Here is a 461,373-nt window from a genome sequence, read left to right as displayed (position 1 = left end):
GTAATATAAGAGAATGGCATAGAATTATTTCCATAAATGAAAATTCGTTTATACAATGTTGATTTTATTAGGTGGTGTTCGCTGTGGAAAAAATATTTTTAGCGGTATTACAAATGGTGCCTGGGATTGGCAGCATGCGATTACGTAAACTAATAGAACACTTTGGCAATGCACAAAATGTATGGAATGCAAGTAAGCTGGATTTACAGGCAAGTGGTTGCATTGATAGGGTAACTTGTGATAAATTAACGGAGTTGAAAAAACAATCAATTGATGTAGATCAGTTCGCTTTTACATGGGAAAAACAAAAGATTCATTTATGCAGTTATCAAGATGATATATATCCGAAGAAATTAAAAGATATTTATAATCCGCCGATGATATTTTTTTATCGAGGAAATTTAGCATTTGCTGATCGGAGTATAGCGATCGTCGGTGCTCGAAAGGCGTCTACATATGGCAGAAACATTGCGCGCATGTTGGGGTGTGAACTTACAAAGGCAAAATTTAGTGTTGTAAGTGGTGCTGCTCGTGGAATTGATACAGCAGCGCATCAAGGTGCCTTAGAGATCGGCTCCACGGTTGCAGTGCTAGGTTGCGGTGTTGATGTAAGTTATCCGCCGGAAAATAAGAATTTGTTAGAGCAGATTGCAGAAGTTGGACTTATTATCTCCGAATATGCACCCGGTACGAAGCCTAATCCTGCTTTTTTCCCAAGTAGGAATCGAATCATTAGTGGATTAACTGATGGCACAGTGGTTGTTGAAGCTGCGCTTAAAAGTGGTTCACTGATTACTGCAGAATATGCATTAAATGAAGGTAGAGATGTATTTGCTGTGCCAGGTAGTATTTTTTCGGCGACAAGCAAAGGGTGTCATAAGCTCATTCAGCAGGGAGCAAAATTGGTTGAATCAATTTCTGACATACTTGAAGAATATAATGTAACGTATTTTAAAAATGAAAAGAGCGGCAATTTTATGCTGTCAGAGGAAGAAAAGGCAATCTATGATTTATTGAGCTATAACGAACCTATGACAGTGGATGAAATTATATTAAAAACGCGAAGTAATGCGTCAAATATCAATTTTATATTATTACAAATGGAATTGCGTGGTCTGCTGCATGAACGTGGCTCGCATTGCTATGTTCGTGCTATGAAGGAGGACATTTTGTGAGTAAAACACTGGTTGTTGTAGAATCACCAGCTAAAGCGAAAACAATAGAGAAATATTTAGGTAAAAATTATACGGTTAAAGCATCAATGGGACATTTGCGTGATTTACCTAAAAGCCAATTTGGTGTAGATATTGAGAATGATTTTACGCCTAAATATATTAATATTCGTGGTAAAGGTGATCTGATTAAGTCTTTGAAAACAGCTGCAAAGACTGCAGACAAGATATATTTGGCATCTGACCCGGATCGTGAAGGGGAAGCAATTGCTTGGCATCTAGCACATATATTAAATATTGATGCGTATGATGCCTGTAGAATTGTATTTCATGAAATTACGAAGCCGGCAATTCAAGAGGCTGTTAAAAATCCGCATCCTATTGATCTAAATCGAGTAGATGCGCAACAGGCACGTCGTATGTTAGATCGAATTGTAGGATATAAATTAAGCCCGCTTTTGTGGCGTAAAATTCGTAAAGGTCTTAGTGCCGGTCGTGTACAGTCTGTAGCAGTTAAAATTATTTGTGACAGAGAAAAAGAGATACAGAAATTTGTGTCGGAAGAATACTGGTCTGTCGGATTAAAATTAAGAGAAAAACCAAAATCTGCAATGTTTGATGCGGAATTGGTTACGGTTGATGGAAATAAGATTTCCATCAAAACGGAAACAGAAGCAGAAAATATAAAAAATGAGTTGGAACAACAAACATTTGCTGTACGTGACATAAAAAAACGTCAGCGTCAGCGCAAACCTGCGCCTCCTTTTATTACAAGCAGTTTACAGCAGGATGCCTCACGAAAATTAGGGTTTACTTCTCGTAAGACGATGATGCTTGCACAGCAATTATATGAAGGGTTAGAATTAGGGAAAAAAGGACCGGTTGGTTTAATCACTTACATGCGTACCGATTCTACGCGAATCGCTGAACTTGCGCAGACAGAAGCAAGAGACTATGTGGGTGAAAGATTTGGTAAAGATTACTTGCCGGAAAAACCACCTGTTTATTCGACTAAAAAATCGCAAGATGCGCATGAAGCAATTCGCCCAACAAGTGTTGTGTTTACACCGGACAGTATTCAAAAATATTTGTCAAAAGATCAATTGAAATTATACACGCTTATTTGGGAACGCTTTGTTGCCAGTCAAATGTCAGCGGCGATCTATGATACCGTAACGATTGATTTTCAAGCAGGCAGATTCGGAGCTAAAGCAACTGGTTCAATCTTAAAATTTGCTGGGTTTACTGCAGTTTATATTGAAGGAAAAGACACAAAGGAAACTGAAAAAGACGTTAATCTACCTGAATTGACGCTTGAACAAGTTGTTCACTTGCAGAAAGTACTACCTAAACAACATTTTACCGAACCACCACCAAGATATAATGAAGCTTCTTTGGTTAAAATTCTTGAAGAAAAAGGAATTGGTCGTCCAAGTACTTATTCTCCAATTATTGAAACCATTTTGGGCAGAGGCTATGTTGTGCGTGCAGATAAAAAATTTGTGCCAACGGAATTAGGTTTCGTTGTGGTTGATATGTTAAAAGAATATTTTGAAGATATTGTTGACGCAGAATTTTCCGCTGCACTTGAAAATAAGTTGGATGAAATTGCAGAGGGGAAATTCGAAAAAAATAAATTATTAAGTGATTTTTATGGTCCATTTGAAAAAACACTTGAACATGCAGAAGAAGATATTGGTCATGTTGAATTACCGGTGGAAGTTTCTGATGTTCCATGCGAACATTGCGGAAGAATGATGGTAGTAAAACAAGGGAGATACGGAAAATTTCTTGCATGTCCAGGATTTCCCGAATGTAGAAATACGAAACCTTTATTAAAAGACACTGGGGTCTTATGTGGAAAATGCGGCGGTAATATTGTAGAACGTCGGACAAAACGCGGGAAAAATTTTTACGGATGTAAAAACTATCCGGACTGTGATTTCGTTACTTGGGATATGCCGTTGAAAGAAAATTGTCCGACCTGCGGAGCGTTTATGTTAAAACATAATTATAAAAATGGGCGATTTATTACGTATTGCAGTAATGCTCTCTGTGAGACAAGAAAAGAACATCCTATTAACAAAGAATTAGAAAAATTAAAGAAAAAAGAAGAAAATCCTGATAAAAAGGAAGAAAAAGAAATTTCGACTAAATCATCAGAGGTAAAAAAGAAGAAATCAACAAAGACTAGAAGTAAAAAGAAAAGTAGTACAAAACAAGCGGAGGAAAATTAGTGTCTAAAGTAATTATAATTGGAGCCGGTCTTGCTGGCAGTGAAGCTGCTTGGCAGATCGCACAAAAGGGTATCCATGTAGAGCTATATGAAATGCGTCCAAAGGTGTCGACCCCGGCACATCATAGTGAGAATTTTGCAGAGTTGGTTTGCAGTAATTCTCTTCGCGGGGCGGGACTTGAAAACGCTGTTGGTTTAATGAAAGAAGAAATGCGCCAAATGCACTCACTGATCATGGAAGCTGCTGATGCAACGAAGATTCCAGCTGGCGGTGCACTTGCTGTAGACCGCAATGCTTTTAGTGAATATATTACAGATAAAATAAAAAATCATCCATTGATTCAGGTTGTTCATGAAGAAGTTATCGAAATTCCAAAAACAGACGATGTTGTTATCATTGCAAGCGGCCCTTTGACATCACCAGCATTCTCCAATTCGATAGCGAAATTAACAGGACAGGAATATTTATATTTTTACGATGCGGCTGCACCGATCGTTGTAAAAGAATCTTTAAATATGGAAAAAGCGTATAAAGCTTCTCGTTATGGCAAAGGTGATGACGATTATATTAACTGTCCAATGAATAAGGAAGAATACGCAAGTTTTTGGCAGGAGCTTGTACAGGCAGAAAAAACAGCAACAAAAGATTTTGAAAAAGCGATTTTTTTTGAAGGCTGTATGCCTGTTGAAGAGATGGCAAGTCGTGGGGTAGATACTTTAAGATATGGTCCTTTAAAGCCAGTTGGGCTTGAACATCCAGTTACCGGCGAAAGACCATACGCAGTTGTGCAACTCAGACAAGATAATTATGCGGCAAGTCTTTATAATATCGTAGGCTTTCAAACGCATTTAAAATGGCCAGAACAAAAACGTGTTTTTAGTCTGATTCCAGGTTTGGATACAGCAGAATTTGTTCGTTATGGTGTAATGCACCGTAATACATTTATCAATTCTCCAATGGTGTTGAAACCTACACTTCAAATGCAAACGAATGCAAAAATTTTATTTGCTGGTCAGATGACGGGGGTAGAAGGTTATATAGAATCGGCTGCGAGTGGTCTTGTTGCAGGGATCAATTCCGTTAAAATAACAAATGGATGTGAACCGCTTATTTACCCTGCCGATACAGCGCATGGTGCAATGTGTCAGTATATTACAAATGCTGATGCAAAGAAATTTCAACCAATGAATATTAATTTTGGCTTATTGCCGCCGTTAAATGAAAGAATTAAGGATAAAAAGTTAAAAAATCGTACAATTGCAGAAAGAGCGCTAGCTAGTTTAGCGTCTTTTAGACATACTATATAACATAAAATCTATTTGGAGGTGTTGAAATGTTTCATGCTACAACAATTGTGGCTGTAAAGCATAAAGGGAAAACAGCAATTGCCGGCGATGGGCAAGTTACCTTTGGTGGCAATACGGTAATGAAACATAATGCCAAAAAAGTCAGACGCCTGTATCATGGTAAAGTTCTGGCCGGGTTTGCAGGCTCGGTTGCAGATGCATTTACTTTGTTTGGAAAATTTGAGACGAAACTAGAAGAGTTTAATGGGAATTTAATGCGGGCGGCTGTGGAATTGGCAAAAGAATGGCGTACCGATCGTGTATTAAGAAAATTGGAAGCATTGCTGATCATTATGGATCATGAAAAGATGTTGATTTTATCAGGTAATGGAGAAGTGATAGAGCCAGATGATGGTGTGACTGCAATTGGCTCTGGCGGTGCTTATGCTTTAGCAGCAGCACGTGGCATGGTTAAGTATTCTAACTTATCAGCATCCGAAATAGCGGAAGAAGCGCTAAAGATTGCAGCGGATATATGTGTGTTTACCAATCATCATATTACCGTAGAAGAATTAGATTAGGAGGGCTGATTTTGAAAGAACAAACCCCAAAGCAAATTGTTTATGAGCTAGATAAATATATCGTTGGACAGTCACAGGCCAAAAAATCTGTTGCTGTTGCACTTCGAAATCGTTGGAGAAGCAAACAATTACCTGAATCATTAAAAGATGAAATTATTCCCAAAAATATTTTAATGATAGGTTCTACCGGTGTTGGAAAGACCGAAATTGCCAGACGTCTCGCCAAATTGGTGAATGCACCGTTTGTTAAAGTTGAAGCAACTAAATTTACTGAAGTAGGTTATGTCGGGCGTGATGTAGAGTCTATGGTAAGAGATTTAGTGGAAACTTCAATTAGAATGCTGAAGCAAGAAAAAATGTTAGAAGTAAATGATAAAGCATTAGAACTTGCCAATGAAAGGATCATTGAATGCTTTATACCAACGCAGAAAAAAGAAAACTCTCGTAATCCATTTGAAATGCTGTTTAATAATAACGAAACAAAAGAAAATTCACCGGTACAGGAAGAAGAACCTAAATATCAGGCGGGAAGAGAATGGTGTCGTAAACGTTTGATGGCAGGTGAAATGGAAGACGAATTGATTGAAATCAGCGTAGAAGATACAGCCACGCCGATGATTGGAATGTTGTCTGGCTCGGGTATCGAAGAGATGGGAAACAATATTCAGGATATGCTTGGTAGTCTAATGCCGAAAAAACAAAAGAAACGTAAAGTAACCGTTCAAAATGCAAGAAAAATTTTCACGCAGGAAGAAGCACAAAAGCTGATTGATATGGATGAAGTTGTTACAAGTGCGATGAAGATAGCAGAAGATAATGGGATTATTTTTCTTGATGAAATTGACAAAGTAGCTGGACGAGGTAATTCATCAGGACCAGATGTTTCGCGTGAAGGTGTGCAAAGAGATATACTTCCCATCGTGGAGGGGTCGACAGTTGTTACAAAATATGGACCTATTAAAACGGATCATATCTTATTTATTGCGGCAGGGGCTTTCCATACAGCAAAACCATCAGATTTGATTCCAGAATTACAAGGTCGGTTTCCAATTCGAGTAGAGCTTACGAATCTGTCCAAAGCAGATTTCATGCAAATTTTAACAGAGCCAGCGAACGCTTTAATTAAGCAATATATATATTTATTAGAAACAGAAGGCGTGAAGATAAAATTTACAGATGATGCGATAGAAGAGCTTGCTGAGATTGCTTGTAATGTAAATGCGCAAACAGAAAATATTGGTGCGAGGCGTTTACATACAATTTTAGAAAAACTACTAGAAGATTTAGCTTTTGAAGCTCCAGATATAAAAGAAAAAAATGTGACGATTGATAAAGCATATGTTGATTTAAAATTAGGACATATTGTAGTAAATCAAGATTTAAGTCATTTTATCTTATAAATGTAAAGAAAAATAAGGAAGGATCTATAATTATTTTTCTTATCGTGGTAATATATAATTATGTTACATTAGCTGAATTTGTAAAAAAATGAAAAGTGAGTGGCTAGAAGGGGAGGTCTGTTATGATTGGTTCATTATTAGAAAGAACAAGAAAAATAAATAAATTATTGCAAAAATCCGAAAGTGTGGAATATGATGGTATCTCGCGTGTATTAAGTAATGTAATTGGAGCCAATGTATATATTGTCGATAAAACGGGGGAAGTTTTTGGGCATGCTTTTATTGATGACTTTGAATGTGAGCTAATGATTGATAAAGTGATCATGCAGGGTGAATTTCCGAAACATTATGTAAATTGGTTGTTAAAAATTGATGAAACTTCACCGAATTTGCAGTTAGAAAGTGGTATGTGTGCATTCAGCCAAGAAACAGAGTGTTTCTTTCATAACAAGATTACTACAATTGTACCGATCTATGGTGTCGGTGAACGGATAGGAACATTAATTGTTGCCAAGTTTGATGAGAAATTTACAGATGAAGATTTGATTTTAGCTGAGTATGGTGCGACTGTTGTTGGTATGGAAGTTCTAAGAGATCATAGTCAAAAAATTGAGATTGAAGCACGAAAAAAAGCAACTGTACAAATCGCTCTGGCAACTTTATCTTATTCAGAGGTGGAAGCAGCGATTAATATTTTAGGTGAATTGGATGGAAACGAAGGTTTACTGGTTGCAAGTAAAATTGCAGATCGCGTAGGAATTACAAGATCCGTTATTGTAAATGCGTTGAGAAAATTTGAAAGTGCGGGTGTGATTGAATCAAAATCACTCGGCATGAAGGGAACATATATTAAAGTGCTCAATGAGCATTTATTAGAAGAAGTTCATAAATTGAAACGATAAGAATAAGGATAAAAAGAAGTGTCGCTTTAGCGACATTTTTTTTTGTTTTCTCTGAAAAAAATAGATATAAATACTCATTTTTACATATTTTTCTTTAAAAGGATACATAAATAGATTTTTCTATGATATAATTTACAAGAATTATTTAAAATTCAAGTTTATTGATAGGACAATATGCTCAATTATCTTGTTTATGGTAAAAATAAAGGGTTTTGGCGAATTTTTAAAAGGAATTTTGCTGAAAAGTGTAGAAATATAAACTCGTTTAATAATCCTTATGTTTATTCTTATTTTAAATACAGTTTGGTGATAATGGAGGAAAAGAAGATATGATTGAAAAAATAACCCAGTCGCCATTGGTGAATGTGTTGAGCCAGTCATTAAGTGCTTCAAATATGAGACATAGTGTAATTAGTAATAATATTGCAAATGTAAATACGCCTGGATTTAAGAAAAGTGAAGTTGTTTTTGAAAGCTTGTTGGCAGAACAACTGGCTCCAACTGGCAAGCATTTGCAAATGGTGCGTACACAAGATAAGCATCTCCCGATTGATGAAACGCATAATGGAATTGTAAATCCGCAGATTCAGACCATCGGTACTACAACAATGCGGACGGATGGCAACAACGTTGATATTGATTCAGAAATGGCAGCGTTAGCGAAAAATACAATTTATTATAACGCAGTGGTTAGACAATTAGGTGATTATTTTTCAAGTATGAAATCTGTTATAGCAGGTCAAAAATAAATGCGTTTATAAGTGGTTAGAGTTTACATAAATATTAAAGGAGGAACTTTGTGTGGGAATGTTTGGTGCAATAGATGCAGCAGCGTCAGGAATGACAGCTGAACGTTTACGAATGGATGTTATTTCCAACAACATAGCGAATGCCAATACTACGCGTACAGAAGAAGGCGGTGCGTATCGTCGCCGGGTGGTTATTTTTGAACCGAGAAATGGAGAAACGAACTCGTTTTCGAAAACTTTATCAAAAGAAATGCAAAATGAAGCTGGTGAGGGTGTGAGAGCTGTTCAAATTACGACAGACAATACACCTGGACGTACGATATATGATCCTAGTCATCCGGATGCAAACGCCGAAGGATATGTGGAAATGCCAAATTTAAACATAGTTTCTGAAATGGTAGATATGATTACTGCTTCGAGAGCTTATGAAGCGAATGTAACGTCTGTGAATGCAGCGAAGAGCATGGCGATGAAAACATTGGATATTGGAAAATAGAAGAGGTGTGTTGAATGCAAGTTGAAGCATTGAAGTTGACGCCGGTTGTAAGTAGTGCAACTACACATCTTGGTGAAAATCAAAAAATAGTACAAAAAAGTTTTGGCGAGTATTTTAATGAAGCTTTAAATAATGTAAATGAACTTCAATTAAAAGGGCAACAAGCGAATATTGATATGGCGGCGGGAAAGGTGAAAGATATATCCCAAGTAATTGTAGCAACTGAAAAAGCAAGCATTGCTTTACAGCTTACTATGCAAGTACGTAATAAAGTGATAGATGCATATCAAGAAGTTATGCGCATGCAGGTTTGATGTAGAGTAATATACTTTTTTGGTGAAAGGATGAGACGATGGCAGACTGGAAGGAGCAGTCTCTGCAAGTTTGGAATAAACTTGGTAAAAGGCAACGGTATACGATTATGGGAGTTGCTGCACTATTAATGATAACGATTTTTGGTTGGAGTTATTGGTGGGGTAGTAAACCGGATATGGTACCTTTGTTTACGGGGATGGAAGCGAAAGATGCGGGCGAAGTTGCAGCAAAGCTCAAAGAAATGAAAATACCTTATGAACCGCAAGAATCATCACGTGGTACAGCGATTTTAGTGCAAGCAAAAGATGTACATAATGCTCGTTTAGAACTTGCGACTCAAGGGTTGCCGCGTGGGCAAAAAGGTTTTGAAATATTTGATGATAGTAAACTTGGTGTTACCGAATTTCAGAACAAAGTAAACTATTTGCAAGCATTACAGGGTGAACTAACGAGGACAATCGAACAATTGGAAGAGGTTGAAAAAGCGCGGGTTCATATTGTATTGCCGGAAGATAGTTTATATAAGAAAAATGAAAAACCGGCAACAGCTTCTATTATGTTGAAGTTGAAACCGAATCAGCAATTATCTAAACAACATATAAAAGGTATTGTGAACCTAGTTGCACATAGTGTGCAGGGATTGCAGGCGCAAAATATTACGATTGTAGATAATGCCGGCAAAATATTGAACGATCCGGAAGATGATGAAAAATCTGTAGGTAATGCGACTCTAACACAATTGGATATGACGAAAAAAGTACAAGATCGCTTACAAAAAGATCTGCAGACTTTTTTGGATCAAGTATTAGGTGAGGGAAAAGCCGTTGCGAGAGTCAATGTTGAACTGACTTTTGATCAGCGTACACTGGATCGGCAAGTTTTTGAACCAGTAGTTGATGATTCGGGAATTGTTCGTAGTTCGCAAGAAAATGCTGAAAGCTATAATGGTACATCAGCAGCTCCAGGAGGACCAGCAGGAACTACATCGAATATTCCGGGGTATGTTGCTGCCAATAATACACAATCGCAGTATGATAAAAAAGAAGTAACAAAAAACTTTGAAATAAATGAGAGTAAAGAAAAGGTAGTTGCGGCACCAGGTTCAATTAAACGCTTAACTGTGGCGGTTTTGGTTGATGAACAAATGCCGAGAAATCAACAAGATAGTATCTCTAGAGCGGCATCCTCTGCCATTGGTTTGGATACAGGACGTGGAGACACAATTTCTGTAGAAGCGGTACCGTTCAGCACTGAGTTGGCAGACCGTCAAGCTAGAGAAGACCAAGCACGTCTTGACAGAGAAAATCAGATGTTCTGGATGAAAGTAGCTTTAGGAGTCTTGGTTCTCGCGATGATTGGAGCATTTATCTATATGCGTCGCCGGAAAGCTCGTCTTGCTAAAGAAGCTGAAGAACGGGCTGCTCTTGAAGCGTTGCAGCAAGCTCAAAAAGAAGCAAAGGCGAATGAGCAAGCAGCTGCTATGGAAAGTCTTGATGAAATGTCACCAGAAGAGAAAAATCGCATGACAGAGAGACAAGCTTTGGAAGAGCTAATTAAGACGCGACCAGAGGAAGTTGCCCAATTGGTAAGAACATGGTTGTCAGAAGAATAATAAGTTATTGTAGGTGAGCATATGTATGAATCTAATGAGTTGACAAATAAACAGAAGGCGGCAATTCTCTTTATTGCACTTGGTCCAGAAATTTCGGCACAACTTTTTAAACATTTGCATGAAGATGAAATTGAAAAACTCACCTTGGAGATAGCAAACCAACGCCAAGTAACACAAGAACAAAAAGACAAAGTAATTAGTGAGTTTTACCAAATGGCAATGGCAAAAGAGTATATTTCTACAGGTGGCTTGGAATATGCTCGTGAAGTGCTGGAAAAAGCCCTGGGCTCAGAAGAAGCAGTTAATATTATTAACCGCTTAACTTCGAGTCTGCAGATTCGTCCGTTTGATTTTGCCCGAAAAACAGATCCAGCACAACTTTTAAATTTTATCCAAAGCGAACATCCACAAACAATTGCGTTGATTATGGCGTATCTATCAGCTGATCAATCGGCAGCCATTATTTCTGCACTTCCGCCTGAACGCCAGGTGGAAGTAGCTAGAAGAATTGCAACGATGGATAGAACAACCCCAGATGTTTTGCGTGAAGTTGAACGTGTGTTGGAAAGAAAGCTTTCTTCTCTTGTAACACAAGATTTTACAGCAGCGGGTGGTGTTAGCTCTATTGTCGAAGTATTGAATCGTGTTGATAGGACAACAGAACGTACAATTATTGAAAATTTAGAAGTAGAAAATCCAGAACTTGCTGAAGAAATAAAACGTCTTATGTTTGTATTTGAAGATATTGTTATGCTGGACGATCGGTCGCTGCAATTGGTATTGCGTGAAGTAGATCAGAAAGATTTGGCACTGGCACTAAAAGCCACTGCGCCTGAAGTTGGTGAAAAAGTATATAAAAATATGTCTAAGCGTGCTGCTGATATGTTGAAAGAAGAAATTGAATATATGGGTCCTGTTAAGATACGTGATGTAGAAGAATCACAACAAAAAGTAGTAAACGTAATTAGACGCCTTGAAGAATCTGGTGAAATTATAGTATCTCGCGGTAAAGGAGACGAAATGGTTGTCTAGGGTTATAAAAAGCGCTATATTACAAGATAGTCCTAAAGTGTTGGAGAATCCAGAGATAAATTTTGTTGGAAAATTACAGGGCGAAATAGAGTTTGACCGAGAGGACATTGCTGCAGCCGCTGCTTATGCTGTTATGTTGGAAGAACAAAAACGTAAAGGTGCTAAAATTGTTGAAGATGCTGAAATGCAGCGGAATCACATTATAGCAAATGCACAAAAAGAGGCAGAAGCTATTTTAATAGATGCTAAGCAAGAAGCAGAAGGAATAAAAAATGCAGCATACGATGAAGGTAAAGAAAAAGGTTATCATGAAGGACATGATAATGGATATCAAACAGCAAAGAATGAAATGACGGATGCGATAAAAGAAACAACTGAAAAGGCAGAACGCATACTTGGATTAGCTGAAAATGAAGCAAAAAATAGTATTCTGAAAGCGGAAAACAAAATTGTTCAAATTTCTATGGCAATCGCGGACAAAATTATACCACAGCATGTGATTGATGTACCTCAGATTGTATTACCGCTGGTGAAAACAGCTTTAGAAAAAGTCCGTGATCAAAATGAGATTGTGATTAAAGTTTCTCCTGATGATTATGAGCTCGTATTAATGGCAAAAAGTGAATTTCAAGCGATGCTTGATTCAGATAGTCAACTGACAATTTCCGCAGACGCAACACTGACGAATGGAAACTGTATTGTTGAAAGTGCAAATGGAAATGTTGATGCCAGGTTGAGCACACAGATTGAAACAGTAAAAAAAGCGATTCAGGAAGTTATGTAGAGATGGATATTGATATTAGTAAATATATGAATGCGATAAACTCCTGCGAGCCAATTAAAATGAATGGAAAGATTACACAGGTCATTGGCTTAGTTATCGAATCGCAGGGGCCTAATGTCAGTCTTGGGGAGCTATGTTATGTCTGTTCCAGATTAAAACAGGTCGAACAGATTCCTGCTGAAGTTGTTGGTTTCCGTCAAGGGCGCGTGCTACTTATGCCAATTGGTGAAATGCAGGGCATTGGACCGGGGTGTGAGGTAATATCGGCACAAAAAACACTAAAAGTAGGCGTCGGCAGGAATTTATTGGGTCGAGTATTGGATGGATTGGGTAATCCAATGGATGGTAAGGGTCCTTTGAATACAGAACAAGAGTATCCATTGAATGCGATTCCCCCACATCCGCTTTCCAGACCTCGGATACATGAAGTTTTACCGGTTGGCGTGAGAGCGATTGATGGCGCGATTACAATGGGGTGCGGTCAACGTATCGGCATCATGGCTGGTAGTGGTGTTGGAAAAAGTACATTGCTTGGGATGATTGCGCGCAACACGGAAGCTGATATTAGTGTAATTGCATTGATTGGTGAACGTGGCCGTGAGGTTAGAGAATTTATTGAACGTGATTTAGGCGAAGAGGGCTTAAAACGGTCTGTTGTTATTGTAGCTACATCGGATCAACCAGCACTTGTGAGAATTAAAGGTGCCATGACGGCAACCGCAATCGCCGAATATTTTCGAGATCAAGGTATGAATGTCGTATTAATGATGGACTCAGTAACACGTTTTGCTATGGCACAACGCGAAGTTGGTTTAACTGTAGGTGAACCTCCCGCGACTCGTGGATATACGCCGTCTGTTTTTGCAATGCTGCCAAGACTATTGGAGAGAGCTGGTACAAATGATATTGGTTCTATTACAGGAATTTACACTGTACTTGTAGATGGGGATGATATGAATGAACCAATTGCCGATGCGGTTAGAAGTATCTTGGATGGTCATATTGTTCTTTCGAGGTCGATCGCAGCTCAAAACCATTATCCCGCGATTGATCTTTTAAATAGCGTAAGTCGAGTAATGCTTGAAATTGTAGAAAAGACGCATTATGATGCAGCGCAAAAAATGCGATCTTTAATGGCAGTCTATCGTGAAGCAGAAGACCTCATTAATATTGGTGCGTATGTCAAGGGATCAAATGCAAATATTGACAGAGCGATTGTGCAGATTGAAGCAATCAAAAGTTTTCTGCAACAAGGTGTATATGAAGTTGATACTTTTGATGATACAGTAAAACGATTGCTTGGATTATCTTCTTGAAATTTATCAATAGATTAGGGAGAATGCTTTAATTGAAAAAGTTTAAATTTCGGTTAAATGCGGTACTTAAAGTTGAACAAATAAAAAAAGAGCAAGCAGAAATTGAGTTCGCGAAGGCAGCAAAATTTTTGCTGGATCAAAAGAACAAGTTAGTTGATTATGAAAATGAACTCTTACATGGGATGCAAGAATATTATAAGATGTCGAATCAAAAAATTACAGTTGATACATTGACAAGCTATAGCGGTTATTTTGATCGGATGCGTCTTCAAATTGAAAATCAAAAACAATGTATTGTGGAAGCTGAATTGGCGAAGAAAGAAAAACTTAAAATTTTGCAACTGGCAATGAGTAAATTAAAAACAGTTGAACAATTACGTGATAAAAGTTTTGAAAAATTTCAACGAGAGCAGTTACTTGATGAACAAAAAGAACTTGATGAAATTGGATTGCAAATATACACACGGATGGCAAGGTGAATGTAAATGATGGAAGGAATTAATCAGGTTTTACAAAGGATTCATACGATTGAAGATAAATTTTCTCCTAAGAATTTTAATAATTATAAATTTCAAGCTTATGTTGATCAGGCGATGAAACAAAAAAATGGAGAAATTAATTCAAAAGCAAAAACAGGCAATGCAGCAACAATGGCAAATAAGTCTGTTGCTTCGAATACTGCTTCAGCAGATATTGCATCTTTAATTGATCAAGCAGCGCATAAATATGGTGTAGATCCTAGTCTTGTAAACGCTGTTGCTAAAACGGAATCAAATTATACGGCAGATGCTGTTTCAGATGCTGGAGCAGTTGGTATCATGCAGCTTATGCCTGCGACAGCGGATTCACTTGGTGTTAAAAATATTTACGATCCGCGTGACAATATTGAAGGCGGTGTAAAATATATTAAGCAGCTGTTAAATACTTTCGATGGAGATGTATCAAAAGCTGTAGCCGCTTATAATGCAGGACCACAAGCAGTAAAAAACTATAATGGGATTCCACCATATGCTGAAACTCAAAACTATGTAAGAAAAGTTCTTGATCTATATAGCTGATTTGGAAAGTATCCTAGAAGGTAGGTAGTGAGATGGCGGCAAACAAAGCAAAAAGTGAAGAATCAACAAAAAAAATAGAAGAGCTTGAAAATGAATTTGAAGATGATGAGGAATTTGAAGAAGAAGAAAAACAGTCTCTATTTCTTCGAATAACTAAGATTCTGGTTGCTTTTTTTGTAATTTTAGCTTTGATCATTGGTGGCTTTTTCTTGGGTGTTTATTTGAGGGTTTTTGATGTAAGCCAAGTCAATGAAAAACTTGGGCTATATAATTATCCGATTATCGGACAATATTTTGAAAAACCGCTGAATGCTAAGTCAGAAACCCAAGAGACAAATAATTCAGATAAACCTGGTGAGCCAATTATTATTCCGGATTCAAAGAATAAAGATGGAAGTAATCCTGATGATCCTTTGAAATTAACAGAAGAGGAAAAGAAACCAGATGCCTCTAAGCCCTTAGTTTTAGATAAAGCGGAAATTGATAAACAACTTAAAATAAGACAAGCAGAGGAAAAAAAACGGATATCTAAACTTGCACGTTTATATGGCGCGATGAAACCTGAAGAAGCAGTACCAATTTTAGAAAGCTTAGATGATGATATGATCATTAGTATTCTGGGTAAGATGGATGAATCCCAAGTGTCTAAATTATTGCCAAAGTTTGATGCTTCGCGCAGCGCAAGGTTAACTCGTTTGATGTATAATGGGAAGCCTGCAGTAAACCAAGTTAGATGAAACTTGATTTTAATATATTAGTTTGCCGTGAAAGGAGGTGATAAATATGGACATGATGATGAATTTTGCAAACGTGGCGCCTGAAACAAATCGTGTATTACAAGAAACAACGACTAAGACTGCTTCTACGCAAAATGCGAAGCAAAAGAATGATCAAAAAGGCGAAAAAAAGTTCACTGATATTTTTGCTGATGCTAGAACAAAAAAAGATCAGATTGTGGAAAATTCAGAGGATGGTTCAAATGATTTAAAGCAATCTATGCATTTGCAGCAAGCAGCCTTTTTATTAACCGTGGCTTCGATACCAGAAATCCAAACAACCAAACCAGCAGTACAAGATGAAAATCTAAATGGTGCACTTGGAACGCAAGCAAGTAATATTAATTTTGCTGACGTGATAAAAAGCCAAACACAAAGCACTTCTAATGTTGAAGTAACAAGCATCGATACTATGTTAACTTCAGTGAACGCAGACACTGATCCTTTAAATGTATTGATGAAATCTTCTGGAGACGCAGTTGAGCCTAATTTGGCAACAGAATTTTTGCAGCCTACAAATCGTGATGCAACTGCAAATAATGTGGCAGAAGTTTTTGCAAATCAAGCAGAAGCTTTGAAGTCGATAGAAGAAGGCAGTCGTGATCTTGTAGTAAAAACAGTTGTTGAGCAACCTGTTTTGGCTGAGTTGCAAACGGTAAATCAACAAATGAGAAGACTTTTGCCTGATGCAACAGGTGAAAAACAAGTAGATAAGGGGCTTTCTGATGACTCTTTAGAAGAAATAGTTAATCCGTTAACGATCAGCAAAGAAAACACTTCTGAGTTAAAAGTTGATTCTGTACGTACCATTGATGCAGTGACGAATATAAGTAGTGCAACAGAGGAACAAGCTGGAATGTTTGATATGACAGGTAAAAATGCGGAACAAATGAATACAAATTCTTTTGGACAAATTTTGACTATGACAACGAATCAAACCAATCACAGCGCAGAAACGCCTGCTACCGCAAATTCTGCACCGCAAGTGCCTGCATCTGAAATTCATGGGCAGATCGTTGAACAAGCACGCTTGATCAAAGGGACTGAAGACACGCAAATGGTAATTAAGTTAAAGCCGGAACATCTAGGGGAATTAACCTTAAAAGTTACCGTAGAGAATGGTGTTGTAAGTGCTTCTTTCCATAGTGATAATACGCAAGTAAGAAATATTTTAGAAACAACTTTAGTGCAGTTAAAGCAAGAACTGACGAACCAAGGGCTTAAAGTAGATACGGTTGGTGTTTATGGTGGACTTGGCGAATTTTTCTCTGATAGCAGGCAAAGTCAACCGGGACAGCAAGGACAGAACAATCGCTTTAAAAATCGTAAAATAGATTTGGCCAATTTTGAGGATGAAGTTGATAAAGTAAATGAAGTTTCCTTAGTGAATAAAGCTGAGGAAGGAATCGATTATAAAATATAAGGAGGGGTTCTTATGTCAGATAGTACAGTTTTAAATACGAAAAATGGAACAGCAGTTTCTAATTTAGCGACTACTACTACTGCAACTACTGCCAATAATGAATTAGGCAAAGAACAATTTTTGAAGTTGTTGGTTACACAGATGCAATATCAAGATCCTTTGGATCCACAAGATAATAGTGAATATGTTGCTCAATTGGCGCAATTCTCTGCACTTGAACAAATGACGAATTTGAATACAGCAATGAGTTCGGTTCAAGCAAATTCTGTAGTAGGTAAAGGCATTATTTGGACAGATGCGAAAAATAATACGTATACTGGGGTTGTAAGCTCCGTAAAATATGCAAATGGTGAAGCAAAGTTAATGGTAGGAAACACAGAAGTTGACTTGTCGCAAGTTTCTTATATAGGTGCTGATGCTACCAACAATATTGTGTCAGAGCAAATTCAATATTTGAATCGATTGCAAGCAAGTGGGCTTATAGGTAAAAAAGTTACTTGGAAAGATTCTGACAATGTATCTCAATCAGGTACAGTGACTTCTGTTAAAATTGTGGATGGAGAAACAAAATTAATGGTAGGAAATACGGAAGTATCGATGTCAAGTTTGACTAACATTGAAGTAGCTTAGTTTTTTATAATGAAATCTGTTTCTTTTAAGGAGGTAGAGTCGTGGCTGATAATGTTATTTATTATCAAACACAGCCATTATTACCGCTTGATAACCGTACAAAACCAACAAATTTGTCTGCGGTCACCAAAAGAAATGAAGGAAAGGATAGTTTTTCTAAGCTATTAGATCAAGAAATTTCTGGAGTGAAATTTTCTCAACATGCATTAGATCGCATGAAATTTCGTAATTTGCAATTTAGTAGTCATGATTTAATGAAATTAAATGATGCTGTAGAGAAAATTGCGCAAAAAGGGGCGAAAGAGTCCTTAGTTTATATGCGTGATGTAGCTTTAGTTGTTAGTGTGACCAACAAAACGGTTATTACAGCCATGGATGGAAAAAGTGCAAAAGATACTATATTTACAAATATTGATAGTGCAGTTATTTTATAAGCTGGACCTTAACAGGGAGCTTAGCGTTATTGAATGATCGATATGACGCACTGCATAATTGAGGAGGTTGATTTTTATGATGCGTTCATTATTTTCCGGCGTGTCCGGGTTGAAAAACCATCAAACACGTATGGATGTGATTGGTGACAATATCGCCAATGTAAATACAACAGGATTTAAGGGAAGTCGGGCAACTTTTCAGGACATTTTAAGCCAAACGATCACAGGAGCATCATCACCACAAGGTAATTTAGGTGGAACAAATGCCAAACAAATAGGGCTAGGTGTTGGACTCGCTAGCATTGATGCAAATATGACAGATGGTAGTGTTCAATCTACAGGTTACAATACAGATCTTTGCCTTTCTGGATCAGGATTTTTTATGGTAGCAAATGGAGGAAATACATTCTATACACGTGATGGTTCTTTCCGCTTTGATGAAAATGGTAACTATGTAAATAGTGGCGGCTTGAAGGTACAAGGTTGGATGGCCGATGAAACAGGTACGATTAATAGTAATGCTGGAGTTACAGATATTCTTGTACCGGTAGGTCAAACTATGGCAGCAAAGGCAACTACTGAAGTAAAATATAGTAAAAACTTGTCTGCTGATGCTAGCAATGGCACCACGATTACAGCAGGATTGACGAAAAAAGAAACAATTAAAAATTTAGGTTTAGCGTCAGGAACCGCAGACTATACGGCTGTAGATGGATTAGCATCAGGTAGCACAATAACTCTCAGCGATGGAACAACTAAAGTCTCGTACGATGGAACAAACTATACGACGACTGTTGTGAATACGAAAGATACTGCAACAACTGGTTTGACAAAAGCTAATGTGTTGGAAAATTTGGGAATTGCAACAGGGAGCGCAGATGAAGCTATAATTAATAACTTGGATACACTAACGAAGAGTATAACTTTGAGTAACGGTGCAACAGTTGCTTATGATGCAGCTAGTGGGAAATATACAGTAACAACACCTAACTTGACTAATGCAAATGTTATGAGTAAATTAGGCTTGAGCTCTGGAACTGATTTTGATAATATCAACAATTTGACTCCAGGAGATCCTTCAATTACACTTTCTGATGGGTCTGTAATAGAATATCTTGCTGGTGGTACATATACTTTAACTCAGTCTAATTTAACTCAGTCACAGGTAATGAGTAATTTAGGCCTGAGTGCAGGATCTTCAGATTATAAACTTGTCGATGGAATGGATACGATAACTCTTAGTGATGGAATGACTCAAGTTTCTTATGATGGAATAGGTAAAACTTATACGACGATAGCCAAAGCAGATACAGCAGTAAAGGTAGTTGCTTCTGTTGCGGCGTATGATAGTCAAGGTGTGAAACATACGATTACAGGTACGTTTACTAAGTCAAAAAACAATAATGAATGGACTTTTTCACCAGGAACAGCAACAGATACTGGTTGTACAATCAGTGGTGGTACGGGAACAATAACTTTTGATGAGAATGGTAAATATCTTTCTTCCACAGTTTCTGCATTGACGTTTAAGCCAAGTGACGCGGGCTTAGGTGGGGCAACAACAACGTTAACTTTAGATTTCTCATCTTTGACGCAATATGAGGGTGATAGTGCCATTGCCGTTGATAAAGATGGGAATACTGCGGGAAGTTTGGAGAGCGTAAGTCTAGATAGTTCTGGTACAATTGTTGGTAGTTTCAGTAATGGTTTAAAGAAAAACTTAGCACAAGTTGCTTTGGCTACTTTCAATAATCCAGCGGGGTTAACGAAATCGGGTACAAGTTTATATAGTGTCTCCAATAACTCTGGTGATCCTCAAATTAGTTCAGCAGGTACTGGCGGCGCAGGTACATTGACTCCATCAAGTTTAGAGATGTCAAATGTAAATTTATCAGAACAATTTAGTGATATGATTATTACCCAACGTGGTTTCCAATCCAATTCGAAGATTATTACTGTTTCTGATGAAATGCTAGAAACATTGGTAAACTTAAAACGTTAAAGAATAAATAATTGGGGGAAAGTGAATTTCCCCCTTTTCTAAAATACAGGAGGAGTATACATATGATTAAGTTAACAAAATTCAATTCAGGTGAACAGGGCGAATTTATTTTAAATGCCGAAATAATTGAAACAATTGAGCAAACTCCTGACACTGTAGTTACGTTGACCAATGGGAAAAAAATTATTATAGAAGAAAAAATGGAAGAAGTCGTTAGACGTGTCATGACATATAAACGTGCTTTATATAGTGGCAATAATTTCCGTTGATAATCTTGAATATCCAATGGAATTAGCTTGTAGTTTAGGCTGGTGACATTTTTATTTATATTGAATGATTATGAATGTAATGTGGACAGCATTTGAATGTCCTTTATTGTATGGAGGTGGATGATATTGGCTGAAGAAGGAACTAAGAAAAAAAGTCCAATGTTGATGATTGTAGGTTTGATTGTGGTGGGGTTAATTCTGGCAGGTGGGATGTCCTATTTTATCGCTACGAAAGTGATGACCGACTCTGTTGGGAAAGTTCCATCCAGGGATCCAGGGATTTTTGTAAAGCTTGGTGATCCTAAAGAAGGCGTAATCGTGAATGTTGGTGGCGTGAAAAGCGGACGTTATTTGAAAGTTGGCGTTGTTTTGGAGTTAGATCCAGAGAAAGCTGGCAGCAAAGATGGAAAGATCACACCGGCAGTAGAAACGAAAATCTTAGATTCTGTACTGCAATTACTTAGAGCACAAAAAATAGAAAATTTTGATCCTAGTAAGCAGGAGGAATTAAAGGTACAAATCAAAGATGAAGTAAATAAAATTCTTGGTGAAAACACTGTATATCAAGTATATATTACGAATTTTGTTTTGCAATAATATTTTTATATGGTTTAATAGTATAGGGTATGAAAGGAGGAGGAATATTGTCAGGGGATGTCTTATCGCAGTCAGAAATTGACCAATTATTATCAGCGTTGTCTACAGGTGTTGTTTCAGCTGAGGAAATGAAAGTTGAAGAAAAACAGAAAAAAATCAAGATCTATGATTTTAAACGCCCTGATAAATTTTCAAAGGATCAGATTCGTACATTGTACATGCTGCATGAAAATTTTGCCCGACTTTTAAATACCTATTTATCAACACATCTTAGGACGATGATCAATGTAGATGTTGCATCGGTTGAACAGTTAACTTATGAAGAGTTTGTTCGTTCACTATCAAATCCGAGTGTTATAGGGATTTTGGATATGGATCCATTAAAAGGAAATGTAATATTTGAAATGAATCCGAATATTACGTTTGCGATTATTGATCGATTATTTGGTGGTGCTGGTGAGGCTTTAAGTAAAATTAGGGCATTGACAGATATCGAAGAAGTTGTTGTACGCAAAATTATGAATAAGGCTTTGGAAAATTTTAAAGAAGCTTGGCAAAATGTTGTGCAAATAACACCACATTTGGAGGCCATTGAAACAAATCCGCAATTTACGCAAATTGTACCTCCAAATGATATGGTTGTAATCATTACACTTCAAGTGAAAATTGGTGAAGTGGAAGGTCTAATGAATATTTGTATTCCGTATTTAGTTCTAGAGCCGGTTATGGCTAAATTGACGACTACATTTTGGGTTGCTTCATCTGTTATGAAAGAAGATAATCCGGAACAGATTGAAATATTGCAACGGAAGATTAGAAGGACGTATGTTCCGATGTCGGTTGAGTTAGGCAATGTTGAGGTTAGTGTACATGAATTTTTAAACTTGATGGTTGGGGATGTATTACAGTTGGAAACAAAAGTTGGCGAGGAATTAAACCTAATTGTAGGTACGAGGCCTAAATTTTTCTGTAGGCCTGGTGTTTCAGGTAAAAATGTAGCTGTCCAGATATCTAGGGTAAATACAGAAGGGGATGATAACGATGAATGATGGTTTTCTTTCGCAAGATGAAATAAATGCTTTGCTTGAAGGCAACACTGAAGGAGGTTCGCAGGAAACTGCAACAACAGAAAATTCAAGTAACGCAGACGATGTGATAAATGAAATGGAACGAGATGCACTTGGAGAGATCGGTAACATCTCTATGGGAAGTGCTGCTACTACTTTATCAGTTCTTCTTGGACGTCGCGTTGATATTACAACTCCTCGTGTTTCCGTTGATACTCTAGGTTCGATTAAAGACCACTATCCGTTGCCGTATTTATTAGTGGAGGTTGGTTATACAATCGGAATTGATGGCAATAATATTTTGGCGATTCGGGAACAAGATTCTTTGATTATTGCTGATTTGATGATGGGTGGAGATGGTACGAATCCGCCAACAGAATTAAATGAGCTTTATATGAGTGCTGTGGGTGAAGCAATGAACCAGATGATGGGGTCGGTATCGACTTCATTGTCAACAATGTTTAATAAAAAAATTGATATTTCACCACCAAATGTAAAGTTAGTGGATCTAGCATCAGCCGAACCAGTAAGTGAGTTAGTAGCGAATGATGAGCCGATCGTTAGAGTTGCATTTCGAATGGAAGTAGAAGGTTTAATTGACAGTGAAATTATGCAGATATTACCGATAAAGATAGCAAAAGATATGGTAGAAAGCTTAATGACACCGCCTGCAAGTGAAACTTCTGAAGTCGCAACTACTTCACCAGCATCTGTGTCAGTGCAAGAGCCTGTGGCAGCAGTCGCACAAGCTCCTCAGCAAGTTGCCGCTACAGCAGCGCCAATGCAGCAACAAACCATGTATGCAGCAGGTCCTGCTCCGCAAGCAGCACGTGTTGCTCCGGGCGTACCGGTACAACCAGTACAATTTGCACCATTAACTGCGAATGGTACACCTATATCGGATGCTAATCTTGGTTTAATTATGGATGTGCCACTTCAAGTTACTGTAGAATTGGGAAGAACGAAAAAACTGATCAAAGATATTTTGGATCTGGCAGCTGGTTCTATTATTGAGTTAGATAAACTGGCTGGTGAGCCCGTAGATATTTTAGTAAATGGAAAGCTTTTAGCAAAAGGCGAAGTTGTTGTTATTGATGAAAATTTTGGCGTGAGAATAACTGATATTATCAGTCCTATGGAAAGAGCTAGAAATATTCAGTAATTTATATTAATATATTAAATAGAGTATTTAACTATCCTAGTTTAACAAGTGAAAATAATTTATGTTTAAGGAGAGATGTTTCATGGCAATAAGAGTTTTAATTGTTGATGATGCAGCATTCATGAGAATGATGGTAAAAGATATTTTAAGTAAAAATGGTTATGAGATTGTTGGAGAAGCAGAGAATGGGTTAAAAGCTTTGGAGAAGTTCCAAGAATTAAAACCTGATTTGACTACAATGGATATTACAATGCCAGAAATGGATGGAATTAGCGCAGTAAAGGAGATCAAAAAAATTGATCCAAATGCAAAAGTGATTATGTGTAGCGCGATGGGACAGCAGGCGATGGTTATTGAAGCAATTCAAGCTGGTGCTAGAGACTTTATTGTAAAACCATTCCAACCTGATCGTGTTTTGGAAGCGGTACGTAAAGCTGTAGGATAATCATGCAGATAAGAAAATATTTATTGATAGGCAGTTTGTCGATATTATTTTTTCTATGCGCAGAGCCTGTATCATTGGTACAGGCTGCGCAAGAAGCAACAAATCAAGCAGGTGGTTATCTTTCTGCTTATCAAGATAGTACAACCGTAGCGGAGCCAACGAAATCCTCTTGGCTTTCTACGTTTGCATATCTTATTAGTTTACTTATGGTGTTTACTTTTGTTATTGGACTTGCTTATTTTGCTTCTCGATTTTTAGGTAAGAAATTTGGCAGTGTAAATTTAAGTAAGTCGGCAAAAGTATTAGAAAGTTTACCACTGGGGAACAATCGAGCTTTATATGTTATCGAAATAGCAGGCGAAGTTTTATTAATTGGTGTAACAGATCATAATATTACGTTATTAAATAAAATTACAGATGAATTAGAGATAGGAAAGCTTCGTAGTCAGGAGAGTATTGGTTTTTCTAATGAAAATTTTAATACCATGTTTGAAAGGCAGTTAGTATCTTTAGAACAGATGGCACGCAAATTTCCTAATATTTTAAATAACAACAAAGATCGTAAATAGAGAAGAGGTAGAGTAGGTGTTTAAACAACAAAATGTTGTTTTGCTAGTGGGAGTGCTATGTGTATTATTTTTTCTGCCGGCTGGCGTTTCTGCAGCACCACTAATTCCAAATGTAAATATTGGAATTAATGGCGCAGATAATCCGCAGGATGTAGCACTTAGTTTACAAGTTTTAGGAGTACTGACTGTCTTATCACTTGCGCCATCCATATTAATCATGACTACATCTTTTGTACGAATCATGGTTGTTTTATCTTTTTTGCGTAATGCATTAGGAACGCAGAATATGCCGCCCAACCAAGTAGTTGTTGCATTAGCTTTATTTTTAACTTTTTTCATTATGTCACCATACCTTACATTAGCGAATAATAATGGATTGCAACCATATTTGGCGGGTCAGATTACGCAGGAGAAGGCGATCACGGAGGTCGTGAATCCCATTCGTGAATTTATGTTTAAGCAAACGCGTGAATCAGATTTGGCTTTATTTGTAAATTTGTCTCAGGCACCAAGGCCAGAATCACAAACGGACGTATCAACCTTTACTTTGATACCAGCGTTTATCATTAGTGAATTAAAAACCGCCTTTCAAATCGGATTTATGATCTATATTCCGTTTATTGTGATTGATATGATTGTTGCAAGTACGTTGATGTCTATGGGTATGATGATGCTTCCACCGACGATGATATCATTGCCTTTTAAAATTTTATTGTTTGTTATGGTGGATGGCTGGCATTTGTTAATTCAATCGTTGATCAGTACATTTAAATAGGAGCTGGTATTTTGTCTAGTGATGTAGTAATACAATTGGGTCAAGAAGCTCTAATGATGGTTATGCTTGTGTCGGCCCCAATGCTAGGATTGGGTTTGTTAGTCGGAGTTTTAGTTAGTATTTTTCAAGCAACTACGCAGATTCAAGAGCAAACATTGGCCTTTATTCCAAAGATCATTGCAGTATTTGTTTCGATTTTGATTTTTGGACCTTGGATGCTCAGATTATTAACTGATTATGTTAGAAATTTATTTATGGGATTACCTGGTTTTATTGGTTAGTAAGGTGGATATATTAAATTGGATATATTAAATGTATTAGAGAATCAATTGGGCCTTTTTTTATTGGTATTGACACGGATTAGCGGGATTTTTATTATTTCTCCTTTTTTAGGTAGTGCAAATATTCCGGGTGTGATTAGAATTAGTGCTTCAGTTGCAATTTCATTTGTATTGTTTCCACTGGTCAGCTTACAGAATGGAATGGTGATTCCAGAAACATTAATTGGGTATATTATTGTTATTTGTACAGAACTTTTTATTGGATGGATGATTGGATTTATTGCTTCCTTGGTTTTTCATGGTATACGTATGGCTGGGCAGATCTTGGACATGCAAGTTGGCTTTGCGATGGTAAATGTATTAGATCCAACGACTGGACAGCAAATTCCTTTGATTGGAAGTTTTAAATATAATTTAGCAATTATTATTTTTCTAGTTACGAATAGTCATCATTTATTACTGACAGGATTATTTGATAGTTTTCAGTTGGTTCCCATTTTAAGTAATCCTTTCGCTCCAAGTATCACGAAATTAGTAATAGATATGGTTGCTGCTACATTTACGATTGCAATAAAGATTAGTTTACCTGTATTAGTTGCAATTATTTTGACAGATGTAGCGCTAGGCATTCTTGCAAGAACGATGCCGCAAATGAATATTTTTGTTGTTGGTATTCCTGCAAAAATTTTTATTGGATTATTTGTTTTAGCTTTTGCATTACCTTTTTACATCTTGTTTTTGGATGTGGCTTTTAATGAAATGTATGGAAATATTTATATTATATTACGGGCGATGGGATAAATCTCAAAGTCAAGATAAAGCAAATCGGTATTTTGATTTTGACTTGCAGCTATTTAATGGCGAAAAAACAGAAGAAGCAACACCGAAAAAGAAAGCGGACGCAAAGAAAAAAGGACAAGTTGGTAAAAGTCAAGAGATAAATTCTACATTTATTTTATTGATGGCGTTTTTTTCACTTAAAATTTTAGGCAGCTATATTTACGACCAAATAGCATATTATATGATTTTTGTTTTCTCTAATATACCTGAGAATATTACGACAGAAGTTGTGATGAATATCTTTTTTGATGTTGTTATTTTATTAATGAAAACTGCGTTGCCAATTATGTTATCAATTTTAGTCGTTTCGTTAATTGTGAATTTATTTCAAGTTGGAATTAATTTTACCTTTGAACCAATTATGCCAAGTTTGAGTAAGTTGAATCCTATTTCCGGTATGCAACGTATGTTTTCAAAACGTTCGTTAGTTGAATTACTGAAATCTATTTTTAAGATTTTAATTATTGGTTATTTTATTGTTGGATTTTTAAAAAAAGAAATTGTGCATTTGCCTAAATTGGTCTACGTAGATATTTATGAAGCTTTACGTATGGTTTCTACTATGTTGTTTAGCTTAGCTTTTCAGATATGCGAAGTTTTGCTGGTGCTTGCAGTTTTGGATTATTTATACCAAAAATGGCAGCACAATGAAAGTATTAAAATGAGTAAACAAGACATTAAAGATGAAGCAAAGCAGTCGGAGGGAAATCCACAGCTTAAGGCTAAGATTAAGCAAAAGCAAAGAGCAATTGCGATGCAGCGGATGATGCAAGAAGTGCCAAAAGCAGATGTTATTATTACAAATCCAACACATTTTGCGGTTGCTTTAAAGTATGAAAAAGGTATGATGGCACCAGTGATTGTTGCAAAAGGGCAAGATTTGATTGCACAAAGAATCAAATCCATTGCAAAAGAAGCTAAGGTTGCCATTGTTGAAAATAAACCACTTGCACGGGCTTTGTATGCGACTACAGAAGTTGGTGACGTGGTCCCACATGAATTATATAAGTCTGTTGCGGAAGTGCTGGCCTATGTTTATAGGCTTAAAAAGAAATTGTCATAATAAACAATATGTAATAAGGGGCGAAAAATTTTGTCTACGCAAACATCTTCTACTGGTTTTATAAAAAAGTATAGCGATATTATCATAGCTGTTGCAATTATAACAATTGTTATTATGATGATTATTCCATTGCCTACCTTATTATTAGACCTATTATTATGTGTAAATATTACATTATCATTAGTCATTGTTATGGTAGCGATTTATAATACAGAACCGCTAGAGTTCTCGGTTTTCCCGTCCTTGTTGTTAATTACCACTTTATTTCGTTTGGCTTTGAATGTATCCTCTACACGGTTAATTTTGTTACAAGGTTATGCGGGAGAAGTCATCATGTCTTTTGGTAACTTCGTTGTTGGTGGTAACGCGGTTGTTGGTTTTATTGTGTTCGTTATTTTAATTATTATTCAATTTATTGTTATTACAAAAGGATCGGAACGTGTTGCTGAGGTTGCAGCACGTTTTACTTTGGACGCGATGCCCGGAAAACAGATGAGTATAGATGCGGATCTGAATTCTGGTGCAATTTCTGATGCTGAAGCTCGGAAAAGACGTATGAAAATACAAAATGAAGCCGATTTCTATGGCGCAATGGATGGTGCGAGTAAGTTTGTAAAGGGAGATGCGATTGCTGCAATTATCATCATCATTATAAACATTTTAGGTGGATTTGTGATTGGCATGGTGCAGCGTAATTTGGATGTCGCCCATGCTTTATCCACGTATACGTTGTTGACAGTTGGTGAAGGTTTAGTAAATCAAATCCCGGCATTGTTAGTTTCGACTGCAACCGGTATTGTGGTAACGAGAGCTGCATCAGATAATAATTTAGGCCAAGACTTGACTACACAACTATTTAATAATCCGCGGGTATTTTTTATTGCATCGGGTGTTTTATGTGCACTTGCGATGGTTCCTGGTTTGCCGGGGCTTCCTTTTACGGTATTGGCAGCAATTACATTTATGATTGCCTATAATTTAAGAAAAAATGCCAATGCATCTGTTGAAAATAGCATGGAGCAACAAGAAGAGAAGGAAAAAGAAGAAATTAGAAAACCTGAAAATATTATTTCATTATTACAAGTCGATCCAATGGAACTTGAAATTGGCTATAGTTTGATTCCTTTGGTGGATAAAGGGCAGGGCGGAGATTTATTAGAACGTATCGTTATGATACGTCGGCAATGTGCACTAGAGATGGGGCTTGTTGTTCCAACAATACGTATTCGTGATAATATACAAATAAAACCCAATGCCTATAGTGTAAAGTTAAAAGGAATTGAGATCGCAAAAGGCGAATTATTATTAGATCATTATTTAGCGATGAATTCAGGAACCGTGCTTGAAGAAATTACAGGGATTGATACAATAGAGCCTGCTTTTGGTTTACCTGCACTTTGGATTCCAGAAGCAGAAAGAGAACAAGCCGAGTTAAATGGTTATACAGTTGTTGATGCAGTATCGGTATTAGCTACACATATCACAGAAGTCATTAAGGCACATGCTTCGGAGATTTTGGGACGTCAAGAGACGCAAAATTTAGTAGATAGTATCAAGCAAAATAATGCATCTGTTGTGGAGGAATTGATTCCGGATTTAATGTCGATTGGTGATGTTCAGAAAGTATTAGCTAATTTATTGAGAGAACGAATTTCGATTCGTGATATGGTTACAATTTTAGAAGTTTTAGCTGACTATGCTAAGATGACTAAGGATACGGAAATATTGACTGAATATGTACGACATGCATTATCTAGGCAAATAACAAAGCAAAACGTGCAAAATAATATTCTGCCAGTTGTTACTTTAGATCCTGCTGCAGAAAACATTATATCTTCAGCTGTACAGCGGAATGATCGTGGTTCCTATGTGAGCTTAGAGCCGAATCATATGCAGTTGTTACTTCATAGCATAAATGAGGAATTGCCTAAGTTAACGAATCTTGGATATCAGCCAATTGTGCTTACAAGTCCAGCCGTTCGCCTTTATTTTCGCAAACTCATTGAACGTTCAGTTCCTGGACTTGTTGTATTATCGCATGCAGAAATTCAGCCTGATGTTGAAATTCAAGTTTTAGGGGTGGTGAAAATATAAATGAAGATCAAAGTATTTACAGCTAGTTCTATGCAAGAAGCAATGGGACAAGTTAAAAGTGAACTTGGTATTGATGCAGTGATTTTACATACACGACGATTTCACAAAGGCGGAATTTTCGGCTATATGGGAAAAGAGATGATTGAAGTAACTGCTGCAGTAGAAGATAAACCACAAATGCCTGTAGTTCCTAAATCGTCTCCTGTTATACCAGAGGTTATACTTCCTAAAAATATAGTAAAGCAATATACAAATGCTGGTAGCCAACAACTACCAGCTAATCCTATATTATCTGATAACGATATTACAAACGTTAAAGAAGAAGCAGCAGATGTAAGTATAGAAACGACGAATTTCGTAGAGAATCTTGAACGCAATAGTAAAGAAAAAACACTTGAAAATGATATAACATCTAAAGACGATAAAATCGTGCAGTTGCAGCAAGAGTTAGATCATATGAAAAAAATGTTAGAACAAGTTATTAGTTCTGTACCTCAAAATAAAGTTGAAACGATGTCTTTATTTGATGCTCTAACCGAAAACGAAGTGGATGGTAAAATTGCTGAAGAGATTGTAACAAATATTCTTGATGAAGCTGTGTTAAATAATAAAGATATGCCGGAAACGGCAGATTTTTTGGCCGATTATTTTGAACAGGCAATGAGGCCTGCTCTGGGTATTGAAATTCATGAAGATAGAACTAAAATAGTTGCTTTAATTGGTGCGACGGGTGTGGGGAAAACTACGACAATAGCTAAAATAGCGGCAAATTTTGTTTTGGATAAAGCTTGTAGTGTGGCGCTTATTACAGCGGATACTTATCGGATTTCGGCAGTTGAACAGTTGAAAACGTATTCTGATATTATAGGGATACCGCTTGAGATTGTATATTCACCTGATGAATTAAAGGTTGCTATTGACAAGCATCGTGATAAACAATTAGTTCTGATTGATACCGCTGGACGAAGTCAGCATAATGATTTCCAATTAGAGGAATTGAAATGTTTATTAGAAGTAAATGCAGATATTGAAAAACATTTGGTATTAAGTGCAACAACGAAATATAAAGATGCTGTAGATATTCTTAGAAAGTTTTCTGTTTGCGAACCTGATAAAGTTTTATTTACGAAGGTCGATGAAACAAGTACAGTTGGGGCTATTATAAATCTAGTTTATCAGTATCCAATCACACTTTCTTATATTACAAATGGGCAAAGTGTACCGGATGATATTGTTTTAGCGGATTCAAAAGAGTTGGCGAAGTTATTGTTGAGGTAAAAAGTATGATGGAGATTGATCAAGCAGAAAGTTTAAGAAAGTTAGTCAATGGGAAGCAATCTGTCATTAAAAAACAACAATTTATCGAATTTGATCATTCTAATAGGAATCTTGAACATAAAGCGCGAATAATAGCAGTTAGTAGTGGCAAGGGTGGTGTTGGCAAGACTAATATTACTGTTAATTTAGCAATTGCATTATCTATGCAAGGAACAAGAGTGTTAATTATTGATGCTGATTTAGGAATGGCGAATGTTGATGTTGTTTTGGGGACTTCTTCAAAACATAATTTACTTAAGTTGTTACAAGATGATATAAATTTAGAAGATGTTCTTGTGGATGGACCTTGTGGGGTCAAATATCTATCTGGAGGATCTGGAATTGAGCAATTGGCGAATTTGGGATATAGTGCATTTGACAAATTGATGCGAAAATTAAATCGCTGTGAAGATATTGCTGATATTATTTTGTTAGATACAGGGGCTGGAATTGGTAATAATGTTCTAAATTTTTTGAAGGCTGCCGATGAGGTTATTTTAGTGACGACACCAGAACCCACGGCGATGACAGATGTTTATGCGATTATGAAGGCTTATTCAAATTGTACAAATCATGCTAAGATAAAGCTTATTGTAAATCGTGTGTATGAGACAGGAGAAGCGACCTTAGTTGTCTCTAAATTAAGTAAAACTGCTTTAAAATTTTTAAATTTAACAGTCATATATTTCGGAGAAATTTATGAAGATCGGAATTTGATCCGTGCTGTTAAAGCACAGGTGCCTTTGATTTTAATGTATCCAAATACAGTTTCTGCAAAATGCATTAAACATATCGCGAAAAATCTTACAAATGGGGAAGTTTCAGCAAAGGCAAAAGGGTTAAAGGGATTTGTGAATAAATTTATGTCTTTTTTAAGATGATACTAATTTTCTGTGTTGGGAGTGTTTGTGAATGGTGGATAGACAAAAATTTTTGCCTAGTGGAATTTTAGAAATTGGGCAGTGTGTGGAAGTAAGTGTTACTACCGATACAGAAAATCATAAATATACCAGTAGAATTGAAGAGTATGATTCCCAAAATTTAATTTTAGCAATGCCCATGGTAAAAGGATATCCGATTATTCCTATGTTCGGCAGTGATGTTTGCGTTAGATTTGTAAAAAATCAAACGTCTTATCGATTTACTTCTGTTTATATTGATAAAAAAGCCGGAGCTGTTCCTGTCTGGATTATAAAGATGCCGGAGGACATAGAAAAAGTTCAACTTAGAGAATTTGTTAGAGTTGATGCTCTTCTGCCTTTAAAGGTACAACTTGAAGATGAGAAACATAATTTGTTACCGCCAATTTCTTGCTATATTAAAGATGTTAGTGGTGGTGGTGTTCAGTTGGTTATGAAACAGATTGTTCAACCAGGACAAAAAATTTATATAGATGCTCAATTTCCGGAAGTTGGGAACTTGCAAACTTATTGTGAAGTTGTCAGAGCCATAGAAGTAAATAAATCTGATAAGATTTTTTGGATAGGTACCAAATTTGTAGACTTGTCAGAGGCGATAAGAACAAAGCTAATTCGTTTTATTTTTAAACGCCAAAGGGAATTGCTCCAGAAACAACGTTGATATGTGGGGTGATAAATATGATAAAAATTATAATTGCCGATGATTCCGTTTTTATGAGAAAGTTATTATCTGATTTATTTTCACAGGAGCCAGATTTTGTTGTGCTAGACACTGCGAGTAATGGAAAAGAGGCAATTGATAAAATAAAAAAATTAAAACCTGACTTAGTTACGATGGATATTCATATGCCTGTTATGGATGGTTTGACTACGTTAGAGTATTTGATGAAGGATTATAAGATTCCTGTTGTAATGATTAGTAGTTTAACAAAGGCTGGCGCCGATGCGACAATTAAAGCATTATCGCTAGGAGCGGTGGATTTTATAGAGAAAGTATCAGGTCCTCTTCCTAGTATTGATAAGATTAAGGATGAAATTCTATTAAAATGCCGTGCAGCAGTGAATGCAAACCTTGTTAAACCATTTGCTGGAACGAAGTTGGTTTCAAATCTTATAAAATCCGATCATAAAGCAATGATGGTAAGTTATAATAATGAAAAATTAATTGCGATTGGGACATCTACTGGTGGGCCAAAAGCACTTCAACAAATTATCACGCAATTGCCGCTTGATTTGCCTTGTGGGGTGGTAATTGTGCAACATATGCCTGCTGGCTTTACGAAATCTTTGGCGGATCGCTTAAATACGCTATCCAAATTAGATGTTAAGGAAGCTGAAAATAATGATATAATAAAAGCAGGTAAAGTATTTATTGCTCCGGGAAACTATCACATGACAATTGAAAGTCAGGGTGAGGCTCGAGTAATAAAACTCAATCAAAATCCGCCGATTGCAAGCCATCGACCAGCCGTAGATGTATTATTTGAGTCTGTTGCTAAATTTGGTAATAAGGTTATAGCAGTAGTACTTACTGGTATGGGGAGTGATGGAGCAAAAGGAATGCAATACATAAAACGATCAGGCGGTTATTCAATTGCTGAAGATAAGAGTACAGCAGTTGTTTACGGGATGCCCAAAGCTGTGGCAGAGCTAGGTTTAGTTGACAAGATTTTACCGGTGGATGCAATTGCAGCAGAGTTAGTTCAGTTAGTAAAAAATAGTAAGATACACAAAACAATTGGGGGAATTTAGAATGGACACAAACCAGTATATGGGAATGTTTTTAGAAGAGTCTCGTGAACATTTGCAAACGCTGAATAGCTGTCTGCTTGAGTTGGAGCATAACCCTGAAGATCCATCTGTACTCAATGAAATTTTTCGTAGTGCACACACAATTAAGGGAATGTCAGCTACTATGGGATTTACTGAAATAGCTGAGTTAACTCATGAGATGGAAAATGTTCTCGATTTGCTTAGGAAAAATCAATTAAAGGCGAATGATGATATTGTTAATACAATTTTTAAATGTGTTGACACATTAGAACAAATGGTAGAAAGTGTTGAAAGTGAAACGGAGCACGGAATTGATGTTTCTGCACTCGTAAAAAAACTTGTTTCTATCGCTAAAGGTGAATCAATTCCACAAATGAGTCAAAGCGGATCTACAAAGGAAACAAGTAGTGTTGCGGTGAAATCTTCAACAGAATTTAATGATACTGAAATTGCTGTGATTAATAAAGCAAAAGCTTCGGGGTTACAGCCACTTGAAATTAAAATTAAATTAAGTGAAACTTGTCTGTTGAAGTCAGCTAGAGCGTATATTATTATGAATGCTTTAGAAGAGATTGGTGAAGTGATTAAAACTGTTCCGCCGACAGAAGATTTAGAACAAGAGAATTTTGACAACAGTTTCGATATAATTTTTATTACTAGTAATGAGAATTCTAAAGTTCAAGAGGTCTTATTGGCAGTATCAGAAGTTGAAAGTGTAGAGATTAATAGTATTCAAATTTCTGGTGAGGTAGCATCCAAACAGGATAATATAGGTACTTCTACGGTGCCTGTTTCTAAAGCAAATGCAGAATCGGTACCTGCTGTTGCAAAGCCTAAAACGGCAACTGCTGGAATTGAGAAAAAATTAAAGAGTGGACAATCAGTACGTGTTGATATTGAAAAATTAGATTCATTATTAAACTTAGTTGGAGAACTGGTAATCAACAAGACACGTTTAGAGCAAATTGGAATTACGCATCGTTTGACAGAGCTTGTGGAAACGATAGAGCAAATGGACCGAGTAACTACGGATTTACAATCGGTTGTAATGAAGGTGAGAATGGTTCCTGTTGGACAAGTATTTAATCGTTTTCCAAGAATGGTACGTGATTTATCTCGTGAATTAAATAAAGAGATTAATTTAACGATTGAAGGGGAAGAAACTGAATTAGATAGGACTGTAATTGATGAGATTGGAGATCCGTTGGTACATTTAATTCGGAATTCAATTGATCATGGTGTTGAGCATCCTGATGAACGTATTGCGAAAGGCAAGGATCCAACTGGGGAAGTAGGGTTAATTGCTCGACATGAAGGCAATAACGTTATCATTATGGTAGAAGATGATGGTAAAGGGATTGATCCTAACAAGATTAAAAGCAAAGCTGTTGAAAAGGGGCTTATCAGTCAAGATGATGCAGATAAGATGGATGATAGCGATGCGGTACGATTAGTATTTTTACCTGGATTTTCAACCGCTGAAGTTGTTACCGATGTATCTGGTAGAGGCGTTGGAATGGACGTTGTAAAAAATAAAATTGAGTCACTTGGTGGATTAATTGATGTTGAAACTAAAATCGATGAAGGCAGTAAATTTAAAATTCGGTTACCTTTAACTTTAGCTATTATTCAAGCGTTGTTGGTGAAGGTTCACGAAGAGATTTATGCAATTCCTTTGGGGAATATCGACAGTACAATTAATATTACAATGGATGATATTAAAACAATTCAGAATAAAGAAGTGATTTTACTGCGTGGTCAAATCATTCCAATTATTCGTTTGGCAGATGTATTGAACGTTCCTGAATGTGAAGAAACAGAAAGCAATGACTTATTTGTTGTTGTTGTACATATGGGAGATCAAAAAGCGGGAATTATTGTAGATAATTTGATTGGGCAACAAGAGATCGTAATCAAAACATTAGGTAACTTATTAACTGGGATTAAGGTGATTGCGGGTGCTACGATCTTAGGAAATGGTCAAGTTGCGTTAATCTTAGATGTTGGAACGCTGATGCAATAAGTGAGGGGGGATTACTGTTATGTCTGAAAAAACATATTCAAATGATGAAGTGCAATTGGTCGCGTTTAAATTAGCGCGTGAAGAATATGGCGTGGATATTTTAAATGTGCAGGAGATAAAAAAATTAACTGATATTACACGTGTTCCTTATACACCTGGTTTTATAAAAGGTGTTATGAATTTGCGTGGTAGTGTGTTACCGGTAATTGATTTAAAAAAACGTTTAAGCTTAACTGAAGAGCCTTATTCTGAAGATACACGCATTATTATTGTTAAAGTTGATGACATTTCCGTAGGAATGATTGTTGATGCAGTTACGGAAGTTTTAGCGATTGGACCAGACAATATAGAAGCGCCAGAAGCCGTAGTTGACGGTAATGCAAGTGGAAATAATTTCATCAGTGGTGTAGGAAATTTAAATAATCGTTTGGTCATTATGCTTAAGCTAGACGAGATTATTGGATTGAATGGAGAAGCAAAATAATTTTGGTGGAATGAATGAGGTGTCAGTAGTGACAGATGAAATATTAAATTTATCCGCAGATCAGCTTGATGCGCTTAGAGAAATTGGCAATGTTGGTGCGGGGAATTCGGCAACTGCATTATCACAGATTATCAATCGCAAGATTGATATGTCTGTGCCAAAAGTCGCAATTATGCCATTAGGTGATGTCCCTGATGTTGTTGGTGGACCTGATGCGATGGTTGTAGGGGTATTTTTGCGAGTATATGGCTTAGCACCGGGAAGTGTTTTGTTTTTATTACCACGAGATAGTGCTTTTTATTTAATTGATATGCTTATGGCTAAGGAACGGGGATCTACCAAAAATTTAGATTTTATGGATGAATCTGCACTTATGGAAATAGGCAATATTTTAGCAGGTTCTTATTTAAATGCTTTATCTTATTTTACGAAACTGACGTTATTACCATCCATTCCGGCTTTGGCTTTAGATATGGCTGGAGCGATTTTAAGTGTAGTATTAGTTCAGTTAGGCCAGATGGGTGATCATGCTTTGGTTATTGAGACAGAGTTTTTATCAGAAGATGATGGTATTAGAGGACATTTCTTTTTAATCCCTGACCCAGGATCATTGAATACTATTTTATCCGCAGTAGGGGTGAAATAATAATGTCAGAGTTAATAAGAGTAGGAATGGCTGATTATAAAGTTGGGGCTTCACCAAATTCATTAATTAGTTATGGGTTAGGATCTTGTGTAGGTATTGCTTTCTATGATCCTGCCGCTAAAGTTGGCGGCTTGCTTCATATTATGCTTCCTGATAGTGCACAAGCCAGGTCGAATGAGAACCCCGCAAAATTTGCGGATACTGGTATTCCGTTAATGTTAAAGGATATGATTGCATTAGGTGCGGTAAAGTCGCGTATTGTTGCTAAAATTGCAGGTGGTGCGCAGATGTTTAAATTTGCGAATGCAACTGATATCATGCGTGTTGGTGAACGTAATGCGGAGGCTGTGAAAGCGATTTTAAAGGATTTGAATATTAAATTGATCGCGAATGATACAGGCGGTAATTATGGTCGAACAGTAGAATTAAAATTAGAAACCGGAATTTATAGAATTAAGACGATTGATAAGGGTGAAAAAGAACTTTAAGCAGGTGATTATGGTGTTAAAGATATGGCTGGCTATTGGACTGGCAGCGATTGTTGCAGTGATAACTATTTTTATGGGAATTATAAATCAGGCTAGATTCACGGTCATACTGTATCGTACGCTGATTTCAATTGGTATTTTTGCAAGTTTTGGCTATGTTATGGGCGTAGTTGGTGAAAAGTTTTTTTTATCTTATGTGAAAAAAGCTTTAGAATCTGAGAAGCTCTCTGACGAAAAGAACGAAGAATTTATCCAGGATGAGACGAATGAAGCAAATATGAGTGGAGATTCTCTTGATAGTTTGAAAGAGGAGCAAAAAGAAGCAGATTTTGCTCCATTTACTACAGATAATTTTAAACGTGTTGTTTCGCCGCCTAACAGTTAATTGTAGTTGGAGGGTGAATAGAAAATGTCTAATAGTTTAAGCAAGCAAAAATATGAGGTTGAAGAATTATGGAATGCTTATCAGGTTGATAGAAGTCCTCAAATCAGGGAAAAGTTAGTCCATATATATTTATCGCTTGTAAATATAATTGCTGGTCGCATTGCAATTAGTTTGCCAGCATATGTAGATCGCGATGATTTAATTAGTAGCGGTTTTTTTGGTCTTTTGGATGCGATTGAGCGTTATGAGCCTAATCGTGGTAACAAATTCGAAACGTATGCGGGTGTTAGGATCAGAGGTGCAATTTTAGATTCACTTCGTGCGAGAGACTGGTTACCAGTCTCTTTAAGACAGAAAATTAGAAAATATGAGCATGTAGTGAATGAATTAGAGGCAAGTTTTGGCAGGGCAGCAACAGATCAAGAGATTGCAGATAAATTAGGGATTTCTATTAAAGACTTGAGTATATTGCTGAATCAGTTAAATGTAGCAACTGTAATTCCTTTAGAGGAATATGTAAGGACTGAAACGGTGCAAGGTGCAATGGTAAATCCATCAGATAATATTGAACAAAAGGAACTACAAGAGAGTTTAGCGAGAGCAATAGATAAGTTACCAGATAAAGAAAAATTAGTGGTGTCTTTATATTATTATGATGAATTGACATTAAAAGAAATTAGCTTAATTCTTAAACTATCTGAGGCAAGAATTTCGCAGTTACATACGAAAGCAGTCTTCCGGTTGCGTGGCTATTTGTCTAGAATTAAATCTAGCTTGGTATAGAAGAGTAGTATTTGGATGAAATAGATATTACTATAGAAACGAATGTATAGTTTAAATTGCATCAATATATATAAATAAAGATTTTAAAATTTGTTTTTATATATTGATGCAAATAACAAATTCGTTATATAGTTTCGGGGAGGTATTTTGCATGGATGACAAAAATACGAAGTTTGAATGTTCCGAAACGGGTAGTGAAGAAAAAGGATATAGTATAAAATTTAAAGAAGATGGAGTTTTCTTTACTGTTTTTCCACAAGATGAAATGAGCAATGATTTCGAATTAACAGATATTACAAAAATATTAAATGAACATGGAAGTGTGGATTATGATATTGAGCTTATTACGAAGGCAATTCGTAATAAGGATGGAGTTGAAGTTAAAATATGTAATCCTTTGATTGATGAAGAGCTTGTGGAAAATATTGATCCTGAAATTAATATTTATGTGAGCAAAGACAAAATGGAAGCGACTGCAAGTATTGCAATGGATAGAAACTCGAATATACCTACTTTTAATATGGTGATGGATAAGCTAAATGAAAAAGGTATTGTTTTTGGAGTGGATGAAGAAGCTATAAAAAAATTAGTAAAAGGTGTAAATGGGACAGGTAGTTTTGAAGCTGTGATTGTCAGAGGGACGAAACCTAAAAATGGAATTGATGCAAAATTAATAAAGTATATTGATACTGATGCAAAAGGGCGCCCAGCAGAGCTGGAGCATGGCAGAGTTGATTTCAAAAATTTAAATTTATTTACGATTGTAAATAAAGGGCAAGTATTGGCAGAGCGTATTCCACATACACAAGGTGAACCAGGAATGAATATTTTTGGTGATACTGTTGCTGCAAAGCCAGGAAAACCAGTCATGATACCGACAGGTAAAAATACTAAAATTATTGAAGAACATAAGATTATTTCTTTAATTGACGGGCAATTCACAATAACAGGAAATAAGATGACCGTTGTACCGACAATCGAAATTAAAGGTGATGTAGACTTGTCTACAGGAAATATTAATTTCAATGGTAGTGTTGTAATTCGTGGCAGCGTTCAATTAGGTTTTAGTGTTAAAGCAGAAGGTGATGTAGAGATTTATGGTAATATTAGTGGGGGAACTGTGGAAGGAAAAAATATTACTGTAAAAGCTGGAATTCAGGGAATGCAACGTGGTATTGTGGCAGCGAAAGAAGATGTAAAAGCAAGTTTTGCAGAAAATGCGAATATTACTGCCGGTAGAGATATTATTATTAGCGAAGCGGTATTGCATTCTAATATTAGTGCAGGAAAGAAAATTGTAGTGCAGGGGAAACGAGGTATGATTGCGGGTGGAAGTGCGATTGCGGGAGAAGAAATTCTCGTAAAAGTTGCAGGTAATCAAATGGATACGAGCACTAAATTGGAAGTTGGGATTAATCCAATGCTCCTGAATCAATATGATGAGGCAAAAAAAGCATTGAAAAAGGCTGAAGGAGAATTAGATCAAGCGAAAAAAGCTTTGAATGTTTTAAAGGCAATCAATCCTAATGAACTCCCTTTAGCGAAAAAGGAATTATTACTTCGTTTGACGAAGTCGCAATTTCCACTTGCTGGACAGGTGAAAGCATTAAAAGATAAAATTAAGCAAATTGAAAATGAATTTGAAAATTTAAAAACGGGTAAAATTAAAGTTTCTGATATTACATATTCTGGTGTCAAGATTATTGTTCGATCTATTGTTAAACAAATAAAATCCAAAACACAGCATTGTACTTTTTTTGAGGAAGATGGCGAAGTGAAGATTGGCGAATATTAGTTGAATATTGTCTGTATATAATTACTTTTAGGTGGTGGAATGGATGAATATTAGCCCATTAGATATGCAAGTAATTATTCCAAAATCTACAGAGGTTGCAAAAATACAGCATGTGAGAGATCAACAGAGCGTAGTGCAACATGAACAGGGTGCTGTAAAATTTGAACAACAATCTGATGCTAAATTAACACAAGTACAAACTTCAGAAAAATCAGAAGGTCAAAAGATAAAGGATCAGCAAAAGAAAGAAAGAGAGAAAAAAGAAGCAGAAAAAAGAAATGCAAAGCGTAAGGAAGAAGAGACGGAAGAAAATTCTGTAACTGATACGATTCGCGGCAGAAATGTTGATATAAGAATGTAATGTTTTTTCTATATGAGGTGTTTTATGATTACGGCTATGGTAGGTTTTTTTTTCATATTGGTCGTTATGGTGGTTGTGATCATTAGACGACAAATAAAAAAGAATAATGTAAATGATGGTTTAGATTATTCTACGACACGGCTGCAGATTCATTTAGAAGAGGCTGCAGATGTTATTATAAAACGTATGGAAGAACATGTAAATCAATTGGAGTTCTTGATTGAAGAGGCAAATCAAAAAATTGTCCAATTGGATCAATATATGAAAAAAATAGAAAAACTTGAAGGGCAGAAAAAAGAAGTTGTACAAAAAGAGTTGTCCGAAAATACTGTTAAATTGATGGAGCCAGTAATGGAAGAACCAACAACTTCGTGCATAGATAAACCTAAAATCATGCTGAAAGAATCAGCGATTAACACAGAAGTATTTCATATGCTTGGAGAAGGTTTTTCTTTGGATGAGATATCAAAAAAGACTGGTGTTGGAAAAGGGGCAATTAAGTTAATTAAGCAAATGTATAAAAATAAAAAATTAAGTTAAATATAAAATAATAGAAAAATATTCTTGTTATCATAATTATAATATGGTATACTATTTGACGGTGTAAAAAAACGCACGCATTCTAATTTTGTACTGTGCCATCTTGGTGAAAACAAAAGATGATGAATGCGGAGGAAAAAAACAGGAGGTGCACCACATGGCTATAATTTCTATGAAACAACTATTAGAAGCAGGTGTTCATTTCGGACATCAAACAAGAAGATGGAACCCTAAAATGGCTCCTTATATCTTCACAGAACGTAACGGAATCTATATTATTGATTTGCAAAAAACAGTAAAAAAAGTGGACGAAGCATATAATTTTCTTCGTGACGTTGCGGCGCAAGGTGAGTCTATTCTTTTCGTTGGTACAAAAAAACAAGCACAAGAGGCTGTGAAAGACGAAGCAATTAAAGCGGACATGTACTATGTGAATGAAAGATGGTTAGGCGGAATGCTTACAAACTTCCAGACGATTCAAAAACGTATTAATCGTTTGAAAGAATTAGAAACGATGGAAGAAAATGGTACGTTTGAAGTTTTGACAAAAAAAGAAGTTCTTTCATTGCGTCATGAAATGGAAAGATTGCAAAAATTCTTAGGCGGTATTAAAACAATGACGAAACTTCCAGGAGCTTTGTTTATTGTGGATCCTCGTAAAGAAAGAATTGCAGTAGCTGAAGCGAAAAAACTAGGTATTCCAATTGTCGGTATTGTTGATACAAACTGTGATCCAGACGAAATAGATTATGTTATTCCAGGAAATGATGATGCAATACGTGCTGTAAAACTTCTTACAGCAAGAATGGCGGATGCTGTTATTGAAGGACGTCAAGGTGACGTTACTGAAGAAGAAGAAGCTGAATAAAATATGTGAACGATTAGGGTAAGGGAAATCTTCCCTTACCTTTAATTTGATTAAGTATAGGGGGATTTATATGGCAACTGTAACTGCTGCAATGGTTAAAGAATTGCGTGAAATAACTGGCGCTGGTATGATGGATTGTAAAAAGGCACTAAATGAAACGGATGGTAATATAGAAAAAGCAGTTGATTTCCTACGTGAAAAAGGACTGGCTGCTGCTGCAAAAAAAGCTGGACGTGTTGCTGCTGAAGGTGTTGTTGAAGCTTATATTCATGGTGGGGGAAGAATTGGTGTTATGGTTGAAATCAACTGTGAAACTGATTTTGTTGCAAAAACGGATGATTTTAAAGAGTTGGCTCGAGATGTTGCTATGCAAATCGCAGCTACTAACCCTTTATTTGTCCGTCGTGAAGAAGTAGATCCAACGGTACTTGATCATGAGCGTGAAGTATTACGTGCACAGGCTTTAAATGAAGGAAAACCTGAAAACATTGTTGAAAAGATGATTGTTGGTCGTATTGAAAAATATTATAAGGAAATTTGCTTAATGGAGCAGCCGTTTATCAAAGATCCAGATCAGACAATTGCACAGATTATTAACAGTAAAATTGCTAAGATTGGTGAAAATATTTCGATTAGAAGATTTACAAGATATCAACTTGGTGAAGGTATTGAGAAAAAAGTAGATGATTTTGCTGCTGAAGTAATGGCTGCAGTAAAATAATAAGAGAGAACACGTTGTGTTCTCTTTTTTAAAAGTCGAAGGAAATTTATAAGATTTGTCGAATGAATAAATACTGGGGGTTTTGTATTTGGAAACAGCTAAATATAAACGTGTAATTCTAAAACTAAGTGGTGAGGCTCTCGCTGGTGATAAAGGGTTTGGTATTGACCCAGTAGTTGTGGAATCAATTGCACAGCAAATAAAAGGAATTCGTAACCATCATATCGATGTTGCTGTCGTTGTTGGTGGTGGAAATATATGGCGTGGGCTTGCGGGAAGCTCGAAAGGTATGGATCGCGCAACAGCTGATTATATGGGAATGCTTGCCACTGTTATGAATTCATTGGCTCTTCAAGATGCATTAGAAAAGATTGATGTGGATACAAGGGTGCAGAGTGCAATTGAAATGAGACAGATGGCGGAATCTTACATTAGACGTAAAGCAATTCGTCATCTTGAAAAAGGTAGAGTTGTTATTTTTGCGGCTGGAACAGGTAATCCTTATTTTTCAACCGATACAACGGCTGCACTTCGTGCCGCTGAGATTGAAGCGGATGTAATTTTAATGGCAAAGAAAAATACGGATGGTGTTTATGACGCAGATCCGCGTTATAACCCTGACGCAAAGAAATTTGAAACGTTAGAATATATTGAGGTTCTTCAACGTGGACTGGCAGTTATGGATTCAACGGCAACTAGCTTATGTATGGATAATAAAATTCCTATTGTTGTATTTAATATGGATGAGCACACGAATATTTTAAAAGTAGCATTAGGGCAAAATATTGGTACTACGGTTGGAGGGAAAGCATAGTGATTAAGGAAGTATTTAATTCTCATGAAGATCGAATGAAAAAATCCGTGGAATCATTAAAAAGAGAGTATTCGTCTCTACGTGCTGGTCGTGCGACCCCTGCATTATTAGATAAAGTAATGGTTGATTATTATGGAACTCCAACGCCTGTAAATCAAGTTGCGAATGTGAGTGTTCCAGAACCGAGGATGATTACGATACAACCTTGGGAAAAGACAATGTTAGCGGCACTTGAAAAAGCTATTATGAAATCTGACTTAGGTTTAAATCCAAACAATGACGGAACAATGATTCGACTATCGATTCCGCAACTAACCAAGGAAAGACGAAATGAACTTGCTAAAGTTATCCATAAAAAAGCTGAGGATGCTAAAGTTGCATTAAGAAATATCCGTCGTGATGCAAATGATGCAATAAAAAAACTTGAAAAAGATAAATTGATTACTGAGGATGAAAATAAAAAAGCACAAGAGGATATGCAAAAGTTAATAGATAAATATATTAAAGAAATAGATGTTGTAATGGCTGGTAAAGAAAAAGAAATAATGGAAGTGTGAAAATTGGATACGGTAGGGTTTCAATTGCAGGATGTCATTAGAAAGTTAGATAATGAAGGTTGGAAGTATACGATCCAATATACATATCCTACACGTGATTACTTTCCTCTTGATGAAACGATGGTGTATGTTGTAAAACAGCAGCAGGGAAACGATGGTTCTTTAAATTTGATCGTCGCAGCAACGATGGGAAAGGGGGTGTAATTTACAAATGGCTTATAAAATTAATGATGATTGTATTTCTTGTGGTTCTTGCGCTGGAACTTGCCCAGTAGGTGCTATTTCAGAAGGAGATTCCAAATATGAAATTTCTTCTGAAGAATGCGTTGAGTGTGGTGCTTGTGCGGCGGTTTGTCCAGTTGGTGCTATTTTAGCTCCATGATAAAAACCCCCTCTTAAGCTAGAGGGGGTTTCGTTTCTTAAGTTCATATGTTGGAGGTAAATTATGTGGAAAAAGTGGATTGGTAGGAAAGAAGCGGAGAATAAATCTGCGGAAGTTTATGCTGATATAGATTTATCGAAATTACCAAGACATATTGCTATCATTATGGATGGAAATGGAAGATGGGCACAGAAGCAAGGTTTGTTGCGTACCTTTGGTCATCGCGTTGGAGTAGAAAGCTTAAAAGAGATTGTTAGATCGGCGTCAAATATCGGCATAAAGGCTTTGACTGCTTATGCTTTTTCTACAGAAAATTGGAAAAGGCCGGATGAAGAAGTTACTTTTTTAATGAACCTATTTTCAGAATATATTGATCGTGAAATTGATGAATTAGATGCTGAAAATATTAAAATAAGATTTATCGGTCGGATTGAAGAGTTATCCGATCAGTTAAAAATTAAATTTGAAAATGCTCAGACGCGTACCGTTGATAATACTGGATTGATATTAAATTTAGCCGTAAATTATGGTAGTAGAGATGAGATTACGCGTGCTGTTAAGATAATTGCTCAAAAAGTAACAGAAAATAGAGTATCGATAGATGCTATTGATGAGAAAATGATAGAAGATTCTCTGGATACAGTTGGAGTTCCCCCTTTGGATTTAGTGATTCGACCGGGTGGAGACTATAGGATTAGTAATTTTTTACTTTGGCAAGCTGCATATGCTGAATTTTGGTATACGAATATCAATTGGCCGGACTTTAAGCCTTGCCATTTGTATGAGGCAATCCGTGATTATCAAAAAAGAGATAGAAGGTTTGGTGGGGTAAAAGCAAAGAGCCCATCATAAAAGGTGAAGAATGTTAATTAAAAGAATCATAACAGGTATTATTGGAATTATAGCTACGATATATGTTGTAAATTACGGTGGAGCTGTATTTGGTTTATCTGTGATTTTATTTGCAATGATTGGCTGGCATGAATTTTTTAAAGCTTTTAAAAATATTGGAATAAAGTTGTGGTATAGCTTTGGCATGCTTACGATTGTTTTTCTATTAAGTTGTGCTTGGATTGGCAACAGCCAAGAATTTGTGGCGGTTCTCACGATTTCGTTTTTAATGATTTTGGGAAAAGTGGTATTAGATTATACGAATTTTACGCTCAATCATGCCGCGATGACCGTGAGCGGAATATTTTATATTGCATTGTCGTTTGCGCATTTAATATTATTGAGATTTACTGATGATGCTGTGATGATTGAGACCGCGATTGGTTCTATTTCTGCAGGAGGAGCGCTGCTCTGGGTTGCTTTTGTCGGGACATGGGCAAGTGATACCTTTGCATTTTTTGTTGGATCAAGAATTGGGAAGCATAAATTATGTCCGACGATTAGTCCAGGGAAAACTGTTGAAGGGTTCATAGGTGGTATTATAGGTACAATCCTTTTACTTATAGGGCTTGCACACTTGTTCCACTTTTCGATATTACATATGAGTATTTTAGGAATATGTATTGCGGTTGTTGCAACAATTGGCGATTTAGTAGAGTCTTCAATTAAACGTTTGACTGGAATTAAAGATTCTGGACAGCTTCTACCTGGGCATGGCGGTGCTTTAGATCGCTTTGATAGCATCATGTTTACGGTGCCGTTTGTTTATTACTATATTCATCTGTTTAAGTTGTACTAATTGAATTGTGAGGAAAATAGAATGAAAAATATTGCAGTATTGGGTTCTACGGGATCTATTGGTACACAGACTTTAGACGTCGTAGCAAAGAATCCAGATATGTTTAGAATAATTGCTGTAGCAGCGAATACAAATGATCGATTACTAGAAGAACAAATTGAAAAATTTAAACCGGAATACGCAGTATTGGTGAATCCATCTGCCGCAAAACGATTAAAAGATCGATACATAGGTTGCACAAAAATTTTATCGGGTAAAGAAGGCTTATTACAGGCAGCAACGCTTGAAAATGTCGATACTGTAGTTACCTCAATGGTAGGGTTTGCTGGTCTTGAACCGACGATAGCAGCAATTCATGCAAAAAAAAATATTGCTTTAGCCAATAAAGAAACTTTAGTCGTTGCTGGGGAAATTGTTATGAACTTGGCTAAGGAAAAAGGAATCTCTATTTTGCCGGTGGATAGTGAACATAGTGCAATATTTCAGTGCTTGCAGGGAGAAAATAAACATAATTTAAATAAAATTATTATTACAGCATCTGGTGGTCCTTTTAGGGGTAGAACAAGGGCTGAATTAGCTAAAGTTACAGTGGCAGAATGTTTGAAACATCCAAATTGGGCAATGGGAAAGAAAATTACAATTGATTCTGCAACTTTGGCGAATAAAGGCTTGGAAGTTATTGAAGCAAAATGGTTATATGGTTTAACGTATGAACAAATAGAGACGATTGTTCATCCACAGAGCATCATTCATTCCATGATAGAATTTAATGATGGAGCTGTGATTGCGCAATTGGGGATGCCAGATATGCGTGTACCAATTCAATATGCTCTAACCTATCCAAATCGTGTAAAGGCTGATTTCCCTAAAATTGATTTTAAAACGCTCAAGGATTTGACATTTGAAGAGCCCGATATGGATACTTTCGTTGCGTTGAAACTCGCTTATAAGGCAGGGCAAATAGGTGGAACTATGCCTTGTGTTTTTAATGGAGCAAATGAGATTGCTGTAAATGCTTTTTTAAGTGGTAAGATATCCTTTTTACAGATTTATGATATTATTCATGATGCGATGGAATATCATAAAGTGATATTAGAGCCAAATTTAAAAAATTTGTATGATACAGATGCGTGGGTTAGAGCGTATGCAAAAGATCTTTCAGAACATACTAAGTAATAAAAATTTGCTGGACAGGAGGCGAAGGTTTGTCTACTACACTAATTGCAACTATCTTTGTATTTGGTTTACTCGTTTTATTTCATGAATTCGGGCATTTTATTACAGCTAAAATGGTGGGGATGCGCGTTGATGAATTTGCTATTGGTTTTGGTCCTAAACTTATAAGTTTTAAACATGGGGAAACTTTATATTCGCTTAGAATTATTCCACTTGGTGGATTTAATAAAATTGCAGGAATGGATCCTGATGAAGAGCAAGATGAACGTTCTTATAATGCGAAGCCAATATGGGCTAGGATGCTTGTTATCCTGGCAGGTTCTTTTATGAATTTTGTTTTGCCCGTATTGATTTTTTGTATTATTTTTATGAGTTCTGGAATAACGACGCCATCTAATGAACCCATCTTAGGTGAAGTGATTTCACATAAATCAGCAGCACAAGCTGGACTTATGGCTGGAGATAAAATCATAGAAATTGATGGAAAACAAATTGCTTCTTGGCGTGAATTTGTTGAAACGGTTCAAGTAAGTGGTGGCAAAGTATTAAAAGTCCATTTTGAACGTAATGGAGAAGAACATACAGCAAGCATGATTCCTGAATATGATGAAACCTCAAAACGTGCTTTAATTGGGGTAGTATCTTCTGTTGATACATATCATCCCGGAATCTTAGAATCAGTTGGGTTAGCTTTTAAAAATACTGGTTTTATCATTATGAAAATGGTAGAAGGTTTAAGTCAAATGTTTACGGGCAGAGCTGCTGCTGATTTAGCTGGTCCTATTGGTGTTGCCCAAATGGCAGGTGAAGTTGCCCAAATGGGATTTGTGCCGTTATTGCAATTTGCTGCTTTTTTAAGCATCAATTTAGGGATTATTAACTTGTTACCTGTTCCTGCTTTAGATGGCGGACATTTTGTTACTTTGATTTTAGAAGCACTTCGAGGGAAGCCTCTTGGTGCTAAAAGTGTACAATATGCACAAATGATCGGGTTTGTTTTACTTATGGGACTGATGATTTTTGCAACTTTTAAGGATATTATAAGATTGAATTTATTTGGATGATTTTTATTTAAATCGCTATAGATTTAAATTAAGTGAACTAAATTTTCATTATACAAAGGATTGTTTTGATTGTGAGGAATTTTTATGGTACGTAAAAACACACGAGCAATAAAAATAGGTGATATTCAAATTGGTGGAGGCGCTCCAATTGCAGTACAATCTATGACGAATACAAAGACAAACGATATTTCAGCTTCAATTGCACAAATCGATGCATTAACGGAGGCTGGATGTGATCTTGTTCGTTTAGCTGTTCCGGATATGGAAGCTGCACAGGCATTAAAAGTGATAAAAAATGGAGTTCGTGTTCCGCTAATTGCGGATATTCATTTTGATTATCGATTGGCACTTGCTGCAATGGAAAGCGGCGTGGATGCGCTTAGATTGAATCCTGGAAATATAGGAGACGCAGATCGGGTGGAATTGGTAGTTAAAGAAGCGAAAAAACGCCATATTCCGATTCGTATTGGTGTAAATGCCGGATCATTAGATAAAGTTTTATTAAATAAATATGGTAAAGCGACGCCGGAAGCGATGGTTGAGAGCGCTTTGCAGCATATAAAAATTTTGGAACGTCTTAATTTTTATGATACGAAAATTTCATTAAAAGCACATGATGTTCCACTTACAATCGCTGCTTATCAGTTAATGTCTGAGACGGTTGATTATCCATTACATTTAGGAATTACAGAAGCAGGCACGATCAATTCTGGTATGATTAAATCGGCTGTAGGAATTGGGGCTTTATTATCGCAGGGAATTGGTGATACGTTTCGGATTTCATTAACTGGTGATCCTGTCGTTGAAGTCCAGGTTGCAAATCAAATTTTAAAATCATTAGGACTGAAAGAATATGGACCGACGATGATTTCTTGTCCAACCTGTGGACGTTGTAATATCAATTTAGCAGAAATTGCGATTAAGGTTGAAAACAAGTTAAATCAGGTTAAGAAACCGATTCGTGTTGCTGTCATGGGATGTGTGGTCAATGGCCCCGGAGAAGCGAGAGAAGCTGATGTTGGTATTGCCGGCGGGAAGGGCGAAGGATTACTTTTTAGAAAAGGTCAGATCATTCGAAAAGTTCCAGAAGAAGAGTTAGTAGACGAATTATTTTTAGAGATTGATAAAATTTTAGAGGAGGACTAAGTTTTAATGCGTACAACACAATTATATGCACCAACCTTGCGTGAGACACCGGCTGATGCAGAAGTCGTAAGTCATCAATTAATGCTAAGAGCAGGCTTAATCAGAAAGGCTGCCGGGGGCGTTTATACATATTTACCACTTGCTTGGCGTGTCTTGAAAAAAATTGAGACGATTGTTCGTGAAGAAATGGATGCCGCAGGTGGGCAAGAACTTGCAATGCCAATTATGCAACCCGCTGAATTGTGGCACGAAACTGGTCGTTGGGATGTTTATGGAGATGAAATGTTCCGTTTAAAGGATCGGCACGCGCGTAGTTTTTGTCTTGGGCCAACGCATGAAGAGATGATCACCAGTTTAGTACGTAGTGATGTTCGCTCTTATCGTCAGTTACCACTTATGTTGTATCAGATTCAGAATAAGTATCGGGATGAGATTCGTCCTCGTTTTGGGTTAATGCGTGGACGTGAATTTATTATGAAGGATTTATATTCTTTTGATAAGGATGAAGCTGGGCTGGATATAAGCTATCAAAAAATGTACAATGCCTATACGAAGATTTTTTCGAGATGTGGTTTGAATTTTCGTGCAGTAGAGGCTGATGGTGGTGCAATCGGGGGCAGCAATACGCATGAGTTTATGGTAATTGCTGAGTCTGGTGAAGCTGGAATTGTATATTGTAATGCTTGTGATTATGCAGCTAATGTTGAGAAAGCTGAATTAAAGCCTCTAATGTCAGAGGCGGAGCTTGCATTACCGTTAGAGATTATAGATACACCGGATACGAAAACGATTGAATCTCTTGCTACATTTTTGAATGTGGATATAAAGAAAACAATTAAAGCAGTAGCGTTTCAAAATGAAAAAGAAGAAGTTGTCTTAGCTTTTGTTAGAGGGGATCACGAAGTCAATGATATAAAATTGCAAAACGCGGTGGGCGCAATTGCACTTACTATGGCGACTGATCAAGCAATTCGCGAAGTCGGTGGGGTTCCTGGATTTATGAGCCCTGTTGGCATTCAAGGTGCAAAAATTGTTGTAGATCATACAGTGATGGAAATGTGCAATGCAATCGGCGGTGCGAACATTGAGGACAAACATTATAAAAATTTAAATCCCAAACGTGATTTTAAAGATGTTATCGTAACGGATCTTCGTTTAATTGAGAAGGGGGACCCATGTCCGCATTGTGGCGCACCTTTAGAAACTGCTCGTGGCATTGAAGCAGGACAAGTGTTTAAATTGGGAACGAAATATAGCGAAGCGTTAAAAGCCACTTTTCTTGATGAAAATGGTCGTGAAAAACCAATGGTAATGGGATGCTATGGCGTTGGTGTAAGTCGAACGATGGCAGCAGCGATCGAACAAAATTTTGATGAACACGGTATTATTTGGCCAGTAGCAATAGCGCCGTATATGGTTGCTGTTGTGCCTATAAATGCAAAAGATGAAGAGCAGATGATAATTGCGGAAGAATTATATGCAAATCTCCAAAGGATGGGGATCGAGACAATTCTTGATGATCGGAAAGAACGTGCTGGTGTTAAATTTAAGGATGCAGATTTAATTGGCTATCCACTACGTATTACAGTCGGTCCAAAAGCTGTGAACGAAGATACAATTGAATTGAAGGTTAGACGTTCAGGCGATACATTAAATTATACAAGATCCAATTGTTTAGATGCTGTAAAGAAAATTCTTGCAGATTTATCATAGAAAACAGAAGGGAGCATACCAAAAATGGTATGCTCCCTTTTATGAAAAAAATTATTCTTCTTATTCCACTACTTTATTTAAGTTTTCAATGAGCTTATCTATATCAATACCATGTGCTCCAGCACCTTGCTCGATATTTTCAAAACGAGCGGCAGCGCAACCTAGGCAGCCCATACCAGCATTTTGAAATACTTCAACAGTTTGCGGATATTTTTGAACTACTTCAAGGATACCCATTTCTTTTGTTATAGTCATGATAGCATCTCCTTATGATGATTTGAATTTTTATCAAAAGTCATTATAACATATTTTTTACAGAGATATAATAGTTATTCTAAAATATACTGGCATTTTTCTGCATATGGAGGTAAAATGATAGGCGTGTGATTATTTTTATAGGAGAGTTTGTGAAATTATGGGGATTATTGCGTTTTCAATAGGAAATTTAAATTTTTATTGGTATGGTTTTATGCTCAGTATGGCAATTTTAGCAGGAATGGCTATCACACGATTGGTGTTGTTTTTTCGTCATGAAAGATTTGAGCCAGTTCTTGATTTATTGCTATGGGGATTACCAGTCGGTCTTATTTTTTCGCGTATTTTTTATGTTGTTTTGCATTGGCACTTATATGCTGGGAAGTTCGTTGAAGTTTTTTCTTTAACCCGTGGTGGATTTTCAATTTATGGAGCTTTTTTAGGTTTTCTTTGCGTATTATATTTTTATACAAAAATTGTGAATGTGTCTTTATGGAGTTGGCTAGATCGTTTAGTGCCAGCCTTTGTATTAGGACTTGCAATTGTACAGCTAGGAAATTTTGTTCTTCAAACTGTGGTTGGTATGCCGGATGACGGAAAAATTGTAGAATATATTGAATATGCTTTTAGACCGGCAGGTTTTGAACAGTATGAATATTTTACTCCAGTTGCCTTATATCAATCGATATGGCAATTTGTTACGTTTCTAATTATTAGCATACTTACCTGGATTCAAATCAAAAATCATAGCATTTTAGCGGGAAATATATTTTTAATTGGGATGAGTTTAGTTTGTTTGGGTAGATTTTTATTTGGTTTTTTTTATTTGTCGATACAGACTGGAATGCAATTACATTTAGGGCAAGTTTTTAGTTTAGGCGGATTTATATTTTGTAGTGGATTGTATTTGTTAAGAAAATTTGTGCCATATAATTTCATGATAAAAAATATTTTTAGGGTATAAAGTGTATAAGAAGGAGCAGTTCAAAATGAAGTATTCTTACAAATATATTCTGCTGATTGGTATGTTAGTTGTTTTGCCAATCGTGCTTTCAGCGCCAAAATCAATGGATGCAAAATACATGGAACCATGTAAAAATGATACAAAAGTGGTTGTTTTAAATTATCATAAAGTAGATAATATGAATATTTCTTTATCGGTAAATCCAAAAGATTTTGATGAGCAAATGGCTTATTTAAAAGAAGAAGGGTATTCTACGATTACCCCGGATCAATTGATCGATAATTTAGAAAATGGAACTTCTCTACCAGATAAACCATTGATCATTACTTTTGATGACGGCTATTTAGATAATTATACAAATGCATATCCGATTTTGAAAAAATATGGTTTTACAGCAACGATATTTGTTGTAACTGATTTTATTAGTTCTGATCCGAGATTTATGACATGGGATCAGGTACGTGAATTATCAGATTCTGGATTTTCCATCGGTTCACATACGATGCAGCATAAATCTTTAACTGAGATAAAAGAAGAAGAAATAAGAAAAGAGTTGATAGGATCAGCACAGGCGTTGGAATATCAACTTGGTAAAAAGGTTAGCTATTTTGCGTATCCGACGGGTACTTACAATTTAAAAATTGCACAATTTGTTAAGGAAGCTGGATATAAAGCTGCATTCACCATAAAATATGGTAATGTTGATAAAGCTAGCAATATTTACGCTTTAGAGCGCGTGCCTATTTTTCATACGGAACAAACTTTTAAAAGTTTTTGTCAAAGAATTCAATACATACCTTTATTAGAGCGGCTAGGATGGATTAAAAGTTAATAGATATCTAGGTATAATGACTTATTCTATAAAAAAATAAAAAAAAATCCAGAAAAAAAGAGGATTTTTTGATAAGAAATAAAATAATAAAAGTATTGCTATTTATGTAAATTTTATTTGATATTTTGCAATACTATGATGTAGTAATTGATTGAATTGAGGGGAATGTTACTTTTGGACTTTCATCATATCAGTGTTTTAATGGAAGAAACCATCAATGCACTAGTGACGAATATAGATGGTGTTTATGTGGATTGTACTTTAGGCGGCAGTGGACATGCAAGGCGTGTGATTGATCGATTGAGTCCGAAAGGGCGATTTATCGGAATTGATCAAGATCCGGCGGCGATTACTGTCGGAAAAGAAAGGCTTGCTGGGGCAAGATGTAGAGTAGATATTGTAAATCAAAATTTTAATGCACTGCATCGGGTTTTAGGGGATCTAGGCGTTGAAAAGGTTGATGGTGTTTTATTTGATTTAGGGGTTTCTTCGCATCAGCTTGATGTAGCAAAGCGAGGCTTTTCTTATATGCAAGATGCTCCATTAGATATGAGAATGGACACGCAAGCTGGGTTATCTGCGTTTGATGTGGTAAATACTTATAGTGAAGAGGAGCTTACGAATATCATTTATAAGTATGGTGAAGAACGTTGGGCTAAACGAATTGCCAAATTTATGATTGAAACTAGGGTGAATGGCGCAATTCATACTACTGGTGAGTTGGTCGATATTATCAAGAAGGCTGTACCTGCAGGGGCAAGAAAAGAAGGTGGACATCCTGCCAAAAGAACTTTTCAAGCAATTCGAATAGAGGTAAATAATGAACTTGGTATACTGGAAGATGCATTCAAAACTGCCGTTGCACATTTGAATGTTGGTGGGAGAATTTGCATTATAACTTTTCACTCGTTAGAGGATCGAATCGCAAAGCAAACATTGCAAACCTTAGCAAAAGGGTGTATTTGCCCTCCGAGACTACCGGTATGTATATGTAATCATAAAGCAGAAATCAGAGTGATTGGTAAGCCTATGGTGGCTTCAGTGAGTGAGTTAGATGAAAATCCGCGTGCTCGCAGTGCGAAGCTAAGAGTAGCGGAAAAGTTATAAAGGTTGGATTGTGTTCTAAATTTAGATAGGAGGAAATATATATGTTAGCAAAAAGAAAACTTGAGTTTGATGAGTTTGAAATATATGAAGAACAACCAACGCAAGATCAAGCTGCCATAAGCATACCGCAAGTTGATAGAAAACTGCGTAAAAGATGTTTTATCTTAATTGCTGTTTTTGCCGCTCTAGCTATGTTTACTACGATTAGAAGCGAGATGATTGTAAGTAAAGGGTATGCTTTAGTTCAAGTAAAATCTCAAGCTACACAACTAGAAAGTGAAAATGAACGTTTAAAGCTTGAAAATGCAAAATTAAAATCGCCACAACGTATTAAAAATATGGCGATGTCAAACTTGGGGATGATTGTGCCTGAAGAAGTATACTTTGCTTCTCAAAGCGGCAATTAACAATTATAATTGGGGGAGATATGATTGGCGTCAGCATCACATGTTACGATTCGAAAAAGATTAGCAGTGGTTCTTATCTTTGTTATGGTAATTATGGGAGCATTAAGTTGTCGTCTGGGATATCTTCAGCTTTATCAGAGTCATTGGTTAAATGAAAGTGCAATAGATCAGCGCGTTAGAAATATTCCTATTGAAGCGAGGCGAGGGGATATTTATGATCGAAATGGACAAAAGTTGGCAGTGAGTATCAGCATTGAATCGGTTTATGCGATACCAGCCGAAATACATGATGTGGAAAAGACAGCAGCCAATCTGGCTGCTATTTTGAATTTAGATCAAAATAAATTAGCAAATAAATTAAAAAAACGACAAGCTTTTACTTGGATTGCGCGTAAAATTACAGAAGAGCAGGCTGAAAATGTAAAAAAAGCAGATTTAGAAGGGATTGGATTAACGGAAGAGGGGGAAAGGTATTATCCAAATGATAATATAGCGGCGCATGTATTAGGTTTTACTGGGCTGGATAGTCAAGGGCTAGATGGGGTAGAACTTACTTTTGATCAATACCTGCGTGGAAATAGGGGAAGCATTGTCATCGAGTATGATGCAAAAGGAAGAGAAATCCCGTATGCTATGCATCGATATATTGCACCGCAAGTCGGCAATGATGTGTATTTGACGATAGATATTGTAATTCAGCAAATTGTGGAACGGGAATTAGATAAGGTCATGCAGGATACAAAGGCAAAAGCGGCTACGATTATCGCAATGGATCCCTATACAGGAGAAGTCTTGGCACTTGCGAATCGTCCTGATTACAATCCCAATAAATTTGCTGAATATGCACCGAAAAATTGGCGGAATGCTGCAATTTCAAATGCATTTGAGCCTGGGTCAACCTTTAAAATATTAACTACAGCAGCTGCACTTGGTGAAGAAATTGTAAATGTAAATGAAAGATTTTTTGACTCTGGTGCAATTGAGGTTCAGGGTAGAACGATTCATTGCTGGAAGCATGGTGGCCATGGCAGTCAAACTTTTAAAGAAGTTGTTGAAAATTCTTGTAATACCGGATTTGTGACAGTTGGATTAAGATTAGGGGCTGAAAACTTTTATAAATATTTAAATGCATTTGGTTTAGGTAAAACTACAGGCATTGATTTACCTGGAGAAGCGAAGGGCATATTAATAAAAGAAAGTAAGGTTACTCCAATTAATATCGCAACGATGGCGATGGGCCAAAGTGTTGCAGTGACACCTATTCAGTTGATTAATGCTGTTTGTGCAATTACCAATGGAGGTATGCATTTGAAACCGCAAATTGTGAGAGAAATCAAAAATAAAGATGGTTCTATGGTACAAAGTTTTGAAAAAGAAGAGCTAGGTCAAGTACTTTCTCCTCAAGTTTCAACACAGGTAAAAGAAATTTTAGAAAGTGTTGTAGAAAATGGCACGGGGAAGAATGCGTTCGTAGAGGGATATCGTACTGGTGGTAAAACAGGAACTGCACAAAAAGTAGGTCAGGGTGGATATATGCCAGGAAAATATATTGCTTCATTTATTGGGTTTGCTCCGGCAGATAAGCCAAAAATTGTTTTTATGGTTGCAATTGATGAACCTGAAGGGATTTATTATGGCGGACAAATTGCGGCTCCTGTTTTCAAAAATGCAATGCAAGATGTATTTCGCTATTTGAAAATTGAATCAAAATGAAAAATTGTAAGAAGTAGGCTGTAAAAATATGCTTTTACAGTTTATAATATATTGTTAATAGGATTGGTAATAATACTATATAGTAGGGGGTAAGTTGAAATGGAAAAAAATTTAAAACAAATGATAGATTTATTGCCGGGATGTCAGGTATATGGTGAAAAAGATAAGAAAATCGAAATGATTGCACATGACTCTCGTAAAGTGAATGCGAATATGTTATTTGTCTGTATTACCGGTGCGACTGTCGATGGGCATAATTATATTGAGCAAGCAGTAAAAAATGGTGCTGTAGCCGTGTTAGTAGAAAAAGATGTAGTTGTACCCGATGATATTACTGTGATCCGAGTGCAAGATGTTAAAGCTAGCATACAGGCTATTGTGCCATATTTTTATGACTATCCAGCAAGAAAAATGCGGATGATCGGGATTACTGGTACCAACGGAAAAACAACAACGAGTTATTTAATTCGTGCTATATTAAGAACTGCCGGTTTTAAAGTTGGTGTGATTGGAACGATTCAGATCTTGATTGAAGATCGTGTGCTGCCAATTCACAACACTACACCGGATGTTATTGATTTACAAAGTATATTAGCGGAAATGGCTGACTGTGGAATGGATTATGTTGTCATGGAGGTTTCATCACACGCATTGGCACAAAATAGGGTTGCTGGCTGTGAATTTGATGCTGCTGTATTTACCAATGTAACACAAGACCATTTGGATTATCATAAAACTTTCGAAAATTACATTGCAGCAAAGGCAAAATTATTTGCATCATTGGTCGATGAAAATAATGCAAAATCTAATAAAAATGCGATTGTGAATTTGGATGATGATGCAAGCCAAGCGATGCTTGATCAAACAAAATGTAATGTACTTACATATGGTGTAAAGAAAAAATCCGATATTATTGCGCAAGATATTTGTGTTTTGGCACGCGGGGCAAATTTTACGGTTACAGGTGATTTTGGGAGTATGCCGTTAAATTTAAAAATTACTGGCGTATTTAATGTTTACAATGTTATGGGTGCGATCGGCGCTGCTTTAGCCGAAGGTATTGATGAAAAAGTGATAAGAGAAACATTGGAGGCATTTACGAGCGTTCCAGGACGTTTTGAGTTAGTAGATGAAGGACAAAATTTCAGTGTAATCGTCGATTATGCACATACACCAGATGGGCTTGAAAATATTTTAAAAACAGCAAGAGAAATTGCAGAAAATCGTATTATTACAGTATTTGGCTGTGGTGGAGATCGAGACAGAACGAAACGTCCGATTATGGGGCGTATTGCTACGGAATTATCGGATGTAGTTATCGCAACTTCAGATAATCCAAGAACTGAAGATCCTGAATTTATTTTATCTCAAGTGGAAGAAGGTGTTCTTGCGGTATTGGGTGATAAGCAGCATGAAAAGATTACAGATCGTAAGACTGCGATTCATCAAGCGATCTCTATTGCAGAGGCGGGAGATATTGTTATTATTGCAGGAAAAGGACATGAAGATTATCAGATCTTAAAAGATAGAACGATTCATTTTGATGATAAAGAAATTGCTCGTGAGGCAATCAGGGGGCTAAAATAAATGCTCAATTTTACGGTGGAGAATGTGACACTTGCAACCAAAGGCTGTTTATTAAAAAATATAAAACAGAATTTTACAAAAGTCGTAACGGATACTCGTTTAATTGAAGAGGGCGCATTATTTATAGCACTTAGAGGAGAGCGTTTTGATGGACATACATTTGTCGCACAAGCAATTGAAAATGGAGCATATGGTATCATCGTAAGCCAAGATTATACAGTAGCGGAACTTGAAAGATTTTCTGCTACAGTCATAAGAGTAGACGATACTTTAACTGCATATCAGCAATTGGCAAAATTATACCGCGATTCTTTTTCTATTCCTGTGATTGCGATTACTGGGTCTAATGGAAAAACAACGACGAAAGATTTGACAGCGGCAGTGCTTGGTAGTAAATTTAATGTGCTGAAAACAAAAGCAAATTACAATAATGAAATTGGTTTACCGCTTACTTTATTGAATTTAACAGAAGTACATGATGTTGCGGTCGTAGAAATGGGAATGCGTGGATTTGGGCAAATTGATGTATTGGCTAAAATTGCTTCACCGACGATTGGGATAGTAACAAATGTTGGTGAGACGCACATGGAGCTATTAGGTTCTTTGGAGAATATTGCGAAAGCTAAAAGTGAACTTGTCGGTGCTATGGGAAAAGGTGTAGCTATTTTAAATGTGGATGATACCTATGTGCGTTCTATGCAGAGCAAGGCAAACGGGACTGTAATATACTTTGGGTTTTCCGAAGATGCTGACATAAGGGCAAGTAATGTGCAAATCGTTGATGAAAAAACTATATTTGATTGTAGTTTTAACGGAACTAAATATTCGTTTACTTTACCTATGGTTGGAAAGCATAATGTTTATAATGCACTTGCTGCAATCGCAGCGGGGTTCTACCTTGGTTTAAGTGCGAAGGATATGCAAAAAGGCTTGTGTAATTTTACGGCAAGTGGAATGCGTTTGGAGATCCATACTGTAGGGCAATATACAGTCATTAATGATGCCTACAATGCTAGTCCAATGTCAATGACCGCAGCGATTGAAACCTTAAAAGAAGTCGCGAAAAAAAGAGCTGTAGTTGTTCTGGGAGACATGTTAGAATTGGGGGATATTGCAGTAAAAGCGCATGCCGATATTGGTCTTAAGCTAGCGCAGCGAAATATTGATGTTGTAGTGACAATTGGTCAGATGGCAAAATATATTGCAGACACTGCACGTAAAAATGGCATTGATCATGTTTTCGCCTGTGATTCTCATCGTGAGGCGGGAATAATTTTAAAAAATTTATTGCAAGCTGGTGATACGGTACTCGTAAAAGGTTCACGTGGTATGCAGATGGAAAAAGTGATTGAGTTGATGTAAGCAGGAGGATATCTATGGCAGTATTATTTTATGCGGCAATTATGGCAGTGATTATCACGATGGTGAGTGGACCGCTTATCATTCCGTTGCTGCGAAAATTAAAATTTGGGCAAAGTATTCGTGAGGAAGGGCCAAAGAGTCATTATGCAAAATCGGGAACGCCAACCATGGGCGGACTTATTATTTTGTTTGCTTTGGTTATTCCTACGATTGTTTTTTCTGGAAATACGATGGAAGTATGGTTGGCTTTATTTTTAACTTTGGGTCATGGTTTCATTGGATTTTTAGATGATTTTATAAAAGTTGTGCTTAAGCGGTCATTAGGGTTAAAGGCAAAACAAAAATTATTGGGTCAAATTATGATGGCGGTTGCATTAGCTTATATTGCAACGAATTATATGGGCCGCGGAACAGATCTTTGGATACCGATTATCGGACATAATATAGACTTTGGTGCACTATACTATGTATTGATATTTTTTGTACTTGTAGGCACTACAAATGCCGTCAATTTAACAGATGGACTTGATGGACTTGCTGCTGGAACTACCACTGTAGCAGCTGTTACTTATGCGGTTATATGTATGTATTTTGCAAAAATAGAGCTGGCAATTTTTTGTATGGCAGTTGCTGGAGCAACCTTAGGCTTTTTACGATTTAATGTACATCCGGCAAAAGTGTTCATGGGAGATACAGGTTCTTTGGCTTTAGGTGGTGCGTTAGCTGCAGTTGCAGTGATGACAAAAACAGAAGCCTTGCTTATTATTGTCGGCGGAATTTTCGTAGTTGAAGCGTTATCCGTTATTATTCAGGTAATTTCTTTTAAAACTACAGGAAAACGTGTTTTTTTGATGAGTCCAATTCATCACCATTTTGAATTATCTGGTTGGACAGAAACCAAGGTTGTCACTGTATTTTGGTTAACTGGAGTATTTTTTAGTGTAGTTGCTTTAACGATATTAATTGTGAGTTAAGCAGGAGGAATAAATAATGAATTTTGCAAATAAAAAAGTTGTTGTCTTAGGCGTTGGAATCAGCGGTAATGCGGTTGCACGAGTTGCAAAAGAATTAGGCGCCACTGTAATTTTAAGTGATGCAAATGAACAAATTGCACAAAAATATGATTTAGACACGTTAAAAAAGTGTGGAATACAAGTCGAATTAGGAGCTCAAGATGAAGCTTTAGTAACGAATATTGACTATTTAATCTTGTCACCGGGTGTACCGATTTCAGTTCCATTGGTACAAAGAGCAATAGAAAAAGGTGTCGAGGTAATCAGTGAAATTGAAGTCGCTTATCGTTTATGTAAAGTGCCAATGTATGCGATTACCGGAACAAATGGAAAAACAACAACAACAACATTACTTGGTGAATTTATGAAAAAGACAGGTAAGAAAGTAGGTGTTGGTGGAAATATTGGCGTAGCGTTATCGAGTGAGGTACATAGAGTTGGAGCAGAAGGCTGCATAGTTGCAGAAATATCGAGTTATCAATTAGAAGCCTCCATCGATTTCAATCCGCATATAGTAAGTATTTTAAATGTTACTCCAGATCATATTGCACGGCATGGTTCTTTAGAGAATTATCAAAAGATGAAAGAAAAGATTTTCTCTCATCATACAAAGGACGATTATTTAGTACTGAATTATGATGATGACAAAGTACGAGATATGGCGAAGCGGGCAAAAAGTACGGTAATGTTTTTTAGCCGCTTAAGGGAATTGAATGAGGGCGCTTTTGTTAAAAATAATGAGTTGATGATTGTTTGGCAAGGGAAGTCCTATAAAATTTGTTCAGTAGATGATGTGAAAATAAAAGGCGGACATAATATTGAAAACGCATTAGCTGCAGCTGGCGTTGCTTTTTTAGCTGGTGTTGATGTTCAATCAATGGCTGAAGTTTTAAAAGAATTTTCTGGGGTAGAACATCGAATAGAACCTGTAACAACGATTCATGGAGTTCCGTATTTTAATGATTCGAAAGCAACAAACCCTGAATCATCAATTAAGGCATTAGAAGCGTTTGATGGGCATATTATTTTAATTGCCGGAGGTCATGACAAGAATACAGATTTAACAGAATTTATGCAACTTGTGAAAAAGAAAGTAGATGCACTCATTTTGATAGGAAATGCTGCAGCGCGATTTAAAGAAGCAGCGATTGCAAATGAGTTTCATAACATTTATGAAACTGGGTATTCTATGGAAGAAGCTGTTAAATTAGCAAATCAATTAGCAAATCACCCACAAGTCGTATTATTATCACCAGCTTGTGCCAGCTATGATATGTTTGATGGTTTTGAAGAACGGGGGAGAGCGTTTAAAGAACTTGTTTATAAATTAAAATAGGGGGGAGTTCGCTTGGTTGCTAGACCTAATTCGCCCGATTATATCATTTTTTATTCAGTCTTAGCTTTATTGGGGCTAGGCATCGTAATGGTATATAGTGCAAGTGCCGTATCGGCGAATGTAAATTTTAACGATAGCTACTATTTTTTGAAACGGCAAATTGTGTGGGCTTCACTTGGATTACTAGCGATGATTTTTACGATGAATATCGATTATCATGTATGGCGAAAACTAGCAAAACCTATTATTTTAATTACGATTATATTACTAATTTTAGTTTTAGTTCCGGGAATGGGAAAGGTAGTAAATGGTGCAAGACGGTGGCTGGGAAGTGGTTCGCTTTATATTCAACCATCTGAAATTGCTAAATTAAGTATGGTGTTGTTTAGCGCTTATTATTTAGCAAACTATCAAAATAAGATTGAAAACTTTAGAAAATGTGTTGTTCCGCAATTGGGTATGTTAGCCATTATCTTTGGGCTCATATTAAAGGAACCAGATCTCGGCACAGCCTTATCCATTGCGGGTACAGTTTTTGTTTTACTCTTTATCGCAGGCGCAAAAATTTGGCATTTAGCATCCTTAACCGCAGTTGGTGTTGTTGGTATTGTGGCGGCAATATTAGCTGAGCCATATCGGTTAAAGAGATTGGTGGCTTTTCATGATCCTTGGGCCGATCCGTTAAATACCGGATATCATATCATTCAGTCACTTTATGCAATTGGGTCAGGTGGAATTTTCGGTGTTGGATTGGGTCGTAGTCGTGAAAAATTTTTATATTTGCCAGAACCTCATACAGATTTTATTTTCTCTATCTTAGGAGAAGAACTTGGTTTGATCGGAACAACAACAATTTTGGTGTTATTTTTCTTGTTTGCTTGGCGCGGTTTAAGAACAGCGATGTCAGCGCCTGATGTGTATGGAAGTATATTAGCTACAGGGTTAACGACAATGATATTGGTGCAGGCATTGATGAATATTGCTGTTGTAACAGCTTCAATGCCGGTTACTGGTATTCCATTACCCTTTTTAAGTTTTGGAGGGTCAGCACTTATTTTTACGATGGCTGGCGTGGGCATTTTGCTTAACATATCCAAACGTGCAATTTAATAGGATTGGGGAATCTCGGTAGTAAGGAGCGTAGGATAATTCATGAGAATAATTGTATCGGGCGGGGGAACAGGTGGGCACATCTACCCCGCTATTACTTTGATCAAAACAATACAATCTATGACGGATCATTGTGAAGTATTGTATGTCGGGACAAAGGCTGGTTTAGAGGCGGATATTATTCCTAAAGAAGGACTAGCATTTAAAACGGTAGATATTTGTGGCTTTGAACGCAAGCTGAGTGTAAAGAATGTTAAAACAATTTTCAAGTCGATGCAGAGTGTATGGACAGCAAGAAAAATTATCAAGGAGTTTAAGCCAAATGTTGTAATTGGTACTGGGGGGTATGTTTGCGGGCCAGTTTTATTAGCTGCTAGTCTAATGAAAATTCCAACCATGATTCAGGAACAGAATGTAATTCCAGGCATTACAAATAAAATTTTGGCGAAGTTTGTTGATAAAATTGCGGTTGGGTATAACGAAGCCGGGCAATATTTTTCTCCAGATAAAGTCGTGTTTACTGGAAATCCCATTAGACAGGAAGTCATGAGTGCAGATAAGAATGCGGGAATTTATAAATTTGAGCTTGATCGTAAGAAAAAGACAATTTTGATTTCGGGTGGAAGTCGTGGTGCGAGAAGTATCAATCGTGCAATGATTGCTGTACATAAACATTTTTCGAAAAATAGTAATATACAACTATTGCATGTTACTGGCAAAAATGAGTATAATGACATAGTTACAAAGCTGCAAAAGCAAGGTATAGATACGGAAGGTATTGGAAATATTATAATTAAACCATATTTGTATGATATGCCACAAGCTTTGGCAATTGCAGATTTGGCAATATTTAGAGCTGGGGCAGTTGGTCTTGCAGAGCTTACCGCTAGAGGCATTCCCTCTATTTTGATTCCATATCCCTATGCAGCTGAAAATCATCAGGAATACAATGCAATGATAATGCAAAAAAAAGGAGCGGCAATTGTCATTCGCGATTGTGATTTATCAGCAGAGTGTCTGATTCATGTAATAGATGAATTGTTAGAAAATGATACGAAATTAGAGCATATGGCTAAGGCGAGTCTGGCGTTAGGAAAGCCAGAAGCTGCAAGCGAAATTGCAGGTCTTGCAATAAACCTGGCAAAACAATGTTGATATTGTAACAGATTGCATATTTTATGCATAAAATATAGCACATATTTAGTTAAGGTTGTTGATGCGCGAAAGGAGAGAAAAATTGTTGCTAAATGGTATTAATAAAATTCATTTTGTCGGCATTGGTGGAGCTGGCATGAGCGCAATTGCGAAAATTTTGGTTGAAAAGGGGTTTGAAGTTTCAGGTTCTGATTTGCAAGATTCAGAAATTGTTTCAAAACTAAAAGCTTTAGGGGCTACTATTTTTTATGGGCAAAGAAAAGAGAATGTTAAGAATGCAGATGCAATCGTAGTGTCTACCGCAATATCTGAACAAAATCCAGAAGTAGTTGCAGCAAAAGAGAAGCATATAAAAATATTTCATCGCTCGGACATTGTAGCGGCATTAATGAATCAGCAGATGGGTATTGCGATTGCGGGTGCTCATGGAAAAACAACGACGACTTCAATGATTGGTGTAATGTTAGATTATGCAGGGAGTGATCCTAGCATTATTATTGGAGGAGAAGTTGATTACTTAGGAAGTAATGCTAAACTCGGTCATGGTGAATATCTGGTTGCGGAGGCAGATGAAAGTGATGGTTCTTTCTTAAAATTATTGCCTAAAATCGCCGTTGTTACAAATATTGAAAATGATCATATGGATTTCTATGGTACGATGGAAAATATTTTAAAAACTTTTGAGAAATTTTTAAATAATTTACCACAAAAAGATGGGTTAGCAGTTCTTTGTTTTAATAATGTACATATTAGAAATATTGCAAAAAAACTTGACCGTAAATTTATTTCTTATGCGATAGATGAGGACGCAGATTATGTTGCGAAAAATATTACAACAAATGGTGCAGGAACGTCTTTTGAAGTGTATCGACATGGCGAAAATTTAGGTAGAATTTCATTGAATATTCCTGGTAAACACAATGTTTTAAATGCGTTGGCTTCTATTATTGTGGGGGATCAATTGGGGCTTTCTATCACATCTATGGCAGCAGGGCTTCGCCAATTTAATGGTGCCAAACGTCGTTTTCAAACAAAAGGCAGGGTGAAGGATGTGTGGGTAGTTGATGATTACGCGCATCATCCGACAGAACTTAGCACAACACTATCTGCAGCCAGACAAACAAAACCCAAACGTTTGATTTGCGTGTTTCAGCCACACAGATATTCGCGTACGCAGTTACTACGTAAAGAGTTTGGAGTTTGCTTTGATGAAGCAGATATGCTTGTTCTAACAGATGTTTATTCTGCTGGAGAAAAACCGATTGAAGGTGTTTCGGGTGAAACGATCCGAACCGAAGTAGAAAAGCATATGCATAAAGATATTGTATATATTGCAGATAGGAAAGAAATTGCATCTTATCTTAGCGATTTTGTCACAGCAGGGGATCTTGTTATGACAATGGGGGCTGGTAACATTTATTTGACAGGGGAAGAGCTTGTTGCAAAATTAAATGAGAAATAAATGTGATAATTTGGGGTGATTGTACTTTTCTAGGAGGTTAGGCGATGGATAAGTTTATCGTCACAGGGGAAGTACATTTGAAAGGCTCTGTTAGAGTTAGTGGAGCAAAAAATGCTGCTTTGCCAATTTTAGCGGCGACAATGTTATGTTCAGGAACAAGTATAATTCATGATGTGCCTGATTTAAGTGATATTAAGAATATGGTTGCTATTTTAGAACTTTTAGGTGCTAAGGTTTCACGAGAAGGAAATTCTTTAGTTGTGGACAGTAGCGCAGTGAGTGAGGTTTTTATTCCAGAGCTATTGATGCGAGAAATGCGTGCTTCTATTTTTTTAATGGGTGCTTTAATTGGCCGATTTAAAGAAGTTCGTTTGTCTTATCCTGGTGGTTGTACGATTGGACCAAGACCAATTGATTTGCACATTAAAGCGCTGGAAAAACTAGGAGCAAATGTAACAGAGAAACATGGGCTCATTATCGCAGAGGCAAAAAGATTAGCTGGAGCCGAAATTGTATTAGATTTTCCAAGTGTAGGTGCGACTGAAAATGCGATGATGTCGGCTGTTTTAGCAGAAGGGATAACGACGATTCGAAATGCAGCGCGTGAGCCAGAAATTATTGATTTAGAAACATTCTTAAATAAAATGGGAGCTCGTATTTGCGGTGCTGGGACAGATACCATTTTAATTCATGGAGTGCAAAAATTATACGCGACGGAGCATACGGTTATACCGGACCGAATTGAAGCAGGAACTTTTATTTTAGCTGGTGCGATTTCACGTGGAGAAGTTACAGTAACAAATGTTCCCACAAATTGTTTGTTTTCGCTTTTAGATAAGTTATCAGGAATTGGGGCGATTCTTACTGTTGGAAATGATTTTATACGGGTAAAAGCTGATCAATTATATAATACCGATATAAAAACACTTCCGTTTCCGGGGTTTCCGACGGATTTACAGGCACCGATGCTTGCTGTATTAACGATTGCTAAGGGAACAAGTATTGTAACAGAAACGATATTTGAAAATCGTTTTCAGCATGTAGATCAGTTGATTCGGATGGGAGCGAAAATCCGAGTTGAAGGACGCAGCGCAATTGTTCGTGGTGTAAATAAGTTAACAGGAACTCTTGTAGAAGCATTAGACTTAAGAGCTGGAGCTTCGTTAGTTTTAGCTGCATTAGCTGCAGAAGGAACATCTGTTATAAAACAAGTAAATCATATTGATCGCGGATATGAAACGATAGAAAAGAAATTACAAAGTTTAGGCGCATGCATTATTCGGGATATGGAATAGAGGAGAGAACATTCATGAAAGATAAAAAAATTGTAGTATTGATGGGAGGACCTTCAGAAGAAAGGGAAGTTTCATTAAATACAGGAAATGCAATATTGGGTGCATTATTAGAAAAAGGATATAATGCTGTTGGCATAGAACTTGACCCGCCAAAATTATTTGAACAGTTACAAAAAAGCGGATGTGATGTAGTTTTTAATGCAATTCATGGTAAATTTGGTGAAGATGGAAAATTACAAGGTGCATTAGATTTATTAGGAATTCCGTACACTGGATCGGGTGTGCTTGCCAGTGCAATCGCGATGGATAAAGCGGCATCAAAAAGTTTATTTGTTGCGAGTGGGATTTCTACGCCAAAATCTAAAGTTTATACAAAATTTGATTTAAAACGTGATTTAGCAAATGAAATTACCAATGAATTTGCAATCCCGGTTGTGGTAAAAGCAGCGGCACAAGGGTCCAGCATCGGTGTGACGATTGTAGAGAAAATAGAGGATTTGCAAGCGGCTATAAACAACGCATTTAAATACAGCCCTAATATATTAGTGGAAGAATTTATTAAAGGTCGTGAGTTAACTGTTGCTGTTTGGGGAAACGAAAATAAGGAAGCGTTTCCAATCATTGAGATTATTCCTCACTCAGGTAAATATGATTATGAATCGAAGTATACAAAAGGTGCAACAGAATATCTGGTGCCAGCTGCACTAGATGAGGATGTCGTGAAGAAAGTGCAAAAAAATGCTTTGCGGGCATTTGATCTTCTTGGGTGCAGTGGAATCGCGCGTGTTGATCTGATGCTGGGTGAAGATGGAATTCCTTATGTGCTTGAAGTCAATTCTGTCCCAGGAATGACTTCAACGAGTTTGGTGCCAAAAGCTGCACAGGCTGCCGGCGTAAGTTTTCCGGATTTATGTGAAAAATTATTATGGATGGCAAAAGATTAGTTCTTTTCATGTAAAATTTAGACAGCATTTCATGCTGTCTAAATTTTTTTAATAAAGTATCAATTAAACATTTTATATTATGGTAAGCTAGTGTATAATAAATAATGTTTTTACGATTATAAAAAGAAATCGAGGTGAATTTGAAATGGCTGATCTAGAGGATAGTAGTGTAGTGAAAAATTCGACTTCAAAGCAATTATTTTTAAGTTTATTATTTATATTTATCGTATTAATCACGGGATTTTCTTTTATCATTTCACCTACTTTTTCTATAGGAGAAATTAAAGTTGATGGGAATAAATATTTGACCACGGAAGAAATTTACCAAATTGCAGGTGTGCCAGAGAAAATCAATATCTTTCGATTGAACACAAAAGAGATTCAAGAACGCTTACTGAAAGATTTACGTATTTCTGAAGCTGCTGTATCACGGGATTTTCCTAGTAGAATTACAATTCACATTGTAGAGCGTAAACCGATTGCGTATATTGCTTGTGACTACGGTTTTCTTGAAATTGATAAGTCAGGTTTGATTTTGGCCGCCTATAAAAATATCAAAAATATTAATGTTCCTATGATAACAGGTATTGTTTTGCAAAACCTCTATGTGGGAGATAAGGTTGATCATGCGGTTTTATATAATGTATTGGAATATCTTTCGTATTTAGACGAATCTTCTATTAACCAGATGTCGGAGGTAAATGCAACATCATCAGATCAGCTGATTGCTTATACAAACAGTTCAGTGCAAATTAGAATTGGAAAGAATGAGCGGTTATTAGAAAAGGCAAAATTAACAGAAGAGTTTTTAGGCGAGCTGAAGAAAACAAAATTGCCGATCGAATACATAGATCTAAATTTTGCATCACCGTTTATTAAATTCAAAAAATAGAGCAGTTAAGGGAGGGTTTGGTATGTTGCCAATTAAACAAGGCCGCGCAGCAATTGCATTGGTATGTATCGTACTTGGTTTTATGATTGCGGTGCAATTTAGGACAACACAAGATATTAGATCGACAGTACCATTTCAGCGTATAGAAGATTTATCGCAGCGTTTAGCACAAACAGAGAAAGATCGTGATGCTTTGCTAGAAGAAGTGCAAGCACTTCGAAAAAGTTCAGATAAAGAAGTTGTAACAACGCAAATGGAAAATATAAAAATGGGAGCGGGGGTCACGCCTTTAAAAGGACCTGGTCTCGTTGTTACAATTGATGACAGTAAACGTCAATCTAAAACAGGTGAAAATCCAAATTTATATTTAATTCATGATGACGATCTTTTAAAAGTAATCAATGAACTTTGGGCAGCAGGAGCAGAGGCAATTTCTATTAATGAGCAGCGTTTAATTGCGAGTTCTGAGATTCGTTGTGCAGGACCGACATTGTCAGTAAATAATACGCGTTATTCACCACCTTATGAAATAACAGCGTTGGGAGATTCTAAGAATTTAGAAAATGCATTAAAAATGCGTGGTGGTGTGGTTGAAACATTACAATTTTGGGGAATTCAGATTAACATAAAAAAAGCAGAAGAGGTAACGATACCTGGATATAAGGGGACATTCCGCTTTGAACATGCACGTCCTGTAAAGGAGGGTGAATGATTATGTTATTGCCTATTTTGGGACTTATTGTAGGTTTAATTATTGGGAGTTTGTGTCCTCTTAGTATTCCGCAAGAATATGCAAAATTATTTTCAGTAGCCTTATTAGCAGCACTTGATACTGTATTTGGAGGACTTAGAGCTGCTGCTGAAGAGAAATTTGATAATACCGTGTTTATTACAGGATTTTTTACAAATGCATTGATGGCGGCAGGACTTGTTTATATCGGAGATCGTTTAGGTATTGATTTATACTATGTTGCAATGTTAGCGTTTGGACTTAGAATATTCCAAAACTTAGCGATTATTAGGCGTTATTTTTTAAAAAAATAACTTAGTTTGGATGGTAAAACGTAGCTGAAATTTGTTTTAGCTACGTTTTGCATGTAAATTTCCTTTTTTAATAAAAATTTTAAAAGAAAATTCTTATTAAAAAAGGAAATTTACAAAATTTATTGAATTTACAATTGTACATAATATGTATAACTTTGAGAGGTTTTTATGGAGACACGACGAATTTTAGCGATTGATATTGGTACATTCCAATTAAGAGCGTATCGAGCAAATGTGAAAAAAGGCTATATTGATATTTATAGTGAAGGTGTAGTTAGATCCAAAGGTTTCGAAAAGGGTGAGATTCAAGATGTCCATGCATTAGGTAATGCGATAAAACAGGTAATTGAGTGTACAAATGAAACAGAAAATGGTAAAATAGACGATGTTATTGTCGGAATTAGTGGAATGCATTTAAATTCTCACTTTGCTTTAGGCAGTATTACTCTGCCTAATAGCTGTGTTCACAAAACAGATATTGAACATGTAAATAATGCGGCAATTTTAATGGCGATGCCTGAGAAAGCAAAAGTGTTGCATATAATTCCAAAACAATATCGGTTGGATGGTTGTGTATGTGAAAACATTCCATTGGGGAAAAGTGGGACAATATTAGAATGTGAGTGCTCATTAATTACCATTTCAAATGATAGCTTTCATCAGTTAGTTGAAGCTTTACAGATTGCAGGAATAAAGAATCATCAGTTTGTTTCGAATATTTTCAGTATGCATGAATTGTTAAGCAGGCATTTGAAAAATAAATCTTATTTATTGATAAATATTGGTGCTGGCAATGCGGAAATGATGATTTACGAAGATTGTAAATTTATTAAATTATATTCTTTGCCAATTGGTGGAGAATATATTTCTCATGACATTATGCAAGGGCTTACATTGGATTTTGAGCATACAGAGAAATTAAAACGATATTTTAGCAAATTGGATCATGATTTATTAGGGAAAAATATCATTTTAGATTGTAGTGATGAAAATATTGAAGATAAGAATGTACAGTATGACTTCTTATATGATATTATTGATAGTAGAGTTAATGAAATAATCAATATTCTTTATGAGGCAGTGAGTTTGGAACTTATTGATCGTAATATTGAGAATATTTACTTTACAGGTGGATGTTCATTCCTTTATAATTTTACTGATAGTTTGCAAAAAACATTTACAATGCATGTTAATCCGGTCGTAATAGAAGATTTAGCCGATGAATGTTTGAACCCAAAAGATATTACAGGATATGGTTTACTGCGTTATGCAGGAGAAAACTTCATGGTTGAAGAAACTATAGAAATAGAAGAAAAAAAAGTATATCAATCAGTTTTTGGTAAATTAAGAAAAATGTTGAATTTATAATATTTGATTTTGTGGGGGGAACATAGAGTGCTTGAATTAGATATGGATCTTGATCAATTTGCGAAAATAAAAGTTATTGGTGTTGGCGGTGGCGGTAATAATGCTGTAAATAGAATGATTTCTTCAGGTTTGCAAGGTGTTGAGTTTATTTCTGTAAATACAGATGCGCAAGCTTTAATTCATGCTATGGCACCAAAACGTATCCAAATTGGTGAAAAGTTGACGAGAGGTTTGGGTGCAGGGGCGAGACCTGAAATTGGAGAACAAGCTGCACAGGAGAGTCGCGAAGAGATTCTTGAGGCATTAAAAGGGGCGGATATGGTTTTCGTTACGGCTGGTATGGGTGGTGGAACCGGTACCGGGGCAGCTCCTGTAGTTGCTGAGTGTGCTAAGGAAATTGGTGCGTTGACTGTTGGGGTAGTAACTAGACCGTTTTCATTTGAAGGACGTAAACGTCAAAAACAAGCAGAAAGTGGTACTGCAAAATTAAAAGAAAAAGTAGATACATTAATTACAATTCCGAATGATCGTTTATTACAAGTCGTTGATAAAAAAACTTCGATGATGGATGCTTTCCGTATTGCCGATGATGTACTTAGACAAGGTGTACAAGGTATTTCCGATTTGATTGCAGTTCCTGGGCTTATTAATCTAGATTTTGCTGATGTGAAGTCCATTATGAGTGATACCGGATCAGCACTTATGGGGATTGGAATTGGTACGGGTGATAACGCTGCAGTTGCTGCGGCAGAAGCAGCAATTAATAGTCCATTGTTGGAAACCTCAATTCAGGGAGCAAGAGGTGTACTTCTTAATATTACAGGTGGTTCTAATCTAAGCTTATTTGAAGTGAATGAAGCTTCTCAAATTATTGCTGAAGCTGCAGATGAAGAGGCCAATATCATTTTTGGTTCTGTTATTGATGAAAGTTTAAATGACGAAGTACGTGTTACTGTAATTGCGACTGGCTTTGATGATCGACCAGCAAAACCGGCAGCAGGGTCTGTAGTATCTGAATCTGCTTCGAATTTAACGACAGAAGAACCGACAAAACTTGGTGTATTTAAAATGCCTGATTTAGATATTCCTACTTGGATGCGTAAATAACGAAGTGATAAGATAAAGCTGACCGTTTATGATTTGATGAGCGGTCAGCTTTATTAAATATATTGTTAAATTTTTTAATAATGCTTATAATAGCAAATGAAAGAAGTTTATGTTGATTACGCAAAAGATTGATCTTATATAGAAAAAAACATAATTATTTCTTATTATTTTATAGTTTTATAATAATTTATGTTGCATAGTTATCGAATTAAAGGTATAGTAAGATTTGTTATTTTATTCTGGAGGCATTATCATGCGTCGATATACACCTTTATTTTTGGTTAGTTTTATTTTATTGGTGCTTGTTTTGGCAGGTAATATTTATTTAGCTGGATATGCAGACAATCATATTGATAAAAACCAAAAAAGTATCACCGTTTATACAACGCTGCCTGTTGAACATATTGCAATTTTGGCAGATGCTTATGAAACTACCCACCAAGTTAAGATTCATTTTATCCCATTGACGGAAAAAGAATTAATAAAAAAATTTACTGTTGATGCAGTTCCAATGAACGATTCTGCTGATGCAGTAATTGCGAATAAAGAGGTACTTGTTAAAATTGCCAAGGCGAAAGTATTTTCTAATTATTCTTCGGAACAAACCGACATTATTTCAAGTCAGTTCAAAGATGAGCAGGGAGCCTGGGTCGGAATTTGGTATGATCCAATTGTCATCTGTGCAAATAAAGATTACTTAAAAATGTTGCCTAAAATTCCTTCAAGCTGGGATGATATTACCAATTTGAATCAAGTGAGGCTAGGTATTACAGACTTTTTAGCCGCAGATGCATCTGCAAACCTGCTATTTACTTTAGTTGCTGAATACGATGAAGAGAAGGCATTTACACTACTTGCGCAGTTACATCCTAAAGTTGTGCAATATGCTAAATATTTGGCAACGCCGGTAAGAATGGCTGGAATGGGAGAAGTGGATATTGCAATTGCCGTTCAGAGTGAAACGATTCGTTATATCAACGATAATTTTCCTATTAGTATGATTTATCCTTCTGAGGGAACTTCATACATGTTAACGGGCGTGGGCATATTAAAATCGACAAAAAATAAAATAGAGACAAAGCAGTTTGTAAATTGGTTAGTGCAGGATGATGTACAGCTTTATTTACAAAAAAATAAATTTTTCTTTGTGCCGACAAATCAGGAAACCGTTGCATATAAAATGTTTACAGGTAAAAATCTGAAACTTTTTGAAAATTATTCTGATTTAACGGTAGAGCAAAAATCTGCCGTGCTTGATCGATGGGTAAAAAATGTTCGTTTGAAAGAAAGACCGTAAAATTGGAGGTAAATAATGCTGAAGGCTGGTTTTATTAGTTTAGGGTGTGCAAAAAATTTGGTTGATACAGAAGTAATGTTAGGTGCTTTAACAGATCATCAAATTATGCTTACATCAAATCCGAGCGAAGCGGATATTCTAATTGTGAATACTTGTAGCTTTATTAAGTCTGCGAAAGAAGAATCAATTACTACAGTTCTTAATATGGCAGAATATAAAAATGAAGGAAAATGTCGTTCTATTATTGTTGCTGGGTGTCTTGGTCAGCGTTATAAACAAGAGTTGTTAGATGAAATGCCAGAAGTAGATGCTGTCGTAGGTACTGGTGCATGGCATCGAATTGTTGAGGCAGTAGAAGAGACGTTGAAGGGCAATCGTGTTGTAATTGATGGTCCGATAGACACGATCTATGATGAGAAGATGACGCGTATTACAACAACTCCAGAATATAGTGCGTATATTAAGGTTGCAGAAGGTTGTAATAATCGTTGTTCTTATTGTGTAATTCCGATGGTTCGTGGAAATTATCGCAGCAGGACGATTGAATCCATTGTTGCTGAAGCGGTTCGTTTGACGAATAGCGGCGTTAAAGAAATTAATTTGATTGCACAAGATACAACAAGTTACGGTAAGGATTTGTATGGTAAAATTAGACTTGTTGATTTATTGAAAGAGCTTGTTAAGATTGAGAAATTACAATGGATTCGTATTTTATACTGTTATCCTAAATATTTTACAGATGAGCTAATTGAACTAATTGCAAATGAACCTAAAATTTGCAATTATATTGATTTGCCATTGCAGCATGCACATAATGATGTTTTAAAATCTATGGCTCGATTGGATACGAGAGAAAGTGTAGCTGCACTTCTTGCTAAAATTAAAGATCGAATTCCAAATGTAACAATACGGACGTCGTTTATCGTAGGTTTTCCTGGTGAAACGGATGAACAATATCAATCACTCCGACAATTTGTGGAAGAACAACGTTTTGATAAGGTAGGCGTATTTACATACTCCCATGAAGAAGATACACCTGCATATGATATGGAAAGTCAGATTTCTGATGAAATCAAGCAAGCACGTTACCATGATTTAATGGCATTGCAGTGTCAGATATCTGAACAAATCAATCAAACGGTAGAAGGAAGAACACTGGAGGTTCTGGTAGAAGGTCGTGATAATGAGCAAAAGAATGTTACGTATGGTCGTTCTTATCGCGAAGCACCGGAAGTGGATGGACAGGTATATATTGAGGGTGATACAGACAGTAAACCTGGGAGTATGATTCGAGTTAAGATGTTGCAGGGATTTACTTATGATATCGTAGGTGAAAAAATAATTGAATAGCAAATTAGAACTGATAAATTTTTCAATTAGGCGTGTGTTGCAAGTAACGTTAACAGATACGAATATAGGAAAATAGTAGGGGCACGAGATACCTGCTATTTTTTGTTTAGACTCATGTAGCCTTTAAAAACTTATGTAGTAACGAAATTTAGAAAGGAGTAATAAAATGATTATTGAAATCGTAACAACGGGAACGGAGTTATTGTTAGGTCAAATTGTGAATACCAATTCTGCTTATTTAGCAAAGCAACTCAATAAATTGGGGCTTGATGTGCTTTATCAAACCACTGTTGGTGATAATCGTCAACGAATGACTGATGTATTAAAACTTGCTTTACAGCGTGCCGATATTGTAATTACTTCAGGCGGCCTTGGCCCTACACAAGGTGATATTACCAAATTAGTAACTGCCAGCTTATTTGATTTAGAAATGAAACTTCATCAACCTAGTCTTGACAATATTGAAAAAATTTTTAGTTCGCGCGGCAGGCAAATGACGGAAAATAATATTCGGCAAGCTATGATACCAGATGGCGCTTTTGTGTTGGATAATGCTTGTGGGACTGCTCCAGGCATCGTACTTGAGCATAGTGGGAAAGTCATTATCAATTTACCTGGACCACCGCATGAGTTAAAAGATATGTTCATGCGAAAAGTAGTTCCATATTTATCTAAAAAATTTGGATGTGAAAGTGTCATTGTATCAAGAGTATTAAATACGTTTGGAATTGGTGAATCTTTATTAGAGGAAAAAATTGAAGATTTAATTCTCAATCAAGGCAATCCAACTTTAGCATTGCTTGCAAGACCAGGGGAAGTTATTGTTCGTATCACGGCAAAAGCGGATACAAATGAAAAGGCTAGAGCACTTATTGGTAAGGTAGAAACTGAAATAAGAAAGCGTATTGGTCAATTTATTTTTGCAGTCGACGATGGTGATATGGAAGAGGTTGTTGGAAAGCTGCTTACTGACAAAAGATTAACGATTGCGTGTGCAGAATCTTGTACGGGCGGTTTGCTAACGAGTCGTTTAACTGATGTATCAGGCAGTTCTAATTATGTTTACGGCTCTGTGGTATCCTATACCAATGAAGTGAAAAAAGATGAACTGCATGTAAAAGAAGAGGTTTTGCAAGAAAAGGGTGCCGTAAGTGAAGAAGTTGCAATAGCAATGGCAGAGGGAATTTTGCATAAATTTCATACGCATATTGGTATTGGGATTACCGGCATTGCCGGTCCGGAAGGTGGAAGTGAAGAAAAACCTGTCGGATTGGTTTATATTGCGATTACAGGCAGTCTTGGAAGTCGAGTATATAAATATAATTTCAATGGGGATCGTAAATATATTAAATATCGTACATCGCAGGCAGCTTTAGACATTGTAAGACACTATGTACAAGAACTTTAATTTTTAGGAGGAAATATAATTTGAAGAAAGATATAACTACATTTGGGGATATTGAATTAAGTAAAAAGGTATTGGCAGCGGTTAGTGATATGGGGTTTGAAGAACCTTCACCGATCCAAAGTCAAACGATTCCGTTGGTATTAGAAGGACATGATGTTGTTGGTCAAGCACAAACTGGTACCGGAAAGACGGCGGCTTTTGGAATTCCTACGATTGAAAAGATCGTAGATGGCAGTCGTCATATCCAGGCTTTGGTATTGACACCAACACGTGAACTTGCGATTCAGATCGCAGAAGAATTTAATAAAATAGGAAAATATAAACGTGTGAAGACTTTACCGATTTATGGAGGTCAATCCATTGATCGTCAAATTCGTTCATTGAAATTTGGGGTTCAAATTGTTGTTGGAACACCAGGTCGTTTATTGGATCATGTTCGTCGGAACACCATTAAATTAGAAAATGTAAAAACGTTGATTCTTGATGAAGCAGATGAAATGTTAGATATGGGGTTTGTTGAGGATATCGAAGCCATTTTAGAACAGTTATCTAGTGAAGAACGTCAAACTTTATTATTTTCGGCTACGATGCCGGGGCCAATTGCTAAACTTTCTGGTAAATATATGAAAAACCCTAAAAAAGTTAGCATTAGTCGGGAAAATTTGACGGTACCTTTGATTGATCAGATTTATTATGAAACGCGTGATAAGTTTGAAGGTTTATGTCGTGTATTAGACGTAGAAGAAACCGGTAAACTCATCATTTTCTGTCGCACGAAGAAAGGCGTAGATGATCTTGTTGCTTCCTTACAGGCGCGTGGTTATATGTCAGATGGACTTCATGGAGACTTAAGTCAATCACAACGTGACCGCGTAATGAAAAAATTCCGTGAAGGGAAGTTAGAGATCTTAGTTGCAACAGATGTTGCTGCACGTGGCATCGATATCGAGGATATTACGCATGTAATTAATTATGATATTCCACAAGATCATGAATCTTATGTGCATCGAATTGGGCGTACTGGTAGAGCTGGCAAAAAAGGTGTAGCGATGACCTTTATTGAACCGCGTGAATATCGTCAGTTAAAGCTAATTGAACGTCTAACGAGAGCAAAGTTGGTTCGTAAGCAATTGCCGTCTTCGGCTGATATTTTAGAACGTCAACGTGAATTAATTAAAGAACGTTTAATTAAAACTTTGGAAAATAATAAATTTGCCGATTATCATACAATTGTCTCTGATTTATCGGGGGACTATGATGCTATTGATATCGCAGCGGCAGCAATTAAATTATCTGTAGAAGGTTTTAAAGAAAAAGAAACTGAAGATACAGCTATAGCTTCAAAAATGGAAAATACCGGTGGCGCACCAGGCATGGTTCGATTATTTATGAATATCGGACGAAGTCAAAAAATACGGCCAGAAGATATTGTGCGTGCTTTTGCAGCGGAAGCTGATATTCCAGGTAATATTATTGGTGTCATCAATATTTATGATCGATTTACTTTTGTTGAAGTGCCTGAAGATGTTGCAGAACGTGTTTTATCTGTTATGCATAGGAACACAATGAAGGGTTATAAGATCAATGTAGAACCTGCGAAAAGCCGTTAATCATTTATTTATAAAAAGACTAAACTCTATTTTTAGCCGGAGTTTAGTCTTTTTTGCTATTTGTAAAGGTTTTCATCTACGCTTGTCGAATTTCAGTTGTAGATTGAAAGAACTATTGACTTTACGAACAAATGTTTGTAAAATGATAAAAGACAATGAAGGGAGCGGATTATATGAGTATTGATAAGATAAAAGCTTTAGAAAATGCGATGAAACAAATAGAAAAAGACTTTGGTAAAGGTTCGATTATGAAGTTGGGAGAAGCATCGGCACGAATGAATATTGAAGTAATTCCAACGGGGACATTACCTCTGGATATTGCATTGGGAGTTGGAGGCGTTCCACGTGGACGTATTGTGGAAATTTACGGTCCGGAGTCTTCAGGGAAAACTACAGTTGCATTACATATTATCGCCGAAGCACAAAAGTTAGGCGGGATAGCTGCCTTTATTGATGCTGAACATGCATTAGATCCTGTTTATGCAAAAAAGCTCGGTGTAGATATTGATAATCTTCTTATTTCGCAACCAGATAATGGTGAACAAGCGCTTGAAATCGCAGACGCTTTGGTGAGAAGCGGTGCAATTGATGTAGTCGTTGTTGACTCAGTTGCCGCATTAGTTCCGAAAGCAGAAATAGAAGGCGAAATGGGTGATTCTCATGTAGGATTACAAGCGCGGTTGATGTCACAAGCGATGCGTAAATTAACTGGGGTAATTAGTAAATCACGAACTACAGCAGTTTTCATTAATCAGATTCGTGAAAAAGTTGGAGTCATGTTTGGCAGTCCAGAAACAACAACAGGTGGACGGGCTTTAAAATTTTATGCGACCATTCGTTTAGATGTTCGTAAAATTGACACATTAAAACAAGGAAATGAAATAGTCGGCAACAGAACTAGAATTAAAGTTGTTAAAAATAAGATTGCACCTCCATTTAAGCAAGCTGAGTTTGATATTATGTATGGTCAAGGCGTATCACATGAGGGCTGCATTGTAGATATTGGTACGGAAATGGAGATTATTGAAAAGAGTGGTGCCTGGTATTCTTACGATGGAAATCGTCTTGGACAAGGTAGAGAAAATGTAAAAGAATTTTTAAGAGAAAATAAACAGATTACTGCAGATATTGAGAAAAAAGTCAGAGAAAAATTGATTGTATCGACGGGAACGACTCCAGCGGAAGAGAATGCCGCACAAAGTGAGCTGCAGGAGAATGACTAAAAAAACAGCATTGATTTTAGCAGTAGATCTCCTGGCATTGCGAGCATATGGAACGGAAGAACTAAAATTTAAACTGCAAAGCAAAGGTTATACAGGGGAAGACATTGACGATGCGATTCAAATATTAACAAAGCGTGGCTATCTTGATGATGCCACGCTTTGTATTACATTATTTGAATCATACTGCCGTAAAGAAAAGTACAGTTTAAATTATATTGCCCAAAAATTAATGCAAAAAGGTTTTTCATTGGGTCTTGTAGAGCAGTGTAAAAATCAGATGTTATGTACCTATGAAAGAAAAGTCGCGGAAAAAATTTTTTTGCAGAAATATAGACCACCCTATCCAATGGATGTAAAAATTATGATGAGATATTTATATAGTAAAGGCTTTAAAGAAGCTGTTGTTAAAGAGGTAATTTCATCGTATGTGAAGTGTGAAGAAAATCACGAAGATGTATAGAAGTTCGATTTTATAGCGAACTTCTATGGCTTTGTCTCGGATATACAAAATAGCTTAGCTTGACACTACTTTCAAAAACCTTTAAAATAAAATTTGTACAGTTATGCCATAATGATTTTATAGTATTTTATTGCTTGAAAGAGCACAATCAATTGTCAGAGGGAAGCAATTGAGTATGTAAGAAAAAAGTAGGGTGGAGCGCTCTATTTAAAAATGAATAAAACGTAGCAGAGGAGGTGTGAAAATTATCGTTGAAATAGTATTATCTGTAATACTTGCGATCGTTATTGGTGCAGGTATTGGTTATTGGACGAGAAAAAAATCTGCTGAATCGCAAATCGGTTCAGCTGAAGAAGCAGCTAAAAGACTGATTGCTGATGCACAGCAAAAGGGTGAGGCTAAGAAAAAAGAAGCGTTACTTGAAGCGAAAGAAGATATTCACAAGTTACGTTTGGAATTAGAAAAAGAAACAAAGGAACGTCGTAATGATTTACAACGTTTAGAACGTAGATTAGTTCAAAAAGAAGAAAACCTTGATCGAAAAATTGATTCCCTTGAGAAAAAAGAGGAAATACTTAATAGCAAAGAAATTGAAGTTGATAAATGTCAAGAAAAAATTGATGAATTGCATAAGAAACAGTTATCTGAGCTTGAAAGAATTTCTAGCTTAACTTCTGAGGACGCACGTGCAATGTTACTTGCAAATGCAGAAGAAGAAATAAAACACGAAACAGCAATGATGATAAAAGAGATAGAGCAGCAAGCGAAGGAAGAGGCTGATAAGCGTGCTCGTAACATCATTTCATTAGCAATCCAGCGTTGTGCGGCGGATCATGTTGCGGAAACAACGGTATCCGTTGTTGCATTGCCAAATGATGAAATGAAAGGAAGAATTATTGGCCGTGAAGGTCGTAATATTCGTACTTTAGAAACTCTTACTGGAATTGATTTGATTATTGATGATACTCCAGAAGCTGTAATATTATCAGGCTTTGACCCTGTACGGCGTGAAGTGGCTAGAATTGCCTTGGAAAAATTAATTACGGATGGGCGAATTCATCCAGCACGCATTGAAGAGATGGTAGAAAAGGCGCAAAAAGAAGTTGAACAACGGATAAAAGAAGCTGGTGAACAAGCAACTTTTGAAACTGGTGTTCATGGATTGCACCCAGAATTAGTTAAATTATTGGGTCGTTTGAAATACAGAACTAGTTATGGTCAAAATGTTTTGAAACATTCTATTGAAGTTTCGCATTTGGCTGGTGTTATGGCAGCAGAACTTGGTGTTGATGTTATGCTGGCAAAACGCGGCGGCTTACTCCATGATTTGGGTAAAGCAGTAGATCATGAAGTAGAAGGTCCGCATGTAACAATTGGTGCTGATTTAGCTAAAAAATATCGTGAGTCTGCTGAAGTGATTAATGCGATTGCAGCGCATCACGGTGATGAAGAGTTTAAGACCGTACAAGCTGTTCTTGTAGCAGCCGCCGATGCTGTATCTGCAGCACGTCCTGGAGCTCGGCGTGAAAGTCTTGAAAGTTATTTAAAACGATTGACTCGTTTAGAGGAAATTGCAGAGTCTTTTGAAGGTGTGGATAGGTCATTTGCTATTCAAGCAGGTCGCGAAATTCGTATTATGGTAAAACCAGATAAAGTTGATGATGTCACGTCCGTTGCTTTGGCGCGTGATATTGTTAAGAGAATTGAAAGTGAGCTTGAATATCCTGGACAAATTCGTGTGACTGTAATACGTGAAACACGTGCAGTTGATTATGCAAAATAAATTGGCAAAATGAACGACCTTGTAACTACAAGGTCGTTTTTAATATTTTATATAAGCTTGAAGGGAATTGAATCAAATACAGCGAATTAGAGTTGTAGATTATATTTTATCGTTGTTATGCAACATTATTGGGTGGTGTTTATGATGAACTTAGAACAGGAAGAGAAATTAAATACGGATGGTGTGAATTTATTAGTATCTATACTGGTGTGCTACCCAGAAATTGGTACAATTAATTTTGATCCTATGAATAATTTATTGAAAATGACATTTGTATTAAATAAAATACCATCTGGTGAAGAATTTCTGATGATCAAAACCAAACTATTACAAAGTGTATTAACATATCATGTGCTTGAAGAACTCAAAGCAAATACGATTGATATACAGATGGACAGTTATGAAGGAGTTGCATTTATTAGAGTTTTTAGAGATATGGATACTTTGTCGAAAGGTGAATTTGCTTTGATTAGTACGCTAATGAAAGAATGTTTTAGTGAATCACTTGTTACGGATGGAAATGCAACACCAACGGAAGAAGATGGTATATTTCAAGAAGATTTTATTGATAATATGATAGGCAACGTAAAAATCAATCAGATGGCGAGTAATTTGATTGGTATACGTGAAGAAGGACGCGTCATGATTTTTAATAAATAGTTTTTGGAGGCTATGGCTCTTGAATATACTGATGATTGGTGATATATATGGAAAAATAGGCAGGCAAGCAGTTACGCAATATATTCCTGCTTTAAAAACAAAATATCAATTGAATTTAATCATAGCAAATGGAGAAAATTCCGCAGGGGGGGTAGGTATAACAAAAAAAACTTTAGATGAAATTTATAATTCTGGGGTTGACGTTGTAACTTCCGGAAACCATATATGGGATAAAAAAGAAATATTTCAATTCATTGACCATGAGAGATATTTAATTCGCCCAGCGAATTATCCACCACAAACGCCAGGCAAAGGTTATTGTATTTTTGAAGTAAACAATAAAAAAGTAGGGATTGCTAATATCTCAGGAAGAACGTTTATGCCTGCACTCGATTGCCCATTTCGTAAAGCTGATGAAATTATTGAATGTTTAAATCAAGAGTGTGATCTCATTCTTTTTGACTTTCATGCTGAAACAACATCAGAAAAGATGGCAATGGGATGGTACGTAGATGGTAGAATCACATGTATGGTCGGTACGCATACACATATTCAAACCGCTGATGAAAGAATTTTACCTAAGGGAACTGCATACATTACGGATTTAGGAATGGTCGGACCTTGGAATTCAGTTTTGGGTGTTGATCGAGATTTAGTTATAAAAAAATTCTTAACAGGCTTGCCAGTTAAATTTGATATTGCGAGCGGACCGCATGTATTTTGTGGTTTAGTTATCATGATTGATGATCAAACAAATCAAGTACAGAAAGTTCAACGGATTATGATTCGCGAAGACGAGATATAATAATTGGAAAAATTTGAAATTTAATAATAATTTTAGAAGGAATTTTTTGTTAAATACAGAATATTTATATTATAAGTTCTTTTTCTTAATATTAAAGGAGGGTACTAATAATCATGGAAGTTTTAAAGGTATCAGCGAAATCTAATCCAAATTCTGTAGCAGGTGCTTTAGCAGGAGTGCTTCGAGAGCGTGGTGGTGCAGAAATGCAGGCCATAGGTGCAGGTGCTCTAAATCAAGCAGTAAAAGCCGTAGCGATTGCGCGAGGTTTTGTAGCTCCTCATGGAGTTGACCTAATATGTATTCCAGCTTTTACAGATATATTAATCGATGGTGAAGAACGCACGGCGATCAAATTAATTGTGGAGCCAAGATAATTGTTATAAAAATAATAAACCCTGTTCAAATGAACAGGGTTTATTATTTATAGAGTACATCAAATTTTTGATTTTCTCTATTATTATGGTATGATAACAGTAATACACTTTGGAGGGATTATGATGTCAGTAGAAGTGAGATCTGCAATAGAAGATGCGTTCGCGCAAGATGTTTTATTAATTCAAGTATTTAAAAATTCGTTGCTGGATGAAGAGGCGGTATCATCGAATCTTTTTTCTGGATTGATGAAAGAACAAATTCGTCCATTTTTAGTTCAATATCCGGATGCAGTAAACTATGGAGAAATTCATGTTCTCCATATGTTAGAAACGAGACAAGTAAAAAGTGTCATCTTAATCGGTGCGGGCGAGCAAAGCGAGATGACAAGTGATAAATTACGGAATCTTTTTGGTAAAGCAATGGGGTCAGTCAAAAAGACGAAGGCAAAGAGTCTTGGTATTTATGTAAATTTCAATTATAATTTTGCATATGAAACTGCTCTGCAAGCAGCTTTTGAGGGTGTTATACTGGGGTCATACCAATTTGAATTTTATAAAACAATAAAAAAAGATGCAGTATTAGGACAAGTAATTTTTTGTGAGCTAGATGAAAAAAAGGTGGACGTTGCAACGCGTGTTTTGAATAAAACGTTAGTGATTACAGATAGTGTTTGTCATTGTCGTGACTTAGTCAACCATCCATCCTGCACGGTTACGCCGACTTATATGGCAAAAGAGGCGGAAAGGTTAGCGCATTTTGATAATTTTACAGTAGAAATTATGGAGTTAGCAGCAATTAAAGATTTAAATATGGGAGCTTTTCTTGCTGTAGCGAAGGGGAGTAACGAACTTCCTAAATTTATTGTGATAAAATATACAGGGAATAGAGAAAGTAATGAATGCGTGGCTTATATTGGTAAAGGCATTACTTTTGATAGTGGTGGTATTTCTCTAAAACCAAGCGCAAACATGGGCGATATGAAAGATGATATGGCAGGTGCCGCAGCAGTTTTGACTACAATGCGAGCGATTGCGCAGTTACAGCCTAAGGCGAACGTGTTGGCCTTAATTCCGTGTTGCGAGAATATGCCATCGGGACATGCGACGAAACCTGGTGATGTGATTAAGTCAATGAGTGGGATTACAATTGAGGTTGATAATACAGATGCTGAAGGTCGTTTAATTTTAGCAGATGCGGTTCATTATGCAACTGTATTAGGGGCAACTAAAATTATCGATATAGCAACATTGACAGGAGCTTGTGTTGTTGCACTAGGAGATGTTGCATCTGGGGTAGTAAGTAATGATACCAAGCTTTGCAGTGCATTATTAAAAGCAGCAAAAACCACAGGTGAGAAAATGTGGCAGTTGCCAAACTATGAGGAATATAAAGAACAATTTAAAAGTGATATTGCCGATTTGAAAAATACTGGAGGACGAAATGCGGGAACGATTACAGCCGCGATGTTTATTGAAGCTTTTACCAAAGGAGTGCCATGGGTACACATCGATATTGCAGGTACAGCTAATTTGAAAAAAGCAAACGGTTATCAGGTAAAAGGCGCAAGTGGAGTTGCAACCAGAACTTTGATTCAATTCGCATTAGAGATGGGGAAATAAGATGAGTAGTGATCTGCATATTCATACATCAGCTTCGGATGGAAGGTTATCTCCCAGAGAAGTTATTAGGCAAGCTAAGGCTGCTGGTTTACGTTATATTGCAATTACAGATCATGATACGGTCAAAGGTTTATATCAATTGCAAAAGGATGGGCTTTATCCTAATAAAGAAATCATAATTATTCCTGGAATTGAATTTAGTGCGCATATGCCAACCCATGAAGTTCATATATTAGGGTTAAATATTGATATTTCAAATCGTATGCTGCAATCAAATTTGCAAAAACTTGTGGACTTTCGTTGGCAACGTTTGAAAACGATGCTGGAAAAAATGCAAGCGCTGGGATATGCCATTACGGAAGAAGAAATTTTAGCCGTAGCAGGTAATGCAGAGTCTATTGGCAGAGCCCATTTGGCACGTGTTTTAGTAGAGAAGAAGTTTTTTGAAAGTATTGGAGAAGTTTTTGATCAATTACTATATAAAGATGGGCCGGCATATGCATCCCATTATAAATTAGAGATCGAAGAAATTATTTCGCTGGTTCATCATGCAGGCGGCCTGGCTGTACTTGCACACCCAGGGCTTGTTGGTGATGATGAAATTGTAGGGAAAGTAATAAAAAGTGGAATTGATGGCTTAGAAGTATTCCATCCTAAGCATACGGCAGAAGAAGTTCAAAAATATCAGGCTTTAGCCGAAACGAATCGACTCATAGTCACAGGTGGTTCGGATTTTCATGCAATTCCAAAGCGTTATCCAAACGAATTGGGCGTATTTACAGTAGACGATTCATATGCTGAACAGTTTATTCGATAAATGTTGCTTCATTGTATAATAAAGTAAGAAAATCTTTTTGTGTTTTTCATAAATGTAGTATAATTTTTTATATACACAGCGACGATTGGCAAAAAGTTTTTTTGACTTACTTAAAAATAAAATGTTATTTACAGGTTGAGGAGGAGTCGAGTATGGAAGTGATGGCTCTCGTTGGCCCGAGTGGCACAGGTAAAAGTCACCGTGCTTTAATTGTGGCACATGAATATAAAGCAGATGCAATTATTGATGATGGAATTTTAATCCGCGAGGGTAAGATTATTGCTGGTCATTCTGCAAAAAGAGAAGCAAGTAAGATTATGGCAGTTAGAAGAGCAATTTTTTCTATTCCGGGGCATGCCGACGAAATAAAGCAAGCGATTCAACAAATGAATCCAAGACGCATTTTAGTATTGGGCACTTCGGAAAATATGGTGCATAAAATTGCAAAAATTTTAGGCTTTTCTGCAATAAAAAAAGTGATTAGGATTGAAGATATTGCGACAAAAGAGGAAATAGAAAAAGCACGTGATTGCCGATTAAAAGAAGGGAAACATATTATTCCTGTGCCAACGATTGAGCTGAAACCTCATTTTTCCGGCTATCTTATTGATCCGTTGGAGAGCTTTTTCAAAAAACCACAGGCTAAGCGTCGAAGATTAGGTGAAAAATCTATTGTTCGTCCTATTTTTAGTTATTATGGAAAACTTCTGATTGATGATTCGGCAATTGTTGCGATTGTAAACAAAGTTGCAACAAGCAAAGAAAGTATCAGTCGCGCTTCACAAGTCAGAGTGAAACGTATTCGTGAGGAGGAGGAAGATAAGGGGATTGATGTTACGTTGGAAGTGACAATGCGATATGGAACCAATCTTCGTACAACTGCAACGGAAATACAAAACGAAATTAAAATAGCCGTTGAAAATATGACCGGAATGATTGTAAAACAAGTCAATATAATCGTAAAAACACTTACGATTGGTGCATAAAAACATAACCATAAAACGTTTATAAAAATAAAATGCCTGCCTCATAATCATGGGGTGGGCATTTGTTATAAGTATAAAAATATTTATTCCTTCTACATTTTCGCAGGAATCTGATAAAATGTATAGAATGGTAAATAAATGTGTACTGTACACAACTGTTTACCATTTTGAAAGAAGGAAAAGAAAATGCTTAAGTTTGAAGAGCTTTTATTTGATAAGAGTCTAGATATAGTTAGTTTGACTGGGGTTGTTGGATTCTTTGCAATTCTTCCGCTGGCAAAAGTATTGCCAATGCAGTGGGGGTGGGAAAATGGAATTTTAGAAAATGCACAGGTTGGTGTGTTAGCAATAGGATTATGTATGAATTTTTATTTTTATAAAAAATCCGTTGCGCGTAATGAAAAAATGCAGTATTTATCGATTGCTAGCTTTTTTGCTTTGCTAATAGGACGAGAGTTGAGTTGGGGACGTGTTTTTTTTCAAACAAATATGACCAAAGCAGGGCCGACATTTATTGCAATGGACCAAATTCCTTATCATATGCTTATACGACTTGGAATTCTGCTATTTATTGTGGGGGTTTTGCTCGCTTTAGTTTACAATGTGCGTTGGGAAAAAGTCGTGCAGGTAGCAGTTCCGGTGATATATATCGTTTTAATCATTTGTAATATCATTTTTTCCGTATTAGGAGAAAAAGGTGTACTTCTTAATGAAGTACAAGGACAGATTATAGAAGAGTTAGCAGAACTTATGGCCTATTTTTTTATGGTTAAAATCGTATATTATTATCATGCTCATCTGGAGAAATTGGAGAATTAAAGAACGATATGCATTAGAGATGCGAAGGTAAATCTATTAAAAAATACATGGGAAGAAAGTAGAAAGAATTCATTTATTATTTTGCTATAAACATGAAGAATAAGTTATAATATAAACATTAACTGACTTTTGGAGGAAACGAAATTAATATGATAAATCAAGGATCGATAGATAGATTGAAAGAACAAAATAATGCGTTTGAAAAACAAACAGGGAAAAAGAAAACCTTCTTTTCCATTACCTACGGATGTCAAATGAATGCAAATGATTCTGAACGCTTGGCCGGGCAGTTAAAGGCCATGGGGTATGAAAAAACGGAAATTATGGAAGAAGCAGATTTGATCTTTTTGAATACTTGTTGTGTTCGTGAGAGTGCTGAGAATAAAATATATGGCAAAATTGGTGATTTAAAACGGTTGAAAACGGAGAATTCGGATCTAATCATTGGGATTGCGGGTTGTATGGCACAAAAGGATAGCGAAGCGATATTTAAAAAAGCACCGCATGTGGATTTTGTCATGGGGACAAACCAAGTCCATGAGTTGGCAAGGGTAATTGAAGAAGTAGAAACTTCAAACGGCAAGGTTATTTCAATGTCAAATGGAGATCAGGAAATGCCGAGTGAAGTTCCAACAGAACGCAATGGAAGCATTTCGACGTGGGTTCCAATTATGTATGGCTGTAATAATTTCTGTACGTATTGTATTGTTCCTTATGTCCGTGGCAGAGAGCGCAGTAGACCATTACGTGATATTATAAAGGAAATAGAGAAAGTTGTAAGTGAAGGATTTAAAGAAATCACTCTACTAGGGCAAAATGTAAATTCTTATGGGAAAGATAGCCAGGAAGTAGATTTTGCAGATTTGTTAGCAGCGGCAGACCAAGTTCCTGGAATTGAAAGAGTGCGCTATATGACAAGCCATCCTCGCGATTTAAGCGATAAAGCAATTGAAGTCATTAAAAATAGTAAGCATATTTGTGAGCATTTTCATTTGCCAGTGCAATATGGAAGTGATAAAATTTTAAAAGCAATGAACCGTGGATATACAATTTCATATTATCGCGAGCTTGTGAAAAAAATTCGTGCAAATGTGCCGAATGCAAGTATAAGTACGGATTTAATCGTTGGTTTTCCCGGGGAAACCAACGAGGATTTTGAAGAGACTTTAGAATTTCTGAAAGAAATTCGTTATGATGTTGCATATACTTTTTTATATTCTAAACGGTCTGGTACACCGGCTGCTACAATGGAGGCACAAGTACCTACAGAAGTAAAAAAAACCCGTTTACAGCAGCTAATGGAAGTTCAAAACCAGATTAGTTTAGAAATCAATCAGCAGCATGAAGGACAAGTCTTGGAAGTTATGGTTGAAGGCGTGAGTCGTACCGATGATGCAGTTCTTTCTGGTCGGACGAGAACAAATAAAATTGTTCTTTGGAAAAAAGAAGGAACAGAGGAAGTCGGACAATTATTAAAAATTAAAATCATACATGCGCAAACTTGGGTATTAAAAGGAACGCTTGTAAAATAGCAATCAGCTGAAGGAGAGAAAACATGGCGATAACACATACTCCAATGATCGAGCAATATAAAGAAATTAAGCGTCGCCATCCTAATGAAATTTTATTTTTTAGGCTAGGCGATTTTTATGAAATGTTTTTTGAAGATGCTGAATTGGCATCTCGCGAATTAGAAATAACACTAACTGGGCGTGATGCGGGGCAGCCAGCGCGTATTCCAATGTGCGGGATTCCCTATCATGCGGCCGAAACTTACATTATAAAGTTGATCCATAAAGGGTACAAAGTTGCCATCTGCGAGCAAACTGGAGATGTAAAGTCAAGTAAAGGTTTAGTCAAACGTGAAGTGATTAAAATTATTACGCCTGGGACTGTGCTTTCAGAATCTGTATTGACTGACGCAACAAATCAGTATATTGCGCTTATTTATCAAGATGGTGCACAAATTGTTTTGGCAGGATCGGATGTTTCAACAGGTGAGTGTTTTTATGGTCTCTATGAAGCGAAGAGTGGCAAACAAAATTTATTTGACCAATTATATCGTTTAATGCCACCGGAAATTATGATTGTGGGGCAATTTGCTTATCAAGCAGAGTTAAAAGAATTTGTAAATCTTCGTTTAGGCAATTGTAGTTTTACTGAAATTCATGAGCCTGCTGCGGCAGCAGAGAATTTCTTAGACGAGCATTTTAAAGTTGACGAACAGCCGAATGTAATGATAGCAAAGCAAGCGGTAGGTACTTTATTAGAATATTTACATCAAACAATAAAGACAGATCTAACACATCTGAATCAACTTACATATTTAGATGAAAGTGAAAACTTGATTATCGATACTTATACATTACGTAATTTAGAAATTACACGAAATCTGCGTGATGGCGGTAAGAAAGATACTTTATTAGGCGTACTGGATTTTACACATACGGCAATGGGGAGTCGATTATTAAAAAAATGGCTGGAATACCCGTTGCTTAATATTGCAAAAATTAAAGAACGTCAAGAGACAATTGCTGAACTTGTCGATGATTTTAGTATGCGTGAGAATTTAAGGGAAGAGTTAAAAGAAATTTATGATTTTGAAAGATTAATTACACGTATTGAAGTAGGAACGGCAAATGCACGTGATTTGGTATCATTAAAACTATCTTTAGCTAGTTTGCCAAAAATTAAAAATGAGCTTGTACATAGCAAAACAAGCTTATTAAAATCTGCGTATCAAAAAATATATACTTATCAAGAAACTGTTGATTTATTGGATCGTGCGATTGTTGATACACCCGGCATTTCTTTGCGGGATGGGGGCATCATCAAAGAAGGTTATGATAAAGATCTGGATGAGCTGCGTATCATTGCAAAAGATAGCCGTAAGATGTTGCAAGACATGGAGCAAAAAGAAAAAGAATCAACGGGAATTAAATCGTTGAAAATCGGTTACAACAAGGTGTTTGGTTATTATATTGAAGTTACGCATTCAAATACAAGTGCAGTTCCAGATTATTATATTCGTAAACAAACGCTTGCAAATGCTGAGCGATACATTACACCGGATCTAAAAGAGTTTGAAACAAAAATTTTGGGCGCGCAGGAGAAAATAGTTGGTTTAGAATATCAACTGTTTATTCAAATTCGTGATCAAATTAAAACGAAGATCAGTAGCATTCAGCAAACAGCGCATCAAGTGGCGATTGTGGACACATTGCTTAGTTTAAGTGAGGCGGCAAGTCGTTATAATTATACAAAACCGACAATTTCTACGCAGGGTGAAATCATCATAAAAGACGGACGTCATCCTTTAGTGGAGCGAATTTTAAATCGAGAAATGTTTGTCCCAAATGATACAGAATTAAATCATATGGATAGTGAAGTTATGGTAATTACGGGTCCTAATATGGCTGGTAAGTCTACCTATATGCGGCAAGTGGCGTTGTTGACTTTAATGGCACAAGTCGGCAGTTTTATTCCTGTGCGTGAGGCAACAATTAGCCCTGTCGATCGTATATTTACACGTATTGGTGCAAGCGATGATTTAGTGAGTGGTCAAAGTACTTTTATGGTTGAGATGAATGAGGTTGCGCAGATTTTAAAATTTGCGACAAAGCGCAGTTTAATTATTCTCGATGAAATCGGACGCGGAACAAGCACATTTGATGGAATGAGCATTGCACGTGCGGTGATTGAGCATGTGCATGATAAAATTGGTGCGAAAACCTTATTTGCAACACATTATCATGAATTGACCGATTTAGAGGATTACGCTGAAGGGATTAAAAATTATTGTGTTGCTGTCAAGGAACGCGGGAGTGAAGTTGTTTTTTTGCGTAGAATTGTTGCTGGTGGAGCGGATAAAAGTTACGGGATTCATGTTGCGAAATTAGCTGGTCTGCCCAAAATTGTAACTGAACGTGCAAAAAAGATTTTAACAGAACTAGAAAATCAACATGTTACAGCAACTCATATTGCTGCAACGCAAATCGAGACAATTGAGCAAAAAATAGAAATAAAGCAGGAAGAAAAACAAATCGGCAAAGAGGAAAATTATAAAAGTAAGCAAAAAGATGAAGGAATGTCATCTTTATTTGCTTCTGGATTAAGTGAACAAATTTTGACCTTAGATCTTATGAGCATGACACCGCTAGAGGCAATGAATATTTTATATCAATTGCAAAATCAAGCGAAAGGAGAGGCTGGTAAATTATGAGCACTATGATCCGTGTGTTAGATGAAACAACCGCGAATAAGATTGCTGCCGGCGAAGTTGTTGAAAGGCCGTCTGCTGTGGTTAAAGAATTAATTGAAAATGCGATTGATGCTGGCAGCACAAAAATTGAAGTTGAAATTATGTCCGGTGGTATAAGTTTTATGCGCGTCACGGATAATGGTGATGGGATGAGTCATGAAGATGCCCAACTGGCAGTCCTTCGGCATGCAACGAGTAAAATAAAAAACGCGGGTGATTTGACAACAATTCATACATTGGGATTCCGTGGTGAAGCGTTGCCAACGATTGCTTCGGTATCTAAATTTAGCCTGCTAACGCGGTTAAAAGAAAGTGAGTTCGCAACACTAGTTGAAATTCATGGTGGGAAAATGTCGGAGACACGTGAGGCTGGTGGAAATATTGGCACGACTGTCAAAGTTGAGGATTTATTTTTCAATACGCCTGCACGAAAGAAATTCTTAAAAACGCCAAATTCGGAAGGCTCACATATTCATGAAATTATTTTAAAACTTTCTATTTCAAATCCAGAGATTGCTTTTAAATTTATCAATAATAATAAATTAGTATTGTCAACACCTGGAAATGGTAATTTGTTTGATACGTTGAAAAATATTTATGGAACAAAAGTAAGTGATGGATTGTTGCCGCTTGCATTCGTGGACGAAGGAATTTCAATTCAAGGTTTTTTATCTAAGCCGAATATCATTCGCAGTAATCGTCAATGGCAAACTTTTATTGTAAATGGACGAATTATAGGCAGTCGTAGTATTGCGAAAGCCATTGATAATGCCTATCATTCTTTGTTGCCGAAATCAGGATATCCACTGGTTGTTATGAATATTCAAGTGCCGCAAAATACGATTGATGTTAATGTACATCCGCAAAAAAGTGAACTTAAGTTTGAAGATGAAGGCAGAATTTTTAAAGCGGTATATAAAACGGTTTTAGATGCAATTCGTAATCATGACCAACTGGACTCGATTGCTGCACCGGTTCAAAATATAGAAAGGCATTATGCGCCGATTCGTTTTCCCGTGCAAGAAAATCTGCATCAACAATATGTTCCAATGCCATCGCCAATTACTCCATCGGAGCATACAGTGTCTTTTGCTGAAGCACAAGCAATTCGGCAAAATGAGGTGCGTTTTTCAGAAGTACCGACAGAAAGAATGCAAGAGACTCCAGCCGAATATGTGCACGAGCAGGAATCAAGGGGTGAATCCACGCTTGTTTATGAAGGCGTATTAATGCCAATGGGACAAGTTGATCGATGCTATATTATTGCCAGCGATGGTAAAGGATTGTACATTGTTGACCAGCATGCGGCGCATGAACGGATTTTATATGATCGTTTTGCGAAAATGACAGAAGAAATCCCATCTCAGCAACTATTGGTGCATTTATTTCTGGATTTTGATGATAAAGAATGTGGATTGATTTTAAACCATCAAGACTTATTTCACCAATTAGGATTTTCGATGGAAGCAAGTGGTCCAATGACAATGCGTCTAAAAGAGATACCGGCAGATATTCCGATTGGTGAGGCGGAGGCTGTAATTCGTGAGATATTAGAGGCACTTCAAAACTTACATCAGCCCACGTCGCAAGAAATACGGCATGCTTGTTTAGCAATTACTGCTTGTCGCGCAGCCATTAAAGCCGGCGATCTTTTGAATATTAGGCAAATGCAAATTTTGTTAGATGAATTAACAAATACAACCTTACCATATACTTGTCCGCATGGAAGACCGTCAATTATAAAATTCGAGAGTGGCGAATTGGCAAAAATGTTTAAGCGGACTTAATGATTGAGGGAATGATGGATATAATTGTGACTACAGGACAAAAAACAACACTAGAGCAAGTTGTAAAAGCGCAAGAGGTTGCAAAGACCCTGCATGCTGTATTTGTGTCGCGTGAAAATTTTTCTATTGCAACATTACGTAAATCGTGTAAGGTAGAGACTATTCTTGTCGTAAGTAAACGAGGGTTGGTTGTACATACCTTAGAAGGGGAATTGTTTTTTCATCTTAATATGGCACAATTGCGTATTAAAAATTTACGAATGGGAAAAATAGACAACATGGTGCAAGCTATGGGGTTACAGGAAGGAATGTCCGTACTCGACTGTACGCTGGGGTTAGCCGCTGATTCGATTGTTGCAAGCTATATAGCTGGTGAAAAAGGAAGAATTGTTGGTCTGGAAGTATCGCCGATTTTGGCGTTGATTGCTAAGCTGGGATTAAAACAGTATCAGACAAACGAGCCTGAACTTCAAAATGCATTAAGACGGATTGAAGTTGTGCAGGAGGATTATAATATGTATCTTTTACAACTGCCGAAAAATAGTTTCGATGTCGTTTACATAGATCCGATGTTTCGCAGACCAATTCATGAGAGTGTAAATTTACAGCCGATGCGTTGTTTAGCGGACCATCGTGCAGTGTCATTAGAATCTCTAACTGAGGCGAGACGGGTCGCGAAAAAATGTGTTGTGGTTAAAGAAACGAATCATAGTAGTGAATTTGAAAGATTGCAGATAGAAACTATTTTTGGTGGCAAATACAGTAGTGTAAATTATGGAGTTATCGATGCGAGTAAATCATAAAGAAAAATTAATTGTTATTCTTGGTCCTACAGCGGTCGGCAAGACCAATCTTAGTATCCAATTGGCAAAAAAGCTTAATACTGAAATTATTTCGGGGGATTCCATGCTGGTTTATCGTGGTTTTAATATTGGGACAGCAAAACCGACGATGGAAGAGCAAGCAGGGATAACGCATCATTTAATTGATATTTTAACACCGAATGAAGAGTTTAATGTGACGCAGTTTAGAGAAGTTGCAAGTCGAAAGATTTATGAAATCAATCGAGAGCATAAAGTTCCTATTTTAGCTGGCGGTACTGGTTTATATATAAAATCTTTAATTGAAGATTATCGATTTAATGAAACTCCTAGTGATGAGGCGTATCGTTTAAATTTAGAAGAGCTTGCAAAATTACATGGCAAAGAATATGTACATGCAATGCTTCAAAAAGTAGACCCGGAATCGGCGAAGCGATTACATGTGAATGATTTTCGTCGGGTGATTCGAGCTTTGGAAGTATATCATTTTGGTGGAGAGCATATTTCTCAAAATAAAAATGCAGAGGGCGAGCTTGCCTATGATGCATATGTGATTGGTTTGACAATGGAGCGCAGCAGACTATATGAACGCATAAACCAACGTGTCGACCTCATGATAGATGCAGGATTAGTTAAGGAAGTAGAAATGTTGCTGCAACAGGGAGTTGCTGCGGATTGTCAGGCGATGAAAGGGATTGGATATAAAGAAATTATTGCTTATTTGCAAGGAGAAGTTTCTCTTGCGTTTGCTGTAGATCATATAAAAAAGGCTACGCGGCATTTTGCAAAAAGGCAATTGACGTGGTTTAAAAAAATGCCATATATACATTGGTATGATGTTGAGCAAGTATGTCTAGAAGATGTCATGGAAAATGTTTACATTGATATTGCAGGAAAATATTCAATTAAGTAGAATATAGCAAAGAAAGTAAAATACTTATAATGCATTATGCAGGAGGTTTTCGCTATGCCAATGAAAGTAATAAATTTGCAAGATAGTTTTTTAAATCAAGTACGAAAAGAAAATGCAGCAGTTATTATATATCTCGTAAATGGTTTTCAGCTTCGTGGAGCGGTAAAAGGATTTGACAATTTTACTGTTATTATTGAAAATGATGGCAAGCAGCAGCTTGTATATAAACATGCAATTTCAACAATTACCCCATTTAAGCCGCTTAACAATGGTTTGAATGGTGAAAAAAAGGAAGAGTCAAAAGCTTAACGTAAGTAAGAAGAGTCGAGTACGATGTTACTTGACTCTTTTTTATATAATAGAATTATGAGTATGATTTATGAGGAGATAGAGAAATGGCAGTAAGAGGCTTTGAAGTGATTCGCAGTTACATGGCACGAGATATACAGCTACCTAAGCGTAAAACGATTGCCAGTGCAGGCTATGATATAGAGGCAGGAGAAAAAACAGTTTTAAAAGCCCAAAAGGTAAGTTTAATTCCAACTGGATTAAAAGCCTATATGCAAAAGGATGAATATTTAGGCATACATATTCGCTCCGGGTTTTCTATAAAAAACATGGTAACGTTGATCAATAGTCAGGGGATTATCGATGCTGATTATTATAATAATGTAGACAATGAGGGGCATATTATGCTTGCAGTTTTTAATCATAATGAAGAGGACGTTATGATAGAGAAAGGTATGCGTATTGCGCAAGGTGTATTTTATAAATATTTAACAACCGATGATGATTGTGTGCATGAAAGCGCAATTCGTCAGGGCGGGATGGGATCGACGGGAGAAAAATAGAATGAAAGACGATATGAATTTATTTTCTTATTCAAATGCAGAGGTTCATACAAGTAGTCAACCGTTGGCAGTTCGGATGCGGCCAAGAACTTTTGAGGAATTTATCGGTCATGAAGAAATGATTGGTAATTCGAAATTTTTGCGTAAAATGATTGAAAGTGATCATATTTCCTCTATGATTATCTTTGGACCACCAGGCACAGGGAAAACCACACTTGCGCATATGATTGCAGCAATGACAAATAGTCATTTTGAAAAACTAAATGCTGTTTCTGCGGGAATTGCAGATATTCGTAAGATTGTGGATGCGGCAAAAGAACGCTTGCAATTTTATCAGAAACGCACGATTGTTTTTATTGATGAAATTCATCGGTTTAATAAGAGTCAACAAGATGTGCTTTTACCCTATGTGGAAGATGGCAGAATTATTCTTATTGGTGCAACAACAGAAAATCCTTATTTTGAAGTGAATTTACCTTTATTATCGAGAGTTCGGATTGTTCGCTTGCAGCTTTTAAGCAACAGAGATATTGTAGCAATATTGAAACAAGCTTTATCTGATCGAGAACGTGGATTAGGGTTATTTGACATTACTTGCAGTGATGAGATGTTTGAAAAGATTGCCGCAGTAGGGAACGGTGATGCACGAGTAGCGTTAAATATTCTGGAACAAGCTAGTATGTTGCTGTCATCAGGGGGACAAATAACAAACGAAATTCTTCGTGAAATTATCGGTGAAAAATTACAAACTTATGATAAAACTGGGGATAATCACTATGATACAATCTCAGCGTTTATTAAGAGCATGAGAGGCAGTGATCCCGATGCCGCACTCCACTATCTTGCGCGGATGCTTGTTGCGGGCGAAAATCTTAATTTTATTGCAAGACGTATTGCAATTTGTGCAGCTGAAGATGTTGGGAATGCTGATCCACAAGCGTTAGTTATCGCTATGGCAGCAGTCCAGTCTGTTCAATTTCTTGGCATGCCAGAGGCGCGAATTCCTCTTGCACAAGCTGTTACCTATGTAGCTTCAGCACCGAAGAGCAATGCCGCTTATCTGGCAATTGATGCTGCTATCTCAGACGTCAAAAATAAAAATTGTGGACAAATTCCTCTACATCTTCGTGATGCGCATTATAAAGGTGCGGCTAAATTAGGGCATGGGGAAACCTATCTTTATCCACATAACTATGAGAATCACTTTATTGTACAGCATTATTTGCCGGATGAATTAGATGGAGCAACTTATTATTCACCAACAGAAAATGGTACAGAAAAAGCGATTAGGGCTAGATTAAAACAGCATTGGGGAAAAAAATACTAAGATTTTGCATTTATATAGAGATTTTTGTAAAAGCTTTCTTGTATAGACTTTATTTATTTTAATAAACTATAATGATAAAAAATATCTTTGACAATGACGCAAATTTTTGTTATATTAAAACCAGACAAAACCGATTGTTTTAGTCGGGAATAAAAATGCCGAATATTAGGAGAGGTTTTTGTGAAATTATCTACAAAAGGACGATATGGGGTTGCTGCAATGTATGAGTTAGCTTTACATTATGGAGAAGGTCCTATATCGCTAAAAACGATTGCCGCGAATCAAGGGATATCTGAGCATTATTTAGAGCAGTTGATTTGCACGCTGCGAAATGCTGGTTATGTGACAAGCGTTCGTGGAGCGCAGGGTGGCTATATATTGTCCAAGGATCCTGCGTGTATTACAGTAGGCGATATTATCACAACGATGGAAGGCCCGATTGCTTTGGTAGATTGTTTATTGACCGATGCAAAAGAGAACAGTTATTGTGAAAAAGCTGGTGCTTGTGTAACCAGAGGTGTCTGGGCAAAGGTTTGTGATAGTATTAATAGTGTATTAGATTCTATTTCATTGGCTGATTTATGTCGTGATGAGAAAAAATAAGGAGATGACCTATTTATTATGAGACGTATTTATTTTGACCATTCAGCAACGACTCCAACAGATAAAACAATAGCGAGTGCAATGCTTGAATATATGACAACGAAGTTTGGCAATCCTTCGAGCGTACACTCTTTTGGACGTGAAGTCCGTAAAGAAGTAAGAGATGCGCGGGAAAATATTGCAGCGTTAATTCATGCGAATGAGAATGAGATATTTTTTACAAGCGGCGGAAGTGAAAGTGATAATTTTGCTTTAAAGGGAGTTGCTTTTGCAAATAAAAATAAGGGCAATCATATTATTACGACGCAGATTGAACATCATGCAGTTTTGCATACTTGCCAATGGTTAGAAAAACAAGATTTTGAAGTGACTTATTTACCTGTGGATGAAGATGGAATGGTGCGCATTGAGGATCTAAAAGCTGCAATTACAGATAAAACCATTTTAATTAGTGTTATGTTTGCAAATAATGAAGTTGGTACAATTGAACCGATCAAGGAAATTGGAGCAATTGCAAAAGAACATGGCATTTATTTTCATACAGATGCTGTGCAAGCGGTAGCGAATGTTGAAATTGATGTACAAGAGATGCATATTGACTTATTGTCCTTATCTGGTCATAAATTTTATGGTCCAAAGGGGATTGGTGCAATTTACATTCGACGTGGGGTAAGAATTCAGCCTATGCAATTAGGTGGGGCACAAGAACGCAATATGCGTGCAGGGACAGAAAATGTACCAGCGATTGTTGGCCTTGGCATGGCAGCAAAGATAGCAAAACAAGATTTTGTCGAAAATAATACACATCTTCTTAAACTTCGGGATAAATTGATCCAAGGTATTCAAGAAAGAATTCCGGATATAAAACTCAACGGACATCCAACAAAACGTTTGCCCGGAAATGTGAATTTTAGTTTCCGCTACATTGAGGGTGAATCATTGTTGTTAAATTTAGATATTAAAGGAATTGCTGCTTCAAGTGGTTCAGCATGTACATCTGGTTCGCTTGATCCGTCCCATGTTTTACTTGCGATGGGGCTGACGCATGAGATCGCACATGGTTCTCTTCGCATTAGCTTAGGTCGTGATAATACAGAGGAAGATATCGCGTATACATTAGAAGTTTTACCGCAGATCATTGCACGTTTACGTAGTATGTCTCCGCTATCTGCTGAGAATTCTACAGGTGTTATGGCAAAACCGTGTAAAACATGTTATAAGAAATAATTTAATTTAAGAGGTGTTATAATAATGTCTACAAGTGATTATACAGAAAAAGTTATGGATCATTTTACGAATCCACGGAATGTGGGTGAAATCGTTGATGCCAATGGTGTCGGTGAAGTAGGGAATGCAAAATGCGGCGATATTATGAAAATCTTTTTAAAAGTAGAAGATAATATTATAAAAGATGTAAAGTTTAAAACATTTGGCTGCGGTGCTGCGATTGCAACAAGCAGTATGGTAACTGAAATGGTAATGGGAAAAACATTAGAAGACGCTTTGGAGATAACAAATCAAGCGGTCGCAGAAGCATTAGGCGGTTTACCTCCTGTAAAAATGCATTGTTCTAATTTAGCCGCTGATGCGATGCATGAAGCGATTAAGGATTATATCAGTAAACAAAAAAAATAGAAGGATTGTGATTATTTAATGTGTGCTAAGCCCAAGGTGGTTGTAGCCATGAGCGGAGGGGTGGACAGTTCTTTAACTGCCGCCCTTCTTGTACGTGAAGGCTATGACGTAATAGGTGTCACGATGAGATTAAGTGATGATAGCCGTGATTTTGATGCTGAAGCTGATCGAGGCTGTTGTTCTCTTTCTGCTGTAGATGATGCGCGCCGAGTAGCGGATACGATCGGTATTCCACACTATGTAATGAATTTTAGAGATATGTTTCAGACGACTGTTATTGATTATTTTGTTGATGAATATGCACAGGGACGGACGCCAAATCCTTGTATTGCCTGCAATCGATATGTTAAATTTGAAGGGTTGTTGCAACGTTCCTTAGAATTAGGAGCTGAATTTGTAGCTACTGGGCATTATGCAAGAATTGAACAAGATAAAAATACAGGGCGGTATGTGTTACGTAAAGGAACAGACGATACAAAAGATCAGTCTTATGCATTGTATCATTTGAACCAAAAAACATTGCATCATTTTATGATGCCTTTAGGAAACTACAGTAAAGTGGAAACGCGCAAAATGGCTGCCGAATTTAATTTGTCTGTAGCAAATAAGCCTGATAGTCAAGAAATTTGTTTTGTTCCAAATGATGATTATAAAGCTTATCTTGAAGATAAAGTTCCGCGGGCATTAACACCAGGGAATATTGTCGACTTGTCTGGAAAAGTAATTGGAAAGCATAAAGGCGTCCCATTATATACAATTGGGCAGCGAAAGGGATTGGGGATCGCGGCTAAAAATCCACTCTATGTAGTGGGACTTGATATGAAGAAAAATCAGGTAATTGTCGGTAGTAATGAAGATGTTTTCGCAAAAGAATTAATTGCAACAGATTTAAACTGGATTACGATTGATACACTGCAAGAACCTTTAAAAGTTTCAGCAAAAATTCGTTACGGTGCGAAAGAAGGCGATGCTCTGATCACACCGCTTGCAGATGGCGTCGTCAAAGTTACATTTAATGAAATGCAGAGGGCGATTACACCAGGACAATCTGTTGTGTTTTATGATGGTGATGTTGTTGTCGGTGGAGGCAGTATCATTAGAGCTGTTCATAAAAAATAAAAATAGAGATGCAATAAATTCGTTTTTATTGGCAATAATAGTAACAGATACGTTGAAGATTTATCATGTACGATGGACAAGTTCATAAAAATGAACCTATATACTGTTGTTTTGCGTATTGTTCCATAGTGAATGACAAACCTTCTACAAATTTCATCGATTTTCATATGTGAGGTGAAGGTTATGCTTGTTTGTCCTGTTTGTGGCGAACGCAGCATCGGCAAAATTGGAATAGGTCAATATTATTGCAAGGAATGTTGTCTAGAATTTGTTCAAAAAAATGATAAACTTAGCATCTATAATTTGCAAGATGATGGCACATTAAGTCAATATGTCATTGGTCAAGAATGTAATTCTGCTATCAAAGAAATACAAAAAACGAGTTGATAGGAGTGTCTTTATGAATGGTAATTTTTTCAAAGGTGTGATTGTTGGCGGTATTGCTGGTGTAGCGATTGCGAAAAATTGGGAAGAAATTGTTCGCAATTGTCCAAAGTTAAATGAGTTAAAAAATACTACATTTTTTGAGGACGATGAACAAGAAACAGAACCAAAAAGGAAGCGCTACAAATCTCATTTACGGCGAATTTCAAATCCTTATGATAAATCAAGAGACCTCTAAGTGAAACGGATTCTGTAGGTTTGTATTGGTAACTTAGAAATAACGAAGTTTGTCTACTTGCTGGAGACCTCTACGTGTAAGAGGTCTTTTTTCTTATGATGTTTATTTAGGAAATATTTAAGGTAATTGAACTAAACTTCGGAAAAATATGCTATTATATATAACGATGGTCAATTTATTGATGTGATGTTGAAAAATAGTACTTGAATTGACTTTAAACAATAAATTTTGTATAATATTTTGAATAATTCCCTAAATGTAGTGGAGGTAGATTGTTTTGAAATTTTTGAGTGGAAACCAACTGCGTGAAAAATATTTGCAGTTTTTTAAGAATAAGGGGCATTTAAGATTGCCAAGTGCATCGCTAATTCCTGAGAACGATCCTACTTTATTAATGATTGGCGCAGGCATGGCACCTTTTAAACCTTTCTTTACAGGAAAAATGAAACCACCTTGTGAACGCATCACAACGAGTCAGAAATGCGTTAGAACAGGTGATATTGAAAATGTAGGCAGAACGGCTAGACATCAGACTTTTTTTGAAATGCTGGGTAATTTTTCGTTCGGAGATTATTTTAAAAAAGATGCAATTCAATGGGCCTGGGAATTTTTAACTGTAGAACTAGAAATGCCAAAAGATAAATTGTGGGTGACGATCTATCCAGATGACGAAGAAGCTTTAAAAATTTGGACTGAGGAAGTCGGCGTAGATCCGAATCATGTCGTAAAATTAGAGGATAATTTTTGGGAGATAGGACCGGGCCCATGTGGACCATGCTCTGAAATTTATATTGATTTGGGTGAAGAACGTGGTTGTGGCAGTGCAGACTGTGCAGTAGGTTGTGACTGTGATCGTTTTCTTGAAATTTGGAATTTAGTATTTACACAATATGATCGTGATGAAGCGGGAAATTATACACCGCTTGCAAAGAAAAATATTGATACAGGTGCTGGTTTAGAACGTCTTGCATCGGTATTACAGAATAAAAGATCTAATTTCGAGACAGATTTGTTATTTCCAATCATCTCGTATGCAAGTAAAGTTTCTAATGTAGCTTATGGAACGAGTGAAAAGAATGACATTTCTCTAAAAGTTATAGCAGATCATGCGAGAAGTATGACAATTATGATCTTAGATGGTATTTTACCTTCGAACGAAGGACGTGGTTATGTACTTAGAAGGATCATTCGTCGTGCAATTCGTCATGGCCGTTTGTTAGGAATAGAAGAGAGTTTCTTGACAGGAGCAGTTGCTTCCGTTATTGAAATTTTTGGTAATGTATTTCCAGAGCTTATAGAAAAGCAAGCGTACATAAAGAAAGTAATTCATCTAGAGGAAGAACGTTTTCATACAACACTCGCACAAGGGATTGATTTATTAAGTAAACATATTGATGAACTAAAAGCGAGTGGAAAAAAAGTTTTAGACGGTGAAGCAGCTTTTAAACTGTATGATACTTTTGGATTCCCTTGGGAATTAACCGCTGAAATTTTGGAAGAACACCATATTGATTTAGATAAAGAAGCATTTGATGTAGCAATGAAAGAACAGCGGGATCGGGCGAGAGCTGCACGACAGGAAAATCAACGTGTTGCAATTCCTGATTTACGAGATTTGGATACAGAGAAATTGACGAGAGATGAAAAAGCCAAGCAAGCAAAGATTGTTTGCATTTGGAAAGATGGAAAAATGGTCGACAGCATTCATGATGGTGAAGAAGCAGGAATCATTTTGGATGTGACACCTTTTTATGCTGAAGGTGGTGGACAAATTGGTGATAGTGGAAAATTTGTAACTGAGTTTGGTAAAGTATCTATAACGAATGCAAAAAAATTACCAAATGGTACAATTTATCATATTGGCTATGTAGATGAAGGTGTCTTAAAAGTCGATGATACCATTGCAATCCAAATCGATCATGCGGCAAAACGGGCAACAGCACGCAATCATACAGCAACGCATTTATTGCAGGCTGCGTTAAAAAAAGTGCTTGGAGAACATGTCAATCAAGCTGGTTCTTCAGTAAGTCCGGAACGTTTGCGCTTTGATTTTTCACATTTTGAGGCTGTTACAGAAAAACAACTTCAAGAGGTGGAAAAACTCGTAAGTGATGTTATTCTAAGCGGAACAAAAGTTGATATTTTTGAAACAAGCCAAGAAGAAGCAAAAGCTATGGGAGCAATGGCTTTATTTGGTGAAAAGTATGGCGATCGTGTAAGAGTTGTCTCGGTCGGTGATTATAGTAAGGAACTTTGTGGTGGAACGCATGTGGAAAATGTTGCAATGATCGGTTTACTTAAAATTGTGAGTGAGTCAGGCGTTGCTTCTGGCGTAAGGCGCATTGAAGCAGTGACAGGTGCTGTAGCACTGCAAATGGTGAATTCACAATTAGAGAAACTTCATGGAGCAGCAAATATGTTAAAGGTTCGCCCAGAAGAAGTTGTTACTCGACTAGATAGTGTTTTAGCTAATGTAAAATGTTTAGAGCAAAGCTTAAATGAAATGAGTACAATCAAAGTAAAAGCGGATGCACAAAAATTGCAGGATTGTGCTGAAACTATAAATGAAATTCCAGTAATTGTTTGTGAAATTCATGCAAAAGATATGGATGAAATCAGAAAAATTGCGGATGCAACAGCAGAAAAATTGCAGCATGGTGCGGTTATTTTAGGTGCTGTAGTCGGTGATAAAGTGAACTTTGTCGCAAAAGTCAGCAAAGAAGCGGTCGCAAAGGGTGTTCATGCTGGAAATATTGTCAAAGCAGCAGCAAAAGTTGCTGGCGGCGGTGGCGGCGGACGTCCGGATATGGCGCAAGCCGGCGGAAAATCCCCAGAAAAATTAGTAGCGGCATTAGAAGCAGCAAAAGTTGCAATAAAAGATCAAATCAAATAATTGCATTGATTGATAGGGCGGATAATAAATTATTATTTGCCCTATCGTATTTAAATTAGGATTTTAGAAAGGAGATTGGCAGTTTAGGCAGAATAGAATATACAAGGTGGTAGATAATATACGAGAGGGGGATGCTCAAGATGGCAAATATGGAAGAAACTATGATGTTTAAGGTTGGTGCGGATGAGACAAACGAAGCTGCGCTCATAATAAAAGAAGTATGCAAAGCAATGCAGGAAAAAGGTTATAATCCCATTAATCAACTTGTTGGTTATCTGCTTTCAGGAGATCCTGCCTATGTGACTAGCTATAATAATGCTAGAGGTATGATACGTAAGTTAGAAAGAGATGAATTATTAGAAGAATTGATACAAGCTTATATTAAAGAACAAAAATAGGTATTGTATATTCTGGAGGGAAAATGCGGATACTAGGACTTGATGTTGGGGACAGGACAATTGGAATTGCGGTAAGTGATGCGTTAATGTTCACTGCCCAAGGCGTTGAGACGATTCGAAGAACATCATTAGAGAAAGATTTAAATAGATTAAAAGAGCTGATGCAACAATATGAGACCAATAGATTATTGATTGGACTGCCCAAGAATATGAATGGTACGATTGGCCCTAGAGGAGAGTTGGTACAGGTTTTTGGTGATGAAGTTCGAGCGTTAATTCCTGGGACGGAAATTATCTTTTGGGACGAACGTCTATCAACGGTAGCTGCTACAAAATCTTTGATTGCTGCAGATGTAAGTCGAGCAAAAAGGAAAAAAGTCATAGATAAAATGGCAGCGGTATTTATCTTGCAAGGATACCTGGATAGTAGAGCTTGACAGTTAAGATCTTCTAGTATAGTCTATTGATAGCGTTGTAGCATAGTTAGAGTCTAAAATAAACGATGAGGTGAACCGAATGACAGATAAAGAAAAAGATATGATGGATGAAAACGAAGAATTAGTAGTTGTTATGACTGATGAGGAAGGTAATGAATTTTATTATCGTGAAGAATTAATTATCCCTGTTGGTGATGAAAAATTTGCACTTTTAGTTGCTATATCTGATGAATGTGAAGACGAAGGCTGCGATTGTGGATGTGGGGATGAAGATGCTTTCATCGCTAAGATCGTTAAAAATGAAGCCGGCGAAGAAGAATATATTGAGCCAACAGATGAAGAATATGAAGCTGTCCAAAAAGCATATGATGCTTTAATGGAAGAAGAAGAAGCTGAATAATTTTATACTGAGGTTTTTAAAGCCCCCTTTCGTTTTATGAAAGGGGGCTTTATTTTGCAATCCAATTATAGTGTAAGTTTTTGTATAATTTACTATAAAATTTTCTATACTTCATTTTTTATGTCATATTGTGTATAATATACTAATGGCGTTGTATGAATATATAGCGGATTAGAAGGGATGAAATGCATGATTGAAATAAAAAAAGACAAGCAATTATCAAAATGGATGATCGCTAGCTGCGTGCTCGCTTTTATATTATTAAGTTTTGGATATGGCGTTTTGCATATGCAAAATTCGCCAGCTAGGAATATGAATCAAAGCCAAACAGCAGATGTAGATGTGTATGTAAGAATTAAGCCGGGCATGGATGCGGAAAAAATAGCAAGTATTTTATATGAAAAAGGTGTTACGGATAGTGTATTAGGGTTTAGGATCATGGCCAAAATCCATGGCTTGGATAATAGCTTAAAAGCAGGTGATTATGCATTTAATAAAAAGATGTCTTATGGGCAGATTATTGATATCTTAGCAAAAGGAAAAACATCAGCGTTTAATATCACCATTCCAGAAGGGTATACAGTCACACAAATTGCAAAATTATTAGAAGAAAAAGGTATTGTGAAAACGAGTGATTTCGAAACACTTGCAAAAGAGTATGCACCTTATGAATATATGACGAATCATGTTGACAGCAAATATCGTGCAGAGGGGTTTTTGTTTCCTGATACCTATCAGGTTGCAGAGGGACAAACGGCAAATGATATACTAAATATGATGTCTAAGCATTTCGATGGTCAATTTACGCCGGAGATGCGCAGTCGTGCAGAGCAGATGGGACTTAGTATTCGTGAAGTGATTATTCTTGCTTCGTTAGTAGAAAAAGAGGCGCAGATTGATAGTGATCGGCCTATTATTGCGCAAGTATTTATGAATCGTTTGCGTGCTTTTATGCCATTACAATCTTGTGCAACGATTCAGTATATACTAGGGTATCCTAAGCCAGAGCTTACCGTGCAAGATACAAAAATTGAATCGCCCTATAATTCTTATCAACATAGAGGTTTGCCTCCTGGCCCAATTGCAAATCCGGGGCTTGCGTCAATTAAGGCAGTTCTTTATTCAGAGCCAACCGATTATTTATATTTTGTCGCTGACAAGAATGGAAAGCATCATTTTAGTAAAACATATGAAGAACATTTAAATGCAATAGATAGGATAGAATAAATGGAACGATTATTGACCAAAATGGAACTTTATGCTGAGCAGTATCATGTTCCTATCATTAATGCAAAGGGAAAGAACATTTTAACAAAAATTATTACGGATAAAAAACCGCATAGAGTACTGGAAATAGGTACAGCAATTGGATATTCAGCATTATTGATTGCGCAAAATAGTGCTGACGACGTTAGACTTACGACAATAGAGTTAAGTAAAGATAGGGCGGAAATTGCACAATCCTTCATTGAAGAATCGACTTATGCAAATCAGATTGAAATTATAATTGGTGATGCTGCGAAAGTTTTGGATACATTGGAAGATTATTATGATCTGGTTTTTATTGATGCGGCAAAGGGGCAATACGTAAATTATCTTTATAAAGTATTGCCCATGCTATCTGATGAGGCCGTAATTATCGCTGATAATGTTTTGTTTCGTGGTTATGTAAGAAGTCAAGAAAAACCACCTAGACGGTATAAAACAATTGTGAATAGACTGAGAGAATATATTGAAATAGTAACGAATCATGCTAGATTTGATACGGAAATTTATGAAAATGGTGATGGTCTTGCTGTTTCTTATTGTAGGAGGAAAAATATTGAAAAAACCTGAATTGTTGGCTCCGGCAGGAAATTTGGAAAAATTGAAGATGTCATTTATTTATGGCGCCGATGCAGTATTCCTAGGTGGTAAGGCTTTCGGTCTACGCGCATTTGGAGGCAATTTTACCAATGAAGAATTAAAGGAAGGGGTAGAGTTTGCCCATAAATTAAATAAAAAAGTCTATGTAACAGTAAATATATATCCACATAATAGTGACTTAGAAAAATTGCCTGATTATTTGCGGTATCTGGAATCTATTGAAGTGGATGCTATTTTAGTTGCAGATTTAGGTGTGTTTACAATTGCTCGTGAAGTAGCACCCAAATTACATATCCATATTAGTACGCAAGCCAATAATACGAATTGGGCATCTGTTCGTTCTTGGAAAAACATGGGCGCTTCTCGCGTGGTTTTGGCACGGGAATTATCTTTAACTGAGATTGAGGAAATTCGAAAAAAATGTGACGTGGAATTAGAAATGTTCGTTCATGGTGCAATGTGTATTTCTTATTCTGGACGTTGTTTGATGAGCAATTATTTTACAGGACGGGATGCAAATCGCGGTAGTTGTGCGCAGTCTTGTCGTTGGAAATATAGTCTGATGGAAGAAAAAAGACCGGGTGAGTACTTTCCAGTTTTGGAAGATGAACGGGGAACTTACATTTTTAATTCGAAAGATATGTGTTTATTGCCCTATATCGACAAAGTTATTGAAAGTGGTGTAGATAGCCTTAAAATTGAAGGTCGCATGAAAAGTGTACACTATGCTTCTAGCGTTGTTAAAGCATATCGACAGGCCATTGATAGTTATTTCGAAGATCGAGACAAGTTTGTTATGAAAGAAGAATGGTTAGATGAATTACAAAAGGTATCGCATCGAGAGTATACCACCGGTTTCTATTTTCATCGTCCGACAGATAAAGATCAAATTTACGGTTCTTCATCTTATATTCAAACAAGTGATTTCATTGGCTTAGTGCTGAGCTATGATGAAAAAACAAAATATGCTACGATTGAACAAAGAAACAATATGAAACGTGGTCAAGAAATTGAGATTGTTCAGCCAACAGGAAATACATTTATGCAAAATATTGAAGCGATGTTGGACGAAGAAAACAACCCAATTGAAGTAGCACCACATGCACAGCAGATTATTAAGATTGCAATGCAACAACCTGTAGAACCATATTCGATGTTGAGACGGAAGGAAAACTATGAAAGAGCTAGTCAAAATAAAGATCAATCCTAAAGACATAAATTTTTTTAATCGTATTATGGAAGGGTATGAATACTTAGGAATTGTAAGTACATTAAATAAAAAGGACGGAATCGTCGTTGTCAGAACTACACCTGATACTTATGATGAGGTTAGAGAAATTGTGAATCATTTACAGTTAGAATATATTGAATATATCGATGTGTAAAATTTATTAAAATCAACTTAATTGAGCCATACTATTTACGTGAGGTGAATGGTATGGCTTTTTCAGTAAAGCGGATTTACTATATATTGCTTATGTTCTCTGTTTTGGGTGTTGTAATTTTTATACGATTGTTTTATTTGCAAATCATTATGGGCAAAGATTTGGCGATATCGGGGTTATTTAGCAGAGTTCAGGAAGTTGAACTTCGACATGAACGAGGAGAAATCTTTGATCGTAATCTAAATGCCATGACGAATCGAAATAAACACTACGATGTTACAATATTTCCCAGCCAATTAAAAGATAAGTATGATTCGATCGCTGCCTTGGCAAAGTATAGCGGTATTCCGGAATCAAACGTATATGCCAGTCTGGATAAGGCTGTGAAGCCGATAAAATTTGCGGAGAATGTGCCAAAGAAAGCAGCGCTTGCAATTAAAAGTAAGGAAATTCATGGTGTATTAGTGAATGAATCTACGAATCGTTATAGTGATGTGGCAAGTCATGTCATTGGCTATTGTAATTTAATAGACAATCGAGGTATGAGTGGCTTAGAAGCGATGTATGATGAAAAATTAAGGTTTGGCAGTAAAGAGTACTTGGCAGCTGTAATTGATGCAAGAAGTAATTTAATTCCGGGACTCAGTTATAGAAAATTCAATTTAGAAAAACGAGATGAAAAATTTGATTTAATTTTAACTATGGATAATGCAATACAAAGAAGCGTAGAACAGGCTTTTGATAAATATGCAACAAAAGGTGCAGTTATTGTTATGGAACCAAAAACTGGAGATGTTTTAGCGATGGTGTCAAGACCTAATTTTGATGCTACACATTTAGAGCAGTATTTAAACGGTGAAAACGGAGCATTGTTAAATAGAGCAATTAGTGCATATCCACCGGGATCAGTATTTAAATTGGTTGTAGCGGCTGCTGCACTAGAGCAAAACTTGGTTTCATTGAACGAATCTTTTATTGATAAAGGGTTTATTGATGTTGACGGTACAAAATTTAGACGATGGGATTATAAAAGTGGAACTAGAAAAATAACGTTTCAAGATGCTATTGCTTATTCTAGTAATCCGGTATTAATTGAAGTTGGCCTGCGTATGGGAATGAAAAACTTGGTGAATTTTGCAGAAAAGATTGGTTTCGGGGAAAGAACGAGTTTAAGTTTTTATAATGAAATGCAGGGGAATTTACCAGCACAGGATAATATTTATCGGGGAGAGTTGGCAAATTTATCCATTGGACAAGGCGAATGTGAAGTGACCCCAATACAAATGGCGGCATTTGTATCAACGATTGTGAACTATGGAATAAAAGTAAATCCGGTTTTAGTAAGCGCTATAATCGATGAAAATGGCGAAAAAATAAATATGCGTGACAAAAAGGAAGCAAAACGTATATTTTCTTTAGAAACTGCTGAAAAAATTAAAAAAATGATGATTGCAGTTAATCAATACGGAACAGGACAAGCCGCTTGGATTGAAAATGGAGGATCGGCAGGGAAAACTGGTTCTGCAGAAACGGGAAGAAAAGGAACGGATGGAAAAGGGATTAATCATGCATGGTATGTTGGTTTTTCGCCAATAGAGGAACCCAAATATGTTGTTGCTATTTTTGTTGAAGATGGGATGTCGGGCGGAGATGTTGCGGCTCCAATCTTTAAAGAAATTATAGAAAAAATCTTGTAATCTATTTGACCTTTTAAATATTTTCTAGGCATAATGCGCATTTTGTGGTAAAATATAAAAGCATATTTTGGATTAAGGCTGTGAGTATTTTGAATAAAGTTTTAGTATTACATGGGCCAAATCTTAACTTGTTAGGATTGCGTGAGCCGGAAATTTATGGTTCAACAACCCTTGCGGACATCGATCAAATGCTAATGGAAGAAGCAAAAAAAGCCGGGGTGGCTTTAGAGGCTATGCAGACGAATCATGAAGGGATACTTATCGATGCAATTCAGGCAGCGAATGATAAATATGATTTTATTATTTTAAACGCAGCCGCGTTTACGCATTATAGTATAGCAATTCGCGATGCAATTGCTGCAATTCACGTGCCTGTAATAGAAGTTCATTTGTCTAATATTCATAAACGTGAGAAATTTAGGCATAATTCTGTTATTGCACCGGTTGTAGTTGGGCAAATATGTGGTTTTGGTGCTGATAGTTATTTTGCTGCATTGCAAGTTGTTATTCATAAATTACAATAGGGAGGCGAGCAAATGGAAGCTCGTTTAGCTCAATTAAGACGTTTTTTAGAAAAACAAGAATTAGATGCGGTTATCATTCACAAATTCGAAAATATAAGTTATTTTAGTGGTTTTTCTGGAACTTCTGGAATTGTTATTGTTACCAGGGCAAGTGCTAAATTAATTACAGATTTTCGTTATGTTGAGCAAGCTGTGAAAGAGGCTGTCTTATTTGAAATTGTTGAACATAAGAAAAGTATTTTAGCACAAGTTTCTGAAGAAATTGCGCATGAAAGTATCACACGGGTTGGCTTTGAGGGGGATTCAGTTACTTATAATGAATTTTCAATCTTAAAACAACATTTAAAAAATATTAAATTAAAAGCTGTTGGATTAGATCAACTCCGAAGCATCAAAGATAGTGTTGAGATAAAAAAAGTAAAAAAAGCTGTAGCGATTAGTGATGCTGCTTTTGACTATATTGTAACAATAATTAAACCAGGTGTAAGTGAAATTATGATTGCAGCTGAGCTGGAAATGCGCATGCGTAAATTAGGTTCTTCAAAACCTGCGTTTGATACAATCGTAGCTTCTGGGCATAGAGGAAGCTTGCCACATGGTTTGGCGACAGATAAAATACTTGCTGAAGGTGAGCTTGTCACGATGGATTTTGGTGCTGTATACGAAGGATATCATTCTGATATTACGCGTACGGTTTGTGTTGGTAAAGCGAATAACCGGCAACGTGAAATTTACCGTATTGTGCTGGAGTCTCAGTTACTAGGTGTGAAGTCTGTTAAAGCTGGTAAATCCGGTAAAGAAGTTGATACGATTGTTAGACGTTTTATTATGGAAGCAGGTTATGGTAAATTTTTTGGACATGGATTAGGCCATGGTGTAGGGCTCGCGATTCATGAGCTTCCAAGATTGTCACCTTCTAGTTCATCTGATCAACTAGAAGAAAATATGATCGTTACCGTTGAGCCTGGAATCTACATTCCTGAATTTGGTGGCGTGAGAATTGAAGATACTGTTGTGGTTACAAGTGCTGGTTGTGATGTATTGACTAGTAGTAGTAAGCAGTTAATAGAAATAAACCCTTGAAATAAATGGGAATAAATGGAGGACGTAAGAATGATATCTAGTAGTGATTTTAGAACCGGGTTAACGCTTGAAATTGATAATGGAGTATGGCAGATTGTTGATTTCCAGCACGTGAAACCAGGTAAAGGGGCTGCATTTGTTAGAACAAAAATAAAAAATGTGAAAACGGGCGCAGTAATTGAACGTACTTTTAATCCAAACGAAAAATTGCCGAAAGCACATGTTGAAAATCGTGCGATGCAGTTCTTATATGAAAATGATGGTATGTATACATTTATGGATAATGAAACATATGAGCAAACTGAGCTTACAAAAGAGCAGCTTGGTGATGCTTTAAAATTCTTGAAAGAAAATATGGATATTAATCTTTTAACTTTTAAAGGAACAATCATTGGTGTTGATCTGCCTAATTCTGTAGATTTAGAAGTAGCTGAGTGTGACCCAAGTGTCCGTGGTGATACAGCAACAGGTGCCACTAAAATGGCAAAACTTGAAACCGGGTATTCTGTACGTGTGCCATTATTTATTAATCAAGGGGATATTTTACGAATTGATACACGCACTGGAAATTATATTGAACGAGCTTAATAAAATGATAAAAATCCGATGAAAAAACATCGGATTTTTGTTTTTATAGGCATAAGCAACTTTATGTTATGGGCATAATAGCTATAGTTTCCTAAAGTGAATGTAATGGAGGTTGATACTATTATGACAAATGTAAAAGAACGAGTTGCATATTTACATGGATTAACGAAGGGTTTAAATGTAAATGAACAGACACCAGAAGGTAAGGTTATTTTAAATATTATTGATGTCTTAGAGGACATGGCAGATGACGTACAAGATATTCATAGTTTGCATCATGATTTAGAAACTTATGTAGAAACATTGGATGAAGATTTAAATGATTTAGAAGAAGATTTTTATGAGGATTCTACGAGATATGCGGACGATTTTGTAGAGATGCAATGTCCTGTTTGTCATGAGGAAGTTTCTTTTGAATCAGATATTTTGGATACGAAAGATGAGGTAGAGGTTACCTGTCCTCATTGTGGAAGTGTAGTTTACGATAATATTACAGATGGTGACTGTGTGTATGAGATAGATCGAGATGGTGCATATAATTCTTCGTATACTTATTCTGATAATCCGGGATTGTAATAAGTATTTCGAATATATAATATGATTAGGATATATTTAATAAAGAAATTTTATTAAATATATCCTATTTTTTTGTACTAAAATTCTGTGTTCTGCCATATCTATGTAAAGAAAGGTGGAATGTTATGGTAAATACAATTGAGAAAATAAGAAATGATATTTATCCATATTTGCCACTTCATATGATTCATTTATTGAAACAAGTCGATTTTTTGCTTATGAATCAAGTGATTGAGATAAGACTTCGTGTAAATCAGCCTTTTCTGCTTGTTTTACCTGATCGTATGTATACAATTCAGGATGACGGTGTTGTAAACGGCGATTTAAAAACAGGTTATATTTGTAATAAAAATGATATTTCTAACACCATACAAGCGATGACGAAAAATTCTTTCTATGCGCTGGAACAGGAATTGAGAATGGGTTATATTACATTAGAAGGCGGTCATAGAGTTGGATTGGCGGGACAGGCCATTTTAAATGATGGAAAATTGAAGGCGATTAAGAATATAAGTTCTATAAATATACGTATTTCTAGAGAAGTAAAAAATTGTGCAAAGGATATCATGCGTTTTTTGATTGATCGAAACCAGCATATTTTTAGTACTTTAATTATTGCACCACCACGCTGTGGCAAAACGACCTTATTACGCGATATTGTGAGGTCTTTCAGTAGGATGGAAATGAATTTTAGTGGTGTACAAGTTGGTGTCGTGGATGAGCGTTCAGAAATTACGGCTTGTAAAAATGGAATTCCTACATTAGATATAGGTTATTGCGTGGATGTTTTGGATGGATGCCCCAAAGCGACTGGAATTCTTATGCTCATTCGATCTATGGCACCGGATGTAATTGTTACAGACGAACTTGGCAGAGAAGAGGATGTGATTGCACTAAATGAAGCTTTGCATGCAGGTGTTTCTGTTATTACGAGTGTACATGGAAAGAATTTAGAAGATGTGAAAAATCGTCCATATGTCAAGCAACTAATAGAAGAAAAATATTTTGAGCGATATATTGTATTGACAAATCAGCCTAAGATAGGCTCTGTACAGGAAATTATTGATGTGAAAAAAACGCATCATTTATTTTCAAAAACAAACGAAAAAGAGGAGTTTTTATGCTGCTGAAGTTAATTGGTAGTATTTTTGTTATTTTTGCGGGAAGTTATCTTGGCTTTTCAATGGCGCAGCGTTATACAAAACGGCCAAATCATTTACGACAAGTTTTGAGCTGTATTGTAGCGTTAAAATCATATATGAATTATACTGCTATGCCGCTTAGTGATGGTTTGATGAATTGTACAATTGGTGTGAATCAAGAAGTTGCTAATTTCTTTACTACAACGGCAACCTTATTAAAGGAAGATTATTTAATGTCCCCGCAAGAAGCAATTCGAAAAAGTTTAGAAATGTATAAAAATAAGTTGTCTTTAACGAAAGAAGATTGTGAGGTATTAATGCTTTTTGGTTGTCATCTTGGGAAAATGGATCGTGAGGAGCAGCAAAAATATTTAGCGATGATTCAAAAGAGATTAGAAATATTGGAGAATGAAGCTGCAATACTCAGGGATAAAAACAGTAAAATGTATCGGTATCTAGGTGTATGTGGAAGCTTGATGATCGTACTTTTATTATTATAGAAAAGAGAGAGTTTCTCTCTAAGGAGGTGGAGCCATGGGGCTGGATCTATTATTTAAAATTGCTGGTGTTGGAATTTTAATTTCGGTTTTTCATACAGCATTAAAACAAGCTGGGAAAGAAGACATGGCACATTTGTGCACATTAGCAGGCTTTACTTTGGTTTTGTTATGGGTAGTCCAGTTATTAGGTAAGCTATTTTATACAGTCCAGGATGTATTTAAACTTCAATAAGAGGTGGACTATGGAAATCATTAAGATTGTTGGGGTTGGATTTGTTGTTACAATGCTAGCTTTAATCTTAAAAAAAGATCGCCCGGAGTTTGCAATTCAACTAAGTCTGGCCGTAACAGTTATTATATTTTTACTTATATTAAACAAGCTCCATGTTATATTACAATTGTTTTATGATTTAGCAGAGAAAGCGAATATTAGCATGTTGTATTTAAATACCTTGTTAAAAATTATCGGGATTGCTTATATCACGGAGTTCGGGGCGCAAGTATGTAGAGATGCTGGAGAAGGAGCGATTGCTGGAAAAATTGAATTTGCGGGTAAAGTAATGGTAATGGTAATGGCAATACCAATCATCGCGTTGGTAATTAACACAATCGTCAAATTGCTGCCGTAAGGTGATGAAATGAAAAAATTTTTGATCATATTTTGTTTGTGTATGTATTTTACTGCAGATGTAAATGCAAATGAAAATAAGAACGCAGATACAGAATTTATTATTGGACAGGTTTTTCAAGATTTATCTGTGGAACAAATCAATCAATTTGTTGTTGAAGCTAATAAAGAACTTGAGGAAGATATTCCTTTACTGAATTTGACAACAATCCAAGACTTGATTCGGAAGGGATTACATTTTGATTTTCAAGAAGTACTACAGATTGTGTTAAAAAAGATATTTTCAGAAATGTTTCTCAATATGCATTTGATCGGTAATTTATTGTTTTTAGCAGTTTTAAGTGCTATGCTGCAAAATTTACAAAATGCATTTGAAAAATCTAATATTGCAGTATTGACTTATAGTGTATGTTTTTCATTTTTATCTGTGATTGCTTTAAATGCTTTTTATAATGTATTAAAAATTGCATCAAATGCAATTGATCATATGGTTTCATTTATGGAAGCCTTGTTGCCATTGCTGATTACTTTACTAGCTGGAATGGGATCGCTTACGACTGCGGCATTATTTAGCCCCTTAATGTTACTGTTGGTCAGTGTAGTGAGTTTAATTGTAAAAAATTTGGTCTTACCTTTTTTATTAATCAGCGCAGCACTAACTTGTGTAAATTATTTAACGGAGAAATATCAATTAAATCATTTGACCAATATTTTTAGGCAGTCGGGTATGATTGTTTTAGGCTTTGTCATGATGATTTTTATTGGTGTAATTACAATTCAAGGGGTTGCTGGAAGCATTGCTGATGGTGTTGCGCTTCGTACAGCGAAATTTGCTACAGCTACATTTATCCCCGTTGTCGGAAAAGTATTTGCAGATACTGTGGAGCTTGTTATGGGAGCATCTTTACTGCTTAAAAATTCGATTGGTATTTTTGGGGTTATTGCAATTGGAACAATTTGTTTATTGCCAATGATAAAAATTCTTTCACTTGCTTTTATTATGAAAATGACAGGTGCATTAATAGAACCAATCGGGGATTACAAATTAGCGAAATGTTTAACTTCAATGGGAGATCATTTATTGTTGGTTGTTGGAGCTTTATTGACGGTTATATTAATGTTTTTTTTGACGATTACGATGATTGTTGGTGCTGGTAGTGTGGCTTTGATGTTAAGGTGATAAACTGGTGGTGTTTTTATGTTGGAAATGATAACAAACTGGGTAAAGAGCTTAATGATGCTAGTCTTATTTGCAGCATTTTTAGAATTAATTTTACCAAGTAATACAATGAAGAGTTTTATAAGAGTTGTTGTTGGATTATTAATTATGGTAGCTATTTTAAATCCTATGATAGATTTTTTTGAAAAAGGTTTTCAAATACAATCAGTCCCTGTTTTTGGTAAACAAATTGTTGATCAGGCAAATATAAATTTAGCAGATACGAAGGAAAAAAAAGATGCAGTTGTTTATAAAATTTACAAAAATGAACTGGAAAATCAAGTAAGAGTTACAGTTGAATCTTTGCGGGATGTTGCAGCTGCAAAAGTAGAGATAAACCTTAAACCAAGTTCGGAAGAAGAAAAAAATAAACAAATACAGCATATGATTGTTTTTGTCAAACCTAAAGAGCAATCGGATGCATCTATTGTCTCAAAAGTAGATTTAAAAGTAAAAAAAAATGAACCGCAAATGGAATTAAAGACGGATCTAAAAAATATGATTTTACGTACGTTGTGTGAAATGTATCAACTTCAACCAAAAGAAATTGAATTGAGATTTTGGAATGAGGAGATAAATTGATGAAACAATTACAAGAAAAAATTAAAAATATGCAGTTCTTTTTACAGAATCATGGACTAAATACAAGAGTAGTTTGGTTAGGCGTTATTGGGATTGTACTTTTAATTTTTGGTAGTATTTTTGATGGAAATATGCTATCCTCTAAAACCCTACCTAATTCGGAGGCAAAAAATGATGTGAATGTCGAGATGGATACAAATAATAAAAATTCTTATGAAAAAAATTTAGAATATAAGCTTACGCAACTTCTATCAAGAACAAAAGGTGCAGGTAATGTAGCAGTTAGTATTACATTAGAAGGAAGTGCAAGGCAGGAACATGAAAAGAATATCGTAAAAGAAACGAAGACGGTGCAGGAAAAAGATACATCAGGTGGTGTCAGAACAACTACTGAAATAAAAGAAAATCAACAAATTTTAGTAAATAAAGAAAATGGTGTTGATAAGCCAGTTGTGTTACGAGAAATTAATCCTACAATAAAAGGGGTATTAGTGATTGCTGATGGTGCTGCAGACTCCATTGTAAAAGCAAATTTAACGAAAGCGGTGGAAACCAGTTTAGGTATTTCCAGTTATAAGATTACTGTTTTACCACAACGAAAATGAGGTGTGATGAATGCTTATTGTTGTAAAGTCATTAAAAAAAATGATGGTAGTATGTTTTTTGCTATTTTTGGTGATGCTGATAAGTAGTATGATATGGAGAGGATACGCAGAAGAAGTAAAAGCGGATAAATCAAATGCAATGCAAGTGGTTAAGGTCTTTGAACCAGAAACACAGGCGAAAATAGATTTTTTTACGGAGTATCGTTTAGAACGTGATAAAATACGTAGTGAACATTCGGATATGCTTCGTGAGACAATTAAAAATGCAACTTCAGAAGAAGAACGGCATAGTGCACAAGAAAGTGTGCTAAAAATGGTACAAGAAAAACAACGTGAAACAGAAGTAGAAAATCTCATAAAAGCAAAAGGCTTTGCAGATGCATTGGTTTTTTTACGTGAGAATTCAGCGAATGCAATCGTAAAAGCAAATACATTAACCAAAGAGGAAGTAATCCAAGTTGCTGATGTAATTTGTCGAATGACGAGTGTTAAACAAGAAGATATTACAATCAGTGCGAAACCTTAATATATATGTATTTTGTTTGTATAATTTTTAGTTGTTTGTTATAATTTAGATATAGCTTTAGAATTTTATATGTATTATGAGTTATTGGAGGTTTAATCATGGACAACAAAGTTGAAAATAGCAGCGTTGGTTCTATTCGTATTGCCGATGAAGTCGTAAGTATTATTGCTGGTCTTGCAGCAACTGAAGTTGAAGGAATTGCAGCAATGAGTGGAGGCCTTGTTGGAGGTATTGCTGAAATTTTAGGTAAGAAAAACCTCGCAAAAGGTGTAAAGGTAGAAGTTGGTGAACGTGAAGCAGCGGTAGATTTGTATATTATTGTTGATTATGGCGTGCGTATTCCAGATGTGGCTTTGACTGTCCAAGAAAATGTGAAACGTTCTATTGAAAGTATGACGGGGTTAAATGTTGTTGAAGTAAATGTGCATGTGCAAGGCGTGGGATTCCATGATACGAATAAAGATGATGAAGTAAGAGTGCGTTAGGAAGTGACGAATCTATATGCAGATAATTGATCGTATTATTTTAGCGTTGTATACACTTGCAATAACAGTTTTAACGTTGGGTATAATTGTTTTGACTCTGCAGTTTTTTTCTGAAGAGTTTATATGGACAAACTTTATGTTTGTCATTTCGCGTTGGGAAACTGGTGGAATAGCCGTAATTTTTTTACTTATGAGTTTGAGATTACTAAAAGTCAGCCTAACTCGAAGTCGAGCATCGCAGAATGATGAAGCAGTTATTATTCATACGGCAATTGGTGATGTTCGCATTGCCGTTATCGCAATTAAAAATTTAGTAGAGAAGGTAATACGCAGTATTAACGGCATACGGAATGTGAAAATTTACATCATTGTTGAAAGAAGACAACAGAATCAATTAGAAAATACAAATGTTAGAATTGAGAGCAAAATTGTTGTTAGTCCGGAAAGTGATGTTATACGGATTTCTGATCAGATTCAACAAATGGTAAAGGAAAAGATAAAGACCACGATTGGAATTGAAGTGGACGAGATAGATGTATTAGTTGAAGACATATCAAATGCAGGGATCCAAAAGCAACGTGTAGTTTAACTGGTTTTGATGAAGAGGTGAAAAGATGGATGTTAAGGCATTTCTGGAGGCAGTGTGGCAGAATCATCGGGGTAAACTTGTTGGTACGATTTTAGGAAGTATGATAGGTATATCAATTTTACTTTTTGGCTTTTTTAAAACAGTATTTATTATGATTTGCGGTTTGATTGGTCTTTTTGTAGGTAAGCGAGTAGATGATAAAGATGATTTAATGGATATTGTAGAGAAAATAATTCCATCAGGGTTTAAACGTTGATCGTTGACGAAAGAATTGATTAAAGTTACATAATTTAGTAAGATGTGATATCATATGATGTTGACAAAGCTTCATGATCAATCGAAGTGTTAGGAAGAGGAAGGTATTTTATGAGTCGTAGAAGAGCTAGGGAAGTCGCTTTGCAAGCACTATTTCAATTGGATTTTAACAAAATTGATAATGAGGATGCGCTGCAAGCTGTGCTGAGTGAAAGTAAGATTTTGAGTGATAGTGCTAGATCTTATGCGGGATGCATTGTAAGTGGAACACGAGAGCATTTAGAAGAAATAGATCAGATGATCTCAAAAAATTCGGCTGAGTGGAAAGTAGAACGTATGCCAAGCGTGGATCGTAATATTACGAGAATGGCTGTTTATGAGTTGTATTTTGGCGATGAAAAGTTAACACCGAATATTATTATTAATGAAGCTGTAGAGTTAGCGAAAACATTTGGGACGGATGCTTCAGCTAAATTTGTAAATGGTATTTTAGGCGCTATGATAAAAAAATACTAGTTTACGTTATAGTTTAGTTGTATATAAGTGATAGCAGCATAGTTAAGTAGTGAAACTATACTGCTATCTAAATAAGTCGTATCTACCGGACGTTGGTCTGGTTTTTTTATTATGATAAATTTTTGGATAGAGGGGTAGTTTTGAATATTTATAGTGTAAGTGAAATTACAAAATATATGAAAAATACCATAGATCATGATCCGATTTTAAGTAACATCTTTTTACGTGGGGAAATATCAAATTTTAAATGTCATTCGTCTGGCCATTGTTATTTTACTTTAAAAGATGCTGCAGCAAGTATAAAAGTAGTTATGTTCAAAAGTAAAGCACAATATTTGAAGTTTACACCTGTGAATGGAATGAAGGTTGTTGCAAATGGATACATCAGTATTTTTGAGCGTGATGGACAATATCAACTTTATATAATGAATTTATTCCCAGAAGGAATTGGCGAGCTAAGTTTGGCTTTTGAGCAATTAAAGGAAAAATTAACAAAGGAAGGCCTATTTGACACAATACATAAACAAGAATTACCTGTATTCCCTAAAACCATTGGTGTAATTACCTCGGCAACTGGATCTGTTTTACGTGATATCTACACGGTTTCCAAAAGGCGGAATCCCAATGTTAGTTTAAGGGTTTATCCCGTACAAGTGCAAGGGGAAGGGTCTGCTGAGCAAATTGTACAAGCATTAGGTGTATTTAACACAAAGTATCCTGTAGATGTAATTGTGCTGGCTCGCGGTGGTGGTTCTATGGAAGATTTATGGTCATTTAATGATGAACGAGTCGTCCGTGCTATTTATTCCACTCAAATTCCCGTTGTATCTGCAATTGGCCATGAAACAGATTTTACTTTGTCTGATTTTGTCAGTGACGTTAGGGCTGCAACGCCTTCTCAAGCAGCAGAATTAATGGTTCCAGATGCAGGAGAGCTGTCAAAATATATACAAAATTTGCAGGAAAGATTACGGAATAGGGTATCTGCCACTATACGGGATAAACGAAGTCAATTAAACGGATGTCTAAAAAATAAAGCTTTGATGAATCCTCACTTAATGTTGGATGCAAAGAAACAACAGTTAGATCAAATGGTTGAAAAACTCGAGTATTTAAAAAAATCTGTTTTGACAGAGAAGAATCATGAGATTCGTATTATATTAGAAAAGTTGCATATTTTGAATCCTCTTTCTTTAGTAGCGCGTGGGTATAGTGTTGTAGAGAAAAAGGGGAAGATATTAAAAAGCGTTAAAGAAGTGAAAATTGGTGAACGTATTGAGGTTACTGTAAGTGATGGACAGATAAAATCGATTGTTGAAAATATCGAGAAAGGAGTTCAAGCATAAAATGGCACGTGTATCAAGCAAAAAAGTTTCTTTTGAAGAAGGTTTAGAAAAACTGGAGAATATTGTGAAAGAATTAGAAGGCGGAGATTGCAGCTTAGAAAATTTATTGAAAAAGTATTCTGAAGGTGTTCTGTTATCGAAAGCCTGTATGGAACAGTTAGAGAGTACAGAAAATGCAATTGATAAATTGTTAAAAGAGACGAAGGGAAAAATTCAAGAAACAGTTTTAGACATAGGGGAGGAATAAGAGATGCTAAAAAAATATTGTAATGAAAAGATGAAATTGATAGAAGCAGAGCTTGACGAAATTTTTCATCTCACAGAAGAACCTATAACGTCTATTCTTTATGAATCTATGCGATATAGTATAACTGCCGGAGGAAAAAGGTTAAGACCCATTCTTCTGTTGGCTGCAGCAGAAGCGATAGGCAAAGACGGAAATCAATATTTAAAGGTTGCCTGTGCATTAGAAATGATTCATACATATTCTTTGATCCATGATGACCTACCGGCAATGGATAACGATGATTATCGGCGTGGAAAGCTTACAAACCATAAGATTTATGGTGAGGCAATGGCAATTTTAGCTGGCGATGCATTGCTCACAAAGGCCTTTGAAGTAATAGCGAATCAGAAAAATGTAGATGCAGTTAATTTGATAAAAGTGATTAGTGAAATAAGTCAAGCTGCCGGCCCGGATGGAATGGTCGGCGGACAGGCACTTGATCTATTATCTGAAAATAAGAAAATTCCTGCGGATGTGTTGAGATTAATGCATCAAGCAAAAACAGGTGCTTTGTTTAAAACTGCGATTCGTGCTGGGGCTATATTAGCTGATGCTACAGAGCGGCAACTTGCTGCTCTTACGCAGTATGCAGAAAATTTCGGATTAGCATTTCAAATCACAGACGATATTTTAGATGTAGTTGGAGCAGAAGAAAAGATCGGTAAACCTGTTGGCAGTGATGAAAGAAATCATAAATCAACGTATGTGTCTCTATATTCATTGGAAAGGGCACAAGAAATGGCTGCAAATGCAGTGAACGAAGCATTACAAGCATTAGATATTTTTGGTGAGGAAGCAGCTTTCTTAAGAGAAGTTGTACAGTATCTGATAGCGCGCGATTGCTGAGGTGGCATCATTGGAAATTTCATTTTTGTCAGTTACGAAAAATATTGTTTTAATGTCGGCTGTAATGGCGTGGATAGTAGCACAAATTTTAAAAACTGTCATTTATTATTATATGTTAAAGGAATTCAGCATTGAAAGAATGTTTGGTGCGGGTGGGATGCCAAGTTCTCATTCAGCGCTTGTTGTTAGTTTAAGTACAGCAGTTGCTTTTGTAGAAGGCATTGACTCCACAGCTTTTGCGATTTCAGTGATTTTTGCTGGAATTGTAATGTATGATGCAACCGGTGTAAGACAAGCTGCAGGAAAGCATGCAAAAGCGATTAACCAAATTTTCAAGCAGTTGAGTACTGAAAACAATATTAGCTTGAAGGAATTATTAGGGCATACGCCGATTGAAGTGATGGCGGGAGCTGTGATTGGATTTTTTGTAGCGTATGTTTTTTGTAAAATAATGCTTTTAAGATCAATCCTATGATATAATATTCAGAAAACATGATTTGAAAATTTACTCTGGTTTGTTTTTGAAAGCGCATGTTTTACATATACAGAGTTATATAAGGAAGTGACTTAATTTTGAGTACTATATTAAGTTCAATAGATAGCCCGTTACAGTTAAAAAATCTTTCTTTGGCACAGCTTAATAAGCTCGCAGGAGAAATCCGCGAGCTTATTATTCATACTGTAGCAAAAAATGGGGGACATTTAGCGCCTAATCTAGGGACTGTCGAATTGACGGTTGCCTTGCATAATGTTTTCCATTGTCCGAATGATAAAATTGTTTGGGACGTTGGACATCAGGCATATGGACATAAAATTTTAACGGGAAGACGAGAACGATTTGCTACTTTAAGGCAAACCGATGGAATAACTGGATTTCCCAAACGTAGTGAAAGTGTATATGATAGCTTTGGGGTTGGGCATTCTAGCACCTCTATTTCTGCTGCCTTGGGAATGGCAATTGCGCGTGACTTAGATCATAAAAATCACTATGTGATTGCAGTGATCGGCGATGGATCTATGACTGGTGGAGAGGCCTTTGAGGCATTAAATAATGCAGGTGATTTAGGAAAGCATTTGATTGTTATCTTAAATGATAATGAAATGTCAATTGATAAAAATGTCGGTGCTTTATCAGAATATTTATCAAAAATGCGTACAGCTCCGACTTACAATAAAGTTAAGCATGATCTGGAATTTTTATTAAAACGCATACCCACAATTGGCGGTAGTGTCGCTAAAGCAGTAGAGCATATAAAGGATAGCTTGAGGTATCTATTGGTACAAGGTGGTGTGTTTGAAGAGCTTGGTTTCACGTATGTTGGACCAATTGATGGGCATAATATTGAACTTTTAACCGATGTTTTAGAAAAAGCGAAAACAATGAAAGGTCCAATTTTAATACATACATTAACAAAGAAAGGAAAAGGTTATTTCCCAGCGGAGACTGAGCCGGATAAGTTTCATGGGGTGGGTCCATTTTGTGCAGAAACTGGAGAGATTAAAAAGTCTACAAATTGTATTCCTTCTTATACTTCTATTTTCAGCAAGACTTTAGTTTCGCTTGCTGAAAAAGATGACGATATTGTAGCAATTACTGCGGCAATGCCTTCTGGAACAGGGCTGAAACATTTTTACGACTGTTTTCCAGACCGATTTTTGGATGTTGGCATTGCAGAACAGCATGCGGTTACTGTTGCAGCAGGACTGGCCAGTCAAGGGAAAAAACCAATTGTCGCACTGTATTCAACGTTTGCTCAACGTGCGTATGATCAAATTATTCACGATGTTTGCTTGCAAAAATTGCCTGTTGTTTTTAGCTTGGATCGAGCGGGTATTGTCGGTGAAGATGGACCGACACATCATGGTTTATTTGACTATAGTTTTTTAAGGCACATGCCTAATATTACAATTATGGCACCTAAAGATGAAAATGAGCTGCAACATATGCTGTACACAGCGTTTCAATTGAATGCGCCAGTCGCACTGCGATATCCACGCGGCAGTGGGACTGGTGTTAAGCTGGATATGGAATTCACTACATTGCCAATCGGAAAAGCAGAAGAAATAAAAGCTGGCAATGATGTTGTGTTTTTTGCAGTTGGTGCGATGGTAGAGGTGGCTAAACAGGCAAGTGAATATTTAAGCTATGTCGGAATCGATGCTGGGGTTGTAAATGCAAGATTTATTAAACCTCTTGATGTTGAAATGTTAAAGGAACTTGCGAATCGTACTCGCTATATTGTTACTGTTGAAGATCACGTACTAGCTGGTGGATTCGGCTCGGCCGTGTTAGAGTATCTGAATGACTATGGAGTAAATCAAGTAAAAGTTTTAAGGCTTGGCTTTCCTGATAAATTTATTGAGCAAGGAACCAGAAAAACATTATTGGATAAATACACTTTAAGTGGGGAAACAGTGGCGAAAAGGGTCAGTGATTTTATTCGTCAATAGATTGTAATTTATGCCGAATTTAAAAATAAAAATAAGTGGGCTTAACTGTAAAATTGAAAAAGGACAAACAGTGGGGAAATACTGTTTGATCGTTAAAGTAGTTAGCTGGGGTGTGGTGAAAAATATGGGAAAAGAACGATTAGATGTGCTGCTTGTTGAAAAAAATTTGGTAACAAGTCGGGAGCGAGCGAAATCGTCGATTATGGCGGGACTTGTTTATGTGGATGGACAAAAAGTTGACAAGGCAGGTACTCTGGTAAAAGATACGGCTGATATAAAAGTGACTGGCGATAGTATTGGGTATGTGAGTCGAGGTGGATTAAAGTTAGCGAAAGCAATCGAAGAATTTGCTATTAATTTAAAAGATCAAATCGTTGCTGACATAGGTGCATCGACAGGCGGTTTTACAGATTGTTCTTTAAAAAATGGCGCGAAAAAGGTCTATGCAATAGACGTTGGGTATGGACAACTTGCATGGTCTCTTCGGACAGACGCGCGCGTGATCAATATGGAACGTACGAATATAAGAAATGTTACGCCGGACGATTTGGCAGAAAAGTTGAATTTTGCTTCTATTGATGTCGCTTTTATTTCTCTAGAGAAAGTTTTGCCTGCGGTAAAGGATCTTTTGTTGCCAAATGGGCAGATTGTGGCTTTAATAAAACCTCAATTTGAAGCCGGAAAAGATAAAGTAGGCAAAAAAGGCGTGGTGCGTGAGCCTGAAATTCATGAAGAAGTGATTCATAAAATTATTGATTTTTGCAATGCCAATGCTCTCTTGCCAGTAAATTTAACATATTCACCGGTAAAAGGACCTGAGGGAAATATTGAATATTTATTACATTTGTTTTTGGAGAAACCTGATGAAGCATGTGTAAATGAGACAGAGATTGCTGCTATTGTCAATGAGGCACATAATCGTTTAAAATAAGAGGATCGGAGGGAAATAATTTTGTTTACAATAGGTGTTTTCCCAAATATACATAAAGAAGATGCTGATTTAGTTCTAAAGCGAATTGTTGAATTTTATGCAACTAAAAAAGTAAAATTATTATTACCTCAAAAAGCTGCGGATGAATTAGGGTATCCAGAGCTGGGGACGGAAAATTTACTTGATGAAAAAATTAGTATAGGTTTGACAATTGGCGGAGATGGAACCTTGTTAAATGCATGTCGTAAAGTGGCCGATAGGAATATTCCTGTTTGTGGAATTAATATAGGCAGGCTTGGATTTTTGGCGGACATTGAACTTACGGAATTAGAGAATAAATTAGATAAAATTTTAAAAAATGATTACCGTATTGAAGAACGTTTAATGATTGCAGCTATTATTAAGAGAGAGGATGCAATGACTTACGTTGGTTCGGCGATCAATGATATTGTTGTTACAAAGAGTGGGTTTGCAAGAATGCTTACATTAGGTTTAAGCATTGATGATTATTTGGTAGCAAACTATCAAGCGGATGGTCTTATTGTATCTACATCAACCGGTTCTACAGGCTATTCATTATCTGCTGGTGGCCCGATTATTAATCCTAGTTTAAAATTGCTATTGGTAACGCCCATTTGTCCACATACATTGAACGCGAGACCGATGATTATATCTCAAAATGAAGAAGTTCGGATTAATATTGATGCATCTCATACTGATATTGTACTTACTTTTGATGGACAAGATAGCTATCATTTATTGCCTGGAGATGAAGTGGTTGTCAGAAAGTCGCCGCTGGTTGCAAAGATTATTAAATTTGAAGATAAAAATTACTATCATACAATGCGAACGAAGTTATGGAAAGGTAATTAGGAATGCAAACTATAAATGTAGTTAGTGCAGCACATCATTTATTAATCCAAAAAATAAAACATTCACAGCGAATTTTAGATGCGACTGCGGGCAACGGTAATGATACTCTTTTTTTAGCTGAACATTCTCCTGCAACTGCTGAAATCTATGCATTTGATATTCAGCAACATGCTTTAGATGTAACAAAGCAGAAACTACAAGAACAAGGTTTGTTGAAGAAAGTGCGGTTGATTTTAGCAAGTCATGATCAAGTGAATCAATATGTAGAAGAACCCATTGATATTGTAATGTTTAATTTGGGATATTTGCCGGGAGGAGATCACACACTTACAACAGATGCTAAAACAACGATTTCTGCATTGGAAAAAACGATGGCATTGTTGAATATAAACGGTATTATCTCTATAACTGCATATAGAGGACATCAGGCTGGTTGTATAGAACATCAGCAATTGGCAAATCTACTAATGAATTTACCAATGAGAAACTTTACGGTTAGTTGTTATTCGATGGTAAATCATTTGGAAACATCACCTGTACTATATTTGATTGAAAAAGTTAGGAGTTGATTGAGTGAAAGCGATACGTCATGCGCGAATAAAGGAAATTATTGAAAACACTGTAATTGAAACGCAAGAAGAGCTTGCTGAGGCTTTACGGAAGCAAAATATTGAAGTTACCCAAGCAACTGTATCAAGAGATATAAAAGAGCTGATGTTAATAAAAATACCAACGGGAGACGGACGCTATCGTTATGCCTATCCACTTGAAAAAAATATTGTTTTTTCTAAAAATAGAATGGCAAGAATGTTTCAAGATTCCGTAGTTGGACTAAATTATAGTGAAAATATTATTGTAATTAAAACTTTGCCTGGAACTGCAAATGCAGTGGCATCTACTTTGGATTATGCAAAATGGCCTGAAATCATCGGAACTGTAGCTGGAGATGATAATATCCTGGTCGTGGTTAAACCGATTGAAGCTGCACCTCAAATTCTGCGAAAACTTGAATTACTAAGTAATTAATTTAGGAGAAGAAAAATATGTTGAAAACTTTAGCTGTGTGGAATTTTGCTTTAATTGAATATATAAGTATTGATTTTACTACAGGACTAAATATTTTGACTGGGGAAACTGGTGCAGGAAAATCAATCTTAATTGGATCTGTAGGTGTTATTTTAGGCTATCGTACTTCAAGCGACCATGTTCGCAGTGGTAGTGATTGGATGAGAGTTGAAGCAATTTTTGATATAGCCAGTCACAGTGAGATTCATGATTTCTTAATGAAAAACAACATTGTTGATGATGGGGATACTTTGATTATTAGCAGACAGATTTCTAAAAATGGAAGAAATGTGATATGTGTAAATCATTGTCATGTTACACTAAGTATTTTAAAAGCTTTGGGGGAAAAGTTGGTAGATATACATGGGCAACATGAAAATCAGGCGCTTTTAAAAATGGAAAATCAATTTGCATTGATTGATAATTATGACTCCGAAATATTAGATCGATTACTTGTCTATCAGCAACTGTTTTTTGAATGGAAAAATAAAGTAAATGATTTACTGAAAAAGGAAAATGATTCTCGAGAATATGTACAGCGTATCGATATGCTTAAGTGGCAAACGGATGAAATTGCTGCAGCAAGTTTAAAAGAAAATGAAGATGTTGCGTTAGAAGCAGAAATTAAATTATTATCTAGTGCAGAGAAAATATCAAATTTAGTAAAACGTTCGTATGTTTTATTAGAACAAGGTGAAAAAGGCCATGGAGCAATTCTTCCAGCTTTGGCTGAAGTAAAAAAAAGTGTAGAAACGATCAGCCGGTATGATGTACGTATTCAAAATGCACTTACAATCGTAACGGATGCACTCTGCCAACTGGAAGAATGCAGCTATGAAATAAGAGAATATGGAGAATGTTTAGATTATACTCCAGAACGTCTGAGCAAAATGCAAGAACGCATGGACGTGATTTATAAATTACGTAAAAAATACGGAGCGACGATCGAGGATATTTTGCTTTATTATAATAAAGCAAAAACAGAATTACTTGACATTGAAAATTATGATCAAAATATAGCAGAGCTAAAGAAAGAAGTAGATACTTTAAAAGATAAACTAATTCGGCTTGCGAATGAAATAACTATTTTACGAAAGAAATCCTCGGAAAAATTAGCTATAGAAGTACAAGGGCATTTAAGTGAATTAGGAATGCAGAATGCACAATTTGTTATACGTGTTAATCAAATCGAGCAATTGAATCAAAATGGTGAAAACAATATTGCAATATTATTTTCTGCCAATGCTGGTGAAGAACCGAAAGCCATGCAAAAAGTCGCATCTGGAGGGGAATTATCGCGGATTGCATTAGCGATAAAAGCGGTATGTGCTAAAAAAGATAAAATTGGTGTGATGATTTTTGATGAAATTGATACTGGTATTGGCGGTAAAACAGCGCAAATGGTAGCGGAGCGTATTGCAATGGTAGCTGTGCATAAACAAGTCATTTGTATAACACATTTGGCACAGATTGCTTGTATGGCGGATTGTCATATGTATATTGATAAGCAGGTTCAAGAAGGAAAGACCAGGACCATTATAAAACGATTGAATAAGGAAGAACAGATCAATGAGCTTGCACGCATGGCATCGGGAGCTAATATTACTTCTGCTTCATTGAATAATGCTTTGGAAATGTTTAACAATGGAATTATGAAAAAAGAAAATTGGAAAAACAAGGCACATGTTTAAAAAACATGTGCCTTGCTGTATATTGTTTGATTTTCAATTACCATGTAAAAAACCCACTGTTTTGCTAGAATAATCCGCACTTTATTCGGGAATTTATAAATTTAGCGCAAATTAATAAATGAATAAGGTGGGGTGAAAATATGTTAAAAATGAAGTGGCGTCCTTTTATTGGATTTGTACTCGCAATTTTAATCGTCGCTTTTACAATGTCTCCACAGTTTCGAAATATTTATGCCTTGCCGAACTATATGACAATTTTTGAGGATGAGATAGCTTTTTGGGAAGTTCAATATCCATTAACAATAAATGTTCATGAAAATTTGGAGAACACATTACATTTAAAACCAATTGCTACAGAAAATTTTTTTTCAAAACCTGTATTTTTAGAGCCTCTAAAACACGGACAGGCAATTGTGGACTTTAAGTTGTTCGGAATCATTCCAGTAAAAGAAATCGCAGTGAACATTGTTTCACCAATAAAAGTGGTAGCTGGAGGACAATCTATCGGTGTTATACTAAAATCGGAAGGTGTTCTTGTGGTTGGAAGCTCACCTGTTGTTGATACAAACGGCGATACGAAGAATCCTGCTAAGAAAGCAGGTATTCGTGTAGGGGATCGCATTCTACAAATTAATGATAAAAAAATAAGTCGCGATATTGAAGTTGCTGAAATCATAAACAATTGCGGCAATGATCAAAAAGACGTGAATATTTTATTAAAAAGAAATGAAGAAACTATTTATGTTCAAATAAAGCCAATTTTATGTTCGGAAACAAAACGATATAGAATTGGTTTATTTGTGCGAGACAGTGCGGTCGGTGTAGGAACTTTAACGTATTTTGAGCCTAAAACTGCCGTGTATGGAGCATTAGGCCATGTCATTACAGATAGTGATACAAATCAGCCAATTCCTTGTGAAGATGGAAAAATTGTTCCTGCCAATGTTTCAGGCATTCAGTCAGGAAAGAATGGACATCCTGGTGAAAAAATAGGAACTTTTATTGAAGAAGATCAACTCATTGGAAATATCGAAAAAAATACGCCATTTGGTATATATGGAAAAATTGATTTAGAAAAAATAGATGCAATTTATTCCGAGCCTATCGAAGTCGCTTCAATGAATCAAATTGAGCCTGGTTATGCAGAGATGTTAACAGTTGTAGATGGACAGACGATTGAACGATTTTCACTTGAGATAGAAAAAATTAATATGCAAAATTATCCTGAGGGAAAAGGTTTGATCGTCAAAGTAACAGATGAGCGACTCCTTGCTAGGACAGGAGGCATTGTGCAAGGAATGAGTGGTAGCCCGATTATACAAAACGGAAAACTCGTCGGAGCGATCACGCATGTATTTGTACATGATCCTACAAAAGGATATGGATGTTTTATGGATTGGATGTTGATGGAAGGCGGAATTATTCCTAAAAAAGATGTAAGATCGGAACAGCAATTATTTGGTAGTTTAATACAAGTGTATGTGTGATCTTGTAATCGAACTATGAGCAAAATTTACAAATGATTTAAGTGTCATAAAAAGATATTTCTTAGTATGGATTTTGATAAATAAATCTATAAATAAAATCGTAAAATTAGTGCAAAAGGTAAAAAGTACTAGTTTTATGATTTTATTTTATTTAATAAATAATTATTTTGGTTTTTTTTTACATGTAAGGAAGGAATTAACCAATAACTGTCGAATGAATAAATATGTTCTTATAAAGCACAAGGAGAGGATATTGAGTGATAAAAGAAAAAATTCGTGTTGCTGTAGCAGATGACAATCGGGAATTTGTGGGGATTATTCAAGAGTATCTTTCTGAACAACCAGATATTGAGGTAGTGGGAGTAGCCTACAATGGTGAAGAAATTTTGGAGATTATTGAGAATGAGGAGCCTGATGTTATAATTTTAGATATTATCATGCCTCATCTTGATGGAATTGGTGTGTTGGAACATATCAATGTTTCACCATTGAAACGACCTAAAATTATTATGTTGACAGCTTTTGGACAAGAAAGTATTACACAGAGAGTCGTTGAGTTGGGTGCTGATTATTACGTTTTAAAACCATTCAATATGGAAGTTTTATTAAGTCGAATTAGACAATTAGCAGGAACTATTACAGAGCAACGTCCATTAGTTGCTCAGGCGATTAAAGCACATCCAATTGATATTGAAGTTACGAACATTATTAGAGAAATAGGTATTCCGGCACATATAAAAGGATATCAGTACTTACGGGATGCAATTATGATGATCGTAAATGAAGTTGATCTTTTAGGTGCTGTAACGAAAGTGTTGTATCCATTAATTGCTGAAAAATATTCTACAACACCAAGTAGAGTAGAAAGAGCGATCCGTCATGCGATTGAGGTTGCTTGGGGAAGAGGTAATATGGATATGATCAATAAAATATTTGGTTATACAATAAAATTAGAAAAAGGTAAGCCTACAAATTCAGAATTTATGGCAATGATTGCAGATAAACTTAGAATGGAAATGCGTGCTTAGAATAAAATCCCGTCATCTTTTGACGGGATTTTTATTTTTGCTGCAATAGGATTATTTTATATAAATATGATAAACTAAAATTAATTTAAATTTTATTGCATTTTTAGTATGTATATTGGAGGAAATCGTTTTATGAGTAAAGATTTAGAAGAAACGTTGATTAGCAAAGAACATGTTTTTGATGGGCAATTATTAAAAGTTCGTAAAGATACAGTGTTATTACCAAATGGAAAAGAGGCAGTTCGAGAGTGGATCCAACATCCAGGCGCAGTTGCTGTTGTGCCTATTTTGGAAGATGGAAGAATCGTTATGGTAAAACAATTTCGGTACCCTGTAGGAAAAATTACGTTAGAAATTCCGGCAGGAAAATTAGATAAAGGTGAAGATCCTGATAAGTGTGCGCTTCGCGAATTAAAAGAAGAGACTGGATATACCCCAAAAACAATTAAAAAGTTAACGACAATTGGAACTACGATGGCATTTTCGAATGAAGTAATTCATCTTTATGTTGCAGAAGGATTAATAGAAGGCGAGCAATGTTTAGATGAAGATGAGTTTCTGCATGTTGAAAAATATGAAGTAGAAGAAATAAAGAAAATGATTCAGGAAGAACAAATCTACGATGCTAAAAGTTTAGTTGCGATTTTGATGACGTTAAATAGAAAGGACAAAATGGTATAATTAAAAACCTCCTTGCATAGAGTTAACAAGGTTATAATGCAGGGAGGATTTTTTATGCTGGCATATTTTCGGCAAGGGTTAAAAGAATACATAAAAAATAATATTGTAAAGTTTTTTTTCGTAATATTAATTTTTAGTATTGGTGTTGTATTTGGAGCAATGGCAATAAAAATTCTACCAGAGGGCCAAAAAAGCGAGCTAGCAGGATATCTAAATATTTTTTTTCAAGATATTGCAGCGCATACAGAATATAGTCTTGATTTGTTTTTAACAGTTTTGGGAAATAATTTAAAATTTGTTCTCGTTATTTGGATTTTAGGATTTACTATAATTGGAATTCCATTTATTTTGTTTATTGTTTTCACGCGAGGATTTATTATTGGATTTACTGTGGGAATCTTGGTGAATGAGTTTGTATTTAAAGGATTGTTGTTTGCGCTCGTTGCTATATTACCACATAATTTTTTAGCGATTCCGATACTTATTTTAATTAGTATTTTTTCAATTAATTTTTCTATGCAGATTATTAATAAGAAGAAACAAATCAATTCTAAATTATTAGCAAATTCGATTAATTATAGTATTGTTTGCGTTATATTATCTTTAGGCATGTTGATTAGCACATTGCTCGAAGTATATGTATCCCCTGTATTTATGAAATTTGTAGCAAGTTTATTCTAGAATATCAATAAATAAACATAGGATGCATATTTATCTTATTATTTATCGTTAGTGAGGGTGATAAGAATGCTAGTCATTTTCCATCAAAAAAAGTTGAAAAAAATGATTAAATTTATTTGTGTAACTTTTTTGTTAGCGATTATTTTATTTTATGTTTTACCTAAATTAATTAGTCAATTACTATTTATTAATCCTTATGAGAATAAAATACATTTTGATAATTATCAAGAGCCACTACGCGTCGAAAGGTTATAAATAATCAAATAAAAAATTGAATTTTTCGACAATACTAGACAGGGAATTACGTTTTTATGTGGAATTAATTACATTATGTATAATTAAATATTAAATAAGGTAGAAGTATGAAATTGATAAGCCGGTAAAGGATGGTAAACATGGAAGGTTATGTTGATCAATTTATTAATTATTTGGCAGTTGATCGTGGTTTAGCTAAAAATACATTGGAATCTTATGGACGAGATTTGAGGCAATTTCAAAGATATTTAGAAAATGGAAAATTTGAAAATATCCAAGATTCTAGCAGAACAACCATTATAGATTATTTAAATAATTTAAAATTGCAAGGCAAGGCGGTTTCCACTATATCACGTAATATAGCTGCTTTAAAAGCTTTTTACCAATATTTAGTAAAAGAAAACTATTTAGAGAATGATCCAGCAGAAAAAATAGAAACACCAAAATTAGAGAAGCGATTACCCAAAATACTTTCGATCTCCGAGGTAGAGGAGTTGCTAAAGCAGCCGAATGTGAGACTGTCTGTTGGACTTAGAGATAAGGCAATGTTGGAAGTGTTATACGCCACAGGAATTCGTGTATCAGAAATTGTTGCTTTAAATATTTCTGACATTAATTTGGATATGGGATATGTTAAATGCTATGGTAAAGGATCAAAAGAACGTATTGTACCGCTTGGCTCAATTGCGGTAAAAAGTGTTCACGAATATATAAATAAAGGGCGTTCGAAAATTGTACGTACATATGAAGAACCAGCACTTTTTCTTAATCATCATGGAAATCGTTTAACTCGGCAAGGTTTTTGGAAAATTATAAAAAAGTATGCCGGTCAGGCAAAAATTATAAAAGAAATAACTCCGCATACACTTCGACATTCTTTTGCGACACATTTATTGGAAAATGGAGCAGATTTACGTTCGGTACAAGAAATGCTTGGTCATGCAGATATTTCCACAACGCAAATTTATACACAAGTGACTAAAAATCCCTTAAAAGAGGTATATGATAGAGCACATCCTCGAGCATAGATATGCGTAGTTTAAAATAATATCACTACAAAAATAGGATTGTATCATAATCAATCCTATTTTTCATGTTTTCATGCAGGAAAAAAATACCTTTTATAGAATAATGATAAGTAATTATTTTACATTTATGTTTTATAAGGGGGAGCAGAATGGAAGTAACAGCAACGATAACAAAAGGTATACTTATAGTAAGAGTAATAGGAGAATTTGATATGTATGGGGCTGAAAAATTCCGTCAAATCGTGGATGAATATTTACATACCATGGGAATTAAAGATGTAGTAATTGACTTAAAAGAGGTGGCTTTTATTGATAGTTCTGGGATTGGGGTTATCTTGGGACGCTATAAGAAAGTTATGCATGTGAAGGGGAATATATGCTTAATTGGAGTTTGTGATTCAGTAAGAAAAATTTTAGAGTTGTCAGGGGTTTTAAAAATACTAAAAGTTTATGATGATGAATTTGAAGCAGTTTCATGTTTATAGGGAGGGTATCATGCAAATAAAAAATCAAATAAAAATATCATTACAAAGTTTAGGTGAAAATATTGGGTTAACAAGAGTCGCAGCAGCAGCCTTTGCTTCACAAGCAAATCTTACATTACCAGAAATTGAGGAAATAAAAGTTGCGATATCGGAAGCTGTTTCTAATTCAGTAATTCATGCCTATGAAAAAAAGGAAGAGATTATTGATTTGATTATGAATTTATATGCGGATAGAATGGAATTCATTATTCGAGATTACGGAAAAGGTATTGCAGATATAAAAGAAGCAAGAAAACCTTCTTATTCTAGCGATCCTGAAAGAATGGGGCTCGGTTTTGCTTTTATGGAATCTTTCATGGATTCATTAGATATAAAATCAGAAATAGGCAAAGGCACCACTGTTAAAATGATAAAAAATATATCAAATCAAGATATACATTAGGTGGTGTATTATGTTAGATGATGAGGAACTAAGTATATTTATTACAAAGGCCCAAGAGGGGGATCCCACAGCAAAAGAATATATCTTAAAAGAAAATATAAATTTAGTGCGCAGTATTGTACATCGATTTCTTAACCGTGGTTATGAATGGGATGATCTATTTCAAATAGGATGTATTGGATTAATTAAAGCCATTGATCGATTTGATAAAAATTTCAATGTGAAATTTTCAACCTATGCGGTTCCTATGATTATCGGAGAAATAAGACGATTTATGCGTGATGACAACCCAATAAAAGTAAGTAGACCGTTAAAAGATATTGCCTATAAAGTACATAAAACGCAAGAAGGGCTACAAGGTATTTTAGGGCGAGATCCAACGATTCTTGAAATTGCCGATAAAATAGATTTGGCACCTCAAGAAATCGTTGCTGCGTTGGAAGCAGTGCAACCGATTGTTTCACTTTATGAACCGACGATTAACGATCGTGGTGATCAACTATTACTTTTAGATCAAATCAAATCAAATGATAGTTTAGAAAATGAAAATAACAACTTGGAAAAAATAGCATTGCAGGAAGTTTTGAAAAATTTACCTGAGAGAGAACGTAATGTGATTATACTTCGTTTTTATAAAGACAAGACGCAAGCAGAAATTGCTAAATTAATTGGGTTATCTCAAGTCCAAGTATCTAGGATTGAGAAACAAGCGTTAAAACGAATAAGGATGTTTTTATAGATCTTTAGAAGATCTATTTTTTTTTGTTTTAAAAGCAATATCTGTGTGAATAGAAAAATTTATTATGTAAAGAATAAGAATTGAAGTTTATTAAATGGAGGGTAAATATCGTGGTTGTAAAAGTAATTGAATTGGTTGGTAGTTCTCAACATAATTGGACAGATGCCGTTGATAATGCAGTTAGTGAAGCATCTAAGACGATTGACAATATCTTAGGAGTTGAGGTAACAAATTTTACGGCAAATATTCATGATGGACATATAGCGGAATATCGTGCTGATGTAAAATTAGCATTTAAGGTGAAACATTAAGAATTAAGAAAAGAGTACCAATTGGTGCTCTTTTCTACGTATCAGTAATCAGAGGAAGGAAGATTTCTTTGCAAAAAAAGCAAATGGAAGAAACAAGAAAAAAACAATATCAAGATAGAGTAAATAAAATAATTCCTAAACCGCCAATATTTAAAAACTTGTTATGGGCATTTTTTGTTGGAGGAATTATATGTGTAATTGGGCAATTCATCCAGCATTATTTTGTATCTATAGAATTAAGTCAAAAGGATGCAACAGCTTCTACATCTATCGTAATGGTATTTTTAGGAGCATTTTTAACTGGGTTAGGAATATATGACGAAATAGGCAAACGAGCTGGTGCCGGTTCCGTTGTACCAATTACTGGCTTTGCAAATTCTATCGTTGCATGTGCAATGGAATTTAAAAGAGAAGGTTTTGTATTTGGTATTGGAGCAAAAATGTTTGTCATAGCAGGACCTGTTATTGTCTATAGTCTTGTTACTGCTTTTATTGTAGGGATAATTCATTGGTTTAGAGTCTTTTATTAATCTTTTGAAAGAGGGGTTTTTTTTGAATAAAAGATGCGGCAAGCAAAGCATTGTTTTTGTAAACCAACCAATAATTATTAGTACAGCAAATATTGGTGGACCGATGGAAGGCCAAGGATTACAGGGAAACTATTTTGATATTATTATGAAAGATAACATTAATAGTCTGGATAGTTGGGAACAATGCGAATCTTATATGTTAGAACAAGTAATCAAGCAAGCAAGTGAAAAAATTAATATTTCTGTAGAAAATATAGAATTTATTTTAGCTGGCGATTTGTTAAATCAGTTGATGAGCACACATTTTGCAATGCGAACGTTAGCAAGACCTTTCTTAGGTTTATATGGTGCATGTTCTACTATGGTAGAAAGTATGTTACTTGGTGGTATCATGATAGATGGAAATTTTGCGGATGTTTTAGCGGGGGCGGCTTCCAGTCATCATGATGCGGCAGAACGGCAATACCGCTTTCCAACAGAATTAGGTGTACAACGGCCACCAGTTGCTCAGTGGACTGTAACAGGTGCAGGTGCAGCAATTTTATCTTCAAAAGGCAACGGACCGAAACTTACTTATGCAACAGTGGGGAAAATTGTAGATATGGGTATAAAAGATCCCAACTCGTTAGGACCTGCCATGGCACCAGCTGCTGTAGATACTTTAATTACACATTTTAATGATACAGGTCGAAGTCCGGAATACTATGATATGATTTTTACAGGTGATTTGGGCGATATAGGCAAGGAAATTGTGATCAATCTATGTGCAGAAAAAGGATTTGATTTATCTAAAAACTACGAAGACTGTGGATGTATTATTTATCGAGAAGAGCAAGATGCACATGCTGGTGCAAGTGGCTGTGCAAGCTCTGCAGTCGTATTTTGCGGATATATTTATCAAATGCTGTGTAAAAAAAACTATTGCAAAATATTATTAGTTGGTACGGGAAGCCTGCATAGTCCTACATCTTATCAGCAAAAAGAGTCAATTCCATGTATAGCACATGCATTGGCAATTGAGGTATAGGAGGCATTTTAAGTGCAAGAATATATTATGGCTTTTTTAGTTGGCGGGGTTATTTGTATCATCGGACAATTATTAATGGATTTAACAAATTTAACTCCGGCTCATGTACTTGTTTTATTTGTTGTCGTGGGAGCTATTTTAGGCGGTCTAGGTTGGTATCAACCTCTAGTCGAGTTAGGTGGCGCCGGTGCAACAGTTCCTTTAACGGGGTTTGGTAATTCACTTGCTGTAGGAACAATAGAAGCTGTTGATAAATACGGCTTTCTAGGTGTCTTTAATGGCGCACTAACAGCAACAGCGGCTGGAATTATGGCTGCCATTGTTTTTGGTTTTTTTATGGCGGTTATATTTAATCCTAAAGGATGATTTGAGGTCGTACAATCTTTTAAAGTTTGTCAGTAGAACAGAATCTATTTGGAAAACTAACTTCACCTGAACTATAGTTTTTTATTTATATTCTAAAATATGAGGTGAAACATGACGAAAAAAGTTAGAGTAATATTAATTACTGATGGCGATCGTGTTGCGCAGAAAGTCATTGAAAAACTTGCATATGATTTGGATTTACGTTGTTTATCGGCATCTGCTGGTAATCCAACTCCTATTAGCGGTAAAAAGATTGTAGATCTTTTAAAGACTGTGCCAAAAGATCCTGTACTTGTTATGTTTGATGACAAAGGAGAACCTGAAAAGGGAGAAGGCGAATTGGCAATGGAATATGTTGCAAATCATCCTGATATCGAAGTACTCGGAGCGATTGCTGTAGCTTCTAATACAACAGATAACTATGGGGCTGAGGTCGATGTATGCATATCGAAGGAAGGTAGTATGGTTCATGTGCCGATTGATAAAAAAGGTGAGGAAAGACATAGTGCTTTTTTTGAGGATGATACAATCATTAAAGGTGATACTGTGGATGTGATTAATGAACTTGATATTCCAGTCGTAATTGGAATTGGAGATATTGGAAAGATGAGAAGAAAAGATGATATTTGTTGCGGAGCTCCTGTGACTAGACGTGCAATTGAAGAAATATTAAAACGTAACGGAATTGAATACGATAAGATTTAACGTAAAAAGTCTGTGATATGTTATATACTTCACAGATTTTTTTCGTTAAAAGAGAAAAGCGTAGATATCTATCATGTTATTTGTTAAAATATACGTATCTTTTATTTTCAGAAAGGATTATGATGGAGTTAGGAATTTATAAACATTATAAAGGCAATTTATACAAAGTTTTATGTATTGCAAAGCATAGCGAGACAGAGGAAGAGTTGGTTGTTTATCAAGCCTTATATGGTAGATATGGATATTGGGTAAGACCAGCTGTCATGTTTAATGAAAGAATAAAGAAGGATGGAGCTTTTGTGAAAAGATTTACATATGTTTGTGAATCATCAATACAAGACGAATCTTTAGAATAGAAATTAGGTAAGTTGCATATTTTGTTTGGCTATATTTCACTTTTCGTGTTATTTTAGGTATAATAAAATGATGCGGATTTATAGAGCATTAAAATTTTGTTGGAGGTTGGTAAATTCGTGTTTGATGAAAATATGATTTTTCGTATTCCTGCGTTATTGATTGCATTGACAGTACATGAATACGCGCATGCAAGAGTGGCTGTAGCATTGGGAGATCCAACACCTCGTTTTGAAGGTAGATTGACATTGAATCCAATTGCACATCTTGATCCATTTGGATTGATTATGCTTTGGTTAGTGCAATTTGGCTGGGCAAAGCCAGTTTCGGTGAATGCGCGCAATTTTAAAAACTGGCGGCAAGGTATGATGCTGGTATCATTGGCAGGCCCTGGGATTAATCTAATTACAGGATTTGTTTCTATGATCGTATTAGTCGTTATGATCAAAATGGGCATTAGGGAGGCATGGCTGATAACGACATTAAATTATATTTGTAGTTATAATGTAATGTTTGCAGTGTTTAATATGTTGCCAATTCCGCCATTGGATGGTTCAAAAGTGTTAATGAATTATTTACCTGGCAGATTAGCATATCAATATGAAAGTTATAGTCAATATGGTACATTGATCTTAATGGGATTAATTATGCTAAATGTAGTTAGTTTTATTATAGGACCCATCATTGGATTTATACTTGACATGATGAGAATTATTGTGACATTGATTTTTTAAGGAGAGATTTTTATGAGCAAGGGGCGTATTTTTAGTGGCATGCAGCCATCAGGAAAATTCCATTTGGGAAATTATTTAGGAGCGTTAGAAAATTGGGTTAAGTTGCAGCATGAATATGAATGTTTTTTTTCTATTGTTGATTTACATGCACTAACCTCAGCTTACGAAGATACGAGTAAAATACCAGAAAATATACATAACATGGCGATTGATTGGTTGAGTGCTGGGTTAGATCCGGAAAAGAATATAATTTTTGTCCAGTCCAAGGTAAAAGAACATGCGGAGTTACATTTATTGCTTTCGATGATGACCCCGTTGTCTTGGCTGGAGCGTGTCCCAACCTATAAAGATAAAATTCAGCAGTTGGATGGACAGGGGAAAGACATAAATACTTACGGATTTTTAGGGTATCCAGAGTTGATGACAGCTGATATTATTCTTTATAAAGCAGAATATGTTCCGGTTGGTGAAGATCAAATTCCTCATTTGGAATTATCGCGAGAAATTGTGAGAAGGTTTAACAATTTATATAAACCCGTGTTTCCAGAACCGCAAGCACAATTGAGTAAATCCTCTTTATTACCTGGTATTGATGGGAGAAAAATGAGTAAATCTTATGGAAATGATATCCCATTTGCTGCAAGTCCGGATGAATTAAAAGCACGCATTCGTTTAATGGTAACTGATCCAAAGCGTATAAAAAAGACCGATTGTGGAAATCCAGAAATTTGTGTTGTTTACAAATTTCATAAGATATTTAATGTAGACCAAATAGAAGAAATTAATACGAAGTGTAGACAAGCTGAAATTGGTTGTGTTGAATGCAAAAAGCGGCTTGCTGAAAAAATGGTCACGGCCATGGCAGACATGCATACGCGTAGAGTTGAATACGAAACGAATCCTGGTAGAGTAAAAGAAATTTTAGAATATGGTGCTGAACGAGCTCGTGCAGTTGCGCGTGTTACTATGGAAGAGGTTCGTGAAGCAATGCATCTTTAAAAAATGGCTGAATATAAGATTAAATTAGATACATTTGAGGGTCCTATGGATCTTCTAATGCATCTAATAGAAAAAAATAAGATTAACATTTATGATATTCCCATAGCAGAAATAACAGAGCAGTATTTAAAGTATTTAGAACAATTTAAAGAATTTAATATTGAAATAGCAAGTGAATTTCTGGTTATGGCGGCGACTTTATTGCAAATTAAATCTAGAATTTTATTACCGAAGCAGAAGAAAAACGATACAGAAGTAGAAGATAGTGAAGTGGATCCAAGACAAGAACTTGTAGAGCGATTATTAGAATATCGCCGATTTAAAGAAGTTTGCGAAGTTCTGGATAAAATGGCTAGTGATCAGTCTAAAATGTTTTTTAGGGAACCAACTAATTTATTGACCAATTATTTGCCTTTAGAAGGATTAGAAATTGGTTTGTTAGTTGATGCATTTCATGCAGTATTGGAAGCAAGTTCTAATACTACGACATTAGTCTCGAGAGAGAAATTTAATATTCAAGATAAAATGATGGATATTATGTATTTATTACATAACAACAAGCACAGTATCTTTTTTACCGATGCGTTTACTAGAGCCGGAACAAAAGCAGAATTGGTAGTTACTTTTTTAGCTTTATTAGAATTGATAAAATTAAAAAGAGTTTTCATTGAACAAAATTATTCTTTTGCGCCAATTATGATTAAGCAAAGGATGTGACAGTGCAATGTTTTATAATAATCTTAAAGGTCATATAGAAGCGTTATTATTTGTACATGGAGATCCGATTTCAGCAGCTCGTTTAGGAGATATTCTGAACGTTGATAAGTTAAATATTGAAGAATTGATTTGTCAGTTAAAAAATGAAATGGATCATACTGAGAGAGGTTTAACGATTATAAAAGTAGCTGGTGGATATCAATTATGTACAAAACCTCAATTGGCTCCAATATTAGAAAAATTATCACAAACTTTAGAGAGCAAATTATCTGCGCCGGCTTTAGAAACTTTGTCAATCATTGCATTTAGGCAACCAATTACGAAGCAAGAGGTTGAAAATATTCGCGGGGTTAGGGTGGATCGTGTTTTAAATCGATTGGTAGAACGGAATTTAATTAAAGAAGTTGGGCGAAAAGAAGTGATAGGAAGACCTATCTTATATGGAACAACTGAAGAGTTTTTGAAGTGTTTTGGCTTGGATGATATAGCAGATCTGCCAGCTTTACCAGATGTAAATTAACAGAGTAATCATTACTCTGTATATTTTTTTCTTAATATCTCAATACTAGATGAAAGTAATAAAATTCCAAGAGATATTTAGGTGCGATATGAATTTGTTAATAGTAGTGAGTATTACTATGGTTTTGTTTATATTACTTATTTTTTATGGGAAACTCTACTTTTATGTTACATATCATAAAATAGATGAAAACAATACGCTCAAGCTATCGATCATATTATTTAACTATATTAAACTATATCATAAAGAATTTCATGTGGTTGACAAAGATTTAGTAAAAGAAGTTTTTTCTGGAAATAAGAAATATGAAAAACACCATATTAAAGAGAAAAAAAATAATATATTAGAAAATATGATCGACATAAAGAAAAAAAATAAAAAATCAGTTAAAATTAACTTAAAATATTTTCATTGTAAGAAACTTGACTATTTGATATGCATTGGTTTTTCGAATTCAGCAGTAACAGCACTTTTATATGGGGTATTGTTTTCTATTAAAGGTGCCTTTTTAGCTTATCTACACAAAGTAATTACGTTCGATACGATTCCTAAAGGTCGAATTTGTCCAATGTTTACAACCCAACAGGAAGAAATTCGGGTAAGCTGTATATTTACTCTTAGTATTGGCAATATTATATATATGTTAAGAAGCTTACTATAGTGTAATGGAGGTAACATAATATATGAGTGAACAGCCAATTGAAGGGTTAATGAAAACGACAATGGAAAGCATTAGGCAGATGGTAGATGTAAATACCATCGTTGGAGAAGCTGTGAATACACCCGATGGGACTGTTATTATACCTATATCGAAGGTAGCTTTTGGCTTTGCGGCAGGCGGAGGCGAGGCTTTTGAGGAAGAAGATACATCGCGTGGTTTTGGTGGAGGCAGTGGGGCAGGTGTGAGCGTAAAACCAGTTGGCTTTTTGGTTTGTTCACCAGAACATGGAATTCGTTTTATGTGTGTTGAGGAAAATTCACTTTATGATAGAATTTTAGATTTATTTCCACAAGCGATAGAGACTATACAAAAAGTTGTAAATAAGGAATGCGATAAACAAGATAACAATGATGAAAATAAGAATAATTTTGATGCTTAATGAAAGATTTTTGAGCATGAAAATTTTTAGGTTTTGACAAGACTTTTGATGTTGCAAGAGTCTTGTTTTACTTTAATTTATAAAACGTTTCTAAGCTATTTTAAACTTTGACTATAGGACAAATTTCATATATAATAATTCATGTTGTGTTTTTGGTTTGGAGAAAGGGGTATATAGTTTTTTTATGTTTAAGTTTTTCAATGTTATTGTATGCATAACATTTTTTATTTTAAATTTTAGCGCAGCAAATTGCTGGGCTGCGAGCGGTTTAGAAAATATAACTGCTAAATCTGCAATTGTTATGGATGCAAAAACTGGTAAAGTTATTTATGCCAAAGATGCGGAAAGTAGGCGTTATCCAGCAAGTACGACTAAAATGATGACATTGATTGTAGCGCTGGAAAAAAGTGATTTAAACGAAGTTGTAACTGCGAGTGAAAAAGCTTCTGTAACAGAAGGATCTTCTTTGTGGTTAGAAAAAGATGAAAAATTAAGATTATTGGATTTGTTATATGGAATTATGCTTGTTTCTGGGAATGATGCTACAGTTGCAGTTGCAGAACATTTGGCTGGAACGGTTGAAAATTATGCGAAGTTAATGACAGAAAAAGCACATGAAATTGGCGCAACACAAACGAATTTTGCAAATTCAAGTGGCCTTCCAGACCCTAACCATTATTCGACAGCACATGATTTAGCAAAGATTGCCGCATATGGTTATAAAAATCCGATGTTTGAACAAATTGTTAGTACAAAAACAAAAATAATTCCTTGGGCGAAACATGATTTTGGACGAGAATTATTTAATGAGAATAGAATGTTGTGGTTATATGATGGGGGAAATGGTGTAAAAACTGGGTATACAGATGCTGCTGGAAGATGTTTGGTCTCCGCTGCAAACCGCAATGGTATTCAACTAATTGCAGTTGTTCTAGATAGTGAGTATATGTGGAACGATTCTATTGCATTATTAAACTATGGTTTTGAACATGTAAAGTCTGTGAATTTATTTCAGAAAGGTGAGATATTAAAAACATCAAAAGTTCTTTCTGGTAAAAAAGATTCTGTAGCACTTTCTCTTGATAAAGATATTAATATCCCTGTGGTTGATGATGAACAAAATAAATTTACAACAGTGATTGATGCTCCTGACATGATTGAAGCTGAAATTATGAAAGGGCAACGTTTAGGTACAATACGTATTTTATATGATAATCAAGAAATTGAATCTGCGGATTTAATAGCAAATGATACGATAGATCGCAAATCATTTTTTATAGAGATTTATAAATCTTTTATGCAAGTAATTGATTACTTTAAAAATCAATTACGTTAAAAGAGCGATATGCAGTGGTATTCGATATTGCTTATTGTGATATATAAATTTATTTTATCTACAGTCTGAAAAGAACGGTATTTTACCGTTCTTTTTTAGTATTTTTATGAACTTCTTATCATAGATTTGGTATGAGGTGAGTAAGATGATCAATATCATATGGGCATCGTTTTTACTCGTAGGCATACTATATGCTGCAATAAATGGGACAATTGATATAATTGCAAAAAGTATGATTTCTGCTGCAGAAAATGGAGTTCTTTTATCCTTTAAACTTATCGGTGTTATGTGTTTATGGTTAGGTATGATGAAGATTGCTGAAAAAGCCGGATTTATAAGACTGATTACGAAATTGTTAAGCCCTATCATGCGGCGTATCTTTCCTGAAATTCCGGAAAAACACCCCGCTATGGGAGCTATTGTTATGACAGTTAGTGCGAATATATTAGGCTTGGGAAATGCTGTTACACCTTTAGGAATAAAAGCAATGCAAGAAATGCAAAAATTAAATCATCAAAAAAATGCAGCAACACCATCAATGTGTACTTTTTTAGCAATTTGTACAACTGGTTTTACGATTGTACCAGCTACTGTTATTGCATTAAGATCAGCAGCTGGGTCTTCTAATCCTGAAGAGATCGTTGGAATTACGATAATGGTGAGTTTTTTTGCAACAATTATTGTGTTAATTTTTGATTTCTTTTGTCGAACGATTTATTATCGTATGCGAGGAAACAGGCCATGATTTTGGAACTGTGTACAAAATTATCGGTATGGGCAATTCCTATGATCGTTGTCATCATTCTTTTAGGAGGGTTGTTAGCAAAGGTAAAAGTTTATGAAACTTTTGTAGAAGGTGCGAGTGAAGGTTTTTATACAGCGATTAGGATTATGCCTTTTTTAGTTGCCATGATGGTTTCCGTTAGTGTTTTTAGAGATTCTGGTGCTTTACAAGTCGGTATTCATTATTTATCTCCGATCCTCGATTCGTTAGGGATCCCGAAAGAATTAGTTCCTCTAGGTGTTATGAAACCGTTATCTGGCACTGGCGCATTAGGAATAGCGAGTGAATTAATCAATCGATTTGGACCAGACTCCTTATATGGTAGAATCGCTTCAGTTGTTGTTGGTTGTACAGATACAACTTTTTATATTTTAACTGTTTATTTTGGTTCAGTTGGTATAATAAAATTGCGATATTCCCTTTATGTGGGGTTAGTTGGTGATATAGTAGGTTTCTTCACTTCTATTTATCTATGTAATTTAATTTTTTCTTATTAGGCTGATGCTGTGGCATCAGCTTTATTTTATGTTCTCCGGTGTTTAATTTTAAAAGTGATTTCTAGATAGATCTGCTTTCCTTAAGGATGTCTCTTTCTATGTGGTGTAGCAGTTTTGGTTTAACTGAATAAACTGTAGTGAGATTTAAGTAAGGAGGGAGCACATTGCCAAAAATTATTGTTGTCGGCGGAGGCTGGTCTGGCTGTGCTGCTGCGTTATCAGCGGCCAAAGCTGGAGCTGAAGTTGTTCTTTTAGAACGCACGGATATGCTTTTAGGGACCGGACTGGTTGGAGGAATATTTCGTAATAATGGACGCTATACTGCAGCGGAAGAAAGTGTTGCTATGGGAGGAGGGGATTTTTTCGTTGCAATGGATCAAAACAGTCGTCATAAATGCATAAATTTCCCAGGACATAAACATGCTTCTCTTTATGATGTATCTAAGATGGAACCGATTATAAAAAATATTTTAAGATCTTATGGAGTTTGTATAAAAACCAAAGCTAGAGTAAATCATGTAGTTAAATATGCACGAAATTTAAAGAGAGTTATTATAGATGGCGGAAATGAATTAGAAGCAGATGCTTTTGTTGATGCAACAGGTACTGCTGGACCTATGGGGAATTGTCTTACGTATGGAAATGGTTGTGCTATGTGTATATTGAGATGTCCATCTTTCGGCCCAAGGATTAGTATTTGTCAAAAAGCAGGTATTCAGGAATTCTTTGGGCAAAAAGCAGATGGTAGTATGGGCGCTATGAGTGGGTCTTGTAAAATAAATAAAGATTCTTTATCTGATGAAGTTCGGGAACAATTAGATAGAGAAGGCGTAGTGATTTTAAAAGTTCCAGAAAAAATTAAAAAAACAGGTGCATTAGGCAAAAAAGCCTGTAGTCAATATGCACTCGCTGAATTTGCAGATAATATTATCTTATTGGATACTGGGCATGCAAAACTAATGACCTCTTATTTTCCTCTTGAAGATTTACGTACAATTAAGGGATTAGAAAAAGCGCGTTATGAGGATCCATATGCAGGTGGTGCTGGAAATTCTGTTCGATATTTGGGTATTGCACCTAGTGAAAATTGTTTGTTAGTAAATGGTTTGGAGAATGTTTTTTGTGCAGGAGAAAAATCAGCTATATTAGTTGGTCACACAGAGGCCATCATTACAGGTTTACTTGCAGGAAATAATGCAGTACGTTGCACTTTGGATATGAAGTACTTAGAATTGCCTAGAAGTGTAGCTGTTGGTGATTTTATTGCTTTTATACATGAAAGAATGTTAGAAAGTGAAGGATTAAAGTTGCGGTATACTTTTTCTGGATCTGTATATTTTGAAAGAATGCAAGTTAGTGGACTCTATTCCGTGAATGATCTAGAAATTAAAGCGAGGATAAAAGAAAACAATTTAACCGATATTTATAATACTTGCTTAGTTTAGGAGGTGAAATAATGAAAGAGTTGATTGCACGTTGTAATGATTTGAATTCAAAATATTGTCCGTGTTTATTGGCAACTACCAACCATTGTGTCTTTTGTTCAAAATTGCAAGGACGTAGTGTTTGTGAGTGTAATTGGGCGGGAGTCTGTATTATGTATGAGAAACATTGGAAAGAAAAAGCGGAGAATAATAAATTAGCACCAGTAGTGCGACTTTCTTATGAAGGTAGTATTATATCAAAGGTAAAAGTAGGATTGAACACATATCTAATCGAATTTGTAACAGAAGCAAGCTTGGCTGATGCATTGCAATCATTAGGATCATTTGTTTTTTTACGAGGCATTCATGATATGGATTCCTACTATTTTCCAGTTGGTGTAGTGAAAGTTGTAGAGAATAAAATTACTGTTGTTGTAGAAGGCGTTGGAGCCAAGTCAGAACACTTTTTATCTGCTATAGGAGATGAGATTATGATAAAAGGACCTTATAGTAATGGGATTTTGGGAAAACCATGGATTGACAATATAACAAATGGTAAGATATTATTGGTAGCTGGGGGGGTTGGGCAAGCACCCGCTTTACCTATTATCGAAAAACTTTTAAAAAATAAAAATAAGATCATAGGTATTTTTGCGCCTGGGAAAGTTGGTACAATTTTTATAGAAAAAATGCTAGTAAACAGTGAAGTTGAAATACATACAGTAACTTCACTTCGTAAAGAAGGTTTTAAGTTTTTAAAAGAATTGTTTATGCAGAATCATGATTTAATTGTTAGTGCAGGACCGGATGAGCAGCATTCGGCGATTATAAGGCTTATGAATGAAAGTAACGTAAATCTGCCAATGGCGGCAACCAATAATGCAACAATGTGTTGTGGCGAAGGGATTTGTGGAAGCTGCCATAAGTTGATGAAGAATAATAAAGTAGTTAAAATGTGTAAGGTACAAACAGAATATAAAGATATTATGCCAGATTAGTTATATTCTAATATTTAACAAAAAGGGGAGTACATTTTGGAGCGTTTGCAAAAAGTGATGAGCCAAGCAGGAATCGCGTCTAGAAGAGCTGCAGAAATTTTAATTCAGCAAGGAAGGGTTAGTGTCAATGGAACTGTTGTTTTGGAACTTGGCACTAAGGTTGATGTAAAGATAGATAAAATTCATGTTGATGGAAAGCTAATTTCTAGTCAGCAGAATATTTATATTTTACTCAATAAACCTAAAGGTGTTATTACAAGTGCAAAAGATGATAGAGGACGCAAGACAGTGATCGATTTATTAGAAGGTGTAGATCAACGTGTATATCCAGTCGGACGTTTGGATTATAATACTGAAGGGCTACTGTTACTAACGAATGATGGAGAATTGACAAACCATCTCATTCATCCTAAATATAAAATTTATAAAACTTATTTGGTTAAAGTGCAGGGAATTCCATCAGAAGACAAATTAGATATTTTAAGAATTGGTGTTAAATTAGAAGACGGCATAACTGCGCCAGCGAAAGTCCATCTTATAGATATAGATACGAATTATAATCTAACTACTTTAGAAATAACAATTCACGAAGGAAAAAATCGCCAAATCCGTCGTATGTGTGAAGCGATTGGTTACCCAGTGAAAAATTTAAAACGCATAAAATTTGCTACGTTAAATTTAGAAGGAGTGCGACGGGGGCAATATAGACTACTTTCTGCAGATGAGGTTGAAAGTTTAAAAACAATTAAATAACCCATTGTACAGGGTTATTTAATTGTTCTAATGCAATAAGAAGATAAAGGATAATGAATACGATGAAAAAGATAATTGTTATTGGTGGCGGTGCTGCCGGTCTAATGGCTGCCATTCATGCAGCTAAGCAAGGTGCGCAAGTTACTGTTTTGGAAAAAATGAATCGAGTCGGGAAAAAAATGTTAATTACAGGTAAGGGACGTTGTAATATAACCAATAATGCGGATATTCCAACAATCATTAAAAATATGACTGGAAATGGGAAATTTTTATATAGTGCAATACACCAGTATTCTAATGATGATGTTGTTGCATTCTTTCACGAACTTGGTGTGCCAACTAAAATAGAACGCGGCGGTCGAATTTTTCCAGAAAGTGATAAGGCTGCGGATGTTGTTGGAGCGATGCTTAGAGCTTTGCATAGATTAAACGTTAGTATTTTAACAGAAGAAGCTGTAGCACAGATGAATATTGAAAATCAAAAAATAGTGAGTGTAAAGACGCAAGCAGGCAAAATTTATTTTGCTGATGCGGTTATTCTAGCTACGGGAGGTGCTTCTTATCCGGGAACTGGGTCAACTGGTGATGGGTACAGTTTAGCAGAGCAAGTAGGTCATTCGATTGTAGAAATTCGGCCCTCTTTAGTTCCATTGGAAGTAGAAGAGGAATGGATTAAAGAACTTCAGGGGTTATCTCTTCGAAATGTTCGCGTTACAGTGTTTTCGGGCGAGACCAAAATCGGTGAAGATTTTGGTGAAATGATATTTACACATTTTGGTGTTTCTGGTCCGATTATATTATCATTAAGTAAAGTTGTAGATCAATACTTAATGAAGAACAAAACAGTTAATTTGTCCATTAATTTGAAACCTGCTTTAACGATAGAAATGTTAGACAAACGTATACAAAGAGATTTTGAAAAATTTTCACGTAAACAAATTAAAAATTCTTTAGGCGAATTGCTGCCAGCAAAATTAATAGATATTGTAATAGATTTGTCCTATATTGATCCAGATAAACCGATTCATCAGATTACGAAAGAAGAAAGAACTCGTCTGATAGAGGTGATTATGGGCCTTACTATAACGATAACAAGGACGAGACCAATAGCTGAAGCGATTGTGACAACTGGAGGAGTCAATGTGAGGGAAATTAATCCTAAGACAATGGAATCAAAATTAGTTGAAAATTTATATTTCGCTGGAGAAGTAATTGACATAGATGGATATACGGGTGGTTTCAACTTGCAGGCTGCATTTTCTACTGGATATATCGCGGGACAAAGTGCTGCCAATGATGATTAGATATCAATCAACTGCGCATAATATGTGTACTTTAGATTAGGAGTTGATACTATGCGTAGAAGGAAAAATTTATATCCCATTAAAAGTGAAAAATATTTATTGAAAATTTCTATTGTTATTTGTCTTATACTGATTGGTGTACAATTTTTAATGTTAAATCATAATGTAAGATCTGAGTTATCTATTGTTGATAAGCTTGAAGGAACAGCGTTTGATTTGAATAAGTGAAAATTTATTTATTTAGAATTTTCATTTTGTTAGTAGTATAGTATTATATAAAAGAAGAGTTATATAAATCGTCCAATTTTACTATAGACTAGATGTAAGGCTCTAGTAAAACTATGATGAAAATAATACTATAGAAAAATAAGAGGATACAATATGAATGATAAGAAAAAAATAAATGTTGTTAAAGGTTTGAATGGAGAAATCCTTATTCCTGGTGATAAATCCATATCACATAGAAGTGTGATGTTTTCTAGTTTAGGAAATAAACCGGTAAAAATAACTAATTTTTTAAATGCGCAAGACTGTATGTCAACGGTGAGCTGTATGCGTTCATTGGGAATCAAAATTGAGCAAACAAGCGCAACTGAGCTGCTTGTTTACGGAAAAGGTTTACATGGCTTAACTGAACCTGAAAATGTAATTGATGCAGGAAATTCTGGAACTACATTGCGTTTAATGATGGGCGTTTTATCTGTGCAGCCATTTTTATCAGCTTTTACAGGTGACGCTTCTTTGAGAAAAAGGCCAATGGGGCGGGTCATTCAGCCGTTGTCACAAATGGGCGCAAAAATCATTGCTAGACAGAATTCGAAATATTTGCCATTGACGATAGCGCCAGCGGAAAAGATTTCTTCGATGCATTATCAAATGCCTATGGCAAGTGCGCAAGTAAAATCTGCAATTTTATTAGCTGGTATATATGCTGATGGAGAAACGATCGTGACGGAGCCGTATACATCACGTGATCATACCGAAAGAATGTTAGAAACTTTTGGTGTTACCTTACATAAGTTTGGGACAAGTGTTGGAGTCCAAAAAGTAGAAAGTTTCGAATCCCCAGAGTATATTGAAGTTCCGGGAGATATAAGCTCAGCGGCTTTTTGGCTGGTGGCTGCTTCAATTATTCCTAATAGTCGTTTAACACTTAAAAATGTTGGGGTTAATCCAACACGCACAGGCATTATTGATGTTTTATTAAAAATGGGTGCAGATATCAAAATTATAAATGAGCGTTCTAGTGGTAAAGAACCCGTTGCTGATTTAGTTGTGCAGTCAGCTAGGTTAAGAGGTACTGAATTAGGGGCTGAAATTATGCCTCGATTAATTGATGAAATTCCTATTATAACTGTAGCAGCAATGTTTGCTGAAGGGAGAACTGTGATTACTGGTGCCGGTGAGCTACGTGTAAAAGAAACGGATCGCTTAAGTGCAATTACAAATGAATTTAATAAGTTCAATGATTGTATTCAAGGTACAGAAGACGGCTTGATGATTGATGGCCCAGTTAATTTTAGAAATGCAGAATGCGATTCTTATCATGATCATCGTATTGCTATGGCTTTGGCAATTGCCGGTGCTGCTGGTGCTGGGGTTGAAATTCAAAATGCAAAATGTGTAAGTATTTCTTATCCAGATTTTTATGAAACTTTAGAAAGACTTAGTATTTAGTATAGTGGTAATTTGGAGGAGTTTATGAGAAGGTTGGTTATCGCAATAGACGGTCCAGCAGGAGCTGGCAAAAGCACTGTAGCGCAGTTAGTCGCCCAAAAACTAAATTATATTTATATTGATACCGGCGCAATGTATAGAGGGGTCGCATGGAAAGTTTTACAGCAGAAGGAATGTAATATTACAGAACCTTTGATTTGCGAAATTGTGAAAGATATCAAAATTGAATTAAGATATATTGATAGAAAAATAAAGGTATTCGTAGATGGCTTCGAAGTAACAGAAGAAATTAGAACTCCAGAAGTGACGAAGCTTGTTTCTAAGGTGGCTCAAATTGCAACTGTTAGAGACAAGATGCTTGTCTTGCAAAGGATCATGGCAAAAAATGGCGGAATTGTTATGGATGGTCGTGATATCTGTACGCATGTTTTACCAAATGCTGAGGTGAAATTATTTTTGACTGCTTCTATTGAAGAGCGTGCGAAACGTAGATGGAAGGAAATGAAGTTAAAAGGATATGAGATTTCACTACAAAAATTAAAAGAAGAAATTGCGGCAAGAGATAAGGCTGATAGTGAACGTGATATAGCACCTTTAATTCAGGCTAAAGATGCAAAATTAATAGACACGACAGATTTATCTATTGATGAGACGGTAGCAAAAATTTTAAATATATGTGAGTGTGTGCAACATGCTATATGATTTTCTAAAAGTAATTTTACTCAATATATTCCTGAGGTTATTTCACTGCAAAGTTCTAGGAAAAGAAAATATTCCCAAGCAAGGTGGAGTTATTATTGCGGCAAATCACGTTAGCTTGTGGGATCCACCTTTAGTTGCTGCTTTTGTACCTAGATATGTGCACTTTATGGCGAAGGAAGAATTGTTTAAAATTACTATATTTGGATATATCATCAAAAAGCTTCATTCATTTCCTGTGCGTAGAGGTGCATCTGACAGAAGTGCGATTCGGACAGCGATTTCTTTATTGACAGAGGGACATTGTCTTGGATTATTTCCTGAAGGCACACGAAGTAAGAATGGTATGATTAGAAAACCAGAGGCTGGACTTGCACTCATTGCTTTGAAAGCTGGTGTTCCGGTTATTCCGACAGCGATTATTGGTACAAATAAAATTTTCAAAAAAGGTAGCTTTCTCCCTGATTTGGAAGTGCGTTTTGGAAGGCCGATGACTATACATAGTGAAAAAGCGGATAAAAGTGCTTTACAGGAGTTTTCACAAGACATTATGAATGAAATTGAATATCTTATGAAAGAATAAAGAGCGCAACTGCGCTCTTTTTCCATCTAGTTTTTGAATATTAGAATATGATATAATTAAAGTTATACATAAATAAAGTGAGGTGAATTCGTTATTAGGTATCTAATAACGATATAGATACATATGAAAGTAATATTGGCTGAACATTATGGATTTTGTTATGGCGTGAAACGTGCTGTAAAAATGGCGCAAGATAGTATAAATTTAGAAGGTCCGTCCTATACGTTAGGCCCAATTATCCACAATCCTCAAATGGTTGAACGATTGGCCAAAGAAGGTGTCGGGATGGTAAATCATTTATCAGAAGTTGATGGTGGCACGATTATTATTCGGTCCCATGGTGTCGGGCCTGAAGTTTATGAACAAGCAAAAAAGGCTAATTTTAATTCAGTGGATGCTACTTGTCCACATGTAAAAAAGGCTCAAATGGCTGCGCATGAATTATCAGAGGATGGATATCAAGTCATTATTATTGGAGAAAAATGTCATCCGGAAGTAAAAAGCATTTTTGAATGGTCGGGAAAACAGGCACTTATTATAGAGACAGAGGAAGAAGCTAAAAATTTAAATTTTATAGATAAATTGGGGATTGTTGCACAAACTACTTTTTCAGGCAAAGCTTTTAAAAAAATTGTAGATGTTTTGATGGATAAATCAAATGATATAAAAATTGAACGTACGATCTGTACCGCAACCGAACAACGTCAGGCGGCGGCAATCGCATTGGCAAATGATGTTGATGTTATGCTGGTGATTGGTGGGAAAAATAGTGCCAATACTACACGTTTAGCTGAATTATGTACAAAAACTGGTACCGTTACGTATCATATTGAAACGGTAAAGGAATTAAAAGAGTCATGGTTTGTTGATGTGAAACGCGTGGGGATAACCGCTGGTGCTTCTACGCCAGATTGGATTATTAAGGAGGTTTATAATAAGGTGAACAATATGGAAGATTTATTAGAAATACCAATGAAAGAAATAAAAGTAAATGATTTAATACAAGGAAAAGTGGTTGGAATCCATAAAAATGAGGTTTTTATTGACATAGGATATAAAGCGGAAGGTATAATTCCAATTACAGAATTAGCGTACCCTGTTCCAGAAAGTCCCAATGATATTGTTGCTATTGGAGATTTGATCAATGTATATGTTTTAGCTTTAGATGGAGAAGATGGCTTGAAATTATCTAAAGTAAGAGCGGATAAACACACTGCATGGGGCAAATTGGAAGAAGGCTTAATGACAAAGGAACCCGTAAAAGGCGTTGTAACTGCTGCGATAAAAGGCGGATTAAGTATAGAGGTTCTTGGTATTCGAGGTTTTGTACCAGCATCGCAGTTTGATATTAAATTTGTTGAGAGCTTAGAAGAATATGCAGGTCGAGAGTTTGATTTTAGAATAATAGAATTAAATAAAGAAAAAGGCAAAGCAATCTTTTCTCGACGAGTAATTCTAGAAGAAGAAAACCTGCGTAAAGAGCAAGCTTTTTTTAATAAACTTTCAGTTAATCAAATTATACAAGGAACTGTAAAACGTTTAACAAGTTATGGTGCTTTTGTCGATATTGGAGGTATCGATGGGTTGGTACATATTTCTGAATTATCATGGGAACGCGTGAAAGAACCAAGTGAAGTAGTACAGGTTGGCGATAAAGTTTCTGTGATGGTAACAAACTTTGATGAAAAAACAAAACGAATTTCATTAAGTTTAAAAGACGTTTATCGGGATCCGTGGTTAGATAAAGTAGAATCTTTGTGTGAAAATACACTTGTAGATGTTACTGTTGTTAAAATTATGAGTTTTGGTGCATTTGCTTCACTAGCAAATGGATTGGAAGGATTAATTCATTTAAGTGAATTGTCTGAGAAACATTTAAATAAAGCCGATGAGGCAGTGGCAGTTGGTGATAAATTAAGAGTTAAAATCCTGCATATTGACAGAACGCATAAAAAAATTGGCTTGAGTTTATTACAAGCACAACAAGAAGTTGAACACCAGGAATATCAAGAGTATATAGAAGCACAAGCAGAAACTAAAAGTACACTAGGTGATAAATTTGGGCACTTATTTAAAAACTTTGCGGATTAAAAATTTTTAGTTTTATAGATTGAAATACAAAAAACATGGCTAAAAACCATGTTTTTTGTATTTCAATCTATAAAATCGGGCAATCTATTTCTGATGATATTTTTATGAATAAAAGGTGGTATGTAAATGAATATGCCGTTGGGAATGATTGCTTTACTTGTAATTGGAGTTTTTGTTTATTTTGGTATTGCACAAAGATTATTAGATAGAATGCGTTTAACTGATAAGCAGGCAATTTTGTTTATTTTAGCAATGGTGGTTGGAAGTTTTATTGATATACCGATTTCCACTAGTGGTAATTTGACCGTAAATGTTGGTGGTGCACTATTGCCTGCTTTATTATCTATCTGGCTGATGATAAAGGCGGACCAAACGATTGAGAGAATTCGTGCGATTTTAGCAATGCTGATGGTTGCGTTTATTGTTTTTTTAGGTTCACGTTATTTGCCTTATGAACCAGAGAATATGTTTTTTGACCCTAAATTGATTTATGGTATCTCAGCCGGAATTGTAGCATATGTCATTGGTAGATCAAGAAGAAGCGCCTTTATTGGGGGCGTCTTAGGTATTGTATTAAGCGATATAATTCATTTTATGAATTTGGCGAGTAGAGGAATCGTAGGAACCACTGCTATAGGTGGAGCTGGAGTTTTTGATGTTGTAGTTATTGCTGGATTTGTGGCAATTATGATGGCTGAATTGGTAGGTGAAACACGTGAAAAATTGCAAGGTGGTCATAAAGCACATACAAGTAAAATAACGAGTGCTTATGAATTTAGTAAAGAACTGGGGATTCCGGAAAAAAATTTAAAAAAGAGCTCGCGTGTCATTTCTATGGAAGAAAGAAAAAAATCTAAAGAAAATTCTTCTAGAGGTGGAGAACATGAATAAAATTTTGAGGATTATGTTGTTAACTTTTCTTATTTTGTTTATAGTTGTACCGGTAAAAGCGCAGTCCAATTATTATAATATGATTGATGAATCCGGTTCGATCGTCTATATTACAGGTTGGAAAGCGCATATTGGTGATGAATTTTTAACAGCAAATAATAAGAGATATGAAATTGTAAAAATTGATGGAAAAAATGCAAGCGTCAAATTTATTGGTGATATTAATTTAGTTGAATATTTAGATAGCTATAAAGCAAAAAAATATTGGTGGAGTTTTTTTCAAACATCAATTGCAGAAGCTGAAAATATAAAAAAAGTAGCCTTATACCATACACATAATGATGAATCGTATGTACCTAGTGATGGTACTGAAAGTAGTGATGAGGGCGATGGTGGAATTATAAAAGTAGGAGATTCTTTAGCAAAAGCGCTAGAGGAAAAGGGAATAGAGGCAATTCATTCTGATGCAAATCATAGTCCGCATGATGATATGGCTTATGAACGCTCTAGACGTACGGTTGTTAAGCTGCTAAAAGAACAGCAGCCAGATGCAATCTTTGATATTCATCGAGATGCTACGCCACCAGAAGCCTATAAAGGTGATAACGAGGATTTTACAAAAATTCAGTTGGTTGTTGGAAAATTCGGAGCAACAAGTAAGCAGATCGAAGAATATGCGTTGCAGATGAAAGCTGTATCCGATGAGCAGCATCCCGGTTTAGTAAAAGGCATATTTTTTGCAAAGGGTGGCGATTATAATCAAGATTTACATCCTAAATCTATGCTGATAGAAGTTGGCGCACATACAAATGCACGAGAGGAAGCTGAACGTGGTATTGCGATGTTTGCGGATATAATTCCTGGAGTACTAGGTGTAACCTCGGCTAACCCTAGTAATGTAGAAGGCAGTGCTGGCGTGGGAACAAAAGAGGCAGGAATTTCTGGTTCTGTAAAATCTATTGGTTATATTATTGCATTTTTAGTAGGAGGTGTGATAATATTTATGCTTATAAGTACGGGTGGTATGAAGGAAGCAAAAGCAAAAATGCATAATTTTGCTCATAATGAATTTAAAGACGTATTTGGGAGTAAGAATTCAGAAAAAGAAGTAAAAAATGATGATGATGTGGAGAAAAGATAAGATAAATCATGTATAATAATATAGCAAGGAGTGATGATTAAAATCACTCCTTGCTATATTATGAAAGAATGAATGATTTTATGAGGTGAAAGTTTTGATCTGTTATGGTGTAGTAGCTAGTATAGATGAGGGGAGTATTGCGGAAGAAATAGGTCTTGAAGTTGGCGATAAAATTTTGGAGATTAATGGACAAAAGCTAAGAGATATTATAGATCTTAGTTTTGCTCTGGCTGATGAAGAGGTTTCGTTACTTATTGAAAAAAAAGATGGTGAACGTGAATTTATTGAATTTGATAAAGAATATGATGAAGAGTTAGGTGTAGAGTTTGAAAACGCCGTGTTTGACGGAATTCAACGTTGTTATAATCAGTGTTGGTTCTGTTTTGTAGATCAAATTGCGCCGAACATGCGTTCAAGCTTAGCAATAAAAGATGATGATTATAGGATGTCCTTTTTATATGGAAATTTTGTTACATTAACGAATATGAACGATGAAGATTTTGATCGTATAAAAAAATTACATTTGTCTCCGTTATTTGTATCTGTACATACAACAGATGGTGCATTAAGGGCTAAAATGTTACATAATAAGAGTGCTGCAAATATATTGGAGCAATTAGATCGACTAAAGATGGATGATATTGATTTTCATACGCAAATCGTGCTTTGTCCAGAAATTAATGATGGGCCTATTTTGAAAAAAACGTTGGATGATTTATTGGCGTTTCAACCGTTTATATTATCAGTAGCAATTGTTCCGGTCGGGCTTACACGATACCGGGAGGGTTGTCATCCCCTCAACATGTTTACAAAAGAGCAAGCAAATGATGTGATTGATATGATTGAAGATTGGAAAATCGTCAATCGTGATAAGATTAAAAATAACTTTGTTTATTTAGGGGATGAATTTTATTTTTTAGCGGATAGAAAAATTCCTAATTATGAGTATTATGACGGGTTTCCACAACTGGAAAATGGGATAGGACTAACGAGAAAATTCATTTCTGAGTGGGAAGAGTCCAAAGATATTATTTGCAATGCGTATGAACAACCTATATACTTAGATGTTGTATGTGGCAAATCAGCAAAGCTTGTTTTACAGCCTCTAATTGATCAGCTAGAAATTCCTAATTTATTTGTTAGACTGGTCGCAGTAGAAAATCAATTTTTTGGTAAAGATATCACTGTAACAGGGTTATTGACGGGACAAGATATTTTAGCTGCTTTACAAGAAGCACCGGATAAACGATCTGGAATTATTATCCCTGGGGTATCACTTAGAAGTGGCGAAAATATTTTTTTAGATGATTATACACTGAATGATTTATCAAAGGATTTGGATAGTGATGTACGAGTTGCCAATAATGGAATTGAACTAAAACATATTTTATTGAATTGGCATGAAGGTAATGTTCAAATAAAGAATGAAAGTAAAGTTTACACTTGGCAAAGTAATGGAGCATATTCTCAAAATAAATAAAAGATAGGTGATGCGAATGAGTAAACCAATAGTTGCGATCGTCGGTCGTCCAAATGTAGGTAAATCAACTTTATTTAATCAAATAGGTAAAAAAAGAGTTTCAATCGTAGAAGATATTCCAGGCGTTACTAGAGATAGAATTTATCTTGATGCAGAGTGGTTAAACTGTGAATTTACAATGATTGATACGGGTGGAATTGAAATTGAAACTACGGATCATATTTTAAAGTCAATGCGTTATCAAGCCAATTTAGCTATTGAAGAAGCCGATGTTGTTGTATTTGTTCTTGATGGAAAAACAGGTATGACAACAGCTGATATTGAAGTAGCCCATATTTTACGAAATAGTAAAAAACCTGTATTGTTAGCTGTAAATAAGATTGATAGTCCAAATCGGGAAGTAGATATTTACGAATTTTACAATCTAGGTTTAGGTGACCCCATTCCAATTTCGGCCTCAAATGCTTTAAATCTTGGTGATTTATTAGATAAAATTGTGGAGTCTTTTCCAAAAAATTTAAATGAAGCAAAAGAAACTGATGAAATTAGTATTGCTGTAATTGGTCGACCAAATGTGGGGAAATCTTCTTTAGTAAATGCTTTGATAGGACAAGAACGTGTTATCGTTAGTGATATTCCTGGGACTACGCGTGATGCAATTGATACACATTTCTCAAAAGATGGAATTAAATTTATTCTAATTGACACGGCTGGAATGCGGAGAAAAGCGAAGATTGATTTGCCAATTGAACGTTATAGCGTAATGCGTTCTCTTAGAGCTATAGATCGATCTGATGTTGTATTAATGGTGATTAACGCTGCTGAAGGAATTACAGAACAAGATAAAAAAATTGCTGGGTATGCACATGAAGGTGGTAAGGGTGTTATTATCGTTGTTAATAAGTGGGACTTGCTTGAAAAGGATGATAAAACGTCTTTAAGGTTCACAGAAAATTTACGTAGCGAGCTTGGCTTTTTGCAATATGCACCTGTATTATATACTTCCGCGTTAACAAAGCAACGTGTACATAGGGTAACTGATCTAGTAAAATACGTTGCTGAACAACAGGCAATGCGGATTCAGACCAGTGTATTAAATCAAATTATTATTGATGCTACATCAATAAATCCACCACCTTCTCATAAAGGAAAAAAACTTAAAATATTGTTTACGACACAAGCAGATATAAAACCACCGACGTTTATCTTCTTTGTAAATGAACCGGAGATTATGCATTTTTCTTACCTGCGTTTCTTGGAAAATAAGTTAAGGGAAAGCTTTGGTTTTGAAGGAACACCCCTTAAGTTAGTTGTTAGAGGAAGAAAAGAAGAAGAGAATTAAGATTCACGCGGTTTTATAGGAGGCTAAGAAGTGGAAAATTTTCTCGTAGTTGTAGTGGCTTATTTCATTGGATCTATACCGAATGGATTAATTTTGGGTAAATTGATTTGGAAAATTGACTTGCGGGATCATGGAAGTAAAAATATTGGTGCTACCAACGCTTATAGAATTATAGGGGTAAAGCCAGCTATAGTGATTTTTAGTATGGATCTTTTAAAAGGGATGCTAGGTGTTTTATTTGGTTATTATTTTATTGGTACGCCATTTGCTATGATATTAGGTGGAATTTCGGCCATCGTTGGCCATAACTGGTCGATTTTACTGCGGTTTACAGGTGGAAAAGGTGTTGCTACTGGTTTGGGGGTTATTACAATGCTCATGCCGAAAGTTACAGTTATTGTATTTACAATTTGGCTTGTTATCGTATATTTTACGAAATATGTGTCATTGGCTTCTATTATTGCAGCAACTATGGTGCCTATTTGTGCGTATTATTTTGGTGTGCCGGGTGAATATTTATATTTCAGTATTTTAGCTGCTTGTTTTATAATTTACAGGCATAAATCCAATATTCAACGATTAATTCGAGGGAATGAATCTAAAATAAAAGCTGGAAATCTAAATAAGTAAATTGATATAAGCATGTGTTCAATGATTTTATGAATACATGCTTATATTTTTTATATGAAAATATTGGGCATAGAATGATAGATTCATCATATATTTATTAATGACTAATGAGCATTGCTAAAAGTTCATTCATGTTATTTTCCTTCTCGTATGAATAAGTTTATCTAAGTGAGGGGGGAGTTTAATCGGCGATCGCTCACAAAAACTATCTATTGTGTGGGGAGGGATTACATATATGGAGAAGTTTGATTTATTTAGAGATATTGCTGAACGTACTGGGGGAGATATCTATATTGGTGTTGTTGGTCCGGTACGTACGGGTAAATCAACTTTTATTAAAAAGTTTATGGAAACGATGATTTTGCCAAATATTACGGATCCATATGAACAAGAACGTGCAAAAGATGAGCTGCCACAGAGTGCTGCTGGAAAAACAATCATGACAACGGAGCCTAAATTTATTCCAAATGAAGCTGTTGAAATAAGTATTAAGGATAATGTTGCAGTGAGAGTACGCATGGTTGATTGCGTTGGCTATACTGTTGAGGGTGCCTTGGGGTATGCGGAGCAAGATGTCCCGCGTATGGTACTTACTCCTTGGTTTGAAGAAGAAATACCTTTTCAAGAAGCCGCTGAAATAGGAACAAAAAAAGTAATAACAGAACATTCTACGATTGGATTAGTTGTTAGTACGGATGGCAGTGTGACTGAACTAGAACGAGAAAAATATATAGAAGCGGAAGAACGTGTGATTTCAGAATTAAAAGAGCTTCAAAAACCTTTTTTAGTGATTATAAATACAAATAAGCCAACTGCAATGGAAACTCTTGAATTAGTTGCTGAGTTAGAAGGAAAATATAATGTTCCGGTAATTCCTGTAGATTGTGCCAAATTGGGCAGTGAAGATATTTATGCAATATTACAAGAAGTATTGTATGAGTTCCCTGTAAAAGAAGTAAATATTGAATTGCCAAAATGGGTAGAAGAATTAAGTGATACACATTGGTTAAAGGAAAAATTCACAAGTTCAGTTAATGAAGTTATTGGAGAAATTCGTAGACTTCGTGATATTGATGGTGCGATCGATGAATTGGCAAATTGTGAATTTGTTGCTGATGTTATTTTACAAGATATGGATTTAGGCAGTGGCGTAGCAGTAATTGAAATTACTGCTAGAGGTGATTTATTCTATCAAGTTATAGAAGAATTAACTGGATTTACAGTTAGTGGGGAACACCATTTGCTGCGTTTAATGCAAAGTTTAGCAGTTGCAAAAAGAGAATATGATAAATTAGCGGATGCATTAGAACAGGTAAAAGAAACAGGATATGCTGTTGTTGCTCCGCAGATAGATGAGATGGTATTAGAAGAGCCTGAAATTATTCGGACCGGAAATAAATTTGGTGTTAGACTGAAAGCAACTGCTCCATCGTTGCATATTATAAAGACCGATGTGCAGGCAGAAATATCGCCAATATTAGGTACAGAGAAACAAAGTGAAGAATTAATTCAGTATTTAATGCGAGAATTTGAAGGTGAACCGGAAAGAATTTGGCGCACTAACTTATTTGGTAAATCGTTAAATTCACTTGTAAGAGAAGGCATTCAAAATAAGTTGGCCGGCATGCCTGAAAATGCTCAGATAAAACTACGCGATGCTTTAACCAAGATTGTGAATGATGGAAGCGGCGGGTTAATTTGTATTATCTTTTAATAATAAGAGGTTGTCTCTTTTGAGACGGCCTCTTGTTTTTCTATAAAACGATATGAAATCATAAATTTTAATCGGGATTTCCTATTGTAATTTGTAAAGTAATAATGTTATAATGTCTTCTGTACATAGATTATTATCCATTGTAAAAACACGGAGGGTTTCGTTATGAATAAACAACAATCAGGATTTTTTTTAGTTAGAGAAGAAATATTACCAGAAGCAATAAAAAAAACAATTCGCGTTAAGGAAATGTTAAAACGTGGTGAGGCAAAAACCATTAATGAAGCTGTTGAAAAAATGGAATTGAGCCGGAGCGCATATTATAAATATAAAGATTTTGTTTTTCCTTTTTATGAAGCAAGCCAAGATAAAATAGTAACATTAACATTATTGTTAGAACATAAGCAAGGTGTGTTATCTCGTGTTTTAAATACCATATCAGCAGATGCTGGAAGTGTATTAACAATTAATCAAGGAATTCCGTTACAGGGCGTAGCAAATGCTACGGTTTCTATTGAAACTGCTGAACTGGTTGTTGATTTAGAAGCTTTATTAGATAAGTTGAGAATGGTTGAGGGTGTTAAACGTTTAGAAGTATTAGGACAAGCATAGTGTCCTCCTGAAGGAAAGGATTTGAACAGTATGAAAAAAAATATTAATATCGGACTGCTTGGATTGGGAACTGTCGGTGGAGGCGTTTTAAAAGTTTTAAAAGAAAATGCATATGAAATCTCTCAAAAAGTTGGGGGAAATGTAAAGATAAAAAAAGTTTTAGTACGAGATATAAATAAAAAGCGTACGATTGAAGGCGATTTTTCTGTAACTTCAGACGTGAATGATATCATAAACGACGAGGAAATTGATATTGTGATTGAAGTTATGGGAGGAGAAAATCCCGCGAAAGAATATATGTTGCGTGCGTTAAATGCTGGAAAACATGTAGTAACTGCGAATAAAGATGTTGTTGCTAAATTTGGTCGCGAAATGTTTGAAGCAGCTAAGAAACATGATGTTGATTTTATGTTTGAAGCTAGTGTTGGTGGTGGGATTCCCATTATTACTCCATTAAAACAATGCTTAACTGCAAATAAAATTACCGAGGTAATGGGGATTGTAAATGGAACGACCAATTATATGTTAACAAAAATGACAGATGAGAAAATGGATTATAATGCAGTGCTTGCAGAAGCGCAAGAAAAGGGGTATGCTGAGGCGGATCCTACAGCAGATGTGGAAGGTCTGGATGCGGCACGTAAAATCACAATTTTATCGTCTATAGCTTTTAACACAAGAGTTGGGTTAGAGGATGTTTATGTAGAAGGTATTACGAAAATTACACCTGAGGATATTGAGTATGCACGTGAATTGGGTTATGTAATAAAATTATTAGCAATTGCTAAGGACTGCGGAGAAAATGGTGTTGATGTTAGGGTACATCCAGTTTTCATTTCTAAAGAACATCCGCTTGCTGCAGTCAGTGATGTCTTTAATGCAATTTTTGTAAAAGGAAATGCAGTTGGTGAAACTATGTTTTATGGACGTGGAGCAGGAGAAAAACCTACAGCCAGTGCTGTGGTAGGTGATGTAATTGATATTGCTAGAAATATTGTAAATCATATTGTTGGTAGTGTGCGTTGTACTTGTTTTGAACATAGAAAGGTTTGTCCGATAGAAAAAACGGCTTCTGCATATTATGTAAGACTATTGGTTGAAGATGAACCAGGAGTATTAGCAACAATTGCTGGAGTTTTTGGCAGGTCTGGTGTTAGCTTAAATTCTGTGATTCAAACGCGGAAAGTCAATAATCGTGCTGAGATCGTGCTGATTACGCATAATGTAGCAGAAGAAAATCTTAGAAAGGCGTCTACCACAATTAAGGATTTATCAGTTGTATCTGAAATTCGTAATATTATTAGGGTTGAAACACCTCAGGAGGCGTAATTGTGTCATGTTAAAGGGAGAAAATACAGTTAGAGTTCGTGTGCCCGGAACGACTGCCAATTGTGGTCCTGGATTTGATTCAATTGGAATGGCTTGTAATATCTATAATGAATTAGAAGTTTCTTTATTGAGAGAGAATAAAATTATTGTAGAAATTACTGGTGAAGGAAAAAATAGTATTCCATGCGACAAACGTAATATTGTTTGGAAATCAATGCAAATGCTTCTGCAAAAAGCGGGAGAGCAATATCAGGGAGCACATATTAGAATGCTAAATAATATCCCTTTGTCTCGAGGTCTTGGGAGTAGTGCAGCTGCAATTGTATCGGGACTAATGGCGGCCAATCTTGCAATTGGAAATGTTTTTGACAAACAAGAAATTTTTCAAATGGCAACGGAGATAGAAGGTCATCCAGATAATGTAGCTCCGGCAATCTTTGGAGGTATCACCTTAAGCCTTATGAAAGATCAACAAGCCAAAACATTATCTTTTATCCCAGAAGTCGATTTAAAGTTAGTGGTTGCGATTCCTAATTTTAATTTATCTACGAAAGCTGCAAGAAAAGTTTTACCAGATACTATATCGATAAAAGATGCAGTTTTTAATATTAGTCACACGGCTTTATTAGTTGGAGCACTTTGTAAGGGTGAATTAGAGCATTTAAGAAGTGCTTTAGATGATAGAATTCATCAGCCATATCGTGAAAAATTAATACCTGGTATGCAAAATGTATTGAAAGCTGCAATCGAGCAGGGGGCTTTGGGAGCTGTACTGAGTGGTGCAGGGCCATGCTTGATTGCTTTTGCTACGAATCGTGTGGAGGAAATTGGTGAAGCAATGGTTGCCGCTTTTAAAGAACATAACATTGCTGCTAAATATTTGGAACTAAAAATAGATCATCAGGGGGTAAGAGCCCTATAATTTCATAGAAATAAAATAAACAGGTATGAATGTCATGCCTGTTTATTTTATTTCTATGTATAAAGTGTGAAGTGTCTCATATAATTTATTAATATACCTTGGGAGGTATTATATGTTTATATGGGAATTATAATAGTATTTTGCTTTTGTTTGGGCTATTCAGTTTGGCTTAGATCTTGTAATTATCGCAAGGAATTTGAAGTGGAGAAAAAAAATTCTCCTTTATCTTTGGCTATTCAAGAATTGATTGCTATTGCAGGAGGTATTTATTTATCTCTAATCATGCTGGTTTCATTTTTAAAAATTTCTGTACCAGAAAAAGTTAATTTTTTTGTTGTTGATATGGATCCATTAGCTTTTGTAGCAATTAGTTTAGCTATTGTGCAACCGATTATAATAAATTTAATAAAGCGGGTGAAATAAGTGCGAATAAGTGAATTGTACGGAAAAGAAATTATCAATATGAATGATGGGGTAAAATTAAATATTGTAGATGAATGTGAGCTTCTTTTTGATGAGAAAAGCGGTAAAATTAGTTCTATTTTATTGCCGGCAAAGCATTCGTTATTTCCATTTTTATCAGAGAGTAAAGCACATATGATTCCTTGGCGAGCAATAAAAAAAATCGGAAATGAAATCATCATTATCGATATGAATGCGCATGAGAATAATCGATATTTATTTAATACAAAGAAAACAAATCTGTGAAATGTAGATTTCAATATTTAGTAATAAAATAGCGATGTAAGATATAGAAGAGTATCGCATTTACGGAGGTGGTTTGAAATGAGTAAGGACGAATTAACTCAATTAACATTAAAAAGATATGAAGAGAATGTAAATCCAGCCATTGCAAAATTGTTTAAAATAATGGGACTAGCAACAATTGAATGTTACTCAAAAGGAATATATGTGTTTGATACAAAGGGGAATAGATATATTGATTGTTTGGGGGGGTATGGTGTATTTAGTTTAGGTCATCGAAATGAAGCTATTATTGAAGCGGTGAAAAGGCAGTTAGATTATATACCATTATCAAGTAAAATATTTTTGAATGATAAGTTGGCAGAACTTTCATCATTACTAGCAGAGATTTTACCTAAAGGATTGAAATATAGTTTTTTTGTAAATAGCGGAACGGAAGCTGTGGAAGGTGCACTCAAATTAGCTAGATTGCATACCGAGAAAACCAAAATCATATCTATGCGTAATGCATTTCATGGCAAAACTTTTGGTTCACTTACTGCTACGGGGCGTGATTTATTTCGTGATCCATTTAAACCATTACTTCCAGATTTCGTCCATGTAGATTTCGGCGATATTGCAGCTGCAGAACGGGAAATTGATCATAATACGGCTGCAATTATCATAGAACCTATACAAGGTGAAGGTGGGATTATAGTGCCACCGCAAGAATATATTCCTGCATTAAGAAATTTATGTGATGAAAAAAATATTTTATTGATTTGTGATGAGATCCAAACTGGATTGGGGCGGACCGGACAAATGTTTGCGGTAGATGCTCATCAAGTTATTCCCGATATAATGATCGTTGCAAAAGCATTGGGTGGCGGTGTTATGCCAATCGGGGCTTTTTGTGCAAAAGAAGAAATATGGAGTAAATATATTGAAAGTCCATTTTTACATACATCGACTTTTGGTGGCAATCAGTTGGCTTGTGTTGCTGCAATAGAAACCATTAAAATATTAAAGAAAGAATATTTTACATATGAAGTTGCTGAAAAAGGTGCGTACTTCATGCGCAAGTTAAATACGTTAAAAGAAGAATATCCAAAAGTTATCCAAGAGGTTAGAGGGCGAGGCTTAATGATTGGGATTGAGATGACTGAAGAAGGTCTTGGTGGGTTTATCATGGCAGAGTGCATTAAACAACATATTATGGTGGCATATACTTTAAATAATCCTAAAGTTATTCGGTTTGAGCCGCCGTTTATCATCTCTTATGAAATAATTGATGATATATCTGAAATATTACATGATATTGTAAAACAAGCGAGTCAATTAACGGATGAATTTTAGGAGGGATTTTATGCCTTGTGTTGAAGCAGCTTTATTAATGAAAGGAAATTGTGAAAAAGTTTATGCGTTTATAAAAGATATGGAACAATATCCGCGTTTTATGGAAAATTTAATTAGTGTAAAGGTATTAGAACGAACTCCAGATACAACAATAACGGAATGGAAAAGTAAGGTGGACGGTCTAGAAATAAATTGGAAGGAATTAGATTGTTTTGATCGAGATAATTTTCATATTGCATATCAACAATTAGAGGGAGATTTAAAAAGATTTGATGGGGAATGGTCATTATTTCAAGAAAATGAGTATGTTAATGTCAAGTTGATCGTAAATTTTGATTTTGGCATACCAATGCTTGCGGCAATGATGAATCCTATTTTAAAGAGGAAAATTTATCATAATTCTATGGAAATGTTATCAGGAATTAAAAAAGAATTGGATAAGAAGGTTGATTAGTATTATCAGAATATTGTATAATATTAGAAACAGTAATAACTGATGTTTATGAAATATACAGAAAATATTTAAAGAGGTGTTAAAGTAATGGACGAAAAAAGTATCGTACCGTATAAATCATTAAAACCTTCGATAGATAGTAGTGTATATGTGGCAGATGGTGTAGTCATCATTGGCGATGTAAAAATTGAGCATGGTTCAAGTATTTGGTTTAATTCTGTATTAAGAGGAGATATTGACCGTATACATATTGGAAAATACACAAATATTCAAGATAATTCTACCGTTCATGTCATGGGAGATCATCCTGCTATTATAGGGGATTATGTCACTGTTGGACATAATGCAGTTGTTCATGGATGTACAGTAGGCAATAATTGCTTAATCGGTATGGGAGCTATCTTATTAGGGTATTGTAAGATTGGTGACAATTGTATTGTTGCCGCAGGAACACTCGTGACAGAAAGAAAAGAGATACCCCCAAATTCTATGGTAATGGGGGCGCCTGGCAAAGTTGTTCGTACACTTACGGATGAAGAAGTCAGAGCAATTAAAGAGTCTGCAATCAACTATAATTTAGTTGCGCAAGAATATATTTTAAGGTAGGGAGATTTTTATTATTATGGAAAGTACTTTAGTTCTAATCAAACCAGATGCATTTAGCAAACATTATACTGGTGAAATCATTAAACGTTATGAGGCGAGTGAGTTAACAATAACAGCTCTAAAATTATTGAAGATGACACCTGAATTGGCTGCAAAACATTATGCTGAACATGTTGAAAAACCATTTTATCCATCTTTAGTAGAGTTTATGACATCAGGTCCAATTGTTGCTATGGTCTTAAGTGGCGAGAATGCAATCGGTAAAGTTAGAAAACTAAATGGTGCTACAAATCCTGAGAAAGCAGAACCAGGAACAATTCGTGCCGATTTTGCGGAAAGTATGAGCTGTAATGCTGTACATGCTTCTGATAGTAAAGAGAGTGCAGAACGTGAAATTCATATTTTTTTTAATGAAGCAGAAATATTTGCTTAATTATTATTAATTTATTGGAGATGCTTATATGAGTGTTTATACTAAAACTGGTGATAATGGAAGTACTGGGTTATATACAGGCGAACGCGTGGAAAAAGATTCTTTACGTGTAGATGCATATGGCACTGTTGATGAAATTAACTCTGCTCTAGGTTTAGCTCGAGCATTTTGTGAAAAAACGTTTATTCAAGAAGTGATTTATAAATTACAAGAGATGAATATGTCGCTCATGGCGGAATTAGCAAGTACTTCGGAAGGTCAGTATATTACAGTAGATCATATTTCTTATTTGGAGTCGATGATTGATCAAATAGATTCTAAATTACCTCCGTTAAATAAATTTTTGATTTCGGGAAATAGTAAGGGCGGAGCCGCGTTAGACTTAGCAAGAACTGTGGTTCGTAGGGCTGAACGTAAAGTCTGGACTTTGGCTAGAAATGAAAAAATTTCGCAAGACGTTCTTATTGTATTAAATCGTTTATCTGATTTATGTTTTGTATTAATGCGCCTAGAGGAAAATAGTAGTAGCCAATGATTTATTTATTACATAGTATATAGTAAATTTGCTATGTGGGTGTAATAAGGGGGCGATTATGATGAAATCTTTGAAAATATATGTTTTATCTGTGCCTAAATCATTACGTAAAATTATGCATGTATTTTGCAAAGCATAATAGCATAAAAAAATCGCTCGTAAGAGCGGTTTTTTTATGCTATAAAGATAGTGAGTGTAATTCTTATTTGTAAAAAGAGGAATAGATTTATTTATAATATGAAATAGTGGAGCTTTTAATAATGCGTTTAGTATAAAAGTTCTTGGGATAAAGCTAGTAGAAGTTACTTGAGATAAATAAAAGCAGCTATTCATTGAATAGCTGCTTTTATTTATCTCAGTTGTTTAATTTTAAAATATGGCTGAGGCGGCTGGATTCGAACCAACGAATGCGGGAGTCAGAGTCCCGTGCCTTACCAGCTTGGCGACGCCCCAATGAGAAAGTCAAAATATATCATCTGACAATTAAATATTATACAACTAGAAAAGTTTTTAGTCAAGCTTAAAAGTTAATTGTTTTCAAGTTTTTCTATTCCCATTTGGGTATCTAGATAAATTTCAAATGTTCTAGACCAGGGAAAGTAAGTTGTTATTTCTAAATTAGATGGTTTAATTTCTATAAATTTATTGTGTATTGCTATAGGCAGTGGAGAATTAAAAGCTTGAGTATGTTGAATTAAATTTACTTTTTTGTGCATTTCGACATTTAATAACTTATTTGCAGCACTATAATGTTCGTCTAAATCATAAGGATTTATATTTGAGGTTTTTAAATTATCATTGATGGTATCAATGATATCTTTTAAATAATAATAATCTTCAAGATAACGAGAAATTAAAAAGGTTAAATTATTTTTATATAAAGAAAGAATGTCATTAGGTTCAGTAGCAGTCTGTAATCTAGCCGTAAAAATTGTTGCCTGTGTGAGAGCGGTGCCAATAGAATTGCTTGATGTATTCCAACCTGCATAAGAAATTAAATGATTGATTGGAGCTGCGTTATTGACTAAATTAGGGAAGATTGTTTCAGCGTATGAGAAGTTTTCACTTAAATCCACAAGTGCCACTTTGTAATTCTTTTCTAATAGTAATTTTATTTTTTTATTTATCGCAAAACGATTAAATTTGTTTTTCTCTGTTCCGATGTGCACAAATAAAATGAAATCAGCATCTTCAGGTTCACTTACGATGTGACCGTTAATGGAATCAATTTTTTCTTTTACTGTAGTTGATACGGAATTTGGCATATATGGCATAATCATGCTGGCGGCTTCATCATCAGAATATTGAACGTTAATTTTAGGTTTGTAATGATAGATCTGATTAGTTATATTGCCTAATAAAGTAAGTGCGATTTCGTCTGCTCCTCTGGTGATTTCTACTTTATCCGAAGAAATTTGTTGTTGTAATAAATAGTGGGCTAGTTGCCGCTTTGTAATGTTTGGGATACCAAACATTTGACTATCGTCTTGCCCTATAATCAACTGTTTAAATACGCCTTTTTGTGTTAAGCGAATTAAATTTCTATTTAATTGATCATTTTTTTGATACAAATTTTCATATTTTTGCAATACTTGGGAAGGAATTATATTTTCTAATTCCTTTAATTTTTCTAAATCTATAGGATTTTCAAATGTATATACTTGATCTTTTAGCTTTGAATATTCCAGAAGGTGTTTTTGATATTTTTGATTCTCATTATTATCTGCTGGCCATAAACGAGGTAAAATACTGAAAACATACATCGGGATTTTAGGGTGATTATCATGAATCGATTCTAATAATTGTAAAGTAACGTTTGCGTCATCGGGCGTACCAGTTGGATGTCTGGAAGCTAAGAGGCTGCCATGAATTAGCATGTCGATAGAAATGATACTTGCATCAACATTTTTTATATTTTCAGATAACCAATCTCTTAATAAAGTTGTTTGTGCAGTTTCTTTGTAGTTGTCTAAAAACTCTTTGGGGGGCATTATAATTTTTATATTTGCAATTTTGCCTAAATCATAGATGAATTTAGTACATGCGGGTCTACTGTCTAATGGTAATAAAAGGATTGTATAAGTATAGGTTTGTTTTGTTTCTAATCGCGTTGCTTTTTGTGGAAGAGCGCTGAAGAAGGTGAATGTTATTAATAATAAAGTCGTTATTACTACATGAAAATAGTTCATCAGGTATCATCCTTTATTTGATCTTGATATATGTATTATAGAACTTTACTAATATCATCATACTATAATAAATCAAATATTTAAGTCTGACAATAGTAGTTCACTATATGAAAAAAATGTGTTAATATTATATTCGATAAAGATAATAGAGGTAAAGTATGAGGATAATAACGGGCGTTGCAAAAGGATGTAAGTTAAAGGCACCAAAAGGTTTGTTGACAAGACCTACTGCTGATCGAGTCAAAGAATCCGTATTTAATATTTTGGGTGGTCGTGTTTATCATGCAAATGTATTAGATTTGTTTGCTGGAACAGGTAATCTTGGTTTAGAAGCTTTAAGCAGGGGTGCTGAAAAGGCTACTTTTATTGATCATAATATCAATAGTTTTAATGTTATTAAAGAGAATGCAATTCATACAAAATTATTTGAAATGACAGAGGTCTTTAAAATTGATGTTTTTTCGGCATTACATAAATTTCACACCGCTGGAAAAACTTTTGATTTGATTTTTTGTGATCCTCCTTATAATAAGGGATTTGTCGGAAAAATTTTGGAGACTTTAGACCAGTTGTCTATCATTAAAAATGATGGACTCGTAGTTATTGAACATTCTAAAGAAGATGAAATAAAAGCTGAATACTCAAATTTGAATTTAATTCGCAGTCAAAAGTATGGATTAACCATTGTAAGCTTTTTCGCATATGAGAAAATGAATATAGAGTAGATGGAGGAGTTAGTGTGCGTATTGCAGTATGCCCTGGGAGTTTTGATCCGGTAACGAATGGACACATAGATATCTTCGAACGAGCAAGTTATATGTTTGATGAAGTCATTGTTGGCGTTTTTCATAATCCCAATAAGAAGCCTATGTTTACAGTAGAAGAGCGAGTTGACTTACTGAAGGAATCTACAAAACATATTAAGAATATAAGGGTAGATTCATTTTCTGGCTTGTTAAGTGAATATGCAAAAAAGCACAATACAAGTATCATTATTAGAGGGCTTCGTGCCATTGGTGATTTTGAATATGAATTTCAAAGAGCTTTATTAATTAAAAAAATTGATCCAGAGATGGAAACAATATTTATGATGACCAGTAATGAGTATTCCTTTTTAAGTTCAAGCGGAATCAAAGAATTAGCAAAGTTTAATGGAAATATTAAAGGACTTGTTCCCGAATGTGTAGAAATAAAAATAAAACAATGTATAAATAAGAAAATGTAATCAAATGCAATGCTTTTCTATGAAGGAGGTTTAAATGGATGGCTATTGATGAAATTTTAGATGAAATTGAACGTTTATTGCTTGAAGCTGGCCGAGTCCCTTTTACAAATAAACGAGTAATTGAAGAAGATGATATGGTTCGTTTAATTGATGAATTACGAGATGAATTACCGAGAGAAATTCAAGAAGCCAATAATTTAGTTAGAGATAGAGAACAAATTATCAATGGTGCGAAACGTGAAGCCAATGATATTGTAGAGAGAGCAAAAACTTATGCAACGAAATTAACAGACGAACATGAGGTTGTTAAACTAGCACAAGTTCAGGCACAAGAAATTGTGGAAAAATCGATGCAGCATTCTAAAGAGTTGAAAGAAGATTCTTTAAAGTATGCGGATGAAGTGTTTAAGCACTTGGTTTCGAATGTTGGTGGAGCTTTGGAAGTTATTCAGCAGGCACATAAAAATTTGAATCAAAAATAAAAATGATAAAATGTAATTTAATTTTTGAATTTATTAGAAATATTTAATTTATCAATTTTATATTAGCCCCTTCAGGGGCCTTTTTAATGTAAAAGCAAAAGATAAGAGAAATTTACTCTCTTATCTTTTTGTATATAAAAAGATTTTTTTAAATATGTGTATAACTAAAGAAATACTTAACAGAATAAATAAAATTAAAACTAATTGATTCAATGTTTGTGTTAGCTTGTCGACCCAAAAGAAGATAGAAGTTGGATAATATGAATTTGTCATAACCGGGAATGTAAATAAATTCATAACACTTTGCCACGGACCTAAAAATAATAGCGTCAATATGGCAGATAAGATTGCATGTAATAGCCTAGCTACCATGTATGGTGTCATATTAATTCCAGCTTCAATTACGATACTGGCAACTTGCCCGTGTACAGAAAGGCCACTCCAAGCAATAATTGCTCCAGCAATCGCCACTTTTTCACTTAACGGAGCAATGGCTTGACTAGCGGATAAGGCACCTAAATCTATTTCAAATAAGCCGATGCTTAATGATTGAGCAAGATTTGTACTAAATCCAATGCAACCAAGCAATAGTGAAAAAAGTGCATCAAGGTAATTTGTAACACCGATGGTTGATAAAATTTTTAAAAAGACAGAGAATAATATAATAAATCCACCAATTAATAAAATTGTGTTCATAGATGATTTTATAGAATCGCCTAATAATGCGCTGAATGTGCGATTGTCTTTTTTTCGTGAAACATACAATTCATGAAATGCACGAATAAAAATGTTTTTTGTGTCTACATTTTCTTTACGTGGATGATATTGATCACGGTTTCTTCCGTAAAACCGATAAATTAATCCGACTAAAAAACTTGCTAAGTAATGAGAAATAGCGATTGTTGACCCCAGTTCGGGCATTGCGAACATACCAACGGCGACAGCGCCGAACATAAATAAGGGGTCTGCGGTATTCGTGAAGGCCAATAGTCTTTCAGCTTCAACCGTACTGCAGAGTTTGTTTTTTCTAAATTTACAAGTGATTACAGCGTCCATTGGATAGCCAGAAGCTAATCCCATAGAAAGTGCAAAGGCGCCAATTCCAGGCACATTGAATATGGGACGCATGAGTGGTTCTAATAGGATGCCTAATGCATGAACAACCCCAATTCCCATAAGTATTTCTGATAATATAAAAAAAGGCAACAATGATGGAAAAACGACATTCCACCATAAATTCAAACCGATGATCGCAGAATCAAAAGTTTCTTTGGGATATTGGATCATTGCTGCTGTAAGAAGTAAAGTACAGAATGCAATGAAATAAGTAAGTATTTTAGAATGGTTTGATTTTTCTTTTTGTAATATAGGCAAGGATTTTTCCTCCTTATTCTTATATAGTGCCTCTATAATATATATGAATAGAAGGAGAAAATATAACTAATTAAACGCGTAATACGAGGTGGGAAAATGAGACCTAAAATTGGTTTAGCACTTGGTTCTGGTGGGTTAAGAGGAATTGCACATGTAGGAGTATTAAAGGTTTTTGAAAAAGAAGGTTTATCAATAGATTATATTGCTGGTTGCAGTATTGGTAGTTTAATTGGAGCATTATATTGCAGTGGACATAGTGCTGATACAATTTTAAAATTAGCACAAAATTTAGGCCGACGACATTGGCTTGATTTTCTTGTAACAAGAATGGGGTTATTTTCAGGAGAAAAAATAATTGAAACGATGAGTTTGCTGACGAAGAAAAATTGTTTTTCACAGCTAGATATTCCCTTAGCTGTAGTTGCTACAGATTTAAATACAGGCCAAGAAGTTGTTTTTACAGAAGGTTTGGTCAGTACTGCTGTAAGGGCAAGTGTATCAGTTCCAGGTGTATTTGTTCCTTATGCATTGGAAGATATGTTGCTGGTTGATGGAGCTGTGTTGAATCCAACTCCAATTGATGTTGCTTTTGACATGGGAGCAGATATTGTCATTGCAGTTGATTTGGCGTATACAAATTCTCAATCTAAAATAAATAACATATTTGATGTTATTCTTCAATCAATAGATATTATGGAAAGAGAACTAAGAAAGTATAGACACAAACAAGATAATGTGATTTTAATCAAGCCAGATGTAGCGCATATATCTCCTAGTTCTTTTGACCATATAGATGAATGTTTTCTAATTGGGGAAAGAAGTACGTACGGTATTTTGGAGGAATTGCATAAAATGATCGAAAATCAAGAATATTAACTATTTTATATAGAGTGGAGACCTTATAAAATCTAACCCTCCGGGACAAAATGGTGAATGAGCAAGTGCGTAAATATCTGTAGCGTAAGTATCAATAGATAACATACTTTCTAAATCAGTTAAGTTATTATTGTCGCGTTTGGTAGTATTTAAATAATCGGTTGTTTTGGTGATTAGTGGAATAGAACTAGTCTTTTTTAGCTGTTTTATAAGAGTACGTCCCTGATCGTTAAATGCTAAAATCCTCGCATATAATGGACCCGTTTCGTCAAACTTACTGATATCTTCATTGGATATTGCTAAAAGAATATGAAGCAATATTCTTTGTAATCTCGACAATGGATAACGTTTGCTTTTTGTTAGATTTAATAGTGTTTCTAAATCTATAGCTTTCTTCGCATTGTTTAGCAAGCGATTTTCCAAACCCTCAGAAATTCCAGGGATATTTCTTATTTCTCCAGCCTTCATAGTTCTAAGCTTATAGAGTAAAATAGCGGATAAGTTATTAAGATGCGGGAGCTCTTTATTTGAAGAAAGGGTTGTTTTTAGGATATTAAAACTAAATTCAGGAAGTGTAGCTTGTAACACTTGATTATTTATATTTGATAATTGTAATTCATGTCGGATGGAAGTTGCACTTGCAATTGAATGTGTAATTTTTGTATCGTGATAATTTGAAATAATTCTATAAATTGGAATTGGAGTTATATTTGCTTGGTAATAATGGATGGCTCTTATATATTCAATTGCTAAAATATTATTAGGAGAATTTAAAAGTTTAGAATCGATTCCATAAACTGATGAAATTGCACACCCCATTGCCGCTGCATAGCTGTTTCCTCTGTCTATATTCTCGTGAAATAGCTTTAATACAACGGGATTTGTCGTGGATTTGGCAATTTGACTGAGAAGTTGATTATTTGCGTTTTCTGCACCAAAACACAAGCCTGTAACTAGTCCTAATGCTTTTAATAAACGAATTGCACCTGTTGCGAAATATTGGGCGCTTCGAATCGTGAAAACAACGGGAAGTTCTATGACTAAGCTAACTCCAGCTTTCACAGCCATAGAGGCCCGATCCCACTTGTTGATAATTGCCAAATCACCCCGCTGGGTAAAATTTCCGCTCATGATACAAATGATATTTTCATTTTTTGTGATTTTTTTTGTTTCTTCTAAATGATAGCGGTGTCCGTTATGAAAAGGATTATATTCAGCAATAATTCCAATTGACTCCATTTTTTCACCTGCTTTGTATAAATTCATGATTTTAATAGGCTGGTAATATTCTAACATTTTATACGGCATAATATATACTGTATTTTTAAAATAACTGTTTTATAATTTAATAAAAACAAATTAATAATCTTGACAAATAATAGCTTGATAGCTATAATAGATTGAGGTTGAGGTGGAATATAATGAAAATTAATGTTGTACAATCTCAAGAAAATATAGGACAGCAATATGAATTTAATTTTAGTATCACTGCTGATAAATTAGATGTTATTGTTGAGCAGTTCTCAATTCGAGGTGATATAGCAATAAATGGTTATATTGTGAATACGGGGAATGCTTTTAAAATAAATGGCAATATTTATTTTGAAAAATATTTTCAGTGTGATCGATGTTTAGAATATTTCACGCAAAAGCAAGAAGTCTCCTTTTCAGAAACATATAAAAGGGCAGATCAGTCCGAGTTTGATTCTGATGATGTGATTTGTTTTAGTGGTGATTATATAGATATTTCCGAGTTGGTTCGTGAAACTATATTATTATCGCAACCACTAAATAACATATGTAGTTCTGATTGTCGCGGATTATGTCTTAAGTGCGGTGCTAATCTAAACCAAAAAGATTGTGGATGCGATCGACATATTATAGATCCTAGACTTGCAGCATTACAAAAACTTTTAAATAAGAATTAATTGAAAATTAGGGAAGTAGTTTTACCTGATTTGTTTTAAGGAGGTGTAATAAATGGCAGTACCTAAACGTAAAATGTCTAAAGCTCGTCGTGATAAACGTCGTGCTAACTGGAAATTAACTGTTCCTGGTCTTATTGCATGTCCGCAATGTCATGAACCTAAAATGCCACATCGCGTATGTTCTGAATGTGGTCACTATAATGGTAAGATAGTTGTCGAAGTAGCAGAATAATTTATTTTGTTGTGAGCAAGATATAGGTTAATACTTATATCTTGCTCATTCTTTTTATTTTACTTGCCTTTTTACTTTAGTATGTTTATAATAGTCTGTAACAACTGGTTATAGTATCTAGTACTAAAAAAGGTGATAATTGCATGATACGTGTAAAAAAGAAGAATCGCCAACAATTATTGTTGGGTCATATGAAAGAAAAGCCTTTTCTGACCGATGAAGAATTAGCAAAACTATTGCATGTTAGTATCCAGACAATACGTTTAGATCGTTTGGAACTAGGTATTCCAGAGTTGCGTGAACGCATAAAAAAAATGGCCGAAAATGCCCAAACAAAGATTAAGTCTATTGCAAGTGGAGAAGTAGTTGGTGAACTGATTGATATAGAACTAGGAAAATCAGGAATTTCTCTAATGAAAGTCACTGAAGATATGGTTTTTGAAAAAACCCAAGTTGCTCGTGGACATCATGTTTTTTCACAAGCGAATTCTTTAGCACTTGCAGTCATTGATGCTCCAGCAGCAGTAACTGGAGTTGCTAATATAAAATATAAGGTTCCGATTCATATTGGAGAAAAATTAATTGCTAAAGCAGAAATCGTTAAAAAAAGAGGCAATAAATATTTTATTTGGGTTAAAACGAGAAATGATACACAAGAAGTCTTTCGAGCAAAGTTTATAATGGTTTCGTTAGAGTAATGGAGGGTCCTAATATATGAAAATTGCAGTTGATGCTATGGGAGGAGATTTTGCTCCGGAGCAAATAGTGCTAGGTGCAATAACAGCTGCCCAAGAATATGATTGCGAAATAATTCTAGTTGGAGACGAAGTAAAAGTTAGGACTGTTCTAGAGAAGTGTCCTGCGTGGCAGAACTTAAAGATATCAATTCATCATGCCAGTGATGTTATAGGTATGGATGAACATCCAGGTGCGGCGGTAAGAAGGAAAAAAGATTCTTCGATAGTTGTAGCAACTAAACTAGTCAAAGATGGAATTTGTGATGCGGTTTTATCTGCAGGTAGTACAGGAGCTGCTGTTGCGGCCGCCTTATTCGAATTGGGTAGAATTAAAGGTATTGATAGACCTACGATCGCAACTCCGATACCTAATATTAACGGAGTTACTATGCTTTTAGATTCGGGTGCGAATGTTGATAGTAAACCTCGTCAATTGGTTCAGAGTGCAATTATGGGATCTATTTATTCTAAATATGTTTTTGGTATAGAGAAGCCTAGAGTAGGCTTATTAAATATTGGTGAAGAAGAAACAAAGGGAAATGAACAAGTTCTGGCAACGTATCCTCTATTGAAATCTTTAAAAACAATTAACTTTACTGGGAATGCAGAGGGACGTGATATTCCTAACGGTAGCGTAGATGTTGTTGTTTGTGATGGATTTGTAGGAAATGTGGTGCTTAAATTTGGCGAGGGACTTGCTAAAACTATAATGAAATTAATCAAAGATGCGATTAAAGAAAGCAGTATTTTTACAAAAGTGGCAGCGTTGATGTTAACGTCAACTTTAAAAAATTTGAGCAAAAAAGTTGATTACACAGAATATGGTGGAGCGCCTCTGCTAGGCGTAAATGGTTGTTTTATCATTTGTCATGGCAGCTCTAATGCAAAGGCAATAAAAAGTGCAATTGGTGTTGCAAATGAATATGTCAGCAAAAATGTTTTAGCGCACATTAGTGAAAGTATTGCAAAGGAGGAGATGCTGAACAATGCAAACGAATGATAAAAGTGTTGGAATCATTGGTACAGGGTATTATGTTCCGGAAAAAGTATTAACAAATCATGATTTGGAAAAAATGGTAGAGACAAATAATGAATGGATTGTTGAACGTACGGGAATTAGTGAACGCAGAATTGTTGAAGAAAATGTTCCAACTTCTGAAATTGCGATACACGCAGCTGAAAGAGCACTTGAAAATGCAGGAATATCACCAGAAGAAATTGATTTGATTATTTTTGCAACATTAACACCGGATATGGTGATTCCATCCACGGCGTGCATCATTCAAAACAAGTTGAAAGCGATAAATGCTGCAGCTTTTGATATATCTGCAGCTTGTTCAGGATTTGTTTATGGGATCAGTACCGGAAGTCAATTTATAAAATCGGGTATGTATAAAAAAGTGCTTGTAGTAGCAGCAGAAACACTTTCGAAATTGGTGAATTGGAAAGATCGGAATACGTGTATCTTATTTGGCGACGGTGCAGGAGCAGCTGTTTTAAGTGAAGTAGAAGCTGGTTATGGAATATTAGGTGTTGAACTTGGAGCAGATGGCTCTGGTGGAGAATTTTTAAGTGTTCCAGCGAGTGGCAGTCTGCATCCGGCTACATTGCAGACAATTGAGAATAAATTGCACTATATTCATATGAATGGCAATGAAGTTTTCAAATTTGCAATAAAGATCATGGGGGAAGCTGCATTAAAATCTTTGCAGGCTGCAGGTTTAAATTCGAGTGATATAGATTGTTTAATTCCGCATCAAGCGAATATTCGAATTATAAAATCAGCTGCTAAGCGTCTTGATTTGTCGATGGATAAAGTCGTTGTCAATGTTGATAAATATGGAAATACTTCAGCAGCTTCCATACCAATTGCTTTATCAGAAGCTGTGGAAGCAGGCCGAGTAAAAAAAGGTGATGTTGTTGTATTGGTTGGGTTTGGTGCCGGGCTTACATGGGCATCATGTGTTATGAAATGGGCTAAGGAGGATTAATATTTTGTTTAATAGTGATATTTGTAAATTATTAAATGTTAAATATCCAATTATGCAAGGTGGTATGGCGTGGATCGGTACTTCTGAATTAGCTGCTGCTGTATCCAATGCTGGTGGATTAGGTGTTATTGGTGCTGGTCATATGCCACCAGATGCGTTGAGAAATGAAATAAAAAAGGCGAAATCATTTACGAATAAACCTTTTGGTGTCAATATCATGTTAATGTCTCCATTTGTAAAAGAGGTTATGGCAGTCGTGATTGAGGAAAAAATACCAGTTGTTACAACTGGTGCTGGAAATCCAGGGGAATATATTCCTGCTTTGAAGGAAATCGGCAGTAAAGTAATTCCTGTGGTAGCTTCTGTTGCTTTAGCAAAACGCTTGGCTCGTACTGGTGTCGATGCTGTTATCGCTGAAGGTATGGAAAGCGGCGGACATATTGGTGAAATTACTACAATGGCATTGGTTCCGCAAATTGTGGATGCAGTAGATATTCCCGTAATTGCTGCTGGAGGAATTGGTGACTCGCGCGGAATCGTGGCTGCTTTTGCATTAGGTGCACAAGGGGTACAAATTGGTTCGCGTTTCGTTGCTTCAGAAGAATGCATTGCGCATGAAAATTATAAAAAAGCTGTTTTAAAGGCGAAGGATCGTTCTACGGTAATTACAGGTGTTTCAACTGGACATCCGGTTCGTGTAATTGCAAATAAATTGACTCGGGAGTATTTAGAATTAGAGAAAAAAGGAACGCCGGTAGAAGAATTAGAAAAATTAGGCGCAGGTAAATTGCATCTTGCAACTCATAAGGGTGATATAGAAAACGGTTCAATTATGATTGGACAAATTTCTGGTCTGTTAAATGAAATTAAATCGGTGGATACAATTATGCAAGAATTGGTAAACGGAATACCTTCTGTGATGCGTGGTATTCAGAATATCTGTAAATAAGGTTTAGTTAGGAGTTGTAAAATGAGTAAAATTGCTTTTGTTTTTCCAGGCCAAGGTTCACAAACGATTGGTATGGGACAAGAATTATTTGAAAAGTATGATATAGCTAAAGATCTTTTTAAAAAAGCAGATGATGTTCTGGGATTTTCTATTAAAGATATGTGTTTTAATGGTCCGGAAGAGGAGCTGCGAAAGACATTTAATACGCAGCCAGCTATTCTAACAGTAAGTGTAATCTGTCATGAGATATTGAAAGAAGCTGGAGTTGTTCCGGAAATTGTTGCTGGGCACAGTCTTGGTGAATATTCTGCATTAGTTGCTGCTGGAGCATTAAATTTCGAAGATGCGGTACATTTGGTTAGACAACGGGGAACTTTTATGCAAGAGGCAGTTCCAATTGGTCAAGGCGGAATGGCTGCAATTTTAGGGCTAGAAAGAACAATTATCATTGATATTTGTAATGAACTTATGCAAACTGGTGAAGCAGTACAAGCGGTTAACTTTAATTGCCCAGGGCAAGTTGTAATTGCTGGGACAACAAAAGGCGTTGAACAAGCATGCCAATTATTGAAAGAGGCAGGAGCTAGAAAAACTGTTATATTACCAGTAAGTGCTCCGTTTCATAGTAGCTTAATGAAACCTGCTTCTGAAAAATTAGCCTTAGAATTAGATAAAATTACATTACGTGATGCATCTATTCCTGTTGTTGCAAATGTGACAGGGAAAATATTAACTAAGGCAAATGCGATTAAAGAAAGTTTGATTGAACAAGCGGCAAGTCCTGTGAAATGGGAGGATTGTGTTGCTGAAATGCAAAAATTTGGAGCAAATTTATTTGTTGAAGTTGGACCAGGGAAGGTTTTAAATGGTTTTAATAAAAAAATAGATAAGTCGCTTATCAATTTTAACGTTGAAAACATCGAATCTTTAGAAAAAACTCTTGATTATTTCGGGGAGGTTCGTTAAAATGCTTTTAGACGGAAAGATTGCTCTTGTTACAGGAGCATCAAGAGGCATTGGTCGTTCTATTGCTCTTAAATTAGCAGAATCTGGGGCAAACGTAATTGTAAATTATGCAGGTAATGTAAAAGCGGCAGAAGAAGTCGTAAGTATGATTATTGAAAATGGTGGAAAAGCTATGCTTGTCCAAGCTGATGTAGCGGATGCGGAAGCTGTTGATACAATGGTTAAAGATATTCATGCTTTACATGGAAAAATTGATATTTTAGTTAATAATGCAGGTATTACACGTGATAATTTGCTTATGCGTATGAAGGAACATGATTGGGATGATGTGATAAATACCAATTTGAAAGGTATTTATAATTGCACAAAAGCCGTTTCAAAAATCATGATGAAACAAAAATATGGCAGAATTGTAAATATGACGTCTGTGGTTGGTCTGACAGGGAATGCTGGACAGGCTAATTATGCTGCTGCCAAAGCTGGAGTTATTGGTTTTTCTAAATCGATGGCAAAAGAATTGGCTTCACGTGGAATTACAGTCAATGCCGTTGCACCTGGTTTTATCGATACTGATATGACCGCAGTATTGTCAGAACAAGTTAAATCAGAGTTGGTGTCGAGAATTCCTTTAGGTAAGCTTGGAATTGCGAATGACGTAGCGAATGCTGTTATGTTCTTCGTTTCTGATGAAGCATCTTACATTACTGGACAGACATTAAATGTTGATGGCGGTATGGTGATGTAAAAATAAGTGTTTGTTTTTTGGGAGGAGGTGAAGATTGTGTCGACTTTTGAAAAAGTTAGAGAGATTGTAGTAGAACAACTTGGTGTTGAAGCTGATGATGTTTCTATTGATTCTACATTTATTGACGATTTAGGAGCAGATTCTCTTGATATTGTTGAATTAATTATGGCTTTTGAAGAGGAATTCGGTGTTGAAATCCCTGATGAAGTAGCTGAAAAAATTAAAACGGTAAAAGATACTGTGACCTACATAGACCAAAACAAATAAGTTTAAGTCTTACTGTACTGAAAGTCCCGTAAATTTTTGCGGGGCTTTCTAAAGGTAATGCGTATTGATTGGAGGAGTTATTCTTGAAACTTCCAGAACTAAAAATTGGTACAAAGGTTGCAACGGTACCTATTATTCAAGGTGGTATGGCCATACGTTTATCGACAGCGCGTTTAGCTGCTGCTGTTGCAGAATCTGGTGGTATTGGACTTATTGCTGCATCTGGTATGACAATGGATGAATTACGACACGAAATAAAATTGGCGCGATCATTGACCAAGGGGATTATTGGTATAAATGCTATGGTTGCGGCAAGGAAATTTAGTGATTTAGTTAAAACTGCTATTAGTGAAGGCATTGATTTAGTTGTAGCTGGAGCTGGTTTTTCTCGTGATATGTTCGGATTAGGTAAAGAGTCTAATACACCTATCGTACCTATTGTCTCATCTGTAAAATTAGCTAAAATATCACAAGCGCTTGGAGCGTCAGCAGTAATTGTTGAAGGAAAAGAAGCTGGTGGTCATTTAGGGACAGACCAATCAGTAAAATCGTTAATTCCCGGAATTAGAGAGGCTGTAAAAATTCCCGTAATTGCTGCAGGCGGTGTGATGTCAGGCAGTGATATTGTAGAACTTATAAATCTTGGAGCGAATGGTGTGCAAATGGGTACACGGTTTGCAGCTAGTGAAGAATCTAATGCAGCTCCAGCTTTAAAAGAATTTTATCTAAAAGCAAAAGCTGAAGATGTTGTTGTAATAAATAGTCCTGTAGGGCTTCCGGGTCGTGCAGTACGTAATCCTTTTGCTGAGAAAATAATAGAAGGTAATTCGCCAATTGATTCATGTGATGCATGCCTAAAACATTGCAAACAGAATTTCTGTATCATTAAGGCATTAATTCGTGCGCAACAGGGTGATGTGGAAAATGGATTGGTATTCACTGGCGAATACATTCATAAGATAAAAGAAATATTACCTGTTAAAGAAATATTTGCGAGGCTTCAAGCCGAAGTTGAAGCAATAAATTAGGTGAGGTGCTTTGTTTGAAAAATAGAGTAGTGATTACAGGAATGGGTGCAATTACACCTGTTGGCATAGGCAAAGATGCATTTTGGAATGCTCTTTTAGAAGGTAAGTCTGGCATTGATAATATTACACGTTTTAATGCGAGTGAATATACTGCGCAAGTCGCGGGAGAAGTTCATGATTTTGATCCCACAGAATATATCGATAAAAAAGAATCAAAAAGAATGGATCGTTGTACACAATTTGCAGTAGCTGCTACAAAATTAGCATTTGAAGATGCTAAAATCGATCTAGAAAAAGAAGATCGTGATCGTATTGGTGTTATTATTGGGACTGGCATTGGTGGTATTGAAACACTACATAGTCAATACACTACACTTTTTGATAAAGGTCCAGGTCGTGTTAGCCCATTTTTTATTCCAATGATGATTGGGAATATGGCAGCAGGTCAAACCTCAATTGTGTTCAATTTAAATGGTCCAAGTAGTTGTGTTGTAACAGCATGTGCTACTGGAACGAATTCTATTGGCGATGCTTTTAGGCTTATTCAGTATGGAGAAGCCGATGTAATGGTAGCGGGAGGGACGGAAGCATGTATTTCTCCGGCGGCTGTGGCAGGGTTCTGTGCAATGAAAGCACTATGTACTGACTTTAACGATGCGCCTCAAAAAGCTTCTAGACCATTTGATAAAAATCGAAGTGGTTTTGTCATGGGTGAAGGCTCAGGAATTGTTATTTTAGAAAGTTTAGAACATGCATTAAAACGTGGCGCACACATATATGCAGAATTGGCAGGCTATGCAACCAATTCCGATGCGTATCATATTACATCACCTTCACCAGGTGGAGTTCAAGCTTCGAAGTGTATGGAAAAAGCATTAAAAGATGCTAACTTGCATACAGATTGTGTTGATTATATTAACGCACACGGTACATCTACGCATTTAAATGATTTGACTGAAACGGCTGCTATTAAGTCATCGTTTGGTAAGCATGCATATGATTTGGCCATTAGCTCTATTAAATCTATGACTGGGCATTTACTTGGTGCTGCTGGAGGAATAGAATGTATTGCTACTGCACTAACTATTGAGAATAACATTATACCGCCGACAATTAATTATACTGAGCCTGATGAAGATTTAGACTTAGATTATGTGCCTAACCAAGCGCGTGAAAAAGAAGTCAATGTCGCTTTGTCAAACTCACTTGGTTTTGGCGGTCATAATGCATGTATAATTTTAAAGAAATACGTTAAATAAGATGAGCTTACAAAAACGTTTAGGAAAAGATAGAGAAGTAGATTTAATAGAAGTATCTAAAGGTTTGGGTGTTTCTTTTACTAATTTGAATCTACTCCATCAAGCGCTTACGCATACTTCTTATGCGAATGAAGCTAAGAAAGCACATATTCTTCATAACGAGCGACTTGAATTTTTAGGCGATGCTGTGCTTGAATTGGTCATTAGCAATTATTTATTTCGGCATTTTATGGAACTTCCGGAAGGCGAGTTAACAAAAGCGAGAGCGGCTATTGTGTGTGAAGCAACTTTGGCAAAACGAGCAGCAAGTTTAAATGTTGGTAGATATCTTTTATTTGGCAAGGGTGAATTAGCCACAGGAGGCAGAGAGCGAACTTCTATATTGGCAGATGCTTTCGAAGCAATTATTGGGGCTATTTATTTAGATCATGGGATTGATGCAGTGACGAATTTTATACTGGCGCAATTGCATGATGATTTGCTAAGCATAAAAAACGGAAGCTATATCAAAGATTATAAAACTTTATTACAAGAAGTTATTCAGAAAAATAGTGATAATAAAATTAGCTATGAGATTATTTCCGAAAGTGGACCAGATCATAATAAGGTTTTTCATATTGCTGTTCTTATAAATGATGAGAGACTAGGAAGCGGATTTGGAAAGAGTAAAAAGGAAGCTGAACAAAGTGCAGCAAAACAGGCATTAATGAAAATGAATAAATTAAATAGTTAAAAATGGGTGACTTAAGGTCATCCATTTTTGTTATGAGGTTGTTATGAAAAATTATATTATTCCTATTTTTATTCCTCATTATGGTTGTCAGCATCAATGTATATTTTGCAATCAATATAAAATAACCGGAATGCAGACCAATGTTACGGCAAATTTTGTTCAAGAGACAATTCAAAATCATTTAAATAAAATTAATCAAGAACGCAATATAGAGGTTGCTTTTTATGGTGGAAGTTTTACAGCGTTAAGTATAAAAAAACAGAAGGAATTATTAAGTCCTGCCTATGAATTTTTTAAGAAGAAGAAAATAGATGGAGTTAGAGTTTCTACAAGGCCTGATTGTATAAATGAAGAAATTCTTGTAAATCTCTTAAAATATGGTGTTCGCATTGTTGAATTAGGTGTGCAGTCGTTGGATGATCAAGTTTTATCTAATGCACAAAGAGGACATACGAGAGAAGCAGTTTATAAAGCGATAGATTGTATAAAGCGAATGAATTTACAATTTGGGATTCAATTAATGCCAGGATTGCCTGAAGATAATTTGTCTAAAATTATGTCAACGACTTATGAAGTGATACATTTAAAACCTAATTTTGTAAGAATTTATCCTACTTTAGTTTTGGCAAAAACGCAATTAGCTGTATTATTTTATAAAAAAGAATATAAGCCGTTGACTTTAGAAACTGCAGTTAAATATTGCGCAATAATGAAAGCGCTCTTTGAGAAAAATAATATTCCGGTTATTCGGGTTGGGCTTCAGGCAACTGAAGCATTAAATGATGATGAAGTACGAATAGCAGGTCCGTATCACCCTGCTTTTGGTGAAATGGTTGATATGTATTTGTTTTATATTACAGTTTCCAACCTTTTTGAGCTTTTATATATTAAAAATAAAAAAATCATTTTGCATCATCATCCTAAGGATACTTCTAAAATACGTGGAATGAAAAATGAAAATCAAAAAAAATGGTATGCTATGTTTCACCCCAAATCAATTATATTCAAGCAAGACCTAAATAGAATTGATCGAATTGTAGTAGAGTATGAAGAAAAAAAATATACTTTAGACGTAAATTCAATTTAGGCATATAGTTTCAATTTGGAAAGGATAACGTCCTTTTATAATTTCTATATTACTTAGTTCATATAATTTAGTGTATAATTGTATAAAATGGCTAAATTTTATAGGTTGGTGAATATGTTTGCAATTACTTAAATTAGAAGCATATGGCTTTAAATCCTTTGCAGATAAGTTGGAAATTGAGTTTAATAAAGGCATTACTGCGATTGTAGGGCCTAATGGTAGTGGGAAAAGTAATATTACGGATGCTATAAAATGGGTCTTGGGAGAGCAAAATGTTAGAAATTTACGTGGATCGAAGACTGAAGATATTATTTTTTCCGGCGGTAGTAAACGAAGAGCATTGGGTGTTGCAGAAGTTTCTTTAACTTTCGATAATTCAGATGGCGAGTTATCGCTTGATTTTAAAGAAATTGTTGTAACGCGAAGAATTTTTCGTTCAGGAGAAAGTGAATATTATATAAATAAAGCGCAATGCAGATTGAAGGATATTCATGAATTATTTGCCGATACTGGCTTGGGCAAAGATGCTTTAAGTGTTATCAGTCAAAATAGGATTGATCAAGTATTAAATAGTAAGCCCGAAGAGCGGAGATTTCTATTTGAAGAAGCGGCAGGAATTACAAAATATCGCAATCGAAAACGTGAATCGCTTCGAAAATTGGAAGATACAGAACAAAATATTTTAAGGGTTTCTGATATCGTTTCAGAAGTAGAAAATCAATTAGGCCCTTTAGCGGAAAGTGCTAAAAAAACAGAGAAATTTAATGAACTTAATGATAAATTTCGTGTTTCAAAAATAACTGTATTAATGAATAATTTTGATAAGTATAAGAACTTTTTTCATGATAGTAAAAAACAGAAAAATATTGTGATTCAAGATGAGCAAATGGTAAATACAGAATTAAATTTACAAGAAGTAGCGAGAGAACAATTAAATAATGAACTTATTGAAGTAGAAAAATCATTAAATTTGTTAATAGAAAAGAACAATGAACTGGTTGGAAAAATAGAGAAAAATCAGAGTAACATTACAGTTTACCAAGAAAGAATAAAACAAAGTGAGGAAAGTAGTTTTCGCGTAAAAAACGAAATGAAAACTGTTGATCAAAAGCGTACAGATGCTCAGGTTAAATTGACAAAAACACAGGCGTCTTTAGTCTGTTTACAAGAACAAGAAATTAAATTAGAAACTTTTTCCGAAGAACAGAGGAAGATTGAACAAATATTAAGTGTGAAAATTAAAAATACTGAAGATCAAATTACTAAAATAAAGGAAGAATCGTTAGAACAAGTTAAAAATCTTGTGAGTGAAAAAAATAAGTGTATTGTTTTACAAAGAGATATTGATAAGTTGAAAAATATGATTTCTTCTTTGGAGCGTGAAAAAGTATCTTGTGATTTGCAAATAGAAAGAGATGTATCTGGGGTTAATGAATTGAAATATAAATTAGATACGATTTCTTTAGAAATTCAAAAAAGTGATACCATAAGAACAGAATTAACACTAAAAGCACAAGAATATACGAAACAACTTGATTTTCTTAATGCGGAAGTAAATAGGTGCATACAAGCTTTAAATGAATCTAAAACCAGAGTACAATTTCTAACTGGAATGCAAAAGGAATATGAAGGGTTTGGAAGAGCAACAAAAGCCATTCTTAAAGGAAATAATCCATGGAACGTAGGTATTTGTGGAGCCGTTGCAGAGGTTATTTCCGTCCCTGAAAATTATGTTATTGCTATAGAAATTGCTCTTGGCGGTAATTTGCAAAACATTATTGCTGAAAATGATTCGATTGCTAAAGAAGCTATTGCATATTTAAGAAAAGAAAAACTAGGGCGCGTTACTTTTTTCCCATTGAATACAATCGTAAATGGGGCCAAAATTCAGCGAGACAATAGTTTTAAAGATATGGGTGGATTCATTGATTATGCAGATCGGCTTGTTGACTGCGATATTAAATATCGAAAAATAATTGAATTTTTACTTGCACGAACAATTGTTGTCACCAATATTGATGTTGCCCTTAAATTAGCACGTAGACAAAATTTTAAAGTGAGAATTGTAACTTTAGAAGGAGAGGTAGTGAATCCTGGTGGATCTATGACGGGTGGAAGCATTCAGAGGCGAGAAGCGAGTTTTCTAAACAGATCAAGCGAAATAGAAAATGTACAGCGTGCAATTATTTCATTAGAGCAAAAAATGAAAGATTATCAGCCGCAGCAGAAAAAAATAGAAGAGCAATTAAAGGTGTATCAAAAAAGAATTCTTGAAATTGATAATAGTAAGCAGCAATATAAGGTAGAACAAGCTGAGCTTAGAGTTCATGTAGAAAATTATCAATTAGAATCAGACCGTAATAAAAACTTACTGAGTAGGTTATGTGAGCAATTAAATGCGTATGAGATAGAACTTGATAAAATTGAAGCAGATAAGTTACATACACAAGAGTCTATAGCTAAACTTGAGATGCTAGATTTTACGCAAAAAACAGATGATGAAAATGCGACAATGACATTAAAAGAACTTAAAGAAGAAAAAAATAAAATTATGGAGAGCTTAGTTGATACGAGAATAAAAAGTAAGATGTTGCAACAGGAAATTATTCAAAATCAGGAAATGAGTAAAATGTTGGATTTGGAATTAGAGCAATATCAACAAAATTCTATTAATTTACAAAATGAACTGGATAGGGTAGAGAATACGTTACGTACTATAAAAAAAGAATTAGTGGAATTGAATACTTGTAATTTTAGACTTAAAGAAATAAAAGCGATAGCAGAAAAAGATTATAATAATTTTCATTCAATCAAGTTAGAGAAATTAGCAAAAATACAAGAAAATGATAAGCTAATTAAAGAGATACGAAAAAAGCATAATGAAATACAAAATAGAATGCATCAAATTGATATTTTATATACAAAATATCAATTTGAAATGAATCATTGCGTTGAACAATTAGAAAAAAATTATGAAGTATCAATTGAAGAAGCAACTGCGTTAAAAACAGACGAAAAAAATGATATTTTAGGTAAGCAAATTAAAGATCTGGAAATCCAGATAAATGCGCTGGGAAGTGTCAACCCAAATGCAATTCAAGAATATGAGATTTTGAATGAAAGATATCATTTCATGAAAAAACAAATTGACGATTTAGTTATTGCGAAGGACTACTTAAATGGTATTATAAAAGAGATTGATATAACAATGTCAAAGCAATTTCTGAATGCCTTTGAAAAAATTAATACGTTTTTTGGGCATATTTTTAGTAATTTATTTGGGGGCGGACAAGCTAGATTAGAACTATCGAATACGGATAAAAGTGTTCTTGAAGCAGGAATTGAAATTATTGTACAGCCTCCTGAAAAGAAATCGCAAAGTTTATCTGTTTTATCTGGTGGAGAAAGAGCGTTAACAGTAATTGCACTTTTATTTTCCTTTTTAAGTTTTAAGCCAGCTCCTTTTACCGTTGTTGACGAGATTGATGCACCATTAGATGAGGCAAATGTTGATCGATTTGGTTCTTTTTTAAAAGACTTTTCAAAGCAGACGCAATTTATTGTTGTGACGCATCGAAAAGGAACGATGCAAGTCGCTGATGTTATGCATGGTGTTACTGTGGAAGATTCAGGTGTTTCAAAAGTTATTTCTGTAAAGTTAGAAGATGAAATAATTTAATTCATATTGGGGGAATCGTTATGGGTTTTTTTGATAAATTGAAAAAAGGTTTAGCGAATACGAGACAAAGTTTTACTGAAAAAATTGAACAAATTGTTATTGGCTATGCCAAAATTGATGATGAATTTTTAGATGATTTAGAAGAAGCTTTAATTATGGCTGATGTTGGCGTAAAAACATCTACACGTTTAATGGAAGAAATTCGTAAAGGGATTAGAAATAAAGAAATAAAAGAGCCGGGAGACTTAAAGCCATTTCTACAAGAGAAAATTACTGCAATTTTAAATGAAGGTGAAGATACAAGTATAATGGCGGAAAATCCACCTACTGTAATTGAGGTTGTTGGCGTAAATGGAGTTGGTAAGACGACAACAATTGGTAAATTGGGCAATTATTATAGAGAACAAGGAAAAACTGTAATGCTGGCAGCTGCTGATACATTTAGAGCAGCTGCAATTGATCAATTAGAAATATGGGGAGAAAGAATTCAGGCTGATCTAATCAAACATTCAGAGGGTTCTGATCCGGCAGCCGTTGCATTTGATGCAGTAAAAGCTGCAAAAGCAAGAAAGGTCGACGTATTGATTATTGATACTGCGGGACGGCTACACACGAAATTTAATCTTATGGAAGAATTAAAGAAAATTAGTCGGGTAATTCAAAAAGAAATTCCAGAGGCTCCACATGAAACACTTTTAGTATTAGATGCTACAACAGGACAAAATGCTATTAATCAAGCCGAACTTTTTTCAAAAGCCGCACCAGTTTCTGGAGTTGTTTTAACTAAATTGGATGGAACAGCAAAAGGTGGAGTTGTTATTGGGATTAAATCAGAATTGAATATGCCTGTCAAGTGGATTGGTGTTGGTGAAGGGATAAATGATCTTCGTCCATTTCATGCAGACGAGTTTGCAAAAGCATTATTTGATGACAAGTAAAATAACTTGACATTGCAAAAAAGATTGTATATAATACATAAGTCAAGTGAATTACCTTGTCAGGTAATTATGGCAATAGACAATGATAGGTGGTTCATTATGTTGGATAAGTTATTAAAAATCAGCATTTTATTTGATTTTTATGGCGCATTACTTACAGAGAAACAACAGCGTTGTCTTGAAATGCATTTTTTACATGATTTATCTTTATCAGAAATTGCTGATCAATTTAGTGTTTCACGACAGGCAATTTATGATATTATTCATAGAGCAGAACAAGTGTTGACATCATATGAAGAAAAACTTAAGTTGGTAGAGCGGTATCAACAAGAACAACATGAAATAAAGGCAATTTATGATGTAATTGAACATTTGCCGGAAAACTCATCTGAAAGAGCAGATATAAAGGCTGTTTTAATAAAACTTTCCAAATTAATTGGTAAAATTGAGGAGGTATAACATGATTTTTGAAGGTTTAGCCGATAAGCTACAGAAAACTTTCAAAAAGTTGCGTGGACATGGTAAATTAACAGAAGCTGATGTTAATGAAGCCATGCGTGAAGTTCGTATGGCGTTACTGGAGGCCGATGTTAACTTCAAGGTTGTAAAAGATTTCATTGCTAAGGTAAAAGAACGAGCGATTGGACAAGAAGTCTTGGAAACGCTTACTCCTGCGCAAGTTGTTATAAAGATTGTAAATGATGAATTAACCACATTAATGGGAGGTACGCAAAGTCGTATTAATATTTCATCAAGACCCCCTACAATTATTATGTTGGTGGGATTACAAGGTGCTGGTAAAACGACTTCGGTAGGCAAGTTAGCATTGTCGTTAAAGAAACAGAATAAAAGACCTTTACTTGTAGCAGCAGATATTTATCGTCCGGCAGCGATAAAACAATTACAAGTATTAGGGCAACAATTGGATTTACCTGTTTTCTCTATGCCTGAAGGTACCAATCCGGTAATGATTGCAGAAAAGGCCGTAGAGCAAGCTGTTTCACATGCCAATGATATTGTGATTATTGATACAGCTGGTCGTTTGCATATTAATGAAGAATTAATGCAAGAACTAAAGCTAATTAAGCAAGGTGTAAAGCCACATGAAATTTTACTGGTTGTAGATGCTATGACTGGGCAGGATGCGGTGAACGTTGCAGAAAGTTTTAATCAAGACCTTGGTCTTGATGGGGTTATATTAACCAAGCTAGATGGTGATGCGCGAGGCGGTGCTGCACTTTCTGTAAAAGCAGTTACTGGATGTCCTATAAAGTTTGTTGGGATGGGTGAAAAGTTAGAGGCATTAGAAGCTTTTCATCCTGATCGGATGGCTTCTCGAATCTTAGGCATGGGTGATGTGTTGAGCTTGATTGAAAAGGCTCAATCTACATTCGATTTAGAACAAGCGCAAGCAATGGAAAAGAAATTTCGTAAAGATGATTTTACATTGGATGACTTTCTTGTACAAATGCAGCAAGTCAGAAAACTTGGTTCTATGGAACAAATTTTAAGTATGATTCCAGGTATGGGCAATTTAAAGAAAAAACTTGGAGATGTCGAATTTAATGAAAAAGACCTCAAACATATTGAGGCGATTATCTATTCAATGACACCTAAAGAACGTCGTGATATCAATATTATTAATGGTAGTAGGCGTAAACGTATTGCATTAGGTAGTGGCACAAGAGTGCAAGATGTTAATAAATTATTAAAACAGTTTGCTGAAACGAAAAAAATGATTAAGAAAATGAAAGGTCTACAGAAAAACGGCAAAGGATTAGGCGGTTTTAAGTTACCTTTTATGAAATAAATTTATTTGATTTGTAAAGGAGGTGAATATTTTATGGCAGTTAAAATTCGTTTAAATCGAATGGGGGCAAAAAAGAACCCTTTTTATCGTGTGGTTGTAGCTGATTCTCGTTCTCCGCGTGATGGACGTTTTATTGAGATTTTAGGACATTATGATTCTACAAAAGAACCTGCTGTTATCAAAATTGATGAAGAAAAGGCGCTTGAGTGGATGAGTAAAGGTGCTCAGCCTACAGATACTGTTAAATCTTTATTTAGCAAGCAAGGCATAATGGCTAAATGGGATGAAGTAAAGCGCACTAAGAAAGAGGCGTAATAAACGATGAAAGAAATTGTTGAAGTTATCGCCAAGGCATTAGTACAAAATCCAGAACAAGTTGTTGTAAAAGAAATAGAAAGTAACAATGTTACGATTTGTGAATTACATGTTGCTCCGGATGACATGGGAAAAGTAATTGGTAAGCAAGGTCGTATTGCGAAAGCTTTACGTACGGTTGTGAAAGCAGCTTCTACCCGTGAAAATAAAAAAGTAACAGTTGAAATTATTTAAATTATGCGGCAAAAAATCCTCCATCTTATCAGTGGGGGATATTGCCGCTACTTGTTTATCATAAAGAAAAATGTAAAGAAAATAGAGGTGTTGATAAAGATGGAAAGTATGACACTAAAATGCCCAATTACAATTAAAGCTAAGGTTACAGAAGCTTTAAAAAAACAGTTGGAGCACGAAATTCAAGAAAATATTAAAAAAGCTGATCTTGAATTACAGCAGATTGAGTTTCATGCGAAACGGATCATGGCTGAACAAGCAAAACAAGATGCACAGGGATTAGTGGCATTAAGACAGCAAATTGAAGGTGAGAAACAAAAAAGACTTGAATTTAAAAATCATTTATTAGAAAAGTTAAAAGAGACTGCTCAATTAGAAATTGGTTCGGAAATTGTTCAAGGAACATTGGAACGTATTATTGAAGTTAAAGTTGGCGATGAATTACCACAGTTATTAAATGCTGAAATTCTTTTAGAAGATGGTAAAGTATTGGCTTTCCGTAGTTAGTGATGATGAAAGAAAAAATTATTATTGGTAAAATAGGTGCCCCGCACGGTGTGCGGGGTGAAGTGCGTATTGTTCCACTCACTGATTTTCCGGATCGATTTCAATCCTTAAAGAATGTATTTGTAGATGAGCAGACTTGTATTGAGATTGAAAATGTTAAATATAGTAACCAATTTGTAATCTTGAAATTTAAGGGGATTGACACTCGGGAGGCGATCGAACCTTTTAAAGGTAAGCTTCTAAAGGTTGATCGCAAGGATGTTCCTCCACTTAATGATGGTGAATATTATAGCTTTGATATTATTGGTTTGGAAGTTTACAATGAAAAGAATGAGTGTCTCGGTCAAATTGGGCAAATTTTAAAAACGGGAAGTAATGATGTTTATATAGTAAATCATCAGGGGAGACAGATATTAATTCCTGCATTAAAAAAAGTTATCAAAAATATAGATGTGCAAGCTGGTAAAATAGATGTTGTTTTACAAGAAGAGATGGAATAATTATGCGTATTGATATAGTTTCTTTATTCCCGGATATGTTTCAAGGCCCCTTTGGTCAAAGTATGATTAAAAGAGCAGTTGATGGTAGGATTTTAGATATTAATATCGTAAATCCGCGTGAGTTTGCATACGATAAACATCAAATGGTTGATGATTATCCTTTTGGTGGTGGGGAAGGAATGGTGTTAAAACCTGAGCCTATCTTTCGTGCTGTTGAACATGTAAAAACAATTACCAATATTTCTAAAAAGCGGACTTTATTAATGTGTCCAAGTGGAAAGACCTTTTCACAAAAAAAAGCAAAATCATTAGCTGCATATGAACAATTAATTTTTGTTTGTGGTCATTATGAAGGATTCGATGCTAGGATTTCAACCCACTTGGTGGATGAAGCAATCTCGATTGGCGATTATGTTTTGACCGGTGGAGAGCTAGCAGCAATGGTTATTATTGATGCAGTAGCAAGGATGCTTCCAGGTGTTCTTGGCTCTTCAAAGTCTGCAACGACAGATTCTTTTTATAATGGCTTATTAGAATATCCGCAATATACCAGACCGCGTGAATTTAATGGATGGAATGTTCCAGATATTTTATTATCAGGAGATCATGGGAAAATTGAAAAATGGCGGCAAAAGGAATCTTTAAAAAATACATGGATTCATAGACCGGATTTACTTGAGTCGATAGAGCTTAGTGACATGCAGAAAAAATTATTAGAACAAATAAAATCGGAACTTGGAGGTGAATAATATGCCGACTGTATATATTGGGTTAGTACATTATCCGATTTATAATAAACACGATCAAATCGTAACGACAGCTTTGACTAATTTTGATATTCATGATATTGCTAGAAGTGCACGTACCTATAATATAAAACAGTATTTTATTATTCATCCTATAGAGAAGCAACAAGAAATTGCAAATGACATAATTGAATATTGGCAAACTGGTTATGGCGGGCAACACCATTCAGATCGTAAAGAAGCTTTTCAAATTTTAAATTTAGTAAAAAACATAGAAGACGCTGTGAAAGAGATTGAAAAAAAAGAAAAAAAGAAACCGATTATCGTTACAACAGATGCTCGAATTTACCCTAATACAATTTCTTATTCTGACTTGAGAGCGGAAATAGAAGGTGAGCAAAGGCCATACCTTATTTTATTTGGTACAGGATGGGGAATTCAAAACGAAGTCATGCGTAAGTTTGATTATATTCTTGAACCGATTTACGGTCCTGGTGATTATAATCATTTACCTGTTAGAGCGGCAGTGGCAATTATATTGGATCGGTTGCTTGGTGAAAAATGGTGGATTTCGTAGTTTATATAGAAATATAAAATTTGAATTTTTAATACAAGTATGATATAATTTTAAAATGTATGTGGGCGGTCCTCTGAGTAAATTATTTGCCATGAACGTCTCAACTAAGGAGGAAAAATATACTTATGAACATTATTCAAGCTTTAGAACAAGAACAACTTCGTACAGACATTCCTGAATTTATTCCTGGCGATACTGTACGCGTACATGTAAAAGTTGTCGAAGGTAATCGCGAACGTATTCAGATGTTTGAAGGAGTAGTAATTGCTCGTCAAAGCGGCGGAGTTCGTGAAACCTTTACTGTAAGACGTATTTCTTATGGTATAGGTGTTGAACGTACTTTCCCAGTACATTCTCCTAGACTTGAAAAAATTGAAGTTGCACGCAGAGGGATTGTACGTCGTGCAAAACTTTATTATCTTCGTAACCTTACTGGTAAAGCTGCTCGTATTAAAGAAAGACGTTAGTAGAGCGCGCAATAGGGACTGTTTCAGTCCCTATTCTTTATTTAAGTGGGAGGATATCAAATGAGCAAAGAATCTCTTGGAGAAGAAATAAAAGATTGGGTGATATCAATCCTTGTTGCGGTTGTATTAGCCTTTTTTATTCGTTATTTTATTGTTGAATTATATTTAGTTGAAGGACCATCTATGCGTCCAACTTTGGTTAGTCAAGAACGTTTAGTCGTTAATAAATTTATTTATCGTTTTAAAGCACCTGAAAAAGGTGAGGTTTTAGTTTTTCGTTATCCGAAAGATCCGAGCAGAGATTTTATAAAAAGAGTAATTGCAGTTCCTGGGGATACGATTGAAATCAAAGACGGAAGAGTTTTCGTAAACCAACAATTATTAAATGAGTCTTATATTCTTGATAAAACGAAAGGTTCATATCCATTATCCACAGTACCGGAAGGACATATTTTTGTTATGGGTGATAATAGAAATAATTCAGAAGATAGTCGTTTTAAAGATGTTGGTTTTGTTCCATATAATTTGATTAAGGGAAAGGCAATGATGGTTTTTTGGCCATTTGATCATTTAAAAACATTGCCATAAAGCTTTAGATTATGTTGGCTCTATAATAATTGTTGTGGTCTTAATTTTGATTGAGATTACAGCATTTATTATAGAGCCTTTTTAATGAAATTTTCAGGATTGGTACATAATACTGTATTGATATTGAAAGTTTATTGTTAAAAATATATTAGCTATAGTAGTGACTAAACGTACATTATTGCAGTTTATAAAATAAGCTATTTAAAGGTTTTTGCAAAAGCCTTATGGATATATTATAATGGAGAACAAACTTGATTTCTTTGCCTAAGTTTGCAGGCTGTCTATCGCTTGCCTACTGAGTTTTATAGATAAAGTAAGTCAATTCGGTGTCATAAAAGGTAATAAGAAGAGTACTTTAAGTCATGGAAAAAATTATGTTCTTGGTAAGGCCAGTAAAATCAATGTTCTATGAAGGTGATACGGAGGAATAAAAAGTGATACTAGAAGATAATAGAGACGAGAAGATAAATATTAATTGGTTTCCTGGGCACATGGCAAAAGCACAGCGAATGATTAGAGAGAACCTAAAATTGGTTGATGTTGTAATTGAATTATTAGATGCAAGAATTCCGTACAGCAGTGCAAATCCAGTAATTAAAGAAATTATTTTGGATAAGCCACATATTGTTGCATTAAATAAAGCTGATTTGGCAGATTCACAAATGACTGAGAAATGGATTGCATTTTTTCGCAGTAAAAATATACAAGTCATTGCAATCGATTCGATAACTGGTAAAGGAACGAAGACACTTGTAAATAAAGTGGAGGCTTTAGCAAGAGAAAAAGCTAGTAAATTGGTAAATAAAGGTGCAAATGCAAGAGCATCTCGTGCAATGATTTTAGGAATTCCTAATGTTGGAAAGTCTTCTTTGATTAATCGATTACTTGGTTCTAGTGTTGTAAAGACAGCGGATAAACCTGGAGTTACGCGTGGAAAACAGTGGATTAAAATTGGTAAGAATTTAGAATTATTAGATACACCGGGTGTATTATGGCCTAAATTTCAAGATATAGAAGTTGGGCTTAAATTGGCGTTTACGGGAGCAATTAACGATGAGGTTTATGATATGGAAAAGGTTATGAATGCTTTTCTGCGAATTATGCGTGAATCGTATCCAACACGATTAATTGAACGTTATAAATTGAAAGATCAACTTCCTGACGATAGTGTTGAGATCTTAGAAATGATTGGCGTTAAACGTGGCTGTTTACGTAGTGGCGGTATAGTAGATCATGAAAAAGTAAGACGTATTATTCTAAATGAATTTAGAGCTGGAAAGTTAGGTCTAATTACATTAGACAATGTTATAGCTGAATAAGAAGATAAATGACTGATGATATTGTTGATTGTATCATCAGTTTTCTATTATTAAACAGGTTTTTTTATGTATTTAACGAATATAAGTATTTAGAAATTTTTGCGGAATTTTGGAGTGAAATGTCTATGATCGATCAAACACTATCAATTAAGGAAATTTGTGCGTTAGTTTTAGAAAAAAATATTTCTAAGGAACAAATTGATAAACTTCGGGAAGATACAAGATCCACTGTTGTACGTTTAGTGAAAAAATGGGATAAAGAACAAGCTGAATTAGAGCGGGTACAGAATTTATATTACAACGAATATCAATTTTTAAAAAACGGGTATGATGTAATTGCCGGAGTTGATGAGGCTGGTCGTGGTCCTTTAGCGGGGCCGGTTGTTGTGGCGGCGGTGATTTTGCCTTTGGGATTTCATATACCTAAAATTAATGATTCGAAAAAACTATCAGCAAAATTACGTGAAGAAATTTATCATAATATTATACAAAATGCGATTGCAATCGAAAGGGCAGTTATAAGTCAAGAAACAATTGATAAAATAAATATTTATCAATCTACTGTACAAGGGATGTATGAGGTAATTGATCATTTGAATCCGAGGCCTAAAGCGGTATTCATTGATGCAGTTCCGCTTGATAAGTTAACTATGCCTTCTCTATCACTTATAAAAGGAGATGCAATTAGTGCTTCAATCGCAGCGGCTTCTATTATTGCAAAAGTAGAGCGAGATAAAATTATGGATGAATTGGACCATGCATATCCGATGTATGGTTTTTCACAGCATAAAGGTTACGGGACAAAACAACACATTGAGGCGATTGGTAAATATGGACCGTGTCCAGTACATAGAAAATCTTTTGAGCCAATAAAGTCTTGGAGGAATTAAAATATGACGATGAATACTGTTGCAAGTGTGCCTAATTCCGTTGTGAATCAAGTTGAAAGAAATGATCCTACAACTATAAATACTACGAAAAATACAAATGAAGCTGGTGTTTCATCTCAACCTAAGGTGGAAGTGGATATTGAAAACTCAGTGAAAAATATGTTGGAAAATTTATCGAAAACGATATTGAATAAAAGTCTACCGGTACAAGAAATGCCTAAAGAATTACAAAAATTAATAAACAATATATTGCAAAATGCTTTTTCTGTAAATCAATCATTGGGACAAGGTATTGAAAGTTCTTTACAAAGTCAAAAAGCAGGTCTTGAACAATTAAATTTATTAGCAAAATTACTAGAACAGCTAGGAAATAAAATATCTGAAGAAGGAGCAGACAACGTATCGAATACATTAAAAACATTGCTGGTGAACACTAAATTGTTTGATGAACAAAACGGTAGAATATTGGATGGTACATCTATAAACAAGTTGGCTTTGCAACTATTAGAAAAGCAATCAACAGAGAATATAGATGATGTTTTGCAATTATTATTTATGCAAAATCAGCAAACTAGCATTTTGGGGCCTCAGCAGTCTACGAATTTAAATTTTTTAAAACAATTAATTAAGCAATTTATGCCTAGTCCGCAGAAAGGAGACGCATTTATTTCTTCTAACCAAGGTAAGCAAAATCTATACGAAGGTCAGCAGAATATAAATTCTGATAAAAGTTTAGCGTCTTTGATTAGAAAACCGAATGGTCAAGAAACAAACGCCGGTAAGCAAATTTTCACACGATCAAATCTACCGGAGCATCAAGAGGAAAGTAAAGTGCTGAGTAGACAGAATCAGTTGATGACAAGTCAATTGGAGGGAAAAAATACGTCAGCAAATAATAAGGGGACGATAAACTCAGATTCTATTCAAAAGAATGATGATAAGCAAGTGGGCTTGAATAGTAGGAATAATGATAAGCAAATAACACAGAATATGAATGTAAAATCTAATTCGATAGGAGAGAATACAAAGCAAAATAAAATGAGTCTGCCCATGGAAAATACGGATAAGACTATGCAATTAATGAAAAATATAGCAGGTCAGATTATAAATAGTAAAAATTTATCGATAAAAGAGCGAAGTTTATTAAAAAATTTTATAAATGATAAACAAGAAGTATTAAGTGAAAATGAAACGAAAAATTTACAGGTTTTAATAAAAATGAGCGAAGCAAATTTGCCGTCAATAGTTCGGCAGGCCGCAATTAGACGAAATATCCCGGAATTAGCGAAACTTTGGGTATTTGTTCAATTATGTGATTTAGCAGAAGTCGCCGATTTACCAGCGAATAAATTAAAAAATGCTAGTAAGAGTATCAGCGATTTTACAGGTTTGCTAAAAGAATCTATGCACAATGAAAATGAAGTGAATGGAAATCAACGATCTATGTCTTTTATGACGCCGTTATATTTAGGCGATAATAGACATTGTTATCCAACGTATATTCACATATATAATCAATCTGAAGATGGAAAAAATATGTGTGAAAATAAAAAGGAGACATGGTTTAGAATTTGTTTGTTGACAGAAAATGTTGGCGCTGTTGAACTTGTTTTTAGATTGTATGAGCAATCTAAATTGAATTTAAGAGTTGCATTTTCAGATCAAGATGCTGTACAGTCTTTTAACGAATATATGCCAGAAATTGAATCTGCCTTTAAAGATCTACCCATAGATCTGATAGATGTAAAGGTTAGTGCTATTGGTGATTAAAATGAATAATGAAGATAAAAATAAAAGCAAAACGCAAGTCGTCGCTCTAAAATATGATGAAAAGAATATTGCGCCTAAAGTAGTTGCAAAAGGAAAAGGTTATATTGCAGAAAACATTTTGAATGCTGCGAAACAAAACTCTGTTCCTATTTATCAAAATAAAACCTTAACCAGTATGCTTATGGCGGTTGACATCGATCGTGAAATTCCTCCGGAATTATATACGGCAGTTGCAGAAATTTTAGCATATGTTTACCGTATGGACCAAAAAACAAAAAATGCACCTAAAATTCGTCTTTAAATACTAAAAAAGGAAAATTCAAGAAGGAAGTTTTGAGTTTATATGGAATATAAAAAATAGGTATTTTTGTCATATTGAGGTGCATGGGCTTGAAGCATAATAAAATTTTAGGTGCTTTTGGTGAAGAATGTGCGGCTGCTTATTTACAGAGAAAAGGATATAAAATAATACATAGAAATTACACGGTGGATTTGGGTGAAATTGATATTATTTCTGCCTATAAAGATATGCTTGTATTTCTTGAAGTCAAAACAAGAAGAAGTATGATATATGGGCATCCTTCCCAAGCTGTTAATCATTATAAGCAATTAAAAATTATTCAAGTTGCGCAATGTTATCTGCAACAAACATGTCAATATAATAAAATTTGTCGTTTTGACGTAATGGAAGTATTTTATCGAAGTAAAGAAGACTTTCAAGTGAATCATATAGAGAATGCCTTTGAGCTTTAGCAAATAAAACAAAGGAGCTAGTAATGCGTGTTATTGTAGGAATTACAGGAGCTAGTGGCTCCATTTATGGAATTCGATTAATAGAAGTTTTAAAAAAAATAAATGCATGTGAAGTACATGCCGTTGTTACGAAAAGTGGTTGGCAGGTACTTAATTATGAATGTGGAATTACAAGAGAAAAGTTAAAGGAGAAGGTTGATCTATTGCACGACATAGATCATATCGGTGCTTCTATCGCAAGCGGATCTTTTAAAAATGATGCAATGATTATCGCGCCTTGTTCCATGAAAACATTGGCAAGTATTGCACATGGAATATCAGATAATTTATTGACACGTGCAGCAGATGTTACATTAAAAGAAGGACGGACATTAGTCCTTGTACCAAGAGAAACACCATTGAACGCAATTCATTTAGAAAATATGTTGAAATTAGCAACGCTAGGTGTCAAAATTATACCAGCTTGCCCAGCTTTTTATCATAAGCCTCAGAATTTACAAGATATTGTGGATATGCTTATAGGAAAAATTTGTGATAATATTCATATTGATCACAATTTATTTAAACGTTGGCAGGGAGATCTATAATTGGAGGTATCTAAATTATGTTTGCGCAAACATTTGGTTCAACAACAATTGGAGTAAATGGTAATTTGATTCATGTCGAAGTAGACGTTGCAAATGGTTTACCTAGTTTTGAGATTGTTGGTCTGCCGGATGCAGCAGTTAGAGAATCTAAAGAACGGGTAAGAGCAGCAATAAAAAATTCTGGATTAAAATTTCCAATGCGCAAAACAACAATTAATCTTGCCCCAGCAGATATAAAAAAGGATAGCTCTGGATTAGATTTGCCAATTGCAATTGGCATTTTATTGGCGAATGGAATTGTTTCGCAAAAATTCCAAGGAGAAACTATGTTTGTAGCGGAGTTGTCTTTAGAAGGAAAGCTCCGAGGCATTCATGGCATACTACCTATGGCAATTCATTGCTTAGAAAAAGGAATAAAAAATATTTTTGTAGCGCCAGAAAATGCAAATGAAGCTTTGCTTGTTGATGGCTTAACTGTTTATGCTCCTCATACACTTGGGGAGCTTATTGCTTTTTTTAGAGGAGATCGGGTTTTAAGTGAAGTAAAAAAAGAGGATATGCTGACAGAAAAAGCAGCTTTTCAAGAAGATTTCTCTGAAGTACAAGGTCAATTTATTGCAAAACGTGCTTTAGAAATTGCTGCTGCTGGAGGACATAATGTTTTAATGACTGGCCCGCCTGGTTCGGGTAAAACAATGCTTGCTAAGCGTGTGAGTTCGATATTGCCTGCGATGTCACAAGAGGAAGCTTTGGAAGTTACTAAAATTTATAGTGTTGCTGGATTATTAAATCAAGATATTGGTCTAATTACGAAGCGCCAATTTAGAAATCCACATCACACAATTTCTGCTGCAGGCATGATTGGAGGAGGTGGAATACCAAAACCTGGTGAGGTAACTTTGAGCCATAATGGCGTACTATTTTTAGATGAGCTGCCTGAATTTAGTAAATCTTCACTTGAAGTATTGAGACAACCTCTAGAAGATGGAGCTGTTACAATATCTCGTGTAAATGCATCAATTTCTTATCCGTCTAAATTTATGCTAATATCTTCTATGAATCCTTGTCCGTGCGGATATCAACTCCAAACTTGTAGTTGATTTGGATTGTCGTATCGAGATTATCATTTTCATCCTGGACAGTATTTACAACGATCGAATCGATCAACGTTTTAACAATCTCACGTTTTAATTCAAAATCTATTTCCTCTGTATCATCTATAAGTTTTTCTTTTAATTTTAATAACAAATCAATAATATTTGACTTCTGAATAGTAGTTACATTTTCTCTATGAAGATTCGATTCCAGATCTATGGCACGATTATTTAACGTGCTTTTTTCTATTTCTATCTTTGTAAGCTGTTTTTCAACGTCGTCAAAAGAAATTAGTTTCTTGCGGAAAAGGTCAAGGATGCGTTCTTTTTCTACCTCTATATCTTCGATGCTTTTACGTAGTAAATTTATTTCAAGGTCAATAGATTCTTTCAATTCTAAGAATTTAGTTTTATCTTCACTAATATGATCAATAACCACGTTCGGATGATGTATGAATGTTAAGCAATCGTTCCAAACAAATTCTTCAATCCATTGTGCATTTATAGTTTTATTTTCACAAAGACCTTGCGATGGTCCCTTGTAGGTGTTGTCACGACCGTTACAACGGTAGTAAGAATTTTTGCCGTTAGATGTTCCGTGATAGTTTAGGCCGCAACAACCGCATTTGACTAGACTGCGAAGGAGATAGTCATATTTTCTATTCCTAAATGCTTCAATGTAATTTTCTTTGATAACTTCCTGCGCACGATCCCAAACTTCTTCGCTTACGATAGCAGGGACCTTGCGTTCTATTAATTCACGGTCTTTTTTACTGCGTTTACCATACACGTGTATACCTTTGTAAACCGTACTTTTTAGCATGTTTAATATTCGGCTGGGTCGCCAGATACCGGCCGTGTTGATTTTCCTTTTCCCTTTTTTTATGGAGTTTTTATGAAGTACATAGGATGGGGGAATGTGCAGACTATTAAAATAATCAGCTATTTCGATTGTCGACATGTGATGCTCTACAGTAAGTTGATACATTAGACGAATTACGCTTGCTTCTGAAATATTAGTATTAGGAATTATCGCTTCATTTATGGTTAGTTTTTTTTCAACAATCTTATATCCATACGGAACTATTCCTCCAAGCCATTTTCCTTTACCAGCGGCACGATTTGCGCCACCCTGCAACCGTTCTAAAATATTTGTTCTTTCTAGATCGGCGACTCCGGCAAGAATTGTTAATAGGAAACTACCGGCAGGTGTACTGGTATCGAATGGTTCTGTCATTGATTTTACTTTAACTCCATATTGCTCCAACTCGTAAATTGCATTTAAAATAACTCTTGCAGTACGACCGAGTCGATCTAACTTGTAGATCAAGACAGTATCAAACTTTTTATCTTTTGCATCTTGAAGTAAACGAGCACCGTCTTCACGATCTTGGAGTGGGAGAGTACCGGTTACGCCATCATCTTTGTATATTTCAAATAGGTTTATTTCATGAAGATCGCAATATTTTTCAGCGAAGATGAGCTGTGCCTCAATAGTTCCTCTTTCAGCCTGGTCATCCGTTGATGTTCTTCCGTAAAATACGTTTATGGACATTTGTCATATCTCCTTTTAGCAAATTGGTACATATGTTCGTGTGAAATGTCATTTTAAAAGCGGTCATTAACCGCTTTTATCTTTTAGGTTTATATAATTGTGCAAGTGCGTTTAATCGTTTTTCATCTTCATATAGGTCTACTAACTCTGCCAAGTAGTCAAATGCATCAGCTAATTGTACGTCGTTCAGTTGATCAATGATTTTATGACATCTTTGCCGGTTGAGAGCAGTGTCAAAGTTGTTTTTAGTTATAATAATCACTCCTTAGTACGTATGTTCTGTTGGAACTTGAAAAATAAAAATGCCTTAAGCATTCTTATTTTTCATATAGATAACATTATTTTTTTAGTAAGCTAGATTCATATTGTTTAATTTTTTGACTTGTAATTTCATCGAGTTTCTGCTCAAGTTCATATATTTGTTGCCAAATTAAATGTATTGTTGTCTTATCAATAGTGTTTTTTAATTTTTCAAAGGATTTAATTAATGAAGCTTTAATGGAACGCTCACCGGGCCAATCTTCAGGAACGATTCTTGTGTCACTATCTGGAGAATACATGATTAAATATTTCTCAAAGTTTTTTCTTGCCATTGTCAGAGAATACTTACCATTAGGACCACCAAGAATTTGGTTAGCAGAAGAATCATCTTGACCATCGTCTTCCCAATGGCATAGAATACAAATTTCCCATTCATTTTGAGCTGTTAATGTTGGATATCCGCAACAAGGGCAGGGGAATCTCTTACTGATCACATTTATTCCTCCATTATTAATGACAAATAATACTCTACAAAAACGATCTAAATTTAATTACTACGGCCTGCAAACCTTGCAAGGTACATACCCTGCATTTATGACATCATCACGATCATTATAATAAACCTTATTACTTTCGTTCATGCGACTAACATATCTGCAGCCTGAATAGTGGAATTTACCTGTATTGGCATTTGCCACGTAAGTGGAGGCTAGGACAGGGGCAGCAATTGAAACAATGACTAGAGCTAGTACAAATAATGCAGTAAGTTTACGTTTCATGTTCTTAATCGGGTTAAACATTGAAATCATCTTCCTTCATTAAATTTTGTCTATGTTATCCGTTACCGGTTATTTTAGACTACTAGTAACTTTATTTTAATAATACTCTAGTACCATTGTCCTATACTGTAATATTTTGTCGAAAGCAAAAAATAAGATTAGAATAATTTCTATCCTTGGCTTACTTGTAAATTAATTCAACAATTAATGAATATAAAATATCTTTATAAGTAAGATTTCCTGGTGGCTCTGGAAGGCATAGAAAATACCACATCACACAGCCTCCTATAAAACTGAGGAGAAAGATAAAGAGTGTTTTCTTCATAATGGACCATCCTTAGTTTATTTTTCATTTAATTTGTTACTGGAGATTTGCTGAAAACCATCAATATGTTCTCTGGCGAAAGTAATGACATGATTATAGCATGATTCTTCAAACGTATTGGGTTTAATTTCCTTCCAAGGAGTATTTTTAATACAATTCCAATCATATATAAGTCTTCCTTGGCTATCATAATAAGAATATTTTATTGGATAAAACTTGTTATCTTTGACATTGATCGACTTGATCATAATGATATAAGATAATTTATCCCATTCGGCAAGATGATTATTTTGCTTATTCATATTGTTTACGAATAATTGGATGCCTTCTTCGCTATATTTGTCCTTTGAAGAAAAAGTTATTATATTTTTATCTATTGATTCTGGATTTTCTTGGGGTGTGCTGTATTTTATACTGTCATCATCAACATATACTATAACGTTTGAATTTGAGCCAACCCATTGCCAATTATCCGAGGCAAAAGCAGTACAAGAGAGTAGGGGCATGAGCAATAACGTTATTAATAAAGTTATTTTTTTCATAATGAGTACCATCCTTTATTAAATATATGTAATCCGTTAATTTATTTTATTGAATATATGGCTTAAAAACTAGTTTTTCCAAGATAATTCAATTAAACTTTTCCATTCTTCTAATACATCGGGCGGAACACTGATAATTAAAGTGTCTTGATTTTCAAAGAACAAAGTAACTGTAATATTGTTTGCAGATAAAATTCTTTGTACTATGCCAAGAGGAATGTTGTAGAGTGAAGCGTAACTATGGTATCCACCGTTTTTTAGAGGGGAATTTTTATGATAATAACTAGTAGGCAGATAAATATAACCGTCTATATTTACTTGTGGTGGAGTTGATGGGGGAAATATCCAATAGACATTTTTATCTCCTTTAGAAAAAGATAACTGAGTTTCTAGAGTAGAAGAATCTTTGTAGCTTAAATAGACTGAAAATTGGCTTTGAGGTTCAGTAAACTTACTTTCAAATACGCCAACTTTAGCTTCTGAAATATTACAAAATCCTAAAGTACAAATAATGGTTAACATTATAATGCAGAGAAATTTTTTCATAACAAGTACCATCCTTAGTTTATTAATGTAATTCGTTATTGGTTAAGAATCAAATAATAAAGCTATTACTTTTGATGCATAATCGTTTATTATAGTCAGTTTAGTCCAGCTTCTGCTTTTTATTGGAGAATAATCGCCTTGAAAAATAATTTTATCGTTAGCATCATATAAATCCGTAACCATAAGTTTATAATAGTAAACGTCATTTTCTTTTTTAAATTCAATAATATTCTTAGAATAATATTCGATAGGATCTTCAGGAGTGACCCTTTTCAGTGTTACTCTCTTACATACAGTATTTGTTGCTATATCTTTGTAAGATGATACGTTATTGATATCTATATATACATCTGAAGAATCATCAGATTTAAGCCAGTACCAATTTGGAGCTATATTATCAAAATTTAAGCTGTTTATTGATTCTGTAATTTTAGGAAGATTTTTTTCATAAGTGCTAATAGGGCATATATATAATATTGAATAAGGTGAATTGTTATGTATAATAATGTAATTTATCATTATCCTGTTTGAATCACTAAATTTTACCCAAAGTAATTTGTGATTATTAATATATATTTCACCTGAGCCTTTAAAGGTTGTATTTTGGAATAGATTGTTATTGCTATTATCTTGAACCCATTTTTTTATTAATTCATGTGGCCAATCTTCAATGGGGCGAAGAAATTCTTGTTGAACTTTTTGAGTGTAATTCATTCTGCTCGTCGATTTTGATATAGACAGTAATGATAGTCCATCTAATTTTGGATCGGCAATATTATTTACATCTTGATACTCAAAATCGCTAGGAACTAAAATGCTACAATGATCATTATCATTGTGATATAGCTTCATATCGCTTGCAAAGGCAGCAGGGGAGACAACTAGTAGTACAAACATAACTGCCATTAGCGAAGTTAATATTTTTTTCATATGAATACCATCCTTAGTTTTTGAATGACTTGCTCGCTATAATTTATTGTAGCTATTATAATGTTCAACAAGCTCCTTGGGAATTTTTATATGCGGTGCTCCCTGGGAATAGGAAACTAATTCGTAAATTTATAGTTTGAAAGCTGATTTCATATTCATTTTCCAAATATTCGTGAGATCGTTCTGAGAGTTTGCTCCTTGATTAACTCCAATGAAGAGGTATCCTGATGTTTTTCACGCAGGCTATCGCTATGTTCAATACAATAATTTAATTTATCTAAGGCACTTTTGGTTTCTTGAAGCGCGATTTGCATAGATTTGTGTATATCATTTTCTTCTATCGGAGGCAGGCCGTCTGACTTTATAGATATTTCTTCAGGGGTAATTGCAGGCTCGTCCCAATGTGCTTTAATTCCCTCATCATAGGAGTACATGAGCAAAGAGATTATGTTATTGGTCTCCTCAAATGGAATCCATATACCGCTTTTGGGTTTATAAGAATCATTATTTTTGGTTTTATACATTCTTTTAATAGAAACATATCGATTGCCTTTATTTCGAACTAATGATACTGATATCGCTTGCGTATCACTGAGCAATAAGTTGCCAATAGGTATTTCTTCCTCAACCGTAAAAGTTGGTTTCTGAGCTTCTTTAGTAGGCGCATTCTTTTTGTATGGCATAAAAATCACTTCCTTATTAGAGTTTGTTTCTGCAAGAACTTCAGTTTACTATATGTTCATTTTTCTTTTGTCTTGTCGGCGATATACGCTGAAAACCATAAAAAAAAGATAGAAGCTATAAAAATTATGGTAGTATTCATTCCATTTTTTCCCATATATATGCCAATAATAAACGCAATCCATAGAACTATAACAACTTTAATAAAAATGTTTTCCCTCATACAATCACCCTTAGTTCTTTTGTCCTAATTTATCGAATTATGTCGAAAGTCCCTAAAAATAACAACAACCTACACTAAATTCTCAAATTAGTCGTAGGTTTATTTTTTCCAGCCTTCTTCTAAAAAGCTAAGTATGTATTTTTGATCTACATTGCAAGAGTAGGAGAGGAGTTCTATAGAATATTCGTTCGCTTCGTTTTCTTTGCGTGTAGAAGAGAAGAACGTGCGCCCTGCCATGCAGTAGCTTACATAACCACGATGACAAAGAAAATGTGCAATTTCATGTCCTAGAACAGCTTTTCTTTGCCAATCGTTTAAATCTTCATTGATTACAATATATTTTCTTCGTAAAATTCGTCGCCACATACCATTGATACCGCCCGGGGTATTGCAAAATCTAACTTCAATTTTTAATTCTTTAGCTATACGATACGGATCTGTTGTATCGTATTTTTTTATGAGGTTTCTTACTCGTAGCGGGATATTCATTTCCGTTTATTTTTCTCTTTTGCATCCCAGTATAAGGCTTCAATGATTTTGGCGAGTTTTTCACGATCTTCTTGTGTTGCGATTTTACCATTGAGTGTATATTCTTCTTGTTCGATGAGTTTGATGAGTTCTTTAGGGCGTTTTTTAGATGGACTAGAAGAACTATCATTAATATTTGTTTCATTTTCAAGTAAGTAATCAATAGAAACATTGAAATACTCAGATAATTTTTTTAATACATCAGGACTAGGTTGTGCTCGGCCTAATTCATATTTAGAAATAGCTGCTTTTTGAACGTTTAAAATAGTACCTAATTCAGCTTGACTAATACCTTTCATGTTTCGTAATCGCCTAATTACATTCATATAACCACTCCTTGATCTTATAATAAAGTATCTGAATAGGATACACAACAAAAGTATCTATTATGGATATAAAATTCGAATATGTATCTTGACAAGATACATATTCGAATATATAATTGAAGTATCTTAACAAGACACAAAAGTGAAGAAGGTGAAAAGATGTTTGAAAGGTTAAGAGAATTAAGACTCGAAAAAGGTTATACTTGTGAAAAAATGGCTGAATTGATGGGACTGGAGACCAAGTCAGCCTATAGTAAAAAAGAATTAGGGCAAACAAAAATATCTTTAGAGGATGCAAAAAAAATATCAGATATTTTAGGTCATAGTCTTTATGATATTTTTTTTGAAAACGAAGTATCTTTAAAAGATACAAAAACCACAGCGTAGGGAGTGAGAGGAAGTATGCAAAAACTCATGCTTGGCATAGCAATCTTAGGAGGCGTTTCTTGTGTACTAGATATATATTACGGCAACATAGGCGATTACTATTTGGCTTGGAGCTGGTCATGTCCAACAGTATTTAGTGTATCCATGATTGCCTTGTACTTAATGGGTCATCGATAATATTAAATTTCTGGTTTATATCCTAGGGGCTTGCCAGCCCGTTTATAGACAATGTTGTAGGCCTGTTTACATATTTGAATTCTTGATTTAGCAAATGATTTTTCGTCTATTGCTTCGTTTCTTTGGTAACATTTCTCTACTGATTTTTGCAATGAAAACATTTCGTTGTAATGAAGGGCAATCATGTTAAAGTCTTTAGCCGGAATTCTTGTAAACATGGCATCAAATTTAATTTTATTCCAATCGTTATTCACGAAATCGGCAGTGGATATTACATCTAAAGCATTTTTACGATCTTCAGGGGCAAGATCTTGGAGAAGAATTGTAAGCCATGTTTTGTGGCGATTAATTTCAATAAGTAGTGATAAACAGGAAATACGAAGATGTCTCCATTCCCGATATTGGTTATAAGCAAAAATCACAACAGTAACGAGAGCTGTTGAAGTAAATAATGATTTTATAAATTCTGACATATGAATTCCTCCTTTGATATAAATTAATATATTTCGACAGGAGGAAACAATTTCCTTTTGGTTTTCAAAGAGCAATGAAGGGAGGTGTTAGTATGGCCACAAGACCAAGAAAAATGCCGAAAGTAATTCGAAATTTTCATCCTGATAATAGCAACAATCCAAAATTAATGAGCACGATTATTGAAAAAGTTTTGGGTGTTAAAGTAAAGTGTCGCAATATTACCGATGGTGAATGTATAAGACAAAAGTAATTATCAAAAAGAAAAGCCCATCAAATGACGGACTAATTATTAGGTGAGGTAACTCCTTAAGTATTATTTTACTCGTTATGGAAGGGGGTGACATGTAATGAATTGCCACGTAAATGATTACAATAGCGTAAATAATTACGAATTGGACAGTCCCAAAAGAAAGTATAGTGAGTTTGGAGTGATATTGAAATCAGCAAGAGAAGCAAAAGGCTGGACAATTATACAGCTCTATATGAATGTGAATCAATTAAGCAGTAAGGGAAATCAGATTATATCTTATGAATCGCTACTTCGTTGGGAACGAGGTTTAGGAATACCGCAGATTGAGTCAACGGTAGCCTTGGCGAGAGTACTGAGCAAGCCTGAAATAATTCAGCTAAGAATAGAAGCGATAGAGCTTTGCAAGAGAAAAGAAAAAACCGCTTGCACTGCAATGCAAACGGTCGTATAGAAAATAATTTACATCTAGATTATAGCATGTACCTATTAAAAAATAAAGCGAGGTAAAAAACATGATTATTGTTAAAGATTTTGGAACGCAATCCCTTTATGAAACGAATGAACTAGTTAAAGTTCTAAGTAAAGATATTGATCTCATAATTATAAATGGAATAAATATCAACGCAAAACACGTTAGAGATTTTAGTTTTAATAAAGGGCCTTGTGAAAGTTGTGTAATTTCGCTGCATTTGAGTCTTTGTGCAAGTGCCGGAAGTGTTATTGATGTTGAGGTAGAGTCAAGTCAATTCATTGCAATTGAAAAATATTACGACGAAATTGAAAAGGTTTTGGAAATTGAAATTCGAGGGGAGTAGAAACTCATGAGAAAAATTCAATTTTATTATGTTGGAACAATTAAAGGTCTTATTAAAGCATCGAGAGCGAAAGGGGCAAATAAGAATGCTAAATTGGGACGTACTTATTGATCATTTAGCTTTAATTTCATTGCTTGTGCTTAGTGGCTATGTTGTCGAATGGTTGGTGAGGTAGTTGAAAAGAACACAGCGTATGGTTAGATTTCAACGCTTATATAAGGTCAATTGCATTGTTGAGATGTACAAGTCCTACATTGCGACGGAAACGGATTGTGTTTATATACGGATTTTAAAAGGTAAATTGGCAAGATGGGAAAGTGAATTGAACGGTTTAAAAAGAATGCTAGGGATTAAAAGGAGAGTGTGCTAGATGAAATTACTATCTTTAAAACTTAAAAATTTTAAAGGAATTCGTGAATTTGAACTAATTACAAATGGTACGAATATTGATATCTTCGGTGATAATGCAACTGGTAAAACTACAATATTTGATGCTTTAATTTGGCTTTTATTTAATAAGGATAGTCAAAACAGAAACGATTTTGAAATAAAAACCTTAGATCAAGCTGGTTCTGCCATTCATCGTTTAGAGCATGAAGTTGAAGGCAAATTTTTAATTGACGGCAGGGCTGTTACTCTTCGTAAAGTTTATAAAGAGAAATGGACCCGTAGGCGTGGACAGGCTATTGAAAATTTTGACGGTCATACAACCGATTATTTTATCGATGATGTGCCGCTTAAGACAAAACGGGAATACGATTCTTTTATTTCTAATTTGGTCGATGAAAAAGTATTTAAACTTCTTACGAATCCACTCTTCTTCAATGAAAATATTGAATGGGGTGAACGAAGAAATATTATTCTTGAAATTTGCGGTGATGTTTCTGCAGATGAAGTTCTTGAAAAAAATGAAATGCTAGTAAGTTTAAAACAGTATCTGAATGAGGGTAAAAGTATTGCAGATTTAAAAGCAATGGCAAGCGCTAAACAATCAAAAATCAATGCTGAATTAAAGATGATACCAGTTCGTATTAGTGAATTGCAAAACAGTTTACAAGAAGTTTCTACCGAAAATGTAAATGAAATTAAACTTCAAGCGGATCTTGGGAATGCTAGACAGTTACTAGAAAGTAAAAACCAAGAAATTCTACTTGCTGAAAATGGTGGAGCAGTTACACAGTTTCAAATTGAAATCAAACAGATTGATAGTCAAATACAAGGTTTAATCAATAATTTAAATGCTGTAAACAACGAAAAGAAAGAGCAGTTACAAGAACAATTTTTTAACTTAAATAATAAGAAAAATGAGCTTAGTAACTTAATATCAAGTAATGAATATAAACAAAATCAGCTTAATGATGCAATTAAAAAGGCTGAAGATACTCGGAATGAATTACTTGCTGAATGGAATCAGATTAATTGTCAGGAATTTTTGGTAGCAGAAAATACAAATGATTGTACTTGTGGTTTTTGTGGACAAGCATTGCCAAGTGAAATGATTGAAGCTAGTCGTGAAAAAGTAGAAAAAGAGCGTGAAGGTTTTAATCTAAATAAGGCTAACAGATTACAAAGTATCAATGAACGAGGCAAAAATAATTCTGAGAAAATTGCTGATAGCAATCAACAGTTAGCCCAGTTAGCAGGAGAATTAGCAGTTTTAAAATCTAAATTAGAATTAGTAGAAAAAGAAATAAGTCAAATCTCTACAGAGCTTGAGTCCGTAAAAAACTCAATTGTAACTACTTCACCAGCAGCTGGAGCACTTAAACGCCAGCAAGATGAAATTCGTATAAAGATTAACGATATTCAAAATACACAAGTGGAAGTAATTGAAAATCTTAAATCGGATCGTATTAAATTACAAAATAACATTGTTGCATTAGAAGGTCGTTTAGCTTCATTCAATCAATTTCAGAGTGTTAATAAACGCATAAAAGAACTTGAAGAACAACAGGTGAAATTAGCTGTTGAATATGAGCAGCTTACACAACAAATTTATTTAACTGAAGAATTTACAAAACGTAAGGTAGATATGCTGCAAGAGAGAATAAACAGTAAGTTTGCGTTAGCACGTTTTAAGATGTTTAAAGAAAATGTTACAAATGATGGTATTGCGGAATGCTGCGAAACAACATTCAATGGAGTTTCCTATAAAGATTTAAACAATGCTGCAAAAATTAATGTTGGATTAGATATCATCCGTACATTAGCTGCTTATTATAAGTTTGAAGCACCAATATTTGTTGATAATGCCGAAGCAGTAACAAAACTCATTAGCTTGGGAGATACGCAAATCATTCGGTTGGTAGTAAGTGAACAAGATAAAGTGCTTCGGATTGATTGTAAAGATAATGTACTGAAGGAGGCTATCTAAAATGAACAGTTTTAAAGATTCACGAGGTCATTTGTGGGTAGCTTGTAGTGAATGTGATCGTGGCGGAAATGGTTCTGCTAATGATAAATGTTCAGCAGGTTGGAAACATAAGAAGTTTCGTGGTGAGGGATGTTTTTGCGGAGATCTGATTGAGAAATTCAAAAAGGAGGCTATCTAAGATGGCAACAAAAGAGATCGAAAAAGTACATGAAAACATGAGTGAACGTTTTACAACAGCGGTGTTAAAAGAATTTGGAACAAGTGTCAGTGGTGCAGTACAAGCCACTGACTACCAAAGGAATTTAGTCCAAGGTTACTTTATTGCAATTGATCGAATGCTGAATGATTTAGAAGCCGATCGTATCCGCAAGAATGAAAAAAATACGGACCATAAATATGACAATACGATTGCTTATACATGGGCTAACATCAATATGGCTACTCTTGCACGGGATGTAATGTGTCATTCAAAAATGGGCCTAGATATGTTGGCAGCTAATCATCTATTCGCTATCCCTTATAAGAATAGTAAGACTAGGAAATATGATCTTGGTTTTATCAAAGGTTATGAAGGAATTAAGATGCTCGTTGAAAAGTATGCGCTGATTACACCAAAAGCTGTAACGATTGAAGTAGTGTATAAAAATGATTCATTTAAACCTCTTAAAAAGTGCCGAGATAATGCAGTAGAAAGTTATCTTTTTGAAGTAGATAATCCTTTTGATCGTGGTGAGATTGTTGGTGGTTTTGGGTATGTAGAGTATGATGATCCATCACTTAATAAACTTTTTACAATGACTATGAGAGATATTGAAAAACGTAAACCTCAATATGCTGCTGCCGAGTTTTGGGGCGGTGAAAAAGACGAATATAAAAATGGCAGAAAGACTGGTAATAAAATTGAAGTTGATGGCTGGAAGGATGAAATGGTTACTAAATCATTAATTCGTCATGTATATGGTAAATTGCCGCTTGATCCGAAAAAGATTGATGATGATTTTAAATATATTCAACAACGTGAAGCTGAATATAAAGATGTTGAAATTCACAATGAAATTGCCGAAAAAGCCAATAAAGAGCCTCTTAACATTACACCTGATAAACCTATTGAACCAGAGAAGATTGAACAGGCTTTACCATCGGATCCGCAAACAGTTGAAGAAACGCGGCGACTTTTTCAAGAAGAAGCGCCCGCTCGTGGTAATTGGTGATGATTAATATAAAGGTAATTGCATCTAGTAGCGCAGGGAATTGCTATCGTGTTGAAGATGGACAAACATCCCTGCTCCTAGAGGCAGGCTTACCAATTAAAAAGATACAGCAGGCCCTATATTTCACTGTAAGTCATATCCGGGCATGTTTGGTTACGCATGAGCATAAAGACCATGCACAGGCAGTACAGGACATTATTACACTAGGTGTCGAGTGTTATATGAGTGAAGGGACGGCAAAGGCTTTAGGAGTTAACGACAATAAGGTGAAAATAATATCAGCTGGTGAAGTTTTTAATATAGGTACATGGAAAGTCCTTGCGTTCGAAGTAAATCATGATTGCGCTGAACCGCTTGGTTATTTATTACTTAGTCAAGTGACTGGTGAACGCCTTGTATTTATAACTGATAGTTACTACGTAAAGCATAAATTTAAGGATCTAAATTACATCATGGTTGAGTGTAATTATGCTGCTGATATTATGAATCAAAATGTTATTGATGGTCTTGTTGCTGAAAGCATGAGAAGTAGAATATTACGTTCTCATTTTAGTTTAGATAACGTAAAAGAGTTTTTAAGATCGAATGATTTAAGTGGAGTTAAAGAAATACACTTGCTACATTTATCGGATCATAACAGCGATGAAGAAAGGTTTAAGAAAGAAATTACGGCTGTAAGTGGTAGACCGGTATATGTTGCGCAGAAGTAGGTGAAACAGTGGCAGAGAAAAAATATTATTGGCTCAAGTTAAAAAATGACTTCTTCACTCAAAAAGAAATCAAGAAGCTTCGCAAAATCGCTGGTGGTGATACATACACCGTCATTTACTTAAAAATTCAACTGTTAAGTCTACAAAATGGTGGGAAAATACTTTTTGATCATGTGGAAGATAGCTTTGCGGAAGAACTCGCCTTAGAACTAGATGAAGATGTTGAAAATGTGACCGTTACATTATCGTTTTTAGAAAGATATAAATTAATTGAAAAAGTCGAAACTAATGAATTTTTGCTTACTGAAACCGTAAAATGCATAGGCAGTGAAAGTACAAGTGCTGAAAGAGTTCGTAAGCATCGACAAGGTAAGAAATTGTTACAATGTAACGCACCTGTAACAATTGGTAACACAGAGATAGAGAAAGATATAGAGTTAGAGAAAGAGATAGATACAGAGTTAGAGTTAGAACCCCCAAAGCTCCCTAAAAAACGAAAATCAAAAAAACAGCTTGAAACTCCAACGGTGCAAAAGCACCAGTACGCAGAATTTGTGGCTATGACCAATGCTGAATATCAAGCACTCGTAGACAACGAGCGTCTGGGAACGCACACCGCAGTAAATCGCTGCATTGAGATTTTGGACAACTGGAAAGGGGCTAATGGTAAGAAGTACAAGAGTGATTACAGAGCTATTCTTACGTGGGTTATTGATCGTTATGAAGAGGAAAAACAGCGAGAGAATAGACTAAATACATATAATCAAAAAACTTCCGGTGGAGGATTAAATCCTCAAGCTGAAATGGCAAGACGGGCAATAGAAATGCTGAAGCAGCAGAAAGGGCAAGATGATGAATCATGAAGCTGAAATAATTCAAACTCTAACCCCATATCTTATGGCATTTCCTCAGTCGAAAATGAATGAAGGTAGCTTGATTGTTTATTCTAGAGCATTAAGTAGTTTGTCAATCGCTGAAATTGATGCAGCAATGCTAAAGCTGATGCGAACAGTAAAATTCTTTCCAAGTGTAGCAGAGATATTTGACCAGGTTGAAAATGTGAAGAACTTTGCAAGTCGTTGTGAAATTAAATCTTCTGATGAAGCATGGCGTGAAGTATTGCAAGAGGTACATGATGCATTTATTTATCGCAAGCCAGTGTTTAGCTCAAAAGAGGTTGAAATGGCAGCGTTAAACATGGGATGGACTGCACTTTGCAATCTTGAAACAGATGATATGAATACAGCCAGAGCACAGTTTGTAAGATTTTATGAAAGTGTACTTAATCGCACGAAAGATCGAAAAATAAATATTGAAGTTTTAAATTCTTTGCCAGAAAATTATGTTAAAAAATTAGTTGGATCGGTAAGTGATAAATTGAAACTGGTACAAGGTGGTATAACATGATGAAACCTATTCTTCGATGGCCGGGCAGTAAGTGGCGTATGGCAAATTTCATCTGCCGTAAGATACCACGGCACGATGTTTACTGTGAGCCTTTTTTTGGATCAGGAGCAGTTTTTTTTACAAAGAATCCGTCTGGAACGGAAACTATAAATGATATAGATAGAGATGTGGTGAACCTTTTTAGGGTTGTGCGTAACTCAGCAGATGAGCTGGCTCGAGTATTAGAAATGACTCCATACAGTCGCGAGGAGTATAAAGCAAGTCAAATAGACAGTGTGGATGAAATAGAACAAGCTCGGCGGTTCTTGGTGCGTACCTGGCAAGGATTTGGAGCAAAGACTGCAAACATGAGCGGATGGAATAACGACCGCACGAATCAACGTTTTATGCCGCGATATTGGGCAATCTTGCCGCAAAGAATACTAGAAACAGTTACTCGTCTCAAGATGGCGCAGATTGAACATGCGGATGCACTGGACGTGATCGAAATGTATAACCATAGAAATGCGTTGTTTTATATCGATCCACCGTATCTGATCGAAACACGAACCCAGCTACATTATAAATGTGAATTTAGCTCAAAAGAAAAACACTTTGAACTTTTAGAGCTTTGCAGGAAGCATACGGGACCATGCATCATATCTAGTTATGAAAATGATTTATACAATGCCAGACTTGATGGTTGGGTAAAAAGATCGATGAATGTTGCAATTACTCGTGGTACTCGGACAGAGACTATATATCTAAATCAAGCATGCGCGAAAGAAATGAGCTTATTTGCTCAAGGGTAAAGGATATAGTAACATAATTCAATCTGTGTCCAATAATTATCCAAAAATAAAATGTAAAAGTGAAAGGAGTAAGAGGTTTGGTCGACCGGAAACAGCTGTTTACTCTAAGTAACAAAAATGAAAATATTAGTAGCTTGCGAGGAAAGTCAAGCTGTAACGATTGAGTTAAGAAAATTAGGTCATGAAGCATATAGTTGCGATGTTGAACCGTGTAGTGGTGGACATCCGGAATGGCATATAAGAAAAGATGCATTAGCAATAATAAACGGTAAATCAGAATTTTTTACCGATGATTATATTATGCACGCAATATATAGTCGGTGGGATATGATCATAGCATTTCCTCCGTGTACTTATCTAACTAATGCAGGAGCTGTACGGCTGCGCGTAAACGGAGTAATTCAAGAGAATAGAATGGAAAAGGCTAGAGCTGCAAAAACATTTTTCATGCAATTCTATAATGCAGACTCTCCACTAATTGCAATAGAAAATCCTTTGCCTGGTAAAATTCATGGACTTCCTCCGTATTCACAAATTATTGAACCATATATGTTTGGGGACCCGTGGAAAAAAAGAACGTGTCTTTGGCTACGTGGGCTGCCGCAACTCAAAGCAACCAAAAAAGTAGAACCAAAAGGGCTTTGGGTAGGGAGTACAAGTTCTAGGCGTGACGCAGCTATATACAGTAAGTACGAGTTATCTTCAAATAGGAATTCAAAAATTAGATCAAAAACATTCCCCGGAATAGCCAAAGCAATGGCAATGCAGTGGGCGGGTGAAGTAATAAATTAATATCGACAAGGTAAAGAACAAAAAAAATAAGACAAGCTTTTAGCCTGTCTTATTAGGGAGTAATGAAAAATGTAAACTGGTCTTATAAAACATTGAAGAGAGGAGCAAGATTAAGTAGGTTGTGCTAATCTTGCCAGAATAGAGTTCCTATATTTTATTTTGCCCTTATTTCAAGATTTTATACAAGCAGATAAAAATAATTAGATATTATTTTTCTAAGGAGTTATGTGGATGGAACAAATAAAAATTACAATTCCAATACGATTACCGGGACTAAATGAATATATAGATGTTTGCAGAGGTAATAAGTACGCAGCTTCAGAGTTTAAACAGCAAATTGAAGATGATTGCTTAATCTTCATTAAAGCGGATTTAAGAGGTCGCAAATTTAGTAGTATAGGTATCACATTCAACTGGTTTGAAAAAGATCGTAAAAGGGATAAGGACAACATATGTTTCGCTAAGAAGTTTATATTAGATGCGATGCAAAAAGGGCGGATTCTTGTTAATGACGGCTGGTCACAAATACGATATTTTCGTGATGAATTCTATGTTGATAAAAATAATCCACGTGTTGAAGTTATAATAACGCCTTAGAATTCAATGGAAATTTCAGCATGTTTCTGGATTTAAATCGTATATTTGGGTAGCGTATTAAAAAAAGGAGTGTGATGTAGATGGACATATTTTTTTCGTACAAAATAGGAGCTGGGGCGGAAGTGGCCGAGGATGAAAGCGAGATTCCATATGAGTGTTATTCTCAAATTAGATTTGAAGAAGCTGAGAATGAAATGTCACAAGAGGAATTAAATAAACATCATAGAGAGTTGGTCAGTTGTGTTGCAGATACATTTAATGTAGATAGTAAGTATGTAATTCCAATAAGCAATGAAGAATACGAAAAGAAAATGAATGAAGCAGATTATGGCACATCAGAAGTGCTGAATTAACTATAAAAAGGACGGCTTTTTGACCGTCCTATTTGTGCGTTTAGATTTATTTTTAATGGGGTGAATTTTGTGGGTGAGGGAAGAACTAAAAAAGGCGGATTAACCGCATATATAGAGAAACGATTTTACCAATATGAAAAGATTAAGAAGGCTGTATTTGAAGCTCGAAAAGATCCTGCTGCTTGTAAAACGGGCGGCAACGGTAGCGGGCATGCTTTTGTTAGTGATCCAACCGCTAATGTTGCAATGAAAGAAGTTATGCCTTTACCAAGTGTAATTATTGAAGTTGCTAAGAACGAAACAGAAGTTATTAAGCAACCGGAAAAATGGCTGAAAATTGTAGAACAAACGTATTTATACTATAAAAATGGAATTGTTTATGATATGCTAAAGTCAAGGTATAGTGGTGAACATTACCAAAAGACATGCCGAGAATTACATATAAGCAGTAGTACATATTATCAGATGATTACTGAGGCACAACATTATGCATTGGCTTGTGCTTGTCAGGTGGGGCTGGTGAGAGTGTTTTAATTTTTGATGATGGGAGGAATTAAAAATAAATTGGTCATTTATTTGGCGAAAAACAGGAATATTAAGTGATAGAGAAATTAAAAATTTATTAGGTGATAAAATATATATTTGGCCTTTTAGTAATAAAAATTTAAAAGGATCAACGTATAATTTAACGGCTAGCCCTATAGCTTGGTCTATTACTGAAGAAAAAATCATAAATAATGGGGAGGGTAAATTACCCATTGCCTCTAATGATACTGTATTGATTCAAACTAATGAGGCTATATACGTCGAAAAAGATATTTGTGGTACTTATCACTCAAAAGTAAAATTGGTTTCTAAAGGATTATCTCATATATCGACAACATTAGATCCATATTTTTTTGGGACATCATTAATTGCAGTTACAAATCATTCTAAGAAAGATATAGTCATAGATGTTAATGATACGTTTGCATCATTAATATTTTATAAAATGGCATCATCAAGTAAATTATTACATGATAACCAAGCTTTTCGATCTGATATTCTGCCATTAAATTTCACTGATAAACATATTAAAGATGAAATTACTCCTGCGAATAAAGAAAAACTATTATGCGAAATTAAGAAATGGAAAGAAGCTGAGTGGAGGATTGAAAAAGATCATTTAATTGATATAGTTAAAAGAAAAGTGAGAGAAAAGAATAAAATAAAAAACAGATCTTTTCTAAGAAAAATGTGCACAGGTGTTTTGCCCATTTTTATTGTGATAATATCTATTATTATATTATATAATGACAGTAATTTATCAATTGCAAATTCTAAAAATGCAATTTTGTTCCCTGCTTTATGTGGTTTGTCTGGATGGATAGGAAAAGCTACTTATGTTTTTATTAATTTATTTAAGGAAGAGGATGAGGACAATTGGAATTAAAAATAAATAAGATAAGCGAGTGTGCAATATTGCCTAGCTATGCTCATCAAAGCGATGCCGGGTTAGATTTATTTTCAATAGATGATTTGCTAATAAATCCAGGAGAAATTAAACTAATTAATACTGGAATTCAAATTGAGTTGCCTAAAAATACAGAAGCACAAATTCGACCACGTAGCGGTCTTGCATTAAAATATGGAATTACAGTTTTAAATACTCCAGGGACTATTGATGAAGGATATCGTGGCGAAATTGGTGTGATACTAATAAATCATGGAAAAGAAGCGTTTAAAGTTGAAAGAGGTATGAAAATAGCACAAATGGTCATAAATGAAGTTATTCATGTGAAAATTTTAGAGAAAAGTGATTTAACTGAAACAGAAAGAGAAACCGGAGGATTTGGATCTACAGGAATATAATATAATATAATATAATATAATTCTATTCCGGGAATCACACCTCAATTTTATATGCTATAATAAGAAAAATTAAATAATTCTCTTAAGCAATTTACAAAAAAACACATGAGAAATCGTGTGTTTTTTCTTTTTATAGGACAATGCTGCGTAAGTAGTTCCCTCTTGCTATTTGCGCAGTGCATTGTTATTTTCTGGGAAATGATTGCAGCAAATGGAGATGGTTTGATACGAGATATATATTATTAATATAGAAGTCGTATCAAAAATAAAGGTTAGAGTGTTTATAAAGTCTTATAGAACAAGGACGTATAGGCGATTTGTTATTTACAAAGATAGTGTATAAAACCATGCGAAAGTCAGGTAGTTTTATCATGAGTAATGTTATGCATATTTCAAAGACTGTAGATAGTTCTACAGGTCAAATTTTAAACAAAAATGAATATAGCGTAACTTATTGGGATGATGAGAAAGGCTACTTGTTTTGGCGTAGTAAGGCCGCAACTAAATCATTTGAAGGGATGGACTTACCGAATGATCTTAAGGACTATGAAGTTGCGAAACTGTATAGGCTGTCTAAAAGGATATATAAGAATAGTAATATGATTATGTATCGAAGTGGAAATGTGATGAAGGCTATGCAGATAGAGCATGTAGCAAAGTATTTAAATATGTCTGATAGGCAAGTTAAAACATTCATGAGGAATATGATTGCACGTAAGATTATTGCTAGGGTTGAAGTGAAGATTAGTAATGATATACAGGTGCAGTATTATATGAATCCGATATTCTTTTTCTCTGGTAAATGGTTGAATGTTAATTTGTATTTGCTGTTTAAAAAAGAGTTAGATTGTTATTTGCCTAGTTGGGTGATTGGTAGGTTTAATGAGAAATAATGCAGGATGTGGAAAATATTTGTCGAAGATGATAGGACAAATAAAAAAGGAGATGATTGTTGCGGAAAGAGAATATTTAAATGAAAAAGAACAATATAAAAAAAGTTTAAACAATGAAGAACTTACGAAAATAGAAGATTATGAGTTACGTGAGATTAGACAGAAATATTGGGGATTGCGTCACCGGGCATTTCTTGATGAACATGGAATTCCAGATCAAGATCTTGGGAAGGTGTGGGATAAATTAAGTGAACAAGAGCGAAAAGAAATTGAAGAATATCGATTAAAAAAAGGAATAACAGGTCCATTGGAATGGTAATATTCAGCACCTCACGTGGGGTGCTTTTTTAATGCGCAAAAGTAGGTGAGATAATTGCAAAATATATCATCAAAAATAAGAAAATTGATTAAAGCTTTAGAAATGCGCGGAGAAATATATTTATATTCGAGAGAACAAGTATATAGCTCTAAGTTAGAAAAGATATGCACGATCAATAAAGTATCTCACTTAATGAATGTTAAAGAATACAACAAGCTGTATCCGGATAAAAAGAAAAATCCTAATAAGTATGATTTTGTCAAAGTACCAGTTACAGAATCATTTAGGGAGATTGATATTTTGCTTTGTTTAGCTGAAATTTATAAGGCAGGTGGTTCAAGTGGTTAAAAAAATGACGGTTAAACAGCAGGCTTTTGCTGATTATTATATAGAGTTAGGAAATGGGACAGAAGCGGCGATTAGAGCTGGTTACAGTAAGAAGACAGCAAAGGTTATTGCCAATGAGAACTTAAATAAACCTTACTTGCGTCAATATATAGATGAGCGACTACAACAAATAGCCGACAAACGTATCGCAAAAGGTGAAGAAGTATTGCAGTACCTTACTCGTGTTATGCGCGGAGAAGAAAAAGATCAATTCGATTTAGATGCTACAATAACGGATCGAACAAAAGCTGCTGAACTTCTTGGTAAAAGATATGCGCTGTTTATTGATAAGAAAGAAATCAACGGTGCGATCCCGGTGGTTATTGCAGATGACATCGAAGAATAAGTTATCATTACAACAAATAGTCGGCAAAGGATATGCTGACTACTGGAATTTCCGCGGTAGATATCGAGTTTGTAAAGGTTCACGTGCAAGTAAGAAATCAAAAACTACTGCGCTTTGGTATATCAGTAAAATGATGCAATATCCGTTAGCTAACCTCATTGTCATGCGTAGAACGTTTAGAACGCTAAAGGATAGTTGTTTTACTGAATTAAAATGGGCAATACATAGATTGCAGGTAGATGAATTTTGGCAGGTAAAAGAATCGCCGCTGGAAATCACATATAAACCAACAGGCCAAAAAATATATTTTCGTGGTCTTGATGATCCTTTAAAGATTACTTCTATAACGGTTGAGTATGGTTGTTTATGTTGGGCATGGATTGAAGAAGCGTATGAATTAGAAGATGAAGAAACATTTAATCGCCTTGATGAATCAATACGTGGTGAAGTTCCAGAAGGTTATTTTAAACAATTCACACTTACTTTTAATCCTTGGTCGGCTTCACATTGGCTTAAGAGACGTTTTTTTGATGAACCAAATATAAATGTATTGGCTAAAACGACGAATTATCTTTGTAATGAATTTCTAGATGAAGCAGACAAACAAGTATTTGAAGATATGAAAAAGAATGATCCTGGACGTTATAAAGTTGCTGGACTTGGTGAGTGGGGTATTGCTGAAGGACAATTCTTTTCTATGTGGCGAGATTCACTACATGTTGTACAACCGTTTAAGATACCAGAAGGATGGATGCGCTTTAGATCAATGGACTGGGGGAGTTATCATCCTTATTCAGTTGGATGGTACGCAGTTGATTATGACGGTAATCTTTGGCGATATCGTGAATTGTATGGCTATGGGGGTAAACCGAATGTTGGTACAAAAGAAACAGCTATTCAAGTTGCCGAGAAAATTGCAGCATATGAAAGAGACGATAATATATCTTATGGTGTTTTGGATAATGCTTGTTGGGCTAGAACTGGTACATCGGGTCCTAGTATTGCAGAGGAAATTAACAATACATTAATAAAGCATAAGAAGATACCTTTCATGGAATGTGAAAAAGGACGAGAGCAAATGGCTGAACAAGTGAAACTTAGATTAGTTGGTCATACAAACACCGATGGCGTACAGATACCTGCTGTACGCTTTTTTAGTACCTGTTATCATGCAATTAGAACAATACCAATGCTCACACATGATAAAATTCATCCTGAAAAAGTTGATACTACTGGTGAAGATCATCCTTATGATGAACTTGGATACGCTTGCTTATCCCGCCCTTGGACACCAGATACACCTAAGAAATCAAAATCAGATAAAACAAGATATAAAGAAAAGGAACGTCCATCTGCATGGGCGGTTTAGGAGTGGTAAATTGATTAGTTTTGGAAAGATGAAACCTTTTGAAGATAAAAATCGTATTGGACTCTGGAGTAGAGGACATGCCAACTATGTAAAGAAGGGTGATGATATTGTTTGTTCAGCAGTATCTGCTATTGTGCAAACTGCAATGCTTGGGTGTCAGCAGTATGATGCAAATACAAATATCAGGTGTTGCCAAAAAGGACATTTCTCATTTACATGTCAAAAAAGCGAAGTGACACAAGCCATAATTGAAGCTGCGTTCCTCGGCTTGGATAACATCAGAAAGCAGTATCCACAATGTTTTTATTAAATTTTATGAAAGAAGGATGAATGAGATGGAAAAGTATATTGGTGTGAAAATAGTTCAAGCTAAACCTATGAATCTATTTGAAGCAGAAGAAAAATTACAAAGGAAAATAAGTCAATCAGCGCAAAATCAGGAAGGTTATCTTGTAAAGTATGAAGATGGCTATTTATCTTGGAGCCCTAAAGGCATATTTGAAGAAGCCAATCGTAAAACTGATGGCATGACCTTTGGACTGGCTGTGGAAGCTCTGAAGAAAGGTTTTAGAGTTTGCCGCAAAGGGTGGAATGGTAAAGGTATGTTTCTGTATCTAACAAGTGGAAGTATTGTTCCGATTGTTAACTTAAAGCCAGAAACATCTAAAGCTTTGTTCGGTGAACGGCTTTTGGAATGTGATCAAACAATTGAAATTAAAAGTCATATTGATATGAAAGCAGCTGATGGAACTATTACAATTGGTTGGAATGCAACGCAAGTTGACATGTTAGCAGAAGATTGGATGATCGTAGAATAAAAGCGACTAGCAATTAAGCATAGTCGCTATTTTTATACCCTTTTTTAAGGAGGTGATATATTGGATTATTTTTCAGTAGGAGCAACAACCGTTATTGGAAGCAATCAAAATCTTACAAAATTTCGAGAGTGGTTTAGAGCTGCAGTAGACAAAAGCAATGATTGGCGAAAAGAAGCAAGGGAAGATTACAGTTTTGTAACTGGTCAAGGGCAATGGAGTAAGGCGGATAAGGAAGCTCTAGCTGAACAAGGACGGCCAGCAATTACGATTAACAAAATCAAACCACAGATTAATGTTCTATCTGGCTATCAGCGGCTTAATCGCTATGATATAGATTTTCTTCCTCGTACACCTGACGATCAGAAATTATGTGATGTCCGTAAAGGGGTTACAAAGTTCATTATGGATGAATGTGATTACGAATATAACGAATCACAAGTGTTTATAGATGGTGCTATCTCTGGAATAGGCTGGTTCGAAGTTCGTTATGATTGGGATTACGACACGATGGATGGCGAAGTAAAAATAATTCGGGAAAGTCCATTCAATATTTATGTGGATCCCGAAGCTAGAAAAATTGATTTTTCTGATGCTAAATTCATCATACGTGCAAAGTGGGTTGATAAAGAAGAATTAAAGTTAATTTACAAAGAACATGCGGAAGAAATAGAAGCGCAGACTGATTTGTATGATAGAGAAGAGCAAGAGTATGCAAGTTTAGAGCCTCTTTGGTATCAGAAGGATACGAAGAAGTTGCGCCTTGTTGAATGCTGGTATAAAGAGCGAAAACGAGAAACTTTCTATCTGTTAGCCGATGGCAGTAAAATCCCGAAGAAAGAATTTAAAATTGAAATGCTTGCAAATGGTTCGATTATAAAACCTATTACAATTCCAGTAGATAAGGTTCGTGTTTGTGTATTCTTTGGTGAAATTGAATTGGAGCATGTCAACAGTCCATATGATCATGGCGAAATTCCTTTTGTTCCTTTTGTCACTTATTATTACGGTGAAAACGATACGCCAGCTGGTGTTGTTAGAGATTTAAAGGATCCGCAACGTGAGATCAATAAGAGACGTAGTCAGTCCATGCATGTTTTAAATACCCAGTCTAATAGCGGTTGGATGAAAGAAGAAGGTGCAATGACACCGGAGCAGGAAAACAATGTGCGCAATATTGGTGCTATGCCGGGTGCAATTATAACAGTTGCACCTGGAGCCTTAACTGGTGGCAGGGTACAACGTATCCAACCAAGTAATCCGCCAAACAATTTATTACAAGCGGTTGCTGAAGCTGAACAAGATATACCGTCAATCAGTGGAATCAATGAGGCTTTAATGGGGACTGATATGCCGGCCAGTTCTTCCGGTCGTGCTATTGAATTAAAACAAAAGCAGGCTGTTACGCAAATTGCACCACTCTTTGATAACTTACGTAAGGCCAAGAAGAAAATTACGTATTTGCTTTGGGGGAAACGTGGGCGGAAAGGATTGATACCACAATACTATACCGATGCAAAATGTTATCGTATTGTCGGGACCAATGGGCAACAGCAATTTATTAATGTAAATCAACCTGCAGTTGTCAATGATCCAATCAAGGGTGTAATTCAAACTACGCTGAATGATTTATCACAAGGCGAATTTGATATTGTTATTGCTGATACTCCTGCGACGGCAACACAGCGTATTAGCCAGTTCTGGTCCTTAGTTGATGCAGTAAGCAAATTAGGTATTCCAGGGGATATGGTATTTGATATCTTGCTTGATTTATCAGATGTTCCAAGCAAAGATGAAATTAAGCAGCGATGGACCCAAAGGCAAGAGCAGCAACAGCAACAGGCTTCTCAAGCACAACAGGCAATGCCTAAGATTAATGAAACAGTTAATTACAAGGATTTACCTTTACCTATTCAATTACAGCTTGCAGCTAAAGCTAATTTACTTCCACAACAAGTTGCCGATGAAGTACTTAAAAAGTTTATGGATATGTATTTACCGCATTTAGCGCAAGGGGAACAGCAAGGCAATTTACCGCCAGAAATGCAACAGCAAATGCTTACGCAACAACAAGCACAGCAGTTGCAAACAATGCAGGGGCAAGGTGGAGAGAGTCTAACGCCGCAGCCACAACAAATGACACAGGCGGCTATGCAAAGTTTAATGGCTGGACAAGCGCCGGCCACGATGTAAGGAGGTGAGAACATGGCAAGAGCAAAAACAACCAAAGTTGAGGAAACATTGATTCCAACTGAACCTGAACAACCGAAGGAAAACATAAATAATGAGCCTGAGAAAGTAGAAGATGTTGTTCCTGAAGAAGTAAAAGAAGAAGCTGTAGAGCAAGAATCATTACCTGATGAGGTAGAGGAAGAGTTAATTCAATTTAGAAAAACTCTGATTCAGTTAGGTTTAAAAAGTGCTGACAATCTTTTAAATCAATCCATTCCGATGAATCAGCATGAAGTGAGCACAATCGAATGTTTAAATAGCTTGTATCAAGAAGTTTCAAAAAAATACGAATCTCAATAAGCACCCTGCTTTTTAAAGTAAGGTGCTTTTCTATTTCGTGCCGACAACGATAAGGTCGTAATATTCGTCTAAGGACGTTAAAGAGGAGAATATAAAATGCAAAATATGCTTATTGATTTAAAACTATTTTCGGATAATGAACCAGAAATACCAGCGGAATTAGAAGGTGTTGATAAAGATATTGCACTTTCAATTTTGAAAGAAGCTGGATTGAATAATGAGCCTGAAACTGTTGAATCTGAAGAACAGACTACTGAAGAAGTTCAAGAATCAGAAGAATCAACGGAGGGTACTGCTGCATCAAACGGTGAAGCTGACACCGATACCAAACAAGTAGATGATGAAACAGTTGAACCCGAAAATCAAGAATCAGCAGAAGAAGGCCAGGAACCAGCACATATCCCGTATAAACGTTTTAAGGAAGTCAACGACAAAGCAAAAGCAAAGGATGCAGAACTGGCTAAACTTCAGGCAGAGTTAAATGCATTGAGAGCACAGCAAAATATAGCGGTCCCTCAACAGCCGCCTGCAAATCAAGTACAGCAACCACCATATCAACAAGTTACAAATAACAATTTAAATCAGTCGCCAGAAGTTGATCAAACTTTGTTTAGGCAGGTTGCGACAACTGCATATGAGAGAGCCAAAAAGAATCTTGGTTTATCGGATGAAGACATTAATTCTATTGATTATGCCGATCCGGTAAAAAAGAGAGAATGGGAAGCTGCATATAACATCGAGCTTGTTAGATTAACACAGGAAGCAAACAACCTGGTTGAACGCCAACAGCGCGAATATGTACAAAAGCAGCAAGACCAACAGCAAGTAAATTATGAATATAATCGTTTGGTCAATGACCTAAGAGGACAAAACGATTTTAATGATGTTTATCAATATGCTTGCACTGAAGCTTTTTCTTCATTGCAACCGATTGAGCAGCGTGCCGTAAGTGAAGCTTTTTCGCGTACTGAATCAGGGCAAGGTAGCCTGCAGGATATTTTGATTGTTAAAAATCATTTCATAAATGCACAACAAAAATTTAGAGAAAAACAAAGTAATGATAAGGCAGCAGCTGAAGTTCCGATAGTTCAACCAGTTATACAACCTGTCGACAAAATAGAGAAAACAAAAGAAAAAATTAAACAAATGGAGGCACACCCTAAAGTCAGCCAGATATCGGGGGCAAATTCCCAAGGCGGTACAAGTATTGCCGATCTTGAACGCATGATTCAAGAAACTAATTGGGAAGACTTGCCGAAAGATATTCGAGACTTAGCTTTAGGGCTAAAATAATGCCTTCTATTCGAAAGGATAGATATTAAATGAATCTTGCTTATAAAATCGATTTACAACTTTTTAAAGATACAACAGTACCAGTTTCTTTAATCCAGAAAGCCTGGGCAAAAGATTTATGGACTGCCGCAATGAAAGAACTTTACTTCAATAAGTTCATGGGTGAGGGACCTGAATTCATTATTCACAAACTGACCAATTTAAAGAAAGAAGCTGGAGACAGGATCATTATACCTTTACTATTAAAACTTACAGGTGAAGGTGTATATGATGATGCTGATGTGGAAGGCAACGAAGAAGAATTACGATTCCATGATTTTATGGTTGAAGTTCATGAAATTGCACATGCCGTTCGGCTAAAAGGGAAATTCGAAGAACAAAAAACGCAAATTGATTTAAGAAAGGCTGCCAAAACTGGTCTACAGACATGGCTGCAAGAAAAGTTAGATGCTATGATTTTTGCAGCATTAACGAAAGATCCTACAACAGATAGACTACTTTTGGCTGGTGGTAAAACAGCAGAAGGCGCAGTTGTTGCTGGCGATGTGTTTAGTGCTGCAATGATAGGTAAGGCGAAACGTCTTGCTCAATTGTCTAATCCTAAGATCCGTCCTGTCATGGTGAATGGTAAAAAACATTGGGTAATGATTATTCATCCGTATCAGTCTCGTGACTTGAAAAACGATCCAGTTTGGATTAGTGCGCAAGAAAATGCCGGTGTTCGTGGTAGTGAAAATCCGATTTTCTCTGGTGCGTTAGGTATCTATGATGACATTGTTATTCATGAACATGAAAACATTGCAATCACTAAAACGGGCGCTAATGGAACTCCGGTTGGGCATTCATTATTACTAGGCGCACAAGCGGCAGCTATGGCCGTTGCACAAGAAGCCAACTGGGAAGAAAAGAAATTCAATTATAATAAAAGAGTCGGTTTTGAAGTTGATACAATTTTAGGTGTTGAAAAAGCGGTATTTAACGAAACAGATTTTGCAACTGTACAACTTTTAACTTCCGCTATTGCTGACTAAACAAAAATGCAGGGATTTTTCCCTGCATTTTTTATAAGGTGTGATAAAGATGTTATCAATAGAAACAATTATTAAACGTATACGTGAAGCTGTACATGATGAAAGGGAGATCGGCTACGAGGATGAAACAATTCTTACCTGTATTAATGGTGGTATTCGATTTTTACGTAGAACGATAAAAGATTACAGGCCGTCGATGTTGGTTGAATCTCCAATCATTGGTACCTTGCAAGCAGGAGACAATTATATTGACTTAGATGTGATACCAACAAAATTTATTGATGTACGTATTAACAATGAACGAATAAATTCTATTAATATGGTTCTCATTGAGGACCTAGATAGAAAAGGAACACCGGTAGGATATTATCAAACAGGACTTAGTACGATTCACTTTTATCCAACTCCAAACCGAGAAGTAAGCTATAGGATCCTTGTAGTTGGTGATTTTAAAGAAGTTGGGCTAGAAGATTCTTCACCGTATCCTAATGATTTTGATGACTTTTTAATTGAATATGCCGTTATTAGATTAGGTCTAGGTAATGAGTTTAACATGGCACAGGAAACAGAACTCATGTCTACAATTCATGAACAGATCAAAAAAAATCTTCTAGGTTTCGATAATGTTGCAAATCTAGTTTCTGGTTATTTTGATCCGCTACCTGGAACGAAGTATAACGTTGGAGGTTATTAGGTAAATGCTGCTTTCAACAAAACACGCAAATCAAACTACAATTACAGTATCGAATTTCACAGGTGGTTTAAACTCAACGACAATTCCTGAAATGATTGGTGACAATCAATTGTCTGAAGCCGTTAATATGGAAGTAGATACTTCTACTGGAACACTTCGTACTTGTTCTGGTACAAAACTTTCTTATGCGCCAGACATTCCGATCTATGCGGCAATGTGGGATAAGATTAACGAAGAGATGCTTTTTGTTAGTGAGAATCGAGCGGTTTATCTTGTAAATTTTACGAGGCGTATTCATGAAAAGATTGGACAATTGAATGGATTCTTATATCCTTTGTATACTGAATGGGAAGATGGTATTTTAATTGCTGCAGGTGCAAAGCTGCAATATTATAATGGCAAAAAACTCATTACGTTAAATGATTCGCCTGCTGTTTGTGATGCAGTATATATTCGTGCTGGTCGTGTTTTTATTAATCATGACAATGAAATTCGCTACAGTGCTGTTGGGGATGAAACTGATTGGAAAGAAGATGACAATGTAGACAGTGCAAGCAAGTTTGTTGAAGCTGGTTATAAAGATGGTGGCAAAGTAATTGGTCTTGTAAATCTGTCTTCCGATATTATCATCATTAAAGACAACAATCGGATATATCGTTTAAGTGGGGAATACCCTGCATGGTCCATAAGAGAAATTAGCCGTGAAGTGGATTGCTCTGGCCGGTTATCATTTTGCGGTATAGCAAATGGCGTATTTATCGTTGGAGAAAATAAGTTGCAGCTCATTTCTACAACACAGGAATATGGCGATATGAAAGCGGCTAATGTGGCGAATAACGTTATTAATTTGTTTGCTCATTTACCTAAAAACCCTCGGTGCAAATATGTTCCTACCCTAAATCAAGTTTGGATACTTTCAAAGATAGGTAGCGTTATTGTATATGATTTAACTTATAGTTGTTTTTTTGAAAGAAGATTTACATCTAATGTTATTGATGTGATCAGTGTCAATGATACCGTATATGTCATCAAAGAAAACGGTATTTACGTATTAGACTCCAATGTATTTTCAGATGAAGCTGAGCCTCTCGAATGGCGCTTTATGGCCAAACGGATAGTATCGTATTATGAATACCTTTTAAAACGTGTACAAGTTAGTTATATATCATTATTGGAGGAAGATAATCCTGCAGAGGTTACAGTTGGAGCAGTAACATTAAAACTAAAACCAATGCCGGCAAGTCCACTTATTTATGAGAATAACGATCTAATCTATAACAATGATAGTCTGCTCTATCCAATTGTAAGTCAATTTGGAAATACAAGATGTGTGTACCGTAATCGCTACTTAGATATAAAAGGTAAAGGTAGTGGCAGCGGTATTATTTTTAATAAGATTATGTTTGATATCGTGGAGGTTTAAGAATATGGCGAAAAACAAGTATTGGGAAACAGTAAATACCATATTTTACTCTCCTGTAATAAAAGAAACAATTGCTACAGCTTCACAAAAAATAATTGCTGAGTTTAAAGAAATCTATCATTATTTTGCTAGAGTTAGGCAGATGGATGCAAGCCCTGGTACTGATTTGGTAGATGCAGTTTCATGGCAATTAAAAATAGAAAGCGATACTGGCAATTGGTATATTCGAGATGGAGAAAATGAAAAATGGATTTTGATCGGGACTTTTAAGGATGGCGTTTTTTCTATTCTTGATGTGATTAATAAAATTATCAATGGTGATATTGGAATAGGAAAAACAAAAGGAGCTTTAACCATTCAGCAAAACGGGACAAGTGAACAGCCGTTTAATGGATCCGTAAATCAAACCATCAATATTACTCCCCTTAAAATTAAAGTTTTCAACTCGGATAATAAACTATTGTTTCCTAATGGCAGTATGATGTGGATTGAAAGTGAACCAGTAAAGGATACAAGTGAAGCAGATATATCCAAAGCATACAGCACCGGTTATGACACTGGCTATGGAGCTGGTACATCGAATGGCTATAGTTCTGGATACAAAGAAGGGTATGAAAGCGGTAACAGCGATACTACTGAAGCTAATAAGGTTATTAAATTAATTAACGATATTGGAACAGTAGCTTATTCACCTGAAAGTCTGGCGCTAATTGTCGTGGCAGAAGAAGCTTACGCAAAGCTTACAGAGCAACAAAAAGAACTTGTTTCAAACAATGATGTTTTAACTACAGCAAGAAAAACTTATGATGAATTAGGGAAAGATGCCGGTGCAGGAATATGAGTAAGTTAACTGAACGATTAGCTATTTATAGTAAACCTGCCAACGGACTGCAATATGCGGCGATATATGATTCGTTAGATGATTTGATTGCAGGTCTGCCATACATGACAGTTCAGATCAGTGATGGAAGAATTGGTTATGTACAATTAAACGTCTTGGATAGCGACAACAAGACCAACGGAAGAGTATATAAAACTACAGATCAAAAAATATATCAAATTTCATCGGTAGCAATTTTGCCAATCGACGTAACTTATTCACTCGATGGGAAGACGTTTCGTGATGGAGGCAGCTTTCCAGGGACAAGTTTTGTGTTAGGCACAATTATTTCAAGTGGAATACAAAAGTTAGAAATCACTTACCACTATGAATATAGGGCGAATGAACCGCGCAGCGGAACGACTGGAACAAGAATAGCAATAGGAAATGTTGCTGGTCCTACGCAAGTGAAAAGCTCTAAGGTTTCTTATAATTCTTTTGATGCAACGGCCATTGTATATATTGGTAAAGGAAATTTTGATGTAATGTGGCAGGGATATAAACCTAAATGGCACGGCATGACTTGGGCAGCTGGTTGGGTTAAGATAACAAATAAATTTTAAGGTGATAAGATGACTCTTGATGATTGGATAAAAAGATACGAAAAAAAAGCCGAGAAGTTTAGTTTAATTCCCGGATTTTCTATTTATTATGAGCCCGATAAAGGCTTTTTTTGTTATAAAATAACTGGCAATGTTTTTGAGGTTGATCATACCTGTACAAATGATGTTAAACATTTAGTTACCGTTGCACAATACAAGGCTAAAAAGCATAATTGCAAAGTTATCGTTACGCAGACACTTCATGATCCGGCTGTATTTATGCGGCTTCTCAAATGGAATATACGTATTGATTTAAGTGGTATTCGTGACAATGGAAAAATGTATTGGGTTTTTGAAAAGGAAGTGATTTAAATGGTAATGCGAGGAAAAGAAGTATGGACAGAAACTGATTTAAGCAGGGTATCCAGTGGAGCAGGGAAACATGTACATTTCAAAGGTAAAGGAAGTTCATCTACTACTACGCGAAGCATTCCGGCTCAAACGCAGAATGAAGCGACCTTAGAAAATGGTTTAATGAAGTATAATACTACGGGCTTAAACAACGCCAGCAACATTTTAAATAATGGTATAAATGCAATTGGTAATACAGTAAACACGGATTGGAACTCATTGTCCAAATCATATAACGATACCATGAATAATGTGTCTTCTGGTTATAATGATCTTGCCAATGGAAATTTGCCAAGTTCATACGCAAATGCTAGACAACAAGCACTAACCAATGATATGAATGCCAGTGTAGGGAATGCGATTTCAAATTTAGGTAGTCGTGGAATATTAAACAGCAGCGTGACAAACAACGCACTCAATAACATTGGTCAAAATGTATCAAATACCTTGGCAGATAATTATACAAATGACTTAAATACGTACGCTAATATATTGAATCAGCAAGCTGGGAATGCAGGAAATTTGTTAAGTAATAATGCTGCAGCCGAGCAGAGTTCTTATTATAAACCTTCTGCACTCTTATCTTATTCCTCTCAATTATCTACTCCCTCACAAAACATGTATAACACAATGTATGGTGGTCGTATGGGTACTGGATCAACTACGCAAACCTCAAATGACGGTGGTGCATCTGCATGGGGCGCAGTTGGATCTCTTGGTTCTGCAATGATAGCATGTTTTGTTGGTGGAACAAAAATAAAGACAATAGATGGTGAAAAAGATATTCGTGATGTTCATATAGGAGATTTGGTTTATTCACTTGATGATAATGATTTGCCTTGCGAGAAAACAGTCATTGAAGTTCTACCTGCACATATGAGTGACATTCTTAGAATTATATTTGAAAATGGTACAGTTATTGAAACAACTGAGTCACAGCGATTCTATACTTCTCCTTGGTTTGAGTATGTAGGCAGAATGGAAAAGCCGGCAATCAATATTAAAGGTAAAAAAGTTAAAGTTATAAAAGTTGAGAATACGGGAAGGCAAGATCTTGTATATGACTTTGTTGTTTCTGACCGAAATATTTTCTTTGCCAATGAAATTGCGGTAGAGGGGTTTGGTGACTGATATGTTTAATCAAAATTTAAATAGAAATTATGGATTTGCAAATGCATTGGCAGATATAGTTGGCACATATATTCAAAAGAAGAGTATTGATGGCGCTTTGAATTATGCGAACAATTATGAAAACCAATTACAAGAACAATCAATCAAACCTTTAGTAGATAATACTCCGATGGGGAGTTCTATAAGGCAACAAACAATGCAGGCGCTTATGCCTAATACAGATTGGAAAGGTTCGAATCCCACCGCGGATCCAGCGGTTCTCGGACTAGCAAAGTATTTAGGGCAAAACACACCGTCGAATCAACCAACAAATTTACTAAGTGACTTAGGATCTTTTCAAAAATTAAATCCAGTTAACAATGTTTCAAAGCCACAAATAACGCAACAGGATTACGATAAGCAAGCTGCGTTCGATAAAACAAAGAATGAACACCCTGAATGGTTTGTTGGAGCTACATATGTGGGGAATGATCCAGAGGCAAAAGCAAATGCCGAGCAACAACAGGAAAAAACTAAAGCCGCAGAAGCACAATTATATCAGTTTAATAATCCCATTGAATATACACCCTCTGGACAATTAAGCTATGCAGAGTATAAACAAAATGTTATGAAATCAAAACCTGCAGCAATGAGAGAGTTGGTTAGTAAATATGGAATGGATGCAGCTAAATTAGCTATGCCGATGATTGAATCAACTATAAATGATAAAATGAGCACTTATGCTGATCAACAAGATTTGGCTAATCGTCAGCAACTTTCTCAATATATTCTTGGCGATTTATCAACTCCACAATCTAAACAAAGAGCAATGTGGGCACTGCAAGAATATAATCGAGCTGCTAAGTCAATGGGGAAAGATGGGGCGGATATGAATCTTATGGGCCAAATGTTAGCTTCAAATGATGTTGCTATTACAGCAAAAGATATTGGTGGTTCTATTCAATTTTATGCAGCACCTAAAAATGGCGGATCTTTTGCAGATGGTAGTTTCATTAAGCCAATTTTTGCAGAAACAAAATCACTTTCACCAGATACAGCGGCAAATCTTGATGAAAGACGTTTTGAATTCCAAAATGTATCTGGAAATACAAAAGCGCAGCTTGCAGAACGGCGTTATGAACATACTAATCCGTCTGCTAATGCTATATTAGGAGCAAAAACACAAACCTCGCTTGCAAAGTTAAAGTCGGAGAATAGCACCAATGGAAATGGGCAAGTTTCTGCAGCTAAACAAATAATTAATCACCATGACCAATGGATGAAAAATCAAGGCGAAACGGATGACAAGAAAGATCCAAACTATAATAATTATTTACAAGCTTTACAAATTATAGCCAATGCAGCAGGAATTGCTAAAGCAAAAACAACAATAAATCAAGATGAAGCTAATAAAGTCTACGATGCTATAATGTCTAAATATCCAAGTGCTACTGATGAAGAGATAAAAGCGTATATTTCACAGAATTACAGTGTTGAATAGAGGCGAATGTTTGTATGATAAACGAAGATCCTAATGAAATTTTAAATGTAGCGACGGGGAGAAAAATAATAGATGATGATCCTGATGATATCTTAAATCAAGCTAGAGCCATAAGTTATGATGATCCTCGGATACCAGAGACTTCATTGTGGGAAGATGTAAAGAATGGTGTAGGGAAATTCTTTACTCCAAGCCAAGGTGACCCCAGCCAGGCGCTACAGAATTTACCTGGTGCTGATCCGTTTTATGCTCATGATCAAAATAATTTGCCTTATGTCGATCGCAATGTAAATTATGATCCTAATTCAGTGGCAAACATAAATAAATTTGTGCTAAATACAGCTGAGCAATTAAGCCAATATAAAGATAAAGTTGTAGATGATTTTTCAAAATTGCAATCAGGAAACGAAGAACTTCAAAATAAAGTTGGTGATGTTGCTGTTCCTGGGCTTGATCCTTATTATGCCCGTGATCAAGTAGGACAGCAATATTCTAATGATAGTGTTTCAAATCCTGAACGCATAACAGATGAATATAATACGTTATATGATACGGTTGGGAATCCTGCAGGTAAAATAGCCGTAACCCCGTTTGTACCAGCTCCTGTTCGTGGTGTAGCAGGAGCTTTATTCTTGCCTTTCATGGCAAAGGATATGACTGAATCTCTTGCTGATAATATGAATCCGGTTGACGGTAGTGAGCCATCCCTTGCAAGTGCAACAAAGAAAACACTTTATGATACACTTGTAGATCCTGTTGTGGATCCAGTCAAAAGACTTTACGAAGATCCTAAACAATTTGCTCAAAATATAGTTGACGATCCATCTAGAATTTTTACAGATGTTTTTTTACCTGGCGCAGTTGGGCATAGCGTAGCTAAAGGAGGAAAAGCTCTTTATGATAAAAAGTATGGTGAAAATGTAGATATATCTGATTCATTGCCCGAAGCAGAACCTTTAAAGGCATCAGAACCTAAGTATTCAAATGAATTTATTGATTCACTTCCTGATGCTTCTATGAACGAAAAGATTCTTGATAATGTATCAGAAGGTAGCTTGGATATAAACGGCCGAGAAGGTGGATCTGTTGCAACATTAATTGCTGAGCGCACTGGATTGCCGTCTGATTGGATTTGGGCGCAAATGAATCATGAGACGGGTGGTTTCGGTAGTGCGTTAGCCAGAGAAGATCACAATTATGCTGGTATTAAAGCGACGAATCCAAGACCGGGAATAGATCCAAAAGCACCGGATGGCGGCTATTACAGACATTTTGATTCTGATGCTGAATATGCAAATTATGCCGCAAGAAACTTAGAAGCATATAGAGAAGATGGATTGTTTGATGCGAAAAATATTGATGAATTTGCTGCTGCATTAAAACGTGGAGGATATTTTACTGATAATCTGAATGTATATGTAAACGGCTTGAAAAATGCTTTAGAAGGTAAAGCATCTGTAGGTGGCAGCAGGCAGAGAGCGCCGCGGATTGAAGATACATCTTTTGATTCGGTAGATATACCTAGAAATCCAGTGGAAGATATGTCATATGATTTACCACAGGACAAAACAAATATATCAGCTCTTGGGGAGTCTGATATATTTGGACGTTATAAAGATGAAGTAACCGGAATAGAGAACTCAAAAAAACTTATACCTGAAAATGAATCTTTAGTTTCCGAGGATACGGGTATAAAAAAAGCTCCTACGGCTGATGTGACCGAGGGGCTTAGTGTAGATGAAATTAAACAACAATTAGTTTCTGGAGTTGAAGATGGGTTAGTCCAGCAAAGAATTAATGACTTTGTTGATAAAGCTATTTCTAGTAAAGATTATTCTTGGATGAATATCAGAGAAGTAGAACCACGTGAGATTAAAAGAATAAAAGAACTTACTGGAATTGATGTTACTGGTTACAAGCATAACATAACAAGTGATAATATAAGACATGCGCTTATGGAACATGGCGACCCTGCTATTGAACATAAGAATTGGGGTCAAGTAGCAATTACAGATCATGATATTAAGAGAATACCTGAAATTGTAAAGCAATATGATGAAATTTTTCCTGGTGAGGAAAGAGGCGGTGTTAAGTCTGTAATTTATAAAAAGGGATTCGCTGATGGTACAAACGAATACTTAGAAGTTATTTTAACAGGAAGAAAAGTTCTTCGTATAAAATCAATGTGGAAGAAGCCTCCTGCGCGATCCGTACCGGAATCCGGTAACGTTCCAACGTTCGATTCAAACGGATTACCGCAAAAAACGGATTCCGCTTTACTACCCGTACGCAGTCAGACTTCTTCCACTGATATTAATAATATACCTCAAAATCAAAAATTATTCAATGGCAAAGAATACTCGCTTTCACCGTCTGGCAAACCAGGCGGTTTTTCTATTCTTGAAAATATGCGTGATGGTCTTTTAGATAAGGCGTATGAAGCTGTGAATAATGGCGATTATCAAAAAGCATATGAGTTGGCAAAACAAGCAGGTGCTGAAGATTGGGCCAGTGCTTATAAATCACTTGCTGATACAAATGGTGGTCAAGTGCCAATTGCTCCACGATTAGAGGGGAAGCCTAAAGGCAACTATGAAGGGGATACGGTTACAAAGAAGCAAATTATTAAAAGGGCAGGTGAACTATTTGTTCCTGTTAGAAGTGGGCGCATTGGTGCAAAGGACGTACAAGGCTTTGCTGATCATAATACTGGTGTTGTCCGAACTCGTGATTATGGAGATCTTAACACGATGGCGCATGAAATTGGGCATATTACAGATGCAGCACTCGGTTTGCGTAGTAATGCTGGTTTATATGATAGAGAATTTGTACGCATTGTAAATAAGCGTTTTGGAGAAGGTACATATGCACCGGAACAAGTCAGGGCTGAGGGCATTGCGGAATTTATGAAGGATTATTTAACAAATGAAACTATAGCTAAAGCTGAATTCCCCCAATATTATCAAAAATTCAAAGAAGCTATTGCTAAAAATCCAGATGTTTACGCAAGAGTAAATGAAATAAAATCAATGATCAATGTATGGAATAAGCAATCTGCTGAAGCTCGTGGTCGCAGTGGTATATCTTATGCTGATGAAATGAAACCAACAATAAAAGAGCGTATAGAAAAAGGTAAAATCAAGTTTGTTGAGGATTGGATCGATGATAAAGTCGGATTAAAAACTGTTACTGAAAGTTATGAACGTGCCACCGGTGAAAAACTTGTTACGAAAGATGATCCTTATAAGATGGCAAGATTAGCACAAAATTCATCAGTTGCAAGAGCACAGATGCTTGTTGAAAGTGATCGTCCTGAATTAGTTAAAAAATCACTAAATAATATCTATGGCAATATAATTAATGAAGCTGTAACAATTAAAGGTACCTTATCTGCTTTAGATAACGCTATGAAAGGAAAATCGAAAGATTATCTTAAAGCTGGCAATTTTAAAAACTGGCATGAAGCACTTGATTCACTGTTGGTTGCGCGAAGACAAATAGAATTGCATAAAGTGAATGTTTTAGATGTTACTTTGAAAGCCCAAGAAGCTGTTGAGCAGGCAAAACGAAAATTAGTAGAAGCTAGAAAGGAACGTCTAAAAGTAGAAACTTCTCAAAATCATCCTAATATTTTTGAAAAAAATTCAGCTGTAACTAAATTCAAAGAACTCGAAGAACAAGCAAAGCGCGAATTAAATTCTACGTTATCAGAATTGGAACAGGCGAAAAATAAGCAATATAAAACTCCGATTGATATGAAAGATGCAGAAAAGATTATTAACAACGCTCCTAAGGAACTTCATGAGGCAGCACAGAAAATATATAAATATAACGATAATATATTGCGTATTTTAATGCATTCGGGAATGGTTAAGAAGGTTGTTTATGATGCACTTGTAAAGAAATATAAAAACTATGTTCCAATGGCTAGAGATTTTGCCGATGAAGCTGGAATAGAAAAAGGTTTTGGAATGGGAAGCAGTTTTGGAAATGTGAGAAGTGCTTTAAAATCTATTTCAGAAGCAGGTTCTACAAGACAGGTTGTAAGTCCGTTAGAAAGCATGGTTAAGAATACATATGCACTTTTAAATCTTGTGGAAAGAAATAGAGTTGGACAAACATTTACACGCCTTGCCGAAAGTGACCGAGTTGGCAGATTAATAGAAGAAGTAAATGGCACCGCGGCAACCAAAGATAGTACATTTTCTGTATGGGTAGATGGTGAAAAGAAAGTATATCAAACTACGCCAGAGGTTTATCGTGCGATTATGTCCGTTAACAAAGATAGTGCGAATATTATTACAAAGTTATTAGGTCCGCCAGCTAGTTTATTGCGTGCTGGTGCAACTCTTATGCCAGATTTCGCAATCAAAAATATTATGCGTGATACTTTTGGTGCAGCTGTATTTTCACGTTATGGATTTAGACCAGTTGTCGACCATGCAATTGGGTTATTCCACATGGCGAAACAAGACCAATTATTTCATGAGTACAAAGCTTCAGGTGCTTTGATGAGTACAATGGTAGGCCTTGATCGTAATTATATTCAAGGTTCATTGAAAGGTTTATATAAAAAAGATATGGCGCATTACTGGCACCATTATAATCCTGTACAGATGCTCAGAGGATTTTCCGAAGCATTAGAAACAGCAACAAGATTAGGTGAATATAGCAGAGCTAAAAGCAAAGGCGTTTCTATTGAAGACGCGGCTTTATCTGCTAGAGATATCTCTCTTGATTTTAGCAAGCATGGTGTATATGGTAAAACTGTTAATAAAGCCGTGGCTTTTTTTAATGCAGGAGTTCAGGAGCCAGCCAGAATCATACAGGCTTTTAAAGAGGACCCGGCAGGGACAAGTGCAAGAATCGGCTTATATATAACATTACCGTCTGTTGTTTTGTGGACTATGAATCATGATCAAGAATGGTATAAAGAATTGCCGGATTATCAGAAAAATTTATTTTGGATTTTTAAAGCTGGGGATACTGTTTGTAGAATTCCAAAACCTTTTGGGTTAGGTGTTGTGTTTGGATCCTTACCAGAAAGAACTCTTGACTGGATGATAGATAAACGGCCGGATGCAATGAAAAAATGGGCAGTAGCTGCTAAGGATGCATTTGTTCCTAACTTCATGCCAACTGCAGCAGCACCTTTGCTTGAATGGGTTACAAATTATTCATTTTTTTCAGGGCGGGATATTGTTCCACAAAAAGAGCAAAAACTTCCTGATGCTATGCAATTTGGTCCGAATACCTCTGAACTTGCAAAAATCATTGGAAAACATTTTGATTTATCGCCAAGAAAAATAGATAATCTTATCTCTGGGTATGGCGCCGGTATGGCAAATCAGACACTGAATGCTGCTGATGCGCTCATGGGGAAGAGAGAATATCAAAATCCATTCAGTAAAGCGTTTGTCGTTGATCCATTAAAAAGTCCTCAATCTATTCAAGATTTCTATGAAAAGTTGAATGAGTCAGAGAAAGTCTATAATGGGGCTAAGATCGCCAAAGAAAGACCGAGTAGTGATGATTTACGTAACTACAACAGATTAAAAGCGGCAAATAAAATTATGCAAAATCTAAATAAATGGGAGAGAAAAGCTGTCCAAGATGGAGATAAAGAGAAAGTAAATGAATTAAATAGACGGCAACTACGTTTAGCACAAGATGCGCTGAGTAAAGTAAGATAGATAACTTAATATTACTGATTGGGACAGTTCATTTTTGAGCTGTCTTTTCTTATGTTTAAATTTAGAAAGGAATGAAAATGAATGATTTATTCAACAGGTGAAAAGTTTGTTTTACTCAATGAAAAGTCCGGTGTAATTCAAAATCCAAGTACCTATGCAACGGCTGAATTTGCAACAGGTGATAAGGTTCCCGAAGTTAATACGGGAATACATATTGCACCAGGCGAAAAATTTACTTTTTCAATAACTGAATCAAATAAAAACGCTTATGTAAGATTTCTCGGGCTAAGAGATGAAGATGAAAATTCTTATGTTGCTGTAGTTAATTTTAATTTTGGTGCTTCGACTACGGGAAATGGATCCAGCACTGATGTTAAACATGGCGATTTATCTGGAAGAGATTTATCCGATCAGCATCCAATAACAGCAATTACAGGATTAAAGGAATTACTGGATACTCTGATAACTACAGCAGATGCAAAAGCGTATGCAGATACTAAAATATCGAATTTAATCAATGGTGCTCCAGAGGCATTCGATACTCTTAAAGAGATTGCTGATGTGTTGTCTAATGATGAAAATTCAATTGCTGCAATTTTGAATGCGTTGGCTAAAAAAGTGGATAAAGTAGCAGGGAAAGACTTATCTACTAATGACTATACAAATGCAGATAAAGAAAAACTAGATAAATTTTCTGAGGATGACGATGGAAATTTTATTTACAAGGGTAAAACAATTACTGGTGAGCCGAGAAGTGAACTAAAGCAAATTACTAAATTAGGTGTGACAGGTAAAACAACTTTAGAAATTTCTGTGAATGCAGCAGACTTTAAATTGCCTCCAGTGGAAATTCTTAAATTTGCGCCTGCTGATAATTCGTCTGACGGCAATAAGAATCAGCGCACTTTATTTGATTTTTCGGCAACGGATGGAGAAAAATTTACTGTAGATGATGTTTCGGCTGAACAAGATTCCTATATTGCTTTTGATGGTACGGTACATCTTAAAACTGATTATGAATATCGAATGCTTAAAATCACAACTTTCACTGGCGAAGGTCAATATTCGGAAGACAGCAATATAGACGATACAATTTTTAAGATTATTGAGGAAGGGGTAGTAGAATAATGGCTAACGGCAGTAAATTATTTTTAGCTAAATCAGATAAAAGCATTGTTGCTCAAAATACAATAAGTCAGATATCAGTTATGAAAAACGGGAGCATTGTAGATGCAACGGGGAAAATATGGACTAGGAAAGGAATAGGAGTTAACGTTTCAGGTGGGAGATTTAGCGGAGGTTGTTTAGTTGTAGGAAATACAGGTGGAAATAATAATGGTATTTCATGTGCGGCTAATGAAGATTTCGATTTTGGAAATTCTAATTTTACTGTCGAATTTTGGTTTAAACCAAATACAAAGGCAACGACATGTACGTTGATTCGACGGGGATATGGTGAATATTGCCCATTTGCTATAGGGTTACGTGGAAGTGATACTCCTTATGAACCAAAAACTGAGGGAATAGCACTACAGATAGCGTTTAGTGAAGATGGATGGGCAGTATCGCAATTGATTCCACTTACTCTTGTAGTTGGAACATGGTATCATGTTGCACTTATTAGAATGGTAAACTCATTTGTTCTTTACTTAAACGGAAAAGCTATATACAGATATTCAAATTCAAAATCATTTCCCAAATCTCCGAATACGCTTGATATTGGAGTAAATTCTTTTAATCTTAATCCTAATTGTAATATTAGCGATGTACGTATTTCAAAAAACGTAGCGAGATACCTAGCGGATTTTGATCCAGCAACAACAGACTTTTCTACAAATGGGTATTACTATCGTAAAGATGAAAAATGGACTCGGCTCGGTGTACCAGCAAATGATTCTGCATTGGTTGATCTATTTAAAACTTATGGAATGCAAGATTATCCAACACAGGGGCAACTAGAAGAATTAGGGGTTGGTGTAGATCGTCCAAGGCGTTGCTGCTTGCAAGAAAGTGCCACAGATGAATTACCGGTAGTTAAATTAAAGGCAGTACCTAAAGATAAATTATTGTTGCCTAAGGCATTAGTATCAATTAGTGATTTTAATGATATAGATAGTGTGACTGTTGAAAAAATCGTAAATGGTAGTAGTGCAATAAAGTTTATTATTACAACAGACTTATTGGCTTATAAAACATTTAACTTTACGAGTAATACATGGGAAACGATAGATCATAAAAATTTAAGCACAGTAAAAACTGCAGGCATTGATTCAGAGTCGATATCTAAGATCACAAATGAAAAATGGAAATCTCTAATTGAAGGAGTAGATGGAGTAGGCTTTGCCATTCTGTTATCACAGGAAGCTGTTACCGATGACTGTAAATTGGATTTGTTATCTATCAATATTTTTGGCGGAATTGTGGAGGATCCTAGTGATGGATCATGGGATAAAGCGGTACATGGCACAGATTATAATTATGGTTACCCAAAGAATAATTTACTTCGTGTTATTCTGTTGACTAATGGAGACTACAAAATCAATTACAGGGAGGGTGTTAAGGAAATTTAAATATTGTAAATTAGAAAGAGCTGAAAGAGGCTCTATTTTTTATGTTTAAAAATTTTTCTGTTTAGGTGTTTAAAAATCGATTCTAAAAGAATGTATATAGGTGAGAGCCGATATACGAGATATAAATAAACAAAATGAGAGGTCTTTGGATATATCGATCTTCAATAAAATTTAGGAGGAAATTTATTTATGTGTTGTTGTAATGAAAAAAATCCAGTAGGAACAGTTAATTATTTTGCTAGGCAATTCCCACCAGAAGGTTGGTTATTGTGTGATGGCCGTGAAGTATCGAGAGATGTGTTTGCCGATTTGTACAATATGGTAGGAACATCATTTGGGACGGGTGATGGAAAAACCACGTTTAACTTACCTGATCTGCGTAGTGAATTTATTCGTGGACTTGACGAAGGGCGCGGAGTAGATAATGATCGGGTATTTGGAAGTGGGCAACAAGATGCAATAAAGAAACATGATCACGCAGTTTTATCTTATCCTTTTCGGTCTAATACATCGGGATATGTTTTGCCTGCTGAACAAGATGGGGTAAATGTATATTCAGGAAAAATGCCAGGTGAATCAATCAAAGCCGGAAGTAAATGTACTAATGAAGTAGCTACTTCATTAGATGGTGATAAAGAAACTCGCCCTCGTAATGTAGCTTTACTAGCCTGTATCAAATATTAATATCACTTTGAGTGGAGAGAAATCTTCACTCTTTTTATGTCTAAAAGTTGTAATAAAAGTAGGAACTAAAAAATTGGAGAGTGGTTATTTTGAATTTTAACGAACTATGGATATCAATATGTAAGGCGTTTAATACTTTATTGGATGCGTGGGTGATCAAAGCAATGATAGCTTTTATAGTGCCGATTTTAACTGGCATTCACGGTAGTGCTTTAACTGCGTTTATCACACTAGTATTTATCGACTTAATAACGAGATGGATCGCAATATGTTACGAGCACTTGTCTAAAAATGGGCAATCAACGGATCTATTTAGCTGCATAAAAGACATACCTACTGCGATTCGCGAGGGGTATATTAACTCATCTGCAATGAAACATAGATTTGTCGGTAAAATCTTAGTGTACGTAATCTTAACAATTGTCGCAGTGAAAGCAGATGAATTAATCGTTATATCATCTGAAAGCCCTGTTCTGCTAAAAGCAACATGGGTGTACTTGGCTATCACCGAAGCAATAAGTATCCTTGAAAATTTAAGAGACGCAGGGATAGAACAGGCAAATGATTTACTTAATTTCTTACGTGATAAAGCAAGTCTTACTTTAAATAAATTTAAAAACAGATAGGAGTGTTGAAAATGAAAATTTGTATTAATGCAGGGCATTACCCTGGGCTAGATAGCGGCGCAGTAGGAACATTTCTGCAGGAGGCAGACGTAGTAAAAAATATAGGAGAAATCGTATGTAGGGACCTAGAAGCAGTTGGTTATGAAGTTTTATTCGTACAAGAAAATGAGCTTGTGGATATCACGAATGCCAGCAATTCATTTGGTGCCGATCTGTTTGTATCAATTCATTGTAATGCAGCGACAAATTTATCCGCACAGGGGACAGAAACATTTTGCTATGGATCCGGAGCAGGTGAATCCTTAGCTCCTTGCATTCAAAATCAAATTGTAAATTCACTTGGTACTGTTGATCGTGGTGTCAAATACTCGCAGGGCTTATATGTATTAAAACATACCGATTGCCCGGCTGTGTTAGTTGAAACTGCATTTATCAGTAACTATGACGATGAACAATTGCTTGCAAATAGACAAGCTGATTTTGCGCATGCAATTGCAAGAGGCGTGACTGATTATTTTGCTTAAAAAATCTTAAGTGGAGGTTAAATTTATGGAGGTGTCAAAAATTGATAAAAAAACTATTATTATTGGTGTCTGCAGTATTCTTATTATCAGCTTCGGGATATGGTATCTGTTCGGCCCAAGAACCGATGTATCAGATGTCAGAAACGGAACTGACAGAGTTGCAAGGGATCTTCAGTCAGCTAAAGAGCAGCAACAACGAGCTGCAGAATCAATTGAAACAATCAAAAGAGGACTTGAAAGCAGCGCAAAGTCAGTTGATAATATCGAAGACGGAGTTGACAGCGCTAAAGAATCAGTTGATTCAGCTACAGATCGAATCGACGAAAGCGAAAAGCTCACTGGATCAAGCGAACAACTCATTGAACGAGGCGAATCAATCCTTGCAACAATTCGCCAAAGAGGAAAAAAGTAAGATTACAAAATTAACGTGGCAACGAAATTTATTCGCGATTGCTGCAATATATGGAATATTGAAATGATAAAAATCCGCCATTGATACAGCAAAATGTATCGATGACGGATTTTTTTTATTTTATGTGTTTAAAAATAGACGTTAAAAGAATGTATATAGGTGAGAGCCAATATACAGGACAAACAAGAGTGTGGATAGGCTACAATTAATTGGACAGTTATTATAAGGGCATGTAAAATAAAATAATAAAACAAAAGGAGCTAGGCCCATGACTGTTGAAAAACGCCCTCGTCGTAGCTATACGGACGAATTCAAAAAACAAGTTGTACAATTATATAATAACGGAAAACGTAAGTGTGACATTATTCGTGAATATGATATCGCATCGTCCTTGCTTGACAAATGGATTCAGCAAGCTAACAATAGTGGCTCTTTCAAGGAGAAAGATAATCTTACAACTGAACAGATAGAACTGATTGAGCTTCGCAAACGGAACAAATATCTTGAAATGGAGAATGATATTTTAAAGCAAGCAGCGCTGATCTTAGGACGAAAGTAAATGTGATTAAAGCCAATATCCACAAATACTCTGTATCAGCAATGTGTAAAGTCCTACAAATTCCAAGAAGCACCTATTATTATGAGGCAAAAGCAAATCCAGATGAATCTAAGCTGGTGGCAAATATTGTTGATATATTTAAAGCAAGCCGAAATAATTATGGAACCCGAAAAATAAAATCAGATTTAAAAGATAGAAATATCATTGCTTCACGCCGCCGCATCGGCAGAATCATGAGGCAGGAAGGACTGATTTCAAGTTATACGACTGCCCAGTTCCGTCCTCAAAAGGATACTTGTAATGAATCAAAAACCAAAAATGTTGTTGACCGCCAGTTCAGTGAACAACCATATAGAAATGCTATTGTAAGCGATTTAACATATGTCAGAGTCGGCATGAGCTGGAACTACATTTGTGTGCTTATTGACCTCTTTAATAGAGAAATAATTGGTTACAGTGCCGGACGTAATAAAACAGCAGACCTTGTAAAACAGGCATTTCAGACTGTAAGGGGAAATCTGAAAGATATCCAGATATTTCACACGGACCGTGGCAACGAATTTAAAAATCGGACCATTGAAGAAATCTTGGAAGCATTTGAAATTCAGCGTTCTCTCAGTCATAAAGGGTGTCCTTATGATAATGCAGTGGCAGAAGCAACATTTAAAATAATCAAAACAGAATTTATCAGGAACCAGACTTTTCACAGCTTAAACCATCTGCAGATTGAGTTAGCTGATTATGTAAATTGGTTCAACAATCATAGGATTCATTCTTCACTAGGATATCTAACACCGGTGAAGTATAGAATAAATACCCTTAAAAAAGTTGTCTAAAAAACTGTTGACAGTCCAGTGAAAATATGAGGTTCGGTAGTTATGTTGGTTTTCAAAATAAATTATTTATGGAGGAATGTAAAATGACAACAGTAGGAGATAGATTAACAGCGCCAGAGAAAGGGTGGAAACGATATGATGATACTGATACAAATTTTACTTATACAGGAACGTGGACTAGGTACGATGAAAAAACAAGTGATATTTATGTAGCAGCGTATAATAAAAGCCTTTTATTTGCGACTAGTGAATTTGCAATGGTATCATTTAATTTTAAGGGAACCATGTTGCGTGTGATAGCTAATCGATATAGTAATAAACCATCAGACATAAATATTTATATAGATGATGTGGCGTATACATTTTCGGAGTATGGTACAATTCAGCAGGATTTTCAAAGAGTGTGTTTTGAAAAAATTGATTTGGAAAATAAAGAACATAGTGTAAAAATAAGCTATTCTAATTTATTGAGTGGTAATTGGGATTTTGATGCAATTGACATTGATGAAACAGGAGAACTTTTACCCTACAATCCAGATATTAAAACAAACCAAGTATTACTACGTATTACAATGAACGATTCTAGTGAACGAGAATACAAAGTAACGCATACTGAAGTTGATAAATTCATTCAGTGGATCAATGGAGCTGGCAGAGCGGGTGATAACTGTTACAAATTTACTGATGTAGTTGATGAAAGTATGGAATATTTGATTTTTGAAAAAATCATTAGTTTTAAAGTGCTTGAACTTAAATAAACCATTTAATAAAAATATTAAATTTTGGAGGGAATATTACATGTATAAATTAGATGAATACACAGTATCTTTATTACATTTTGATGATGGTTTTAAAGATGAAACAGGAAAGGTTTGGACGACCAATGGAAATCCAATAGTTTCTTCTGAACAGAGTAAATTTGGAGGGAAAAGTTTATATTTGGATGGGAGTAGTAATTTAGCTATTTCTAATCTTTCTGATTTTGATTTTAACTCTGGATATTTTACTATTGATTGGTGGGAATATAGAACAAATTTATCTGGATATCCAACAGTGTTTAGCATTGGTGATGTTGATTATCAATCAATTATTGTAGGACATGGAAATACGTTTTCTACTAATGATAATAAAAACGTTTGTTACATATCCTCAAACGGAGCATCGTGGAATGTTATGGATGCGTTTTTATTAGGAACAATAGATTTAAATACTTGGAATCATTTTGCTTTAGTTAGAAATGGTAATAAATTTTATGGATTTAAGAATGGTATTCTCTCGGGTCAAATTACAAGTAATGATAGTTTTTATCTTAACAATAATATTGTATCTTTAGGGAAAGTTTATAAAAGAGCACCTTATGGATTCAACGGTTTTATTGATGAGTTTCGTATTTCAAAAATTGCTCGATGGACAGGAGATTTCGATCCTAAACCAGTTAAAAAGAATTGTTTATTGCGTATCACAATGAACGATTCCAGTGAACGTGAGTACGAATTAAGTATTTCTGAGGTAGAAGCCTTTATTACTTGGTGCGATCGTACTGTTGATACAGGAGAGGCATATTATGTATTTGATAAAGCCGTCGGATCACAAAACAGTAAAGAATATTTGTTCTTTGAAAAGATCATTAGCTTTGAGGTAATTGAAATTTTATAATCAAAAAAGTAGAATCTAGGTACAATCTCGTACTTAGATTCCGCTTTTTCATTTGGAATAGTAAAAATTTACTGATTATAGTCTAAGGTATGATATAATATTTCTAGTTTTTTTGTATATGCTGAATTATTATATATAATAATTCAGGTGGGGGTATTTTGTGAGGATAATAAGGTCTAATCAGCGAAATTTAGGTAGAAATTTTCAATATTTATTTTGTTTTATTTTGATAATAGCGACTGGAGTTTTAATGCTTTTGGGGCTTAGTTGGTTAATCAAATCGTTACCTAGTCCCAAGCAAATTTATATATTTTTCTTCTGGTTTCAACTCATTATGGGTTTATTAGTAATAGTTTGTATACTTTTTTTCTGTAAACAAGAATATGATACTGATGGTAAATGGGGTACTAACCTATTTGTAATAGTACTATTAATTTTGATTTACATAAATTTATTCGGATCTATGTTTATGGACATACCTAATTTATTGATGAGCAAATATGAGACAGTTGAAGGACAACCAAAAAAAGTATGGCAGCCTTACAAATCGTGTACAGTACACGCGGATATTGGTGGGAAAGAAGTCGAATTTTTTCATGAATCTATAATGAGAGAAAAAGAAAATAGGCAAAAATATTATCATGTTGAATATTTGCCGAATAGTAATTATGTTATTGATGTAAAAGAAATAGAAAAATAATAATCAACTAATCTTAATTTTTTATGTGGAGTGTAGAAAATATGGATTTAGAAAAATAAGAAAAGACTCATATAGAAATTAATTTTAATTAAGTAAATCAAAAGGCGGCAAACAAGTACAAAAATATACTTGTTTGCCGCCTTTTCTTTTTGCAGAATTGTTTAGAATAATGGCATATTTATCTGGTCAGCAAGTTTATGTCGAAGCGCTGGCGGTTCATGATGAAGTATATGCATCGCAGCACTATCATTATTTATCCAGTCCTCAATCATATCTTGTTCCAGAATCAACGGCATTCTATCATGTATTTCTTCCATGGATTGATTTGCCTTCGTTGTCAAAATAACAAAGCAATTTTCATCTGCAAATTCAGTATATATTCCAGCCATGTAGACGATCGGACTATTTGGCAAAGTAAAATGATACTTTTCTTTTCCTTGCCATTCATAAAAACCAGTCGATGGAATGACACATCTTCTTTCATGAAAGGCAGTTTTAAACATGCGTTTATCTTCTACTGTTTCTGATCGGGCGTTGATTATTACGCCTTTTTTCGCAAAGTTAGGAAACCCCCATTTATATGCAGTAACATCATCTTTTAATATAACAGGAGCCACGTTGGTTGGATATATTTCACCTAATTTAATACCATGATGTTTCTCATTCACTTGCCGAATGATTTCCATAATTTCTTTGTTTTCCTGATCGGTAAAAATTACATATCTGCCGCACATTGCTTATAACAACTCCTTTAACGCTATTATACAAGAGTAATATGTATTTTATCCAGAATAAAACAGTTGTTTATTTTATATAATAGAATTATTATAAAACATATGTTCGGTTTAAAGGAGCTGTTATAAACAATGTTTCGTACAATTTTGCATGTCGATTTAAATAATTTCTATGCAAGTGTCGAATGTTTGTATAGACCTGAACTTAAAAGTATTCCTGTAGCTGTGTGTGGAGATGTGGAAGCTAGGCACGGAATAGTATTGGCAAAAAACTATCCTGCAAAACAGCTAGGTATTCAAACTGGAGAAGCAATTTGGCAAGCAAAACAAAAGGCTAAGAATTTGGTAATTATACCGCCGGATTTTAAAAAGTATCTTCGATTTTCACGGATGGCGCGTGAAATATATGCAACGTATACCGATCAGATCGAACCGTTTGGTATAGACGAAGCGTGGCTTGATGTAACGAGTTCTGCAAAAATATTTGGTGATGGTGAGAGTATCGCAAATATGATACGTCAAAGAATGAAAAACGAATTAGGCTTAACAGTATCTATAGGAGTTTCTTTTAATAAAATTTTTGCGAAATTAGGAAGTGACATGAAAAAGCCAGATGCTGTAACTGTAATTGCAGAAGAAAATTTTAAGGAAATTGTATGGCCCTTAAACGTACGTGAATTATTATATGTAGGCAGATCAACACAAAACAAATTATACAGTCGTAATGTTAATACAATTGGAGACTTGGCCAATAAAAATCTTCATGACTTAAAGCTATTATTAGGTGTATGGGGCGAGACACTTTGGAGTTTTGCGAATGGATTTGATTATACCCATGTACGTAAAGTAGGAGAAGAAAGCATTATTAAGTCAATTGGGAATAGTACAACAACAGTGCGTGATTTACTCAACATTAATGATGTAAAGATAATTATTTATATACTTTCTGAAAGTGTTGCTGCAAGATTGCGTCAGCATGGATTAAAATGTACAACAGTTGCTATTTCAGTAAGAGACAAGGAATTATATTCATTTGACAGGCAAAGCAAACTAAGTGAACCAACTTATACGTCGAATGATATAGCAAGTAAAGCGATAGAACTATTTAATAAAAACTATACTTGGTATAAACCAATTCGGAGTTTAGCTGTTCGAGGGGCGAATTTAGTCACTGAAACCGAGCATATGCAAATAGATTTATTTGATATAGCAAAAGAGAAGCATGAAAAATTAGATAAGGTAGTTGATGTAATACGCAGACGATTTGGAAATGGATCTATTTGTAGAGCTGCAATGCTGAGTGATAAATTGCTATCGAGTTTTAACCCCAAGGACGATCATGTGATTCATCCAATCTCATTCTTTAGATAGGTGGAGAAAGTATGGAAAAGAAGTTTATCAAAGTAATTGCGGAGCATTATCCTGATGGAGCAATTCGTCCGGTGGCAATTGATTGGGATGGACGAAATTTGAGTGTTGATAAAATATTAGATATACGCCAGGCTGCATCGCTAAAATGCGGGGGACAAGGCACCAGATATACATGCAAAATTTGTGGTAAGGCGGTTTATTTGTTTTGCGATGATGGGCGTTGGTTCATGGATAAATAATGATAAAAACCCTAAGTTTTTCTTAGGGTTTTTTTATTTCTCAAGAATACAGTAGTTGCTATATATATATCTATGTATTAATTTGGCAGGAAATCTAATACATATAGGGAATTATACTAAATGGAATTAAAATTTAATAGTTCTGAATCTTTATAGAGAAGAGGTAAAAATGATAGCTTTTTTATTGAAAGTTAAAAATTTTATTAACGATATTAAGATATTATCTTGGGTACTATGCTTTCCTGTAAAAATATTTATAAAAAAAGTAATATGCTTTACTAAAAAAAATGAAAGCTTTGCAATATTTGGTGGCGAACTTTTTTTAGGGATATTGTTTACAGTGGTATCAAATGATTTCATGAAAAAAGAAGAGTTTTTCCGAAAAACGATTTATAATAATTTATCTAATATTATTAGTATAAATATGGGTTGTATAGCTATCTTTTTTGCTTGTGTTGTAATTATCTTTTATTTAGATAAAAAATATAATTATCGTGATGTAAAATTTAGATTAGTTTTAAAAAACCTAGAAATAAATTTAGTGCTTTTAATTGTATCTATTTTGTTTTTAGTAATCTCTAGTTTTTGGATATCTTACTATGCTGCTGTAGATGTTTCTAATGATGCTGATGAAAAAATGAAAATGATCAAAGATTTTCATTTAATGGTAAACATCTTGCTAACCTGTACGTTTACAGCTATAGTTTCTACTTTTGGTACTTGTATTGGTATTGTGACTAGAATTGCATCATCTTTTAAGGAAAAGGGTGATGACAATAAAAATGATTCGACATCCTAAAAAGCACTCTTCGAGGTGCTTTTTCTATTGCAGGAATTTGTTTCCTTTTGACTAAAAAACTAATTTATAAAATATATAGTAAAGGATGATTTATTTGGGAGTAGACGCGGCTGATAAAAAATATTTGTGTAATTGCTGCAAAGATGAGGAAAAAGGTGTGGAACAAATATATAGTTGTAAAAAATGCAAGAAAAATCTATGTATTGGCTGCATTACGAATGTTAAAGTTGGAGAAATAATTCCTCATGACGGGGATAAGAACATTGATTTTAAATACTGTCCATTTTGTAGCGGCAAAGTCGATCGAATTTCGACAAAAACAAGACCGGACTATTCTCGAGTACAAAAAGAAAGCAATATTGGGAAGAAGGTTGAAGTATGCTTTAACTATGATAGAACAATAGTAACTGCTGGAACTATTGTTCAGGATGATACAGAACCTCCTTTTGTAACTCGAATAAAATTAATGGATGGAAGATACATACTTGATTCTGAATGTCAGTATAGAATAATAAGTTGAAATATAAAATAAAACCCCCGGAGCCCAATATTTAAAGGCTCCGGGGGTTTATTATTTATTGAACTCTATTTCGTTCTTTTTCAAGAACATCGATAAGGCTATGAATCATAGGTGAATCATCTGAAATATAACAAACCTTATATTTATTTTCAAATTCAACTAATTTAGATAAATTTCTATACAGCCTACTAGCATCTACTGTGACAACAATATTATTTTCATTATCATTTTTCTCAAGTTCATTAATCATGTTACTAAATTCCTTGCGATGATCGTTAGATGAGCAATTTTTATCTATATAACACTTTATATCTGTAAACCCTAATAAGTTTGCTTTTTCTTTGCATAAAATTAATTGTTTCTCCACTTGCTCGTCGTTACCACGACAATATATAAATGTTGACATATAAATAAACACTCCTTCTAAAGTAAAACTACATATAACTTATCTTACATTAATACCTTCAATAATACAATTTTGGTTTGGAATAATAATGCTTTGCCGAGGTTTTTTATTATTTTTAACAAAATTTTAATAAAAAATATAGTGTATTTATTGTGAATTTTGGTTTAAAATGTTAATAAAAGAGACTAGTTTATCCAATGCTTTGACACTAGGTTCACGTTTCCCCCTTTCCCAATCATACAAGGTGCGCTGGTTAAATCCAACAATTTCTGCAGCTTCTTTTTTATCATACCCGTGATAATACCTGGCCTTTTTTAATCGATCCCCAAACGTAGTTTCAGGCATATTTTCAAAGCAGCCTAGGAACTCGATTGGCTGATCTACAACTATACTAATTTTTTTTAACGTAGAGATGTTATAACGTCCTGTTTTTTCGATAATGATAATAGTAGTCGCTACGCAACTAACTCTTTTCGCTAGTTCAACTTGGGTAAGATTCTTTTTTTGTCTAGCCCAACGAACACGTTCACCGACACTATTTCCAGGAGGCTTTAGATTTGAAGGATCATAAGACACGTTTTTTGTTAAATAAAATATTGAGTTGCTTTCTGCACGTTTGTCCGTGCGGATATCTTAATGACACGTTGAAGGAGTGCACTTGTACACCGAACGAAATTAAGCGATACACGAAAAAAATATCCGGGCCCTTGTTAGACCGAATTGATATTCATATTACAGTTCCTCGACTAGAATATACCGAAATGGTGGGTGATAAACGATCTGAAAGTTCAAGTGTAATTAGAAGCAGGGTGGAAGAGGCTAGAAAAATACAACTAAAAAGATTAAATAAATATCATATATTTTGTAATGCGCAAATGCGGCATAGGCATATTCAGAAAACTTGTTTATTAACAACTACGGCACAAAGTATTTTAGAACAAGTATTTGTGAAAATGGGTTTATCAGCGAGAAGTTATGATCGAATTATAAAAGTGGCGAGAACGATTGCTGATTTGGATAATTCTGAGATGATTACGGAGCGGCATATAGCCGAGGCAGTGCAGCTTCGTAGCAATATAAATACTACACTATGATAAAAGATTTATTATTTCCAAACTTATTTGTGCCGAGTTTATTTGAGATCCCATTACTTGAATTGAAAAATAAAGGGATTCGTGCGATTATTTTTGATTTGGATAATACAATCATCGCGTGGGAAAGTGAAAATGTAGAGTTGGATGTAATGTTGTGGATAAAAAGCCTAAAGAGCAGTGGATTTATATGTTGTATTGTATCCAATAATTTGACAGATCGGGTGCAAAATATCGCAGCAACATTAGAAATAGCCTATATAGCAAAAGGTTATAAGCCATTAAGTTTTGGGTTTAAACGTGCCTTGCATAAATTTAACGTACCTTCCTCACAAGTTGCTGTTGTTGGAGATCAAATTTTTACAGACGTTCTTGGGGGAAATTATTTAAATTTATATACGATACTAGTCAGTCCTTTAAGTAAAAAAGAATTTTTTGGAACTAAATTTATGCGAATGCTTGAAAAATTGATTCTAAATTATTATAAAGTATAGGAATGTAGTATGATGATAGATCAAAGAATCGTTAATGATAGATCAATTATTGAGATTGTTGATGAGATGATAAAAAAAGCGATCTGTACGCGAGCAAGTGATATTCATATTGAACCAACGGACCAGTATTTAAGGATTCGTTTTCGTGTTGATGGAGCGTTGAGAGAAGTTTCGTCTTTTCCATTAAAACTTCACTTGCCATTTATTTCGCGATTAAAAATCATGGGTGAACTTGATATTGCCGAAAAGAGATTACCTCAGGATGGAAGAATTATATACAAAGAAGATGACAGAGCAATTGATTTGAGAATATCTACAATGCCTACAATTTTAGGCGAAAAAATCGTACTTCGTATATTAGATAAAAGTTTACGGTTCGTTGATATTCAAAAGATGGGCTTTTCAGAAGGAAATTTAAGAAAATATGTATCCCTGTATAAAAAGCCTTACGGCATGATTTTAAATACAGGACCGACTGGATCCGGGAAAACTACGACGCTTTATGGAACATTATCGGAATTGAATGATCCAAGTAAAAATATTGTTACAATTGAAAATCCGGTAGAGTATCGACTCGACGGAATAAACCAAATACAAATAAATTCTAAAATAGATTTATCTTTTTCGAAAACATTACGATCTGTTCTGCGACAAGACCCCAATATAATTATGATTGGAGAGATTCGTGATCGTGAAACAGCAAGAATCGCTATTCATGCTGCACAAACTGGGCATTTAGTTTTTAGCACATTGCATACCAATCATGCAATTGGTGCAATAACACGATTGGTTGATATCGGAATTGAGCCATTTTTAGTTTCCTCATCTATTCTAGGAATTGTTGCACAACGTTTAGTTCGATTGATTTGTCCAAAATGCAAAATAAGTTATAAGTTAGATGAAAGCGTAGAAGATAGAGAAACATTAGAGCCATATATAAAGAATCCAAATACTGTTCTATATAAAGGGCGTGGTTGCTGTGATTGCAATTTTACAGGTTATTATGGACAAACAGCGATTCATGAAGTGTTGCCGATGACAAAGAAAATACGGAACGGTATTAATAGACAAGTTTCGGCTGAACAGTTAAAGGAATTTGCGGTTGAAGAAGGTTTTGTAAGTATGCAGCAAGATGGTATGCAAAAAGTTCTCACTGGGCAGACAACAATACAAGAAATACTGAGGTTAGCATATGAAGATAGTTTATGAGAATAAATATATAGATATTTTACTCAAAGAAGCAATCCAGAAAAAAGCTTCTGATTTGCATATGACGGTTGGAATACCACCGGCCTTTAGAATTGATGGAGGGCTAATATTTTCTAAACTCAACATTTTAACAGCAGAAGATACCAAAAGTCTATTTGAATCTATTTCATCAAAAACACAGCAATATAACCTTAAAGAGGACGGAGAGGTTGATTTTTCCTATTCTTCAGATACATGTGGACGATTTAGGGTAAATGTTTTTAAACAAAGAGGCGCAATAGCCATTGTAATGAGGATTATCAGCGATCAAATTCCAACCTTGGAAGAATTAGATTGCGCTTCTACATTAAAATCACTAGCGTTAAAAAAGAATGGACTAGTGTTATTTACCGGTTCAGCAGGTTCTGGAAAATCAACTACAATTGCGGCTATGATTGATTTTATTAATCAATCGAAAGCCTTGCATATTATTACAATGGAGGATCCTATTGAATATGTACATAAACATAAAAAAAGTATAGTGAATCAACGTGAAATTTATATAGATTCAAAATCTTTTCACAGTGCATTGAGGGCCGCACTACGAGAAGACCCGGATTTGATATTTATTGGTGAAATGAGAGATTTTGAAACGATATCAATTGCAATTACTGCGGCTGAAACAGGCCATTTGGTTTTTGCAAGCTTACATACACCTGATTCAATACAGACAATTGATAGAATTATTGATGTTTTTCCCAGCCAGCAACAACAGCAAATACGTATACAATTATCCATGAATTTGCAAGGAATTATTTCGCAAAAATTATTGCCTAAAAAAAGTGGTGTAGGTCGAATTGCGGTATTTGAAATCATGATGAATACACCTGCAATTCGGAATATTATTAGGGAAGGGAAAACGCAGCAAATAATATCTCATATTCAAACAGGGGCCTCATTAGGTATGCAAATTTTTGATCGAGAAATTGAAATTCTATTAAAAAAGAATTTAATTACAAAAGATATTGCATTAGAATATATAAAAGATTTAAAACTGGTTTAACGTAATAGATCATTTTATTGTGTGGTGTTTTTATGGAAAAAATGTTTTCATATAAAGGAAAAAACTTGGAGGGAGATCTATTACAGGATACAATGATAGCTGAAACAGAAAAAGATGTAGCGGATTATATTATAGGAAAAGGGTATTTCGTTACTCAAATTGTTGAAATTCAAAAGAAGTCGTTAAAAAATTACACACTATTTAGAATGAATAATGTCCCATTTAAAGAAATAATTCTATTTTGCCGTCAGTTAGCGATGATGATCAATGCTGGATTATCCTTAAGTTCTTCCATACATATTCTAGGTATGCAAACACAACATTTGGCTTTTAAAGAAGTTTTAAAGAATATCTATAAACAAATAGAAGAAGGAAAAACTTTAACAGAATCTTTATTGAGATATAAACATATTTTTCCGAACATTGTAATTCATATGATTTCTGCCGGTGAACTAGGAGGTATATTGGATCATGTGCTAGATAAACTTGCAAATTATTTAGAAAAAGATTATAAAGCAAGAGAGAAAATTAAAACTGCGATGATCTATCCGATGTTTGTTCTAATATTGGCTATTTTAGTAATTATTTATTTTATGATTTTTGTTATACCGAACTTTATTGAAATGTTTGATCATATGAATTTAGAATTACCGCTGGCAACGAAAATGTTGTTGTTTTTCAGTTCTTTTATGCAAGATTATGGACTTATTATTTTATGCTGCTTTTGTGTTGGTGTTTGGATTGTATTTAAGATGAAAAATGTAGAAACTTATAAATTTTTATTTGATAAAGCAATGCTGAAAATTCCTGTATTTGGGAAAATATGGGTAGAAATTGCAATGGTGAGATTTAGTCGAACTTTAGGGACATTATTACATGCAGGGATACCTATTATTACTGCATTAGAAGTTGGTAAAAATGTGAGTGGAAATCTTGTACTGAATCGTATTGTGAGCTTGGCGCAGGATAAAATAAAAAATGGTGCAACATTGTCTAATTCTGTTCAGAGTAGTCAATTTTTCTCGCCTATGGTATTACAAATGATTGTAGTAGGTGAAGAAACAGGCTTTTTAGACGATACTTTAAATAAGATTGCTGATTTTTATGAAAGTGAAATTGACGAATTTATTACCAAATTGAATAATTTATTGGAACCTTTTTTAATTACTATGGTAGGTTTTATAATAGGCGGCATAGTGATCTCTATTGCATTACCAATGTTTGATATGATAGATCATGTCTATCTTTGAAATTTAGTAAATTTTTAGAAGGTGATTTTATTTTATGAAAAAGACGAACGATAAAATAAAGCAGCAAGGGTTTACTTTAGTAGAATTAATGGTGGTTATCGCAATTTTAGGAATTTTAGCATCGTTGGCGATTCCTAAATTTACAGAATCAACAGTGGCAGCAAATACGGTTAAAATCCAAACGGATTTACGAACCATTGATGCGGCATCTATCATTTACCAAGCACAAGAAGGGGTTATTCCGGACACAGTACAAAAATTAGTAGAAAAAAATTTATTATTAGAATTGCCTAAGCCTCCAAAAGGAAAATGTTATATTGATACAGAACGAAAGGAGGTGCCGGCGACTTCTTATACAATAGAAATAAATACAACAAATAATAATGATACTATAGGGCGTGCGAAATTAGGAATTTATGTGTCTAGTGATTTTTTGAAGAGCAAATAATTGGAACATAGATTCGTTTTTTACAAGGGGATGATTTTTTGGATGTATTGCTAATTTTAGTGTTTGGGTTAATTATAGGCAGCTTTTTAAATATGTGTGTCTATAGGATTCCAAGAGAAAAATCAATACTTGTTCCTAGATCAACTTGCGATTATTGTGAGAGGTTTTTATCTATTAAAGATTTAATTCCTGTTCTAAGTTATCTATATTCAAAAAGAAGATGCCGATATTGTCATGCTATTATTTCTATACGGTATCCTTGTATAGAATTACTAACCTCATTTTTATTTTTATATACATATAGTCGTTTTGGATTGAGTTTAGAGTTTTTTCAAGGTGTAATATTAGTTGGGTTTTTGATGGTTATTGCTGCTATTGATTATGATCATCAATTAATTTTTGATAAAGTATTAATTCCTATGGCGGGGATTGGCATTATATTAAAAGTCATGATTATATTGCCTTTTATTAATGTTTTATATTACGAGGTTTTAGATATGATTATGGGTTTTTGTCTTGGAGGAGGTTTATTGTTATTGATTCATTGGCTGAGTAAGGGCGGAATTGGCTGGGGTGATATAAAATTTGCTGCGGTAATCGGAATATGGCTTGGCTGGAAATATACGTTATTAACTTTATTATTTGCATTTATTTTAGGCGGCGTTGTAGGCGTTTTTCTAATTGTTTTTAAATTAAAGGAACGCAAAGAGTATATCCCATTTGGTCCATTTCTTTCAATTGCAATGTTTATGAGTTATTTTTACGGAATGCAGTATATGATTTATTATGTAGAGTTGTTTTGGTGAAAGAGGAAGGAAGTTCTTTAATGGAACTTATTATTGTTATTGCAATAATTTCTATCGTTTCTTCTATAACGGTTGTGACCTCGTCCGTTTTAAAAAGATATGATTTAGATGCATCAGCGTATCAATTAGCGACGGACTTAAAATTTGTGCAGCAATTATCTATCAACACATCTGTTGAAGAAAATGAATTTTCACCAGCTGAGATGGATCAATTTCCTAAACTTTCATTAAAAGTAACTGCAAATTGTGGCTATATTATTAGTAGAGGTCTTAAAAATATAAAAAGTGTAACTTTTTCAAAAAACATAAAAATTGTTGGAGGGTATTCTGCGATATATTTTAATAGACATGGCTATATTAATCAGCCAATTACGATTAGATTAGAAAATGGTGAAAAAACTCGATTGATTATCATCGATCGAGTCGGAAGAATTAGAACGCAATAAGTGAAAAGGATCTAATTGCATTATGAAGGAAAAAGGCTTTTTTATGATTGAAGTAATGATTATTGTAATTATTTTATCAGTCATTTCCTCGATACTTGTTATGTATATAGTATCGCATCACGCTATCGAATATTCTAATCATCTAGTTACTGCTACTTTTCTAGCGCAAAAAGAGATCGAAATTTTAAAAGGACAGGAAAATAGTTTGAGTCATAGTGAGATTCAGATGGAAGATTCAAAAGAAATAGATATAAATGGTGTGAAATTCACAATTGAAACACATATGAAAACTCATAATGAGTTTAAACAGTTACAAAAAGTAGAGGTTTCAGTGACTTGGAGAGAACTACATCAATTGAAAAGTATAAGTTTATCTACATTCTTATTAATGGAGAAAACATAGAATGGATTCTTTGATAAGGGTAAATTTTAAAAATAAAGGGTATTTTTTAGTTGAACTGTTAATTGCTTTGAGTTTGATGGTTGTTGTTTTTGGTGTAATAATCAATTTATTCCTATTTACGACACGGGCATGGTACAATGACAACAAAATGTTAGAATTACAGCAGGAGGCTAAGTTTTCTGTAGATAGCATAGTTCGCGATATAGCTTATGCAAAATCATTTCAAATTTATCCAGATAAATTCGAAATTTTGCTAGAGCAAGAAAATCGACGAGACACAAAAATTGTATATTATGTAAGCACGCAGCTAAATCAATCTAGGTTAATGCGTGATAATCAGCCAGTAACTGGACAAACAATGCATGGAAAATTTTCAGTGGAAAATTTGAGCTTTCATAAAATAAATGATAGGACTATATTGATTAAAATGAACTTTATTGATGTAGAGACCAAGCAAAAGTTTATGATTGATACCGCAGCTTCAATGCTAAATGAAAATTAAAACGTTTAATAGGTGAGAGGAATGAAACAATCTGGAAGTGGATTAATAGTAGCACTTATTGTTTTTGGTTTGATTTTACTTTTAGGAAGTTTTCTATTAAAGATTACAATGACAGGCTTGGATATTTCTAATTCTTTTTTAGATGGTATTAAAGCACAGTATATTGCAGAGGCTGGGATTAAGTATGTAACAACAAAACTAAGAGAAGATCCGAATTTTATAAATGCGACACAATTTAATACTGATTTTCAATCCGAGGTAACGGGGCTTTCAGGTGGAGACTGTAGAGTTTATATTAGAAGCGATGGCGACCAGCGAACTATTTTATCTGTTGGACAGGTGCATCATGCCAAAAGAACAATAAAGGTTATACTTAAAATACCTATGGTAAATCGTGATACTAAGATGATATATTTTAAAAATTAAGTTGCTAAAAAGGAGTTTTGTTAATATGGAAATTAAAAATGTTATGGAAGAATTTGTATTTAAGCATTTAGATAAAATGATAAATAGTGATGATAAGATTTGTAAATGTGATAAATGTAGAATCGATGTAGCTATGCTGGCATTAAATAACTTAAAACCGCATTATGTATCAACAGATAAAGGATCTATCTATACCAATATTGCATTATATGAAAAAAATAATGAAGTGAATATTATGTGTGCCCTTGGGAGAGCTATCAAAATAGTAGGGGATAATCCTCACCATGTTGATCTCAGATAACTTGATAACAGTAATAAAACGTTTTATTATACCATCGTATAAACGTGTAATGGGAATTGATATTACAGGAAGTAGTATCCAGATAGTAGAATTAAGTTTACATAATAAGAAAACAGTTCTAACGGCTTTTGTAAAAGAGCAGCTAATGGATGAATTAGGAAGTCATTTATTAAGTAGTATACAAACTATGATTACGCATTGGGGTGTAAAAAGTAAAGCTGCAATTATTGCTATTGAAGACTCGAATGTTTTTATTAAGAAGCTGATTTTACCAAATTTGAGTGAAACAGAAATAGAAGAAGCTGTTAAATGGGAAATTGATCAATTGAACCCATTTGAAACTGGTACATATTATTATGATTTTTTTATTTTGAATAAAGAAAGAAATGCTAAAACTACTACTGTTTTAGCTGTAGCAGCTTATAAGGCCATAATTGATCGTATTGTTCAAATAATGAAAGAAATGAATATCAATATTTTAGCAATAGAGAGTACTTCTTTTTCGTTGGCCAGAATTATATCCAATCCTGATTGTTTATTCATGGATGTCAAGGAAAATATTATAAAAATTATTGTTTTTCATCAGCATATTCCGTCAAAGATAACTACGGTTAATCATGATTCTACGGAACAAGTCGTAAATGCAGTCATGCAAAGTATGGAATGGTGCAAAATGCAAGAGAGTTTAATTGAACCACATACAATCTACATTAACGGGGATATATTGACTATAGATTTTTTAGAAAATTTAAAATTACATACAAATCTTTTGGTTGAAAAAATAGATTGTTTTAAAGATATCGATTGTATAGATTCTATTGATAAAAGACATATAGAGAAATTTTCTGCAGAAATATTAACAGCAATTTCTGCAGCTAAGCGTGGTTTCGATGTATGATAAAAATTAATTTATTGCCACCAGAAAAACGATGCACTACGTATCTGATGAAAAATTTTTTTATTAAACTTGTTTTCTTGACTATCTTATTATGTTTTTTTGTGTACGTAAGAGGAGAATTTGCAATTAGTACATTAAGACAACATATAAAATCTGGTGATGAACAGTATACGTTGTTGAATCATACGGTGGAAAGAAAAAATAGAATAGAAGCAGATGTTAAGCAATTAGAAATTAAAAATGATATTCTTGCAGGAATAACTAGTAATACGATATCAAAATATGCAATTTTAGTTCATTTAAGCAACGTAGTTGTTGAAAATGTATGGTTAACAGAATTGCAATTGAAAGAGACAAATTTAGTTTTAAAAGGAAATGCATACAATTATAAATCGTTAGCTGCTTTTTTAAGAAAACTTGAAGAAGATGTGCTATTTAAAAATGTTTCATTGATAACTTCGGAAAATAAGACTGATGTTATAGCCGGGGCAGATGTTACAACATTTGAAATTATGGTTTATTTTAAGGAATTTTGATCATGAATAAAGTAAATTATAAATTAAAATATCAATTAATATTGTGTATTACGATAATTTGTTGTATAGTTAGTTCATTCTATAACTACATTTATCATCTGCAGCAGATCGAAATCTTTGAATTAGGAAATATTAAACAAGAAAACGAGCAGAAAGTTCGTAGGATAGAAGAGTTTACGATACAGCATCCTGATATAAGCGAGTATGAGCAGGAAATAAAGCAGAAAATGGAGAGTGCAAATAAAAGACTCCCTAGTCAAAACGATTTAAGTAATTTTCTTATGGATATACGAAAAATTTCAGAAGAAACTCAAGTAGAGTTAATATTCATAAAACCCAAAAATACAATTGATAAAGATAATTATAGATATTTATTATTAGATATAAAAATTAAAGGCGATTATAGTAAAATACTTATATTTTTAAAGAAGCTGGAAAGTTTAGCGCGGTTTAATACAATAAATAAAATGGTGATTAAAACCGTAGAAGATTCTTTAATTACAGAAATAGAACTGAATCTCTATACGTATGGTGCTTTAAAAAATAATATGAAAGAACAGTCAAATATTGAGTTTAGAGTCGATGAATAGACAAGCAGGTATATTGTTTATTAAAAAAATAAAATGGGTGGGGTGGATGTATGTTTCGTTTTTTAACTTCTGGAGAATCGCATGGACAATGTCTAACTGCAATCGTAGAGGGAATTCCTGCGGGATTAAAAATAAATATTGACTTGATAAATGAAGATTTAGCGCGTCGTCAGCAAGGATATGGACGCGGTGGGCGGATGAAAATTGAAACGGATAAGGTTGAAATAATTTCTGGTGTTCGCTTTGGAGAAACTTTAGGAGATCCAATTACTTTGCGAATAAGAAATAAAGACTGGGAAAATTGGCAGGACAAAATGTCTGCATTTGGTGAAGCGACTGGACCTGTGGTTACTGCAGCCAGACCTGGACATGCTGATTTAATCGGAGTTCGTAAATACGGGCGTAAAGATATTCGTGATATTTTAGAACGGGCGAGTGCTAGAGAAACGGCGATAAGAGTTGCCGTTGGTGCTTTAGCTAAAAATTTACTTCTTTCTTGTGGTATTAACGTTTTTTCACATGTCGTAAATATCGGTGGTGTGGTCATAGATAAAACAAATCTTGATTTTGCAGCTTTCAACAAAAAAGATACAGAATTAAATTGTTATGATCCAAAAGCCGAAGAAAAAATGAAAATGAAAATTGACGATGTAAAAAAGAGCGGCGACACAATAGGGGGAGCTTTTGAAGTCATTGTTACTGGTATGATGGAGGGGATTGGGAGCCATATCCAATGGGATAGAAGGTTAGATGCTCGTTTGGCAGCGGCTATGATGTCAATTCAGGCAATTAAGGGAGTTGAAATTGGAGAAGGATTTGAATATGCAAATTTGCTAGGGAGCCAAGCACATGATGAAATTTTTATTAATGAATTAAATCAGTACTATCGTAATACCAATCATGCGGGAGGTATAGAAGGGGGAATGAGCAATGGAGAACCCATTTTGGTTAGAGCTGCTATGAAACCTATTCCAACTTTGATGAAACCTCTCGCCTCAGTAGATATTGCAAGTAAAAGAGCTGTATCCGCAAATACTGAACGTAGTGATGTATGTGCAGTTTCGGCGGCTTCAGTTGTAGGCGAAGCTATGGTGGCTATTGTTTTGGTAGAAACAATATTGCAAAAATTTGGTGGAGATTGTATGGAGGATTTATTGAGTACAATTAAAAGCTATATAACTAGAATTAATGGGTGAATAGGAATGAAAAATATTGTTTTAATAGGATTTATGGGAACAGGAAAAACGAGTGCAGGAAAATTGCTTGCCAATAAACTGGGGTATTCTTTTATTGATACGGATAGCAAAATTGAAGCTGAAAATCAAATGAGTATAGCAGATATGTTTGTTCAACATGGTGAAATATATTTTCGAAACAAAGAGGTGGAATTAATTCGCAGAGTTTCGAAATTTAGTAGTGCTGTAATTTCTACAGGCGGTGGAGTTGTATTAAAGAAAGAGAATCTAATGGCACTAAAGGAAAATAGTATAATTATTACACTTACAGCAGATGTTGATGTAATTTTAGAACGAACCAGTAGGAGAAAAAATACAAGACCTTTATTAAATCAAAATGATAAACGAAAAAAAATTATTGATTTATTAAATGATAGAGCACATCTATATAAGCAATCAGAGTGTATGATTGATACCAGTCTATTATCTCCATTGCAAGTTGTAGATGAAATTATTAGATTTCTTAAGAGAGGAGATGAGTTGCGTGCATAGTGTAACAGTACATTTGCCGGAGACTAGTTATGATATTAGAATCGGAGAATCCATGTTTGATAAGCTGGATTATAGTATAAAAAAATTTAACTTTTCTGATACTGCTTTCATTGTTTGTGATAATAATGTATTTCCTTTATACGGTGAAAAAATTATTCGGATTTTATCCAAAGCTGGTTTAAAAGTTGAATTTTTTATCGTTGATGCAGGGGAAAAGGCTAAGTGCTTTGAAGTTGTTGAGGCGATTTATACCAAAGTGATAACTTTAGGTTTAGATAGAAAATCTCCGATTTTTGCACTGGGAGGAGGCGTGGTTGGTGATTTAACCGGATTTGTTGCTGCAACCTATTTGAGAGGGGTACCTTTTATACAGCTTCCAACTAGTCTATTGGCACAAGTTGATTCGAGTGTTGGTGGAAAAGTGGCAATTAACCATCCTTTAGGAAAAAATTTAATTGGTGCATTCTATCAGCCCAAACTAGTATGTATTGATTTAAACGTTTTAAGTAGTTTGCCAAAACGTGAGATTTACACTGGGCTTGCAGAAGTAATTAAATATGGCATGATTGCAGATGCGAATTTTTTTCAATATCTTGATAACAATACAGATCGAATTCTTAATCTAGATGTAGAAGTCATGGCGCATATCGTCGCACGTTCCTGTGAAATAAAAGCGGATGTTGTAAGTAAAGATGAGAAAGAATCATCGACAAGGATTATTTTGAATTTTGGACATACGATTGCACATGCTATCGAAAATGTTACTGGCTATACGAAATATAATCATGGAGAGGCAGTAGCGATAGGGATGTTTGGGGCTGTGCTAATAAGTCATCGACTCGGTTTAATAGAAATAGAAACTGTCAGAAAAGTTTCTGCTATAATCGAGAAATTTCATTTACCGATAAAGGCTGTAGGTTGTTCTGAACAGAAGATTTTTGAAATATTGTTCCGAGATAAAAAAGCCGTCAATGGTAAAATAAATTGGGTCTTAATCAATCATATTGGTAGTGTAATAGTACATAATAATGTACCTGATGAATTAGTAAAAGATATATTAAAAGAAATCATTGAATAAATAATGTAGTTTAAATTTATATAAACAGGGCTAGCCCTGTTTTTGTTTTCAACGGTACAATGTAGTGCTAAGAAATCTTTTTAAGGAACAATTTTGTGCCGGGGGTATAGAATGTAATGAGCTGGATTTATTAATATCCTTTAATCTACTAAAGCGGCATTTTAATGCGAATATAGTAGAGAAAAGATTTTATTTATAAGGTAGAAATTTTTAAAATGATAAAGACTTTAGGTAGAGTTCGAGACAAGAGATAAAGCTGTATTTAAATTTCTATAGTAATATTTTTAAAATATAAGGATGACAACAAAATCTGAATTGGAATATAAAACTAAATAAAGCAATTAAGAAGGATGATATAAAATGAATTTAGAAGATTTTATAACGGAAAAAGCTTTAGAAGTTTTGCAGACAAATCCGATACTTAATCCAGCAGAAATTGAAAAATCTATTTATAATGAGTTTGAAAATATTGCATCGGTAAAAAACAAAATAATTACTAAAAATAACAATTCATTTGGAGTTCTACAGTCAAATAAAAAAAGCAAAGAATATTTTATAAATCAACAGCACGAATTCAATATGTGGGATTCTGATAAGTTAAAGTATAAAGTGTTTGGCGGTTCGACCAAATTTGCTAAAATATTTATGTCCGCAAGAAATAAACCAAGACCAACCTTAGTGGAAATTTGCAAATTTGATGCAGAAAAGGTTGATTACATGACGTTAGGAAGAATTACTGCATTGATTGATTATATTGATAAAAATAATTGCATTGTAAAACAAACGAGATTAGGTTTAGTCTGTGTATCAATTCATGATATTGCAGATATTATAGATTTATGTTTGAAAAGGACTAGAGCATTTATAAAATTGATGGATGTAAAAGGGATTATACGATTAGATATAAAGGGACATTATTACATGAATCCATTATACGTATTACGCGATGTAGGTATTAGTTTAGATCTATATAAATTATTTAAAGATACGTTAGATCTATATTTATCTGATCAAGCTAAAGTCGATATAGAGAAGTTAATGGGCTTTTTTCATAATAAAGAGCATACAAAAACAATAGAAGCAATTATAATTGAAAAATATGTAGCAACTGACCGACAAAAAATATGCAATAAATTAGTAGAAAAAGAATGGGTGTGTGCGAACATATTTAATGAAGTAGAGATGGAAGAACGTGATTTTGCATTATCAGATCATCAATATCGATTTAATATATTGTCGAATTTTTTTAAACAACAAACTCCGAAGTTTCCACAATGGATCAGAGCAGCTTATATTAAAATAGCAGCAGAAGAAGTAACACCTAAATTGTTTAATTTTTTATTCAAAAATTTGCAACGATGTTGTGTGGAAGAGGAAAATCAAATTTTAACACTTGATCAACTAATAATTGAAACTTTTGGACTGTCACAAGAACGCCCGGCAATGGATGATATTTTTGCAGAGATAAATGAATAGCTTGACATTTTATATTAAATATGTTAGTCTTAACGCGTAAAACAACAGAACAGCAGTCTTTGGGGCAAGGTGAAAAAGAGAAATTCTTTTAATTCCTTACCGGCGGTATAGCCCGCGTTATCAAGGGTTCACCTGAGATTAACCAGAATATAACTAGTGAAATCTTGTGGGCAAATTGAGAGTTTGTGGGCAAACAATAATAGTTATTATTAACAGATCGTTATGACATAAGAAAAGCAGAGCTATAATTTAGCCCTGCTTTGTTTTTTGTGGATTCATATTGATATTTATTAATATTGTGGTTATAATAAATATATAAAGACGCACTGGAAACAGTTCGCCTAGCAAAAAGTATAGAGTAGTTTTAAGAAAAACAACCGCTAAAACTTTTCGAGGGAGTTAGCGGTTGTTTTGCGTTACAGCAAGGATTAAAAAAATCATAATAAGTATCATGATTATATTATCCATTGGCAACACCTGCCTTTTAGGGCAGATTAAGCAAACCGCTTCCGTTTCAGTACGTCTATATTTGATTATAACATTATTTGTCAAGGTAAAAGTATATATAAATAACGCCATTTTTGATGGTGATTTTCCATTAGTGGACGATTATAAAGTAAGAAAAACAGTGGAAAACGCTCTATAAGCTTCTGAGGTGCCTTAATAGCTAAAATGACCAAAATTATGCTTTTGATACAATTATAAGCGAAAAGCATTTTTGATACATTTTAGAGGGTGTGAAGCCTTGATTTATAAGGGCTGATTTTTGGATATATTGAACTTTCATATCTATATATTTTGTGGTATCACATTAGAAATGGGGTGTCTTTTTTTTATTCCAAATGCAAGTATAGGATTATCCGGACTTGCGGTATTACCTCAAGACTTAATTTATTACATTGATTAGTAAAGCAATAGTATTATTTTAACTTAATCCACCGTAAAATAAGGATTCTGTTCTTTCCACACTTATGTGTAAACCAAAATCTCTTAAATACCATTCTATCCTGTCCCACATAATATATTTTGTAAATATATAAATTGTCTTGGCAGGATATGGGAAGTTAAATGGAGAAATTTTATTATCAATGATCTACTACTATGAAAGCCAGGTGATAAAATGTCCAGAATTAAGGGGACTAAGGTTTTCTATCATACCCCATTGTTTTTGAACATTTTATATAGTGTAAAGCCTTATAAACCATGGCTCAATTTTAGTGCTTTCTATAACTTCATCCCTTTGGGATACAATATAAAAATAATGAGGTGGTCAATGTGTCAATAATGGAATGGCTAGTTTTAATGCAAGGAATTATCTTAGGTTGTATTGTTAGTTATATTGCAGGATCAAAAGGTAGAAGTTTCTTTTGGTGGTGGCTGTATGGATTTACATTTTCAATCATTGCCCTAGTACATGCTATCCTTATCAAACCTAATGAACAAGCAATGCTAGACGATGGCATGAAGAAATGTCCTTTGTGTGCTGAGATGATAAAGCCAGACGCAAAGGTTTGTAGATATTGTGGTAGAGACTTACCAGAGGAGAAACATAGATCACTATCACCATATGAAAAAAAGTATAATCAAATTTAAATTGATGGGGCGTCGAAAATGACGCTCCTTTTTTTATTGAGTTACCTGAAGTGAGGAGTACTGATACCCGCCCATAAGTACCGATGTAGACTTTAGCGCAAATTTGAGCGAAAGTACTGGACACTAATGAGCTGATTCCAAAGCGGGTACTTTGTGAGCAATAGGGGCGGGTATTACTTTAGCGTATGAAAGTTCAGTTGCCGTCACTTTGGTGTGTAGGAAAAGTGATTTACTTTAGTCAATCAAAAGGAGGAAACAATGAATCAACTAATTAAGATTTCAGAAGATGGCAAGATTACAGCAAGAGAATTATATGAGTTTCTAGAGCTGAACAAGAGCCAATTTTCAAGATGGGCAAAACAGAACATAGAAAACAATATTTACTATACAGAATGTATAGACTGGTGGGGTGGATAGGCTACAATAAACTGGACAGTTTTTTTTAAGGAGCTGCTAAAATAGAAAAAAGAAAAGAGGCAGTGATATGGAAAAACGGATTAGACGAGAATACACAAAAGAATTTAAGCAACAAATGGTAACCTTACATGCCAGTGGTAAACCAGCGAGTGAAATCATTCGCGAATATGAATTAACAGCTTCAACTTTTCATAAATGGGTAAAGCAATTCAATAAAACCGGCTCTTTTAAAGAAGCCGACAACCGAACCCCTGAAGAAAAAGAATTAATTGCTTTAAGAAAACAAAATAAGCAGCTACTGAGAGATATTCAGGGGTATATGGAAATATTAGGACAGTCCAATTTTGGACTCACCGATTTCTTCATTAGTACTTGTAAAAAACAATTAAGAGTGAACCCGATATTATTGGTGTTGCACATTTATGGGAATAATGAACTGTGTTCTATCTAGATTTTCATTTGTGAAGATCGTTTTAGAAAACGCAAAACTGCGTTCTCATGATTTCTTTATCTTAAGCAACTGCAAAAAAAAATGAGAATCCACTTTTGGATTCTCTAAAACGATTTTCCGGCTCCGTGCTGGTCACTTTGGTAACTACTAAACGCAAAATTGCGTTTACCTATGACCAACCTACAACCATTAGAATTCAACAGTACAAAAATAAGAGTAGATGACAAAGACAGAGTATCAATGACTGACCTATGGAAAGCAAGCGGAAAGAATCCTAACCAACAGGTAAGATTTTGGATTAGCCAAGAAGCAAGTCAGGAATTTATTAAAACACTAGTTAAAGCAGAAAACAGTACTGTGAATACTGTTTTAAACACCAAACGTGGACGCACAGGAGGCACCTTCGCACATCCTCAAATTGCACTGGCGTATGCCAAGTACCTGTCACCAGAATTACATATGTATGTCAACCAGGTATTCTTTGAAAGACTCGAAGAAGATGCTAACCCAGAACTTGGTATTAGCCGTAGCCATGAACGTGCAGTTAAGACATGGACTAAGCAAGGTAGAACACCCGACTGGATCGAACATCGATTGAATGCTATTGCAACTACAAATCAATTCAATAGTACACTTGGGAAACATGGGGATGATGCACGAGTATTTCCTAAGTGCGCCAATGCAATCAATGTTGAAATCATTGGAGAATCTGCAAAAGTGGGACAGTTCTATTAATGCTGTAACTGAAAAAGTAAAGGTGCCTATAGAGCACCTTTTAACGCCCCTTCGGCATTAGGGTATTTAAGTCCATTAGATTATAAACAATGTTTAGACTATATCAAATCAAAAAGGACATTTAAATACAAAAGAAAACCGCTTACCATGAACGGTAAACGGTGGATATTAGTTTATTTACTTCTTGATAGCAGCAGGTACGTTTGAATCTGCTGCTACCTTAGTTTCTTTTTTGAATTGAGGTGGTGAAAACACAGATGTTAAAGTATATAGCTTTTCAACATCCCCACGTTTAATTAAAAAAGTCTGTGTTGTTGGTCTAGTTGTATCGAATAACAATTGATCAATAGCACCGCTATTTCTATCTTTTTTTAGTTTAACGTCATTAACCTTCATGATAATATCCCCAACTTTGATTCCCGCGTTTTCAAATACACCAAAAGGTTCAATGCTAGTAATTGCGAAACCACCGTCTTTTTTGTCTCTATTAACATCAAAGCCCAGTAAATATATGCCATTGAAATATCCTTTTATTTTCTGTAACATAGGCAACTGAGTATTTGCTACACCTACTGGTTGAACTGTAATTGCCCCATTAGGTGCATGCGTAGTACATGTTTCACTAATAGATACAATAACATCACGATCTTTCTGTATAAAAACGAATCCTAATCTGTTTTCATATGACCAAGTATATTGACCAAATAGACCTGCATTTTCAGTGTGTGTGTTTAATAAAACTAAATTATTATCGCTAGATTGCTCGATTATTGCATTAGAATTACTGAGTGCGATTCTTTCCATTATGAAATTTTTAACATCTTTGGCTTCAACATCATTAATCACAATATTTGATGATGCAAATACCGTTGCATACATACAACTAAAAACAATACATAGAATAGACAGCGTTCTTTTTAACATATTTGTTCACCTCATTATATTTTTCACCCACAATAGACATAATTCGTCCAATAATGACAATCTCCTTCTATTTTTTTACATTAAAGCTAAGTAAGGTTACTTTGTTTTTAATCTATAAAGTGGACATTGATTTTCGTAGAATGTTACAAAGGTCAAATACATAGCAGAATGACCAGAATCGCCATTTAGGTACAATCATAAGCAAATGGTATTTTCGCTACATTTTAGACCCCGTGAAGCCAGTAAAATCAAGGGTGAATTTTGATGCTTTTCAAAAGGTCATAGGTAGTATAAAGGGAGTTGCAAAATACGACATCCTTTGGTGGAAATAAAAAGTAACCTGTAATTCGTTACTAAGAAATAACATCAAGATATAATTCTTTTGAAATTTTTATATTGAGTACATATTCTTTTAAAAGTCCAATGTTTTCAGCTAATCTCTCAATTTCTTTTATGCCTTCGTCTGGCAAGTTGTATTTTGATTTCAGCATACGAAGCATAAAAGAAAGCTTTTCTTGTTCTTCTTTAGCTTTTGAATGATAATAATCTATTGCTAGGTCATAATTATCGTTAGGGTTAAATGGGCAAGGAAATCGAAACTCAACTTCTTTCAGCTCATGTTTCTCGCAGTTTCGTAAAATCGTTTCTACATTAAGTATGGCCTTATCCGCTCTGTCAGAGTCACCAGATAATATTTCATCAACAATCTTTAAGTGCTCAATTAGTTTTGACTCTTCGTCAAATGATTTATATAGAATTTTTATAGGAACTGACAATGCATCTGCTATTTTTTCAATAGTTTTGTAGCGTGGTCTTGATGATTTTCCAGATTCTAATAATGTTAATTGATTTCTTGATATGCCTGTTTTTTCTGATAGGTCAGTTGTTGATAGATGTTGATATGTTCGTAATAGTTTTAATGTATTCCCTTGAAATTTCTTTTCCAAATATTACACCACCTTAATTAATATTACATATATATTACTAAAATATTAAAATAGGCTTGACTGATTTGTAATATATGTGTAATATAATGATTATAGCACATTGTTTTGTAATAGTAAAAATATTTCAATCAGGTTTTACTAGGTTTCTTAATCTTTGTGTTATGATATCTTCGTAGAAAGGAGTAGTGTAAGAGTTTTAGTAGATTAATATACTAGACCATTATTACAACAGAATAGGAGGAGTATAACTATTTTTAGGAAAAACAAAAAGACGATAGCATTACAGCAACCGCCTTGAAATGTATCACCCAATATTTACCTTTTTAGTTGTTTATGTCCCGAAACACAAGCAACTAAACACAAAATAACTATGTTTTTACATAGTCTTGTGTGTCATGCAAATTATTCTATTGATAGTATACCCAAGTTACACACTAAAGTCAATAGGTAGAAAACATAGAAATGGCTAGAAGAAGGCATAGCTATAACCTACACAAGAGAAGGAGGTATTCAATAATATGAATACAACAATTTTAAACAATACAACAACAGAAGAAATGAAAGGGGACAACACAATGGTTTTAGTAGAATGGGAGCATGAAAAAGTTGGAAACAAAGAAGATATCTTATATGGTGTACAACCCGTATGGTGTATGGGAGATCTAGGATCTGAGTGGGAACAGATCCGTAGCCGTATAGAACGCGGATATAAATTAATAAAACTTAATTATTACAACTGTATACCTACAGATACCCCTAGAAAATTATTGGAGCAAGGAGAACCAATGATATTGGTTGAGTGGGAATATGAAGGAAAAGATAGTAGTTTGGATGGTAATTTATTTGAAACATGTCCTATATATAATCTGAAAGAACTAGAAATGCAGCTTGATACAATTTATGAGTGTTACAACGGTTACAGAAAAGATGATAATTTTACATATAAATTGTTAGCTATTAATTACTATGAGTGTATGCCAATAGAAGATCCAGAAGAATTATTACAAGGAGCAATAGCAACAAGTAGAGAAGAAATGATTGAATATTTAACCCCACAATGGGCTAAAACAGGAGCGTTGTACCGCCAATATCGTAAGTCGAATAATCTTACTAAAAGCTATGTTGCTAAAACATTGGGTGTTTCGAGTACATCTTTGACAAATTTTGAAGAAGGGAGACCTTGTAAAAGAGCAAGAAGCATTGAATGCGGTTACAATCTTTTAATAAAGAATATGGGGATGCAGAAAAAATTACAAATGATGGGTACAATTCTAAAGGAGAAAATTAGTTAATTCGCAGATAAAGCGATAAAGTAAAGAGTAAACGGGCGGGAGAAAACCCGCCCAATAATGAAAGGAAAAAACATATGTACGATATGGAATACATTACGGCAATACATGAGGCAGGTCATGCGGTAATAAATAAGATCGAGGTGCCTGCTTGACTAAGCTAGAGCAATATTTACAAGATTATCTAAGGGGCTCAGTATCCACTTCAAGACTACAAAATATACTTAATATTGATGCCCACTATGAGCAAGCCAGACAGGACTCAAAGAATTACAAAACAGCTACCAAATTGTATATAAAGAATGTTTTAGATCCATTGGATATCATATGTGAGCAAGAGCGTTTACAAGAGATAGCACAGCTTATGCAGAATATCATAAAAGCCTTGCCACCTAAGCAACGTGAAATATAAAATCAAATATCCTTCTGAATTTTTGTCTAATATATCCATAAAGAATAAGGGGAAAGTTGTAAAAATTGATGAAGGTCAGTGTGTCATGAATGAGTATCTAGATGCGTCTTTTGGAGACAAAAGAACAGTCTGTGCATATTGTAGCAAGCAGTGCAAGAACAAGGGCATGAATGAAAGAAAAGCATGTTGATACTAGCATACTAAAAATTTAAGCAAAAATAGGAGCGTGATGACAATGGAAAATAACAAAGAAAGATCAATGTTTACAGCTAAAGAAGCAATCACAGATTACTTTGAAGGGACTATAAGTTATCAAAAATTACTACAAGATTTTCATGCAGGTCTGATTCCAGGGAAACAAGTGAGTTCCAAAAGAATACTGTTCAAAAGAGAGGCTCTTGACAAGTGGTTTGATGAGGGCAGCAAGGAGCGTCCAAAGTCATCACCAACGAATTTTTATAAAGTTAATATGTTTTGAGTTTATTTATGATATGTTTGAAGAAAATTCTGCTGACTAGGGAATACAAACAAATATTAAATTCGTAAAGGAGCGTAATAGCAGTACATGGCAATCCGAGTAATTGATAGCATCATGGGGAGTGGAAAAACCGAATGGGCAATACAGTACATGAACCAAAATCCACAAAAGAAATTTATGTATATTACACCATACAACAATGAAATCAAAGATAGAATAATTCCTAAATGTCCAGAGCTTAATTTCAAATTTGCCAAAGAGGGAAACAAGGTAAATGATTTTAAGAGTGCATTAGAGAAAGGGCAAAGCATTACTGCGACTCATGAATGCTTTAAGCGTGTTGATGATGATGTAAAATCCTTGTTAGAAGCCAATAAGTATACGTTAATACTCGATGAAGTCTTTGATGTTGTTATTGATTTACATATGGCAAAGGCTGACGTACAAGTCATATTAGCTAACTTCGCTACAGTCAATGATGGTTACCTGGTGTGGACTAATGAAGAATATCCAGATGAGGGAGGCAAATTCAGCGACATAAAGAAAATGGCAAAGTTAAATAAAATCATGGTATATAGTGATGCATTTTTCTTATGGACGTTCCCTGTAGATATGTTTGAGAAATTCTCAGAAGTTTATATACTCACATACTTATTTGCAGGGCAAATCCAAAGATATTACTTCGATTTAAAGCAGATTGATTATGAGTATTTCAAGGTGCAGCATGATGTAAAGCAAGGATATTCATTGGGTGAGCATGATTTTACAACACATAACAATCTTAAGGGGCTCATTGATATATATGATGGGAGTCTCAATGATATAGGAGACAAGTCAACCGCATTATCAAAGAGCTGGCAAGATAAACCACAGAATAAAGCCAAATTGAAAGCACTTAAGAACAATATTAGAAATTTCTTTATACATATTAATAAAGCTAAATCAAATGATATTATTTGGACTTGCTTTAAAAGTGCTGAATTAAAGCTGAAGGGTGATGGGTATGCCAAAGGTTTTGTTGAATGTAATTGCCGAAGCACTAACAAATATGCCGATAGAACTTATGTTGCCTATTGTTGTAATCGCTTCATACGCCCAGTGTTAAAGAATGATTACTTTAAGGCTCATGGTGTTGAGGTCGATGAAGATTTATGGGCATTATCAGAGATGATACAGTTTCTATGGAGGTCAGCGATAAGAAACGGCAAGAAGATATATGTGTACATTCCAAGTAAGCGCATGAGGGATTTATTAAAGGCTTATCTTGATAACACATTAGATGTTGATTATGGCATACGTAAAATCGAACCTAAAAAGGCATCGTAAGAGATCCTCAAAAGAGTGTTTCTGAGTATCGGAGCTAATTGATAATGATTATTGGAAGGTCAAACCTTCCAAATGGCTCAAAGACCCCGCGAAATATAAGGGCTGAAGGGGTGCGGGTATTAGAATATAAGAGATACATAGAAGAACATAGAAATATATCAAGTACAACTAAAATTTTAACTCAAGGAAAACATAAACTACCAAGGTTAATCCTAGAAACATTTAGATATAACAATAGAAATACAATGCAATACTGCCAAGGGCGGATTATCATTGAAATATTATTGTATTATCTAAAAGGATATTAGGGTAATCCTTGGTATTTTATTAAGGAACTGAATCATAAGTAAATATAAAATCTATAGCAAGTGAAACGAAGCTATACGGTATGCGTTAACGCATACCGATAACCATCGCTACGCTCGGTTATGATTAATCAAATATATTGAGTTAAGTTATGAACCTACCAAAGAACACTTAAGATACTCCTTAGGTAATCCTTTGAATCACTTTGTATTACATAGCAATTCTTATGTATAACCCCTTCGGGGACAATCATAAGTTAATCTATGAGTTACAAAGATACACAAAGGAATATCTAAGGTAATACATAAGTATATATAACAGCCTTAATTTTATTATGAGTAAACGGGGAGTGTCAAGAATTTTGTGTAACAAGATTAAAAGTGTTGTTCATATTTTTGAAAAATCGGCTGAATCCTAGTATCAATTGAAAGTTGGTTTCGAACCATAGACCAATTGAGAACTGGGCGATCATGCCATTTTTTATAAAGTTCTGTAACTCGTAAATACAATACTTTCAGTATGGCGTTTTCATTTGGAAACGCTCCTTTTTTTGTCACTTTTCGGAAACTTGAATTCACGCTTTCTATGGCATTTGTTGTGTACATAATCTTTCGCACTGCACTACCGTAATTAAAAAGCTGCTCTATATGTGAGAAATTCCGTTCCCATACGCTAACGGCTCCAGGATAGTTTGCCCACGCCACTTTAAATCGCTCAAATTCCGCAATTGCCGCTTTTAAACTTGAAGCTCCATATACTTTCTTTAACTGGGCTGTAAATCCCTTATAGTCCTTACTTGGAACATATTTTATAGAATTTCTTATTAAATGCACGATACATCTCTGTACATTTACGTCTTTAAATATTGCTTTAGCTCCATCTTCTAATCCGCTCAATCCATCCATACAGATGAATCCGATATCTTGTATTCCTCTAGCCTTGAGCTCATCGAAGATTTGCATCCAGGTATGCTTACTTTCATTTTCATTGATCCATAATCCTAAGATATCTTTATGACCATCCATGTTGTACCCAAGAATCGTATAAACTGCGCAACTCTTAACTTCATAATCTTTTCGAATTGTCACGTACATGCAGTCGACAAAAACAAATGGATAGAATGGATTTAAGGGACGTTTTTGCCATTGATCGAGCTCTTCTAATATTTTATCTGTGATGATTGAAATTTGTTCATGAGATATTTCAAAACCATAGATATCTTCAATCGTTGCGGCTATATCTCGTTGACTGAGTCCACGCGCATACATCGCTAAAACTTTTTGCTCAATGTCAGATACATTGGTTTTATGTTTGGGTATAATTTGTGGCTTAAAAGTCGCTTGACGATCACGCGGAACATCAATTGGAATAGAACCCAAAGAACTTTTAAGAGTTTTTTGTGAATACCCATTACGACGATTTGAGGATTCTTTTTCACCACGATCATTACTTGAATAACCAAGATGGTGATCTAATTCACCTTTTAGCATTGCTTGGAACATCGGTCCGAAAATATCTTTTAAGGCATTTTGCATATCTTCGACAGATTTTGGTTGATATTTTGCAATAATTTCTTGGGCAAGCTGTTCTTGTTCAGAGTTTTTTCTAGCCATTTTTTCGTCCTTTTCGTGTTTAATATTTTTTATTATCCAATATTAAAATAATCTGTGCAAGTTTTATACTTACACAGATTATTTTACACTCCCGAGTAAACGTCCTTGCACGAGCATAGCGAGTCGCCAACCGCAGTTGGCGTAACTCCTAACATGTGTTCCTAAGACAATTTAATATCAATCATTGATTTCCCCATGATTACTCACTACGTGGCACTACATGGGTATTCCAATGTTATACATTAGAGATACTTAGTCTGTAATAAATATACAATTTGATAAGATTATAATAATGTTCTAGTAAACATTGTAAAGATTATAAGATCGGCTGAAAAGGTAGTAAACAATGTTTACACCCTTGGTGGCTTACCGATATTTTATAGCGGTCGGTTAGAGATATGAGGGTTCTTATAATATTAGTCGTATGTTAAAAAGTGTAGATGAAGAAAAGCTGAAGGAAACATTGTTTACCTCAGGTCAAATAGAAAATTCAAGTCTGAATTCAATGTTATTCGAAACAACATAAGCATAAATTAGATAAAATTCAAGAATTCTTAGTACAGCACAAAATTGTGCCGATCTTTTCTTTGAGACAATCGTTTGAACAATTTAGTGACAATTGAAAATGGACAACCAGTAGTATCAAGTAGAAAAGTAGCAGAGGATTTTGGGAAGCTACATAAAGATGTATTGGAAAATATCCGTGAAATTATCAAGGCGGAAAATTCCGCTCTGACTATTTTATAATTCAAGCTACAATGATTCAATACATTAAAATCTCATCAGCGAAAATTCGGCTCTATTATTTCATAAGTCAGCCTACATTGCTACTAATGGTAAGAGAAACCCTAAAATTCTCGTAAGCTGAAAAGTCAGCCAACCTATTCTTTGAAACTCCATAAGCATGTGTTGGATTCAATTAAAGAAACCATTGGGGTAGTCGAAAATTCGGCTGACCTATTCTTTAAATCAACTTACGTACATCCTCAAAACAACCAGTAACATCAAGTAGAAAAGTAGCAGAAGATTTTGGGAAAGAACATAAACATGTACTTAGAGACATTAAAGACATGCAAGAAGATGTGCCCAATTTTGGACTGATGTTCTTCGAAACATCAATGTCAGATTCTTATGGAAGACCACAGAAAGCTTATCTCATGAACCGTGATGGCTTCACACTACCTACCTACACTACATGGTTTAATCATACGTGCGATTATAGATTTTCTAAAAATATTGACTATATAAGGTTACGCCAATTTTGGCGACACCTTGCAAATGGCAACCATGGTAGCACTTATCATAGCATGTACAAAATTTATACTAGTGAAGTAGATGGCTTTCTGTAGAGTTGTCTATGTCTTAAACTAGTGAGTGTGCTTATGATTGTATATGTAAAACACAAAAACGCCCCAAATAGAGCGTTAGGTGGATTAAAATTGATTGAGAGGGGAATGTAATGGACAACCAATTATTAAAGGTAGAAATCAATAGTAGTCAAGAACAAATCATTAGTGGGAGAATGCTTCATGAGTTTTTAGGAATCGGTACCCAATATACAAAATGGTTTGATCGTATGTGTGAATATGGATTTACCGAAGGTATTGATTTCAACTCCGTCAAAAATGACGAAGTTCGATTTGAAGGAGTCAGGGAAGTAAAGCGAAGTTTACTGGATCACATCCTCAAGATTGATATGGCGAAAGAACTAGAATACAAAGAGCCTCACAAGGCTGTTTCAGCTCATTGTCATGGGGGGATGAGTTATCCCGTCATCGATTCTATGGGTAGGACACAGGAAACCAAGATGATACCACGGAGCGACTGCATAGCTATTGCTCAAAAAAAGTAATAGATCAAGAGCGTGTAGAAGTGATCATAGAAAAATAGTATGACAGTTACAGATGGCTAGAACCATTGATTTTACTGGGTTTATACTTATGTATTACTTTTGGTTATGATATCATGCAAAAAAAGAATGATAAAAATACTAAAAAGTGGTTATCAAAAATGCTAAAAAAAGCATATATTATGTAAGGGTTTTTAAGTTACATACTTAGGAGTACAAAATTTAAAAAACTTTCTAAATTTATTTGCAAAAACGATTAAAAATTGCATATATTATGCAGGATGATCTAGTATATATAACGCTTTAAATAGCGTTCATATAGAGACCCGAAAGGGTCAAAAATAACCTTCGACTTTTTGTCGAGGGTTATTTTTTTATGTCCATTTTATAAATTTAATTAACAATGAAAGGAGGCATTAAAGATGAAAACCACTTTTAGGCTTGCAAGAATGAAGGTAGGTCTTACTCAAAAAGAAGCAGCAGCATTGTTGCAAGTATCTGCTGCATACTTATGTCGAATAGAAAGAAACGACATTGATATTTCTGATAATGTTTTATGTCGTATGCGTAAACTTTATAATGATTATACATTAACCAAAGAATCCTAATTTTTCGATAGCTATAAAGAAAATTAACAAAGGAGTATAATTAATGCCCAAACGTAAACCTCTTGTCATTCCAGAAGGTACTCATCCGATCATAGCATGGAGATTAACTAAGGATTTTACTCAGGGAGAACTAGCATGCCTAATAGATTGTGATAGAGCAACATTGAACAAAATTGAAAACAGAAAAATAAATCCTACGGACGAACAAAAAGTAAGAATCAGGCTATTTACCGGGGTTAATCTTTAACGAACTCAAAGTTGAGATCGTCAGAATTAAAGAAAGCGGGTGAAAGAGGACTAAATTTTATTGTAAAGGGTTGATGTGAAAGTGCTTAAACATAAGTGTAAAAGATGTGGAAAAGAAACTAAAGATTTGGATGGATGGTATTTAGAATGTGATTGTGAAAGAGAATCCATACATAATAGTATGACAGATGATTTTAAATATGTCTGCGCTTCCTGTGGAGAACTTTTTACAGGAGACAATGAGAACGGAAAGCAATGCCCTGGATGTGGTGCATTAGAAATCATATGCTTTTATAAAGATGGGGAAACAGAGGTAAACAAAACTGAATACAAGACGATTATTAAAAATCTCAAAGAAGGTAAGAACTTTAGATACATTTGTGACTGTGGATATACGAAAATGCTTTACGCCAGTAATATACACAATGTAATGTGTGATTGCTGCGATAACGATAAACTTATGATGTACATGCCTGAAGATCTTGCTGGTTCCATCAAGAAACATAGAAAACTGCACAGGATGAACCAGACTGAGCTAGCCGAATTATTGAAAATATCAAGGTCACAACTTGGGAGAATCGAAAAGAACGAAATCCCAATACCAGAGAAGATTATGCATCGAGTATTGAATTTCTTAGCAACCAAATAGAAGCTAGTTTTGTCCAAAAAAACGGGTATTAAGGCTTTCTATCGTGAAAGCCTTTTTTGCTACATTTTAGACCCTGTGAAGCCAGTAAAATCAAGGTTCAAAAATTGAAACTTGATAGACATGACCATTATAAAATGAAAAAGAGAAAGGTGAGTATGTGGGTAGCTTTAAAAAGAAGATATCAAAAAAAATAAAAAGCAATGAAGAAAGATTAAAAGAACAGTCATTCCCTATCTATGGCAGTCCTAGAGTGAATACAAGGTATAAAAAATATTGTTGGACTGAAGATTGGAAAGGCAGTTTACCTAAAGTGAACTCAAGCGGATGCATTTACGTACTAGAAAAATATTATGATATATTTCAATATATATTAGACCGCATGAGAGAGAAAAAGATAAAATTTGTATTATTTCCAATTGAACTTTATGGGGAAATAACAGGGGAAACGGCGTCGCAAAAGGTTAGTGGAAAAATAACAGATGGAACTAATTTTTTAATGGATGAGAAACATAATGTACATGCTGTATGTGTTAAGCAGTATGTAAGCAATATATATGACCTCATGGTTTTAGCTCATGAAGTTGGTCATATATATTATGGTCATAAAGTTAGGCAAGAAGCTGGAGCAAATTATATAAAAGTAAACTATAAATATGAATATGATGCAGATTGGTTATTTAAATGATGAACAGTATTTAAAACTAAAAGAAAGTTTTCAGATAGAATTCATGTTAGCCACAAAGCTCTTGCCAGAGGAATTCTATAGTAAATATAAAAAAATCTTCAATTCATACGATAGAGAAACAAATGGTTTACTTTCAGATAAAATCGCAAAAATACTTATGGATAAACAGCTAGGCGGTTCTGAAATTACAAATATGTTACCGCAATTAATTAAAGGGAAAGAGTGTGATTTATAATGTCTAAATCTACAGGTAAAAAGATATTCACTGTTGCTGGTTTTTTTATGGGTTCTGGTCATTGGGGGATGAAATTATTTGGGACAACGTCATCAATTGTCGGTGGACTTTATGGTGCATCCTTAGTCGGTACTATATGGGGCGCGACACACAAAGACAAACAAGCAGCGCAGACATATAACTTTGATGCCCTTCAGAATTCTATCGATGCCACTGCAATGATCCCAATAATCTATGGGACTCGTAAGTGGGGTGGTTATCAAACATGGTGAATAAATAGCAAGTTTAATTTTTTTAGATAACAGAAGTTAAAAGAAAAGGAAGTTGATATTATGAATAAACAAACTTTAAATGAATTGGTAAGCTTATTAGGAAAAATGCAAAAGAACAAAGAGCAGCAAGAAAGACAAGATGTAAAAGCACTGGCACAAAAATTAATATTAGCTTGTAATTCAATAGAAAATAAAGACTTGCAGACTCTAGAAGAAATTGTGATATGTGTTGATCAATATTCTTTTACTAGAGACGTGCTTTCTAAATTAACATCTAAAGAAATAGAAGAGCTGTTTCCAATACAAGCAGCTAAAGGATCACAAGAATATAAAACTAGCAAAGGATTTTTAGGGTTGATAGGTGAAATATTGGGCGAAGATCTTGAAAGCTTATATTTATATTGTAATAATCAAATACAAAAATTTGTATCGCTTTATTACCAACTTGATGAAGCAATCGGTAAGATGGCGGTAGTCGAATTTTTGAAGGCAGTAAACCAGTATCAGTTACGTGATATTCCAACTCTGCCAAAAAGGGAAATGTTAGAATGGTATGAAAATGTCCGTATTGTTTACCAACTTCTTTTAAAGCTCAATATTAGCGATATCGTGCAACTATTCCCTTCTGATAGCGACAACGAATATATAATAAATTTATTTAATGAAAAATCATTGGGTACTTCAGAAAACTTAGATATGTTTATAGTAAATTATAATAATACCGATCTTCAAGAATTCATATTGCGTTTATGGTTCGTGCAAAGCGTTGCTGAGAAATACCAAGAACAAGAAAAATAATAAAAAGTAGATATAAAACAGCCGTAAGGTTGTTATTTTTTTTGCCTTAATTTCAGTCTCCCTTCGTTTGTGGGGGGGACTGAATAAGATTTATGAATAAGGGCGTGATTATATGGATGATAAAATGAATACGATTGAATGGAAATTGATTTTTAGTGGTGTTAAAGAAGCTACCCAAAACGTAACAAAGCTAAGAACAGAGTTGGAAAAAGTAGGTCAGACAAAGATTCAAGGTGGAATTTCTAAAGAGTTAAAAGAAGAATTAACTCAAGCGCAATCTATAGCAAATCAAAAGGGGCAAGCAATTAATCAAGCCTTAAATTCAATTGGGAAACAAGAAAACACTGAAATTACTAAATTTGTTGACGGTTACAAGAAAGCAATATCAACACTTACAACTGAGGCAGAAAAATACAACAGACTTTATAATGTCACAGGCAATACAGCATATCAGACACAAATGAATCAACGTATTAACCAAGTCAGGCAGCTTTCGGCTGAATATGAAAAATTCAATGGTAGTTTAATAAAGAGTGGACTGTCAACAGTTTTTTAGACAACTTTTTTAAGGGTATTTATTCTATACTTCACCGGTGTTAGATATCCTAGTGAAGAATGAATCCTATGATTGTTGAACCAATTTACATAATCAGCTAACTCAATCTGCAGATGGTTTAAGCTGTGAAAAGTCTGGTTCCTGATAAATTCTGTTTTGATTATTTTAAATGTTGCTTCTGCCACTGCATTATCATAAGGACACCCTTTATGACTGAGAGAACGCTGAATTTCAAATGCTTCCAAGATTTCTTCAATGGTCCGATTTTTAAATTCGTTGCCACGGTCCGTGTGAAATATCTGGATATCTTTCAGATTTCCCCTTACAGTCTGAAATGCCTGTTTTACAAGGTCTGCTGTTTTATTACGTCCGGCACTGTAACCAATTATTTCTCTATTAAAGAGGTCAATAAGCACACAAATGTAGTTCCAGCTCATGCCGACTCTGACATATGTTAAATCGCTTACAATAGCATTTCTATATGGTTGTTCACTGAACTGGCGGTCAACAACATTTTTGGTTTTTGATTCATTACAAGTATCCTTTTGAGGACGGAACTGGGCAGTCGTATAACTTGAAATCAGTCCTTCCTGCCTCATGATTCTGCCGATGCGGCGGCGTGAAGCAATGATATTTCTATCTTTTAAATCTGATTTTATTTTTCGGGTTCCATAATTATTTCGGCTTGCTTTAAATATATCAACAATATTTGCCACCAGCTTAGATTCATCTGGATTTGCTTTTGCCTCATAATAATAGGTGCTTCTTGGAATTTGTAGGACTTTACACATTGCTGATACAGAGTATTTGTGGATATTGGCTTTAATCACATTTACTTTCGTCCTAAGATCAGCGCTGCTTGCTTTAAAATATCATTCTCCATTTCAAGATATTTGTTCCGTTTGCGAAGCTCAATCAGTTCTATCTGTTCAGTTGTAAGATTATCTTTCTCCTTGAAAGAGCCACTATTGTTAGCTTGCTGAATCCATTTGTCAAGCAAGGACGATGCGATATCATATTCACGAATAATGTCACACTTACGTTTTCCGTTATTATATAATTGTACAACTTGTTTTTTGAATTCGTCCGTATAGCTACGACGAGGGCGTTTTTCAACAGTCATGGGCCTAGCTCCTTTTGTTTTATTATTTTATTTTACATGCCCTTATAATAACTGTCCAATTAATTGTAGCCTATCCAGAGTAATAACAGTATAGGCTTTTTGGAGAATTCTCTTAGTAAACATTTGGGGTGGATAACTGCAAGCATTGGAGTTAGTAGTGCAATTGGCGGTATTACTTCCTCGGTCAGTGATATTATAAAATTGGATTCTGAATTTCAACAATTAAAGACTGTTTTGCCTCAAACAGAGGAAAACCAGGTAACCTTTAATGAGGCTATAAAAGAAAGTTTCGTATTGGCTGAGAGATATGGAACAAAAATTAAAGACGTTACAGACTCGCTTCGTTTGATGGGGCGTGGATATAAAGAGCTATCAACAGCAGAAAAAATGGCAGCAAATGCTCTAAAATTAAGTGTTGCAGATAACTTTAGTCCTGAGGTGGCAACAAGAACATTAGAAGCCGTTACGGGTGCTTATGGGAAACAAGCAGAAGCCATTCAATTCTCAACACATGTCATGGATTCAATTACAAAGGTCAGCCATACGGCTCAAGTGTCTGCAAATGATCTATCTGAATCGTTATTAAGAAGTGCAGCAGCAGCCAAGGTAGTTGGTGTAAGTTTTGATGAACTGAATGCAATGACGGCAGTAATAGCCAGAAATACAGGACTAAGTGGTCAAACCATCGGAGATGGTATAAAAAGCATGGTCAACTCAATTCATAGCAACAAAGCGATTCAAGATTTACAATCAATGGGGATTGAAGTTTACAAGATAGGTAATGACGGGCAAAAAGAATTCAGAAAGATTTCTGATGTTTTATTAGATGTATCATTAAAAAGTAAAGAGACAGATAAGAATTTTGAGACATTATTTAGAAATTTGGCAGGTGGAAAATTCCAAGTTACAAAAATGGCTGCCTTACTTGGTGATCCTAATGAATACCTTAAAGTACTTGGGGATAGTATTAATTCCAGTGGATTTACTGATAAACAATTGGAAATTCAAATGGACACTATCAAAAGAAAGGCTGAAACTTTAAAGGCATCGTTTGAGGAACTTCTTGTAACAGGTGGGAACGATAGTGGGTTTAAGAATACCTTGAAATCTATCCTTGACACACTTAATCAAATGCTCAAAGGTCTTAATAATATGAATCCAGCTGTATGGGAAGCTATTGGAGGAGTTACTAAATTTGCGATAGCTTTTGTAACATTAAGATCGGCAGTGAATTTCTGTATAACTTCATATGCTTATTTGAGGTCTACTCTAATTACTACAACGGCAGCCCAAGAAGCTCTAAATGTAGCACAGACTGCTAACCCATGGGGTGCAATCGCTAGACTGATTGTTCTTGCAGGTACAGCATTGGCAACATATGCATATTACGCGGGTGAAGCAGTTACTAAACAAGAAAAAGCAAACGAAGCAACAGAAAACGCTATTCAAGCAAAAACTTCTGAAATGGAAATGACTAAACAGCAGACTGATTATATGGAAACACTAGGAAATACGTATGTCAATTTGCAATCCGCTCTTTTAGAAGTTGGTGATAATGAAGAAAAAGCTACAGAAATCAAGAAAACTATGGGAACAGTTAGCCAGCAATTAGCCCAGATTGTTGGACAGGAAGCAGCAGATAGAATATTAGCTTCTGAGGATATTCAAGGAGCTATTTCACAAGAACAAGAGATACATAATGAAAAAACTGTTCAAATGCAAAAAGAAATCAATGAGCTCAGAACAACACAAATCAAGTTAGCTAACGATACTATAGCCATGTGTAATGAACGTATTGGAGCCATTAACAACGAAGCAGATGCATTCGACAAGGCAGCGGATTCTATTGGCGAAGCCCTAGGGCGGATTGACTCATTTTTCTTTAAGTATTATAGAAACAAAGCTAATTACTTGAATAACTTGGCGCAAGGTGATATTCGTAATGAATGGAAAATGGCTGGTATCCAAGTTCCAGAAGATCAAGACATTTCACAAGCTACAAATCAAATTCAAGCGGAAGCAGATGAAGCGAATGCCAAAGCCGATGCGATCAAGAACAATGCCTTGAATTATTATGATGAAAAGGGTAGGAAAGCATTGGGAACTGTATATACTCCTGGTACTTACAATACTACTCCTGTTACTACAGGTACAGTACCAGAAGATACAGGGCGAAGTAAGGGGAAAAGTGGTGGCAGTTCAGGTAGTAGTTTTGCACCAGATAAAACAAACGATATTGAAAAGTTATGGGCGAACCATCAAGTAAACTTTATGCTATCTGATAGTAAAATCAAGGCAACAGAATATGCAACAACTTTAGAAAAACTTAATACGCAACAACAGTTATTCGGAGTGACAGCCGAAGTGTCAGCACAAAAATTTGAACTAATGACGGATCGAGTCAAGTCGTTAACAAGTGAGAATACAGGCATGGAACAATTACAGGCACAATATGAAGAACAAGCCAATAGTATGATTACTAATTCTCAAGCAGTTATTGATATTTTGAACGAGAGAAAAGTCGCATGGGCTAATTTATCCAAGGAAGAAAAGAAAGAATTTGCACATGATTATAGTGAGTATATAGGGGATGAAAAACTACTTGTTCGTTTACTTGATTTATCTGATAAACTCAAAGAAAAGATTGCCGATAATAAGAAAAGTATTAGTAGTATTGACATTGATATTACAAGGGAGCAGAAGGAAAGTCCTGAAAAGCTTTATAGCAGAAAAATGGAAAACTTTAATTTAGATGAAAAACATGGAGAGCTTTCACTAGGTTACAATGCAACAGAGCAACAAAAGAGGATTGTTCTTTTAATTTATTCTATGCAAAAATTGGCAGAAGCTAAAAATCATCTTAAAGAAATTGAGAATATGCCAAATCATACAATAGAAGACTTAAAGAAACAGCAAGTTGAAGTAGATGAGTTAAAGAATAAAGTTGATGAATTAAGAGATGTTAACAAAGAATTAAAGCAGGAAGAACTTAATTTCTTTAATGATATTCTTTTAGAAGGCGTTAGTTTTAAAGACGAAATGAAAAAACTATGGAAAGAGCTTGCAAAAGATGCTTTATCCTTGCTTGTCACTGGTAAGCATAGCGCAAACGGGGGTGGCTTGTTTGGGCAACTATTGAATAATGGCTCAAACTTAAATACAGGCAATTCTTCTTCCGATTCCTCTGGCACAGACTGGGGCGGAATAATAGGATCTATTGCTGGCTTGTTCCATGCCAAGGGTGGTGTAGTTGATACACCTGTTATCGCTGGTGAGGATGGAGAAGAGGTTATAGTTCCAGTAGAGAAGCACACAGGCAATTCGCAGAATCTATTAAACTATGCAGCGAATAAGCTAGGAGTCAAACCAATGGGTGTTGAGCCAAACTTTAAGGATCCTGACATTGTAAAAAAGGCTACAAACCTTACTGTCAACTCGGCAGCAAACATGGCTAAAACGGAGAAGATATTAGCTACTCAAAATCAAATATTAACTACGATGCTAAATCAAATGGCATCTAGTGGTGGAGGAACAACCAATAACATAGTAATGGCAGGCGGAGGTGGACAAACGCCAACATTGGAAGAGTCCGCAAACGCTTTCAATAAAATGAAGAGTCTAAGAATGATATAAATTTTTAATTGTAACTCATATACAAGAATATCGTATTTTACGATACCATTTAAATGAAAGGGCGGATTCATATTTATGATATTGATAGATAGAGTAAATCAACCACATGAACTTAATGTTATGTTGCTTAGGGATGTCAAGAAGCTGCATACAGATATATGTAAAGCTTACAAAATATTAATGTTGGATAAATCCTATATTGGCTATACAGAACCACAGTCAAATCTTAATGATAACATTGGTGCAATTAATAGATTACTTCCGTATGTGTCAAATGATACGGATAACTTTGATTTAGTAATGATTAAACAAGCACTAGTTTGGTTTATGGGAATGGATATAAGATATGATAAAGGTTCACTAGAGGAACAGCGGATTATTCAAATATTATTTAATGGAGCTGATAATAGCATGACTGATAAATTAGAAGTTGGAACAATGATAACGGATAGAAATGGTAATGAGTTTAAAGCATTTTCTTTATTGTTTAGTGAATATGAGGAAGCTATAGAATTATTATTAAAGATTAATATTATTGATATTACGCAAAATATTGATGACACTGAGGCACAAGAAGCTTTGTTGGAAATCATATATAGAGCATTAAATAAAACCATAACCAAAAAGAAAATCTTAAAATCATTAGATGCTGAATTTGCAAGGAAGATTGTTAGGGTATATTTTGATTTACCCATAGGAGCATAAAATGTCCAGAAATCGCATTTTGATATAAACTATCATGCATCCTTGATTTTGGGCATTTTAATGCCTGTAAAGCCAATAAATTCAGGGGGTAAAAATAGTGTTTTGCAAATTATCCTTTGATGATTATACATGATTTTAGTTTTACACGACGAGGACATTATAGGAAGATACTATGGCAACAGCCCTGTTTAGCTACTATTAGAAATGTAGTTATTCAGGGCTTTATTTTTGTTTATAGACATCGGTATTGTTGCGGTATAACTATAAAATTCTTTTGTGTTATAAGGTCTAGTATCGCCTTGATTTGTCTATTGTGAAAGGAGTTATATAAGAAAAATGAGTATATCGCATGCTAGGGGCACTATATCGCGTTTTGTGTAAAAAATGACTTATTAAGGCTTACTATCATACCCCATTGTTTTTGAACATTTTATATAGTGTAAAGCCAGTAAAATCAAGGGTAAAGCGGTGGCTAGGAGAGGTAGCAGTACTTAATATGAGAACCCAGAAAACATATATAGGTAATAGTAATAATATTATTGTATACCTTGTTGATTAATATGGTTAACAATTTGAGGACTGAAATTTATTTTAATAATTGTGCCAATCAATAGAGGAGTAAGAATAATATTACACCTTATATTTAGGCTGTCATTTTTACAGAAACTTGTGATTATCCACATGTGATACTCATACGTTGTTTACTTAAACGAATCTGACACAATGTAATTTTGACAGATTCGCAAAAAGTCAATGAAACCATATGGAATAAAGCTTTACCACACTTTTGTAATTATTAGTAAATATGCTCTTGCATTGTAATCTGTCATAATGTATAATAATAATTAATAAGACAGATTGAAGGCGGGGCTAGCATTATGGAATATGTACAACCGATACGCGATAAAAAACAATTAGAAAATATGAAGCGTTATCTTAAAGAACAAAATCTTAGAGATTGGCTGTTGTTTGTTCTTGGTATTAACTCAGGACTTCGTATATCTGACTTGCTTCAATTAACTATTGATGACGTTAGAGGTAAAGATAGAATCACAATTAGAGAACAGAAGACTAATAAAACAAAAGACTTCCCCCTGTCGGATACTTGCAAGAAGGCTATAGGTGAGTATTTTAAGACTACTGGATTGACAGAAGGCGTATTGTTTTCTAGCCGTAAGAGTAGTGGCAGTAAAGGAACAGGAGCTATATCAAGACAGCAAGCGTATGACATTATTAGTAGTGCAGCTAAAGAGGTTGGCATAAAGGATGCAATTGGCACACATACACTAAGAAAAACATTTGGTTATCATGCGTATAAAGCAGGAGTAGGAATTGAGGTAATACAAAAGTTATTGAACCATAGTGCGCCTAGTGTTACGCTTAGATATATAGGCATAACGCAGGAACAACTTGACAATGTATATATTAACTTAAACTTGTAATGAATAACTTCAAGCAGATTATATGTGGAGCATATGTTAACTAAAAGAAGGCATATGACAATTGAATTATATTTGTATGAAACTAGACACCCCTAGCCCTATAGGGTGTCTTTTTGTATTCCAAAGAGGGTACTTTGATATGCCAAGGTGGCGGTATTACCTCAGCTCAATCTGTGCATGATTTTTGTAAAATAATAAAACATCTTGGCAGGACATGGAAACGTTGTGGAGAATTTTTACTATTAAGAATCTACAACTATGAAAGCAAGGTGTTTTAATTGGCGGATAACGGATATATCTATGTTCTTATAAATGCATCCATGGAAGGACTAATAAAAGTCGGTAAGACAACTAGAGAGCCTAAAGAACGTGCAGAGGAATTATCAAGGGCTACGGGTGTCCCTACACCGTTCATTGTAGCTTATGAAATGTATGTCAATGATTGTACTAGTGCTGAAAATTTTGTGCATACTTGGCTTGAAACAAAAGAATATAGAGTGAGTGATAATAGGGAATTCTTTAATGCACCAATGACTGAAGCTATTAATGGTATCATGGAGTATAAGAAAAATGAAAAGAGTAATATGTGTATTCCTGATGATGATTTTTTAAATCCATTGATTGTTGAAGAGAAAGCGCCTTGGGAAGATGTTTTAGAAATTGCAGACAAATACTATTATGGATTAGGTGATACTCTACAAGATTATTATCAAGCATATAATTTATATAAAAAGGCAGCTAAACTAGGATCTGGAGAGGCATATTTAAAAATAGGTGGGATGCATAGGTATGGGAATGGATGCAATAAAGATATAAAGTTAGCCCTAGATTATTTAAATCAAGCTATAAATTATGGATGCCATATCGCATATGGTGAAATGATGAGTATTTATTTTTTTAATGAACAATTTGAGAATGCCTATAAGTGTTGGGATAAATATATAGATTATATTCAAAATGATCCTAGTTCAGCTTTAATATGTCAAGATTACATCACGCTTTCTTATAAAAATAATCTCCCTATAAAGCATATAAACAGTATGTTAACTATCCAAGATGAAATAATTCAAGAGCAAACGGAGTTTATAAGCAATATAAAAGACAATATTAATCTTAGATTTGAAATGTCAAATGTACTAAAGTATATGGAATATATTTTTTCTTTTGAATCCGATGAGGAAATTATGTTAGGACAAGATTATATAAGAAAAAGTGTACGTGAATCTAATGCAGAATACATGAAAGAAAAGAATGCCTCGGAACTTTCAAAACTCATTTTGGGGGCAGTTGCGATAATAGCTCTTTATATTTTTTTAAAATAGAATATTTGTAACCGTCAAATAACATAGTGGATAGTAACGTACAATCTAGCATGAGATAATATACCAAAGCAATAGCTAATAAAACAATTATAGGTTGTTCAATTACTGGATTTATGATAAGTGTAGCTATTTTTGATAACATTTTTTGGATTGCAGTATTTACAATTATAATTGCTTTTGTATTATCCATTATCGTAATAGATTCTATTGGTGATACAAATATTAAAATAGATTAAATTCACTACTATAAATTTATATTGAATAATGGAGGAGTATTTATGAATAAATATCGAAATACCATAATTATGTCAGGTCTGGGCATAATTCTATTTATTTCTTTTTGTGTTATAATAAATATTTTTAATAAAAATCAAGAGTTAGGAAAAACTGTTCAAGCTCAAGCGACAACAATTGAAGAATTAAAGAATGGAGCAGAGCGTCGTTTGGCTGAAATAAAATCTTTGTTTGAGCGTAAACAATATAAGGAATTATATTCAGCAGCAGATGAACTTTCGAAACAACACCCTGGAAGTAAAGAAGCAAATGAAGCACAAGGCTATGTAACTCAATCTAAAAACGAAGAAGCTGCACAATTAGCTAAGCAACAAGAAGAAGATCAAAGGGAAAAAGAATTAGCACAACGTTCTAATCAAGAGAAAGCTCGTTCAATTATCAGAGTTTCAAAAGTATACACAGATAATCCTAACAGTGCTGGTGGTGTTGATCTCAATATTGTATGGCAAAATACATCCAGTAAAACAGTGAAATATTGTTATTTTACCGTTGTACCATATAATTCGGTGAATGATGCTGTTTCATGTACAATTAGGCGCGAATCGGAATTTACAGGAAAAGTAACTGGTCCTATTAATTCTGGTGAATGGAAAGGCGAGAACTATTCTTGGCAAAATGCTTGGTATAATAATACTATTGTGAGAGCTGAGTTGAGAAAAATCAAGATTGAATATACTGATGGAACAACAGAACAACTTTCTGGTGATCAGATTAAATATGTTAAATTTTAATTATCTCATAAATTTTTGTGATAAAATAAAACTGTTATAGCGATCTGTTTTAATTAGAATGGAGCTAATAAAATGGATAACGAACAACAAGAGAAATACATTAGATACAGGGAGGATCGTAACTCATATGAGGTGCAGCTAAGACCAAAAGTTGATGGTAAGACAATATCAATTGTACGCACAGCAAAGACCATGGAAAAGGCTAAAGAAATTAGAGATGACTTAATGGATCTATACAAGATGGACAAGTCATTACTCTTAGCTGTGGCAAGCAAAGGAAATAAAAGAGAGCCTAAAGTAGATCCTAATAAGCCTATAAATCTTAAAGAGAATATTCTGAAGTGGTACAAGTTTGCAAAAAGGGTGGCTATAGAGGATTCAACAATAGAGTCTTATGACACAATGCTATTTGTTCATGTTATTCCAATTCTGGGCACATTAGATGTCAAAAAGATAGATAGTGAAACAATGCAGATATTTTTTAGTTCGATATTAAAAAATGGGAACAAACATGCACACAAAAAAGGTAATGAGCTAAGTCTCAAATATGTAAAAAAGATTAAAACTTTTGTAAAAAGCTATTTTAGCTACTTAGTGTCTCATAAGACTATCTCTGAGAACCCATGCGATAACGTCAAGTTACCAAGGCAGCCTAAGGTTGAGCGACCGTTTTTCAAAGAGAATGACAAACGTACATTCATGAAGTACCTCAAAAGACATAACTATAATAAATATTTTTTGTTCAAGATATACTTTGAAACTGGGTGTAGACGTGGAGAGATCCTAGGAATCCCTTGGAAGCATGTTGACTTTAATAAGGGTGGCGCTTTTATTAAGCCAACTGTGATTAAGGACATCAAGAACTTCAAAGGAAAATTAAAGGAAACTCCTAAGACTGACGCATCAATTCGATGGGTATGGTTCAGCGATAGTACTATGTTTGGATTAAGGATGATGTATGAGTCACAGAAGAGAACTGAGTCAGACTTTAGTGGAGACACACTTGTGTTTCATAAGAAGGATGGTAGTTGCTATACACCAGGGAGTATCTCTCAATCTTTTAAGCGTTATGTGAGGATACTTGGCTTGGACGATAAGCTGACATTGCACTCAACCAGGCATACTATGGCAAAGATATTACTAAAGGAAAGAGTCCCATTGCCTACAATACAACGCATAGGTGGGTGGGGGAATGCGACTACACTATTAAACACTTATGGACATAGTGAGTCTGAGGAAGATATTGAGTTCATGCAGTATCTTTCTATATGATTTCTCCTAATAAATGGTTGTGGGCAAATTGAAATCTTGTGGGCAAATAACAATGATTATCCGTTGCATTGTATAATTCTTACATAATACACCTAAGATTTCACAAGAACGCCCGGCAATGGATGATATTTTTGCAGAGATAAATGAATAGCTTGACATTTTATATTAAATATGTTAGTCTTAACGCGTAAAACAACAGAACAGCAGTCTTTGGGGCAAGGTGAAAAAGAGAAATTCTTTTAATTCCTTACCGGCGGTATAGCCCGCGAGCCGTTAGGCAGATCTGGTTAAATTCCAGAGCCGACAGTATAGTCTGGATGAAAAAAGACGTAGCTTGTAGAAATATTTTTATTGCTATAGGTGGTTAGTCTAATAATAAAAAGACTGTTAAAAAGTATTAGCTTTTTGATAGTCTTTTTTATTTTTTATAAATTAAGTAGGAGGAATGTAGATGCATGAAACCTATATGGAGCAAGCTTTGAATATTGCGCGATATGCGTTGGGAAGAACAGCCCCTAATCCGATGGTAGGTGCAGTGATTGTTCGAGATGGCAGAATTGTTGGGCAAGGCTGGCATAGGAAGGCGGGCACACCTCATGCGGAAATACATGCTTTGCGTCAAGCTGGAGAGCTGGCAAGAGGCGCAACGATTTATGTAACGTTAGAACCTTGTTCTCATTTTGGGAGAACGCCACCATGTAGTCAGGCAATTATTGATGCTGGTATTAAAAGGGTGGTTATTGCGATGATAGATCCCAATCCTCTTGTTGCAGGTTCGGGTATACGAATGCTAAGGGCGGCTGGAATCGAAGTTATAGAAGGGATTTTAACGGAGCAGGCATTAATGCTAAATGAGGTATTTATAAAGTGGATAACTACAAAAATGCCTTTTGTAGTCCTAAAAGCAGCGATGTCTTTGGATGGAAAAATTGCAACTGTTTCAGGAAAATCAAAGTGGATTACAAATGATATGTCACGAAAATTGGTACACGAGATGCGCGATATTTATGATGGTATTTTAGTGGGAATCGGTACAGTTTTAGCTGATAATCCTAGTTTAACCACAAGACTAGAAGAAGGTGGGAAGAACCCCATTCGAATTGTAGTAGACAGCATGGCACGAATACCATTAGATGCTAAAATACTTGATAAGTCAGTGACAACAATTATAGCAGTTACAAATCTAGCACCTGAAGATAAAGTTGTAGCATTAAAAGAAATTGGTGCCGAGGTTTTAATTGTAGAATCAAAGGATGGTCGGGTGGATTTAAAAAAGTTATTTTCAATATTAGGAGAAAAAAATATATGTAGTATCTTTGTTGAGGGTGGAGCAACAATCAATGAAATGTTATTGAAAGAAAAATTAGTGGACAAAATACATATGTTTATTGCACCAAAAATAATTGGTGGTAAAACAGCGCCTACACCGATTGGTGGAGATGGAGTTAAGGAATTGAGTGATGCCCATAGGTTAAGAGATATCACGACAAAAGTTATTGATAATGATATTTTAATAACGGCCTATATAGTTAAGGAGATTTGATATGTTTACTGGAATTATAGAGGAAATGGGAAAAGTGAAAAACGTCATCCACGGCATTGATTCAGCTAAAATACGTGTAGAAGCAAAGAAAGTTTTAGAAGATATTCAGTTAGGTGACAGTATCGCTGTAAATGGAACTTGTTTAACTGTTGTTGAATTTACTACTCGAGAATTTGTTGCTGATGTTATGCCGGAAACACTAAATCGTACAGTTCTTGCTGCCTTAAAATCTGGTGACTTTGTAAATTTAGAACGGGCTTTAACTCTCAGTAGTCGATTAGGTGGACATATCGTCAGTGGGCATGTTGATGGTATGGGAAAAATTCTAGCGATGGAACAGCATGGAAATGCAATTCTTATTAAGATTGAAGTGCATGAAACCTTAGCCAAGTATACAATAGAAAAAGGGTCTATTACGATTGATGGAATTAGTTTAACTGTGGTAGAAACTGCAAATACTTGGTTTAGCGTATCTATCATTCCTCATACCGCAAGTGTGACGACATTGGGAATTAAAAAAAGTGGTGACTCCGTAAATATTGAAAACGATGTGATAGGAAAATATGTAGAAAGATTATTAGGCCTTCAAAAAAGCTCGGCTACAGAGGCGAAAAAAAATAAAATATCCATTGACTTTCTTAAAGAAAATGGTTTTTAAAGGAGTTTTTCAGATGAATTTTAAATTTAATACAATTGAGGAAGCTATAGAAGATATTAAACAAGGAAAAATGATTGTTGCTGTTGATGATGATGATCGTGAAAATGAGGGGGATTTAATCATTGCAGCTGATAAAGTAACACCGGAAGCAATTAATTTTATGGCGACTTACGGACGTGGTCTAATTTGCATGCCTGTTTATGGTAAGCGCTTAGATGATTTAGGAATTAGTCCTATGGTCACCAATAATACAGATGCGCATGGAACTGCTTTTACAGTATCTATTGATGCTTATGATACAGATACAGGGATTTCTGCTTTTGAAAGAGCACATACAGTGAAAACAATTTTAGATAAAAATGCAAAACCAAGCAGTTTTCGGCGTCCTGGACATATTTTTCCTTTACGTTCTGCTGAAGGTGGCGTTTTAAAAAGAACCGGGCATACAGAAGCAGCTGTAGACATCGCTACGTTGGCTGGATTGACGCCAGCTGGTGTAATATGTGAAATTATGAATGACGATGGTACAATGGCGAGAGTCCCTGATTTAATGAATTTTGTAAAAAAACATAATTTGAAGATTATTACAATTGCGGATTTGATTAAATATCGTAAACGTAGTGAAACATTTATCGTTCGGTGTGCAGAAACAAATTTGCCAAGTAAATTTGGACAATTTAAGATGTTTGCCTATGAAAATAAATTGGATGACAAATGTCATCTTGCTATAATCAAAGGGGAGGTCAAAGGGAAAGAAAATGTTTTGGTGCGCGTGCATTCCGAATGTTTAACTGGAGATGCTTTGGGGTCATTGCGTTGTGATTGCGGAGATCAGTTGGCAGCAGCATTGAATCGTATTGAGACTGAGGGAGAGGGTGTTCTTCTTTATATGCGGCAAGAAGGGCGGGGCATTGGTCTTGCGAATAAACTTCGGGCCTATGAATTGCAAGATAAAGGAAAAGATACCGTTGAAGCCAATGTTTCTTTAGGATTTGCACCTGATTTACGTGAGTATGGGATTGGGGCGCAAATTTTGTCTGAATTGGGAATAACTAGTATTCGACTATTAACGAATAATCCATCAAAGCGAGCAGGGCTTGAAGGATATGGACTGAAAATTGTCGAAAGAGTTCCTTTAGAAGTAAAAGCCAATAAATTTAATAAAGAATATTTATCAGTTAAAAAAATAAAAATGGGTCATATTTTAAAACAAGCATAGGAGGCTATATAAAATGGCAAATGTAATTGAAGGTAAATTAATCGCAGAAAATTTGAGGATCGGTATAGTTGTTGCGAGATTTAATGAATTTATTACAAGTAAATTATTAAGTGGGGCATTAGATGCTCTTATAAGACATGGGGTCAATGAAAATGATATCGATGTTGCATGGGTTCCGGGCGCTTATGAAATTCCAATGATTGCACAAAAGATGGCAAATGGAAACAAATATGATGCCGTTATTTGTTTAGGGGCAGTCATCCGGGGGGCGACTTCTCATTATGATTATGTGTGTAATGAAGTTGCTAAAGGTGTTGCGCATGTTGGAATGGCGAGTGGAATACCAACCATCTTTGGTGTTGTTACGACTGAAAATATTGAACAAGCAGTAGAACGTGCAGGGACAAAGGCTGGTAATAAAGGGTATGATAGTGCTATAGCTGCGATTGAAATGGCGAATTTATTGAAAAATTTATAATTGCTTTTAGTTTATAAATAAGAGACAGTGTGTTGATTAGGCGACATACTGTCTCAAAATTATAGATAGATAGATTAGAGGAGAATTTTATGCAGGATCATTTACTTAAGGCTACATCGAATGGAATTCGTGTATTTGCTGCAGTTACGACAAATCTAGTTGGAGAAGCGTGTAAACGCCATAATTGTTTTCCCGTTGCTGCGGCTGCATTGGGAAGGACGATGACGGGGGCAGTACTATTAGCAGCAAATTTAAAAACCAAAGAGTGTGTGACTTTAAAAATTGCTGGAGACGGAGTATTAGGTAAAATTGTTGCGGATGCAAATGCAGAAGGCTTTGTTCGTGGTTATGTTGATCATCCGCAGGTAAACTTACCACTAAATGCAGGAAAATTAGCAGTTGGTGAAGCTGTTGGTAAGGGACTAATTTCACTCACTCGTTTTACAGGGCTAAAAAATCCGTTTACTGGAAGTTCGGAACTTATAACGGGTGAAATTGCGGAAGATATTACAAACTATTTATGTGTCTCTGAGCAAACGCCGTCAAGTGTTGGTTTAGGGGTTTTGGTAAATCCGGAGCTTAAGATTCTAGCGGCTGGTGGATTTTTCATTCAAGCTTTGCCTGAGGTTGAAGATTCTGCTCTTGATGTGATTGAAAAAAATCTAAAATCATTAGAACCAGTATCGCAGATGATTTATGAAGGATTAGATGCAAAAGGCATAATCGCAGAAATTTTTAAGACATTGCCTGTTAATTATTTTGAGAACCAGGATCTTCAATTTAAATGTCAGTGTTCGAAAGAAAAAATTCAGGGAATTTTAATTAGCTTAGGTAGAGAAGAGTTAGTTTCTCTATATGATGATGGAGAAGCTGAGGTTAGCTGCCATTTTTGTGGAAATAAATATCAATTTGCGAAAGAAGAATTAGAGAGCCTACTAAACTTACTTTAAGATAAATATCGCATAAAAGCATAAAATAAAAGGACTGCTAGAGCAGTCCTTTTATTTTATGCTTTTATTTTAATTAGATTGCGCGTTGAACTTTACCGGAACGTAGGCAACGAGTACAAACGTTTACTCTTTTAACATCACCGTTAACTACAGCGCGAACGCGTTGGATATTTGGTTTCCAAGTACGTTTAGTTTTAAGATGAGAATGACTTACATTAAAACCGCTAGCTTCACCTTTTGCACAAATTTCACAAACATTTGCCATTTATTCCACCTCCTTTAACGAAGGACAAGATATCCTCATACGTAATATGAATATTTTATCATAAAGATACCATACATTGCAATGATTTTTTAGTTTTGCTAATACAGTTAAATGGGAATTAGTTTTGATAAGACAGCAGGAGATTTTTTGTGAATGTTGAAATGCTTTATAAATTTTATTATTTTTATATAGAGGTGAGGCTGTGGGTATCATTTTGACTGAAAAAGTCCAATTTTTAAAAGGGGTTGGCCCAGCAAAGAGTAAAGCATTGGCGAATTTAAATATATGTACAATTCATGATTTACTTACATATTATCCGCGACGGTATGAGGATAGAAGTGTAATAAAAAAAATTGCAACTGTAATAAATGGGAATTTAGAAACTATTTTTGGCACCATTGCTGCAATTAGGGAAGATAAAATACGTAGGGGATTAAATATTTTAAAAGTTACGGTCAAAGATGAAACTGGTTGGATTCAGTTAATTTGGTTTAATCAAATTTTTCTAAAAAAGCAGTTTAGTATAGGTAAAAAAATAATTGCAACTGGTAAAGTCGAATATAATTATGGATGCTTTGTGATGAATCATGCTGAGTATGAATTTATAGAGGACAATGAAATGCAATCTAGAAATGATATTATCCCTATTTATGCAGCCAATGAAATGATTACACAAAAATTTTTGCGTAAATTGGTTGATGGTATACTCAAAAATTTATTGTGCCTAGAGGAACTAATACCAGAAACTATAGTAAAAGAATACCAGTTAATAAGCAGAATCGAGGCAATCAAAAATATCCATTTTCCTAAAAACAACGAAATACTTTGTAAAGCAAGATATAGGTTGATATTTGAAGAGTTATATTTGATACAATGCGGACTTGCAATGATAAAAATTAAAAATAGAAAACATAATGTAGGAATAAAGCATTTGTTGAATAGTAAATTAAGTAAAGCTGTTTATGATAGTTTACCTTTTGAGCTTACAAAAGATCAAAAACGAGTTTTAAAGGAAATTACTTTAGATATGGAACAAAGCATTTCGATGCAACGATTATTGCAAGGCGATGTTGGATCTGGAAAAACAATTGTTGCAATGTTAGCTTTAGTGAAAACTGTTGAAAATGGTTACCAAGGAGCTTTTATGGTGCCAACAGAAATTTTAGCTCAGCAGCACTATAAAAGCTTAACAAATACATTAAGTCCGTTTGGAATTCGTATAGCGTTATTAAGTGGGAATTTGAGTAAAAAAAATCGAGATAAACTATTAAAAGAAATAAACGCAGGAGAAATGCAGATTGTTATTGGTACGCATGCTTTGATTCAAGAAGACGTACAGTTTAAAAATGTAGGCCTCGTTATTACAGACGAGCAACATCGATTTGGAGTTAGGCAAAGACTCTTACTACAGGAAAAAGGAAATTCTCCTGATGTATTGGTCATGACAGCGACTCCTATACCGAGAACTATGACGCTTACCGTATATGGTGATCTTGATATTTCGATCATTAAAGAATTGCCACCAGGACGCAAACCAATTAGAACGTTTGTACGTGAACCTAATAAACGTCCACAGATTTATCAATTTGTTTTAAATGAAATCAAAAAAGGTAGGCAGGCTTACGTTGTATGTCCATTAATTGATGAATCTGAAAATATTGAAACGCAGTCTGCTATGGGATTATTTGAAGAATTAAAAACAGGCATATTTAAAGAGTGTGCCTGTGGTTTAATTCATGGAAAATTAGGAAAAAAAGATAAAGAACAGGTTATGACTGACTTTTATGAAGGTAGAATAAAAATTTTAGTATCCACTACTGTTATTGAAGTAGGGATCAATGTTCCGAATGCAAATGTTATGGTTATTGAAGGGGCAGACCGGTTTGGCTTGGCACAATTACATCAATTGAGAGGCAGGATTGGGAGAGGCGAATATCAATCATATTGTGTTTTACTCACAAAAAGTAAGACACAAAAAACCAAGGAACGATTAATGGTTATGGAACAAACGTATGATGGATTTCTTTTGGCGGAAGAAGATTTAAAAATTCGTGGTCCTGGACAATTTTTTGGAACTCGACAACATGGACTACCTGATTTAAAAATAGCGAATATTATTTCTGATTTAGATATATTATTATTAGCACGAAAAGCTGCTTTGCATACAATGGAGGATAGTTCTTTGTTAAAAGAAATCGGGCGCATTTTATTATTGCAGTATCATGAACATTTTAAAGATATTATAAATAATTAAATAAAAAGAGGCGACATATGTCGCCAGATATGGGAGAGGAGAAAATTTACAATCCTAGTATGATCATTAAAATGATAGTTTATACTATTTTTAAAAATAATTATTTTATTCGATGTATTTTATATTAGTTTCGATTCATAATAGTATTACAAGTTCCAAATAAGTCTGCCCTTTAGAAGGGATTTATATATTTATGGTGAATGATATTATAAATATATAAATAAGGAGGCAGATTATATGCCAATTGTACAAATTGATATGCTCGAAGGAAGAACTGTTGAACAAAGAAGAGAATTAGTAAAAAGAGTTACTGAAGCAATTTCAGAAACTGCAAATTGTCCTCAAAGTGCTGTTTCAATTATTATTAGAGAGATGACTCCAACACATTTAGGCCAAGGTGGAAAGTTGAGAGCTGACAGTTAAATTTTATTGACATGTCAGGAACCATTGGTATAAAATGAACATAAATTAAATAAAAGTCCTGTTAATAAAATGGAGTAGAGGTGCGATCAATAAGAGTACTTTAGGGAGTTTGGTAGCGATGAACGAAAAGGAAAGGATTGTTCGCCGAAGCATTTGCAATTGCCGTAATTGCAAATGCTGGTTTAATATTTAATAAGTATTAGACTGTCATCAAAACTTTCGGTTTTTGGTGGAGTGCTATCTCATCTGGAATAAAATATTTTATTTTATCCTAATGGTTTGTATTGTTATAACCGCTGATGAGAAAATCACTCATCAGCTTTTTTATTTAGTTAATAAATTTTAGAGGGGGTGTAAATTTTGGTTAAGGTGATTGTAAGTGGTGCTTGTGGTAAGATGGGAAGATCTGTTTTAAGTGCAGTCTATCATGATCAAGATTTAGAACTTGTTGGTGCTGTAGATATACATAGTGGAAATGATATTGGAGAATTAATTGGAATTGAAAAAACAGGAATTGTTGTTGAAAGTAATTTACAAGAGTTAATAAATAATACGAAGCCAGATGTTATGGTCGATTTTACAAAGCCCTCTGTTGTTATGCAGAATGCGAGAATTGCATTGAAAAATGGTGTTTATCCTGTAATCGGTACAACTGGATTATCAGATGATGATAAATTTGAAATTGATGCGCTTTGTAAAACACATCAGGTAGGTGCGTTTATAGCACCAAATTTTGCAATTGGTGCAGTGCTGATGATAAAAATGTCAAGAGAAGTGGCAAAATATTTACCGAACGTTGAAATTATCGAACTTCATCATGATCAAAAATTAGATGCTCCATCAGGCACTGCATTGCACACGGCGGAAGCGATTTGTGAAGTACGTGAAAGCATGCCGCAGGGACATCCTGATGAAGTGGAGAAGATTAATGGAGCCAGAGGCGGTGAGTATGATGGGATTCGTATTCATAGTGTAAGATTGCCAGGATATGTAGCGCATCAAGAAGTAATTTTCGGAGGTCTTGGGCAAACTTTAACGATTCGTCATGATTCTATTAATAGAGACTCTTTTATGCCAGGGGTAGTACTTGCATGTAAAAAAGTTATCCACTTAAATAAACTAGTTTGTGGGTTAGAGAATATACTAGATTAAAACCATAAGGAGAGACTTTTAGATGAATAAATATAATGTAGCAATTTTAGGTGCGACTGGAGCAGTCGGGCAGGAATTCTTAACTTTAATTGAAGAACGCAACTTTCCTTTTGCGAATCTTAAATTACTTGCTTCTAAACGGTCTGCAGGAAGAAAAATTCAATTTATGGGAAAAGAATATGTGGTAGAGGAAGCGACTGAAGAATCTTTCAAAGATGTTCAGATTGCTTTATTTGCGGGAGGGTCAGCAAGTAAAACTTTTGCGCCGGCAGCTGTTAAAGCAGGTGCTGTAGTGATTGATAACTCTAGTGCATTTCGCATGGATTCAGAAGTTCCGCTTGTCGTTCCAGAGGTAAATCCTGAGGCTATTCATATGCATAAAGGCATAATTGCAAATCCGAATTGTTCTACAATCATTATGGCAATGGCATTAAAACCAATTTATGATAAAGCTAAAATAAAAAGAGTTGTTGTTTCTACTTATCAGGCGGTTTCTGGCGGGGGAAAAGAAGCCATTGAAGAATTGGAAAATCAGGTCAAGGCTGTCGTTGAAAATAAGCCAGTTATAGCGAATATTTTGCCAGGTGCAAGTTTACCTAAGCATTATCAAATTGCATTTAACTTAATTCCGCAAATTGATGTATTTAAGGATAATTTATATACTAAAGAAGAAATGAAAATGATTGATGAAACTCATAAAATTATGAATGATGCTACAATGGGAATTACGGCAACAACGATTCGAGTTCCTGTATATCGTAGTCATGCAGAATCTATTAATCTTGAATTAGAAAGCGAATTGGGGGTTGAGGAAGCTAAAAAGGCTTTATCTAATTTCCCTGGGGTCGTTGTTCAAGATCAACCAGATGAGATGGAATACCCAATGCCTCTTTATACGTCTAATAAAAATGAAGTATTTGTTGGTAGAATTAGAAAAGATTATTCTATTAAGAATGGATTAAATTTGTGGGTTGTTGGTGATCAAATTCGTAAAGGTGCAGCGTTAAATGCACTTCAAATTGCGGAGTATATGATTGAACATAACATGTTTTGAGGTGTGAATATGAAGATCATTATCCAGAAATTTGGTGGAACTTCGGTTGCAACCGATTGTAGCCGCAAGCTTATTGTAAATAAAATATTACAAGCGAAGAAAAAAGGCTACTCCCCAGTTATCGTTGTTTCAGCTATGGGGCGTAAAGGTGAACATTATGCTACAGATACGCTAATTGATTTAGTTAAACGTGAGAATTCAACGGTTAACAATCGAGAGCTAGATCAAATTATGTGTTGCGGTGAAATGATTTCGGCAGTTGTTATGACTGCTTTATTACAAGCAAATAACTTCGAGTCGGTTATGCTGACAGGCGGGCAGGCTGGTATAGTTACGGATTCAAATTTCAATCGTGCGAGAATAACTGCAATTCATACTGAACGACTTTTTGAGCTACTTGCAAAGGATAAAATCCCCGTTGTTTGTGGATTTCAGGGGGTGGATCATAATGGCGATTTTACGACGCTCGGACGAGGCGGAAGTGATACAACTGCTTCTGCATTAGGTGTGGCTCTTGGTGCCGAAATGATAGAGATTTATACAGATGTAGATGGTATTATGACCGCTGATCCTCGATTGGTTAATGATGCGAAAATATTAGATAAAATTAGTTATAGTGAAGTTTGCCAAATTGCGTATCAGGGAGCAAAAGTTATTCATCCTAGAGCAGTTGAAATTGCGATGCAGAAAAATATTCCGATGATGATAAAGTCAACATTCTCAGATGAAAAGGGAACTTTGATTGGTAATTTTAATGATGATAAATTGAACTTAAATAAAATTATTGATAAAGTCGCTACAGGCGTTACCTACTTAACTGATATATGTCAAATTAAAATTGTTAATATTAATCATGACGATAGTGTAAATGTATTTAAGATTCTGGCATTAGAGAAAATTAGTATTGATTTAATCAACGTTTCCCCGGGGCAACTATTATTTACTATTGCACAAACTTCTATGAGTTTAGCAAAAAAAGTATTAGCAAAATATGAAGCAGAATTTATCACGGAGTGTGCAAAAGTTTCTGTTATCGGTGGAGGTATGAGAGAAGTTCCAGGCGTTATGGCAGACTTTGTGGAAGCACTTTCGAAAAATAATATTGAAATCTTACAAACTGTCGATTCCCATACCTCTATATCTGGATTGGTGTCAAAAGAACATTTAAAAAGAGCGTTAGAAGCTCTGCATGAAAAATTTAATTTATCTATGTAATATAATTAATAAATACAACTCATCCAATAAGGATGAGTTGTATTTATTAATTAAAAAATGAGCATAATAATTTTGATCCATAATTAGGCTTGTTGTATATAGGTAGATAAGTTATAATAGACGTAAGTGAGCAGAACGGGCGATTTATCATGATCTCTTTTACTATTATGTACGGTGCGAACTTAATATAAATAACAATTTATTTTTTCGGAGGTGTAATTTTTTTTGACAAAAATACCACAAAAACTTCAAATTATTCCACTCGGTGGATTAGGTGAAATCGGGAAGAATTTAACTGTAATTAGAGTAGGAGACGAAATAATTATTATTGATTGCGGACTGATGTTTCCTGATGATGATATGTTGGGGATTGATTTGGTAATTCCTGATATTACGTATCTATTAGAAAATCGTGATTTGGTTAAAGCAATTGTTTTGACACATGGTCATGAAGATCATATAGGCGCATTACCTTATATTCTAAAGCACATCAATGTACCTGTATATGGGACAAAATTGACTTTAGGAATTTTAGAAGGAAGGTTAAAAGAAACAAATGTTGATGCTAGTAATTTAGTCGCAGTTGCACCGGGAGATATGATTCGTGAAGGCTGTTTTAAGGTTGGATTTATTCGTGTAAGTCACAGTATTGCTGATGCCGTAGGTTTATATATAAAAACTCCAATTGGTACAATTGTACATACTGGTGATTTTAAATTCGATCAAACTCCGGTTGATGGGAAAGTGACGGATTTTCATAAATTTGCTGAATTAGGGGATCAAGGAGTATTGGTCTTAATGGCAGATAGCACAAATGCTGAGAGGCCGGGGCATACGCCAAGTGAAAAATCCGTTGGCATTGCTTTTGATGAAGCTTTTTATGGAGCGAAAGAACGTATCATTATTGCTACTTTTTCTTCAAATGTACATCGGATTCAACAAGCGGTTGATATGGCGTGCAAATATAAACGTAAAGTCGCTGTTTTAGGTCGCAGCATGGTAAATGTTGTGAATATTTCTTTGGAATTAGGATATTTAGTTATTCCAGAGGGTGTATTAATCGATATTGATGAAATTAATAATTATGCTGCTTCAAGTGTTGTTATCATTACTACAGGCAGTCAGGGAGAGCCTATGTCTGCTTTAACAAGAATGGCGCAGTCAGATCATAAGAAGGTAGGCATTGTTCCTGGTGATACTGTTATTATTTCTGCCACTCCAATTCCTGGAAATGAAAAATTGGTTTCGCGTACAATCGATAATTTATTGAAACAAGGTGCGCATGTTGTGTACGAGAAGTCGTGTGGGATTCATGTTTCCGGGCATGCAAGCCAAGAAGAGCTTAAATTAATGCATAATTTAGTACGGCCCAAATTTTTTATTCCTGTTCATGGAGAATATCGTCATCTAATAAAGCATTCCAAATTAGCACAAGATTTAGGCATGGAAAAAGAAAATATTTTTGTTAGCGAAAATGGACAAGTTCTTGAATTTTCTCGTGATAAAGGTGTAGTTGTAGGCAAGGTGACAGCAGGAAATGTTCTTGTTGACGGTTTAGGGGTTGGAGATGTAGGAAATATTGTTCTACGAGATCGTAGACAACTTTCTCAAGATGGTATTTTGATTATTGTAGTTACTATGGATAAGGAGCAGGGATGTGTTGTTGCTGGACCAGATATTGTCTCACGTGGTTTTGTTTACGTAAGAGAATCTGAAGCATTAATGGATGAGGCAAAAGAAAAAGTAAAACAAGCTTTAGAAAAATGCGAATTAAACAATATTACTGAATGGGCTACAATTAAAGCAAATGTTCGGGATACGCTTGGTAAATACTTATATGAGCGTACGAGGCGGCGCCCAATGATACTTCCGATTATTATGGAGGTATAAGAATAAAAACCTTTTTAAATTTAAGAAATTAAGTTTAAAAAGGTTTTTGTATTTAAACTTAATTTTTGTCAATACTATTAGAGAATTTAAATAGGAGGACAATAAATGAATAATTATAATTTTCCTTCAGCAGAACATGAAGAAAATAGAAATAAAGAAGAACGAAGTGAAAAAAATAATGTAGTGAATGAGAATATAAAAGAATTAGGCACTACAGATGTAGTAAAGGCAAAATCTAATATTCATGTTATGACGATTATAGGGCAAATAGAGGGGCATCTTATCTTATCTCCTAACAATAAGACAACTAAGTATGAACATATTATGCCGCAATTGGTTGCCATAGAACAAAACGCAGATATTGAAGGCGTTATTATTTTATTAAATACAGTTGGTGGAGATGTTGAGGCAGGTTTAGCAATTTCTGAAATGATTGCTAGTTTGTCAAAACCATCTGTATCTGTTGTTCTTGGAGGTGGGCATAGCATTGGTGTTCCTATAGCGGTGTCTGCTACTTACTCTTATATTGTAGAAAGTGCAACAATGACAATTCATCCAATTCGTCTCACTGGAATGGTGATCGGCGCGCAAAGCTCATTTGATTATTTGGAAAAAATGCAAGAACGAGTTAGTAATTTTGTGGTGAAACATTCAAAAATTGATGAAAAGAAATGGCGTGAATTGCTATATAAAACAGGTGAGCTATCAAGAGATATAGGTGCATCTGTTGGAGGGAAAGAGGCTGTAAAATATGGCTTGATTAATGAAATTGGTGGCGTTTCGCAAGCGATGAATAAATTACAATCTTTAATTGAACTGAGAAAATCAACAAAAGGAATGACGCAATAATGTTATTTTGGACAATAATGCCGATTGAAAACCTATTTGAAGAGGACTCTTCTAAGTTACAATATAAAGAGGTAGAATATAAAGGAATAACTCTTATTGTAGAAAATATTTCAGAATCACAATGCAGAGTGATTAAAATTCTTAGTACTGCCCCAGAAGATTATATGTGCCAAGAAATTCAGCCAGGAAATATTCTTAATTATAGTATAACGCAACAGATTAGTTAAGACGTTTGTAACCTTCGAGCTGTTGTATTAAAAAATTTTTGATATATATTGTGCTTATAATGAATAAGTACAAATAAATGTATGTTAAAAATTTTCTTAATACAGCAGCTTTTTCTTTTAAAATATCTAAAATAAAAAAATCTATAAAACTACTTGGTAGAAGTCATACATGAAATATGTTTTGTCTAATAAATATATAATAATGAACTATGAAAGAAGGAATTGTAATGCAAATTATAGTCTTGTCTAAAATATATCGTTACTTAATTACAAGTTGTTTACTGTTTGGAAGTTTATTCTTAGTAAATAATCTTTACAGTAATCTTATTGAAGATCAAAAAAATGAACCAATTTTTTATGGAGATCAAAGCCAAAATAAAATTGCTCTGACTTGTAATGTCTTTTGGGGAGAAGAATTTTTACCAGATATGTTAAGCATATTAGAAGATAACAACGTACATATTACTTTTTTTATTGGGGGAACTTGGGCAAAAGATCATCCTGAACTTCTAAAAAAAATAGTGGAAAAAGGGCATGAAGTCGCCAATCATTCTTACAATCATCCACATCCTAATACGCTTTCTAAGGATAAAAATAAAGAACAAATTCTAAAGGCTGAAAATGTTATACAAGAAATAACAGGTGTTAAAACAGTGTTATATGCACCTCCGTATGGCGAATATAATGATACTGTTTTAGTTGCTGCAAAAGAACTAAATTACAATATGATTATGTGGAGTATAGATACAATTGATTGGAAACGGCCACCGGCAGAAATCATTAAATCTAGAGTAATGAAAAAAGCACAAAATGGAGCTATCGTATTAATGCATCCTACTGAACCCACAAAGAAGGCGTTACCTGATTTATTAAAAGAATTACGCGAAAAAGGATATACTGTAACAACTGTTTCTGATATACTTAATTATAAGTAATAGAAATAATTAACATTGAAATTTGATTGAATAATATGTAGAATGTATATATGTTTGAATTTGGGTTAAATTTAATTGATCCTAGAAAGTAGGTACTTGATATTATTAAAAAGATCGTTGTTTTTACAATTTTGTTAAATATGTTTCTTGTTAATTCTCTAACATTTGCGGCTACTCCAAACAGCTTAAATGAAATAAAATATACTATACAAAATGAAGTTTTAATATATTTAAAAGATAAAATATTAAAACCTTCTTTTTTTAGTACAGATGAACAGTCAAGTGAGCAAGTGTTAAAAGGTAAGAAAATCGTAATTGATCCTGGACATGGCGGAACAAATCCCGGCGCGGTTAAATATGGGATGCGTGAGTCAGATAATAATCTTGCTGTGAGCCTGAAGGTAAAAGAATTGTTGGAGAATTATGGGGCAGAAGTTATCATGACCAGAGAAACAGATCAATCCGTTGCCAAAGAAGGTTTGGCATTGAAGGAAGAATTACAAGCCAGAATAGATATTGCAAATGCACAGAATGCAGATGTTTTTGTCAGTCTGCATACGAATTCTAACCCCAATGTAGATATTGCTGGAGCTATGACTTTTTATAGTAATGATACATCAAAAAAATTAGCAGATGATATTCAAAAAAGTTTAATAGATCATACAAATGCTGCAGATAAGGGGATAGAAAAAGAAAATTTCTATGTGTTACGTAATAATGAAATCCCAGCAGTTTTAGTCGAAATGGGATTTATTACAAATAAAAAAGAAGCTATTAAATTAAATAGCGATGCGTATAGAGATGATTTAGCAAGTGGAATTGCAAATGGATTGATAGATTATTTTGATTAATAATATATCAATTTGTTGGATGGTTTGATAGCTGTGATTTCTTAAAAAAAACATCTTAACTGTGCTTTAGCAGTTAAGATGTTTTTTTATTTAAAATTATGGCTGATTGGCAGTTGTAACAGAAAACACAAAACCTGTTTTTTCAATAAATTTAAAACTATATTGGACATTTCCACGAATGGCTATATTGTTTGCTTTAGAAAGATCAACATCATCACGAAAACCAAGTTCTTTTAAAATTTCTCCACGCTGATTTACGGGAACATCAGGACTATATGTGTCGATAATAATACCCAGGGTTCCGATGAATTTTGTGTTATCTTCTTGAGAATCACTAGGCTGGCCTACGACTGTAATATTTGTCAACTTATTATCAGTTTTATTCATTACGCCTGTGAGTAATACTTTATCGGAGATCAGATATTCAAATGTATTTTCTATTGTTCCACTCTTTATTTGTGGTTGTGCAATTGTTACACCAATTTTTTTTGCATAATTATTGTTGTTATACTTATCTTTAAATTTTTCTAATGTCATTCCTAAAGTAGGGGTCTTATGAAGTGCTTGTTGTTGTAAATTTTCATTCATTACCTTTTGCGATAAAAAGTTTCCTCCGAAAGTCGTGAATACGAAGATAATAGCAACTATGACGATGCCAACACCTATCCAGATTCTTCTTTTTTTAGCAGTTTGTTTTTCTATACTTTTGGCATCGCCTAAAAAGCGTCCACAATAAGTACAATATTCGGCGTTTTTGGCTAAGTTTGTTCCGCAGTATTTACATTTCATTGTCTTTATCAACCTCAATTTGCTTAAAATTATGAAATAAACTATTTTATATTATACTAAATATTTGCTATAACTGCATCCTTTGTTATATTATAATTAAATAAACATAAAGGATAAGGTGAGTATTGTTGATTATTATAAATAAAGCAATTTTACATATTTTAGATTTTAATTCCGGCGTAACGGTATTTTCAGATAAAGAATTAGTAGTAGAAAACAGTGTAGAGACTTTTTTGTTAAAGCATATTGAAAAATCCTATTATGATCAAAATTTAAAATTAGGTAGTTTTTATGAGGATAGTGTTTTTAAAACCCAATTTACGTTATATCTTAATAAAGACTTAGATTTTATTAGTTTTTCACGTTTTGTTGCTGATAGTATGTACAATGTAATTGCAAAGTCTGATAAATTGGAATCTGTTGATATATTAATTTGTGAAATAAGTATTGATGATGAAAGGATACTTGCTTTATTTAAGTGCAATAATAGAATGGGTTTTATACATCAAGTGATTCAGACTGAAGAAGGCATAAAAAATGATATCATTCATAATTTTGCGATCATGCCTAGTTTAACCCAAAAAATAGATGAATGTGTATTTATTGATACAATATCGCAAACAATAAAATTTATTGACAAAAAAGTATCAATAGAAGGAGAGGAAACGAATCTTCTTGCTGACGGTGTTCTAGAATGCAGTTTTAAGGCTTCTCCCAAAAAAACAATGGAAACCGTAAATTCCATTGCCCAAAAGATTGCAGAAAATCATGGGCAAGATAGTATTGCAGTTATTACAAAAGCGAAAACTTTTATTGCGGAGAATACACAAACTTCTGAATATCTTGAACCTGTAAATTTAGGTAAGAAGATATTTGATCATTCACCGATCATGCAAGAAGAGTATTTGAATGAAATTAAAAATGCGGGGTTAGCGGATACCGTAAAAATTGACCGAGATTTTGTATTAAGGAAGACAAAAAGCCACAAATTGAAAACAGATACGGGGATAGAAATCAATATTCCAATTGATTACTTTCAAAATAAAGATTATGTTGAATTTATAAATAATCCCGATGGGACTTTATCGATTAGTTTAAAAAACATTGGCAAGTTAATAAATAAATAGTGGTGTAGTGTTTTTGATGTATGACAATTTTCTAGGATATGGAGGGTGCAGGTCTATGGATATTTATGGAGAAACGAGTGGATTGCGTAAGAGTGTAGTGAATGATCTGGAAGCTCTCTATGAAATTGAGGTTCCAATTGGCCAAGTGATTACGAAGGATTTAGCTAATCGTATGTTTGCGTTAACAGTGCAGATAAAAAGAGAAATTGCAGTATATTTAAATCGGCGCGGTAAGATTGTGCAAGTGGCTATAGGAGACATGCAGACAATTAAATTGCCAGAGGTAGAAGGCAGAAAGTCAAATCAAAGGTTAAGTGGGATTCGTTGTGTGCATACCCATCCAAATGGAGATAGTACGCTCAGTGCACCAGATTTTTCAGCTTTGCGTAGAATGCGTTTTGATATGATGATTGCGATAGGGGTGAAAGAAACACAACGAGAAGATGAACGAGCGGCAAATTTTGCATTTTTAACTGGCGAGTATAATGAAGGAGATCAACTCGTAGTTGAGGAAATTGGTCCTGCAACGATTGAAGAAATTACAAAACTAAATTTATCGTATTTACTCACGATTGTAGATAAGCGATTAAGTGATAGCGATCATACGATGATAACGCTCGTTGAAAATGAACGTGCTATCTTAGCAGGGTTAGAACTTTCTCAACATACATTTGGCTGGAATATCACAGATTCTTTAGAGGAATTAAAGCAATTAGCGGAAACTGCTGGTGCTGAAGTTATTTCTTATGTTACGCAAAAACGCGATTGTCCGGATAGTGCTTTGTTTTTTGGAAAAGGAAAAATGCAAGAGATATCATTATTGATTCAGGAATCTAATGCAAATCTGCTTATTTTGGATGATGAATTATCACCGTCCCAACAGCGCAATATCGAACAACTATTAGGCATTAAAGTGTTGGATAGAACTTCACTTATTTTAGATATTTTCGCACAAAGAGCACGTTCTCATGAAGGTAAATTACAAGTAGAACTTGCACAGCTTCGATATAATTTACCTAGAATAGGCGGTCAAGGGTTAATTTTATCTCGCTTGGGTGGCGGGATCGGGACAAGAGGACCGGGGGAAACAAAGCTAGAAGTAGATAAACGTAGAATTCGTTCTCGAATTAATGATATAGAAAAGCAAATTGAAGTAATTAAAAAACAACGGAATTTACATCGAGAAAGTCGTATCGCTTCAAGTATTCCGACGGTTGCCCTAGTTGGTTATACAAATGCAGGTAAATCTACGTTACTAAATGTCTTAACTGCAGCGGGCGTATTGGCGGAAGATAAACTTTTTGCTACTTTAGATCCGACTACAAGAAAAGTTTTATTAACGAATCATAAAGAAGCGCTTATGACAGATACAGTAGGATTTATTCAAAAATTACCGCATCAATTAGTGTTAGCATTTCGAGCAACTTTAGAAGAAGTAAAAACAGCGGATTTATTGCTGCATGTCGTAGATGCGAGTCATCCAAATGCTATACAGCAGATGGATGCTGTTCTAGCTGTATTAAAAGAGCTTAAGGCAGATGATAAACCAATCCTTACTGTATTAAATAAAATAGATAAGATAGACCAGGAAATTTTAAATCATCAGTTATGCTTACCGAATAGTATCGGAATCTCTGCAAAACAAAAAATAGGCATAGAGTTTTTATTAAAAAAAATTGAAGATTTTATTGCCGAGAAAAATATAGATGTAGAATTGTTAATTCCATACGAAGATAGTGCTACTGTATCTTCTATTCATAATATTGCAGATGTAAAATTCACTGAATATCGTGATACAGGTACTTTTATGAAAGCTTCTATTCCTGTAGAAGAAGCAAGCAGATATAAGAAATTTATAATGGGAGAGAATTTGTAACATGTATCCGTTTTCAAAAAAAATAATAACAACTAAAACTTTAGCATTAGAAGAATGTAGGACTCTATTCACTCGAATAGATCAAATTGCAGAAAAAAATACATTTAAAATATTAAATTGCATGCGTAAGCATAAAATCGCAGACTATCATTTTAATGTAACGTCTGGATATGCATATAATGATATTGGAAGGGAGAATTTAGAAGCTCTTTGGGCCGATATTTTTGGAGCAGAGAAAGCGTTGGTCAGAACACAATTTGTTTCTGGTACGCATGCGTTAGCCACTGTATTATTTGGGATTCTCAGACCGGGAGATGAATTATTATCCGTTACTGGAACCCCTTATGATACCATGCAAACGGTAATCGGCTATCATAACGAAACGAGTGGATCTTTAAAAGAATTTGGTGTAGATTATAACGAAGTTGCAATGGTAAATGGAAAAGTTGATTTAGAAAAAATTAAAAATTCGATTAAAGCGAATACAAAAATGGTATTGATTCAACGTTCTAGAGGGTACAGTATGCGTGCGCCTTTAACAATTGATGAGATTAAACAAATTTGTGAAATGATAAAAACTATAAAGAAAGATTGCATCTGTTTTGTTGATAATTGTTATGGTGAGTTTGTTGATACATTAGAGCCTACTGCAGCGGGGGCTGATATTGTTGCAGGTTCATTGATTAAAAATCCTGGTGGGGGAATTGCGCCAACAGGTGGTTATATTGCAGGTAAAGCAGAACTTGTTGATTTAGCCGCTTGTCGTTTAACTGCACCGGGGATAGGAAGTGAATTGGGTGCTTCCTTAGTAAATAACCGTCTACTATATCAAGGATTATTTATGGCACCTCATGTTGTTGCACAAGCTTTGAAAGGGGCTGTCTTTGCTTCAGTTTTCTTTTCTAAATTGGGATATCATACATTACCTGATTCTAAAGATTTAAGAAGTGATTTAATTCAAGCGATTCAACTTGGCAGCAAAGAAAAAATGGTTGCTTTTTGTCAGGGAATACAAAAATATTCACCGGTAGATTCTCATGTGCAGCCAGAGCCATGGGATATGCCTGGATACAAAGACCAAGTTATTATGGCCGCAGGAACTTTTGTACAAGGGGCTTCCATTGAATTGAGTGCTGATGGTCCAATTCGTGAACCTTATATTGTATATTTGCAAGGTGGACTTATATTTGAGCATAATATAATTGGTATCATGGGAGCTGCACAAGCAATTGAAGAGCTAAGTTAATTCCTTATAAATAAAAAGCAATCATTCTCATTTAAGAATGATTGCTTTTTATTTACCTAATGTGTCGGAATACACCAATAACTTTTCCTAGAATGGCAACATTTTTTTCATAAATTGGTTCCATCGTGTCATTTTCTGGTTGTAAGCGAATGATATCTGTTTCTTTAAAAAATCTTTTTACGGTTGCAGTTTCATCGTTAATTAAAGCAACTACAATATCATTATTATAAGCGGTATTCTGTTCACGTACCATAATGTAATCCCCATCAAATATTCCAGCATTAATCATGCTATTTCCATCAACTGATAACATAAAAACATGATCATGTGTTCCTAATAATTCGGCAGGAAAAGGATATACTTCTTCTATATTTTCGGTGGCCAATATTGGAGTACCTGCGGTTACGCACCCCACAAGTGGAATTGATAACATACTTTTTTGTATCCAAGGTTTTTCATCAAGTAAATCAATTGCTCTTGGTTTTGTTGGATCTCGTCGAATTAAACCGTATTCTTCTAATTTTGCTAAATGACTATGAACGGTAGAACTTGATTTTAATCCAACAGCTTTCCCAATTTCTCGAACAGAAGGGGGATAGCCATTATTTATTAAAGATTCTTTAATGAAAGAAAAAATTTCTTGTTGTCGTTTATTTAGTACTGTTTCTTTATCGTTCATTCATTTATACACGCTCCTAGATTAAATTCCCTGTTTAACATTAGTTCATTATATCAATAATTCACAACTATTTCAAACATTCGTTCTAATATCATATATCATGAGAATTTAGCTAGTATAATATAATAAATAATAGAATTGTTTTGAAAGTTGTAATTAAATGTAGTATAGTATAAATTGTGTAGGAATTATCCAATAGTTTAAATGTATATAAGCTTGTAAAATTAGTTCAATTATAACTATTGATAATTTATAGTTATCAATAGTTGAGTCGATTTTTTAGTAAGGAGATAGTTTTTATGAGTCATAATAATACGAATTTTTTTCTTTTGAGGAATAATAATTTTATTCAAAATAATAAAAAGCTTTCTATGAAAAGTAAATTACGATTGCAAAAATCTAAAGCAGATAATACACTTCGTGCTTATGAATCCGATTGGTTGGATTTTTATGATTGGTGTATACATCGTAATTTACAACCATTACCTGCTGAACCAGAAACTATCGTAAACTATATGAATGATTTAGCTGATCATGCTAAAGCCAATACTGTATCAAGACGTTTAACCGCGATTTCAGAAAACCATAAAGTCGCAGGTTATATCGATACTAACCCATGTCGTGATGGCCTTGTCCGAAATGCTTTAGATGCTATAAAACGCGAAAAAGGTACTATGCAGCGAGGTAAAACCCCTATACTATTAGAAGATTTACAGCAGATTGTTGCTTGTTTTAGTAGTGATCCAGCTGATATCGCAGCAATTCGAGATAAGGCTTTATTATTAGTTGGCTTTATGGGGGCTTTTCGTCGTTCGGAATTGGTACAAATAGATGTTGAAGATTTGAATTTCACAAAAAATGGCGTATTGATTCTTGTGGAACATTCTAAAGGAGATCAGGAAGGTCAAGGTGCACAAGTCGCTATACCATATAGCTCAAATTCATCCATATGCGCAGTGACTGCTTTAAAAGCTTGGATACATAATGCCCAATTAACTTCTGGCCCATTATTTCGACCATTGAATAAATATAAACAAATTAGAAGCCGAAGGCTTACTGACCAATCAGTTGCTCTAGTTGTGAAAAAATATGTTTCTTTGGCGGGTCTTAATGCAGCAAATTTTGCTGGGCATAGTCTAAGACGTGGTTTTGCTACGAGTGCGGCGCAGCATGATGTTGATGAACGTTCTATTATGCAGCAAACGCGTCATAAATCAGAAAAAATGGTTCGTAGATATATTGAACAAGGTAATTTATTTAAAAACAATCCTTTGAATAAAATGATTTAGCCTATATCAGTTAAATTAAAGAAGACAAAAAATAAAAAGCCTTGCAAACATTAAGTTTATAAGACTTTTTATTTTTTTTATTGTTCAGTTGTCGTTTTAGAAGAACTATCTTCTTTTTCAATAAGTACCTTATGTGATAAGTTTACACGACCTTGTCGATCAATTTCGGTTACTTTAACTTTTAAGGAATCGCCGACCTTCACGACATCTTCTACCTTCTCAACTCTTTCATTTGCCAGTTGTGAAATGTGTACGAGTCCCTCTTTACCAGGTAGGACTTCTACGAAAGCACCAAAATTCATAATTCGGGTTACTTTACCATCATATATTCCACCGACTTCGACTTCTCGAACTATATTTTCAATAATTTCAATGGCGTTTTGACCACTCATGATATCTACTGCTGAGATAAATACCTTACCGTTATCTTCAATATCAATACTTACGCCTGTCTCATCGATAATTTTTTTAATTGTTTTTCCACCAGGTCCGATCACGTCGCGAATTTTATCTGGGTTAATTTGCATTGTGATAATACGTGGTGCGTATGCGGAAAGCTCTTTATTAGGTTCTGAAATTACTTCGAGCATTTTATTTAAAATATGAGAACGTCCACGTTTTGCCTGCGCGAGTGCAGTTGCTAAAATTTCTTTGGTCAAACCAGCAATTTTAATATCCATTTGAATGGCTGTGATACCTTCTGTCGTTCCAGCTACTTTAAAATCCATATCTCCTAATGCGTCTTCCATTCCTTGAATATCAGTTAAAATTGTATAATTTTCTCCGTCTTTAACTAATCCCATAGCAACGCCAGAGACAGGTCGTTCTATTGGAACACCTGCATTCATTAACGATAAGGTACTGCCACAAACACTACCCATTGAACTAGAACCATTAGATTCTAAAACTTCTGAAACTAATCGGATCGTATAAGGAAAATCATTTATATTAGGAATAACAGGAACTAATGCACGTTCAGCTAATGCTCCATGACCAATTTCACGGCGACCAGGTCCACGGGATGGTTTTGTTTCACCTACACTATATGCAGGAAAATTATAATGATGCATATAACGTTTTGATTCTTCTACTCCTAGCCCATCAATAACTTGTTCATCACCAAGAGCACCTAATGTAGTAATTGTAAATACTTGTGTTTGTCCACGAGTAAATAAACCAGAACCGTGCGTACGAGCTAATAGACCAACTTCACAGCTAATTGGGCGAACTTCTTCAATTTCACGGCCATCAGGACGGATTTTTTCAACCGTTATCATCTTACGAACACTTTCTTTAACAATTTTTTGTAAGACATATTGAATGTATTTTGTATCATCTGGATATTGTTCAATAAAATGTTCTAATGTTTCATTTTTAATATCGGTAATATTTGCTTCACGTGACAATTTATCTGAATTTCTAACAGCTTCATTTAATTTCTGAGCTGCATAGTCTCTTACTAAAGTATTAATTTCTTCTGGAACTTCAAATAACTTAACAGACCTTTTTTCTCTACCAATTTCATTTCGTATTTTTTGTTGGAATTCAACGACTTCGCGAATTGCTTTATGACCAAACATAATTGCTTCTAACATTACTTCTTCAGATAATTCATTCGCACCGGCTTCTACCATCATAACTGCATCATGGGAACCTGCGACAATTAAATTTAGCTCGCTTTGTGCTTGTTGTTCTACTGTTGGATTTATTATGAAATTGCCATTTACCATTCCAACTTTAACACCTGCAATTGGCCCGTTAAAGGGAATGTCTGAAATACATAAAGCGCAAGAAGCACCGATCATAGCGGAAACGTCCGGTGCATTATCTTGATCAACGGACATTACTGTTGCAACAATTTGAACATCATTTCTAAATCCATCAGCAAATAATGGACGAATTGGTCTATCGATTAAACGACTTGCTAAAATAGAAGATTCACTTGGACGTCCTTCTCTTTTTATAAAGCCGCCGGGAATTTTTCCAACAGCATATAATTTTTCCTCATAATCTACTGTCAATGGGAAAAAATCTACACCTTCTCTAGGTTCGGCAGAAGCTGTTGCTGTTACTAAAACAGCAGTATCTCCATAACGCACAAGAACAGCCCCATTTGCCTGTTTGGCCATCTTTCCTGATTCAATGATTAATTTTCTACCACCCAATTGCATCTCAAAACTATGCATATATTCTCCTCCTAAATTATCCATCTATTATTCATCTTGATTTATCTTCGACATTTTTTTTATGATTCCCTTTTTTAAATTAAATTAACCAAAAATAAATAAGAAAGCGGGAATTTTCCCGCTTTCTTTACTATTTACGAAGATTTAATTTTGCAATGATTGTACGATAACGTTCGATATCGTTTGTATGAAGATAATTTAACAATCTTCTACGATGTCCAACCATTTTCAAAAGACCACGACGTGAATGATGATCTTTCTTGTGTTCTTTTAAGTGTTCCGTCAAATAAACAATACGCGCAGTTAAAATTGCAATTTGTACCTCTGGTGATCCAGTATCACCCTCGTGTACACGATATTGTTCAATTACTTGTTGTTTTTGTTCAGCTGTTAGCATAAAAAAGTTCCTCCTAGTATTTAAATCACCATTAGCCAAGAAATCGTCGGAGAATCGCAACTCCTAGCTATGGGTTAAGTGTCATAACAAAATTAACACTTTTACTATTATAATACAATCTATTGAAAAAGTAAACTAAAAATTCTTAAAAGCTGCTTGTATATCAAGTTTTATTTGGCTAATTAGTTTGTTTTTACTTTCAAATTGTTTTTCATTTCGTATTTTTTTTATAAATTGAATTTCAATGATTTCATCATAAATATTCATATTGAAATCTAATATGTGGACTTCAATATGACGGACTGATCCATTAAACGTCGGATTGGTTCCAATATTTGCAATTGCATGATAAAGTTTATTTTTAAAAATAACATCCACAGCATAAACGCCATTTGATGGAATGACACGTCCCTTTTTGATCTCCATATTTGCTGTAGGAAAACCGAGCTCTCTGCCACGTTGATCTCCTTGGATAACTTGACCACCTAATTTGAATCTTTTCCCTAAAAGTTTATTAGCAGAAGCGATATCACCTTTTACTATTAAGCTTCGAATTAATGTGCTGCTTACTAATTTATTTTCGATATAAACTTCAGGTTGAATTTCAGCTTTAAATCCAAAATTTTTTCCTAGCTCTATTAAAAGTTTAGAATTTCCCTGCCCCTTATAACCAAAAGAATAATTCGGTCCTACAACAATGTATTTTGGATTTAAATTTGTCTTTAAAAGTGTTAAGAAATCTATAGGCGATAATTTTAAAAAATTTGCTGTAAACGGAATATCTACTAGAATGTCAACTCCTAATTCACGCATCCATAGTTCTTTATCATAATTATCTCCTATTGTTAGTGGGCATTTAGAAGGACAAATAATTTCCAATGGATGATTACTAAATGTAAAAACAGCACTAGTTCCATCAATTTCTTTAGCTAATTTAATTGCTTTTTTTATAATACTTTGATGACCAATATGTACACCATCGAAAGTTCCTAATGCTACTACAATATTAGAATAGTTTTTAGTTAAATCGGAAATGTTTGAAAAAATTTGCATGGGTAATCTAACTCCTTAAAACGATAGACTACAAAAAATTTAATATAATGATTCAAATCATAACTTTTGTTGGTTTTAATACCGATGTGTAACTGTCAAATTCACCAATACCAATAAAGTTATTGGTATTTTCGTATATACGTACGAATGAATTTACATTTTTAGTATTTTCTAATAGGATCTTCTGCCCTTGTATAAATTTTTGTGCCAGGTTTATTGGCAAAGTAATCCTAGGCATATGGCTTAAGACGCTATCCAAAGTTTGAATGGCTTGCAATGGATTTTTGGTAATTTCTTCAATTATAAAGGCGTTTTCTAACTGAAAATCACCAACTCTTGTTCGAATTAAAAAAGACATAACAGAAGGAAGTCCTAATTTTACACCAATATCAAAACATAATGTCCGAATATAAGTTCCTTTAGAACATTGGACGTCAAACAAAAAACTTGAGGTGCGATGTTCAATTAAATTGATTTGCTTAATAAAAATTTTTCGTGTGGGCCGGTCAATAGACATTCCTTTTCTAGCTAAATCATATAATTTTACGCCATTAATTTTTATAGCAGAGTACATAGGCGGCAGTTGATGATTTTCACCTAAAAAAGATTTTAAAACATCGTTTATTGTTTCTAAAGTCGGTTTTTCGAAATCATAAAGTTCTTCTACAATATTACCTGTAATGTCACCAGTATCTGTTGCATAACCAAACGTTACTTCAGCTCGATACATTTTATCTGCATCTACCAGATATTCAATTAAACGCGTTGCCTTACCCAGCGCAATAGGTAATACTCCAGCTGCTGCAGGATCTAATGTTCCTGCATGGCCAACCTTTTTCATTCCATATGTACGACGGATAAAAGAAACAACATCATGTGAACTCATTCCAGGCGGTTTTAAAATATTGATAAATCCATTATACATGATTTAACTCACTCATAAATTTCATGGCAGAATCAACAATTGTTTTTTTACTCTCGTCTAGTGTTTGATTAAGTGTACAACCAGCAGCTTTTTTATGGCCTCCACCACCGAAAGAAGTTGCAATTTTACTTACATCTACAGTTTTAGATCTCATACTAATTCTGCAAGATGAATCATCTATATATTTAACCATAATGGCTAGGTCAACCCCATCAATCACACGCGGAAAATCAATAAACCCTTCTGTATTATCACAAATAGTTAGTATATCTTTAGAAATGCAAATACAAGCAATCGTATTATTTGCAAATAATTCTAGAGTTTCTAGTACTTTAGGTAACATGCGAATGTTCTCTAAAGATTTTTTTTCTAACTGCTCTGAAATTACATGTGGCTTAACTCCGCAATTAAGTAATTCAGCAGCAATTTTCATCGTTTTTGAAGAAGTATTTGAATATTTGAAAAAGCCACAGTCAGTAGCAATTGCGGTGTATAAAGAAGTTGCAATTGCTAAATCAAAATCTGCATGCATCAAGTCGAGTAAGTCAAATATAATTTCTCCGGTTGCAGAAACATTACTGTCTAAATATAAATAATCGGCAAATTCATTGTTTGAAATATGGTGATCAATATTGAGAATGGGAGCTTTCGCTAATCCATTCACACGACCAATTCGTTCAAGATCACTACAATCTAAAACAATGAGTAAATCTGCGTCAATTTTGGTCATTGATGGAAATTGAATCATTTCGATATCACTTAAAAATTTAAAGTTTGAAGGCAGTTCATCATCAATTAAACATATAACGTCTTTGCCTATTTTTGTTAGATAACTGCCTAAAGCCAAAATAGAACCTAATGAATCTCCATCAGGGTTAACGTGCGCAGTGATAACAAACTTAGTATGTTTGTTTAGTAGTTCGGCCACTTGCTTTAGTGTAATTTTCATAACATTATTTAGCCTCATCCTCTTTAACTTTTGTTAATAACTCTTGAATGTGCACACTGTAATCTAAAGATTTATCTAGTTGAAATGACAATTCAGGTGTACATCTAAGACGGATGCGTTTTCCTATTTCACGACGAATGTAACCTAAAGATTTTTGCAATCCATCCCAACATTCTTTAATTTGTTCTTGACTACCCATTAAACTGACGTAAATTTTAGCACTGCGTAGATCACCAGTTACATCAACTTGTGTCACTGTGACAAATCCAATGCGAGGATCTTTTAGTTCCTGTAATATAATTTGACTCACTTCTTGTTTAATAAGTTCTTGAACTTTTTCAATACGGAGTTGCCCCATGATATTTCCCCCGTTCTTTAATTGCTCAATTTAATTTGTTCCATAGTGTAAACTTCGATAATATCGCCTTCTTTAATATCACGATATTTATCAATCGTAATGCCGCATTCATACCCAGCAGCCACTTCTTTCACATCATCTTTAAATCTTCTTAAAGATTCGATAACACCTTCGTGCACTACAATTCCATCACGAATAATTCTAATACTAGAACTGTTTGTAACTTTTCCTTCTAGGACGTATGAGCCTGCAACTAACGCTTTCGAGAAACTCATAACCTGTCTTATTTCGACTTTACCTTGTATTACTTCTTTATATTTTGGTGCAAGCATCCCTGTCATAGCTGCTTCAACATCATTAATTGCTTCATAGATAACACGATAAGTTCTAATATCAATATTTTCTGTATCCGCTAATTTCCGTGCATTGGCATCAGGGCGCACATTAAATGCAAGAATTAAGGCATTTGCAGCCGTAGCTAGCATTACATCAGATTCATTTACAGCACCCACACCAGAATGTATGATACTGACTCGAACTTCTTTATTTGTATTCAAAGCTAATAAAGAGCTTTTTAATGCTTCAACAGATCCTTGTACATCGGCTTTAATAAGGATATTTAAATCTTTTATATTACCATCTTGAATTTGTTGAAATAAATCATCCAAAGATACTTTTTGTGATTGCATTAAGTCATCACTACGTTTTTTGGCAATGCGCTTTTCAGCTATAGAACGAGCCATTTTTTCATCAAGTGCAGCTAAAATATCACCAGCTTCTGGGACATCGGCTAACCCAAGTACTTCTACAGGCGTACTTGGACCTGTTTTTTTAAGTTTTTCACCACGATCATTTACCATTGCTCGTACTTTACCGTAGGCAGTACCTGCAATAATTGAATCACCGACACGAAGTGTACCTGTTTGAACCAGTACAGTAGCAACTGGACCGCGTCCTTTATCTAATTGCGCTTCAATGATAATCCCTTGTGCAGCTCGGTTTGGGTTTGCTTTTAATTCTTGCATTTCGGCAACTAATAGTATCATTTCCAGTAATTCGTTAATTCCAGTTCTTTGACGTGCTGAGACTGGAACCATAATTGTGTCACCGCCCCAATCTTCCGGAATCAATCCATGTTCTCCCAATTGCTGTTTCACGTGATCTGGATTTGCTCCAGGACGGTCCATTTTATTTATGGCAACAATGATAGGTACATTTGCTGATTTTGCATGATTAATTGCTTCAATCGTCTGCGGCATAACTCCGTCGTCAGCAGCAACAACTAAAATAGCAATATCAGTAACTTGTGCGCCACGTGCTCGCATTGCTGTAAATGCTTCATGCCCTGGAGTATCAAGAAATACAATTTTTTTATTTTGACATATTACTTGATAAGCACCAATATGCTGAGTTATACCGCCGGCTTCTTTTGCTGTTACTTGCGTTTTACGAATAACATCTAGTAAAGATGTTTTACCGTGGTCGACATGTCCCATTACCGTTACAACCGGTGGACGAGCTATTAATGTGGAAGGATCATCAATAATTTCTGGAATTTCGGTAGGATCTTCTTCAGGTGGTAATTCTTCCACAGTTACATCAAATTCGCTAGCAATCAAAGTTGCTGTATCAAGATCAATTTCTTGATTAATTGTAGCCATAATGCCTAGCATCATTAATTTTTTTATGATATCGCTAACTTCACGTTTCATCTTAAGTGAAAGTTCTTTGACAGTAATAGGACCACCTAATTTAATAACTTTAGGTTTTTCTATTTCAGGTTTAACACCTTTAACTTGATTTTGATGATGTCTATTTTTCTGATTTTTATTTCTTTGGTTAGGTTTATTTTGACCAAATGGAGTATTTTTATTATTACGGTTATTTTGATTTTGCTGTGGTTTATTACCTTTTATAACCGTGTTATTAGGTTTATTCTGTGGCGTATTTGAACTAGGTTTGAAGGTTGTTGGACGTTTTTGTATTGTTGAATTATTGCCAACTTCCTGTTTTTTATTAGGAACATTATCTGAATTTGGTTTGTTTCCTTCATGTTTGGATGCATGGTGATTATTATTGGTTGCGGTAGGCGTTGGCGTCGGTTTCTTCACCGAAAAGGTTTTCTTAATTAAATCTTTTTCTGCATCACCAACACTACTCATATGATTTTTAGCTATAGTAACATTATTACGTACTAAAATATCTAATATAACTTTACTTGTGGTATCAAATTCTTTTGCTAACTCATATATTCTATATTTGGACATTGATCCACCCCCGTTTATTGTTTATCATTTTGATTAGTTAAATTTATTAATTGGTTAATAAAACCAGCGTCATTCAGTGCTACAATAGCACGATAGTCCTTACCGATACAGTAGCCTAGACTTTGTTTTGTTAACAGATAGCAAATCTTAATATGATAAAATTGTGCCATATCACAAAACTTCTTTTTCGTTCCAGGTGATGCATCCTCTGCAATGATGATAAGTTTAATTTTTCGAGAACGGATTGCTTTTTCTACTGGTAACTCTCCCGAAATTATTTTTCCAGCGCGTTGAGCTAAACCAAGTAAGTTAAAGATCTTCTTCTCTATAATTTCATTCATCGGAAAATACCTGTGCACGTAATTCATCGTAAATTTTCGAATTCAGCACACTTTTAAATGATTTTTCAAATTGCTTTTCTTTAAATGCCTTGGCAAAACATTCTGTGTTGCGACAAACATACGCTCCACGACCAGACTTCTTACCAGTATGATCTATTAAAAATTCACCTTCAGGTGTTCGAACAACTCGAACTAAATCTCTTTTATTACGCATTTCTTTACAACCTACACACATGCGTTGAGGAATTTTTTTCTGCGTTGCCATATCTAATCCTCCGATATTAAAGAGTTTTCTTGCATGGCTTGAGACTCACTTTTGATATCAATTTTCCATCCAGTTAATTTAGCGGCTAAACGAGCATTTTGGCCTTCTTTTCCAATCGCTAAAGATAATTGATAATCAGGAACAATTACTTTCGATATTTTTTCAATTTCATTTACTTCTACAGACACAACTTTTGCCGGGCTTAAAGAATTTGCAATATATTTTATTGGATCTGCATTCCATTTTACAATATCGATTTTTTCGCCCTTTAATTCGTCTACAATCGTTTGGACACGCATTCCTTTGTGTCCAACACAAGAACCAACTGGATCAACATCTTCGTCTTTAGAAAACACTGCAATTTTAGAACGCATACCAGGCTCGCGCGCTACAGACTTTATTTCTACAACGCCATCATGAATTTCGGGAACCTCTAGTTCAAATAAACGTTTTAATAGTCCGGGATGTGTACGAGATACCAAAATTTGTGGTCCTTTAGTAGTTTTCTTGACTTCGATTATATAGCTTTTAACTCTATCGCCATGCTTATACTGCTCAAAAGGAATTTGTTCGGAGGGCGCTAATATAGCCTCTGCTTTTCCTAAATCAATGAAAACATTTTTTTGCTCTATCCGCTGTACAATACCAGTCAAAATATCACTTTCTCGATTAGAGAATTCTTCGTAAATAATACCGCGCTCTGCTTCACGAATTCGTTGTACGACTACTTGTTTAGCCGTTTGTGCTGCAATTCGTCCAAAATTTTTTGGGGTAACTTCAATTTCAATGACATCGTCTATTTCATAATTATAGTTAATTTTCTTTGCTTCTGCTAAATCAATTTCAACTATGGAATTTTCTACAACATCTACAATGTTTTTTCTAGCATACACATGAATGTCACCTGTTACTCTATCTAATGAAACTCGTACATTTTGAGCTGAGCTAAAATTTCTTTTGTATGCAGAAATTAAAGCAGCTTCAATTGCATCAAATAATATTTCAGGTGCAATTCCCTTTTCTTTCCCTAATTGTTCAAATGCTTGCATGAACTCTGCGTTCATTTAAATCCCCCTTATTCAATTTTAATTTTAAAACTCAACATGTAATCTAATTTTAGCGATATCTTCGCGGGATATACTTTTATTTTCCAAGTCAATTTTAGTATTACTGAAATCAACTAATTTTCCAATAATAGATTTTGTATTATCAATTGGCACATATGTAGTGATCTCAACAGTAGAGCCTAAATACCGTTTTAAATCGCTGTCTTTTTTTAGTACACGATCTATTCCTGGTGATGAAACTTCTAAATAATAGTTATCTTTTATTGGGTCGAGTTCGTCAAGCTTCTCTTCTAATTTTTCGCTTAACCATTGACAATCTTCAATTTCAATTCCGTCTGCTTTATCAATATAAACTCTTAAATACCATTCACGTTCTTTTACATATTCTACATCTACTAACTCAACTTCACTATTTTGTAAAATTTCAGTTACGAGATCTTCAACTAAACTCTCAATACGACCAGCCATAAAAACACCTCCAATTTATATATAATATTTTCTCAAATAATATGTATCCTTATACTTTGAAAATATAAGATTAAAGAGTGGGTTTTCACCCACTCTTTTTAAACATCAATAATTTGCAATACCTTAATTATAACACTACAATTTAGTATTGACAACCTTTAAGCAAAAAGTTCAGTTTGATCAGTGTCGGACATTCCATTTAAACACCCATGCTCTTTCAAAATTTCAATCACTGTTTTAGATATTCCGGAACGTACTTTTAAATCTTCAACAGAAGAAAATTCTTTGAGCTTTCTTGCAATTACTATATTTTTAGCAGCCGTAGTGCCTACACCTTGTAAAGAAGCCAACGGGGGTAATAATGATTTTTCTAATATTATAAATTTCTCTGCGGCAGAGCGATAAAGATCAACTTTTTCTAGTTGATAGCCTCGTAAATACATTTCTAGAGCAATTTCTAAAACTGTCTGCAATCCTTTTTCTTTTACAGACAAGGTGTTTCCCTTTTGGTCAAATTCAACTAAGGTTTTTTTGATTAGCTCTTTTCCCTTAGAGATGATTTCAGCATCAAATTCGGTTGCTCTTACTGTGAAGTAAGCAGCGTAAAATGCAAGTGGGTAGTGTACTTTACAATAAGCAATTCGATAAGCCATCATGACATAAGCAACAGCATGTGCTTTTGGAAACATATACTTAATTTTTTGACAAGAGTCAATATACCATTCAGGAACAGATTCTTTGCGAAGTTTTTCTACAACATCGGGCTTGATGCCCTTTCCTTTCCGTACACCTTCCATTGTTTTAAATGAAAGTAACGGTTCAACACCTTTTTGAATTAAATATAGCATGATATCATCACGAGCCGAAATCGCTTCTGAAAGTTTTGCAGTTCCATCTTTGATCAGATCTTGCGCATTATTTAACCATACATCAGTTCCATGGGAAAAACCACTAATTCGAACCAACTCACTAAACGTTTTTGGTTGTGTGTCATCGAGCATTTGTCGAACGAATTTTGTACCGAATTCTGGAATTCCGTATGTTCCAGTTTTGCTTCCTAAATCTCCTGGAGTTACGCTTAAAGCTTTTGTAGAAGAGAATAAACTCATTGTTTCTTGATCATCAAATGGAATCGTTTTTGGATCTATTTTTGTCAAATCTTCTAACATTTTTATTACTGTCGGATCGTCGTGTCCGAGTATATCCAATTTAACCAATCGACTGCTGATTGAATGGTAATCGAAATGCGTTGTAATGGTAGTCGTGTTTTTATCGTCCGCAGGATGTTGAATTGGCGTGAAGTGATGTACATCCATATTCCGAGGAATAACCATAATTCCTCCGGGATGCTGACCTGTTGTACGTTTTACTCCAGTACAGCCATCTACTAATCCATTGATATGAGCATTCCTAGCCGTAATTCCTTTATCAGCATAGTAATTCTTCACATATCCATAGGCTGTTTTGTCTGCGATGGTTGCAATAGTTCCGGCACGGAAGACGTTGTCTTTTCCAAACAATTCTTCGGTATATTTATGTGCTACAGGCTGATAATCACCAGAAAAGTTTAAGTCGATATCAGGAACTTTATCTCCGTTAAATCCCATAAATACAGCGAAAGGAATATCATGCCCATCTTTAATTAATTGTGTATTACAAGTTGGGCACGTTTTATTTGGCAAATCAAATCCCCCGCCGTAACTTCCATCCGTTATAAATTCACTATATTTGCAGTTTGGACAACGCCAGTGTGGAGGTAATGGATTCACTTCGGTAATGTCGGTCATCGTAGCCACGAAAGATGAACCTACAGATCCCCTTGAACCTACCAAATAACCATCATCTAAAGATTTTTTTACTAATTTATGCGCAATTAAATATAATACCGCAAAACCATTTCCGATGATGGAGTTTAATTCCATCTTTAAACGATTTAAAACGATTTCAGGTAAAGGATCACCATATAATAACTTTGCTTTTTCATAAGACATAGATGTAATTTGTTCTTCGGCACCAGGAATCTGAGGTGAATATAAATCATCAGGAATTGGTTTGAATCGTTCAACCATTTCAGCGATTTTCCTAGGATTTTCAATAACGGCTTCAATCGCTTTTTCTTTACCCAAATAACTAAACTCTTCTAGCATTTCTTCTGTGGTTCTAAGATATAATGGCGGTTGATTGTCTGCATCTTTAAACCCTTTTCCAGCCATTAATATCCTACGGTAGATTTCATCTTCAGGATTTAAAAAATGCACATCGCAAGTCGCTACAAGTGGTAAATTTAATTTCTCTGCTAATTCACTTACTTTTAAATTGATTTGTCTTAATCCTTCATCATCCTTTATTTTACCTTCACGAACTAAAAAAGAATTATTGCCAATTGGTTGAATCTCCAAATAATCATAAAATTTAGCGATATTCAATAGAGTTTCATCATCTGCTCCATTGATAATTGCTTGGATGAGTTCACCAGCTTCACAAGCCGAGCCAATGATTAATCCTTCTCGATATTCGGAAATTATTTTTCGTGGAACACGAGGTGTTCTATGTAAAAATTTTAAATGTGAGATAGATACAATTTTATATAAATTACGTAATCCAATCGGATTTTTTGCTAATAATATAATATGGTTAGCATGATTTAAGTCTGATTCAATAAGATATCCTTCCATACCATAAATAATTTTAATATCAGATTTTTTAGCAACTTCATGCGCTTCAGGAAATGCTTGTACTACACCATGATCGGTAATTGCAATAGCTGGATGTCCCCATTTAGCAGCCGTACTAATCAGATTTTTTACTGATACTACGGCATCCATATTACTCATATGCGTATGTGCGTGAAGTTCCACTCGTTTTATAGGTGACGTATCGTTTCTTCCCTCAATTTTAACCCTATTCATGCTATCGACAAACATTACGAGCTCATTTGCATATTTGTCAAATTGAACAGTCCCTTTAATCTTAATTTGCATTCCTTTTGAAAGGCTATTTATAATTTTATTAAATTTATCCTTATCGTCAAAAAACGTTTTACAACTAATCCCATCAGATAAGTCAGCAATATCAAAAGTAAGTAGTTGTCTGCCAGTACGAAGTTCACGTGTATCAAAAACAATTAATTTTCCTTCGATTACAACATTTCTAGCTTCGTCTTGAACATCTTGAATTGGCTGAGATTGATCTTTTATCATTTTACCAAAAAGTATAGGCGTGTCTACCGATTTTTTTTCCACAGATTTTGTAGATTCATTTAAAGCTTCAAGGTATTCAGGGGTCATGATATCATCTTCATGTTCAATCATATTTTCTTCATCTGCATTTGTTAGACAGTCTATTTCACAATTATCGTCGAAATTTCTCTGAATAAATTTCTTAATCATCAGAACCACCGAATGAGCTGAAATGATTTCTGCGGCTAGATCTCCAAATAAAGTTAACGTCAATTTATTTCCGTCAAAATGCCGTTTGGCATTTAATAATAAATGTGTAACAGTAGGATTTTTATTAGCAACTTCAGCGACTAATTTAGACCAATTATATTCTAAATACATTTCTAAATCTATAACCGTTTGATTAAAAAAAACAGAATGAATTTTACAGGTATGCATTAGTTGCTTGGCTACTTTATTTAATAAAGGTAAAGGAAGATGTGCTTTTGTAGTTAAAACGATTTCCCAAGAGGAGTTCTTTGTATTTATTTCTACATGTTTAATTTTACAAGAATGTAACAGTTTTCTTTCTTCCATGGTCAATGTAGAATTATTTATAAAATCCCAAAAATACTCCTGATTTTTGGGAACAATACAATAGTCATGCATTTTACTAAACCTCTTTCTATCGAAAATGCTGTAAGGTATATTGTAACACACTTCATCATTTTAGTTAATAAGTAGGCGCTGGCGAAAGCAAAAATATTTTTAAATCCGATAAAAATAAAAAATCATTTATTTTTATCGAATAAATGATTTTTATTTAAGCTTGCAATGCTAGCATTGATTTAAATGATGCGTATCATTTAAAAGTTCAACTACTGTCTGAGTGTCATAATAGTTCAATATATTTACTGCTGTATTGTCTTGACGTAGGTTCCAAATATATTTTAATCGCAGTTGCAATGCAGTTGCAATTAATGTTCGAATTGTTCCACCATGTGAAACAATCACAATCGTTTTATCAGCGTGCTTTTCTGTTAAATTTTTCATTACGCGACAAGAACGCTCTGTAACTTCCAGAAATGTCTCACCGTTTGGAATTACATTTAATTCTGCATTTTTAAAGAAAAGCTCGACTTTGCCAGGCCATTTTTCATTAATTGTTTTATAATCTAGCCCTTCCCAATCGCCAAATGAGATCTCTCTAAATTGTTCAATAATATTTACTTTTAAAGTATGTTCATTTGCAATGTATTCGGCTGTTTTTACAGCTCGCTTAAGATCGCTGGCGTAAACGGCATCAATTTTTTCTTTTGCTAATCGTTTACCCACTAATTTTGCTTGTTCAAGTCCTAATGGAGATAACTCGATATCCGAGTGACCTTGATATTTACCTTGAATATTCCATTCTGTTTGTCCATGTCTTACCAAAATAACTTTAGTCATTTTTTACACTACCATCCATTAATATTTTTTTCAGCGTTTCAAGAAAAAATATATTTTCATTATGCCGTTTGATTGCAAAACGTACATATTGATTAGATAAACCGGGATAATTTGCACAATCACGAATTAAAATAGCTCTTTTTAATAGTTGTTTTCTTAATTCGTGTGATTTTATATTGGTTTTTTCTAAATTGACCAAAACAAAATTAACCATAGGTTTATATATTTTCAATGTATTTATAGCAGTCAAATTTTTATAAAAAAAGTCAATTTCTTGTTGCATAAAACTACGACTTTTTTCTTGGTATTGTTTATCTTGTAATGCAGCGATCCCTGCAATCTGTGCCAGACAATTGACGTTCCAAGGATCTTTAGCAAGATGTAATTTTTGTGCAATTTTAGTGGAAGTAATTACAAAACCTAAACGTAATCCAGGAATTGCATAAAATTTTGTAAGTGAATGTAATACAATTAAATTTTCAAAATTTTTTATTAGATGTCGAACGGTATAGTTTGTTGCATTAGGTAAAAAATCAATAAAAGATTCATCAACAACAACAAAACAATGATTTCGCTGGGCATAGTACAGTATTTTTTCTAAATCTTGAGATGTAATCGATGTTCCAGTGGGGTTATTAGGATTACCTAAAAAGATAATATCATTTTTGCCTAAAGATTCTAAAGCTAATAAAAATCTATTTATATCGAAAAGAAAGTCGTTTTTTTCATTTAGATAATAATACTTAATTTTAGCTTTTGCGGCTCTTGATGCGGATTCATATTCACTGAAGGATGGTGCTAAAATTAGTGCAGTTTTAGGTTGAACTAAATTACATAAAATATATAATAATTCAACTGCTCCATTTCCTAGGGTTAAACTATCATATGAAATCTGATAATATTGCGAAAGCATATTTTTTAGCTCATATCCATCCACATCGGGATAGTGAATAATTGTATCAATATTGTTTTTTATGCTGGACCGTACTTTTTCGGATAATCCTAGAGGATTTATGTTCGCACTAAAATCAAAAAATGTATGGGATAAAGAAGTCTGTGTTCTTAAAAACTTATGAATGTTTCCCCCATGTTCAAAGCTTTGCTCCATTTATATCACCTTCAATTTTCAATCCGCCAGGAATTAAATTTGCTGTTCTCAAAAATGTGAATTGAGGACACTTTAGTTTTGCTAAATCAATACTTTTAGATAATCCTTCTGCTTGTTCTAAATCAAAAAGTATTCCAATAATTGTTCCACTATGTGCAATATTAACCCCTACTGCTCCACAGTTTTCAGCAATTTTAATCATGCTCTCTAAGCCTGGTTTATATAAAGTTTCTTGATTGGCAAGTGCACTCAATGTTGTCCCTTGTCCAATTAACCTTGTATCATGTGTCCGAATGCCCTTTCGAACCAAATCTAAAGCTTGTAAAATATGTGATTCTTTTTTTGTGTTTAATGCTTCTAAATCGGTACGACGATTAAAACTTAAGGTATCAATAGATCCACCTAAATCAAATAAAGCGATTAACATAGCTGGAGGGTTTCCTAAAAATTCTTGACAGGTTCCAGTTAAATGATTAATTTTTACAATTCCTTCATAAAAGATTCCATCTGTTGGTTCAATAGATGCAGCGATGAAAGCAATTTCATCAAGTGTTAAATTTCTATCGAAAAACAAAGCAATTGCTTTGCAAATTGCGGCTATATCAGCACTACTTGAAGCCATTCCTTTTCCTTTGGGTAAAGACGATGAAATTTTTATGAAAGAATCAAACGGCATGTTTATTTTCAAATACTCTAAAACTTTTGATATCGCTAACTGCGATTTTCTACCAAGTCGTGGTGCTATTTTTTTCTGAGGTAGAATCGTTGCTGCAGAGTACAGATCAATCGGGCATGTTACAAGAAAAGGCTCATTATTTATAGAGCCTTGTATTAATTCACCGCAAGCGCCCGGTGCTTTTACACATATAAACATAAAAAACTCCAAATCATAGTTTAAAATTTAGGTTGAAAATAAAAATACAAATAAAATAATAACTTCATTTAGTTCTGTCAATGCACCGTAGACGTCCCCTGTAAGTCCTCCTAATACATTTGTTATATATTTAGAGAATAAAAGTGTAAATAGAATCGCACAAAACAGACTAAAGACAGCAATTGTTCCCACAGGAATGACGAATAATAATGTAATAAAGGATGCAATGACTAAAGCGGTTTTATTTGCATATTGTGCAAAAGCTTTCCCTATACCGTTCGGCCGTGCATAAGGAAATAGAGTAACTCCCATTACCATACCCAATCGACTGATGATTGGCATGACAAAAAGTGCCGTAATTAATTTTTCAGGTGATAAATCTAACAATAATGACCACTTAGAGATAAAAAGTATAACAAAAGCAACTACGCCATTTGCGCCAACTCTGCTATCCTTCATGATTTCTAACATTCGTTCTCTTGATCTTCCAGAAAAAATTCCATCCATCGTATCCATAAAACCATCACAATGTAAACCACCCGTTAGTAAAATTGAAAGTACCAATAATAAAGTACTGGTTATATGTCTAGGAAATCGATTGTAATTTTCTGGGAAATAAATCGTGAGAAAATATGCGATCATAGCTAATATAATTCCAATTACAAGACCGACGAGCGGAAAAAATTTCACGCTTCTGCCGAAACTTTCGGCAGACCATTCCTCTTGTTTAACTAAATGAATTCTTGTTAAAAACTGCAAGCCTATTAAAAAATCATGCATTTTATTATAATGTACCTCCCAAACGGTAGATCACGATAAAAGATAATAGTATAAATAGTATACTGACCCCATACATAATGTAAATTGTTTTGCTGATATGTTCAGGGCTTAATATTGTTCCCGCATCTCCCATATAAGCACGTATAGAGGCTATACCAAAATAATAATTAAGACCACCTAAGCGTATGTTTAACGCACCAGCTACACCAGCCTCACTATAACCACTATTAGGACTAGGATGTTTCTTCGCATCCCTTAAAATAATTTTAATTGCTTTTTTATAGTTTAGTTGAAAGAAAAAAGCGATTAAAACAATTAATATTGCTGTTATACGTGCCGGAATAAAATTAAAACAATCATCTGTTCGAGCAGCAAATTTGCCAAAATCGATATATTTATCGTTTTTATACCCAATCATAGAATCTAAAGTATTTACAGTTCGATATAAAGCAGCTAAAGGAGCTCCACCGAGAAGAAAGTAAAACAATGGCGAAATAATGCCGTCTACAATATTTTCAGCAATTGTTTCAACGGTTGCTCTCGTAATTTCTGCAACGTTTAACTTATCTGTGTCACGTCCTACGATCCAGCCCACTTTATACCTTGCAACTGATAAGTCATGTTTTATGAGTGCATTACGAATTTCGATCCCCGCTTCTGCCAAACTACGGGGGGATATTGTGAAACTGAGAATAAGTGCACTAAAAAAATATCCAAACCACTTATTTAGATCATTAAAAAAATGTAAAAGAACATAAGTTAGACCGTAGCTGATTGTTAGAGTACAAAGAACAAGTATGGCGCCGAATATCTGTTTTTTGTAGGAAATATTGCTTAAATTTAATAAATATTTTTCCAATAAGCTTATCAGTTTGCCAATTAAAGCAACAGGATGCCAATTCGTTTTGGGATCTCCTATGATACAATCAATTATAAACGCTATTGCAGGAATATAGATATCCATCTTATGATTCCATTATTTTATATAATAGTTCCATGTTTAAATGATTTCTGACTGTATTCGCTAGACGATTATAATTTGCTTGTTTCTCTGCCGCAGTATTGATTGTATGATTTAAAGGTGACAGCCCTTTTCTGCACCTAAGTGCATTTAATATGGAGCGTCGAAAATCGTCATTGTCAAAAATGCCATGAATGTATGTTCCCATGACTAACCCATTTTCACTAATTACTCCATCTAAACTCTCCACTCTTTGCTGAGAGCGATTTGTAATAACAAATGCATTCTGCACTTTATTTGTAATAAATTCAGTTCTTCCCATATGAATTTCATAACCATGTAAATCATTTGCGGTAAATTCAGAGTCTAAAAATTTGGTTCCTATGTAATTGGCAGTTACTTGACTGGTTAATTTTTCAGAAATAAATGTTGTTTTTATATCTAAGAGATTTAATCCCGCGATAACTTCACGATTTGATTCAGTATGTGCTGGATCGAGAATGGTCTTCCCCAGCATTTGATATCCACCACAAATTCCAATGATGGGGATTCCTTGATTTACAAGATTTTTAATTTCTTCTTCATATCCATTCTCACGTAAATACAGTAGATCTTCAGTTGTATTCTTACTTCCAGGCAATATAATCAAATCTGGATTGCCAATAGTTTCACCTAATTGAATGTACTTAAGATTCACGTCAGTCTCGTTTGCTAAACTATCGAAATCGGTAAAATTTGAAATTTTGGGTGTTCTTATGACTGCAACTGTTAATGCAGCGTCTTTGGATACTTGTCTTTTATCGTCTAATGATACAGAATCTTCATCCTCAATGCCAAGTTGCTCTAAATATGGAATTACGCCGAGTACTGGTTTTCCTGTTTTTTCTTCTAAAAAATCTAGTGCTGGTTTTAATAGATTGAGATCTCCACGAAATTTATTGATAATGATGCCCCTAACTAAATCGCGTTCATCCTGCTCGAGTAATTCTAATGTACCGACAACCGCAGCGAGAGCTCCGCCACGATCAATGTCAGCGACTAACAAGACCGGAGCATTTGTTAGTTTGGCAATTCTCATATTCACAATATCATTTGCTTTTAGATTTACTTCAGCAGGGCTTCCAGCACCTTCTATTACAATTACATCAAAAATGCCTTTAAGCTTTTCTAAACTCTGTTTAACTGCACTTAATGCTTTTAAAGAATAACCGGTATGATATTCTTTTGCTGACATATTGCCAACGGGTTTTCCCATTAATATGACTTGGGAGCAAGCGTTCCCAGTTGGTTTCAATAAAACTGGATTCATTTCGACGATAGGTTCTAACCCAGCAGCTTCTGCTTGCACAACTTGTGCACGCCCAATTTCTTCGCCGGAGCTAGTAACATAAGAATTTAAAGCCATATTTTGCGCTTTAAAAGGAACTACATTTTTTCCATCTTGAAGAAAAATTCGACAAAGCGCTGTTGTCAAAATACTTTTCCCCACATGTGAACTTGTACCCTGCAACATTACATATCTAGGCATATTATTCCTCCAATTCCGCGGATAATTTTTTTATGTCAACAGCAATTCCACTTATCACCATATAAACTCTATCGGCACTAGCCGCTATAATTTGATTCATACATCCTGCTAAATCACGGTATTCTCTAGCTAAAGCATTTTCAGGCACAATACTCATGCCAACTTCATTTGTAACAAAAATAATCTGACAATTACTTGTTTTTGCAGCATTTAAAAGTAATTCAAACTTTTCTTTTACATACGTATAACGTTTTTTTACGTCCTTCGGTACGTCTCTAGCAAACAGCATATTACTTGTATAAAGTGTTAAACAATCAAATAATATTGTATCATGCTCTTTAGCAGCTTCAATAATTATTTTTTCTGCTTCATAAGGTGCTTCATAAGTTTTCCATTCAGCGGGTCTGCGGTCTTTGTGTAATGCAACACGCAGTTTCATTTCATCATCATAGATTTGCGCTGTGGCAATATAAGCAATTTTAAATCCATTTTTCGTCGCATATTGTTCTGCAAAACGACTCTTTCCGCTTCGTGCTCCACCCGTAATTAAAATAATTTTGCCTGCCATGAAGCCATCTCCTATTTTTGAATATAATTATAGCATTTTTCGATCAACTGTTTTGCTAAATTTATATTACCAGCAAAGTGTAGATGCAGATAAGAAGCCAGAATATTATCTGTTGCATATCCGCCATAATACATTTTACCGGTTCTTAATTTTGTAAATTTAAAAGCCCAAGGAAATATTTTTTCTAGGTTTTCATCTATAGACATGGATGAAAAATGAAATTCATGCCCATGTATAGTAGTTCCTTGCGGGCATAAAATACTATCATTTAAAGCCTCTGCTTCAATATAACCAACAGTTTGCAGCTTATCATGCATTTGACAAGTTGCTGGGATCAAACCAACCATATTAAAAACATTTTCTGAGAAATCTTTTAATGATTTTGTCAGGTACATCAAACCTCCACATTCAGCATAAATAGGCAATCCTTTTTCAGCTAGCCCATAGATCGATTTTTGCATAGATTGATTTTCACTTAACTCTTTTGCAAACATTTCAGGAAAGCCGCCACCAAAGATTAAACCTTGGATGTCAGGAATCTTTTGATCATGTAAAGGACTAAAAAATACAATCTCAGCACCTAATTCTTCTAACACGTCCAAACTTTCTGGATAATAAAAAGAAAAAGCCTCATCATGTGCCACACCAATTTTTATTTTTGAATTTGTTTGTTTTAAGACCTTTTTGACAGACGAAGATGGGATTGGCGGAGCAGCTTTTGCTGTACGATAAAGTGAATCTATGTCACAGTGTTGTAATACTGCATCTCTTATGACGGAAATACTTTCTCCTGCTTGATTCTCTGTGACTGGAGTTAATCCTAAATGTCGCTGTGGTAAAGTCATTTGATTTTCTCGAAAAATGCATCCTAGCACGGGAATATTGATTTTTGCCATTGCATCGCAGATAATTTTTTTATGTGTTTGAGACCCTAGACGATTTATAATAACGCCAGCAAAATCAATTTTAGGGTCAAACATTTTAAACCCAAGAGCAATGGCAGCTGCACTTTCACCCATGGATTTAGCATCAATGACCAAAATAATAGGCGCTTTCAATAGTTTTGCTATTGTAGCAGTACTGCTAATTTCTTTTCTTCCGCCATCATATAGTCCCATTACACCTTCAATAATTGCAATGTCTGAACTTTCAGCAGTTCTAGTAAAAATTTCATTGATTTTTGTTGCTGGCACTAACCATGTATCAAGATTATGTCCAGGTTTTTCACTGGCCAATTGATGATAACCAGGATCAATATAATCTGGACCGATTTTATAGGACTGAACATTATATCCTTTACTTTTCATAGCTGCTAGGATTCCAGTAACAATGGTGGTTTTTCCTGCGCCGCTATTGGTTGCAGCAATTACGATTCGCGGTATATTTTTTTCAGTCATATCTATCACTCCAATTTATTGCATAAGAAGCCTAATATTATAGCATATATAAAATAGCATTTGTTATTGCAGCTGCAATAGGACTACCGCCTTTATTTCCTCGCACTGTAATATATGGTACAGGTGAAGTATGAATTAAATGTTCTTTTGATTCACTAGCACCAACGAAGCCTACCGGAACTCCAATAATTAAAGCTGGGCGAATTGTTGTTTCTTTCATGATATTTAGAAGTTCAAATAAAGCAGTCGGTGCATTACCTATTGCAACGATGGAACCATCTAGTTTATCGCCAAATTGTCGCATGGCAGCCATGGATCTTGTAATTCCATTTTCTTTAGCGATTTCAGCTACTCTTGCGTCGGCGATTTGGCATTCTACACTACCGCCATAAATAGTTAAACGTTTTTTATTAATACCAGTACGTACCATTTCAACATCACTATATATATTACAGCCATTTTGGATAGCTTTTTTTGCCGTGCTGATTGCTTCTGAATGAATTTTTATAATCGGTGCATATTCTGGATCTCCAGAAGCATGAATAATACGTGAATAAACTTTTATTTCTTCGGCTGTTAGATTAAACTCTTTTAAATGGGGAGCGATAATTTCCATACTTCGTTCTTCAATTTGATCTGGTTTTGTAATAAAATTCATGAATAGCCTCCTGAAATTAATGTTTTGTTTTTACGAAAGATAAAATATCATCAAAAGTTGTCGCTAACATTTTATATTCTATGTTAGGTCTATCAATTACAATAATGGGTAGATTCAATGCCATCGCAGCGGTGAGTTTCGTGTCTGTACCACCGACACTGCCGCTATTTTTGCTGATGATGACACCTGCATTATATTTTTTATATAATTCCATATTTAATTCGTGAGAAAAAGGCCCTTGTATCGCAATTAAATTTTTCGGCGAAAAGCCCAAATTATTACATTCTTCAATAATTTTAGCTTCTGGTAATACTCTTGCAATTATTGTATGTTTTTTTAGTTCAGGTGCATTCGTAAATAGATGAAGCATTCTGCTGCCGGTTGTAAGAAAAATGTTCCCGGTAAACGTACTGGCGATTTCAATAGCGGTCTGATAGTTTTTAGCTAAAAATATCTTATCATAATCAGGTAAAATAACGCTTGTTCGCTCATAACGAATATAATCGATTGCCAATGTATCACAAACTTGCATGGCAGTTTTCGATACATTAACTGCATAGGGATGACTTGCATCAACGATTGTATCTATTTGCTTTTTCTTGACAAGGCGTTCTAGCTCCAGTGAATCCAATGGATGTTGATTTACAAGCAGATTTTCGGAAGGTAGCAAATTCTTGCCATACTCACTAATTACAGAAGCCATGACCGAATGACCAGCATGAAGTAATTGATCAACGAGTTCCCTACCATCTTGTGTGCCCGCTAATACTAAAATCATACTTGATATCCTCTAGGTGTAATCATATGATTATCTATAGCATAAGTTTTACTGTTTCCAATAATAATTAAAGAGAACATATCAATATGTTCCTTTGTAAAATCAGCTAAAGTTGATAATACCATCCTTTCATTTTCTCTTGTTGCGCTATGAACGATTCCAACAGGCGTTGTAGGTTCTTTATATTGTAATAATATTTCACGAATTTCTTCAATTTGTGTTACTCTTTTTGCACTTTTAGGGTTGTATATGGCAATGACGAAATCGCCTTGTGCTGCGTAAGCAGCACGTTTTTTTATTAATTCCCATGGTGTTAATAAATCACTTAAACTAATTACTGCAAAATCATGCATTAAAGGAGCGCCTAAAATAGCTGCTGCGGCATTAACCGCACTAACTCCAGGAACAATTTTTACGTTAGGACGTATTGTTTTCTCATATTTAGTTACCAGTTCTAAAATAAGTCCAGCCATCCCATATACTCCGGCGTCACCACTAGAAATAACGGCTACTTTTTCGCCCTGCATTGCATGTTCAACTGCTAATTTACAACGTGCAATTTCCTGCATCATTGCTGTTCCAATAACTTTTTTATTTTCGAGTAGCCCCGTGATTAATTGAATATATGTATTGTAACCAACAATAATATTGGCATTTTCAATACTCGCTAAAGCCCGTGGCGTCATATCTTCTAAACTGCCAGGTCCAATTCCAACAACGGTTATTTCGCCCAGGCAATTGCTACTGTAACTTTCTTGAATCTTGTTTTGTTTAATATCATTTTTTTCGATTGACTGATTAACAATGCTGCTGCTTCGCATACATTTCCAACTCCGATCTGTTCATTTACAAATTTTGAAATATCCAGTCTATATTGATCAATGACTTCCTGTAATTGACTATTTTCATAAAATATGATTGGCACAGCTAATTCTTTTGCTGTTTCTAATAAACCAGTTTCCTGATTTTTAACGATTGTACTTGCCATATTTGTAATATCCTCGATTGGAACATGGATCATTGAACAAGCAATATGAATTGCTTCCAGAATTTCTTTTTTGCTTGTGTTCTTTCGGCAGCCGATTCCAACAGATAACTTTCGTGGCTTTAATAGAATTTGATTTTGTTTTAGATTTAATGTTTGATTCGTTATGATAAGTGCTACATGATCTAATTCTTCTAATCTTTTATGTAATTCTTTTTGCTGAAACGTAATACATAATTTTTGTAATTCATTTTTATAATAATTTAGATTCTTTAAAGCAGGATCTAAAAAAACTTCAAATTTTTCACCTTGTGCGATTTCTGCATTTATATACTTTAATTGATCAAATGGTTCTATCATTAAATTCAATTTCTTTGCAAGGCTATCTGCTGCAATTTTTTTATTTACATCCGTAGCAGTTGTAATAACAGGTACAGCATTAATTTTTTCTGCAACTAAATGTGTAAGATCATTTGCGCCGCCAATGTGTCCAGATAACAAGCTAATCACATGTTCTCCTGTTTCATTGAGTACAAGGACTGCAGGATCTACGGTTTTACTTATAATCAAAGGTGCAATGACCCGAACAACGATTCCTGTCGCCATAATAAAAATGAAAGCTTCATATTTTTGAAAAATTTCAGATATTAGATGACGTAAGGAATCATATTCTTTTGCAGTCTTTAAAGGATTTCGTCCAGCTTTAACAAATATATCGGCGGGAAAATATTGTTTAATTGTGTGCGCTAGATTTGCACCACGCTCCGTAACTGCTATGATTGCTAATCGCATTTCGCATCACGATACATATGCCCAAATTCCGGAGCGTACAATCTAGAAAGCGCATATTCCGTGTCTAAACACTTCCCTACCACGATCATTGCAGTACGACTAATTTCCGTAGTTTTTATTTTTGCTACAATAGTTTCTAAAGTTGCACGGATAATTTTTTCTTCTGGCCAGGATGCCTTGTGAACAATCGCAATTGGCGTATCTGTAGCATATCCACCAGCAATCAGCTCGTTTACTACTTCTTCTAGCATATGTACACTTAAAAAAATACACATTGTAGCATTGTGTGATGCTAAATTCGCCAATTTTTCTTTTTCAGGAACAGGTGTCCTTCCTTCGTTTCGTGTAATAATTACCGTTTGCGATATTTCTGGGAGTGTATACTCTTGTTTTAGTGCAGCGGCAACTGCTAAAAATGAACTTACACCAGGAACAACTTGATAGTCTATATTTCGTTTCGTTAATTGATCCATTTGCTCCTGAATCGCACCATAAATACTAGGATCACCAGTATGTAGCCGCACTACTTTTTCTTCTGCTTTGACACTTTTATCGATGACTTCAATGACTTCATCTAAGGTCATTGAAGCACTGTTATATATTCTTGCACCCTGTTTTACTAAAGATAATAATGCCGGATTTACTAAGGAACCTGCATAAATGACTACATCAGCCTCGCTTAGTAATCTTTGTCCCTTTACTGTGATTAGTTCAGGATCTCCAGGTCCTGCACCAACAATAAAAACTTGCATAAAATAGCCTCCCGTTCAGTTTATATATAAATTATAATTTAATACAAGTAATAATACTAATTGGATTCAATGCATCTGCCATATTATATTGTCCAATTCTATTGAATCTAGTGATTTGGGCAGTAAATGCTTCTACCGTGTAATTGGATTTACTTTGCATGATTTTCAATGTAGTATACAATGTTTCAATTGTAACACAGTTGATGATACATCGGCCATTTGGCTTCAAGAGCAAGTCCACTTTTTCCATAATTTCAGTCAGTTTAGAACCACTTCCACCGACAAAGATAATATCACTCTTCGGCAAACTTTTTAAAGCTTCTGGTGCTTTTCCTTCAATTACATGCACATTATTCAAGTGAAATTTTTTTATGTTTTGTTTGATCAGATGAACGCCTTCATCATTCTTTTCTATTGCATAAACAGAGCCTTTTGGTGCAAGTAATGCCGATTCAATCGATAAAGAACCCGTTCCCGCTCCAATATCAATAACAACGTCATGCTCTTGAATTTTAGCTTTTGTCAAGGTTAAAATCCGAATTTCTTCTTTGGTCATCGGAACATGCCCGCGTATAAATTCTTCATCTTTGATTCCAATAAAATGTTTCATGCTACCACCACCATGATGCAATGCGTAAATACTTTCAATTTCGCTGCATTTTGTATTGTTGTTTCGATGATTTCTTCATTGGCATATGAAAGTCGACTACATATATATAGTGTCGTTTCATTTGGCCAATTATTTTCTAATAATAACCTAGAAATTGCTGTAGATGTATATACCGTATCCGTTAAAATTCCTAGAACTTTCTTCGACTTGTATTGTAAGTCTGCTTGATATGGTTTTCTGCCATGCAGACTTATTAATGTAGCTTCTTGCCAAGGTAAAGAAAGTCTAGCAAAAGCCAATTGCATAGAACTGATGCCTGGTATCACCTGCAACTGATTTATTTTAAAGTTTTCACGAAGTGCAGCTAAGAGACTGTAATATCCAGGATCGCCGGAAACCATAACAATAATATCATGATGTTGTAAGTTTTCTTGGATAAAAGACATTGTGGAAGGAATATCTCCAGTGATTCTATGCTGTAAGCAAGACGAATTTGCGAATGTATCAAGTGCGCGTTTACTGCCAAGCAATACTTTCGCGTGGTGAATAAAATTTTGAGCGATTGGTAAAATATAGTCTTTCGAACCAGGGCCGATTCCCACAACAATTATTTTATGTTCCATTCCATAGTACCTCCTATGGATTTAGCTGATTCATCCATCCCTAATAAATCACCTTTTAGCGTAACAATGACAGTACCGATATTCAAATCATTAAATACATAGCGTTTTGCTCTCTCACTCGCACGAGCTGCAAGTAATTCATACACTTTTTCTACGTGATACTGCGTAATAATTGGCATAGCAGCTTCTGTCGTAGTGCAGTTTAAGATTTCTTTAATCGCATTTTGTGGTGCTCCCATAGCACCTGCATAAGCTGCAAGCGTTTCCAATCTTGCATCAGCAATTCGATTATGTGTATGAAAAATTCCCGCAGCAACTTTAACCAATTTTCCAAGATGACCTAATAAAATAACATTTTTAATTTTTTCTTGTACAGCACATTCAAGCATATGACCAATAAAGTTGCTAGTTTGAATCACGGCTTCTTTTGGAAATCCGTACCGATGAATTGCAATTTCTTGTCCAATTTTTCCGGGAACTAAAACTAAATTTTGATATCCTAATGCTTTTGCTACACTGATTTGTGGTGCTAATGAATTTTTAAATGCTTCCTCCGACATAGGTCTAACAATACCGGAAGTTCCGATAATTGATAAACCCCCTTCGACTCCTAAAGTGGAATTCAAAGTTCTTTTTGCTAACTTTTCACCATCGGGAACTGAAATAATAACTTCACACCCCTTTTGTTCTAACAAAGGGGAAAGTGCAGCTCGGATCATTTTTTGCGGGCCTAAGTTAATTGCTGATTGACCAACAGGAATCGAAAGTCCAGGTTTGGTCACGATTCCAATTCCTTCTGCACCTCTTATTTTAATAGAAGCATCATTCATACATACTTTAACTTCTACAATGATATCAATTCCATCCGTAATATCAGGATCGTCACCTGCGTCTTTTGTTACAGTCGCGATTCCGCCATTCACGGTTTTCACTATATTTTTTATAGGTACGATAATTTGTTCTCCCTGCGGTGAATAGATCTCTATCTCTTTACACATTGTTTTATTTAAATATGCCATTACTGCTGCCTTTGCACCGGCAGCTGCACATGCACCAGTAGTAAAACCACATCGTAATTCTTTTTTCATACAACCTCCTGCTTACCCTTAAATTACATAATAAAATAAATTGTATTTATCTTACTACGCATAATAGTGGTGATTACAGTATAATCCTATCACAGTATTTGCAAAACATCGCATAGCTATGTGAATGCATGATTGTAAACGTATTAACTTTATAATAAATGCTTATATTCATAGTGAGATTCTGGTTAAACATTTGTTAAAAAATTCACCTAATTATATTGTATTCAATGTATGAAATCAAAATCCTGCATAAAGAAAAAAAAACACTATTTATGCAATGTAAATAGTGTTTTCGTATTATTTTGTCACCAATATCATTTTATTATCAGCTGTTTTTATAATAGTTAATTGATCTCTAATATTTTCTGGAATTCGTATATAATCGATATCTCTAAGAATAAAATAGACCTTCGAGTTTTGTTGAAGAATTGGCTCTAGATTTGGTGTAGACTGATCCGAAAAAATTAATTCATTCCCATAGTAGTTACTATAAAAAGAAAATCCGGGACGCAAAAATTTTGAAACATAAATTGGACTATGATTGTCATAATCTTGTTTAAATTGTTGAGCAATATTAAAAGAAGAAAATTGGGGTGCAATAGCTGGAATAATCATCTTTACTAATATGAGAGAAAAGATGCACATCCCAACTATATTTACCCATAAAACTCTTTCTAATTTTTTTTGCCATGTAGAAATCAATATGCAGGCCATCATTAAGATGAGCAGTATATTTAAATATAGTATGCCCTGCTTAGTTTCAGGCATTTCTTCTATCACAGATACAGAACCTACAAGTATCAGAACGATAAACAGGCACGATAAAACTATCCAAGAGAATGCGCTGCGATTCTTATAATGTTTCTTACATAACTGGTCAATATGCCAACCTACAATGATTGCCATTGGTGGATACATGGGTAATATATATGATACCAATTTTGTCTGAGCAAATGAAAAAAATAAAAACACTACGAATATCCATGTATTTAAAAATGCTAATTCATTAAATTTCTGTCTAGAGTTTATTAGAGAATTATAGACAGATTGCATTAATATTGCGATCCAAGGAAAAAATCCAATAATTAGGACGGGAATATAAAAGTACCAAAGGGTACCAGAAGGATGTTCCGGTGTAGTGAAACGTGTTACATTATGAAATCCGAGAAAAGTATCTATAAATACATTGCCATGAAAGTTATACATGATGATATACCAAGGTAATGCAATGATAGAAAAAATAATAACACCAGGCAATATTTTCATCTGCCGTAATTCTTTTAAATTGTTTGTTATAATCAAATAAATCAATACAATAACACTCGGAAAAAATAAGCCTATGGGACCTTTTGTTAACACAGCCAATCCTGCGAAAATATAATAACTATAATATTTTTTACTGATAAAACTCAGCAAAGAACAAGTCAAAAATAAATTTAATGTTATATCCGTTACTGCTGCCTTGCCTAAATAAAAGTACTCAATACTTGTCACTAAAACCAAGGCACTGATCATACCCACATTTTTATTAAATAGTTTTTGTGCAAAATAAAAAATAACACCTATGCCCACAACGGCGAATAAGGCAGAAGGAAATCTAGCAGCAAAATCATTGATGCCAAAAATTTTATAAGAAAGTGATACCAGCCAATAATACATAGGAGGTTTATCATACCAATACTCTCCATAAATTTTAGGAGAAATAAAATTGTTATAAAGAATCATTTCTTTTGGCGTTTCAGCATAGACTGGCTCATCTGGATCTAGTAAAGAAAACCCCCCTAGATTGAAAAATATTATAAGAATGGAAATTGCAGCTGTAATACAAATTGCTACATAATTTCTACGATACATTCTATACCTCCAAATATTCATTTTGTAACAGCTACTTATTCATCTGTTTATTTAAAAAATCCCGTCCAAATACCTTTACAGTGTAATAAAAACCTATTGAAAAAGGTAAATATTCTACGATGATTCTCCAGGCAACAGCAACGATTCCAACAGTTCCAGATGGGAGAAAATCGCTAAATAATAGAACAAATCCACCTTCGGCAATTCCTGAGCCTCCAGGAGTTGGTGCAAAATATAATAATATATTAAGAAAAATCATTCTACCCATAATAATATGCCAATTTGCTTCAGCGCCCATACCTAAAAATAAAATGGGAACAACACTATATATTGCAATTAGACTTAGCCCTGATTCAATAAAAACGCGAAACATACTAAATGGTGCAGAAGATAATAGCAAGACAGCGCCCTTTATGTCGTGATAAAAGGAAAAAATCATACGTCGTCGATTACGAGGAAATTTTTTTGATATTTTTATTACAACATAATCGGGAAAGTTTGTTTTGAAAGCCCAAATTGCCAAAAGAATTAAAATAACAATGCAAGCAGAAGCATACATTAAGGATTCTGCAGAGATCCATGGTAGTAGATGAATATCATAATAAAAAATAATCGGGAGACAAAGTAATAAAAATAATATAGAAACTAAAGTTCTAACAATAACAAAGACAGTTGCCTTTCCCGTAGGAATTCCAGCATGTCTTAAAAAAATTAATTGTGCAACCGCACCACCAGTTGCGCCAGGTGTTAATAAAGCTAAGAAATAATTACCGAAAACTACTTGTACTGCTTGTTGTAAAGTAATATGTTCATTTGATATTCGAACTAAGTGCATTAATCTGGTTCCATCTAGAATCAAACCAATAGAAACTAGAATAATTGCCAATATGATAGACCATGGCTGGAAAGAAGTTAAATTATTAAATGTATTTATATCTATTGTAAAATAAATAACACCACATGAAATTACAGCTAATAATACGATCAGAAATAAAAATCTTTTATAAAATTTATTCATTCACTAACGCTCCGAATGAACATAGTTGGATATGACGATTTGAAATTTTCTCTAAAATATTTTTTTCCATAACTGCATTTAACTCACTTTCCCAATGATAATTCCATCCAAAATGTTCTTGTAAAACGTTGGTATTAATTCCTGGATGAATCATAATTTCTGAACTCCCCTCAGGTAGTGTATCAATTATATTAGAAAAATAAACTGGAAACATATTTCCGCCAGCTAACATACCAAAAAAATTCTGTGTGGACATCAAATGATTTTTTCTTACTAGATTTCTCGCTAAATTAGATAAAAAGGTTAAACCACATTTACTAATGAATCGTTTAATATCTGCATTGTATCCACCAGTAAAAAAATATGGTTCAGCAGGAATTCTTATCGCCTTTATTTCATATTGTTTCGCTAAATCAATAACGATATTAATGATTCCTGGCAATATATGTAGATGCTGATGACTATCAATATGAGTTATTTTTACACCCGTTTGGTAAACGGCCTCTATTTGTGCAGAAAGTTCCAAATAAACTTCTTTTAAATCTATATTTTTTCTTAGAAATTTTTGAATAAAAGCCATATGGTCTTTTTGAAAATATCCATTTGAGCTTACTAAGGAATTCACTTTCTGACAAGAAAGTAATGGTTTTTCTGATACCAACGTTAAATGTACGCCGACTCCCAAACTGGGAGTTTTTAAAGCCAAATGTATAGCATCTTCGAAAGCTGGTCCTGTCGGCATAATGGAAGCGCTTGTTATGCATCCGTTCATATGCCCTTTTATAATTGCTTGATTAACACAAGTGTGCAAACCAAAATCATCGGCATTGACAATTAACTTTTTCATCAAACGACTCCAGTCTACTTATAAATTGTTTTCACTGGAACTATGCCTTACAAATTCTGAATGACTAGCATACGCACTATGATTATGAATTGATTCAAAATTTTCACATTCAATACTAAACCAATTAATGAAAGTAATTTTTCTGAATGCAAGCACTAAATCTCTAAGGATATCTTCAACAAATTTTGGATTTTCATAGGCTTTTTCAGTAACGAATTTTTCATCTTCTCGTTTTAATAAAGGATAAATTGGACAACTTGCCTGTTTTTCCATGATTTCTACCAAATCTTCAATCCACAATATTTTGTTACGCTCTAATTTTACTTTTGCATGCATTAACCCTCTCTGATTATGTGCACCATATTTAGAAATTTCTTTGCTGCAAGGACATAACGAGGTGAATGGAATATTAACTTCCAAGATGAATTCAAAATTTCCAAGATGATCTTTTTGTGCAATATAAGCACAATCTATATCTAATATGCTCTTTCTTTTACTAATTGGTGCAATTTTATCTATGAAATACTTAAAATCAATTTTCAGATATGCTGATGATGCTTCCAATTTATTTAACGCGTGCTCTAAAATGCATTCCATTTCATACATACTTAAAGATTTTTGATTCCATTCATTTAATATTTCAACAAATCTACTCATATGTGTACCTTTATATTCCATGGGTAAGTCAACTGTAAATTTAATTTTAGATAGCACAGGTTGAGCAGATTTGAATTTTGTTTCTATATAAAAAGGCAAATATATTTCTTTAATGCCTACTTTTTGAATTGCAATTCCACGTTCATCCGAACCATTTTGTACATCTTTCAAATTTGTCACTCCTACTTATACTGAACTGGATCTTTTATTCCAGCTTCTTTAAAACCTTTTAATCGAAGTTGGCAGCTATCACAAATTCCACAGGCTTCTTCACCGCCATTATAACAACTATGTGTTAAATATAAAGGAGCATTTAAGCTTGTTCCTAATAAGACGATATCTTTCTTTGACAAATTTATGAGTGGCGTTTCAATGTTGATGTGCTTTTTGTCTTGTACAGCTGCTTTTATCGAATAATCAGCTATGTTCTGAAACAAATTTATAAATTCTGGACGACAGTCTGGATAGCCTGAATAATCTAAAGCATTTACGCCAATAAAAATGTGTTCAGCTCCAAGAACTTCAGCATATCCTAAAGCATAACTTAAAAAAATTAAATTCCGAGCAGGAACATAAGTAATTGGAATATCGGTTCTATGAACATCGCCATTTGGAACATCTAAATTTGTATCAGTTAAAGCACTTCCTCCGATTGTATCCAGATTAGTTTCTATAATTAAATGTTTTTTTACTTTGTAAATTTCAGCTATTTTTTCAGCACTTTTTAGCTCAATACTATGTCTTTGGTGATAATTAAAGCTGATTGGGTAAATGTCAAAATTTCGGCTTTTAGCGACAGCCATACATACTGTTGAATCTAAACCACCAGAAAGTAGAACGACAGCTTTCACTTGTATTCCTCCTTAAACGATTCCATTGCTTCATCTTGTATGATCATTTATTATTTTTTAAATTTGTAATCATTTGCGCAACATCTTTTGCACCGTATATTGCTGAACCTGCAACTAAAACATTTGCGCCTTTTTGAATTACTTCTTTGGCAGTGATCTCATTAATACCACCATCTACTTGAATATCAATAGTTAAATTACGATCACAGATTATTGTTCTTAGTTTCTCAATCTTATTTAAAACATTAGAAATAAATTTTTGTCCACCAAAGCCAGGATTTACTGTCATTAATAAGATCATATCAACATCGGGAAGAATTTCTTCTATGGTCGATAACGATGTACCGGGATTTAACGCTATTCCAACCTTCATATTATTTTCTTTAATCGTTTGAATAATTCTATGCATATGAGGTGCTGCTTCTACATGAAATGTTAAGATGTCTGCACCTGCTTTTGCAAAAGGAATCACGTAATCTTGTGGATTACTAACCATTAAATGCACATCAAATACAGTATTGGTTACTTTCCTTAAATCCGCTACTACTGGTGCGCCAAGTGTTAAATTTGGAACAAAATGGCCATCCATAATATCTATGTGCACCATATCCGCTCCAGCGTGAACTACTTTATTGATTTCGTCTCCTAAATTAGCAAAGTCTGCAGAAAGAATTGACGGTGATATTTTTATCATGATTAAAACTCCCTTTTTATATCTTTAATTTCATTTAAGATACTGAGATACGAAGTATAACGTTGTTTTGTTATACTTTTATTTTTTACGGCCTGTTTTATTGCACATTGAGGCTCATGATCATGTAAACAAGTATTGAATTTACATGTTTCATCTATTTCCCTGAATTCGGGAAAATAATGACTTAATTGAAATTTATCTATATCCTTAAATTCAGTAAAGCTAAATCCGGGTGTATCAACAACAAAACTATTTTCAAATAAAGGAAATAGTTCTGCAACTCGAGTTGTGTGCTTCCCACGTTTGATTTTATTGCTGATAGAGCCTGTAAGCAATTGAAATTTAGGATTTAAAACATTGAGTAGAGTTGATTTACCAACACCTGATGGCCCTGAAAATACAGAGACTTTATTTTGCAGATGTTCTTTTAAAAGATCTATCCCAATATTTTTTTGTGCAGATACTTTGATTACTTCATATCCAATTGTAGTATATAAATCAATCAAAGAATTAAGTTCATTCACATCAGCAAGATCGCATTTATTAACACAGAGTAATATTTTTAGATTCGAATGTTCGGCTAATACCAAAAAACGATCTATCAACAAAAGATTTATATCGGGATTCTTTGCAGCAAAAGTTACAATGACTTGATCAACATTTGCTACGAATGGACGTTTTAGCAAAGTATTACGCGGCATAATAGATTCAATTATACCAGTATGATCTTCAAGCAATTGATAGGTTACTTGATCACCTACGCATAATAGAAATCTTTCTCTTTTAAATCGTCCTCTTATTTTACATCTAATTACTTCATGCTCTGTTTGAACGTAGTAGTAACTATTTAATGTTTTTATTACAACGCCGTTCTGCATGTATATATTCCTCCATATCAGCTACTCTGTTCTCTGATTAATTTGCCATTAATATAAATTTGAATTTTCATTTGCCCAGAGCCTTCTATTGTTTTACTTAATCTGTCACCAGGTTTATGTGTACTTTCATAAACGACTCTGCGTCCTTCAGAGTCTGTGAGAATGATTTGAACGGCTTGTTTAGAAGCTCCTTCTGGGATAATAAATTCTACGGATTTCTTTTTCTTTGATCCATTTGATTCTGGCTTTACAATATCAAAATCTATTGTCGTTCCCTCAAGAACTTCTGCACCAGCTTCAGGAGTTTGTGTCAAAATTGTTCCCGAAGAATTTTTAGAATCTTCAACTTCTGTGATCTTTCCAATTTTCAGCTTTAATTTTTCTAATTGACTTGTAATAGAAGTTAAAGAACTTCCTTTAAAATCAGGTAGGATTAATTTATGTTTTTCTTCACCTTTACTAATTACAATGTCAATTGTATAGCCTTTGGTTACTTGTGTCCCCTGCCTTGGGTTTTGATTGATGACAATATCAAAAGCTTGGTCGGAATATTGTTCATCAACACGTCCTAGTTGCAAACCTAAATTTTTCAACTTAATTTCGGCATCGCGCCTAGTTAATCCTGTTAGATCCGGTACATCAACAGCTTCTCCACCCTTACTTATATAAATCGTAATGGTTCGTTGCTCTTTTACGATCGAACCTTCTTCAGGATATTGTGAAATTACTTGTCCAGCAGGAACTTTAGCATCAAATGCTTCTTCAACATTTACCCGTAGATTTGCAGATTCTAGAATGTGCTTTGCAGTATCCATTTGTTTTCCAACGACACCTGGTACGGTAACCTCATTTCCAGTCCAAAATTTTCCATAAGCTAAAAATGCACCTAAGAAAAATCCTAAAATTAATAGTAAAGATAAAGCAGCTAGAATTGTTTTAGATTTGATTGCTTTTTTTTCAACTTTATTTGTTTGTAGAGGATCTATATTAGAAAACTTTGTGGATTCTTTCGTTATTTTCGGTAAAATCTGCGTAGCAAATTCATCCTCTTTAATTTTCCTAGTATTATCTCCCAATAAATAAATTTCAGCATATCTTAACTCTGCAATCATATCACTAATATTTTCAAATCTTTCATCAGGATTTTTAGACATCGCTTTTACAACTACTGCTTCCGTCATTGGGGTGATTGTAGTATTCATATTGCGAATTGGTGTTGGTTCTTCCTGTAAATGTTTTAAGGCTATGCTTATTGGTGATTCTCCCGTAAAAGGCAATTGACCGGTTAACATTTCATATAATACTACACCTAAAGAATAAATATCTGACTTTGTGCTAATGGCACTTCCTTTGGCCTGCTCTGGTGAAAAATAATGAACAGAACCTATAATGGTACCATTATAGGTCATTGTGCTTGCTGTGGATGCACGAGCAATGCCAAAATCAGTCACTTTAATCGCGCCCGCTTTAGTAACTAAAATATTGTGAGGCTTTATATCACAATGAACTAAATTATTTTGATGAGCATGTTCTAATGCTTTTGCAATTTCTTCTGCAATATGCAGGGCATCTTCTTCTTTCAAGACCCCTTCACGTTGTATTTTCTCTTTTAGGGTTTCTCCTGATACATATTCCATAATAATATAATGCGTATTCAATTCCCGTCCAACGTCATAGATATTTACGATATTAGGATGTGACAGTTTAGCAGCACCTTGTGCTTCGCGTTTGAATTTTATTATAAATTCTTCGTCGTTGGCAAATTGAGAATGTAGAATTTTTACGGCTACAAATCGGTCTAAAAGTCTATCGTGTGCGCGATAAACATCTGCCATTCCACCTCCACCGACACGTTCAATAATCTCATAGCGATCATCTAAAATATTGTTTATCATTAAGTCACCTCCTATTTTAATGCACTTGATATTATTTTTTTTGCAATTGGTGCTGCAACTTTTCCACCACTACCGCTATTTTCCACTAAAACAACAACAACAATTTCTGGTGATTCTAATGGTGCAAAACCTATAAACCAAGCATGTGATTGACCCTGAGAATTTTCCGCTGTCCCCGTTTTTCCAGCAACCCTTATATTCTGGATTCGGGCTGCGCTTCCGGTACCATTTTGAACAACGCTTTCCATAAATTCACTAATAATATTTGAAGTCTCTTTATTTGTTACTTCTAACCATTTTTCGTTATGAAATTCTTTTATTATATCACCATCAACTGTACGAATTTCATGTAAAAGGTGCGGGCGCATAATCGTTCCGTTATTTGCAAAAGCACTTGTAACTAATGCCATACGTAAAGGTGTTACTAAAAGTTGTCCCTGTCCTATTCCAATTTGACTTAAATCGCCATTATTAAGTTCGCCTAATGGAGGAAGTTTTATTTGAGACTCTGTAAAATCCTTACTCTCAAGTGCTTTTCCAAATCCAAAACGTTGAAATGCAGCATCAAGTTTAGTCGGTCCCAGCTTTAATGCTAATGTTGCAAATGTAGTGTTACAGGACACTGTAAGTGCCTCTTTTAAACTTAAGTTACCATGTACAGCATGATGATCTTCAAACAATGTATAATCATCGCTAATTTTTAAATAACCTGGGCAATTAAACGTAGCATTTACTATATTTTTATCTTCTGTTAAAGCAGCTTCTAAAATGACGGTCTTAAAAATAGATCCTGGTGGATACAATCCCTGCGTTCCTCGATTCAGCAATACAGCAGATGTATCATTTTGGATTTTATCCCAAGATTGGTCGATAGAGTTAGGATCAAATCCTGGCCTGCTTACCATTGCTAAAATTGCTCCATTTTTAGGGTTTAATACAATAATTGCCCCATTTCTATCTCCCAATGAACGAGCAGCAATTTCCTGCAATTTTGTATCTATTGTAAGTACAATATTATAACCATGCTCTTTCTTTATAAGTTTTTGTATGGCACCCCAATGTGTATTAAATTCACCTGTCCCGGATAAATATGAATTATAACCTGCTTCAATTCCTGTATTCCCAAGCTTAGCACTTTCGAATCCTACAATATGTGCAGTTATTTCTTTTAAAGGATATTTTCTTATATATCCTCCATCGAGTTTTTTTTCACTATAAGCTAATATAGTACCATCGTATGCTATAATATTGCCACGTTGGATGTTACTGGCATATTCAGTATTTCGTTTATTCAATGGATGATTACTTATTTCAGTTCCCATTACAATTTGTATGTATGTTATATAAAATATCAAAATGAGAATCCATGAAAATAAAAATACAGCTACTTTAAATATGTTATTTTTAACATCATCATTATGCAATGTTATTCCTCTTTTCTGATAAAGCAAATAACAATCCAACCATAATAAAACTACTGACCATAGAGCTGCCGCCATAGCTTAAAAAAGGTAATGTAATACCAGTTAAAGGCAAAAATTTTGTCACGCCAGCAATGATTATAAATATTTGTAAAGCAATGCTTACTGATATTCCTGCAGCGATAAGTGCATTTATCTCATTTTTACACATAAGTGAAATTTTAAAACCTCGATAAATAATGAGTACGTAAAGTAAGATTATAAATATAGCACCGACAAATCCTAATTCTTCTGCAATTGCTGAAAAAATAAAATCTGTATGGACTTCCGGAATAAATTCGGGATGACCGTAAGTGATACCAGTTCCTAAAATTCCTCCTGAGGTTATGGCAAATAAAGATTGTACGATTTGATATGCCTGTCCATTTGGATCAGCCCAAGGATTGTTCCAAATATTAACTCTTACTTTGACGTGATCAAAAAGGAAGTAACTTAATGTAGAGCCAATGACAAAGAAAGAACCGGCAATAAAAATATAACTTAAATTATTATTTGCCATATAGGTCATTAAAATAGCAATTCCAAAAAATAATAAAGCTGATCCTAAATCTTTTTGTAATAAAAACATCAACATTGCTAAACTCCATATTGTAATAAATGGAGCAATAAATCTAAAAGAAGGTAAAACAATAGGCCCAAACTTATTATTTTTAAGACCTAAAACAACTTTATTTTCTATTAAATATGTAGCTAAAAAAATAATAATAAAAATTTTAGCAAATTCAGAAGGCTGAAATCTAATGGGCCCCATAATAATCCAGCTACGACTTCCGTTAATATCGGTTCCTAGAAGAATAGATAAAAGCAATAGACCAATACCGATTAAACCAATAATATATTTGTAGTGAAAAATTAAATGTATTTTACGGAAAATAAATGCGGATATTGAAAAAATAAATAAACCAATAAATATCCATTTTAATTGTTGCTGAAATAACAAAGGTTTTAAACGATAAATCATTGTTAATCCAATACTAATCAAGGTTATTACCGATGGAAATAAAAATGGATCACTATTGGGGAAATATACTCTAAGAAGTTTTTGGATTATAAAACAAGCTATTATAAAACCTAGTTCTTCCACTAAAATGAATAATTTAAGATTATTTAAATTTTGTAACTGAACAATACTAATTCCAAATAAGAATATAAAACAGGCAATGATAAGTAATTGTAGTTCATTTTCACGTAAGTTACTCATATTATTCTTCAGATAATATGAGTGTAATATTATCTGAACCTCCGGCATTAATAGCAGCTTTTAACAAAAAATTCACATTTTTTGTTAAATCACGATGTTCTAAAGAAATGGCATTTTTGATAGTTTCTTCACTTACCATATTAGTTAATCCATCTGTACATAATAATAGTCGATCATCTTTGCGTAAATCATAAACGCCTGTATCTACAGTCAAATCTGTATTGACTCCAACCGCTCTCGTAAGTATATTACGCTGCGGATGTATTTGTGCTTCTGCTTTTGTTATGGATCCGCTTTCAAATAAACCCCATACAAGTGAGTGATCCTTCGTTAATTGAGATAATTGATTTTCGCGTAATAAATAGATTCGACTATCTCCAACATGTCCCCAGAAAAAATGATCATCTACACAATATACAATACTAACAGTAGTCCCCATACCTACATATTCTTTATGTTCTTTAGATTTTTCATAAATAATTTTGTTAGCATCTAAGATAGCATCATTAAGTAATACCTCTGGATTTATATAAGTATCCATATTCTTTTGAATAAAATTTTTGATATGATTTACAGCCATTTTGCTAGCAACTTCACCAGCTAAGTGACCTCCCATTCCATCAGCAACAATATACAAATTGGGATTTATACATTCAAAACTATCTTCATTAATTTGCCGAATTAAACCAATGTCTGATTTTGCGACTGCCAGCACGCGTATCACCTCTCAAATCTAAAAGTGACTAAACCAATCTTGATTATATCACCAGATTTTAAAACTTCGTTTCTTACTATCGATTCATTATTCAAATATGTATGATTAATACTGTCTAAGTCTTCCAATATATAATTACTATCTATTCTTTTTATTTGCGCGTGATAGTGTGAAACATATTGGTCGTTTATGATTATATCATTTTCATTGTTTCTGCCTATTGTTATAATATCTACAAAAGAAAATATCTGTTTTTCTTTTGTAGGATCATCAAGATCTATTAAGATTAATTTTGCATAAGAGTTTTCTTCTTCATTCTTTATTCTATTAGGATTCAAATCTTTATAAAGTAGATATACTACTTTATAAATAAAATAGTATATAAATAGAATGAATCCATACTGTAATATTATACTTAAAACATCAACAATGGTCATTACAGACGGCACTTCATTTCACCTCATATAGTATAACTGTATTTCCAAGTTTAATTTTATCACCATGACGCAAAATACATTGATCAATTTGTTGACCATTTACAAATAGACCATTTAAACTATTGGCATCATGAATGATGTGCTGTTTAGGTTCTTCAGGTAGAATATATGCATGTAATCTAGAGGTGTTTATATCGGTAAGTGTTACCTCGTTATTTTTACGACGTCCTATGTTTATACGTCTATTGCCAAGATCAAGTTTGATCTTATCTTCATCCATACCATCTATTACAGTTAAACTGGCATAGTTGGACTCCAAATTTAAATTTTTCGATACTTGTAAATCTTGTCGTTGAAAAACAATCGTATGCATAGAATTATCAGATTGTTTTTCCTCTATGAAATGATTACTGTATTCCGGTTCAATATAAAAACATCCTTTTTTTAATTTTTTATCAAAGTGGCATTTAACAATGACTGTTTTTGATACTTTATAAGAATTTTCTAGTGCCATTTTGATAATGAATGCAACCAAATCATCACACATTTCCTCAGAATATAATATTTGATAATCAGATTCAGATAAATATATCATGTAGACATCCGGAATATATGTTTCGTCATTTTTAACATATTTTTTAAAATATATTTCTTTTTCTAAACGTTTAAAGATTTCGATCATTTGTAAATTGCTAGAAAACTTTTGATTGAAAAATCCTTCTATATATTTCTCTAGAAAGTTTTCTATGTTACGGACAAACATATTGGCTTCACCTCGCAATACATACATTCCCATTATATGCTTTGAAACAAAACTAGTCAAAATAATTCCTATTATTTTGTATGTCTATTCCTTAACTGTCCACAGGCAGCTTGTATATCATTTCCCATCTCTCTCCGAATTGTTACATTGATATGTTTACTCAGTAAAATTTGCTCGAAACTTTTTACTTTATTGTATGAAGGTCTATTCAATCCACGTTCTAAAACCGGATTAATAGGAATTAGATTTATATTCGCCAATTGCCCTTTTACCAAATTAGCTAGTTCAACTGCATTTTCTTTTGTATCATTTAGTTGATCGATTAAAATATATTCATAAGTTACTCGTCGTCCCGTTTGTGCTGCGAATTTTTTACCCGCATTTATAACAGAGGTAAGATCGTATTTTTCATTAATCGGCATGATTTGAGATCGAAGTTTATTATTTGATGCGTGCAAAGAGATCGACAAAGTAATTGGCAACTTTTCTTCTATCAATTTTTCTATCATCGGAACAATCCCAGATGTTGAAATTGTAATATTTCTATAGCTTAAATTCAAACTATAAGTTTCATGACACAAACGCATAAACCGAATTACATTGTCATAATTGGACAGTGGTTCTCCGGATCCCATTATTACAATAGTATTTACTTTTTGATTATTTTTCATTAATAAATTCTGGATATAAGAAACTTGAGCGAAAATCTCACTTGCGGTTAAATTTCGAATCATTCCGTTTAACGTTGAAGCACAAAAAATACAGCCCATATTACATCCGGCTTGTGTTGATACACAAACGCTGTTTCCATAAGAGTGTTTCATTAAAACTGTTTCAACTAAGATATGATCTTCATATTCCAGTAAAAACTTAATTGTTTTTCCATCATTTGAGATTAGCTCATCTTTCAGATGCGCGGTTGTAATGGTGAAATTTTCGTCAAGTTTTTCTCTTAATGATATAGGAAGATTTTTCATTTCAAAAAAATTCGTAACATTTTTTTTATACATCCATTCAACGATCTGTTTTGCTCGATAACTTTCTATATGCAAATCTTTTAATAGTTCAATAAGATCGGAAAGAAATAAACCGAAAATATTTATTTTCAAATTTACACCTACTTAATTCGTTTCATTCTGGCAATAAAAAATCCATCTACTTTATCAATATGTGGCCAAAGCTGAATCATCAAATTTGGCTGCTTTATTTCTAAGTTATTTGGCAAAAAAAGATTTGAATCTTCCAGTTCAAAATCTGTTCTGCTAGATAAAAATCGATGAACAATATCTTGATTTTCTTCTTTTTCAATTGTACAAGTGCTATATATTAAAGTTCCCCCTATTTTTACAGCTTCCGCAGCACTATTTAATATTTGCATTTGTAAAATTGGTAGTTCATGCAATAAATATTCAGTTTTTTTCCACCGAGAATCTGGTTTTTTTCTTAAGACGCCAAGCCCTGAACAAGGTGCATCAACCAATACTCGATCAGCTTTTTGTTTATATAATTCACCAATTTTCATTGCATCTAGTAATTTGGTCTCAATAATATTGATGCCCAATCGTTTTGCATTTTCTTCAATTTTCAATAATTTGTGTTCATATATATCAGTTGCTAGTATTTTCCCTTTGTTTTTCATTAAAGCTGCAATATGCGTCGTTTTTCCACCTGGCGCACTGCAGGTATCAATAATAAATTCTCCTGGCTTAGGATCCAAAATATGAGCAACCAGCATAGAACTTTCATCTTGTATTTGAAATAAACCATTTTGCAATGATTTTAAGGTATGAATTGCCGGATGTTTTGTACATAATATTCCTTCTGGAACCAGCAACGAAGACTTCACTTGAAGACCTTCGCGTATTAAAATTTGCATTAGTTCATCACGTGTAACTTTTAATGTATTTGTACGCATAGATAAAAGCGCATTTGTGTTATTAAACGCACAAAGCTCCTCTGTTTCTTCAATACCGAATCGGGTTATCCATCTTTTGACCAACCATTCCGGATGAAAGTATTGTAAGGCTAAATTTTGAATTGGATTTTGCTCTAGTGTAGGATATTTTGCTTTTTCAGGCATTCGAATCATATTTCTAAGTACACCATTTACAAATTTAATCGTCCCAGCATGTCCATATTTTTTTGAAATTTTAACAGATTCATTACAAGCCGCAGAATCTGGAACTTTTGTCATAAAGTAAATTTGATAAACGCCCATACGCAATATGTCTAAGATGATGGGAGAGACTTTTGACAATGACCGATTAATATATTTACTTATAATCCAGTCTAAAGTTGCTCCAGCTTTTATTGTTCCATATACCAATTCAGTTATAAACCGCCTATCAGTTTCAGAGACCGTATATTTACTTAATTCTCGTGTTAAAGATATATTTGCATAGGCAGCGTTATGATTTACATCATTAATAATTTTTAATGCAATTTGTCTTGCATTCATTTTATCACCTACATCTATTTCTCAATAAGTTCCGTTATTGCTTCTTCCACTTTTTTTAAATCGACTGTCGTGTTATTGCAAGGTCCACAAGGTCTTTCATTTAAAACGCCAACAACAGGTAAAGGATAAGTATCTTGTATCCCACTTGTTAAATCACGTTCGCACGCTATCGCTAATACTGCCTTGGGTTTAATTGATTTTATCATTTGACGAGATAAAGTCCCCCCGGTTGAAACAATAAAATGAAATCCTAATTTTTCTGATAGCTCAACAAGATGCCCGATCTTACACGCACCGCATTTTTTGCAATTATAAACATTGCGTGTTATTTTATGTGGACATTTTTCTTGTTGTAAACAGTGTGGCGTGAGCAGCAGTAACCTATCCGCAGGTACTTTGATTTTTTGATGACGGATAATTTGATTACTAACTTCAATAAAAGATCGTTCCACTTTTTCTTTTTTCACATGAATTAATCTTCCAATACTAACTGCAAGAGGAAACAATAAGTTAATCGCGGTCCAGGCTTGTTTTTGAAAAATTTTAAATGTAGGTAATCCTAGTACCGCAAGAATAATCCCTACAATTCCGAAAAAAACAAATCCAAGAAGGATGAGCAAAATCCCACCAATTATAGCAGGCAAGTATTTGCTAATACTAAGCAAGCCAATAAAACTAATTTTCCACATTGCGTAAATAGATATACTTGTAAGCAGTAAACTCATTAAGATCAATGCAATAAATAATCTTTTTTGCGTTCGATGAATTGTATGAATCATATTATACTCCCACGTCGTCGAACTTGTCGCCGATTTTTAAGCCATGACCACAAACATAATCTTTTGCAAGCATTCTTCGTTTTCCGGCAGGCTGTATTTCTAAAACCTCTAGTAATCCTGTTCCAGTTATAACGATAAACCCATTCTTAGTGAATTCAATAATCGTGCCCGGTGCTTGCTTTGTGATACTTATTTTTTCAGAATTATATATTTTAGTTTTCCAAATTTTAAAGACTTTATCGTCGAATAAGCAGAATGCCCCCGGCCAAGGATTTAACCCGCGGATTAAATCATGTATTCTTTCTGCGGATAATGACCAGTTAATCTGTTCTATCTTCTTTGTTAATAAAGGTGCATAATTAGATTTTGTATCATCTTGTTTTATTCTAATGTCAGTTTTAAACTGTATTGACTCTATCGTTTCTATTAGAAGGTCTGCGCCTAAGGTCATCAACCTATCGTGCAATTCTCCAGTGGTCATCTCTTTTGAAATTTCTACTTCTTTTTTTAATATCATATCACCCGTATCTAGCCCAATATCCATAAACATCGTCGTAACACCGCTTACTTTTTCTCCATTTACAATTGCCCAGTGAATGGGTGCTGCTCCTCGATATCGAGGTAATAAAGAAGCATGTACATTTATACAGCCTAGTGGTGGCGTTGTTAAAATTCGTTTAGATAAAATTTGACCGAATGCGACAACGACAATTAAATCCGGGTGCAAATTAGCTAGGATATTTTCAAATTCTGGTGTTTTAATTCTTTCCGGTTGATAAACTTTTAAACCCAATTTTAGTGCGGCTTGCTTTACGGGAGATTCTGCCAGCTTATGCCCCCTTCCCCTTGGTCGATCAGGTTGCGTGACAACTGCAATAACATCATAATTTTGACTTAATTTCTCTAACGAAGGAACTGAAAACTCTGGTGTTCCCATGAAAATAACTCTTAACCTAGACATCTTAATTACTCCTTTGAATGGTGTCAGCTCGATCAATAAATAAAATACCATCTAAATGATCGATTTCATGTTGAAAAGCACGTGCTAATAAACCTTCACCAGAAAAACGTTGCTTCTTCCCGCGGCGATTTAAAGCTTCTACGACAACTTTACTGTATCGTTCGACTTCACCATACATATCAGGAATACTTAAACATCCTTCAGTATCCCTTTCTCGCCCTTCAAATTTTATCATTACAGGATTAATTAGTTCAATCAATCCATCACCTATATCAATTACAACTATTCTTAGAGGAATTCCTACTTGGGGGGCAGCCAAACCTACTCCGTTTGCTTTATACATTGTTTCTGCCATGTCATCTAAAAGTTTTCTTATATTGCGATCAATTTTTTCTACTGGTTTACAAATTTCTTTTAAAATTTTATCACCAGCTTTTTTTATTTCTAAAATTGCCATTTTAACCTCCTGTTGTTCCAACGAACATAGATTAACTTATAAATTTTATCACATTGGAAGGTAAAAATCCACGGATATAATTATCTACATAACGTTTACTGGATTTACATCTATAATAATATTGTCCTGTATATGAATATCATACTTTATTAAAATTTTTTTTAGTACTTCTTCATGCGTTGTTTTTATAAAAATGTTAAACCGATAGAAATCTTTTAATTTAGCAATTGTTGGTGGGAAGGGTCCTAAAATTTGATCATCTGCATTAGGCGTATCACGCATTAAATTTTTTACAATTAACGTAGCTTGTTCTAATGCTGATTTTTCATTTTTACTTTGTACAATTAGTTTAATTAATTTGCTATAGGGAGGATAAAATAATTGTTTTCGCAGCATGATTTCTTGTTCAAAAAAAGCAAGATAATCATGCTGTATTGCAGCAAGAACAGCATAATGTTCTGGATTGTAAGTTTGGACGATTACTCTTCCGGTTAAATTTCCTCTTCCAGCACGACCAGCCGCCTGTGTGATCAATGAAAAACATTTTTCAGCAGCTCGAAAATCTGGCAAATTTAAACTTGCATCAGCACTAATAATACCTACTCCAGTAACATTCTTTATATCATGTCCTTTTGCAACCATTTGTGTACCAAGTAAAATATCATATTTATTATTTGAAAAATCATGAAGCAGTTTAGAATGCGCCATTTTTTTCGTCATTGTATCTCTATCCATTCGAGCAATACGTACGTCAGGGAAAACTTTGTTAAGCTCATATTCTAACCTCTCTGTTCCAGTCCCAAAGTATTTAATGTAGCGACTGCCGCATTTAGGACACGTATCAGGTACATTTTCCGTACTATCACAGAAATGGCATTGTAACTTACCATTTTTATGATACACCATAGGAAGCGTACAGTTTTTACAAGCAATCACATATCCGCATTCTCGACATAAAATAAAGGTTGAAAATCCACGTCTATTTAGCAGAATGATCAACTGCTCCTTTTTTGATATGGTTTGGAGAATTAATGCTTTTAATTCGTTTGAAATGACATTTTTGCGTCCAAGTCTTAATTCTTCCCTCATATCAATCGCTTTCACAATAGGCAATTCCGAGTTTTCTATACGCTTTTTCAATTGAAGTAATTGATACTGATTGGTCAATGCTAAATGATAACTTTCTATTGATGGTGTTGCGCTACCCAGCATTAATACGGCTTGATGAATTTTAGATAATTCTATAGCAACATCCCTTGTATGATATCTCGGCGATTCATCTTGTTTATATGAATAATCATGTTCCTCATCAAGTATTATAATGCCTAAATTATCAATAGGTGAAAAAATTGCTGATCGTGCGCCAATTACAATTCCTGCGTCTCCGTTTTTCAATTTTTTTATTGCATCATTTCTTTCATTTATAGATAAATTACTATGAATTACAATGACATCATCATCAAAAATTTCTTTGAAACGTTGAACAATTTGGTCTGTTAGTGCGATTTCTGGAACTAAAATAATTGCCGTTTTTCCTTTTTCTCTTATCTTCATTACAGACTCAATATAAATCTGTGTTTTTCCGCTTCCAGTTATCCCATGTAATAAAAAGACTCTTTGTTTTTCTAGCTCTATATATTCAAAAATTGATTTTATAGCACTTTGTTGTTCCGGAGTTAAAATGATGTGCTGTTGTACCTGTTCGTAAGAATCGTAACTGTTTCGTAAAATTTGTCGATAATCAAATTTTATAAGATTGGCATCGGCTAGTGCTTTTACTGTAGAGTGGCTAAATTTATTCATTTTTAGATTTTTTATTGAACAGATATTATTTTCAATTAAAAATTTAAATAATTTTAGCTGTGAAGGTTTATTTTTTAGTAATATAAAAATTTTTTCATAATCATGAATCGCACAATTTAACGCTACAACTTTTTCTTTTTTTTCAATAAATTTCTTTTGTATTTCATTATCTTTATAAATAAACTTATTATTTATAAGATATTTTAATATTTTATTTGTATTAAAGGTCGGAAATATTTTGCTTATTTTTTTATCCGTGACAGGTTGATTTTTCAAAATATAACGATAGATTTCTTTATAAGTTGTATCTAAATAGTGATTGTTTTCTTCTCCTGCCATCGTTTTATATATAGATGAGATTTTTAAACCGCTTTTGCCTGGCATAAATAAACGCATTGTCTCACTTATTGAACAAAGATAATAATCAGACATCCATTTTGCGAGTTTAATCATGTTTTCATTAAACCAAGGCTCTTGGTCGACGACAGAGAGTATACTTTTCAACTCCGTAGTATCTTCTTGTTCTATGATGTCATAAATAAATCCTTCTACTTTTCTGTTACCAAAAGAAACTAATACCCTCCAGCCAAGCGTAATGAAACTAAGTTCTGCAGGGATAGTATATGAATAAGGCTTTACTATACTTTTTATCGGAATGTTTACGAATACTTTGGCAACTTTATGCATTTTCATCACCATATTTTATTTATTTAATAAATAATAAAAGGGTTCTCGTAAGAGAGCCCCTTTTATTAACAGTGCTTTATAGATTTGCTTCTTTTCTTAAGATTTCAGCTTTATCTGTACGCTCCCAAGGAAGATCCACGTCAGTACGGCCGAAATGACCATACGCAGCAGTTTGACTATATATTGGGCGACGTAAATCTAATGTTTTAATAATTCCCGCAGGCCTTAAGTCAAAATTCTTTTGAATAAGTTCAGCAATTAAAGCTTCACTTACTTTACCTGTACCAAATGTTTCAACCATAATTGATACGGGACGCGCAACGCCAATTGCATAAGCAATTTGAATTTCACATTTGTCAGCAAGTCCGGCAGCTACTACATTTTTCGCTACATATCTCGCAGCATAAGCTGCTGATCTGTCGACTTTTGTAGGATCTTTACCAGAAAAAGCACCACCACCGTGACGTGCCATACCACCGTACGTATCCACAATAATTTTACGACCAGTCAACCCAGCATCTCCTTGCGGACCACCAATGATGAATTGTCCGGTAGGATTAATGTAATATTTTGTTGTATCATCCAATAAAGATGATGGTAAAATTGGTTTAATAACTTTTTCAATTAAATCTTTTTCAATCGTAAGTAAATCAACTTCTGGACCATGTTGTGTAGAAATAACGACTGTATCAATGTGTACAGGTTTTCCATCTTCATAGGCTACAGTAACTTGGGTTTTTCCATCTGGACGTAAATAAGAAAGTTCTTTGCTTTTACGAACTTCAGTTAAGCGACGGGCTAATTTATGCGCAAGTGAAATCGTTAGTGGCATATATTCAGGTGTTTCGTTTGTCGCATACCCAAACATCATCCCCTGATCGCCAGCCCCAATCGCTTCAATTTTTTCATCCATAGATCCTTTTTTTGCTTCCAAAGCTTTATCGACGCCCATAGCGATATCCGAAGATTGTTCATCGATGGATATTAAAACGCCACACGTATCGGCATCGAAACCATATTTGGCTCTAGTATAGCCAATTTTCCGGATCGTTTCTCTAACTATTTTAGGTATGTCAACATAACATTTTGTTGTTATTTCTCCAACGACATGTACCTGGCCTGTGGTTATCAACGTCTCACATGCAACGCGTCCCATAGGATCTTGTGCTAAAATTGCATCTAAAACACTATCAGAAATTTGGTCTGCTATTTTATCCGGATGACCTTCTGTAACAGATTCTGATGTAAATAATACACGTTTTTTACTCATAATACGCCTCCTTCTCAATATCGCAATAAAAAAACTCTCCGTAAAGAGAGCATTTATACTCTCATCTTGTAGACCTGCTACAGGATTTGGCACCGTTTTGATAAATCAATGGTTGCCGAGCTTCATTGGGCCATTCCCTCCACTACTCTTGATGAGTTTTATATTCAATTAATATAACTTGATATTATTCTAAATGATTTATCAGAAAAAAGCAACCTATAATTTATAGTTCAAAATTATTTTATCTAAAATAATTTTTGCAATTGCGTCCTTAGACATTACAGGGAAATCTTCAATGTCACCAGTTTTATATAAGAGTTTAATAATATTAGTATCTATATTGAATCCCGCATTTTTTAGTGTAATATCATTTGCGACAATCATATCTAAGTTTTTACGTTCCAGTTTTTGTTTTGCATATTTTACTAAGTTTTGTGATTCAGCAGCAAAACCAACTAAAAATTGATTGTTCTTTTTAAAGGTGCCTAACTCTAGTAAAATATCTGGATTTTTTTCTAATACTAAATTTAAAGTGTCATCATCTTTTTTTATTTTATTAGGCTCTACTTTTTTTGCGCGGTAATCGGCTACGGCAGCTGCCTTAATTATAATATTGCTGTCCGGAAATTCTTTTAAAACAGCAGTTCGCATCTGTTCCGCTGTCTCAACTTTAATAGTATGAACTCCTTCAATTGGAGCCAACGCTGTCGGACCAGAAATTAACACAACCTCCGCACCACGATTTTTTGCTTCCCTCGCAATCGCATAACCCATTTTCCCACTAGAACGATTTCCTATGTATCTTACAGGATCAATTGGTTCAATTGTACCTGCAGCCGTAACCAAAACTTTTTTATTCTTTAACTCATTAGCATACATAAACTGAGCTTTTATAAAATCCACAATAAACTCTGGTTCTGGTAAACGCCCCACGCCTTCTACGCCACAAGCTAATCGTCCGTTTGCAGGAGGAATAATTTGATACCCATTAGAAGTCAATTTTGTTAAATTATTTTGTACGATAGGATTTAAAAACATGTTAGTATTCATCGCAGGTGCAAAAATCACAGGTGCTTTTGTGGCCATAATTGTAGTAGATAACATATCATCAGCGATTCCATTTGCTACTTTACCGATTATATTCGCCGTCGCAGGAGCAACTACAAACAAATCTGCTAAATTGGCTAATGCAATATGTTCAACATTCCAGTTTGTGTTTTTTTCCCACATGCTTGTTACAACTTGATTTGAACTAATTTCTCGAAAAGTAAGTGGTGTTACAAATTTAGCGGCGGATTCCGTCATGATGACATGTACAGATATCCCTAACTTTCGTAATCGACTAACAATTTCAACCGATTTATAAACAGAAATTCCGCCACTAACTCCAAGTACAACATTTTTTCCGTTAAACATTAGCAATCACCTATTTAATACCATTTTTAGTTCTTTCATAAGTAATTTTATCATTTACAATTTCTTCTAACGCGTTTGTAACCTTTTTATTGGATTTTGTATGAACCGTGATTTGATCGCCATCCATAAGAGCGCGTGCTCTTTTAGCGGCAAGAACTACCAATGTATATTTACTATCAACCTTTTTTACAAGAACATCTAACGATGGATTAATCATTTAACTTCTCCTTTATATTTAGATATATTTTTTATTAATTCTATATTTCGCAATACATTGCATTTTTCAGCTTTAATAATTGCGATAATCTTTTCTACTGCGGATGACACAATATCATTGACAATGACATAATGATAGTTTACAGCATTACTAATTTCTTCTGCTGCAGAATTTAGCCGACACTCAATACTCTCAGTTGAGTCCGTACCACGATTATTAATTCTTTTGACTAGTTCATCCAATGATGGTGGTACTATGTAGATAAAAATCCCTTGTGGAAAGCATTTTTTTACTTGCATAGCGCCTTGTGTATCAATTTCTAAGATAATATCTTTTCCGGAAGCAAGTGCATCATTAATTTTATCAATCGGTGTTCCATAATAATTACCGTATACTTCCGCCCATTCTAACAACTTGCCCTCATCGATCATTCGTTGAAATTCATTTTTTGAAACAAACCAATAATTCAAGCCATTGATCTCTCCTTCACGAGGAGCTCTAGTTGTAGCTGATATTGAGTAAGAAATATCTTTATATTGTTTTAACAACTCTTTGCATATAGTTCCTTTTCCTGTAGCTGATGGTCCTGATATAACGATTAGATTTCCACTTTGTTGCATTTCATAAATTCCTTCCATAAACCTTAACTATTCTGTAGCTTCGTCACTTTCTTTACTCACTAAACGATGCGCAACAGTTTCTGGTTGTACTGCAGATAAAATGACATGATCACTGTCAGCGATGATAACAGCCCTAGTACGTCTACCATAGGTTGCATCTATTAGCATTCCACGATCTCTTGCTTCCTGGATAATTCGTTTAATAGGTGCTGATTCTGGACTCACAATTGAAATAATTCGATTGGCAGAAACAATATTACCGAACCCTATATTTATAAGCTTTATCTCCATATACAAACCCCTCTCGATATCCTAAGTTTATTCTATATTTTGGACTTGTTCTCTAACTTTTTCAATTTGGCTTTTTATATCAACAATATAATTGGCAATTGTAAAATCATTTGCCTTTGAAGCAATTGTGTTAGCCTCTCTATTCATTTCTTGTGTGATAAAGTCTAGTTTTCTTCCAATACTCTCTTCTGAGATTAACATTGTTTCTCTAAACTGTGCTAAATGACTTCTTAAACGAACAACTTCTTCTGTGAAATTGGTTTTTTCAGCAAATAAAGCAGTTTCTTGAACCAAACGAACTTCATCAATATTTCCACCTATAGGAACTAACAAATCTTTTATTTTTTCTAAAAGATTTTGGTGATAGATTTCAATGACTATTGGAGCACGTTCTTCTATATGATCTACCAAAAGATTTAATTTATGAATACGATCTATTAAATCTTTAAAAATATTTTCACCCTCTACAGTTCGCATATCTTTCAAATGATGAACTGCAATGTCCAAAGCATCTTTTAACTTATCCCATAACGAAGCAGTATTTGCTGTAATTTCCTCAAAATACAATACATTTTGATATTTTGCTATATCATGTACATTTTCGGGCTCTTGTAATTTCAATGCTGTGCTTAATTCCCTTAAAGCACTATGGTAAGCTATAGCTAAATCTTTGTCAACTTTTATTTTAGTATATGTATTTTTATATTCTTCCCAAGAAATAAACAGATCTACTCTGCCCCTATATAATTTACTTGATATAAACTTTCTAATTTTATCTTCCAAAGAATTCAATGTGGGTGGCATACGTATAATAAGATCACTATAACGATGATTTACTGTCTTTATCTCAACCGTAAATTTACTTTCGCTATCTAAATATTCTCCAAAACCGAACCCCGTCATACTTTGCATTTTATTAAGACACCTTCTCCATAGACAAGATAGAATCGTTCTTAGTATATCAATATTCCGCATAATAAGGAATTTTCCTCTAAAAATATGAGATTGATAAACAAAAATTTAACTGATACTACAAGATGCTTAGTATCAGTTAAATCATTATTTTTATAAACTAATAAAAAGTTTATCCCGTTATCTTGCTTTAAAAACTTTTCCAGCAGCTTTACGATAAGAGAAAATATGTTTTAATGCGCTAATAATAAAATTCCAGCCAGAAATCAATAAGATAATTCCCCATTCTTCAAGACTCATAGGAACTGTAGAAAAAATGTCATTGAAAAAAGGATGATATATAACTGATATATGCATAATAACTGAACAAGCAACTGCACTTAATAAATATTTATTTTCAAACAATCCAGCTTCGATACAATTTACATATTCAGACCTGCAATCAAAAACATGGAACATTTGTGAGAAGACTAAGGTAGTAAAAGCCATAGTTCGTGCTAATTCTAAATCATGTTTTGAAAATAAAATTAAGGAAAATACGAGTATTGTACTACAACCGATTTGAATACCTTTAAAAATAATTTTTTTACTTAATCCTTTTGAAAAAATACTATCTTTTTTATTTCTTGGAGGTCGGCACATAATGTTTGAATTGTTTTTATCCACGCCCAAAGCCAATGCAGGTAAGCCATCCGTTATTAAATTAACCCATAATATTTGTACTGGTAATAATGGCAAAGGTAAGTATATTAAACTTGCAATTAACATTGTTAAAACTTCTCCTGTATTACAAGCAAGTAAGTATCTAATAAATTTTCGAATATTATCATAAATCGATCGGCCTTCCTCTACTGCTGCAACTATGGTTGCAAAATTGTCATCAATTAAAATCATATCAGAAGATTCTTTGGTGACATCGGTACCATTTCTCCCCATACAGACCCCTATATCTGCCTCTTTAACCGCTGGTGCATCGTTCACTCCATCTCCAGTCATTGCAACAACATAACCTTGTTTTTTTAGACATTGCACAATTTTAAGTTTATGAAAAGGGGAAACTCTTGCATAAACATTTGTAGTATCTATATGCTTTGCAAGTTCATCTGAAGTAAACTTATCGATTTCTTTTCCTGTTAATACCTCGCTTCTTTTTTCATCATATATTTCTAACTCTTTTGCAATTGCTAAAGCTGTGTTTGGATGATCTCCTGTAATCATGATCGGTCTAATTTTTGCTAATTTACATATCTTAATTGCTTTTTTAGCTTCACTTCTTGGTGGGTCGACCATTCCGACTAATCCAACAAATGTTAGATCAGTTTCTATTGTTTCATCTATTCCATCGAGTTGATTTTTTGTTAGCTTCTTATAAGCAATTGCTAATACTCGTAATGCATCTTTTGTCATGTTTTCATTTTCGTGCATTATTTTTTTGCGGTTTTCTTCGTCTAATAAATTATCATTAACTTCACTGCTATATTTACTGCATAATTTAATAACTTCATCTGGCGCGCCCTTAGTAATTAAAAAGTATTCATTTCCTTTTCTATAAACAACAGACATTTTAGCTCGGCTTGATTCAAAAGGTATCTCATTTATTTTTTGATAGTCCTTTTCTAATATATTGCGCCATATATCAAATTTTGCTGCAACAATAATTAAAGCACCTTCTGTGGGATCGCCTTCAATTGTCCAATTATTATTTTTCTTTCGCCAAGCACCTGAAATTTCAATATTATTTCTTTTCAATCTGCTGTTATTACATAAGCTGGAAAATTCCAAACATTTTTTTAATACCATATCATTACTTGCTTCATTTTTTAGATCGACATTAATAAAATCTCCTTTAATATCATAACCATCACCTGTAATTAGATAACGATTTTTACAGGTAAATATTTTTCGAACAGTCATTTCATTTTTAGTCAAAGTACCTGTTTTATCAGAGCAGATCACATTAATACAGCCTAATGTTTCTACTGCAGGCAATCTACGTACAATGGCATTGTGTGCAATCATTCTTTGCATGCCTAGGGCCAATGCCACTGTCACAATAGCTGGTAATCCTTCAGGAATGATTGCAACTGCTAAACTAATTCCGGACATTAACATTAAAAAAATCGATTCGCCCTTAAGAATTCCAATGATCGATACTAGAATACATACAGCAATGCACCAAAAAACTAATTTTTTACCTAATTCCTCTAATTTTTTTTCCAACGGTGTTTTTTCGGTTACTTTTTTCTGCAATACACTGGCTATCTTTCCAATTTCAGTATGACTGCCAGTAGTGCAAACAACCGCTTTTCCTCTACCACTCAGCACGATCGTTCCAGAATACACCATATTGGTTCTATCGCCCAGCGATAATTTTTCTGATGTCACCGTCTGTATTTCTTTCTTTACAGGTAAAGATTCACCAGTCAATGTTGATTCATCAATTTCTAAGTTTTGAATTTCAACTAGTCTAGCATCAGCAGTTACTTTATTTCCAGGTTCAAGAATTAATAGATCACCAGGAACAATTTGAGTAGAGTTTATTTGTTGATGAAAGCCATTCCTTACAACAGTTGAAATTTGCGATGTTAACTTTTTTAATGAATTTATAGACTGTTCAGCTCGATATTCTTGGATAAAACCTAAAAAGGCATTTAGCATAATGATAATAAAAATTGTTATAGCATCGGTATATTCTCCTAATATGATAGATAAAACTGTTGCTATCATGAGAACAATAACCATAAAGTCTTTGAATTGCTTTATAAAATGTACCCATAAGGGGACCTTATCTTCTTCCTTTAGTTCATTTAATCCAAATTTGGATAAACGTTTTTTAACCTCCTTTGTAGATAATCCATCAACAGAGTCCGTATCAAAAAATTTACAAACTTCATCTGCTGTATGTAAATATAATTTGTCAAGTTTCATAAAATTCACCTCATATGTCACGAGTATTTTATATGTAATTTATTCCGAACTATAGATGGTTATGACAATTTGACCTCATATAATGATAATGTTATACTGATTTGAAATAATTATTCTAGGGAGGTAACCATGAGTCTTGATGGATTTTCTATGTATCCTTTGGTTAATGAGTTAAATCATTGTCTAGCTGGAGGACGCATTGATAAAATATTTCAACCTAACAAAAATACAGTTATATTACTTGTTAGAAAACCAGGAAGAAATTACTCCTTGCATATATCCATTCATCCTCAAAATCCGGTTGTGCATTTAAGTGAAAAGGTGATAGAGAATCCGGCTTCACCACCAACTTTTTGTATGGTCTTAAGAAAACAAATTGAAGATGGGCGAATTGCAGAAATTAGACAACATACATTAGATAGAATTATCTGTATCGATATTGATTTACGTGGCATTGGTGGCACGATTATAACAAAAACATTAATCATTGAACTTATGGGGAAATATAGCAATTTAATTTTATTAGAAGACCAACTCATTATTGATGCAATAAAAAAAATAGGTAGTACAACCAGTCGTGTACGACAAGTATTGCCAGGTTTAAAATATGAACTTCCTCCAGGGCAAGACAAATTAAACTTGTTAGAAGTATCTACGCAACAAGCTTTGAAAAGATTACAAGAAAATCAAAGTTTACCTTTATCCAAAGCACTTATCGGTACATTTGTAGGAATAGGTCCTGTTACCGCCAATGAAATTTGTTGGCTTTCAGGAATAGCAAAAGATATACGGGTCTTAGATTTATCAAAATCGGATATGTTATCATTGGAGGAAGCATTACAACATATTGTTTCACAGATAAAAACCAACGACATAAAGCCAACTGTAATTACCGATTTACAAAAAAAATTTGTTGCTATTGCTCCTTTCCCTCTGCATTATCTAGAAAAATGTGTCACACATACATTCGATACCTTAAGCGAAGCACTCACTTTTTCTAGTGAAATTATAGGAAGTTATGTGATTCCTGACAAAGAAATGTTACAAAAATTTGTGCATGCAGAATTGATCAAGTTAAATCATAAATTGTGTATTTTAAAAGAAGAACTACAACAGTCCTATGATGCTGAGGAATTTAAAATAAAAGCCGATTTATTGATGGCTTATCAATACCAAATGGAATATAACCAAAACGATACTGAAGTTATATTGCCCAATTTATACAATGAAAACCCTGAGAAGAACCTTATTAAGATATCGATAAATCCATTATTAACCTTGGCTAAAAATGCCCAACAATACTATGCAAAGTACAATAAATTAAAAAGGGCACAAAAAATATTGGAAGAACAGATATCCCTATCTCAAGAAGAGTTTCTCTATTTATCCAGTATTGAAAACTCACTAGTATCATCCACTACTCTAATCGAAATTCATGAAATCAAAGCAGAACTTATATCAGGTGGATATTTAAAAGAAGAAAAAAAGAAAAAATTTTATGAGAAAAAATCCACACCTATTAAAATCATAGCACCAGATCATACAACAATTTTAATAGGAAAAAATAACTACCAAAATGACAACTTAACTTTTAAACAAGCACATTATAATGATTTTTGGCTGCACACGAAAGATATTCCCGGTTCGCATGTAATTATTCGTTGTGAACTCGCAGAACCTACTGAAGCTACCTTGCTTTTAGCAGCACAATTATCTGCATATTTTAGTAAAGCCCAGAATTCTTCAAATGTTGCCGTAGATTATACAAGACGCCGTTACGTAAAAAAACCAGCAAAAGCAAAGCCGGGTTTTGTTATTTATACAAATCAAAAAACAATCTATGTAACTCCAGACCAAGAGTTTATTGAAAAATTATTATCACAAGGTGAAATTAAGCAAGAAAAGGATTGAGTTTTAAACTCAATCCTTTTCTTGCTTAATTTCTTTTATAACAACTTGTTCAAGTTTATCTATCGGTGAAATTTGTACACTTACTACTTCTTTATTCGCTGTAGGAACATTTTTACCAACATAATCAGCCCGAATTGGTAATTCTCTGTGCCCTCTATCAACTAATACTGCAAGCTGAATAACTTTTGGTCTGCCAATATCAATTAATGCATCTAAGGCGGCGCGTATAGTACGACCGGTAAATAATACATCATCTACAAGAACGATTGTTTTATCGTTAATGTCAACGGGCATTTGCGTTGAATGCACAACTGGTTGATAAGACAAAGTAGATAAATCATCTCTGTATAAGGTTATGTCTAATATACCAACAGGAACTTTGGTTCCTTCTATTTTTTCAATTTCGCTTGCAACACGTTCTGATAATGGAACGCCTCGCGTTCTTATACCGACTAAAACAATATTTTCGGTTCCTTTATTTTTTTCGATGATTTCATGTGAAATACGGGTTAGAGCTCTTTTTATTGCTTGATCATCCATAAGAATCGTTTTATCAATAAATATTGACATTTGATCACTCCTATTAATTTATTCTGCGAATATTTTTTAAAATACGCTCCATATCTTCTGGTAAAGGAGCAGAAAAAAACATTTCTTGCTTTGTCGTGGGATGAATAAATGTTAAGCTTTTAGAATGTAAAGCTTGCCCAGAAATCTTAAATGATGATTTTACACCCCCATATTTAGGATCACCGACTAAAGGATGACCAATATACGTCATATGAACCCTAATTTGATGTGTTCGCCCCGTCATTAACTTACATTGGACTAAGGTATAATTACCGAAACGCTCAACAACTTTAAATTTTGTTACAGCCGGTTTACCATTTTCAAAGACAATCGCCATTTTTTTTCTATCTTTTGCATCTCTGCCAATTGCGCCGTCAATAATGCCTTGCTCTTCTTTAATATTTCCATGCACGATGGCCAAATATTGACGTATTGCAGTTTTATTTTTTATTTGTTCAGCCAGACTAATATGCGCAATATCATTTTTTGCTGCGATCATGACACCTGACGTATCTTTATCTAACCGATGGACGATCCCTGGACGAATTTCACCATTAATTCCAGATAAATCTTTGCAATGCGCAAGTAAGGCATTAACAAGGGTTCCTGTATAAATTCCAGTTGCAGGATGAACAACCATTCCTCTTCTTTTGTTTATTACAATTACATCCTGATCTTCGTATAAGATATGCAAAGGAATATCTTCTGCAACAATTTCAGTCTGTTTAGCTTCTGGTAAAATAAATTCTACAGTATCTGATTTTCGCAATTTATAATTTGCCTTAACCTCTTTTTGATTTACTTTGATCCAACCATCTGCAATCATTTTTTGAATGTGAGAACGAGATAAGTTCTGTAATTTTTTAACTAAAAACATATCAATTCTTTCATCTATTTCATCTATAATTTTATAAGTGTTGCTATTTACATTCATTATTTTCATCCTTTATGTTTGATAAAAACCATACAGAATATATAATAATCCCTACACCTGACACGATTGTAATATCAGCAAAATTAAAAACAGGCCATATTCTAAAATCGAGGAAATCAACAACATAGCCAAGTTTTATCCGATCAATGACATTACCAATTGCACCACCTACTAATAGAGCAATCCCAAAACGGAGGAATTTATCTTTTGCTGGTATTTTGGGATAGATATATCCTACAACGCAAATCATCATAATTGCAATTAAAATAAAAAAGATACGTTGATTTTCTAAGATACCAAATGCAGCACCTGGATTTAAGATATAAGTAATATGAAAAATGTCTGTAATAATAGGCAAAGATGCTCCTATTACCATTGTTTGTTGAATATAAGATTTTAACAATTGATCTATACATATGATTCCTGCAATTAAAAATAAAGTGGGCACAACGATTTCTCCTACTCCTAAAATATATTTTTTATTATATCATATTTAAAAGATTATTTATTTAATTTTAAAATACAACTATTAAAAAATTCTCTAAAATAATATATAATGCCTGCTAAAATGAATAATATAATTGTTATTAAAAACAATTGAACTTTATCAAATTGCATATTTTCTCCAAGAATTGAGTAGGCAGCAATCCCAGGAATTTGTCCTATTCCTGTAACAAAAATAAAAGACTTTAAAGAAACATTAGATAAGCCGGCACTATAACTGATAAGTTTAAATGGAACAAAGGGAATTAGCCTGGTGACAAAAATAGCAATAACACCATTTCTATTTATATAATCATTAATTTTATCTGCATATTCTTTTTTTATCCAGGGACAAACAATCATTTGCCCATACCATCTGGCGATCATAAAGTCAAGAATCGCACCAAGTAAAGCTCCGATACAGGAATAAACTGTTCCTAAATACCAGCCAAACAACCATGCATTGGTAATAGTCATAATAATACCAGGAACAAAAGGAAAAACGGATTGTGTTGTCATCAATATGATACTAATTATGGGGGCTAAAGTTCCGTAAGAGAGTATCAATGTTTTTAATCCATGAAAATCGTGTTGTTTTAAAGATGATATTCCTTGATAGATAAGGTTTTGAAATTCAGGTGTTGATAAATAAAGAAGACAAATCATAAGAATTAAAGTCACTTTCATTATTAAGTCTTTATCTTTCATACAGCATCAACGTCCTTTGTTTCTTATTGATTCGCTTATAAATTTCCTTGCTTAGTTTCAACAATACGCATAAGATCAATAATAAAATCGCCAATGATGGGTAAATTCAAAACTATAAGACGACTTAATATATCTAATAATATTGCAAAAACAATTGTAGCACCTATAGCTATTCCTAGCCCCCTAGCAATTCCAGCTATAAAATTTAAATATATAATTCTTAACGGCCTCTGTAATAATTCTATATATTCTGCTATATGCGTAGCTTCTAAACGATTTGCTAATTCATTAATTTGTTTTTGCATCAAAGAAATATCGTCATGTTCTTTCATATTTCCACCTCTATTTTAGTATAAACATAAATAAAAAGAAAAAACGGGAACACCCGTTTTTTCTTTTTATTTTTAAAGTTGTTTTACTACCGTGGCACAACGTTCACATAAAGTAGGGTGATCAGTGTCTTTTCCTACATAATCACTATAAATCCAACAACGCTCACATTTTTCGCCACTGGCAAGAGCCACTTCTACAGCAAGCTCTTTATCACTGCTAAAGTAAGCTGTATCTGGAGCATTAGTAACACCCTCAATGACTCGAACAGCTGAAACAATAAGAATGTTAGGTAGTTCTGCTTGAATATTGATTAACTCAGCATAAGTTTCACCACTTGCATAAATAATTAAATTAGCATCTAAAGGATGACCGATTAGCTTATTTTTCCTTGCAATTTCTAATGCTTTTGTTAGTTCACCCCGCATAGCCAAAACATTTCCCCATTTATCTTGGAGATTATTATTTAAGTATTCTATACGTTCAGAAGGCCACAGTGCAAGTTGTACATTTTCAGGCATGTCAGTTTCTTTAGGCATATATTTCCATACTTCATCAGAAGTAAATGTAAGTACTGGAGAAATAATTTTAACGAGTGTTGTTAAAATCTCATACATAGTAGTTTGTGCTGCTCTTCTCTCTAATGATTTTGGCTCAGAAGTATACAATCGATCTTTCAAAATATCAAGATAAATTGCACTTAAATCAACGGTGCAAAAGTTGTGTATCGTATGGTACAAAACATGAAATTCATAGTTTTCATAAGCTTCTGTTACCGTTTGACGAACTTGCTCTAAGCGAAGTAATGCCCACTGATCAAGCTCTAATAAATCTGTATATACAACTTTATCTGTATTGGGGTTGAAATCATTAAGATTACCTAAAATATACCGGAATGTATTACGAATTTTTCTATAAACTTCAGACATCTGCTTTAAAATATCTTTTGATAATCTAATATCAGCCTGATAATCTGCAGAGGCAACCCATAATCGCAAAATATCTGCACCATATTGATCAATGATATCTTTTGGCGCTACAACATTCCCTACTGATTTAGACATCTTTCGTCCATCACCGTCAACGACAAATCCATGTGTTAGAACCGCTTTATATGGAGCAATCCCTTTGGTCGCTACGGAAGTGAGTAAGGAGGATTGGAACCATCCCCGATGTTGATCACTGCCCTCCAAATAAAGATCAGCAGGCCAAGATAATTCTGGGCGTTGTTCGAGCACAGCTACATGACTAGAACCGCTATCAAACCATACATCCATGATATCGCTTTCTTTACGAAAGTGATCATGTCCACAATGCGGGCATTTAAACCCTTGAGGTAAAATTGATTCTGCATCTTTTGCCCACCATGCATTAGAACCTTCTTTTTTAAATAAATTTGTTACTGCATGTATCGTCTCTTGATTGATAATATGTTCATTACATTCTTTGCAATAGAAAATCGGAATTGGAAGTCCCCAAACACGTTGACGAGAAATACACCAATCATGTCTATCGGCAACCATATTATGAATACGATTTTCTCCCCAACTTGGAATCCATTTTACGCTTTTAATTGCTTTCAATGCTTCATCTCTAAAACCATCAACAGACGCAAACCATTGTTCTGTTGCTCTGTAGATAACTGGATTCTTGCAACGCCAGCAATGGGCATATTGATGGCGAATGGAACCATTTCCAAATAATTTGTTACTTGCAGCTAAATCTTTAATAATAGGAACATTCGCATCGTGCACAAACATTCCCTCATATTTACCTGCTTCTTTAGTAAACTTACCACTCGCATCAACAGGACTAATAATTGGTAATTTATATCGTAAACCAGTTTCAAAATCATCTTGTCCATGTCCAGGTGCAGTATGAACACAACCACTTCCTTGATCTAATGTAACATAGTCTGCTAAAACCACTGGCGAGGTTCTATCAAAAAACGGATGTGAAAATACCATTCCTTCTGCGGAAGAGCCCTTTACTACGCCAAGAATTTTATATTCTTCAATCTTAGACTGCTGCATTACACGATCAATTAACTCTGTTGCCATTAGATATATTTCATCATTTGCTTCAACCCATGAATATTCAATTTCTGAGCCAACTGCAATTGCTACGTTTGCAGGTAATGTCCATGGTGTAGTAGTCCATATAACAGCATATACTTTTTTAGGATCAGCGCCATCTGGTAAATTATTTTTTGCATCTATCAATGGAAACTTAACAAAAATTGCGTGCGATTTTTTTTCTGCATATTCAATTTCCGCTTCAGCTAAAGCAGTTTCGCAAGATGTACACCAATATACTGTTTTTAAGCCTTTATAAATATGCCCTTTTTGTGCCATTTCGCCAAAGACTTCGATTTGTTTTGCTTCATATTCCGGAACTAATGTTATATATGGATGTTCCCAATCGGCACTAACGCCTAGACGCTTAAAATCATTTCTTTGAATATCTACATGTTGTAAAGCGTATTCTTTGCATTTTTTTCTTAATTCTAACGGATCCAGTTCATGCCTATTTAGCCCCAGCATTTTAATAGCTGCGTGTTCAATTGGCAAACCATGTGTATCCCATCCCGGTACATAAGGCGTATCAAAACCGCACAAAGATTTATATTTTATAATAATATCTTTTAAAACCTTATTTAATGCATGCCCCATATGAATATTTCCATTTGCATATGGCGGACCATCATGCAGTATGAACTTTGGTTTTCCTTTAGCACTTTCTCTACGTTTATTGTAAAGATCATTTTGCGCCCATTCTTCTAATATTTGTGGCTCGCGTGCAGGTAAATTTCCTCTCATCGGAAAATCAGTAGCAGGCAAATTAAGAGTTTTACTATAATCCAACAAAAACACCTCCAAAATAGTAAAACCTCTCATCCCAAAAAGGGACGAGAGGTTATTTTTCCCGTGGTACCACCCTAATGACTACTTAAAGTAAGTCTCTTAAGACGATATAACGCTCGTTAGACGACAAATCTTACTCTATTTCAGACTTGTAGCTCAGGAGTGATTTTCATCAATAATTGTTTGCCAAGCTTTCAACATTGCTCAGCTTTCTGTAAAACAAATTTATTGGCTACTATCTCCGTCATCACTGTAATAAAAGCATTATACAAAAAAAAATAAATATAGTCAAATTGTTCTTTTTATTTCTCAGCTTCTTCATCAGAAGTTTTCAATAATTCTAGTTGTGTGAGTAATAAAGTTCTCATTTTAGTACGATACACTTGGGACTGTTTTTCAAGCTCTTCATATTCAGTTATTCGCTGACGAACTTTTCCGGTGGCTTCATCAATTAACTTTTGACCATTTACTTTAGCTTCTTTAAGAATTAAGTCTGCTTCTTTTTTAGCATTTAATTTTACTTCTTCAGCAGTTTCTTGCGCTACTACCAAAGTATTATGTAATGTATTTTCTAAATGTTGAAAATGTTCTACTTTACTTTTTAATCTATCAATACTTTCTTTTAAATCAAGATTTTCCCTATATAATTGTTCATAATCTTTAACAACTTTATCCAGAAATTCATCGATTTCATCTTCATTATATCCACGGAAACTTCTTTTAAATTCTTTATTATGAATATCTAATGGTGTAAGCATAAAAAACTCCTCCTGATGTCGTTTTATATTTATATATAACGTTTTAAAAGGATGCTAATTCGTCCTTTTTTAGTTGTATTACCAATTTGGTAAACTTCAACTCTACCACGTCCCCGCATAGATATGATATCTCCTTCTTTTATCGTTTGCGAAGAACTCTTTACGGATTGCCAATTGACTTTAACTTTATCAGCAGCAATATCATCAGAAATTTTACTGCGAGAAGAACCGAATCCCGCAGACGCGATTGAGTCCAATCTTAAAGATGCAACTGTCGATTTAATTTCTTTACACTTTTCTTCTCGAGGTTCAATTTCAGATAAATCGCAAATTTCTATTTTTACATTTGCGGAGCCGATTTGTGTAAAATTATCATGGATATATTGAGCAATTTGTGTGTCAACAAGAATTTTTGCCTGCTCGCCCTTTAATAAAATATCGCCAATCACACGGCGGTCAATGCCTAATGCCATCAAAGATCCTAAAACATCCCTATGAGAAATATTGTAATATCTTTCATCCCATAAAACTTTTAACGCCGTAATATTAAAATTAATTTTACCTAAAAAAGCATCGTTAACGAAAACAACACGCTGTCTTTCTGCACCATGATAACCACCATCAGAAACAATATTTATATTCTCACAGCTTGCGGCTACCGTTTCAGCAATGGTATATCCATACGGATCTAAAAATTCACTCACCTTAAATTTCTTATTGTGAATAACAATTTTTGCGATATCAATGAGTCTTGTGACAATCTCGGTACCTTCTGTATTACGATAATATCGAATTATTTTTTCAAAATCAGCCATTTATTTCGACCCCATTGCTTTTGATCTATTCGTTGCAGCTTCAACTGCATCAATCAAAGCCGCTCTAACTGCTCTTTTTTCCAAGACAGAAATACCTTCAATTGTTGTTCCAGCAGGGGAGGTTACCATATCACGCAATTGCGCTGGATGTTCTTCTGTAACTAAAACCATCTTGGCTGCTCCTAATAAAGATTGTGCAGCTAACATGATTGCTGTTTTACGTGGCAATCCTGCTTTTACACCAGCATCTGCCAGTGCGTCAATAATCACAAATCCATACCCTGGACCACTTCCAGACAATCCAGTTACAGCATCCATTAGAGACTCATTTACAACAACAGTTTTCCCAACGGCGTTAAACAGGTTTTGAATTAATTCACCGTCGCTGCTTTTTGCTTTTGAACCTAATGCAATTGCTGACATTCCCTCACTTACAGCTACAGGCGTATTTGGCATTACGCGAAGCACACTTTGTGTTTTAAAATAGCTTTCTAATGTTTGAATTGTCAGGCCTGCAACTACAGAAACAACAATAGTCTTATCACTCACTATAGAACAAATGCTTTGCATTGCTTTATGTGCAGCTTGTGGTTTGATTGCTAGGAAAACTATATCTAATTGATCGATTATATTTTCCGCTTGCGTATTCGTGTTGATATTGTAGATATCTTGTAAATATGTACATCGCTCAATTTTATGTTCAGCAATAAAAATATGCTTCGGATGAATTAAATTTGCGTTTAAAATTCCTTTTATAAGAGCCTCAGCAATAGCTCCACCACCGATGAAACCTATTTTTACATCTTTCAAAATACTTATCCCCCTATTTTTTTATCCATGGCATAACAACTTTATCCGCTTGCTCTTCTTGTTGTGTATATGCTACATCTACGTTACTAGGTGCACATAAGAATATATTCGTTCCAACCTTTTGGATGTTTCCAGAAAGTGCATAAGTTGTCCCACTAATAAAATCGATAATACGTTTAGCAATTTCTGTATCTGTATTTTCAAAGTTTACAACAACAGGCTTACGACTTTTTAAATGATCTGCTACGTGTTGAGCGTCATCAAAAGATAATGGCTCTAAGACCATAACTTTCATTTGTTTAGCTGAAGCGTTTCCCCCATTTGTTGTAGTATGTAAGTTCACAACATTACCCGGATTCATTGACTTTTTAAATTTAAACTCATCCTCATCCGTTCCTTTTTGGCGGACTTCTCTTTCAACTCTAGGTTCTTTTATCTCTCTAATAACTTTTATATCTTCAGAATCTGTGGGATCCATTAAGCCTAATTTTCCACAAACCTTATCTATAATGCTCATACATTCCCCTCCATTAATATTGCCTTTGTCCAAAAATACCCGTGCCAATTCGAATAACGTTAGAACCTTCTTCTATTGCAATTTTAAAATCATTTGTCATCCCCATAGAAAGCCATTTTATCTCTGTATTTTCAAGATTCTTATTTTTTAAATCTGTGAAAATTTGAAACAACTGTTTAAAAATTGGTCTGGTCATCTCCGTATTTTCATAATGCGGTGCAATCGTCATTAAGCCGCATAGTCGAATATTTTTAAGACTACTTATAAACGCAGCAAATCTAAAAACTTCATCACTATCAATTCCAAATTTGCTTTTTTCATTTGAAACGTTAACTTGAATTAAAATATCTTGCCGTTTATTTAATTGGCTTGCAGCCTTATTAATTTCCAACGCTAATTTTTCACTATCAACAGATTGAATCAAATCAAACATTTCTACAGCTTTTTTTACCTTATTTGTCTGTAGATGTCCAATAAGATTCCATCTCACATTTCTTTCCAAAACAGCTTTTTTTTCTAGGGCTTCTTGAATTCGATTCTCACCTATTTCTAAGATTCCTAGATCAATAGCTTTTCGCATCTCATACACATCATGATTCTTAGTAACGGCTATCATCTTTACATCTTTTGATATTTTTGTATTCTTCCTATTGGCAATACTAACTTCTATATCTTCTCTTATTTGAGTCAATCTTTCTAAAATCACGATTACCCCTCCATGATATGGATTATTCGCGAATAACTACAAATATCCTCTTAATGTAAGATAAATAGGAAATAAAAATCGTTGATTTATTTCAAACTGATCATTGCCGCAATTCTTCCAGTAGATCCATGATCCGCCCTATAAGAAAAGAATAAGTCTGAATTACACGAAGTACAAACATTGCTACAATCAATGTTTTCTTCTTTTACCCCGATTTCCATCAGTTGCAATTTATTTGCCATCCACAGATCTAACTTCCATTTATTTTTATATTTTTTAATACATAAATCAGCTTTTTCTTTAAATTCTTTTTTTAATTCATCTACAACTACTTCATCGACTTCATAACAACACGGTCCGATTGAAGGACCAATTCCAATTAAACAATCTTCACTTTGGGTTTGAAAATTTTTTTCCATGGCTAAAATAGTTTTTTGTGCAATTTTCTTCACAGTGCCTTTCCAACCAGCATGACTGACAGCGATTGCTTTTTTTATTGGATCAACAATAATTACAGGAACACAATCTGCAAAGAAAAGCATTAATGGAATATTTCTACAATTGGTAATAAGAGCATCTGTTCCTTTAATTGCATCTTCATAAGAAGCAGAACCTTTTCCTATATGCTTTTCATTTACACATACGATGTGATCACCATGAATTTGTTCTGCAGTGACGATATTATGACAGTTTATTTCAATTGCATTGCAAAAAAGTTTCCTATTATCGATAACTTTTTCTATTGTATCGCCATTATGCATTGCTAGATTCATACTTTTAAATGGTTGGTCACTGACACCTCCTAATCGAGTGGAAATCGCATGGGTTACCAATGTTGCAGGAAAATTTGAGAAGGTTCCAGTCCATATCCCATTTGAAATATAATTTAAAACAAAACTCATAACAATCTCCCCTTTAATTTTAATTACATATCCCGCATCGTTTACAACCATCAAAACACTTTATGGTGTGTATTCCTTTTTTGGCATTGACTAATTCTTTATATAAATAACTATTCTGAAATCCCATATTCAATATGTTCCAAGCAAATATTTCATTTTCTTTGCGTTCTCTATACAAATAAAAAGACTCATCTAAATTGCTTTTTTTCATAGCATTTTTAAAAGCTTTTATCCCACCCATTTTATGTGCTTCATATAGGGGCGCAGATATTTTTCGATCTCCTCTTGCCAAAATTCCTTGTATATAGGCTTCTTTAGGTGATTCAATCAACACATCAATACCTTTTATAGATTTTAAGGAAGTTTTTATAAATTTCAACCTTCGTTCGACTACCTTTATATTTTCCATTGGAAGCCACTGAAAAGGCGTAAATGGCTTAGGGATAAAAGGATTAATACTCAAAGTCAATAAACCTTTACTGCCCATTTTCTGCATATAACATTTGATTTTCTTTGCCATTTCAACGATATCTTGTATATCTTCTTCGTCCTCAAACGGCAATCCCACCATAATATACAGACGAAAATTTTGGACACCTGCCTCAATGCCTAAATCAATAGAATTATATAAGTGTTCATCGGTTATTCCTTTATTTATAACTTGGCGCATTTTAGTACTACCAGCCTCTGGAGCTAAAGTTAATGTCTTTACACCACTTTTTACAAGTGATTGAACAAGCTCAGCTGTTACGGAATCCGCTCTAAAAGAAGCGACAGACATCTGTAAATCTAAATCAAGAATAATTCGGCACAACTGGTTTATTTGGGGATAATCTGAGATTGCAGCTCCCATTAACCCAATTTTTTTCCCAAATTTTTTTGCAGATAGAATTGTTTGCTCCAAATTTTTCAGTGTTCTGTTCCGTGGTTTCCTAAAACAATAGCCAGCCATACAAAATCTGCAATGACGCCCACATCCTCTTGCAATTTCAACTAAATATAAATCCTTAAATTCAGTATCATCAGTAATTATGACTGTTTCTGCTTTATAATGATCTAAATTTCTAATCCATTGTTTATAGATCGTGGATGGCACATCTGCAAGATGAACGATATCCCTAAGTGTTCCATCTAAATGATAAAGATGCTTATAAAAGCGGGGTACATATACACCTTCAATATGAGCAAGAGAAAATAAGATCTCTTCTCTTGCTCGACCGCTCTCTTTGCCTTGGTAGTAAGCATCCAATATGTGATGGATAATCTCTTCTCCTTCACCAATAATAAAAACATCAATAAATTCGCTTAATGGCTCTGGATTAAAAGTCGCACAGGGGCCTCCAGCAATGAGAATAGGATCACTTTCACCACGTTCTTTCGCTAACAATTCGACCTTTCCCATATCCAATATTTTTAAAATATTGAAATAATCCATTTCAAAAGAAATAGAAAATCCGATCAAAGGAAATTCATATAATGAACGTTGATTCTCAATGCTCATTATCGGAGTATTTGTTCGTATATATTCTTCCTCTAGTTTTTTATCCGCTAAAAAAACTCTTTCACAAGCCGTGTCTGGTCTATTATTAATTTGATCATATATGATATGAAATCCTAAATTTGACATGCCAACGTGATAAGAATTAGGATATACTAATGCAAAGGCATTACGTAACCCTGGAGGAAAAACCTTTGTACCTTTTTCTTTACTAAGTATTTGCTGCATTTTTTGTTTTAAAAGCCACGACAATACATATCACTCCAGTTTATTTACTCGTTTTATAATTATATAGAAAATAGCTCACACCCTTGTGAGCTAAAATAAACTATTTTATACTATTATTTAGCATACCAGTACTTTCATGTTTTCACAAGTAAACTTTACAACATTTTAGGGATAATAATTTATAAAAATTATTATCCCTAAAATGTGTTACTTAATACAAATTTTCATTAGAATAATAAAGAAGATTGATATGAAAAACATTTATTCTCTGGATTTTTTCATTTTCATTAAAGTCTCTAATTCTTGCATAAAATGATTGATATCAGCAAATTTTCTGTAAACTGATGCAAATCGAACATATGCAACTTGATCAAATTCCTTTAAGTGTTTCATTACTAATTCTCCAATGACTTTACTTGGAATTTCTCTATCCATAGTATTACGCAGCTCTTTTTCTATTCTATCCGCTAGCATTGTTATGCTTTCCATTGAATTAGCTCTTTTTTCACATGAACGGATAATACCGTTTAGTATTTTATTCTTATCAAAAACGACACGTCTTCCATCCTTTTTTATTACCATCAAAGGAATTTGTTCTATAACTTCATACGTAGTAAATCTCTTACAACAGTTTGAACATTCACGACGTCTTCTAATTGTATTTCCTTCATCAGCTGAACGTGAGTCAATAACTTTACTATCACCTATACCACAAAATGGACAACGCATCACAAAACTCCTCCAAGATTTACTAAATTAAAATTTAACATAAAATAAAATAAAATCGCTAAGCAAAATTAACTGCCAGCGATATTATTCTTAATTTATAATACATCTATTTCTCAATCTCTGCAACCCCAAATATATTTACCAAAATAACATCAGTACCAATTTTATTAATTTTTTCCCATGGAATTATGATATCTTCTCCTCGATTAAAAAAGCCTAGAAACCTTCCTGTACTTGGGACAACGATAGATGTTACTTTTCCTGATTCAACATCAAACTCAATATCGCTAATACTCCCTAATTTTTTTCCATCGCTTATATTGATAACATCTTTTAATCTAAAATCAGAACTTTTAATCATTTTTGCTCCTCCTTATAATGCTTGTTTACTCTAATATATGAGACAATAGAAAAAAAGTTACTAAAGTTATTGTATTAACTCTAGTAACTTAAATTTAATTTTTATAGAATTATCTTTATCTTCATTTTGAGGGGGTTCTTCGAAAACACCGGGCATGCTTTCTGTCATGTTTGTCTCATCAATAAAACACAGTGGAGGAAATAAGACACACCACCAATTAGCCCCTCTCGCATCTCCTAAGAGGATTCGAACCGCTTCATATTTTCCCTCAGGTAAAACTAATGTCCCATAAGCTTTTATTGGAAAATCAAAAGTGCCAAATTCCATATTTACTGGATAAACGAAACCATGCATATATAAAACTGATTTTGAAATCTCAATTAACGCAGCTTCATTCTCCAAAACGATCTGCTTTGCAATTTCACGATTCGTTACATGTGCTAGCTTCGGAGATAAATATTGAATAATAGCATCTCGAACCAAAAGCTTGACTTTTTGATCTTCAGGACTATCACTATTCGCCAAAACATGAAGTCGAATTAAATCTTCGTTCTCTTTATCATAGATTGTGCTATTGTGTGCTTCAATATTTTCCATTAAAATATTGATACTTACAATAATAAAACATATCGTAAATATAATACTAATATTTTTTAAAAAATTCTTTCTCATTTTTACTCCTAAATATGTTTGCGCATATGGCCTAGTGCCGATTTTTCTAATCTAGAAACTTGCGCTTGTGATATGCCGATTTCCTCAGCAACTTCCATTTGCGTTTTACCATCGAAAAAACGCAAAGTTAAAATATGTTTTTCCCGTTGCGTTAATTTATGCAAGGCATCTTTAATTGCAACGCTTTCAAGCCAATTCATATCCAGATTTTTATCATCTCCGATTTGATCCATTACAAAGATAGGATCACCACCATCATGGTAAATTGGTTCAAACAAAGAAATAGGTTCCTGTATAGCATCTAATGCAAAGATAATTTCTTCTCTAGGTAAATTCAATTCAGAAGCAATTTCATTAATAGAAGGTTCTCTTGAATATCTATTTACAAGAGAATCTCTTACTTGTAAAGCTTTGTAAGCTACATCTCGCATTGAACGACTTACTCGAATTGGATTATTATCTCTTAAATATCTACGGATTTCACCAATAATCATAGGCACGGCATAAGTAGAAAATTTAACGTTTTGAGACAGATCAAAATTATCGATTGCTTTCATTAACCCGATGCATCCTACCTGAAATAAATCATCAACATATTCTCCTCGATTATTAAATCTCTGGATCACACTTAATACCAATCTTAAATTTCCATAAATGAGTTTTTCTCTAGCTGATAATTCCCCATTTTGTAATACAACAAACAATTCCCTCATTTTACTTGCAGAAATAACAGGTAATTTTGCAGTATTAACACCGCAAATTTCAACTTTATTAATAATCACTACGTATTCCCTCCGCCGATTACAAAATTAAGTCTACATCAGCATTATTACCAGTAAGATTCCATTTTATTCGTATGAATAAAAATGGAGATGTTTCATGTTAAATAAATTTTCAAGCAAAACCTCTCTAAACATTATATTGAATAACGGTTTATAAAGCCCTAGGATAAGATATAAACGCCATAACAAATACCTATCACCTAATCTAGCTGTAGACCTCCAAAACAAAAAAAGCCTGACTTTATAGTAAGTCGGGCTTTTAAGGTAGAACGTCCATTGAAAACCGAAATGGATATGCGGCAATTTTACCACAATCCACTTTGCTAAACTAGGTAAGTTTTTAACACATTTGTTTAATGTCTTTTTTCATTTTCTTTAAAATACGTTTTTCTAAACGTGAAATATAGGATTGAGATATCCCAAGCATATCAGCAACTTCTTTTTGTGTTTTTTCTTGCGCGTGATGATTCAGTCCAAATCTTAATTCCAAAATTTTTCTTTCTCTTTTAGATAATTTATTCATTGCAATGCATAATAATTTCTTATCAATCTCCTCTTCCATTGATTTATAAATAACATCATTCTCTGTTCCTAAAACATCAGATAATAACAATTCATTGCCATCCCAATCAATATTAAGCGGTTCATCAAAAGATACTTCTGATTTAATTTTATTATTCCGTCGTAAATACATTAAAATTTCATTTTCAATACATCTAGAGGCATAAGTAGCAAGCTTTATTTTTTTTATCGGATCAAATGTGTTTACCGCCTTAATTAAACCAATTGTTCCAATACTAACTAAATCTTCTATACCAATTCCTGTATTTTCAAATTTACGTGCAATATACACAACTAAGCGCAAGTTTCTTTCGATAAAAATATTTTTAACTGTCATATCTCCGTTTCCTAAACAATTAAGCAATTCATTTTCTTCTTCGTTACTAAGGGGTGGTGGCAAAGCTTCATTGCTGCCAACATAAAAAACTTCTCGTTCTTTTGCAATTTTCAAAAATTTTAAGATTGAAATTAATTTTAATTTAAATATCAGTAAACTAATATTTAAATGCATCATATGACCTCTTTTCTTATAAATAATTTAGAACTTCAGCGTGCAATAAAATACGATATTCTTCATTTTCGACTAACTTTTTAGAACATATTGCAATAACAAAATTACGATCTAATTTTTTATAAACACCTGATAAAACACTGATAGAATCTGGTTTAAATCCTAATAGAACATCACTATTTTCAATTCCTTTATATGGAATAAAAAAAAGAGATTTCACCCATTCCTTATCGTGGCATTGTGTTACATTCGTAATCCACATTTCAGCGGAATTCTGTTCTAAAAAGTTATTAACATTTTGATTTAATAATGGTTGTAATGCATATTTATCAATAATCATGACTGGATTTTGACCACCTATAGTATAAAGGCGATTTCCTGTATCTAATAAGCCCATTAATTCTACGGATTTGTCATTATAACTAATCTTAAGCATATATAAGTTTTGTTTTTTTAAATGCTCTTTCAATATAGATTTGATAAATACCACAATCACAATGCATCCTAATAATATTCCTTTTAAAATAAATTCCCAATGGATGTATTTTTTTATAAAAAAATCTTTCGAATTAAATTCGAAAAAAAAGTACCCATATACAGCCCCACCAAGGATAAAAGAAATCATATAAAAAATTCCTAATATACGAAAAAATTCTCTAAATGAATGTATCTTGAATGCACTCCAAACAATAAACATAGACATAAAAAGTTTTACGATAAGATTAGATAACCAAATAAAATCACATAAAAGATAAACCATACTATAAGTAACACTTAATAGTATAGCAATACTATATCTGGTAAAATTGTACTTTTTCCCAAGAACCCAACCAGTCAAGAAAATTATAATACCATTTACAATTAAATTTAATAAAATAAATAGATCAATATAAATAAGCACCACGCGTTACCTTCTTAATTGCAAAATAAATGATACGTCAATTATAGCAACTTAGTAACTAATTTTTTGTAAGTTTATGGTAATGGAATTGATTTAAGTATAAAAAAAATCACCATTAAAATGGTGATTTTTTCCCGGCTTTATTTTTGATTATTTTTTTAGATTCTAAACTAGATGATCGTTTTTTATTTCGCTGTGAATTTAGTTCATTTTTATGCGATTTTATATGCTGATTTCTATTTAAATTTTCTTGTTTATTAAATGGACGAATCAGACATTTTGCTCCATATCCGATTAAATCATCACGTCCAGCTTGTTTTAGGGCTTGATAGACTAAATTATAGTTCTTAGGATCACGATATTGAAGAAGTGCTCTTTGCATATGTTTTTCTTTATCATCTCGAGCAACATAAATACGTTCATTAGTTAAAGGATTTATTCCGGTATAATACATACAAGTAGATAAACTTCCAGGTGTAGGAATAAAATCTTGAACCTGTTCAGGACGATAATTTAAGTCACGGATAAATTCTGCCAATTCAATTGCATCTTTTAGAGTTGCACCTGGATGACTAGACATAAAATATGGAACCAGATATTGCTCTTTCCCCAATTTTTGATTCATTTTCTTAAAGGCATTTACAAATTTTATATATACATCTTTATTTGATTTTCCCATCAACTTCGTAACTTTTTCTGAAATATGCTCTGGTGCGATCTTTAACTGCCCACTAACATGATGTTCACATAATTCTTCGAGAAAATTATCCTTAGCAGCAAGTAAATAATCATACCGTATACCTGAACGAATAAAAACCTTCTTTACCTTTGGAAGGCTTCGTAGTGAACGTAACAAATCAATATAATCACTATGATCAGCCGTCAAATTTCTACATATTTGAGGTGCTAAACAAGCTTTTCCCCTACAAGTTCCACGCTCAAACTGACTTTGGCAAGAAGGTCTTCTAAAATTAGCTGTAGGCCCTCCAACGTCATGAATATATCCCTTAAAATCTGGCAATGCCGTTAATAGTTTTGCTTCATTCATGATTGATTCTTTGCTTCGACTTTGAATAATTCGTCCCTGATGTGAAACAATCGCACAAAAATTACATCCACCGAAACAGCCTCGTTGACTTACCAAACTAAATTTAACTTCTTCAATAGCTGGAACGCCACCGGCCTCTTCATAGCTAGGATGATAAGTACGCATATATGGAAGAGCATAAACATCATCCATTTCTTCCATTGTCAAAGGTAATGCAGGTGGATTTTGAATAATATAATTATCTCCGCTTGCTTGTACAATTGTTTTTCCCCTAATCGGATCTTGTTCTAAATATTGTATTTTAAAAGCTTCCGCGAACTTAACTTTGTCACTCGAAACTTTCTCATAGCTTGGAACTTCTACATACTCCCATACACAATCTAAATTTTCAGATTGATAGCAAGTTCCTTTAACCGAGGTTATTGCAGATATCTGAATACCTTGTGCTAATTGTTCTGCAATTTCAACAATTTGTTTCTCGCCCATACCATAAATCAATAAATCAGCTCTACTGTCCACTAAAATAGATCTTCTAACATGATTAGACCAATAATCATAATGCGCAAATCTTCTTAAACTTGCTTCAATGCCCCCTATAATAATCGGTGTCTTCTTCCAAATCTCACGAATGCGATTACAATAGACAATTGTAGCTCGATCAGGACGACGTCCTGATCGACCGCCTGGTGTATAATTGTCCTTACTACGATGCTTTTTGGCTGCTGTAAATTTATTCAGCATAGAGTCTAAATTTCCACTTGAAACTAACACGCCGAATTTTGGTTTTCCAAGTTTCTTAAAATCATTCGTATCTCGCCAATTAGGTTGTGAAATGATCCCTACTTTGAAACCTCTTTTTTCTAGAATTCTACTGATAATTGCCGGTCCAAAACTGGGATGATCTACATATGCGTCACCTGTAACAAAAAGGAAGTCTAATTGCTGCCATCCTCGTTCTTCCATATCTTGTTTACTTATTGGCAAAAATTTATTCATTGAAATCTCCTAATTTTATTTAAGGTTTTCTTCCTTATCTTTTGTAAATTTTTTAGTTAATACTTCTCCGTTAGAACCTAATTTCCCAATATTCTTACCATTATAGGTAAGTTCAACTGCACCTGCATTGCCGACTTTAACAATAATTTCTTGATCTGCCTGCCAAGTCAGCACTTCCCCATTTTTAACAATTCCCTCAAATATAGTTCTACTATCGGTTGCAATTTGTGTCCAACACTCTCCAGTATATTTTGCGGAAATAACGACAGGTTTTTCTTGCGCTACAGGTCTGCTTTCTACAGTCTCAGATTTATTTTCTACTTCTTTCGAAACAGTACTTTGTTGTTTTATAGTTTTAAAATCTTTTTGAACTGTTTCTTCATCATTTGAATTAAAGTAAAATGCTCCACAAGCTACGACTAAAACAACCGTACCTAAAGATATAATTTTTTTGAAATTTACACCTTTAGGGGCGTTTATCTCATCTTTTTTTACTTCTGGTTCGTTTATTATTTCCTTATTCGATGGAATCTCAATTTGATTTGATTCAGTTCTTTCATTTCTATACAACTCAAGCATATCCGTGCCACTTAATTTTAAAAATTCAGCATATGTTTTGATAAATCCTTTTAAGTAAACTTCTCCTGGTAAAACTTCATATTTACCTTCTTCGATTGCTGAAATATATAATGAACGTATACTTGTACCCAATTCTACATCTTTTACCGTCAAATTTTGTTTTTCACGTTCCTTACGTAAAATATCTCCTAGCATTTGACTAAATCCCCCTTAATATAACCCAAAAAATTTTTTTCTTCCAAAAAAACATATTATAACTTATTGTATCCTAATTGGGCAAAAAATTACAGTCATTTATTAAAATATGTATTATATACTTGTTCACTTGTCATTAAAATTTCTCGAGCCTTGCTACCTGCATTAGGACCAACAATACGCATCTCTTCCATTGTGTCAATTAATCTTCCAGCTCTAGTATAACCAATTCTAAATCTTCGTTGTAACATTGATACAGAAGCATTGCCTGTTTCTAATACTAAATTTATTGCACTTTCCAATAATTCGTCACTTGCTTCTTGTTTGTTAGTATCTACAGCCTCGTTACTCAAAGCGTTTTCAGTAAATTTAATAATTTCTTCATTTTCTATAGGTTCTCCCTGTGTTTTTATAAAATCAATTAAAGTTTCTACTTCACTATCACTAATAAATGCCCCTTGCACGCGAACTGGCTTAGCGGCACCTATAGGGTAATAGAGCATATCACCCTTACCTAATAATTTTTCTGCACCACTCATATCAAGAATTGTTCGAGAGTCAATTTGTGATGACACCGAAAAAGATATTCTAGATGGAATATTTGCTTTTATGATACCCGTGATAACATCAACAGAGGGACGTTGCGTTGCTAATACCAAATGAATGCCTGCAGCTCGAGCTTTTTGTGCTAAACGACAAATTGCATCTTCTACATCAACTGGTGCTACCATCATCAAATCAGCTAACTCATCAATAATAATAACGACAGCCGGCATTTTTTCAGAATCAGTACTATTATTATAGCGCTCCATATCACGAACGCCATTGGCAGCAAACATTGCATACCTTTTTTCCATTTCCTGTACTGCCCAATTTAACACAGAAGCAGCTTTTTTCGAATCTGTCACCACCGGTACCATTAAATGCGGAATACCATTATAATTAGATAATTCAACCATCTTAGGGTCAATCAATACAAATTTTACTTCCTCAGGTTTGGCTTTAAAGAGAATACTTGTAATTAAGGTATTAATACATACACTTTTTCCTGAACCAGTTGCACCAGCTACAAGCAGATGCGGCATTTTCGCTAAATCAGCAACAATCGCTTTTCCGCCGATATCGATCCCCAATCCCACAGAAAGTTTTGACTTTGCATTAGTAAAATCAGGCGCTTCCAATACTTCTCTCAAATGTACACCTGATAATTCTTTATTCGGAACTTCAATACCAATGGCTGCTTTACCTGGAATCGGAGCTTCTATACGAACCCCTGGTGCAGCAAGCTTTAATGCAAGATCATCGGCTAAATTAACAATTTTGCTAACTTTAACTCCTGCAGCAGGTTCTAATTCATATCTCGTTACAGCAGGTCCATTGCAAGCATTCACTATTTTAGCTTTTACATTAAAACTTTCCAATGTATCTTCTAATATTCTAGCATTTGCGGCAAGTTCTTTAGATAATTTGGAATTTTTACTTTTACTAACTTTTTTCAAAATCGTTGCTATATCAGGAATTTTATAATCATCGCTTAATATTGCAGAATTTATGGTTTCATTCTGCATATCTACCGCCTCTGAACTTAGTTCTATTTTTTCAGAAGCAACAGTTTTTTCTGAATTTGATTCCACATCAACGGCGTAATTTACATCAAATCCTAAAGTTTCCTCTTCACGGTGTATATTATCTTCATTTATCTTTATTGCTTCTAATTTTTCAAAACGCTTATCTTCTTCTTGATCATAAAAAGAAGTATTTTCATCGGTATTTCGATGAAAAATATCTGCTTCTATTACCCGATCATAGGTACTGGCAATCGTATCTTTTGCTGCCTTTACACCACTCATTGTATGCTTTTTTGTTTTTAAAATTCCTGTTGCCAAGGACCAAGTCGTAGATAATAGAATTGAACCTAATGCTATAGAAAAAAGAATAACAATAGTTCCATCAACACCAAAAAATTTACGCAATGTAAAAAGAATAAATCCACCTACAAGTCCGCCGCCATCACATAAATACTCAGGTAAAATTTCTTGTCCTGGAATTACAGAAAAATGATGATATATTGTCAATAGGTCAATATATAAAAAAAGAATACCAAAAAATTTAAGAGAATATATGATTGCAGTTTGTTTACATATATATCTTATCCCAAGTGTAATAATGATAATAGGAATTATGATCGCCCCAATTCCAAACATATATTCCTGTATTTTTGCTAAAACTTTTCCAACTGGGCCTACGTTAAAGCCAATCAGACTAATAAAAGAAATAACTCCAACAGTTGTAAAAAAAATTCCAAGCAATTCATACTTCATATTTTTAGCTAAATTTAACCATTTCTTACGCAATCCGCTTCACTCCTTGAAGACCAAATTCTACACATTCGTATAAAATTCCTTTAATAAAAATCTTGTCTTGCATGCAAAAAATAAAATGCTAGAAGAATCGCTCCTCTAACATTTCATTTCTATTTTTTTATCCCAAGAGCTTCTTTGGCTAACTTATCAGCTAATTCATTTCCTATGACGCCAGTATGACCAGTTACTTTTTTAAAATCAACAAGATTTTGATACGATTTCATAAATTCGGCATAATTTTTTGTCACTTGATTATTTGTTCTCCACCTCTTTTCTGCCCATTCGGAGATACCAATATAATCATGATGAATAACGATATGCTTTAAATCATTCATTGCCGCCCATTTGACAGCATTCATCGTTGCTTCTAACTCGCCGGCAACATTTCGGGTCGAAATAGCCTCTTGGTCTTCGCCGATTCCATTTGCAGTATGGATTAATTCACCTAAGTGAAATACCGCAAATCCCCAGCTATAAACATTGTTTGAAAAACTTCCATCAACATAAATATCATAGCTATCTTCACGTGTATCAAGCGTACTATTATCTTTTTCTATTCCGTTTATATATTGATGGGCTTCCATTTCTGTTGCAAAACTTTTATACAGCGCACCTGGATATCCATGAATTTGTTGTTTACAAGCATCCCAGGTGCGGTAAATTCCAGGTTCACGTCCATTTTTAACAGCATAATACTTTTTTACTCCCATTCAAGTTCTCCCTACTGTATAGAATAATTATATATTTGTTCTATAATTTCCGGAATTTTGCATCGCGTTGCTTCTTCACCCCGGATTATGGCTTCCATTGCTTGTTTGATATCCTTATAATTGACATCAAAAACTTCTGGTCTAATAATAATATTCGCATATTTTTCAGCTTTAAGTAAAGTTACTTCTCGATTCATTATATCAATACATTGCATCACAATTTCACCAACAGAACGTAAGTTATTCACGAAATGACCATTATATCCTAAATCAACAGCGATAATAATATCTGCCCCCATGTGGTGTAATATATCTGTAGGTAAATTATTTTTAACGGCACCGTCTACTAAAGACATATCCTGATATCTCTTAGGGAAAAAAACGCCTGGTATTGAAATGCTTGATCTAACCGCATCCGTCAGCGTTATATTATGATAATACCGAGTATTCATTACCTGATATTTTTTTTTAAAAGGAGTTGTAAAAAATACAGTATCTGCTGTATTAATATCTACCGCAGTTATAGATAAGGGTATATTCGTTTCTTTTACGGTTCTACTATTCCATAATGTATTGAAATAACGTTCAATCCTATCCCCTTTTACAATGCCATTTGGGATTGTAGACCAAAATCGAGCATCACTGCCCACTAAAGATTGAATTCCATATTTAAATAAGTCTGAAACTGTAATTCTTAGATCTATTAAATCGGTTGTTTTAATTTTTTTCGCTAATTCTTCCATCTGATATGTCGTATAGCCACATGCAAAAAGAGCAGCAATAACGGCACCTGCACTTGTACCGGATATAAAATCAATTTTGATCCCATTACTAACTAAAGCTTTTAAAACACCAATATGCGTTAATCCTCTTATGCCTCCGCCACTTAATGCTAGCCCTATTTTCGGTTTATATGTTTTTCTCGTTCGCACAATCATCCTTATCACCTCACAGCACTCTATCATAGTCTATGAGACAATAAGCTTCTACTGTGCAATGAAGATAGCTCGACTTCTTAAAAATTAGCAAATATTTATTATTTCACTAAATTTGCAGCCCGAGTAGTCACTTCGTATAAAATACGTTCTTCATCAATCGTAGTCAGTTTTCCATTTTCAAGTAAAATTTTTCCGTTAACAAACACTGTATCAACATGACTTGAGTTTGCAGAATATGCAAGCAAAGATATGATATCATGCCTTGGATACCATTGAAGATGATTCATATCTATCAATGCGATGTCAGCTTTATATCCTTTAGATATTTTTCCTATAGTACTACCTAATCCAACAGCTTTTGCACCATATTCTGTAGCCATTTTCACACCAGTCAAAGCAGGAATCACCAAAGGGTCTAAAGTATTTACTTTGTGCAACAAGGTCGCTAAATTTAATTCTTCAAACATATCCAAGTTATTATTACTGGATGTTCCATCTGTACCTAATCCAACACATATATCAGCATCTAACATTTTAGGAACAGGTGCAATACCACTTGCTAATTTCATATTACTTCCAGGATTATGCGCAACGCGAACATTATACTTTTTCATAAGTGCAATATCGGCATCTGATAAATGAACACAATGTGCTGCAAGTACACCACAATCTAATATTCCCGTATCTTCCATTAAAGCAATAGGTGACTTTTTATATTGCTTTACACAATTTTCAACCTCACCTAGAGTTTCTGATAAATGAATGTGGATTTCAGCACCAACTTTTTGTGCAGCTTCAGCCACTTGGCACAAAAACTCTGGTGGACATGTATACGGAGCATGAGGTCCAAACATAACCGTAATTCTATTATCTGCTGCGTTATGATATGAATTGTATAATGCGATGTTTTCTTGTAATGCTTTTTGTCCATTTGGAGCGATGCCAATCATCCCTCGAGATAAGACCCCACGGATTCCGGTCTCAGCAACAGCATCTCCAACTCGATGCATCTCTGAATACATATCTGCAAAAGTCGTCGTCCCGGTCTTAATCATCTCTGCTATTGCTAACATACTGCCCCAATAAATATCATCACTTTTCATTTTTGCCTCTACAGGCCAAATCTTATTTTCGAGCCAGTCCATTAATTGCATATCATCTGCATAGCTACGAAGTAGTGTCATTGCAGCGTGCGTATGTGTGTTAACCAAACCAGGAATCACCAATTTATTAGTACAATTTATAACTCTATCAAAAGCACCCTTTTCATCTATAGAGCCGATCGTTTCAATCGTATCGTTCTCAATTAGAATATCAGCTTCTTGAACCATACCATTTTCCATTAAAACCGTAGCATTTTTCAACAAATATTTTGTCATACTTTATCCTCCTACAAGATTATCATAATTCTTTTAAAAGCATGCGCCATTAGAAATACAAGAATATATTCATAATGAAATGCTTTCCTTACATGAGAATAAGCAAAGATTTTTCGCTATACGAAACAAAAAATCTTTGCTATGCCATTAAGTCCTTGGATTAAACTTTTGCCAAATAACTTTTTTGAGCGTGCGTTAAACTATCAATTTTAACATTTAATGATTTCAATTTAATCTGAGCAATATTTTGATTTACTTCATCTGGCATGATATAAACTTTTTTATCCATCTTAGCATGATTTTGAACTATATGTAATGCCGAAAGTGCCTGCACTGCGAAAGATAAATCCATAATTTCTGTTGGATGACCGTCACCAGCGGCTAAATTAACTAAACGTCCTTCTGCTAATAAATAAACTTTGCGTCCATCTTCAAAGACAAATTCTTCGATATTTTTACGTACGGTTCGTTTTTCTTTTGCTAAATGCTCTAAATCAATCTTATTTATCTCAACATCAAAATGCCCTGCATTTGCCATGATTGCTCCAGATTTCATAACTTTGAAATGATCAGCTGTAATAATATCTTTACAACCTGTAAGTGTTACAAAAATATCTCCTAATTTTGCTGCTTCATCCATTTTCATTACTCTAAATCCATCAAAGACTGCTTCAATTGCTTTAATTGGGTCAACTTCGGTAACAATCACATTTGCACCCATTCCTTTAGCGCGCATTGCCACACCTTTTCCACACCAACCGTATCCAGCAACCACCACATTCTTTCCTGCGACTACAAGATTCGTAGTTCTCATAATGCCATCCCAAGTAGATTGCCCAGTTCCGTAACGATTATCAAATAGATATTTGCAATAAGCGTCATTTGCTGCAATCATCGGAAATTTTAAAAGTCCCTCTGCCTCTAATGCTTTTAAACGAATGACGCCCGTTGTGGTTTCTTCAGAGCCGCCTAATATATTCCCAGCTAAATCACTTCTTTTTCCATGAAGCAATGATACTAGATCACCGCCATCATCAATAATTATATCTGGCTTTGTATCGAGCGCTTTATTTAAAAATACATCATATTCTTCACCTGTACAATTATACCATGCATAAACAGTAACACCATTTTCAACCAACGCAGCTGCTACATCATCTTGTGTTGATAATGGATTGCTCCCCGTTACAACAACTTCTGCACCAGCATTTTTTAATACCAAGCCTAGATAAGCAGTCTTGGCTTCTAAATGCATCGTAATAACCATTTTCTTTCCTGCTAAAGGTTTTGTTTTCAAAAAATCTTCATTTAAAGAGTTCAATACAGGCATAAAATTCTTAACCCAATTAATTTTATCATGTCCCTGTTTAGCTAATTGGATGTCTTTTATCATTGATTTCATTTAATATTCTACCTCTCTAATCTTTCTTTTAATTCTTGTATCGATTTTGTATAATCACTTCTCAATATTCCATATTCAGTTATAATTCCTGTAATCAGCTGATGGGGTGTAACATCAAATGCAGGATTAAATACATCCACCTCTAGTGGTGCTATTTGAGTATCCAATAAATATGTTACTTCTTCTTTTTTCCGTTCTTCGATAGGAATTTCTTCACCAGTTGTAAGTAAAAAATCAAAAGTAGACGATGGTGCAGCTACATAAAAAGGAATGCCATGTTCTTTTGCTAAAATGGCGATACTATAAGTTCCTATTTTATTTGCAACATCACCATTTGCCGTAATCCGATCGGCGCCAACAATGACGGCGTGAATCATTTTATTTTTCATGACCCACCCAGCCATATTATCTGTAATCAAAGTTACTGGAATTCGATCTTGTAGTAATTCAAATGCCGTAAGTCTTGCACCTTGTAATAAAGGTCTAGTTTCATCCGCAAATACTCTTGTAATATTGCCTTCGGCATGAGATTGTCTAATTACACCTAACGCTGTCCCAATACCGGCTGTAGCTAAAGCACCCGCATTGCAATGGGTCAAAACCGCTGTTGGACCAGAAAATAATGTAGCGCCATGCTTTGACAAAGCTAAATTTATTGCTTTGTCTTCTTCGAAAATAGCAATTGCTTCATTCTCTAATGCATCTAATAATGTTTCCACACTCATTTTCGAAAATGAAGTCTTTACAACATGCAACATGCGATCAAGTGCCCAAAACAAATTTACTGCAGTAGGTCTGGTTTCTCTTAATTCGCTGTTAATCTTAAATAAGTTATCTAAAAAGATATCTTGACTCGTACTCTGTTTCAATTGTTTTGCACCTAGAACGAATCCAAAAGCAGCAGCAGCTCCAATTGCCGGGGCACCTCTCACCTCAAGTTTTTTTATTGCCTCCCCGACAATCTGATAAGTATTACATTTTATATATTCGACACATTTCGGTAATTTCGTTTGATTTAATAATTCCAAATGATCACCATGCCAAATCATTGTTTGCATAGAAAGACCTCCCTACAATTTAAAACCACCAAACTCAGCTAAGGTACTATCGCATTTACAACTCCTAGTTGTAAGATCAATTTTTTCAATGCTTTTCATAATTAATTTTTTTATATTATCCCCATTTGCAGCCATGGTTTCAAGTACTTCAGAATGTGTTAAAGATTGCGAAGATATACCAGCAGCATAATTTGTTACCATTGATACCGTAGAATAGCATAATTCCGCTTCGTGTGCTAATACAACTTCCGGTACATTGGTCATACCAACTAAATCCCCGCCTAATTTAGCAAACATTTTTATTTCTGCCGGAGTTTCAAAACGTGGTCCTTCGGTGCAAACATAAATGCCCTTTTCGTGGATCGATAAATTCAATTCGTCTGCAGCATGCTTAATAATTTTACGAAGCTGTGGACAATAAGGCTCCGTTACATCCAGATGAACAACACCACGTTCGCCGCCTTCATAAAAGGTGCTAACTCTATTTTTTGTAAAATCTAAAAATTGATCAACTAAAACAAAATCACCTGGTTTCATATCTAAATTTAAGGAACCGACTGCGGTAGTCGCGATAATATTTGTAACACCAATTTTTTTTATTGCCCATATATTAGCGCGATAATTAATCAAATGCGGTGGTATAGAATGCTTGCTGCCATGTCTTGGAATAAATGCAACTTTTTTATCCGCATATTCTCCTACCTTATAAGTAACTACACCATATGGTGTAGTTACCTTTGTATCATAAACATTTTGTAAAATACTTGGATCATATACGCCCGTACCACCAATAATTGCAATATCAATCATGTTATCACCCTTTACAAATTATTCAAAAACAAACGACCCTTCATAATTACATTATACTATAAAATAACATCTCTTAATAGTAAATCCAATAGTCCTTTATACTCACTTAAGTTTGTATCTTCCAATTTTTTAATTCATTCATCACATGATAATCTGTTAAATCAAAATGAATAGGTGTTATTGAGATTTTATTATTTTTTATTGCAGAAACATCTGTATCTTCTTCATTTTCACTATTTATAATTTTTCCACCCATCCAATAATAACTTCTTCCGCTTGGATCTTGTCTTCTATCGAAAGTATTTTCATATTCTCGAATTCCCAGTTTAGTAATCGCAACGTCTTCATGCTTTTGATTCATATTTTTAGGTACGTTCACATTGAATAAAGTATTCGGTTCAATTTGTTCTTCCAACATTTTTGTTACGAACTTTACTGTAAATTTCGCTGCAAGTGCAAAATCAGTAGCTTTGTCAGAATCCAATGAAACAGCAATGGATGGAATACGATGTAATGCGCCCTCTCTGGCCGCGCTTACTGTTCCAGAATAAAGTATATCATTACCGAGATTCGCACCCATATTAATGCCCGAAACAACACAGCTTGGCTTTTCTGTCAATAATGTTTCCAAAGCAAGCTTAACGCAATCTGTGGGCGTACCATCAACACTCCACCCAGTAACATTTTCAGTATTAAACTCATAGGACTGAACACGAATTGGCATGTGCATTGTAATCGCTTGGCTCATTGCACTTTGTTCAAAAGATGGAGCAACTACAAAAACATCGGCAATCGTACTAAGGTTTTGCCACAATGCCTTTATTCCAGGCGCATTTATACCATCATCATTCGTCAATAATATGCGCAAAAAAGACCCTCCTTATCATTACATTTGATTTATAAATTTATGTGTTTGTGGAATGACCCTAACATCAGATAACTTTTTCAAAGCGTTTTCTTGATACTTTAATACAGCATTTGGGCTTACTGCTTTACAACCATTAATCGGTGTTACTGGCTGTATGATAAATGGGATTGTTCGATCTACATCAGCAACTAGTGTAATTGCTTCTAAAAATTCGTCATTGGTCGTCTCTCCAGAAACAACAAGTTTTACAAAAACCTCTTTTTGGTTTGCAATTTTTAGAAATTCATAATGTTCTTTCCACAGGACACTTCCAGTAGCACTAGGAAGTTTAATATCCATACTAACGATATCAATATCATCAATTACCTTTTGCAGCTCTGCATATAATGTACCATTCGTTTCTAAATATAATTTACAATCAATTTCTTTTGCTATATGATGAATAAAATCCGCTCTACACAGAGGTTCTCCACCAGTAAAACTAACTGAATGATGTGGTAAGACTAACAACTTATTTATTGTATTAACTAAGTCTTCTGCATAAATTGGATTATTCACTTTTATAAAGTTTCGCTTACCAGGAATTTTTTCGATCTCACATTGGGACTGATGATTATGCGAAATTTTAGTATCACAATATTTACACGTTAAATTGCATCCAGAAAATCTAACAAATATTTGTCTACACCCAACATATTTTGCCTCTCCTTGGATAGAGGAAAATACTTCTACGATATTTGCAAAATTAGACATATGATTCATCCTTACTATAAGTAACTGCTGATTTTGGAGATTCCCAAACCTTAACCATTTTAAGCTTTTTATCATCTATTAACAGCGTGCTTTTTTCTAATTGCAGATAAATATATTTTGCAATATTTTCTGCTGTTGGGTTTTCTTTTACAAAGGCATCTATCTCATTCAGATAAACATGATCTAAATGCTCAATTGTTTGATTTACTTCTTTTTTTAGTTCTTTAAAATCGATTAACATCCCTAATTGATTTAATTTATTTCCTTGTACAGTGACTTCTATGCTCCAATTATGCCCGTGCAAACGATTACATTTACCAGGATAATCAACAATACGATGTGCTGCTTCAAATTCCACTATAACAGTTAATTCATACATATATATTTCACCTCAAAATTATTATTTAATATTTACAAAAAAAGATGAGCATACACTCACCTTTTTATAATCAAATATTATCTTACTTACTAATCTCTTTTGTTACGAATGAATCATTATTTGTTTTTTCCATAATATCTTGATAACTTAATGCACGTGTATGCTTAGTATGACTCCACTCATGATCATTACGATGCAAAAAGCCAATGAAAGTAATTGGTATCCAACTATAAATAAAGATTGGATATAAAATCAAATACAACCATGTTTTCCACCCAGCACGAATTTGTAACAAAATAATCACAGGCAACAAATACTGCCCAATCATGATAAGACTTAATATTTCCGATGGCATAAGACTATAAATATTGGTATAAAAAGGAGGCACTAAAAGTTGAATATAACTGGCAATCACAAAAGCAGTTGAAATTAATAAAAAATGTGGTTGTAAAAGATGAATGCAGCCATCTATAATTCTAATGTTTCTTTGTTTAATACCTTCTTTTAACATTTTAGGGATATATCGCCCAGCGATATCAAAATGACCTTGTGCCCAACGTTTTCTTTGATTCCACGATTGCATAAAAGTCAACGGTTTTTCGTCATAAACAATTGCATCATGTGCCCAAGTCGTTCGAATGCCCTTCGTTAAAACTTTCATCGTAAATTCCATATCTTCTGTAAGACAAGTTGCACCCCAACCAAATTCTTTCAGAATATCAGTTGAAATACACATACCAGTACCACCAAGGACACTAGATAGCCCAATATTAGATTTTGCTAGATGCCAAATATGATTGGTTACCCAAAAAGCGATAGCAAAAGTACCAGATACCCAAGTATCATGAGGATTTTTAGCATCTAAATATCCTTGTATTAACTTATCGCCTTTACATAATCGATTATTCATTTCTAATAAGAACTTAGGATGCACAAGATTATCAGCATCAAAGATAGCAACAGCATCATATTTACGATCAAAAGAAAATAGTTTTTCAAACATCCATTCCATCGCAAACCCTTTGCCACGTTCCTCCTGATTTATGCGCTCACAAACAATTGCGCCAGATCGCTCTGCTATTTTTGCTGTATCATCGGTACAATTATCCGCAACAACATAAATATCGTACAGTTCTCTAGGGTAATCCAGAACTTGTAAATTGTCTACAAGTTGGCCTATTACTTGTTCTTCATTATGCGCTGCTACAATTACAGCAAATGTTTTTTTAGGGGTTAATATTTTCTTTTCTTTTCTCCGCCACACACCAAAAAATGCGATAATAAAATAATATATTGTAAAGAAGAATATTATTATCTGAATCGGAATCATTACATAGTCATAAATATAGTTCATGGATTTTTCTCCTTTAAAATCTCAATAATATTTCAAAAAAATTTATTGAAATCAAAAAACAATGGGTATAATAGTAACATTGACTTATAGCTTTTTATCAAACAAAGCAAAAAAAGTATTTGAAATACCTAATATAGTATAAGCAATAAAAGGTATAAATAAAGCGCCCCAAATATTTCCTAACTGAATCACCGTATAGATAACGGCTATCGCTAATAATATAGTAATTAAAATTGGAATTTGTCTTATTTTTTCACCTTTTCCCTTAAAATCAGGATATCTTACTGTACTAACCATTAAGTACCCGATAACCATAACCATAACAGGGAAAATAAAACCATTTGGTTCTATTCCTAACATAATAAATGTAGCTAAAAAACAACCACCGGCGGGAATTGGTAATCCCATAAAATATCCTTTTACAACGCTGGTATTTACGTTAAAGCGTGCAAGTCGTAACGCTCCACAAGTTGCAAACATAACCGCCGCAAAATACCCCAATACACCAAAATCTTTTAACAAAAAAGAATACGCCAGTATTGCGGGTGCAACACCAAATGATACTAAATCACATAATGAATCTAGTTCTTTTCCAAATTCACTGCTTGCATTGAAAAAACGAGCAACCCTGCCATCTAATCCATCTGCAACCATTGCTAAAACAATAAATAGTGCTGCAACAAAAAAGTTCTTCTGTATCGTTGCTATAATAGCTCCCATGCCAAACACCAAATTAAGTGATGTTAACATATTGGGAATTAAACTCCTCATCTATTAATCCTCCCAATAATCGTTTCTCCACCCTTGACTTTATCACCTTTTTTGACCACGATTTCTACACTCTTTGGAATAACGACTTCAGTACAAGACGCAAATTTAATCAATCCATACCGTTGTCCTTTTTCTAAAACATCATCTAAAGTAACCCAGGATACAATGCGCCTTGCTAAAATACCAGCAATTTGTGTAACTATAACACGCATTTGTTCATTCTCTATTCCTATTGTATGACGTTCATTTTCAAAGCCAACTTCATCCTTATAAGCTGGAATAAATCGTCCACACGTATATTGCTGTAATTTAATCTTTCCAGAAATAGGACTTCGATTAATGTGTACATCGAATACAGACAAAAAAATAATAACCTTATTACACGGTTCATTTACAAAGTCATCATCATCTACTTCTACAATTCCCATCACTGTGCCATCTGCGGGTGAAACAATCAAGCTCGTATCTGTCGGTATCTCACGCTTTGGATTACGAAAGAAAAATGCAAAAAATAAAGCAAGTACACCTGGAATCACTGCCCAAAAAGGATTGACAGTAAACCATATAATAAAGGCTACAATTAAAGCTATTGCGATAAAAGTATAACCTTCTTTAATAATCGGAGCTTTTACCAAATTATCCACCTCCATCTTGCTAGCTACCTATACTTGATAACATAAAACTACGAATTTTTGCTCAGTAGTTTATTCCGTTTAATTCCCAAATAATTATAATACACGTAATGCGCTTTGTCTAATACTTTTTTAGAGCACAAACTTTAAATACAAACCGTGGCAATGCCATCAATCGTCCAATCCTCTTCGGTTGCAGCAAACCTCGATATAACCATTCTAATTTCGCTCTCTGCATCCATAGAGGTGCACGTTTCACAACTCCAGCCATTACATCAAGCGTACCACCAACACCGATAGCCACTGAAACATCTAATTCCGCTAAATGTTTCATAATCCATTTTTCTTGACGTGGCACGCCTAATGCGACTAATAAAACATCTGGTTTCACGCTTTTAATTTCTTGAATTAAAGCAGGTTCCTCTTCTAATGAAAAATATCCATCCTTTGTGCCGACAATCTGAAGGCCAATATATTTTTCTTCTGCATTTTTTTTTGCCTTTTCAGCGATACCAGGCGCAGAACCCAGAAAAAAAAATTTTATTTTGCTTTTTGCTGCACGTTTTAAGAGCTTTTGAACCAGGTCATATCCTGCAACTCTCTCAGGCATTGTATATCCATGATGCCTAGCTGCCCATACAGTCCCTGCACCATCTGGAACTACTAAATCGGCTTTATTTAAAATTTTTAAAAGTTCATGATCATCATTGGCCATCATAATCATTTCAGCATTTGCAGTTGCGACAAAATGTGTTTTTTTTTCATTGATATAATTTTCTAAAATATCAACTGCTTCTCCCATAGTGACAGCATCAATCATTACATTTAAAACAGGTACTTTTTTTGCTAACACTTTTTTGCTCCTTACTAATTCTAAATTAAAATATCATTATCATTGTAACATACTATCAAAAACCGGGCAATCGCGGCAAAATAGACCACCAGCTTTTTGACTTTTTATTTTCTTCTTTCTCTTGTTTTGGAAGTATTTTTTCTTTTATTTTCTGTAATATAGATTTTGGTTCAGTTCCTTTAATAAAAGCACTATATTCATCATCTTTACAATCTTTTTCTGCTAATTCACCTGTTTTTGCACAGATACGAACGTCTTTTACTATATTAGCTGGGACATCAAATTTTGTTACCGGTTGATTTTTTTGCAAATCGAACATACTTTTTCCCCATAAAGCAGCTACCTGACTGCCCGAAATTCCAATTGAGCTTCTGTCATCATTCCCAACATAAATCCCAACCAATAAATCAGGTGTATATCCAATAAACCATGCCGTTTCATAACTGTCGGTAGTTCCTGTTTTACCAGCGGCCTCTCGCCCAATATTTGCTGCAGTAGCAGTTCCATCCTTAAGTGCTCCCATTAACATATTTGTCATGATATAAGCAATGTCTTCATTTAGCACAGCTTTTTGATTAGATTGATACTCTGCTAATGTCTGATTATGTTCATTTTCAACCCGTAAAATAGAGATCGGTTGAGATAAAACCCCATGATTTGCAAATGTTGTATATGCGGCACTTAATTCTAATAGATTCACACCAACAGTGAGTCCGCCTAAAGCAGTGGCTAAATTATTATCATCTTCCGTTAATGTTGTAATTCCCATGCTTTTCGCTAAATTTAAAACTTCACGCATTCCTACTTTTTGCCCCATTTTTACAGCAACACTATTAACCGACCAACGTAAAGCTTTGTTTATGGTCATCTTTCCAAGATATTTATGATCATAATTTTGCGGTCGATATCCAGCAATATCAATTGGCTCGTCAACAACAATATAGTTGCTTGTGATTCCCTGATTTAAAGCTGTCGTATAGACAAATGGTTTAAATGCCGAACCTGGCTGTCTATACTCATCTACCGCACGATTCAATTGACTTTCAGCGTAATTATTGCCGCCGACCATAGCTTTAATGTAACCAGTTTTTGGATCCAGTGCAACAACTGCACCCTGATATTCTCCTAATACATTTTCCATCGCTTCTTGTATATGGAGGTCTAAAGTCGTATATACTTTCAACCCTCTTTGATAGACGGTTTCTTCCCCATATTTTTCGACTAACTGCTTAGCAATATAATCAACAAAATAAGATGCTTTGACAGAGCGTTCTTTTTTACTTACCAAAGATATCGCTTGTGATTCTGCTCTATCTTTTTCATCAGCACTAATATACTCTTGCTCGCGCATATTACTTAAAACAATAGATCTTCTTTCCAGCGCTGCACTCATGTCACGATAAGGCGAATATAAAACAGGGCCCCTAGCTAGTCCAGCAATCATTGCGCTTTCCGATAAATCCAACTCATTTGCATGTTTGCCAAAATATTTTTGCGCTGCCGCTTCTACTCCGTATGCACCTTCACCCAAATAAACTTGATTTAAATAGGCTTGTAAAATTTCATCTTTTGAAAATTTGAAATCTATGATAATTGCTAAAATGGCTTCCCGCATTTTTCGCACCAATGTACGTTCTTGGTTTAAGAACATTTCTCTGGCAAGTTGTTGTGTGATAGTACTACCACCTTCAGTAATATCACCTGCTTTTATATTGACCCAAAGAGCTCTTGCAATTCCAATTGGATCAATTCCAATATGTTGGTAAAACCGAGTATCTTCATTGGCGATAATTGCCTGTGATAAATACGGTGACATATTATTGTTGGTTACAACAATGCGATTTTGTTCGAATAATTTTGATATTAAATTTCCATTGATATCATACACCTGTGTTGCAGATATCAATTTCAAATCATTAATGTTTGTTGTATCTGGTAATCCTATATAAACATAAGAAGCTAAAGAGAAGACAAATATACTACTAATAAGTATGATTAACTTGTACATATAATTACACCCTCCTTATTTACTATATATTATGCCTATGCATTACCATATTTACACATTAGATAAAAAGTGTTTATTTCTACTGAAACGACTTGGTTTACTTCATCTATAAAAAACACAAGATACACGAGTTAATACCCGTGTATCTTTTACTACTTATAATCTCTTCTTAAAATCAATTCTTTTTCGTAAGCACTGCTGTGCGAATGGAAAGTTCTTTTAATTGTTCAGGCTCTACTTCCGATGGGGCTTGTGTCATAACACAAGTCGCACTCTGTGTTTTAGGAAAAGCAATAACATCACGAATCGACGGACGTTTTGCCATGAGCATAATTAAACGGTCAAGACCAAAGGCTATTCCACCATGAGGAGGAGTGCCATACTCAAATGCATCCAGCAAATATCCGAATTTCGAACGTGCTGTTTCCTCAGTCAGCCCGATCGCTTTGAATACACGTGATTGTAAATCGCGATTATAAATACGAAGACTTCCTCCACCAATTTCAGTTCCATTGAGAACCATATCATAAGCTTTTGCTTTAATTCTGCCCGGATCAGACTCCAAGTATTGAATATCTTCATCTCTCGGAGAAGTAAATGGATGATGCATTGCTACCCAGCGTTTGTCATCCTCATTATATTCAAACATTGGAAAGTCAACAACCCATAAAAAGGACAACTTATCAGGATCAATTAAATTTCTTCTACGTCCCATTTCAAGTCTTAATTCTCCCAAAGCATGCGCAACAACAGATGCTTTATCAGCAATAATTAATACGAGATCACCGGCTTCAGCATGCATTGTTGATTTTATTTCTTTTAGAATCTCCTCTGAGAAAAATTTCGCAATCGGAGATTTAACGCCTTCTTCAGTAAAACAAATCCAAGCTAAACCTTTTGCACCATAAGTCGATACATAATCAACTAAACCATCCAGTTCGCGGCGCGGAATTGCAGAATAACCTTTTACATTAATTGCCTTTACTTGTCCACCAGATTGTAAAACAGACTCAAATACTTTAAAATCAGATCCTTTTACCACATCAGAAAGATTCATAAGTTCCATATCAAAACGCAAATCCGGTTTATCTGAACCATATTTGTCCATTGCTTCGTCCCAAGTAAGTCGCTTAAAAGGTAATGCAAGTTCTGCACCGACAGCTTCTTTAAAAATTTCTTTTGTCATGCCTTCCATCATAGTAAGAATATATTCTGCATCAATAAAAGACATTTCAATATCTAATTGCGTAAATTCAGGCTGTCTGTCAGCACGTAAATCTTCATCCCGGAAGCAGCGGACAATTTGGAAATACTTTTCATATCCGGCAACCATCAAAATTTGTTTGAAAATTTGCGGCGATTGTGGTAATGCATAAAACTTCCCTGGATTCACTCTGCTAGGAACAAGATAGTCTCTAGCTCCTTCGGGGCTGCTTTTTGTTAGCATTGGTGTTTCAATTTCTATAAAACCTTTTTTATCAAGAAAATCACGCATTACTTTCGTTACACGATGTCTAAGCATAAGGTTACGTTGCATTTCAGGTCTACGTAAGTCTAGGTAACGATATTTTAACCGTAAAATTTCATCGACGTCAATGCCATCCTGAATATAAAACGGTGGTGTTTTCGCTTTATTTAAAATTCTAAGTTCAGTACAATATACTTCAATTTCCCCAGTTACCATATTAGGATTTATTGTTTCTTTTGCCCTTTCACGAACCTGACCTTTTACTGCAATAACAAATTCTGAACGTAGCGCTTCAGCTTTTTCAAAAGCGATACTATCCATTTCTGATGAGAATACAACTTGCACCAAGCCAGAACGATCACGTAAATCTACAAAAATTAAACCACCATGGTCACGTCGTCTCGATACCCAACCACATAAGACCACTTCTGATCCCGTATTTTCCGTTGTTAAAACACCACAAGAATGTGTTCTTTTCAATCCTACTAATGTTTCCATTTTAATCCTTCACCTCAGCATACAACTTATTTACTAAATTTTTAGCTTCAAATTTTTCTTGTTCGCCAGTTTGCATATCTTTTAACATTACACTAGCTTCTTTTACTTCATCTTCACCAATAATAATTGCATATTTTGCATTTAGTTTATTGGCTTGTTTCATTTGTGACTTCAAGCTCTTACCAGTAAAATCCATATCGGATTTTAATCCGACGCTTCTTAAATCACATAATATCTTAAATGCTATTGGTTGTGCCTCTAAACCAAGGGGTACAATAAAAGCATCTAGGCTTCTTTTTAAGTCTGGTAATAAATTTTGTTTTTCTAACGCTAATAAAACACGCTCTAACCCAATCGCAAATCCAATCGCTGGTGTCTGGGTTCCTCCACACTCTTCAATGAGTCCATCATATCTACCGCCACCGCAGACAGCACTTTGTGCGCCAAGCGGAGCATACTGTATTTCAAATGCCGTTTTAGTGTAATAATCAAGACCTCTAACGAGGCGTGGATTTAATACAAAATCTATATTTGCTATATAAAGCAAATCTTTTAATTGATCAAAATGATCACTGCAATCCTCACACAAACAATCTACCATTTCTGGCGCGCCTTGAGATAATTCAATACATTTTTCATTTTTACAATCAAGTATCCGCATCGGATTTCTATTAAAACGTGATTGACAATCCGCGCATAGCCCCTCTAATTGATCACGCAAAAAAGCTTGTAACTTTTCGCGATACACTGGACGACATTTTGGGCAACCAACAGAATTAATATTTAATTTTAGTTCCTCTAATCCTAATGAACGTAATACTTGCGATGCTAAAATAATAATTTCAGCATCTACTGCTGCATTCGAACTACCGATAGCTTCAATACCGAATTGATGAAATTGACGATATCGACCAGCCTGCGGACGATCATAACGAAACATTGGACCTATGTAAAATAATTTATTTAATTGATTTTCTGCATATAATTTATGCTCCAAAAAAGCTCGAACAACAGCTGCTGTATTTTCTGGACGTAATGTTATATTCCTTTTTCCACGATCAATAAAAGAATACATTTCTTTTTCTACAATATCAGTGGTCTCACCTATACCACGCAAAAACAATTCGGTATGTTCAAAAATAGGTGTACGAATTTCTTTGTATCCATATAACTCACATATCTCACGTACTTTTTTTTCAACATAACACCATTGTCCACTTGTGTCAGGTAAAATATCTTTTGTTCCTCGTGGACCTGTAGTTAGCATAAATTTATTCCTCCCTATTCATTAAACGCATCATTCACTAAATTTGTACGTTTTTCTATATAATTCTCTACTCTTTGAAGATATGTAGTTAAGTCTTTGGCATTAAATGATGTTTCTATTGACCAATTATCAGAATTTACAATTTTTGTAGTTGCTGCAGGCCCAATACCAAGGATCGTTTGCCGCTCTTCCATAATTTGAATATTATAAAATCCTTCAGATCCTTTTTTACTATAACCAATGTTTTCTAAATTACCACTCATATATCCTTGTCGATATAAATAGTATGGTTCCATATCTAATTTTTCGGCATAGTGCATCGCAACATCAAACATTTTAGCTGTCATTTCATCATTCGGCAGCTCATAAATATTTTTAGTGTTTTTTAGAGCGGAACCTTTTTTTAATGCTAGAGCGTGTATTGTAATATTATCCGGCTTTAAAGCAATAATTTTTCTCATTGTATCCTCCACATCCTCCACATTTTCTCCTGGAAGACCAATGATAACATCCATATTAATATTTTTCATACCAGCACAACGAAATTTAGCGAATAGATCTATTATATCCTGAGTTGTATGCTTTCGTCCAATATGTTTTAAAGTTTTTTCTTGCATTGTCTGAGGATTGACACTAACGCGATTCACACCATTTTCCATCATAACCTTGATTTTATCATCATCTACACTATCGGGTCTACCCGCTTCTACTGTAAATTCTACAGTGGTTGTATCAAAAAAAGAATTTTTGACTAATTGTATTAAATAAGTAAATTCGCTTAACGGTAAACTTGTCGGTGTTCCCCCGCCAATGTAAATATTCTCTACTTTAAGATTGTTTTTAACAATAATATTTTTCGCTGCTAAAATATCTTTCTTTAATGCCGCTAAAAATTGTTGTAATATCTCGTTCTTAGGTAAAACATAAGATGGAAATGAACAATACAAACACTTAGATAAACAAAAAGGGATACCGACATAAATACTAATCTTTTCTTTTCTGTTGTTATATAAAAACATACGTTGTTTCACAGCCAAATGACTAATTAATTCTGCTTTTTTTTCAGAAACATAATAGTCATTTTTTAAACGTGTAATTATTTCATTCATTGGTATCCCTTTATCAATATATTTATGAACGATCTTTGTTGGTCTCACACCATGCAGAATTCCCCATGGCACAGATTTTGCATTCGTCAAATCCATAAATATATCATATAAGTTTAATTTTATTAACCGCCGTGTTTCAGACGGTATTCGTTCACCGACTCTTGCGTTTTTTTGCTTTACTATCTTTTTGGTTCTGCCATCTTCTAAAGAAAGCATAACACTCGTTGTTACTTCCAAACTTGTCGAACATACAATATTATTCTCAATAGAAATTGTCTTATAATCAACCAACATCTCATTTTGTGATCGATTTTCATCCAAAACTTCTATTTTAAATAAAGTTAAGATTTCATGAATGATTTTAAAAATTACTTCATCATCACTATTTATTATCAAAGATCTAATTTTCACGCTTTGCTTGGCACTCCTGACAATACCCATAAAATTTTACTTGGTGATCCACAATTTCAAATTGACATTTTTCCGATATATCATGTTCTAAAGCCTCAAGTAAATCATCTTCAAACTCACAAACACTACCACAATTCATGCAAATTAAATGATGATGGTGGTGCTGCTTCGTATCCGCTTCATTAATTTCATATCGACTTCTTCCATCGCCAAAGTCCATTTTTTGTAATATATCCATGTCGCTCAATAATTCCAGTGAACGATAAACCGTTGCAAGCCCTATTTCGGATGAATTTTGTCGCAATAAATTGTGGGCATCTTCTGCACTTAAATGTTTATCTGGATTGTCAATAAAAACTTGTAAAACGATTTGTCTTTGTGGTGTTAACTTACAGTGCCTTTCCTGCAGTTTCTTTTTTAATTGTTCCATTGTAATATGTTTTGACATTTTGTTATTCCTCCGTAATGTAAAATACTTAGAATAAAAAGTATTTTTATTTTAAACGACAAGATCGTACCGCTATTTTATTTAACAAATGCTATATTGATAAAATTCAACAATTTATACTTATATTCCTGTAAAAATTTATGGAATATTTTTATGATAAATATCATTGGATTAAATGCCTAATTTTATAAAAACTGATTATGAACACGTTCCCAACCAATTGTAGTACACGAGCCATGTCCTGGGTATACTTTTGTATGATCTGGCAATGGCAATAATTTCTTCTGGATACTATCTATAATAGTCTGCATAGAGCCTCCCGGGAAATCAGTTCTTCCTATCGATTCAGAAAACAATGTATCTCCGCTAAATAAAACATCTTCATTAAGTAGGCAGATACCACCTTTTGTATGCCCCGGCGTGTGAAGTACGGAAAAGGCTATATCACCGATCGTTATAGTATCCCCATCCTGTAAAATTCTATCAGCCCGCTTTGAGGTAACGCTCTGCCCAATATAAGCAGATAAATTCAGCGTAGCATTATCTAACATGGGTGCATCTTCACCATGAATTGCTATAACAGCATTTGTTTTATTTTGGACCAAGGTATTTGCGCCAATATGATCAGCATGCCCATGTGTATTTACAATATATTTCACGTCTAGCTGAGCCTTCTCAATTTTATCTAAAATTGCTTCTGCCTCGTCGCCAGGATCAATTACCATAGCTTCTTTTGTATTTTCACATGAGACAATATAGCAATTCACGCTCAATTGTCCTACAACTAATTGTTCTATTCTCATATATTATCCCTCTCTTCCACCAGATGCCAATGATCGACAAACGCTATAAACGTCTTTTAATCGACGGAATTTCGTCATAATTGTTTCAATTTGCGCAGAATTTTTAACTTCGAGACTCATCGTGACTGTAGCTGTTTTATTTTTATGAGTTCTTGCATTAATTGAACTTATGTTAATTTTAGATTCTGATGGAACCATCATTAGAGAATTTAATACTCCAGATTTATCATTACAAACAATATCAATCGTAACCGTATACAATTTATCAGCATCAATATCCCAACTAACTTCAATCATTCTATTAAAGTCGTCATGTGAACTTACTACATTTGCACAATCAGAACGATGTACGGATACACCCCTTCCTCGAGTAATATAACCTGTAATGGGGTCTCCAGGAATAGGATTACAGCATCGTGCAAGTCTGACTAATACACCGCCTTCCCCCTCAACCAAAATACCATGGCTAGATTTTTTCTTAATATTCCGAGGTTTTAACCCTTCTAGAATTTGAGAAATATCTGGTGGTGTGGCCTTTTGTATTTCTTTTTTATACATTTCAATCAATTTACTCATGATACCATGAATTGTAACGCCACCATATCCCAGCGCTGCTAACAAATCATCTTCATTCAAAATATTTAGTTTTTTAGCAACCTCTTTCAATCGGTCTCCGCTTAATAAATCTCTGCTATCATATCCAAGGCGTTTACTTTCTTTTTCAATTAAATCATGCCCACGCTCAATATTTTCTTCACGCTTTGCTTTTTTAAACCATTGCCTAATCTTATTACGTGTTTCAGAGGATGCTACAATATTAAGCCAATCAGGACTTGGACCATTGTTTTGCTTATTTGTAATGATTGAAACGATATCTCCATTTACCAATTTATATTCAAGAGGAACGATTTTACCATTTACTTTTGCACCAATACATCTATGACCAACATCCGTATGAATACGATATGCAAAATCAATAGGATTTGATCCTGCTGGTAAATCAATTACATCACCTTTTGGAGTAAATACAAAAACTTCATCCGAAAACACATCCACTTTCAGTGCTTCGACATATTCTCTAGGATCACTCACATCTTGTTGTAAATCAATAAGTTGCCTAAGCCAAGACATCTTCTGATCATAGCCTTTATCTGCCCCGGAGCTTTTTCCACTCTCTTTATATTTCCAATGCGCAGCAACTCCATATTCCGATACCTTATGCATTTGAAACGTTCTTATTTGAATTTCTAATGGATACCCCTTAGTTCCGATTACTGTTGTATGCAGAGATTGATACATATTAGACTTTGGCATAGCAATATAATCCTTAAATCGCCCGGGAATAGGTTTCCATAATGTATGAACCATACCTAAAACGCCATAACAGTCCTTCACACTTTCAACCAATATTCTCACAGCAGATAAATCATAAATCTCACTAATATCTTTATTCCCTTTTTTCATTTTTTTATAAATACTGTAGAAATGTTTTGCTCTGCCTTGAATTTCACAGGTGATTTCAACACTAGCTAATCGTTCTTTTAAAACTTGAATTGCATCATCAATAAATTCTTGTCGTTCTTGCCGTTTTTGTTTCACCTTTTCAACCAAATCATAGTATATCTCAGGTTCAAGATACCTTAAGCATAGATCTTCCAATTCCCATTTAACATTAGAAATCCCTAGTCGATTGGCTAACGGTGCATAAATTTCAAGTGTTTCTTTCGCAATTCTTTTTTGTTTATCTTCACGCATATACTTTAACGTGCGCATATTATGTAATCGATCGGCTAGCTTTATTAGTATAACGCGAATGTCTTTTGCCATAGCCAAAAACAATTTACGATAGTTTTCTAATTTTTGTTCTTCTTTTGATTTATATTCCATACGATTTAGTTTTGTTACGCCATCAATTAGCATAGCAATTTCTTCGCCAAAAACTTCTTGCATTTTACTTATTGTATAAGTAGTATCTTCTACTACATCATGTAGAAGTGCTGCACTAATTGTAAGTTCATCAATTTGAAGTTCTGTTAATATTTGTGCGACACCTAATGGATGATGAATATATTCCTCACCTGAAGCACGTATTTGTCCCTGATGTGCAGTATTTGCTAATTCATATGCACTTTGAACAAGATCAGAATTGGCTTCTGGCTGATATACTTTTATTGCTGCAATAATATCATCAATCGTTATTAATTTGTAATTTTTAATATTCATCAATTGTCAACCCCATATATTCACACTTGCTATTAGTTAACTGTAATTATAACACTAATATTCACTCTATATCGACTTATTTATCAAAGTTAGTAAATTTTCCTCATTTATATCAAATACCAACTTAAAAAAATGATGCAACTCCTTCAATATAAGCATATTTTTTTTATAAGTGGGAGAATCTTCGATGTTCAATTTTTCTTTAGGTACAGGATTAAAATAAATTTTTCGGACCTTATTATTGTTGTCTATTCGAATTAGAGCAAGTTCTTCTAGAATCTTCAAGCAAACATCAATACCGGTTTCTTTCATTACGATTTGATACTTGTTAATACCTTGTTTTAAAAACTCACCATTTGTTAACCCAATTGCTGTATCTTTCGCAAATTCATTTGCTTTCAAAATTGAATAAAATTTTCTTAGAATTTCTTTATCTGGTAGGCACCCTTTTAGAATGATATTATTTAAATTCATATCATTTTCACCAAATATGATATGAAATAAAGTCGCTTTTTCTGTCATCCGACAATGTTGAAAAAATAACATCTTATTTAAGGGCAAATCATATTGCACGATATGACAAACATTAGGGAATCTGATCTCACCTCCGCTATCTATTGTTGCAACAACAACTTGTAAATCTCCTGTTTTAAACGCCTCTTTAATCTGGGTACGCCATCTATTATGAAGACTAGAAAAATAAAAAGCAATTTTATCTTGTAATTCGGTTTTTTCTTCTCTTAATGTGCTTGCAATTCCAATTGCCTGTTTCGCATCATTGACTAAAACTAATATTTGCTCATCATTTTTCATCAAATTTTTTATATAGGCTGATTTATCAGCAATGTTTCTGCTGTCACACATATTTGAGATTTGAAAATCATGTCTTGATTCAAGCTTTAAATCATCTATATCATTAAAAAATCTAGAAACATCTTCTGCGAAATTATATTCAATTTCTTTCGGTTGACTAGAATATAATTCATCTAACTTGCCCTTTTCCCTATGTACATTTTGAAAATCATGTGCAATCAATTGGATATTACATCTTCCTTGCCATTCATTGATCTCTGGCTGAAAAACTAAATTAACACTGCCCGCTTTGTCTAATGCCTCTGTCAAATCACCCTTTCCCCACGCTATTCCTTGAACTATAGTTTTATTTTGCTTTATGTTAAATCTTAGATGTTTTCCTTCTTGCCCCAGTTTCTGCGTATTTAAAATTTCAAGATCCCTACAAGCAAATATTGGCTGAGGGTTTCCCATTCCATATGGCTCTAAACATTTCAAAGTTTCAATAAATGAACCGTTTATCTGCTCTAAATCAATAGCAGAATCGACATGAACTTTAGGAACATAGTCTTCATCCGTTAACTCAGCCTGCGCTATTATCGTTAATTCATCCCGTAATTGAGAGATATTTTCAGGTAAAATACTCAACCCTGCAGCTTGTGAATGTCCGCCAAATTTCTCTAATAGATCTGCACATTTTTTCAACGCTTTATAAATATCAAAACCAGAAATGCTACGGCAAGAGCCTTTTCCAATTCCTTCAGCTTCACTAATAATAATTACTGGCTTATAATATTTATCAACTAGCCGTGAAGCAACGATTCCTACAACACCTATATTCCAACGCAGTCCTGATAAAACAATCACTTTTTCCTTTGACAAATCAAATTCTTTTAGAGCTTCTTCTGCTTCTGCGAGAATTTCTTTTTCAATACATTGGCGATTGTGATTTTCAGTTTCCAGTACGTCTGAAATCTGTTCAGCTTCTTGTAAGTTATGCGTTAATAATAATTTCACGCCAATGGATGCGTTGTCCAAGCGCCCTACAGCATTTAGCCTCGGTGCTAAAATAAACCCTACTTTGCCCGCATTTATTGTTTTATCTGCTAAGCCACAGTTTTTTATTAAAGACTTCAATCCCAAATTTTTCGTATGATTTAACTGCTCCAATCCTAAAGTAACAATTAAACGATTCTCACCGACTAAAGGAACAACATCCGCAACTGTTCCCAATGCAACAATATCTAAGTATTCTCTAAGTTCTTGTTTTTGTATTTTTTTCCAAAGCGCTTGACAAACTTTATAGGCAACTCCAACACCAGCAATTTCTTTATCTGGATATGGACACCCCTCTTGTTTAGGATTGATAATACCAAAAGCTTCTGGCAATATTTCCGGTGGCCTGTGATGATCCGTAATAATAATATCTAAACGATTTTTCACACTAGCCACTTCTTCTACTGAACTAATGCCGCAATCAACCGTAATCAACAGGCTTACACCCTTTGCAATAAGACCTTCTAATGCATTTACATGAATACCATATCCCTCACATTGTCTTTCTGGAATATAATAAATAACGTCTGCTCCTAGTGCATCTAGTACCTTAACCAAAACAGATGTAGCAGTAATTCCATCAACATCATAATCCCCATATATCGCAATACGTTCTTTATTTGTAATAGCAGAAATGATTCGTTCAATTACAATATCCATATCTTTCAATAAAAATGGATTAAAAAAAGATTGCTTATTTGTATTTAAAAAAGCAGAAATTTGTTCTTCGGTTGTCAAACCACGATTTATTAAAATTCTTACAAGTACGCTTGATAAATTTAAAGTTTTGCTTAAATATTCCTCTAACGCAAAATTAGGAGATGAAACGCTCCATATCTTATTATTCACATTACGACCACCTTAATAAACAATTCCATTATATAACAACAAAACTCGGTATTCACCGAGTTTGTCTTTCACCAATAATCTTTTTATTCGATAAAAGATCATAGTATTCCTCTAAAATTATAAGTAAAACCACGAAATACATTATGTATCCCGTGGTTTTGTTTATTTTACAGTCTTAATATTTGCCTGCATTTTCTTACGATCAGCATAATTTTTAAATGTAATCCATAATGGAGTTGCTGTAAATATTGAAGAATATGCCCCACAAATAAAACCTACCAATAATGCAAAAGAAAAGTTCTTGGTAGTTTCTCCACCAAAGAAATACAATGCTGCAGTCGTGAATAAAACAGTAAGTACTGTATAAACAGAACGTGTCATTGTTTGCCATATGCTTTCATCCGCAAGTTCTACTAAATCGCCATTTTTACGATGATGAAGCTTTAAATTCTCACGAATTCTATCAAAAATAACGATTGTATCGTTAATCGAATATCCTATAATCGTGAGAATTGCTGCAACAAAAGTAGCATCAATTTCTATTTGTAATAGAGAAAATACACCAATGACAATTACCGTATCATGTACCAAGGCAAGTACTGCAGCAAGTGCAAATTTAAACTCAAACCGATAGGATACATACAAAATAATCAATGCCCACGAAATAAACATAGCCCAAATAGCCTGCATCGTCAATTCGGATCCCATAACTGCACCGACTCTTTCTGTACGGAGCACTTCATAGTGTCCAAGTTTGTTGCCAATATCAGCTAAAACAGCCCGATGCATTTCATCTGATAAATTTGCAGTTCTAATTAAAACACTCTCAGCCGATGTTGCAGCTTCATCATTGCTGGCTAATTGAATCATGCTATTATCTAAATGGTGTTCTTTTAATACATCACGAATTTCAACAACCGTAACCGGTCTAGAAAATTTTAAATCCATTAAAGTTCCACCAGTAAAATCGATACCAAGATTAAACCCCTGGGTCACAATTGAAATTATTCCCGGAAGTAAAAGCAAAATAGAAATTATGTACCACCATTTGCGTTTACCAATAATATCAAACTTTTTCATTTTTTTTCACCACCCTTGATGCGCCATAGGCTCTGCCGTCTTTAAAAATATTAGAAGCAATTAAAAGTTTTAACAAATATTGCGTAAACGCATAGGCAGTCAATAAACTTAAAACAATTCCCAATCCTAAAGTAATCGCAAATCCTTTAACTGTACCAGTTCCTAAAAAGAAGAGTACTGTCGCCGTGATAATTGTCGTTAAATGCGAATCAATAATCGTAGCAAACGCTCTAGAAAAACCTGAATCCATAGCTGCCATCAAAGTTTTACCTGACCTGTATTCTTCTTTAAAACGTTCGAAGATTAAAACATTAGCATCTACTGCCATACCAATTGATAAGATAATCCCAGCTATGCCTGGTAAGGTCAGTGTTGCATCTAACATTCTTAACGCAACTAATGTCATGAGAACATAAGCCATCAGCGCAATATTAGCAACAAAACCTGATAAATGGTAAAACGCTAACATGAAAAAGATAACTGCGCCAATTCCAATTGCAAATGCAAATTCACTTTTTTCTTTTGAATCTTGGCCAAGCGTAGGACCTACTGTACGCGTTTCAACAATATCTACTTTTACGGGAAGTGCACCTGAACGCAGCAAAATTGCTAACCTCTGTGCTTCTTCAAGCGTTCTCGATCCAGTAATAACTGCTTTTCCACCCGTAATTGGTTCTCTAACATTTGGATTGGTCAAAATTTGCTTATCTAGAAGAATTGCAATATTTTTCCCAACATTTTTTGCAGTCAAATCCGCAAATTTTTTGCCGCCTTCATCAGAAAATTCTAAAGCAACTAAATTTTGGTTGCCTTGATCGATTTGTGCTTTTGCATCTTTTAAATCTTGACCTGTCATAACAGTGACGCCACTGTCATCCTGAAACTCTAACATTGCGGTTTTTCCCAAAACTTCAATTGCTTTGTCAGGATCTTTTACGCCTGGTAATTCAACAATAATTCTTCTTTCGCCTTGTCGTTGAATAATTGGCTCTGTCAGTCCTAATTCGTTTACACGCTTTTCAATAATTTTAACAACTCTTTGCACCGCATCTTCATTTACCGGTGCTTCTGGAGTATCAATTGCCTCAAGGACTACATGTGTTCCACCTTGCAAATCCAATCCTTGTTTAATCGAATAAGCCAATGGTGATATATAATAGCAAAATGTACCAATTATAGCAATTATTATTATCATTAGCTTGGTAAAAGGTTTCTTTCTCAACTAAAATTCCCTCCATCTATGATCCAATCAGTAATACATAGACTATTATAGTCGCCCACTTGTGATTATGTCAATTGATGGTTAAAAATTATAACAATTCATTTCCATTGATCACTAACCCAAATCTACACTTTAAAAAAGCTGCCGCTCTCCGACACATAATCATGCGTTCTAAAAAAATTTCAAAATATTCCATAACCGGACAAATTTTTGTATTAATAGTTAAGATTAACTTTATCGTGCGATTTTCTGCATCTACTTTTATAACTGAACTTTCAGCAGCGAAATTTACTCTATCATGAATTTCAAATGTAGCAAAATCCGTATTCGTAACACGCGTGCGATGAACATCTGATTTATCAGCTAAAATCAAAGCAGACGCAACATGATTGACTGCATTACCACGCTCTTCCTCATGATTACCGATTGCCGAAATTACAAGCGCAATTTCTTCCGGCTGCATGCGGAGACGTGTCAATATATTATATGCCATCATTGCACCCATCCCACCATGATTAAAACGGTTTACAAGATTTGCGATATCATGTAGGTATCCAGCCATCTCAGCAAGTTCACAGTCTCTTTGTGTATAATCCAATAATTCTAATATCTCTCTAGCGCGTTTTGCGACAATTGACACATGTCGTCTTCCATGTTCCGTAAAACCAAGTTCACCAAGATACTTTGTACTGCATTCTAAATACACACTAATTTCGTGATCTTTCCGTAAATCCTCTATTGTTACTTCTGACATTACTTTTCCCCCTAATGAAATTTATCGCGATTTGGAGTACCTCTTCTTTACTTAGAAAGTCTGTCTGAATATATAAGTCAGCATTTGCTCTTGCATCACGCAACCGCTCATGTTGTACCTTCAACCGACTTTCATCCCAAGTAACGAACCGACGCTTTTTTATTGCTGGAAGTGTTGCATCTATCATAATGAGCAATTCCGGAATTTTTCTATTCCAAAATTTTTTAATGCAAGAATGTTCCTGCGCTACATTATAAGCGTCAAACCCAGCTTCTTTTAAACCTTCGACTAACGTAGTTTTCCCTGCTGCACATACACCAACAATTGCAACTCGCATAGCTCTCACCTTCTAATATGGAAAAGAAATATGAACACGTCGTATTTCATTTGTATATTCTTTATTGCTCACACCCATTACAACAACAGTCATATCATCTCCTGGTCTATTATCATCTAAAGATAAAGCATATTCGAGAATACTGTCTGCGATAAATTCTGTATCATCAACAGTATTTTCTTCAATTATTTTTAATATACGCTTAAAATCAAATTCTTTTCCACGTTTTCTTCCTGCAGCCTGAATACCGTCTGAATATGAAACTAAAATCATTCCATATTCTAACGGTACTTCATAAATTAGAGGTTTCATACGTCGATGTACGCCGATTGGATTAATTTCCTCATCATAAACAACGGTATAATCCAAAGTCTTCACAATAGCCGGACAATTAGAATTTCGACTAATTACAACTGTATCCGTTTCAAAATCTGCACTAAAAACTGTGAGCGTACAAGATACCTGCCCATTTTTTACTGCATACAGATAATCGTGTACTGCACGTGCCACAGCACCATCACGTGTACCGTCAGCAATGAGCGATGCTGCTTTGTTTACAACTAAACTACTCGTATTTCTGCCGGCTCTCCCGCTACCTTGGCCGTCCGCTAAAATAACAGAGATTCCACCATGTGGCCGCTCGGAGAATTCCACACTGTCACCGGAATAAGAAACAGCATATTTCATCGTCTTTGCTACTCCAATTTTAATTTCCATAAAACCGACTCCTAATCTATTGTAAAACAGGCAAAATGCAGCTAAGCTACATTTTGCCTGTTTTACAATTTATAATTCCATCTTTGGTAATAATATAATCAACTAAACAATCATGCACCATAGAAGGCACAAAATCGACAATTTGACAAGAAAGCGCAACTCCTACAAAATCAGCTTGATCGGCATTTAATAAAAACCGATCGTAGAATCCGGCTCCCATACCTAAACGATGCCCCTGTTTATCAAAAGCAACCCCCGGTACAATGACCAAATCTATTTCATCAGGCTGCATTATATTTATATCTGGATTATCCACAGTTAAAATTCCAAACTCGCCAGAAACAAGTTTATCTAAATTTTCAATCTTAACTGCATCCATAAGCCCAGCCTTATCTCTTATATGCGGAACGCAAATTGACTTACCCTTTTGCAATGCATACGCAATGAAGTTCATTAGCTGTACTTCATCCTCCATCGCTAAATAGCACATAATAACTTTTGCATCTTCAACCAATGGACTGTATAGCAAATGCTCCAAAATTGCATCACTTTCTTCTCTTATCACAGACTCTCCCAAGCTCCGTCGGATCTTCAAAATTTTTTTGCGTAATTCTTTCTTTATCATATGTAAAATTATGCTTTTTCAGCTTTTTTTTCTTGCGTAACATTTGTATTTACAGATGACCTTGCTACTTCAATTTCTACTTTATCAGCAATTTTTACGGTAACAATGTTATCTTTAATTGCAGTAATCTCGCCATAAATACCACCGATTGTCATGATTTTATGACCTTTTTTCAAGTTATCGAGCATTTCTTTACGACGCACTTGTTCCTTTTTCTGTGGCCTATACAACATAAAATAAAAAATCACAATCATTACGACAATTGGTCCATAAGAAACCAAAATATTCATCATCTCTGGACTTAACACGAAAAACCCCTCCAATAAACCTTTTATTTAACAACAAATTACTTAAGATAATAATTTCGACGACTTTTTTTAAAGTCCTTTTTAGTGCTGATAATTCAATAAAAAATCATTTCTGAATTGAACAAATCGATCTTCTAAAATAGCTTGCCGCATCTTATGCATAAACTCCAATAAGAAATGTAAATTGTGTATTGTCATTAAACGCAGGCCAAAAATCTCATCTGTTTTCAATAAGTGCCGGATATAAGCCCGTGAAAAATTTTGACATGTATAACAATTGCAATTGTTATCAATTGGCTGGAAGTCTCTAGCATATTCGGCATTTTTAGCAACAATTCTTCCCCGCCATGTCATGGCTGTCCCATTTCGAGCCACACGAGTTGGAAATACACAATCAAACATATCAATACCGTGCAGAACACCCTCTACCAAACAATCAGGGGTTCCTACTCCCATCAAATAGCGAGGTTTATCTTTCGGCAGCTGACATACAGTATGTTGCAAAATTTCATACATTAAATCTTTAGGTTCACCAACGCTTAATCCTCCAACCGCATATCCAGGAAAATCAAACTCCACTAAATCACGCACACTCATTGTACGTAGATCTTTATACATTCCACCCTGAACAATGCCAAATAACGCTTGATCTTTACGCGTCAATGTATCTTTGCAACGTTTTGCCCAACGTGTTGTCCGTTCTGTTGACTTCCGTGCATACTCATGTTCGGCGGGATAAGGCACACATTCATCGAATGCCATAATAATATCTGCACCTAAATTCATCTGAATTTTAGTAGCTATCTCTGGAGATAAAAATTGTTTGGATCCGTCAATATGCGACCGAAACGTAACACCCTCTTCTGTAATTTTACGCAATGCACCTAGACTAAATACTTGGAATCCACCGCTGTCGGTTAAGATGCCACGATCCCAATTCATAAATTTATGTAAGCCACCGGCTTCTTTTACCAAATCATCGCCCGGGCGCAAAAATAAATGATACGTGTTACTTAAAATAATTCCAGCCCCCATATCTTTTAATTCTTCTGGAGACACAGATTTTACCGTAGCTTGCGTTCCAACGGGCATAAAAATTGGCGTATCAAAGACACCGTGTGGGGTATGTAATTTTCCCACACGCGCACCAGTTTTTGAACACTCTTTAATTAATTCGTATTTTACCGCCAAAACAAATCCTCCTATTTGCATACTCTCTATATTTTAGGTTTTCCATTCACGATAAACATTGCATCACCAAAACTGAAAAATCGATACTTTTCTTTTATTGCTTCTTTGTAAGCTTTAAATACGCATTCTTTTCCTGCAAAGGCGCTAATTAGCATCAATAATGTAGACTTTGGCAAATGAAAATTTGTTATGAATGCATCAACAATTTTAAATTCATACCCGGGATAAATAAAAATATCAGTCCAACCACTCTTTGCGGTAATATAATTTTTTCTTTCACCTGCTGACTCTAAGGTGCGAATTGCTGTAGTTCCTACCGCGATAACTCTACTGCCGCGTTGTTTCGTTTCATCTATTAATTTGGCAGTTTCTGCCGATACAGAATAATACTCTCTGTGCATTACATGATCTTCAATTTTATCAACATTTACTGGGCGAAATGTTCCTAATCCAACATGCAATGTAACAAAGCCCAAATTTATTCCCATTTCTTTCAATTCTGCTAACATTTCTTTGGTAAAATGCAAGCCAGCAGTAGGGGCGGCCGCTGAACCACGTTCACGTGCATAAACAGTCTGATATCGTTCTTTATCAGTTAACGCTGTTTTTATATAGGGAGGTAATGGTGTTTGCCCTAATCGGTCTAAAACTTCTTCAAAAACACCTTTGAATTTAAATTTGACAATTCTACCTCCAAATTCTGTATTGGCTATCACCTCACAAGAAAGATCCTCCGCAAATACAACTGTCGCACCAATCTGCGCTTTCTTCCCCGGCTTAACTAAAACTTCCCATTCATCATTCTTTTGACGAGTTAGTAGAAAAACCTCTATTTTTCCACCAGTCTCGCTCTTATGTCCAATTAATCTTGCCGGGATAACTCTGGTGTCATTGAAGATCAAAGTATCGCCTGGTACAAGATATTCTTTTAAGTTATAGAAGTGTTTATGTTCAATCGTCTTTTCTTTTTTATCTAAAATTAACAATCTAGAATGATCTCGTGGTTCACACGGTGTCTGCGCAATCAACTCTTCAGGCAGATCATAATCAAAGTCTGATAATAGCATCCTATACTCCTTACAAAACTAATATATTTTTTTTATCTCAATTCCCTGATAATAATGATTTAATATTTCTTTAAAATACCTATTTTCTGTTTCCGGAATTTTGTCTGCCATAGCTTTAGCGCCCCATTGTGATAATCCAAGACCATGCCCCCAGCCAAATCCGTTAAACAAAATAAGTTCTCCCGGTCTTCCAGTAATTCTTCGAATATTTTCTTTATCGGTAATCAATCCTTTTTCCTTGTAAGGCGGCAAATTTACATCAATTATTTTTCTCCCATACATTCCGATCGGAACATCAATCGTTTTTTCATTTGGAACAATGAGCGTAATATCAAATAAAGTGCTATTTAGCCCCAACACACTCCTAGCCTTATTTCCCTCAAGAATTACGCTAGTTTTTTCTCCAATAAACGTCATTGTTTTTATGCGCCCTGAAGAACTACGATCATTGCCATTTACATCATCTTTGCGCAAAGGAGTGACTTCTATTGCTTGCAATTTACCAATTGTATAACCGGCATTTTGCAATTTAGTTTGTACTTCTTCAACAGTCATTTTTTTCTCCCATTTATACTGGGGAGATACCTGATCATAGTCGACTACAGAACGTAAGTATGGAGAATACGTACCCCAGACATCCTCACTATTTTCAGTACGCCCACCCGAACTGCTATGAAAAACTGCTGCAATTGGTTTTCCTTTATAAAGCATAACCAAACCATTTGTATCATCAACAGCTTTTTTACTTCTATCCATTTCGACTGCTTTTCCATTATAAACTTGACAGTGTGTGGTTGCACAAACATCATACCCTTCAGCCTCATGTTTATGCATATTACTTAAAGCAAATGATCTTGCGGCAACAGCTTGCGCTTTAATCGCTTCAAGATTCCAAGATGCTGGCATTTCACTAGGAACAATGCTATATAAATATTGTTCAACAGGTAGACGATTTACAATCGTCATCCCTTGTTTATCTATATTGGAAATGATCACATTCCCACGATATCTTTTCTTATTTACCTCAATGCCACTTTCATCATGGTCTGGTAAACTTACTTCAATTGTTTTTAAATCCAATGATTCATCGTTTATTCTTACTTTACCGGCTTTTACTGTAATAAACAGCCTTGTATTCGGCTCGTATGTATGAATAATCCGACCATTCTCTGAATTCTTTAAAGTAAACGGAGCCTCTGCTGATATATACACACTAGATTGTTTTGTCCATAACCCCACTCGTATAGCAGGTTCAGATTGATACAATTCATCCACGGCACTGGCATATAACGAATGATGAAAACTAAATAATATGGACATGCATATAAGACAAATTTTATATAAATTCAATCTGGCTCACCTCGACTTTTTTATAGAGAATTTATTTCTTTTTTTCTTTATAATAACGTTCTTTTTCACTAAAGATACAACCACAATACGGTTGACGATATAGTTCCAGCTCTCGACTGATGTTCACGCCTTCGTGCCAACCTGTGCGGAAATCTTCATAAATAAAAGTTACCTGTTCTTCCTTGGCAACTTGCTTTGCTATTTCTGTAATTATTTCATGTTTTTGATATGGGCTTACCAATAAACTCGTAGTAAAATACGCATATCCATTTTCTCTCGCAAATCTTGCAGCTTGCCGTAAACGCAACTCATAGCACATTGTACATCGTCCATTTGGAGCATTTAATGCATTTTTTAAGAATTCTTCTAATGTATATTTAGAATCTATTATAATTTCTAAATTCGTTTTCATGGCAAATTCTTTTGCCGTTTCCAAACGATGCGTGAATTCTTTATAAGGATGGATATTAGGATTAAAGAAATAGCCTGTAGGTTCATAGCCCATTTCACGTAATTTTTTCAATGGAAAGGCGGAACACGGCCCGCAGCACATATGTAATAATAATTTCACAGTTGTCACCAAACCTCTAAAGTATATTATTTGGATACTTCTTCACTTTTCTGCAATGGTATCCCAAGGTGTTGATAAGCCGCTAAAGTAGCAGTTCGTCCACGCGGTGTACGATTTATAAATCCAAGTTGTAATAAATATGGCTCGTAGACATCCTCAATCGTATCTGTCTCTTCACTAATAGATGCTGCCAATGTATCAATTCCCACAGGACCACCATTAAATTTTTTTATAATCGTAAGTAACATTTGTCTGTCTGTATTATCAAGTCCGCATGTGTCTACTTCTAGCATTGCCAGAGCTTTATCGGCAATAACATCGGTAATAATACCATCACCTGTAATTTGTGCAAAATCTCTAACACGTTTTAACAGACGGTTCGCAATCCGAGGCGTTCCTCTGGATCGCTTTGCAATTTCTAAAGCTCCGCGTTCCTCAATTTCAATATTTAAAATTTCAGCTGCTCGTTTAATGATGTGAATTAGAGCTTCGGGCTTATAATATTCTAAACGTGAAATAACACCAAATCGATCACGAAGCGGAGCCGCAAGAGCACCTGCCTTTGTCGTTGCTCCTATCAATGTAAAGGGAGCAATATCTAAACGGATTGACCGTGCACTCGGCCCTTTTCCAATAATAATATCAAGCGCAAAATCCTCCATAGCAGAATATAAAACTTCTTCAACATTTCTTGATAAACGATGAATTTCATCAATGAACAGAACGTCTCGTTCTCCAAGATTTGTCAGCAAGGCAGCTAAATCACCTGAACGCTCAATAGCAGGACCAGATGTTACACGAAAGTTCACACCTAATTCATTGGCAATAATTGCAGCTAGTGTTGTCTTTCCTAACCCCGGCGGACCATACAATAAAACGTGATCCAACGCCTCTCCACGAGATAATGCTGCTTGTACAAAAATAGATAAATTGTCTTTGACTTTATCCTGTCCAATATATTCTATCAATTTTCTTGGGCGTAAGCTATATTGCCATTGATCAACTTCTTGCTCTTCTCCAATGACAATTCTATTTTCTAACTCGTCCATTATGACCTCCTGGCAAATTCCTTTAATACCAATTTAATTGTTTTTTCTACAGATGTAGGATCATTAAACTCACGCAAAATTGGCATAAACTCTGTTTGCGTATAGCCGAGTGCTACCAAGGCTAGACTAGCTTCTGAGATCACATCCGCATTTTGCGATTTATCATCCATTACTAGCATTTCTGGTATATCATCTGTAACTGCAAATCCCAACTTATCATGCAATTCTAAAACTAACCGTTCCGCCGTTTTTTTACCGATCCCCGGTAATTTTGTAAGTATCGTAATATTTTTCTGACTAATTGACTTACATAAATCTTCCACGCTAATTGCAGACATAATGCCAAGCGCAACTTTAGGACCAATTCCAGATACTGAAATAAGTTTCAAAAATAAATCATATTCTATCTGTGTATAAAAACCATACAAATGCATTGCGTCTTCACGAACATTTAAATAGGTAAACAGGGTAATCTCTTGATTTACAACCAACTTTTCTCTCGTAGAGGCTGCTACAAAAATTCGATAACCAACCCCTTGTACATCGAGAAAACAACATTCTATCATGATGTGACTTACTTTACCACGTATGTATCCTATCATAATTTATTTCTCCAAACTATACTATTCACACAATGCGTTGTACATATTGCAATTGCTAATGCATCCGCAACATCATCTGGATGAGGCTTCTTCGGTAAATTTAAAAGCTTTTCAACCATATAAATCACCTGATCCTTCGTCGCTTTGCCATATCCAACCACCGCTTGTTTTACCTGTAATGGTGTACGTTCAACAAGCTCAATTTCGTTTTCTGCTGCTGCTAATAAAATAACACCTCTAGCTTGACCAACAGGAATTGCCGTGGTGATATTTTTATTGAAAAATAGTTGCTCAACCCCCATAACATCAGGTTGATATTTTTTTATAATACCGTTTAACTCTCGATGAATTTTAAGCAATCGATCCTCGGGTTTACTCTTTGGACTCGTAATGACAGCGCCATAATCAATCGCTCTTAAATGATTTCCTCTCATTTCTACCAATCCGTACCCACAAATTGCTGTTCCTGGGTCTATTCCTAATGCTAACATATTTGCTTCCTTTATCTATAAATTTAATCGAACATACATACTGTTTTTATATAAATTCGACAATGATTCTATTGATTCCTTTAAAAATCACTTTTATCATTATATAACATTTTGCAAATTTATTCACATAAAAAAACAGGGACCAAATTTTAAAATCTAGTCCCTGTTCTATTATTTTGACTGCATACCTTCAAGAATATATAACATTTCCGCTTTTGATGAAAATATCAAACCTTGCTTAATTTCTTCAATTGCCTGCGGCTGCAAATTACTAACTGGTGTTTTTGTAATTTCTTTTAGAATGGCCTTTGGTCCTGGCTTACCATAGAAAATTGCAACGTACCCATCTTTTATTCCCAAAAACATATTTGCCTTATGCTCTCGGCAGTAATCATTTACCTGTAAACTCATTGTGATCTTTTCTTCGCTGAAATTTTCAATATTCCATTTAGAGTATTGACTTTGAAAAGTTTTATAATCCATCCCAACTAAATTTTTGTCAGGCTTAAATTGTATTGTTTCTTGTTCATTACATTTACTATAGAAAAAAGTTTGAACAATCAGGGTATCCGCCCTAACTTTTATTTTATTATCAATCATACTTACTTCTTGATTTTTTGAAATCATATTTTTATTATTTTCATTCGTAAACCACCATAAAAAACACCCAATGCTAAGAAAAGATATTGTTGTTATAAATAACACGATTTGTCTTTTAGTAAATTTTAAATGATCCAACCAAAACACTCCTTAAAAGTGATGTTAGCCTCATTATTACCAAAAGCTCAAATAATTATACAAAATATTCCTTAGAATATCATGATATCATGCATCTAATAATGCATCATCAATATCATAATTAGAATAAACGTCTTGCACATCATCATGATCTTCTAATGATTCAATCATTCTTAACATTTTTATTGCATCAGTACCTTCTAATTTTATCGTAGTATCGGGAATCATACTAATTTCAGATACAGCAGGTTCAATTTTATTTTCTTCAAGAATCTGTTGAATAGCATCAAAATCTTCTGGTGTTCCTGTAATTTCAAAGACGTCATCTTCCACTTTAAAATCTTCAGCGCCAGCATCTAATGCAAGCATCATTAATGCTTCTTCATCATTAAATACTTCTTTCTCTATTACAAAAACGCTTTTTTTCTTAAACATCCACCCAACACATCCAGTTTCACCGAGGTTTCCACCATTTTTCGAAAAAATGTGCCGAATATCAGCAGCAGTACGATTGCGATTATCGGTCATAACTTCTATCATAACAGCGCTACCAGCCGGCCCATACCCCTCATAAGTCATTTCTTCATAATTGTTTCCATCTACTGCACCCAAGCCTTTTTGAATTGCTCTTTGAATATTATCCTTGGGTACATTATTCGCCTTAGCTTTTGCTAAAGCGAGTTTTAATTTCATATTCCCAGTAGGATCACTTCCACCCATTCTAACTGCGACCGTAATCTCACGACCGATTTTTGTAGTAACCTTTCCTCGGACAGCATCCATTTTTCCTTTTTTGTGTTTAATATTCGCCCATTTAGAATGTCCTGACATAAAAATACCGCTCCCTTAATTAAAAATTAGCATTGTTAATTTTATCATATTATTTATGACTGCGCAAAAGACTGCCATCATCCTTCAATTATAATACGATAATACTTTTTCTTACCCTTCTTTATTAACAAACTTTGATCCTTGAATAATTCTCTTGTCAAAATAAACTCAATATCCGTTATTTTTTCGTCTTGAATCGATATTCCACCCTGTGTAATTAACCTCCGCCCTTCACTTTTAGAAGCAAAAACTTGTTCTTTCGTTAACAAATCTAATAATTTGTTTCCAATATCCTCTGCCTTAATTTTGATTGTAGGAGCATGATCTAAGCTTCCAACTCCCGCAAACAAAGCTTCCGCTGCTTGCTTGGCTTGTTCAGCTTCTGCTTGACCATGAATTAAATTTGTCACTTCATAAGCTAAAACTTTTTTTGCTTCATTAATTTCTTTATCTTTTAATTGTCCCAATCGTCTTACTTCATCCATTGGTAAAAAGGTTAATAATGCTAAGCATTTTTCAACATCCGCATCGGCAATATTACGCCAATATTGATAAAATTCATATGGAGAAGTTTTTTCTGGATCAAGCCACAAAGCACCTTTTTCTGTTTTCCCCATTTTTTTACCTTCACTGGTTGTAAGAAGTTGAAATGTTAATCCATATGCAGGCTTTCCTTCTTTGCGTCGAATTAATTCTACCCCTGCGATAATGTTAGACCACTGATCATCTCCGCCCATTTGCAATTTACAATTGCATCTATTATTAAGCTCCCAAAAATCATAGGCCTGCATGATCATATAATTAAACTCCAAAAAAGTTAGACCTTTTTCCATTCTTTGTTTATAGCATTCTGCTGTGAGCATTCGATTGACAGAAAAATGTGCACCGACATTTCGTAACAATTCTACGTAATTCAATTTCAAAAGCCATTCCGCATTATTTAACATCAGTGCCTTATCATCAGTAAAATCGATAAATCTTTGCATTTGTTTCTTAAAACAATTACAGTTATGTTCGATTTGCTCATTTGTCAACATTTTACGCATATCCGTTTTACCTGATGGATCACCGACAGTACCTGTCCCGCCTCCAATCAAACAAATAGGACGATGCCCTGCACGTTGTAAATGAGCCATCACCATCATGCCTAAAAAGTGACCTACATGTAAACTATCTGCAGTTGGGTCAAATCCAATATAAAAAGTAACTCTTTCATTTTTAAATAATTCTACAATTTCTTCCTCATGTGTCATTTGTGCAATAAATCCACGCTCTTTTAAAGTATCGATAACGTTCACAAAAATCCCTCCAATTATAAATTTATAAACAAAAAACTCGTCCCTCAAATAGGGACGAGCTACAATTAACCCGTGGTACCACCCAAATTAATATTTGTTACACACAAATAAAACTTTGCAGCTTATAACGGCAGCCATCCGGTATCAACCTACTAAACTCCAAATTTTTCAGTCTACTGCTCATCGGGGTATTTCAATCTGCATACCTACTATGTTGCACCCACCCATAGCTCTCTAAAAAGTAATACAAATTTACTTATCCTATTCATCGCATTTATTTAATATTAGAATAAATTATACTCATTTGAAATTATAATGTCAATCGCCGAACGGTTATAAAATCATATTTTAGCAATCTAGAAATACATGATAGCGTTTAGACAAGTATTTTTCTTCCTAAACCCACTTGCTTCGACTTATTAACTCATCTATATTTTTTTAATGCAGGCCCATTTAAATAATTACAAAGCCGCCCCTGATATGTGGTACGTTCTTCCATAAGTTTTGTAATTGTATCACGAATTTTCCACCATCCAGTCTTCCAATTGCTAAATAAAGTATTACTTTCTGGAGCCCGTCCAATGAGTCTTTGCACAACAATATCTTTATTTAAATATTCCAGAAACAAAATCACCCGTTCAATATATTCTTCTCTTGAAATGAGGTCTAACTGGCCAGATTCATATTCATATGCCATTTGTGTGCCCTTTACAATATATAAAGCATGTAATTTTACCTGATCGACTTGAAGTGCAGATAAAATTTTTGCATCTTCGATTACATCGATCCTATCATCCCAAGGTAAGTTCAAAATTAAATGGGCGCATACTTGCAACTTATATTTTTTAATTCGATAAACAGCATCTAAGAATTCAGCTAAAGTATGCCCTCGTTTTACCTTGATTAGAGAATGGTAATTCACACTTTGCAAACCTAATTCAATAGAAATATCTATATTCTTCTTGCTTTTTATCTCCGCCATCATTTCTAGATATTTGTCATTTATACAATCTGGCCTTGTTGCAAGAGCAATTCCAACAACATCATCTTGGCAAGCTTCTTCCATATAGTTTCTTAATTCTTCAATAGGTAGATATGTATTACTGAAATTTTGAAAATAAGCAATAAACTTTTCTGCCTTATATTTTGGCTTTATATGTGCCTTATTTGTATAGAGTTGCTCGCTCACACTCATGTCAGCAGGCAAATTTTCATATCCTGCCCCAATTTCACCACAAAAAGTGCAACCATCTTCCCCACAACTTCCATCCCTATTGGGACATGTAACTGGCAATCCGACTGGCAATTTATATACTTTTTCACCATAGCGCTCTTTTAAATAATCGGAATACACATTATATAACATTTTCTACTTCTCCCTGTAAAAACGCTTGCTCTTCTATCAATAAATAACTTGTCTCGTCTTCAGTAAACGAAAATAAAACTGGACAATTTTTTAAGATGAACACTCTTTTTTTGATAAACGCTAGGATGTCAAACGAAAAAATTTCAATATGATAATTTTTTTTAATATCACGCCAAGTTGTAAATTTGTAACCATCAATGTATTTCTCAGCACCTTGTTCACGCCAAAAATCGGATATCGTTTTATTATATTTTTCGTTCCATTCTAAAAACTCTGGACGTATGCTGGCTTTATCAGAAAGTAATGCATCAAATTTCAAAATTTCTTTTAAAATTTGCATTTTTTCTGGATGCATTTCCTGACAAAATTCATATAAATATTGATAGAGAGATTTCGTTTTATGCGCCACTAAATGTAAATTTCTTTTTTGCCAGTACTCGGTTAATTTCTCATAAAATAAAAAAGCATTCCCACCATTTGAATCAATCAATAATTGGGTGGAATTTCTAAATCGTCCACTATTATAATATTGCTCGAAAACTTCTTCCATAACATGAAGATTCTTAATTTCATGATACGACATATATCGATTTGCTAATACTTGATATGGTGCCGTATCCATATATACATAACCATGTTGCTTTTGATTCTGGCGAATGCCAGAACCTTTCAATAATTTTAAAAAACCAATTTGCAACATGTGCGGTTTTAGACTATATACATCATTAAAAGAAGTTTGAAAAGATTGATAATCTTCATTGGGAAGACCAATAATTAAATCTAAATGTAAATGAATTGTATGCATCTGTAAAATTCTCGTTACATTATAAGAAATTTTATTCCAATCATTTTTCCGACAAATTTTATTCAATGTAACTGCATTTGTAGACTGCACGCCTATTTCTAACTGAATCCGTCCACTTGGCATTAATTCCAGCACATCCAATACTTCATCATCTAAAAGATCCGCAGCAATTTCGAAATGAAAATTAGTTTTACACTGTTGCTTTACTAAAAATTTAAATATTTCCATATAGTGATTTTTTTTCGCATTAAATGTTCTGTCAACAAACTTAACTTGTCGAACATTATGACGAATAAAAAAACTCAGCTCTTCTAACACTCTCTCAACGGCAAAGAAACGAACTCCCTGTGTTGCACTTGATAAACAATATTGACATGAAAAAGGGCATCCTCTGGAGCTTTCATAATAAATGATTTTATCTTGTAGCCCTATCATATCTTTATCATGATAAGGAAATGGGATTGTATTTAGATCTTTTACAACTAGAGCACTCCCTTTTACAAGCTCATTCGCTTGATTATAATACGTTAAGGCAGGAAGATTTCCTATAGTTTCTCCCATTTTCAATTTATTTATCACCTGATAGAAGGTCTCTTCCCCTTCGCCCAGCACAATATAATCAACCTTTGGATTCTCACTTAAGAAACAGTCTGATTGGTAAGTCACTTCTGGACCACCACAAACTATAATTACATTTGGCAGAACCTTTTTTACTAAATTCACCAATTTAGTTGTCATTTCTATATTCCAAATGTAACAAGCAAATGCAACAACATCCGGTTTGGATTCAAATATTTGGCTTAAAATATCTAATATATTATGATTAATACTAAATTCTTTAATCTCAATATCACATATTGTACCGCAATACCCTTTAAGATAACGAAGAGCAAGTGATGAATGTGTATATTTTGCATTTAATGTTGTTAAAATAACTTTCAAAATTTTTCCTCCTAGATTACGACGCTTTTATTGAAGTGCACAAAAGATACTCTAAGTTAATAGTATACACCAAACTCATGTTAAGGTGGTGTATTTATGCGAATTGTCGTTGATGGACAAAAATTATCAGTAAATCCACGTACAACAAAAGATCTACTTCTTATCATAAAAAGTTTAGCACGTTTACTAAATTGGCAAACCTTATATGATCCAAGCAATGAGGTCATCTATGTATCTACCATAAAAACAAATTCTCTTACAAATCCTGCAGATTTTCCAACTCCCGATGTGGAAGAATTAGAAAGTGCTCGCCTTCAAGATAAAGTTATTTGTATTGATGCCGGTCATGGTGGGAATGATCCTGGAGCAATCGGTCCTACCGGAACTATGGAAAAAGATAATACGTTAGCAATTGCAATTTTATTAAAAGAAAAGCTCGAAAATAATGGTGCAAGCGTTATAATGACGCGCTCCGTAGAACAAGATATATCTTATTCTAACCTAAGCAGGCAAGAAGTATTAAATCAACGTGTTGTTACTGCGAACGATTCAGAAGCTGATATTTTTATAAGCATTCATAACGATTCATTTTCTACTTCTACTGCTTCAGGCACAACGACGTTTCACTACGGAAACGAAAAAGCAATTGAACTTGCAAACTATGTGCAGAAAGCATTAACAGATGAATTAAATACAACAAATCGTGGCATTAAATTCGCTAGTTTTTATATTCTTCGTTATACAACAATGCCAGCAATTTTAGTTGAACCGGCGTTCATATCCAATCCCGAAGAAGAACTTCTGTTGACCAGTGCAGATGGTCGTAATAAAATCGCGGAAAGTATCTATGATGGAATCGTCCGATATTTTAAAGTATGAACATTTTTTAGCATAAAATTTTACTAAACATACTAAAATTTTAGCATGTTTTAGTATTCTACTGGTGTATAATACTAAAAGATGCCTTTAACATAAAAGGATCTTTACTAAATATACAAAGGAGCTAAATATGCACAAAAATTCTTATTTTTCTAATATAAATCATACGTCAACGGACAACACGGCTTCATCCAAGATCCCCACACGTGACGAGATTGATCCTAAATTTAAATGGAACTTATCAGATATTTACGAAAATGAATCTGCATTTGAAACGGATTATCAAAAAACAAAAACTTTAATCAAAAATATTGCTGCTTTTAAAGATAATCTAAAAAAGACAGATTGTTTATTAAACTGTCTAAAGCTGCGAGACGAACTCAGTTTAAAAGCAAGTCATTTATTTGCATATGCTAGAATGCATCAAGACGAAAATGCTAAGAATTCTCTATACCAAGCGAGAACTTCAAAAGTAGAAAGTTTACTTTCGGAAGTTTCCGCTGCAACTTCTTTTATAGAGCCCGAGTTAATTGCTCTGCCGGAAAAATATATAAACTCGCTTTTTCTGCAAAATACCGAATTTGATTGCTATAAATTTTATTTCGAAGATTTATTACGGCAGAAAAAGCATATATTATCTCCTATAGAAGAAGAAATTTTAGCCAAAGCTGGAGAACTATTAAAAATTCCAACCAATATTTACAGTATGCTAACCAATGCTGATATGACCTTTCCTGAAATTACAGTAGAATCTGGTGATAAAATTCAATTAAGTGAAGGCCGCTATAATGCTCTTATTCGGTCGACAAATCGTCAAACTAGAACAGATGCTTTTCATCAGTTATTTAATACGTATGCAAAATATCGCAATACTTTTTCTACAACACTTACAAGTAATATTAAAAATACAAATTTTTATGCAAAGACAAAAAAATATAATTCCAGCTTAGAAGCTGCGCTTGAAAATGATAATGTTCCAATTTGCGTTTATACAAATTTAATTGATACCATTCATAAAACATTACATCCTTTACACAAATACGTTGATTTAAAGAAAAAATTTCTACAATTAGACGAAATTCATATGTATGATTTATATGTTCCTCTAGCGAAGGCTTTACCGGATGACATCAAGTATCAAGAGGGTCTCCAATTGGTACTTCATAGTTTAAAGCCTTTAGGTGAAAATTATGTCAATACGCTATCAAAAGGTTCTGGCGCAGGTTGGATCGATCTTTATGAAAACCAAGGAAAACGAACTGGTGCTTATTCTTGGGGCGTATATGGGGTACATCCTTTCGTTTTGCTAAATTATGATAACAAATACGGAGCTGTTTCGACTTTAGCACACGAGCTAGGGCATGCAATGCACAGTTATTACAGTAATCAATCGCAAAATTATATCAATTCTGCTTACACAATTTTTTGTGCCGAAGTTGCCTCCACAACCAATGAAATTTTACTACTTGACTATATGCTTGAACATGAAGCTGACCCTACTAAACGCATCTATTTTATCAATCAATATTTAGAACAAGTGCGCACAACAGTATATCGTCAGGCGATGTTTGCTGAATTTGAACTGATTACACACAAAAAAATCGAAAAAAATGAAGCACTCACGGCAGATCTATTAGAAGAACTTTGGTTAACGTTAAACAAAAAATATTATGGTAATACCATCGTAATTGATGATGCAATAAAAATTGAGTGGGCTAGAATTCCTCATTTTTATAGACCATTTTATGTTTATCAATATGTTACTGGTTATGCAGCTGCAACTACACTTGCCGAAAATTTAATAAATGAAGGTTCATCTGCCCAAAGACGATATTTAAAATATTTACAAAGTGGTGGATCTGATTACTCCATTCATTTACTGAAAGCAGCAGGTGTTGATATGAGCACTTCTATTCCATTAAAAATAACTTTGGAAAAATTTAATAAAAGGCTCAAGGAATTGGAAGAGTTACTAATAAAAGCTTGACAATCCTAACTTTTCAATGTATAGTATGGGAAGTAACTAAACTAATTGCTCTGGATAGCTTGCGTGGCTGTAACCAACCAACTTACCAGCACAATTTTGTTGGAAACTAAATAATTTAAGGAGGTTGGTTAAAATGACCTACCAAGATAAAGAACTTACATGTAAAGAATGTGGAGTAGAATTTGCTTTTACTGCATCAGAACAATCTTTCTACGCTGAGAAAGGCTTCCAAAATGAACCTTCTCGTTGCCCTGAATGTCGTGCAGCTAGAAAAGCACAAAACAATAGAGGCGGCGGCAATGGATTCCGTCAACAACGCGAAATGTTTGATACAGTTTGTAGCGAATGCGGCAAAGACACACAAGTTCCTTTCAAACCAACAGAAGGAAAACCTGTTTTCTGTCGTGATTGCTTCCAAGCACACAAATCTTATTAATTTAACGATTATTCAAAGAGACCTTTTAGGTCTCTTTTTTATTTGTTTTAAAACGCTTTGGGATAGACAAAACTAAAATGAGGATGCCGCTAAAAACGACATCCCCATAAATGGCTATGTATTACTATTCTGCTATCGGACCAGCATCCAAAATATCTGCAGACATCTCTCCCTTAAATTTCGTGACATTTTGGTTAAATAATTTTGCCAATTTTTTTGCTTGCACTTGATAATCTTCTTTATGTGCCCAGGTATTCATTGGTTTTAATATTTCGGCAGGAACTTCTGGACATTCTTTAGGAATAGCAATGCGGAAAATAGGATCAGTTTCCCACTCTACTTGATCAAGCGCCCCTTCTAGTGCTGCAGTGATCATTGCTCTTGTATATTTTAAATTCATACGATGACCAATACCATAAGGGCCACCCGACCAGCCAGTATTAACAAGATAAACATTGGTATTATACTTTTCAATTTTTTCTCCAAGTAATCTTGCATATTTTAATGGAGATAACGGCAAGAATGGTTCCCCAAATCCAGTTGAAAAAGTAGCTTGAGGTTCTGTAACGCCACGTTCTGTACCAGCGACTTTACTTGTATAACCGGATAAGAAATGATACATTGCTTGTTCTTTTGTTAATTTTGCAATTGGTGGTAAGACCCCAAACGCGTCTGCAGTTAAAAAAATGACCGTTTTAGGATGTCCTGCTACACTTGGAATAAGAGCATTTGGAATATATTCGATTGGATAAGCGGTTCTACTATTCTCAGTTAAAATTGTATTAAAATAATCGGGCTTTCTATCTCCTTCAATCCAAACATTTTCTAATACAGAGCCAAACTGAATCGCATTATAAATCTCAGGTTCCGACTCCAACGTTAATTTTACACATTTTGCATAACAACCGCCCTCTATATTAAAAATGCCATGATCACTCCAGCCATGTTCATCATCACCGACTAAACTACGATTAGGATCCGCTGAGAGTGTTGTCTTTCCTGTACCACTTAGACCAAAGAATAACGCTACATCTCCCTTTTTCCCAACATTTGCTGAACAATGCATAGATAGGATTCCCTTTTGAGGTAGAATATAATTCATGACAGAAAAAATAGATTTTTTCATCTCGCCTGCATATTCGCCGCCACCAATTAGCACCATATTTTTATCAAAATTAATGATAATAAAAGTTTCAGAATTTGTACCATCAAGTTCTGGATTTGCTTTAAATTTTGGTAAACAAATAACTGTGAATCCTTCTTTTTCAATAATTTCAGATTTAGGTTTAATAAACAATTGTTTGATAAATAGATGCTGCCATGCGAGTTCATTGATAAATTTAACTTGTAAACGATTTGCAGGATCCGCACCAGCAAAAACATCCGTCACATACAACTCGTGATCTTTGGCGTACTCTTTCATTTTTTCATATAAGCGATTAAAAGTAGCTTCACTGCAAGGCGCATTATTTGTCCAGCTGATTTGATCATGAACAGCCTTCGTATCTACAATGAATTTATCTTTAGGAGAACGGCCTGTATGTTTACCAGTTGTTACACAAATTGCACCTTTATCAGAAAGAATTCCCTCACGGTTGCTAATTGCCTTTTCAACTAATTCTACAACACTAAGATTATAAAATTTCTTACGCGCTCCTGTTAAAAAATTTTCGCTACTTACTAATTTTCCCATCATAAGTCAACCTCTCATAACTATTAAATATTATTTATGATATATACGATTAATCACGTATATCACATTAAAGTAATTCTACATGCCAAAGGAATATCCTTCTAAAAATCTTTAAATTCAGTAAATTATTCTTTATATTCATAATATTTAAATATTAATTATCTATTACGTTTTTTTATAGTTTCATTTATCGTTTTTACCAAATAAACCTATAAAAAAAAACCTACTATATAATATTTATAGTAGGCTTTTTTTATGCTAATTATGAATTGCTGAGAAATTCTTTGACCATAAATAACATATCTTCTTTTCCACATTTTTTATGATGCAAAATCGTTGCATTACGTAAGTTATTTAACCCCTTCGGAACTTTTATTTTATTCAATTTTTCTAAAGCATCTAGCATTTTAAATTCATCAGTATAGATTGGATTGCTTGAATCAAGTGCTTTTACTACACTTTCATTGAATTTATAAGGACTGGCTGTTGAAACAATGACGGTTTGTGTCTCATCTCCTGTGGCAAGCTTATACTGATCTGCGACTTCCCAGGCAACCGCGGTGTGTGTGTCAATAACATAATCGTATTTTTCATATACCTGCTGGATTTTTTTTGTTGTTTGTTCGTCGCTTACCCAAGCAGACCAAAATACATCCTGAATTTTCTTTAAACATTCTTTAGGTACACTATATGTACCTTTTGTATTAAGGGCATTCATCCACTCTTTTATCTGATCTTGATTTCCATTATTTATATGATACAATAAACGTTCTAAATTACTAGAAATCAAAATATCCATGGATGGCGTATTGGTTTTATAAAACGCACGATTTCTATCATACGTACCCGTTTTCAAAAAATCGGTCAATACATTGTTTGTATTAGAAGCACAGATCAATTTATTGATTGGTAACCCCATTAATTTTGCATAGTATCCCGCTAAAATATTACCAAAGTTACCCGTAGGCACAACAAAATTTATTTTATCACCCTTTTGAATTGCTTGCTGTTTTAACAAATCTGTATAAGAGCTAAAATAATAAACAATCTGCGGAACTAACCGCCCCCAATTAATTGAATTTGCCGAAGATAATTGAAACCCTTTTTCAAGTAATTCATGATGAAACCTTTTATTATTAAAAATATTTTTAACACCAGTCTGAGCGTCATCAAAATTTCCATCAACTGCAACAACTGCGACGTTTTTCCCCTGCTGCGTAATCATTTGCAAACGCTGGATTTTACTTACGCCCCCATTCGGATAAAATACTATAATTTGAATTTGCTCTACATCTTTAAAACCTTCTAATGCAGCTTTACCGGTATCACCAGATGTAGCCACTAAAATAGCAATCTTCTCTTTTTTCTCTGTTTTCTTTATTGCAGTAGACATAAGCTGTGGCAACAATTGCAATGCCATATCTTTAAATGCACTTGTCTCACCATGCCATAACTCTAAAATATGGTGATCTTTATCCAATTGAACGGTAGGAGCTATTTCCTCAACATCAAAGCTATCACTATTATAAGCATTTTTTAAGCAACGACTGAGGTCTTCCTCAGTGTAATCAGTTAAAAATTTGGCCAACACCTTTTGCGCACGTTCTTGATAACTTAAATCAAGTAAACTTTCAATAAAATTTTCTTCTATTTTGGGTAACGTAATCGGAACAAATAATCCGCCATCACCTGCGATCCCAGTAATAATTGCTTCTGCTGATTGTATCGCTTCTTGGCATCCTCTTGTACTAGTATATTTCATCATAAGCCTCTTTTCTTTTTAATCCTCTATCTACTCAGCCATATCGCGTGAAAGATCACAAACAACAGCGTCCGTAACTTTAATTAAATCTTGTGGAGCAATTAGAATTTGAGCTCCTCTCATACCAGCACTAATTGCAATCGAATCCCATAAACGCACACTGCGATCAATATAAATTGGATATGTTTTTTTTGCTCCTAGTGGGGAAACTCCACCTCTAACATATCCAGTTAATGTTTGTATTTCTTTTAGATGAACCATTTCTACCTTCTTATCACCGCTTACCAATGCCAAATTTTTCAAATTAAGTTCTGCCCCTCCAGGAATACAAGCCATTAATACTCCACTTTTATCTCCCTTCGCGACTAAGGTTTTAAAGACTCTTTCTAACGGCATGCCAATTTTTTTTGCTACATTTGGTGCACTGAGATCGTTTAAATCAACGTCATACTCACCTATTGTGTAATTTATTTTATATTTATCCAACAGTCTTGCCGCATTCGTTTTTTTCATAGAGTATAACTCCTCTGGTAAAGTATATATATCCATTCATATTATTCATTATGAATAATATGACCATTATTATATCACAATTTTTCAAAATAACCTATATCTTTTGTCAACTATCTGTATAGAATATGATCTATAAAAAAACAATAATAGAAAAGTACCACTTATTCTATTATTAGTGTACAATATAATAATAAAATATTTGCAAAAAGAGAGGTGCCCTCATTGATCAAAATTGCATTAGGACAAATTGAAGTACAACCAGGTAAACCTGATCTAAATACGCAAAAAATGCTCTCCATGATTGAAAATGCAAAAAAACAAAATGTCGATCTTATTGTTTTTCCAGAGATGTCCATTCCAGGTTATTTACTTGGTGACACTTGGGAGCAAAAATCTTTTTTAGAAGATTGTGAATACCATGGAAATTTAATTATTGCAGCCTCAAGCAATATTTGCATTATTTTCGGTAATGTCGCAATGGACTGGAGTAAACGAAATAATGATGGTCGCATTAGAAAGTACAATGCATTTTTTGCTGCATATAATGGAAAGTTAATTTCTAATCCAAATTCACTATATCCTTTTGGAATAAAAACTTTACAACCAAATTATCGTGAATTTGATGATACAAGACACTTTTACAGTCTACAGAAACTTTCTCGTGAAACAGGTATTGCTATTGATAAACTATTACAGCCAATCCAACTGAATTTATCAAATCAAACCTTAAATATTGGTTGTTTATTGTGCGAAGATGGTTGGAGTGACGACTATGCAATTTCACCGATTGAAATATTGCATAATAATTACACAATTGATTTATTTATTAATATGTCTAGTTCACCTTACACATTGGGCAAAAATAATAAACGCAACCGCGTTTTTTCTAAACAAGCACAAACTACATCTGTCCCTCTTATTTATATTAATACAACTGGAATTCAAAATAACGGAAAAACTATTTATACTTTTGACGGCTCCAGCACGGTTTACAGTGCTAGTGGTAATGTCATTGCCTATTGTGAACCTTTTAAAGAGCAATTAAAAATCGTCGATTTCGATTCAACTAAGAATCTGACAAATTCAATTCATCCTCATGAGGAAGATAGCATTTCAAATATTTACAGTGCACTGCACTACGGTATAAAAAAATTTTTAAAAACCATTCATATGGACAAGGTTGTCATTGGTATATCTGGTGGCATTGATTCTGCCGTAGCAGCTGCACTTTATGTCAAAATACTCGGAGCAGAAAATGTTTTACTCGTGAATATGCCGAGTATTTATAATTCAAAAACAACAAAAGATCTATCCTATCAGCTTGCCAAAAATTTAAAATGCAATTATATCGTAGCGCCAATTCAAGAAGTTATAGAATATACAATTAAACAAATTGAAGACACACCAATTCTTAATTTTTCTACAAATAAAGAAAGTCATTTAAGCGTTTCTTCTTTTATTGCTGAAAATATCCAAGCACGCGATCGCTCTGCTCGTATTTTAGCCGGAATTGCTGCATCTTTTGGAGGAGGATTCACCTGTAACGCGAATAAAAGTGAAACAACCGTTGGCTATTCTACATTATATGGCGATCAATCTGGCTTTCTTGCAGCACTTGCCGACCTTTGGAAACACCAAATCTACGAGCTTGCAGAATATTTAAATAAAGAAGTTTATAAATTAGAAGTAATACCCCAAGCAACAATCGATATTGTTCCAAGTGCAGAACTGTCTCATAATCAAGCTGTTGATGAGGGCAAAGGTGACCCAATCAAGTATCCATATCATGATTATTTATTTAGAGCTTTTATGGAACATTGGAATAGAGCAACTCCACAAGATATCTTAGAATGGTATCAAGCGGGTATTTTAGAGGAAAAGCTCGGGTGTTCTCCAGGTTTAGTTGCAAAATATTTTTCTTCAACAGATGAATTTATTAAAGATCTCGAACGCTGGTGGAATCTATATTCAGGAATGGCAATAGCAAAGCGAATTCAAGCTCCCCCAATTCTTGCAATTAGCAGACGTGCATATGGATTTGATCACCGTGAAGCACAAAATGGCCCCTACTACACTGCAAAATATAAAAAAATTAAAGCTCAATTATTAAAAATAAAATAGCGTAAATAAAAATCAGTAGTAATGTAAAATAAATTACTACTGATTTTTATTTTAGAAATATCTAATTAATAGAATTCCGACTATAATAGCTAAACACATTGAGATGTAGTCATTGGCTTTTAATTTTGTTTCTGCCAAAAAAGTTCGTTTCTTGGTTCTAGAAAATCCACGCATCTCTAAACTAATTGCCATATGTTCGCTTCTTTGAATTGCTCTAAACACCATTGGTTTAATAATAATCATATATTCAAATAACCTTTTAAAAGGATTTTTTGATTCTTTGTAACCTCGGCAAGACTGAGCCTCCCGAATTGCTTGACTCTCAGCTAAAATATCGGGAACAAAACGTAGTACTGCGGTAACCATAAACGCATAACTATAAGGTATACGGCATTGTTTTACTAATGCAGCTGTAATCTGTTGTGTCTTTGTTGTCGCCAGCATTAAAATAACAGAAAAAGACATTATAACCATTCTTAATGCTGAAATTAAAGAAATTTCAATACTACTACCACACAATAATTGAATAAAATATAAAACAATAGAAAACAACACGAGAAAAGATACAGCTTTACCTATTTTATGCATACTCTTCGTATAGATCATTATAATAAATTCAAGAAACAATAGCCCAATCAAAGCTCCAATGTGATTGGTTAAAATTGAATACACAGAAACAATAACTGCGAATATAATTTTTGTTAAAGCTGCAAAATTAAACATCCATGGTCTTCCTTTCTTCAATCTTTTTATAAATTTCTCGAGGCGTTAAACATACTCCTAAATCATATTCTTTACCAATCCGTACCGCTTCAGGTAATTCTAAACCTAATTCTACAGTAAGTTTCTCATCAGAAAACAACTTTAATGGCGTTCCGTTAAATTTCAATTCTCCTTTTTCTAGGACCACTACTCTATGTGCATGTTCAGCAATAATATCCATATCATGTGTAACTAAAATGATCGTCATTCCTTGCAAATTAAAATTCCGCATAAGTTTCAATAAGATTGTTCTTTCTCGACAATCTTGTCCAGATGTAGGTTCATCTAAAATCAAAAATTTAGGGTTAGCGGCAAGTGCTGAAGCAATAGATAATCTTTGCTTCAATCCTCGCGATAACATCTGTGGAGAATGCTTTTCCATTCCCACAAGCCCAGTTACCTCTAAGGATCTTTTTACATTTTCTAAAATTTCATCTTGGCTGAAATTCAATTTTTGAGGCGCATAAGCAACTTCTTCAAATACAGAATTTGCGAACAGCTGTCTATCAGGGTTTTGAAACACATAACCGATATAACTTGCCATATCTGCTGGTTTTGCCTTCATTATGTCTTTCCCATACAACTCCATACAGCCCTGATCGGCATTTATAATCCCCATAATAATTCTAGTTAAGGTTGTTTTTCCGCTGCCATTTCGGCCTGCAATTGCAAGAATTTCACCCTCCATGACTTGAAAAGAAATATCGTCAAGCACTTTTTCCTTTTTATTATAACTATAACTCATATTTTGTATCTTTAGCATCTTTTATCACTCAATTCTAAGTAAATTTTCCACCGGAGAGGTACTGCTTCAGCATATATTTTAGAAGTATACATATAGCCTAACCCCTCTTCTATGCCTCCAGAAAATTTTAGTGTCCCATCATCTAATACTACAAGCTGCGTAACACAATCATAAATATACTTTAAATCATGTTCAGCTACAATAATTGTTTTATTATACTTTATATTTAGGTCTTTTAATAACTTATAAATTTCGATTGCGCCTTCCGGATCAATCGCAGCAATAGGTTCATCTAATACTAAAATAGGGGAATCTACCGCCAAAACTACAGCAATAGCCAATCTCTGTTTCTGACCGCCAGATAATGTTGATATAAAACGATTCTCTAAACCAGTAAGACCTACCATTTCTAATACTCTACTTCGTTTTCTTAAAATTTCCTCATGATCCAAACCTAAATTTTCTAATGAAAAGGCAATTTCATCTCCGACAGTTTCCGTAACTAATTGGGCCTCATAATCAGCAAATACCATTCCAACCTGATGATTTAAATCAGCTAAATTAGTGTTGCAAATATCAATATCATTTACAATTAATCTGCTATTTTGCATACCAGAAAAATAATCCATTCGCCCACCGGAAATTGCCAAAAGTAATGTTGTCTTTCCTGAACCATTCATCCCTGTTATCACGGTAAATGATCCTTTTGCTACCGTAAGATTCATATTCTTTAGCGTATACGAAGACATCTTTTTCATATTATTAAAAATTCGCTCTGCTGGTTTATAAAGTAGCTGGCCTATTACCATGCCTAATATCGCCATAATTCCAACTGTTGGTAGCATTACATATAAATAAATATTCAATGGTAAATTAATAAGAATTTTTGTAACTGTAACAAAAATTCCGCCACTTACAAGCGTTGTAATTAATACAATGAATGCAGGTTCCAAACTAATACCACGTATTTTAAAATCAAAAATACGTTTATTTGCCATATAAGCACATAAATATCCGGCAATGGGTTCACTCATTAAATTTGCATAAGGCAAAGCTGCTTTTGATGTCATAGTCGCTACGATTCCTGCAACAAGGCCAATTCCTAGCCCTTGTTTAGCATTCGGACGACAAAGCATAATTGCCAAGCAATACATAACAATATTCCAATTCAATGAAATTGCTCCAACGCTAGGAGAAATCATACGAAGAATAACACCTATTGTTAATAATAATGTTGTAATCGTAATCCATCGTAAACTACTTTCATGAGAGTTTTTATTTTCCATATGGCTAGACTCCTTCGATTTATAATAAATACAAAAAACCTCTCATCCCTATAAAAAGGGACGAGAGGTTATACATACACCCGCGGTACCACCCTTGCTGACTATAATAAGTCCAACTCAGTCAAAATACAAGACAGTACAATTAATATGCCTGATATTCGTTTCCTAGATAACGGTGGAAAGCTCCGATAGCGCCTACCCCGTTTGCTACGGATCGGACTATATCTCTTAGGTCCATTCCTCATAATGATTTGTACTGATCTCCCACCATCATCAGTTCGCTATAACCATCTTTCTATGAGTACTACTCCTAATCATCGAAAATTCAATTATTAACTTATCAACAGAATATCAATAAAAGATTTGCATGTCAATCATTATTTCTTAAATTCTACTTTAGAAAGTCCATAAATGCCATTTAATATAATACTATCAACAAGTTTAAAGAATAAAGTAATATAAACATAATAGTAACACTAAAAGGGAGGTAAGTTTATGGAGATAGAAAATTGTAATTTTTATTCCTTATCACCAGAAGAATCCTTATCCTTAAATTTACTTCTAACTTTAATTTTTTCAAATGGTTTGAATTCAAATCAACTAAACATTTTAGGTAACTTTATTTGTGCTTTAGGACAAAATATTTTGGTCGTTCAGACAATCATTGGTGCCTTGCCAGATGATAGTGCAATATATCAAATAAATCAGAAATCTTGCTTAAAAGATTCTGAACGAACTGAAACAACACAAAAACAACTCATAAATTTACAGATAGAATTAGCGCAATTAAAAGATAAAATACTACGATTAGAAAAAGAATTAACGTTTAAGAAAACTTAAAATAAACCAAACAACGATACTTATACAAATACCAATTAATACAATTGGTAATGCAATAAATAACAAAAATCCTATTACTGCAACAATAATGAAGACAATCGCAATTTTGGATATAATGTTAGATCTGCTAAAGTCAAAATTTCTCACATAAATTTTTTGACTTGTAGTTTGTCTATGATATTGTTGCTCTGTACTATCTTGATCATTATTACTATGATTGGTTTCTATTGTTACTCCATTATAATGAGAACTTTCCTCTGAGCTTAAAATTCTTACGTTATCATCCAGATCAGAGCAATGATGACATATTCCTGTATTCTCATCGATTTCTTGATTACATTTTGAACAACGCATATGGCCCTCCTTGCTATTAAAATTCATATAAAAAATGAATGAATCCTTCTTCAGTTAAATACCTAGCATCAAACCTTTTTAAAGATAAAGCTTGAGAAAGATTTTCATACTGTATTTGAAAATCTGGTTGAGAGAAATGTAATTTCAGCATTATATCTTTCAGTGTTACAACATGAATTCCATTTAATTCTGCAAAACAATAAAAAATTATTCCAGCTATAATTTCTGATTTATGCGGTATCTCATCCACTACACACAAATAATCATAAAAAAGTCTCAATAATAAAGTATTTGCACTTTTACTAAAATTATATTCTACCGATAATTTATTTAATAAATTTACTATGTTGTCATTAACATATTTTTGATGAAACTTAAAAAAATAATTTTCATCGATTTGTATAGGTATTACATTTACCCTTGCTAAATTCATCAAAATATCGATTGTATGCCGTACTAAAATAGCATGTCTTAAAAAAAAATCTTCAATTGTTGCATTTGGTTGCTGTATCTGATAGATATTCTTCTGTCTTAGAATTTCATCTCTTATTCTATTACGAAAATTTTTACTTACAGGGACACTTGTAATATAATTTAGCATTACAACACCATTTGTATGGATATGTCCATATAAAATTGCTCTTTTATAGTCATGCATACCATAATCAGGTAATGGTAACTGAAGCTTCTCCCCGCTAAACAAATCAATACATTCTACGCTAAATGGATTGATTATTCGCTCTATATAAAATACAGTAAACTTCGTCTGCAATAAATCTTCTAGAACATGAATTTCATCATGGGTTAGATGTTTTTTTTGTTCTAAATAAAAATATTTAATAGGAGTTTCATCAGAAGAATTTAAATGATAATCAAATAGAAAGTAATCCCAAAACCCAAGCCAAAAATCAGTCGCATCCTCTTCTTCTGGAATTTTATTAAATGGTCCAGTATATAAAGAAATTGAACGATTAAAATCATTTAGAAATTCTTCTTTTTTAAAATACATACCAATTTTATTTAGCAGTCCTTCTATTAAGTGATTCAACTTATAATTTATATTATCTTTAAATAAATCATCTTCTTTAAAATTTTTATGAAATATACTATTATCTTCTAATTTGGGAATTTGAAACTTTCCCTTATCAAAAAATTTCTCTCTAACATTCAGCAATATATTCATATTGATTGGTACATTTTTCTCCGTCAAGTACACAGAAAAATCTTTAAAAATTTTTAAAATAGCATCTAAGCTCGTCTCATTTAAAATAAAATCAGACTGCGTATTTTTCATCCATAAAACAGCTCGAATATAGTTATCAAGTGTTACTTGTTTCATATCTTTTATATTTGCATAAATCAAATAGTCTATAAAGCAAGATAATAAATTCCAAACATCTAGCAACTGCTTATCGGAATAACCTTGCCAAGCTTTTTTTCTTAAATAACCATCTAAAAATACTTTTGGAAAAATAGATATATTTTTTGTATCATAAAACGTTTGAACAGAGTCGTAAACATTTTTCATCTAAATTTATAATCTCCTTATAAGGCACCTATGTCGTACATTATAACATACCTAAAGAAAGTATTCTAGAACAAAGAAACTTTATGGGTACTTCCACATCTCAGGCTCTCTTCCTCGTAGTTGTAGCACTCTGTCAGTCTTGTTCTTCTGCGAATCTATTTCTGCACTACAACAAAAAAGCACTCACGTTTGTGAGTGCTTTTCAACTTAACCAGCAACTACCGACTTTCCCAGGGCGTTTCCACCCAAGTATCCTTGGCCTCTAAGTGCTTAACTACTGTGTTCGGTATGGGAACAGGTGGATCCACTTAGGCATCGTCACTGGATTCTTCAGAGTTATTCTCTGAAAACTATACAGAAGTTTTATTTTTGTATGAATTCTTGCATTTTAGTTTCTTTCTTCACTCTATTCGTCAAAGTTCATCTACCACGCCCTCTGACTTCGTCTTATTCGACTAAGCCACGGCTTTGGTATCTTCTCACTTCGCTCGAACTAAAGTGATTCACTAGGAACTTTCTCAAGTTCCTGTTCTCTACTTTAAGTCAAGCCCTCGACCTATTAGTACCAGTCAGCTGAACACATTACTGTACTTACACTCCTGGCCTATCAACCTTGTCTTCTTCAAGGGGTCTTACTAGATTACTCTATGAGAAACCTCATCTTAAGGCTGGTTTCACGCTTAGATGCTTTCAGCGTTTATCCTTTCCGAACGTAGCTACCCAACTGTACTCCTGGCGGAATAATTGGTACACCATTGGTTCGTCCACTCCGGTCCTCTCGTACTAGGAGCAGCTCCCTTCAAGTTTCTTACGCCCGCGATGGATAGGGACCGAACTGTCTCACGACGTTCTGAACCCAGCTCACGTACCACTTTAATGGGCGAACAGCCCAACCCTTGGGACCTACTTCAGCCCCAGGATGTGATGAGCCGACATCGAGGTGCCAAACCTCCCCGTCGATATGGACTCTTGGGAGAGATTAGCCTGTTATCCCCAGGGTAGCTTTTATCCGTTGAGCGATGGCCCTTCCACTCGGTACCACCGGATCACTAAGCCCGACTTTCGTCCCTGCTCGACCTGTCCGTCTCGCAGTCAAGCTCCCTTCTGCCTTTGCACTCTTCGCGCGATTTCTGTCCGCGCTGAGGGAACCTTTGGGCGCCTCCGTTACTCTTTCGGAGGCGACCGCCCCAGTCAAACTGCCCGCCTGACACTGTCTTGAATTTCGTTACTCTTACAGTTAGAATTCCAGTAAATGAAGGGTGGTATCCCAACAATGACTCCTACAAAACTTGCGTTCTATATTCTCAGTCTCCCACCTATCCTGTACATCATTTACCAAAATTCAATGTCAGGTTGCAGTAAAGCTCCATGGGGTCTTTCTGTCCAGTCGCGGGTAACCTGCATCTTCACAGGTATTTCAATTTCACCGGGTCCCTCGTTGAGACAGTGCCCAAGTCGTTACACCTTTCGTGCGGGTCGGAACTTACCCGACAAGGAATTTCGCTACCTTAGGACCGTTATAGTTACGGCCGCCGTTTACTGGGGCTTCAATTCACATCTTCGAATTACTTCTAAACGCTCCTCTTAACCTTCCAGCACCGGGCAGGTGTCAGCACCTATACGTCAGATTTCTCTTTAGCAGGCACCTGTGTTTGTGGTAAACAGTCGCTTGGGCCTCTCTTCTGTCGCCTTCAGTCGCTTTGCTCTGCTTGAGAGCTCACAACCAATGGCCATCCTTTTCCCGAAGTTACGGATGCATTTTGCCGAGTTCCTTAACGAGGGTTTTCCCGCGCACCTTAGGATTCTCTCCCCGCCTACCTGTGTCGGTTTGCGGTACGGGCACCTCTAATCTCGCTAGAAGCTTTTCTTGACAGCGTGGTCCATTCGATTTCTCTTCGGCCGAAGCCT

487 protein-coding genes, 1 tRNA gene, 1 rRNA gene, 2 pseudogenes, 3 riboswitches and 4 other annotated features (1 of these 498 running past the window's edge) are annotated in these 461,373 nt (G+C 34.7%); of the genes and pseudogenes, 341 read left to right on the top strand and 150 right to left on the bottom strand.

Annotated elements, in window-relative coordinates:
• Positions 1-83 precede the first annotated feature (83 nt).
• From dprA to BN6559_RS02215, 56 genes are all read left to right on the top strand, one after another.
• Complete coding sequence (gene dprA / locus BN6559_RS02490) at positions 84-1,175, top strand: DNA-processing protein DprA (RefSeq protein ID WP_110953283.1); 1,092 nt, start codon at positions 84-86, stop codon at positions 1,173-1,175.
• On the top strand, positions 1,172-3,409 hold the full coding sequence (gene topA, locus BN6559_RS02485; RefSeq protein ID WP_110953282.1) for a type I DNA topoisomerase: 2,238 nt from the start codon (positions 1,172-1,174) through the stop codon (positions 3,407-3,409). Before dprA ends, topA begins: the two co-directional genes overlap by 4 nt.
• On the top strand, positions 3,409-4,716 hold the full coding sequence (gene trmFO, locus BN6559_RS02480) for an FADH(2)-oxidizing methylenetetrahydrofolate--tRNA-(uracil(54)-C(5))-methyltransferase TrmFO (protein ID WP_110953281.1): 1,308 nt from the start codon (positions 3,409-3,411) through the stop codon (positions 4,714-4,716). The genes topA and trmFO overlap by 1 nt, the downstream gene beginning before the upstream one ends.
• A gap of 26 nt (positions 4,717-4,742) precedes the next feature.
• Positions 4,743-5,276, top strand: coding sequence for an ATP-dependent protease subunit HslV (gene hslV, locus BN6559_RS02475; protein WP_110953280.1), 534 nt, complete (start codon positions 4,743-4,745; stop codon positions 5,274-5,276).
• A gap of 11 nt (positions 5,277-5,287) precedes the next feature.
• Positions 5,288-6,676, top strand: a complete 1,389-nt coding sequence (gene hslU, locus BN6559_RS02470; protein WP_110953279.1) for an ATP-dependent protease ATPase subunit HslU — start codon at positions 5,288-5,290, stop codon at positions 6,674-6,676.
• A gap of 125 nt (positions 6,677-6,801) precedes the next feature.
• The gene (gene codY, locus BN6559_RS02465) at positions 6,802-7,578 is read left to right on the top strand and encodes a GTP-sensing pleiotropic transcriptional regulator CodY (RefSeq protein WP_110956239.1); all 777 of its coding nucleotides are present in this window, start codon (positions 6,802-6,804) and stop codon (positions 7,576-7,578) included.
• 329 nt (positions 7,579-7,907) lie between these two features.
• Positions 7,908-8,327, top strand: a complete 420-nt coding sequence (flgB, locus tag BN6559_RS02460) for a flagellar basal body rod protein FlgB (protein WP_110953278.1) — start codon at positions 7,908-7,910, stop codon at positions 8,325-8,327.
• Between the two features lie 52 nt (positions 8,328-8,379).
• Positions 8,380-8,823 (top strand): flagellar basal body rod protein FlgC, encoded by a 444-nt coding sequence (gene flgC, locus BN6559_RS02455; protein ID WP_110953277.1) that lies wholly within the window; start codon positions 8,380-8,382, stop codon positions 8,821-8,823.
• Between the two features lie 14 nt (positions 8,824-8,837).
• Positions 8,838-9,137 carry a flagellar hook-basal body complex protein FliE gene (gene fliE / locus BN6559_RS02450; protein WP_110953276.1) on the top strand — a complete coding sequence of 100 codons (300 nt, stop codon included), beginning with the start codon at positions 8,838-8,840 and terminating at the stop codon, positions 9,135-9,137.
• A 38-nt stretch (positions 9,138-9,175) separates the two neighbouring features.
• Positions 9,176-10,750: a flagellar basal-body MS-ring/collar protein FliF gene (gene fliF / locus BN6559_RS02445; RefSeq protein ID WP_110953275.1), complete on the top strand. Its 1,575-nt coding sequence runs from the start codon at positions 9,176-9,178 to the stop codon at positions 10,748-10,750.
• A 21-nt stretch (positions 10,751-10,771) separates the two neighbouring features.
• Positions 10,772-11,782, top strand: coding sequence for a flagellar motor switch protein FliG (gene fliG, locus BN6559_RS02440; RefSeq protein WP_110953274.1), 1,011 nt, complete (start codon positions 10,772-10,774; stop codon positions 11,780-11,782).
• Positions 11,775-12,566 (top strand): FliH/SctL family protein, encoded by a 792-nt coding sequence (locus BN6559_RS02435; RefSeq protein WP_110953273.1) that lies wholly within the window; start codon positions 11,775-11,777, stop codon positions 12,564-12,566. Before fliG ends, BN6559_RS02435 begins: the two co-directional genes overlap by 8 nt.
• A gap of 2 nt (positions 12,567-12,568) precedes the next feature.
• Positions 12,569-13,882 carry a flagellar protein export ATPase FliI gene (gene fliI, locus BN6559_RS02430; protein ID WP_110953272.1) on the top strand — a complete coding sequence of 438 codons (1,314 nt, stop codon included), beginning with the start codon at positions 12,569-12,571 and terminating at the stop codon, positions 13,880-13,882.
• Positions 13,883-13,914: 32 nt separating this feature from the next.
• On the top strand, positions 13,915-14,361 hold the full coding sequence (fliJ, locus tag BN6559_RS02425) for a flagellar export protein FliJ (protein ID WP_110953271.1): 447 nt from the start codon (positions 13,915-13,917) through the stop codon (positions 14,359-14,361).
• Between the two features lie 6 nt (positions 14,362-14,367).
• A complete protein-coding gene (locus BN6559_RS02420; RefSeq protein ID WP_199883692.1) occupies positions 14,368-14,940 on the top strand; it encodes a lytic transglycosylase domain-containing protein in 573 nt (190 codons plus the stop codon).
• Positions 14,941-14,972: 32 nt separating this feature from the next.
• Complete coding sequence (locus tag BN6559_RS02415; RefSeq protein WP_110953270.1) at positions 14,973-15,677, top strand: MotE family protein; 705 nt, start codon at positions 14,973-14,975, stop codon at positions 15,675-15,677.
• Between the two features lie 46 nt (positions 15,678-15,723).
• Positions 15,724-17,139: a flagellar hook-length control protein FliK gene (locus BN6559_RS02410; protein WP_110953269.1), complete on the top strand. Its 1,416-nt coding sequence runs from the start codon at positions 15,724-15,726 to the stop codon at positions 17,137-17,139.
• A 12-nt stretch (positions 17,140-17,151) separates the two neighbouring features.
• Positions 17,152-17,769, top strand: a complete 618-nt coding sequence (locus tag BN6559_RS02405; protein ID WP_110953268.1) for a flagellar hook capping FlgD N-terminal domain-containing protein — start codon at positions 17,152-17,154, stop codon at positions 17,767-17,769.
• A gap of 41 nt (positions 17,770-17,810) precedes the next feature.
• Positions 17,811-18,203 carry a TIGR02530 family flagellar biosynthesis protein gene (locus tag BN6559_RS02400; RefSeq protein ID WP_110953267.1) on the top strand — a complete coding sequence of 131 codons (393 nt, stop codon included), beginning with the start codon at positions 17,811-17,813 and terminating at the stop codon, positions 18,201-18,203.
• Between the two features lie 76 nt (positions 18,204-18,279).
• Positions 18,280-20,205, top strand: a complete 1,926-nt coding sequence (locus BN6559_RS02395; protein ID WP_110953266.1) for a flagellar hook protein FlgE — start codon at positions 18,280-18,282, stop codon at positions 20,203-20,205.
• Between the two features lie 62 nt (positions 20,206-20,267).
• Complete coding sequence (locus BN6559_RS02390) at positions 20,268-20,474, top strand: flagellar FlbD family protein (RefSeq protein WP_110953265.1); 207 nt, start codon at positions 20,268-20,270, stop codon at positions 20,472-20,474.
• Between the two features lie 159 nt (positions 20,475-20,633).
• Positions 20,634-21,071, top strand: coding sequence for a flagellar basal body-associated FliL family protein (locus tag BN6559_RS02385; protein ID WP_456060948.1), 438 nt, complete (start codon positions 20,634-20,636; stop codon positions 21,069-21,071).
• A 47-nt stretch (positions 21,072-21,118) separates the two neighbouring features.
• On the top strand, positions 21,119-22,120 hold the full coding sequence (fliM, locus tag BN6559_RS02380) for a flagellar motor switch protein FliM (RefSeq protein WP_110953263.1): 1,002 nt from the start codon (positions 21,119-21,121) through the stop codon (positions 22,118-22,120).
• A complete protein-coding gene (gene fliY, locus BN6559_RS02375) occupies positions 22,113-23,300 on the top strand; it encodes a flagellar motor switch phosphatase FliY (RefSeq protein ID WP_110953262.1) in 1,188 nt (395 codons plus the stop codon). Before fliM ends, fliY begins: the two co-directional genes overlap by 8 nt.
• Before the next feature lie 82 nt (positions 23,301-23,382).
• Complete coding sequence (locus BN6559_RS02370; protein ID WP_110953261.1) at positions 23,383-23,745, top strand: response regulator; 363 nt, start codon at positions 23,383-23,385, stop codon at positions 23,743-23,745.
• Positions 23,746-23,747: 2 nt separating this feature from the next.
• On the top strand, positions 23,748-24,314 hold the full coding sequence (gene fliO, locus BN6559_RS02365) for a flagellar biosynthetic protein FliO (protein ID WP_110953260.1): 567 nt from the start codon (positions 23,748-23,750) through the stop codon (positions 24,312-24,314).
• Between the two features lie 40 nt (positions 24,315-24,354).
• Complete coding sequence (gene fliP, locus BN6559_RS02360; protein WP_456060947.1) at positions 24,355-25,089, top strand: flagellar type III secretion system pore protein FliP; 735 nt, start codon at positions 24,355-24,357, stop codon at positions 25,087-25,089.
• 11 nt (positions 25,090-25,100) lie between these two features.
• Entirely contained in the window at positions 25,101-25,370 is a 270-nt protein-coding gene (gene fliQ / locus BN6559_RS02355; protein ID WP_110953258.1) for a flagellar biosynthesis protein FliQ, read from the top strand.
• A gap of 18 nt (positions 25,371-25,388) precedes the next feature.
• On the top strand, positions 25,389-26,171 hold the full coding sequence (gene fliR / locus BN6559_RS02350) for a flagellar biosynthetic protein FliR (protein WP_110953257.1): 783 nt from the start codon (positions 25,389-25,391) through the stop codon (positions 26,169-26,171).
• Positions 26,125-27,273 carry a flagellar biosynthesis protein FlhB gene (gene flhB / locus BN6559_RS02345; protein ID WP_110953256.1) on the top strand — a complete coding sequence of 383 codons (1,149 nt, stop codon included), beginning with the start codon at positions 26,125-26,127 and terminating at the stop codon, positions 27,271-27,273. The genes fliR and flhB overlap by 47 nt, the downstream gene beginning before the upstream one ends.
• Positions 27,274-27,303: 30 nt before the next feature.
• Positions 27,304-29,367: a flagellar biosynthesis protein FlhA gene (flhA, locus tag BN6559_RS02340; protein WP_110953255.1), complete on the top strand. Its 2,064-nt coding sequence runs from the start codon at positions 27,304-27,306 to the stop codon at positions 29,365-29,367.
• A complete protein-coding gene (gene flhF / locus BN6559_RS02335) occupies positions 29,368-30,645 on the top strand; it encodes a flagellar biosynthesis protein FlhF (protein ID WP_110953254.1) in 1,278 nt (425 codons plus the stop codon). It abuts the gene before it with no gap.
• 5 nt (positions 30,646-30,650) lie between these two features.
• Positions 30,651-31,565, top strand: coding sequence for a MinD/ParA family protein (locus BN6559_RS02330; protein WP_199883690.1), 915 nt, complete (start codon positions 30,651-30,653; stop codon positions 31,563-31,565).
• Between the two features lie 31 nt (positions 31,566-31,596).
• Entirely contained in the window at positions 31,597-32,265 is a 669-nt protein-coding gene (locus tag BN6559_RS02325; RefSeq protein WP_110953253.1) for a flagellar brake protein, read from the top strand.
• 17 nt (positions 32,266-32,282) lie between these two features.
• Positions 32,283-33,356, top strand: coding sequence for a protein-glutamate methylesterase/protein-glutamine glutaminase (locus tag BN6559_RS02320; protein WP_110953252.1), 1,074 nt, complete (start codon positions 32,283-32,285; stop codon positions 33,354-33,356).
• 1 nt (position 33,357) lies between these two features.
• Positions 33,358-35,400 (top strand): chemotaxis protein CheA, encoded by a 2,043-nt coding sequence (locus tag BN6559_RS02315; RefSeq protein WP_110953251.1) that lies wholly within the window; start codon positions 33,358-33,360, stop codon positions 35,398-35,400.
• Positions 35,401-35,419: 19 nt separating this feature from the next.
• Positions 35,420-35,884: a chemotaxis protein CheW gene (locus tag BN6559_RS02310; protein WP_110953250.1), complete on the top strand. Its 465-nt coding sequence runs from the start codon at positions 35,420-35,422 to the stop codon at positions 35,882-35,884.
• A 10-nt stretch (positions 35,885-35,894) separates the two neighbouring features.
• Entirely contained in the window at positions 35,895-36,530 is a 636-nt protein-coding gene (locus BN6559_RS02305; protein WP_456060946.1) for a chemotaxis protein CheC, read from the top strand.
• Between the two features lie 2 nt (positions 36,531-36,532).
• A complete protein-coding gene (locus tag BN6559_RS02300) occupies positions 36,533-37,018 on the top strand; it encodes a chemotaxis protein CheD (protein WP_110953249.1) in 486 nt (161 codons plus the stop codon).
• Between the two features lie 10 nt (positions 37,019-37,028).
• Positions 37,029-37,403 (top strand): hypothetical protein, encoded by a 375-nt coding sequence (locus BN6559_RS02295; protein ID WP_110953248.1) that lies wholly within the window; start codon positions 37,029-37,031, stop codon positions 37,401-37,403.
• Between the two features lie 24 nt (positions 37,404-37,427).
• A complete protein-coding gene (locus BN6559_RS02290; protein ID WP_110953247.1) occupies positions 37,428-38,186 on the top strand; it encodes a FliA/WhiG family RNA polymerase sigma factor in 759 nt (252 codons plus the stop codon).
• Positions 38,187-38,337: 151 nt separating this feature from the next.
• On the top strand, positions 38,338-39,981 hold the full coding sequence (locus BN6559_RS02285) for a DUF342 domain-containing protein (RefSeq protein ID WP_199883688.1): 1,644 nt from the start codon (positions 38,338-38,340) through the stop codon (positions 39,979-39,981).
• 43 nt (positions 39,982-40,024) lie between these two features.
• The gene (locus tag BN6559_RS02280) at positions 40,025-40,342 is read left to right on the top strand and encodes a hypothetical protein (protein WP_110953245.1); all 318 of its coding nucleotides are present in this window, start codon (positions 40,025-40,027) and stop codon (positions 40,340-40,342) included.
• Positions 40,343-40,366: 24 nt separating this feature from the next.
• The gene (locus BN6559_RS02275; RefSeq protein WP_110953244.1) at positions 40,367-40,882 is read left to right on the top strand and encodes a DUF6115 domain-containing protein; all 516 of its coding nucleotides are present in this window, start codon (positions 40,367-40,369) and stop codon (positions 40,880-40,882) included.
• Positions 40,883-41,039: 157 nt separating this feature from the next.
• Complete coding sequence (gene rpsB / locus BN6559_RS02270) at positions 41,040-41,750, top strand: 30S ribosomal protein S2 (protein WP_110953243.1); 711 nt, start codon at positions 41,040-41,042, stop codon at positions 41,748-41,750.
• 70 nt (positions 41,751-41,820) lie between these two features.
• Positions 41,821-42,471 (top strand): translation elongation factor Ts, encoded by a 651-nt coding sequence (gene tsf / locus BN6559_RS02265; protein ID WP_110953242.1) that lies wholly within the window; start codon positions 41,821-41,823, stop codon positions 42,469-42,471.
• A gap of 88 nt (positions 42,472-42,559) precedes the next feature.
• A complete protein-coding gene (pyrH, locus tag BN6559_RS02260; protein ID WP_110953241.1) occupies positions 42,560-43,285 on the top strand; it encodes a UMP kinase in 726 nt (241 codons plus the stop codon).
• Complete coding sequence (frr, locus tag BN6559_RS02255) at positions 43,285-43,842, top strand: ribosome recycling factor (protein WP_110953240.1); 558 nt, start codon at positions 43,285-43,287, stop codon at positions 43,840-43,842. Before pyrH ends, frr begins: the two co-directional genes overlap by 1 nt.
• Before the next feature lie 3 nt (positions 43,843-43,845).
• On the top strand, positions 43,846-44,046 hold the full coding sequence (locus BN6559_RS02250) for a hypothetical protein (protein ID WP_110953239.1): 201 nt from the start codon (positions 43,846-43,848) through the stop codon (positions 44,044-44,046).
• A gap of 7 nt (positions 44,047-44,053) precedes the next feature.
• Positions 44,054-44,224, top strand: a complete 171-nt coding sequence (locus BN6559_RS02245) for a DUF362 domain-containing protein (RefSeq protein ID WP_110953238.1) — start codon at positions 44,054-44,056, stop codon at positions 44,222-44,224.
• A 63-nt stretch (positions 44,225-44,287) separates the two neighbouring features.
• Complete coding sequence (locus tag BN6559_RS02240; RefSeq protein ID WP_110953237.1) at positions 44,288-45,076, top strand: isoprenyl transferase; 789 nt, start codon at positions 44,288-44,290, stop codon at positions 45,074-45,076.
• Positions 45,077-45,086: 10 nt separating this feature from the next.
• On the top strand, positions 45,087-45,914 hold the full coding sequence (locus BN6559_RS02235; RefSeq protein WP_110953236.1) for a phosphatidate cytidylyltransferase: 828 nt from the start codon (positions 45,087-45,089) through the stop codon (positions 45,912-45,914).
• Positions 45,915-45,935: 21 nt separating this feature from the next.
• Positions 45,936-47,090, top strand: a complete 1,155-nt coding sequence (locus BN6559_RS02230) for a 1-deoxy-D-xylulose-5-phosphate reductoisomerase (protein ID WP_110953235.1) — start codon at positions 45,936-45,938, stop codon at positions 47,088-47,090.
• Between the two features lie 29 nt (positions 47,091-47,119).
• Entirely contained in the window at positions 47,120-48,154 is a 1,035-nt protein-coding gene (gene rseP / locus BN6559_RS02225) for an RIP metalloprotease RseP (protein ID WP_110953234.1), read from the top strand.
• Positions 48,155-48,238: 84 nt separating this feature from the next.
• On the top strand, positions 48,239-49,300 hold the full coding sequence (gene ispG / locus BN6559_RS02220; RefSeq protein ID WP_110953233.1) for a flavodoxin-dependent (E)-4-hydroxy-3-methylbut-2-enyl-diphosphate synthase: 1,062 nt from the start codon (positions 48,239-48,241) through the stop codon (positions 49,298-49,300).
• Positions 49,301-49,306: 6 nt separating this feature from the next.
• Positions 49,307-51,013, top strand: a complete 1,707-nt coding sequence (locus tag BN6559_RS02215; protein WP_110953232.1) for a proline--tRNA ligase — start codon at positions 49,307-49,309, stop codon at positions 51,011-51,013.
• Positions 51,014-51,073: 60 nt separating this feature from the next.
• Here BN6559_RS02215 and BN6559_RS02210 read toward each other — a convergent pair whose 3' ends face one another.
• Entirely contained in the window at positions 51,074-51,268 is a 195-nt protein-coding gene (locus BN6559_RS02210) for a DUF1858 domain-containing protein (RefSeq protein ID WP_199883687.1), read from the bottom strand.
• Between the two features lie 160 nt (positions 51,269-51,428).
• On the opposite strand from BN6559_RS02210, the gene BN6559_RS02205 reads away from it, so the two are divergent.
• The 130 genes from BN6559_RS02205 to BN6559_RS01560 all read left to right on the top strand — a co-directional run bounded on the left by BN6559_RS02205 (position 51,429) and on the right by BN6559_RS01560 (position 169,964).
• Entirely contained in the window at positions 51,429-52,232 is an 804-nt protein-coding gene (locus tag BN6559_RS02205; protein ID WP_110953230.1) for a prolipoprotein diacylglyceryl transferase, read from the top strand.
• A gap of 25 nt (positions 52,233-52,257) precedes the next feature.
• The gene (locus BN6559_RS02200; RefSeq protein WP_110953229.1) at positions 52,258-53,064 is read left to right on the top strand and encodes a polysaccharide deacetylase family protein; all 807 of its coding nucleotides are present in this window, start codon (positions 52,258-52,260) and stop codon (positions 53,062-53,064) included.
• A 174-nt stretch (positions 53,065-53,238) separates the two neighbouring features.
• Positions 53,239-54,171 (top strand): 16S rRNA (cytosine(1402)-N(4))-methyltransferase RsmH, encoded by a 933-nt coding sequence (gene rsmH / locus BN6559_RS02195; RefSeq protein ID WP_110953228.1) that lies wholly within the window; start codon positions 53,239-53,241, stop codon positions 54,169-54,171.
• 41 nt (positions 54,172-54,212) lie between these two features.
• Positions 54,213-54,578 carry a cell division protein FtsL gene (locus tag BN6559_RS02190; protein ID WP_110953227.1) on the top strand — a complete coding sequence of 122 codons (366 nt, stop codon included), beginning with the start codon at positions 54,213-54,215 and terminating at the stop codon, positions 54,576-54,578.
• A gap of 24 nt (positions 54,579-54,602) precedes the next feature.
• The gene (locus BN6559_RS02185) at positions 54,603-56,291 is read left to right on the top strand and encodes a peptidoglycan D,D-transpeptidase FtsI family protein (protein ID WP_110953226.1); all 1,689 of its coding nucleotides are present in this window, start codon (positions 54,603-54,605) and stop codon (positions 56,289-56,291) included.
• Between the two features lie 99 nt (positions 56,292-56,390).
• Complete coding sequence (locus BN6559_RS02180; protein ID WP_110953225.1) at positions 56,391-57,878, top strand: UDP-N-acetylmuramoyl-L-alanyl-D-glutamate--2,6-diaminopimelate ligase; 1,488 nt, start codon at positions 56,391-56,393, stop codon at positions 57,876-57,878.
• Positions 57,879-59,240: a UDP-N-acetylmuramoyl-tripeptide--D-alanyl-D-alanine ligase gene (locus tag BN6559_RS02175; RefSeq protein WP_110953224.1), complete on the top strand. Its 1,362-nt coding sequence runs from the start codon at positions 57,879-57,881 to the stop codon at positions 59,238-59,240.
• Positions 59,241-59,254: 14 nt separating this feature from the next.
• Positions 59,255-60,214, top strand: a complete 960-nt coding sequence (mraY, locus tag BN6559_RS02170) for a phospho-N-acetylmuramoyl-pentapeptide-transferase (RefSeq protein WP_110953223.1) — start codon at positions 59,255-59,257, stop codon at positions 60,212-60,214.
• 16 nt (positions 60,215-60,230) lie between these two features.
• Positions 60,231-61,589, top strand: coding sequence for a UDP-N-acetylmuramoyl-L-alanine--D-glutamate ligase (gene murD / locus BN6559_RS02165; protein ID WP_110953222.1), 1,359 nt, complete (start codon positions 60,231-60,233; stop codon positions 61,587-61,589).
• A 12-nt stretch (positions 61,590-61,601) separates the two neighbouring features.
• Positions 61,602-62,699 carry a stage V sporulation protein E gene (gene spoVE, locus BN6559_RS02160; RefSeq protein ID WP_110953221.1) on the top strand — a complete coding sequence of 366 codons (1,098 nt, stop codon included), beginning with the start codon at positions 61,602-61,604 and terminating at the stop codon, positions 62,697-62,699.
• 42 nt (positions 62,700-62,741) lie between these two features.
• Complete coding sequence (murG, locus tag BN6559_RS02155; RefSeq protein WP_110953220.1) at positions 62,742-63,854, top strand: undecaprenyldiphospho-muramoylpentapeptide beta-N-acetylglucosaminyltransferase; 1,113 nt, start codon at positions 62,742-62,744, stop codon at positions 63,852-63,854.
• Between the two features lie 85 nt (positions 63,855-63,939).
• Positions 63,940-65,316, top strand: a complete 1,377-nt coding sequence (gene murC / locus BN6559_RS02150) for a UDP-N-acetylmuramate--L-alanine ligase (RefSeq protein ID WP_110956235.1) — start codon at positions 63,940-63,942, stop codon at positions 65,314-65,316.
• 44 nt (positions 65,317-65,360) lie between these two features.
• Complete coding sequence (murA, locus tag BN6559_RS02145; RefSeq protein WP_110953219.1) at positions 65,361-66,611, top strand: UDP-N-acetylglucosamine 1-carboxyvinyltransferase; 1,251 nt, start codon at positions 65,361-65,363, stop codon at positions 66,609-66,611.
• Between the two features lie 14 nt (positions 66,612-66,625).
• On the top strand, positions 66,626-67,555 hold the full coding sequence (locus BN6559_RS02140; protein ID WP_110953218.1) for a D-alanine--D-alanine ligase family protein: 930 nt from the start codon (positions 66,626-66,628) through the stop codon (positions 67,553-67,555).
• A gap of 145 nt (positions 67,556-67,700) precedes the next feature.
• Positions 67,701-68,447 (top strand): cell division protein FtsQ/DivIB, encoded by a 747-nt coding sequence (locus tag BN6559_RS02135; protein WP_110953217.1) that lies wholly within the window; start codon positions 67,701-67,703, stop codon positions 68,445-68,447.
• Positions 68,448-68,469: 22 nt separating this feature from the next.
• Positions 68,470-69,159, top strand: coding sequence for a DUF881 domain-containing protein (locus tag BN6559_RS02130; RefSeq protein WP_110953216.1), 690 nt, complete (start codon positions 68,470-68,472; stop codon positions 69,157-69,159).
• 2 nt (positions 69,160-69,161) lie between these two features.
• Complete coding sequence (locus BN6559_RS02125; protein ID WP_110953215.1) at positions 69,162-69,491, top strand: small basic family protein; 330 nt, start codon at positions 69,162-69,164, stop codon at positions 69,489-69,491.
• A gap of 168 nt (positions 69,492-69,659) precedes the next feature.
• Positions 69,660-70,859, top strand: coding sequence for a cell division protein FtsA (gene ftsA, locus BN6559_RS02120; protein ID WP_110953214.1), 1,200 nt, complete (start codon positions 69,660-69,662; stop codon positions 70,857-70,859).
• Between the two features lie 27 nt (positions 70,860-70,886).
• Complete coding sequence (ftsZ, locus tag BN6559_RS02115) at positions 70,887-71,966, top strand: cell division protein FtsZ (protein ID WP_110953213.1); 1,080 nt, start codon at positions 70,887-70,889, stop codon at positions 71,964-71,966.
• 253 nt (positions 71,967-72,219) lie between these two features.
• The gene (locus tag BN6559_RS02110) at positions 72,220-73,263 is read left to right on the top strand and encodes an ABC transporter substrate-binding protein (RefSeq protein WP_110953212.1); all 1,044 of its coding nucleotides are present in this window, start codon (positions 72,220-72,222) and stop codon (positions 73,261-73,263) included.
• Between the two features lie 18 nt (positions 73,264-73,281).
• Positions 73,282-74,613, top strand: coding sequence for a 30S ribosomal protein S12 methylthiotransferase RimO (gene rimO, locus BN6559_RS02105; RefSeq protein ID WP_110956234.1), 1,332 nt, complete (start codon positions 73,282-73,284; stop codon positions 74,611-74,613).
• A 166-nt stretch (positions 74,614-74,779) separates the two neighbouring features.
• Positions 74,780-76,021 carry a competence/damage-inducible protein A gene (locus BN6559_RS02100; protein ID WP_110953211.1) on the top strand — a complete coding sequence of 414 codons (1,242 nt, stop codon included), beginning with the start codon at positions 74,780-74,782 and terminating at the stop codon, positions 76,019-76,021.
• Positions 76,022-76,041: 20 nt separating this feature from the next.
• Positions 76,042-77,631, top strand: a complete 1,590-nt coding sequence (locus BN6559_RS02095; protein WP_110953210.1) for a DEAD/DEAH box helicase — start codon at positions 76,042-76,044, stop codon at positions 77,629-77,631.
• A gap of 173 nt (positions 77,632-77,804) precedes the next feature.
• Complete coding sequence (gene recA / locus BN6559_RS02090; protein WP_110953209.1) at positions 77,805-78,854, top strand: recombinase RecA; 1,050 nt, start codon at positions 77,805-77,807, stop codon at positions 78,852-78,854.
• Positions 78,847-79,314 carry a regulatory protein RecX gene (locus BN6559_RS02085; RefSeq protein WP_199883685.1) on the top strand — a complete coding sequence of 156 codons (468 nt, stop codon included), beginning with the start codon at positions 78,847-78,849 and terminating at the stop codon, positions 79,312-79,314. Before recA ends, BN6559_RS02085 begins: the two co-directional genes overlap by 8 nt.
• A gap of 238 nt (positions 79,315-79,552) precedes the next feature.
• Positions 79,553-81,097: a ribonuclease Y gene (rny, locus tag BN6559_RS02080; protein WP_110953207.1), complete on the top strand. Its 1,545-nt coding sequence runs from the start codon at positions 79,553-79,555 to the stop codon at positions 81,095-81,097.
• Positions 81,098-81,238: 141 nt separating this feature from the next.
• Positions 81,239-81,757, top strand: a complete 519-nt coding sequence (locus BN6559_RS02075; RefSeq protein WP_110953206.1) for a hypothetical protein — start codon at positions 81,239-81,241, stop codon at positions 81,755-81,757.
• A gap of 19 nt (positions 81,758-81,776) precedes the next feature.
• Positions 81,777-82,562 (top strand): TIGR00282 family metallophosphoesterase, encoded by a 786-nt coding sequence (locus tag BN6559_RS02070; RefSeq protein WP_110953205.1) that lies wholly within the window; start codon positions 81,777-81,779, stop codon positions 82,560-82,562.
• Positions 82,563-82,675: 113 nt separating this feature from the next.
• Positions 82,676-82,936 carry a stage V sporulation protein S gene (locus tag BN6559_RS02065; RefSeq protein WP_110953204.1) on the top strand — a complete coding sequence of 87 codons (261 nt, stop codon included), beginning with the start codon at positions 82,676-82,678 and terminating at the stop codon, positions 82,934-82,936.
• Between the two features lie 120 nt (positions 82,937-83,056).
• On the top strand, positions 83,057-84,556 hold the full coding sequence (locus tag BN6559_RS02060) for a leucyl aminopeptidase (RefSeq protein ID WP_199883684.1): 1,500 nt from the start codon (positions 83,057-83,059) through the stop codon (positions 84,554-84,556).
• A 1-nt stretch (position 84,557) separates the two neighbouring features.
• Positions 84,558-85,373, top strand: coding sequence for a PHP domain-containing protein (locus BN6559_RS02055; protein ID WP_110953202.1), 816 nt, complete (start codon positions 84,558-84,560; stop codon positions 85,371-85,373).
• A 152-nt stretch (positions 85,374-85,525) separates the two neighbouring features.
• Positions 85,526-86,359: an Asp23/Gls24 family envelope stress response protein gene (locus BN6559_RS02050; protein WP_110953201.1), complete on the top strand. Its 834-nt coding sequence runs from the start codon at positions 85,526-85,528 to the stop codon at positions 86,357-86,359.
• 186 nt (positions 86,360-86,545) lie between these two features.
• Entirely contained in the window at positions 86,546-87,178 is a 633-nt protein-coding gene (locus BN6559_RS02045; RefSeq protein WP_110953200.1) for a hypothetical protein, read from the top strand.
• A gap of 254 nt (positions 87,179-87,432) precedes the next feature.
• Positions 87,433-88,710, top strand: a complete 1,278-nt coding sequence (gene miaB, locus BN6559_RS02040; protein WP_234407880.1) for a tRNA (N6-isopentenyl adenosine(37)-C2)-methylthiotransferase MiaB — start codon at positions 87,433-87,435, stop codon at positions 88,708-88,710.
• Between the two features lie 23 nt (positions 88,711-88,733).
• Positions 88,734-91,400, top strand: a complete 2,667-nt coding sequence (gene mutS / locus BN6559_RS02035) for a DNA mismatch repair protein MutS (RefSeq protein WP_199883683.1) — start codon at positions 88,734-88,736, stop codon at positions 91,398-91,400.
• The gene (mutL, locus tag BN6559_RS02030; protein ID WP_110953198.1) at positions 91,397-93,226 is read left to right on the top strand and encodes a DNA mismatch repair endonuclease MutL; all 1,830 of its coding nucleotides are present in this window, start codon (positions 91,397-91,399) and stop codon (positions 93,224-93,226) included. The genes mutS and mutL overlap by 4 nt, the downstream gene beginning before the upstream one ends.
• A gap of 11 nt (positions 93,227-93,237) precedes the next feature.
• Positions 93,238-94,029, top strand: coding sequence for a class I SAM-dependent methyltransferase (locus tag BN6559_RS02025; protein ID WP_199883682.1), 792 nt, complete (start codon positions 93,238-93,240; stop codon positions 94,027-94,029).
• Positions 94,001-94,960, top strand: a complete 960-nt coding sequence (miaA, locus tag BN6559_RS02020; RefSeq protein ID WP_199883681.1) for a tRNA (adenosine(37)-N6)-dimethylallyltransferase MiaA — start codon at positions 94,001-94,003, stop codon at positions 94,958-94,960. Before BN6559_RS02025 ends, miaA begins: the two co-directional genes overlap by 29 nt.
• Positions 94,961-95,014: 54 nt before the next feature.
• Complete coding sequence (gene hfq, locus BN6559_RS02015; protein ID WP_110953196.1) at positions 95,015-95,269, top strand: RNA chaperone Hfq; 255 nt, start codon at positions 95,015-95,017, stop codon at positions 95,267-95,269.
• Between the two features lie 86 nt (positions 95,270-95,355).
• Entirely contained in the window at positions 95,356-95,811 is a 456-nt protein-coding gene (dut, locus tag BN6559_RS02010) for a dUTP diphosphatase (RefSeq protein ID WP_110953195.1), read from the top strand.
• A gap of 13 nt (positions 95,812-95,824) precedes the next feature.
• Positions 95,825-97,138 carry a replication-associated recombination protein A gene (locus BN6559_RS02005; RefSeq protein ID WP_110956231.1) on the top strand — a complete coding sequence of 438 codons (1,314 nt, stop codon included), beginning with the start codon at positions 95,825-95,827 and terminating at the stop codon, positions 97,136-97,138.
• 180 nt (positions 97,139-97,318) lie between these two features.
• Positions 97,319-97,741 carry an RrF2 family transcriptional regulator gene (locus tag BN6559_RS02000; RefSeq protein WP_110953194.1) on the top strand — a complete coding sequence of 141 codons (423 nt, stop codon included), beginning with the start codon at positions 97,319-97,321 and terminating at the stop codon, positions 97,739-97,741.
• An 18-nt stretch (positions 97,742-97,759) separates the two neighbouring features.
• A complete protein-coding gene (gene nifS / locus BN6559_RS01995; protein ID WP_110953193.1) occupies positions 97,760-98,968 on the top strand; it encodes a cysteine desulfurase NifS in 1,209 nt (402 codons plus the stop codon).
• A 24-nt stretch (positions 98,969-98,992) separates the two neighbouring features.
• Entirely contained in the window at positions 98,993-99,376 is a 384-nt protein-coding gene (gene nifU, locus BN6559_RS01990) for a Fe-S cluster assembly scaffold protein NifU (RefSeq protein ID WP_110953192.1), read from the top strand.
• Positions 99,377-99,394: 18 nt separating this feature from the next.
• Entirely contained in the window at positions 99,395-100,495 is a 1,101-nt protein-coding gene (mnmA, locus tag BN6559_RS01985; RefSeq protein WP_110953191.1) for a tRNA 2-thiouridine(34) synthase MnmA, read from the top strand.
• A 183-nt stretch (positions 100,496-100,678) separates the two neighbouring features.
• Positions 100,679-100,882, top strand: coding sequence for a hypothetical protein (locus tag BN6559_RS01980; RefSeq protein WP_110953190.1), 204 nt, complete (start codon positions 100,679-100,681; stop codon positions 100,880-100,882).
• A gap of 13 nt (positions 100,883-100,895) precedes the next feature.
• The gene (locus BN6559_RS01975) at positions 100,896-101,117 is read left to right on the top strand and encodes a hypothetical protein (protein ID WP_110953189.1); all 222 of its coding nucleotides are present in this window, start codon (positions 100,896-100,898) and stop codon (positions 101,115-101,117) included.
• A gap of 277 nt (positions 101,118-101,394) precedes the next feature.
• Positions 101,395-104,010, top strand: coding sequence for an alanine--tRNA ligase (alaS, locus tag BN6559_RS01970; RefSeq protein ID WP_110953188.1), 2,616 nt, complete (start codon positions 101,395-101,397; stop codon positions 104,008-104,010).
• Between the two features lie 140 nt (positions 104,011-104,150).
• Positions 104,151-104,408, top strand: coding sequence for an IreB family regulatory phosphoprotein (locus tag BN6559_RS01965; protein ID WP_110953187.1), 258 nt, complete (start codon positions 104,151-104,153; stop codon positions 104,406-104,408).
• A gap of 23 nt (positions 104,409-104,431) precedes the next feature.
• A complete protein-coding gene (gene ruvX / locus BN6559_RS01960; protein ID WP_110953186.1) occupies positions 104,432-104,845 on the top strand; it encodes a Holliday junction resolvase RuvX in 414 nt (137 codons plus the stop codon).
• Positions 104,846-104,924: 79 nt separating this feature from the next.
• Positions 104,925-105,245, top strand: coding sequence for a DUF1292 domain-containing protein (locus BN6559_RS01955; RefSeq protein WP_110953185.1), 321 nt, complete (start codon positions 104,925-104,927; stop codon positions 105,243-105,245).
• A 189-nt stretch (positions 105,246-105,434) separates the two neighbouring features.
• Positions 105,435-106,472, top strand: coding sequence for an endolytic transglycosylase MltG (gene mltG, locus BN6559_RS01950; RefSeq protein ID WP_110953184.1), 1,038 nt, complete (start codon positions 105,435-105,437; stop codon positions 106,470-106,472).
• The gene (locus BN6559_RS01945) at positions 106,473-107,081 is read left to right on the top strand and encodes an O-methyltransferase (protein WP_110953183.1); all 609 of its coding nucleotides are present in this window, start codon (positions 106,473-106,475) and stop codon (positions 107,079-107,081) included.
• Positions 107,068-108,321, top strand: coding sequence for a peptidase U32 family protein (locus tag BN6559_RS01940; RefSeq protein ID WP_110953182.1), 1,254 nt, complete (start codon positions 107,068-107,070; stop codon positions 108,319-108,321). The genes BN6559_RS01945 and BN6559_RS01940 overlap by 14 nt, the downstream gene beginning before the upstream one ends.
• Entirely contained in the window at positions 108,287-108,496 is a 210-nt protein-coding gene (locus BN6559_RS01935) for a DUF4911 domain-containing protein (RefSeq protein ID WP_110953181.1), read from the top strand. The genes BN6559_RS01940 and BN6559_RS01935 overlap by 35 nt, the downstream gene beginning before the upstream one ends.
• A 53-nt stretch (positions 108,497-108,549) precedes the next feature.
• Complete coding sequence (locus tag BN6559_RS01930) at positions 108,550-110,193, top strand: peptidoglycan D,D-transpeptidase FtsI family protein (protein ID WP_110953180.1); 1,644 nt, start codon at positions 108,550-108,552, stop codon at positions 110,191-110,193.
• An 89-nt stretch (positions 110,194-110,282) separates the two neighbouring features.
• Positions 110,283-110,717: a type II 3-dehydroquinate dehydratase gene (gene aroQ, locus BN6559_RS01925; protein WP_110956230.1), complete on the top strand. Its 435-nt coding sequence runs from the start codon at positions 110,283-110,285 to the stop codon at positions 110,715-110,717.
• Positions 110,718-110,729: 12 nt separating this feature from the next.
• Entirely contained in the window at positions 110,730-111,800 is a 1,071-nt protein-coding gene (locus BN6559_RS01920) for a M24 family metallopeptidase (protein WP_110953179.1), read from the top strand.
• 30 nt (positions 111,801-111,830) lie between these two features.
• Positions 111,831-112,388 (top strand): elongation factor P, encoded by a 558-nt coding sequence (efp, locus tag BN6559_RS01915; RefSeq protein WP_110953178.1) that lies wholly within the window; start codon positions 111,831-111,833, stop codon positions 112,386-112,388.
• Positions 112,389-112,511: 123 nt separating this feature from the next.
• The gene (locus BN6559_RS01910) at positions 112,512-112,964 is read left to right on the top strand and encodes a CD1247 N-terminal domain-containing protein (RefSeq protein ID WP_110953177.1); all 453 of its coding nucleotides are present in this window, start codon (positions 112,512-112,514) and stop codon (positions 112,962-112,964) included.
• A 125-nt stretch (positions 112,965-113,089) separates the two neighbouring features.
• Positions 113,090-114,094, top strand: a complete 1,005-nt coding sequence (gene spoIIIAA / locus BN6559_RS01905) for a stage III sporulation protein AA (RefSeq protein ID WP_110953176.1) — start codon at positions 113,090-113,092, stop codon at positions 114,092-114,094.
• Complete coding sequence (locus tag BN6559_RS01900; protein ID WP_110953175.1) at positions 114,085-114,606, top strand: stage III sporulation protein AB; 522 nt, start codon at positions 114,085-114,087, stop codon at positions 114,604-114,606. The genes spoIIIAA and BN6559_RS01900 overlap by 10 nt, the downstream gene beginning before the upstream one ends.
• A gap of 34 nt (positions 114,607-114,640) precedes the next feature.
• Positions 114,641-114,838, top strand: a complete 198-nt coding sequence (gene spoIIIAC, locus BN6559_RS01895; RefSeq protein ID WP_110953174.1) for a stage III sporulation protein AC — start codon at positions 114,641-114,643, stop codon at positions 114,836-114,838.
• 10 nt (positions 114,839-114,848) lie between these two features.
• Complete coding sequence (spoIIIAD, locus tag BN6559_RS01890; protein ID WP_110953173.1) at positions 114,849-115,235, top strand: stage III sporulation protein AD; 387 nt, start codon at positions 114,849-114,851, stop codon at positions 115,233-115,235.
• 9 nt (positions 115,236-115,244) lie between these two features.
• Positions 115,245-116,414 (top strand): stage III sporulation protein AE, encoded by a 1,170-nt coding sequence (gene spoIIIAE, locus BN6559_RS01885; protein ID WP_110953172.1) that lies wholly within the window; start codon positions 115,245-115,247, stop codon positions 116,412-116,414.
• 18 nt (positions 116,415-116,432) lie between these two features.
• A complete protein-coding gene (spoIIIAF, locus tag BN6559_RS01880) occupies positions 116,433-117,035 on the top strand; it encodes a stage III sporulation protein AF (RefSeq protein ID WP_110953171.1) in 603 nt (200 codons plus the stop codon).
• On the top strand, positions 117,035-117,640 hold the full coding sequence (locus BN6559_RS01875) for a hypothetical protein (protein ID WP_110953170.1): 606 nt from the start codon (positions 117,035-117,037) through the stop codon (positions 117,638-117,640). The genes spoIIIAF and BN6559_RS01875 overlap by 1 nt, the downstream gene beginning before the upstream one ends.
• Before the next feature lie 10 nt (positions 117,641-117,650).
• Positions 117,651-118,166 (top strand): SpoIIIAH-like family protein, encoded by a 516-nt coding sequence (locus BN6559_RS01870; RefSeq protein WP_110953169.1) that lies wholly within the window; start codon positions 117,651-117,653, stop codon positions 118,164-118,166.
• A 98-nt stretch (positions 118,167-118,264) separates the two neighbouring features.
• Entirely contained in the window at positions 118,265-118,651 is a 387-nt protein-coding gene (locus BN6559_RS01865) for an Asp23/Gls24 family envelope stress response protein (protein ID WP_110953168.1), read from the top strand.
• Between the two features lie 16 nt (positions 118,652-118,667).
• Positions 118,668-119,240, top strand: a complete 573-nt coding sequence (amaP, locus tag BN6559_RS01860) for an alkaline shock response membrane anchor protein AmaP (RefSeq protein WP_110953167.1) — start codon at positions 118,668-118,670, stop codon at positions 119,238-119,240.
• Between the two features lie 25 nt (positions 119,241-119,265).
• Positions 119,266-119,496 (top strand): DUF2273 domain-containing protein, encoded by a 231-nt coding sequence (locus BN6559_RS01855; RefSeq protein ID WP_110953166.1) that lies wholly within the window; start codon positions 119,266-119,268, stop codon positions 119,494-119,496.
• Between the two features lie 110 nt (positions 119,497-119,606).
• Positions 119,607-120,011, top strand: coding sequence for a transcription antitermination factor NusB (gene nusB, locus BN6559_RS01850; RefSeq protein WP_110953165.1), 405 nt, complete (start codon positions 119,607-119,609; stop codon positions 120,009-120,011).
• A 140-nt stretch (positions 120,012-120,151) separates the two neighbouring features.
• On the top strand, positions 120,152-121,357 hold the full coding sequence (xseA, locus tag BN6559_RS01845; RefSeq protein WP_110953164.1) for an exodeoxyribonuclease VII large subunit: 1,206 nt from the start codon (positions 120,152-120,154) through the stop codon (positions 121,355-121,357).
• Between the two features lies 1 nt (position 121,358).
• Positions 121,359-121,604, top strand: coding sequence for an exodeoxyribonuclease VII small subunit (gene xseB / locus BN6559_RS01840; protein ID WP_110953163.1), 246 nt, complete (start codon positions 121,359-121,361; stop codon positions 121,602-121,604).
• A gap of 3 nt (positions 121,605-121,607) precedes the next feature.
• The gene (locus BN6559_RS01835) at positions 121,608-122,489 is read left to right on the top strand and encodes a polyprenyl synthetase family protein (RefSeq protein WP_110953162.1); all 882 of its coding nucleotides are present in this window, start codon (positions 121,608-121,610) and stop codon (positions 122,487-122,489) included.
• Between the two features lie 10 nt (positions 122,490-122,499).
• Entirely contained in the window at positions 122,500-122,964 is a 465-nt protein-coding gene (locus BN6559_RS01830; protein WP_234407791.1) for a divergent PAP2 family protein, read from the top strand.
• 98 nt (positions 122,965-123,062) lie between these two features.
• On the top strand, positions 123,063-124,940 hold the full coding sequence (gene dxs, locus BN6559_RS01825; protein WP_110953161.1) for a 1-deoxy-D-xylulose-5-phosphate synthase: 1,878 nt from the start codon (positions 123,063-123,065) through the stop codon (positions 124,938-124,940).
• A 124-nt stretch (positions 124,941-125,064) separates the two neighbouring features.
• Positions 125,065-125,871 (top strand): TlyA family RNA methyltransferase, encoded by an 807-nt coding sequence (locus BN6559_RS01820; RefSeq protein WP_110956228.1) that lies wholly within the window; start codon positions 125,065-125,067, stop codon positions 125,869-125,871.
• Between the two features lie 21 nt (positions 125,872-125,892).
• Positions 125,893-126,744 (top strand): NAD(+)/NADH kinase, encoded by an 852-nt coding sequence (locus BN6559_RS01815; protein ID WP_110953160.1) that lies wholly within the window; start codon positions 125,893-125,895, stop codon positions 126,742-126,744.
• Positions 126,745-126,746: 2 nt separating this feature from the next.
• A complete protein-coding gene (locus BN6559_RS01810) occupies positions 126,747-127,313 on the top strand; it encodes a tRNA (mnm(5)s(2)U34)-methyltransferase (protein ID WP_110953159.1) in 567 nt (188 codons plus the stop codon).
• A gap of 4 nt (positions 127,314-127,317) precedes the next feature.
• Positions 127,318-127,770 carry an arginine repressor gene (gene argR, locus BN6559_RS01805; RefSeq protein WP_110953158.1) on the top strand — a complete coding sequence of 151 codons (453 nt, stop codon included), beginning with the start codon at positions 127,318-127,320 and terminating at the stop codon, positions 127,768-127,770.
• Positions 127,771-127,787: 17 nt separating this feature from the next.
• Positions 127,788-129,500 carry a DNA repair protein RecN gene (gene recN, locus BN6559_RS01800; protein ID WP_110953157.1) on the top strand — a complete coding sequence of 571 codons (1,713 nt, stop codon included), beginning with the start codon at positions 127,788-127,790 and terminating at the stop codon, positions 129,498-129,500.
• A gap of 140 nt (positions 129,501-129,640) precedes the next feature.
• Complete coding sequence (gene spoIVB, locus BN6559_RS01795; RefSeq protein WP_110953156.1) at positions 129,641-130,987, top strand: SpoIVB peptidase; 1,347 nt, start codon at positions 129,641-129,643, stop codon at positions 130,985-130,987.
• A gap of 257 nt (positions 130,988-131,244) precedes the next feature.
• Positions 131,245-132,015 carry a sporulation transcription factor Spo0A gene (spo0A, locus tag BN6559_RS01790; protein WP_110953155.1) on the top strand — a complete coding sequence of 257 codons (771 nt, stop codon included), beginning with the start codon at positions 131,245-131,247 and terminating at the stop codon, positions 132,013-132,015.
• Between the two features lie 132 nt (positions 132,016-132,147).
• Positions 132,148-132,696 (top strand): NUDIX domain-containing protein, encoded by a 549-nt coding sequence (locus BN6559_RS01785; protein ID WP_110953154.1) that lies wholly within the window; start codon positions 132,148-132,150, stop codon positions 132,694-132,696.
• A 54-nt stretch (positions 132,697-132,750) separates the two neighbouring features.
• A complete protein-coding gene (spoIIM, locus tag BN6559_RS01780) occupies positions 132,751-133,377 on the top strand; it encodes a stage II sporulation protein M (protein ID WP_110953153.1) in 627 nt (208 codons plus the stop codon).
• A gap of 395 nt (positions 133,378-133,772) precedes the next feature.
• Positions 133,773-134,660 (top strand): site-specific tyrosine recombinase XerD, encoded by an 888-nt coding sequence (gene xerD, locus BN6559_RS01770; RefSeq protein WP_110953151.1) that lies wholly within the window; start codon positions 133,773-133,775, stop codon positions 134,658-134,660.
• 149 nt (positions 134,661-134,809) lie between these two features.
• Positions 134,810-135,145 (top strand): STAS domain-containing protein, encoded by a 336-nt coding sequence (locus BN6559_RS01765; RefSeq protein WP_110953150.1) that lies wholly within the window; start codon positions 134,810-134,812, stop codon positions 135,143-135,145.
• Positions 135,146-135,155: 10 nt separating this feature from the next.
• Positions 135,156-135,587 (top strand): anti-sigma F factor, encoded by a 432-nt coding sequence (gene spoIIAB / locus BN6559_RS01760; RefSeq protein WP_110953149.1) that lies wholly within the window; start codon positions 135,156-135,158, stop codon positions 135,585-135,587.
• Positions 135,588-135,597: 10 nt separating this feature from the next.
• On the top strand, positions 135,598-136,326 hold the full coding sequence (locus tag BN6559_RS01755) for a SigF/SigG family RNA polymerase sporulation sigma factor (RefSeq protein WP_110953148.1): 729 nt from the start codon (positions 135,598-135,600) through the stop codon (positions 136,324-136,326).
• A gap of 110 nt (positions 136,327-136,436) precedes the next feature.
• A complete protein-coding gene (locus tag BN6559_RS01750; RefSeq protein WP_110953147.1) occupies positions 136,437-136,637 on the top strand; it encodes a dodecin family protein in 201 nt (66 codons plus the stop codon).
• 68 nt (positions 136,638-136,705) lie between these two features.
• The gene (gene spoVAC, locus BN6559_RS01745; RefSeq protein ID WP_199883679.1) at positions 136,706-137,167 is read left to right on the top strand and encodes a stage V sporulation protein AC; all 462 of its coding nucleotides are present in this window, start codon (positions 136,706-136,708) and stop codon (positions 137,165-137,167) included.
• Positions 137,168-137,189: 22 nt separating this feature from the next.
• On the top strand, positions 137,190-138,194 hold the full coding sequence (gene spoVAD / locus BN6559_RS01740) for a stage V sporulation protein AD (RefSeq protein WP_110953146.1): 1,005 nt from the start codon (positions 137,190-137,192) through the stop codon (positions 138,192-138,194).
• Between the two features lie 12 nt (positions 138,195-138,206).
• Positions 138,207-138,560, top strand: a complete 354-nt coding sequence (gene spoVAE, locus BN6559_RS01735; protein ID WP_324609394.1) for a stage V sporulation protein AE — start codon at positions 138,207-138,209, stop codon at positions 138,558-138,560.
• A 111-nt stretch (positions 138,561-138,671) separates the two neighbouring features.
• Positions 138,672-139,265 (top strand): stage V sporulation protein AE, encoded by a 594-nt coding sequence (locus tag BN6559_RS01730; protein ID WP_110953145.1) that lies wholly within the window; start codon positions 138,672-138,674, stop codon positions 139,263-139,265.
• A gap of 119 nt (positions 139,266-139,384) precedes the next feature.
• On the top strand, positions 139,385-139,621 hold the full coding sequence (locus BN6559_RS01725) for a DUF1653 domain-containing protein (protein ID WP_234407790.1): 237 nt from the start codon (positions 139,385-139,387) through the stop codon (positions 139,619-139,621).
• Between the two features lie 132 nt (positions 139,622-139,753).
• The gene (locus BN6559_RS01720; RefSeq protein WP_110956225.1) at positions 139,754-140,353 is read left to right on the top strand and encodes a site-2 protease family protein; all 600 of its coding nucleotides are present in this window, start codon (positions 139,754-139,756) and stop codon (positions 140,351-140,353) included.
• A gap of 12 nt (positions 140,354-140,365) precedes the next feature.
• Positions 140,366-141,352, top strand: coding sequence for a tryptophan--tRNA ligase (trpS, locus tag BN6559_RS01715; RefSeq protein WP_110953143.1), 987 nt, complete (start codon positions 140,366-140,368; stop codon positions 141,350-141,352).
• Between the two features lie 3 nt (positions 141,353-141,355).
• On the top strand, positions 141,356-142,069 hold the full coding sequence (locus BN6559_RS01710; RefSeq protein WP_110953142.1) for a segregation/condensation protein A: 714 nt from the start codon (positions 141,356-141,358) through the stop codon (positions 142,067-142,069).
• Positions 142,070-142,076: 7 nt separating this feature from the next.
• A complete protein-coding gene (gene scpB, locus BN6559_RS01705; protein ID WP_110953141.1) occupies positions 142,077-142,589 on the top strand; it encodes an SMC-Scp complex subunit ScpB in 513 nt (170 codons plus the stop codon).
• 94 nt (positions 142,590-142,683) lie between these two features.
• Positions 142,684-143,250, top strand: coding sequence for a DUF2953 domain-containing protein (locus tag BN6559_RS01700; RefSeq protein ID WP_199883676.1), 567 nt, complete (start codon positions 142,684-142,686; stop codon positions 143,248-143,250).
• A 22-nt stretch (positions 143,251-143,272) separates the two neighbouring features.
• Positions 143,273-143,689, top strand: a complete 417-nt coding sequence (gene ytfJ / locus BN6559_RS01695; protein ID WP_110953139.1) for a GerW family sporulation protein — start codon at positions 143,273-143,275, stop codon at positions 143,687-143,689.
• Positions 143,690-143,873: 184 nt separating this feature from the next.
• Positions 143,874-145,025: a D-alanyl-D-alanine carboxypeptidase family protein gene (locus tag BN6559_RS01690; protein WP_110953138.1), complete on the top strand. Its 1,152-nt coding sequence runs from the start codon at positions 143,874-143,876 to the stop codon at positions 145,023-145,025.
• 145 nt (positions 145,026-145,170) lie between these two features.
• Positions 145,171-145,770: a nucleoside recognition domain-containing protein gene (locus BN6559_RS01685; RefSeq protein ID WP_110953137.1), complete on the top strand. Its 600-nt coding sequence runs from the start codon at positions 145,171-145,173 to the stop codon at positions 145,768-145,770.
• Positions 145,767-146,306 (top strand): spore maturation protein, encoded by a 540-nt coding sequence (locus BN6559_RS01680; RefSeq protein WP_110953136.1) that lies wholly within the window; start codon positions 145,767-145,769, stop codon positions 146,304-146,306. Before BN6559_RS01685 ends, BN6559_RS01680 begins: the two co-directional genes overlap by 4 nt.
• 164 nt (positions 146,307-146,470) lie before the next feature.
• Positions 146,471-147,751, top strand: coding sequence for an FAD-dependent oxidoreductase (locus tag BN6559_RS01675; RefSeq protein WP_110953135.1), 1,281 nt, complete (start codon positions 146,471-146,473; stop codon positions 147,749-147,751).
• Positions 147,752-147,762: 11 nt separating this feature from the next.
• Complete coding sequence (locus tag BN6559_RS01670) at positions 147,763-148,728, top strand: hypothetical protein (RefSeq protein ID WP_110953134.1); 966 nt, start codon at positions 147,763-147,765, stop codon at positions 148,726-148,728.
• A 33-nt stretch (positions 148,729-148,761) separates the two neighbouring features.
• Positions 148,762-149,481: a pseudouridine synthase gene (locus BN6559_RS01665; protein WP_110953133.1), complete on the top strand. Its 720-nt coding sequence runs from the start codon at positions 148,762-148,764 to the stop codon at positions 149,479-149,481.
• Between the two features lie 62 nt (positions 149,482-149,543).
• Positions 149,544-150,785: a BaiN/RdsA family NAD(P)/FAD-dependent oxidoreductase gene (locus tag BN6559_RS01660; protein WP_110956224.1), complete on the top strand. Its 1,242-nt coding sequence runs from the start codon at positions 149,544-149,546 to the stop codon at positions 150,783-150,785.
• A 51-nt stretch (positions 150,786-150,836) separates the two neighbouring features.
• Positions 150,837-151,013 carry a DUF5359 family protein gene (locus BN6559_RS19150; protein ID WP_199883674.1) on the top strand — a complete coding sequence of 59 codons (177 nt, stop codon included), beginning with the start codon at positions 150,837-150,839 and terminating at the stop codon, positions 151,011-151,013.
• Positions 151,014-151,166: 153 nt separating this feature from the next.
• Positions 151,167-152,462: a 3-phosphoshikimate 1-carboxyvinyltransferase gene (gene aroA, locus BN6559_RS01655; protein ID WP_110953132.1), complete on the top strand. Its 1,296-nt coding sequence runs from the start codon at positions 151,167-151,169 to the stop codon at positions 152,460-152,462.
• A gap of 24 nt (positions 152,463-152,486) precedes the next feature.
• Positions 152,487-153,164, top strand: coding sequence for a (d)CMP kinase (cmk, locus tag BN6559_RS01650; protein ID WP_110953131.1), 678 nt, complete (start codon positions 152,487-152,489; stop codon positions 153,162-153,164).
• Positions 153,154-153,744 (top strand): lysophospholipid acyltransferase family protein, encoded by a 591-nt coding sequence (locus BN6559_RS01645; protein WP_110953130.1) that lies wholly within the window; start codon positions 153,154-153,156, stop codon positions 153,742-153,744. The genes cmk and BN6559_RS01645 overlap by 11 nt, the downstream gene beginning before the upstream one ends.
• Positions 153,745-153,867: 123 nt before the next feature.
• Positions 153,868-155,835, top strand: coding sequence for a bifunctional 4-hydroxy-3-methylbut-2-enyl diphosphate reductase/30S ribosomal protein S1 (locus BN6559_RS01640; RefSeq protein ID WP_110953129.1), 1,968 nt, complete (start codon positions 153,868-153,870; stop codon positions 155,833-155,835).
• Positions 155,836-155,961: 126 nt separating this feature from the next.
• The gene (locus BN6559_RS01635) at positions 155,962-156,726 is read left to right on the top strand and encodes a DUF1614 domain-containing protein (RefSeq protein WP_110953128.1); all 765 of its coding nucleotides are present in this window, start codon (positions 155,962-155,964) and stop codon (positions 156,724-156,726) included.
• Positions 156,719-157,867 carry a stage II sporulation protein P gene (spoIIP, locus tag BN6559_RS01630; RefSeq protein WP_110953127.1) on the top strand — a complete coding sequence of 383 codons (1,149 nt, stop codon included), beginning with the start codon at positions 156,719-156,721 and terminating at the stop codon, positions 157,865-157,867. The genes BN6559_RS01635 and spoIIP overlap by 8 nt, the downstream gene beginning before the upstream one ends.
• Before the next feature lie 97 nt (positions 157,868-157,964).
• Positions 157,965-159,347, top strand: a complete 1,383-nt coding sequence (locus BN6559_RS01625; protein ID WP_456060944.1) for a DUF512 domain-containing protein — start codon at positions 157,965-157,967, stop codon at positions 159,345-159,347.
• Between the two features lie 16 nt (positions 159,348-159,363).
• Positions 159,364-160,689 carry a ribosome biogenesis GTPase Der gene (der, locus tag BN6559_RS01620; protein WP_110953125.1) on the top strand — a complete coding sequence of 442 codons (1,326 nt, stop codon included), beginning with the start codon at positions 159,364-159,366 and terminating at the stop codon, positions 160,687-160,689.
• A gap of 30 nt (positions 160,690-160,719) precedes the next feature.
• Positions 160,720-161,319 (top strand): glycerol-3-phosphate 1-O-acyltransferase PlsY, encoded by a 600-nt coding sequence (gene plsY, locus BN6559_RS01615; RefSeq protein WP_110953124.1) that lies wholly within the window; start codon positions 160,720-160,722, stop codon positions 161,317-161,319.
• 235 nt (positions 161,320-161,554) lie between these two features.
• Positions 161,555-163,033 (top strand): stage IV sporulation protein A, encoded by a 1,479-nt coding sequence (gene spoIVA, locus BN6559_RS01610; protein WP_110953123.1) that lies wholly within the window; start codon positions 161,555-161,557, stop codon positions 163,031-163,033.
• A 165-nt stretch (positions 163,034-163,198) separates the two neighbouring features.
• Positions 163,199-163,645, top strand: a complete 447-nt coding sequence (locus BN6559_RS01605) for an ACT domain-containing protein (protein ID WP_110953122.1) — start codon at positions 163,199-163,201, stop codon at positions 163,643-163,645.
• Between the two features lie 30 nt (positions 163,646-163,675).
• Complete coding sequence (locus tag BN6559_RS01600; protein WP_110953121.1) at positions 163,676-164,974, top strand: homoserine dehydrogenase; 1,299 nt, start codon at positions 163,676-163,678, stop codon at positions 164,972-164,974.
• 7 nt (positions 164,975-164,981) lie between these two features.
• Positions 164,982-165,896 (top strand): homoserine kinase, encoded by a 915-nt coding sequence (gene thrB, locus BN6559_RS01595; RefSeq protein ID WP_110953120.1) that lies wholly within the window; start codon positions 164,982-164,984, stop codon positions 165,894-165,896.
• Positions 165,897-166,016: 120 nt separating this feature from the next.
• A complete protein-coding gene (locus BN6559_RS01590) occupies positions 166,017-166,319 on the top strand; it encodes a hypothetical protein (RefSeq protein ID WP_110953119.1) in 303 nt (100 codons plus the stop codon).
• Positions 166,320-166,604, top strand: coding sequence for a YlmC/YmxH family sporulation protein (locus tag BN6559_RS01585; protein ID WP_110953118.1), 285 nt, complete (start codon positions 166,320-166,322; stop codon positions 166,602-166,604).
• A 78-nt stretch (positions 166,605-166,682) separates the two neighbouring features.
• Positions 166,683-167,936, top strand: coding sequence for an aspartate aminotransferase family protein (locus BN6559_RS01580; protein WP_110953117.1), 1,254 nt, complete (start codon positions 166,683-166,685; stop codon positions 167,934-167,936).
• 10 nt (positions 167,937-167,946) lie between these two features.
• Positions 167,947-168,390 (top strand): type II toxin-antitoxin system RatA family toxin, encoded by a 444-nt coding sequence (locus tag BN6559_RS01575; RefSeq protein ID WP_110953116.1) that lies wholly within the window; start codon positions 167,947-167,949, stop codon positions 168,388-168,390.
• 87 nt (positions 168,391-168,477) lie between these two features.
• Positions 168,478-168,996 carry a gamma carbonic anhydrase family protein gene (locus tag BN6559_RS01570; protein WP_110953115.1) on the top strand — a complete coding sequence of 173 codons (519 nt, stop codon included), beginning with the start codon at positions 168,478-168,480 and terminating at the stop codon, positions 168,994-168,996.
• Between the two features lie 16 nt (positions 168,997-169,012).
• A complete protein-coding gene (gene ndk / locus BN6559_RS01565) occupies positions 169,013-169,429 on the top strand; it encodes a nucleoside-diphosphate kinase (protein WP_110953114.1) in 417 nt (138 codons plus the stop codon).
• 28 nt (positions 169,430-169,457) lie between these two features.
• A complete protein-coding gene (locus tag BN6559_RS01560) occupies positions 169,458-169,964 on the top strand; it encodes a cob(I)yrinic acid a,c-diamide adenosyltransferase (RefSeq protein WP_110953113.1) in 507 nt (168 codons plus the stop codon).
• A 377-nt stretch (positions 169,965-170,341) separates the two neighbouring features.
• Here BN6559_RS01560 and BN6559_RS01555 read toward each other — a convergent pair.
• Positions 170,342-170,417 (bottom strand) — tRNA-Gln (locus BN6559_RS01555).
• A 74-nt stretch (positions 170,418-170,491) separates the two neighbouring features.
• A complete protein-coding gene (locus BN6559_RS01550; RefSeq protein ID WP_110953112.1) occupies positions 170,492-172,153 on the bottom strand; it encodes a DUF4127 family protein in 1,662 nt (553 codons plus the stop codon).
• 158 nt (positions 172,154-172,311) lie between these two features.
• Between BN6559_RS01550 and rsmD the strand changes: the two genes are divergently transcribed.
• From rsmD to BN6559_RS01535, 3 genes are read left to right on the top strand one after another with little or no spacing between them, the layout of a single operon-like run.
• Entirely contained in the window at positions 172,312-172,878 is a 567-nt protein-coding gene (gene rsmD / locus BN6559_RS01545; protein ID WP_110953111.1) for a 16S rRNA (guanine(966)-N(2))-methyltransferase RsmD, read from the top strand.
• Positions 172,879-172,892: 14 nt separating this feature from the next.
• On the top strand, positions 172,893-173,378 hold the full coding sequence (coaD, locus tag BN6559_RS01540; protein ID WP_110953110.1) for a pantetheine-phosphate adenylyltransferase: 486 nt from the start codon (positions 172,893-172,895) through the stop codon (positions 173,376-173,378).
• Positions 173,379-173,416: 38 nt separating this feature from the next.
• Positions 173,417-173,860, top strand: coding sequence for an SPFH domain-containing protein (locus tag BN6559_RS01535; RefSeq protein WP_110953109.1), 444 nt, complete (start codon positions 173,417-173,419; stop codon positions 173,858-173,860).
• A 120-nt stretch (positions 173,861-173,980) separates the two neighbouring features.
• Here BN6559_RS01535 and ylbJ read toward each other — a convergent pair whose 3' ends face one another.
• The gene (ylbJ, locus tag BN6559_RS01530) at positions 173,981-175,234 is read right to left on the bottom strand and encodes a sporulation integral membrane protein YlbJ (RefSeq protein ID WP_199883673.1); all 1,254 of its coding nucleotides are present in this window, start codon (positions 175,232-175,234) and stop codon (positions 173,981-173,983) included.
• Positions 175,235-175,330: 96 nt separating this feature from the next.
• Between ylbJ and BN6559_RS01525 the strand changes: the two genes are divergently transcribed.
• Positions 175,331-176,110 carry a patatin-like phospholipase family protein gene (locus tag BN6559_RS01525; RefSeq protein ID WP_110953108.1) on the top strand — a complete coding sequence of 260 codons (780 nt, stop codon included), beginning with the start codon at positions 175,331-175,333 and terminating at the stop codon, positions 176,108-176,110.
• Here BN6559_RS01525 and BN6559_RS01520 read toward each other — a convergent pair whose 3' ends face one another.
• Positions 176,111-177,349, bottom strand: a complete 1,239-nt coding sequence (locus BN6559_RS01520) for a nucleotidyltransferase (RefSeq protein WP_199883672.1) — start codon at positions 177,347-177,349, stop codon at positions 176,111-176,113. It abuts the gene before it with no gap.
• Positions 177,350-177,531: 182 nt separating this feature from the next.
• Between BN6559_RS01520 and BN6559_RS01515 the strand changes: the two genes are divergently transcribed.
• The 32 genes and pseudogenes from BN6559_RS01515 to BN6559_RS01360 all read left to right on the top strand — a co-directional run.
• The gene (locus BN6559_RS01515; RefSeq protein ID WP_199883671.1) at positions 177,532-178,038 is read left to right on the top strand and encodes a YceD family protein; all 507 of its coding nucleotides are present in this window, start codon (positions 177,532-177,534) and stop codon (positions 178,036-178,038) included.
• A 52-nt stretch (positions 178,039-178,090) separates the two neighbouring features.
• Positions 178,091-178,270, top strand: coding sequence for a 50S ribosomal protein L32 (rpmF, locus tag BN6559_RS01510; RefSeq protein WP_110953106.1), 180 nt, complete (start codon positions 178,091-178,093; stop codon positions 178,268-178,270).
• 143 nt (positions 178,271-178,413) lie between these two features.
• Positions 178,414-178,968 (top strand): transcription factor FapR, encoded by a 555-nt coding sequence (gene fapR / locus BN6559_RS01505; RefSeq protein ID WP_110953105.1) that lies wholly within the window; start codon positions 178,414-178,416, stop codon positions 178,966-178,968.
• Between the two features lie 16 nt (positions 178,969-178,984).
• Entirely contained in the window at positions 178,985-180,007 is a 1,023-nt protein-coding gene (plsX, locus tag BN6559_RS01500; RefSeq protein WP_110953104.1) for a phosphate acyltransferase PlsX, read from the top strand.
• The gene (locus BN6559_RS01495; RefSeq protein ID WP_110953103.1) at positions 179,994-180,998 is read left to right on the top strand and encodes a beta-ketoacyl-ACP synthase III; all 1,005 of its coding nucleotides are present in this window, start codon (positions 179,994-179,996) and stop codon (positions 180,996-180,998) included. Before plsX ends, BN6559_RS01495 begins: the two co-directional genes overlap by 14 nt.
• A gap of 52 nt (positions 180,999-181,050) precedes the next feature.
• Positions 181,051-181,947: an enoyl-[acyl-carrier-protein] reductase FabK gene (fabK, locus tag BN6559_RS01490; protein ID WP_456060942.1), complete on the top strand. Its 897-nt coding sequence runs from the start codon at positions 181,051-181,053 to the stop codon at positions 181,945-181,947.
• 21 nt (positions 181,948-181,968) lie between these two features.
• On the top strand, positions 181,969-182,913 hold the full coding sequence (gene fabD / locus BN6559_RS01485) for an ACP S-malonyltransferase (RefSeq protein ID WP_110953101.1): 945 nt from the start codon (positions 181,969-181,971) through the stop codon (positions 182,911-182,913).
• A gap of 1 nt (position 182,914) precedes the next feature.
• Complete coding sequence (gene fabG / locus BN6559_RS01480) at positions 182,915-183,658, top strand: 3-oxoacyl-[acyl-carrier-protein] reductase (RefSeq protein WP_110953100.1); 744 nt, start codon at positions 182,915-182,917, stop codon at positions 183,656-183,658.
• Positions 183,659-183,694: 36 nt separating this feature from the next.
• Complete coding sequence (locus tag BN6559_RS01475) at positions 183,695-183,925, top strand: acyl carrier protein (RefSeq protein WP_110953099.1); 231 nt, start codon at positions 183,695-183,697, stop codon at positions 183,923-183,925.
• Positions 183,926-184,008: 83 nt separating this feature from the next.
• Positions 184,009-184,953 carry an NAD(P)H-dependent flavin oxidoreductase gene (locus tag BN6559_RS01470; RefSeq protein WP_110953098.1) on the top strand — a complete coding sequence of 315 codons (945 nt, stop codon included), beginning with the start codon at positions 184,009-184,011 and terminating at the stop codon, positions 184,951-184,953.
• A gap of 14 nt (positions 184,954-184,967) precedes the next feature.
• On the top strand, positions 184,968-186,212 hold the full coding sequence (gene fabF / locus BN6559_RS01465; protein WP_110953097.1) for a beta-ketoacyl-ACP synthase II: 1,245 nt from the start codon (positions 184,968-184,970) through the stop codon (positions 186,210-186,212).
• A gap of 1 nt (position 186,213) precedes the next feature.
• A complete protein-coding gene (rnc, locus tag BN6559_RS01460) occupies positions 186,214-186,945 on the top strand; it encodes a ribonuclease III (RefSeq protein ID WP_110953096.1) in 732 nt (243 codons plus the stop codon).
• A gap of 43 nt (positions 186,946-186,988) precedes the next feature.
• Complete coding sequence (locus BN6559_RS01455; protein WP_110953095.1) at positions 186,989-188,032, top strand: elongator complex protein 3; 1,044 nt, start codon at positions 186,989-186,991, stop codon at positions 188,030-188,032.
• Positions 188,033-188,150: 118 nt separating this feature from the next.
• A complete protein-coding gene (gene smc / locus BN6559_RS01450; RefSeq protein ID WP_199883670.1) occupies positions 188,151-191,711 on the top strand; it encodes a chromosome segregation protein SMC in 3,561 nt (1,186 codons plus the stop codon).
• A 20-nt stretch (positions 191,712-191,731) separates the two neighbouring features.
• Entirely contained in the window at positions 191,732-192,649 is a 918-nt protein-coding gene (gene ftsY, locus BN6559_RS01445) for a signal recognition particle-docking protein FtsY (protein WP_110953093.1), read from the top strand.
• 99 nt (positions 192,650-192,748) lie between these two features.
• The gene (gene ylxM / locus BN6559_RS01440) at positions 192,749-193,108 is read left to right on the top strand and encodes a YlxM family DNA-binding protein (RefSeq protein ID WP_110953092.1); all 360 of its coding nucleotides are present in this window, start codon (positions 192,749-192,751) and stop codon (positions 193,106-193,108) included.
• Position 193,109: 1 nt separating this feature from the next.
• A complete protein-coding gene (ffh, locus tag BN6559_RS01435) occupies positions 193,110-194,459 on the top strand; it encodes a signal recognition particle protein (RefSeq protein WP_110953091.1) in 1,350 nt (449 codons plus the stop codon).
• 33 nt (positions 194,460-194,492) lie between these two features.
• Complete coding sequence (gene rpsP / locus BN6559_RS01430) at positions 194,493-194,774, top strand: 30S ribosomal protein S16 (protein WP_110953090.1); 282 nt, start codon at positions 194,493-194,495, stop codon at positions 194,772-194,774.
• 6 nt (positions 194,775-194,780) lie between these two features.
• On the top strand, positions 194,781-195,008 hold the full coding sequence (locus tag BN6559_RS01425) for a KH domain-containing protein (protein ID WP_110953089.1): 228 nt from the start codon (positions 194,781-194,783) through the stop codon (positions 195,006-195,008).
• 99 nt (positions 195,009-195,107) lie between these two features.
• Positions 195,108-195,515: a YlqD family protein gene (locus BN6559_RS01420; protein ID WP_110953088.1), complete on the top strand. Its 408-nt coding sequence runs from the start codon at positions 195,108-195,110 to the stop codon at positions 195,513-195,515.
• A 2-nt stretch (positions 195,516-195,517) separates the two neighbouring features.
• Entirely contained in the window at positions 195,518-196,015 is a 498-nt protein-coding gene (gene rimM, locus BN6559_RS01415) for a ribosome maturation factor RimM (protein ID WP_199883669.1), read from the top strand.
• A gap of 2 nt (positions 196,016-196,017) precedes the next feature.
• Entirely contained in the window at positions 196,018-196,764 is a 747-nt protein-coding gene (trmD, locus tag BN6559_RS01410) for a tRNA (guanosine(37)-N1)-methyltransferase TrmD (RefSeq protein WP_110953087.1), read from the top strand.
• Position 196,765: 1 nt separating this feature from the next.
• On the top strand, positions 196,766-197,338 hold the full coding sequence (locus BN6559_RS01405; protein WP_110953086.1) for an RNA methyltransferase: 573 nt from the start codon (positions 196,766-196,768) through the stop codon (positions 197,336-197,338).
• 125 nt (positions 197,339-197,463) lie between these two features.
• Positions 197,464-197,805, top strand: a complete 342-nt coding sequence (rplS, locus tag BN6559_RS01400) for a 50S ribosomal protein L19 (protein ID WP_110953085.1) — start codon at positions 197,464-197,466, stop codon at positions 197,803-197,805.
• 60 nt (positions 197,806-197,865) lie between these two features.
• Positions 197,866-198,393, top strand: coding sequence for a signal peptidase I (lepB, locus tag BN6559_RS01395; protein WP_110953084.1), 528 nt, complete (start codon positions 197,866-197,868; stop codon positions 198,391-198,393).
• 434 nt (positions 198,394-198,827) lie between these two features.
• Positions 198,828-199,712, top strand: a complete 885-nt coding sequence (ylqF, locus tag BN6559_RS01390; RefSeq protein WP_110953083.1) for a ribosome biogenesis GTPase YlqF — start codon at positions 198,828-198,830, stop codon at positions 199,710-199,712.
• Positions 199,713-199,837: 125 nt separating this feature from the next.
• A complete protein-coding gene (locus BN6559_RS01385) occupies positions 199,838-200,602 on the top strand; it encodes a ribonuclease HII (protein ID WP_110956220.1) in 765 nt (254 codons plus the stop codon).
• 3 nt (positions 200,603-200,605) lie between these two features.
• Positions 200,606-202,372, top strand: coding sequence for a hypothetical protein (locus BN6559_RS01380; RefSeq protein ID WP_110953082.1), 1,767 nt, complete (start codon positions 200,606-200,608; stop codon positions 202,370-202,372).
• Between the two features lies 1 nt (position 202,373).
• A complete protein-coding gene (locus tag BN6559_RS01375; protein ID WP_110953081.1) occupies positions 202,374-202,673 on the top strand; it encodes an EscU/YscU/HrcU family type III secretion system export apparatus switch protein in 300 nt (99 codons plus the stop codon).
• 89 nt (positions 202,674-202,762) lie between these two features.
• Positions 202,763-203,125, top strand: coding sequence for a YraN family protein (locus tag BN6559_RS01370; protein WP_234407789.1), 363 nt, complete (start codon positions 202,763-202,765; stop codon positions 203,123-203,125).
• Positions 203,126-203,148: 23 nt separating this feature from the next.
• Positions 203,149-203,712: a UbiX family flavin prenyltransferase gene (locus BN6559_RS01365; RefSeq protein WP_110953079.1), complete on the top strand. Its 564-nt coding sequence runs from the start codon at positions 203,149-203,151 to the stop codon at positions 203,710-203,712.
• Between the two features lie 17 nt (positions 203,713-203,729).
• A pseudogene (locus tag BN6559_RS01360) lies at positions 203,730-204,791 on the top strand (YifB family Mg chelatase-like AAA ATPase); the annotation flags it as partial.
• On the opposite strand, the gene BN6559_RS01355 reads toward BN6559_RS01360, so the two are convergent.
• From BN6559_RS01355 to BN6559_RS01315, 9 genes are all read right to left on the bottom strand, one after another.
• A complete protein-coding gene (locus BN6559_RS01355) occupies positions 204,766-206,361 on the bottom strand; it encodes a recombinase family protein (protein ID WP_110953077.1) in 1,596 nt (531 codons plus the stop codon). The pseudogene BN6559_RS01360 and the gene BN6559_RS01355 overlap by 26 nt on opposite strands.
• 338 nt (positions 206,362-206,699) lie before the next feature.
• Positions 206,700-207,116, bottom strand: coding sequence for a CPCC family cysteine-rich protein (locus BN6559_RS01350; protein ID WP_199883668.1), 417 nt, complete (start codon positions 207,114-207,116; stop codon positions 206,700-206,702).
• A 60-nt stretch (positions 207,117-207,176) separates the two neighbouring features.
• Positions 207,177-207,422, bottom strand: a complete 246-nt coding sequence (locus tag BN6559_RS01345; protein WP_199883667.1) for an Ada metal-binding domain-containing protein — start codon at positions 207,420-207,422, stop codon at positions 207,177-207,179.
• Positions 207,423-207,743: 321 nt separating this feature from the next.
• Positions 207,744-208,268: a hypothetical protein gene (locus tag BN6559_RS01340; protein WP_110953075.1), complete on the bottom strand. Its 525-nt coding sequence runs from the start codon at positions 208,266-208,268 to the stop codon at positions 207,744-207,746.
• Between the two features lie 69 nt (positions 208,269-208,337).
• On the bottom strand, positions 208,338-208,814 hold the full coding sequence (locus tag BN6559_RS01335) for a hypothetical protein (protein WP_110953074.1): 477 nt from the start codon (positions 208,812-208,814) through the stop codon (positions 208,338-208,340).
• 42 nt (positions 208,815-208,856) lie between these two features.
• A complete protein-coding gene (locus BN6559_RS01330; RefSeq protein ID WP_110953073.1) occupies positions 208,857-209,744 on the bottom strand; it encodes a hypothetical protein in 888 nt (295 codons plus the stop codon).
• A 155-nt stretch (positions 209,745-209,899) separates the two neighbouring features.
• A complete protein-coding gene (locus tag BN6559_RS01325; protein WP_110953072.1) occupies positions 209,900-210,427 on the bottom strand; it encodes a hypothetical protein in 528 nt (175 codons plus the stop codon).
• A gap of 320 nt (positions 210,428-210,747) precedes the next feature.
• Positions 210,748-211,137, bottom strand: coding sequence for an ImmA/IrrE family metallo-endopeptidase (locus tag BN6559_RS01320; protein ID WP_110953071.1), 390 nt, complete (start codon positions 211,135-211,137; stop codon positions 210,748-210,750).
• Positions 211,134-211,502 carry a helix-turn-helix domain-containing protein gene (locus BN6559_RS01315; protein ID WP_110953070.1) on the bottom strand — a complete coding sequence of 123 codons (369 nt, stop codon included), beginning with the start codon at positions 211,500-211,502 and terminating at the stop codon, positions 211,134-211,136. The genes BN6559_RS01320 and BN6559_RS01315 overlap by 4 nt, the downstream gene beginning before the upstream one ends.
• Positions 211,503-211,661: 159 nt before the next feature.
• Here BN6559_RS01315 and BN6559_RS01310 point away from each other — a divergent pair, with 159 nt between their 5' ends.
• Positions 211,662-211,889: a helix-turn-helix transcriptional regulator gene (locus tag BN6559_RS01310; protein ID WP_110953069.1), complete on the top strand. Its 228-nt coding sequence runs from the start codon at positions 211,662-211,664 to the stop codon at positions 211,887-211,889.
• A 179-nt stretch (positions 211,890-212,068) separates the two neighbouring features.
• Here BN6559_RS01310 and BN6559_RS01305 read toward each other — a convergent pair whose 3' ends face one another.
• Positions 212,069-212,539, bottom strand: coding sequence for a hypothetical protein (locus tag BN6559_RS01305; RefSeq protein ID WP_110953068.1), 471 nt, complete (start codon positions 212,537-212,539; stop codon positions 212,069-212,071).
• A 92-nt stretch (positions 212,540-212,631) separates the two neighbouring features.
• Between BN6559_RS01305 and BN6559_RS19145 the strand changes: the two genes are divergently transcribed.
• From BN6559_RS19145 to BN6559_RS01090, 45 genes are all read left to right on the top strand, one after another.
• Positions 212,632-212,790 (top strand): hypothetical protein, encoded by a 159-nt coding sequence (locus BN6559_RS19145; protein WP_199883665.1) that lies wholly within the window; start codon positions 212,632-212,634, stop codon positions 212,788-212,790.
• A gap of 97 nt (positions 212,791-212,887) precedes the next feature.
• A complete protein-coding gene (locus BN6559_RS01300; RefSeq protein ID WP_110953067.1) occupies positions 212,888-213,241 on the top strand; it encodes a helix-turn-helix domain-containing protein in 354 nt (117 codons plus the stop codon).
• Positions 213,242-213,302: 61 nt separating this feature from the next.
• Positions 213,303-213,605, top strand: coding sequence for a hypothetical protein (locus BN6559_RS01295; RefSeq protein WP_110953066.1), 303 nt, complete (start codon positions 213,303-213,305; stop codon positions 213,603-213,605).
• 370 nt (positions 213,606-213,975) lie between these two features.
• A complete protein-coding gene (locus BN6559_RS01290) occupies positions 213,976-215,979 on the top strand; it encodes an AAA family ATPase (protein WP_110953065.1) in 2,004 nt (667 codons plus the stop codon).
• Position 215,980: 1 nt separating this feature from the next.
• The gene (locus BN6559_RS19140) at positions 215,981-216,157 is read left to right on the top strand and encodes a hypothetical protein (RefSeq protein ID WP_199883664.1); all 177 of its coding nucleotides are present in this window, start codon (positions 215,981-215,983) and stop codon (positions 216,155-216,157) included.
• A 1-nt stretch (position 216,158) separates the two neighbouring features.
• A complete protein-coding gene (locus tag BN6559_RS01285) occupies positions 216,159-217,190 on the top strand; it encodes a recombinase RecT (RefSeq protein WP_110953064.1) in 1,032 nt (343 codons plus the stop codon).
• On the top strand, positions 217,190-217,900 hold the full coding sequence (locus tag BN6559_RS01280; protein WP_110953063.1) for an MBL fold metallo-hydrolase: 711 nt from the start codon (positions 217,190-217,192) through the stop codon (positions 217,898-217,900). The genes BN6559_RS01285 and BN6559_RS01280 overlap by 1 nt, the downstream gene beginning before the upstream one ends.
• Before the next feature lie 8 nt (positions 217,901-217,908).
• The gene (locus tag BN6559_RS01275; RefSeq protein WP_110953062.1) at positions 217,909-218,763 is read left to right on the top strand and encodes a phage replisome organizer N-terminal domain-containing protein; all 855 of its coding nucleotides are present in this window, start codon (positions 217,909-217,911) and stop codon (positions 218,761-218,763) included.
• Positions 218,750-219,307: an isoprenoid biosynthesis enzyme family protein gene (locus BN6559_RS01270; RefSeq protein WP_110953061.1), complete on the top strand. Its 558-nt coding sequence runs from the start codon at positions 218,750-218,752 to the stop codon at positions 219,305-219,307. Before BN6559_RS01275 ends, BN6559_RS01270 begins: the two co-directional genes overlap by 14 nt.
• Entirely contained in the window at positions 219,304-220,098 is a 795-nt protein-coding gene (locus BN6559_RS01265) for a DNA adenine methylase (protein ID WP_110953060.1), read from the top strand. The genes BN6559_RS01270 and BN6559_RS01265 overlap by 4 nt, the downstream gene beginning before the upstream one ends.
• A gap of 117 nt (positions 220,099-220,215) precedes the next feature.
• Entirely contained in the window at positions 220,216-220,890 is a 675-nt protein-coding gene (locus BN6559_RS01260) for a DNA cytosine methyltransferase (RefSeq protein ID WP_110953059.1), read from the top strand.
• 231 nt (positions 220,891-221,121) lie between these two features.
• Entirely contained in the window at positions 221,122-221,487 is a 366-nt protein-coding gene (locus BN6559_RS01255; protein WP_199883663.1) for a RusA family crossover junction endodeoxyribonuclease, read from the top strand.
• A gap of 80 nt (positions 221,488-221,567) precedes the next feature.
• Positions 221,568-221,840, top strand: coding sequence for a hypothetical protein (locus BN6559_RS01250; RefSeq protein WP_110953057.1), 273 nt, complete (start codon positions 221,568-221,570; stop codon positions 221,838-221,840).
• Positions 221,841-221,909: 69 nt separating this feature from the next.
• Entirely contained in the window at positions 221,910-222,374 is a 465-nt protein-coding gene (locus BN6559_RS01245; RefSeq protein ID WP_110953056.1) for a hypothetical protein, read from the top strand.
• A gap of 25 nt (positions 222,375-222,399) precedes the next feature.
• Positions 222,400-223,272 (top strand): dCTP deaminase domain-containing protein, encoded by an 873-nt coding sequence (locus tag BN6559_RS01240; RefSeq protein ID WP_110953055.1) that lies wholly within the window; start codon positions 222,400-222,402, stop codon positions 223,270-223,272.
• Positions 223,263-223,691: a dUTP diphosphatase gene (gene dut / locus BN6559_RS01235; RefSeq protein ID WP_110953054.1), complete on the top strand. Its 429-nt coding sequence runs from the start codon at positions 223,263-223,265 to the stop codon at positions 223,689-223,691. Before BN6559_RS01240 ends, dut (BN6559_RS01235) begins: the two co-directional genes overlap by 10 nt.
• Before the next feature lie 371 nt (positions 223,692-224,062).
• Positions 224,063-224,584 (top strand): hypothetical protein, encoded by a 522-nt coding sequence (locus BN6559_RS01230; RefSeq protein WP_110953053.1) that lies wholly within the window; start codon positions 224,063-224,065, stop codon positions 224,582-224,584.
• 19 nt (positions 224,585-224,603) lie between these two features.
• Positions 224,604-224,903 carry a hypothetical protein gene (locus BN6559_RS01225; RefSeq protein WP_199883661.1) on the top strand — a complete coding sequence of 100 codons (300 nt, stop codon included), beginning with the start codon at positions 224,604-224,606 and terminating at the stop codon, positions 224,901-224,903.
• Between the two features lie 54 nt (positions 224,904-224,957).
• The gene (locus tag BN6559_RS01220; RefSeq protein WP_110953051.1) at positions 224,958-225,251 is read left to right on the top strand and encodes a hypothetical protein; all 294 of its coding nucleotides are present in this window, start codon (positions 224,958-224,960) and stop codon (positions 225,249-225,251) included.
• Positions 225,252-225,255: 4 nt separating this feature from the next.
• Positions 225,256-225,636, top strand: a complete 381-nt coding sequence (locus BN6559_RS01215; RefSeq protein ID WP_110956218.1) for a terminase small subunit — start codon at positions 225,256-225,258, stop codon at positions 225,634-225,636.
• A complete protein-coding gene (locus BN6559_RS01210; protein ID WP_110953050.1) occupies positions 225,620-227,005 on the top strand; it encodes a PBSX family phage terminase large subunit in 1,386 nt (461 codons plus the stop codon). The genes BN6559_RS01215 and BN6559_RS01210 overlap by 17 nt, the downstream gene beginning before the upstream one ends.
• A 10-nt stretch (positions 227,006-227,015) precedes the next feature.
• On the top strand, positions 227,016-227,315 hold the full coding sequence (locus tag BN6559_RS01205) for a ribosomal-processing cysteine protease Prp (protein WP_199883660.1): 300 nt from the start codon (positions 227,016-227,018) through the stop codon (positions 227,313-227,315).
• Between the two features lie 25 nt (positions 227,316-227,340).
• Positions 227,341-227,823, top strand: a complete 483-nt coding sequence (locus BN6559_RS01200; protein ID WP_199883659.1) for a DUF2829 domain-containing protein — start codon at positions 227,341-227,343, stop codon at positions 227,821-227,823.
• A 60-nt stretch (positions 227,824-227,883) separates the two neighbouring features.
• A complete protein-coding gene (locus tag BN6559_RS01195; protein ID WP_199883658.1) occupies positions 227,884-230,013 on the top strand; it encodes a portal protein in 2,130 nt (709 codons plus the stop codon).
• 12 nt (positions 230,014-230,025) lie between these two features.
• A complete protein-coding gene (locus tag BN6559_RS01190; protein WP_110953047.1) occupies positions 230,026-230,352 on the top strand; it encodes a hypothetical protein in 327 nt (108 codons plus the stop codon).
• A gap of 96 nt (positions 230,353-230,448) precedes the next feature.
• The gene (locus BN6559_RS01185) at positions 230,449-231,645 is read left to right on the top strand and encodes a hypothetical protein (RefSeq protein WP_110953046.1); all 1,197 of its coding nucleotides are present in this window, start codon (positions 230,449-230,451) and stop codon (positions 231,643-231,645) included.
• Between the two features lie 29 nt (positions 231,646-231,674).
• On the top strand, positions 231,675-232,676 hold the full coding sequence (locus BN6559_RS01180; protein WP_110953045.1) for a N4-gp56 family major capsid protein: 1,002 nt from the start codon (positions 231,675-231,677) through the stop codon (positions 232,674-232,676).
• Between the two features lie 49 nt (positions 232,677-232,725).
• On the top strand, positions 232,726-233,370 hold the full coding sequence (locus tag BN6559_RS01175) for a phage adaptor protein (RefSeq protein ID WP_110953044.1): 645 nt from the start codon (positions 232,726-232,728) through the stop codon (positions 233,368-233,370).
• A 4-nt stretch (positions 233,371-233,374) separates the two neighbouring features.
• Positions 233,375-234,793 carry a hypothetical protein gene (locus tag BN6559_RS01170; RefSeq protein ID WP_110953043.1) on the top strand — a complete coding sequence of 473 codons (1,419 nt, stop codon included), beginning with the start codon at positions 233,375-233,377 and terminating at the stop codon, positions 234,791-234,793.
• Between the two features lie 4 nt (positions 234,794-234,797).
• Complete coding sequence (locus BN6559_RS01165) at positions 234,798-235,634, top strand: hypothetical protein (protein ID WP_110953042.1); 837 nt, start codon at positions 234,798-234,800, stop codon at positions 235,632-235,634.
• On the top strand, positions 235,631-236,236 hold the full coding sequence (locus BN6559_RS01160; RefSeq protein ID WP_110953041.1) for a hypothetical protein: 606 nt from the start codon (positions 235,631-235,633) through the stop codon (positions 236,234-236,236). Before BN6559_RS01165 ends, BN6559_RS01160 begins: the two co-directional genes overlap by 4 nt.
• A 9-nt stretch (positions 236,237-236,245) precedes the next feature.
• The gene (locus BN6559_RS01155; RefSeq protein ID WP_110953040.1) at positions 236,246-236,587 is read left to right on the top strand and encodes a hypothetical protein; all 342 of its coding nucleotides are present in this window, start codon (positions 236,246-236,248) and stop codon (positions 236,585-236,587) included.
• Positions 236,588-237,757 carry a Hint domain-containing protein gene (locus BN6559_RS01150; RefSeq protein WP_110953039.1) on the top strand — a complete coding sequence of 390 codons (1,170 nt, stop codon included), beginning with the start codon at positions 236,588-236,590 and terminating at the stop codon, positions 237,755-237,757. It begins immediately after the preceding gene.
• A 1-nt stretch (position 237,758) separates the two neighbouring features.
• A complete protein-coding gene (locus BN6559_RS01145) occupies positions 237,759-239,237 on the top strand; it encodes a hypothetical protein (RefSeq protein ID WP_110953038.1) in 1,479 nt (492 codons plus the stop codon).
• A 14-nt stretch (positions 239,238-239,251) separates the two neighbouring features.
• Positions 239,252-244,930, top strand: coding sequence for an LPD38 domain-containing protein (locus BN6559_RS01140; RefSeq protein WP_110953037.1), 5,679 nt, complete (start codon positions 239,252-239,254; stop codon positions 244,928-244,930).
• A gap of 81 nt (positions 244,931-245,011) precedes the next feature.
• Positions 245,012-246,058, top strand: a complete 1,047-nt coding sequence (locus tag BN6559_RS01135; protein ID WP_110953036.1) for a hypothetical protein — start codon at positions 245,012-245,014, stop codon at positions 246,056-246,058.
• Complete coding sequence (locus BN6559_RS01130; RefSeq protein WP_110953035.1) at positions 246,058-247,500, top strand: LamG-like jellyroll fold domain-containing protein; 1,443 nt, start codon at positions 246,058-246,060, stop codon at positions 247,498-247,500. Before BN6559_RS01135 ends, BN6559_RS01130 begins: the two co-directional genes overlap by 1 nt.
• Before the next feature lie 189 nt (positions 247,501-247,689).
• Positions 247,690-248,184 (top strand): phage tail protein, encoded by a 495-nt coding sequence (locus BN6559_RS01125; protein WP_110953034.1) that lies wholly within the window; start codon positions 247,690-247,692, stop codon positions 248,182-248,184.
• A gap of 89 nt (positions 248,185-248,273) precedes the next feature.
• The gene (locus tag BN6559_RS01120) at positions 248,274-248,810 is read left to right on the top strand and encodes a phage holin family protein (RefSeq protein ID WP_110953033.1); all 537 of its coding nucleotides are present in this window, start codon (positions 248,274-248,276) and stop codon (positions 248,808-248,810) included.
• An 11-nt stretch (positions 248,811-248,821) separates the two neighbouring features.
• Positions 248,822-249,334 carry an N-acetylmuramoyl-L-alanine amidase family protein gene (locus BN6559_RS01115; RefSeq protein ID WP_110953032.1) on the top strand — a complete coding sequence of 171 codons (513 nt, stop codon included), beginning with the start codon at positions 248,822-248,824 and terminating at the stop codon, positions 249,332-249,334.
• A gap of 41 nt (positions 249,335-249,375) precedes the next feature.
• Entirely contained in the window at positions 249,376-249,813 is a 438-nt protein-coding gene (locus BN6559_RS01110) for a hypothetical protein (protein ID WP_199883657.1), read from the top strand.
• Between the two features lie 201 nt (positions 249,814-250,014).
• A protein-coding gene (locus BN6559_RS01105; RefSeq protein ID WP_110952830.1) for an IS3 family transposase occupies positions 250,015-251,141 on the top strand; the annotation gives its coding sequence in 2 pieces (ribosomal slippage) (positions 250,015-250,270 and positions 250,270-251,141; 1,128 coding nt in all).
• A gap of 83 nt (positions 251,142-251,224) precedes the next feature.
• Complete coding sequence (locus tag BN6559_RS01100; RefSeq protein ID WP_110953030.1) at positions 251,225-251,899, top strand: hypothetical protein; 675 nt, start codon at positions 251,225-251,227, stop codon at positions 251,897-251,899.
• Between the two features lie 40 nt (positions 251,900-251,939).
• Positions 251,940-252,797 (top strand): LamG-like jellyroll fold domain-containing protein, encoded by an 858-nt coding sequence (locus BN6559_RS01095; RefSeq protein ID WP_110953029.1) that lies wholly within the window; start codon positions 251,940-251,942, stop codon positions 252,795-252,797.
• 160 nt (positions 252,798-252,957) lie between these two features.
• Positions 252,958-253,497: a hypothetical protein gene (locus BN6559_RS01090; protein ID WP_110953028.1), complete on the top strand. Its 540-nt coding sequence runs from the start codon at positions 252,958-252,960 to the stop codon at positions 253,495-253,497.
• Between the two features lie 161 nt (positions 253,498-253,658).
• Here BN6559_RS01090 and BN6559_RS01085 read toward each other — a convergent pair whose 3' ends face one another.
• Positions 253,659-254,231, bottom strand: a complete 573-nt coding sequence (locus BN6559_RS01085; RefSeq protein WP_110953027.1) for an SOS response-associated peptidase — start codon at positions 254,229-254,231, stop codon at positions 253,659-253,661.
• Positions 254,232-254,363: 132 nt separating this feature from the next.
• On the opposite strand from BN6559_RS01085, the gene dinB reads away from it, so the two are divergent.
• The 4 genes from dinB to BN6559_RS01065 all read left to right on the top strand — a co-directional run bounded on the left by dinB (position 254,364) and on the right by BN6559_RS01065 (position 257,160).
• The gene (gene dinB / locus BN6559_RS01080) at positions 254,364-255,602 is read left to right on the top strand and encodes a DNA polymerase IV (protein WP_110953026.1); all 1,239 of its coding nucleotides are present in this window, start codon (positions 254,364-254,366) and stop codon (positions 255,600-255,602) included.
• 11 nt (positions 255,603-255,613) lie between these two features.
• Positions 255,614-255,841 carry a hypothetical protein gene (locus BN6559_RS01075; RefSeq protein ID WP_110953025.1) on the top strand — a complete coding sequence of 76 codons (228 nt, stop codon included), beginning with the start codon at positions 255,614-255,616 and terminating at the stop codon, positions 255,839-255,841.
• 169 nt (positions 255,842-256,010) lie between these two features.
• On the top strand, positions 256,011-256,640 hold the full coding sequence (locus BN6559_RS01070) for a hypothetical protein (protein ID WP_110953024.1): 630 nt from the start codon (positions 256,011-256,013) through the stop codon (positions 256,638-256,640).
• A gap of 94 nt (positions 256,641-256,734) precedes the next feature.
• On the top strand, positions 256,735-257,160 hold the full coding sequence (locus tag BN6559_RS01065) for a hypothetical protein (RefSeq protein ID WP_110953023.1): 426 nt from the start codon (positions 256,735-256,737) through the stop codon (positions 257,158-257,160).
• 55 nt (positions 257,161-257,215) lie between these two features.
• On the opposite strand, the gene BN6559_RS01060 is transcribed toward BN6559_RS01065, so the two are convergent.
• Both BN6559_RS01060 and BN6559_RS19135 read right to left on the bottom strand, forming a co-directional pair.
• Positions 257,216-257,566: a recombinase family protein gene (locus BN6559_RS01060; RefSeq protein WP_110953022.1), complete on the bottom strand. Its 351-nt coding sequence runs from the start codon at positions 257,564-257,566 to the stop codon at positions 257,216-257,218.
• 147 nt (positions 257,567-257,713) lie between these two features.
• Positions 257,714-258,142 carry a helix-turn-helix domain-containing protein gene (locus tag BN6559_RS19135; RefSeq protein ID WP_199883656.1) on the bottom strand — a complete coding sequence of 143 codons (429 nt, stop codon included), beginning with the start codon at positions 258,140-258,142 and terminating at the stop codon, positions 257,714-257,716.
• Between BN6559_RS19135 and BN6559_RS01050 the strand changes: the two genes are divergently transcribed.
• The 23 genes and pseudogenes from BN6559_RS01050 to BN6559_RS00935 all read left to right on the top strand — a co-directional run bounded on the left by BN6559_RS01050 (position 258,124) and on the right by BN6559_RS00935 (position 275,485).
• Entirely contained in the window at positions 258,124-258,660 is a 537-nt protein-coding gene (locus BN6559_RS01050; protein WP_110953020.1) for a magnesium chelatase subunit ChlI family protein, read from the top strand. The two genes, BN6559_RS19135 and BN6559_RS01050, sit on opposite strands and share 19 nt — an antisense overlap.
• A complete protein-coding gene (locus tag BN6559_RS01045) occupies positions 258,657-259,151 on the top strand; it encodes a YqeG family HAD IIIA-type phosphatase (protein ID WP_110953019.1) in 495 nt (164 codons plus the stop codon). The genes BN6559_RS01050 and BN6559_RS01045 overlap by 4 nt, the downstream gene beginning before the upstream one ends.
• Before the next feature lie 9 nt (positions 259,152-259,160).
• Positions 259,161-260,360, top strand: coding sequence for a GspE/PulE family protein (locus BN6559_RS01040; protein ID WP_110953018.1), 1,200 nt, complete (start codon positions 259,161-259,163; stop codon positions 260,358-260,360).
• Complete coding sequence (locus BN6559_RS01035) at positions 260,344-261,402, top strand: type IV pilus twitching motility protein PilT (RefSeq protein ID WP_110953017.1); 1,059 nt, start codon at positions 260,344-260,346, stop codon at positions 261,400-261,402. Before BN6559_RS01040 ends, BN6559_RS01035 begins: the two co-directional genes overlap by 17 nt.
• A gap of 32 nt (positions 261,403-261,434) precedes the next feature.
• Positions 261,435-262,652, top strand: coding sequence for a type II secretion system F family protein (locus tag BN6559_RS01030; protein ID WP_110953016.1), 1,218 nt, complete (start codon positions 261,435-261,437; stop codon positions 262,650-262,652).
• A 34-nt stretch (positions 262,653-262,686) separates the two neighbouring features.
• Positions 262,687-263,100, top strand: coding sequence for a type II secretion system protein (locus BN6559_RS19700; RefSeq protein WP_110953015.1), 414 nt, complete (start codon positions 262,687-262,689; stop codon positions 263,098-263,100).
• 59 nt (positions 263,101-263,159) lie between these two features.
• Complete coding sequence (locus BN6559_RS19625; protein ID WP_407656764.1) at positions 263,160-263,906, top strand: prepilin peptidase; 747 nt, start codon at positions 263,160-263,162, stop codon at positions 263,904-263,906.
• A 20-nt stretch (positions 263,907-263,926) separates the two neighbouring features.
• Entirely contained in the window at positions 263,927-264,352 is a 426-nt protein-coding gene (locus BN6559_RS01015; protein ID WP_199883655.1) for a hypothetical protein, read from the top strand.
• 22 nt (positions 264,353-264,374) lie between these two features.
• Positions 264,375-264,755, top strand: coding sequence for a hypothetical protein (locus BN6559_RS01010; RefSeq protein WP_110953012.1), 381 nt, complete (start codon positions 264,375-264,377; stop codon positions 264,753-264,755).
• Between the two features lies 1 nt (position 264,756).
• On the top strand, positions 264,757-265,257 hold the full coding sequence (locus BN6559_RS01005; RefSeq protein WP_110953011.1) for a PilW family protein: 501 nt from the start codon (positions 264,757-264,759) through the stop codon (positions 265,255-265,257).
• A 21-nt stretch (positions 265,258-265,278) separates the two neighbouring features.
• A complete protein-coding gene (locus tag BN6559_RS01000; RefSeq protein WP_110953010.1) occupies positions 265,279-265,683 on the top strand; it encodes a hypothetical protein in 405 nt (134 codons plus the stop codon).
• Positions 265,684-265,708: 25 nt separating this feature from the next.
• Complete coding sequence (locus tag BN6559_RS00995; RefSeq protein WP_110953009.1) at positions 265,709-265,984, top strand: late competence development ComFB family protein; 276 nt, start codon at positions 265,709-265,711, stop codon at positions 265,982-265,984.
• On the top strand, positions 265,968-266,882 hold the full coding sequence (gene pilM, locus BN6559_RS00990) for a type IV pilus biogenesis protein PilM (protein ID WP_110953008.1): 915 nt from the start codon (positions 265,968-265,970) through the stop codon (positions 266,880-266,882). Before BN6559_RS00995 ends, pilM begins: the two co-directional genes overlap by 17 nt.
• Positions 266,879-267,418 carry a PilN domain-containing protein gene (locus tag BN6559_RS00985; RefSeq protein WP_110953007.1) on the top strand — a complete coding sequence of 180 codons (540 nt, stop codon included), beginning with the start codon at positions 266,879-266,881 and terminating at the stop codon, positions 267,416-267,418. Before pilM ends, BN6559_RS00985 begins: the two co-directional genes overlap by 4 nt.
• Before the next feature lie 2 nt (positions 267,419-267,420).
• Positions 267,421-268,008, top strand: coding sequence for a type IV pilus inner membrane component PilO (locus BN6559_RS00980; protein ID WP_110953006.1), 588 nt, complete (start codon positions 267,421-267,423; stop codon positions 268,006-268,008).
• Positions 268,009-268,058: 50 nt separating this feature from the next.
• Positions 268,059-269,204 (top strand): chorismate synthase, encoded by a 1,146-nt coding sequence (aroC, locus tag BN6559_RS00975; RefSeq protein WP_110953005.1) that lies wholly within the window; start codon positions 268,059-268,061, stop codon positions 269,202-269,204.
• Between the two features lie 6 nt (positions 269,205-269,210).
• On the top strand, positions 269,211-269,735 hold the full coding sequence (locus tag BN6559_RS00970; RefSeq protein WP_110953004.1) for a shikimate kinase: 525 nt from the start codon (positions 269,211-269,213) through the stop codon (positions 269,733-269,735).
• Positions 269,719-270,813: a 3-dehydroquinate synthase gene (aroB, locus tag BN6559_RS00965; protein WP_456060531.1), complete on the top strand. Its 1,095-nt coding sequence runs from the start codon at positions 269,719-269,721 to the stop codon at positions 270,811-270,813. The genes BN6559_RS00970 and aroB overlap by 17 nt, the downstream gene beginning before the upstream one ends.
• 360 nt (positions 270,814-271,173) lie before the next feature.
• A complete protein-coding gene (locus BN6559_RS00960) occupies positions 271,174-272,289 on the top strand; it encodes a hypothetical protein (protein WP_110953002.1) in 1,116 nt (371 codons plus the stop codon).
• 1,284 nt (positions 272,290-273,573) lie between these two features.
• Positions 273,574-273,882, top strand: a complete 309-nt coding sequence (locus BN6559_RS00950) for a zinc ribbon domain-containing protein (RefSeq protein ID WP_110956216.1) — start codon at positions 273,574-273,576, stop codon at positions 273,880-273,882.
• Between the two features lie 258 nt (positions 273,883-274,140).
• Positions 274,141-274,299, top strand: a complete 159-nt coding sequence (locus tag BN6559_RS00945; protein ID WP_110953000.1) for an antA/AntB antirepressor family protein — start codon at positions 274,141-274,143, stop codon at positions 274,297-274,299.
• A 67-nt stretch (positions 274,300-274,366) separates the two neighbouring features.
• Positions 274,367-274,597, top strand: a pseudogene (locus BN6559_RS19465) (transposase); the annotation flags it as partial.
• Positions 274,598-274,921: 324 nt separating this feature from the next.
• Positions 274,922-275,485: a KilA-N domain-containing protein gene (locus tag BN6559_RS00935; protein ID WP_110952998.1), complete on the top strand. Its 564-nt coding sequence runs from the start codon at positions 274,922-274,924 to the stop codon at positions 275,483-275,485.
• 177 nt (positions 275,486-275,662) lie between these two features.
• On the opposite strand, the gene BN6559_RS00930 is transcribed toward BN6559_RS00935, so the two are convergent.
• Positions 275,663-276,409 (bottom strand): PDZ domain-containing protein, encoded by a 747-nt coding sequence (locus BN6559_RS00930; protein WP_110952997.1) that lies wholly within the window; start codon positions 276,407-276,409, stop codon positions 275,663-275,665.
• A 353-nt stretch (positions 276,410-276,762) separates the two neighbouring features.
• Positions 276,763-277,356: a helix-turn-helix domain-containing protein gene (locus BN6559_RS00925; RefSeq protein ID WP_110952996.1), complete on the bottom strand. Its 594-nt coding sequence runs from the start codon at positions 277,354-277,356 to the stop codon at positions 276,763-276,765.
• A 518-nt stretch (positions 277,357-277,874) separates the two neighbouring features.
• Between BN6559_RS00925 and BN6559_RS00920 the strand changes: the two genes are divergently transcribed.
• From BN6559_RS00920 to BN6559_RS00905, 4 genes are all read left to right on the top strand, one after another.
• Positions 277,875-278,648 (top strand): helix-turn-helix domain-containing protein, encoded by a 774-nt coding sequence (locus BN6559_RS00920; protein WP_110952995.1) that lies wholly within the window; start codon positions 277,875-277,877, stop codon positions 278,646-278,648.
• Positions 278,649-278,796: 148 nt separating this feature from the next.
• A complete protein-coding gene (locus BN6559_RS00915) occupies positions 278,797-279,057 on the top strand; it encodes a hypothetical protein (RefSeq protein WP_110952994.1) in 261 nt (86 codons plus the stop codon).
• 235 nt (positions 279,058-279,292) lie between these two features.
• Positions 279,293-279,535 carry a hypothetical protein gene (locus BN6559_RS00910; protein ID WP_110952993.1) on the top strand — a complete coding sequence of 81 codons (243 nt, stop codon included), beginning with the start codon at positions 279,293-279,295 and terminating at the stop codon, positions 279,533-279,535.
• A gap of 87 nt (positions 279,536-279,622) precedes the next feature.
• Entirely contained in the window at positions 279,623-280,861 is a 1,239-nt protein-coding gene (locus BN6559_RS00905) for a DEAD/DEAH box helicase family protein (protein ID WP_110952992.1), read from the top strand.
• 680 nt (positions 280,862-281,541) lie between these two features.
• Here the strand turns inward: BN6559_RS00905 and BN6559_RS00900 are convergent.
• Entirely contained in the window at positions 281,542-282,780 is a 1,239-nt protein-coding gene (locus tag BN6559_RS00900) for an IS256 family transposase (protein WP_110952991.1), read from the bottom strand.
• Positions 282,781-283,380: 600 nt separating this feature from the next.
• Between BN6559_RS00900 and BN6559_RS19130 the strand changes: the two genes are divergently transcribed.
• From BN6559_RS19130 to BN6559_RS00850, 11 genes are all read left to right on the top strand, one after another.
• Entirely contained in the window at positions 283,381-283,527 is a 147-nt protein-coding gene (locus BN6559_RS19130) for a Rha family transcriptional regulator (protein ID WP_199883654.1), read from the top strand.
• A 221-nt stretch (positions 283,528-283,748) separates the two neighbouring features.
• A complete protein-coding gene (locus BN6559_RS19770) occupies positions 283,749-284,129 on the top strand; it encodes a Rha family transcriptional regulator (RefSeq protein WP_110952990.1) in 381 nt (126 codons plus the stop codon).
• A 110-nt stretch (positions 284,130-284,239) separates the two neighbouring features.
• Complete coding sequence (locus BN6559_RS00890) at positions 284,240-284,632, top strand: antA/AntB antirepressor family protein (RefSeq protein WP_110952989.1); 393 nt, start codon at positions 284,240-284,242, stop codon at positions 284,630-284,632.
• A gap of 419 nt (positions 284,633-285,051) precedes the next feature.
• Positions 285,052-285,237, top strand: coding sequence for a helix-turn-helix domain-containing protein (locus BN6559_RS00885; RefSeq protein WP_110952988.1), 186 nt, complete (start codon positions 285,052-285,054; stop codon positions 285,235-285,237).
• A 43-nt stretch (positions 285,238-285,280) separates the two neighbouring features.
• Positions 285,281-285,484, top strand: a complete 204-nt coding sequence (locus tag BN6559_RS00880) for a helix-turn-helix transcriptional regulator (protein ID WP_110952987.1) — start codon at positions 285,281-285,283, stop codon at positions 285,482-285,484.
• An 81-nt stretch (positions 285,485-285,565) separates the two neighbouring features.
• Entirely contained in the window at positions 285,566-286,132 is a 567-nt protein-coding gene (locus BN6559_RS00875) for a helix-turn-helix domain-containing protein (protein ID WP_110952986.1), read from the top strand.
• Between the two features lie 157 nt (positions 286,133-286,289).
• Positions 286,290-286,817: a hypothetical protein gene (locus BN6559_RS00870; RefSeq protein WP_110952985.1), complete on the top strand. Its 528-nt coding sequence runs from the start codon at positions 286,290-286,292 to the stop codon at positions 286,815-286,817.
• Complete coding sequence (locus BN6559_RS00865) at positions 286,786-287,052, top strand: hypothetical protein (RefSeq protein ID WP_199883653.1); 267 nt, start codon at positions 286,786-286,788, stop codon at positions 287,050-287,052. The genes BN6559_RS00870 and BN6559_RS00865 overlap by 32 nt, the downstream gene beginning before the upstream one ends.
• Entirely contained in the window at positions 287,052-287,324 is a 273-nt protein-coding gene (locus BN6559_RS00860) for a hypothetical protein (protein WP_110952983.1), read from the top strand. The genes BN6559_RS00865 and BN6559_RS00860 overlap by 1 nt, the downstream gene beginning before the upstream one ends.
• Positions 287,325-287,384: 60 nt before the next feature.
• Positions 287,385-288,122 (top strand): hypothetical protein, encoded by a 738-nt coding sequence (locus tag BN6559_RS00855; RefSeq protein ID WP_110952982.1) that lies wholly within the window; start codon positions 287,385-287,387, stop codon positions 288,120-288,122.
• A gap of 112 nt (positions 288,123-288,234) precedes the next feature.
• The gene (locus BN6559_RS00850) at positions 288,235-288,678 is read left to right on the top strand and encodes a hypothetical protein (RefSeq protein WP_110952981.1); all 444 of its coding nucleotides are present in this window, start codon (positions 288,235-288,237) and stop codon (positions 288,676-288,678) included.
• On the opposite strand, the gene BN6559_RS00845 is transcribed toward BN6559_RS00850, so the two are convergent.
• A protein-coding gene (locus BN6559_RS00845) for an IS3 family transposase (RefSeq protein ID WP_110952830.1) occupies positions 288,675-289,801 on the bottom strand; the annotation gives its coding sequence in 2 pieces (ribosomal slippage) (positions 288,675-289,546 and positions 289,546-289,801; 1,128 coding nt in all). The genes BN6559_RS00850 and BN6559_RS00845 overlap by 4 nt on opposite strands.
• Before the next feature lie 99 nt (positions 289,802-289,900).
• Between BN6559_RS00845 and BN6559_RS00840 the strand changes: the two genes are divergently transcribed.
• The 11 genes from BN6559_RS00840 (at position 289,901) to hslO (ending at position 304,048) form a co-directional block, all read left to right on the top strand.
• On the top strand, positions 289,901-293,434 hold the full coding sequence (locus tag BN6559_RS00840; RefSeq protein ID WP_199883652.1) for a phage tail tape measure protein: 3,534 nt from the start codon (positions 289,901-289,903) through the stop codon (positions 293,432-293,434).
• Between the two features lie 75 nt (positions 293,435-293,509).
• Complete coding sequence (locus tag BN6559_RS00835) at positions 293,510-294,139, top strand: hypothetical protein (protein ID WP_110952979.1); 630 nt, start codon at positions 293,510-293,512, stop codon at positions 294,137-294,139.
• An 878-nt stretch (positions 294,140-295,017) separates the two neighbouring features.
• Entirely contained in the window at positions 295,018-295,581 is a 564-nt protein-coding gene (locus BN6559_RS00830) for a site-specific integrase (protein ID WP_110952978.1), read from the top strand.
• Between the two features lie 278 nt (positions 295,582-295,859).
• Positions 295,860-296,903: a GIY-YIG nuclease family protein gene (locus BN6559_RS00825; RefSeq protein ID WP_110952977.1), complete on the top strand. Its 1,044-nt coding sequence runs from the start codon at positions 295,860-295,862 to the stop codon at positions 296,901-296,903.
• A gap of 278 nt (positions 296,904-297,181) precedes the next feature.
• Positions 297,182-297,928 carry a hypothetical protein gene (locus BN6559_RS00820; RefSeq protein ID WP_110952976.1) on the top strand — a complete coding sequence of 249 codons (747 nt, stop codon included), beginning with the start codon at positions 297,182-297,184 and terminating at the stop codon, positions 297,926-297,928.
• Positions 297,929-298,000: 72 nt separating this feature from the next.
• On the top strand, positions 298,001-299,200 hold the full coding sequence (locus BN6559_RS00815) for a tyrosine-type recombinase/integrase (RefSeq protein ID WP_110952975.1): 1,200 nt from the start codon (positions 298,001-298,003) through the stop codon (positions 299,198-299,200).
• 202 nt (positions 299,201-299,402) lie between these two features.
• A riboswitch (FMN riboswitch) is annotated at positions 299,403-299,533 on the top strand.
• Between the two features lie 118 nt (positions 299,534-299,651).
• Positions 299,652-300,743, top strand: coding sequence for a bifunctional diaminohydroxyphosphoribosylaminopyrimidine deaminase/5-amino-6-(5-phosphoribosylamino)uracil reductase RibD (gene ribD / locus BN6559_RS00810; protein WP_110952974.1), 1,092 nt, complete (start codon positions 299,652-299,654; stop codon positions 300,741-300,743).
• 1 nt (position 300,744) lies between these two features.
• The gene (locus BN6559_RS00805; RefSeq protein ID WP_110952973.1) at positions 300,745-301,401 is read left to right on the top strand and encodes a riboflavin synthase; all 657 of its coding nucleotides are present in this window, start codon (positions 300,745-300,747) and stop codon (positions 301,399-301,401) included.
• A 13-nt stretch (positions 301,402-301,414) separates the two neighbouring features.
• Positions 301,415-302,620: a bifunctional 3,4-dihydroxy-2-butanone-4-phosphate synthase/GTP cyclohydrolase II gene (locus BN6559_RS00800; protein ID WP_110952972.1), complete on the top strand. Its 1,206-nt coding sequence runs from the start codon at positions 301,415-301,417 to the stop codon at positions 302,618-302,620.
• A 13-nt stretch (positions 302,621-302,633) separates the two neighbouring features.
• A complete protein-coding gene (gene ribH / locus BN6559_RS00795) occupies positions 302,634-303,098 on the top strand; it encodes a 6,7-dimethyl-8-ribityllumazine synthase (protein WP_110952971.1) in 465 nt (154 codons plus the stop codon).
• 89 nt (positions 303,099-303,187) lie between these two features.
• Positions 303,188-304,048 (top strand): Hsp33 family molecular chaperone HslO, encoded by an 861-nt coding sequence (gene hslO / locus BN6559_RS00790; protein WP_110952970.1) that lies wholly within the window; start codon positions 303,188-303,190, stop codon positions 304,046-304,048.
• A 73-nt stretch (positions 304,049-304,121) separates the two neighbouring features.
• On the opposite strand, the gene rpmB is transcribed toward hslO, so the two are convergent.
• Complete coding sequence (gene rpmB, locus BN6559_RS00785; protein WP_110952969.1) at positions 304,122-304,313, bottom strand: 50S ribosomal protein L28; 192 nt, start codon at positions 304,311-304,313, stop codon at positions 304,122-304,124.
• Positions 304,314-304,521: 208 nt separating this feature from the next.
• Between rpmB and recG the strand changes: the two genes are divergently transcribed.
• The 10 genes from recG (at position 304,522) to BN6559_RS00735 (ending at position 315,163) form a co-directional block, all read left to right on the top strand.
• Positions 304,522-306,567, top strand: a complete 2,046-nt coding sequence (gene recG / locus BN6559_RS00780; RefSeq protein WP_456060940.1) for an ATP-dependent DNA helicase RecG — start codon at positions 304,522-304,524, stop codon at positions 306,565-306,567.
• A gap of 216 nt (positions 306,568-306,783) precedes the next feature.
• Positions 306,784-306,990 (top strand): 2-hydroxymuconate tautomerase, encoded by a 207-nt coding sequence (locus tag BN6559_RS00775; protein WP_324609426.1) that lies wholly within the window; start codon positions 306,784-306,786, stop codon positions 306,988-306,990.
• A 67-nt stretch (positions 306,991-307,057) separates the two neighbouring features.
• Positions 307,058-307,238, top strand: a riboswitch (Lysine riboswitch).
• 112 nt (positions 307,239-307,350) lie between these two features.
• Positions 307,351-308,142 carry a 4-hydroxy-tetrahydrodipicolinate reductase gene (gene dapB / locus BN6559_RS00770; RefSeq protein ID WP_110952966.1) on the top strand — a complete coding sequence of 264 codons (792 nt, stop codon included), beginning with the start codon at positions 307,351-307,353 and terminating at the stop codon, positions 308,140-308,142.
• Between the two features lie 22 nt (positions 308,143-308,164).
• Positions 308,165-309,196 (top strand): aspartate-semialdehyde dehydrogenase, encoded by a 1,032-nt coding sequence (locus BN6559_RS00765; protein WP_110952965.1) that lies wholly within the window; start codon positions 308,165-308,167, stop codon positions 309,194-309,196.
• A gap of 9 nt (positions 309,197-309,205) precedes the next feature.
• On the top strand, positions 309,206-310,411 hold the full coding sequence (gene dapG / locus BN6559_RS00760) for an aspartate kinase (RefSeq protein WP_110952964.1): 1,206 nt from the start codon (positions 309,206-309,208) through the stop codon (positions 310,409-310,411).
• A gap of 225 nt (positions 310,412-310,636) precedes the next feature.
• Positions 310,637-312,301, top strand: coding sequence for a ribonuclease J (locus BN6559_RS00755; RefSeq protein WP_110952963.1), 1,665 nt, complete (start codon positions 310,637-310,639; stop codon positions 312,299-312,301).
• Positions 312,302-312,406: 105 nt separating this feature from the next.
• Complete coding sequence (locus BN6559_RS00750) at positions 312,407-313,150, top strand: ClpP family protease (protein WP_110952962.1); 744 nt, start codon at positions 312,407-312,409, stop codon at positions 313,148-313,150.
• Complete coding sequence (locus tag BN6559_RS00745; protein ID WP_110952961.1) at positions 313,150-313,377, top strand: YlzJ-like family protein; 228 nt, start codon at positions 313,150-313,152, stop codon at positions 313,375-313,377. Before BN6559_RS00750 ends, BN6559_RS00745 begins: the two co-directional genes overlap by 1 nt.
• Before the next feature lie 227 nt (positions 313,378-313,604).
• Entirely contained in the window at positions 313,605-314,312 is a 708-nt protein-coding gene (locus tag BN6559_RS00740) for a polysaccharide deacetylase family protein (RefSeq protein WP_110952960.1), read from the top strand.
• A 290-nt stretch (positions 314,313-314,602) separates the two neighbouring features.
• Positions 314,603-315,163 carry an N-acetylmuramoyl-L-alanine amidase family protein gene (locus tag BN6559_RS00735; RefSeq protein WP_199883651.1) on the top strand — a complete coding sequence of 187 codons (561 nt, stop codon included), beginning with the start codon at positions 314,603-314,605 and terminating at the stop codon, positions 315,161-315,163.
• Between the two features lie 96 nt (positions 315,164-315,259).
• Here BN6559_RS00735 and BN6559_RS00730 read toward each other — a convergent pair whose 3' ends face one another.
• Positions 315,260-315,952 carry a zinc ribbon domain-containing protein gene (locus BN6559_RS00730; protein ID WP_110952958.1) on the bottom strand — a complete coding sequence of 231 codons (693 nt, stop codon included), beginning with the start codon at positions 315,950-315,952 and terminating at the stop codon, positions 315,260-315,262.
• 128 nt (positions 315,953-316,080) lie between these two features.
• Between BN6559_RS00730 and BN6559_RS00725 the strand changes: the two genes are divergently transcribed.
• The 3 genes from BN6559_RS00725 to BN6559_RS00715 are packed head-to-tail and all read left to right on the top strand — an operon-like array spanning position 316,081 to position 320,201.
• Positions 316,081-317,079, top strand: a complete 999-nt coding sequence (locus BN6559_RS00725; protein ID WP_110952957.1) for a nucleoid-associated protein — start codon at positions 316,081-316,083, stop codon at positions 317,077-317,079.
• A 55-nt stretch (positions 317,080-317,134) separates the two neighbouring features.
• The gene (gene hflX, locus BN6559_RS00720; protein WP_110952956.1) at positions 317,135-318,955 is read left to right on the top strand and encodes a GTPase HflX; all 1,821 of its coding nucleotides are present in this window, start codon (positions 317,135-317,137) and stop codon (positions 318,953-318,955) included.
• Position 318,956: 1 nt separating this feature from the next.
• A complete protein-coding gene (locus BN6559_RS00715; RefSeq protein WP_110952955.1) occupies positions 318,957-320,201 on the top strand; it encodes a methionine gamma-lyase family protein in 1,245 nt (414 codons plus the stop codon).
• 52 nt (positions 320,202-320,253) lie between these two features.
• Here BN6559_RS00715 and lexA read toward each other — a convergent pair whose 3' ends face one another.
• Complete coding sequence (gene lexA, locus BN6559_RS00710) at positions 320,254-320,880, bottom strand: transcriptional repressor LexA (protein WP_110952954.1); 627 nt, start codon at positions 320,878-320,880, stop codon at positions 320,254-320,256.
• A gap of 299 nt (positions 320,881-321,179) precedes the next feature.
• Between lexA and BN6559_RS00705 the strand changes: the two genes are divergently transcribed.
• Positions 321,180-322,169 carry a site-specific integrase gene (locus BN6559_RS00705; RefSeq protein WP_110952953.1) on the top strand — a complete coding sequence of 330 codons (990 nt, stop codon included), beginning with the start codon at positions 321,180-321,182 and terminating at the stop codon, positions 322,167-322,169.
• Positions 322,170-322,246: 77 nt separating this feature from the next.
• Here the strand turns inward: BN6559_RS00705 and BN6559_RS00700 are convergent, their stop codons facing one another.
• From BN6559_RS00700 to BN6559_RS00435, 54 genes are all read right to left on the bottom strand, one after another.
• Positions 322,247-324,355 carry a polyribonucleotide nucleotidyltransferase gene (locus tag BN6559_RS00700; RefSeq protein WP_110952952.1) on the bottom strand — a complete coding sequence of 703 codons (2,109 nt, stop codon included), beginning with the start codon at positions 324,353-324,355 and terminating at the stop codon, positions 322,247-322,249.
• A 130-nt stretch (positions 324,356-324,485) separates the two neighbouring features.
• Complete coding sequence (gene rpsO / locus BN6559_RS00695) at positions 324,486-324,752, bottom strand: 30S ribosomal protein S15 (RefSeq protein ID WP_110952951.1); 267 nt, start codon at positions 324,750-324,752, stop codon at positions 324,486-324,488.
• Between the two features lie 135 nt (positions 324,753-324,887).
• Complete coding sequence (locus BN6559_RS00690) at positions 324,888-325,805, bottom strand: bifunctional riboflavin kinase/FAD synthetase (RefSeq protein WP_110952950.1); 918 nt, start codon at positions 325,803-325,805, stop codon at positions 324,888-324,890.
• 52 nt (positions 325,806-325,857) lie between these two features.
• Positions 325,858-326,730: a tRNA pseudouridine(55) synthase TruB gene (truB, locus tag BN6559_RS00685; protein WP_110952949.1), complete on the bottom strand. Its 873-nt coding sequence runs from the start codon at positions 326,728-326,730 to the stop codon at positions 325,858-325,860.
• A complete protein-coding gene (locus tag BN6559_RS00680; RefSeq protein ID WP_110952948.1) occupies positions 326,723-327,679 on the bottom strand; it encodes a DHH family phosphoesterase in 957 nt (318 codons plus the stop codon). Before BN6559_RS00680 ends, truB begins: the two co-directional genes overlap by 8 nt.
• A 4-nt stretch (positions 327,680-327,683) precedes the next feature.
• Positions 327,684-328,037 (bottom strand): 30S ribosome-binding factor RbfA, encoded by a 354-nt coding sequence (gene rbfA / locus BN6559_RS00675; protein WP_110952947.1) that lies wholly within the window; start codon positions 328,035-328,037, stop codon positions 327,684-327,686.
• Between the two features lie 17 nt (positions 328,038-328,054).
• On the bottom strand, positions 328,055-330,304 hold the full coding sequence (gene infB / locus BN6559_RS00670; protein WP_110952946.1) for a translation initiation factor IF-2: 2,250 nt from the start codon (positions 330,302-330,304) through the stop codon (positions 328,055-328,057).
• Positions 330,305-330,318: 14 nt separating this feature from the next.
• On the bottom strand, positions 330,319-330,645 hold the full coding sequence (locus BN6559_RS00665; protein ID WP_110952945.1) for a L7Ae/L30e/S12e/Gadd45 family ribosomal protein: 327 nt from the start codon (positions 330,643-330,645) through the stop codon (positions 330,319-330,321).
• Positions 330,638-330,910 carry an RNase P modulator RnpM gene (gene rnpM, locus BN6559_RS00660; protein WP_110952944.1) on the bottom strand — a complete coding sequence of 91 codons (273 nt, stop codon included), beginning with the start codon at positions 330,908-330,910 and terminating at the stop codon, positions 330,638-330,640. Before rnpM ends, BN6559_RS00665 begins: the two co-directional genes overlap by 8 nt.
• A gap of 2 nt (positions 330,911-330,912) precedes the next feature.
• A complete protein-coding gene (gene nusA, locus BN6559_RS00655) occupies positions 330,913-331,974 on the bottom strand; it encodes a transcription termination factor NusA (protein WP_110952943.1) in 1,062 nt (353 codons plus the stop codon).
• A 27-nt stretch (positions 331,975-332,001) separates the two neighbouring features.
• Positions 332,002-332,445 carry a ribosome maturation factor RimP gene (locus BN6559_RS00650; protein WP_110952942.1) on the bottom strand — a complete coding sequence of 148 codons (444 nt, stop codon included), beginning with the start codon at positions 332,443-332,445 and terminating at the stop codon, positions 332,002-332,004.
• Positions 332,446-332,603: 158 nt separating this feature from the next.
• A complete protein-coding gene (locus BN6559_RS00645) occupies positions 332,604-336,272 on the bottom strand; it encodes a PolC-type DNA polymerase III (protein WP_110952941.1) in 3,669 nt (1,222 codons plus the stop codon).
• 168 nt (positions 336,273-336,440) lie between these two features.
• Positions 336,441-337,052 carry an alpha-ribazole phosphatase gene (gene cobC / locus BN6559_RS00640; RefSeq protein ID WP_110952940.1) on the bottom strand — a complete coding sequence of 204 codons (612 nt, stop codon included), beginning with the start codon at positions 337,050-337,052 and terminating at the stop codon, positions 336,441-336,443.
• Positions 337,045-338,160 (bottom strand): threonine-phosphate decarboxylase CobD, encoded by a 1,116-nt coding sequence (gene cobD / locus BN6559_RS00635; RefSeq protein WP_110952939.1) that lies wholly within the window; start codon positions 338,158-338,160, stop codon positions 337,045-337,047. Before cobD ends, cobC begins: the two co-directional genes overlap by 8 nt.
• Complete coding sequence (locus BN6559_RS00630) at positions 338,144-339,034, bottom strand: GHMP family kinase ATP-binding protein (protein ID WP_110952938.1); 891 nt, start codon at positions 339,032-339,034, stop codon at positions 338,144-338,146. The genes cobD and BN6559_RS00630 overlap by 17 nt, the downstream gene beginning before the upstream one ends.
• Before the next feature lie 27 nt (positions 339,035-339,061).
• The gene (gene cobS / locus BN6559_RS00625; RefSeq protein WP_110952937.1) at positions 339,062-339,814 is read right to left on the bottom strand and encodes an adenosylcobinamide-GDP ribazoletransferase; all 753 of its coding nucleotides are present in this window, start codon (positions 339,812-339,814) and stop codon (positions 339,062-339,064) included.
• 4 nt (positions 339,815-339,818) lie between these two features.
• On the bottom strand, positions 339,819-340,778 hold the full coding sequence (gene cbiB, locus BN6559_RS00620; protein ID WP_110952936.1) for an adenosylcobinamide-phosphate synthase CbiB: 960 nt from the start codon (positions 340,776-340,778) through the stop codon (positions 339,819-339,821).
• A gap of 1 nt (position 340,779) precedes the next feature.
• Entirely contained in the window at positions 340,780-342,303 is a 1,524-nt protein-coding gene (locus BN6559_RS00615) for a cobyric acid synthase (RefSeq protein ID WP_110952935.1), read from the bottom strand.
• A gap of 1 nt (position 342,304) precedes the next feature.
• A complete protein-coding gene (gene cobU / locus BN6559_RS00610) occupies positions 342,305-342,871 on the bottom strand; it encodes a bifunctional adenosylcobinamide kinase/adenosylcobinamide-phosphate guanylyltransferase (protein ID WP_110952934.1) in 567 nt (188 codons plus the stop codon).
• Between the two features lie 11 nt (positions 342,872-342,882).
• A complete protein-coding gene (locus BN6559_RS00605; protein WP_110952933.1) occupies positions 342,883-344,268 on the bottom strand; it encodes a cobyrinate a,c-diamide synthase in 1,386 nt (461 codons plus the stop codon).
• 37 nt (positions 344,269-344,305) lie between these two features.
• Positions 344,306-344,926, bottom strand: coding sequence for a precorrin-8X methylmutase (locus BN6559_RS00600; protein WP_110952932.1), 621 nt, complete (start codon positions 344,924-344,926; stop codon positions 344,306-344,308).
• A 16-nt stretch (positions 344,927-344,942) separates the two neighbouring features.
• Entirely contained in the window at positions 344,943-345,704 is a 762-nt protein-coding gene (locus BN6559_RS00595; protein ID WP_110952931.1) for a cobalt-precorrin-6A reductase, read from the bottom strand.
• Entirely contained in the window at positions 345,701-346,390 is a 690-nt protein-coding gene (gene cobJ, locus BN6559_RS00590; protein ID WP_456060938.1) for a precorrin-3B C(17)-methyltransferase, read from the bottom strand. The genes BN6559_RS00595 and cobJ overlap by 4 nt, the downstream gene beginning before the upstream one ends.
• A 35-nt stretch (positions 346,391-346,425) precedes the next feature.
• Complete coding sequence (locus BN6559_RS00585) at positions 346,426-347,481, bottom strand: cobalt-precorrin 5A hydrolase (protein ID WP_110952930.1); 1,056 nt, start codon at positions 347,479-347,481, stop codon at positions 346,426-346,428.
• Positions 347,472-348,233, bottom strand: coding sequence for a precorrin-4 C(11)-methyltransferase (gene cobM, locus BN6559_RS00580; RefSeq protein WP_110952929.1), 762 nt, complete (start codon positions 348,231-348,233; stop codon positions 347,472-347,474). The genes BN6559_RS00585 and cobM overlap by 10 nt, the downstream gene beginning before the upstream one ends.
• A 31-nt stretch (positions 348,234-348,264) precedes the next feature.
• Complete coding sequence (gene cbiT, locus BN6559_RS00575) at positions 348,265-348,843, bottom strand: precorrin-6Y C5,15-methyltransferase (decarboxylating) subunit CbiT (protein WP_110952928.1); 579 nt, start codon at positions 348,841-348,843, stop codon at positions 348,265-348,267.
• Positions 348,840-349,466: a precorrin-6y C5,15-methyltransferase (decarboxylating) subunit CbiE gene (gene cbiE, locus BN6559_RS00570; RefSeq protein ID WP_110952927.1), complete on the bottom strand. Its 627-nt coding sequence runs from the start codon at positions 349,464-349,466 to the stop codon at positions 348,840-348,842. Before cbiE ends, cbiT begins: the two co-directional genes overlap by 4 nt.
• Positions 349,451-350,554, bottom strand: coding sequence for a cobalt-precorrin-5B (C(1))-methyltransferase CbiD (gene cbiD, locus BN6559_RS00565; RefSeq protein ID WP_110952926.1), 1,104 nt, complete (start codon positions 350,552-350,554; stop codon positions 349,451-349,453). The genes cbiE and cbiD overlap by 16 nt, the downstream gene beginning before the upstream one ends.
• 297 nt (positions 350,555-350,851) lie before the next feature.
• Entirely contained in the window at positions 350,852-352,408 is a 1,557-nt protein-coding gene (locus BN6559_RS00560; RefSeq protein WP_110952925.1) for an ArnT family glycosyltransferase, read from the bottom strand.
• A gap of 31 nt (positions 352,409-352,439) precedes the next feature.
• The gene (locus tag BN6559_RS00555; protein ID WP_110952924.1) at positions 352,440-353,426 is read right to left on the bottom strand and encodes a lysylphosphatidylglycerol synthase transmembrane domain-containing protein; all 987 of its coding nucleotides are present in this window, start codon (positions 353,424-353,426) and stop codon (positions 352,440-352,442) included.
• The gene (locus BN6559_RS00550) at positions 353,419-354,273 is read right to left on the bottom strand and encodes a ChbG/HpnK family deacetylase (RefSeq protein WP_110952923.1); all 855 of its coding nucleotides are present in this window, start codon (positions 354,271-354,273) and stop codon (positions 353,419-353,421) included. The genes BN6559_RS00555 and BN6559_RS00550 overlap by 8 nt, the downstream gene beginning before the upstream one ends.
• A gap of 18 nt (positions 354,274-354,291) precedes the next feature.
• On the bottom strand, positions 354,292-355,101 hold the full coding sequence (folE2, locus tag BN6559_RS00545) for a GTP cyclohydrolase FolE2 (RefSeq protein ID WP_110952922.1): 810 nt from the start codon (positions 355,099-355,101) through the stop codon (positions 354,292-354,294).
• Positions 355,102-355,112: 11 nt separating this feature from the next.
• The gene (gene queC, locus BN6559_RS00540; protein ID WP_110952921.1) at positions 355,113-355,781 is read right to left on the bottom strand and encodes a 7-cyano-7-deazaguanine synthase QueC; all 669 of its coding nucleotides are present in this window, start codon (positions 355,779-355,781) and stop codon (positions 355,113-355,115) included.
• Between the two features lie 43 nt (positions 355,782-355,824).
• Entirely contained in the window at positions 355,825-356,475 is a 651-nt protein-coding gene (gene rpe / locus BN6559_RS00535; protein ID WP_110952920.1) for a ribulose-phosphate 3-epimerase, read from the bottom strand.
• A 2-nt stretch (positions 356,476-356,477) separates the two neighbouring features.
• Positions 356,478-357,353 (bottom strand): ribosome small subunit-dependent GTPase A, encoded by an 876-nt coding sequence (gene rsgA, locus BN6559_RS00530; RefSeq protein ID WP_110952919.1) that lies wholly within the window; start codon positions 357,351-357,353, stop codon positions 356,478-356,480.
• Between the two features lie 17 nt (positions 357,354-357,370).
• Positions 357,371-359,248 (bottom strand): Stk1 family PASTA domain-containing Ser/Thr kinase, encoded by a 1,878-nt coding sequence (pknB, locus tag BN6559_RS00525; protein WP_110952918.1) that lies wholly within the window; start codon positions 359,246-359,248, stop codon positions 357,371-357,373.
• An 11-nt stretch (positions 359,249-359,259) separates the two neighbouring features.
• Positions 359,260-360,672 carry a peptidoglycan D,D-transpeptidase FtsI family protein gene (locus BN6559_RS00520; RefSeq protein ID WP_110952917.1) on the bottom strand — a complete coding sequence of 471 codons (1,413 nt, stop codon included), beginning with the start codon at positions 360,670-360,672 and terminating at the stop codon, positions 359,260-359,262.
• Positions 360,665-361,930: an FtsW/RodA/SpoVE family cell cycle protein gene (locus tag BN6559_RS00515; protein WP_110952916.1), complete on the bottom strand. Its 1,266-nt coding sequence runs from the start codon at positions 361,928-361,930 to the stop codon at positions 360,665-360,667. The genes BN6559_RS00520 and BN6559_RS00515 overlap by 8 nt, the downstream gene beginning before the upstream one ends.
• A 1-nt stretch (position 361,931) precedes the next feature.
• On the bottom strand, positions 361,932-362,645 hold the full coding sequence (locus tag BN6559_RS00510) for a Stp1/IreP family PP2C-type Ser/Thr phosphatase (RefSeq protein ID WP_110952915.1): 714 nt from the start codon (positions 362,643-362,645) through the stop codon (positions 361,932-361,934).
• A 5-nt stretch (positions 362,646-362,650) separates the two neighbouring features.
• Entirely contained in the window at positions 362,651-363,094 is a 444-nt protein-coding gene (locus tag BN6559_RS00505) for an FHA domain-containing protein (RefSeq protein WP_110952914.1), read from the bottom strand.
• A 1-nt stretch (position 363,095) separates the two neighbouring features.
• The gene (locus BN6559_RS00500) at positions 363,096-363,905 is read right to left on the bottom strand and encodes an FhaA domain-containing protein (protein ID WP_199883649.1); all 810 of its coding nucleotides are present in this window, start codon (positions 363,903-363,905) and stop codon (positions 363,096-363,098) included.
• Between the two features lie 11 nt (positions 363,906-363,916).
• Positions 363,917-364,954 carry a 23S rRNA (adenine(2503)-C(2))-methyltransferase RlmN gene (rlmN, locus tag BN6559_RS00495; RefSeq protein ID WP_110952912.1) on the bottom strand — a complete coding sequence of 346 codons (1,038 nt, stop codon included), beginning with the start codon at positions 364,952-364,954 and terminating at the stop codon, positions 363,917-363,919.
• An 8-nt stretch (positions 364,955-364,962) separates the two neighbouring features.
• Positions 364,963-366,303 (bottom strand): 16S rRNA (cytosine(967)-C(5))-methyltransferase RsmB, encoded by a 1,341-nt coding sequence (gene rsmB / locus BN6559_RS00490; RefSeq protein WP_110952911.1) that lies wholly within the window; start codon positions 366,301-366,303, stop codon positions 364,963-364,965.
• A gap of 14 nt (positions 366,304-366,317) precedes the next feature.
• Entirely contained in the window at positions 366,318-367,082 is a 765-nt protein-coding gene (locus tag BN6559_RS00485) for a DUF116 domain-containing protein (protein ID WP_110952910.1), read from the bottom strand.
• Between the two features lies 1 nt (position 367,083).
• Positions 367,084-368,043 carry a methionyl-tRNA formyltransferase gene (gene fmt / locus BN6559_RS00480; protein ID WP_110952909.1) on the bottom strand — a complete coding sequence of 320 codons (960 nt, stop codon included), beginning with the start codon at positions 368,041-368,043 and terminating at the stop codon, positions 367,084-367,086.
• Position 368,044: 1 nt separating this feature from the next.
• On the bottom strand, positions 368,045-368,500 hold the full coding sequence (gene def, locus BN6559_RS00475; protein WP_110952908.1) for a peptide deformylase: 456 nt from the start codon (positions 368,498-368,500) through the stop codon (positions 368,045-368,047).
• Between the two features lie 84 nt (positions 368,501-368,584).
• The gene (gene priA, locus BN6559_RS00470) at positions 368,585-370,990 is read right to left on the bottom strand and encodes a primosomal protein N' (RefSeq protein ID WP_110952907.1); all 2,406 of its coding nucleotides are present in this window, start codon (positions 370,988-370,990) and stop codon (positions 368,585-368,587) included.
• 76 nt (positions 370,991-371,066) lie between these two features.
• Entirely contained in the window at positions 371,067-372,260 is a 1,194-nt protein-coding gene (metK, locus tag BN6559_RS00465) for a methionine adenosyltransferase (protein WP_110952906.1), read from the bottom strand.
• Positions 372,261-372,318: 58 nt separating this feature from the next.
• Positions 372,319-372,418: riboswitch (SAM riboswitch) on the bottom strand.
• A gap of 58 nt (positions 372,419-372,476) precedes the next feature.
• Complete coding sequence (coaBC, locus tag BN6559_RS00460) at positions 372,477-373,676, bottom strand: bifunctional phosphopantothenoylcysteine decarboxylase/phosphopantothenate--cysteine ligase CoaBC (RefSeq protein WP_110952905.1); 1,200 nt, start codon at positions 373,674-373,676, stop codon at positions 372,477-372,479.
• 10 nt (positions 373,677-373,686) lie between these two features.
• A complete protein-coding gene (gene rpoZ / locus BN6559_RS00455) occupies positions 373,687-373,893 on the bottom strand; it encodes a DNA-directed RNA polymerase subunit omega (RefSeq protein ID WP_110952904.1) in 207 nt (68 codons plus the stop codon).
• Positions 373,890-374,513 carry a guanylate kinase gene (gene gmk / locus BN6559_RS00450; protein ID WP_110956214.1) on the bottom strand — a complete coding sequence of 208 codons (624 nt, stop codon included), beginning with the start codon at positions 374,511-374,513 and terminating at the stop codon, positions 373,890-373,892. The genes rpoZ and gmk overlap by 4 nt, the downstream gene beginning before the upstream one ends.
• A 27-nt stretch (positions 374,514-374,540) precedes the next feature.
• Complete coding sequence (gene remA, locus BN6559_RS00445) at positions 374,541-374,804, bottom strand: extracellular matrix/biofilm regulator RemA (protein ID WP_110952903.1); 264 nt, start codon at positions 374,802-374,804, stop codon at positions 374,541-374,543.
• A 27-nt stretch (positions 374,805-374,831) separates the two neighbouring features.
• The gene (locus BN6559_RS00440; protein ID WP_110952902.1) at positions 374,832-375,716 is read right to left on the bottom strand and encodes a YicC/YloC family endoribonuclease; all 885 of its coding nucleotides are present in this window, start codon (positions 375,714-375,716) and stop codon (positions 374,832-374,834) included.
• A gap of 180 nt (positions 375,717-375,896) precedes the next feature.
• Positions 375,897-378,644, bottom strand: a complete 2,748-nt coding sequence (locus tag BN6559_RS00435; protein ID WP_110952901.1) for a calcium-transporting P-type ATPase, PMR1-type — start codon at positions 378,642-378,644, stop codon at positions 375,897-375,899.
• 129 nt (positions 378,645-378,773) lie between these two features.
• Here BN6559_RS00435 and BN6559_RS00430 point away from each other — a divergent pair, with 129 nt between their 5' ends.
• Positions 378,774-380,555 (top strand): Rqc2 family fibronectin-binding protein, encoded by a 1,782-nt coding sequence (locus BN6559_RS00430; protein ID WP_110952900.1) that lies wholly within the window; start codon positions 378,774-378,776, stop codon positions 380,553-380,555.
• A 9-nt stretch (positions 380,556-380,564) separates the two neighbouring features.
• Here the strand turns inward: BN6559_RS00430 and pyrR are convergent, their stop codons facing one another.
• The 62 genes from pyrR to BN6559_RS00120 form a co-directional block, all read right to left on the bottom strand.
• Positions 380,565-381,125, bottom strand: coding sequence for a bifunctional pyr operon transcriptional regulator/uracil phosphoribosyltransferase PyrR (gene pyrR, locus BN6559_RS00425; protein WP_110952899.1), 561 nt, complete (start codon positions 381,123-381,125; stop codon positions 380,565-380,567).
• 13 nt (positions 381,126-381,138) lie between these two features.
• A complete protein-coding gene (locus BN6559_RS00420) occupies positions 381,139-382,059 on the bottom strand; it encodes an RluA family pseudouridine synthase (RefSeq protein WP_110952898.1) in 921 nt (306 codons plus the stop codon).
• Positions 382,046-382,507: a signal peptidase II gene (gene lspA / locus BN6559_RS00415; protein ID WP_110952897.1), complete on the bottom strand. Its 462-nt coding sequence runs from the start codon at positions 382,505-382,507 to the stop codon at positions 382,046-382,048. The genes BN6559_RS00420 and lspA overlap by 14 nt, the downstream gene beginning before the upstream one ends.
• A gap of 53 nt (positions 382,508-382,560) precedes the next feature.
• Positions 382,561-383,250, bottom strand: a complete 690-nt coding sequence (locus BN6559_RS00410; RefSeq protein WP_110952896.1) for a TVP38/TMEM64 family protein — start codon at positions 383,248-383,250, stop codon at positions 382,561-382,563.
• A gap of 35 nt (positions 383,251-383,285) precedes the next feature.
• A complete protein-coding gene (locus tag BN6559_RS00405) occupies positions 383,286-383,582 on the bottom strand; it encodes a DUF5665 domain-containing protein (RefSeq protein ID WP_110952895.1) in 297 nt (98 codons plus the stop codon).
• A gap of 72 nt (positions 383,583-383,654) precedes the next feature.
• Positions 383,655-386,453, bottom strand: coding sequence for an isoleucine--tRNA ligase (ileS, locus tag BN6559_RS00400; RefSeq protein WP_456060936.1), 2,799 nt, complete (start codon positions 386,451-386,453; stop codon positions 383,655-383,657).
• A gap of 28 nt (positions 386,454-386,481) precedes the next feature.
• Positions 386,482-386,701: a binding site (T-box leader), on the bottom strand.
• Between the two features lie 45 nt (positions 386,702-386,746).
• A complete protein-coding gene (locus BN6559_RS00395) occupies positions 386,747-387,202 on the bottom strand; it encodes a DivIVA domain-containing protein (protein ID WP_110952893.1) in 456 nt (151 codons plus the stop codon).
• A 29-nt stretch (positions 387,203-387,231) separates the two neighbouring features.
• Complete coding sequence (locus tag BN6559_RS00390; protein WP_110952892.1) at positions 387,232-388,017, bottom strand: YlmH family RNA-binding protein; 786 nt, start codon at positions 388,015-388,017, stop codon at positions 387,232-387,234.
• The gene (gene proC, locus BN6559_RS00385; protein ID WP_199883648.1) at positions 388,018-388,827 is read right to left on the bottom strand and encodes a pyrroline-5-carboxylate reductase; all 810 of its coding nucleotides are present in this window, start codon (positions 388,825-388,827) and stop codon (positions 388,018-388,020) included. It lies immediately after the preceding gene.
• A gap of 13 nt (positions 388,828-388,840) precedes the next feature.
• The gene (locus tag BN6559_RS00380; RefSeq protein ID WP_110952890.1) at positions 388,841-389,344 is read right to left on the bottom strand and encodes a cell division protein SepF; all 504 of its coding nucleotides are present in this window, start codon (positions 389,342-389,344) and stop codon (positions 388,841-388,843) included.
• Positions 389,345-389,357: 13 nt separating this feature from the next.
• Entirely contained in the window at positions 389,358-390,053 is a 696-nt protein-coding gene (locus BN6559_RS00375) for a YggS family pyridoxal phosphate-dependent enzyme (RefSeq protein WP_456060935.1), read from the bottom strand.
• 83 nt (positions 390,054-390,136) lie between these two features.
• The gene (gene pgeF / locus BN6559_RS00370) at positions 390,137-390,952 is read right to left on the bottom strand and encodes a peptidoglycan editing factor PgeF (protein ID WP_110956213.1); all 816 of its coding nucleotides are present in this window, start codon (positions 390,950-390,952) and stop codon (positions 390,137-390,139) included.
• A gap of 19 nt (positions 390,953-390,971) precedes the next feature.
• The gene (locus BN6559_RS00365; RefSeq protein WP_110952888.1) at positions 390,972-392,702 is read right to left on the bottom strand and encodes a TIGR03960 family B12-binding radical SAM protein; all 1,731 of its coding nucleotides are present in this window, start codon (positions 392,700-392,702) and stop codon (positions 390,972-390,974) included.
• A 237-nt stretch (positions 392,703-392,939) separates the two neighbouring features.
• On the bottom strand, positions 392,940-393,407 hold the full coding sequence (nrdR, locus tag BN6559_RS00360) for a transcriptional regulator NrdR (protein WP_110952887.1): 468 nt from the start codon (positions 393,405-393,407) through the stop codon (positions 392,940-392,942).
• Positions 393,408-393,513: 106 nt separating this feature from the next.
• Positions 393,514-393,768, bottom strand: coding sequence for a YlmC/YmxH family sporulation protein (locus BN6559_RS00355; RefSeq protein ID WP_110952886.1), 255 nt, complete (start codon positions 393,766-393,768; stop codon positions 393,514-393,516).
• Between the two features lie 66 nt (positions 393,769-393,834).
• Complete coding sequence (spoIIR, locus tag BN6559_RS00350) at positions 393,835-394,440, bottom strand: stage II sporulation protein R (RefSeq protein ID WP_110952885.1); 606 nt, start codon at positions 394,438-394,440, stop codon at positions 393,835-393,837.
• An 8-nt stretch (positions 394,441-394,448) separates the two neighbouring features.
• Positions 394,449-395,222 (bottom strand): RNA polymerase sporulation sigma factor SigG, encoded by a 774-nt coding sequence (gene sigG, locus BN6559_RS00345; RefSeq protein ID WP_110952884.1) that lies wholly within the window; start codon positions 395,220-395,222, stop codon positions 394,449-394,451.
• 340 nt (positions 395,223-395,562) lie between these two features.
• On the bottom strand, positions 395,563-396,297 hold the full coding sequence (sigE, locus tag BN6559_RS00340) for an RNA polymerase sporulation sigma factor SigE (RefSeq protein WP_199883647.1): 735 nt from the start codon (positions 396,295-396,297) through the stop codon (positions 395,563-395,565).
• Between the two features lie 13 nt (positions 396,298-396,310).
• Entirely contained in the window at positions 396,311-397,198 is an 888-nt protein-coding gene (locus tag BN6559_RS00335) for a sigma-E processing peptidase SpoIIGA (protein ID WP_110952882.1), read from the bottom strand.
• A 112-nt stretch (positions 397,199-397,310) separates the two neighbouring features.
• Entirely contained in the window at positions 397,311-399,239 is a 1,929-nt protein-coding gene (locus BN6559_RS00330; RefSeq protein ID WP_110952881.1) for a YgiQ family radical SAM protein, read from the bottom strand.
• Positions 399,240-399,254: 15 nt separating this feature from the next.
• Positions 399,255-400,013, bottom strand: a complete 759-nt coding sequence (locus BN6559_RS00325) for a helix-turn-helix domain-containing protein (protein WP_110952880.1) — start codon at positions 400,011-400,013, stop codon at positions 399,255-399,257.
• A 95-nt stretch (positions 400,014-400,108) separates the two neighbouring features.
• Positions 400,109-402,334, bottom strand: coding sequence for an FtsK/SpoIIIE family DNA translocase (locus tag BN6559_RS00320; RefSeq protein WP_110956212.1), 2,226 nt, complete (start codon positions 402,332-402,334; stop codon positions 400,109-400,111).
• Positions 402,335-402,486: 152 nt separating this feature from the next.
• The gene (locus BN6559_RS00315) at positions 402,487-403,086 is read right to left on the bottom strand and encodes a ribonuclease H1 domain-containing protein (protein WP_110952879.1); all 600 of its coding nucleotides are present in this window, start codon (positions 403,084-403,086) and stop codon (positions 402,487-402,489) included.
• 11 nt (positions 403,087-403,097) lie between these two features.
• Positions 403,098-404,024, bottom strand: a complete 927-nt coding sequence (locus BN6559_RS00310) for a patatin-like phospholipase family protein (protein ID WP_110952878.1) — start codon at positions 404,022-404,024, stop codon at positions 403,098-403,100.
• 98 nt (positions 404,025-404,122) lie between these two features.
• Positions 404,123-405,403, bottom strand: a complete 1,281-nt coding sequence (locus BN6559_RS00305) for an amidohydrolase (RefSeq protein ID WP_110952877.1) — start codon at positions 405,401-405,403, stop codon at positions 404,123-404,125.
• Positions 405,404-405,563: 160 nt separating this feature from the next.
• Entirely contained in the window at positions 405,564-406,805 is a 1,242-nt protein-coding gene (locus BN6559_RS00300; RefSeq protein ID WP_110952876.1) for an adenosylhomocysteinase, read from the bottom strand.
• Positions 406,806-406,813: 8 nt separating this feature from the next.
• Positions 406,814-407,863: an S-methyl-5-thioribose-1-phosphate isomerase gene (gene mtnA, locus BN6559_RS00295; protein WP_110952875.1), complete on the bottom strand. Its 1,050-nt coding sequence runs from the start codon at positions 407,861-407,863 to the stop codon at positions 406,814-406,816.
• Positions 407,864-407,875: 12 nt separating this feature from the next.
• Positions 407,876-408,673: an S-methyl-5'-thioadenosine phosphorylase gene (gene mtnP, locus BN6559_RS00290; RefSeq protein WP_110952874.1), complete on the bottom strand. Its 798-nt coding sequence runs from the start codon at positions 408,671-408,673 to the stop codon at positions 407,876-407,878.
• Between the two features lie 106 nt (positions 408,674-408,779).
• On the bottom strand, positions 408,780-409,541 hold the full coding sequence (gene surE, locus BN6559_RS00285) for a 5'/3'-nucleotidase SurE (protein WP_110952873.1): 762 nt from the start codon (positions 409,539-409,541) through the stop codon (positions 408,780-408,782).
• 18 nt (positions 409,542-409,559) lie between these two features.
• Complete coding sequence (locus tag BN6559_RS00280; protein ID WP_199883646.1) at positions 409,560-410,294, bottom strand: 7-carboxy-7-deazaguanine synthase QueE; 735 nt, start codon at positions 410,292-410,294, stop codon at positions 409,560-409,562.
• Positions 410,287-410,673 (bottom strand): 6-carboxytetrahydropterin synthase QueD, encoded by a 387-nt coding sequence (queD, locus tag BN6559_RS00275; protein WP_110952871.1) that lies wholly within the window; start codon positions 410,671-410,673, stop codon positions 410,287-410,289. Before queD ends, BN6559_RS00280 begins: the two co-directional genes overlap by 8 nt.
• Before the next feature lie 82 nt (positions 410,674-410,755).
• Positions 410,756-412,027, bottom strand: a complete 1,272-nt coding sequence (locus tag BN6559_RS00270; RefSeq protein WP_110952870.1) for a glycosyltransferase family 2 protein — start codon at positions 412,025-412,027, stop codon at positions 410,756-410,758.
• Positions 412,028-412,111: 84 nt separating this feature from the next.
• Positions 412,112-412,798 carry a CDP-diacylglycerol--serine O-phosphatidyltransferase gene (pssA, locus tag BN6559_RS00265; RefSeq protein WP_110952869.1) on the bottom strand — a complete coding sequence of 229 codons (687 nt, stop codon included), beginning with the start codon at positions 412,796-412,798 and terminating at the stop codon, positions 412,112-412,114.
• Complete coding sequence (locus BN6559_RS00260; protein WP_456060530.1) at positions 412,795-413,448, bottom strand: phosphatidylserine decarboxylase family protein; 654 nt, start codon at positions 413,446-413,448, stop codon at positions 412,795-412,797. Before BN6559_RS00260 ends, pssA begins: the two co-directional genes overlap by 4 nt.
• A 103-nt stretch (positions 413,449-413,551) precedes the next feature.
• Positions 413,552-414,283, bottom strand: a complete 732-nt coding sequence (locus tag BN6559_RS00255) for a WecB/TagA/CpsF family glycosyltransferase (protein WP_110952867.1) — start codon at positions 414,281-414,283, stop codon at positions 413,552-413,554.
• Positions 414,284-414,338: 55 nt separating this feature from the next.
• Positions 414,339-416,291, bottom strand: coding sequence for a transglycosylase domain-containing protein (locus tag BN6559_RS00250; protein ID WP_110952866.1), 1,953 nt, complete (start codon positions 416,289-416,291; stop codon positions 414,339-414,341).
• A 175-nt stretch (positions 416,292-416,466) separates the two neighbouring features.
• On the bottom strand, positions 416,467-418,257 hold the full coding sequence (gene aspS, locus BN6559_RS00245; protein WP_110952865.1) for an aspartate--tRNA ligase: 1,791 nt from the start codon (positions 418,255-418,257) through the stop codon (positions 416,467-416,469).
• A gap of 1 nt (position 418,258) precedes the next feature.
• A complete protein-coding gene (gene hisS, locus BN6559_RS00240) occupies positions 418,259-419,524 on the bottom strand; it encodes a histidine--tRNA ligase (protein WP_110952864.1) in 1,266 nt (421 codons plus the stop codon).
• A gap of 14 nt (positions 419,525-419,538) precedes the next feature.
• On the bottom strand, positions 419,539-421,044 hold the full coding sequence (gene hemZ / locus BN6559_RS00235) for a coproporphyrinogen dehydrogenase HemZ (protein ID WP_110952863.1): 1,506 nt from the start codon (positions 421,042-421,044) through the stop codon (positions 419,539-419,541).
• Positions 421,034-421,492 carry a Fur family transcriptional regulator gene (locus BN6559_RS00230; RefSeq protein WP_110952862.1) on the bottom strand — a complete coding sequence of 153 codons (459 nt, stop codon included), beginning with the start codon at positions 421,490-421,492 and terminating at the stop codon, positions 421,034-421,036. The genes hemZ and BN6559_RS00230 overlap by 11 nt, the downstream gene beginning before the upstream one ends.
• A gap of 185 nt (positions 421,493-421,677) precedes the next feature.
• On the bottom strand, positions 421,678-422,295 hold the full coding sequence (locus tag BN6559_RS00225; RefSeq protein ID WP_110952861.1) for an MBL fold metallo-hydrolase: 618 nt from the start codon (positions 422,293-422,295) through the stop codon (positions 421,678-421,680).
• A gap of 3 nt (positions 422,296-422,298) precedes the next feature.
• Positions 422,299-424,518, bottom strand: a complete 2,220-nt coding sequence (locus BN6559_RS00220) for a RelA/SpoT family protein (RefSeq protein WP_110952860.1) — start codon at positions 424,516-424,518, stop codon at positions 422,299-422,301.
• A gap of 66 nt (positions 424,519-424,584) precedes the next feature.
• Entirely contained in the window at positions 424,585-427,215 is a 2,631-nt protein-coding gene (gene recJ, locus BN6559_RS00215; RefSeq protein WP_110952859.1) for a single-stranded-DNA-specific exonuclease RecJ, read from the bottom strand.
• Positions 427,216-427,377: 162 nt separating this feature from the next.
• Positions 427,378-428,295 (bottom strand): protein translocase subunit SecF, encoded by a 918-nt coding sequence (gene secF, locus BN6559_RS00210; RefSeq protein ID WP_110952858.1) that lies wholly within the window; start codon positions 428,293-428,295, stop codon positions 427,378-427,380.
• Positions 428,282-429,490, bottom strand: a complete 1,209-nt coding sequence (gene secD / locus BN6559_RS00205; protein WP_110956211.1) for a protein translocase subunit SecD — start codon at positions 429,488-429,490, stop codon at positions 428,282-428,284. Before secD ends, secF begins: the two co-directional genes overlap by 14 nt.
• A gap of 115 nt (positions 429,491-429,605) precedes the next feature.
• A complete protein-coding gene (locus BN6559_RS00200; RefSeq protein ID WP_110952857.1) occupies positions 429,606-430,271 on the bottom strand; it encodes an HD domain-containing protein in 666 nt (221 codons plus the stop codon).
• Positions 430,225-430,608, bottom strand: a complete 384-nt coding sequence (locus tag BN6559_RS00195; protein ID WP_110952856.1) for a hypothetical protein — start codon at positions 430,606-430,608, stop codon at positions 430,225-430,227. Before BN6559_RS00195 ends, BN6559_RS00200 begins: the two co-directional genes overlap by 47 nt.
• Positions 430,609-430,620: 12 nt before the next feature.
• On the bottom strand, positions 430,621-431,325 hold the full coding sequence (locus tag BN6559_RS00190; protein WP_110952855.1) for a PP2C family protein-serine/threonine phosphatase: 705 nt from the start codon (positions 431,323-431,325) through the stop codon (positions 430,621-430,623).
• Positions 431,326-431,371: 46 nt separating this feature from the next.
• Entirely contained in the window at positions 431,372-431,950 is a 579-nt protein-coding gene (locus BN6559_RS00185; protein ID WP_110952854.1) for a 5-formyltetrahydrofolate cyclo-ligase, read from the bottom strand.
• Positions 431,951-431,958: 8 nt separating this feature from the next.
• A complete protein-coding gene (gene yajC, locus BN6559_RS00180; RefSeq protein ID WP_110956210.1) occupies positions 431,959-432,243 on the bottom strand; it encodes a preprotein translocase subunit YajC in 285 nt (94 codons plus the stop codon).
• A gap of 96 nt (positions 432,244-432,339) precedes the next feature.
• Entirely contained in the window at positions 432,340-433,449 is a 1,110-nt protein-coding gene (gene tgt / locus BN6559_RS00175; protein ID WP_110952853.1) for a tRNA guanosine(34) transglycosylase Tgt, read from the bottom strand.
• Between the two features lie 26 nt (positions 433,450-433,475).
• Positions 433,476-434,516: a tRNA preQ1(34) S-adenosylmethionine ribosyltransferase-isomerase QueA gene (gene queA / locus BN6559_RS00170; protein WP_110952852.1), complete on the bottom strand. Its 1,041-nt coding sequence runs from the start codon at positions 434,514-434,516 to the stop codon at positions 433,476-433,478.
• Positions 434,517-434,534: 18 nt separating this feature from the next.
• Positions 434,535-435,866, bottom strand: a complete 1,332-nt coding sequence (locus BN6559_RS00165) for a SpoIID/LytB domain-containing protein (RefSeq protein ID WP_199883644.1) — start codon at positions 435,864-435,866, stop codon at positions 434,535-434,537.
• A gap of 31 nt (positions 435,867-435,897) precedes the next feature.
• Complete coding sequence (locus tag BN6559_RS00160; protein ID WP_199883643.1) at positions 435,898-436,437, bottom strand: epoxyqueuosine reductase QueH; 540 nt, start codon at positions 436,435-436,437, stop codon at positions 435,898-435,900.
• Between the two features lie 26 nt (positions 436,438-436,463).
• Positions 436,464-437,486 carry a Holliday junction branch migration DNA helicase RuvB gene (ruvB, locus tag BN6559_RS00155; RefSeq protein WP_110952851.1) on the bottom strand — a complete coding sequence of 341 codons (1,023 nt, stop codon included), beginning with the start codon at positions 437,484-437,486 and terminating at the stop codon, positions 436,464-436,466.
• Positions 437,486-438,088, bottom strand: a complete 603-nt coding sequence (ruvA, locus tag BN6559_RS00150) for a Holliday junction branch migration protein RuvA (protein WP_110952850.1) — start codon at positions 438,086-438,088, stop codon at positions 437,486-437,488. Before ruvA ends, ruvB begins: the two co-directional genes overlap by 1 nt.
• A complete protein-coding gene (gene ruvC, locus BN6559_RS00145) occupies positions 438,085-438,579 on the bottom strand; it encodes a crossover junction endodeoxyribonuclease RuvC (protein WP_110952849.1) in 495 nt (164 codons plus the stop codon). The genes ruvA and ruvC overlap by 4 nt, the downstream gene beginning before the upstream one ends.
• A 171-nt stretch (positions 438,580-438,750) precedes the next feature.
• Positions 438,751-439,317, bottom strand: coding sequence for a BofC C-terminal domain-containing protein (locus tag BN6559_RS00140; protein WP_110952848.1), 567 nt, complete (start codon positions 439,315-439,317; stop codon positions 438,751-438,753).
• An 87-nt stretch (positions 439,318-439,404) separates the two neighbouring features.
• Positions 439,405-440,148: a YebC/PmpR family DNA-binding transcriptional regulator gene (locus BN6559_RS00135; protein WP_110952847.1), complete on the bottom strand. Its 744-nt coding sequence runs from the start codon at positions 440,146-440,148 to the stop codon at positions 439,405-439,407.
• Between the two features lie 77 nt (positions 440,149-440,225).
• A complete protein-coding gene (tyrS, locus tag BN6559_RS00130; protein WP_110952846.1) occupies positions 440,226-441,446 on the bottom strand; it encodes a tyrosine--tRNA ligase in 1,221 nt (406 codons plus the stop codon).
• Between the two features lie 47 nt (positions 441,447-441,493).
• Positions 441,494-441,724: a binding site (T-box leader), on the bottom strand.
• A gap of 146 nt (positions 441,725-441,870) precedes the next feature.
• The gene (locus BN6559_RS00125) at positions 441,871-442,812 is read right to left on the bottom strand and encodes a TIGR01212 family radical SAM protein (protein WP_110952845.1); all 942 of its coding nucleotides are present in this window, start codon (positions 442,810-442,812) and stop codon (positions 441,871-441,873) included.
• Positions 442,802-444,559, bottom strand: a complete 1,758-nt coding sequence (locus tag BN6559_RS00120) for a B12-binding domain-containing radical SAM protein (protein WP_110952844.1) — start codon at positions 444,557-444,559, stop codon at positions 442,802-442,804. Before BN6559_RS00120 ends, BN6559_RS00125 begins: the two co-directional genes overlap by 11 nt.
• Before the next feature lie 96 nt (positions 444,560-444,655).
• Here BN6559_RS00120 and BN6559_RS00115 point away from each other — a divergent pair, with 96 nt between their 5' ends.
• The 3 genes from BN6559_RS00115 to BN6559_RS00105 all read left to right on the top strand — a co-directional run bounded on the left by BN6559_RS00115 (position 444,656) and on the right by BN6559_RS00105 (position 447,861).
• A complete protein-coding gene (locus BN6559_RS00115) occupies positions 444,656-445,438 on the top strand; it encodes an N-acetylmuramoyl-L-alanine amidase family protein (RefSeq protein WP_110952843.1) in 783 nt (260 codons plus the stop codon).
• Positions 445,439-445,568: 130 nt separating this feature from the next.
• Positions 445,569-447,425 (top strand): oligoendopeptidase F, encoded by a 1,857-nt coding sequence (pepF, locus tag BN6559_RS00110; protein ID WP_110952842.1) that lies wholly within the window; start codon positions 445,569-445,571, stop codon positions 447,423-447,425.
• Between the two features lie 133 nt (positions 447,426-447,558).
• Complete coding sequence (locus BN6559_RS00105) at positions 447,559-447,861, top strand: zinc-ribbon domain containing protein (RefSeq protein ID WP_110952841.1); 303 nt, start codon at positions 447,559-447,561, stop codon at positions 447,859-447,861.
• Between the two features lie 124 nt (positions 447,862-447,985).
• Here the strand turns inward: BN6559_RS00105 and pckA are convergent, their stop codons facing one another.
• From pckA to ybaK, 3 genes are all read right to left on the bottom strand, one after another.
• Positions 447,986-449,557: a phosphoenolpyruvate carboxykinase (ATP) gene (gene pckA / locus BN6559_RS00100; protein WP_199883642.1), complete on the bottom strand. Its 1,572-nt coding sequence runs from the start codon at positions 449,555-449,557 to the stop codon at positions 447,986-447,988.
• A gap of 259 nt (positions 449,558-449,816) precedes the next feature.
• Positions 449,817-451,316, bottom strand: coding sequence for a threonine synthase (thrC, locus tag BN6559_RS00095; protein ID WP_110952840.1), 1,500 nt, complete (start codon positions 451,314-451,316; stop codon positions 449,817-449,819).
• 30 nt (positions 451,317-451,346) lie between these two features.
• Entirely contained in the window at positions 451,347-451,829 is a 483-nt protein-coding gene (gene ybaK, locus BN6559_RS00090; RefSeq protein WP_110952839.1) for a Cys-tRNA(Pro) deacylase, read from the bottom strand.
• A gap of 222 nt (positions 451,830-452,051) precedes the next feature.
• On the opposite strand from ybaK, the gene nadE reads away from it, so the two are divergent.
• Complete coding sequence (gene nadE / locus BN6559_RS00085) at positions 452,052-453,950, top strand: NAD(+) synthase (protein ID WP_110952838.1); 1,899 nt, start codon at positions 452,052-452,054, stop codon at positions 453,948-453,950.
• 51 nt (positions 453,951-454,001) lie between these two features.
• Here nadE and BN6559_RS00080 read toward each other — a convergent pair whose 3' ends face one another.
• From BN6559_RS00080 to BN6559_RS00070, 3 genes are read right to left on the bottom strand one after another with little or no spacing between them, the layout of a single operon-like run.
• Complete coding sequence (locus BN6559_RS00080; RefSeq protein ID WP_110952837.1) at positions 454,002-454,673, bottom strand: energy-coupling factor transporter transmembrane component T family protein; 672 nt, start codon at positions 454,671-454,673, stop codon at positions 454,002-454,004.
• A complete protein-coding gene (locus tag BN6559_RS00075; protein ID WP_110952836.1) occupies positions 454,666-455,475 on the bottom strand; it encodes an energy-coupling factor ABC transporter ATP-binding protein in 810 nt (269 codons plus the stop codon). Before BN6559_RS00075 ends, BN6559_RS00080 begins: the two co-directional genes overlap by 8 nt.
• Complete coding sequence (locus tag BN6559_RS00070) at positions 455,469-456,743, bottom strand: energy-coupling factor ABC transporter ATP-binding protein (RefSeq protein WP_110952835.1); 1,275 nt, start codon at positions 456,741-456,743, stop codon at positions 455,469-455,471. The genes BN6559_RS00075 and BN6559_RS00070 overlap by 7 nt, the downstream gene beginning before the upstream one ends.
• Before the next feature lie 53 nt (positions 456,744-456,796).
• Positions 456,797-457,070 (bottom strand) — a binding site (T-box leader).
• Positions 457,071-457,238: 168 nt separating this feature from the next.
• On the opposite strand from BN6559_RS00070, the gene BN6559_RS00065 reads away from it, so the two are divergent.
• A complete protein-coding gene (locus BN6559_RS00065) occupies positions 457,239-457,583 on the top strand; it encodes a hypothetical protein (protein WP_110952834.1) in 345 nt (114 codons plus the stop codon).
• Here the strand turns inward: BN6559_RS00065 and BN6559_RS00060 are convergent.
• The 3 genes from BN6559_RS00060 to rrf all read right to left on the bottom strand — a co-directional run bounded on the left by BN6559_RS00060 (position 457,563) and on the right by rrf (position 459,791).
• Positions 457,563-457,937: a hypothetical protein gene (locus tag BN6559_RS00060; protein ID WP_110952833.1), complete on the bottom strand. Its 375-nt coding sequence runs from the start codon at positions 457,935-457,937 to the stop codon at positions 457,563-457,565. The two genes, BN6559_RS00065 and BN6559_RS00060, sit on opposite strands and share 21 nt — an antisense overlap.
• 16 nt (positions 457,938-457,953) lie before the next feature.
• The gene (locus BN6559_RS00055; RefSeq protein ID WP_110952832.1) at positions 457,954-459,465 is read right to left on the bottom strand and encodes a hypothetical protein; all 1,512 of its coding nucleotides are present in this window, start codon (positions 459,463-459,465) and stop codon (positions 457,954-457,956) included.
• A gap of 209 nt (positions 459,466-459,674) precedes the next feature.
• A 5S ribosomal RNA gene (rrf, locus tag BN6559_RS00050) occupies positions 459,675-459,791 on the bottom strand.
• 213 nt (positions 459,792-460,004) lie between these two features.
• Positions 460,005-461,373, bottom strand: a sequence feature (mutual gap in cmsearch alignment for this rRNA model is longer than 100) (it continues 1,165 nt past the right edge of the window).

Source organism: Massilibacillus massiliensis (genome assembly GCF_900086705.1).
Taxonomy (GTDB): Bacteria; Bacillota; Negativicutes; order FLKF01; family FLKF01; genus Massilibacillus; species Massilibacillus massiliensis.
The sequence above is the reverse complement of the archived record's forward strand: the minus strand, read 5'-3'. Positions and strand labels throughout refer to the sequence as shown.

Excerpts from the sequence above, each read along its gene's own strand:
- hslV (WP_110953280.1), top strand. The coding sequence starts at position 4,743 with ATGTTTCATGCTACAACAATTGTGGCTGTAAAGCATAAAGGGAAAACA.
- flgB (WP_110953278.1), top strand. The coding sequence starts at position 7,908 with ATGATTGAAAAAATAACCCAGTCGCCATTGGTGAATGTGTTGAGCCAG.
- fliE (WP_110953276.1), top strand. The coding sequence starts at position 8,838 with ATGCAAGTTGAAGCATTGAAGTTGACGCCGGTTGTAAGTAGTGCAACT.
- fliF (WP_110953275.1), top strand. The coding sequence starts at position 9,176 with ATGGCAGACTGGAAGGAGCAGTCTCTGCAAGTTTGGAATAAACTTGGT.
- fliG (WP_110953274.1), top strand. The coding sequence starts at position 10,772 with ATGTATGAATCTAATGAGTTGACAAATAAACAGAAGGCGGCAATTCTC.
- fliI (WP_110953272.1), top strand. The coding sequence starts at position 12,569 with ATGGATATTGATATTAGTAAATATATGAATGCGATAAACTCCTGCGAG.
- BN6559_RS02420 (WP_199883692.1), top strand. The coding sequence starts at position 14,368 with ATGATGGAAGGAATTAATCAGGTTTTACAAAGGATTCATACGATTGAA.
- BN6559_RS02415 (WP_110953270.1), top strand. The coding sequence starts at position 14,973 with ATGGCGGCAAACAAAGCAAAAAGTGAAGAATCAACAAAAAAAATAGAA.
- BN6559_RS02410 (WP_110953269.1), top strand. The coding sequence starts at position 15,724 with ATGGACATGATGATGAATTTTGCAAACGTGGCGCCTGAAACAAATCGT.
- BN6559_RS02405 (WP_110953268.1), top strand. The coding sequence starts at position 17,152 with ATGTCAGATAGTACAGTTTTAAATACGAAAAATGGAACAGCAGTTTCT.
- BN6559_RS02395 (WP_110953266.1), top strand. The coding sequence starts at position 18,280 with ATGATGCGTTCATTATTTTCCGGCGTGTCCGGGTTGAAAAACCATCAA.
- BN6559_RS02390 (WP_110953265.1), top strand. The coding sequence starts at position 20,268 with ATGATTAAGTTAACAAAATTCAATTCAGGTGAACAGGGCGAATTTATT.
- BN6559_RS02385 (WP_456060948.1), top strand. The coding sequence starts at position 20,634 with ATGTTGATGATTGTAGGTTTGATTGTGGTGGGGTTAATTCTGGCAGGT.
- fliY (WP_110953262.1), top strand. The coding sequence starts at position 22,113 with ATGAATGATGGTTTTCTTTCGCAAGATGAAATAAATGCTTTGCTTGAA.
- BN6559_RS02370 (WP_110953261.1), top strand. The coding sequence starts at position 23,383 with ATGGCAATAAGAGTTTTAATTGTTGATGATGCAGCATTCATGAGAATG.
- fliO (WP_110953260.1), top strand. The coding sequence starts at position 23,748 with ATGCAGATAAGAAAATATTTATTGATAGGCAGTTTGTCGATATTATTT.
- flhB (WP_110953256.1), top strand. The coding sequence starts at position 26,125 with ATGAAATGTATGGAAATATTTATATTATATTACGGGCGATGGGATAAA.
- flhF (WP_110953254.1), top strand. The coding sequence starts at position 29,368 with ATGAAGATCAAAGTATTTACAGCTAGTTCTATGCAAGAAGCAATGGGA.
- BN6559_RS02330 (WP_199883690.1), top strand. The coding sequence starts at position 30,651 with ATGATGGAGATTGATCAAGCAGAAAGTTTAAGAAAGTTAGTCAATGGG.
- BN6559_RS02325 (WP_110953253.1), top strand. The coding sequence starts at position 31,597 with ATGGTGGATAGACAAAAATTTTTGCCTAGTGGAATTTTAGAAATTGGG.
- BN6559_RS02320 (WP_110953252.1), top strand. The coding sequence starts at position 32,283 with ATGATAAAAATTATAATTGCCGATGATTCCGTTTTTATGAGAAAGTTA.
- BN6559_RS02315 (WP_110953251.1), top strand. The coding sequence starts at position 33,358 with ATGGACACAAACCAGTATATGGGAATGTTTTTAGAAGAGTCTCGTGAA.
- BN6559_RS02310 (WP_110953250.1), top strand. The coding sequence starts at position 35,420 with ATGTCTGAAAAAACATATTCAAATGATGAAGTGCAATTGGTCGCGTTT.
- BN6559_RS02305 (WP_456060946.1), top strand. The coding sequence starts at position 35,895 with ATGAATGAGGTGTCAGTAGTGACAGATGAAATATTAAATTTATCCGCA.
- BN6559_RS02300 (WP_110953249.1), top strand. The coding sequence starts at position 36,533 with ATGTCAGAGTTAATAAGAGTAGGAATGGCTGATTATAAAGTTGGGGCT.
- BN6559_RS02295 (WP_110953248.1), top strand. The coding sequence starts at position 37,029 with ATGGTGTTAAAGATATGGCTGGCTATTGGACTGGCAGCGATTGTTGCA.
- BN6559_RS02290 (WP_110953247.1), top strand. The coding sequence starts at position 37,428 with ATGTCTAATAGTTTAAGCAAGCAAAAATATGAGGTTGAAGAATTATGG.
- BN6559_RS02285 (WP_199883688.1), top strand. The coding sequence starts at position 38,338 with ATGGATGACAAAAATACGAAGTTTGAATGTTCCGAAACGGGTAGTGAA.
- BN6559_RS02280 (WP_110953245.1), top strand. The coding sequence starts at position 40,025 with ATGAATATTAGCCCATTAGATATGCAAGTAATTATTCCAAAATCTACA.
- BN6559_RS02275 (WP_110953244.1), top strand. The coding sequence starts at position 40,367 with ATGATTACGGCTATGGTAGGTTTTTTTTTCATATTGGTCGTTATGGTG.
- rpsB (WP_110953243.1), top strand. The coding sequence starts at position 41,040 with ATGGCTATAATTTCTATGAAACAACTATTAGAAGCAGGTGTTCATTTC.
- tsf (WP_110953242.1), top strand. The coding sequence starts at position 41,821 with ATGGCAACTGTAACTGCTGCAATGGTTAAAGAATTGCGTGAAATAACT.
- BN6559_RS02245 (WP_110953238.1), top strand. The coding sequence starts at position 44,054 with ATGGCTTATAAAATTAATGATGATTGTATTTCTTGTGGTTCTTGCGCT.
- BN6559_RS02240 (WP_110953237.1), top strand. The coding sequence starts at position 44,288 with ATGTGGAAAAAGTGGATTGGTAGGAAAGAAGCGGAGAATAAATCTGCG.
- BN6559_RS02235 (WP_110953236.1), top strand. The coding sequence starts at position 45,087 with ATGTTAATTAAAAGAATCATAACAGGTATTATTGGAATTATAGCTACG.
- BN6559_RS02230 (WP_110953235.1), top strand. The coding sequence starts at position 45,936 with ATGAAAAATATTGCAGTATTGGGTTCTACGGGATCTATTGGTACACAG.
- ispG (WP_110953233.1), top strand. The coding sequence starts at position 48,239 with ATGGTACGTAAAAACACACGAGCAATAAAAATAGGTGATATTCAAATT.
- BN6559_RS02215 (WP_110953232.1), top strand. The coding sequence starts at position 49,307 with ATGCGTACAACACAATTATATGCACCAACCTTGCGTGAGACACCGGCT.
- BN6559_RS02210 (WP_199883687.1), bottom strand. The coding sequence starts at position 51,268 with ATGACTATAACAAAAGAAATGGGTATCCTTGAAGTAGTTCAAAAATAT.
- BN6559_RS02205 (WP_110953230.1), top strand. The coding sequence starts at position 51,429 with ATGGGGATTATTGCGTTTTCAATAGGAAATTTAAATTTTTATTGGTAT.
- BN6559_RS02200 (WP_110953229.1), top strand. The coding sequence starts at position 52,258 with ATGAAGTATTCTTACAAATATATTCTGCTGATTGGTATGTTAGTTGTT.
- BN6559_RS02190 (WP_110953227.1), top strand. The coding sequence starts at position 54,213 with ATGTTAGCAAAAAGAAAACTTGAGTTTGATGAGTTTGAAATATATGAA.
- BN6559_RS02180 (WP_110953225.1), top strand. The coding sequence starts at position 56,391 with ATGGAAAAAAATTTAAAACAAATGATAGATTTATTGCCGGGATGTCAG.
- BN6559_RS02175 (WP_110953224.1), top strand. The coding sequence starts at position 57,879 with ATGCTCAATTTTACGGTGGAGAATGTGACACTTGCAACCAAAGGCTGT.
- mraY (WP_110953223.1), top strand. The coding sequence starts at position 59,255 with ATGGCAGTATTATTTTATGCGGCAATTATGGCAGTGATTATCACGATG.
- murD (WP_110953222.1), top strand. The coding sequence starts at position 60,231 with ATGAATTTTGCAAATAAAAAAGTTGTTGTCTTAGGCGTTGGAATCAGC.
- murG (WP_110953220.1), top strand. The coding sequence starts at position 62,742 with ATGAGAATAATTGTATCGGGCGGGGGAACAGGTGGGCACATCTACCCC.
- murA (WP_110953219.1), top strand. The coding sequence starts at position 65,361 with ATGGATAAGTTTATCGTCACAGGGGAAGTACATTTGAAAGGCTCTGTT.
- BN6559_RS02140 (WP_110953218.1), top strand. The coding sequence starts at position 66,626 with ATGAAAGATAAAAAAATTGTAGTATTGATGGGAGGACCTTCAGAAGAA.
- BN6559_RS02135 (WP_110953217.1), top strand. The coding sequence starts at position 67,701 with ATGGCTGATCTAGAGGATAGTAGTGTAGTGAAAAATTCGACTTCAAAG.
- BN6559_RS02130 (WP_110953216.1), top strand. The coding sequence starts at position 68,470 with ATGTTGCCAATTAAACAAGGCCGCGCAGCAATTGCATTGGTATGTATC.
- BN6559_RS02125 (WP_110953215.1), top strand. The coding sequence starts at position 69,162 with ATGTTATTGCCTATTTTGGGACTTATTGTAGGTTTAATTATTGGGAGT.
- ftsA (WP_110953214.1), top strand. The coding sequence starts at position 69,660 with ATGGAGACACGACGAATTTTAGCGATTGATATTGGTACATTCCAATTA.
- BN6559_RS02110 (WP_110953212.1), top strand. The coding sequence starts at position 72,220 with ATGCGTCGATATACACCTTTATTTTTGGTTAGTTTTATTTTATTGGTG.
- BN6559_RS02100 (WP_110953211.1), top strand. The coding sequence starts at position 74,780 with ATGATTATTGAAATCGTAACAACGGGAACGGAGTTATTGTTAGGTCAA.
- recA (WP_110953209.1), top strand. The coding sequence starts at position 77,805 with ATGAGTATTGATAAGATAAAAGCTTTAGAAAATGCGATGAAACAAATA.
- BN6559_RS02085 (WP_199883685.1), top strand. The coding sequence starts at position 78,847 with ATGACTAAAAAAACAGCATTGATTTTAGCAGTAGATCTCCTGGCATTG.
- BN6559_RS02075 (WP_110953206.1), top strand. The coding sequence starts at position 81,239 with ATGATGAACTTAGAACAGGAAGAGAAATTAAATACGGATGGTGTGAAT.
- BN6559_RS02065 (WP_110953204.1), top strand. The coding sequence starts at position 82,676 with ATGGAAGTTTTAAAGGTATCAGCGAAATCTAATCCAAATTCTGTAGCA.
- BN6559_RS02060 (WP_199883684.1), top strand. The coding sequence starts at position 83,057 with ATGATGTCAGTAGAAGTGAGATCTGCAATAGAAGATGCGTTCGCGCAA.
- BN6559_RS02055 (WP_110953202.1), top strand. The coding sequence starts at position 84,558 with ATGAGTAGTGATCTGCATATTCATACATCAGCTTCGGATGGAAGGTTA.
- BN6559_RS02050 (WP_110953201.1), top strand. The coding sequence starts at position 85,526 with ATGGAAGTGATGGCTCTCGTTGGCCCGAGTGGCACAGGTAAAAGTCAC.
- BN6559_RS02045 (WP_110953200.1), top strand. The coding sequence starts at position 86,546 with ATGCTTAAGTTTGAAGAGCTTTTATTTGATAAGAGTCTAGATATAGTT.
- miaB (WP_234407880.1), top strand. The coding sequence starts at position 87,433 with ATGAATGCAAATGATTCTGAACGCTTGGCCGGGCAGTTAAAGGCCATG.
- mutS (WP_199883683.1), top strand. The coding sequence starts at position 88,734 with ATGGCGATAACACATACTCCAATGATCGAGCAATATAAAGAAATTAAG.
- mutL (WP_110953198.1), top strand. The coding sequence starts at position 91,397 with ATGAGCACTATGATCCGTGTGTTAGATGAAACAACCGCGAATAAGATT.
- BN6559_RS02025 (WP_199883682.1), top strand. The coding sequence starts at position 93,238 with ATGATGGATATAATTGTGACTACAGGACAAAAAACAACACTAGAGCAA.
- miaA (WP_199883681.1), top strand. The coding sequence starts at position 94,001 with ATGGAGTTATCGATGCGAGTAAATCATAAAGAAAAATTAATTGTTATT.
- hfq (WP_110953196.1), top strand. The coding sequence starts at position 95,015 with ATGCCAATGAAAGTAATAAATTTGCAAGATAGTTTTTTAAATCAAGTA.
- dut (WP_110953195.1), top strand. The coding sequence starts at position 95,356 with ATGGCAGTAAGAGGCTTTGAAGTGATTCGCAGTTACATGGCACGAGAT.
- BN6559_RS02005 (WP_110956231.1), top strand. The coding sequence starts at position 95,825 with ATGAATTTATTTTCTTATTCAAATGCAGAGGTTCATACAAGTAGTCAA.
- nifS (WP_110953193.1), top strand. The coding sequence starts at position 97,760 with ATGAGACGTATTTATTTTGACCATTCAGCAACGACTCCAACAGATAAA.
- nifU (WP_110953192.1), top strand. The coding sequence starts at position 98,993 with ATGTCTACAAGTGATTATACAGAAAAAGTTATGGATCATTTTACGAAT.
- mnmA (WP_110953191.1), top strand. The coding sequence starts at position 99,395 with ATGTGTGCTAAGCCCAAGGTGGTTGTAGCCATGAGCGGAGGGGTGGAC.
- BN6559_RS01980 (WP_110953190.1), top strand. The coding sequence starts at position 100,679 with ATGCTTGTTTGTCCTGTTTGTGGCGAACGCAGCATCGGCAAAATTGGA.
- BN6559_RS01975 (WP_110953189.1), top strand. The coding sequence starts at position 100,896 with ATGAATGGTAATTTTTTCAAAGGTGTGATTGTTGGCGGTATTGCTGGT.
- BN6559_RS01965 (WP_110953187.1), top strand. The coding sequence starts at position 104,151 with ATGGCAAATATGGAAGAAACTATGATGTTTAAGGTTGGTGCGGATGAG.
- ruvX (WP_110953186.1), top strand. The coding sequence starts at position 104,432 with ATGCGGATACTAGGACTTGATGTTGGGGACAGGACAATTGGAATTGCG.
- BN6559_RS01955 (WP_110953185.1), top strand. The coding sequence starts at position 104,925 with ATGACAGATAAAGAAAAAGATATGATGGATGAAAACGAAGAATTAGTA.
- mltG (WP_110953184.1), top strand. The coding sequence starts at position 105,435 with ATGATTGAAATAAAAAAAGACAAGCAATTATCAAAATGGATGATCGCT.
- BN6559_RS01945 (WP_110953183.1), top strand. The coding sequence starts at position 106,473 with ATGGAACGATTATTGACCAAAATGGAACTTTATGCTGAGCAGTATCAT.
- BN6559_RS01935 (WP_110953181.1), top strand. The coding sequence starts at position 108,287 with ATGAAAGAGCTAGTCAAAATAAAGATCAATCCTAAAGACATAAATTTT.
- BN6559_RS01930 (WP_110953180.1), top strand. The coding sequence starts at position 108,550 with ATGGCTTTTTCAGTAAAGCGGATTTACTATATATTGCTTATGTTCTCT.
- BN6559_RS01920 (WP_110953179.1), top strand. The coding sequence starts at position 110,730 with ATGGAAGCTCGTTTAGCTCAATTAAGACGTTTTTTAGAAAAACAAGAA.
- efp (WP_110953178.1), top strand. The coding sequence starts at position 111,831 with ATGATATCTAGTAGTGATTTTAGAACCGGGTTAACGCTTGAAATTGAT.
- BN6559_RS01910 (WP_110953177.1), top strand. The coding sequence starts at position 112,512 with ATGACAAATGTAAAAGAACGAGTTGCATATTTACATGGATTAACGAAG.
- spoIIIAA (WP_110953176.1), top strand. The coding sequence starts at position 113,090 with ATGGTAAATACAATTGAGAAAATAAGAAATGATATTTATCCATATTTG.
- BN6559_RS01900 (WP_110953175.1), top strand. The coding sequence starts at position 114,085 with ATGCTGCTGAAGTTAATTGGTAGTATTTTTGTTATTTTTGCGGGAAGT.
- spoIIIAC (WP_110953174.1), top strand. The coding sequence starts at position 114,641 with ATGGGGCTGGATCTATTATTTAAAATTGCTGGTGTTGGAATTTTAATT.
- spoIIIAD (WP_110953173.1), top strand. The coding sequence starts at position 114,849 with ATGGAAATCATTAAGATTGTTGGGGTTGGATTTGTTGTTACAATGCTA.
- spoIIIAE (WP_110953172.1), top strand. The coding sequence starts at position 115,245 with ATGAAAAAATTTTTGATCATATTTTGTTTGTGTATGTATTTTACTGCA.
- spoIIIAF (WP_110953171.1), top strand. The coding sequence starts at position 116,433 with ATGTTGGAAATGATAACAAACTGGGTAAAGAGCTTAATGATGCTAGTC.
- BN6559_RS01875 (WP_110953170.1), top strand. The coding sequence starts at position 117,035 with ATGAAACAATTACAAGAAAAAATTAAAAATATGCAGTTCTTTTTACAG.
- BN6559_RS01870 (WP_110953169.1), top strand. The coding sequence starts at position 117,651 with ATGCTTATTGTTGTAAAGTCATTAAAAAAAATGATGGTAGTATGTTTT.
- BN6559_RS01865 (WP_110953168.1), top strand. The coding sequence starts at position 118,265 with ATGGACAACAAAGTTGAAAATAGCAGCGTTGGTTCTATTCGTATTGCC.
- amaP (WP_110953167.1), top strand. The coding sequence starts at position 118,668 with ATGCAGATAATTGATCGTATTATTTTAGCGTTGTATACACTTGCAATA.
- BN6559_RS01855 (WP_110953166.1), top strand. The coding sequence starts at position 119,266 with ATGGATGTTAAGGCATTTCTGGAGGCAGTGTGGCAGAATCATCGGGGT.
- nusB (WP_110953165.1), top strand. The coding sequence starts at position 119,607 with ATGAGTCGTAGAAGAGCTAGGGAAGTCGCTTTGCAAGCACTATTTCAA.
- xseB (WP_110953163.1), top strand. The coding sequence starts at position 121,359 with ATGGCACGTGTATCAAGCAAAAAAGTTTCTTTTGAAGAAGGTTTAGAA.
- BN6559_RS01835 (WP_110953162.1), top strand. The coding sequence starts at position 121,608 with ATGCTAAAAAAATATTGTAATGAAAAGATGAAATTGATAGAAGCAGAG.
- BN6559_RS01820 (WP_110956228.1), top strand. The coding sequence starts at position 125,065 with ATGGGAAAAGAACGATTAGATGTGCTGCTTGTTGAAAAAAATTTGGTA.
- BN6559_RS01810 (WP_110953159.1), top strand. The coding sequence starts at position 126,747 with ATGCAAACTATAAATGTAGTTAGTGCAGCACATCATTTATTAATCCAA.
- recN (WP_110953157.1), top strand. The coding sequence starts at position 127,788 with ATGTTGAAAACTTTAGCTGTGTGGAATTTTGCTTTAATTGAATATATA.
- spoIVB (WP_110953156.1), top strand. The coding sequence starts at position 129,641 with ATGTTAAAAATGAAGTGGCGTCCTTTTATTGGATTTGTACTCGCAATT.
- BN6559_RS01785 (WP_110953154.1), top strand. The coding sequence starts at position 132,148 with ATGAGTAAAGATTTAGAAGAAACGTTGATTAGCAAAGAACATGTTTTT.
- spoIIM (WP_110953153.1), top strand. The coding sequence starts at position 132,751 with ATGCTGGCATATTTTCGGCAAGGGTTAAAAGAATACATAAAAAATAAT.
- xerD (WP_110953151.1), top strand. The coding sequence starts at position 133,773 with ATGGAAGGTTATGTTGATCAATTTATTAATTATTTGGCAGTTGATCGT.
- BN6559_RS01765 (WP_110953150.1), top strand. The coding sequence starts at position 134,810 with ATGGAAGTAACAGCAACGATAACAAAAGGTATACTTATAGTAAGAGTA.
- spoIIAB (WP_110953149.1), top strand. The coding sequence starts at position 135,156 with ATGCAAATAAAAAATCAAATAAAAATATCATTACAAAGTTTAGGTGAA.
- BN6559_RS01755 (WP_110953148.1), top strand. The coding sequence starts at position 135,598 with ATGTTAGATGATGAGGAACTAAGTATATTTATTACAAAGGCCCAAGAG.
- BN6559_RS01730 (WP_110953145.1), top strand. The coding sequence starts at position 138,672 with ATGACGAAAAAAGTTAGAGTAATATTAATTACTGATGGCGATCGTGTT.
- BN6559_RS01725 (WP_234407790.1), top strand. The coding sequence starts at position 139,385 with ATGATGGAGTTAGGAATTTATAAACATTATAAAGGCAATTTATACAAA.
- BN6559_RS01720 (WP_110956225.1), top strand. The coding sequence starts at position 139,754 with ATGATTTTTCGTATTCCTGCGTTATTGATTGCATTGACAGTACATGAA.
- trpS (WP_110953143.1), top strand. The coding sequence starts at position 140,366 with ATGAGCAAGGGGCGTATTTTTAGTGGCATGCAGCCATCAGGAAAATTC.
- BN6559_RS01710 (WP_110953142.1), top strand. The coding sequence starts at position 141,356 with ATGGCTGAATATAAGATTAAATTAGATACATTTGAGGGTCCTATGGAT.
- scpB (WP_110953141.1), top strand. The coding sequence starts at position 142,077 with ATGTTTTATAATAATCTTAAAGGTCATATAGAAGCGTTATTATTTGTA.
- ytfJ (WP_110953139.1), top strand. The coding sequence starts at position 143,273 with ATGAGTGAACAGCCAATTGAAGGGTTAATGAAAACGACAATGGAAAGC.
- BN6559_RS01690 (WP_110953138.1), top strand. The coding sequence starts at position 143,874 with ATGTTTAAGTTTTTCAATGTTATTGTATGCATAACATTTTTTATTTTA.
- BN6559_RS01685 (WP_110953137.1), top strand. The coding sequence starts at position 145,171 with ATGATCAATATCATATGGGCATCGTTTTTACTCGTAGGCATACTATAT.
- BN6559_RS01680 (WP_110953136.1), top strand. The coding sequence starts at position 145,767 with ATGATTTTGGAACTGTGTACAAAATTATCGGTATGGGCAATTCCTATG.
- BN6559_RS01670 (WP_110953134.1), top strand. The coding sequence starts at position 147,763 with ATGAAAGAGTTGATTGCACGTTGTAATGATTTGAATTCAAAATATTGT.
- BN6559_RS01660 (WP_110956224.1), top strand. The coding sequence starts at position 149,544 with ATGAAAAAGATAATTGTTATTGGTGGCGGTGCTGCCGGTCTAATGGCT.
- BN6559_RS19150 (WP_199883674.1), top strand. The coding sequence starts at position 150,837 with ATGCGTAGAAGGAAAAATTTATATCCCATTAAAAGTGAAAAATATTTA.
- aroA (WP_110953132.1), top strand. The coding sequence starts at position 151,167 with ATGAATGATAAGAAAAAAATAAATGTTGTTAAAGGTTTGAATGGAGAA.
- cmk (WP_110953131.1), top strand. The coding sequence starts at position 152,487 with ATGAGAAGGTTGGTTATCGCAATAGACGGTCCAGCAGGAGCTGGCAAA.
- BN6559_RS01645 (WP_110953130.1), top strand. The coding sequence starts at position 153,154 with ATGCTATATGATTTTCTAAAAGTAATTTTACTCAATATATTCCTGAGG.
- BN6559_RS01640 (WP_110953129.1), top strand. The coding sequence starts at position 153,868 with ATGAAAGTAATATTGGCTGAACATTATGGATTTTGTTATGGCGTGAAA.
- BN6559_RS01635 (WP_110953128.1), top strand. The coding sequence starts at position 155,962 with ATGAATATGCCGTTGGGAATGATTGCTTTACTTGTAATTGGAGTTTTT.
- spoIIP (WP_110953127.1), top strand. The coding sequence starts at position 156,719 with ATGAATAAAATTTTGAGGATTATGTTGTTAACTTTTCTTATTTTGTTT.
- der (WP_110953125.1), top strand. The coding sequence starts at position 159,364 with ATGAGTAAACCAATAGTTGCGATCGTCGGTCGTCCAAATGTAGGTAAA.
- spoIVA (WP_110953123.1), top strand. The coding sequence starts at position 161,555 with ATGGAGAAGTTTGATTTATTTAGAGATATTGCTGAACGTACTGGGGGA.
- BN6559_RS01605 (WP_110953122.1), top strand. The coding sequence starts at position 163,199 with ATGAATAAACAACAATCAGGATTTTTTTTAGTTAGAGAAGAAATATTA.
- BN6559_RS01600 (WP_110953121.1), top strand. The coding sequence starts at position 163,676 with ATGAAAAAAAATATTAATATCGGACTGCTTGGATTGGGAACTGTCGGT.
- thrB (WP_110953120.1), top strand. The coding sequence starts at position 164,982 with ATGTTAAAGGGAGAAAATACAGTTAGAGTTCGTGTGCCCGGAACGACT.
- BN6559_RS01590 (WP_110953119.1), top strand. The coding sequence starts at position 166,017 with ATGGGAATTATAATAGTATTTTGCTTTTGTTTGGGCTATTCAGTTTGG.
- BN6559_RS01580 (WP_110953117.1), top strand. The coding sequence starts at position 166,683 with ATGAGTAAGGACGAATTAACTCAATTAACATTAAAAAGATATGAAGAG.
- BN6559_RS01575 (WP_110953116.1), top strand. The coding sequence starts at position 167,947 with ATGCCTTGTGTTGAAGCAGCTTTATTAATGAAAGGAAATTGTGAAAAA.
- BN6559_RS01570 (WP_110953115.1), top strand. The coding sequence starts at position 168,478 with ATGGACGAAAAAAGTATCGTACCGTATAAATCATTAAAACCTTCGATA.
- ndk (WP_110953114.1), top strand. The coding sequence starts at position 169,013 with ATGGAAAGTACTTTAGTTCTAATCAAACCAGATGCATTTAGCAAACAT.
- BN6559_RS01560 (WP_110953113.1), top strand. The coding sequence starts at position 169,458 with ATGAGTGTTTATACTAAAACTGGTGATAATGGAAGTACTGGGTTATAT.
- BN6559_RS01550 (WP_110953112.1), bottom strand. The coding sequence starts at position 172,153 with ATGAACTATTTTCATGTAGTAATAACGACTTTATTATTAATAACATTC.
- rsmD (WP_110953111.1), top strand. The coding sequence starts at position 172,312 with ATGAGGATAATAACGGGCGTTGCAAAAGGATGTAAGTTAAAGGCACCA.
- BN6559_RS01535 (WP_110953109.1), top strand. The coding sequence starts at position 173,417 with ATGGCTATTGATGAAATTTTAGATGAAATTGAACGTTTATTGCTTGAA.
- BN6559_RS01525 (WP_110953108.1), top strand. The coding sequence starts at position 175,331 with ATGAGACCTAAAATTGGTTTAGCACTTGGTTCTGGTGGGTTAAGAGGA.
- BN6559_RS01520 (WP_199883672.1), bottom strand. The coding sequence starts at position 177,349 with ATGGAGTCAATTGGAATTATTGCTGAATATAATCCTTTTCATAACGGA.
- BN6559_RS01515 (WP_199883671.1), top strand. The coding sequence starts at position 177,532 with ATGAAAATTAATGTTGTACAATCTCAAGAAAATATAGGACAGCAATAT.
- rpmF (WP_110953106.1), top strand. The coding sequence starts at position 178,091 with ATGGCAGTACCTAAACGTAAAATGTCTAAAGCTCGTCGTGATAAACGT.
- fapR (WP_110953105.1), top strand. The coding sequence starts at position 178,414 with ATGATACGTGTAAAAAAGAAGAATCGCCAACAATTATTGTTGGGTCAT.
- plsX (WP_110953104.1), top strand. The coding sequence starts at position 178,985 with ATGAAAATTGCAGTTGATGCTATGGGAGGAGATTTTGCTCCGGAGCAA.
- BN6559_RS01495 (WP_110953103.1), top strand. The coding sequence starts at position 179,994 with ATGCAAACGAATGATAAAAGTGTTGGAATCATTGGTACAGGGTATTAT.
- fabK (WP_456060942.1), top strand. The coding sequence starts at position 181,051 with ATGCAAGGTGGTATGGCGTGGATCGGTACTTCTGAATTAGCTGCTGCT.
- fabD (WP_110953101.1), top strand. The coding sequence starts at position 181,969 with ATGAGTAAAATTGCTTTTGTTTTTCCAGGCCAAGGTTCACAAACGATT.
- fabG (WP_110953100.1), top strand. The coding sequence starts at position 182,915 with ATGCTTTTAGACGGAAAGATTGCTCTTGTTACAGGAGCATCAAGAGGC.
- rnc (WP_110953096.1), top strand. The coding sequence starts at position 186,214 with ATGAGCTTACAAAAACGTTTAGGAAAAGATAGAGAAGTAGATTTAATA.
- BN6559_RS01455 (WP_110953095.1), top strand. The coding sequence starts at position 186,989 with ATGAAAAATTATATTATTCCTATTTTTATTCCTCATTATGGTTGTCAG.
- ftsY (WP_110953093.1), top strand. The coding sequence starts at position 191,732 with ATGGGTTTTTTTGATAAATTGAAAAAAGGTTTAGCGAATACGAGACAA.
- ylxM (WP_110953092.1), top strand. The coding sequence starts at position 192,749 with ATGTTGGATAAGTTATTAAAAATCAGCATTTTATTTGATTTTTATGGC.
- ffh (WP_110953091.1), top strand. The coding sequence starts at position 193,110 with ATGATTTTTGAAGGTTTAGCCGATAAGCTACAGAAAACTTTCAAAAAG.
- rpsP (WP_110953090.1), top strand. The coding sequence starts at position 194,493 with ATGGCAGTTAAAATTCGTTTAAATCGAATGGGGGCAAAAAAGAACCCT.
- BN6559_RS01425 (WP_110953089.1), top strand. The coding sequence starts at position 194,781 with ATGAAAGAAATTGTTGAAGTTATCGCCAAGGCATTAGTACAAAATCCA.
- BN6559_RS01420 (WP_110953088.1), top strand. The coding sequence starts at position 195,108 with ATGGAAAGTATGACACTAAAATGCCCAATTACAATTAAAGCTAAGGTT.
- rimM (WP_199883669.1), top strand. The coding sequence starts at position 195,518 with ATGATGAAAGAAAAAATTATTATTGGTAAAATAGGTGCCCCGCACGGT.
- trmD (WP_110953087.1), top strand. The coding sequence starts at position 196,018 with ATGCGTATTGATATAGTTTCTTTATTCCCGGATATGTTTCAAGGCCCC.
- BN6559_RS01405 (WP_110953086.1), top strand. The coding sequence starts at position 196,766 with ATGCCGACTGTATATATTGGGTTAGTACATTATCCGATTTATAATAAA.
- rplS (WP_110953085.1), top strand. The coding sequence starts at position 197,464 with ATGAACATTATTCAAGCTTTAGAACAAGAACAACTTCGTACAGACATT.
- lepB (WP_110953084.1), top strand. The coding sequence starts at position 197,866 with ATGAGCAAAGAATCTCTTGGAGAAGAAATAAAAGATTGGGTGATATCA.
- BN6559_RS01385 (WP_110956220.1), top strand. The coding sequence starts at position 199,838 with ATGATCGATCAAACACTATCAATTAAGGAAATTTGTGCGTTAGTTTTA.
- BN6559_RS01380 (WP_110953082.1), top strand. The coding sequence starts at position 200,606 with ATGACGATGAATACTGTTGCAAGTGTGCCTAATTCCGTTGTGAATCAA.
- BN6559_RS01375 (WP_110953081.1), top strand. The coding sequence starts at position 202,374 with ATGAATAATGAAGATAAAAATAAAAGCAAAACGCAAGTCGTCGCTCTA.
- BN6559_RS01365 (WP_110953079.1), top strand. The coding sequence starts at position 203,149 with ATGCGTGTTATTGTAGGAATTACAGGAGCTAGTGGCTCCATTTATGGA.
- BN6559_RS01355 (WP_110953077.1), bottom strand. The coding sequence starts at position 206,361 with ATGTCCATAAACGTATTTTACGGAAGAACATCAACGGATGACCAGGCT.
- BN6559_RS01345 (WP_199883667.1), bottom strand. The coding sequence starts at position 207,422 with ATGTTTAACCCGATTAAGAACATGAAACGTAAACTTACTGCATTATTT.
- BN6559_RS01340 (WP_110953075.1), bottom strand. The coding sequence starts at position 208,268 with ATGAAAAAAATAACTTTATTAATAACGTTATTGCTCATGCCCCTACTC.
- BN6559_RS01335 (WP_110953074.1), bottom strand. The coding sequence starts at position 208,814 with ATGAAAAAATTTCTCTGCATTATAATGTTAACCATTATTTGTACTTTA.
- BN6559_RS01330 (WP_110953073.1), bottom strand. The coding sequence starts at position 209,744 with ATGAAAAAAATATTAACTTCGCTAATGGCAGTTATGTTTGTACTACTA.
- BN6559_RS01325 (WP_110953072.1), bottom strand. The coding sequence starts at position 210,427 with ATGCCATACAAAAAGAATGCGCCTACTAAAGAAGCTCAGAAACCAACT.
- BN6559_RS01320 (WP_110953071.1), bottom strand. The coding sequence starts at position 211,137 with ATGAATATCCCGCTACGAGTAAGAAACCTCATAAAAAAATACGATACA.
- BN6559_RS01315 (WP_110953070.1), bottom strand. The coding sequence starts at position 211,502 with ATGAATGTAATTAGGCGATTACGAAACATGAAAGGTATTAGTCAAGCT.
- BN6559_RS01310 (WP_110953069.1), top strand. The coding sequence starts at position 211,662 with ATGTTTGAAAGGTTAAGAGAATTAAGACTCGAAAAAGGTTATACTTGT.
- BN6559_RS01305 (WP_110953068.1), bottom strand. The coding sequence starts at position 212,539 with ATGTCAGAATTTATAAAATCATTATTTACTTCAACAGCTCTCGTTACT.
- BN6559_RS19145 (WP_199883665.1), top strand. The coding sequence starts at position 212,632 with ATGGCCACAAGACCAAGAAAAATGCCGAAAGTAATTCGAAATTTTCAT.
- BN6559_RS01300 (WP_110953067.1), top strand. The coding sequence starts at position 212,888 with ATGAATTGCCACGTAAATGATTACAATAGCGTAAATAATTACGAATTG.
- BN6559_RS01295 (WP_110953066.1), top strand. The coding sequence starts at position 213,303 with ATGATTATTGTTAAAGATTTTGGAACGCAATCCCTTTATGAAACGAAT.
- BN6559_RS01290 (WP_110953065.1), top strand. The coding sequence starts at position 213,976 with ATGAAATTACTATCTTTAAAACTTAAAAATTTTAAAGGAATTCGTGAA.
- BN6559_RS19140 (WP_199883664.1), top strand. The coding sequence starts at position 215,981 with ATGAACAGTTTTAAAGATTCACGAGGTCATTTGTGGGTAGCTTGTAGT.
- BN6559_RS01285 (WP_110953064.1), top strand. The coding sequence starts at position 216,159 with ATGGCAACAAAAGAGATCGAAAAAGTACATGAAAACATGAGTGAACGT.
- BN6559_RS01280 (WP_110953063.1), top strand. The coding sequence starts at position 217,190 with ATGATTAATATAAAGGTAATTGCATCTAGTAGCGCAGGGAATTGCTAT.
- BN6559_RS01270 (WP_110953061.1), top strand. The coding sequence starts at position 218,750 with ATGATGAATCATGAAGCTGAAATAATTCAAACTCTAACCCCATATCTT.
- BN6559_RS01265 (WP_110953060.1), top strand. The coding sequence starts at position 219,304 with ATGATGAAACCTATTCTTCGATGGCCGGGCAGTAAGTGGCGTATGGCA.
- BN6559_RS01260 (WP_110953059.1), top strand. The coding sequence starts at position 220,216 with ATGAAAATATTAGTAGCTTGCGAGGAAAGTCAAGCTGTAACGATTGAG.
- BN6559_RS01255 (WP_199883663.1), top strand. The coding sequence starts at position 221,122 with ATGGAACAAATAAAAATTACAATTCCAATACGATTACCGGGACTAAAT.
- BN6559_RS01250 (WP_110953057.1), top strand. The coding sequence starts at position 221,568 with ATGGACATATTTTTTTCGTACAAAATAGGAGCTGGGGCGGAAGTGGCC.
- BN6559_RS01230 (WP_110953053.1), top strand. The coding sequence starts at position 224,063 with ATGAGTAATGTTATGCATATTTCAAAGACTGTAGATAGTTCTACAGGT.
- BN6559_RS01215 (WP_110956218.1), top strand. The coding sequence starts at position 225,256 with ATGACGGTTAAACAGCAGGCTTTTGCTGATTATTATATAGAGTTAGGA.
- BN6559_RS01210 (WP_110953050.1), top strand. The coding sequence starts at position 225,620 with ATGACATCGAAGAATAAGTTATCATTACAACAAATAGTCGGCAAAGGA.
- BN6559_RS01200 (WP_199883659.1), top strand. The coding sequence starts at position 227,341 with ATGGAAAAGTATATTGGTGTGAAAATAGTTCAAGCTAAACCTATGAAT.
- BN6559_RS01190 (WP_110953047.1), top strand. The coding sequence starts at position 230,026 with ATGGCAAGAGCAAAAACAACCAAAGTTGAGGAAACATTGATTCCAACT.
- BN6559_RS01185 (WP_110953046.1), top strand. The coding sequence starts at position 230,449 with ATGCAAAATATGCTTATTGATTTAAAACTATTTTCGGATAATGAACCA.
- BN6559_RS01180 (WP_110953045.1), top strand. The coding sequence starts at position 231,675 with ATGAATCTTGCTTATAAAATCGATTTACAACTTTTTAAAGATACAACA.
- BN6559_RS01175 (WP_110953044.1), top strand. The coding sequence starts at position 232,726 with ATGTTATCAATAGAAACAATTATTAAACGTATACGTGAAGCTGTACAT.
- BN6559_RS01170 (WP_110953043.1), top strand. The coding sequence starts at position 233,375 with ATGCTGCTTTCAACAAAACACGCAAATCAAACTACAATTACAGTATCG.
- BN6559_RS01165 (WP_110953042.1), top strand. The coding sequence starts at position 234,798 with ATGGCGAAAAACAAGTATTGGGAAACAGTAAATACCATATTTTACTCT.
- BN6559_RS01160 (WP_110953041.1), top strand. The coding sequence starts at position 235,631 with ATGAGTAAGTTAACTGAACGATTAGCTATTTATAGTAAACCTGCCAAC.
- BN6559_RS01155 (WP_110953040.1), top strand. The coding sequence starts at position 236,246 with ATGACTCTTGATGATTGGATAAAAAGATACGAAAAAAAAGCCGAGAAG.
- BN6559_RS01150 (WP_110953039.1), top strand. The coding sequence starts at position 236,588 with ATGGTAATGCGAGGAAAAGAAGTATGGACAGAAACTGATTTAAGCAGG.
- BN6559_RS01145 (WP_110953038.1), top strand. The coding sequence starts at position 237,759 with ATGTTTAATCAAAATTTAAATAGAAATTATGGATTTGCAAATGCATTG.
- BN6559_RS01140 (WP_110953037.1), top strand. The coding sequence starts at position 239,252 with ATGATAAACGAAGATCCTAATGAAATTTTAAATGTAGCGACGGGGAGA.
- BN6559_RS01135 (WP_110953036.1), top strand. The coding sequence starts at position 245,012 with ATGATTTATTCAACAGGTGAAAAGTTTGTTTTACTCAATGAAAAGTCC.
- BN6559_RS01130 (WP_110953035.1), top strand. The coding sequence starts at position 246,058 with ATGGCTAACGGCAGTAAATTATTTTTAGCTAAATCAGATAAAAGCATT.
- BN6559_RS01125 (WP_110953034.1), top strand. The coding sequence starts at position 247,690 with ATGTGTTGTTGTAATGAAAAAAATCCAGTAGGAACAGTTAATTATTTT.
- BN6559_RS01115 (WP_110953032.1), top strand. The coding sequence starts at position 248,822 with ATGAAAATTTGTATTAATGCAGGGCATTACCCTGGGCTAGATAGCGGC.
- BN6559_RS01100 (WP_110953030.1), top strand. The coding sequence starts at position 251,225 with ATGACAACAGTAGGAGATAGATTAACAGCGCCAGAGAAAGGGTGGAAA.
- BN6559_RS01095 (WP_110953029.1), top strand. The coding sequence starts at position 251,940 with ATGTATAAATTAGATGAATACACAGTATCTTTATTACATTTTGATGAT.
- BN6559_RS01085 (WP_110953027.1), bottom strand. The coding sequence starts at position 254,231 with ATGTGCGGCAGATATGTAATTTTTACCGATCAGGAAAACAAAGAAATT.
- dinB (WP_110953026.1), top strand. The coding sequence starts at position 254,364 with ATGTTTCGTACAATTTTGCATGTCGATTTAAATAATTTCTATGCAAGT.
- BN6559_RS01075 (WP_110953025.1), top strand. The coding sequence starts at position 255,614 with ATGGAAAAGAAGTTTATCAAAGTAATTGCGGAGCATTATCCTGATGGA.
- BN6559_RS01070 (WP_110953024.1), top strand. The coding sequence starts at position 256,011 with ATGATAGCTTTTTTATTGAAAGTTAAAAATTTTATTAACGATATTAAG.
- BN6559_RS01060 (WP_110953022.1), bottom strand. The coding sequence starts at position 257,566 with ATGTCAACATTTATATATTGTCGTGGTAACGACGAGCAAGTGGAGAAA.
- BN6559_RS01045 (WP_110953019.1), top strand. The coding sequence starts at position 258,657 with ATGATAAAAGATTTATTATTTCCAAACTTATTTGTGCCGAGTTTATTT.
- BN6559_RS01040 (WP_110953018.1), top strand. The coding sequence starts at position 259,161 with ATGATGATAGATCAAAGAATCGTTAATGATAGATCAATTATTGAGATT.
- BN6559_RS01035 (WP_110953017.1), top strand. The coding sequence starts at position 260,344 with ATGAAGATAGTTTATGAGAATAAATATATAGATATTTTACTCAAAGAA.
- BN6559_RS01030 (WP_110953016.1), top strand. The coding sequence starts at position 261,435 with ATGGAAAAAATGTTTTCATATAAAGGAAAAAACTTGGAGGGAGATCTA.
- BN6559_RS19700 (WP_110953015.1), top strand. The coding sequence starts at position 262,687 with ATGAAAAAGACGAACGATAAAATAAAGCAGCAAGGGTTTACTTTAGTA.
- BN6559_RS01015 (WP_199883655.1), top strand. The coding sequence starts at position 263,927 with ATGGAACTTATTATTGTTATTGCAATAATTTCTATCGTTTCTTCTATA.
- BN6559_RS01010 (WP_110953012.1), top strand. The coding sequence starts at position 264,375 with ATGAAGGAAAAAGGCTTTTTTATGATTGAAGTAATGATTATTGTAATT.
- BN6559_RS01005 (WP_110953011.1), top strand. The coding sequence starts at position 264,757 with ATGGATTCTTTGATAAGGGTAAATTTTAAAAATAAAGGGTATTTTTTA.
- BN6559_RS01000 (WP_110953010.1), top strand. The coding sequence starts at position 265,279 with ATGAAACAATCTGGAAGTGGATTAATAGTAGCACTTATTGTTTTTGGT.
- BN6559_RS00995 (WP_110953009.1), top strand. The coding sequence starts at position 265,709 with ATGGAAATTAAAAATGTTATGGAAGAATTTGTATTTAAGCATTTAGAT.
- pilM (WP_110953008.1), top strand. The coding sequence starts at position 265,968 with ATGTTGATCTCAGATAACTTGATAACAGTAATAAAACGTTTTATTATA.
- BN6559_RS00985 (WP_110953007.1), top strand. The coding sequence starts at position 266,879 with ATGATAAAAATTAATTTATTGCCACCAGAAAAACGATGCACTACGTAT.
- BN6559_RS00980 (WP_110953006.1), top strand. The coding sequence starts at position 267,421 with ATGAATAAAGTAAATTATAAATTAAAATATCAATTAATATTGTGTATT.
- aroC (WP_110953005.1), top strand. The coding sequence starts at position 268,059 with ATGTTTCGTTTTTTAACTTCTGGAGAATCGCATGGACAATGTCTAACT.
- BN6559_RS00970 (WP_110953004.1), top strand. The coding sequence starts at position 269,211 with ATGAAAAATATTGTTTTAATAGGATTTATGGGAACAGGAAAAACGAGT.
- aroB (WP_456060531.1), top strand. The coding sequence starts at position 269,719 with ATGAGTTGCGTGCATAGTGTAACAGTACATTTGCCGGAGACTAGTTAT.
- BN6559_RS00960 (WP_110953002.1), top strand. The coding sequence starts at position 271,174 with ATGAATTTAGAAGATTTTATAACGGAAAAAGCTTTAGAAGTTTTGCAG.
- BN6559_RS00950 (WP_110956216.1), top strand. The coding sequence starts at position 273,574 with ATGGAATGGCTAGTTTTAATGCAAGGAATTATCTTAGGTTGTATTGTT.
- BN6559_RS00945 (WP_110953000.1), top strand. The coding sequence starts at position 274,141 with ATGAATCAACTAATTAAGATTTCAGAAGATGGCAAGATTACAGCAAGA.
- BN6559_RS00935 (WP_110952998.1), top strand. The coding sequence starts at position 274,922 with ATGACCAACCTACAACCATTAGAATTCAACAGTACAAAAATAAGAGTA.
- BN6559_RS00930 (WP_110952997.1), bottom strand. The coding sequence starts at position 276,409 with ATGTTAAAAAGAACGCTGTCTATTCTATGTATTGTTTTTAGTTGTATG.
- BN6559_RS00920 (WP_110952995.1), top strand. The coding sequence starts at position 277,875 with ATGAATACAACAATTTTAAACAATACAACAACAGAAGAAATGAAAGGG.
- BN6559_RS00910 (WP_110952993.1), top strand. The coding sequence starts at position 279,293 with ATGGAAAATAACAAAGAAAGATCAATGTTTACAGCTAAAGAAGCAATC.
- BN6559_RS00905 (WP_110952992.1), top strand. The coding sequence starts at position 279,623 with ATGGCAATCCGAGTAATTGATAGCATCATGGGGAGTGGAAAAACCGAA.
- BN6559_RS00900 (WP_110952991.1), bottom strand. The coding sequence starts at position 282,780 with ATGGCTAGAAAAAACTCTGAACAAGAACAGCTTGCCCAAGAAATTATT.
- BN6559_RS00890 (WP_110952989.1), top strand. The coding sequence starts at position 284,240 with ATGGACAACCAATTATTAAAGGTAGAAATCAATAGTAGTCAAGAACAA.
- BN6559_RS00885 (WP_110952988.1), top strand. The coding sequence starts at position 285,052 with ATGAAAACCACTTTTAGGCTTGCAAGAATGAAGGTAGGTCTTACTCAA.
- BN6559_RS00880 (WP_110952987.1), top strand. The coding sequence starts at position 285,281 with ATGCCCAAACGTAAACCTCTTGTCATTCCAGAAGGTACTCATCCGATC.
- BN6559_RS00865 (WP_199883653.1), top strand. The coding sequence starts at position 286,786 with ATGAATATGATGCAGATTGGTTATTTAAATGATGAACAGTATTTAAAA.
- BN6559_RS00860 (WP_110952983.1), top strand. The coding sequence starts at position 287,052 with ATGTCTAAATCTACAGGTAAAAAGATATTCACTGTTGCTGGTTTTTTT.
- BN6559_RS00855 (WP_110952982.1), top strand. The coding sequence starts at position 287,385 with ATGAATAAACAAACTTTAAATGAATTGGTAAGCTTATTAGGAAAAATG.
- BN6559_RS00850 (WP_110952981.1), top strand. The coding sequence starts at position 288,235 with ATGGATGATAAAATGAATACGATTGAATGGAAATTGATTTTTAGTGGT.
- BN6559_RS00835 (WP_110952979.1), top strand. The coding sequence starts at position 293,510 with ATGATATTGATAGATAGAGTAAATCAACCACATGAACTTAATGTTATG.
- BN6559_RS00830 (WP_110952978.1), top strand. The coding sequence starts at position 295,018 with ATGGAATATGTACAACCGATACGCGATAAAAAACAATTAGAAAATATG.
- BN6559_RS00820 (WP_110952976.1), top strand. The coding sequence starts at position 297,182 with ATGAATAAATATCGAAATACCATAATTATGTCAGGTCTGGGCATAATT.
- BN6559_RS00815 (WP_110952975.1), top strand. The coding sequence starts at position 298,001 with ATGGATAACGAACAACAAGAGAAATACATTAGATACAGGGAGGATCGT.
- ribD (WP_110952974.1), top strand. The coding sequence starts at position 299,652 with ATGCATGAAACCTATATGGAGCAAGCTTTGAATATTGCGCGATATGCG.
- BN6559_RS00805 (WP_110952973.1), top strand. The coding sequence starts at position 300,745 with ATGTTTACTGGAATTATAGAGGAAATGGGAAAAGTGAAAAACGTCATC.
- BN6559_RS00800 (WP_110952972.1), top strand. The coding sequence starts at position 301,415 with ATGAATTTTAAATTTAATACAATTGAGGAAGCTATAGAAGATATTAAA.
- ribH (WP_110952971.1), top strand. The coding sequence starts at position 302,634 with ATGGCAAATGTAATTGAAGGTAAATTAATCGCAGAAAATTTGAGGATC.
- hslO (WP_110952970.1), top strand. The coding sequence starts at position 303,188 with ATGCAGGATCATTTACTTAAGGCTACATCGAATGGAATTCGTGTATTT.
- rpmB (WP_110952969.1), bottom strand. The coding sequence starts at position 304,313 with ATGGCAAATGTTTGTGAAATTTGTGCAAAAGGTGAAGCTAGCGGTTTT.
- BN6559_RS00765 (WP_110952965.1), top strand. The coding sequence starts at position 308,165 with ATGAATAAATATAATGTAGCAATTTTAGGTGCGACTGGAGCAGTCGGG.
- dapG (WP_110952964.1), top strand. The coding sequence starts at position 309,206 with ATGAAGATCATTATCCAGAAATTTGGTGGAACTTCGGTTGCAACCGAT.
- BN6559_RS00750 (WP_110952962.1), top strand. The coding sequence starts at position 312,407 with ATGAATAATTATAATTTTCCTTCAGCAGAACATGAAGAAAATAGAAAT.
- BN6559_RS00745 (WP_110952961.1), top strand. The coding sequence starts at position 313,150 with ATGTTATTTTGGACAATAATGCCGATTGAAAACCTATTTGAAGAGGAC.
- BN6559_RS00740 (WP_110952960.1), top strand. The coding sequence starts at position 313,605 with ATGCAAATTATAGTCTTGTCTAAAATATATCGTTACTTAATTACAAGT.
- BN6559_RS00730 (WP_110952958.1), bottom strand. The coding sequence starts at position 315,952 with ATGAAATGTAAATACTGCGGAACAAACTTAGCCAAAAACGCCGAATAT.
- hflX (WP_110952956.1), top strand. The coding sequence starts at position 317,135 with ATGGATATTTATGGAGAAACGAGTGGATTGCGTAAGAGTGTAGTGAAT.
- BN6559_RS00715 (WP_110952955.1), top strand. The coding sequence starts at position 318,957 with ATGTATCCGTTTTCAAAAAAAATAATAACAACTAAAACTTTAGCATTA.
- lexA (WP_110952954.1), bottom strand. The coding sequence starts at position 320,880 with ATGAACGATAAAGAAACAGTACTAAATAAACGACAACAAGAAATTTTT.
- BN6559_RS00705 (WP_110952953.1), top strand. The coding sequence starts at position 321,180 with ATGAGTCATAATAATACGAATTTTTTTCTTTTGAGGAATAATAATTTT.
- BN6559_RS00700 (WP_110952952.1), bottom strand. The coding sequence starts at position 324,355 with ATGCATAGTTTTGAGATGCAATTGGGTGGTAGAAAATTAATCATTGAA.
- rpsO (WP_110952951.1), bottom strand. The coding sequence starts at position 324,752 with ATGCTAACAGCTGAACAAAAACAACAAGTAATTGAACAATATCGTGTA.
- BN6559_RS00690 (WP_110952950.1), bottom strand. The coding sequence starts at position 325,805 with ATGCAAATTTTTTCAAACATTTCCGATTTAACTAAAAACTATTCTAAT.
- truB (WP_110952949.1), bottom strand. The coding sequence starts at position 326,730 with ATGTATAATGGATTTATCAATATTTTAAAACCGCCTGGAATGAGTTCA.
- BN6559_RS00680 (WP_110952948.1), bottom strand. The coding sequence starts at position 327,679 with ATGAAAATTACACTAAAGCAAGTGGCCGAACTACTAAACAAACATACT.
- rbfA (WP_110952947.1), bottom strand. The coding sequence starts at position 328,037 with ATGGGGCAACTCCGTATTGAAAAAGTTCAAGAACTTATTAAACAAGAA.
- infB (WP_110952946.1), bottom strand. The coding sequence starts at position 330,304 with ATGTCCAAATATAGAATATATGAGTTAGCAAAAGAATTTGATACCACA.
- BN6559_RS00665 (WP_110952945.1), bottom strand. The coding sequence starts at position 330,645 with ATGAATGAAATTATAGAGAAGAAGATCTTTAACTTACTTGGTTTAGCT.
- rnpM (WP_110952944.1), bottom strand. The coding sequence starts at position 330,910 with ATGGCAACGCAGAAAAAAATTCCTCAACGCATGTGTGTAGGTTGTAAA.
- nusA (WP_110952943.1), bottom strand. The coding sequence starts at position 331,974 with ATGAACGCAGAGTTCATGCAAGCATTTGAACAATTAGGGAAAGAAAAG.
- BN6559_RS00650 (WP_110952942.1), bottom strand. The coding sequence starts at position 332,445 with ATGGCTGGTCGTATTGAGAGTTTAGTTGAAGATCTCGTAACTGAAATT.
- BN6559_RS00645 (WP_110952941.1), bottom strand. The coding sequence starts at position 336,272 with ATGCATGACTATTGTATTGTTCCCAAAAATCAGGAGTATTTTTGGGAT.
- cobC (WP_110952940.1), bottom strand. The coding sequence starts at position 337,052 with ATGACTAAAGTTATTTTGGTAAGACATGGACAAACAGAATGGAATATT.
- cobD (WP_110952939.1), bottom strand. The coding sequence starts at position 338,160 with ATGGAGCAAAGCTTTGAACATGGGGGAAACATTCATAAGTTTTTAAGA.
- BN6559_RS00630 (WP_110952938.1), bottom strand. The coding sequence starts at position 339,034 with ATGTTTATATGTGTAAAAGCACCGGGCGCTTGCGGTGAATTAATACAA.
- cobS (WP_110952937.1), bottom strand. The coding sequence starts at position 339,814 with ATGCATGATTTTTTAATAGGCTTGCAGTTTTTAACAAGAATTCATTTA.
- cbiB (WP_110952936.1), bottom strand. The coding sequence starts at position 340,778 with ATGGATATCTATATTCCTGCAATAGCGTTTATAATTGATTGTATCATA.
- BN6559_RS00615 (WP_110952935.1), bottom strand. The coding sequence starts at position 342,303 with ATGCCTAGATATGTAATGTTGCAGGGTACAAGTTCACATGTGGGGAAA.
- cobU (WP_110952934.1), bottom strand. The coding sequence starts at position 342,871 with ATGGCAGGCAAAATTATTTTAATTACGGGTGGAGCACGAAGCGGAAAG.
- BN6559_RS00605 (WP_110952933.1), bottom strand. The coding sequence starts at position 344,268 with ATGACTGAAAAAAATATACCGCGAATCGTAATTGCTGCAACCAATAGC.
- BN6559_RS00600 (WP_110952932.1), bottom strand. The coding sequence starts at position 344,926 with ATGAATTTTATTACAAAACCAGATCAAATTGAAGAACGAAGTATGGAA.
- BN6559_RS00595 (WP_110952931.1), bottom strand. The coding sequence starts at position 345,704 with ATGATTTTAGTATTAGCGGGCACACAAGATGGTAGGGAACTCGTTGAT.
- cobJ (WP_456060938.1), bottom strand. The coding sequence starts at position 346,390 with ATGACGCCACGGGCTTTAGCGAGTATTGAAAATGCCAATATTATTGTT.
- BN6559_RS00585 (WP_110952930.1), bottom strand. The coding sequence starts at position 347,481 with ATGCGATTAGCAATCATAGCAGTTACGGAGCGTGGTGCAAATCTAGCG.
- cobM (WP_110952929.1), bottom strand. The coding sequence starts at position 348,233 with ATGCAAGTTTTTATTGTTGGTGCAGGACCTGGAGATCCTGAACTAATC.
- cbiT (WP_110952928.1), bottom strand. The coding sequence starts at position 348,843 with ATGAAACATTTTATTGGAATCAAAGATGAAGAATTTATACGCGGGCAT.
- cbiE (WP_110952927.1), bottom strand. The coding sequence starts at position 349,466 with ATGGAACATAAAATAATTGTTGTGGGAATCGGCCCTGGTTCGAAAGAC.
- cbiD (WP_110952926.1), bottom strand. The coding sequence starts at position 350,554 with ATGAAAAAAGAATTACGATGTGGTTTTACTACTGGTGCATGTGCAGCT.
- BN6559_RS00560 (WP_110952925.1), bottom strand. The coding sequence starts at position 352,408 with ATGTATCGTAGAAATTATGTAGCAATTTGTATTACAGCTGCAATTTCC.
- BN6559_RS00555 (WP_110952924.1), bottom strand. The coding sequence starts at position 353,426 with ATGAATAAATTTTATAAAAGATTTTTATTTCTGATCGTATTATTAGCT.
- BN6559_RS00550 (WP_110952923.1), bottom strand. The coding sequence starts at position 354,273 with ATGAAAAAGTTAATTGTCAATGCCGATGATTTTGGTTTGCACACTTGT.
- rpe (WP_110952920.1), bottom strand. The coding sequence starts at position 356,475 with ATGATAAAAATATCACCGTCAATTCTTTCTGCAGACTTTGCTAATTTA.
- rsgA (WP_110952919.1), bottom strand. The coding sequence starts at position 357,353 with ATGCAGAACGGCGTTGTAATAAAAACATTAAATAGTTACTACTACGTT.
- pknB (WP_110952918.1), bottom strand. The coding sequence starts at position 359,248 with ATGATAAACAATATTTTAGATGATCGCTATGAGATTATTGAACGTGTC.
- BN6559_RS00515 (WP_110952916.1), bottom strand. The coding sequence starts at position 361,930 with ATGAGTAACTTACGTGAAAATGAACTACAATTACTTATCATTGCCTGT.
- rsmB (WP_110952911.1), bottom strand. The coding sequence starts at position 366,303 with ATGAATGCAAGACAAATTGCATTAAAAATTATTAATGATGTAAATCAT.
- BN6559_RS00485 (WP_110952910.1), bottom strand. The coding sequence starts at position 367,082 with ATGATTCATACAATTCATCGAACGCAAAAAAGATTATTTATTGCATTG.
- fmt (WP_110952909.1), bottom strand. The coding sequence starts at position 368,043 with ATGTCTAGGTTAAGAGTTATTTTCATGGGAACACCAGAGTTTTCAGTT.
- def (WP_110952908.1), bottom strand. The coding sequence starts at position 368,500 with ATGGCAATTTTAGAAATAAAAAAAGCTGGTGATAAAATTTTAAAAGAA.
- priA (WP_110952907.1), bottom strand. The coding sequence starts at position 370,990 with ATGCATAAAGTTGCCAAAGTATTCGTAAACATTCCGATAAAAAGTATA.
- metK (WP_110952906.1), bottom strand. The coding sequence starts at position 372,260 with ATGAGTAAAAAACGTGTATTATTTACATCAGAATCTGTTACAGAAGGT.
- coaBC (WP_110952905.1), bottom strand. The coding sequence starts at position 373,676 with ATGTTTAACGGAAAAAATGTTGTACTTGGAGTTAGTGGCGGAATTTCT.
- rpoZ (WP_110952904.1), bottom strand. The coding sequence starts at position 373,893 with ATGATTAATCCATCGTTAGATGTTCTTGTAAAAAAGGTTGATAGTAAA.
- gmk (WP_110956214.1), bottom strand. The coding sequence starts at position 374,513 with ATGCAACAAAGTGGAAATCTAATCGTTATATCAGGACCATCAGCTACA.
- remA (WP_110952903.1), bottom strand. The coding sequence starts at position 374,804 with ATGGAGATAAAGCTTATAAATATAGGGTTCGGTAATATTGTTTCTGCC.
- BN6559_RS00440 (WP_110952902.1), bottom strand. The coding sequence starts at position 375,716 with ATGCAAAGTATGACGGGGTTCGGTTTTGGAGAATATTTAGATAGCGAA.
- BN6559_RS00435 (WP_110952901.1), bottom strand. The coding sequence starts at position 378,644 with ATGAAACTTGACAAATTATATTTACATACAGCAGATGAAGTTTGTAAA.
- BN6559_RS00430 (WP_110952900.1), top strand. The coding sequence starts at position 378,774 with ATGAGTCTTGATGGATTTTCTATGTATCCTTTGGTTAATGAGTTAAAT.
- pyrR (WP_110952899.1), bottom strand. The coding sequence starts at position 381,125 with ATGTCAATATTTATTGATAAAACGATTCTTATGGATGATCAAGCAATA.
- BN6559_RS00420 (WP_110952898.1), bottom strand. The coding sequence starts at position 382,059 with ATGAATGTAAATAGCAACACTTATAAAATTATAGATGAAATAGATGAA.
- BN6559_RS00410 (WP_110952896.1), bottom strand. The coding sequence starts at position 383,250 with ATGAAAGATAAAGACTTAATAATGAAAGTGACTTTAATTCTTATGATT.
- BN6559_RS00405 (WP_110952895.1), bottom strand. The coding sequence starts at position 383,582 with ATGAAAGAACATGACGATATTTCTTTGATGCAAAAACAAATTAATGAA.
- BN6559_RS00395 (WP_110952893.1), bottom strand. The coding sequence starts at position 387,202 with ATGCTTACACCATTAGATATTCATAATAAAGAATTTAAAAGAAGTTTC.
- BN6559_RS00390 (WP_110952892.1), bottom strand. The coding sequence starts at position 388,017 with ATGGCTGATTTTGAAAAAATAATTCGATATTATCGTAATACAGAAGGT.
- BN6559_RS00380 (WP_110952890.1), bottom strand. The coding sequence starts at position 389,344 with ATGAGCATTATAGATAAGGTTTGTGGAAAATTAGGCTTAATGGATCCC.
- pgeF (WP_110956213.1), bottom strand. The coding sequence starts at position 390,952 with ATGAGTTTTGTTTTAAATTATATTTCAAATGGGATATGGACTGGAACC.
- nrdR (WP_110952887.1), bottom strand. The coding sequence starts at position 393,407 with ATGCGTTGTCCATTTTGTGGTATAGGTGATAGTAAAGTTATTGACTCA.
- BN6559_RS00355 (WP_110952886.1), bottom strand. The coding sequence starts at position 393,768 with ATGATTAAAAGTTCTGATTTTAGATTAAAAGATGTTATCAATATAAGC.
- spoIIR (WP_110952885.1), bottom strand. The coding sequence starts at position 394,440 with ATGAGAAAGAATTTTTTAAAAAATATTAGTATTATATTTACGATATGT.
- sigE (WP_199883647.1), bottom strand. The coding sequence starts at position 396,297 with ATGATGCATTTAAATATTAGTTTACTGATATTTAAATTAAAATTAATT.
- BN6559_RS00330 (WP_110952881.1), bottom strand. The coding sequence starts at position 399,239 with ATGAATAAATTTTTGCCAATAAGTAAACAAGATATGGAAGAACGAGGA.
- BN6559_RS00325 (WP_110952880.1), bottom strand. The coding sequence starts at position 400,013 with ATGCTAGGAGATATTTTACGTAAGGAACGTGAAAAACAAAATTTGACG.
- BN6559_RS00320 (WP_110956212.1), bottom strand. The coding sequence starts at position 402,334 with ATGAAGTATGAATTGCTTGGAATTTTTTTTACAACTGTTGGAGTTATT.
- BN6559_RS00315 (WP_110952879.1), bottom strand. The coding sequence starts at position 403,086 with ATGGGAGTAAAAAAGTATTATGCTGTTAAAAATGGACGTGAACCTGGA.
- BN6559_RS00310 (WP_110952878.1), bottom strand. The coding sequence starts at position 404,024 with ATGATTGTGCGAACGAGAAAAACATATAAACCGAAAATAGGGCTAGCA.
- BN6559_RS00305 (WP_110952877.1), bottom strand. The coding sequence starts at position 405,403 with ATGACAAAATATTTGTTGAAAAATGCTACGGTTTTAATGGAAAATGGT.
- BN6559_RS00300 (WP_110952876.1), bottom strand. The coding sequence starts at position 406,805 with ATGAAATCAATGATAAAAGACATCCAATTAGCTAAACAGGGACATGAT.
- mtnA (WP_110952875.1), bottom strand. The coding sequence starts at position 407,863 with ATGCAAACAATGATTTGGCATGGTGATCATTTGGAATTATTAAATCAA.
- mtnP (WP_110952874.1), bottom strand. The coding sequence starts at position 408,673 with ATGATTGATATTGCAATTATTGGTGGTACGGGCGTATATGATCCAAGT.
- BN6559_RS00280 (WP_199883646.1), bottom strand. The coding sequence starts at position 410,294 with ATGTCTAATTTTGCAAATATCGTAGAAGTATTTTCCTCTATCCAAGGA.
- queD (WP_110952871.1), bottom strand. The coding sequence starts at position 410,673 with ATGTATGAATTAACTGTTATAGTGGAATTTGAAGCAGCACATCGTATT.
- BN6559_RS00270 (WP_110952870.1), bottom strand. The coding sequence starts at position 412,027 with ATGAACTATATTTATGACTATGTAATGATTCCGATTCAGATAATAATA.
- pssA (WP_110952869.1), bottom strand. The coding sequence starts at position 412,798 with ATGAGGAGTTTAATTCCCAATATGTTAACATCACTTAATTTGGTGTTT.
- BN6559_RS00260 (WP_456060530.1), bottom strand. The coding sequence starts at position 413,448 with ATGGAGGTGGATAATTTGGTAAAAGCTCCGATTATTAAAGAAGGTTAT.
- BN6559_RS00250 (WP_110952866.1), bottom strand. The coding sequence starts at position 416,291 with ATGTACAAGTTAATCATACTTATTAGTAGTATATTTGTCTTCTCTTTA.
- aspS (WP_110952865.1), bottom strand. The coding sequence starts at position 418,257 with ATGGAAACATTAGTAGGATTGAAAAGAACACATTCTTGTGGTGTTTTA.
- hisS (WP_110952864.1), bottom strand. The coding sequence starts at position 419,524 with ATGCTAACTACAGGTCCACGAGGAACAAAAGATATTTTACCTGACACA.
- BN6559_RS00230 (WP_110952862.1), bottom strand. The coding sequence starts at position 421,492 with ATGTCAAAACATATTACAATGGAACAATTAAAAAAGAAACTGCAGGAA.
- BN6559_RS00225 (WP_110952861.1), bottom strand. The coding sequence starts at position 422,295 with ATGAGAATAGAACAATTAGTTGTAGGACAATTGAGCGTGAATTGCTAT.
- BN6559_RS00220 (WP_110952860.1), bottom strand. The coding sequence starts at position 424,518 with ATGAATATTAAAAATTACAAATTAATAACGATTGATGATATTATTGCA.
- secF (WP_110952858.1), bottom strand. The coding sequence starts at position 428,295 with ATGAAAAAGTTTGATATTATTGGTAAACGCAAATGGTGGTACATAATT.
- secD (WP_110956211.1), bottom strand. The coding sequence starts at position 429,490 with ATGATAATAATAATTGCTATAATTGGTACATTTTGCTATTATATATCA.
- BN6559_RS00200 (WP_110952857.1), bottom strand. The coding sequence starts at position 430,271 with ATGTCAGAAGTAACAATAGAGGATTTACGGAAAGATCACGAAATTAGT.
- BN6559_RS00195 (WP_110952856.1), bottom strand. The coding sequence starts at position 430,608 with ATGCGAGTTGCAATTGTTGGTGTATGTGCAGCAGGGAAAACTACGTTA.
- BN6559_RS00190 (WP_110952855.1), bottom strand. The coding sequence starts at position 431,325 with ATGGAAATTAAAATTGGAGTAGCAAAGACGATGAAATATGCTGTTTCT.
- BN6559_RS00185 (WP_110952854.1), bottom strand. The coding sequence starts at position 431,950 with ATGATAAAGAAAGAATTACGCAAAAAAATTTTGAAGATCCGACGGAGC.
- yajC (WP_110956210.1), bottom strand. The coding sequence starts at position 432,243 with ATGATGAATATTTTGGTTTCTTATGGACCAATTGTCGTAATGATTGTG.
- queA (WP_110952852.1), bottom strand. The coding sequence starts at position 434,516 with ATGCTATTATCAGACTTTGATTATGATCTGCCTGAAGAGTTGATTGCG.
- ruvB (WP_110952851.1), bottom strand. The coding sequence starts at position 437,486 with ATGGACGAGTTAGAAAATAGAATTGTCATTGGAGAAGAGCAAGAAGTT.
- ruvA (WP_110952850.1), bottom strand. The coding sequence starts at position 438,088 with ATGATAGGATACATACGTGGTAAAGTAAGTCACATCATGATAGAATGT.
- ruvC (WP_110952849.1), bottom strand. The coding sequence starts at position 438,579 with ATGTTAGCATTAGGAATAGACCCAGGAACAGCAATTTGTGGGTACGGA.
- BN6559_RS00135 (WP_110952847.1), bottom strand. The coding sequence starts at position 440,148 with ATGTCAGGACATTCTAAATGGGCGAATATTAAACACAAAAAAGGAAAA.
- BN6559_RS00125 (WP_110952845.1), bottom strand. The coding sequence starts at position 442,812 with ATGTTATATAATGTGTATTCCGATTATTTAAAAGAGCGCTATGGTGAA.
- BN6559_RS00115 (WP_110952843.1), top strand. The coding sequence starts at position 444,656 with ATGCGAATTGTCGTTGATGGACAAAAATTATCAGTAAATCCACGTACA.
- pepF (WP_110952842.1), top strand. The coding sequence starts at position 445,569 with ATGCACAAAAATTCTTATTTTTCTAATATAAATCATACGTCAACGGAC.
- BN6559_RS00105 (WP_110952841.1), top strand. The coding sequence starts at position 447,559 with ATGACCTACCAAGATAAAGAACTTACATGTAAAGAATGTGGAGTAGAA.
- pckA (WP_199883642.1), bottom strand. The coding sequence starts at position 449,557 with ATGATGGGAAAATTAGTAAGTAGCGAAAATTTTTTAACAGGAGCGCGT.
- thrC (WP_110952840.1), bottom strand. The coding sequence starts at position 451,316 with ATGAAATATACTAGTACAAGAGGATGCCAAGAAGCGATACAATCAGCA.
- ybaK (WP_110952839.1), bottom strand. The coding sequence starts at position 451,829 with ATGAAAAAAACGAATGCGGCAAGACTGTTGGATAAATATAAAATAAAT.
- BN6559_RS00080 (WP_110952837.1), bottom strand. The coding sequence starts at position 454,673 with ATGTTTAATTTTGCAGCTTTAACAAAAATTATATTCGCAGTTATTGTT.
- BN6559_RS00075 (WP_110952836.1), bottom strand. The coding sequence starts at position 455,475 with ATGCTAAAGATACAAAATATGAGTTATAGTTATAATAAAAAGGAAAAA.
- BN6559_RS00070 (WP_110952835.1), bottom strand. The coding sequence starts at position 456,743 with ATGGAAAATAAAAACTCTCATGAAAGTAGTTTACGATGGATTACGATT.
- BN6559_RS00065 (WP_110952834.1), top strand. The coding sequence starts at position 457,239 with ATGGAGATAGAAAATTGTAATTTTTATTCCTTATCACCAGAAGAATCC.
- BN6559_RS00060 (WP_110952833.1), bottom strand. The coding sequence starts at position 457,937 with ATGCGTTGTTCAAAATGTAATCAAGAAATCGATGAGAATACAGGAATA.
- BN6559_RS00055 (WP_110952832.1), bottom strand. The coding sequence starts at position 459,465 with ATGAAAAATGTTTACGACTCTGTTCAAACGTTTTATGATACAAAAAAT.